Origin of the sequence: Microbispora sp. H10949 (assembly GCF_014161435.1) — a bacterium.
GTDB classification, from domain to species: Bacteria; Actinomycetota; Actinomycetes; order Streptosporangiales; family Streptosporangiaceae; genus Microbispora; species Microbispora triticiradicis.
This window is the reverse complement of the sequence record NZ_JABBWZ010000008.1, coordinates 117,671-487,214: the sequence shown is the minus strand read 5'-3', so window position 1 is coordinate 487,214 and position 369,544 is coordinate 117,671. Positions and strand designations below refer to the sequence as shown.

The 369,544-nt window shown below is 72.3% G+C and carries 211 protein-coding genes and 4 pseudogenes; 97 read left to right on the top strand and 118 right to left on the bottom strand.

Features of this window, described 5'->3' with window-relative positions:
* From HHX40_RS23055 to HHX40_RS23025, 7 genes are all read left to right on the top strand, one after another.
* Nucleotides 1–347, top strand: a 347-nt coding sequence (locus HHX40_RS23055) for a substrate-binding domain-containing protein (RefSeq protein WP_182882261.1), incomplete at its 5' end; no start/stop codon positions are given.
* A gap of 101 nt (nt 348–448) precedes the next feature.
* Nucleotides 449–1,540, top strand: coding sequence for a multiple monosaccharide ABC transporter substrate-binding protein (gene chvE / locus HHX40_RS23050; RefSeq protein WP_182878208.1), 1,092 nt, complete (start codon nt 449–451; stop codon nt 1,538–1,540).
* A gap of 34 nt (nt 1,541–1,574) precedes the next feature.
* Nucleotides 1,575–3,110 (top strand): multiple monosaccharide ABC transporter ATP-binding protein, encoded by a 1,536-nt coding sequence (gene mmsA / locus HHX40_RS23045; RefSeq protein WP_182882260.1) that lies wholly within the window; start codon nt 1,575–1,577, stop codon nt 3,108–3,110.
* Between the two features lie 2 nt (nt 3,111–3,112).
* Nucleotides 3,113–4,309, top strand: coding sequence for a multiple monosaccharide ABC transporter permease (mmsB, locus tag HHX40_RS23040; protein WP_396788204.1), 1,197 nt, complete (start codon nt 3,113–3,115; stop codon nt 4,307–4,309).
* A 216-nt stretch (nt 4,310–4,525) separates the two neighbouring features.
* A complete protein-coding gene (locus HHX40_RS23035) occupies nt 4,526–5,089 on the top strand; it encodes a TetR/AcrR family transcriptional regulator (RefSeq protein ID WP_182882258.1) in 564 nt (187 codons plus the stop codon).
* A gap of 462 nt (nt 5,090–5,551) precedes the next feature.
* Nucleotides 5,552–5,923 carry a hypothetical protein gene (locus HHX40_RS23030; RefSeq protein WP_182882257.1) on the top strand — a complete coding sequence of 124 codons (372 nt, stop codon included), beginning with the start codon at nt 5,552–5,554 and terminating at the stop codon, nt 5,921–5,923.
* Between the two features lie 183 nt (nt 5,924–6,106).
* On the top strand, nt 6,107–6,424 hold the full coding sequence (locus HHX40_RS23025; RefSeq protein WP_182882256.1) for a hypothetical protein: 318 nt from the start codon (nt 6,107–6,109) through the stop codon (nt 6,422–6,424).
* Nucleotides 6,425–6,709: 285 nt separating this feature from the next.
* Here HHX40_RS23025 and HHX40_RS23020 read toward each other — a convergent pair whose 3' ends face one another.
* Nucleotides 6,710–7,291 carry a hypothetical protein gene (locus tag HHX40_RS23020; protein ID WP_182882255.1) on the bottom strand — a complete coding sequence of 194 codons (582 nt, stop codon included), beginning with the start codon at nt 7,289–7,291 and terminating at the stop codon, nt 6,710–6,712.
* A 32-nt stretch (nt 7,292–7,323) separates the two neighbouring features.
* Nucleotides 7,324–9,825: an ATP-dependent Clp protease ATP-binding subunit gene (locus HHX40_RS23015; protein WP_182882254.1), complete on the bottom strand. Its 2,502-nt coding sequence runs from the start codon at nt 9,823–9,825 to the stop codon at nt 7,324–7,326.
* Between the two features lie 668 nt (nt 9,826–10,493).
* Between HHX40_RS23015 and HHX40_RS23010 the strand changes: the two genes are divergently transcribed.
* Nucleotides 10,494–12,293: an RICIN domain-containing protein gene (locus HHX40_RS23010; protein WP_167521644.1), complete on the top strand. Its 1,800-nt coding sequence runs from the start codon at nt 10,494–10,496 to the stop codon at nt 12,291–12,293.
* 107 nt (nt 12,294–12,400) lie between these two features.
* On the opposite strand, the gene HHX40_RS23000 is transcribed toward HHX40_RS23010, so the two are convergent.
* Nucleotides 12,401–14,083 (bottom strand): ThuA domain-containing protein, encoded by a 1,683-nt coding sequence (locus tag HHX40_RS23000; protein ID WP_220499468.1) that lies wholly within the window; start codon nt 14,081–14,083, stop codon nt 12,401–12,403.
* Between the two features lie 472 nt (nt 14,084–14,555).
* Complete coding sequence (locus HHX40_RS22995; protein WP_182878102.1) at nt 14,556–15,323, bottom strand: FadR/GntR family transcriptional regulator; 768 nt, start codon at nt 15,321–15,323, stop codon at nt 14,556–14,558.
* Between the two features lie 138 nt (nt 15,324–15,461).
* Between HHX40_RS22995 and HHX40_RS22990 the strand changes: the two genes are divergently transcribed.
* The 6 genes from HHX40_RS22990 (at nt 15,462) to HHX40_RS22965 (ending at nt 24,473) form a co-directional block, all read left to right on the top strand.
* Complete coding sequence (locus HHX40_RS22990; protein ID WP_182882253.1) at nt 15,462–16,739, top strand: ABC transporter substrate-binding protein; 1,278 nt, start codon at nt 15,462–15,464, stop codon at nt 16,737–16,739.
* A gap of 2 nt (nt 16,740–16,741) precedes the next feature.
* Nucleotides 16,742–17,719: a carbohydrate ABC transporter permease gene (locus tag HHX40_RS22985; protein ID WP_182878104.1), complete on the top strand. Its 978-nt coding sequence runs from the start codon at nt 16,742–16,744 to the stop codon at nt 17,717–17,719.
* Nucleotides 17,719–18,546 (top strand): carbohydrate ABC transporter permease, encoded by an 828-nt coding sequence (locus tag HHX40_RS22980; RefSeq protein ID WP_182878105.1) that lies wholly within the window; start codon nt 17,719–17,721, stop codon nt 18,544–18,546. Before HHX40_RS22985 ends, HHX40_RS22980 begins: the two co-directional genes overlap by 1 nt.
* Nucleotide 18,547: 1 nt before the next feature.
* The gene (locus HHX40_RS22975) at nt 18,548–19,747 is read left to right on the top strand and encodes a mandelate racemase/muconate lactonizing enzyme family protein (protein ID WP_182882252.1); all 1,200 of its coding nucleotides are present in this window, start codon (nt 18,548–18,550) and stop codon (nt 19,745–19,747) included.
* A gap of 162 nt (nt 19,748–19,909) precedes the next feature.
* Nucleotides 19,910–22,804: an NEW3 domain-containing protein gene (locus HHX40_RS37850; protein WP_182882251.1), complete on the top strand. Its 2,895-nt coding sequence runs from the start codon at nt 19,910–19,912 to the stop codon at nt 22,802–22,804.
* 172 nt (nt 22,805–22,976) lie between these two features.
* Nucleotides 22,977–24,473 carry an alpha-N-arabinofuranosidase gene (locus HHX40_RS22965; protein ID WP_182882250.1) on the top strand — a complete coding sequence of 499 codons (1,497 nt, stop codon included), beginning with the start codon at nt 22,977–22,979 and terminating at the stop codon, nt 24,471–24,473.
* Here HHX40_RS22965 and HHX40_RS22960 read toward each other — a convergent pair.
* The gene (locus tag HHX40_RS22960) at nt 24,454–25,494 is read right to left on the bottom strand and encodes a LacI family DNA-binding transcriptional regulator (RefSeq protein WP_111702024.1); all 1,041 of its coding nucleotides are present in this window, start codon (nt 25,492–25,494) and stop codon (nt 24,454–24,456) included. The genes HHX40_RS22965 and HHX40_RS22960 overlap by 20 nt on opposite strands.
* Before the next feature lie 290 nt (nt 25,495–25,784).
* Between HHX40_RS22960 and HHX40_RS22955 the strand changes: the two genes are divergently transcribed.
* The 6 genes from HHX40_RS22955 to HHX40_RS22930 all read left to right on the top strand — a co-directional run bounded on the left by HHX40_RS22955 (nt 25,785) and on the right by HHX40_RS22930 (nt 36,144).
* Nucleotides 25,785–26,777: an ABC transporter permease gene (locus HHX40_RS22955; RefSeq protein ID WP_111702022.1), complete on the top strand. Its 993-nt coding sequence runs from the start codon at nt 25,785–25,787 to the stop codon at nt 26,775–26,777.
* Nucleotides 26,774–27,646, top strand: a complete 873-nt coding sequence (locus tag HHX40_RS22950; RefSeq protein ID WP_310738233.1) for a carbohydrate ABC transporter permease — start codon at nt 26,774–26,776, stop codon at nt 27,644–27,646. The genes HHX40_RS22955 and HHX40_RS22950 overlap by 4 nt, the downstream gene beginning before the upstream one ends.
* A gap of 58 nt (nt 27,647–27,704) precedes the next feature.
* The gene (locus HHX40_RS22945; RefSeq protein ID WP_182878112.1) at nt 27,705–29,360 is read left to right on the top strand and encodes an extracellular solute-binding protein; all 1,656 of its coding nucleotides are present in this window, start codon (nt 27,705–27,707) and stop codon (nt 29,358–29,360) included.
* 60 nt (nt 29,361–29,420) lie between these two features.
* Nucleotides 29,421–30,155, top strand: a complete 735-nt coding sequence (locus tag HHX40_RS22940; RefSeq protein WP_182882248.1) for a hypothetical protein — start codon at nt 29,421–29,423, stop codon at nt 30,153–30,155.
* 42 nt (nt 30,156–30,197) lie between these two features.
* Nucleotides 30,198–32,420: an alpha-glucuronidase gene (locus tag HHX40_RS22935; protein WP_182882247.1), complete on the top strand. Its 2,223-nt coding sequence runs from the start codon at nt 30,198–30,200 to the stop codon at nt 32,418–32,420.
* A gap of 466 nt (nt 32,421–32,886) precedes the next feature.
* Nucleotides 32,887–36,144 (top strand): glycosyl hydrolase family 95 catalytic domain-containing protein, encoded by a 3,258-nt coding sequence (locus tag HHX40_RS22930; RefSeq protein WP_259403834.1) that lies wholly within the window; start codon nt 32,887–32,889, stop codon nt 36,142–36,144.
* Between the two features lie 88 nt (nt 36,145–36,232).
* On the opposite strand, the gene HHX40_RS22925 is transcribed toward HHX40_RS22930, so the two are convergent.
* Nucleotides 36,233–37,447 carry a cysteine desulfurase-like protein gene (locus tag HHX40_RS22925; RefSeq protein ID WP_182882246.1) on the bottom strand — a complete coding sequence of 405 codons (1,215 nt, stop codon included), beginning with the start codon at nt 37,445–37,447 and terminating at the stop codon, nt 36,233–36,235.
* Nucleotides 37,448–37,616: 169 nt separating this feature from the next.
* On the opposite strand from HHX40_RS22925, the gene HHX40_RS22920 reads away from it, so the two are divergent.
* From HHX40_RS22920 to HHX40_RS22910, 3 genes are all read left to right on the top strand, one after another.
* On the top strand, nt 37,617–38,720 hold the full coding sequence (locus HHX40_RS22920; RefSeq protein ID WP_310738232.1) for an ADP-ribosylglycohydrolase family protein: 1,104 nt from the start codon (nt 37,617–37,619) through the stop codon (nt 38,718–38,720).
* A gap of 450 nt (nt 38,721–39,170) precedes the next feature.
* Complete coding sequence (locus tag HHX40_RS22915; RefSeq protein ID WP_182882245.1) at nt 39,171–39,311, top strand: hypothetical protein; 141 nt, start codon at nt 39,171–39,173, stop codon at nt 39,309–39,311.
* Nucleotides 39,312–39,342: 31 nt separating this feature from the next.
* Entirely contained in the window at nt 39,343–41,301 is a 1,959-nt protein-coding gene (locus tag HHX40_RS22910; protein WP_182882244.1) for a hypothetical protein, read from the top strand.
* Between the two features lie 5 nt (nt 41,302–41,306).
* Here the strand turns inward: HHX40_RS22910 and HHX40_RS22905 are convergent, their stop codons facing one another.
* Nucleotides 41,307–41,786: a hypothetical protein gene (locus HHX40_RS22905; protein WP_182882243.1), complete on the bottom strand. Its 480-nt coding sequence runs from the start codon at nt 41,784–41,786 to the stop codon at nt 41,307–41,309.
* A 280-nt stretch (nt 41,787–42,066) separates the two neighbouring features.
* On the opposite strand from HHX40_RS22905, the gene HHX40_RS22900 reads away from it, so the two are divergent.
* On the top strand, nt 42,067–42,540 hold the full coding sequence (locus HHX40_RS22900) for a TIGR00725 family protein (RefSeq protein ID WP_182882242.1): 474 nt from the start codon (nt 42,067–42,069) through the stop codon (nt 42,538–42,540).
* A 231-nt stretch (nt 42,541–42,771) separates the two neighbouring features.
* Here the strand turns inward: HHX40_RS22900 and HHX40_RS22895 are convergent, their stop codons facing one another.
* The gene (locus tag HHX40_RS22895) at nt 42,772–43,632 is read right to left on the bottom strand and encodes a helix-turn-helix transcriptional regulator (protein ID WP_138462984.1); all 861 of its coding nucleotides are present in this window, start codon (nt 43,630–43,632) and stop codon (nt 42,772–42,774) included.
* A 111-nt stretch (nt 43,633–43,743) separates the two neighbouring features.
* Here HHX40_RS22895 and HHX40_RS22890 point away from each other — a divergent pair, with 111 nt between their 5' ends.
* From HHX40_RS22890 to HHX40_RS22880, 3 genes are all read left to right on the top strand, one after another.
* Nucleotides 43,744–44,508, top strand: a complete 765-nt coding sequence (locus HHX40_RS22890; RefSeq protein WP_182882241.1) for an SDR family oxidoreductase — start codon at nt 43,744–43,746, stop codon at nt 44,506–44,508.
* A gap of 61 nt (nt 44,509–44,569) precedes the next feature.
* Nucleotides 44,570–44,740 carry a hypothetical protein gene (locus HHX40_RS22885; protein WP_182882240.1) on the top strand — a complete coding sequence of 57 codons (171 nt, stop codon included), beginning with the start codon at nt 44,570–44,572 and terminating at the stop codon, nt 44,738–44,740.
* Nucleotides 44,741–45,306: 566 nt separating this feature from the next.
* Entirely contained in the window at nt 45,307–46,722 is a 1,416-nt protein-coding gene (locus tag HHX40_RS22880) for a DUF2075 domain-containing protein (RefSeq protein ID WP_310738231.1), read from the top strand.
* A 111-nt stretch (nt 46,723–46,833) separates the two neighbouring features.
* Here the strand turns inward: HHX40_RS22880 and HHX40_RS22875 are convergent, their stop codons facing one another.
* The gene (locus HHX40_RS22875) at nt 46,834–47,397 is read right to left on the bottom strand and encodes a hemerythrin domain-containing protein (RefSeq protein ID WP_182882239.1); all 564 of its coding nucleotides are present in this window, start codon (nt 47,395–47,397) and stop codon (nt 46,834–46,836) included.
* Between the two features lie 317 nt (nt 47,398–47,714).
* On the opposite strand from HHX40_RS22875, the gene HHX40_RS22870 reads away from it, so the two are divergent.
* Together HHX40_RS22870 and HHX40_RS22865 are read left to right on the top strand one after the other, a co-directional pair.
* The gene (locus HHX40_RS22870) at nt 47,715–48,167 is read left to right on the top strand and encodes a cysteine dioxygenase (protein ID WP_182877547.1); all 453 of its coding nucleotides are present in this window, start codon (nt 47,715–47,717) and stop codon (nt 48,165–48,167) included.
* Nucleotides 48,161–48,595: a rhodanese-like domain-containing protein gene (locus tag HHX40_RS22865; RefSeq protein ID WP_396788194.1), complete on the top strand. Its 435-nt coding sequence runs from the start codon at nt 48,161–48,163 to the stop codon at nt 48,593–48,595. Before HHX40_RS22870 ends, HHX40_RS22865 begins: the two co-directional genes overlap by 7 nt.
* Before the next feature lie 111 nt (nt 48,596–48,706).
* Here the strand turns inward: HHX40_RS22865 and HHX40_RS22860 are convergent, their stop codons facing one another.
* The 9 genes from HHX40_RS22860 to HHX40_RS22820 all read right to left on the bottom strand — a co-directional run bounded on the left by HHX40_RS22860 (nt 48,707) and on the right by HHX40_RS22820 (nt 59,176).
* The gene (locus tag HHX40_RS22860) at nt 48,707–51,550 is read right to left on the bottom strand and encodes a fumarate reductase/succinate dehydrogenase flavoprotein subunit (protein ID WP_182882238.1); all 2,844 of its coding nucleotides are present in this window, start codon (nt 51,548–51,550) and stop codon (nt 48,707–48,709) included.
* Nucleotides 51,550–52,293, bottom strand: a complete 744-nt coding sequence (locus HHX40_RS22855) for an ABC transporter ATP-binding protein (protein ID WP_182882237.1) — start codon at nt 52,291–52,293, stop codon at nt 51,550–51,552. The genes HHX40_RS22860 and HHX40_RS22855 overlap by 1 nt, the downstream gene beginning before the upstream one ends.
* Nucleotides 52,290–53,375 (bottom strand): ABC transporter permease, encoded by a 1,086-nt coding sequence (locus tag HHX40_RS22850; RefSeq protein WP_310738230.1) that lies wholly within the window; start codon nt 53,373–53,375, stop codon nt 52,290–52,292. The genes HHX40_RS22855 and HHX40_RS22850 overlap by 4 nt, the downstream gene beginning before the upstream one ends.
* Nucleotides 53,372–54,799, bottom strand: a complete 1,428-nt coding sequence (locus HHX40_RS22845; RefSeq protein ID WP_182882236.1) for an ABC transporter substrate-binding protein — start codon at nt 54,797–54,799, stop codon at nt 53,372–53,374. The genes HHX40_RS22850 and HHX40_RS22845 overlap by 4 nt, the downstream gene beginning before the upstream one ends.
* A gap of 14 nt (nt 54,800–54,813) precedes the next feature.
* Nucleotides 54,814–55,041 (bottom strand): indolepyruvate ferredoxin oxidoreductase subunit alpha, encoded by a 228-nt coding sequence (locus HHX40_RS22840; protein WP_079312946.1) that lies wholly within the window; start codon nt 55,039–55,041, stop codon nt 54,814–54,816.
* The gene (locus tag HHX40_RS22835) at nt 55,025–55,774 is read right to left on the bottom strand and encodes a GntR family transcriptional regulator (RefSeq protein WP_117409944.1); all 750 of its coding nucleotides are present in this window, start codon (nt 55,772–55,774) and stop codon (nt 55,025–55,027) included. Before HHX40_RS22835 ends, HHX40_RS22840 begins: the two co-directional genes overlap by 17 nt.
* Before the next feature lie 223 nt (nt 55,775–55,997).
* Nucleotides 55,998–56,321, bottom strand: a complete 324-nt coding sequence (locus tag HHX40_RS22830; RefSeq protein WP_182882235.1) for a hypothetical protein — start codon at nt 56,319–56,321, stop codon at nt 55,998–56,000.
* A 129-nt stretch (nt 56,322–56,450) separates the two neighbouring features.
* On the bottom strand, nt 56,451–57,476 hold the full coding sequence (locus HHX40_RS22825; protein ID WP_182882234.1) for a pentapeptide repeat-containing protein: 1,026 nt from the start codon (nt 57,474–57,476) through the stop codon (nt 56,451–56,453).
* Between the two features lie 476 nt (nt 57,477–57,952).
* Nucleotides 57,953–59,176 (bottom strand): saccharopine dehydrogenase family protein, encoded by a 1,224-nt coding sequence (locus HHX40_RS22820; protein WP_182877556.1) that lies wholly within the window; start codon nt 59,174–59,176, stop codon nt 57,953–57,955.
* Nucleotides 59,177–59,271: 95 nt separating this feature from the next.
* Between HHX40_RS22820 and HHX40_RS22815 the strand changes: the two genes are divergently transcribed.
* The 7 genes from HHX40_RS22815 to mftF all read left to right on the top strand — a co-directional run bounded on the left by HHX40_RS22815 (nt 59,272) and on the right by mftF (nt 66,309).
* Nucleotides 59,272–60,051, top strand: coding sequence for a TetR/AcrR family transcriptional regulator (locus HHX40_RS22815; RefSeq protein WP_310738229.1), 780 nt, complete (start codon nt 59,272–59,274; stop codon nt 60,049–60,051).
* A 282-nt stretch (nt 60,052–60,333) separates the two neighbouring features.
* On the top strand, nt 60,334–60,432 hold the full coding sequence (gene mftA, locus HHX40_RS22810) for a mycofactocin precursor MftA (RefSeq protein WP_117409937.1): 99 nt from the start codon (nt 60,334–60,336) through the stop codon (nt 60,430–60,432).
* Entirely contained in the window at nt 60,432–62,027 is a 1,596-nt protein-coding gene (gene mftC / locus HHX40_RS22805) for a mycofactocin radical SAM maturase (RefSeq protein ID WP_182882233.1), read from the top strand. The genes mftA and mftC overlap by 1 nt, the downstream gene beginning before the upstream one ends.
* A gap of 17 nt (nt 62,028–62,044) precedes the next feature.
* Nucleotides 62,045–63,250, top strand: coding sequence for a pre-mycofactocin synthase MftD (gene mftD, locus HHX40_RS22800; protein ID WP_182882232.1), 1,206 nt, complete (start codon nt 62,045–62,047; stop codon nt 63,248–63,250).
* Nucleotides 63,243–64,031, top strand: a complete 789-nt coding sequence (gene mftE, locus HHX40_RS22795) for a mycofactocin biosynthesis peptidyl-dipeptidase MftE (protein ID WP_182882231.1) — start codon at nt 63,243–63,245, stop codon at nt 64,029–64,031. The genes mftD and mftE overlap by 8 nt, the downstream gene beginning before the upstream one ends.
* On the top strand, nt 64,028–64,852 hold the full coding sequence (locus HHX40_RS22790; protein ID WP_182882230.1) for a mycofactocin-coupled SDR family oxidoreductase: 825 nt from the start codon (nt 64,028–64,030) through the stop codon (nt 64,850–64,852). The genes mftE and HHX40_RS22790 overlap by 4 nt, the downstream gene beginning before the upstream one ends.
* Entirely contained in the window at nt 64,849–66,309 is a 1,461-nt protein-coding gene (gene mftF / locus HHX40_RS22785) for a mycofactocin biosynthesis glycosyltransferase MftF (protein ID WP_182882229.1), read from the top strand. The genes HHX40_RS22790 and mftF overlap by 4 nt, the downstream gene beginning before the upstream one ends.
* A gap of 81 nt (nt 66,310–66,390) precedes the next feature.
* On the opposite strand, the gene HHX40_RS22780 is transcribed toward mftF, so the two are convergent.
* The 17 genes from HHX40_RS22780 to HHX40_RS22700 form a co-directional block, all read right to left on the bottom strand.
* On the bottom strand, nt 66,391–66,615 hold the full coding sequence (locus tag HHX40_RS22780) for an acyl-CoA carboxylase subunit epsilon (protein WP_182882228.1): 225 nt from the start codon (nt 66,613–66,615) through the stop codon (nt 66,391–66,393).
* Nucleotides 66,615–68,204 carry an acyl-CoA carboxylase subunit beta gene (locus HHX40_RS22775; RefSeq protein ID WP_220499464.1) on the bottom strand — a complete coding sequence of 530 codons (1,590 nt, stop codon included), beginning with the start codon at nt 68,202–68,204 and terminating at the stop codon, nt 66,615–66,617. Before HHX40_RS22775 ends, HHX40_RS22780 begins: the two co-directional genes overlap by 1 nt.
* Before the next feature lie 197 nt (nt 68,205–68,401).
* The gene (locus HHX40_RS22770) at nt 68,402–71,179 is read right to left on the bottom strand and encodes an ATP-binding protein (RefSeq protein WP_182882227.1); all 2,778 of its coding nucleotides are present in this window, start codon (nt 71,177–71,179) and stop codon (nt 68,402–68,404) included.
* A gap of 403 nt (nt 71,180–71,582) precedes the next feature.
* Nucleotides 71,583–73,322 carry a 2-isopropylmalate synthase gene (gene leuA, locus HHX40_RS22765; RefSeq protein ID WP_182882282.1) on the bottom strand — a complete coding sequence of 580 codons (1,740 nt, stop codon included), beginning with the start codon at nt 73,320–73,322 and terminating at the stop codon, nt 71,583–71,585.
* 37 nt (nt 73,323–73,359) lie between these two features.
* Complete coding sequence (locus HHX40_RS22760; protein WP_182877561.1) at nt 73,360–73,698, bottom strand: hydroxyisourate hydrolase; 339 nt, start codon at nt 73,696–73,698, stop codon at nt 73,360–73,362.
* Nucleotides 73,699–74,092: 394 nt separating this feature from the next.
* Nucleotides 74,093–76,600 (bottom strand): AfsR/SARP family transcriptional regulator, encoded by a 2,508-nt coding sequence (locus HHX40_RS22755; RefSeq protein WP_182882226.1) that lies wholly within the window; start codon nt 76,598–76,600, stop codon nt 74,093–74,095.
* A 160-nt stretch (nt 76,601–76,760) separates the two neighbouring features.
* Nucleotides 76,761–79,826 (bottom strand): AfsR/SARP family transcriptional regulator, encoded by a 3,066-nt coding sequence (locus tag HHX40_RS22750; protein ID WP_182882225.1) that lies wholly within the window; start codon nt 79,824–79,826, stop codon nt 76,761–76,763.
* Between the two features lie 548 nt (nt 79,827–80,374).
* Nucleotides 80,375–80,542: a hypothetical protein gene (locus HHX40_RS22745; RefSeq protein WP_165900889.1), complete on the bottom strand. Its 168-nt coding sequence runs from the start codon at nt 80,540–80,542 to the stop codon at nt 80,375–80,377.
* 93 nt (nt 80,543–80,635) lie between these two features.
* Entirely contained in the window at nt 80,636–81,409 is a 774-nt protein-coding gene (locus HHX40_RS22740; protein ID WP_182882224.1) for an ABC transporter ATP-binding protein, read from the bottom strand.
* Nucleotides 81,406–82,203: an ABC transporter ATP-binding protein gene (locus HHX40_RS22735; RefSeq protein WP_182882223.1), complete on the bottom strand. Its 798-nt coding sequence runs from the start codon at nt 82,201–82,203 to the stop codon at nt 81,406–81,408. The genes HHX40_RS22740 and HHX40_RS22735 overlap by 4 nt, the downstream gene beginning before the upstream one ends.
* The gene (locus HHX40_RS22730; protein WP_182882222.1) at nt 82,200–83,009 is read right to left on the bottom strand and encodes an ABC transporter permease; all 810 of its coding nucleotides are present in this window, start codon (nt 83,007–83,009) and stop codon (nt 82,200–82,202) included. Before HHX40_RS22730 ends, HHX40_RS22735 begins: the two co-directional genes overlap by 4 nt.
* Nucleotides 83,006–83,971, bottom strand: coding sequence for an ABC transporter permease (locus HHX40_RS22725; RefSeq protein ID WP_117409925.1), 966 nt, complete (start codon nt 83,969–83,971; stop codon nt 83,006–83,008). Before HHX40_RS22725 ends, HHX40_RS22730 begins: the two co-directional genes overlap by 4 nt.
* A 3-nt stretch (nt 83,972–83,974) precedes the next feature.
* Nucleotides 83,975–85,435, bottom strand: a complete 1,461-nt coding sequence (locus HHX40_RS22720; protein ID WP_220499461.1) for an ABC transporter substrate-binding protein — start codon at nt 85,433–85,435, stop codon at nt 83,975–83,977.
* Nucleotides 85,436–85,753: 318 nt separating this feature from the next.
* A complete protein-coding gene (locus tag HHX40_RS22715; RefSeq protein WP_117409923.1) occupies nt 85,754–86,545 on the bottom strand; it encodes a thioesterase II family protein in 792 nt (263 codons plus the stop codon).
* A gap of 262 nt (nt 86,546–86,807) precedes the next feature.
* On the bottom strand, nt 86,808–89,279 hold the full coding sequence (locus HHX40_RS22710) for an FtsX-like permease family protein (RefSeq protein WP_182882220.1): 2,472 nt from the start codon (nt 89,277–89,279) through the stop codon (nt 86,808–86,810).
* A 65-nt stretch (nt 89,280–89,344) separates the two neighbouring features.
* Entirely contained in the window at nt 89,345–90,133 is a 789-nt protein-coding gene (locus tag HHX40_RS22705) for an ABC transporter ATP-binding protein (protein ID WP_117409921.1), read from the bottom strand.
* Between the two features lie 203 nt (nt 90,134–90,336).
* Nucleotides 90,337–91,908, bottom strand: coding sequence for an MFS transporter (locus HHX40_RS22700; RefSeq protein WP_117409920.1), 1,572 nt, complete (start codon nt 91,906–91,908; stop codon nt 90,337–90,339).
* Nucleotides 91,909–92,404: 496 nt separating this feature from the next.
* On the opposite strand from HHX40_RS22700, the gene HHX40_RS22695 reads away from it, so the two are divergent.
* The gene (locus HHX40_RS22695) at nt 92,405–93,256 is read left to right on the top strand and encodes a mycofactocin-coupled SDR family oxidoreductase (protein ID WP_117409919.1); all 852 of its coding nucleotides are present in this window, start codon (nt 92,405–92,407) and stop codon (nt 93,254–93,256) included.
* A gap of 3 nt (nt 93,257–93,259) precedes the next feature.
* On the top strand, nt 93,260–94,537 hold the full coding sequence (locus tag HHX40_RS22690) for an LLM class flavin-dependent oxidoreductase (protein WP_117409918.1): 1,278 nt from the start codon (nt 93,260–93,262) through the stop codon (nt 94,535–94,537).
* A gap of 93 nt (nt 94,538–94,630) precedes the next feature.
* On the opposite strand, the gene HHX40_RS22685 is transcribed toward HHX40_RS22690, so the two are convergent.
* The 3 genes from HHX40_RS22685 to HHX40_RS22675 all read right to left on the bottom strand — a co-directional run bounded on the left by HHX40_RS22685 (nt 94,631) and on the right by HHX40_RS22675 (nt 116,770).
* Entirely contained in the window at nt 94,631–95,245 is a 615-nt protein-coding gene (locus HHX40_RS22685; RefSeq protein WP_117409917.1) for a TetR/AcrR family transcriptional regulator, read from the bottom strand.
* A 113-nt stretch (nt 95,246–95,358) separates the two neighbouring features.
* Nucleotides 95,359–100,632 (bottom strand): type I polyketide synthase, encoded by a 5,274-nt coding sequence (locus HHX40_RS22680; protein WP_182882219.1) that lies wholly within the window; start codon nt 100,630–100,632, stop codon nt 95,359–95,361.
* Between the two features lie 13 nt (nt 100,633–100,645).
* Nucleotides 100,646–116,770, bottom strand: a complete 16,125-nt coding sequence (locus tag HHX40_RS22675) for a type I polyketide synthase (protein ID WP_182882218.1) — start codon at nt 116,768–116,770, stop codon at nt 100,646–100,648.
* Nucleotides 116,771–117,012: 242 nt separating this feature from the next.
* Between HHX40_RS22675 and HHX40_RS22670 the strand changes: the two genes are divergently transcribed.
* On the top strand, nt 117,013–118,533 hold the full coding sequence (locus HHX40_RS22670) for an AMP-binding protein (RefSeq protein ID WP_208759279.1): 1,521 nt from the start codon (nt 117,013–117,015) through the stop codon (nt 118,531–118,533).
* A 245-nt stretch (nt 118,534–118,778) separates the two neighbouring features.
* Here the strand turns inward: HHX40_RS22670 and HHX40_RS22665 are convergent, their stop codons facing one another.
* From HHX40_RS22665 to HHX40_RS22595, 15 genes are all read right to left on the bottom strand, one after another.
* Nucleotides 118,779–120,293 carry an amino acid adenylation domain-containing protein gene (locus HHX40_RS22665; RefSeq protein WP_182882217.1) on the bottom strand — a complete coding sequence of 505 codons (1,515 nt, stop codon included), beginning with the start codon at nt 120,291–120,293 and terminating at the stop codon, nt 118,779–118,781.
* A complete protein-coding gene (locus HHX40_RS22660; protein WP_220499459.1) occupies nt 120,290–120,541 on the bottom strand; it encodes a phosphopantetheine-binding protein in 252 nt (83 codons plus the stop codon). The genes HHX40_RS22665 and HHX40_RS22660 overlap by 4 nt, the downstream gene beginning before the upstream one ends.
* 11 nt (nt 120,542–120,552) lie before the next feature.
* Complete coding sequence (locus tag HHX40_RS22655; protein ID WP_220499458.1) at nt 120,553–121,572, bottom strand: ACP S-malonyltransferase; 1,020 nt, start codon at nt 121,570–121,572, stop codon at nt 120,553–120,555.
* A gap of 2 nt (nt 121,573–121,574) precedes the next feature.
* On the bottom strand, nt 121,575–121,874 hold the full coding sequence (locus HHX40_RS22650) for a hypothetical protein (RefSeq protein ID WP_111699609.1): 300 nt from the start codon (nt 121,872–121,874) through the stop codon (nt 121,575–121,577).
* Between the two features lie 37 nt (nt 121,875–121,911).
* The gene (locus tag HHX40_RS22645) at nt 121,912–123,213 is read right to left on the bottom strand and encodes a pyridoxal phosphate-dependent aminotransferase (RefSeq protein ID WP_182882216.1); all 1,302 of its coding nucleotides are present in this window, start codon (nt 123,211–123,213) and stop codon (nt 121,912–121,914) included.
* Entirely contained in the window at nt 123,200–124,564 is a 1,365-nt protein-coding gene (locus tag HHX40_RS22640) for a KamA family radical SAM protein (RefSeq protein ID WP_182882215.1), read from the bottom strand. Before HHX40_RS22640 ends, HHX40_RS22645 begins: the two co-directional genes overlap by 14 nt.
* A 99-nt stretch (nt 124,565–124,663) precedes the next feature.
* Nucleotides 124,664–125,599 carry a proline iminopeptidase-family hydrolase gene (locus tag HHX40_RS22635; RefSeq protein WP_182882214.1) on the bottom strand — a complete coding sequence of 312 codons (936 nt, stop codon included), beginning with the start codon at nt 125,597–125,599 and terminating at the stop codon, nt 124,664–124,666.
* A gap of 88 nt (nt 125,600–125,687) precedes the next feature.
* Nucleotides 125,688–137,225, bottom strand: a complete 11,538-nt coding sequence (locus tag HHX40_RS37845; RefSeq protein ID WP_182882213.1) for a type I polyketide synthase — start codon at nt 137,223–137,225, stop codon at nt 125,688–125,690.
* An 8-nt stretch (nt 137,226–137,233) separates the two neighbouring features.
* Nucleotides 137,234–158,476: a type I polyketide synthase gene (locus tag HHX40_RS37025; protein ID WP_182882212.1), complete on the bottom strand. Its 21,243-nt coding sequence runs from the start codon at nt 158,474–158,476 to the stop codon at nt 137,234–137,236.
* Nucleotides 158,477–158,543: 67 nt separating this feature from the next.
* Nucleotides 158,544–163,262 carry a type I polyketide synthase gene (locus HHX40_RS22620; protein WP_182882211.1) on the bottom strand — a complete coding sequence of 1,573 codons (4,719 nt, stop codon included), beginning with the start codon at nt 163,260–163,262 and terminating at the stop codon, nt 158,544–158,546.
* A 1-nt stretch (nt 163,263) separates the two neighbouring features.
* Entirely contained in the window at nt 163,264–171,870 is an 8,607-nt protein-coding gene (locus HHX40_RS22615) for a type I polyketide synthase (RefSeq protein ID WP_182882210.1), read from the bottom strand.
* 18 nt (nt 171,871–171,888) lie between these two features.
* Nucleotides 171,889–173,301, bottom strand: coding sequence for an NAD(P)/FAD-dependent oxidoreductase (locus HHX40_RS22610; protein ID WP_182882209.1), 1,413 nt, complete (start codon nt 173,299–173,301; stop codon nt 171,889–171,891).
* Between the two features lie 17 nt (nt 173,302–173,318).
* Nucleotides 173,319–173,750 (bottom strand): SRPBCC family protein, encoded by a 432-nt coding sequence (locus HHX40_RS22605; RefSeq protein ID WP_182882208.1) that lies wholly within the window; start codon nt 173,748–173,750, stop codon nt 173,319–173,321.
* A gap of 728 nt (nt 173,751–174,478) precedes the next feature.
* Nucleotides 174,479–174,634, bottom strand: coding sequence for a hypothetical protein (locus HHX40_RS22600; RefSeq protein ID WP_182882207.1), 156 nt, complete (start codon nt 174,632–174,634; stop codon nt 174,479–174,481).
* The gene (locus tag HHX40_RS22595) at nt 174,631–175,107 is read right to left on the bottom strand and encodes a flavin reductase family protein (protein WP_244302290.1); all 477 of its coding nucleotides are present in this window, start codon (nt 175,105–175,107) and stop codon (nt 174,631–174,633) included. Before HHX40_RS22595 ends, HHX40_RS22600 begins: the two co-directional genes overlap by 4 nt.
* Nucleotides 175,108–175,395: 288 nt before the next feature.
* Here HHX40_RS22595 and HHX40_RS22590 point away from each other — a divergent pair, with 288 nt between their 5' ends.
* Together HHX40_RS22590 and HHX40_RS22585 are read left to right on the top strand one after the other, a co-directional pair.
* On the top strand, nt 175,396–176,076 hold the full coding sequence (locus tag HHX40_RS22590) for a 4'-phosphopantetheinyl transferase family protein (protein ID WP_182877365.1): 681 nt from the start codon (nt 175,396–175,398) through the stop codon (nt 176,074–176,076).
* A 611-nt stretch (nt 176,077–176,687) separates the two neighbouring features.
* Entirely contained in the window at nt 176,688–177,464 is a 777-nt protein-coding gene (locus tag HHX40_RS22585; RefSeq protein ID WP_220499457.1) for a FadR/GntR family transcriptional regulator, read from the top strand.
* A 221-nt stretch (nt 177,465–177,685) separates the two neighbouring features.
* On the opposite strand, the gene HHX40_RS22580 is transcribed toward HHX40_RS22585, so the two are convergent.
* Nucleotides 177,686–178,027, bottom strand: a complete 342-nt coding sequence (locus HHX40_RS22580) for a hypothetical protein (RefSeq protein WP_182882205.1) — start codon at nt 178,025–178,027, stop codon at nt 177,686–177,688.
* Between the two features lie 444 nt (nt 178,028–178,471).
* Here HHX40_RS22580 and HHX40_RS22575 point away from each other — a divergent pair, with 444 nt between their 5' ends.
* A complete protein-coding gene (locus HHX40_RS22575; protein WP_182882204.1) occupies nt 178,472–180,856 on the top strand; it encodes a ricin-type beta-trefoil lectin domain protein in 2,385 nt (794 codons plus the stop codon).
* A 144-nt stretch (nt 180,857–181,000) separates the two neighbouring features.
* Here the strand turns inward: HHX40_RS22575 and HHX40_RS22570 are convergent, their stop codons facing one another.
* The 4 genes from HHX40_RS22570 to HHX40_RS22555 all read right to left on the bottom strand — a co-directional run bounded on the left by HHX40_RS22570 (nt 181,001) and on the right by HHX40_RS22555 (nt 185,940).
* Nucleotides 181,001–182,716, bottom strand: coding sequence for an amylo-alpha-1,6-glucosidase (locus HHX40_RS22570; RefSeq protein ID WP_182882203.1), 1,716 nt, complete (start codon nt 182,714–182,716; stop codon nt 181,001–181,003).
* Nucleotides 182,717–182,772: 56 nt separating this feature from the next.
* Nucleotides 182,773–183,591, bottom strand: coding sequence for a carbohydrate ABC transporter permease (locus tag HHX40_RS22565; protein ID WP_182882202.1), 819 nt, complete (start codon nt 183,589–183,591; stop codon nt 182,773–182,775).
* The gene (locus tag HHX40_RS22560) at nt 183,591–184,553 is read right to left on the bottom strand and encodes a carbohydrate ABC transporter permease (protein WP_138462426.1); all 963 of its coding nucleotides are present in this window, start codon (nt 184,551–184,553) and stop codon (nt 183,591–183,593) included. The genes HHX40_RS22565 and HHX40_RS22560 overlap by 1 nt, the downstream gene beginning before the upstream one ends.
* 97 nt (nt 184,554–184,650) lie before the next feature.
* The gene (locus tag HHX40_RS22555) at nt 184,651–185,940 is read right to left on the bottom strand and encodes a sugar ABC transporter substrate-binding protein (protein WP_182882201.1); all 1,290 of its coding nucleotides are present in this window, start codon (nt 185,938–185,940) and stop codon (nt 184,651–184,653) included.
* A 196-nt stretch (nt 185,941–186,136) separates the two neighbouring features.
* Here HHX40_RS22555 and HHX40_RS22550 point away from each other — a divergent pair, with 196 nt between their 5' ends.
* The 4 genes from HHX40_RS22550 to HHX40_RS22540 all read left to right on the top strand — a co-directional run bounded on the left by HHX40_RS22550 (nt 186,137) and on the right by HHX40_RS22540 (nt 189,590).
* The gene (locus HHX40_RS22550; protein WP_182882200.1) at nt 186,137–187,168 is read left to right on the top strand and encodes a LacI family DNA-binding transcriptional regulator; all 1,032 of its coding nucleotides are present in this window, start codon (nt 186,137–186,139) and stop codon (nt 187,166–187,168) included.
* Nucleotides 187,169–187,269: 101 nt separating this feature from the next.
* The gene (locus HHX40_RS35875) at nt 187,270–187,596 is read left to right on the top strand and encodes a transposase (protein ID WP_220499456.1); all 327 of its coding nucleotides are present in this window, start codon (nt 187,270–187,272) and stop codon (nt 187,594–187,596) included.
* The gene (locus tag HHX40_RS35870; RefSeq protein ID WP_310738237.1) at nt 187,572–188,045 is read left to right on the top strand and encodes an IS5 family transposase; all 474 of its coding nucleotides are present in this window, start codon (nt 187,572–187,574) and stop codon (nt 188,043–188,045) included. Before HHX40_RS35875 ends, HHX40_RS35870 begins: the two co-directional genes overlap by 25 nt.
* A gap of 54 nt (nt 188,046–188,099) precedes the next feature.
* On the top strand, nt 188,100–189,590 hold the full coding sequence (locus HHX40_RS22540) for an ArnT family glycosyltransferase (RefSeq protein ID WP_182882199.1): 1,491 nt from the start codon (nt 188,100–188,102) through the stop codon (nt 189,588–189,590).
* A 75-nt stretch (nt 189,591–189,665) separates the two neighbouring features.
* Here the strand turns inward: HHX40_RS22540 and HHX40_RS22535 are convergent, their stop codons facing one another.
* Together HHX40_RS22535 and HHX40_RS37840 are read right to left on the bottom strand one after the other, a co-directional pair.
* On the bottom strand, nt 189,666–190,061 hold the full coding sequence (locus HHX40_RS22535; RefSeq protein ID WP_182882198.1) for a peptidase inhibitor family I36 protein: 396 nt from the start codon (nt 190,059–190,061) through the stop codon (nt 189,666–189,668).
* A 112-nt stretch (nt 190,062–190,173) separates the two neighbouring features.
* A complete protein-coding gene (locus tag HHX40_RS37840) occupies nt 190,174–191,250 on the bottom strand; it encodes a Gfo/Idh/MocA family protein (protein WP_182882197.1) in 1,077 nt (358 codons plus the stop codon).
* Nucleotides 191,251–191,450: 200 nt separating this feature from the next.
* Here HHX40_RS37840 and HHX40_RS22525 point away from each other — a divergent pair, with 200 nt between their 5' ends.
* Nucleotides 191,451–192,473, top strand: coding sequence for a LacI family DNA-binding transcriptional regulator (locus HHX40_RS22525; protein ID WP_182877356.1), 1,023 nt, complete (start codon nt 191,451–191,453; stop codon nt 192,471–192,473).
* 67 nt (nt 192,474–192,540) lie between these two features.
* On the opposite strand, the gene HHX40_RS22520 is transcribed toward HHX40_RS22525, so the two are convergent.
* The 3 genes from HHX40_RS22520 to HHX40_RS22510 all read right to left on the bottom strand — a co-directional run bounded on the left by HHX40_RS22520 (nt 192,541) and on the right by HHX40_RS22510 (nt 194,924).
* A complete protein-coding gene (locus HHX40_RS22520; protein ID WP_182882196.1) occupies nt 192,541–193,761 on the bottom strand; it encodes an RNA polymerase sigma factor in 1,221 nt (406 codons plus the stop codon).
* Nucleotides 193,758–194,087, bottom strand: coding sequence for a YciI family protein (locus HHX40_RS22515; RefSeq protein WP_182882195.1), 330 nt, complete (start codon nt 194,085–194,087; stop codon nt 193,758–193,760). Before HHX40_RS22515 ends, HHX40_RS22520 begins: the two co-directional genes overlap by 4 nt.
* Before the next feature lie 219 nt (nt 194,088–194,306).
* Nucleotides 194,307–194,924: a TetR/AcrR family transcriptional regulator gene (locus tag HHX40_RS22510; protein ID WP_182882194.1), complete on the bottom strand. Its 618-nt coding sequence runs from the start codon at nt 194,922–194,924 to the stop codon at nt 194,307–194,309.
* 134 nt (nt 194,925–195,058) lie between these two features.
* On the opposite strand from HHX40_RS22510, the gene HHX40_RS22505 reads away from it, so the two are divergent.
* The 3 genes from HHX40_RS22505 (at nt 195,059) to HHX40_RS22495 (ending at nt 198,697) form a co-directional block, all read left to right on the top strand.
* Nucleotides 195,059–195,280 carry a hypothetical protein gene (locus HHX40_RS22505; RefSeq protein WP_182882193.1) on the top strand — a complete coding sequence of 74 codons (222 nt, stop codon included), beginning with the start codon at nt 195,059–195,061 and terminating at the stop codon, nt 195,278–195,280.
* A 148-nt stretch (nt 195,281–195,428) separates the two neighbouring features.
* Complete coding sequence (locus HHX40_RS22500) at nt 195,429–195,932, top strand: hypothetical protein (RefSeq protein ID WP_182882192.1); 504 nt, start codon at nt 195,429–195,431, stop codon at nt 195,930–195,932.
* A gap of 602 nt (nt 195,933–196,534) precedes the next feature.
* Nucleotides 196,535–198,697 (top strand): vWA domain-containing protein, encoded by a 2,163-nt coding sequence (locus HHX40_RS22495; RefSeq protein WP_259403866.1) that lies wholly within the window; start codon nt 196,535–196,537, stop codon nt 198,695–198,697.
* A gap of 175 nt (nt 198,698–198,872) precedes the next feature.
* On the opposite strand, the gene HHX40_RS22490 is transcribed toward HHX40_RS22495, so the two are convergent.
* Entirely contained in the window at nt 198,873–200,486 is a 1,614-nt protein-coding gene (locus HHX40_RS22490) for an MFS transporter (RefSeq protein ID WP_182882190.1), read from the bottom strand.
* Between the two features lie 101 nt (nt 200,487–200,587).
* Between HHX40_RS22490 and HHX40_RS22485 the strand changes: the two genes are divergently transcribed.
* A complete protein-coding gene (locus HHX40_RS22485; RefSeq protein ID WP_182882189.1) occupies nt 200,588–201,184 on the top strand; it encodes an XRE family transcriptional regulator in 597 nt (198 codons plus the stop codon).
* A gap of 47 nt (nt 201,185–201,231) precedes the next feature.
* Here HHX40_RS22485 and HHX40_RS22480 read toward each other — a convergent pair whose 3' ends face one another.
* Nucleotides 201,232–202,857 carry an ABC-F family ATP-binding cassette domain-containing protein gene (locus HHX40_RS22480; protein WP_182882188.1) on the bottom strand — a complete coding sequence of 542 codons (1,626 nt, stop codon included), beginning with the start codon at nt 202,855–202,857 and terminating at the stop codon, nt 201,232–201,234.
* Nucleotides 202,858–203,035: 178 nt separating this feature from the next.
* On the bottom strand, nt 203,036–203,659 hold the full coding sequence (locus tag HHX40_RS22475) for a TetR/AcrR family transcriptional regulator (protein ID WP_165900780.1): 624 nt from the start codon (nt 203,657–203,659) through the stop codon (nt 203,036–203,038).
* Nucleotides 203,660–203,764: 105 nt separating this feature from the next.
* Here HHX40_RS22475 and HHX40_RS22470 point away from each other — a divergent pair, with 105 nt between their 5' ends.
* Nucleotides 203,765–204,874: an aldo/keto reductase gene (locus HHX40_RS22470; RefSeq protein WP_182882187.1), complete on the top strand. Its 1,110-nt coding sequence runs from the start codon at nt 203,765–203,767 to the stop codon at nt 204,872–204,874.
* Nucleotides 204,875–204,913: 39 nt separating this feature from the next.
* Here the strand turns inward: HHX40_RS22470 and HHX40_RS22465 are convergent, their stop codons facing one another.
* The 8 genes from HHX40_RS22465 to HHX40_RS22355 form a co-directional block, all read right to left on the bottom strand.
* The gene (locus HHX40_RS22465) at nt 204,914–205,774 is read right to left on the bottom strand and encodes a helix-turn-helix domain-containing protein (RefSeq protein ID WP_182882186.1); all 861 of its coding nucleotides are present in this window, start codon (nt 205,772–205,774) and stop codon (nt 204,914–204,916) included.
* A 288-nt stretch (nt 205,775–206,062) separates the two neighbouring features.
* Nucleotides 206,063–206,506, bottom strand: coding sequence for an SRPBCC family protein (locus HHX40_RS22460; protein ID WP_182882185.1), 444 nt, complete (start codon nt 206,504–206,506; stop codon nt 206,063–206,065).
* 69 nt (nt 206,507–206,575) lie between these two features.
* Nucleotides 206,576–215,512, bottom strand: coding sequence for a non-ribosomal peptide synthetase/type I polyketide synthase (locus HHX40_RS22455; protein WP_182882184.1), 8,937 nt, complete (start codon nt 215,510–215,512; stop codon nt 206,576–206,578).
* A gap of 42 nt (nt 215,513–215,554) precedes the next feature.
* On the bottom strand, nt 215,555–221,638 hold the full coding sequence (locus HHX40_RS22450; protein ID WP_182882183.1) for a type I polyketide synthase: 6,084 nt from the start codon (nt 221,636–221,638) through the stop codon (nt 215,555–215,557).
* Between the two features lie 29 nt (nt 221,639–221,667).
* Complete coding sequence (locus HHX40_RS35865) at nt 221,668–234,999, bottom strand: type I polyketide synthase (protein ID WP_220499453.1); 13,332 nt, start codon at nt 234,997–234,999, stop codon at nt 221,668–221,670.
* A complete protein-coding gene (locus HHX40_RS35860) occupies nt 234,992–241,528 on the bottom strand; it encodes a type I polyketide synthase (RefSeq protein ID WP_220499452.1) in 6,537 nt (2,178 codons plus the stop codon). Before HHX40_RS35860 ends, HHX40_RS35865 begins: the two co-directional genes overlap by 8 nt.
* A 25-nt stretch (nt 241,529–241,553) precedes the next feature.
* The gene (locus HHX40_RS22360; protein WP_182882182.1) at nt 241,554–249,752 is read right to left on the bottom strand and encodes a type I polyketide synthase; all 8,199 of its coding nucleotides are present in this window, start codon (nt 249,750–249,752) and stop codon (nt 241,554–241,556) included.
* A 107-nt stretch (nt 249,753–249,859) separates the two neighbouring features.
* Nucleotides 249,860–255,472 (bottom strand): type I polyketide synthase, encoded by a 5,613-nt coding sequence (locus HHX40_RS22355; RefSeq protein WP_182882181.1) that lies wholly within the window; start codon nt 255,470–255,472, stop codon nt 249,860–249,862.
* Nucleotides 255,473–256,079: 607 nt separating this feature from the next.
* Here HHX40_RS22355 and HHX40_RS22350 point away from each other — a divergent pair.
* The 12 genes from HHX40_RS22350 to HHX40_RS22295 all read left to right on the top strand — a co-directional run bounded on the left by HHX40_RS22350 (nt 256,080) and on the right by HHX40_RS22295 (nt 267,946).
* Complete coding sequence (locus tag HHX40_RS22350) at nt 256,080–257,147, top strand: beta-ketoacyl-ACP synthase 3 (RefSeq protein ID WP_310738228.1); 1,068 nt, start codon at nt 256,080–256,082, stop codon at nt 257,145–257,147.
* A 4-nt stretch (nt 257,148–257,151) separates the two neighbouring features.
* Nucleotides 257,152–257,928, top strand: a complete 777-nt coding sequence (locus tag HHX40_RS22345) for an enoyl-CoA hydratase/isomerase family protein (RefSeq protein ID WP_182882179.1) — start codon at nt 257,152–257,154, stop codon at nt 257,926–257,928.
* Nucleotides 257,925–258,989, top strand: coding sequence for a glucose-1-phosphate thymidylyltransferase (locus HHX40_RS22340; RefSeq protein WP_182882178.1), 1,065 nt, complete (start codon nt 257,925–257,927; stop codon nt 258,987–258,989). The genes HHX40_RS22345 and HHX40_RS22340 overlap by 4 nt, the downstream gene beginning before the upstream one ends.
* A gap of 80 nt (nt 258,990–259,069) precedes the next feature.
* The gene (locus HHX40_RS22335; protein WP_182882177.1) at nt 259,070–260,494 is read left to right on the top strand and encodes an aminobutyraldehyde dehydrogenase; all 1,425 of its coding nucleotides are present in this window, start codon (nt 259,070–259,072) and stop codon (nt 260,492–260,494) included.
* 54 nt (nt 260,495–260,548) lie between these two features.
* Nucleotides 260,549–261,391, top strand: a complete 843-nt coding sequence (locus HHX40_RS22330; RefSeq protein WP_182882176.1) for a metalloregulator ArsR/SmtB family transcription factor — start codon at nt 260,549–260,551, stop codon at nt 261,389–261,391.
* 20 nt (nt 261,392–261,411) lie between these two features.
* On the top strand, nt 261,412–262,017 hold the full coding sequence (locus HHX40_RS22325) for a dihydrofolate reductase family protein (protein WP_182882175.1): 606 nt from the start codon (nt 261,412–261,414) through the stop codon (nt 262,015–262,017).
* Nucleotides 262,018–262,099: 82 nt separating this feature from the next.
* Nucleotides 262,100–262,504, top strand: a complete 405-nt coding sequence (locus HHX40_RS22320) for a hypothetical protein (RefSeq protein ID WP_220499451.1) — start codon at nt 262,100–262,102, stop codon at nt 262,502–262,504.
* Nucleotides 262,505–262,666: 162 nt separating this feature from the next.
* Nucleotides 262,667–263,902, top strand: a complete 1,236-nt coding sequence (locus HHX40_RS22315; protein WP_220499450.1) for a low temperature requirement protein A — start codon at nt 262,667–262,669, stop codon at nt 263,900–263,902.
* A gap of 114 nt (nt 263,903–264,016) precedes the next feature.
* Entirely contained in the window at nt 264,017–264,766 is a 750-nt protein-coding gene (locus HHX40_RS22310) for an SDR family oxidoreductase (protein ID WP_182882174.1), read from the top strand.
* A gap of 197 nt (nt 264,767–264,963) precedes the next feature.
* Entirely contained in the window at nt 264,964–265,224 is a 261-nt protein-coding gene (locus HHX40_RS22305) for a hypothetical protein (protein WP_182882173.1), read from the top strand.
* Nucleotides 265,225–265,862: 638 nt separating this feature from the next.
* A complete protein-coding gene (locus tag HHX40_RS22300) occupies nt 265,863–266,582 on the top strand; it encodes an alpha/beta fold hydrolase (protein ID WP_182882172.1) in 720 nt (239 codons plus the stop codon).
* A gap of 299 nt (nt 266,583–266,881) precedes the next feature.
* Entirely contained in the window at nt 266,882–267,946 is a 1,065-nt protein-coding gene (locus tag HHX40_RS22295) for a ferritin-like domain-containing protein (RefSeq protein ID WP_182882171.1), read from the top strand.
* A gap of 158 nt (nt 267,947–268,104) precedes the next feature.
* Here the strand turns inward: HHX40_RS22295 and HHX40_RS22290 are convergent, their stop codons facing one another.
* Entirely contained in the window at nt 268,105–268,815 is a 711-nt protein-coding gene (locus HHX40_RS22290) for an alpha/beta fold hydrolase (RefSeq protein ID WP_182882170.1), read from the bottom strand.
* A 485-nt stretch (nt 268,816–269,300) separates the two neighbouring features.
* Here HHX40_RS22290 and HHX40_RS22285 point away from each other — a divergent pair, with 485 nt between their 5' ends.
* The 5 genes from HHX40_RS22285 (at nt 269,301) to HHX40_RS22265 (ending at nt 275,524) form a co-directional block, all read left to right on the top strand.
* Nucleotides 269,301–269,933 (top strand): HNH endonuclease family protein, encoded by a 633-nt coding sequence (locus HHX40_RS22285; RefSeq protein ID WP_111701588.1) that lies wholly within the window; start codon nt 269,301–269,303, stop codon nt 269,931–269,933.
* 89 nt (nt 269,934–270,022) lie between these two features.
* The gene (locus tag HHX40_RS22280; protein WP_182882169.1) at nt 270,023–270,601 is read left to right on the top strand and encodes an NADAR family protein; all 579 of its coding nucleotides are present in this window, start codon (nt 270,023–270,025) and stop codon (nt 270,599–270,601) included.
* An 84-nt stretch (nt 270,602–270,685) separates the two neighbouring features.
* Nucleotides 270,686–271,630 carry an RNA polymerase sigma factor SigJ gene (sigJ, locus tag HHX40_RS22275; RefSeq protein ID WP_182882168.1) on the top strand — a complete coding sequence of 315 codons (945 nt, stop codon included), beginning with the start codon at nt 270,686–270,688 and terminating at the stop codon, nt 271,628–271,630.
* 93 nt (nt 271,631–271,723) lie between these two features.
* On the top strand, nt 271,724–272,920 hold the full coding sequence (locus HHX40_RS22270) for an NAD(P)/FAD-dependent oxidoreductase (RefSeq protein WP_182882167.1): 1,197 nt from the start codon (nt 271,724–271,726) through the stop codon (nt 272,918–272,920).
* 369 nt (nt 272,921–273,289) lie between these two features.
* Entirely contained in the window at nt 273,290–275,524 is a 2,235-nt protein-coding gene (locus tag HHX40_RS22265) for an ATP-binding protein (RefSeq protein ID WP_182882166.1), read from the top strand.
* A gap of 27 nt (nt 275,525–275,551) precedes the next feature.
* On the opposite strand, the gene HHX40_RS22260 is transcribed toward HHX40_RS22265, so the two are convergent.
* From HHX40_RS22260 to HHX40_RS22215, 10 genes are read right to left on the bottom strand one after another with little or no spacing between them, the layout of a single operon-like run.
* Nucleotides 275,552–276,319 carry an ABC transporter permease gene (locus HHX40_RS22260; RefSeq protein WP_111701593.1) on the bottom strand — a complete coding sequence of 256 codons (768 nt, stop codon included), beginning with the start codon at nt 276,317–276,319 and terminating at the stop codon, nt 275,552–275,554.
* A 39-nt stretch (nt 276,320–276,358) separates the two neighbouring features.
* Nucleotides 276,359–277,309: an ABC transporter ATP-binding protein gene (locus tag HHX40_RS22255; RefSeq protein WP_182876468.1), complete on the bottom strand. Its 951-nt coding sequence runs from the start codon at nt 277,307–277,309 to the stop codon at nt 276,359–276,361.
* A 23-nt stretch (nt 277,310–277,332) separates the two neighbouring features.
* On the bottom strand, nt 277,333–277,704 hold the full coding sequence (locus tag HHX40_RS22250; protein WP_111701594.1) for a holo-ACP synthase: 372 nt from the start codon (nt 277,702–277,704) through the stop codon (nt 277,333–277,335).
* Complete coding sequence (locus tag HHX40_RS22245; RefSeq protein ID WP_220499449.1) at nt 277,704–278,933, bottom strand: acyl-CoA dehydrogenase family protein; 1,230 nt, start codon at nt 278,931–278,933, stop codon at nt 277,704–277,706. Before HHX40_RS22245 ends, HHX40_RS22250 begins: the two co-directional genes overlap by 1 nt.
* Nucleotides 278,926–279,522 carry a hypothetical protein gene (locus HHX40_RS22240; protein WP_182882165.1) on the bottom strand — a complete coding sequence of 199 codons (597 nt, stop codon included), beginning with the start codon at nt 279,520–279,522 and terminating at the stop codon, nt 278,926–278,928. The genes HHX40_RS22245 and HHX40_RS22240 overlap by 8 nt, the downstream gene beginning before the upstream one ends.
* A complete protein-coding gene (locus HHX40_RS22235; protein ID WP_182882164.1) occupies nt 279,519–280,370 on the bottom strand; it encodes a hypothetical protein in 852 nt (283 codons plus the stop codon). Before HHX40_RS22235 ends, HHX40_RS22240 begins: the two co-directional genes overlap by 4 nt.
* A gap of 9 nt (nt 280,371–280,379) precedes the next feature.
* A complete protein-coding gene (locus tag HHX40_RS22230; RefSeq protein WP_111701597.1) occupies nt 280,380–280,652 on the bottom strand; it encodes an acyl carrier protein in 273 nt (90 codons plus the stop codon).
* Nucleotides 280,653–280,683: 31 nt separating this feature from the next.
* The gene (locus tag HHX40_RS22225; RefSeq protein ID WP_182882163.1) at nt 280,684–282,009 is read right to left on the bottom strand and encodes a type III PLP-dependent enzyme; all 1,326 of its coding nucleotides are present in this window, start codon (nt 282,007–282,009) and stop codon (nt 280,684–280,686) included.
* The gene (locus HHX40_RS22220; protein WP_182882162.1) at nt 282,006–283,391 is read right to left on the bottom strand and encodes an ATP-grasp domain-containing protein; all 1,386 of its coding nucleotides are present in this window, start codon (nt 283,389–283,391) and stop codon (nt 282,006–282,008) included. Before HHX40_RS22220 ends, HHX40_RS22225 begins: the two co-directional genes overlap by 4 nt.
* A 10-nt stretch (nt 283,392–283,401) precedes the next feature.
* A complete protein-coding gene (locus HHX40_RS22215; RefSeq protein WP_182882161.1) occupies nt 283,402–284,349 on the bottom strand; it encodes a ketoacyl-ACP synthase III family protein in 948 nt (315 codons plus the stop codon).
* 212 nt (nt 284,350–284,561) lie between these two features.
* Between HHX40_RS22215 and HHX40_RS22210 the strand changes: the two genes are divergently transcribed.
* Both HHX40_RS22210 and HHX40_RS22205 read left to right on the top strand, forming a co-directional pair.
* Nucleotides 284,562–286,349 (top strand): condensation domain-containing protein, encoded by a 1,788-nt coding sequence (locus tag HHX40_RS22210; RefSeq protein ID WP_182882160.1) that lies wholly within the window; start codon nt 284,562–284,564, stop codon nt 286,347–286,349.
* A complete protein-coding gene (locus tag HHX40_RS22205) occupies nt 286,346–299,203 on the top strand; it encodes a type I polyketide synthase (RefSeq protein WP_182882159.1) in 12,858 nt (4,285 codons plus the stop codon). Before HHX40_RS22210 ends, HHX40_RS22205 begins: the two co-directional genes overlap by 4 nt.
* Before the next feature lie 110 nt (nt 299,204–299,313).
* Here HHX40_RS22205 and HHX40_RS22200 read toward each other — a convergent pair whose 3' ends face one another.
* Nucleotides 299,314–300,309 (bottom strand): helix-turn-helix domain-containing protein, encoded by a 996-nt coding sequence (locus HHX40_RS22200; protein WP_220499448.1) that lies wholly within the window; start codon nt 300,307–300,309, stop codon nt 299,314–299,316.
* A gap of 645 nt (nt 300,310–300,954) precedes the next feature.
* Here HHX40_RS22200 and HHX40_RS22195 point away from each other — a divergent pair.
* Entirely contained in the window at nt 300,955–303,663 is a 2,709-nt protein-coding gene (locus HHX40_RS22195; protein ID WP_182882158.1) for an ATP-binding protein, read from the top strand.
* Between the two features lie 24 nt (nt 303,664–303,687).
* Here HHX40_RS22195 and HHX40_RS22190 read toward each other — a convergent pair whose 3' ends face one another.
* The gene (locus HHX40_RS22190) at nt 303,688–304,704 is read right to left on the bottom strand and encodes a LacI family DNA-binding transcriptional regulator (RefSeq protein ID WP_310738227.1); all 1,017 of its coding nucleotides are present in this window, start codon (nt 304,702–304,704) and stop codon (nt 303,688–303,690) included.
* A gap of 250 nt (nt 304,705–304,954) precedes the next feature.
* A complete protein-coding gene (locus tag HHX40_RS22185; protein ID WP_259403832.1) occupies nt 304,955–307,156 on the bottom strand; it encodes a cellulose binding domain-containing protein in 2,202 nt (733 codons plus the stop codon).
* Nucleotides 307,157–307,648: 492 nt separating this feature from the next.
* On the opposite strand from HHX40_RS22185, the gene pflB reads away from it, so the two are divergent.
* The 6 genes and pseudogenes from pflB to HHX40_RS38290 form a co-directional block, all read left to right on the top strand.
* Complete coding sequence (gene pflB / locus HHX40_RS22175; RefSeq protein WP_182882157.1) at nt 307,649–309,955, top strand: formate C-acetyltransferase; 2,307 nt, start codon at nt 307,649–307,651, stop codon at nt 309,953–309,955.
* Nucleotides 309,955–310,812 (top strand): pyruvate formate-lyase-activating protein, encoded by an 858-nt coding sequence (gene pflA / locus HHX40_RS22170; RefSeq protein ID WP_182882156.1) that lies wholly within the window; start codon nt 309,955–309,957, stop codon nt 310,810–310,812. Before pflB ends, pflA begins: the two co-directional genes overlap by 1 nt.
* Before the next feature lie 533 nt (nt 310,813–311,345).
* Nucleotides 311,346–311,939 carry a hypothetical protein gene (locus HHX40_RS22165; RefSeq protein ID WP_182882155.1) on the top strand — a complete coding sequence of 198 codons (594 nt, stop codon included), beginning with the start codon at nt 311,346–311,348 and terminating at the stop codon, nt 311,937–311,939.
* Nucleotides 311,940–312,064: 125 nt separating this feature from the next.
* Nucleotides 312,065–312,286 (top strand): hypothetical protein, encoded by a 222-nt coding sequence (locus HHX40_RS37835; protein ID WP_310738226.1) that lies wholly within the window; start codon nt 312,065–312,067, stop codon nt 312,284–312,286.
* Nucleotides 312,287–312,306: 20 nt separating this feature from the next.
* The gene (locus tag HHX40_RS37830) at nt 312,307–313,032 is read left to right on the top strand and encodes a histidine kinase (RefSeq protein ID WP_310738225.1); all 726 of its coding nucleotides are present in this window, start codon (nt 312,307–312,309) and stop codon (nt 313,030–313,032) included.
* Nucleotides 313,020–313,247 (top strand): annotated as a pseudogene (locus HHX40_RS38290) (ATP-binding protein); the annotation flags it as partial. The gene HHX40_RS37830 and the pseudogene HHX40_RS38290, both read left to right, overlap by 13 nt.
* Before the next feature lie 96 nt (nt 313,248–313,343).
* On the opposite strand, the gene adhE reads toward HHX40_RS38290, so the two are convergent.
* Complete coding sequence (gene adhE, locus HHX40_RS22155) at nt 313,344–315,980, bottom strand: bifunctional acetaldehyde-CoA/alcohol dehydrogenase (protein WP_182882154.1); 2,637 nt, start codon at nt 315,978–315,980, stop codon at nt 313,344–313,346.
* Between the two features lie 301 nt (nt 315,981–316,281).
* Between adhE and HHX40_RS22150 the strand changes: the two genes are divergently transcribed.
* On the top strand, nt 316,282–316,875 hold the full coding sequence (locus HHX40_RS22150) for a nitroreductase family protein (RefSeq protein WP_182882153.1): 594 nt from the start codon (nt 316,282–316,284) through the stop codon (nt 316,873–316,875).
* 67 nt (nt 316,876–316,942) lie between these two features.
* On the opposite strand, the gene HHX40_RS22145 is transcribed toward HHX40_RS22150, so the two are convergent.
* The gene (locus HHX40_RS22145; protein ID WP_138462478.1) at nt 316,943–317,728 is read right to left on the bottom strand and encodes an HAD family hydrolase; all 786 of its coding nucleotides are present in this window, start codon (nt 317,726–317,728) and stop codon (nt 316,943–316,945) included.
* Nucleotides 317,729–318,023: 295 nt separating this feature from the next.
* Between HHX40_RS22145 and priA the strand changes: the two genes are divergently transcribed.
* The 3 genes from priA to HHX40_RS22130 all read left to right on the top strand — a co-directional run bounded on the left by priA (nt 318,024) and on the right by HHX40_RS22130 (nt 320,884).
* Nucleotides 318,024–318,809, top strand: a complete 786-nt coding sequence (gene priA / locus HHX40_RS22140) for a bifunctional 1-(5-phosphoribosyl)-5-((5-phosphoribosylamino)methylideneamino)imidazole-4-carboxamide isomerase/phosphoribosylanthranilate isomerase PriA (protein ID WP_182882152.1) — start codon at nt 318,024–318,026, stop codon at nt 318,807–318,809.
* 203 nt (nt 318,810–319,012) lie between these two features.
* Complete coding sequence (locus HHX40_RS22135; RefSeq protein ID WP_182882151.1) at nt 319,013–319,765, top strand: response regulator transcription factor; 753 nt, start codon at nt 319,013–319,015, stop codon at nt 319,763–319,765.
* A 174-nt stretch (nt 319,766–319,939) separates the two neighbouring features.
* Nucleotides 319,940–320,884 (top strand): isopenicillin N synthase family oxygenase, encoded by a 945-nt coding sequence (locus HHX40_RS22130; protein WP_133306139.1) that lies wholly within the window; start codon nt 319,940–319,942, stop codon nt 320,882–320,884.
* A gap of 69 nt (nt 320,885–320,953) precedes the next feature.
* Here the strand turns inward: HHX40_RS22130 and HHX40_RS22125 are convergent, their stop codons facing one another.
* From HHX40_RS22125 to HHX40_RS22105, 5 genes are all read right to left on the bottom strand, one after another.
* Nucleotides 320,954–322,171: a CynX/NimT family MFS transporter gene (locus HHX40_RS22125; protein WP_182882150.1), complete on the bottom strand. Its 1,218-nt coding sequence runs from the start codon at nt 322,169–322,171 to the stop codon at nt 320,954–320,956.
* A 75-nt stretch (nt 322,172–322,246) separates the two neighbouring features.
* Complete coding sequence (locus HHX40_RS22120) at nt 322,247–322,663, bottom strand: hypothetical protein (RefSeq protein WP_182882149.1); 417 nt, start codon at nt 322,661–322,663, stop codon at nt 322,247–322,249.
* Nucleotides 322,660–323,550, bottom strand: a complete 891-nt coding sequence (gene hisG, locus HHX40_RS22115) for an ATP phosphoribosyltransferase (protein ID WP_182882148.1) — start codon at nt 323,548–323,550, stop codon at nt 322,660–322,662. The genes HHX40_RS22120 and hisG overlap by 4 nt, the downstream gene beginning before the upstream one ends.
* A gap of 129 nt (nt 323,551–323,679) precedes the next feature.
* On the bottom strand, nt 323,680–324,384 hold the full coding sequence (locus HHX40_RS22110; RefSeq protein ID WP_182882147.1) for an SDR family oxidoreductase: 705 nt from the start codon (nt 324,382–324,384) through the stop codon (nt 323,680–323,682).
* Nucleotides 324,371–325,102 (bottom strand): phosphoribosylaminoimidazolesuccinocarboxamide synthase, encoded by a 732-nt coding sequence (locus HHX40_RS22105; RefSeq protein ID WP_368856955.1) that lies wholly within the window; start codon nt 325,100–325,102, stop codon nt 324,371–324,373. The genes HHX40_RS22110 and HHX40_RS22105 overlap by 14 nt, the downstream gene beginning before the upstream one ends.
* Nucleotides 325,103–325,199: 97 nt before the next feature.
* Here HHX40_RS22105 and HHX40_RS22100 point away from each other — a divergent pair, with 97 nt between their 5' ends.
* Genes HHX40_RS22100 through HHX40_RS22080 form a run of 5 tightly spaced genes read left to right on the top strand, consistent with a single transcriptional unit; the run spans nt 325,200 to nt 331,742 of the window.
* A complete protein-coding gene (locus tag HHX40_RS22100; protein WP_220499447.1) occupies nt 325,200–326,558 on the top strand; it encodes an aminotransferase class III-fold pyridoxal phosphate-dependent enzyme in 1,359 nt (452 codons plus the stop codon).
* Nucleotides 326,551–327,627 (top strand): Gfo/Idh/MocA family protein, encoded by a 1,077-nt coding sequence (locus tag HHX40_RS22095; protein ID WP_220499446.1) that lies wholly within the window; start codon nt 326,551–326,553, stop codon nt 327,625–327,627. The genes HHX40_RS22100 and HHX40_RS22095 overlap by 8 nt, the downstream gene beginning before the upstream one ends.
* Complete coding sequence (locus tag HHX40_RS22090) at nt 327,628–329,421, top strand: ABC transporter ATP-binding protein (protein ID WP_182882144.1); 1,794 nt, start codon at nt 327,628–327,630, stop codon at nt 329,419–329,421.
* A 33-nt stretch (nt 329,422–329,454) separates the two neighbouring features.
* Entirely contained in the window at nt 329,455–331,233 is a 1,779-nt protein-coding gene (locus HHX40_RS22085) for an ABC transporter ATP-binding protein (protein WP_220499445.1), read from the top strand.
* Nucleotides 331,230–331,742: an NUDIX hydrolase gene (locus HHX40_RS22080; protein WP_182882143.1), complete on the top strand. Its 513-nt coding sequence runs from the start codon at nt 331,230–331,232 to the stop codon at nt 331,740–331,742. Before HHX40_RS22085 ends, HHX40_RS22080 begins: the two co-directional genes overlap by 4 nt.
* Nucleotides 331,743–331,795: 53 nt before the next feature.
* On the opposite strand, the gene HHX40_RS22075 is transcribed toward HHX40_RS22080, so the two are convergent.
* From HHX40_RS22075 to HHX40_RS37005, 11 genes are all read right to left on the bottom strand, one after another.
* Nucleotides 331,796–332,764 carry a nucleoside hydrolase gene (locus HHX40_RS22075; protein WP_182882142.1) on the bottom strand — a complete coding sequence of 323 codons (969 nt, stop codon included), beginning with the start codon at nt 332,762–332,764 and terminating at the stop codon, nt 331,796–331,798.
* Nucleotides 332,757–333,476, bottom strand: coding sequence for a GntR family transcriptional regulator (locus HHX40_RS22070; protein ID WP_182882141.1), 720 nt, complete (start codon nt 333,474–333,476; stop codon nt 332,757–332,759). The genes HHX40_RS22075 and HHX40_RS22070 overlap by 8 nt, the downstream gene beginning before the upstream one ends.
* Entirely contained in the window at nt 333,439–334,440 is a 1,002-nt protein-coding gene (locus HHX40_RS22065; RefSeq protein WP_182882140.1) for a PfkB family carbohydrate kinase, read from the bottom strand. The genes HHX40_RS22070 and HHX40_RS22065 overlap by 38 nt, the downstream gene beginning before the upstream one ends.
* On the bottom strand, nt 334,437–335,345 hold the full coding sequence (locus HHX40_RS22060) for a 6-phosphogluconolactonase (protein WP_182882139.1): 909 nt from the start codon (nt 335,343–335,345) through the stop codon (nt 334,437–334,439). The genes HHX40_RS22065 and HHX40_RS22060 overlap by 4 nt, the downstream gene beginning before the upstream one ends.
* Before the next feature lie 11 nt (nt 335,346–335,356).
* On the bottom strand, nt 335,357–337,483 hold the full coding sequence (locus HHX40_RS22055) for a N,N-dimethylformamidase beta subunit family domain-containing protein (RefSeq protein WP_182882138.1): 2,127 nt from the start codon (nt 337,481–337,483) through the stop codon (nt 335,357–335,359).
* Nucleotides 337,484–337,486: 3 nt separating this feature from the next.
* Nucleotides 337,487–338,737, bottom strand: a complete 1,251-nt coding sequence (locus HHX40_RS22050; RefSeq protein WP_182882137.1) for an ABC transporter permease — start codon at nt 338,735–338,737, stop codon at nt 337,487–337,489.
* Complete coding sequence (locus HHX40_RS22045) at nt 338,734–339,876, bottom strand: ABC transporter permease (protein WP_182882136.1); 1,143 nt, start codon at nt 339,874–339,876, stop codon at nt 338,734–338,736. Before HHX40_RS22045 ends, HHX40_RS22050 begins: the two co-directional genes overlap by 4 nt.
* Nucleotides 339,873–341,414, bottom strand: coding sequence for an ABC transporter ATP-binding protein (locus tag HHX40_RS22040; RefSeq protein WP_182882135.1), 1,542 nt, complete (start codon nt 341,412–341,414; stop codon nt 339,873–339,875). The genes HHX40_RS22045 and HHX40_RS22040 overlap by 4 nt, the downstream gene beginning before the upstream one ends.
* Before the next feature lie 44 nt (nt 341,415–341,458).
* The gene (locus HHX40_RS22035) at nt 341,459–342,511 is read right to left on the bottom strand and encodes a BMP family lipoprotein (RefSeq protein ID WP_182882134.1); all 1,053 of its coding nucleotides are present in this window, start codon (nt 342,509–342,511) and stop codon (nt 341,459–341,461) included.
* A gap of 116 nt (nt 342,512–342,627) precedes the next feature.
* Nucleotides 342,628–343,914, bottom strand: a complete 1,287-nt coding sequence (locus HHX40_RS22030; protein ID WP_182882133.1) for a cation:proton antiporter — start codon at nt 343,912–343,914, stop codon at nt 342,628–342,630.
* Nucleotides 343,915–344,251: 337 nt separating this feature from the next.
* Complete coding sequence (locus tag HHX40_RS37005) at nt 344,252–344,377, bottom strand: hypothetical protein (RefSeq protein ID WP_259403831.1); 126 nt, start codon at nt 344,375–344,377, stop codon at nt 344,252–344,254.
* A gap of 450 nt (nt 344,378–344,827) precedes the next feature.
* Here HHX40_RS37005 and HHX40_RS22025 point away from each other — a divergent pair, with 450 nt between their 5' ends.
* Together HHX40_RS22025 and HHX40_RS35855 are read left to right on the top strand one after the other, a co-directional pair.
* Entirely contained in the window at nt 344,828–346,294 is a 1,467-nt protein-coding gene (locus HHX40_RS22025; protein WP_220499444.1) for a cellulose binding domain-containing protein, read from the top strand.
* Between the two features lie 120 nt (nt 346,295–346,414).
* Nucleotides 346,415–347,689 carry a cellulose binding domain-containing protein gene (locus tag HHX40_RS35855; RefSeq protein WP_220499443.1) on the top strand — a complete coding sequence of 425 codons (1,275 nt, stop codon included), beginning with the start codon at nt 346,415–346,417 and terminating at the stop codon, nt 347,687–347,689.
* 246 nt (nt 347,690–347,935) lie between these two features.
* Here the strand turns inward: HHX40_RS35855 and HHX40_RS22010 are convergent, their stop codons facing one another.
* The gene (locus HHX40_RS22010) at nt 347,936–348,175 is read right to left on the bottom strand and encodes a DUF397 domain-containing protein (protein ID WP_182882131.1); all 240 of its coding nucleotides are present in this window, start codon (nt 348,173–348,175) and stop codon (nt 347,936–347,938) included.
* Between the two features lie 36 nt (nt 348,176–348,211).
* On the bottom strand, nt 348,212–349,072 hold the full coding sequence (locus HHX40_RS22005) for a helix-turn-helix domain-containing protein (protein WP_182882130.1): 861 nt from the start codon (nt 349,070–349,072) through the stop codon (nt 348,212–348,214).
* 280 nt (nt 349,073–349,352) lie between these two features.
* Between HHX40_RS22005 and HHX40_RS22000 the strand changes: the two genes are divergently transcribed.
* On the top strand, nt 349,353–349,811 hold the full coding sequence (locus HHX40_RS22000) for an ATP-binding protein (RefSeq protein WP_182882129.1): 459 nt from the start codon (nt 349,353–349,355) through the stop codon (nt 349,809–349,811).
* A gap of 37 nt (nt 349,812–349,848) precedes the next feature.
* Here the strand turns inward: HHX40_RS22000 and HHX40_RS21995 are convergent, their stop codons facing one another.
* Nucleotides 349,849–350,556: a restriction endonuclease gene (locus tag HHX40_RS21995; protein ID WP_182882128.1), complete on the bottom strand. Its 708-nt coding sequence runs from the start codon at nt 350,554–350,556 to the stop codon at nt 349,849–349,851.
* Nucleotides 350,557–350,694: 138 nt separating this feature from the next.
* On the opposite strand from HHX40_RS21995, the gene HHX40_RS21990 reads away from it, so the two are divergent.
* The gene (locus HHX40_RS21990) at nt 350,695–351,219 is read left to right on the top strand and encodes a GNAT family N-acetyltransferase (protein WP_220499441.1); all 525 of its coding nucleotides are present in this window, start codon (nt 350,695–350,697) and stop codon (nt 351,217–351,219) included.
* A gap of 76 nt (nt 351,220–351,295) precedes the next feature.
* On the opposite strand, the gene HHX40_RS21985 is transcribed toward HHX40_RS21990, so the two are convergent.
* From HHX40_RS21985 to HHX40_RS21965, 5 genes are all read right to left on the bottom strand, one after another.
* A complete protein-coding gene (locus HHX40_RS21985; protein WP_182882127.1) occupies nt 351,296–353,530 on the bottom strand; it encodes a heavy metal translocating P-type ATPase in 2,235 nt (744 codons plus the stop codon).
* A gap of 29 nt (nt 353,531–353,559) precedes the next feature.
* Nucleotides 353,560–354,504, bottom strand: a complete 945-nt coding sequence (locus tag HHX40_RS21980) for a hypothetical protein (RefSeq protein ID WP_182882126.1) — start codon at nt 354,502–354,504, stop codon at nt 353,560–353,562.
* A complete protein-coding gene (locus HHX40_RS21975; RefSeq protein WP_182882125.1) occupies nt 354,501–354,713 on the bottom strand; it encodes a heavy-metal-associated domain-containing protein in 213 nt (70 codons plus the stop codon). The genes HHX40_RS21980 and HHX40_RS21975 overlap by 4 nt, the downstream gene beginning before the upstream one ends.
* Before the next feature lie 246 nt (nt 354,714–354,959).
* Nucleotides 354,960–355,679 carry a ferritin family protein gene (locus tag HHX40_RS21970; protein WP_220499440.1) on the bottom strand — a complete coding sequence of 240 codons (720 nt, stop codon included), beginning with the start codon at nt 355,677–355,679 and terminating at the stop codon, nt 354,960–354,962.
* 147 nt (nt 355,680–355,826) lie between these two features.
* Nucleotides 355,827–357,314 carry a hypothetical protein gene (locus HHX40_RS21965; protein ID WP_182882124.1) on the bottom strand — a complete coding sequence of 496 codons (1,488 nt, stop codon included), beginning with the start codon at nt 357,312–357,314 and terminating at the stop codon, nt 355,827–355,829.
* Between the two features lie 222 nt (nt 357,315–357,536).
* Here HHX40_RS21965 and HHX40_RS21960 point away from each other — a divergent pair, with 222 nt between their 5' ends.
* From HHX40_RS21960 to HHX40_RS21940, 5 genes are all read left to right on the top strand, one after another.
* A complete protein-coding gene (locus HHX40_RS21960; protein WP_220499439.1) occupies nt 357,537–357,791 on the top strand; it encodes a hypothetical protein in 255 nt (84 codons plus the stop codon).
* A gap of 156 nt (nt 357,792–357,947) precedes the next feature.
* Complete coding sequence (locus HHX40_RS21955) at nt 357,948–359,609, top strand: ABC transporter substrate-binding protein (protein ID WP_182882123.1); 1,662 nt, start codon at nt 357,948–357,950, stop codon at nt 359,607–359,609.
* Nucleotides 359,606–360,541 (top strand): ABC transporter permease, encoded by a 936-nt coding sequence (locus HHX40_RS21950; RefSeq protein ID WP_310738224.1) that lies wholly within the window; start codon nt 359,606–359,608, stop codon nt 360,539–360,541. Before HHX40_RS21955 ends, HHX40_RS21950 begins: the two co-directional genes overlap by 4 nt.
* Nucleotides 360,542–360,561: 20 nt before the next feature.
* Nucleotides 360,562–361,488 carry a carbohydrate ABC transporter permease gene (locus tag HHX40_RS21945; RefSeq protein ID WP_220499438.1) on the top strand — a complete coding sequence of 309 codons (927 nt, stop codon included), beginning with the start codon at nt 360,562–360,564 and terminating at the stop codon, nt 361,486–361,488.
* Nucleotides 361,489–361,592: 104 nt separating this feature from the next.
* Nucleotides 361,593–362,639, top strand: a complete 1,047-nt coding sequence (locus tag HHX40_RS21940) for a LacI family DNA-binding transcriptional regulator (RefSeq protein ID WP_182882121.1) — start codon at nt 361,593–361,595, stop codon at nt 362,637–362,639.
* A gap of 74 nt (nt 362,640–362,713) precedes the next feature.
* Here the strand turns inward: HHX40_RS21940 and HHX40_RS21935 are convergent, their stop codons facing one another.
* From HHX40_RS21935 to HHX40_RS21925, 3 genes and pseudogenes are all read right to left on the bottom strand, one after another.
* On the bottom strand, nt 362,714–364,657 hold the full coding sequence (locus HHX40_RS21935) for an alpha-L-fucosidase (RefSeq protein WP_182882120.1): 1,944 nt from the start codon (nt 364,655–364,657) through the stop codon (nt 362,714–362,716).
* A 123-nt stretch (nt 364,658–364,780) separates the two neighbouring features.
* The gene (locus HHX40_RS21930) at nt 364,781–366,883 is read right to left on the bottom strand and encodes a cellulose binding domain-containing protein (RefSeq protein WP_220499437.1); all 2,103 of its coding nucleotides are present in this window, start codon (nt 366,881–366,883) and stop codon (nt 364,781–364,783) included.
* 82 nt (nt 366,884–366,965) lie between these two features.
* Nucleotides 366,966–368,468: pseudogene (locus tag HHX40_RS21925) on the bottom strand (cellulase family glycosylhydrolase); the annotation flags it as partial.
* On the opposite strand from HHX40_RS21925, the pseudogene HHX40_RS38285 reads away from it, so the two are divergent.
* Nucleotides 368,443–368,649 (top strand): annotated as a pseudogene (locus tag HHX40_RS38285) (hypothetical protein); the annotation flags it as partial. The pseudogenes HHX40_RS21925 and HHX40_RS38285 sit on opposite strands and share 26 nt — an antisense overlap.
* Nucleotides 368,650–368,732: 83 nt before the next feature.
* Here the strand turns inward: HHX40_RS38285 and HHX40_RS38280 are convergent.
* Nucleotides 368,733–369,053, bottom strand: a pseudogene (locus HHX40_RS38280) (cellulose binding domain-containing protein); the annotation flags it as partial.
* Nucleotides 369,054–369,544: the final 491 nt, after the last annotated feature.

Genomic DNA, 369,544 nt, shown 5'->3' with positions numbered 1-369,544 from the left:
GGGATTGGACGGCGTCGTCGGGTTATGAGCTGGGGCGGCGGTTGGCGGCCGATGAGGCGGTGACGGCGGTGTTCGTGGCCAATGATCATATGGCGATGGGGGTGTTGCGGGCGTTGCGGGAGGCGGGCCGGCGGGTGCCCGAGGACGTGAGTGTCGTGGGGTTCGACGACGTGCCGGAGGCGGCGTACTTCTGGCCGCCGCTGACCACGGTGCGGCAGGACTTCGGCGAGCTCGGCCGGCAGGCGTTCCGGCTCCTGCTGCACCGCATCGCGAGCCGCGACGGCGAGCCGGCGCGTCTGGTCGAGCCCGAACTCGTGGTCAGGGAGAGCACCGGCATGAGCCCCTGAGAGCTTCCGCCCGGCTCCATGGCCGGGCGGGAAAACCGCGCCCCGCCGGTCTAGGCCCCCGGCGGGACGCGAGGAACAACCATTCCGAAGGAGATTGTCTCATGCGCAAATTCACAGGCGCGCTGGTGGCAGGGCTGTTACTGCTGCTGGCGGCCGCGTGCGGCAACAGCAGCGGGGACGGCGGGAACACGACCGCCGGCGGTAAGGGGACCGTGGGCATCGCGATGCCCACCAAGTCGTCCGAGCGCTGGGTCAAGGACGGCGACAACATGGTCCAGCAGTTCAAGTCGCTGGGCTACGACACCGACCTGCAGTACGCCGAGGACGTGGTGGAGACCCAGGTCTCCCAGGTCGAGAACATGATCACCAAGGGCGTGAAGGTGCTCGTCGTCGCGGCCGTCGACGGCGCCGCCCTCACCGACGTGCTGCAGCAGGCGGCCGACCAGAAGATCCCGGTCATCGCCTACGACCGGCTGCTGATGAAGACCCCCAACGTGGACTACTACGCCACGTTCGACAACTTCCAGGTCGGCGTGCAGCAGGCGGGCTACATCGAGGACAAGCTGGGGCTGAAGGACGGCAAGGGCCCGTTCAACATCGAGCTGTTCGCCGGCTCCCCCGACGACAACAACACGGTGTTCTTCTTCAACGGCGCCATGTCGGTGCTCAAGCCGTACATCGACTCGGGCAAGCTCGTGGTGCGCAGCAAGCAGACGAAGCTGGAGCAGGCCGCGACGCTGCGCTGGGACGGCGCCACCGCCCAGGCCCGCATGGACAACCTGCTGAGCGCGAACTACACGTCCGAGAAGATCGACGCGGTGCTCTCGCCGTACGACGGGATCAGCATCGGCATCATCTCCGCGCTGAAGAGCGTCGGGTACGGCTCCTCCGGCAAGCCGCTGCCGATCATCACCGGCCAGGACGCCGAGCTGGCCTCGGTGAAGTCGATCATCGCGGGCGAGCAGACGCAGACCGTCTACAAGGACACCCGCGAGCTGGCCAAGGTGGCGGCCTCGATGGCCGACGCCGTCGTCCAGGGCAAGAAGCCCGAGGTCAACAACACCGACAGCTACAACAACGGCGTCAAGACGGTGCCGTCGTACCTGCTGAAGCCCGTGTCGGTCGACAAGGACAACTACAAGCAGATCCTGGTCGACGGCGGCTACTACACCGAGGCCCAGCTCACCGGCTGAGCCTCGCGGGTTCACGGCACGAAAGGGGCCTCCGATGCCCGACCATATCCTCCGGATGCGGGGGATAACCAAGGAGTTCCCCGGTGTCCGCGCGCTCGACGACGTGAACTTCGACGTCGAGCGCGGGACCGTCCACGCCCTCGTGGGCGAGAACGGCGCCGGGAAGTCCACCCTGATGAAGGTGCTCAGCGGGGTCTACCCCCACGGGAGTTACGAGGGGGAGATTCTCCTCGACTCCCGCCCCTGCGCCTTCCGCGGCCTGCGGCAGAGCGAGGCGGCGGGCATCGTCATCATCCACCAGGAGCTCGCGCTCATCCCGGGCATGTCCATCGCGGAGAACGTCTTCCTCGGCAACGAGCGGGCGCGGCGCGGGGTCATCGACTGGCACGCCACGTCGGACGAGACCGTGCGCCTGCTGGAGAAGGTGGGCCTGCGCGAGGACCCGGACACCCCGGTGAACGCGCTCGGAGTGGGCAGGCAGCAGCTCGTCGAGATCGCCAAGGCCCTGGCGAAGGACGTAAAGCTGCTCATCCTCGACGAGCCGACCGCCGCGCTCAACGAGACCGACAGCGAGAACCTGCTGCGGCTCCTGCGTGACCTGCGCGACCACGGCATCACCTCGATCCTCATCTCGCACAAGCTGAACGAGGTGATGGCCGTGGCCGACGCGATCACGATCCTGCGGGACGGCCGGACGATCGAGACGCTCGAGGTCGCCGCCGGGGTGGACGAGGACCGCGTCATCAGGGGCATGGTGGGGCGCGACCTCGACCACCGCTACCCGCCGCGCACCCCGGAGATCGGCGACGTGCTGTTCGAGATCGAGGGGTGGAACGTCTTCCACCCCACGGTCCCCGACCGGCAGGTCGTCCGCGACGCGAGTCTCACCGTGCGGCGCGGCGAGATCGTGGGCATCGCCGGGCTCATGGGCGCCGGCCGCACCGAGCTCGCGATGAGCGTCTTCGGCCGGTCCTACGGCGCGCGGATCAGCGGCACGCTCCGGAAGGACGGCCGCGAGCTGCACCTGGCCACGGTGGGCGACGCCATCGCGGCCGGTCTGGCGTACGTCACCGAGGACCGCAAGGAGCTCGGCCTGCTGCTGGAGGAGGACATCCGGCGCAACGTCACGCTGGCGAACCTGCACCGCGTCTCGCGGCGCTCGGTCATCGACCTGCACCGGGAGGTGGCCGACGCCGAGGGGTTCCTCCACCGGCTGCGGATCAAGGCGCCCGGTGTCTTCACCAAGACCGGCAACCTCAGCGGCGGCAACCAGCAGAAGGTCGTGCTGAGCAAGTGGATGTACACCAACCCCGACGTGCTCATGCTCGACGAACCCACCCGGGGAATCGACGTGGGCGCGAAGTACGAGATCTACACGATCGTCCAGCGGCTCGCCGCCGAGGGCAAGGGCGTACTGCTCATCTCCTCGGAGCTGCCCGAGCTCCTCGGCATGTGCGACCGGATCTACGTGATGAGCCAGGGGCGGATCACCGGTGAGCTCGGACGGCGGGAAGCGACACAGGAGGCTGTCATGAGGCTGATGACGAACACACCGGCGGTGGCCCGATGACCGTGGTGGACCGCCCGGCGACCACCCCCGCGTCCTCGGGCGGGTCGTCCGGTCCCCGCCTGCGGGGGAACCTCCGGCAGTACGGGATGATCGCCGCGTTGGTCGTCATCGTCGTGCTGTTCGAGATCCTGACCGACGGCATCCTGCTCAAGCCGCTGAACGTCACCAACCTGATCATGCAGAACGGCTACGTGCTGGTCCTGGCGATCGGCATGATGCTGGTGATCATCAACCGGGAGATCGATCTGTCGGTCGGCTCGGTGGCGGCGTTCGTCGGGGCGGTCACCGGGGTGGCGATCGTGAACTGGGGCCTGCCCTGGCCGCTGGTCGTGGTCGGCGCGCTCGTCACGGGCGGGCTGATCGGGGCGTTCCAGGGCTTCTGGATCGCCTACGCCCGCATCCCGGCGTTCATCGTCACGCTCGGCGGCATGCTGCTGTTCCGCGGCCTCAGCATGGTCGTGCTGCAGGGGCAGTCGATCGCGCCGTTCCCCTCCGGGTTCCGGCAGCTCGGGTCGGGCTTCGTGCCGGAGATCGGCGCCGGCGACCTGCACCTGGTGACCATGCTGCTCGGGCTCGCCGGGGCCGCGGTGATCGTGTGGAACGACTGGCGCTCGCGCGCCCGGCGCCGTGAGTACGGCCTCGGTGTGCCCGCCCTGCAGTGGTTCGTGCTCAAGGCCGTCGCGATCGTCGCCGCGATCGGGGCGTTCGCCTGGGTCCTCGCGGTCTACCAGGGCCTGCCGATCGTCGGCCTGGTGGTGATCGTGCTGACCGCGGCGTACTCGTTCGTCACGACGAGCACGGTGGTCGGCCGGCACATCTACGCCGTCGGCGGGAACGAGCGTGCGGCCGCGCTGTCGGGCATCGCGACCAAGAAGACGAAGTTCTGGGTGTTCGTCAACATGGGCGTGCTGGCCGCCCTCGCCGGGCTGATGTTCGCCGCCCGGCTCAACGCGGCCACTCCCAAGGCGGGCACGAACTTCGAGCTCGACGCCATCGCCGCGGCCTTCATCGGCGGCGCCTCGGCGTCGGGCGGCGTCGGCAGCGTCGTCGGCGCCATCGTCGGCGGCCTGGTCATGGGCGTGATGAACAACGGCATGTCGCTGCTCGGCCTCGGCGTCGACTGGCAGCAGGCGATCAAGGGCGGCGTGCTGATGCTCGCCGTGGCCTTCGACGTCTACAACAAGAACAAGTCGAAGTAGACGCGACCGGGTGACGGGGAGGCACGGACCGCCCCGATGCGCCGGCCGGACATGTCGTGCATGTCCGGCCGGCGTTGTCGTCTCGTCACACCCCGACGAGGCGGCGGGTGAGCGGCTCTCCGCGTCGCCGCGCCCTGTCCCCTAGAATCGGAGTCACAGCTCCTGTTGAGCGGCGCGGAGCACCTGCTCGGAGAGCGGCCAGGCGCGGGGGGTTCGATGACCAGATCGCTGCGCTCGGACGCCCAGCGCAACAGGCAGCGCATCCTGGAGGCCGCCGAGGTCGTGTTCGCGCTCAAGGGGCCGTCCGCCTCCACCGAGGAGATCGCGCAGAAGGCCGGCGTCGGCATCGGGACCGTGTTCCGCCACTTCCCGACGAAGGAGGCGCTCCTCCAGGCGATCATCAAGGGTCTCGCCGTACGCGTCGCCGCCGAGACCGGGAACCTCGCGCGCACCGGCGAACCGGCCACCGCGTTCTTCCAGTTCTTCACCTGGGTGATCGGTCAGGCCGCGGAGCAGCGGACGGTCGTCGACCTGCTGGCCGAGGCGGGTGTCGAGGTCATTGTGGCCAAGCCCGTCAACGCGCTGCGCGACGCCGTGGCCGCGCTGCTCACCGGGGCCCAGCGCGCGGGGGCCGTACGGCGGGACGTCGGGGTCCCCGAGGTGCTGGCGCTGCTGATCGGCCTGTGCCAGGCGTCGCTGCACGCCGGCTGGTCACCCGAGGTCCGCGACCGCACCCTGGCCGTCGTGTTCGACGGGCTGCGCCCCTCCCCCGCCGCCTAGTACTGCATAGCTAGATCTGTAGGACCTGTCGGCGCAGGTGCCGATGAACCACACCAAATCCATCCCCCACCAACTTCACGGCGCCTGTGCTCTTGTTCCGCTGGTCAGACGCTCCGGTCTCCAGGGCGACGAGGAACTCGGCGACCCGTTCGGCGAAGTACCAGGACGGCTCCTCGTCCCACGCCGTGATGTCGGTGAAGAGGTTGCCCACTGGCAGGGCCCCGGCGTTCCCGCGTTTTGTCTGGTGGGACTACCTGATGCTCTCCGGCTGCGGGCTGATGCCGAGCGGGGTGGCAACGGCGGGGGCGTCCTTCACGATGCCCCACGTCCAGCCGCACTCGAACTTGTTGTGTTCGTCGGCGTCCTCGGGGGTGGCGCAGCAGCTGACAGTCGTGCTTGTGGCGGGCGAGGGTGCACTGGTGCCGTTCGAGTACGTACAGGGAGGCGTCGAGAAAAAAGCTGGTGCTCCTCGTGGTAGCCGTGGCGGGCGGCGAGCCCGTCGAACAGGGCGTTGACCTGCGGCAGCATGCGCGGAGGGCCGATGGAGGAGAGCCGACGACCGCCGAGAGGGGCCCAGGCACACACGAGTCGAGCCGCTACATCGGCACCGAGCACATTCTTCTTAACCTGATGCACCTTGGAACACTTCCGCCGCCAGAGATGCTCTACCTGCGGATATATGAATCGCTTCCCCGCGAGGCTGATCTTCAAGTTAACCTGATGCACCTTGGAACACTTCCGCCGTCAGAGATGCTCTACCTGCGGATATATGAATCACTTCCCCGCGAGGCTGATCTTCAAGATGCAGAGACATCTGAGAATCCGCACTCTTGAATTGTCGCCATCCCCAGCCCCATATATCCTGAGCTACGAAGTCGAGAGCCCCCGGCCTTGGGAGGCCGGGGGCTCTGGCGAACCTCCTGGCAGAGGTCCGCGCGACTTGCCAAGTACCAACTGCCGGACCGGTAGTCAGGCCGCTAGTACGCTCGCTAGGCGTGTCTAGTGTATCTGCTGTGCGTGTTTCTCGTCATCCTCGGTGAGTCACATGCCCTTGAAATCGCCCGATCCGGCGGTTGGTTCCATCATTCAAATTGCTGGAGGAATCAATTGCCAGAACCGTTGGATCCCAATCATCGAGGTTTCCTTCCCTCATCCGTATCGGAAATCGTCTCGAAGTTGGCAACGCTCAGTGAGGCGGTTCCGTACTACGTTCCACGGGAGACCTGCCGCAAGCGCTACCACGAGAACATCCGCATTCTGGTCATCTGGCTTATCGTTGTCGTCATCGTCGTGAAGGTTGGCGGCGTTCCTGTCACCATCACGATCGGCGGCTGACCAGCGGAAACAAGTTAGGGGCGGCGTCGGGCATGTGGCCGGCGCCGCCCTGTGGCCTCTCAGCCTTGAAGTGTCCTCCCGCCAAACTTTGCCCCGTCGCGTCGCCCAGATCGGCACCTCTCCGCGTTATCGCCCCACCCACGAAAACTCCTCGCAAGCTCGGACATTCCGCAGAGCCGGAGAACGTCGCTCACAGGCTCCGCCACGACCCCCCCTCCGCCTTGCGATCCACCGCTCTCGACACCGCTCCACCCAGGCAGGCCCTGGCGGTCACGGCACCGGCCTTTATCCGCCCTGGCCGTCGATCTGCGAGAGCATCGGGCCTATCAGCCGGTTCAGCTCCCGGACCAGCACCACCAAGGCCCGGTGGGCCAGCTCCGGCAGGTCCTCGGCGGGGCCGTCCGGCGCCGGAGGAAGGTCGTCGAGCGGCAGCGGCGCGTCCACGAGCAGGACGGGCCGGACGAACGGGATCTTGGTGAGATCCCGCTCGGCGGGCTCGACGTACTGGCCGAAGATCTCCGGCCAGCCCTCCCAGCCCCGGTCGCGCCACCAGGCCCGCGACGCCGTGAGCGCCGCGGGCGGGGGCGAGACCAGGCTGATGCGGGCGATCATCGACCCGTCCCAGCCGTTGCGCACGCACGAGGCCGACAGGATCCGGCGGTGCCACCGCACAAACCCCGGCGAGGCGACGGGAGGCGTCGCGACCCGCCAGGCCGCGCAGGCGAAGGCGACCGGGGCGATGTCGCCCCAGACGCCGTCGAACTCGCCGATGTTGTCGCGCAGCAGCTCGGTGTAGCGACTGTCACCGCCGTGTGCGCGCTCCCGGTCGGAGCGGGTGTCGATCCAGAACGCCTGGTCTTCGCGCATGTGTCCCGTCTTCCGGCCTGAGGGGCGCGCGGTCAGCGAGCGGGCAGCGCGGCGGGAGCCGCTCCGCCGGCCACATGCGAGGGCCCGGCTTCGCCGGTGAAGACGAACTTGGCGTTGTCACCCTCGCCCTCGATGTCGATCCTGACGACCTGGCCCGGCCGCAGCTCGCCATAGAGGATCTTCTCCGACAGGGTGTCCTCCAGCTCGCGCTGGATCGTCCGGCGCAGCGGACGGGCGCCCATCACCGGGTCGTACCCCCGGTCGGCCAGCACCTGCTTGGCCGCCGCGGAGACCTCCAGGCCCATGTCGCGGTCCTTGAGACGCTCGGCCACCTGGGCGAGCATCAGGTCCACGATCTGGATGATCTCCTTGGGCGTCAGCTGGTGGAAGACCACAATGTCGTCGACACGGTTGAGGAACTCCGGCCGGAAGTGCTGCTTGAGCTCCTCCTGCACCTTCGCCTTCATCCGGTCGTACGTCGACTCGCTGTCGTCGGCCTTCGAGAAGCCCATCCCCACGCCCTTGGAGATGTCCCGGGTGCCGAGGTTGGTCGTCATGATGATGACGGTGTTCTTGAAGTCCACCACCCGGCCCTGGGCGTCGGTCAGGCGACCGTCCTCCAGGATCTGCAGCAGCGAGTTGAAGATGTCCCCGTGGGCCTTCTCGACCTCGTCGAACAACACCACCGAGAACGGCTTGCGCCGCACCTTCTCGGTCAGCTGGCCGCCCTCCTCGTACCCGACGTAGCCGGGCGGGGAGCCGAACAGCCGCGAGACGGTGTGCTTCTCCATGAACTCCGACATGTCCAGCATGATCAGCGCGTCTTCGTCCCCGAACAGGAACTCCGCCAGCGCCTTGGACAGCTCGGTCTTACCGACTCCGGAGGGGCCGGCGAAGATGAAGGAACCACCGGGACGGCGCGGGTCCTTCAGACCGGCGCGGGTGCGACGAATCGCCCGGGACAGGCCCTTGATGGCGTCGTCCTGACCGATGATCCGCCTGTGCAGCTCGTCCTCCATGCGGAGCAGCCGCTGCGACTCCTCCTCGGTGAGCTTGAAGACCGGGATGCCGGTGGCCGCGGCGAGGACCTCGGCGATGAGCTCCTCGGTGACCTCGGCCACGACGTCCATGTCGCCGGCCTTCCACTCCTTCTCCCGGCGCTCCCGCCGCACCTGCAGCTGCTTCTCCTGGTCGCGCAGCGCGGCGGCCTTCTCGAAGTCCTGCGCGTCGATCGCGGACTCCTTCTCACGCCGGACGTTCGCGATCTTCTCGTCGTACTCGCGCAGGTCCGGCGGCGCGGTCATCCGGCGGATCCGCATCCGCGAGCCCGCCTCGTCGATCAGGTCGATCGCCTTGTCCGGCAGGAACCGGTCGCTGATGTAGCGGTCGGCCAGCGTCGCCGCGGCCACCAGCGCGCTGTCGGTGATCGACACACGGTGGTGCGCCTCGTAACGGTCCCGCAGGCCCTTGAGGATCTCGATCGTGTGCGACAGGCTCGGCTCGGCCACCTGGATCGGCTGGAACCGCCGCTCCAGCGCGGCGTCCTTCTCCACATGCTTGCGGTACTCGTCCAGCGTCGTGGCGCCGATGGTCTGCAGCTCGCCCCGCGCGAGCGGGGGCTTCAGAATGCTCGCCGCGTCGATGGCGCCCTCCGCGGCGCCCGCGCCGACCAGCGTGTGCAGCTCGTCGATGAACAGGATGATGTCGCCGCGGGTGCGGATCTCCTTGACGACCTTCTTCAGGCGTTCCTCGAAGTCGCCGCGGTAGCGCGACCCGGCCACCAGCGCGCCCAGATCGAGGGTGTAGAGCTGCTTGTCCTTCAGCGTCTCGGGCACCTCACCCTTGACGATCTTCTGGGACAGGCCCTCCACCACCGCGGTCTTGCCCACACCGGGCTCGCCGACCAGCACCGGATTGTTCTTGGTCCTCCTGGAGAGGACCTGCATGACGCGCTCGATCTCCTTGTCCCGGCCGATCACCGGGTCGAGCTTGCCCTCCCGCGCGGCCTGGGTCAGGTTCCGCCCGAACTGGTCCAGCACCAGCGACGTCGACGGCGCCGACTCCTGCGGCCCGCCCGCCGCCGCCGGCTCCTTGCCCTGGTAACCGTGCAGCAACTGGATGACCTGCTGCCGCACCCGGTTCAAGTCAGCGCCCAGCTTCACCAGCACCTGCGCCGCGACGCCCTCACCCTCCCGGATCAAGCCCAGCAGGATGTGCTCGGTGCCGATGTAGTTGTGCCCAAGCTGCAACGCCTCACGAAGCGACAGCTCGAGCACCTTCTTGGCACGCGGAGTGAAGGGAATGTGCCCCGACGGCGCCGACTGCCCCTGGCCGATCGTCTCCTCGACCTGCCGGCGTACGGCCTCGAGGCTGATCCCCAGGCTCTCCAGAGCCTTGGCCGCCACACCTTCGCCCTCATGGATCAGCCCAAGAAGAATGTGCTCGGTACCAATGTAATTATGGTTGAGCATCCGGGCCTCTTCCTGGGCCAGGACCACAACCCGCCGCGCACGGTCGGTGAACCTCTCGAACATGTCGGCTCCCCTCCGAAGCTGAGCCTGAATCGGAGTCTTCACTCTAGTTGCCGGGCCCCGGGTAAGGCCCCTCCGTAATCCCGGCACGGAGCTGGTGGACCGGCCCGGCCGGCGAGCGGGCGTGACCCAACGCGCCGGGGGCCACCCGCCGTGGGCTGCGCGTCTTCGCCGTGAACGGCCCGGAAACGCACCGGGGACGCCCGGGGAGGGTGCCCCCGCCCTGCGGTTCTTTCGCGCGAAGCGTAACCACCGAACCGGGCGCCGGCCCGGACGTCACCCGAGCGGCACGGCGTCCCCCTCCCTTGCTCACCGCATCCCATCTCTAACCGGTTCGATGGAAGTTTCATGCGATGAGACCGGTCCAGGTCCGCGGGATCGCACGCCGCGGCGCTGGCCGGGAAACAGTCCGTACACATACAGGACACCCACCATTGACATCAACTCAGGGGCAAGCCTAGGCTTCGCGACGAATCGATTCGACTGATCCGGCGGGAGCCTCCGCCGCGCCTGCGGCGCGGCCACCGGTGAGGCCCGCCGGGAACCGCTCCGCGACGGCGTCCGGGAAGCCCCGGGAGAGGTTCGGCATTTCGCTCGGCCCCCCGTACAGCCCCCCAAAGAACAACTCCCAGCACAACTCCCAGAACACCCCTCTGTCCAAGGAGTCGCCAGTGGACACCACTCCCCGTACGCGACGCCGGCGTCGCCAGGGCCTCGCCGCACTGCTGTCGGCCACGGCCATGGTCGCCGCGTCCGTCCTCGCGACCGCCGGGCCGGCCCAGGCCGCCGACGAGTCCATCACCGTGAACTTCTCCGTCACGAACGGTTCCCCGACCTATCGGGCGTCGGGGTGGATCTACGGCATGACCGAGAACGGCGCCAATCCGCCGGACCATTTCTTCACCGACGTGAAGTACCGGTACATGCGGGCCGGTGGCGCGCAGCTCGACAGCCCGGGCGGATGGGTGTCGGGCAAGTACGACCGGCGGTGGAACGCCACCCGCGCCCAGCTGCTGCGCACCCGCTCGCTGGGCGGGGAGTTCGTCCTGCTGGTGCACGACCTGTGGGGCGCCGACGGTTACGCGATCTCGCGCTTCCCGGGCGACAACGGCAACTGGACCGACTACGACAACTTCCTCACCCGCGTGATCAACGACGTGCGGGCGACGGGTGCCCCGGTGCAGTGGGACATCTGGAACGAGCCCAACATCACGATTTTCTGGAACCGTCCCCAGTCGCAGTACTTCGAGATGTGGAAGCGGGCCTACCAGCGCATCCGGGCCGCGTTCCCGTCCCAGCTGATCGTGGGCCCGAGCCTGGCGGGCGTGCCGTCCACGAGCGGCTGGTGGACGCAGTACCTGGACTACGTCAAGGCCAACAACGCCGTGCCCGACATCGTCAGCTGGCACTCGCTGCCCGGCGACCCGGTGTCCAACGTGGCCACCGCGAACACCAGCCTCGACTCGCGGGGCATCGCCCACCCCCGCCCGTACCAGATCAACGAGTACGGCGCGTCCAACGAGCAGAACCCGGCCGACGGCGCCTGGTACATCGCCCGGCTTGAACGGGCCGGTGCCGACGGCCTGCGCGCGAACTGGGCCAGTGGCGGCAACCTGCACAACGACCTGGGCAACCTCCTGACCCACAACTCCGCCGGCCAGTACTCGCCCAAGGGCGAGTGGTGGGTCTACCGCTTCTACGGCTCCCAGACCGGGCAGATCGCTTCGGTCACCCCCAGCTCGAACTACGACGCCTTCGCCACCAAGGACACCGCGAACGCCAAGATCCTCCTCGGCGGCGGCCGCACCACCGGCAACGTCGCGGTCAACCTGCAACGCCTCGACACCACCAGCGGCATCGTGCAGAACAACCAGGTACGCGTCGTCGTCGAGCGCATCCCCTACAGCGGCGGCGGCGCCGTCACCGGCCCGGTCACCGTCCAGAACACCGTGGTGAACGTGTCGAACAACGGCGCCACCGTCAACGTCCCGCACACGAGCATCGACGACACCTACACCGTCACCCTCCTGCCCCCCGACACCTCGGGTCCGTCGCCGTCGGCTTCTCCGAGTTCTCCGAGCGGCGGCGCGACGGCGGTGCGCAACGTCAACGCGAGTCGCTGCCTGGACGTGCCGGGCGCGAGCACGGCCAACGGCTCCCAGCTCCAGCTCTGGGACTGCAACGGCCAGGCCAACCAGCAGTGGACGTACACCTCGTCGAAGCAGCTGCAGGTGTACGGCAACAAGTGCCTGGACGCCGAGGCCGCCGGCACCGCGAACGGCACCCGGGCGATCATCTGGGACTGCAACGGCCAGGCCAACCAGCAGTGGAACGTCAACTCCGACGGCACCATCACCGGCGTGCAGTCGGGCAAGTGCCTGGAGGCGAGCAACTTCGGCACCGCGAACGGCACGAAGGTGCAGCTGTGGTCCTGCACCGGCACGACCAGCCAGAAGTGGACCCGGAGCTGACCCCTCCCCCCTGCCCCGTCTCCGTTCCGGTGGCCGGAGGGCCGCCGGAACGGAGAAGGCCGTGAGACGGCCCGGCGGCGAGGACGCCTCGCCGCCGGGCTGCCGCGTCACCGGGTGACGGTGACGGTGTCGAGGTCGTACAGGTAGCCGGTGCCGCTACCGGTGAAGACGAGGTACAGCGGACCGGACGCCGAGCCGGTCAGAGTGGTCGAGACCGTCGTGAAGGTGTCCCAGCTTCCGGTGGACGAGACCGCGACCTGGCCGAGCACCGTCCCGTTCTGCGACCCGGACCGGATCTGGATCGTCCCGCCCGAGCCGCCGGAGGACACCCGCGCCGAGAACGTCTTCGCGCCCTGCGTGTTCACCTGCGAGTACGCCGCCCAGTCGCCGTTGTTGATGTAGCCGGCGGTCCGGCCGCCGCTGGCGGTGGAGTGGTTCGCCTGCTGCAGGCCCGACTGCGCGGTGTACGCCTCACCCTCGACCGTCTGGCTGCTGGGGGTGGGGCTGGCGCTGGGGCTCGGACTGGGACTCGGGCTCGGACTGGGACTCGGGCTCGGGCTCGGACTCGGGCTGGGACTCGGACTCGGGCTCGGGCTCGGGCTCGGGCTCGGGCTCGGGCTGGAGCCGGACTTGGTGAGGGAGAACGAGTCCACGTTGAACAGGTAGCCGGATCCTCCCGTGAAGACCAGGAAGAGCGGGCCGGACGCCGATCCGTTCAGGGTCGCGGACACGGTCGTGAAGGTGTCCCAGCTTCCGGTGGACGAGACCGCGACCTGGCCGAGCAGGGTGCCGGTCTGCGAGCCGGAGCGGATCTGGATGGTGCCGCCCGAGCCGGCCGAGGAGACGCGCGCGGTGAACCGGGTCGCACCCGCCGTGCTCACCGAGGAGTAACCTGTCCAGTCGCCGTTCTCGATGAAGCCGACCGCCTTGCCGCCGCCGGCCGTGCTCTGGGTGGTCTGCTGGACTCCCGACTGCGAGGTGTAGGACTCGGCCTCGATCGTCGTTCCGTTGTTGTTGCCGGGCGGGGCGCAGTCGGCCTGCACCATGCCGGCGGCGTACCTGATGCCGCCGAGCAGCAGGTTGCGGAGGCCCTGCTCGGAGTAGGACTGGATCGAGTGACCCATGCCTGTGTAGAACGACCGGCCGGACGCCTGCGGGTGGCACCAGGTGATCGGGTGGTCGCCCATGTTCCCGCCGCTGTAGCTGCTCTCGTCGAGGGTCTGCAGCACGTGGGTCGTGGACCGCGGGTTGGTGCGGTAGTTGTACCACTCGTCGGTCCGCGACCACGCCGCCGCGAGGCCCGCGGTCGCCGGATGCGTGCTGTCCTCGGTCCTGACGGTCGCCTGCTGGATCGCCGGGTGGTTGTTGAACCAGGCGCCCACCAGCTGCCCGTAGTAGGGCCAGTCGTACTCGGTGTCGGCCGCGGAGTGGACGCCGACGTATCCGCCGCCGCCGTCGACGTACGACTGGAAGGCGGTCTGCTGGGTGGCGTTGAGGACGTCCCCGGTGGTGCTGAGGAAGACCACGGCCTTGTACTGCGCGAGGTTGCTCGAGGTGAACGCGTTCGCGTCCTCCGTGGCGTCGACGGTGAAGTTGTTCGCGGCGCCCAGGTCGCGGATGGCCTGGATGCCCGTCGGGATGGAGTCGTGCCGGAACGCGGCCGTCTTGGAGAACACGAGCACCTTGTAAGCCGGGTCGGCGGCGTGGACGGCGGTCGGGAGCGACACGCTCGCGACCAGCGCGGCGGCCGCCGCCGACGCGCTCAGTAAGACCTTTGCGGCTTTCGGCATGGGTGTCCTTTCGTCGCGGCGCCCGGCACGGCCCCCTTCTCCTGGTGTCGTGGGGGCCTTGCCCGGGCGCCGCATCAGGTGTGGTCAGGTCACGCCCTGTGAGGGGGATCCCGCCGTCGAGACGAGCGGCGTACGACGGCGCACGGCTTGTGCGGATCTTCGGAGTGAGCCGGCCCGGGAAGGAGAGCCCGGAGGGTCAGCTACTAGTTAGTTTGCGCGTGACGAGACCGTCAAGACCGTAAGCCCGCTTATACCGGTCTCCGCACAACCGCACCCGGTCACCGTCGGCACCCGCTCTGGTCAGCGCGGCGACGCGCCGGCCGAGGGCCGTCAGCCCCTATGAAGCGTTCATATGTGTCGCACTCTTCGCCCGGGCACGAGTCCCCCGCCGCTCCGCGGTTCGTGGACCGCGTGATCGGGCCGGGCGCCCGCGATCCCGGCGTCCGGCCCGCGGGCCGTGTCTCTGACGTCTCTAACGTTCCAGGCGTACGGGATTGGCGGGACCGCTGCGGCGGACGAGCCAGGCGTCGGTGATGTGGTTGAACATCGCCTCGGCCGCGCCGTCGGGGTCGTGGGCGGCGATGCGCTCGTAGATACGGCGATGACCGAGGTTGGACGCCACGCACAGGGCCCGCTCGGACCGGCCCATGTAGCGCGCGGTGTTGACGACCTGGCTCTCCAGCGAGCGGACCACCCCCCGGGCGATACGGTTCCCGGACGCCCGCATGACCGTGTCGTGGAAGGCTCGGTCGTGCTCCTCGTACGTCAGGTGGTCGTCCACGAGCTCGTCCATCCGGTCGACCAGCGCGCGCAGCCGGTCGACGGTGTCGGAGTCCGCCACGCGGGCGGCGACGTTGGCCATGTCGGCCTCCAGCACGCGCCGCGTGACGACGACGTCGTCGAGGATCGCCAGGCTCTCGTCCTCGGCGATGGTCGCCGAGAGGACGAGCTCGTCGAGCATGTCCCACGACGTCGGCGGGGTGACCATGGTGCCGGCGCCCTGGCGCACCTGCACCAGGCCCTTCTCCTGAAGGATCTTCACCGCTTCGCGGACCACGGTCCGGCTCACCGAGAAGGCCTCGCACAGCGCGGGCTCGGGCGGCAGAGGCGTCCCCGACGGGTGCACGCCGCGCACGATGCGCACCACCAGCTCCGCCGTCACCGCCTTGGCGAGGCTCGCCGGTCGGCGCACCCAGGCAGGCGACGGAACGTCGCGGGCCGATTCCTGCGATGCCGTCATCTCATCCTCCGATGGCCTGCCGGGACGGCACGCCCACCGGCGAGTATATGTCAGCAGTATTGACGTCAGACGTCATACGAGTTACGTTTTCGCCGCAGACGGCCGGGTCAACCGGCCACGCTCTGGAGAGTGACAGCCATGAAGCAGCGAACACTGTGGTCGGCCGTCCTGGTCGCGGGGCTGACCGTGGCGGGATGTGGAAGCGCCACCCGAACGGCCCCCTCACCTGCCGCTTCCGGAACCTCCGGCACCGGCAAGCTGGTGGTCTGGGACTGGAAGTCGGGCGACGCGACCGCGGCCTCCTATATCGAGAAGGCGAAGGCGGACTTCGCCAAGAAGCACCCGGGCGTCACGGTCGAGTTCGTGGCCCAGCCCTTCGACAACTACTACACCCTGCTCGGCACGGCCATCCAGTCCAGCACGGGACCGGACGTCATGCTCTTCAACGGAGGCGGGCAGCTGCGTGACCGCGTGGACGCGCTCCTCCCGCTGGACGAGTACGTGGCCGAGGACCGCCAGCGGCTCGCGGGCTGGGACGCGTTCAGCAAGGACGGCAAGGTCTACGCCGCGCCGGTGACCCTGCAGGGACACCCGATCTACTACAACAAGGACATCTACCAGAAGGCGGGGCTCGACCCGGCCAAGCCGCCCGCGACGTGGGACGAGCTCATGACCGCCTGCGCGGCCGTCAAGAAGGCGGGGAAGAGCTGCTTCGCGCTGGGCAACAAGGAGGGCTTCGGCATCCAGTTCTTCCTCTCGGGCCTGGGCTCGGGCGTGCTCACTCCCCAGGAGTACGACGACTGGATCGCCGGCAAGCGCGACTGGACCTCCCCGCACGTGAAGCAGATATTCACGCTGTGGAAGGACGTCAACGACAAGGGCTTCAACAACGCCGGGGCCAACTCGACCGCGATGTTCAACGACTCGTGGGCGATCTTCCAGTCCGGCAAGGCCGCCAACGTCATCGGGCTGATGTCGGACATCGGGCACTGGAAGGACTTCGGCGAGTTCCTGCCGCCCGACCAGATCGGCGTGATGCCGGCCCCGGTCGTGACCGACGGAGCCACTCCGAGCCTCGCCTACGACGGCGGCATCGGCTACGGGGTCGCGAAGTGGACCAAGGACCCGAAGCTGGCGGCCGACCTGGTGCGGTCCCTGACGTCGACCGACGCCCTGACCGCGTTCTACGCCAAGGCCGGCGCGATCGCCTCCGACACCACGATCGACGCGTCGCAGTCCGGCCCGGCCGCCGGCGCCATCGTGTCGGCGATCAAGAGCGGTAAGCCCGCCCTGCACGTCGCGTTGTCCTCGAAGACGCTGGACCTGATGGGACGGCTGTCGCAGAAGCTGCTGAGCGGGTCGGTGACCGTCGACAAGGCGATGGACCAGATGGCCGCGGCCGACAAGGCGAGCTGACAATGCCGATCGGAGGCTCCTCCCCACTGGTCCGCCCGGGCGCGCCCGGGCGGACCAGTGGGGAGGACACCACACGACAGGCGAGCCACCGTGCCACCGGAGCGGGTTCCCGGCGGGCGGCGCGCTCGGAGCGTCTCGCACCGTACGTCCTGGTGGCTCCGGCCGTACTGATCATCCTGGTGTTGCGGCTGTACCCGCTGATCCTCGGTGTCAACTTCTCCTTCACCGGCGACGGCGACCGGAACGGGTCGGCGGTTGGGCTCGACAACTACCTGGACCTGTTCGACGACCCGCTGTTCCGCACCGCGCTGGGCAACGTGGGGCTGCTCGTGCTGCTGCTGCCCGTGGCGGTGGCGATCCCGGGCCTGCTCGCGACGTTCATCTACCTGCGGGTCCCCGGGCACCGGGTGTTCCGCAGCGTCTACTTCTTCCCCGCCGTGCTCTCACCGGTGATCGTCGGTTCGATCTTCAACCTGATGCTCGCCTTCGACGGCCCGCTGAACACCCTGCTCGGCACGATCGGCATCGGCCCGGTCGACTGGCTCGGCGACCCGGACGTCGCCATGTTCACCGTGGTCGGGGTACAGGTGTGGGCGACGTTCGGGATGGCGCTGGTGGTCTTCCTCGCCGGGTTCTCGACCCTCGACTCCTCGCTGCTGGACGCCGCGCAGATGGACGGCGCGTCACTGGCCCGGACCATCTGGCACGTGGTCATCCCAAGCCTGTCCCGCACCATCGCGTTCGTGCTCGTGACGACCATGATCGGCATGCTGACGTCCATGTTCGGCCTGCTGTACGTCATGACCAGCGGCGGCCCGGAGGGGTCGACGTACCTGCCGGAGTACTACATCTGGATCCAGCAGGGACAGATGAACCGCCCGGCGCTGGCCTCCGCCGCGTCGACGGTTCTCTTCCTCATCATGCTCGTGGTGGGGCTGGCGCAGGTCGGCCTGCTCCGCCGCGCGGGAAGGCAGGACTGATGCGCGGCAGGCGCCTGAGCGGATGGGTGGCCGCCGTGCCGATGGCGGCCCTCGCGCTGGCCACGGTCTACCCCCTGGTGTTCACCGCCAACGTCGCCATGAAGACCCGGCGTGAGTACATCCTCGACCGGTTCGCCCCCTTGAACTCGCCGCACTGGGAGAACATCGGCACGGCCTGGTCCGACGCCGGCATGGCGCGGTACTTCGCCAACTCGCTCCTCGTGGTGACGGTCTCGGTGGCCCTGCTGCTGCTGCTCGGGTCGATGGCGGGCTTCGCGCTGAGCCGGCTGCGGTTCCGCGGCTCCAGGATGATCTTCCTGGGCTGTCTCGCGGCGCTGTTCGTGCCGTTCCAGGTGATCATGGTGCCGCTCGCCCGGGTCATGGCGGACACCGGTCTCATCGACACCTATCCGGGACTGATCCTCGCCTACGTGGCGCAGTGGCTCCCGTTCACCGTCTTCCTGATGACCAGCCACTACACGACGATCCCGATGGAGATCGTCGACGCGGCGCGGATCGACGGCAACACCGTCTACGGCGTCTACCGGCGGATCATGATCCCGCTCGGCAGGCCGGCGCTGTTGTCGGTCGGCATCCTCGACACCCTGTTCTGCTGGAACGACGTGCTGATCGCCCTGCTGACGATGAACTCGGCCGACCACCGCACCCTCATGGTCGGGGTCACCTCGCTGCGCGGACAGTACTCCGACGACATCCCCACCTTCGCCTCCGGAGTCCTGATCGCCGCCGTCCCGGTCCTGATGATCTATCTGTTCCTCCAGCGCCAGATCGCCGACGGCGTGACCGCTGGTTCCACGAAGGGCTGACATGCGGATTTCGGGGTATCGCACGCTCAAGACGGTCCAGGACTGGGGACGCCCGGTCGGCGACGCCAACGGCGTCTACGCCGACGGGGTCGTACCGGTCCAGATCGTCATGGTGGACACCGACGAGGGGATCACCGGGGTCGGCATCGGGCCGCACGTGGAGATCGACACGGTGTTCGCCGCCGTCGAGGGCGAGGATCCGCGCGCCGTCACGGCGCTCTACGACCGCATGCTGCGGCACACCTTCAAGGCGGGGCACGCGGGCGTCGTGTTCGGGACCATCGGCGCGATCGACACCGCGTTGTGGGACATCAAGGCGCAGGCGGCCGGCGAACCGCTCTGGCGCCTGCTGGGGGGACGCGACCGGCGGGTCCCCGCGTACGCCTCGGGCCTGGACATCGGCCTGACCGACGACGAGCTCGTCGCGGCCTACAAGGAGTACGCCGGGTACGGCCTGCGCGCCGCCAAGATCAAGGGCGGCCTCGACGTCGAACGGGACCTGCGCCGGCTGAGGCTGGTGGGCGACGTCCTGACCGAGGCCGGGCAGGGAGCGCGGCCGGGCCTGATGCTCGACGTGAACGAGGCCTGGACGCGCAAGCAGGCCGTCCGGCACGTCGGCGAGATCGAAGACGTCCTGGACCTCACCTGGATCGAGGAGCCCGTACGGCGCTGGGACGCCGAGGGCATGGCCGCCGTCGGCCGCGGGATCCGGGCCTCGGTCGCCGCCGGGGAGAACCTCAGCGGGCTCGAACAGTTCCGTCCGCTGCTCGCGGCGGGGGCCGTCGACATCGTCCAGACGGCCGCCGTGTGGGGCGTCACCCACTTCCTCCGGGTGTCGGCCCTCGCGCACGCCCACGACCTGCCGGTCAGCCCGATCGGCAACACGCCGGTCGGGCTGCTGCACGCCGCCACGTCGGTGCCGAACCACCTGGTCAGCGAGCTGCAGGACCTGCGGCCGCCGCTCGGCGTGTCCGCCGACATGCACATCGAGGACGGCGCGTTCGTCCTCGGAGACGCGCCGGGCCACGGCCTCACGGTCGACGAGAGCGCGATCGGCGCGTTCACCCGGCGGGCGAGCGCGGCCACGGCCGACAGCCCCAACGTCCGGCCGGAGCACGCCGGGCGGCGTCTGCTCCCCGTGCCCGACCACGGCCACCGGCCGCACCAGCTCACCTCTTCAAGCGACCGGGCGGCGAGGTAACCCGTCCCCGAGGTAATCCGCCCCAAGGTAACCCGTATCGCTCGGCGCTCGCCGTCCCTGCGCACTCCGTGCCGGAAGAAAGGAAGAACCATGCGTCCGTCACCCGAGCCGCAAAGACGACCACAGGGAAGAACATCGGCCGCGGCATCCGCCGCCTTACTCGTGACCGCCGGACTGCTCGCCGCGCCCGGCCCCGCCCAGGCGGAGGCCCAGGCCACCGAGACGATCGTGGTGGCGCCCACCGGAGCCACGAACGCCGACGACAACAACAAGGGCAGCAAGGTGCGGCCGCTGGCCACCCTGGGAGAGGCACAACGGCGGGCCCGGGCCGCCGCGGCCGAGGGAACGCGCGACGTCACGGTCGAACTCCTCGACGGGACCTACCGGCTGACCTCGCCGCTGCGTTTCGACGCCGCCGACTCCGGCCGGAACGGGCACACCGTCACCTGGAAGGCCGCGCGCGGGGCCACGCCCGTGCTGAGCGGCGCCACGCCCGTCACCGGCTGGGAGGTCGACGACGAGGCCACCGGCGTCTACCGGGCCCAGGTCGGCACCGGGTTCGACACCAGGCAGCTCTACGTGGACGGGAAGCCCGCGCAGCGCGCACGGATCAGCGTGGCACGGTCCGACATCACCCTGACCCCCACCGGCTTCACCATCAAGAACCCCGATCTCGCCTACCTCGCCACGCTTCCCGACCAGAAGCGCATCGACTTCCAGGCGATGCTGTCGTTCACCAACCGGTTCGCGCCGGTGGAGAGCATCTCCGGCTCCACGGTCGTGATGCAGCAGCCGGCCTGGGACAACAACACGTACGGGTACGACGCCATCCAGGCCCCGTTCCGGACACCGAAGTTCTTCCTGCTCAATTCGCGGAAGTTCCTGGACGAGCCCGGCGAGTGGTATCTGGACTCGACGGCTGGAACGCTCTACTACAAACCCCTCCCCGGCCAGGACATCTCCAGCGCGCGGGTCGAGCTTCCCCGCCTGGAGTCGCTGGTCCAGGTCGGCGGCACCTACGACGCGCCGGCCCACGACCTCCGGTTCGAGGGCCTGACCTTCACCGGCACCACGTGGCTGCACCCCAGCACCTCCGACGGCTACGCGAACCAGCAGACCGGCGCCTTCATCAGCGGCGTCCAGCCCCATCGGCCGCCGGACGCGTTCACCTCGTGCGCCTCGGGCTGCAAGGGCTTCGAGGGCTCCCGCAACGGCTGGGCGCAGGCGGCCGCGGCGGTGCAGGTGTCGGCCGCGGAGGACGTCGCCTTCGTGGACAGCTCCTTCGTGAACCTCGGTTCCGTCGGGCTCGGCATCGGCAACGACGCCGACGCCCACGCCACCGGCGTGGGGCTCGGCGCGCACCGGGTGTCGGTCGTGGGGAGCACGTTCACCGCGAGCGCCGGCGGCGGCATCGTGGTCGGCGGCATCCGGCCGGACGCGCACCACCCGTCCGATCCCCGCATGGTCAACAGCGACATCCTGCTGCGTGACAACCGCGTCTACGCGACCGCGCTCGAATACCTGGACCAGGACGCGATCTTCGCCAGCTACGTCACGCGGCTGGCGATCGAGCACAACTACGTCTCCGACATGCCGTACACCGGCATCGGCGTCGGCTACGGCTGGGGCGCCAACGACCCGGGAGGCAGCCCCGAGTACATCAACCGCGGGCTGTACGACTTCCAGCCGCTCTACGACACGCCGACGACCCTGAGCGACGTCCGCGTGGTGGGCAACCACGTCCGCAAGGTCGTGCAGACCATGTTCGACGCCGGCTGCATCTACACGCTCTCGGCGATGCCGCGCAGCGTCATCGACGAGAACTACTGCGAGAGCAGCGGGCAGCTCGGCCTGTACTTCGACGAGGGCTCCCGCTACGTGAGCGCGAACCGCAACGTCTTCGTCGGCACCGCCGCGCAGTGGGCGCACGCCAACAACCAGAACGGCAACCACACCGGCGATCTCACCCTCACCGGCAACTACTCCACCAACCCCGCGATCACCGGCATCGTCAACGGCCAGCGCGGCAACGTCACCAGGGACAACGTGACCATCACCGCCGGCGGCATCCCCGTCGAGGCCGCCCGGATCATCTACCAGGCGGGTCCCACCGGGGACTACCGCGGCGCGCCCGACCCGCAGCGGCCTCCGGTCGGCGTCTCCCTCACGGCGGACCCCGCCAGCGTGAGCGCCGGGGGGTCCTCGACCGTCACCGTCACGGCCGGGAACGTGAGCGACATCCGGGTCACCGACCTGACCGTCTCGATCACCGTGCCCGAGGGCTGGCGGGCCGAACGCATCGGCAGGCCGGTGAAGCGCGCGTTCCCCGCCGACGCCTCGGCCACCGAGACATGGAAGATCACCGCGCCCGAGTCGTTCACGACACCGGTCAGCCGCGCGGCCGTCAAGGCGGCGGTGAGCTTCACCGCCGCCAAGACCGGGATCGGCTACACGCTGGACAGGTCGCTGACCCTGACCGCGCTCAACCCGCTCACCTCCCTGAAGTCGCACGGCTCGGTGCCGAGCCGGTTCGCGGAGGCCGGGTCGGAGTACGCCATTCTCACCACCGGGACCGACATCTGGCAGGACGCCGCCGGGTCGTTCGACGAGTACGGCGCGCTCTACCAGGACGACGCGGCCGGGAGCGCGTCCACCGTGACCGCGCGGGTCACCCAGATGGACAACACCAACGCCTGGGCCAAGGCGGGGGTCGTCCTCCGCAACGACGTCACCGGCACGGGCTCGTCTCCCGGATACGCCGTCATGGTGGTCACCCCCGGGAACGGGGTCGCCTTCCAGTGGGACTCCAACGGCAACGGCTACCTCGACTCGTTCAGCGGGGCCTCGGGGATCAAGGCGCCCGCGTGGGTCCGCCTCGTCCGCTCCGGCGACCAGGTCAGCGGTTACTACTCCACGAACGGCACCACCTGGACCAAGGTCGGCCCGACCGTGACCCTGCCCGGCATCGCCGACCGGCAGGACGCGGGACTGATCGCCACGTCCCACGCGGCGGGCGTGACGGGGCAGTTCGGCTTCGCCGACTTCGGCGTGAGCTGATCCGGGCGCCGTACGGGCCCGCCTGAGCCCGGACGGCGACGGAACACGGAACGGAACACGACACCGAACACGGCGTCGGGGGCCGGCCGCGATGGCGGCCGGCCCTTGACCGTTCGCCATGCGAGCGCTAACAATCGCCGGGCGACACACTCCTGCGATCAAGGAGAAGCCCGTGCTCAAGGCACAGCTGACCATCGATCCCGCCCAGCGGGTGGCTCCGGTGCGGCGCCGTACGTTCGGCACGTTCGTCGAGCACCTCGGCCGCTGCGTCTACACCGGGATCTACGAGCCCGGCCACCCCACCGCCGACGCGGACGGATTCCGCGGCGACGTGCTCGCGCTCACCCGTGAGCTGGGCGTGACCACCGTCCGCTATCCCGGCGGCAACTTCGTCTCCGGCTACCGCTGGGAGGACGGCGTGGGCCCGCGCGAGCGGCGCCCCCGGCGGCTCGACCTGGCCTGGCACAGCACGGAGACCAACGAGATCGGGGTCGACGAGTTCGTCCGGTGGTCCCGCCTGGCCGGCCTGGAGCCGATGATGGCGGTGAACCTCGGCACGCGCGGCGTCCTGGAAGCCGTCGACCTGCTCGAATACTGCAACATCCCGTCCGGGACCACGCTCTCGGACCTGCGGGTGGCGGGCGGCGCCAAGGAACCGCACGACATCCGCATCTGGTGCCTGGGCAACGAGATGGACGGCCCCTGGCAGATCGGGCACAAGACCGCCCGCGAGTACGGCAGGCTCGCCGCGGAGACGGCCCGGGCCATGCGCATGGTCGACCCCGGACTCGAACTGGTGGCGTGCGGCAGTTCCGGCTCCTCGATGCCGACGTTCGGGTCCTGGGAGACGACCGTCCTCGAGGAGACCTACGACCTGGTCGACCACATCTCCTGCCACGCCTACTACGAGGAGAAGGACGGCGACCTCGGCGGCTTCCTGGCCTGCGCGACCGACATGGAGCACTTCATCTCCACGGTCGTCTCGATCGCCGACCAGGTGGGGGCGCGGCTCGGCTCCGGCAAGAAGATCTCCGTGTCGTTCGACGAGTGGAACATCTGGTACCTCAGCAGGCACCAGTCGGCCCCTCCCCCGCCGGACTGGCCGGTCGCGCCGCCGCTGCTGGAGGACCACTACCACCTCGCCGACGCCGTGGCGTTCGGCGGCCTGCTCGTCACGCTGCTGCGGCACAGCGACCGGGTCGCGGCGGCCTGCCTGGCCCAGCTCGTCAACGTGATCGCGCCGATCATGACCGAGCCGGGCGGCCGGGCCTGGCGGCAGACGACCTTCCACCCGTTCGCCCAGGCCGCGCGGTACGCCTCGGGCGACGTCCTGCTCACCGAGCCGGTCGGGCCGTCGTACGAGACCGGCGAGTTCGGGCAGGTCCCGGTGCTCCACGCGGTGGCCACCCACGACGACCTGTTCACCACGGTGTTCGCGGTGAACCGGTCGGTGACCGAGCCCCTGGAACTGGAGCTCGACACGCGGGCGCTCGGCGCCGTGCGGATCGCCGAGGCCACGACGCTCGCCCACGAGGACGTGTACGCCCGCAACACGGCCGACGACCCCGAGCGGGTGGCGCCCCGCCCCAACACCTCCCACCGGAGCGATCCCCCGCGGATCGTGCTGCCGCCGGTCTCCTGGAACGTGATCAGGCTGACGAGGGCCTGACCGGCGGGGCGGTGCTGTCGCGGACCACCAGTTCGTTCGCGAGGTCGATGCGGCTCGTGGCCACCTCCCCGCCACGGGCCAGGTCGAGCAGCATCTGGGTCGCGACCACCGCCATGTCGGACAGCGGCTGGTTCACCGTGGTCAGGGCGGGCTCGACCCAGGCGGCGGCCGGCACGTCGTCGTACCCGACCACGGACAGCTCGCCGGGGACGTCGAGGCCGAGCCGCCGCGCGGCCCGCAGCACGCCGAGCGCCTGGAGGTCCGACCCGGCGAAGATCGCGGTCGGGCGGGCGGCGCCCGACAGGAGGTCCATGCCGTGCTCGAAACCGGCGTCGACGTAGAAGTTCCCGTACCGCACCAGGGCGGGGTCAACGGCCAGCCCGGCCTCGTCGTGGGCGACCCGGAAGCCGGCGACCCGCGCCCTGCTGCACAGCACGTCCTTCGGCCCCGAGACGACCGCGATCCGGCGGTGGCCGAGCTCCAGGAGATGGCGGGTGGCGAGCAGGCCGCCGTTCCAGTTGTTGGAGCCCACCGTAGGCACGGACGCGGGCGTCACGCTGTCGGTGTCGACGACGACGAACGGGATCCGCTGCCGCCGCAGCCTCCGCTGCTGCGACTGCGACGGGCCGCACAGGACGAACAGCACCCCGAGCGGACGGCGGTCGAGCAGGCCGTCGAGCCACTCCTCCGGCAGCCGGTGCGCTCCCCCCAGCTGCGAGAGGGCGACCTCGATCCTCGCGGGGGCGGCGACGGAGTCCACGCCCCGGATGATCTCCATCGACCAGACGGAGTTCAGCTGGTGGAAGACGAGGTCGATCTGGCCCTTGAGCGGCCGCCGTCTGACGCGGGGGCGGTACTCGTGCCGCGCCAGGCATGCCTCGACGCGTTCCCGGGTGGCCGGCGCGACGTCGGGGCGGCCGTTGAGGACCTTGGACACCGTGGTCACCGAGACACCGGTCTCCTCGGCGATGGACGCGATCGTCGCGCGGCGGGGGCCCTGGGCGGAGGTAGGGCTGGTCATCGGTCCACTCGTCGTTTCCGTGGGCTGGTAGTTTCCGAAAATTTCGTGAAACTCTACCAGCGCGAGGGCCTTCGATAAGCCGAGACCAGCGTGATCGCGGAGCGAGCGGACGGCCCTTGACTTCCCTCTTGACGCCCCTTGTCCAGGGGTTTATATTTCCGCAATATTAATCCACATTATCGAAACTTTCGGTCATATCGCCCGGCGTCTTCCGTTCGCGGCGTGCTGACGCGGCGGCGTGGTGGCGACGCGGCGGCGCCGCCACCGGAGATGGCACCGGAGGCACGAGGATGAGCACCACCAAGGCGATCGACGGGTCACCGGACACCGGTGACCCCCGGCGGGCGGGCCCCGGCCCGGCCCGTACGGAACGCCCTCCGGGCCGCACCTGGCGTCAGGCGCTGCGCCGGGACTGGCAGCTGTACTCGCTGGCGATCCTCCCGCTGCTGTTCTTCCTGGTGTTCCGGTACCTGCCGATGATCGGCAACGTGATCGCCTTCCGGAAGTTCCGGCCCGGCGGCGGGATACTGGGTGAGGAGTGGGTGGGCCTGCGCTACGTGCGCATGTTCCTGGACGACCCCTCGTTCTGGCACGTGTTCACCAACACGGTGATCCTCGGCGCGCTGACCCTGCTGTTCTGCTTCCCGATGCCGATCGTGCTGGCCCTGCTGCTCAACGAGCTGCGCGGCCGGCGGATCAAGCGGTTCGTCCAGTCGGTGTCCTACCTGCCGCACTTCGTGTCGATGGTGGTAGTGGCCGGTCTCGTCATGGAACTGCTGTCGGTGGACGGGCCGGTGAACCAGGTGCTGCGGGCACTGGGCGACGACCCGATCGCGTTCATGCAGGAGGCGGGCTGGTTCCGGACGATCTACGTCTCCTCGGAGATGTGGCAGACCGTCGGCTGGGGGACGATCATCTATCTCGCCGCGCTCACGACGATCGACGACCAGCTGTACGAGGCGGCCCGGATCGACGGCGCGAGCCGGTGGCGGCAGATCTGGCACGTGGCCCTTCCCGGCATCCGGCCGACCGCGGTCACCCTGCTGATCCTCAACATCGGCACGTTCATGGCGGTCGGCTTCGAGAAGGTCCTGCTGCTCTACAACCCGTTGACGTATCCGACCGCCGACGTGATCTCGACATACCTGTACCGCATGGGCATCATCTCCAACAGCTTCAGCTACGCCGCGGCGATCGGCCTGTTCGAGGCCCTCATCGGGCTCGCCCTGGTGCTGTCGGCCAACCTGATCTCGCGCCGGACCGTGGGGACGAGCCTGTGGTGACCGTGGACCGGACCCCGGGCCGTCAGGTGTTCCGGGTGGTCAACGCCGTCGTCCTCGCCGGCGTCGTGCTGGTGACCCTGTATCCCTTCGTCAACATCGTCGCGCGGTCGCTGAGCAACGAGTTCGCGATCCGGGCCGGCAAGGTGAACCTCCTCCCCGTCGGGTTCACCTTCCATACGTACGGGTTCGTGGCGTCCGACCCGACGTTCTGGACGAACTACCGCAACACGGTGGTCTACACGGTCGTCGCCACGGCCATCGCGATGATCATGACGACCTGCTACGCGTACGTGCTGTCGAAGAGGCACCTGAAGGGCCGCACGTTCCTGATCGGGGTCGCGGTCTTCACCATGTTCTTCTCCGGCGGGCTCATCCCTAACTACGTGCTGATCTCCGGCCTCGGGATGAAGGACACCATCTGGGCCATCGTGCTGCCGAACGCGATCAGCGTCTTCAACCTCCTGGTGATGAAGACGTTCTTCGAGGGCATCCCGGCGGAGCTGGAGGAGGCCGCCGCGATCGACGGCATGAGCACGTACGGCATCCTGCTGCGGATCGTGCTGCCGCTGTCGAAGGCGGTCATCGCCACGATGGTGCTGTTCTACGCCGTCTCGTTCTGGAACTCGTGGTTTCCCGCCTTCCTCTACATGACGCAGAGCGACCTGTTCCCGGTGACCGTCTACCTGCGCAACCTCACCGCGGGGGCCACCACGGGGACGTCCGTCGGCGCCGACGCCACCGACATGACCGTCGCCACCAACATCAAGGCGGTGACGATGGTCCTCACCGTCCTCCCGATCCTGACGATCTACCCCTTCGTCCAGCGGTACTTCGTCAAGGGAGTCATGCTCGGCGCGGTGAAGGGATAGCCGCGCCGATCCTCGCACTCAGGCAGCCCCGCTCCCCCAGGGAAAGGACCCCCCTCTCATGCACAAGATCAACCGGCGTCAGGCGATGGTCGCCATGGGTGCGTTCGCCGCGCTCGCCGGCTGCGGCAGCGGTGACGAGACCGGCGGCAAGAAGAGCGGTGAGGCCCTCTCGGCGAACCGGGACGGCGCGATGGCCGACTACGCCGCCGGCAAGCAGTTCAAGGCCGCCGCGCCGCTGACGTTCACCATCCTCTACAACAACCACCCGTTCTATCCGCTGCAGAAGGACTGGTTGTTCTGGTCCGAGCTCACCAAGCGGACGAACGTGACGCTCCAGCCGAACGTGGTGCCGCTCAGCGACTACGAGAACAAGCGCAGTCTGATCATCGGCGCGGGCGACGCACCCATGATCATTCCCAAGACCTACCCGGGCCAGGAGGTTCCCTTCGTCGCCTCCGGCGCGGTCCTGCCGGTCAGCGACTACATCGACTTGATGCCGAACTTCAAGGACAAGGTCGCCAAGTGGAACCTGCAGCCCGACCTGGACACCCTCCGGCAGTCGGACGGCCGCTTCTACCTGCTTCCCGGCCTCCACGAGGACTACTGGGTGGAGTACACGCTGGAGGTCCGCGCCGACGTCCTCGAGAAGCTCGGGATTGAGACCCCGCAGACTTGGGACGACGTGCACGCCATGCTGAAGGCGATGAAGGAGGAGCACCCCGACTCCTATCCCTACTCCGACCGGTGGTCCGTGCCCACCCCGGGCGGCGCCATGCTGAACCAGGTCTTCGGCCTGGGCTGCGGGGCCCGCGGCGGCTGGGGCTTCAACACCGGCCTGACCTGGGATCCGGCCGCCGGGAAGTGGGCCTACACGGGCGCGATGCCGCAGTACAGGCAGATGCTGGAGTTCATCCACACCCTGGTGCAGGAGAAGCTGCTCGACCCGGAGAGCTTCACGCAGACCGACGACCAGGCGATCCAGAAGCTGGCGTCCGGCAAGTCCTTCGTGATCAGCGGCAACGCCCAGACCCTCGTCAACGAGTATCGCCCGCCGCTGAAGAAGGCGAATCCGAAGGCCCGGCTGGTCAAGATCCCGGTGCCCGTCGGGCCGCTCGGGCCCATCAAGGCCGACTCCAACGACACCCGGCTGGAGAACGGCATCATGATCTCCGCGAAGGCCAAGGACAGCAAGAACTTCGTGGCGATGATGCAGTTCATCGACTGGCTCTGGTACTCCGACGAGGGCCAGGTGTTCGCCAAGTGGGGCGTCGAGGGGGTCACCCACACCAGGGACGCCTCCGGCTTCCACCTCGCGAAGGACGTCGACTTCGTCGGGCTCAACCCCGGGGCGCCCAAGCACCTGCAGAAGGACTTCGGCTTCTCCAACGGCGTGTTCGCGTACGGCGGGAGCACCGAACTGCTCCAGTCGGTCTTCTCGGAGGAGGAGATCGAGTGGCAGAAGGCCATGAACGCCCGGAAGGCGCTGCCGCCGAAGCCTCCGGCCCCTCTCAACGACGAGGAGCGTGAGCAGGCCGCGCTGTGGCAGACCCCGCTGAAGGACCACGCCACGCAGAACTCGCTCGAGTTCATCCTCGGCAAGCGCGACTTCTCCGAGTGGGACGCGTACGTGCAGGAGCTGGAGGCCAAGAACATGTCCGCCTACGTGAACCTGGCGAACAGCGCCTACGAGCGGTACAAGAAGGAGCACGGCTGACCGTCGCGCCGGTAGGCGCGCTCGACCCCGCGGCGGCCCGATCGACCAGGAGACTCCCCCATGACCGACACGACGACGACGTCAGGGGCGGCGACGTCCGCGGCGACGACGGAGGCGGCACGGCGGTTCGGCACCGGCCCGCTCTCGCGGGCCGCCGCGCTGGTCTACACCCTGCTCGTGGTCGAACTGCTGCTGCTGACCGCCTGCCTGCCCGGCCTGGCGGGGCTCGTCCTGCTCGGCCTGTTCGGGCGTGACGCGGCCAACCTGCCGCTGGCCGCGGCCTGCCTGCTCCCGGCCGGCCCGGCGCTGTCGGCCGCGCTGTACGCGCTGCACCGCCGCCGCCCGGATCTGGCGGACCTGCGTCCGGCGGCGGCGTTCCTGCGCGGCTACGCGATGAACGTCCGCGGCGCGCTCAAGGTGTGGGTCCCGGCGCTGGCGTTGCTGACCGTCGTCGCGGTCGTCCTCGCGAACTTCCCCGCCGCCGGGGTGCCGGACTGGTGGACGGTGCCACTCGTCGTCATCGGGGTGGTGACGGTGGTGTGGACCGCGAACGCGCTGGTGATCACCTCTCTCTTCGCGTTCCGGGGGCGGGACGTCGCCCGCCTGGCCGTCTACTTCCTGTTCCGGACGCCCCGGGTGGCGCTGGGCGACGCGGGACTCCTCGTCGCGGCGGCCGGCCTCACGCTGGTCGCCACCGAGGCGGCGACGGCGGCGCTGGCCTCGGTGTTCGCGGCGCTGCTGCTGCTGAACAGCCGGCCGATGATCGCCGAGGTGCGCGACAGGTTCACCGCGTGACCCTCCCGCGACGACCGGCACGCCTGTCCGAAGGGAAGTCCCGTGACCTTTTCCGGCCCGCCCGGCACCCCCGGTTCGCGCGGCGTCCACCCGGCGTGGCTGCCGGACGAGGCGTTCCGGCCGATCGGCTCGCGCCGCACGCTCCTGTGCGGCGGCGGACCGCTCGCCGGGACCGTGCACGAGGAGGTGGCGTCGGCCTGCGCCCGGTACGGCGGCAGCGTCCGGCGGCGGGCGGAGGGCCCGGACGAGGCCCCGGAGGCCGTTCCGGACGACGGCCCGGAGGCCGGCCCGGACGACGGCGCGGACGACGGCGGGCCGTACGACCTCGTGCTCGCGCTCACCACGGCCGGGCCCCTGCCCGCCGTCGCCGAGACGGCCCTGGCCGGGTTCCGGCGAGGGCCCGCGCCGGGTGACGGCCCGGCGGTCGGCTCGGACATCGGCCCGGTGATCGGCACGACCGGCGGGGACGAGGGCATCGGGGACGAGGGCTACGTCGTCGCCCGGCACGACGGTGTCACGGTGGTGTTCGCCGATTCGGCGGCCGGCCTGCTCTACGGCCTGTTCCATCTGGTGCGGCTCGGCGAGGAGGCGTTCGGCGCCGCGCGGCCGGCCGAGCACCACCGGCCCGCGGCCCGGCTGCGCATGCTCGACCACTGGGACAACGTGGACGTGCACCCGGTGATGGGCCAGGTCGAGCGCGGCTACGCGGGCGGGTCGATCTTCTGGCGCGACGGCGCGTTGCGCGACGACCTGACGCGGGTCCGCGCCTACGGGCGGCTGCTGGCCGCCTGCGGGGTGAACGCGGTCACGGTGAACAACGTGAACGTGCACGCCACGGAGACCCGCCTGCTCACCGATCGTCTCCGCGACGTCGCCGCGATCGCGGACCGGCTGCGCCCCTACGGCGTACGGGTACACCTGTCGGTGAACTTCGCCGCGCCGGTCGCCCTCGGCGGGACGGCGACCGCCGACCCGCTCGACGAGGACGTGCGGACGTGGTGGGCCGCCGTCACCGCGCGGGTGTACGAGACGATCCCCGACTTCGGCGGCTACGTGGTCAAGGCCGACTCCGAGGGGCAGCCGGGGCCCCACGCGTACGGACGTGACCACGCCGACGGCGCGAACCTGCTCGCCGAGGCGCTGGCGCCGTTCGGCGGGGTCGTCCACTGGCGCGCCTTCGTCTACAACCACCGGCAGGACTGGCGCGACAGGTCGACCGACCGGGCCCGCGCGGCGTACGACCACTTCACCCCGCTCGACGGGCGCTTCCGCGACAACGTGATCCTCCAGGTGAAGCACGGCCCGATCGACTTCCAGGTGCGCGAGCCGGTCTCGCCGGTGATCGCGGCGATGCCCCGCACCCGGGTCGCGGTGGAGCTTCAGGTGACGCAGGAGTACACCGGCCAGCAGCGGCACGTCTGCTACCTCGCGCCGATGTGGAGCGAGGTGCTCGGCTTCCGCCCGTGGGGCCACGCCGGGCCCGGCGTGGCCCACGTGGTGGCCGGCGGAGGGCTGGTGGGGGTCTCCAACGTCGGCGACGATCCCTACTGGACCGGCCACCCGCTCGCCCAGGCCAACCTGTACGCCTTCGGCCGGCTCGCCTGGGCGCCGTCCTCCGACCCGGCCGCGATCCTCGACGAGTGGATCGGCCTCACGTTCCCGGCGGCGGCGGGCGGGAACGACGCGACCGGCGGGGACGACGTGCGGCTGCGGGAGGCGCTGCACGAGATCATGGACGACTCGTGCGGCACGTACGAGCGGTACACCGTGCCGCTCGGCGTGGGGTTCATGGTCCGCCCCGGCCACCACTACGGCCCGGACGTGGACGGGTACGAGTACACGCCGTGGGGCACCTACCACTTCGCCGACCGCGACGGCGTGGGCGTCGACCGCACCCGCGCCACCGGCACGGGGTTCACGGGCCAGTATCCGCCGCCGTGGTCGGAGGTCTACGAGTCGCTCGCGCGGTGCCCCGACGAACTGCTGTTGTTCTTCCACCACGTCCCGTACGGGCACGTGCTGCACGACGGGACCACCGTCATCCAGCACATCTACGACACGCATTTCGCCGGGGTCGAGGAGGTGGACCGGGCGCGGCTGCGCTGGGCGGAGCTCGCCGGGCTGGTGCCCGACGCCCCGCACGCCCGCGTACGCGAGTTGTTCGCGGAGCAGCTCCGCTGCGCCGAGGAGTGGCGCGACCAGGTCAACGCGTACTTCCTCCGCAAGTCGGGCGTACCCGACGCCCGAGGCCGCCGCATCCCCTGAGCATCCCTGAGCCCCTCCCCGAACGCCGGACCTTCCGGACGCCGGGGCTCGTGATCGCGACAGGCGCCGCAATCACCCTTCGTGACGCCACCGTGACGGCGGCGCCGACGCCGGGGCGTCCGTCCAGTCCACCCGCAAGATCGGCCCAAGTCAACGCGTTCCGGACAGGATTAAGGCCAAAGGTCAGATGTTCTCGAGGGTCAAGGGGGCAAGATGGCGGGTTTTCGGGCGTTTTGATAACAACCATTGACCCATACATCAAATCTTTGTAGCTTTGCGCTCACCCCCTACACCGCCTCGTCACAGTGCCGGTCCCGCCGAGCCCGTCTGCCCCCGCCACCGCCGGGATCAGGCGTATCGGCGTGCGCCGGGCCGTCGGCAAGGCCGGAGCGCGTTTGGAGAACCGATGCCAGACCTGACGCGAAGGCAATTGATGAAGATCGGCACGGTCGGAGCAGGAGCTCTGATGCTGCCGATGCAGTGGACAGCGGTCGCCCGCGCCGGATCGTTGGCACCCCCGGAGGTACGCGCCGCCAACGACATGGCCCTGTGGTACGACCGGGGCGCCGGCACGGACTGGCTCCGCGCCCTTCCGATCGGCAACGGGCGCCTCGGCGCCATGGTGTTCGGCAACGTCGACGTCGAGCGGCTCCAGCTCAACGAGGACACCGTCTGGGGCGGCGGACCGTACGACCAGAGCAACCCCAAGGGCGCGGCGGCGCTGCCGGAGATCCAGCGCCTGGTCTTCGCGGACCAGTGGAGCCAGGCCCAGACCCTGATCGACCAGAACATGCTGGGCAAGCCCGCGGGCCAGCTCGCCTACCAGACGGTCGGCAACATCAGGCTGACCTTCCCCAGCACCAGCGGGTTCACGGAGTACAACCGCCAGCTCGACCTCACCACCGCCGTCACCTCCGTCAACTACCTGCTGAACGGCGTGCGGTACAAGCGCGAGGTCTTCGCCAGCGCGCCCGACCAGGTCATCGTCATCCGCCTGACCGCCGACAAGCCGGGCTCGATCACGTTCAGCGCGACCTTCGACACCCCCCAGCGCACGACCACCCGCACCAGCCCGGACAGCACCACGGTGGCGCTCGACGGCGTCTCGGGCACCTTCGAGGGCATCCCCGGCCAGGTCAAGTTCCTGGCCCTGGCCAAGGTCGTCGCCGAGGGCGGCGCCGTCACCAGCACCGGCGGAACGCTCCAAGTCGCCGCCGCGGACAGCGTGACGCTGCTGATCTCCATCGGCACCAGCTACGTGAGCTACAAGGACGTCAGCGGCGACTACCAGGGCATCGCCCGGCAGCACCTCGAGGCCGCCCAGCAGACGCCGTACGACCAGCTGCGCAGCCGGCACGTCGCCGACTACCAGGGCCTGTTCAAGCGGACGACGCTCGAACTGGACCGCACCGACGCGGCCGACCAGCCGACCGATGTCCGGATCGCCCAGCACGGAGCCGTCGACGACCCGCAGTTCTCCGCGCTGCTGTTCCAGTTCGGCCGCTACCTGCTGATCAGCTGCTCGCGTCCCGGGACGCAACCGGCCAACCTGCAGGGCATCTGGAACGACTCGCTGAGCCCGCAGTGGGACTCGAAGTACACCATCAACGCCAACCTGCCGATGAACTACTGGCCCGCCGACACGACGAACCTGTCGGAGTGCTATGAGCCGGTGTTCTCCATGATCAAGGACCTCACCGAGACCGGCGCCCGCACCGCCGAGGTGCAGTACGGAGCCGGCGGCTGGGTCACCCACCACAACACCGACGCGTGGCGGGCGACCTCGGTCGTCGACGGCGCGCTCTGGGGCATGTGGCAGACCGGCGGCGCGTGGCTGTCCACCATGATCTGGGAGCACTACCTCTTCACCGGCGACGTCGAGTTCCTGCGGAAGAACTACCCGGCGATGAAGGGCTCGGCGCAGTTCTTCCTCGACACCCTCGTCGAGGAGCCGAAGCTCGGGTATCTGGTCACGAACCCGTCGAACTCGCCCGAGCTGCCGCACCACCCGAACGTCAGCGTCGCCGCCGGCCCGACCATGGACAACCAGATCCTGCGTGACCTGTTCACCGGCTGCGCCGAGGCCAGCGAGGTGCTCGGCGTGGACGCGAGCTTCCGGGACCAGGTCCTGGCCGCCCGGGACCGGCTCCCTCCGATGAAGATCGGTTCGCGCGGCAACATCCAGGAGTGGCTGTACGACTGGATCGAGACCGAGCGGAACCACCGGCACGTCTCGCACCTGTACGGCCTGCACCCCAGCCACCAGATCACCAAGCGCGGCACTCCGGAGCTCTACACCGCGGCGCGGCGGACGCTCGAACTGCGCGGCGACGACGGCACCGGCTGGTCCCTGGCCTGGAAGATCAACTACTGGGCCCGGCTGGAGGAGGGCAAGCGGGCGCACGACCTGGTCCGCCTCCTCGTGACGCCGGCCCGGCTCGCGCCGAACATGTTCGACCTGCACCCACCGTTCCAGATCGACGGCAACTTCGGCGCCACGTCCGGCATCGCCGAGATGCTGCTGCAGAGCCACGCCGGCGAGCTGCACCTGCTGCCCGCGCTGCCGCCCGCCTGGGCGAACGGGCGGGTCAAGGGTCTGCGGGGCCGCGGCGGCCACACCGTCAGCGTGGAGTGGAGCGAGGGCCAGGCCGACGACTACCGCGTCAGGCCGGACCGCGAGGGCGTGGTCAAGCTTCGCGGCGACATCTTCGCGGGCCGCTTCAAGCTCCTCGACACCACCGGCGGCGGCACGGCCCAGTACAAGAGGGTCGAGCCCGACGCCATCGAGATCAACGCGCAGGCCCGCCACACGTACCAGGCGGTCGCCCTGCAGAAGATCACGATGACCGCGCCCGTCGAGGTGAGCCCGGGACAGGGAGGAAAGGTCAAGGTCACCGTCAAGGCGGTCGACATGCCGATCGCGCCCAATGCGACCGTGACGCTCCAGGCGCCGGAGGGGTGGACCGTCACCCCCGCGCAGGCCGAGGTGGGGCCCCTGGCGCCGTACGCGAAGGCCACCGTGCAGTTCACCGTCACGCCCGCCGCCGGCGCGGCGAGCGGCACCGCGGTCCTCACCGCGGTGGTGAGCGGCACCCAGGCGGGCGAGGACTGGACCGCGTCCACGCAGGCCACGGTGCGGGTGTGGAGCGGCGGCGAGAAGCCGCTGGAGGAGCTGTTCAGCAACGTCGGCATCACCGACGACAACAACACCGCTCCCGGAGGCTTCGACGGCACCGGAGGAGCCAGCATCTCCGCGCAGGCGCTGGCGTCGGTCGGGGTCACCCCCGGGGCCACCGTCGCCAAGAACGGGGTGAACTTCAAGTGGCCCAACGTCCCGGTGGGCACCCCTGACAACGCCATCGCCTCGGGACAGTCCCTAAAGATCACCGGCACCGGCAAGACGCTCGGCTTCCTGCTGACCGGGACCTACGGCGCGGTGTCCGGACCGGCCACCATCGTCTACAAGGACGGCACGAGGCAGACCTTCACCCTCAGCTCGCCCGACTGGTACGGCGCGCCGAGGCCCGAGGGCGACGCGGCCGTCGTGGCCCCCTACCAGAACCGGCCGAACAACCAGCGGCAGAACACCGCCGCGACCATCTACTACGTCGGCGTGCCGCTGCAGAACAAGGAGATCTCCCGCGTCGACCTGCCCAACATCAGCGCACGGGCGGCGACCAACGTCGCGACCATGCACATCTTCGCCGTGGCCATCGGCGGCTGATCCCGCCCCGGTCACCGGTCACCGTCACCACCCGGAGGCCGCGGCACGGCTCACCAGCCGTGCCGCGGCCTCCGGCCGTTTTCCCGTCCTACTTCCGCCCGCCCGGCAGGCTTGTCAGCGCCTCCAGCAGCCGGTCCACGTCCGAGCGGTCGTTGTAGTGGACGAGACCGGCGCGTACGGCGGAGCCCCGGTCGCGGATGCCGAGGGCCAGGGCGGGCTCCCAGGCGTAGCAGTGCCCGTCCCACACGTTGACGCGGCAGGCGGCCAGATGCTCGGCGACCTCACGGGGAGTGTGTCCGTCCACCGTGAAGTAGACCGTGGCGGTGCGGCGCCGGGGTGACCCGATCAGCGTCACCCCGGGCAGGGCCGACAACCCCTCCAGCAGATGGGCCAGCCCGGCCTGCTCATGGGCCTCGACCGCCGCCATGGAGACGCGCAGCCGCTGCCGCCGGGTGCCGGTGGCCTCCGGGTCCAGGCCGGCGAGGTGGTCGACCGCGGCGGCGACCCCCGCGAGGTCGGCGAAGGGCGCCGTCCCCGTCTCGAACCGGTCGGGCACGTCGTCCGGAGCGGAGGCGAGCTTGTCGGGCCGCAGGCGCTCCAGCAGGTCCGGACGCGCCACGACGGCCCCGACGTGCGGGCCCGACCACTTGTACGCGCTGGTCGCGTAGAAGTCGGCGCCCAGCGCGACCATGTCGACCGGCGTGTGCGGGGTGGCGTGCACGCCGTCCACGTACGTCAGGGCCCCGGCGGCGTGCACCAGGTCGGCGATCCTCCGCACTTCGGGGATGGTCCCCAGGATGTTGCTCGCCGCGGTCACCGCCACCAGCCTCGTCCGTTCGCCGACGAGCTCGCCGTACTGGTCCGCGGGCAGTTCACCGCTCGGCACCTCGATCGACGCCCAGCGGACCCGGGCGCCGGCGCGCTCGGCCGCCTGCGCCCAGGGCCGGACGTTCGCGTCGTGGTCCAGCCGGGACAGCACGATCTCGTCCCCCGGGCCCCACTCCTTGGACAGGGCGTACGCGAACCGGTAGGTGAGGGTGGTCATGTTCGGGCCGAGGACGACGCCGCCGGGATCGCCGCCGACGAGGTCGGCGACGGCCCGCCGGGCCTCGGCGACGATGGCGTCGGATCGCGCGCTGGCCGCGAACGCCCCGTGCGTGTTGCCGATGCCGGCCGAGTAGGCCGCCACGATGGCGTCGATCACGGGCTGGGGCACCTGGGTGCCCGCCGCCGCGTCGAGCCAGGCGGAGCCGTCGGACAGGGCGGGATAGAGGGCACGGACGCGTCCGATGTCGAAGCTCATGACTCCTCAGTCTCGCGGCACCGTCAGCCGGAGAAAAGAGCTGATTTCGGTCATACAACCTGAAATCGCCTTCGACGCTGCACCCTCAAGATGAGTGCGCGGGACCGCTGTGGTGGAATGCCCGGCAAGACCCAATAGAAGCCCAGGCGGGCGAAAGGGGATTGTCGTTGTGAGTGATGCCGAGACAGGTGGAATGTCGTTCCGGGCGAGGGTTCGCGGCTGCCTGCTCGGCGGGGCGATCGGCGACGCCCTCGGCGCGCCCGTCGAGTTCGACCCTCTGGCGGTCATCCAGCGCGACCACGGCAGCGCGGGCCTGGTCGACTTCACCCCCGACTGGCGGGGCAAGGTCGGGCTGATCACCGACGACACCCAGATGACGTTGTTCACCGCCGAAGGGCTGATCCGCGCCGACGTCCGCGTACGCGAGAGAGGCATCGGCAGCGAGACCGACGTCGTCCGCAACGCCTACCTGCGCTGGCTCGACACTCAGGAGCACCGCTCCCCGCCGCCGGCGGACGGTCTCGTCCGCACCGGCCGGCTTCGCGAGCAGGCCTGGCTGTACTCCCGTCGCGCGCCCGGAAACGCCTGTCTGTCCGGACTGCGCGTCGCGCCCGGTCCGGCCGCCGCTCCCGGCGAACCCGGGCCGGTCAACCCCCGGTCGAAGGGCTGCGGCACGGTGATGCGCTCGGCGCCGTTCGGGCTGGCCGCCCGCGACCCGTACGCGGCCTTCGATCTCGCGGCCAGATGCGCCCAGATCACGCACGGACACCCGACCGGCTACCTGGCGGCGGGGGCCTTCGCGGCGATCGTCTTCTTCCTGGTCGAGGGCAGGCCGCCGATGGAGGCCGTACACCACACCCTCGATATCCTGCGGGACAAGCCCGCGCACGAGGAGACCACCACCGCCCTCCAGGCCGCGGTCGCCCTGGCGGACGCGGCGAAGCCGTCACCCGAGACGGTGGAGTCGCTCGGCGGCGCCTGGGTGGCCGAGGAGGCGCTCGCCATCGCCGTCTACTGCGCCCTGGTGAGCGACGACGACGTGGAGCGAGGGCTGCTGCTCGCGGTCAACCACTCCGGCGACAGCGACTCCACCGGCTCCGTCTGCGGCAACCTGCTCGGCGCCCGGCACGGCGAGGCGGCCCTTCCCGAGCGGTGGCTGTCCCGGCTCGAAGGCCGGGAGGTCATCACCGAGCTCGCCGACGACTTCGCGGACCAGTTCGGCGGCCAGTCCGGTGGAGGCCGCGCGGCGTCCGGCAAGTACCCCGGCTGCTGACCGGCTTTCGGCCGGTGGCCGCTGAGGTGATCGTCGCCGACGCACGTGTGCTCGCGGCTGTCACCCCAATTCAATGCTTGTTTCCCTGGCGACGTTGCCGAGACGGAGATAAGTTCGTGAGGGATGAACTTATCTTCTCCACTCCGGCGAACATATCGGGCAACCCGAAATGAATCGCCGGTTGGATGTCCGGAGAGTGCGGTTGCCGAGGCTATAGGACGATGTCTACCTTTGACATCGAATGCGAAGCGGGGGCGAGGGGCAGGCGGAACGGGGGACGGCGTGGCGGAAGAGATGGTGCCCAACCCTCGCCACGCGCAATTGGTGGAGCTCCTCAGGGAAGTGCAGAGCCGCGCCCACGAGGTCGGGCAAGCATATCACGGCATTTATGCCGCGATGCAGTCAGCCAAAGTCTGGACAGGACCGACCGCCGCGAAATGGACAGGCGAGGTGGCGGATCGGCATCACCGCCTGGCCCAGCTCGTACGGCAGATGACCCACGCGATCGAGGACGAACTGCACCGGCATCCGGCGATGGTGACCCGCTCCCAGGCCGAGCTCATCCGGCACCGGCTGACCGGGCGCCCCTGAACGCTGTGACCGCCCCGCCAGGAAGGACGCGATGACATCTCCCAGCGGCGACTTCTGCGGCATCGATCCGGCGGCGATGAACGCGATGGCGGCCGACCTCCGCCGGGCCGCCGACCGGCTCACCGCCTTCTCCGCCGACTTCGAGGGGCTGTTCCGGGCGAACGGGGTGAGCACCGCTCCCCTCACGCAGGTCACCGCCATCGCCGACTGGGGCAGAGGCCAGGTGCCCAAGCTCTCGGAGCGGGCCGAACTGATCAAGGCGCTGAACGGAACGGGCGACCACACCTTCGCCCGCCTGCCGGACGCACTGGACAGCTTCGCGACCGGCCACGGCCTGGGCCTCATGTACGGCACCGGCCTCCTTGCGAACCCCGACTTCACCGTCGAGACGAAGGGTGACCTCGTCCATCAGCACATCAAGGAGATCGCCGCACTGGCCAAGGACCCCGCCGCGGCGGCGGCGTTCTTCGCCACGTTGCCCGCCGAAGTGCGCGACGCGCTGCCCGACCTCCTGATGAACACCGGCAGCCCGACCGCCAAGGCCGACCTGGCCGCGTTCAGCGCCGCCCTGGGCGCCGCCCTGCACGCCCCCGGCCGCATCCCGGCGTTCGAAAAGGTGAAGGCAGAACTGCTGAGCACGCCCGCGAACCGGGTGGTCGCCTGGAACCGGCTCGCGCTGCTCGCCGGGGCTGAAGCGCCGACGGACGTGCGGGTCTCCGCGGCCCGCACCCTGGCGCTCGACGACTTCACGAAAAACCCCCGCCAGGACTGGCGCGGCGCCGGCGTGAACGAGACCGACACCTACGGCTACTCCCCCGACACTGTCGCCCTCGCCCTGGGGCTTCTCGCCGGTGACGGCAAGGCCGCACGGGCCGCCTTCGCCCAGATGGGTGGCGATGGAGTCAAGCTCACCCAAGTCGAGAAGATGAAGCAGTTCCTTGCCTACGCCAAGTCGACCGGCGCTGGGGACGACGTCGCGGACGCCTTCGGCCGGGCCATGGAGGCGGGCAGCGAGGCCGCAACAGAGAAGCTGGGCAAGCACTCGGCGGAGGCCGCCGCCTTCACCCTGGACGCGATGCTCGCAGCAGGTTCCTTCGGCAAGGACCTCCCAAACGCCGCACGGGACTCTATGACCTCTATCGCCAAGTCATACATCCACGAACTCGCCTCCGGCGCCCGCTTCGACAAGGCCATCTATAGGAAATCGGGGATGGCCGTACCCGATGAGTGGCTGCCGATCCCCGGCGTCACCCCCGCCTTCTATCTCAGCCCTGGGGACACCTACCGCTTCCTGCAGACGTTCACCGGCGAGGAGTCACTGACCGAAGACTTCGACAAGACAGCAGCGCAATTCCGCTACGACATTCTCATGGCCACTGCTCGCCTGGATGCCAAGAGAGACAAAGATTGGTTCCGACGTGGAGCGCAGATGTTCGGCGATCTCGGCGGCCTCGAGTTCAAGGCGGCGCTTGAGGTTAGGGGCGAAAAGGACACTACAGACAATCTGATCCGGGATCTCAGCAAAAACACCATAGGCCTGGGCATCGACCAGATCCCCGTAGTGAGCGGTCTCATCGAGACAGGCTGGACGCTGACGAAAACATACGCCGCAAGCAGCTTGCTGGACGACTGGGCCGCCAGCTTCGAAACCCGCGTTCAAGCACTGACCGAGGCTCGCGCCAACTTCACCCTACGCCAGAAATACGACATGGCATACCTGCTACACGATGCCGGCTATCCAGCGGAAAAAGCGCCAAGCGAAATAACCAGTGCGAGAACTGGTGATCTCAAGACATTCGATGAGCTTATGGCGGAGGCAAAAAGGGAAGCGACCCGTACCGGGAGCAACTGGGAGAGCATCCTCCAAACGAAGCTGACTCCATACGAACGATGGATGGACTCCAACAAGAAATTCGACGACAAGTTGGAGAACTCCTCACGCATCATCGTTAACGATCACGCAAAGGAACTCATCAGGGTTTGGGGATGACGCCCTTATGAACGCGAAAGACAATCAGTCTCCGCGACCAAGCGCCACGTGGGCGATTCCGGAACCACGATCACCCTGACCGTAATGCCGGGGACGTCCTTCCTACCCTCGATCACCCGCGCATCCTTCCAGTCCGTCTGGGTGAGGTCATATGTCATCTTGTAGTGAAGTACACGGGACAATGTGTTCTCCATCAACCTTTGAGCAAGGTCTAGGTGGCCATCTACGTCTGGGGTTTTACGTTCCTCGTCAGCCGTCGCCCGTAGCACCCGCTGAAACTTACCCTTGTCACAGGGCAAGTCCTTGTCCGGGCGATCCACAATACGTAGCTTCTTGAGAGGGTTTTTGAAGACGTCGTCAGCCTCCAGGCGTTGCATGTCTTTCTGGAGCTCCGCACTCGCCGCCTGCAGGGTCGGACCGGTGCCGCAGCTCGAAACCACTCCGCCGACCAGGAAAGCCGCCACCGCTATCCGTGCAACGCGCACGCCCCTACCTCCACTGGCCGACATACGGACAAAGCAATCTTGACCTAAAACCTCGCCTCTCGTCATCCCATCGATTAAGTCGGTCGCTTATCCGGATTGCGTGGTGGCTTCGGCGACCCCTGGGTGTGCGCCCGGACCTCAGGGCCGACCCGCGTGGCCCTCCTGTCGTGATAAGGGCTTCCGGCAGGCGCGCGGCTCAGGTGACCGGATAACGGTGGTCCACGTCCCGCCGGGCGGTAGTCCCTGGCCGCTGGCTCGGATCGAATGACATGCTCGCGGAGTGGCGATTCAAGTAGCGGTGTGCGGGCCCCGCGACTGCACGGCCGAGGACGAGCGCAACGCACAGGAGATCGGCAGGCTTCTGGCCGAGCGCGGCGCGGTGGTGATCTGCGGCGGCTACACCGGAGTGATGGCCGCGGTAGCGGCGGGAGCGCGCTCCGCCGGCGGGACCGTCGTCGGCATCCTGTCCCGTCCTGACCGCGAGCACGCCAACCCCGACCTGAGCATCGTGATCCCCACCGGGGCCGGCGAGGCACGCAACAACATCATCGTCAACTCGGGGGATGCCGTGATCGTGATCGGCGGTTCCTGGGGGACTCTCTCGGAGCTCGCCCTCGCCATGCGGCACGGCCGAGCCCCCGTTGTCCAGCTAGGAGGGTGGCGACTCCTGGACCAGCACGGCGATCCCGTCCCAGGCGTACGGCATGCCACCTCGCCCGAGCATGCGCTCGAACTGACGGGCCTCTGGCCATGACGGTCATGCCGAGCCGGACGCAGCCGTCTCCGCACTGCGGCTGCTCGAAGCGGCCGAGGGACCGATCCCGGCAGCGACCGCATGTCACGAAAACGAGCCGGCCCCGATGACTCGCCCGCTCGATGTGGCAGGGTAAAGCTGGAACCGCACCCAGCGAAGGCCGCCAACTACCCGGCCTTCTGCAGGATGCGCAGGACAAGATCAGGCGCCCCAGCCGATGGAGCGGGCGACCTAAGGCAGTTCGTACGGCGACGGCTCGGTGAAGCGCTCCTGCCCCAGCACGGCGAGCAGCCGCAGCTTCTCGTAGCCCTCGGTGCGCGGAGGGGCGGTGAGCACGAGCAGCGCCTGGGACTGGTCCTCGGTGAACAGCACCTGGCAGTCCAGTTCGATCGGGCCGAGCTCGGGATGGATGAGCGTCTTGTGGTCCTCGAAGCGCTTGGCGACCTCGTGCCGGTCCCACAGCTCGGCGAACTCGGCGCTCGCCTTGCGCAGGGCCCGTACCAGCTCACCCGCCCGGGACTGCTCCCCCATCGTCCCGTACGCGACACGCAGGTTCGCCACCTGGGCCCGGCTGTGCCGGTCACGGTCGTCCTCGGGATAGCGCAGCCGCTCCGAGGGATCGGTGAACCACCGGTAGACCTCGCTGCGGGCGAGGCCCGTGTAGCCGGACCTGTCGCCGAACAGCGCGTCGGCCATCCGGTTCTGCACCAGCGTCTCGCCCAGGTTGGACAGGATGAGCGCAGGGGTGTCGCTGAGGCGGTCGAGCACCCGCAGCAGCGCGGGGACGACGTGCGTCGCGGCGGAGGCCCTCGCGGGAGCGTTGTGCCCCGCGATCCGGAAGAGGTAGTCGCGCTCGTCGCCCGTCAGCCGCAGCGCCCGGGCGAGCGAGGCGAGCATCTGCTCGCTGGGCTGCGGTCCGCGCTGCTGCTCAAGCCGCGTGTAGTAGTCGTTGGACATCGCGGCGAGCGCCGCGACCTCCTCACGCCGCAGTCCGGGCGTACGGCGGCGGGCGCCGGCGGCGAGCCCCACGTCCTCCGGACGCAGGGCCTCACGGCGTCGGCGGAGGAAGTCGGCGAGTCCGGCGCGGTCCATGCGCTCAGTATCCGCCCGGCGTCCGCGAGCCGGTGACCGGCTGCCAGGGATCGCCGATCCCCCGATAAGCGCTCTCTGCACCCGTGACGGCCCGGCGCCGAGAATGTGAGCATGAACATCTCGGGAAACACCATATTCATCCCCGGCTCCACCAGCGGGATCGGACTCGCGCTCGCCGTCGCGCTGCACGACAGGGGGAACACGGTCATCGTCGGCGGACGGCGGGCCGACCTGCTGGAGCGCATCGCCGCCGAGCATCCCGGCATCGGCACCGTACAGATCGACGCCGCCGACGCCGGGAGCATCGAGGCCGCCGCGAAGGACGTGCTGGCGAGGTATCCGGATCTCAACGTGCTCGTCACGATGGCCGGGATCATGCGCGTCGAGGACTGGCACCGGCCCGAGTCGTTCCTCGCCTCCGCCGAGTCGGTCATCACGACCAACCTGCTCGGCACGATCCGCCTGATCGCCGCGTTCGTCGAGCATCTGCGGGCGCAGCCGGACGCCACCATCGTGACCGTCTCCTCGGGCCTGGCGTTCGCGCCGCTCAAGGTCACCCCGAGTTACAACGCGTCGAAGGCCGCCGTCCACATGCTCAGCGAGTCGATCCGGCTGCAGCTCGCCGACACGAGCGTGAAGGTCGTCGAACTCGAACCGCCGTCCGTCCGCACCTCGCTGCTGCCGGGCCAGGAGGACAGCGAGGCGGCGATGCCGCTCGACGAGTTCGTGGCGGAGGTCGTCGAGCTGTTCGAGACGCAGCCCGACGCGAAGGAGATCCAGGTCGAGCGGGTGAAGTTCCTGCGGTACGGCGAGGCGCGCGGCGACTACGACCAGGTCGTGACGAGGCTCAACGCGTCCGACCCGCACGGCAAGTAGCGGCCGGGTCCGCCGCCGGCGCGGATGTAGCGGAATCCGAAAGAGCGGCGGGCCGGATGCCTTGAACGCCGCACCGGCCGCGGTGGGCCCGCGCACCCTCGTCGGGACCTTCACGAAGCGACCGGACCGCGTCCAGGCGGCGGCCTTCCTCGACGACCACGACACGTACCCGGTGCCGGACCTCGCGTTCGCGTCCGTCCTCGCCGGGTTGCGTGCCGGTGGATCGTTGTAATCTTCTGGACGTCCTGGTGATGCGGCCCGACGGGCTTCCGTTGCTCACGTGAGAGCGGACACGCCCCCATACCGCACGAATTCTTCGTGCTGCCTGGGGGTACGTCCGTGGCGGTTGTCCGGCATTCCGCGGAAGGCCTGCTCCAACTCGCGTCGGTACCGGAAAGGGTGCTCAGCGAGGTGATCGCCGAACAGCTTCACCACACCCAAGGCATCAGCCCCGGCAGGAGCGAGCGGAGGTCCTGGGATCGAAGCCTGCCCGTCCTCGCCCGCGATCTGGTCGAGGCCGGGCTCGGCGGCGTCGAGATGCTCCTGGAGTACCGATTACCGCTGACCAGCAAGCGGGCCGACGTATCCTGGCCGGCGTGGACCGGCACAGCGGCGACGACGCGTACGTCATCGTGGAGCTCAAGCAGTGGAGCCAGGCCGAACTGTACGAGGACGACGCCGACCTCGTCATCGTCCCCGGAATGGGCGACCAGCTCAAGCTTCATCCGGTCCTGCAGGTGCGCGGCTACTGCGACTACCTGGCCGACTTCGTCGGCGCCCTGGAACACCGCCCACGCGGTGCGCGGTGTCGCCTACCTGCACAACGCAAACGACCTGGACATCCACGACCTCTACGATCGAGTGGAGGACGAGTGGACCCGGTTGTTCAGTCAGAGCCGCCGAGGCCGGTTCATCGACTACCTCCGCGCCCAGTTCGCACCCGAGCCGGGCGCCGCCGCCGCGGACAGGCTGCTGTCGTCCGCGGTCCGGCCGTCCAAGCAGTTGCTGAAGGTGGCCGCGGCCGAGATCAAGGATCGCGACCAGTTCGTCCTGCTGGACCGGCAGCGCCTGGCGTACGGGCTCGTGCTGCACGCGGTGGAGAAGGCGAGGGCGGCCGACTCCAAGCAGGTCGTGATCGTCACCGGCGGCCCCGGCTCCGGCTCCGGCAAGAGCGTCATCGCCCTGTCACTGCTCGGCGAGCTGGCCGAGCGCGGCTACCCGGCACAGCACGCCACCGGGTCGCGGTCCTTCACGGAGACCATGCGCCGCCACGTGGCCAGGGGCTCCACACGGACGAAGGCGATGTTCAAATACTTCAACAACTTCACGGCCGCCAGGCCGAACGACCTCGACGTGCTGATCTGCGACGAAGCCCACCGGGTCCGCGAGACCTCCGCCAGCCGCTTCACCAGGGCCACCGAGCGGACGGGGCGGCCCCAGCTCGACGAACTCATGGCCGCGGCCCGCGTTCCCGTCTTCCTCCTGGACGAACATCAGGTGGTACGGCCGGGCGAGACCGGCACCGTCGCCGACATCAGGGCGCACGCGCGGTCCCTCGGCCTGGCCGTCCACCAGGTGGATCTGGACGCCCAGTTCCGCTGCGGCGGCAGTCGCGCGTACGAGGAGTGGGTGCTGCGGCTGCTCGGCCTCAACGGCGAGGATCCCGGCGCGTGGACCGATGACGCCGACTTCGAGGTCACCCTCGCCGACTCGCCGTACGAGCTGGAGGGACTGCTGCGCGGCAGGCTGAACGCCGGCTACTCCGCGCGGATCACGGCCGGTTACTGCTGGCGGTGGAGTGATCCGGACGGCGACCGCCTGGTATCCGACGTGCAGGTCGACGACTGGGCCAAACCCTGGAACGTCAAGGGCGACCGCGCCGTCGGGGACGCTCCTCCCAGCGCGCTGTGGGCCACCCTGCCCGGCGGTTTCGAGCAGGTCGGCTGCGTGTACACCGCCCAGGGCTTCGAGTACGACTGGAACGGGGTCGTCTTCGGGCCCGACCTCGTCTACCGTGACGGGCGCCTGGTCACCGTACGCGCGGCCAGCAAGGACCCGGCGTTGCTGAAGAAGACCGTCACCGACGAACAGGCCGACCGGCTGATCCGCAACACCTACAAGGTGCTGCTCACCCGCGGCATGGTCGGCACCGCTGTCTACTCGGTGGACTCCAAGACGCAGGACTTCCTCGCCTCGCTGCTGCCGGACGGATGACGCGCCGTCGCGTGAACCGGTGCCCGCCCGGCCCCGCCGGGCGGGTGGCGCCGGGCGGGACCCACCCCGGCGCAGACCCGCGCCGGGAGGTGCTCGCCTACGTCGTCTCCGTCAGTCCTTGTTCGACTGCCGCCAGTCGCGCACCGCGTCGCGGATCTTGTCGAACACCGCCACCGGCGGGCCGGCCAGCATGTTCACGGTCGCGGACTCCCCGGCGCCCGGGTGCGGCCGGGTCGGTGAGATCGCCTCGGCCGCCCGTACGGCGCCGGCCATCCGGCGCAGCCGCTCCGCGGACAGCTCCTGGCGCAGGCGGGGGAACTCCTCCTGCTCCTCGTGGGTGGCGTGCTCGACGACCGCCTTCTCCAGCATGGCGAGCCTGGCGTCGAACTCGGGATGCTCCACGCCGAGGTCGTACAGGTCGGAGAGGGCGTGCTTGGCCTCGCTCTCCTCGTGCAGACGGGCCTCGACGACCTCGTCGCCCGCCGACGAGCGCGCGGCGGGGTGCACGACCTGCTCCTCCGCGCTCTCGTGTACGGCCAGCAGCCGCACGAGGTCGTTGAACAGGTCGCCCTTGCGATCGCCGTCCGCCACGACGATCCCGGCGAACAGGCCCTTGATCTGCTCGTGCTGCGCCAGCAGCAGGTCGATGACATCGCGGTCTTCGGTAGTGGTCAACGCCGTCACCTTTCGCTTCGGGAAGCTGTGACTCGCTTCGGGGGTTCGTTCCGGGGCCTCACTTCGGCAACCTGGGCCCACCTGCCCCTTTCCCGCTCCCCTATGCCTGCCCGCCCGCCGGGAGCCGCCGCACCCCCTATACCCCGCTTTCCAGGTTGACTTAGTGGGTATTTCTACCGCATCCTTGGCCCATGCACCTGGAGCCTCTCCACTGGTCGAACCTGCCCGTAGATCTCCGCAGGCAGGCGAGTGCTCTCTGTACGGCGTCCGCACCCGCGTGAGCAGAGGTATCGGAACCGCACGACCAGGAGCATGGAATGACCGCGAACGCACCCACCCTCACCCGCACCCGGCTGGCCGGCATCGCCCACGCGCTGGCCACCTCCCCCGACGAATGGATCCAGCGCGTACGGCTCAGCACCGACGGCCGCTGGTACGAGCGGCTGCACGGCGACGACGACCACGAGATCTGGCTGATCAGCTGGCTGCCCGGTCAGTCGACCGGGTTCCACGACCACGGCGGCTCGCGGGGGGCCTTCGCCGTCGCCCTCGGCAGCCTGCGCGAACACGACGTGACCGTCGAACGGGATCTCCACGCCGGTGACGCGCGTGAGTTCGGGCCCGACTACGTGCACGAGGTGCGCAACGTCTCGACCGCTCCCGCGGTCAGCGTGCACGTCTACTCGCCCCCGCTGTCCACCATGAGCCGCTACGACCTCACCGACGGCCGGCTGACCAAGGTCGCCGAGGAAGGTGCGGAGCAGTGGTGACGGGCGCGGCGGCGCCGGTCCGCCCTCCGGGCGCCCGGAGCATCGACGAGATCCTCGCCGACAGCCGGCGCCGCCTGCGGAGGCTCACCCCCCAGGAGGCGTACGGCAGGGTCCGCGAGGGCGCCCTGCTCGTCGACATCCGGCCCGCGGCCCAGCGGGCGGCGGAGGGCGAGGTGCCCGGCGCGCTGATCGTCGAACGCAACGTCCTGGAGTGGCGCTTCGACCCCGCCCAGGACGCCCGGCTGCCGGAGGCGACCGGATACGACGTGGAGGTCATCGTGATCTGTTCCGAGGGCTACACGTCGAGCCTGGCCGCCGCGTCGCTCCACGACCTCGGGCTGACCCGCTCCACCGACGTCGTCGGCGGATTCGTGGCCTGGCGGGCGGCGGGACTGCCCGCCACCGGCGGGGGGCACGCGCCCTCCTGACAGCGAGCCGCCGCGCTCCCGGACCGCCCTCCCGGAACCGCCAGGCTCCTGAACCGCCGCCGGGGAGCCGACGCCTCCGGGCGGGCCGGCCTCGCCCCCGGCGGCGGCGGATCAGACTCCCGCCGGGACCCCGGCCGCTCCGGCCGGGGCGGCGGTCTCCAGCGCTCTGCGGGCGTACGCGCGGACGTCGGCGTCGGAGTCGCCGAGCGCGCCACGCAGGGCGGCGGCCACGTCCCGCCGCGCCGCCCAGGGCGACAGCGAGAGGACCGCGGCCTTACGCACGTCGAGGTGCGGGTCGGCGAGCGCCGCCACCAACGGTCCCGCGGCCATGCCGGGATCGGCGGCCGCCAGCCCGCGGGCCGCGCCCACTCTCACCTCCCAGGCCGGATCCGCCAGAGCCCGTACGGCCGTCTCACCGAAGCCGGAGACGGTATCGAAGCCGGTGTCGGAGCGGGCTCCGGGCTCGCGGTAGAGAGCCGGGCCGAGCCCGGCGGACGCCTCAAGCGCGGCCGCCCGCACGAGCGGATCGGGGTCGGCGGCGAGCCGTACGACGGCCGGGGCGCCGCCGGGCAGGCCGATGCTCCCGAGCCCCCTGGCCGCCCAGACGCGCACCTCGCGGTCCTCGTCCCCGGCGGCGAGCGCCACCCGCCCTGCGTCGTCGAGCGAGACCAGGCCCCTGACCGCCTCGATCCGCACCCGGGAGTCGGGGTCGGTGAGCGCCGCCCCGAACACGCCGGCGTCGCCGAGGCGCAACGCCCGCAGGACGTCCAGGACGGCCGCGCGGACGATCGGGTCCCCAGCCGCCGCGCCGGCCCCGCCCGCCGTCTCCCCCGCCCCGCTGTGACTCACTCCCGCCTGGCCCGCGTCACCGGGACTCGCCCCGTAACCGGCCACCGCGCGGAGGGAGGCGCCGAAGGCGGGGGTCGCGGGCAGCACCTCGACGAGTTCCCGCAGGCCGGTGGCGGCGGCCCGCCGTACGGTGCCGTGCTGGTCGGCGAGGGCCTGGGCCAGCGCGGTCTCCACGCCCGGGGGCGTGGTCTCGGTCAGCGTGGCGACGGCCGCCCTGCGGACCTTCGGGTCGGCCTCCGCCAGGTAGGGGGTGATCTGGTCGAGCGTGGGCTCGCCGTCGGCGAGCCGCAGCAGTTCGAGGATGCGGGGCGAGCGCCCGATCGCCTCCACCGCGAGCCGGCCGCCCCCGCCGCGCCGCACCGAACGGGGCGCGCCGTACGCGCCGACGACGACCGGCTCGGCCGGGCGGGGCGTGAAGCCCTCGACCGGCACGAGGTACGGCTCGACCGGGCGCTTGACGAACTCCATCGCCCCGGCGGCGTTCCTGCGCAGGTTGAGGTGGTAGAGCCACTCGTCGTCGTTCCGCTCGGGCAGGTCGGCGCGGTCGTGGTAGAGACCCCACCTGCTCTCGGTGCGGACCAGCGAGGACCGCGCGGCCATCTCGGCGCAGTCCCTGATGAACGACACCTCCGCGCACCGCATCAGCTCGTGCGGGGTCCGCGCGCCCATCGCCGCGATCTCGTCGCGCATCCGCTCGAACGTCTCCAGCGCGAGGCCGAGCTTCCTGCCGGTCTTCGGCGGGGCGACGTAGTCGTTGACGAACCTCCGCAGTTTGTACTCGACCTGCGGCTGCGGCGGGCCGTCGGGGTTGCGCAGCGGGCGGTAGATCAGTTCGTGCGCGGCGGTGATCTGGTCCTCCGGCAGGCCGCCGGCCGTACGGTGGTGCTCGGCGGCGTGCGCCCCGGCGAGGTCCCCGAAGACGAACGCGCCGATCATGTAGTTGTGCGGCACGCAGGCCAGGTCGCCCGCGGCGTACAGGCCGGGGACGGTGGTCGCGCCGTTCTCGTCCACCCACACGCCCGAGGCCGAGTGCCCGCCGCACAGGCCGATCTCGGAGATGTGCATCTCCACGTCGTGGGTGCGGTAGTCGTGCCCGCGCCCGGCGTGGAAGGTGCCCCTGGTGGGCCGCTCGGTGGTGTGCAGGATGTTCTCCAGCGCGGTGAGCGTCTCGTCCGGCAGGTGGGTGGTCTTGAGGTAGATCGGGCCGCGCGCCGAGGCGATCTCCCCGGCCACCTCGGCCATCATCTGGCCCGACCAGTAGTCGCAGTCGACGAACCGCTCCCCCTCGGCGTTGACCTGGTAGCCCCCGAACGGGTTGGCCACGTAGGCGCAGGCCGGGCCGTTGTAGTCCTTGATCAGCGGGTTGATCTGGAAGCACTCGATGCCGCTGAGCTCGGCGCCCGCGTGGTAGGCCATCGCGTACCCGTCCCCGGCGTTGGTCGGGTTCTCGTACGTGCCGTACAGGTAGCCGCTGGCGGGCAGGCCGAGCCGACCACACGCGCCGGTCGCGAGGATCACGGCTCCGGCGGAGACCGTAACGAACCGGCCGGAGCGGGTGTCGAACCCGGCCACGCCGACGGCCCGGCCCTCGCTCGTGAGCACGCGGACCGGCATCACCCGGTTCTCGATGCGCACCTTCTCGCGGATGTCGCGACGGCGCAGCACCCGGTAGAGGACCTTCTTGACGTCCTTGCCCTCCGGCATGGGCAGGACGTAGCTGCCCGACCGGTGGACCCGGCGCACCGCGTAGTCGCCGTGCTCGTTCTTCTCGAACTTCACGCCGTAGCGCTCCAGCCGCCGCACCATGTCGTAGCCGCGCGTCGCCGTCTGGTGGACGGTGCGCTGGTTGACCACCCCATCGTTGGCCCTGGTGATCTCTGCGACGTAGTCCTCGGGGGTGGCCTTGCCGGGGATGACCGCGTTGTTCACGCCGTCCATGCCCATCGCGAGCGCGCCGCTGTGCCGTACGTGCGCCTTTTCCAGCAGGATCACGTCGGCGCCGCGCTCGGCGGCGGTGATCGCGGCCATGGTCCCCGCGGTGCCGCCGCCCACCACCAGAACCTGGCATTCCAGATGCAGGCGGTCTGCCGGGGAAGGGATGTCCATCACAGCTCCTCGATGATCCGGGCGCGCAGCCCGGCACGGTCGGTCTCAGGGGTGCGCGGGCCGGGCACGGGCAGGACGCGTCCGATGCCGCCACGCCCGAGCACGACGACCCGGTCGGCGAGCAGCAGGGCCTCGTCCACGTCGTGGGTGACGAAGACGACCGTGGCGGCCGTGTCGCGGAGCACGTCCAGCAGCAGGCGCTGCATCTCACCCCGGGTCTGCGCGTCCAGCGCGCCGAAGGGCTCGTCCATGAGCACGGCGCGCGGCGCGGCGGCCAGGGACCTGGCGAGCTGCACGCGCTGCCGCATGCCGCCGGACAGCTCCCGGGGCAGCCGGTCCTCCCAGCCGGCGAGGCCGACCCGGGCGATCCAGCTCTCGGCGGCCGGTCCGCGCTCCCGCCTCGGCACGCCACGGATGCGCAGCGGCAGTTCCACGTTGCGCCGGACCGTGCGCCAGGGCAGCAGCGCGTCGTCCTGGAAGACCATCGCGCGGTCGGGCGACGGCCCGGTGACCGGGAGGCCCTGGGCCAGGACCCGGCCGGCCCGCGGGGTCAGCAGCCCGGCGACGGCCCGCAGGATCGTGGACTTGCCCGAACCGGACGGCCCCACGATCACCAGGACCTCGCCGGGGGCCACGTCGAGGTGAAGATCCTCCAGTACGGCGTGCCGCCCGTAGCCGAGGGACACGCCCTCCAGCCGGATGGCGAGCCCCGTCTCCAGGGCGGGCGCGACCGTGGCACTCATCGGGCGGCCTCCTCGACGCCCTGGCCGGCTTCCTGCTCGAAGGCCGCCTGCTCGAAGGTCGCCTGCTCGTGGGTTTCCCGGTCTCCGGCCCGCACGTCGGTCCTCTCCTCCGCCTTCTCTCCGGTCCTCTCTTCGGCCCTCTGTTCGGTCCTCTCTTCGGCCCTCTGTTCGGCACGGGGCAGCCATCGGGTGAGGCGCCGGCCGAGCAGTTCGATCGAGGCGGAGGTCAGCCACCCGAGCACCCCGATCGACGCCATGCCGACGAGCACCGCCGGGTAGTCGACCACCGTGTACGCGTGCCACGTCCGGTAGCCGACGCCGAACTCGCCGGAGATCATCTCGGCGGAGATCACGCAGATCCAGGCGACGCCCATGCCGACCGACAGCCCGCCGAAGACGCCCGGCAGCGTGCCGGGGAGCACGACGTGCCACAGCACGTGCGCGCGCCCGCCGCCCATGGTGCGGACCGCGTCCTCCCACAGCGTGGGCAGCGCCCGTACGGCGTGCCGGGTGCTCACCATGATCGGGAAGAACGCCGCGGCGAACGTGATGAACACGATGCCCTGCTCGTCGGTGGGGAACACCAGGATCGCGATCGGGACGAGGGCGATCGCCGGGATCGGCCGGACGACCTCGACGGGCGGCAGCAGCACGTCGGCCGCCCACCGGGACCGCGCGACCAGCACTCCCAGGGCGATGCCGGCCACCGACGCCAGCGCGAACCCGGTGAGGATGCGGATCATGCTCTGGGCCAGGTCGAGGTAGTAGAGCCCTCCGGAGAGTTGCCGGCTGAACTCCGTCGCGACCTCGACGGGCGAGGGCAGCCGGTCGAACCGCAGCCCGGCGCGGACGTCGGCGGTCGTCAGCCACTGCCACAGCGCGACGACGACCACCAGGGATCCCAGCCGCACCGCCCATCTGCGCAGCCCGGCCGCCGTCGCCCGGCCGCGTACGCGCCGTCCCGGCCGCGCCGCCGGGACGGCACCGGAAGCCGGGGGCTCCGACGCCGGGGAGCCCGATGCCGAGGGCTCCGATGCCGGGGACTGCGGAGCGAGAGACGCGGCCGGCGCCGGGGTGCTCACCGCGACGCACCTCCCGCCGCGGCCTTCAGCGCCTCGTCGTAGCCGACGACCGCCGCCCGGGGGTGCTCCTTCACGAACGCCTCCGCGCCGTCGCGGGTGGTGAAGGGCTTGAACCTCTCGTTCTCGTCCGCGGCGGGATCGCGCACCCAGACGGACCGGTCCGCGAACCAGTGCGTGCCCGTGGCCGCGTCCGGCACGTACGCCGCCCGTACGGACCCGCCGCCCGAGGTGGCGGCGGCGATCTGCCGCAGCAGGCAGGTCGGCGTGGCCGCGGGACGGAGCGTGTCCTCCCCCGTCAGCCACAGCTCGCCCGCCTTCGCGGGGTCGCCGGCCGTGGTGCCGCAGGCGGCGTCGGTCCCGGTGATGCGCGCCGCGTTGACGGTGCCCGCGGCGTCGGCGTCGTAGGAGGCGCCGTACGCCTTCCGGACATAGGAGTCGTCGGCGAACTTCGCCACGTCGACGCCCTTGAAGTCGGTGCCGATGGACTTCAGGTACTTCTGGTCGTGGTCCAGCGCGGCGAGGAGCCGGGACTTCAGCGTGACGTCGAAGGTGGCGATGCCGTCGCGCCCGTTGTAGAGGTAGACCACCTCGGCCGGGAGCCCGGTCGCCTTCGCGACCGCCTCGGCGGCCTCGACGGGGTGCTCGTGGAGGTACTTCGTGGCGTCGATCTGCGCCTGCAGGAACGCCTGGAGCACGTCGGGCCGCTCCTTCGCGTACGCCTCCCGCACCACGACGCCGTGGAACGTCGGCACGTCGAGCGCCGACCCGTCGTACACGAGCCGGGCCTGGTTCTTGAAGACGAGCAGTCCCGGCCACGCCACGAACTGGGCGTATCCCTGCACGTTGCCCGACTGCAGCGCGGAGGCGCCCACCGGCGGCTGCTGGTTCACGACCTCCACGTCGGTGGCGGGGTCGAGCCCGGCCCGCTCCAGCGCCTGGACGAGCGTGCCGTGGCCCGCCGACCCGGAGCTGGCCGACACCTTCCCGCCCTTCAGGTCGGCCAGCGTGCGCGCCTTCGACGACGGGGCGACCACCACCGAGTTGAGCCCGCCGCGCAGGTTGTAGCCGGTCGCCGACACGAGCCGGGTCCGGGCGGCGGACACGCCCTGGGTGCGGGAGGCGTTGATGAGGAGCGGGTAGTCGCCCATCGACCCGATGTCGATCTTCCCGGCCACCATCTTGGCGGTGATCGGGGCGCCGGTGTCGTAGTCCTGCCACTCGACCCGGTACCTGCCGCCGAGGCGCTTCTCGAAGTAGCCGAGGCCGCGCAGCAGCGTCCCGGCCGTCACCGTGTTGATGGTCTTCGACTGATATCCGACGACCACGGTCTCCTTGCCGTCGTCGGCGCCCGCGGAGACGGAGCATCCGGAGAGGGCGCCGGCGGCCGCGGCCAGCAGCGCCACGGTGGCGAAGATTGTGCGCATGGGGGGATGTCCTTCTATCGCAGCAGGTAGGGGATGTTCACCGTGACGGCGTCGGCGGGGCACCGGTCGGCGCAGGGGCCGCAGTACCAGCACTCGTCCACGTGCATGTACGCCTTACCGCTGACCTCGTGGATGGCCAGTGAGTCGAGCGGGCAGACGTCCACGCACAGCGTGCAGCCCTCGATGCACAGCGACTCGTCGATCGTCACGGGCACGTCGACGCGGCTATTGACCAGGGTCATCGGTGTTCCTCCAGAGATGGCCACGCATGGTGAGACGGTCGCCGCGGAACCGGACGAACTCCAGGTCCACGGGGCGGCCGTCGGAGAGGTGGGTGAGGCGCTCGACCATCAGCAGCGCCGCTCCGCGCGGCGCGTCGAGGACGGCGGCGGTGTGGGCGTCGGCGTTGACGGCCTCGATCGTGAGCTCCGCCGCGCCGAGCGGCCGCCCGGCGATCCGCTCCAGGAGCACGAACACGTCGTTGTGCACGAGGTCGGCGTCGAAGAGCGGCTCGCCGAGCTCTCGTACGAGATAGGTCAGGTCGAGCGAGAGCGGCAGCCCGTCGAGTCTGCGCAGCCGCTCGATGTAGACGACGGGCTCGCCCTCGGGCAGGTCGAGCCGTTGCCGGACCGCGGCGGGAGGCGGGATGAGGCCCATGGCGCGGACCTCGTTCGTCACCTCGCCGTGCTCCCGGAGCGTCTCGGCCAGGCCGAGCAGCCGGTACAGGCCGTGCGGGTACTTCTCCGCCGCGACCGTGGTGCCCACTCCCGGGCACCGCGCGATGAGGCCCTCGTCCCTGAGCAGGTCAAGGGCGTCCCTGACGGTGTTGCGCGAGGCCCCGAACTCCCGGGCGAGAGCGGCCTCCAGGGGCAGGTGACCGCCGTCGAAACCACCGCGCACGATCTCGCACCGCAGCAGGTCGGCCACCTGGCGGGCCCGGTCCGCCCGCCGCCGTCTCGCATCCGCCAGCTCCATGGGAAAGAAGCCTAGCTTCCCGGTAGGGATATATGGATAACAGCCGGATTACGCCACCCCGGGCGGCCTCCATGCACCGCTGACCTGGCGGTACGCCCGAAGACAGCCGAGAACCGCCACCCCTCCGCCACCTCGGCAGGCGTCGGCAGCATCCGGCATGACCCGGAGACCGAGCCGGGGAAGGAGCGGGAAGGCAGGCTTCCTACTCTCCTCCCGTCGCCGGTCACCGGTAGACGCCGCCGTAACCGTGAGCGCAGACCCGCGCACCGCGCAACGGCGTCGACACCCCCACGCTCTTCGCGGCCCTGAACGCCGTGAAGGGCGATCCGGAACTGGCGAAGTTCCGGTTCCGGGCCTTCAGCGCACGGTCTCGGAGCAGGCGCGCGGCCTCGTGACGGCAGGCGAGACGGATCGGCAGGTCCTCGGCCTGGTCACACTGCGGGGGCTGGTCGCGCACAACCGGGGCGAGTGGTATCCGCAGCTCCGCTTGGAGCTGCGCCGGACCCGCGACGAGCCGCCCCTGGCCACCGCGATCCTCGACTCCCACCTCCTGCGCGGTGGAGTAACTGCTCTACGGCCGACGCCGTACGGCGAGGTGATCGAACTGGCGGCGGCGCTGCGGGAGACCGGGACGCGGGCGGGCGCGATGCGGGCCGTGGCGTTCGCGCGGAACTTGCTACTCGCCGGGCCACGTCTCCTCCGGGCTCGGCGAAGCTTCCTGCGCATCGGTAGAAGGTGCGTCGAGGAGGTTCGCGCCGCGGACGTCCTCCTCGGTGACCTTCGCACCATGGAGGTCACCAACGTAGATCTGCGCGCCGCGAAGTTGCGCGCCGCGAAGGTCTGCGGCGAACAGATGCGCGTCGCGTAGGTCCGCGCCGATGAGAAACGCGCCGCGTAGGTCCGCACCGGAAAGTTTCGCGCCGCGTAGGTCCGCGCCGACGAGAAGCGCATCGCGAAGGTCCGCACCTGGACCGAGATTATGTCCTTGGAGGTTAGCGTGGCGGAGGTCCGCGTGGACAAGGACCGCGTCGCGAAGGTCCGCCTTGGAGAGGTTCGCGTCGGATAGGTTCGTGCCGGAGAGGTTCGCCCGGCGAAGGTCGGCACCGGTGAGGAACGCGCGGCGGAGGTCCGCGTCAAAGAGATCGATACGGTCCCGATCCTGACGGTGATCACGGCGACCTATCACAGTCAGGGCAGCCTGGACATCGGTTCCAGGAACACGAGGCGAACTATGCACACCAAGCGGTGGACCGGCCTGTCCATCACAGGCTGTCCGCTCCTCGCCGTCCTGCTGGTCGGGACTATCGCAATCCCGGCAGTGCTCGCGGATGAAGGCCGCCAGCACCTCCATGACGGTGGGGTGGTCGCGGGCCGAGTCTCGGGCGATCCGCTCCAGCGCGTATATGCCGCCCAGGCGGATGTCGAGCTTGTCCGAGCCGAGCTGCTCGATCGCCTTCGTGTATCGGTCGGTGATGTGCCCCTGCCGGGCGGTGTCGGCGTTGCGCGCCGTGTAGAACACGGCCGCCAGCGCAATCACTCCAGTGGCGACCGCTAATGCGCGCCCGCGTACCGCATCGAGCGCTGCGGCCAGGTCCTTGCCGACAATGCCGTTCACGCCGTCGAAGTGGGCCAGCACCCAGGCGGCACCCGGACCGAGTACCCAGCCCAGCGCGACGGCGAGGACCAGCCCGAGCGCGATCATTATGAGTCGGGGAAATCTCACACCTTGCACAACGGCCGACTGATGGGTCTGGTGCCAGACCCTGCTGCCGAAACCTCTTACCGCGTCCCGCTCGGACGGCGCCTCGCGCGGTCATCTCCCAGTGCCTCACGGCTTCGCCCAGCGCTGGGAGTTGGCCAGGGCCTCGCGCACCAGGGCGAGGCCGCAGCGGCAGGTCGGCGCGTGCCGCCTGCGCGGCCGCGCGCCGGGCGTACGCCTTGATCCCAGCCCGCGGCTCGCCCCAGCGCTGCCCATCCGGAGCCTGGTCGAGCGCGATCTGACACAGTGGCAGGAGGAGCCCGGGAGCTGGCTGAACGAGGATGACGGCCTTCTCAACGACGTCACCGAAGAAGCCTACGTACGAGCCAGGTTCGTCGACGGCGACGGCGTCACCATCCAGGCGGTCGAACGTCGTCACGGGCATCTTCTGACGGAGGCGGGCACGGCCCGCGCCGGGGTCACTGCTCGCGCATGCCCCAGGGGGTGCCGTACTCGGTGAGCAGGTCGAGGAAGGGCCGCGGCGGGAAGGCCTCGGGGCCCAGGACTCCGGCGCCGGACCAGGCGCCGGAGGCCATCAGTTCGAGGGCCACGACCGGGTTGACGGCGGTCTGCCACACCACCGCCTGGGAGCCGTACTCACGCATCGACCACTGGTTGTCGACCACGTGGTAGAGGTAGACCTCACGCGGGCCGCCGTTCCTGGTGCCCCTGACCCAGGTGCCCGCGCACGTCCTGCCGTGCATGCGCTCCCCGAGCGTCGCCGGGTCGGGCAGGCACGCCGCGACCACGTCCCGCGGGGAGACCTCGACGGGAACGCCGTCCGCGCCGGCGACCCGGACCGGCTCGGTGCGGTCCAGCCCGAGCAGGTGCAGGGTCCGCAGCGTCCCGATGAACTCCTCGCCCAGCCCGTACTTGAAGGTCACCCGCCCGGCGTCGACCCAGCGGGGCATGAGCAGGACCTCCTCGTGCTCGACGTTGACGCACTCGACCGGGCCGATGCCCTCGGGAAAGTCGAACACCTCGGGCTCGCTGAAGGGCGGGGTGGTGAACCATCCCCGCCCGGACTCGTAGACGACCGGGGGGTTCAGGCACTCCTCGATCGTGGTCCAGATGCTGAACGAGGGCGCGAAGTCGTGTCCGTCGACCGTGAGGTCGGCGCCGTCCCGCACGCCGATCTCCTCGATGTGGTCGAAGAGTTCGTCGGCGGCGTACCGGGCGAACACGTCCGACAGCCCCGGCTCCACGCCCATGCCTACCAGCGCGAGCCGGCCCGCCCGCTCCCACTCCGCGGCCGTCTCGAACTGGGCGTCGCCCAGCTTGACCCCGCACTCCTCGTGCGGGCGGTCCGGATGGGGCCGCGACAGCGACATCGCCATGTCCAGGTAGTGCGCGCCGGCCGCCAGCGCCGCCCGGAACAACGGCATGACGAACCGCGGGTCCGTGGCGTTGAGGAGGACGTCGCAGCGGTGCTCGGCCAGCAGCGCCGCGACCGCGGCCTCGTCACCCGCGTCGGCCCGGCAGGCGCTGAAGCGATCCCCCGTCTCCCCGAGCGCGGCGACGGCCGCCTTGGCACGGGACAGGTCGTAGTCGGCGACGACCATGTGTTCGAGGAAGGATCTGCGGGCCGCGATCCGGGTGATCGCCGTACCCACTCCACCGGCTCCGACAAGCAGCACGCGCATGGTACAAACATCCCTTTCTTGGACAAACGCCCCTGATGTGCCGATCCAACGCCACCCCCACCCCGAACGTCAATGGCGTTGGCATAAGGTGGGCGGTGAGGAGAGAGGGGGACGCCGTGCCCAAGCCGGTGGTGGGCGAGTCGGCGCGCCGGCGGCGCCGCCCGACGAAGAACGGGGTGGTCCTCTCGGAGGGCCTGATCGTGCGGACCGCGCTGCGCATGCTGCGCGAGCACGGCCCGGCCGGCCTCACCGTACGGCGGCTCGGCATCGCCCTGGGAGCCGATCCCAGCACGCTCTACCGCTACTTCAGAGGCGTGGACGACCTGACCCTCGCCATCGGCGACATGCTCATCGGGCAGGCGATGGCCGGCTGGAGCGGCGGCGGCGACTGGCGCGCCGGCCTTCGCGACCTGGGCCTGCGCATCCACGCCGCCTACCTCGAACACCCGCAGGCCGCGGTGCTGACCGCCAGCCGCATCAGCGGCAAGTCGCACGAGATCGCGGCCGACGAGGCGATCCTCGGGCTGCTGCGTGGCGCGGGGTTCCCCGACCGTGAGGCGGTCGGCGTCTACCACACCTTCATCGACATGACGCTGGCCTTCGCGGCGCTGGACGCGGCCACCCTGGCGCTGCCCGCCGAGGCGCGCGAAGCCGACGAGGAGATCTGGCGGGCGACCTACGCCCGGCTGCCCCGGGCCACCCACCCCAACATCGCGGCGGTCGCCCCTCTACTGGTCGCCCGCATGAACGACAGCGCCTACCCCGCCGCCCTGGAGATGCTCCTCGACAGCGCCGCGTCGCGGCTCACGCGCCCCCGCCCCGCACCCCGGACGGCACGGGGCGGGGGCCGGGACCGCCCGGACAAGGGTGTCTAGGGGTTTTCCACGCCTATCACTCCTTTTAGTGTGATTGGTGTTTCAGCAGAAAGGCGAGTCGCCTCATTCGAGTTCGCTCAGGTCGAGCAGGCTCGAATCGTGGCCGCTCGAATCGAGACCGTCGCGGCGGTAGTCCCTTCCCTCACATCTCGAGAGCGCCGGCGATTCCGCGAGGACGCCCCGGTCCGGCTCTCGCCGCACGAATATCCCGAAGACCCGGCTTATCCCCAAAAATCCGCTTATTGCGGAAACCAGGTTCCGCGCCCCGAGGAAGGAGCAGCCATGGAGGAGACGACCGTTCCGGCCGAGGCGACGGAGGAGCTCACGGCGGAGACGCTGATCGAAGAGGTGTCGATCGACGGCATGTGCGGCGTCTACTGATGAACGATCCCCTGGACGAGGCCTGGGAGCTGTCTCCCCGGGTGGCCCTGCGGCCGGAGCCGTTCGGGGCCCTGGCCTACCACTTCGGCAACCGGCGGCTGACCTTCCTCAAGCGCCCCGAGCTCGTCTCGGTGCTCCGCGACCTCTCCGGTGAGCCCGACGCCCGTGCCGCGCTGACCCGTGCCGGCGTTCCCGCCGGCCGGTGGCCCGCGTACGCGGAGGCCCTGCGGGGCCTCGCCGGCGCGGACATGATCAGGCCGCGCGGGCGGGTGGAGAGCCGGAGCACGGTAGCGCGGAATTCGACGGCCCAGAACTCGGTGGCACAGAACTCGGCAGCGCAGGACGGGCCGGCCCGGTCCGGGACGGCGAGCGGGTCGCTGGCCAAGCGGTTCGAGTACGGCCTGGCCGCCCCCATCTGTCTGACCTGGGAGCTCACCTACGCCTGCAACCTGTCGTGCGTGCACTGCCTGTCGTCGTCGGGGCGGCGTGACCCGCGTGAGCTCGCCACCGCCCAGTGCGAGGCGGTGATCGACGAGCTGCAGGCCATGCAGGTCTTCTACGTCAACATCGGCGGCGGGGAGCCGACCGTGCGGCCCGACTTCTGGCATCTGGTGCAGTACGCCGTGAACCACCAGGTCGGGGTGAAGTTCTCCACGAACGGGACGCGACTCACCCCCGAGCGGGCGCGGTTCCTGGCCGCCACGGACTACGTGGACGTGCAGGTGTCGCTCGACGGCGCCACCCCCGAGGTCAACGACCGGGTCCGCGGCCCGGGGTCGTACGAGACGGCGCTGCGGGCGCTCGACAACCTCGCCGCGGCCGGGTTCGCCGACGCGAAGCTGTCGGTGGTCGTGACCCGGGAGAACGCGGGCCAGCTCGACGAGTTCAAGGCCATCGCCGACGAGCGCGGGGCGACGCTCCGGCTCACCCGCCTGCGCCCGTCCGGACGGGGCGCCGACGTGTGGGACGAACTGCACCCGACGGCGGCCCAGCAGCGTGAGCTGTACGAGTGGCTGCTGCGCGCGGGCGAGAACGTCCTCACCGGCGACTCGTTCTTCCACCTCGCGGGGTACGGCGAGTCGCTGCCGGGCCTGAACCTGTGCGGCGCGGGCCGGGTGGTCTGCCTGATCGACCCCCTGGGCGACGTGTACGCCTGCCCGTTCGCGATCCACGACCGCTTCCGCGCCGGCAACGTGCTCTCCGACGGCGGGTTCGCCGCCGTGTGGCGGGAGTCGGAGCTCTTCGGGGACCTGCGGTCGCCGCAGACCTCGGGCGCGTGCACCGGATGCGGGTTCTTCGACTCCTGCCGGGGCGGGTGCATGGCCGCCAAGTTCTTCACCGGCCTGCCGCTCGACGGGCCCGACCCCGAATGCGTGCAGGGGCACGCCGCCGACGCGCTCGCCGCTGCGGGCCGTACGGTGCCCCGGCCCAGCCAGGACCACTCCCGCCGCTCCGGCGCCCGCCGGGCCGGAGCCGGGCCGGTTCCGGTGCGCATCGGACGCCGTCCCTCCCCCGCCGCCCCACCCGTACACCCACCCGTGCACGCGTGCGCGGAGAGCCCGCTCGCCGGGTTCAGCCCCTCATCCGACGTGTAGCAGAAGGACGATAGCTCGTGGCCGCGAACGCCTGGTTCGAGACGGTTGCGGAGGCGCAGCGCAGAGCGCGGCGCCACCTGCCGAAGTCGGTGTACTCCGCGCTGCTCGCCGGTTCGGAGAGAGGCCGGACGTACCGCGACAACACGGCGGCGTTCGCCGAACTCGGCTTCGCGCCGCACGTGGCGGACCTGCCGGCCAAGCGCGACCTGTCCACCACCGTGATGGGGCAGCAGATCTCCCTGCCGGTGCTCATCTCCCCCACCGGGGTGCAGGCCGTGCATCCCGACGGGGAGGTGGCGGTGGCACGCGCCGCCGCGGCGCGCGGCACGATCATGGGGCTGAGCAACTTCGCGAGCAAGCCCGTCGAGGAGGTCGTGGCCGCCAACCCGCAGACCTTCTTCCAGATGTACTGGATGGGCACCCGCGAGTCCATGGCCGCGCACATGGAGCGGGCCCGCGCCGCCGGGGTCAAGGGGCTGATCGTGACCCTGGACTGGACGTTCTCCCACGGCAGGGACTGGGGCAGCCCGTGGATCCCCGAACGCCTGGACCTGAAGGCGCTCGCCCGCTTCGCGCCGCAGGGCCTGACCCGGCCGCGGTGGCTGCTCGGCTTCGCCAGGACCGGCCGGCTGCCCGACCTCACCGTCCCCAACGTGGCGGAGCCCGGCCGTCCGGCTCCGACGTTCTTCGGCGCGTACGGCGAGTGGATGCGGACCCCGCCACCCGGCTGGGATGACGTCCGGTGGATGCGCGAGCAGTGGGACGGCCCGTTCATGCTCAAGGGCATCTCCCGGCTCGACGACGCCCGCCGCGCGGTGGACGCCGGGGTCACCGCGATCTCGGTGTCGAACCACGGCGGCAACAACCTGGACGGCACGCCCGCGACCATCCGGCTGCTCCCGGGCATCGCGCGGGTGGTCGACGGCCAGGCCGAGGTGCTGCTCGACGGCGGCGTACGGCGCGGGGGCGACGTGGTCAAGGCGCTCGCGCTCGGCGCACGGGCCGTGATGATCGGACGCGCCTCGCTGTGGGGCCTGGCGGCGAACGGCCAGGCGGGCGTGGAGAACGTGCTCGACATCCTGCGCGGCGGCATCGACTCGGCGCTGCTCGGCCTGGGCCGCGCGTCGATCCACGATCTGGAGCCCGGCGACGTGCTGGTCCCGCCCGGCTTCACCAGGGAGATCGGGTTCACCAGGGAGATCGGGTCTCCGGGCGATGCGTGAGAGGGGCGAAGGCGAAGGCGGCCTGGCGGAGCTGTCGTGGCCCGCGCTGCCGTCCTCGCCGACCGTGCTGGTGCCGCTCGGCTCCACCGAGCAGCACGGCCCGCACCTGCCCCTGCACACGGACACGGCGGTCGCGGCGGCGGTGGCGAGGGCCGCCGCCGCCCGCCTTCTCGCGGTGGCTCCGGACGACCCCGTCCTCGTGGCGCCGCCCGTCGCGTACGGCGCGAGCGGCGAGCACCAGGACTTCCCCGGCACCATGTCCATCGGGACCGCCGCCCTCCGGTTCCTGCTCGTCGAACTCGTCCGCTCCCTGTCCCGCTGGGCCGGGCGCGTCGTGATCGTGAACGGTCACGGCGGGAACCTGGACGCCCTCGCCGCCGCGACGCCACTGCTGCGCGAGGAAGGGCACGACGTGTGCTGGGCGCCCTGCGCGGCCGGGCCGGCCGACGCCCACGCCGGCCACGCCGAGACGTCGCTCATGCTGCACCTGGCCCCGCGTCTGGTGGACATGGCCCAGGCGGAGCCGGGCAACCTCGCCCCGCTCGCGGAGATCATGCCCGAGCTCGCGGCCAGGGGCGTCGCCGCCGTGTCACCCTCCGGCGTGCTCGGCGATCCGACCACGGCCACCGCCGGGGAGGGACGCCGCCTGCTCGACCGGATGGCCGACGACGTGGCCGCCCGCGTGCGGCACGGACGGGCCGACCACACCGGCCGCCTCCTGCCCGCCCCCGCCCCCGCGCCCACACCCGGGCCCGCGGCCGCGACGGCCTCTCCGGCATGAGCCAGGTGAGCGGCGAGGACGGCGGCTTCCGGGTCGCCCTGGTGACCGGGGCGGCCCGCGGGATAGGCGCCGCCGTCGTGCGGGCGCTGTGCGCCAGGGGCTACCGGGTGGTCGCGGTCGACTCGTGCGCGTCGGACGGCCCGGCGCGGCCCGCCGGGGTGACCTATCCGCTCGCGGCCGACGCCGACCTGAAGTCGCTGGCCGACGACCACCCCGGCGTGGTGGTGCCGTACATCGCGGACGTGCGCGACCGCGACGCGCTCGCCCGCGCCGCCGCCGTGGCGGCGGACCGCTTCGGCCGGCTGGACGCGGCCGTGGCCGCCGCGGCGGTCATGGCCGGCGGCCTGCCGCTGTGGGAGACCCCGGACACGCACGTCCGCGCCCTGTGGGAGACCGACGTGCTCGGGGTGTGGAACACCGCCGCGGCGTGCGTCCCGCACATGCTGGCGGGGCCCGAGCCGGGGGCGTGCCGGTTCGTCGCGGTGGCCTCGGCGGCCGGTTCGCACGGGCTGTTCCGCCTGTCGGCGTACACGATGGCCAAGCACGCGGTGGTCGGGCTGGTGCGCGGCCTCGCCGCCGACCTGGTGGGCACGGGGGTGACCGCGGCGGCCGTCTCCCCCGGTTCGACCCGCACGCCGATGCTCGCCGCCACCGCCGAGGTGTACGGCCTGGACGGCGTCGAGGACTTCGCCTCGTCCCAGTTGCTGCGCCGCCTGATCGAGCCCGCCGAGATCGCCGAGACCATCGCGTTCTGCTGCTCTCGCGAGGGAGGCGTCGTCAACGGATCGGTGATATCGGCGGACGGAGGCTTCACGCCATGACCCACGATCAGATCACCCGCGACTCGGACCCACGGGTGCCCGGCCGGCTTCCGGACGGTTTCACCGTCCGGCTGAACCGGCGTGTCCGGGTCCGCGACGGCGGGCGCACCCTGGTGGGTGGCGCGCCGACGCGGGTCATGTACCTCACCCCGGCCGCCGCGGACCTGTTCGACGGCCGCAGGCTGCGGGTCCGCGACCGCGTCTCCGCCCTGCTCGCCGACCGGCTGCTGGAGGCGGGCCTGGCCGACCCTGTCGTCGGGGACCTGCCCGGTCTCGACCCCTCGCAGGTGACGGTGGTCGTGCCGGTGCGCGACCGGCCCGCCGCGCTCGACCGGCTGCTGTCGGGCATCGGCGACCGGCACCGCGTGATCGTGGTGGACGACGCGTCGGCCGCCCCGGAGGCCGTCGCCGAGGTCGCGGCGGCGCACGGCGCGGTGCTCGTCGCGCTGGCGGAGAACGTCGGCCCCGCCGCCGCCCGCAACGCGGGCCTGCGCCGGGTCACCACGCCCTACGTCGCCTTCGCGGACTCCGACGTGGTCCTCGAACCCGGCACGCTGCCGACCCTGCTCCGGCACTTCGCCGACCCCCGGGTGGCCGTGGTGGCGCCGCGCGTGCTGGGGCTCCGCCTGCCCGGCCGGGCCCGCTGGATCCTCCGCTACGAGGACGCGCGGTCCTCCCTCGACCTGGGCCTCGATCCGGGCATCGTACGCCCGAGGGCGCCGGTCTCCTGGGTCCCGAGCGCGTTCCTGCTGGCGCGGGCCGACGCCCTCGGCCACGGCTTTAGCGCCGAGATGCGCGTCGGCGAGGACGTCGACCTGGTGTGGCGGCTGGCGCGGGCGGGCTGGCGGGTGCGCTACGAGCCGGCCGCGACGGTGCGGCACGAGCACCGCACGGTGGTCCACGACTGGCTGCGGCGCAAGGCCTTCTACGGCACCGGCGCCGACCTGCTCGCCCGGCGGCACGGCCGCGACGTGGCCCCGGCGGTGCTGGCGCCCTGGAGCGCGGCCTTCGTGCTGGCGCTGCTGGCGCAGCGGCGGTGGTCGCTGCCGGCCGCGGCGCTGATCTTCGCGGGCACTGCCGCGACGATGTCGGCCAAGGTCAGGCGGAGCGAGCACCCGGTGCGCCTCGCCCTGACGCTGACGTCCGACGGTGCCGTCGCGGCCGTCTGGCAGGCGGCGGCGCTGCTGCTCCGCCACTGGTGGCCGCTCGCCGCCGTCGGCTGCCTGCTGTCCAGGAGGCTCCGCCGGGCCGTGGCCGCCGTGGCCGTGATGGACGCGCTCACCGATCTGCGGCGCACCGGCGCGCACCTCGACCCGGTCCGCTACGCCGTGGCCCGGCGCCTGGACGACGCGGCGTACGGGTCCGGCCTGTGGCTCGGCGCGATCCGCGGGCGCTCGGTGCGCGCCCTGCTGCCCGACATCCGGTGGAAGACTCGCTCGTCGAGGCCGTCCGCCTAGAAGCCGGCCGCCGGGAGACCGGCCGCCTGAAGAACGTGGTGAGCCGCCGCCCCGGGAGCACCCGGGGCGGCGACTGCGGCGTCACCGGACACCGGTGAGCGCGTCGGTTCGGTGGCACGCCACCCAGGACCGGGGCGACCCGTAGTCCGGCAGGCGCAGCCGGGGCCGGTGCCTCTTCGGCCCGGCGACCGGCCCGAGTTCTGCGCCGTCCGCACGGTCCGCCGCGACCGCGTACAGGGCGCACACCAGCGCGCAGATCTCCTCCTCGGTGGGATTTCCCGCGACCACCCGCAGTTCGGCGCCCATCACATCGGGGGGTTTCCGTGCTTACGCCGCGGCCCCGACGCCTGCTTGGCCCGCAGCAGGCCGAGCGCCCTGGTCAGGGTGGCCCTGGTCTCGCTCGGGTCGATGACGTCGTCGACCAGCCCGCGCTCGGCGGCGTAGTAGGGGTGCATGAGCTGCCTGCGGTATTCCTCCACCCGCTGGGCGTGCGCCTCGACCGGGTCCGGCGCGGCGGCGATCTCCCGGCGGAAGATGACGTTGGCCGCGCCCTCCGCGCCCATGACCGCGATCTCGTTGGTCGGCCAGGCGAAGGACAGGTCCGCGCCGATCGACCTGGAGTCCATCACGATGTACGCGCCGCCGTACGCCTTGCGCAGCACCATCGAGATGCGCGGCACGGTCGCGGCGCAGTACGCGTAGAGGAGCTTGGCGCCGTGCCTGATGATGCCGCCGTGCTCCTGGTCGGTCCCGGGCAGGAAGCCCGGCACGTCGACCAGGCTGACCAGCGGGATGTTGAAGGCGTCGCACATCTGGATGAAGCGCGCGCCCTTCTCCGAGGCCTTGATGTCCAGCACCCCGGCCAGGTGGGCGGGTTGGTTGGCGATGATGCCGGTGACGTGGCCGTCGAACCTGGCCAGCCCGCAGATGAGGTTCTGCGCCCAGCCCGCGTGGAACTCGAAGAACTCCCCGTCGTCGACGATCTCCTCGATCACCGCCGACATGTCGTAGGAGATCGCCGGATCAGCCGGCACCAGGTCGAGCAGGGCGTCGTTGCGCCGGTTCGCCGGGTCGGTGCAGGTGATGGACGGCGGCAGTTCCTGGTTGTTGGCGGGCAGCAGGGACAGCAGGTAGCGGACTTCCTCAAGACAGGACACCTCGTCCGGGCAGACGAACCCCGCCACGCCGGAGAGTGTGCCGTGCACCCGCGCACCACCGAGGTCGTCGGCGCTGATCTCCTCACCGGTCACCGCCTTCACGACGTCCGGGCCCGTGATGAACATCTGGGCCGTGTTCTGCACCATGAACACGAAATCGGAGAGAGCCGGCGAGTACGCCGCTCCCCCCGCGCACGGGCCGAGCATGACGTTGATCTGCGGAATCACCCCCGACATCCGCACATTGCGCCGGAAAATACCGCCATAACCGGCAAGCGCGGTCACACCTTCCTGGATCCGGGCCCCGGCGCCGTCGTTCAAACCGATCAGCGGCACCCCGGCGGCCTCGGCCAGATCCATCACCTTGTGGATCTTCTCGGCGTGCGCCTCACCGAGCGCGCCGCCGAACATCCGGAAATCGTGGGCGAAGACCATGACCTCGCGGCCGTAGACCTTGCCCCACCCCGCCACCACGCCGTCGGTGTACGGCCTGCGGTGCTCCAGCCCGAAACCGGTGGCCCGGTGCTGCCGGAACGCCTCCACCTCCACGAAGGACCCGCTGTCGAGGAGCACGTCCAGGCGCTCCCGCACGGTGAGCTTGCCCTTGGCGTGCTGACGCGCGGTCGCCTCCTCACTCGGGCCTGAATGGATGCTCTCCTTGAGCACCTGCAAATCCGCCAGCCGTTCCCGCATCGATTCCTTCGGCAGGTCGCTGACCCGCGTCACCACGGTCCCCATATGTATTCCTCCTGACGGCACAACCGGGTGCCCTCAGGGTAAGGGGGCCGATCAACGCCACGACACCCCTAAAAAGGACGGCGACCACGCCGATAAAACGCGTCCCGAATAGAACCGGAAAACGGTCCGGATATCAGTGTTCCGGTCCGGCGGTGGCCGGCCCCCTACGGGCCGGCCACCGGGGGACCACGATCGACTCAGCCGACGGCGGCCCCGCCAAACTCGAGGACCGCGGGCAGGTCGGCCCGGCTGCTGATGTCGAGCTTGCGGTAGATCCGGGTGAGGTGCTGCTCCACCGTGCTCACCGTGAGGTAGAGCTCACCGGCGATCTCCCGGTTGGTGTGCCCGGCGGCGGCCAGCACCGCGACCCGGCGCTCGGCCTCGCTCAGCAGCGCCGCGCTGCCCCCGCTCAGAGCCGGGGAGGCCTGCTTGCCGGTCTCGGCCGCCGCCTGCGCGCCGCCGATCTCGGCGCCGCACTCCTTCATCAGGGCCCGCGCTCGAATCATGATCATGCCGACTCTCCGGTGCTCGCCCAGACCGCGGTAGGCCTCCGCCAGGTCGAAGAGCGAGCGGGCCTGCTCGTAGCGGTCGCCGCCGTTCTGCAGCATGTCGGCGGACTTGCGCAGGAGCATCGGCCGGTGCCGCAGCTCGCTGGTGGCCGCCAGCAGGCGGATCGTCATGCCGAGCTCCCGCGGCGTGCGGGAGTTGCAGCGGGACAACTGGTCCTCGATCAGGCGGGAGGCCTGCTCGGAACGGCCCATCTGCAGGCAGGCCTCGGCGGCGCCGGCCCGCCACGGCAGCAGGCCCGGCACGTCCAGGCCCCACCTGCCGGTCAGCTCGCCGCAGAGCTGGAAGTCCCGCAGGGCCAGTGCCGCCTGCCCGACCGCCAGGCTGTAGCGGCCCCTGGCGTACAGGTAGTGCAGGCCGTACCGGCTCTCGAACATGGCGTCCAGCACGGGCCGGTCGAGGATGTCGTGCACGTCGTCGAACCGGCCCATCGCGGTCAGCGCGATCACCAGGCTGCCGAGCGGGCTGCCCACCGTGACACCCCAGCTCGTGATGGGCATGATCTCCAATGCCGCCCGCGCGTACTGCTCGGCGCTGACCATGTCGCCCTGCCGTACGGCCATCTCGGCGCGGATGGCCGAGAGCCTGGCCTGGCGGCTCGGGGCGCGCCGAGAGGACGCCTCGACGCTGAACAGGTCGCACAGCGGCGCGGCCTTCTCCGCCTGCCCGCCGTAGGTGAGCGCGAGCAGCGCGCACTCCACGGTGTCCATCGACATCTCGTCCAGGCGCGCGAGCCGCAGGATGCGCTCGACGGCGATCAGGGCGCCCTCGTGCGGGCCGTTGACGAGCACCTGCGCGAGCGCGGTCGCCGTCTCCAGACGGCGCCCCGCGGCCACCGACACCAGGGCGGTTCCGGTGTCCGCGCGCGGCTCGCCGAGCTTGGACGCGAAGGCGGGATGGGTGGCGCGCAGCCACGGGCGCGCGATGTTGAGCTCCATCACCGTCTCGGGGTCGCTCTCGTAGCCGGCCGTCAGATGCTCGATCACGTCCTGCGCGTCGTCGTACCGGCCGTGCCAGAGCAGCGCGCGGGCCAGGACCACGCCGTCGCTGCCGCGCAGGTGACCGCGCTGCATCGCCTCGGTGAGATCGGCCAGGTGCCGGTCGGGCGCCTCAGGGTTGATGCGCCACTCGGCACGCACCAGCATCGTGGCGATCTTGAGGCGGCGCCGCTCGTCGGTGCACGCCTGCCACGCGAGGCGCAGGTAGTCCACGCCACGCTCGGTGCGGCCCTCGCGCAGCGCGTCCCTGGCCGCGTCCTCCAGCACCGGCACCACCCAGGGCGCGTCGATCGGGCCGGCCTGGACGAGGTGATCGGCGATCACCGACGTGGCCGCGCCGTCCGCGTGCGCCAGTTCGGCCGCGCGGCGGTGCAGGTCCCGGCGCTCGTCGAGGCCCACCTCGGCCAGCACGGCCGTACGGGCCGACTCGTGCCGGAACCGGCCCACGCTGAGCACGCCGCCGGCCGTCAGGGCGTTCATGGCCCTGCTGATCTGGGTGTGCCCCAGGCCGAGCAGCCGGTCGAGCGAGTCGGTGTCGCCGAGCACCGCCAGGCACCGGGCGATCCGGAGCAGTTCGGGCTCTCCTCGGTGCAGGCAGGTCAGCACGGCCTGGCCGTACCGCTCGCCGACCACCGGCTCGTCCGTCACCGGCTCGCCGTCCCTCTCCCGCGGCCCGCCGAGGTAGTCCTCGATGAGGGCGGCGGCCAGCAGCGGGTTGCCGGCGCTGAACGCGTACCAGTCCTCCGCGAAGCGGACCGCGACCTCCTCGCCCGCCCGCTCGCGCACGAGCGTGTGCACGCCCTGCCGGGACAGCGGGTTGAGCTGCACGACACCGCAGTACGGCTGGCGCAGCAGGTCGGTCCAGAAGAAGGTGTCGGTGCTGCGCACGTAGTCGGAGTAACTGAAGATCACCATGATCCGGGCGAAGCGTACGCGCCGGGCGAGGTACGCCAGGCACAGCAACGACGGACGGTCGGCGTAGTGCACGTCGTCGACCACGATCACCAGGGGATAGCGCTCCGACAGCTCCAGCAGCACGGTGCACAGAGCGTGCGCGATCTGGGCGTCCACCTGGTCCAGGGTCTCGGAGGCGAGCCCGGAGCTCATCGCGGTCTGCTTGCCCTCCTCAAGCAGCGCGAGCGCGCGCACGCGCTCCTCCTCCACCAGCGGCGCCTCTTCGATGAGCTGGCCGAGCACGCCGAGCGGCAGGTCCTGCTCCATGCGGGACGCGGTCGCGGCGACGGGCAGGGCGCCCAGCTCCACGGCCTGCTCGGCGAACGCGTCGAGCAGTGCGCTCTTGCCGGTGGCGACGGTGCCGCTGAGCATCGCGACCTTGCCCTTGCCCGTCAGCGCGGCCGCCAGCATCTCCTGTAACGAGGTCAGTGCCTCGTCTCTCTCAATCAAGTTCATCAAGCGGGCCCCCTCCAGCTGAGCTTCCGTCCTTACGAATGGACGCTTGCCTGCTTGTTGGAGACGATGGTCTCGCCGGCCGCTTTTGGATCGCTATCGCGCGCTTATCCCCACTCCTGCGTCCCCGCCATAAGCTCGTGAGCTGGGAATTCACCGCGATTTCGCGACCAGGGACGGGCCGCACCGGGACGCGCGACACCCGCCGCCCCGCCCGTGACAGGGCGGAGGCGGCGGGCGCGTCAGAACTTCAGCGGGCGGCCGGAGGGAGTACGCAGGTCGGGCGCTTCGTCCCTGGCCGTGGGGCGCCCCGAGGGCCGGCTCTTCTTCAGCTGCTTTCGCGTCATCGCGTCGTGCCCTTCCGTACGGGGCCCGTGGACGAGGGCCGGAGGTCGGTCGTGCGCGGTCACGCGGTGGTGGCCAGCCGCCGCCTGCGCGGGCGCCCGTGGGCCTCGCCCAGTTCGCGGTGGTTCCTGCCGGAGGGCTCGACGAGCCGGGCGGCCCGGTGGACGACGGCCTGCACCGCGCGGAGCGCGGCGGTCTCGGCGTCCCGCTCGATCCCCACGCCCCAGTGCGTGCGGTTCCCCAGGCGGCACTCGGCGTAGACCGCGACCCCCGCCGCGACGTCCTGTTCCCCCTGGCCGACGCCGGTCCGGTGGACGGCGCGGACCTCGATCCCCCACTCGGCGAGGCTCACCCGGAGCGCCTGCAGCGCGTCGGCGCGCTCCGCGCCGACCTCGAACCCGCCGCCGTCCACGTGCAGTTCGACGGCGAGCGGCTCCGGCCCGAAGACGGGCGGCCCGGGCGGGCACGTGTACTCGCTCTCGAACAGCTCCCGCACCCCACTGGGGGTGATCTCCATGCCTTCGCTGTCGGCCCGCCGCTGCACCACCCGGGCGAAGTCGATCTGCAGGTCGCGCGGCAGGTGCCTGCCGTACCAGGTGCTCATGATGTAGGCGACGCCGCCCTTGCCGGACTGGCTGTTGATCCGCACCACGGCCTCGTAGGTCCGGCCCACGTCCGCGGGATCGACGGGCAGGTACGGCATGTCCCAGGGCATCTCGTCCATGGGGGCGCCGAGCGCGGCGGCCTCCCGCTCCAGCGCGTCGAAGCCCTTCTTGATGGCGTCCTGGTGGGAGCCGGAGAAGGAGGTGTAGACGAGGTCGCCCCCGTAGGGGTGGCGCGGGTGGACCGGAATGCCGTTGCACTCCTCCACGACACGGCGGATCGCGTTGAGGTCGGAGAAGTCGATGCCCGGGTCGACGCCGTGGCTGAACAGGTTCATGCCGAGCGTGACCAGGTCCACGTTGCCCGCGCGCTCGCCGTTGCCGAACAGGCAGCCCTCGATGCGCTGCGCGCCGGCCATCATGGCCAGCTCCGCCGAGGCGACGCCGGTCCCCCGGTCGTTGTGCGGGTGGATGGACAGGCAGACGTGCTCCCGCCGGGACAGGTTGCGGTCGAGCCACTCGATCTGGTCGGCGAAGACGTTGGGCGTGCTCCGCTCGACGGTCGACGGGAAGTTCAGGATGATGTCCCGCCCGGGGCCGGGCTGCCAGACGTCCATGACCGCCTCGCAGACCTCGAGGGCGAAGTCCAGCTCGGTGTCGCTGAACAGCTCGGGAGAGTACTGGAAGCCCAGGTCGCAGTCGCTCAGCGTCTTGTCCGCGTACTTCATCATCAGGCGCGTGCCCTGGACGGCCAGGTCCTTGCACTCGTCCCTGGTCATCCCGAACACCAGCCGCCGGAACAACGGCGACGTCGCGTTGTACAGGTGGATGGTGGCGCGGGGAGCGCCTTCGAGGCTCTCCACGGTCCGCCGGATCAACTCGTCACGTGCCTGCACCAGGACGGAGACGCGGACGTCGTCGGGGATCAGGTCGCGCTCGATGAGCTCGCGCAGGAAGGCGTGGTCGTCCTCGCTCGCCACGGGGAAGCCGACCTCGATCTCCTTGTAGCCCATCCGGACCAGCAGATCGAACATGGCCATCTTGCGCGCCGGGCTCATCGGACTGGCCAGCGACTGGTTGCCGTCGCGGAGGTCGGTGGAAAGCCAGCGAGGCGCCCGCGTGATGACGTTGTCGGGCCAGCGGCGGCCGGGCAGCCGGACGGGTTCGGGTGCGCGGTAGCGCCGCAGCGCCTTGGTCATCCTCGTCAACGGAAGATCCCTTCTCTCTGGCTCAGGGTTAACCGTTCGAACCGAAATACGTCGAATAAGAATAAGGCGACAGCGTCACCTGGATCTGGAAAGAGGAAACGTCACCGACGATGCGGAACATCACGGCGATCTCCGGATAGGCGGCGGTCATTCCGAGATTGACGAAGTAGTGGTCGCTGTCGAATATCATGCGGTAGAGCCCGCGCTCCAACTGGGCGGTGTCCCATCCCTTCACGACGCCCGCCCCGTCGGTCTCGGCGGTGGTCACATGCCACCAGATGCCGTCGACCTCGCGCTCCAGGCGCAAACGAACGCCGGCCGCGCCGCGGCCGAAAACGCTGTCCAACGCCTGCGCCGTAATGTTCATCTCTCCGCACACCTGTCTATCGGACCCGCGGGGACCGATCTCGAAGTCTCCAGTGACGTGTTCCGGGTCGCTTCCGCACAGCCTCGCAGCGCCGGCTATCGGTTCACCTTCGCCGCTCTATCGGGGGTGCGTGGCCGCGAACGGGTGCCGGACAACCGGGGCGAGGCCACCCGGACAAGGGTGCCTAGGGGTGTGAACGCGCCTGCCGATCCTCTTATAGTGATATCAGCGAAAGCGCAATTTTGAACGATTTGTGAGCCTCATGCGAGGTGACGCCACTGAGTGCGCGGTAACCGGCAGAAGCCGTGATTCCAGCGATGAGAGACGAACGAGTCGCACGTACGAAAATGGAGCCGTCGGGAATCGACCCGACGGCTCCATTCGTTTGCCCGGATCACTTGCGGGCGGGGGTTTCCACGTTCCGCGGAGAGGGCCCGGAGGCCGGACGGCCACGGGCCGGCCGGGCGGAACGCCGGCCGGGTGCCTGCGTCTTCTCCTCGTCGAGACGGCTCGCCACCACGCGGCGGGCGCCGGCCTCGTCGAAGCGGCCCGACTCGCGTTCCAGCAGACCGATACGGCGGATGGTGAGGGCCACGCCGTGGTCGTCACCGGTCTGCCGGAACAGCTCCAGCGCCGTGTCGAGGCTGCCGCGAGCGTCGGCGAAACGCTGCTCCGCGGCCGACAGCAGGCCCGTGGAGTAGTGCATCGCCGCCTGTCCCCTGCGGTCTCCGGCCTGGCGGGCGGCCGCCATCGCCACGTTGTTCGTGTTGCGCCAGTCGTCCAAGTAGACCCTGGACTCGAAAAAGGGCGCGGCGCAGATGGCCAGGTCCCAGGACAGCTCGGCGAGACCGGCCTGGGCCGCCTGGCGGATCCCGGACACCAGGGTCAGCCGTTCGCGCTCGTACCACGGGAGCGGCTGCTGGACGAGCCGGCGGACCAGCGTGTCGGGCAGCGGCCAGCGGGCGGCGCCGCTGTGGAGGCCCGCGTAGTCGTCGCCGTACTGCTCGCGGCGCGCGTCCCGGGCGAGGTGGAGCAGGCAGCTCAGCACCCTGGCCAGCGCGGCGCCGCGCTCGGCGGCCGGTTCCTCCGCGGCCAGGCGCTCCCTGGCGAAGACCCGGATGAGGTCGTGGAAACGGTACCGGCTGTGGGCGCCCCGCCCGGTCCCGGTGATCTCGACGAGCTGGGCGTCGGCCAGGTCGTCCATCAGGTCCTGAGTTTCGTGCAGCGGCCGGTCCAGCAACGCGGCGCTGACCCACGAGGGGAACGGCTGGAAGTCGAGGATGGCGAGCCGGCGGAACAGCCTGCGGGCCACCTCGCCGGTGCTCTCGTAGGCGACGGCGATGCTGGCCCTCATGCCCATCCCGCCGTGCCTGAGCTCGTCCAGCCGACGGGTCTCGTCCTGCAGCCGCCCCGCCAGCTGCTCGATGCTCCAGTGCGGATGGGCGGAAAGACGTGATCCGGCGATGCGCAGCGCGAGCGGCAACTGACCGCAGAGCTCGGCGAGGGCCTGTGCCGACGCCGGCTCCGACCGCACCCGGTCCTCTCCCGCGATGTGGGCCAGCAGCCGCATCGACTGGTCCGGGTCGAAGGTCTCCACCTCGACGTTACGCGCGCCGGGCAGGCCGGTCAGCCTGCTGCGGCTGGTGACGATGACCGAGCAGTCGGAGCTGCCCGGCAGCAACGGCACCACCTGGCTCTCGCCCGCCGCGTCGTCGAGCACCACGAGCGTCGTGCGGCCGGCCAGGAGGCCGCGGTACATCTCGGCCCGCTCGTCCAGCGTCTCCGGTACCGCGCCGCCCGGGACGCCGAGCGCCCGCAGGAACCGGCCCAGCACGTCGAACGGATGCACGGGGCGCGCCGTCCCGCCATGAAGGGCGGCGAACAGCTGCCCGTCGGGGAACCGCTCCGCCACGGTGTGGGCGGTGTGGACGGCGAGGGTGCTCTTGCCGACGCCCGGCTTGCCGGTGATGACCGCGATCGGCACGGCGAACGGCGCCCGTTCTCCCGGGGACGGCGTGATGAGGCGGCGTACGGCGTCGACCTCCGGGGCCCGGCCGGTGAAGTCGGCGATGCCGGCCGGCAGCATCCGCGGGGCGCCGGTACGAGGAGCCGTCACGGCGACGCCCGCCGCGGCCGCCGGCGCGGGCGCCGGCCGCCCCGTCTCGACGGAGACCCGGATCGCCTGTTCGAGCCGGCGCAGCCGCTCGTTCGGCTCGATCCCCAGCTCCTCGACGAGGATCCGCCTGCCCTCGCGGTAGACGTGCAGGGCCTCGGCCTCCCGTCCCGACTGGTAGAGAGCGGTCATCAGCTGGCCGCGCAGTTGCTCGCGCAGCGGATACCGCTCCACCAGTTCCGTCAGCTCGGCTATCACCTCCCGATGCCGCCCCAGGGAGAGCTCCAGCTCGATGCACTTCTCGTGGGCGGTGATCCGGTCCTCGGTGAGGCGGCGGGCGGCCGCCCGGATCAGCCTGCTGTCCATCCCCTCCAGCGCGTGGCCGCGCCACAGGGCGAGCGCCTCGCGGTAGTGCCCGACGGCGGCCTCGGCCGCGCCGGCCGCGCCGGACCGCCGGGCCAGCAGGATCAGGTTCTGGAAGCGGTCGCAGTCGAGTTCGTCGTCGTCCCCGACCTCGATCGCGTACCCCTGGGAATGAGTGGAGATCAGGTTGGGCCGGCCGTACTGGGCGAAGACCCGGCGCAGGGCCGAGATGCAGATCTGCACCTGTGAGCGGCAGGTCGTGGGCGGGTTGTCGTCGTAGACCGCCTCGATGAGCCTGCCGATGGACGTGCCCCGGCTGTGGTCCAGCAGGAGCACGGCGAGAGCCGTCTGCTGTCTCGTGCTGCCCAGGTCCACGCGATGCGCGCCGTCCACGACTTCCAGAGGCCCGAGAATGCGAAACTTCACCGCGTGACTCCTTGCACTTATCGGACCCGTCCCCCGGGCCCACAAGGATGATCGGTTTCACACGTTGATGGGGATGGACGAAAAGATTACCGTTGCGGACCGATCCTATGACCCAACCGATGGGGATTCCAACAGGTTGGCAGTCCCGGCAGCGGCCGGGTTAGGACATGCCGGCCCGATGCGTGGGCGTCGCCAGCACGACCCGCAGCCGCTCGGCCACCTCCGGACCCAGCTTCGCCGCGATGGTCAGGATGCGCGCGACGGCCTCCACGGCCGACGCGTCCTCGCCCCGCACCCGGTGCGCGTCCCGGAGCAGCTTGAGGACGTTGACCTCGTCCAGCGGCACACCCAGCGTGGCGAACAGGTCGAGCGCCTGCTCGGCGGCGGTCACCGCGCCGGCGGAGTCGCCCTCTGCCAGGGCGAGTTCGGCCAGCGCCGCCAGCACCCGGCCCCTGCTGAGCCGGTCGTCGGTGGTGGTGGCCAGCATCAGGGCGTGCCGCAGCGTGCCGCTCGCCTCGGCCCTGGCGCCGAGCCGCAGCTTCGCCAGGCCCGTGCAGATCAGGGCGTACGACTCGCCCATGGGGTCACCGATCTTCTGGTAGACGGCGAGCGCCGCCTCCACGATCCTGAGCGCCTCCGCCGACCGGCCCAGCTCCAGGTAGGTGTAGCCCAGCCTGACCTGGATGTAGGCCTTCTGACGCCCGCTGACGCCGCCGGCCAGTTCCATCGCGTCCGACAGCAGGGCCTCGGCGCCCTCGGGGTCGGAGAACAACAGCCGGATCTGTGCGAGGTGGCAGAGCACGTTGCTCGTGTTGCTCGGCGTGCCGTGGCGCCGCGAGAGGTCGAGCGCCTGCCGGCACCGCTCGGCCGCGGCGTCCAGCTGTCCGGTGACCAGGTGGAGATAGCCGAGGTTGGCCAGCGCGGTGGCGAGGGAGCGCTGGTCGTCGAGCTCGGTGAACAGCTGGATCGCCGCCAGGTAGTCGCGGCGCGCGTCGTCGAACCTGCGCTCGTTGGAGGCCAGCGCGCCGTTGACGTACAGCATGGCGGCCTGCCCGGCCGTGTCCCCCGCCTGCTGCACGGCGGCCATCGCGATCTGCTGCGCCTCGCGCCAGTCGTCGAGGTAGAACCGCGAGAGGAAGAAGGTGGCGGCGCCGAGCGCCAGCCCCCAGCAGACCTCCGTCAGACCGGCCTGCGCCGACTGCCTGATGCCCGAGACCAGGATGGACCGTTCTCGTTCGAACCAGGCCAGCGGGTGCTCCACCAGCCGGTCGACCAGGACCTCGGGCAGCGACCACGCCGGGGGCGGGATCAGGAGGCGGTCCTCCAGCTCCTTCCGCCTGGCCGCGTCGACCAGGGTCAGCAGGCCGCCGAGCATCCGGCCCAGGGCCGCGCTGCGCTCGGCGATGGGTTCCTCGGCCGCCAGGCGCTCGCGGGCGAAGACCCTTATGAGGTCGTGGAAGCGGTAGTGGGCGTTGATGCCACGGCCGGTGCCGGTCGTCTCCAGCAACTGGGCGTCGGCGAGGTCGTCCAGCAGGTCCTGCGCCTCGGCGACGGGCCGGTCGAGCAGGGCCGCGCCGAGCCAGGCGGTGATGATGTCGCAGTCCAGGATGGCCAGGCGCCGGAACAGCCGCCTCGCGTCGCCGCTCACGCTCTCGTACGTCAGGGAGATGCTCGCCCTGATCCCCATCTCGCCGTGCTTGAGCTCGTCCAGCCGCCGGGTCTCGTCCCCCAGCCGCTCCACGAGCTGCTCGATGCTCCAGTGGGGACGGGCGGCCAGCCGGGCGCCCGCGATGCGCAGGGCCAGCGGAAGGTGGCCGCAGAGCTCGGCCAGGGCCACCGCGAAGTCGGGCTCGGACTGCACTCGCTCGGCCCCCGCGATGCGGGAGAGCAGGTCCAGCGACTGCGCCGAGTCGAAGACGTCCACCTCGACGTGCACGGCGCCCGACAGCCCGGCCAGGCGGCTCCTGCTGCTGAGGACGACCGCCGCGTTGGGGCTGCCGGGGAGCAGGGGCAGCACCTGGCCTTCGGTGCCGACGTCGTCCAGGACGATCAGGACCTTCTTGTCGGCGAGCAGCATGCGGTAGAGCTCGGCCCGCTCCTCCAGCCCCTCCGGGACGGCGGAGCCCGTCACGCCGAGCGCCCGCAGGAATCGTTCCAGCACCCTGATGGCGGCGACCGACCGGGAGGAGCCGCCGTGGAGCTTGGCGTAGAGCTGGCCGTCCGGATAGTGCTCGACGATCCGGTGTGCCACGTGCACCGCCATCGTGCTCTTGCCGATGCCGGGCTTGCCGGCCAGCGCGACGATGGGCACGGCGTATCTGCCGGGACCGCCGCCGGAGCCCACCAGCCGCTCCAGGATCTCGTCCACGAGCTTGGACCGGCCGCTGAAGTCGGCGATGTCGGTCGGCAGCAGCCGGGGCACGGCGACCGGCGGAGAGGGCGGCGCAGGCGTGCTCACCCGCACGGCGGTCGCCGGCAGGTTCAGCCCGGGGTCCGAGGTGAGGATCGCGTGCTGGAGCCTCTGGAGCCGCTCGTGCGGCTCGATCCCCAACTCGTCGATCATGACGCGTCGCGCCTGGTTGTAGGCCTGCAGGGCCTCGGCCTGACGGCCGGAACGGTAGAGGGCCAGCATGAGCTGCCCCCGCAGCCGTTCGCGGAGCGGATACTGTGCCACCAGCGCGGTCAGCTCGCCCACCAGCTCGTGGTGGCGGCCGAGGTCGAACTCCAGGTCGACGCAGTCCTCGTTGGCCGCGATCCGGTCCTCGTCCAGGCGCATCGCGGCCGCCTGGACCACCCGGCTCTCGATGCCCTCCAGGGCCGGGCCCCGCCACAGGGCGAGTGCGTCGCGGTACCGGGCCACCGCCTCCTCGGCGCGGTTCGCCGTCCGGGCCTGCTTGGCCTGGCGCAGGAGGTGTTCGAATCGGCCCAGGTCGAACCCCTCGTCGGTGATGCGCACCGAATAGCCGTTCGACTGCGTCACGATGATGTCGGGCCTGCCGCAGTTGCCGAACAGGCGCCGCAGGGCCGAGACGCAGATCTGGATCTGGGCTTTGGCGGTCGGCGGAGGGGCGTCGTCGTAGATGGTCTCCGTGAGGCGGGAGACGGTGACAGTCCGGCCCGCCTCCAGGAGCAGCGCGGCGAGGACGGTCTGTTGTCTGGCTCCCCCGAGCTCCAGCCTTCGGTCGGTGAGAACGACCTCAAGTGGGCCCAGGATCCGGAAGTCCACCCACATCTCCTGTTGGGCTGGCGTAGCTCCCCCAAGCCGAAGGACCTGACGGAGAGATTAATCCATCCCAATCGTGTGTGCTACGTCCGAACCTCGACAGCTGAGCCGTTCTCGATGACTTTCAGTCACTGTGATGCCAGGTGTCCCGCAAAGTCTCTTTCCGAATGAAAGCGGTAATACAAACGTATAAGACAAATGACAGACCGACGGCCCCCGCACCCTCGGCGTGCGGCACGAGACCATGCTGTTCGTGTCCCCCCTGCCACACGCCGAGCGCCGTCGTCGTGGCACCCGGCGAGCCCGCCCCCCTCGGCTGCTTCGACCGGGCACCACCCGTCATGGGCTGATTTCTCAGAGTGCGCGTACGTTTCGCCGACGATCCGTCCAGAGCGGCACACCGCGTCGGCTTCGACTTCCCCCAGATCGGGAAAGCCCCCCTACCCCCACCGATCCCGCTCCATAGGGAGCGGACCGGGCACAGTCAGAATCACAGGATTCGATTTCCAGCCGGCAACAAGAATTCACTCATTCTTAACGGGGAGCCCCGATCACGGAAAACCGCAGCAGAGCTTGGTGGCGGGCACCTCGTAGACCGGCTTGACGTCAACGACGGCACCGGCGGCGGCGCCTCCGCTGAGCGGGAAGGCGACGAACGCGAACGTGACGACCATGGCACCGACGATCCGGCCGAGACGCGACAGCAGGTGGTTCTTCATCTCTTACCTCACATTGTGGCTGGGAACTCTGTCCGACGCCTTAAAGGTAGGAAAGGCCGCCATCCTTCCGTTATTGAATCGGCTTTTTACAGGTCAGGGCGGGTTTAGAGCTCGCGGAAGCCGCGGCGCCGCGGCCACGAGGCGCCGTGTGCAGGGATGACGCGGCGATCCGAGCACCTCGGCGGTGGCCCCGCGCTCGACCACCCGGCCCCGGTCGAGGACCACGGTCTCCTCGCACAACGCGGCGACGACGGCCAGGTCGTGGGAGACGAGCACCACGGTCAGCCGCCTGCTTTCCCGCAGGTCGGCGAGCAGATCGAGGAGCCGCACCCGGGTGGCGGTGTCCAGGGCGCTGACCGGCTCGTCGGCCAGCAGCACCCGGGGGGAGGCCGCTATCGCCCGCGCTATCGCTATCCGCTGCCGCTGCCCGCCGGAGAACTCGTGGGGATAGCGACGGGCGGCGTCCGCGGGCAGTCCCACCGAGCGCAGCGCCTCCTCGACCATGGCCGTCGCCGCCGCGCCGCGGGCGACGCCGAGCGAGCGCAGAGGCTCTCCGACGATCCGGTCCACCCGCAGCCGCGGGTCCAGCGAGGAGTACGGGTCCTGGAAGACGGGCTGCACCGCGTGCCGGAGCGCCCGCATCCGTCCGCGCAACGGCAGGCCGTCGAGGAGCACCTGCCCGGTGCGGGGCCGCAGCAGCCCCAGCATGAGGCGGACCAGCGTGGTCTTGCCCGCTCCCGACTCCCCCACCAGGGCCAGCCCGCGGCCCGCGGTGACCTCGAAGGAGACGTCGCTGAGCACGGCGGGACCACGCCGGTAGGCGAAGCCCAGGTCGCGTACGCCGAGAACAGGAGGAGGCGACGTCACGGCAGCATCCGCTCCAGCGCTCCGTGCAGCCGCCGGGCGGCCGACACGAGGTCCTGGGTGTGCGGGTGCGACGGCGCCCGCAGCACGTCCCCGACCTCGCCCTCCTCCACCGCCCTGCCCCGCTCCAGCACCAGGATCCGGCGGCTGACCCGGGCCACCACGGCCAGGTCGTGGCCGACGAACAGCAGCCCCATGCCGCGAGCCGCCACCAGCCGCTCCAGCAGCGCGAGCATCTCCGCCTGGACCGTGCCGTCCAGCGCGGCCGTGGGCTCGTCGGCGATCAGGAACGACGGTTCGCAGGCCAGCGCCATGGCCATCGCCACCCGCTGGCGCTGGCCGCCGGAGATCTCGTGGGGATAGGACCGGGCGATGCGGTCCGGGTCGCTCAGCCGCACCTCCGTCAGCGCCTCCAGGGCCGCGCGCCGCGCGGCGGCCCCGCGCAGGCCCCGGTGGCGTCGCAGCGGCTCGGCGACCTGCGCGCCGACGCGCATCAGGGGGTCCAGGGCGGCGAGCGGGTCCTGGAAGACGACGGCGACGCGGCGGCCCCTGACCGTGTTCAGCACCCGCTCGGGCGCGCCGAGGATGGGCTCGCCGTCCAGGAGGACCCGGCCCGAGGCGGTCATGCCGGCCGGCAACAGGCCGACGATCGCGAGCACGGTCAGGGACTTGCCGGCGCCGGACTCCCCGATCAGCCCGAGCCGGTCCCCCCTGGCCAGGCGGAAGGACAGGTCGCGCAGCAGTTCGCGGCCGTCCGCCGTGCGCACCGTCAGGTTCCCGGCTTCGAGCAGGCTCACCAGCGCCCCCGCAGCAGCGGGTCGGCGACCTCGCGGACGCCGTCGGCCAGCAGGTTGACGCCGATCACCAGGAGGACGAGCAGCAGCCCCGGGGCGACGATGTCACCGGGCGCGACCAGGACCGTGGCCTGGGCCTCTCGCAGCATGTGCCCCCAGGAGGCGTTCGGCGGCGGCGGGCCGAGGCCCAGATAGGACAGGCCGGCCTCGGCCAGGACGGCCCGGCCCAGCTGGAGGGCGAGGTTCACGGCGAGCGCGGGCCAGATGTTGGGCAGCACGTGCCCGGCGACGATCCCCGGCCAGGACGTGCCGGAGGTGCGGGCCGCCGTCACGTAGTCCTGCGCCAGCACCCGCTTCACCTGCTGCCTGGCCGGCCTGGCCACCACGGCGGTCATCGCCAGCCCGATGGCGGTCACGGCGGACAACAGCGATCCCCGCCTGGCCGCGATCACCAGCATGGCCAGCAGCAGAGTCGGGAAGGCGATCAGGAGGTCCAGCACCACCGCCATCATGTCGTCCAGCCACCGCACGGCGAAGCCGGCCGCGATCCCGGCCAGCAGGCCGAGCGCCCCGCCGAGGGCCACCGCCCCGGCCCCGATCGACAGCGCCACCCGGGCGCCGATCATGACCTGGGTGAGCAGGTCCCGCCCCAGCCGGTCGGTGCCCAGCCAGTGCTCCGGGCCCGGCGGCTCCAGCCTGCCGCCCGACGTGTCGGCCGGGTCGTACGGCGTCCACAGCGCCGAGACCAGCGCGATCGCGACCACCCCGCCCAGCAGGACGCAGCCCGCGACCAGCGCCCGCGACCTCACGCGGACGTTCCCGTCGCGGTACGGCGCAGCCGCGGGTCGATGAGGCGCTGGGCCGTGTCGGCCACGAAGCCGATCGTGAGCACGGCGGCCGTGCTCAGCGTCAGGACGCCCTGGATGACGGGATAGTCGTGCTGGGCGAACGCCCGCACCAGCATGCTGCCGAGTCCCGGCAGCGCGAAGACGTTCTCCACGACGACCGCCCCCAGGAACGTGCTGGCCAGTTCGATGGCGAGGATCGGCACCACGGGCGCGGCGGCGTTGCGCAGCCCGTGCCGCAGGAGCGCGGCACGGAGCGGGGCGCCGAGCGCCCTGGCGGTCCGCAGGTAGTCGCTGTCGAGCACGTCCAGCGCGGCGGAGTGGACGTAGCGGGTCAGCGAGGCCGACATGACCAGCGCGATGGTGACCACGGGCAGCAGGAGCGAGGTGAGCGCGGCGGCCGGGGCCGCCCAGTCCTCGGCTGGGAAGCCGCCGGCCGGCAGCCACCGCAGCCGCAGCGCGAACACGGTGACGAGCAGCATGCCCACCCAGAAGACCGGCACGGCGAGACCCAGCTGACTCACCCCCGCCAGCAGTGTGCCGTACCAGGTGCCCCTGCGCAGCGCGACGAGAAATCCCGTGGGCACCGCGATCAGCACGGCCAGCAGGAAGGCCAGCACTGTGAGAGGCACGGTGACGTGCAGCCGCCCGGCGATCTCGGACGCCACGGGCAGGGAGCTGACCAGCGACCGGCCGAGGTCCAGCCGCGCCAGGTCCCGGAGCCACCCCCCGAACTGCTGGGCCGGCGGCAGGTCGGTGCCGAGCTCGTGCCGGGCGGCGGCGGCCTGTGCCGGGGTGGCGCCCATGTCGAGCAGCGCGTTGGCCGGGTCGCCGGGAAGCACCCGGAGCAGCACGAACAGCGCCACGCTGGAGACGGCCAGGGACAGTGCCAGCAGGATCGCCCTGCGGACAAGATAGGCGGCCATCGGTCAGCGCTTGTCGATCCCGTAGACGGGGAACTGCGCCTGGACCGCGTTGGCGGCGTATCCGGTCACGCGGGCGGACGCGACGACGATCTGCGGATTGAGGTAGAGCCAGTCGCTGGCGGCGTCCTCGACGATCTCGTGGTTGGCCCGCCGGAGCAGTTCGGTCTGCTCCCGCGTGGTCTTCGCGGTCTCCGACCTCCTGATCAGGTCGGAGACCTCGGGGTTGTCGTAACCCCAGTAGAAGCCGGGGTCGCCGTAGTAGCGGATGTCGCGGTCGTTGACGTGTTCCTGGAGGGTCGCGGCGAAGTCGTGGTGCTGGAAGACGCGGGAGTACCACTCGTCCGCGCTGATGACGTTGATCGTCACCGTGATGCCGACCTTGGCCAGTTCCGACTTCACGAACTCGGCGATGGTCGGGTGCGGGTCGTACTGCGGGGTGTCGAGCGTCATCGGGAAGCCGCCGGGATAGCCCGCCTCGGCGAGCATCCGCTTCGCCGCCTCCACGTCGTAGGCGTTCTTCCCGCTCAGGTCCTCGTACCAGGGATCGGCGGGCGGCACCATCGAGCCGATCACCATGCCGCGGTCGCCCCAGATCGACCGCAGCAGTTTCGCGTCGTCGATCGCGGCGCTGACGGCCCTGCGGACCAGCGGCTTGTCGAAGGGCGCGCGCCGGCAGTTGAAGGCGAGCAGGAGCTTGGTGGTGGACGTGCCCTCCGTGATCCGGAACGCCGAGGTGTCGGAGAACGGCGCCAGCGCGTCCGGGCTCTGCACGCTGGTGACGACGTCGACCGCGCCGGACAGCAGCGCGTTGTTGAGCGCCGCCGCCTCGGTGTAGTAGCGGAACGTGACCTGCCCGCATTTGGGCGACGCCCCCCAGTAGCCGCCGAATCGTTCCATGGTCAGCGTCGCGCCGCGCTTCCAGGACGCGAGGCGGTAGGGACCGGTGCCGTCCTCCGCGGTCTTCGGATCGGCCAGCGTGTGGTTGACGATCCACACCTGGCTGAGGTTGTAGATGAGCGAGATCGACCTGCTGGAGAGCCGGACCACGACGGTGTGGTCGTCCGGCGCGTCGACGCTCTTGATCATGTCGAGGGAGTTCTTGCGCGAGGACGTGGACGTCCCGGCGAGGATGCGCCGCAGGCTGTGCCGGACGTCGGCGGAGGTCATCGGGGTTCCGGAGTGGAAGCGGACGCCCTGACGCAGCGCGAAGGTGTAGGTGAGGCCGTCCGGGCTGACGGTGTATTCGGAGGCCAGCCCCTTCTCGACGGCGCCCGCCTCGGTGAGGCGGAAAAGCGCCTCGTAGACGTTGCCGGCCAGCGCCTCCGCCGCGCCCTGTCCCCCGCCGCCGGCGTTGTCCAGGTTCTGCGGTTCGTAGAGGGACCCGACGGACAGGGCGCAGGAAGCGGACGCGCTGCCGCCGGGAGATGAAACGCAGGCCGCGACCGAGAGCATGACGACGGACATGGCGACGGTAAGGCGCCTTATCTGAAATTTCAACTTTCCCCCCATTGCATACCCCGGGTCATTCTTGCGCCTTGTCGCCCCGTCTGACCATAGGACAGCCTGCGAAAATCCCCGTGGAGTCAAGAGGCGCGCGTGGAGGAAAGTGTCAAGTGGTACAAGCCGCCGAACCACCCGGCGGGCCCTCGGTTAGCGTTTTCCGCAATTCGGCAGGTAAAGGTGGGCATTCACCTGGCCCGCCCGGCCCCGTCCGGGCGGCACAGTGTGGTACGGCGCGGCACGGTGCGGCACGGTGCGGTGGGCGCGGTGAACGGCGCCCGGTCACCCCCGCAGCGCGATGGCCTGGCCGGGCAGCGCCGGCGTGCGACCGGCGGCGACCTCACGGATCACTCGCATGACGTCGGCGGCGTGGTCGTTGATGAAGAAGTGCCCGCCCCGGTAGACGCCGAGGTCGAACCGGCCGGTGGTGTGCTCGCTCCAGACACGCGCCTCCTCGACCGTGACCTGGGCGTCCTCGTCCCCGATCAGCGCCACCACCGGGCAGTCGAGCCGCGGCCCCGGCCGGTAGCGATAGGTCTCCGCCGCCCGGTAGTCGTTGCGCAGCGCCGGGAGGATCATCTCCACCACCTGCGGGTCCTCGAATAGCCGCGGGTCGGTGCCCGAAAGCCGGTCGAGGTCGCGGATGAAGTCGTCGTCGCTCAGCAGGTGCACCCGCTCGTCGCGGAAGGTCGAAGGCGCCCGGCGCCCCGACACCACCAGTGCGCGGGGGGCCGCTCCCTCCTGCGTCAGCCGCACGCCGACCTCGAAGGCCAGCGTCGCGCCCATGCTGTGGCCGTACAGGTAGACGGGCGGGCCGTCGCACCAGGGCTTCACTACAGGAGCCAGCACGTCGGCCAGCACGTGCAGGTCGTCGATCAGCGGCTCGGTTCGCCGGTCCTGCCGGCCGGGATACTGGATGGCCAGCACCTCGATGCCCGGCGAGAGCGTCCTGGACACCGGGAAGAAGTACGTCGAGGCCCCGCCCGCGTGCGGGAAGCAGATCAGGCGGGCGGCGGCGCGCGGCGCCGGGTGGAACCTCCGGACCCAGCCGTCGCTTCCGTTCAGTTCTGACATCTCACTCAGCTCCCCTTCGTCGTCGCACGCCGGGCGGCGTCTCCCCCGCCGCCAGGAGGACGGGCCGAGGGTATGCCGCGTCATTCATTGAAACCGTGCGGGAGCGGCGGCGCCACCGGAGATTCGCCCCTAAACACCGGCGCGCGTCCCCTTATCCGGAAAACAGCATGGGTACGGCGTCGCGGGGCACCCGCGATGCCGTACCCATTGAATTAGGTCTGGCTGAATTCAGGATTATGCGCGAATGACTTTCGTCCGGCGGTCAGGTGGGCAGGGCTGCCTCCAGCGGCCGGTTCCGCAGCGTCCGCAGCACCGCGACCAGGGTGCCTCCCAGGGTCAGGACCGCCGCCGCCCCTGCGATCAGCAGGAATATCAGCGGCGACCCCGCCGGCACTAACTTGCCCGTACGCCCGAGGGCGAACGTCACGAACGCGAGCGGCGCGATGACGGCGCCGAGGCCGATGCCGATCAGCGCCGTCAGGGCGCCCTCCACCGCCGTCATCCGCAGCACCTGCCTCCGGGTGGCGCCGATGAGCCGCTGCAGGCCGAACTCGCGCCTGCGGTGGCCGGTCGCCAGGAACAGCGTGTTGATCACGGAGATCGCGATGAAGCCCATCAGCAGCGCGAGGAAGAGGTAGTTGACCAGCTCCTCCGCGCCGAGGTGGTGCTCGAACGACCCGCGCAGGGTGTACCTGTCGACGATCTGCGCCCCGGGGAAGGCGGCGACGACGCCGCTCAGCGCGGCCGACAGCTGCGCGACCGACGTCCCGGGCTGGGGCGCGGCGAGGATGTACAGCGGCAGGCCGGTGGTGGTGTGCTTGGACAGCAGGTCGATCGGCAGAATGATCGACTCGAAGCTCACCTTCTCCGACATCAGCCCCACGATCTTGACGTTCACCCTGGAGTTGTCGCCGAGGCGCAGCGTGATCGTGTCGCCGACGCCCCTCTTCAGCTCCTTCGAGTAGACGTCGTTGATGACGACGGTGTCGCCCTTCAGCTCGGTGAGCGAGCCCGCGGTCATCGTGGCCGCGCCCACCTTCTCGGCGGCGTCGGCGGTGAAGCCCTTGAACTGCCAGCCGCCGAGGTCCGCGCCGGCCCGCGGGTCCGGCGGGTCGTCGACGAACCCGGCGCTCGCGGTGAACTCCGACGCCGCCGCGACCCCGGCCACCTCGCGGATCTTGGGCAGGGCCTCCGGGCCGAACCCGCCCGGCGGCGCCTTGATGATGACGTTGCCGGCCAGGCTCTCGGTGTAGATGTTGATCGACGCCGCCTCCGTCGTGATGACATAGGTGGTGGCGGTGGCGACCGAGGTCATGAGCATGATCGGGGTGATGACCGCGGCCAGTTGCGGCACCCGCGCCTTGGCGTTCAGCGCGGCGAGGTAGCCCGACACCGAAGACATCCGCCGCAGCGGCGGGGTGAGCACCGCGACCAGGACCCGGGTGATGTCCCGGCCGAGGAGCATCACGCCGAGCGCGAACAGGATGGCCGCCCAGTTGGCCGGGCCCGCGATGAAGGGTCCGGTGACCAGGTTCAGCGCGACGAAGACCAGCCCGCCGCTGTAGGCGAAGAGCACCAGGCCGATGATCCGCCGGACCCAGCCGGTCCGCTTGACCGCCGTGTCGGTGCCGGCCATCGCGGCGGTGGGCCGGGCGCGCAGGGCCCGCTTCCCGGCGATCAGGCCGGCGCCGAGCGAGGTCGCCACGGCCAGCACGTACGCGATGACCGGGAGCACCCATCCGCGCTCGTAGGACAGTTCTTCGGGGGCCACGCCGATCCTGACCACCATCCGGTACAGGAACTCGCCGACGAACCATCCCGGCAGGACGGAGAGCGTGGTCGCCAGCAGCGACACCACCAGCGCCTCCGCGAGGATCATCCTGCGGGTCTGCCAGGGCGTGGCGCCGATCGCGCGCAGCACCGCGATCTCCCGCTCCCGGTTGCTGGCGACCAGCGAGAGCGTGGAGGCGACCGCGAGCAGCCCGGCGACCAGCGACAGCGCGACGAAGATGCCGGCGATCAGAATCAGGTCGTGGACTTCGAGGGAGGCGGGGAACTCGGCGTTGCCGCGGTCGTTCCCGGTGAGGACCGCGATGCCGGGGCCGCCCACGGCCGCCGTGGCCTTCGCGCTGAGCGCGGCGGCGTCGGTGCCGGGCTGGGCGACGAGGGAGATCGTGTCGACCCGGGCGGGGTCCCGCGCGAGCCGCTGGACGTCCGGGCCGGTGAAGAAGATGGAGCGCTCGGTCGTCGGCTGCGCCGGGGCGACGATGCCCGTGACGGTGAACTCGCCGACGGCGCCGTGCGCGCCGATCTTGATCTTGTCTCCGGCGGACACCCCGATCCGGCGCGCGGTGTCGGTGTCGAGCGCGACCTCCCCCGCACGCTGCGGAGCGGCGCCCGCGCCGATGGAGTAGGGGCTGAGCACCGCGGATCCCCAGTCACGCCCGTGGGCCTCCGTGTCGACGGGGCTGCCGTCGCGGAGCACGAAGGTGTCGAAGGCGACGTCGGGGATGGCCGCTTTCACGCCGGGGAGTGCGGCGAGCTTGGTCACCAGGTCGCGGTCGACCTGCACGCGTTCGTTGAGCGCGCCGACCGGGTTGTCGGCCAGGATGTAGCGCGGGTCGCCCGCGACCACCACGTCCGCCCCCGCGAGGCGCTGGGGCAGGACGGTCTGCCGCAGGCCGGTCTCCATCATCCCGCCCGCGGCGACCAGCATCATGCTGCAGAAGAACATCCCGATGAAGGTCGCGACATATCCCCCCCACCGATAGCGGAGGGTTCTCCGGGCAAGCTGGAACATCAGCGACCGCCCTCCGCGCGCGCGACCGACCGCTGCTTCGCCCACTCGCCCAGCCGGGTGAGCTGCTCGGCGACCGACTCGGCCGTGGGGTTGGCCATCTCGGTGACCACCGTCCCGTCGACGAGGAACACCACGCGGTCGGCGTAGGACGCGGCGACGGGGTCGTGGGTGACCATCACCACGGTCTGGTCGTAGAGGCGCACCGACTCACGCAGCAGTTCGAGGATCTCGCGGGCGGTCTTGGAATCCAGCGAGCCCGTGGGCTCGTCGGCGAAGATCACGGCCGGGCTGGCCACGAGCGCCCTGGCGATCGCCACCCGCTGCTGCTGCCCGCCGGACAGCTCGCTCGGCCGGTGGCCGGCCCGGTCGCCCAGGCCCACCTGGGTCAGGACGTCCCTCGCCTTGGCCTTGTCGATCTTGCGTCCGGCCAGCCGCAGCGGCAGGACCACGTTCTGCTCGGCGGTCAGCGCGGGCATCAGGTTGAACGCCTGGAAGATGAATCCGACCTTGTCCCGCCGCAGCAGGGTCAGCGCGGTCTCGCTGAGACCGGTGATCTCCTGGCCGTCGAGCTTCACCGATCCCTCGGTGGGCTCGTCGAGCCCCGCCGCGCAGTGCAGCAGGGTCGTCTTGCCGGAACCCGACGGGCCCATCACCGCGGTGAGCGTGCGCCGTTCGAAGTTCACCGTAACGGATTCGAGCGCGACCACGCTGTTGTCGCCCGTGCCGTAGACCTTGCGAATTCCGGACAGCGACACCGCATGCGGCGTCGGGGATTGCCGACTGCTCATGTGAACTCCTCACATGCTCGTGTGTCGTGTGGGGATGCACTGGACGTCGCCGCGGGCAGAGATTGAACGCCGGGATCGAAGACGCCGAGAGGGAAGAGGGGTCCGGCTTTCCGGCGGTGCCGGTGAAAGCCGGACCCCTGTGCGCGGGCCGAACGGCGAGGGTGGGGTTCGGGTGGGGCTCGCCGGCCGCCGCGTCGTGCCGGTCAAATCGTGGTGGGGACCTCGGGAGTGACCGGCCCGGGGAGCACCTCCTCTCCTTCCTTTGTGTACGTGACGTGGCTCAGCCGGGTGACCAGCAGCACGGCCGACACGAGCGCGATCACGATGCCGAGGATCGCGGTGAGGCTGGTCGCCTTGGCGAACGCCTCACGGGCGACCGCGAGCAGCGCTCGCGCGGCGTCGGGCGCCAGCGACTGGGTCACGGCGACCGCGCCACCCATGGTCTGCCGGGCGGCGCGCACGGCCTCGGCCGGCACGCCGTCGATCCGGGTGCCCAGGTAGTTCCGGTAGATCGCGGCGCCGATGGTGCCGAAGATCGCCAGGCCGAGTGCGCCGCCGAACTCCTGCAGCGTCTTGGTGAGCGCGGAGACCGCGCCGACCTGCCGCGGCGGGGAGATCGCGACCGCCATGTCGGTCAGCAGGGCGAACAGCAGCGCGGTGCCGACGCCGATGCCCACGATGCCGCTCACGACCAGGAAGATGCCGCTGTCGGCGGTCACCTGGGTCATGATCCCGAAGCCGATCGCGGCGAGCAGGAACCCGGACGCCATCAGGTAGGCGGGCTTGACCTTGTCGACCATGCCCATGGCGACCGGCACGAGGCTGCCCGAGATCACCGGGGACGCCATCGACCACAGCGCGGCCGGCAGCGGCCGCAGGCCGATGACCTCCATCAGGAACTGCGTGGTGAACACCGAGAACCCGATGACCAGGAAGAACCCGGTGGCGCTGACCGTCAGCACCGGCAGGAAGCCGCGGGTCCTGAACAGCTTCGGGTCGATCATGGGGTGGGTCAGGTGACGCTGCCGCACCACGAAGATCACCGCGAGCACGAGGCCGCCGACGACCGCGCCGAGCGGGACCGCCTCCACGCCGTTGATCGCGAGCTCCTTGACACCCCAGATCACGCTGAGCACCGCCACCAGCGACAGCAGCGCGCTGAGCCAGTCGAACTGGCCGACCTGGTCGCGCGGCAGCCGGAAGGCGGGGACGAGGAACGGCATCGCGATCAGCAGGATCGCGATGATCGGAGCGTTGATCAGGAAGATCGAGCCCCACCAGAAGTTGTTCAGCAGCACGCCGCTCAGCACCGGGCCGAAGCCCGCGCCGGCCGAGATGGCCAGCGAGAACACCGTGATGGCGGTGCGGCGCTGCTTGTCGTCGGTGAAGATGACCGGCAGCAACGCGAGCGAGGACGGCATCAGCGCCGCTCCGCCCAGGCCCTGCACCGCGCGGCACACGATCAGCATCTCGGGGCTCGTGGCGAACGCCGAGCCGAGGGACGCGAGCCCGAAGATGGTGCAACCGATCATCAGGGTGCGCCGGCGGCCGAACAGGTCGCCGAGGTTACCCATGGTCAAGAGCATGCCGGCCAGCACGAACCCGTAGATGTCGATGATCCACAGCTGCTGCGTGCTGGTGGGCTTGAGGTCTGCCGCGATGGACGGGACGGCGAAGTAGAGCACCGTGATGTCGATGGCGACCAGCAGGGGCGGCACCGCGAGTGCGACGAGCGCCAGCCATTCCTTGCGTCCGGCGAGTTGTTTAGTAGTCATGATTTAATCATACGTCCGTATTAGACCCTTGTATAGACCGAGTTGCCGAGGCGCCCGAGCGCCTGTGATGCCGAGGAGCGAGCAGGCAGGACCGGCGGCACGACCGCGAGCCGCGTGAGGCGCACCGCCGGCGGGCGGCGACCTCGACGCCGAGCGCACCGGGTCCGGCGCCGCGATCGGCCGGTGGACCGGACACCCAGGGCTCTCGGACAGGGCGGCGGGAATCACGATCATGTCGTCGCTCCGTCTCGTCACCCGGGGGGGGTGACAGGGAGGTGAACACGGGTTCCGCACCGCAAGACAACCACGCCGTCACGACGATCTGAAGGCAAAAGGCACAGGTCAGGGGTGTAGTAGGGGTCCGGCGCCCGGCACACCCCTACCGCGCGGCGAGGCCTGGCGACGATGACAGGGGTGCTTGCGGGACGCGACGGACATGCCCGGCACGACATCCTGTTCGGGAGATTCCTTGACGCACATACCACAGGAGGGCCGTATGGGCCGCGTGGAAGGCAAGGTCGTTGCGATCACCGGTGCGGCGCGTGGGCAGGGACGCAGCCACGCCGTCCGGCTGGCGGAGGAAGGCGCCGACATCATCGCGCTGGACGCCTGCACGGACATTGAGGTCGCCCAGTATCCGATGGCCACTGTCGAAGACCTGAAGGAGACCGTCCGCCTGGTCGAGCAGACCGGCCGCCGGATCTTCAGCCGGCAGGTGGACGTCCGCGACCGCGCCGAACTGCAGAACGCGATCGACGACGGTGTGGCGGAGCTGGGCAGGCTGGACGTCGTGATCCCCAACGCCGGGATCAGCGTCCTCGGGCCGGACCGGCCGCTGACCGCGTTCACCGACACCGTCGACATCAACCTGGTCGGCGTGATCAACACGATTCACGCCACGTTGCCGCACCTGAGCGAGACCGCGTCGGTCATCGTGGTCGGCTCCATGGTGGGCCTGATCCCCGACCGCGGGGACCCGGGCCCGATGGGCCCCGGCGGCCTCGGATACAGCCTGGCCAAGTCCACGCTGATCCAGTACGTGAACACGCTGGCGCTCCAGCTCGCGCCCTCGGGCCGGCGGGTCAACGCCATCCACCCGACCAACGTCGACACCGACATGATCCAGAACGAGTCCGTGTGGCGGCTGTTCCGGCCGGACCTGGAGCACCCGACCCGGGAGGAGGGCAACGCCTCCTTCGCCATGATCCACGGCATGCCCATCCCGTGCCTGGACCCGTCCGACGTCTCGCACGCGGTCGTCTACCTCGCGTCGGACGAGTCCCGCTACGTCACCGGCAACCAGTTCAAGATCGACGCCGGTGCCCTGCTCAAGAGGGGCGTGTGGTAAGTCATGCGCTTTGGGTTGTTCTACCACCACCAGGTGCCGAAGCCGTGGACCGAGGACAGCGAGGAGCGGGTGCTCAAGGAGTCCCTTGAGCAGATCGAGCTCGCGGACCGCCTCGGCTACGACTACGTGTGGGAGACCGAGCACCACTTCATGGAGGAGTACTCCCACTCGGCCGCCCCCGAGGTCTTCCTGGCCGCCGCCGCGGCCAGGACGAAGAACATCCGGCTCGCGCACGGGATCGTCTCGATTCCCCCGAACGTGAACCACCCCGTACGCGTGGCCGAGCGCCTGGCGACCCTCGACCTCATCTCCGGCGGCCGGGTCGACTTCGGCAGCGGCCAGGGCAGCACCCAGCTCGAGGTGGGCGCCTTCGACGTCGAGCGGGACAAGAAGCGCGAGCAGTGGCGGGAGGCGATCGACGTGATCACCCGCATGCTCACCGAGGTGCCGTTCACCGGCCACCAGGGCCAGTGGATCAACGTCCCGCCGCGCAACGTGGTGCCCAAGCCCAAGCAGAAGCCCCACCCCCCGCTGTGGGTCGCGTGCAGCTCGCCCGAGACGGTGGAGTACGCGGCGCGCAACGGCATGGGCGCGCTGTCGTTCGCGTTCGTCTCCCCCGAGGAGGCGAAGGAGCGCGTCGAGACCTACTACGACCTGATCGCCTCCGAGGAGTGCGTGCCGGCCGGCTACGCCGTCAACCCCAACTTCGCGCTGGTCATGCCGTTCATGTGCCACGAGGACGAGGAGACGGCGCTGGACCGCGGCGTGCACGGCGCCCACTTCTTCGCGTACTCGTTCCTGCACTACTGGATGCACGGCGCGCACCGGCCGGGCGCCACCGACATCGCCAAGGACTTCGCGGAGAACCGGGACGCCTTCGGCTTCAGCCGGCACCTGCCGCCGGAGACCCGGGCCGAGATGGACCCCGACCTGCTCGCCCGCATCGACAACCTCCGCAAGGCCATCGGCACGCCCGACCAGCTGCGCGAGCTGGTCCGGTCGTACGAGGCGGTCGGCGTCGACCAGATCATCTTCCAGGTGCAGATCGGCGCCAACAAGCACGAGCACATCTGCGAGTCGCTGGAGCTGTTCGCCCGGGAGGTCATGCCCGAGTTCGCCGAGCGCCGCGAGGAGCTCGACGCGGCCAAGGCCGCGCGTCTCGAGGTGCCGATCAAGGACGCGCTCTCGCGTCACCAGCCGGCCACCGTCGACGTCTCCCACGTGGTGATCAGCGCGGAGCAGGCGGAGATGCTGGAGAACACCGACGACGAGGACGACTGACCACGTCACACGGCAAAGGCCCGGAAGGTGATACCTTCCGGGCCTTTGTCGTTGCCGGCGGTCGAATGCGCTCGGGAGAACGTACCCGGGCGCTCAGACGTGCTCGGGTTCGGGCTCCCGGGTGCCGCCGTTCCACATCAGGCCGGCGGCGATCTGACGCAGCGCCGCGGTGAGGTCGTGCCCGGACGGCGCCCGGCCGGGGTCGATCAGCCACTGGACCATGACCCCGGTGACCAGGGCCTGGTAGAACGACCCGACGGCGCGGGCGGTCTCCTGGTCGGTGTCCTCGCTCACCGTGCCGAACAGCCGGCCGAGGCCCTCCCTGCCCTGCTCCAGCCCGTCGGCGAGCACCTGGCGCACGGTCGGAACATGCTCGATCTGCGCGAACACCTCGATGTTCGCCGCGCACAGGGCCCGGTCGTTGGCGAACAACTCGACGAGGCGGCTCCAGATCGACTCGAACCGCTCCAGCGCGCCGCCGGCCTGGCTCATGGCCGCGGCGAGCGCGCCCTCCAGCTCCTTGCCCCACTCCCCCAGGGCATCGATCAGCGCCTCGTTGAGCAGGTTCTCCTTCGACCCGAAGTGGTACCCGATCGAGGCGAGGTTCGTATTGGAGACCGCCACGATGTCACGGGTCGTGGTACGGGCGTACCCCTTCTCGCGCAGGCAGCGCTTGGCGCCCTCCAGCAGGTCCTCGCGGTGTCCCATAATCGAAATCCTTACGCCGTCTAATACAGTTGTCTTAATCATACGTAAAAATCCGCGGCCGCCAAAGGGCGCCCGCTCGGTGAGCGGGCGCCCGGCAGGGCCATGACCATGGGTTACAGCGTCTCAAGCTCGTTGTCGAGGATCGCGAACAGTTCGTCGGCGGTGGCCGAGCCGAGATCGACCTCCGGCGCCGGGAGCTTGGCGGCGAAGAGGTCCACCAGGTGGCGGGCGACCGCCGCGGCCGTCGGGTAGTCGAAGATGAGCGTGGGGGGCAGCCGGTGCCCGGTCGCCGTGTTGAGCCGGTTCCGCAGCTCCAGCGCGCTCAGCGAGTCGAAGCCGAGGTCGAGGAAGCCGCGGTCCGGGCCGATCGCCGTGTTCCTGTCGTGGCCGAGCACGGCCGCGGCGTGGGTGCGCACCAGGTCGAGCACCACCCGCTCGCGGTCGGCCGGGGCCAGCTCGGCCAGGCTCGCGGCGAGGTCCGAGGCGGCCGGTCGGCCGTCCGCCTCGGCGGCCACCCGCCGGATCCTCCGGCTGCGCAGGCCGCGCAGCAGCGCGGGCACCTCGTCGGTGCGGGCGTCAAGCGCGGTCTGGTCCACCCGCAACGGCACCAGCGCCGGGGTTCCGGCGCCCAGAGCGGCGTCGAACAGCGCCAGCCCGTCGGAGGGTGACAGCGGCGGCAGTCCCTGCCGCCGCATCCGCTGCCGGTCGGCCTCGCCGAGCCCCGTGCTCAGGCCGGTGTCGACGTCCCACAGCCCGAACGCCATGGACGTCGCGGGCAGGCCCGCCGCCGTACGGTGGACGGCCAGCGCGTCGAGGAAGACGTTCGCGGCGGCGTAGCCGGCCTGTCCGGCGGCGAGCACCTGGCCGCCGGCCGAGGAGACGAGGACGAACGCCGACAGGTCCAGCCCGGCGGTCAGCTCGTGCAGGTGCCACGCCCCGTCGGCCTTGGCCCGCAGCGACAGGTCGACGTCGGCCGGGGTGATCGTGTTGATCAGGGCGTTCTCCGCGACGCCCGCCGCGTGCACGACGCCGGTCAGCGGGCGCTCGTGCGGGACCTCGGCGAGCAGCGCCGCGACGGCGTCCCGGTCCGACACGTCGCAGGCGGCCACGGACACCTCCGCGCCGAGCCCGCGCAGCTCCTCGGCCAGTTCCGCCGCGCCGGGCGCGGCGGGGCCGCGCCTGCCGGCGAGCAGCAGGCTCCGCACGCCGTGCTCGGCGACCAGGTGCCGGGCGATCACGGCGCCGAGCCCGCCCGTGCCGCCGGTGATCAGCACCGTCCCCGTGGCCGGCCACGGGGTCCTGTCCTCGGCCGCGAGAGCGTCGCCGGTCACGAGGGCGGTCACGCGGGCGAGCCTGGGCACCAGGATCTCCCCGCCCCGCACCGCGACCTCCGGCTCGCCGGACGCCGCGGCGGCGGCGATCACCCGCTCGCCGGCCTCCGCGTCGACGTCGACCACGGCGAACCGGCCGTGGTTCTCCGCCGCCGCGGCCCGCGCCAGGCCCCACACGGGCGCCTGGCCGACGTCGATCGCCTCGTCGTGGACGCGGACGCCGTTCCGGGTCAGCAGGACCAGCCGGGAGTCGGCGTACCGCCGGTCGGCCAGCCACGCCTGGACCGCGCCGAGCGCCCGCCCGCAGGCGGCCCTTACGGCGGCGGGCACGTCCGCGGCGTCGCCGCCGTCGCCGAAGCACCGGAAGGCCACCACCTCGGGCACGCTCGCGCCCAGCTCGGACAGGTCGTCCACGACGGGGACCGCGTCCGCGCCCGGCGGCGGGACGTCCGGCCTCGTCCACTCCACCCGCAGCAGCTCCGCGCCGGTCGGCGTGCGCAGCGCGCCGGCGTCCACGGCGCGGGAGACCAGCGCGTCCACCGACAGCACCGGCCGCCCGGACCAGTCGGCCACCAGGACCCCGGTGACCTCCTCGCGGCCCTGGCGGCGGATCCGCACCCGCAGCGCGGAGGCTCCCGTCGCGTGCAGCGACACCCCCGTCCATGCGTACGGCAGGAGGGTCTGCCCCGCGCTGTCCTCGTCCAGCAGGTCGGCGTGCATCGCGGCGTCGAGCAGCGCCGGGTGGATGCCGAACCGGCCCGGTTCCACGTGCTCGGGCAGCACCACCTCGGCGAACCAGTCGTCGCCGTCCCGCCAGGCGGCCCGCAGGCCCTGGAACGCCGGGCCGTAGTCGTACCCGCGGTCGGCGAGGCGCTCGTACGCGCGGTCCAGGTCCACCGGAGTCGCGCCGGGCGGCGGCCACTCGGCGAGCTCCGGCTCGGGCGCCGGCGCGACCGCCGCCGAGAGCACGCCCTGCGCGTGCCGGGTCCAGGGGGCGTCGAGCGGCCCGCCCGCGGTCCTGGAGTAGACGGTCACCGCCCGGCGGCCGGTGTCGTCCGCCACGCCGAGACTGACCTGCACCTCGACCGGCGCGTCGCCGAGCACCAGCGGCGCGTGCAGGGTGAACTCGTCCAGGGTGGGGCAGCCGACGTGGTCGCCCGCGGCGATCGCGAGCTCGACCAGGCCGGTCCCGGGGAACAGCACGGTGCCGGAGATGGCGTGGTCGGGCACCCACGGCTGGGCCTGCGCGGACAGCCGCCCGGTCAGCAGCAGCCCGCCGGTGTCCGGCACGGCGACCACCGCGGTGAGCAGCGGATGGTCGACGGCCCGCTGCCCGAGGCCCGTCGCGTTCGCGGTCGTGCCGCACTCCTCCTCGGACCAGTAGCGGCGGCGGGCGAAGGCGGTGGTCGGCAGGTCCGCCACGCGCGCGCCGCGGCCCTCGAACAACGCGGGCCAGGAGACGGGCACACCGCCGGTGTGCAGGCGGCCGAGGGCGGTGAGCAGTGCCCGCGTCTCTGGCACGGTGCGGGCGAGCAGGGCGACGGTCTCGGCCCGGCCGGGTTCGAGCATCTCCCCCGCCAGGCCGGCGAGCGCGCCGTCCGGGCCGATCTCGACGAACCGGTCGGCTCCGGCGCCGGCCAGGAAGCGGACGGCGTCGGCGAAGCGGACCGCGTCCCGCGCGTGCCGCACCCAGTAGTCCGCCGACCAGGTGCCGGCGGGCGCCGGTTCGCCGGTCACCGTGGACACGACGGGGACGCGCGGCTCGCCGTACGCGATCTCGGCCGCGACCGCCGCGTACTCGGCGAGCATCGGCTCCATCAGCGGCGAGTGGAACGCGTGCGACACGCGGAGCCTGCTGGTCTTGCGGCCGAGGGCGGCGAAGTGGGCGGCGATCGCCTCCGCCTCTTCCGCGTCGCCGGAGACGACGACGGAGCCCGGGCCGTTGACGGCGGCGACCCCGACCCGGCCGGTGAGCAGGGGCAGCACCTCCTCCTCGGCCGCCGCGACGGCGATCATCGCGCCGCCCGGGGGCAGCGCCTGCATGAGCGTCCCGCGCGCCGCGACGAGCCGCGCCGCGTCGGACAGGGACAGCACACCGGCGACGTGGGCCGCGGCCAGTTCGCCGATCGAGTGGCCGGCGAGGTAGTCGGGCGTCACGCCGAACGACTCCAGCAGCCGGTAGAGCGCGACCTCCAGCGCGAACAGCGCCGGCTGGGCGGACCCGGTCCGGGCCAGCGCCTCCGCGTCGCCGCCCCAGACAACCTCCCGCAGCGGGCGGGCCAGCCAGCCCTCCAGCGCGGCGACCGCCTCGTCGAACGCCGACGCGAAGACCCCGAACGTGCCGTGCAGCTCCCGGCCCATGCCGAGCCGCTGCGTCCCCTGCCCGGCGAACAGGAAGGCGGTGCGGTGCGCGGCGGCCTCGCCGCGCCACAGGTTCGGCCGGGCGCCGCCGTCGGCGAGCGCGGACAGCCCGGCCACCGCCTCGTCCCGGTCCGCGGCGATCACGACGGCGCGGTGTTCGTGGACGGCCCGGCCGGTGGCCAGGGTGGCGGCGATGTCGAGCAGGTCCGGGGCCGACACGGCGGCCGGCCCGGCGACCAGGCGGGTCCGCAGCGAACCGGCCTGCGCGCGCAGGCTCTCCTCCGTACGGGCGGACACGAGCAGGGGGACGACCGGCAGGGGCAGGCGGGCGGGCGCGGGCGGCTCCTCCGGGGCCTCGCCGATGATGACGTGCGCGTTGGTCCCGCTCATCCCGAACGACGACACCCCCGCGTAGCGCGGCCGCTCGCCGGCCGGCCACTGCCGCACCTCCCGCAGCGGCTCCGCCCGGCCGGCCGACCAGTCCACGTGCGGGGTCGGCTCGTCGAGGTGGAGGATCTTCGGGAGCACCCCGTTGCGCAGCGCCTGCACCATCTTGATGACCCCGGCGACGCCCGCCGCGGCCTGGGTGTGACCGAGGTTCGACTTGATCGAGCCGATCAGCAGGGGTGAGCCGTCCTCGGGCCGCTGCCTGCCGTAGGTGGCGAGCAGGGCCTGCGCCTCGATCGGGTCGCCGAGGGTGGTGCCCGTGCCATGGGCCTCGACCACGTCCACGTCGGCCGGGGAGAGCCCGGCGTTGCGCAGCGCCTGGCGGATCACCCGCTGCTGGGACGGCCCGTTCGGGGTGGTCATCCCGCTGGACGCGCCGTCGGAGTTGATCGCCGACCCGCGCAGCACGGCGAGCACCGGATGCCCGTTGCGGCGCGCGTTCGAGAGGGTCTCCAGCAGCACGACGCCGGCGCCCTCGGAGCAGCCCGTGCCGTCCGCGTCGGCGGAGAACGACTTGCACCGGCCGTCCCTGGCCAGGCCGCGCTGGGTGTTGAAGAAGACGAACATGTCCGGGTTGGCCATCACGGTCACGCCGCCGGCCAGCGCGAGCGAGCACTCCCCCGTACGCAGCGCCTGGGCGGCCAGGTGGACGGCGACCAGCGACGACGAGCAGGCGGTGTCGATCGTGACCGCCGGGCCCTGCAGGCCGAGGGTGAACGCCACCCGGCCGGTGACGTCGCTGCCGCCGCTGGTGCCGAACCCGTAGTCGTGGTACATCACGCCGCCGAACACGCCGGTGGTGCTGCCGTTCAGCGAGGCCGGGTCGATGCCGGCCCGTTCGAAGGCCTCCCAGCTCACCTCCAGCAGGAGCCGTTGCTGCGGGTCCAGCGTCAGCGCCTCGCGCGGCGAGATGCCGAAGAAGTCGGCGTCGAAGTCCGCCGCGTCGTAGAGGAACCCGCCCTCGCGGGCGATGCTGTGGCCGGGTTTGCCGGGCTCCGGGTCGTACAGGCCCTCCAGGTCCCAGCCCCGGTCGGCCGGGAAGGCGGACACCCCGTCCCTGCCGTCCACGGCGAGCTGGAACAGCTCCTCGGGCGTGGTGACCCCGCCCGGATACCGGCACGCCATACCGATGATCGCGATCGGCTCGGTCGCCGCCGCCGCGAGTTCCGCGTTGCGCTGCCGCAACGCCTCGTTGTCCAGCAGAGATTTCCGCAGCGCCGCGACAATCTCCTCAACCGGGACGTCCATGTACCCCTCCTGCTCAGTTCGACCCGGACAACGCCGCGCGCACAAGGTCGCTGACCGTCATGTCGTTGATTTCCTGCATCGTCGGCAGGCTCGGCTCCGCCTGCCCCTCCTCCGGAGACGCCTCGTCGGGCAGGCCGGGCAGCAGCTCCTCCCGCAGGTAGCCGGACAGCTCCCGCGGGTTCGGATAGTCGAACATCAGCGTCGCCGGCAGCCGCAGCCCGGTGGCCGCCGACAGCCGGTTGCGCAGTTCGATCGCGGCCAGCGAGTCCAGGCCCAGCTCGGTGAAGCCCCTGGCGACGTCGATCGCGTCCGGGTCGGCGTGCCGCACGGCCGCCACCTCCGCCCGCACCAGGTCGAGCAGGATCCGGTCCCGGTCGGCCGGTCCGGCGTCCGCCAGCCGCTCGGCGAGGGTCCGCTCCGCCGGCCGCGCCGCCTCGGACCGCGCCTTCGCGGGGACGAAACCGGCCAGCATGGGCGGGACGGACTCCGCGGCGGCGAGCGCGGCCCGGTCGAGCCGGAGCGGCACCAGCACCGCGTCCGGCCGGGTCAGTGCGGCGTCGATCAGCGCCAGCCCGTCCTCGGTGGACAGGGCGGGCATGCCGAGCGCGGCCATCCGGCGCTCCTCCGACTCCCCGTCGACGGCCTCGCCGCCGAGCCCGGTCCGCGTCGCCCAGAGCGGGAAGGCCAGCGACGTCGCCGGCCGCCCGGAGGCCGCCCGATGGGCGGCGAGGGCGTCGAGGAAGCGGTTGGCCGCGGCGTAGTTGCCCTGCCCGGCGCCGATCAGCAGTCCGGCGAACGAGGAGAACAGCACGAAGGCGGTCAGATCGGCGTCGGCGGTGAGCTCGTGCAGGTGCCAGGCGCCGTCGACCTTGGGCCGCAGCACCGCCTCGACCTGCGCCGGCGTCAGCGACCCGATCAGCGCGTTGTCCATCACGCCGGCCGCGTGGACCACCGCGCGGAGCGGCCGGTCCGGCGGGATCGCGGCGAGCACGCCGGCCAGCGCGGCCCGGTCGGCCACGTCGCACGCCGCGATCGTCACCTCCGCGCCGAGGCCGGTCAGCTCGCGCTCCAGGCGCCGCGCCTCCTCGGTGTCCCGGCCGCGGCGGCTGGTCAGCAGCAGGTGCCGCACGCCGTGGGCGGTGACGAGGTGCCGGGCGAGGTGCGCGCCGAGCCCGCCGGCGCCGCCGGTGACGAGCACGGTGCCGTCCGGGTCCCACGGCGGCGTCTCACGGTCCGCGGTCGCCGGGGCAAGCCGGGGAACGCGGGCGACGCCCTGCCGCAGCATGATCTCCGCCTCCCCGGACCGGATCGCGGGCAGCAGCACGGCCGTCGACGCCGGGGTGCCGTCGGTGTCGACGAGCACGAACCGGCCGGGGTTCTCCTGCTGGGCCGCCCGGACCAGGCCCCAGACCGGCGCGTGGGCCAGCCCGTCGGTCCCGTCCGCGTCGCCGACGGCGTGCCTGGTGAGGATCACCAGCCGGGAGGCGGCGAGGCGCTCGTCGGCCAGCCAGGAGCGCAGCACGTCCAGCACCTCGTGGACGGCCGCCCGCGTCCGTACGGGGACCTCGGCGGGCTCGGCGAGGCACTGGTGGATCACCAGGTCGGGCACGGGGGCTCCGGCGTCGATCGCCGACACCAGGGCGGCGAGGCCGTCGTGCGCGCCACCGGCGCGCCGCGCGAGACCGAAGTGGTCGGCCCCGGCCAGCACCGGTGCGGTCCCGGCCGTCGCCCCCTCCAGCGGCAGGTCGCGCCATTCGAGCCGCAGGACAGACCCACCCCGGGGGTCGCCGCCGGCCGTCCCAGTCACCTCCCGCGCGGCGAGCCGCCGCACCGTGGCGACCGTACGGCCCCTGTCGTCGGCCAGCGTCATGGTGGACAGTTCGTCGCCGCGCAGCCTGCGGATGTGCACCCGCAGCGCGGCGGCGCCACCCGTGCGCAGGGTCGTGCCGGTCCAGGCGAACGGGATGACCGTGCGGCCTTCCCGCAGGCCCTGCTCGTCCAGCAGGTCGGCGTGGAAGGTCGCGTCGAGCAGCGCCGGGTGCAGGCCGAACCTCCGCGCGTCGGCCGCGGCCCGCTCGGGCAGGGCGACCTCGGCGTAGACGTCGTCGCCGTCGCGCCAGGCCGCGCGCAGCCCCTGGAACGCCGGGCCGTACTCGTATCCGCGGGCGGCCAGCAGGTCGTAGCCGCCGGTGATCGCCGTCTCGGCGGCTCCTGGCGGCGGCCACTGGGTGAGATCGGCGGCGGCCTCGCCGAGGGCGGGATCGTCCTCGGCGGTGAGCGTGCCGGTCGCGTGCCGCGTCCACCCGCCGCCGTCCTCGGGCCGGGTGTGGATGTGGATCGCCCGCGCCCCGGCGGAGTCCGGCGGTTCCACGGTGACCTGCAGCGCCAGTGCGCCGCGGCCGGGCACGACGAGCGGCGCCTCCATGATCAGCTCGGCGACCGTGCCGCAGCCCACCTCCTGACCGGCGCGCAGGGCGAGCTCGACCAGGCCGCTGCCGGGCAGCAGGATCCGGCCCCGCACCCGGTGGTCGGCCAGCCAGGGCTGGGTGGCCGTGCACAGCCGCCCGGTCAGCACCACCCGGTCGTCGGGCATGGCCACGACGGCCGACAGCAGCGGATGCGTGGACGCCTGCTGGCCGAGCCCGGTCGCGTCGGCGGCGACCTGCGGCGCGTCGAGCCAGAACCGGCTGTTCTCGAAGGGATAGGTCGGCAGGTCCACCGGCCGTGCGCCGGTTCCGGCGAAGAACGCCCGCCAGTCGACGGCGACGCCGCCGGAGTGCAGGCGGGCGAGCGCGGTCAGGACGGCGGCCGGCTCGGGCCGGTCGCGCCGGGCGGTGGCCGTGAACAGCGCGGTGTCCGGCGCGCTCCGCTGGGCCAGGGCGGTGAGCACGCCGTCCGGGCCGAGTTCGGTGAAGCGGGTGACGCCCGCCGCCGCCAGGACCGAGACGGCCGCGGCGAAGCGGACCGGGCGCCGGACCTGGTCGACCCAGTAGTCCGCGGTGCACAGCTCCGCGCCGACGACCTCGCCGGTGACCGTCGAGACGACCGGAATCGCCGGGGCCGTGTACGTGAGCGACGCGGCGACCGCGCGCAGGCCGTCCAGCATCGGCTCCATGAGCGGCGAGTGGAAGGCGTGCGAGACCCGCAGCCGGGTGGTCTTGCGTCCCGCCGCCGCCAGCTCGGCCGCGATGGCGAGCACCTCGGCCTCGTCGCCGGACAGCACGACCGAGTCGGGCGCGTTGACCGCCGCGATGCCGGCCCGGCCGGTCAGCAGTGGTGTCACCTCGTCCTCGGTGGCCGCGACCGCGACCATCGCGCCGCCGGGCGGCAGCGCCTGCATCAGCGCGCCGCGGGCCGCCACCAGCGCGGCGGCGTCGGGAAGGGAGAGCACCCCGGCGACGTGGGCCGCGGCGAGCTCGCCGATCGAGTGCCCGGCGAGGTAGTCGGGCCGCACCCCCCAGGATTCGAGCAGCCGGTAGAGCGCCACCTCCAGCGCGAACAGGCCGCTCTGGGCGTACACCGTCTGGTTGACCAGATCGCCGTCCTCGCCCCACAGCACCTCGCGCAGCGGCCGGTCACCGTGGTGGTCGGGCCGCCGGTCCAGGTGCCGGTCCAGCTCGGCGAGCACGGCGTCGAACGCCTCCGCGAAGACCGGGAACGCCTCGTACAGCTCGCGGCCCATGCCGGGACGCTGGCTGCCCTGCCCGGTGAACAGGAACGCGGTCTGCCCGCCGGTGCCGGTCACTCCGGTGACGAGATCGGCCACGCCGGGGTCGACGGTGTCCGCGGCCAGCGCGGCCAGGCCGCGCTCCGCCGCGGCGCGCCCGTCGGCGAGCACCACCGCGCGGTGGGCGTGCGCGGCCCGGCCGGTGGCCAGTGAGTAGCCGACGTCGCGAAGGTCCAGCTCTGGCTGGAGCTCCAGATGATTCAGGAGCCGGCCCGCCTGGGCGCGCAGCGCCCGCGGGGTCCGGCCGGAGACCACCAGAGGCACGATCGGCAGGCCGGCGGGACCGGACGACGGCGTCTCCTCGGCCGAGGACTCCTCGGCCGGCGCCTGCTCCAGGATCAGGTGCGCGTTGGTGCCGCTGAGCCCGAACGACGACACCGCCGCCCGGCGCGGCCTGCCCTCCTCGGGCCAGGCCACCGGCTCGGTCAGCAGCCGCACCTGGCCGGAGTCCCAGTCCACCTGCGGCGACGGCTGGTCCACGTGCAGGGTGCGCGGCGCCGTCCCCGCCCGCATGGCCATCACCATCTTGATCACACCGGCCACGCCGGCCGCCGCCTGGGTGTGGCCGATGTTCGACTTCACCGACCCCAGCCACAACGGCCGCTCCCGGCCCTGCCCGTACGTCGCGATGATCGCCTGCGCCTCGATCGGGTCACCCAGCGTCGTCCCCGTACCGTGACCCTCCACCACATCCACGTCAGCCGGGGAAAGCCCAGCAGCCGCCAGCGCCTGCCCGATCACCCGCTGCTGCGACGGACCGTTCGGCGCCGTCAACCCATTCGACGCGCCGTCCTGGTTCACCGCAGAACCACGGATCACCCCCAGCACCCGATGCCCACGCCGCCGCGCATCCGACAACCGCTCCAGCACCAGCAGACCGGCGCCCTCGCCCCACGCGGTGCCGTCGGCCCCTCCGGCGTACGACTTGCACCGGCCGTCGGCGGCCAGCCCCCGCTGGCGGCTGAAGTCGACGAACACCTCCGGCGTCGGCATGACCGTGACACCTCCGGCCAGCGCCAGGTCGATCTCGCCGCGTTGCAGCGCCTGGTGGGCCATGTGCACCGCCACCAGCGACGACGAGCACGCCGTGTCCACGGTGATGGCCGGGCCCTCCAGGCCGAAGGCGTACGCGACCCGCCCGGAGGCGACGCTGGCGGCACTGCCGTTGCCGAGGTAGCCGGCCAGCTCCTCGGGGACCTCGCGCAGCCTGCTGGCGTACTCGTGGTACATCACCCCGGCGTAGACGCCGGTGCGGCTGCCGCGCGCGGCCCTCGGGTCGATGCCGGCCCGCTCGAACGCCTCCCAGGCGGTCTGCAGCAGCAGCCGCTGCTGCGGGTCCATGGCCAGCGCCTCGCGCGGCATGATGCCGAAGAACTCGGGGTCGAACTCGGCGGCGTCGTACAGGAACCCGCCCCGGCGGGTGTAGGTCTTGCCGGGCACACCCGGTTCCGGGTCGTAGACGCCGTCGTCCCAGCCGCGGTCGGCGGGGAACTCGCCGATCGCGTCGACGCCGTCGGCGACCAGCCGCCACAGGTCCTCGGGCGACCGTACGCCGCCGGGGTAGCGGCAGGCCATGCCGACGATCGCGATCGGCTCGTCCGCGACCGGCTCCGCGGCGCGGGTGGCCGGGACGTCCGCGGTGGCTCCACCGGCCCGGTCCGCCACGCGGTCGCCCATCAGGCCGGCCAGGCGGTCGGCGAGGTGCGCGGCGACCGCGCGCGCGGTCGGGTGGTCGAAGACCAGCGTCGCGGGCAGCGTGAGCCCGCTCGACGCGCCCAGCCGGTTGCGGAACTCCATCGCGGCCAGCGAGTCGAAGCCGAGGTCGGTGAACGGGCGGTCCGGGTCGATCTCGCCGGACCCGGCGTGACCGAGCACCGCCGCCACGTCCACGCGTACGAGATCGAGCAGGATCCGGTCGCGGTCGGCGGCGGGACGGCCGGCCAGGCGGTCGGCGAGGGCGTTGCCGGCCGCCGGCTTCGTGACCGCCTGCGCCTTGGCGCGGGCGGCGAAGGCGCGCAGCGGCGCGGGCAGTTCGTCGGTACGGGCGCGCAGGGCGGCCCGGTCCAGCTTGATCGGCAGTTGCACCGGATCCGTGCCGCGCAGCGCGACGTCCAGCAGCGCGAGGCTCTCGTCGGCCGACAGCGGCATGATGCCCTGCCGTTCGATGCGGGCGACGTCGCTCTCGCTGAGCCCTTCCGCCATTCCGGCGCCGGTCCACAGGTGCCACGGCAACGAGAGGGCGGGCAGGCCGTGGGCGTGCCGGTGGGCGGCCAGGCCGTCGAGGAAGGCGTTGGCCGCGGCGTAGTTGCCCTGGCCCGCCCCAGCCAGCGTGCTCGCGGTGCTGGAGAACAGGACGAAGGCGCTGAGGTCCCGGTCGCGGGTCAGCTCGTGCAGGTGCCAGGCCGCGTCGGCCTTGGGCGCGAAGACGGTGTCCAGCCGGTCCGGGGTCAGCGACTCGATCAGCCCGTCGTCCAGCACCCCGGCCGCGTGGACCACCGCCGTAAGATCCGGCACCTCCTCCAGCAGCCGCGCCACCGCCTCCCGATCCGCCACGTCACAGGCCACCACCCGCACCTGAGCACCCAGACCGGTCAGCTCCGCCGCCAGCAGATCGGCCCCGGGCGTGTCCAGGCCGCGACGCCCGGCCAGCACCAGCGACCGCACCCCGTGCGCCGTCACCAGATGCCGCGCCACCCGCGCACCGACCCCACCGACACCCCCGGTCACCACCACCGCCCCAGCACCGAAACCCACCGGCCCGGAGCCAGAAGCCGCCTGCTCGGAACCGGGGATCGCCGGCTGGTTGTCGGGGGTCACCACGGCCAGGCGCGGGACCCGCACCTGGCCCGCCCGGATCAGCAGTTCGGGCTCACCGGCGGCCACCGCCGCGGCCAGCACCGCCTCCGACTCCGTGGTGCCGTCGATGTCGGCCAGCACGAACCGGCCCGGGTTCTCCTGCTGGGCCGCGCGGACCAGGCCCCACACCGGCGCCGCCGACACGTCCACGTCCTCACCCGGCAGCCCCACCGCACCCCGCGTGACGACCACCAACGGCCCGCCAGGCTCCGGAACGGCCACCCACTCCTGCACCCGCTCCAACACCCCGGCCACCACCGACCGCATCCCCGGAAGCGTCTGCGGGGCACCCGAGACGTCCAGGCGGGTGAACTCCTGCTTCCCCGCGGCCGGCTGGGCCGGGGCGGGGACCGGGGCGGGGACCCAGTCGACCCGGTAGACCCGCTCCCCCACCGCCTGCGCCGACATCGCCCGGCACACATACGACTCCACCGACGCCACCGGCGCACCAGAGGCGTCGGCGATCTCCAACGCCACCGCGTCCCCCGCCACATCCGCCACCGGAGTGATCCGCACCCGCACCAGCGACGCCCCCGCCGCGAACACACTCACCCCACCGAACGCGAACGGCAACCGCACCGCCCCCGCATCCACCCCCTCAGGACCACTCACCGGATCGGTGGCCACATCGGTCGCCTGCAACACCGCGTCCAGCAACGCCGGATGCACCGCGAACCCACCCGCCTGCACCCCCTCAGGCAACGCGACCTCCGCGAACACCTCCCCCGAACCCCGCCACACCCTCCGCAACCCCCGGAACGCCGGCCCGTACCCATACCCCCGACCGGCCAACTCCGGATACCACGACGACACATCCACCACCCCGGCACCCCGAGGCGGCCACTCCGCCAGATCGAACCCCGCCACCCCCACGACCGGACCCACCACACCCGACGCGTGCCGCACCCACACCCCGTCCCCATCACCATCCGGACGGGAGAAGATCTGCACCGAGCGCGTCAGGCCGTCACCGGCGGGGCCGAGGACCACCCGCAGGGCGACCCCGCCCTCGGCGGGCAGCACGAGCGGCGCTTCGAGGACGAGCTCGTCGAGGCTGGGGCAGCCCGCCCAGTCGCCCGCCTGCGTCGCCAGCTCGATGAACCCGGTGCCGGGGAACAGGACCCGGCCCGAGATCACGTGGTCGGCCAGCCACGGATGCGTCCGCGGCGAGACACGGCCGGTCAGCACCGCCTCGCCGGACTCCGGCGACTCCACGGCGGCCGACAGGATCGGGTGCGTGATGTGGTCCAGCCCGGCGGCGCCGACGTCGCCCGCGCCGTACGTGTACCCGTCGAGCCAGAACCGCCTGCGCTGGAAGGCGTACGTGGGCAGGTCCAGCCCGGCCGGGGCGTCGCCGCCGAAGTACGCGGCCCAGTCGACCGCCAGGCCGTGCGCGTACGCCCGGCCGAGGCCGGCGACGAGTTCGCGCACCTCGTCGCGGCCCTTGCGGGCGACGGCGACGAACGCGGCCGCGTCCTCCGCGACGCAGGCCTGCCCCATCGCGGCGAGCACCGCGTCCGGCCCGAGCTCGACGAAGGTGGTGACGTTCCGGGCGGCGAGGTCGCCCACGGCGGCGGCGAACCGGACCGGCTCCCGCACGTGCCGCACCCAGTGCTCCGGCGAGCCCAGCTCCTCGGCCGTGGCCAGTGTGCCCGTGAGGGTGGACACCAGGGGGATGGCCGGAGACGCGAACGACAGCTCCTCCGCGACCCCGCGGAAGCCGGCGAGCATCGGCTCCATCAGCGCCGAGTGGAAGGCGTGGCTCACCCGCAGGGGGGTCGTCCGGTGGCCGTCGGCCGCGAGAGCCGCGGCGGCCCGCGACACGGCCGCCTCGTCACCGGAGATGACGACCGACTCCGGCCCGTTGACCGCCGCGATGTCCACGCCGTCGCCGAGCAGCGGGCGCACCCGCTCCTCGGCCGCGCGTACGGCGACCATCGCCCCTCCGGCCGGCAGGGCCTGCATCAGGCTGCCCCGCGCGGCGACCAGGCGGGCCGCGTCCGCCAGGGACAGCACCCCGGCCACGTGCGCGGCGGCCAGCTCGCCGATCGAGTGCCCGGCGACGTAGTCGGGCCGCGTCCCCCACGACTCCAGCAGCCGGTAGAGGGAGACCTCCAGCGCGAACAGCGCGGCCTGGGCGTAGCCGGTCTGGTTGACCAGATCGGCGTCCTCGCCCCACAGCACCTCGCGCAGCGGCCGGTCCAGATGGCGGTCCAGCTCGGCGAGCACGGCGTCGAACGCCTCGGCGAAGACCGGGAATGCGCCGTACAGCTCGCGGCCCATGCCGAGGCGCTGGCTGCCCTGCCCGGTGAACAGGAACGCCACCCTGCCCTCGCGGGCAGCCCCGGCGGGCGTGGAGCCGTCCGCCAGCGCGGCGAGGCCGGCCGCGAACTCGGCCCGGTCCGCGCCGGTCACGACGGCCCGGCACTCGAGCGCGGCGCGTGTGGTGGCGAGGGCGCGGCCGAGCTCGCCGATCTCCGCGTCCGGCAGTGTCTCCAGGTACGGCAGCAGCCGTCCGGCCTGGGCGCGCAGCGCCTGCGGGGTGCGGCCCGACACGACCAGCGGCACGGTCGCGGGAGCGGGCCGCGGTTCCCGTACGGGTTCGCCCGGCGCCGACTCGACGATCACGTGGGCGTTGGTGCCGCTGATACCGAACGACGACACCGCCGCCCGGCGCGGCCTGCCCTCCTCGGGCCAGGCCACCGGCTCGGTCAGCAGCCGCACCTGACCGGCGTCCCAGTCCACCTGGGGTGAGGGCTCCGCGGCGTGCAGCGACCTGGGCAGCTCGCCATGGCGCATGGCCATCACCATCTTGATCACACCGGCCACGCCGGCCGCCGCCTGGGTGTGCCCGATGTTCGACTTCACCGACCCCAGCCACAACGGCCGCTCCCGGCCCTGCCCGTACGTCGCGATGATCGCCTGCGCCTCGATCGGGTCACCCAGCGTCGTCCCCGTACCGTGACCCTCCACCACATCCACGTCAGCCGGGGAAAGCCCAGCAGCCGCCAGCGCCTGCCCGATCACCCGCTGCTGCGACGGACCGTTCGGCGCCGTCAACCCATTCGACGCACCATCCTGGTTCACCGCAGAACCACGAATCACCCCCAGCACCCGATGCCCACGCCGCCGCGCATCCGACAACCGCTCCAGCACCAGCAGACCGATGCCCTCGCTCCAGCCGACGCCGTCCGCGCCCGCGCCGAACGACTTGCACCGGCCGTCGGCGGCCAATCCGCGCTGGCGGCTCATGTCCACGAAGGTGTCGGGGGTGGACATGACGGTGACGCCGCCCGCCAGGGCCAGGTCGCACTCTCCCCCGCGCAGCCCGGCGGCGGCCAGGTGGATGGTGACCAGCGACGACGAGCACGCGGTGTCCACGGTCATCGCCGGGCCCTCAAGCCCGAAGACGTACGCGACCCGCCCGGACGCGACACCGGCCAGGCTGCCGTTGCCGTGGTAGGCGGCGATCTCCTCGGGCAGCGGGCCGAGCCGCAGGCCCCAGTCGTGGTACATGACCCCCGCGTAGACGCCGGTGCGGCTGCCGCGCACGGACCTCGGGTCGATGCCCGCCCGCTCGAACGCCTCCCAGGAGACCTCCAGCAGCAGCCGCTGCTGCGGGTCCATGGCCTGTGCCTCGCGCGGGCTGATGCCGAAGAAGTCGGCGTCGAAGTCCGCCGCGTCGTACAGGAAACCGCCTTCGCGGGTGTAGCTGGTGGCGGGGCGGCTCAGCTCGGGGTCGTACACGTCGTGCGGCCAGCCCCGGTCGGTGGGGAACTCGCCGATCGCGTCGACGCCGTCGGCGACCAGCCGCCACAGGTCCTCGGGCGACCGTACGCCTCCGGGGTAGCGGCAGGCCATGCCGACGATCGCGATGTCCTCGGTGGGGGCGATGGCGACGGTGGTCTCCTGACGGGTCCGCACCGGCTTCGCGTCGATCGTCTCGGCCAGGTGGGTGGCGAGCGCGAGGGGCGTGGGGTAGTCGAAGACCAGGGTCGCGCTCAGCTTGAGGCCGCTGATCGCGTTGAGCCGGTTGCGCAGTTCCACGGCCGCGAGCGAGTCGAAGCCGAGTTCGTTGAACGCGCGCGCGGGCGCGACGGCGGCGCCGCTCTCGTGCCCGAGTACGGCGGCTGCCTCGGCGCGGACCACCTCGACCAGGGCGTCGACACGCGCGGCGCCGGACAGGCCAGCCACCCGCTCGGCGAGGCCGCCGGCACCGCCGGTGGAGGCGTTGCGGGCGCCGGCGCGCTTCGTCGCCGGGCGCACCAGGCCGCGCAGCAGCGTCGGGATCCCGTCGGCGCGTTCGCGGACCACCCGGTGGTCCACCCGGACCGGGACCACAGCGGGCAGTCCGCTGCGTATTCCGGCGTCCAGCAGCGCGAGGTTCTCCTCGGACGACAGCGGCACCAGCCCCGAGCGCGCGATGCGCGCCAGTGCGGCCTCGTCCAGTCCTGCGCCCATTCCCGCGCCGGCCCACAGGCCCCAGGCCAGCGAGGTGGCGGGCAGGCCGTGGGCGTGCCGGTGGGCGGCCAGGGCGTCGAGGAAGGCGTTGGCCGCGGCGTAGTTGCCCTGGCCGGGCGCGTCGAACAGGGTCGCCGTGGAGGAGAACAGGACGAAGGCGCTGAGGTCCCGGTCGCGGGTCAGCTCGTGCAGGTGCCAGGCCGCGTCGGCCTTGGGCGCGAAGACGGTGTCCAGCCGGTCCGGGGTCAGCGACTCGATCAGCCCGTCGTCCAGCACCCCGGCCGCGTGGACCACCGCCGTCAGGTCCGGCACCTCCTCCAGCAGCCGCGCCACCGCCTCCCGGTCGGCCACGTCACAGGCCACCACCCGCACCTGAGCGCCCAACTCGGTCAGCTCCGCCACCAGCAGATCGGCCCCGGGCGTGTCCGGGCCACGACGCCCGGCCAGCACCAGCGACCGCACTCCATGCGCCGTCACCAGATGCCGCGCCACCCGCGCACCGACCCCACCGACACCCCCGGTCACCACCACCGCCCCAGCACCGAAACCCACCGGTTCGGTCTCGGGGGTCATGGTGGTCAGGCGCGGGACCCGCACCTGGCCCGCGCGGATCAGCAGTTCGGGCTCACCGGTGGCCACCGCCGCGGCCAGCACCGCCTCCGACTCCGTGGTGCCATCGATGTCGGCCAGCACGAACCGGCCCGGCCACTCGGCCATCGCCGACCGCACCAGCCCCCACACCGGCGCCACCGACACGTCCACGTCCTCACCCGGCAGCCCCACCGCACCCCGCGTGACCACCACCAACGGCCCACCAGGCTCCGGAACCGTCACCCACTCCTGCACCCGCTCCAACACCCCGGCCGCCACCGACCGCATCCCTGACAGGACCCCAGAGGGTGCTTCCGCCTGCGTGTCCGGCAGCGCACTTGACGAGGCTTCGCGGGTGACGGGGACGTCAAAGCGGGTGAACTCCTGCTTCGCGGAGGCCGGCTGGACCGGGGCAGTAACCGGAGCGGGGACCCAGTCGACCCGGTAGACCCGCTCCCCCACCGACTGCGCCGACATCGCCCGGCACACATACGACTCCACCGACGCCACCGGCGCACCAGAGGCGTCGGCGATCTCCAACGCCACCGCATCCCCCGCCACATCCGCCACCGGAGCGATCCGCACCCGCACCAGCGACGCCCCCGCCGCGAACACACTCACCCCACCGAATGCGAACGGCAACCGCACCGCCCCCGCATCCACCCCCTCAGAACCACTCACCGGATCGGTGGCCACATCGGTCGCCTGCAACACCGCGTCCAGCAACGCCGGATGCACCGCGAACCCACCCGCCTGCACCCCCTCAGGCAACGCGACCTCCGCGAACACCTCCCCCGAACCCCGCCACACCCTCCGCAACCCCCGGAACGCCGGCCCGTACCCATACCCCCGACCGGCCAACTCCGGATACCACGACGACACATCCACCACCTCGGCACCCCGAGGCGGCCACTCCGCCAGATCGAACCCCGCCACCCCCACGACCGGACCCACCACACCCGACGCGTGCCGCACCCACACCCCGTCCCCATCACCATCCGGACGGGAGAAGACGTCGACCACCCGCCGGCCGGCGTCGTCGGGTTCGGCCACGACGACCTGGACCGACACTCCGCCGCGGTCGGGCACGACCAGCGGGGCGTGCAGGGTCAGGTCCTCGACCTGCGGGCAGCCGGCCTGGTCACCGGCGTACACGGCCAGTTCGAGCAGGGCGGTGCCCGGGAGCAGGACCCGGCCCGAGATCACGTGGTCGGCCAGCCAGGGGTGGGTCCGCAGGGAGAGGCGGCCGGTCAGCACGACGCGGTCCTCTCCGGCGGCGCGCAGCACGGCGCCGAGGAGCGGGTGGTCCGCGGGCGCCTGGCCGAGGCCCAGCGCGTCGTTCGGCTCCTGCGGAGACATCCAGAAACGCCTGCCCTGGAAGGCGTACGTGGGCAGGTCGACGCGGCGGGCCCCCGGGCCGTACGCCGATCCCTCCAGGGCGGCGCCGCGCGTGTGGGCGACGGCGACCGCGGTCAGCAGCTGACGCACCTCGCCGCGGTCCCGCCGCAGCACGGGCACGAAGGCGAGGTCGCCGGAAGCGTCGGCGAGGCAGTCCTGGGCCATCGCGCTGAGCACGCCGTCCGGCCCGATCTCCACGAACGTGTCCACGCCTCTGGCGTGCAGCGCGGCGACGCCGTCGCGGAACCGCACGGCGTCGCGGACGTGCCGCACCCAGTAGTCCGGCGAGCACAGCTCCTCGGCGGTGGCGAGTTCGCCGGTCACCGTGGAGACGACCGGCACGCTCGGCGGCGAGTACGTCAGGATCCCGGCCACCCGCCCGAACTCGGCGAGCATCGGCTCCATCAGCGGCGAGTGGAAGGCGTGGCTCACGCGCAGCCGCCTGGTCTTGCGGCCGTCGGCCTCGAAGCGGGCCGCGACGGCCAGCACCTCCGCCTCGTCGCCCGACACGACGACCGACCGGGGGCCGTTGACCGCCGCGATTCCGGCGCGGCCGGTGAGCAGCGGCGTCACCTCGTCCTCGGCGGCCTGGATGGCGACCATCGCGCCGTCGGCCGGGAGGGCCTGCATCAGGCGGCCGCGCGCGGCGACCAGCGTGGCCGCGTCCTCGAGCGACAGCACCCCGGCCACGTGCGCGGCGGCCAGCTCCCCGATCGAGTGCCCGGCGACGTAGTCCGGCCGCACCCCCCACGACTCCAGCAGCCGGTAGGCGGCGACCTGCAGAGCGAACAAGGCCGGCTGCGCGTACGCCGTCTGGTGGAGGAGATCGGCCTCGGGGGTGCCGGGCTCGGCGAACAGCACGTCCAGGAGCGGGCGGTCGAGCTGGAGGTCCAGATATCCGGCGGCGTCGTCGAGGGCGGCGGCGAAGACGGGATACGTCCCGCACAGCTCGCGGCCCATGTCCAGGCGCTGGCTGCCCTGGCCGGTGAACAGGTACGCCAGCGCACCGCCGGTGACGCTCCCCCTGACCACGTCCGGGCCGCTCTCGCCCTGGGACAGGGCGCGCAGCCCGCGCAGGCACTCGTCCCGGCCGGTGGCCAGGACGACCGCCCGGTCCGGGAACGCCGTACGGGTGGTCACCAGGGAGTATCCGGCGTCGGCGGGCGTCACGGTGTCGTCGGCCGCAAGCAGGTCGTGCAGCCGGGCCGCCTGGGCCCGCAGCGCGTCGTCTCCCCGGGCCGACACCGGAACCAGGCACGGCGCCGTCGCCAGGTCCGGCACCGTCTCTTCGGGCACCGTCTCTTCGGGCGCCGTCGCCGTGTCCGCGGACGGTGCCGAGGGCGCCGCGGCGCCGTCCACCGGCCGCGTCCCGGCGTCGGAAGCGTCGCCCGCCGGCGGCGTGGCAGCGGCGGCGTCCGACGGCGGCTCCTCGATGATCACGTGAGCGTTGGTGCCGCTGACGCCGAACGCCGATATGCCCGCCCGTCGCGGCCGTCCGTTCTCCTGCCAGGGCACGGGCTCGGTCAGCAGCGACACCCGGCCCGCCGACCAGTTCACGGCCGACGACGGCTGGTCGACGTGCAGGGTCTTCGGCAGCACCCCGTGCCGCATGGCCAGCACCATCTTGATCAGGCCGACGACGCCGGCCGCCGCCTGGGTGTGGCCGATGTTCGACTTCACCGATCCCAGCCACAGCGGGTCGTCCTGCTCGCGACCCTGGCCGTACGTGTCGATGATCGCCTGCGCCTCGATGGGGTCGCCGAGCGTGGTGCCGGTGCCGTGCGCCTCGACCACGTCCACGTCGGACGCCGCGAGCCCCGCGTCGGCGAGCGCCTGCCGGATCACCAGGCGCTGGGCGCGGCCGCTCGGCGCGGTCAGGCCGTTGGACGCGCCGTCCTGGTTGATCGCCGACCCGCGCAGGATCGCGTGCACGGTGTGGCCGTTGCGGCGCGCGTCCGACAGCCGCTCCAGGACCAGCACCGCCGCGCCCTCGGAGAAGCCGGTGCCGTCGGCGGCCTCGGCGAACGGCTTGCAGATCCCGTCCGGCGCGAGACCGCGCAGCCTGCTGAACGCGGTGAACACCCCGGGGCTGCTCAGCACGGCCACGCCGCCCACCAGCGCGAGGCCGCACTCGCCGTTGCGCAGGGCCTGCGCCGCGACGTGCACCGCGACGAGCGAGCCCGAGCAGGCGGTGTCGATCGCGAGCGCCGGTCCGAGCAGCCCGAGCGTGTACGCCACCCGGCCGGCCACCACGCTGGTCGCGTTGCCGGTGATCAGGTAGCCGTCGAGCCCGTCGGGCGCGTCGGCGATGCGGGGGCCGTACTCCTGGGGCTCGACCCCGATGTAGACGCCGGACCGGCTGCCCGCGAGCGAGGCCGGGTCGATGCCGGCGCGCTCGATCGCCTCCCAGGCGGTCTCCAGCACGAGCCGCTGCTGCGGGTCCATGGTCTGCGCCTCGCGCGGGCTGATGCCGAAGAAGTCCGCGTCGAAGAGCGTCGCCTCCGGCAGGAAGCCGCCGCGCCGCAGGTAGGTGGTGCCGGGCTGGTCCGGGTCGGGGTCGAACAATCGCTCCAGGTCCCAGCCGCGGTCGTCGGGGAAGTCGGTGAGAACGTGCCGGCCGTCGTCGACCAGGCGCCACAGCCCCTCGGGCGAGTCGACCCCGCCGGGCAGGCGGCAGCCGATGCCGACGATGGCGATCGGCTCGTCGACGGCCTGCCTCTCGCCGGCGACCGGCTCCGGGCCGGTCTCAGGGCCGGTGTCCCCGAGCAGTTCCGTACGGAGGAAGGCGGCGAGGGACGCCGGTGTCGGATGGTCGAAGGCGGCGCTCACCCCCAGCGCGAGCCCGGTCACGGCGTTGAGCAGGCTCTGCAGTTCGACCAGGGCGATCGAGTCGAGACCGAGATCCCGGAACGCCCGGCGGGGCGAGACCTCGGCCGGGTCGTCCGGCCGGAACTTCCGCAGCACGGCCGCCGTCTGCGTACACACCAGATCGAGCAGCACGCGGTTTTGCTCGGCGAGCGGCAGACCGGTCAGGCGGGCGGCCAGCGCCGCTCCTCCGTCCGGTATGCGCGCTGCCCACGACCCGTCGAACCCAGACTCAGACATGGCGTACCTCTGCCGAAATATAGGTGCCTGAAAAGGCAGACACATCTCACCCACGATCTACGCAAACCCTAAGACAGGGAATCACCCGCCCAATAACCCCTATCGCCCCCTGACTTCGCCCGCGGCGGCGCCGTCGGCCGTTGCCGGAAGTCGCGGTGGAGTGTTATCAAAAAATGGTGATCCATGGCCATATGTCTCTGCACCGGATCCGTCTGGGTAACGATCTGCTGCACGAATTCTTATTGCAATGGGCGGAATGGACGCCGGACAGTCCAGCCGTCATACAGTCGCGCGGCGACGGCGAATTCGACGTCATCACGTACGAGGGCCTGCTGCGCCGGGTGGAGGAGTACGCCGCCGGACTCGACGCGGCCGGCCTCGACGTCGGCGACCGGGTCGTGCTGGAGTCGGACACCACCGCGGCCGGAATCGCGATGTTCCTGGCCTGTTCGGCGCGGGGCGTCACCTACATCCCGGTGAGCAGCGAGACCCCGCAGGCCCGGCGGCTGTCCATCGTCCAGTCGGCCGAGCCCGCGCTCTACCTGCGCGCCGCCGGCCGGCCGGAGGTCGAGGTGCCGCCGGAGGTCGGGACCGGGGTGTTCGGCCCCGACGGGGTGTGGATCGACACCGCCCCCAGGGGCCGCCGGGCCGAGTGGCGCACGCCGATCCCGTCGGACCCGGCGTACATGATCTTCACGTCGGGCAGCACCGGCCGGCCGAAGGGGGTGGTGATGAGCCACCGTGCGGCGCTCGCCTTCTTCCGCGGCATGCTGGCCCACGAGATCGTCGGCCCCGGCGGGCGGGTGGCGTCCACGTCGCCGTTCCAGTTCGACTTCTCGCTGCTCGACATCGCGCTCGCCCTCGGCAGCGGCGCCGCCGTCGTGCCGGTGCCGCGCGACCTGCTCCGCTGGCCCAGGCGGTTCGTCGGGTTCCTGCGCGACGCGCAGGTCACCCAGGTCAACGGGGTGCCGTCGATCTGGCGGCCGGTGCTGCGGCACGAGGCCGGCGCCCTGGCGGAGCTCAACCGGATCACCGGCATCCTCTACTCCGGGGAGAACTTCCCGCTTCCCGAGCTACGGCGGATCCAGGAGCTGCTGCCCGGCGTACGGATCGTGAACTGCTTCGGCAGCACGGAGTCGATCGCCGCCTCCCTGACCGACGTGCCCAACCCCCTCCCGCCCGACCAGAAGCGCCTCTCCATCGGCCGCGCGCACCAGGGCGCCGACCTGATGCTGATCGGCGAGTCGGGCAACCCGATCAACACGCCCGGCGTCGTCGGCGAGCTCTACCTGCGCAGCGCCGCCCTGTTCAGCGGCTACTGGGACGACCCCGAGGCGACCGCGAGGGCGCTCGTGCCCGACCCCCTCAACCCGCGCTCCGGCCAGCCGGTGTTCCGTACGGGCGACCTCGCCTATCTCGGCGAGTCCGGCGAGCTGTACTTCTGCGGCCGGGCCGACTCGCAGGTGAAGATCCGGGGCAACCGGGTCGAGCTCGGCGAGGTGGAGCGGCGGATCCTCGAGTTCCCCGGGATCGCCGGGGCCGCGGCGACGATGCTGCCGCGGCCGGAGGGCGACCCGGTGCTCGCCGCCTTCGTCGTGCTGGAGCCCGGCGCGCCCGCGCTGGAACATCGCGACCTGGAGGCGTTCTGCCTGGCCACGCTGCCCGACTACATGGCTCCGCAGCGCATCGTGCAGCTGCGCGAGCTGCCCCTCACGCCCAACGGGAAGGTGGACCGCCTGGCGCTGGCCGCCCAGCACGGGTGAGCCGCCCGGGCCACGAGCCGCGACCGGTCCTCGCGTCAGGCGCCTGACGCGAGGGCCGGTCGCCTTTTTCGTCGGTACGGGTTCGCCCTACGGAACCTTCACGGCCGGCCCGGTGGCGCGGAGGTACGAGCACGGGTGCGGGCATGCCACGGCCCTCCCCGGTGGCTGGGGGTGGGGTGGGACCACCGGGGAGGGCCGTGCCCTCGGGAGGGTGCTTCGGACGAATCGGTGCTTCAGTCGGTGCTTCAGTCGATCGCGGCGGCCTCCCGGGCGAGCCGGGCCCGGTCGACCTTCCGGTTGGAGTTCAGCGGGAAGTCCTCGACGTGCCGGTACTCCCGCGGCAGCAGGCCGGACGGCAGCACCCGGCGCAGCCGGCCGGCCAGTTCGGCCTGCTGGGTGGGCACGCCGGTGTAGAAGGTCACCAGCTCGGTGGTGCCCTCGACCGTACGGGTCACCGCGACGGCGTCCTGGACGCCGGGGCAGGAGCGCAGGGCGTGCTCGATCTCGGCGAGCTCCACCCGCCAGCCCTGGACCTGCACCTGCGAGTCCAGCCGTCCCAGATAGACCAGTTCGCCGTTCGGCAGGACCCGCACGCGGTCTCCGGTGCGGTACCAGCCGCGGCCGTCGTGGTGCAGGAACCGGCCCTCGTTGTCGTCCGGGTCGAGATATCCGGAGGTCAGCTGCGGGCCGGTGATGCACAGCTCGCCCTCGGTGTCGCTGTGCTCGCCGTCCGCGGTGCGCAGCAGCCAGTCGTGGCCCTCGTGCACCGTGCCGATCGGCGCCAGGCCGTTGACGCACAGCCCCGGCGAGGTCTCCGGCGACCAGCGGTGCCCGGTGACGGTGATGGTCAGCTCGGTGGGACCGTAGATGTTCTCCAGGGTCGACCCGGGGGCGGCGGCCTGCCAGTCCGCGGCGTCGTCCCCGCGCAGCGCCTCGCCCGCGAACAGGCTCCAGCGGAGCGTCGGCATCGAGCCGGGCGTGAGGCCGCCTCGCTTGCGGACCAGGACGATGCCGCTCGGCGTGGAGAACCAGACGGTCATCCGCCGTTCCGCCAGGAAGGCCGGCAGGTCGAGGTAGGCGGTGGCCGGCACCGGGTGCACGCTCGCGCCCGCGCCCCACGCGCAGAACATGTCGAACATCGCGCAGTCGAAGTTCAGGTCGAACGTCTGCGAGAACACGTCGTCCGGGCCGAAGTCGTAGCGCTCGTCCATCAGCCGGAAGTAGTGGGCGGTGCTGGCGTGCGTGATCGGCACACCCTTCGGCCGGCCCGTCGATCCGGAGGTGAACAGCAGGTACGCGATGTCGGTCGGCGCCACCGGAAGGGGGGCGTCGAGCGCCGTCCCGGCGGCCGGCCGGTCGAGGGCGATCACCGGGATGTCCGTGCCCGACGCGGCGATCTCGTCGAGCATCCGCCGCCCGTGGGCGTCGCCGAGCACCACGGAGACGTCCGCGGCGGTCAGCATGCGCCGGGTCCGCTCGACCGGGAAGTCCGGGTGCAGCGGCGCGACCGCGGCACCGGAGTAGAGACCGGCGAGGATGCCGGCGTAGCTCTCCACGGACTTGCCGGCCAGCACGCCGACCGCCTTCGGCCGCGCGCCCACGACGTCGAGCAGCGCGCCCGCCAGGCGGAGCGCGTGCTCGTGGAGCTCCGCGTAGGTGAGCACCCGATCGCCGTCCCTGACTGCCGGACGATCGGGTGCCAGCGCGAGCCCGCGCAGGAACCGGGCGTACAGCGCGTGGTCGTCGGTCACGCCGGTCATGTCACGCTGCTGAGCGTCGCCCAGAGCGCGCCCGGAGTGGCGAAGTTGCCGAGGCTGAGCATGTCGTCGCGGAAGCGGACCTGGTAGGTGCTCTCCAGCGACGCGAGCAGGTCGACCATGCTCAGCGAGTCGAGGCCGAGGTCACGCAGGTCGCTGCCCTCCGTGAGCTGGGCCCCGTCCGGCAGGAACGGCAGGTGTTTGCGGAGTATGGTCTCGAATCGCTCGTCCCACATGATGACTCTCTCCACGGGGTGGTCTTCTAGGAAAGGCTCGCCCCGGCTCGGGCGAGGTTCTCTTGCGCGGCGCCGCGCTCCTGGGCGGCGCGGTGCAGCTGGGCCGTGCGGTGCTCCTGGGCGGCGCGGTCCCGCCGGCGCGGGCGCGTGGCCCAGCGCGGGTCGAGCGCGACGACCTCGAAGTTGCGGGTGGTGACGCCCACCCGGCCCCAGAGCTGGTCGGGCCCGGAGACGTACAGCTTCCCGACGCCCCGCTCCCGCAGTGTCCCGACGACGGCAGGCCAGCGAACCGGGCGGACGATCCCGTCCAGCAGGATGTCCCGGACGCCGGCCGCGGTGTCCCGCAGCGAGCCGTCCTGGTCCGCGACGACCGGGATCGCCGGGTCCGTGAACGTGAGCGTGGGGAACAGTTCGGCCTCCACCCTGTCCCGCAGGCCGCCGAAGGCGCGGCAGTGCAGGGGCGGGTCCATGACGTACAGCGGAAGCCCGCCATGCGCCCGCAGCCGGCTCCGCAGGCCGTCGAGCACGTCACGGTGCACGGACAGCATGTGGAAGTCGTCGTCGACCTGGCAGGAGATCTCGTACCACTCGCCGCGTTCGTCCATCTCGGCGAGCAGTTCGGCCAGCCGCTCCCCGGGCACCCGGACGAACGACTGCGTCACCACGTCGGGGTGCTCGGCCGCGAAGTACTCGGTCTCGTACCGCACCAGTTCGGCGGTGAGCCGCACTCCGTCGGCGAAGCCGAGCGCGCCGGAGTGGACGGCGGCGGCCTTGCCGCCGAAACTCGCTCCGGCGCACAGGCCCGGCTCGACGCCGAACTCCTCCCGCGCCCACGTCGCGAGCGCCACGCAGTTGACGAAGAAGGCGACCTGCGCGTATTCGGAGTAGTCGCCGCTCGTCTCGCGGTAGCGCTCGAAGAGGTCATATCCCAGCACGTCGCCGGCGACCGCCACCAGCCGCCTCGCGACCGGGTTGACCAGCATGAACCTGGCCACGGTCGCGAAGTCGCACGGCCCCATGCCGGGAAAAACGATGGCGCTGTCCATGCTCAGAGGCGGCGGCCCGTGATCGGGAAACCGGGGAACATGCCCGGCTTGACCTGACCGTGCAGGACGCTGTCGTTGATCGTGGCGGTGAACTTCAGCTTGATCGGCATGGGCTTGGTCACCTTGAGCTTCCAGGTGACGGCGTTGCCGGTGACCTTGCCCTCCAGCAGCTCGGGGTTGGGCTCGTCGGTTCCGGTAAGCGCGCCGACCAGTTCCTCCCCGTTCGACTTCAGGTCGAAGAAAAGGGTCTGCTTGCCCATGGGGCTCTGCATTTCGACCGCCCACTTGCCGTCGACAGGCATGGCATTCCTCACAATCGATTAGCGGCTGATTCGAATTTCAACGTACACCGGCGGGGAACACGGCGGCACCCTTAGTAACCCCAGACGAGACGAACACCGACAATTTCTCCTCGAGCAGGTCGAGTTCGTCGCGGATATGCGGCAGGGAAAGGGGCCGTTCGGAGTAGAGCGCGGCCTCGCGCTGTTCGGCGGTCTGGCCGTAGAGCATGCTGGTCGCCGCGCGGAAGCGCAGCGCGCCGGGGTCGTCGCCGAGGTGGTGGCCGCCGAGCACCGCCACCCCGAAGTCGTCGAGCAGCACCCGCTGCAGGGACGCCGAGTCGGTGACGCCGTGCCAGTCGAGCCTCTCGCGCAGCGGTTCGAAGTCGGGGTAGACGTAGAAACCGCCGGTCGGCGGGCGGCACAGCGCGCCCGCGCCGACCATGATCTCGTGGACGGCGTTCGCCACGATGCCGTGCAGGCGGGTGTCCGCGGCGATGCGGCGCACCACCTCGGGCGGTTCCGCGAACACGTACTCCGCCACGGCCTGCATCGGGCCGGCCAGGGTCGACCAGATCTCACTGGCGACCGCGAGCACCTCGTCGCGGATCCGCTCGCCCCACGGGCCGGACGGGAACCGGGCGGCGCCGATCCGCCAGCCGCCGAGCGCGATGCTCTTGCTCAGGCCGGTCAGCACGATCGTCCGGTCCGGCACGACCTCCGCCGGGCTCAGCACCGGGCGCCAGGGGTCGTGCACGATGTCGCGGTAGATCTCGTCGGAGAGGATCAGCAGGTCCTCGCTCTCCGCGATCTCGCACAACTCCCGGACGAGGGCCGGCGAGGCGACCGTGCCGGTCGGGTTGTCCGGCGTGGTGAGGATCAGGATGCGGGGGTTGTGCCCCGACGCGCGCGCGGACCGGATGGTCTCGCGCAGCGCCTCCGGCTCCGGCACACCGCCGCACTCGTCCGGGATCGGCACCCCGAACACCTGCTTGCCGGCCAGCCGCGCCTGCGGCGCGTAGGTGACCCAGGACGGCCTGGCCAGCAGGACGTCCCCGGGGAGCACCAGTTGCAGCGCCATCAGCAGTGGTTTGCTGCCCGGCGCGAGCACCGTCTGGTCGGCGTCGGTCGGCATGCGGCGGCGGGTGAAGTAGCCGGCCACCGCCGCGCGGGCGTCGGCGGAGCCGGCCACCGGTCCGTACGCGTTGCGCGACGCGCCCTCCAGCAGGCGGGAGACCAGCGGCCGGAAGACCGGCAGCCGGGACTCGCCGAAGCCCAGGTGCACGATGGCGGCGCCCTCGGCTCTGCGCCGGGCGACGAGCTGGTCGAGCGCGAGGTTCGGGGAGACGTTACGACTGGACATGGGCCGCCTCCCTCGTCCACCGCCCGATCCGGGCCGCCCCGCCGTCGATGGCGGTCATGATGTCGTCGGGGGTGTCCGGGTCGAGTTCGAGCTCGGTGAGCCAGGCGGCCGTCGGCGAGTAGTGCGCCCGGAACGGCCGGCCGACCAGCGACGGCTGGCGGGCCTGCATGAACCGCAGCCGGAAGTAACGGCCCTGCGGGGTCTCCTCGACCCCGTCCACGATCACCTTGCCGGGGGTCGCGGACATGACCGGTCCGCGCACCGTCCGCGCGAGGCCGGGCAGGGTGCGGAACGCCCCGTGGAAGATCTCCACCGAGCGGGCGAGCGGCACCCGGAAGTAGGCGTGCGGCCCGGTGTCCCGCTCGACGAACTGGTAGTACGGCACCGCCCCGGCGGCGAACTGCAGCCGCCACAGCCGGGCCCAGGTGTCCACGTCGTCGTTGACGTACTTGATGAGCGGGGCCTGGCAGTACACCACGGCGCCGGTGCCGCGGACCCTGGCCAGCGCGGCGCGCGCCTCGTCGGTCTCCAGCTCGCGGGGGTGGCTGTAGTGCGCCATCAGCGCGAGCGTCCGGCCGGAGGCCACCACCCGCTCGAACAGCCGCAGCAGGTCGTCGGCGTCGGGATCGGTGGTGTACCGGTACGGCCAGTAGGCGGGCGACTTGCTGCCGATCCGGATCGTCCGCACGGTGTCCACGGCCAGCAGCGGTTCGATGTGGCCGCGCAGCCGCTCCGTCGTCATGATCATCGGGTCGCCGCCGGTGATCAGCACGTCCGAGACGTCGGGGTGCCGGCCGAGGTAGGCGATCAGCTGGTCGGGGTTCGGCGCGGCGAAGCGGAGATCGGCGTCGCCGACGAACTGCGCCCAGCGGAAGCAGTAGGTGCAGTACGCGTGACAGGTCTGGCCCTGGCTCGGGAAGTACAGGACCGTCTCGCGGTACTTGTGCTGAAGGCCGGGGATCGGCTCGTCGCCCAGGGTGGGCACGTTCAGCTCTTTCTGCCCGGACGGATGCGGGTTGAGGTCCGCGCGGATGGTCCGGACGGCCTCCTGGAGGCGGCTCCGGTCGCCGGTGGCGCTCAGCACGGACAGCATCCGCTCCTGCTCGTCCGACAGCATCCCGTGCTGCGGGAACACCAGCCGGTAGATCGGGTCGTCGGGGACGCGGGACCAGTCGATCAACTGGGACAGGACGTAGTCGTTGACCCGGAACGGCAGCACGAGCGAGATCAGCCGGATCGCCTCGCGGGCGTCCTCGGACAGCCCGTACCGGTCACCGATCTCATCAATATGACGAGGGCCGTAGGCGCGGAATCGCCCGACCTCCAAGGAACTGCCAGCAAGCAGCGTCATGCCGAAGTTCCTCCGATCTTCTGAGTCTGCTTGTTGCGAGCAATTGACGATAAATTGAATTCGGTCACCCGGTATACCCCTAAATACTCGTGCAGGCCCTTAGAATTCGCCCACCCGCACGGGCGTCGCACCGCGGTCCGGGATGTTCTCCAGGAACTCCCGGACGACCCGCAGGAAACGCTCCGGCTCCTCCAGATGCGGCAGGTGGCTGGAATCCTCGAAAATCTGCCAGCGGACGTCGGGAATGAGATCGGCGAACGGCTGGACGGCGGCCGGAGTCACCTCGTCGTGCCTGCCGGAGATGAGCAGCGTGGGCACGGCGATGTCGGGGCAGCAGTCGACCACGGAGTAGTCGCGCAGCGTGCCGTTGACGTGGAACTCACTCGGCCCGTTCATCGTGTAGTAGACGGCGGGGTCGTTGTGGATCTCCATCAGGGAGGCGATGAAGTCCCTGGGCAGCGGGTCGAGACGGCAGACGTGCCGGTCGTTGAAGACCTTGACGGCCCGCACGTACTCCGCGCTGTCGGTGGTGCCGGCCTCCTCGTGCCGGGTGAGCGTCTCCGCGACCTCCAGGGGGAGCGCGCGGCGCAGCACGGCCAGTTCGCCCAGCCACAGGGGGTACGACGCCGGGGAGTTCGCGATGATCAGGCCGCGCAAACCGGCGGGCCGCGTCGCCGCGTGCCGCGCGGCCAGCACGCCGCCCCAGGAATGGCCGAGCAGCGTGTAGTCGCCGGCGATGCCGAGCGCGCCCAGCAGATTCTCCAGTTCGTCCAGGAACAACTGGGGGGTCCAGAAATCGGCGCCCCGGCCGGGCAGGCGGGTCGAGCCGCCGTTTCCCAGCTGGTCGTAGTGGACGACCGGCCGGCCGTGCCCGGCGAGTTCCGCGATGTTGCGCAGGTAGTCGTGGGTGCTGCCGGGGCCGCCGTGCGCGACCACCAGCGGCGGCACGCCCGCCCGCAGATCGCCGGTCACCCGGTACCACGTCCGGTATTCACCGAAGGGCACGGTGCCCTTCGCGTTCGGCGCGAGAGCCATGGTTATTCCTCGAATCAGCCAGAGCTTGGATCAGCCGGAACCCGAAATCCGGAAATCGGCTGGAACGCGAAATCGATCAGGACTCGGATCAGCTGGAAATGGACTGCAGCCATTCGTCGACGACCCGCGCCGTGACGTGCGCGCGCTCGTCGATCATGGTGAAGTGGTTCGCCCGCACCTGCCGCACGGTGTGCGCCGCGTCCCACGACGTGGCCTGCCACCCGTCCGCGGGCTCGGTGCCGAGGAACGACTCGGTGCACTGCGCGAACAGCACCGGCGCGGACACCGTGCCGATGTCGAGGTCGGGCAGCATGTCGAACCAGCAGCCCATGCCGGAGAGCCGGGCGCTGTCGAAGCCGCCGAACATCTCCTCGACGTCGAACAGGCCGGCCGCGAGCTGCTGCATCGGGATCGCCTGCCCGGCGCCCTCGTGCAGCTTGAAGGTGTCGAGAAGGACCAGGCCGCTGGGCGAGATCCCGTACCGCTGCTCCAGGCACGCGGCGGCCGCGTGGGCGAGGGTGCCGCCGGAGGAGTAGCCGAGCAGCACGAACGGCTCGCCCTCCGCCGCCGCGATGACCGCCTCGGCCAGCGCGAGCACGCCCGCCTCCGGCGTCGCGGGCAGGCTGTCGCCGGCCGCGAATCCCGGCGTCGGGATGGCCGAGACGTGCCGCGGGGTGAGGTGCCGTACGAGCCGGGCGTGCTGGTGCACGCCGCCGGTGACCATCGGCGTCGACAGGCAGATCAGCCGCGGCCGCGCCGGGCCGTCGGCGAGTTGCACCGCCGGGATCGGCCCGCCGAGGTCCGCCGGGGTGGTGAACTTCGGCCGCAGGTTGGACACCGCGCGCAGCAGGTCGAACGCCCCCGCCACCTGGTTGTCGGTGATCGCCGCGCGGAACAGGGCGCTCAGCGTGTCGGGCGCCCGCTCCCCCGCCGTCGGCGTGGCGGCCGCCCCCGCCGCGTGGGCGCCGGCCGGCGTGACCGCCATCTCGTCGTGCAGGTACGCCGCCAGCTCCCGCGGCGTCTTGCTGTCGAACACCACCATCGGCGGCAGCCGCAGGCCGGTGGCCGCGTTGAGGCCGTTGCGCAGTTCCATGGCCGACAGCGAGTCGAACCCGGACTCCAGGAAGTCCTTGTCGAGGTCGACGTCGGCCGCCCCGGCGTGGCCGAGCAGCACGGCGGCGACGCCCCGCACCAGTTCCTCCAGCGCGGCCTTCCGCTCCGGCTCGCCGAGACCGGCCAGCCGGTCGCGGAACGCGCCCGGGTCGGCCTGGCCGACGCTCGCCCGGCGCCGCCCCGTACCGGCGAGGCCGCGCAGCAGCGCCGGCGGCTCGCCGGGACGGGAGCGGAGCGCGGCGCGGTCGAGGCTCAGCGGCGTGAGCGCCGGGTACGGCGACGCCAGCGCCGCGTCGAACAGCGCCAGGCCCTCCTCGGCGGTCAGCGGCGGCAGGCCCTGGCGGCGCAGCCGGTGCAGGTCGGTGTCGCTGAGCCACTGGCTCAGCCCGGTGTCCACGTCCCAGAGGCCGAACGCCATCGCGGTGGCCGGCAGGCCGCTCGCGTGCCGGTGGACCGCAAGGGCGTCCAGGAACACGTTGGCCGCCGCGTAGCTGGCCTGACCGGCGGCGAGCACCTGGCCACCGGCCGAGGAGAACAGCGCGAACGCCGTCAGGTCGAGATCGCGGGTCAGCTCGTGCAGGTGCCAGGCGGCGTCGGCCTTGGGCCGCAGCACGCCGTCCAGCCGCTCCGGCGTCATCGTGGCGACCAGGCCGTTGTCGCCGATCCCGGCCACGTGCACCACGCCGCCGAGCGGGTGCTCGGCGGGCACGGCCGCGAGCAGCCCGGCCAGCTGCTCGCGGTCGGAGACGTCGCAGGCCGCGACGGTGACCGTCGCGCCGTGCCCGGACAGCTCGGCCACCAGCTCGGGGGCGCCCGCGGCGGCCAGGCCGCTGCGGCTGGTCAGCAGCAGGTGCCGTACGCCGTGCCGCACCACGAGATGCCGCGCGACGAGGCTGCCGAGCCCGCCCGTGCCTCCCGTGACGAGCACGGTGCGGTCCGGACGCCACGGCGACTCCGGCGCTTCGGCCGGCGGCGGGACGGGCACCAGCCGGGGCACGCCGGCCACGCCGTTCCGCACGATCACCTCGGGCTCCCGCGACGCGACCGCCTGTGCCACGACGGCGGGAGTCTCACTGCCGTCCAGGTCGAGGATGGTGAACCGGCCCGGGTTCTCCGCCTGCGCGGCCCGCAGCACGCCCCAGACCGGTGCCGGTCGCGGGTCGACGGTCAGCGCGGCAGGTGAGGCGGGGGCGGCGTCGGAGGTCACCACGACCAGCCGGGAGTCGACGAGCCGCTCGTCGGCGAGCCAGTCCCGCACCACGGCCAGCACGGCGTTCGCCGCGCCGCGGACGTCGGCCAGGACGTCGCCGGTGTCCTGGGCGGGGCAGCGGAAGATCGCCACCTCCGGCGCCTCCGGCAGGCCGGCCAGCGCGGCGACGTCGTCCACGACAGGGATGCCCAGGCCGAGACCGTCGCCACCGAGCGCCACCCAGGCGTGGGTGGCCGGTTCGGCCTGCGTGCCGGGCAGCTCGCTCCATTCCGGGCGCAGCAGCGTCTCCAGTCCGCCCGGGCGGCTCGCGGCCAGCTGCTCGGGCGAGATCGCCCGCAGCGCCAGGCGCTCGACCGAGGCGACCGGCGTACCGGCCGGATCGGCGATGTCCAGCGCCAGCGTGTTCTCGCTGAGCCAGGTCAGCCGCACCCGCAGGGCCCGCGCGCCCACCGCGTGCAGGGCGACCCCGTGCCAGGCGAACGGCAGCAGCGTGCGTTCCGCGTCGTCCGCCTCGTCGGGGACGGCGAAGCTCAGCCCGTGCATGGCGGCGTCGAGCAGTGCGGGGTGGAGTCCGAAGAGTGCGGCGTCCTGATGTTCCTGGTCGGGGAGGGCGACTTCGGCGAACAGTTCCTCGCCGCGTCGCCAGGCCGCGCGTAGTCCCTGGAAGGCCGGGCCGTAGCCGTAGCCGCGTTCGTGCAGGATCTGGTAGGCGTCGGTGAGGTCCACCATGCTGGCCTCCGCCGGAGGCCACTGGCTCAGGTCCGCACCGGCCGGGTTCGCATCTGCCGGGTTGGTGGACAGGGTGCCTTCGGCGTGCAGTGTCCAGGGCAGGTCGGCCGGGGCCTGCGCGCCTCGCGAGTAGATCGCCACCGTACGGCGGCCGTCCTCGTCGGCGGCGCCGACCACGACCTGCACCTGCACCGCGCCCTCACCGGACCCGGCGGCCCCGCCAGGCAGCACCAGCGGCGCGGCCAGCGTCAGCTCCTCCACCTGCGTGCACCCGGTGTGCTCGGCCGCGTGCAGCGCCAGCTCCACCAGACCGGTCCCCGGCAACAGCACACTGCCGAACACCTGGTGATCGGCCAGCCAGGGGTGCGTGCGAACCGACAGCCGGCCGGTGAAGACCACCGCGTCCGAGTCGGGGGCGGGGATCGCAGCGCCGAGCAGCGGGTGCTCGACCGTCGCGAGCCCCGCCGACTCCGCGTTCACGCCGTCGCGGTTCGGCGGCACCCAGTAGTGCTGACGCTGGAAGGCGTAGGTGGGCAGGTCGACCCGGTTGGCGCCGGTCTCGGCGTAGAAGGCCTGCCAGTCGACCGGGACGCCGGCGGTGTGCAGCTGACCGAGCGCGGCGACGACCGTGCCCGGTTCGGGTCGCTCGTTCCGCATGGTGGCGGTGAAGACGGTGGTGTCGGCCTCGTCGAGGGTCTGCTGGGCCATCGCGGTCAGCACCGCGTCCGGGCCCAGCTCCACGAACCGGGTCACCCCCTGGCCGGCCAGGGTGGTCACGGCGTCGGCGAACCGCACCGCGCCGCGCACCTGGTCCACCCAGTACCGCGCGGTGCCGAACCCGTCGTCGGCGAGGTCGCCGGTGACGGTGGACACGATCGGGATCGACGCCGGGGCGTAGGTCAGGGACTCCGCCACGGTGTGGAAGTCGGCGAGCATCGGCTCCATCAGGTGGGAGTGGAAGGCGTGGGAGACCCGCAACCGGCGCGTCTTGCGCCCCTGCTCCGCCAACCGAGCCGCCAGGGCCAGAACGGGTGCTTCCTGCCCGGAGACCACCACGGCGCGGGGGCCGTTGACCGCGGCGATGTCCACCCCGTCGGTGAGCAGGGGGGTCACCTCGTCCTCGGTGGCCTGGATGGCGACCATCGCCCCGCCGGCCGGGAGGGCCTGCATCAGCCGGCCCCGCGCCGCGACCAGGCGGGACGCGTCGGCGAGTGACAGCATCCCGGCGACGTGCGCGGCGGCCAGCTCACCGACCGAGTGCCCGGCCAGGTAGTCCGGCCGCACCCCCCACGAGGAGACCAGGCGGAACAGCGCCACCTCGATCGCGAACAACCCCGCCTGCGCATACGCCGTCTGGTCGGCGAGACCGGGGTCCTCGCCCCAGATCACCTCACGCAACGGCCGGTCCAGGTGCGCGTCCAGCTCGTCCGCGACAGCGTCGAAGGCTTGGGCGAAGGCGGGGAAGGCCGCGTGGAGTTCGCGGCCCATGCCGAGCCGCTGGGCGCCCTGACCGGTGAACAGCACACCGACCTTCCCGGTGGAGCGGGCGACGCCCTGCACCACCCCGGGTGCGGTGCGGCCCTCCGCCAGTGCGGCCAGCCCCGCCAGCAGCCCGGCCCGATCCCCGCCAGTGATGACCGCCCGCCGCTCGAACGACGCCCGCGTCGTCGCCAGCGACAACCCGACATCCGCGACACCGAGGGAGGGACGGTCCTGCACGAAGGACAGCACCCGCGCCGCCTGACCGGCCAGCGCGTCCGCCGACTTGCCCGACACCACCCACGCCACCGGAGCCACCAGGGCACCGGCCTGGACCTCGCCCTCGCCCGGCTGCGCGTCGGCGGCAGCGCCAGTGGGCTGCCCGATCTCGGCAGAGACGCCCGAGGCCGGCGCACCGGCCTCCTCGGCGATCGCCGGGGAGGCGCTGCCGGCCTCGGCCGGCAGCAGGGCGGCGCCGGCGGACGGGACGAGGGAGAACTCTTCCGCTCCTGCCAGGTCGGCGGGGGCCTGCTCGATGATGACGTGGGCGTTGGTGCCACTGATCCCGAACGAGGACACCGCCGCCCGGCGGGGACGGTCCACCTCCGGCCACGGCATCGCCTCGGTCAGCAGCCGCACCTGGCCCGCCGACCACTCCACGTGCGGGGACGGCTCGTCCACGTGCAGCGTCTTGGGCAACTCCGCGTGCCGGATCGCCTCCACCATCTTGATGACCCCGCCGACACCGGCCGCCGCCTGGGCATGACCGATGTTCGACTTCAGCGACCCCAGCCACAGCGGCCGCTCCTCAGGCCGATCCTGACCATAGGTCGCCAAAACCGCCTGCGCCTCGATCGGGTCACCGAGCGTCGTGCCGGTGCCGTGCCCTTCGACCACGTCCACGTCCCGCACCGACAGACGTGCGTTGGCCAGGGCCTGGCGGATCACCCGCTGCTGGGAGGGGCCGTTCGGCGCCGTGAACCCATTGGACGCGCCGTCCTGGTTCACCGCCGAGCCCCGGATCACGGCGAGGACCCGGTGGCCGAGCCGCCGCGCGTCCGACAGCCGCTCCATGAGCAGCAGGCCGGCGCCTTCCGCCCAGGCGGCGCCGTTGGCGCCCGCCGCGAACGACCGGCACCGTCCGTCCGGCGACAGCCCCCGCTGGCGGGAGAACTCGATGAACATGGCCGGTTCGGACATCACGGTGACCCCGCCGGCCAGCGCCAGGGAGCACTCGCCCGACTTGAGCGCCTGCCCGGCCAGGTGCAGCGCCACCAGCGACGACGAGCAGGCGGTGTCGACGGTGAGGGCCGGTCCCTCCAGCCCGAGGGTGTAGGCTACCCGGCCGGAGACGAGGCTGCCGCCGCTGCTGCTGGCGACGCCGACGCCCTGCCCGTAGTCGTGGTACATCACACCGGCGAAGACCCCGGTCTTGCTGCCCCGCAGCGCTCCCGGGTCGATACCGGCCCGCTCGAACGCCTCCCAGGAGGTCTCCAGCAGCAGCCGCTGCTGCGGATCCATCATCACCGCTTCGTTCGGGCTGATGCCGAAGAAGCCCGGGTCGAACTCCGCCGCGTCGTACAGGAACCCGCCGTTGCGGGCATACGTCTTGCCGGGGACGCCCGGCTCCGGGTCGTAGATGCCCTCGACGTCCCAGCCGCGGTCGGCGGGGAACTCGCCCACCGCGTCCACGCCGTCGGTGACCAGCCGCCACAGGTCCTCGGGCGAGGTCACCCCGCCCGGGTACCGGCAGGCCATGCCGATGATCGCGATCGGCTCGTCGTCGAGCGGCGCCTGAACGGCGACGCCGGTCTCGTCCCGCGTGCCGCTGAGCGTCTCGCCGATGTGCTCGGCCACCGCGAGCGCGCTGGGGTAGTCGAAGACGAGGGTCGCGGGCAGTCGCAGCCCGGTGGCCTCGCCCAGCACGTTGCGCAGTTCGACCGCGGACAGCGAGTCGAAGCCGAGCTCCTGGAACGCGCGGTCCGGCTCGATCGCGTCGGCCGACGCGTGGCCGAGCACCGCCGCGACGGTGGACCTCACCAGGTCGAGCAGCGCGGCCGAACGCTCGGCCTCGCCCAGCCCGGCCAGCCGCTGCCGCAGCGCCTCGCCGCCGCCCGAACGGGCCGCCTGCCGGATCGGCACCCGTACGAGACCGCGCAGCAGGTGCGGAAGCTGCTCCGGCTTGGCGCGCAGGGCCACCGGGTCGATGCGCAGCGGCACGCGTACGGCGCCGGGCGCGGCGAGGGCCGCGTCGAAGAGGGCCAGACCGTCCTCCGCGGTGAGCGCGGGATAACCCATGCGCCGCATGCGGGTGAGGTCGGCGTCGCTCAGCAGCGCGCCGAGACCCGCGTCCACGCCCCACAGGCCGTACGCCATGGACGTCGCAGGCAGGCCGTTGGCGTGCCGGTGGGTGGCCAGCGCGTCGAGGAAGACGTTCGCGGCGGCGTAGTTGCCCTGACCGGCGGCCAGGACCATGCCGCCCGCGGAGGAGAGCAGCACGAACGCGGCCAGGTCCAGGTCCTTGGTCAGCTCGTGCAGGTGCCACGCGGCGTCGGCCTTCGGTGCGAGCACGGCGGCCAGCCGCTCCGGGGTGAGCGCGCCGACGAGGCCGTTGTCGGCGACGCCGGCGGCGTGCACGACGGCGGTCAGCGGCCGTTCCGCCGGGATGGCCGCCAACACCCCGGCCAGCGCGTCGCGGTCGGCGGCGTCGCACGCGGCGATGGTCACTTCGGCGCCGAGCGCGACGAGCTCGTCACGCAGTTCCGCCGCGCCCGGCGCGTCCGGGCCTCGCCGGCTGGTGAGCACCAGCGAGCGGACGCCGTACGCGGTGACCAGGTGGCGGGCGAGCAGGCCGCCGAGCCCGCCGGTGCCGCCGGTGATGAGCGCGGTCCCGTCGGGGTCCAGCGCCGGCGCGGCCGCCTCGGCCGGCGGCGTGGGCCGCACGAACCTGGGGACGAGGACCTCACCGGCCCGGATCGCGGCCTCCGGCTCGGCCGACGCCACCACCGCGGCGACCGCGTCAGGCGAGCCGGGGTGGTCGTCGACGTCCAGCAGGGCGAAGCGGCCGGGGTTCTCCGCGATCGCGGCCCGCACCAGGCCCCACACGGGCGCCTGGGTCAGCGCCACGTCGTCGGCCTCTCCGGTCGCGACCGCGCCCCGGGTGACCACGACCAGCCTCGAATCGGCGAACCGGTCCTCGGCCAGCCACTCCTGCACGATCTCCAGCACGGCGGCGGTCACGGACCGGACGCCGGACGGGACGTCCGCGGCGGGCGCGTCCGGCGCCTGCCAGACGACGGTGCCGGGCACGACGGCCGCGTCCGCCAGCGCCCGGAGGCTCTCGACGACCGGTACGCCTTCGGGGAACGGGCCGGAGCCCAGAACCACCCAGTTCGTGTCGTCCGACGCCGCCGCCAGAGGGCTCCACTCGATGCCGAACAACGCCTCGTCGGCGACGTCCCGCGTCGCGCTGAGCTGGTCGACCGACACCGGCCGGGACACCAGCGACGCGACCGTGAGCACTGGCCTGCCGGTCGCGTCGGCGACGTTCAGCGCCAGGCCCCGGGTGGCGGACGGCGCCAGGCGTACCCGCGCCGCGGGCGCGCCGGTGGCGTGCAGCGACACACCGCCCCAGACGAACGGGAGGACCGTCTCACCCTCGCCCCGCCCGTCGCCGTCCACCAGGATCGCGTGCATCGACGCGTCGAGCAGCGCGGGGTGGAGCCCGAAGAGGGCGGCGTCCTGATGCGCCTGGTCGGGCAGGGCGACTTCGGCGAACAGGTCCTCGCCGCGCCGCCAGGCCGCCCGCAGGCCCTGGAAGGTCGGACCGTAGCCGTAGCCCGCGGCGAGAAGCTCCTCGTACGCGCCCTGCACGTCGATCGGCGTCGCGCCCGGCGGCGGCCACTGTTCGAGCGACTCCCCGCGGACGTCCGGTCCCTCGGCCAGCACGCCCTGGGCGTGTACGGTCCAGTTCTCCGCGTCGTGGTCGGGGCGGGACCGCACCAGCAGCGGCCGGCGACCGGCGTCGTCCGCGGCCCCGACGACGACCTGCACCGCCAGGCCGTCACGGTACGCGCCCTCCGGCAGCACCAGCGGCGCCTGGAGAGTGAGCTCCTCCAGGATCGGGCACCCGGCCTTGTCTCCGGCGTGGACGGCCATCTCCACGAAGCCGGTGCCCGGCAGCAGGACGTTCCCGTACACCTGGTGGTCGGCCAGCCAGGGGTGGGTGTGGACCGACAGCCTGCCGGTGAGGACCAGGCCCCCGGAGTCGGGCAGGGGGATGACGGCGCCCAGCAGAGGGTGCTCGACGGCCTCCAGCCCGGCGGAGGACAGGTTGCCGACGTAGTCGGCCGCCCAGGACTCCGACAGGTAGTCGTAGGTGTCGAGCCAGTAGCGCTCGCGCTGGAAGGCGTAGGTGGGCAGGTCGACGCGGTTGGCGCCGGTCTCGGCGTAGAAGGCCTGCCAGTCGACCGGGACGCCGGCGGTGTGCAGCTGTCCGAGCGCGGCGACGACCGTGCCGGGCTCGGGTCGCTCGTTCCGCATGGTGGCGGTGAAGACGGTGGTGTCGGCCTCGTCGAGGGTCTGCTGGGCCATCGCGGTGAGCACCGCGTCCGGGCCCAGCTCCACGAACCGGGTCACCCCCTGGCCGGCCAGAGTGGTCACCGCGTCGGCGAACCGCACCGCACCCCGCACCTGGTCCACCCAGTACCGCGCGGTGCCCAGCTCCTCGGCGGCGAGGGCGCCCGTGACGGTGGACACGATCGGGATCCGCGGCGCGTCGAACGACACCGTGCCGGCCACCTCGGCGAAGTCGGCCAGCATCGGGTCCATCATGTGGGAGTGGAAGGCGTGGGAGACCCGCAGCTGGCGGGTCTTGCGTCCCCGGCCGGCGAACTGGGCGGCCAGGGCCAGCACAGGGCCTTCCTGCCCGGAGATGACCAGCGCGCTCGGGCCGTTGACGGCGGCGATGTCCACCCCGTCTCCCAGGAGCGGGGTCACCTCGTCCTCGGTGGCCTGGATGGCGACCATCGCCCCGCCGGCCGGAAGGGCCTGCATCAGCCGGCCCCGCGCCGCGACCAGGCGGGACGCGTCGGCGAGCGACAGCATCCCGGCGACGTGCGCGGCGGCCAGCTCCCCGATGGAGTGACCGGCCAGGTAGTCCGGCCGCACCCCCCACGACTCCAGGAGGCGGAACAGCGCCACCTCGACAGCGAAGAGCCCGGCCTGCGCGTACGCCGTCTGGTCGGCGAGACCGGGGTCCTCGCCCCAGATCACCTCACGCAGCGGCCGGTCCAGATGCGCGTCCAGCTCGTCCACCACGGCGTCGAAGGCCTGCGCGAACACCGGGAACGTCGCGTGCAGTTCGCGGCCCATGCCGAGCCGCTGGGCGCCCTGACCGGTGAACAGCATGCCGACCTTGCCACCGGAGCGGGCGATGCCCTGCACCACCCCGGGCGAGGTGCGGGTCTCGGCCACCGCGGCGAGCCTCGCCAGCAGGGTGGCGCGGTCGCCACCGGTCACCACCGCCCGCCGCTCGAAGGAGGTCCGCGTCGTCGCCAGCGAGTAGCCGATGTCGGCCACGCTCAGGCCGGGGTGCTCCTGCACGAAGGACAGCACCCGGGCCGCCTGACCGGCCAGCGCGTCCGGCGTCTTGCCCGACAGCACCCACGCCACCGGGGTTCCGGTCTGGTCCTCCCCCTCACCCGGGACCACGCCGGCGGGAGCGGGGGCCTCGGTGGGGGTGAGGTCGGCGGGGGCCTGCTCGATGATGACGTGGGCGTTGGTGCCGCTGATGCCGAACGAGGACACACCCGCGCGGCGGGGGCGGTCCACCTCCGGCCACGGCATCGCCTCGGTCAGCAGCTGGACCTGACCGGCCGACCACTCGATGTGCGGGGAGGGCTCGTCGACGTGCAGGGTCTTGGGCAGCACCCCGTGCCGGATCGCCTGCACCATCTTGATGATGCCGCCGACACCGGCGGCCGCCTGCGCGTGGCCGATGTTCGACTTGAAGGATCCGAGCCACAGGGGCCGGTTCTCCGGGCGGTCCTGACCATAGGTCGCCAGCACCGCCTGCGCCTCGATCGGGTCACCGAGAGTGGTGCCGGTGCCGTGGCCCTCCACCGCATCGACGTCCTGCACCGACAACCTGGCGTTCGCCAGGGCCTGGCGGATCACCCGCTCCTGCGACGGACCGTTCGGCGCCGTCAGACCGTTCGACGCGCCGTCCTGGTTCACCGCCGTACCCCGCACCACGGCCAGCACCCGGTGCCCGAGCCGCCGCGCGTCCGACAGCCGCTCCACCAGCAGCACACCGCAGCCCTCGGCCCACGCCGTGCCGTTCGCGCCGGCCGCGAACGACCGGCACCGGCCGTCCGGCGACAGCCCCCGCTGGCGGGAGAACTCGATGATCGCCTCCGGCGTGGCCATCACCGCCACACCACCCACCAGCGCCAGCGAGCACTCGCCCGACCGCAGCGCCTGCCCGGCCAGATGCAACGCCACCAGCGAGGAGGAGCACGCGGTGTCAACAGTGACCGACGGGCCCTCGAACCCGAACACGTACGACACCCGGCCCGAAGCGATCGACCCGGTGTTCGCGTTGGCGGCGTAGTCGTGGTACATCATCCCGGCGAACACGCCCGTGGACGAGCCCCGCAGCGAGCCCGGGTCGATCCCCGCCCGCTCCATCGCCTCCCAGGACGTCTCCAGCAGCAACCGCTGCTGCGGATCCATCACCAGAGCCTCGTTCGGGGAGATCCCGAAGAACCCGGCGTCGAACTCCGCCGCCTCGTGCAGGAACCCACCCGACTTCACATAACTCGTGTTCGGCCGCTCCCCACTCGGATCGAACAACCCCTCAACATCCCAGCCACGATCAGCCGGCCAATCCGAAATCGCGTCCACACCATCGGACACCAGCCGCCACAAATCCTCCGGCGAGGACACCCCACCCGGATACCGGCACGCCATTCCGATGATTGCGATCGGCTCATGCTGGGCGGCGATGATTTTGCGGTGCTCGCCGCGGAGCCGTTCCGTCTCCTTCAGCGAGGCCCGTAGCGCCTCGACCAGCTTGACGTCGGAGTCACTCATCGCCAACCTCACAATTCCTGCGTCATATCGTCGAATTCCAGGCCCTGGAACGCCATGTTGATCAGACTCTCGGCGTCCATTTCGTCAATGGACGCCGCGGGTGCCGAATCGGCGGCCGATTCGGCGGACTCGGCGCGGGCTCCGCCGAGTTCCAGCAGGGTGTCCAGCAGGCCCGCGTCGCGCAGCCTGCTCAGGGGAATCGCATTCAAGATCCGGCGGACCCGTTCCTCGGTGTCCGCCGAGCCGTTCTGTCCGTCCGCGTCGGTCGCCAGCTCTCGGTCGAGGTGGGCGGCGAGCACGAGCGCGTTCGGGTAGTCGAAGACCAGCGTCGCCGGCAGGCGCAGCCCGGTGACCGTGTTCAGTCCGTTGCGAAACTCGACGGCCGACAGCGAGTCGAAGCCCAGCTCGCCGAACGCGCGGTCCGGCTCGATGGCCTGCGAGCCGCTGTGCCCCAGCACCAGAGCGGCCTGGGTGCGCACGATGTCCAGCAGCGCCGCCTGGCGTTCGGTCTCGGACAGACCGGCCAGGCTGCTCCGCAGGGCGGCGGCGGCCGACGCGTTCCCGGTGCCGCGCCGGGCCGGCCGGCGTACGAGGCCACGCAGCAGGGCCGGCGGCTCGTTGCCGGCCGCGACCGCGGCCAGGTCGAGCCGGATCGGCACCACCGTGGCCGCGTCCCCGGCGCAGGCCAGGTCGAACAGCGCGAGGCCCTGCTCCTCCGTCAGCGGTTCCACACCGGTACGGCTGAGCCGCTGCCGGTCGGCGTCGGTCAGTCCCCCGCCGATGCCGCCTTCGTCGTCCCACAGGCCCCAGGCCTGTGACTGCGCGGTCAGACCGGCGGCCCGGCGGTGGAGCGCCAGCGCGTCCAGGAAGGCGTTCGCGGCGGCGTAGCTGCCCTGACCGGGGTTGCCGAACACGCCGGCGGCCGAGGAGAACAGCACGAACGCCGAGAGGTTCCGGCCCGTGGTGAGTTCGTGCAGGTTCAGCGCCGCGTCGACCTTGGCGCGCAGCACGTGGTCCACGCGCTCGGGGGTGAGCGAGGAGATCACGCCGTCGTCGAGCACGCCGGCGATGTGCACGACGCCGGTGACGTCCACCGCCGACAGGAGCTCGGCGAGCGCGGCGCGGTCGGCGGTGTCGCAGGCGGCGACCGTCACGTCGGCGCCCAGCGCGGCCAGTTCGTCGCGTAGCTCGGCTGCCCCCGGGGCGGCGAGCCCTCGGCGGCTGGTCAGCAGCAGCCGCGGCACGCCGTACCGGGTGACCAGGTGCCGGGAGACGAGCCGGCCCAGTGTGCCGGTCGCGCCGGTGACCAGGACGGTGTCGTCCGGCCCGAAGGACCCGGCGGGCGTGTCGTCCTCGGCGGCGGCCGGCAGCCGGGCGAGCCTCGCCGCGTGCATCGCGCCGTCGCGCACGACGACCTGCGGCTCGTCCGTCGCCAGAACCGTCGCGAGGTCCACCGAGTCGTCGGTGTCCAGCAGCAGGATCCGGCCCAGGTTCTCCGACTGCGCGGACCGCACCAGTCCCCAGACCGCGGCGCCCGCGAGATCGACGGAGTCCTCTCCCGGCAGCGGTACGGCGCCCCGCGTGGTCACGGCCAGCGTGGAACCGGCGAACCGGGAATCGGCCGCCCAGGCCTGCAGTACGGCGAGCGCCCGGTGCGTCGCGGCCCGCACCGCCGCCGCGTCGCGGCCGTGGCCGGCGTCCAGCACGACCACCTCCGGAGGCACGGCGTCGTCGGCCAGATCGGCCCAGGCCGCCCACGACACGGGAAGCGCCGCCGGGGCGCCGGCGATCGGCGTCCAGGACAGCTGGAAGAGCGAGTCGCCCGCGCCCGGTTCCGCCGCCCGAAGCTGCTCGGTCGAGGTCGCGCGCAGGGTCAGGGACTCGACCGACGCCACGGGTACGCCGTACCGGTCGGTGATCTCCATGGACAGCGACGTGTCGCTCAGCCAGGTCAGCCGCACGCGCAGCGCGTCGGCTCCGGCCGCGTGCAGCACGACCCCGCGCCAGGCGAAGGGCAGCAGCGCCTGCTCCCGGTCGGCCGCGCCGTCCGGAGGCACGAGACCCAGCCCGTGCAGCGCGGCGTCCAGCAGCGCCGGGTGCACGCCGAACGTGGCGGCGTCCTCCCGCGCCTGTGCCGGAAGCTCCACCTCTGTGAAGATCTCCGCGCCGCGCCGCCACGCCGTCTTCAGGCCCTGGAACGTCGGGCCGTAGCCGTAACCGCGTTCGTGCAGGATGTCGTACGCGTCGCTCACGTCCACCGGGGTGGCGTCGGCCGGGGGCCACTGCAGGTGGCCCGTGGACGCGGTGGGCGCGGAAGCGGTGAGGGTGCCTTCGGCGTGCAGCGTCCAGGGCTCGTCCGCCGGGGCGTTCTCCCTGCGGGAGTAGACCGCGACCGTACGGCGGTCGGTGTCGTCGGCGGCGCCGACCACGACCTGCACCTGCATCCCGCGATCACGTGAGCCGGGATCACCCTCGGGCAGCAGCAGTGGCGCCGCGAGGGTGAGCTCCTCCAGGACGGCGCAGCCGACCTGGCCTCCCGCCGCGACCGCCAGCTCCACGAAGCCCGTGCCGGGGAAGAGCACGTTGTCCAGCACCTGGTGGTCGGCCAGCCAGGGATGCGTACGGACCGACAGCCGGCCGGTGAACGACATCCCGTCCGAGTCGGGGGCCGGGATCGCGGCGCCGAGCAGCGGGTGCTCGACGCGCTCCAGGCCCATGGCCGCCGCGTCCACACCCTCCTGCTCGTGTTCGAGCCAGTAGAACTCGCGCTGGAAGGCGTAGGTGGGCAGGTCGACCCGGCGGGCGCCGGTCCCGGCGTAGAAGGCCCGCCAGTCGACCGGGACGCCGGCGGTGTGCAGCTGGCCGAGCGCGGCGACGACCGTGCCGGGCTCGGGCCGTCCGGCCCGCATGGTGGCGGTGAAGACGGTGGTGTCGGCCTCGTCGAGGGTCTGCTGGGCCATCGCGGTCAGCACCGCGTCCGGGCCCAGCTCCACGAACCGGGTCACCCCCTGGCCGGCCAGTGCGCTGACGGCGTCGGCGAACCGCACCGCGCCCCGCACCTGGTCCACCCAGTACCGCGCGGTGCCGAACCCGTCGTCGGCGAGGCCGCCGGTGACGGTGGACACGATCGGGATCGACGCCGGAGCATAGGTCAGGGACTCCGCCACCGTCTGGAAGTCGGCGAGCATCGGCTCCATCAGGTGGGAGTGGAAGGCGTGGGAGACCCGCAACCGGCGCGTCTTCCGCCCCTGCTCCGCCAACCGAGCCGCCAGGGCCAGAACGGGTGCTTCCTGCCCGGAGACCACCACCGCACGGGGGCCGTTGACCGCCGCGATGTCCACCCCGTCAGTGAGCAGGGGGGTCACCTCGTCCTCGGTGGCCTGGATGGCGACCATCGCCCCACCCGACGGGAGGGCCTGCATCAACCGGCCCCGCGCCGCCACCAACCGGCACGCGTCGCTGAGTGACAGCATCCCGGCGACGTGCGCGGCGGCCAGCTCACCCACCGAATGCCCGGCCAGGTAGTCCGGCCGCACCCCCCACGAGGAGACCAGGCGGAACAGCGCCACCTCGACGGCGAACAACCCCGCCTGCGCATACGCCGTCTGGTCCACCAGATCGGCGTCGGCGCCCCAGATCACCTCACGCAGAGGCCGATCCACATGCGCATCCAGCTCGTCCGCGACCGCGTCGAAGGCCTGCGCGAACACCGGGAACGCCGCGTGGAGTTCACGGCCCATGCCCAGGCGCTGGGCACCCTGACCGGTGAACAGCACACCCACCTTCCCGGTGGAGCGGGCGACACCCTGCACCACCCCAGGTGCGGTGCGGCCCTCAGCCAGCGCGGCGAGCCCCGCCAGCAGGGTGTCCCGGTCCCCACCCGTGATGACCGCCCGCCGCTCGAACGACGCCCGCGTCGTCGCCAGCGACAACCCGACATCCGCCACGCCGAGGGAGGGACGGTCCTGCACGAAGGACAGCACCCGCGCCGCCTGACCGGCCAGCGCATCCGCCGTCTTGCCCGACACCACCCACGCCACCGGAGCCGCGCTCTCGCTCTCGACCGGGACCTGCGTGGTGCCGTCGGCCACCTCAGGCGAGGCGGGGAGGACGCTGCCGGCGAGCAGGGCCGGGGAGGGAGCCCCGGCAAGGAGGACATCCGCAGGGGCGAGGTCGGCGGGGGCCTGCTCGATGATGACGTGGGCGTTGGTGCCGCTGATGCCGAACGACGACACACCCGCACGGCGGGGACGGTCCACCTCCGGCCACGGCATCGCCTCGGTCAGCAGCCGCACGTGTCCGGCCGACCACTCGATGTGCGGGGAGGGCTCGTCCGCGTGCAGCGTCTTGGGCAGGACGCCGTTGTGCATGGCCATGACCATCTTGATGATCCCGCCGACGCCGGCGGCGGCCTGCGTGTGGCCGATGTTGGACTTGAGCGACCCCAGCCACAGCGGCCGCTCCTCCGGGCGGTCCTGGCCGTAGGTGGCCAGCACCGCCTGCGCCTCGATCGGGTCGCCGAGAGTGGTGCCGGTGCCGTGGCCCTCGACCACGTCCACGTCCCGCACCGACAGCCTGGCGTTGGCCAGGGCCTGGCGGATCACCCGCTCCTGCGAGGGGCCGTTCGGCGCGGTCAGACCGTTCGACGCGCCGTCCTGGTTCACCGCCGTACCGCGCACCACCGCGAGCACCCGGTGCCCGAGCCGCCGCGCGTCCGACAACCGCTCCACCAGCAGCACACCGCAGCCCTCGGCCCACGCCGTGCCGTTCGCTCCTGCGCCGTACGCGCGGCAGCGGCCGTCGGGCGACAGCCCCCGCTGGCGGGAGAACTCGATGAAGGTGTCGGGGGTGGCCATCACCGCGACTCCGCCGACCAGCGCCAGCGAGCACTCACCGGATCGGAGTGCCTGCCCGGCCAGGTGCAGGGCTACCAGGGAGGAGGAGCAGGCGGTGTCGATTGTCACCGACGGGCCTTCGAACCCGAAGACGTACGACACCCGGCCCGAGGCGATCGATCCGGTGTTCGCGTTGGCGGCGTAGTCGTGGTACATCATCCCGGCGAACACGCCCGTGGACGAGCCCCGCAGCGAGCCCGGGTCGATCCCGGCCCGCTCCATCGCCTCCCAGGAGGTCTCCAGCAGCAACCGCTGCTGCGGATCCATCACCAGCGCCTCGTTCGGCGAGATCCCGAAGAAGGCCGCGTCGAACTCCGCCGCCTCGTGCAGAAACCCGCCCGACTTCACATAGCTGGTGTTCGGACGCTTGCCGTCGGGGTCGAAGATCTCTTCGATGTTCCAGCCGCGGTTCACCGGCAGGTCGGAGATCGCGTCCACCCCGCCCGCGACCAGGCGCCACAGGTCCTCCGGCGAGGACACCCCACCGGGGTAGCGGCACGCCATGCCCACGATCGCGAGCGGCTCGTCGACCGAACCGGCCGTGGCCGCCACCGCCGTACGCCTGGTGTCGGCACCGACCACCTCGGCCGCGATGTGCTCGGCGACGGCGAGCGCGTTGGGGTAGTCGAAGACCAGCGACGCCGGCAGCCGCAGCCCGGTGACCGCGTTCAGTCCGTTGCGGAGTTCCACGGCGGAGAGCGAGTCGAAGCCCAGCTCGCCGAACGCCCGGTCGGGCTCGATCGCCTCCACCCCGGCGTGCCCGAGGACGGCGGCCGCCTGCGTACGCACGATGTCGAGCGCGGCGGCGACCCGCTCGGCCGCGGTCAGTCCGGCGAACCTCTCCCGTACGGCGGAGGCCGCGCCGCCGGCCGCGGCGGCCACCCGGCGAGTGGGGACGCGGACGAGGGTGCGGAAGAGGGACGGGAGCTCCGCTCCCGCTTCTGCGAGGGCGGCGAAGTCCAGCCGGATCGGCACCAGCGTGCCGGAGTCCACGGTGCAGGCGACGTCGAACAGCTCCAGCCCCTGCCGGGCCGACAGCGGCTCCACACCGTTGCGGCTCAGCCGCTGCCGGTCGGCGTCGCCCAGCTCGCCGGCCATCCCGGCGTCGTCGGCCCACAGTCCCCAGGCCAGGGACTGGGCGGTGAGGCCGTTCGCCCGGCGGTGCGCGGCGAGGGCGTCCAGGAAGGCGTTGGCCGCGGCGTAGCTGCCCTGACCCGGCGTCCCGAACACTCCCGACGCCGAGGAGAACAGCACGAACGCCGCCAGCTCACGATCACGCGTCAGCTCGTGCAGGTTCAGCGCCGCGTCCACCTTCGGACGCAGCACCCGATCCACCCGCTCCGGCGTCAGCGACCCGATCACACCGTCGTCCAGCACACCCGCCAGATGCACGACTCCCACCAGCGGGTGCTCCGCCGGGATCCCCGCCAGCACCCCTGCGAGCGAGGCGCGATCAGCGGCATCCGCTGCCGCCATCGACACTCGCGCGCCGAGGTCCGCAAGCTCGCCGATCAGGTCGGCCGCGCTCTCGGCCGAGGCGCTCCTGCTGGTGAGCAGCAGGTGACGCACTCCATGCGCCACGACCAGGTGCCGCGCCACCAACCGGCCCAGCATCCCGGTGCCACCCGTAACCAGCACCGTCCCCTCCGCCGGGAACGACGTCAGCGGTGTCGTCTCCGGCGCCGAGACCGGGACCCGGACCAGCCGGGGCGCGTACGCGGCGCCGTCGCGGATCGCCACCTGCGGCTCGCCGATGCCCATGACGGCACCGAGGTCCACGCCGGCGTCCACTCCGCTGTCCGCGCTGTCGTCCAGGTCGGCCAGGACGATCCGGTCGGGATGCTCCCGCTGCGCGGTCCGCACCAGCCCCCAGACGGCCGCGCCGGCGAGGTCGGTCACGTCGTCCGCGCCGGGCAGCGGGGCGACCGCCCCCCGGGTGACGACCAGCAGCCTGCTGTCGGCGAAGCGCTCGTCGGCCGTCCACTCCTGCAGTACGGCCAGCACCTGGTGGGTCGCGGCCCTGACCGCCCCGGCCTCGTCCGCGGAAGCCCCGTCCGGGTCGCCGAAGGGCTCCCGGAGCACGATGACGTCCGGCACCGTCGCCGCGGCCGGGTCCAGGGCCGCCCAGTCGGCGTACGTCAGGGAGACGGCCGGGGGCACCGGCACCTTCGTCCAGTCGACCCGGTACAGCGAGTCGTGCAGTTGCGCGGGCTGCAGCTGTTCCGGCGCGACCGGCCGCGACGTGAGCGACCGCACGGCGGCGACCGGTGCTCCCTCGGCGTCCGCGATCTCCAGGGAGAAGGCGTTCTGCCCCGCGGGCGTCAGCCGGACGCGCAGCGCCGTCGCGCCGACGGCGCTCAGCGACACGCCCGCCCAGGAGAACGGCAGCATCGTGGGGCCGTCGTCGGTGTCGTCCCCGCCGAAGTGCAGCGAGTGCAGTGCCGCGTCGAACAGTGCGGGGTGGAGTCCGAAGAGTGCGGCATCCTGGTGTTCGTGGTCGGGGAGGGCGACTTCGGCGAACAGTTCCTCGCCGCGTCGCCAGGCCGCGCGTAGTCCCTGGAAGGCCGGGCCGTAGCCGTAGCCGCGTTCGTGCAGGATCTGGTAGGCGTCGGTGAGGTCCACCGTGCCGGCCTCAGCCGGAGGCCACTGGCTCAGGTCCGCACCGGCCGGGTTCGCATCTGCCGGGTTGGTGGCCGGGTTGGTGGACAGGGTGCCTTCGGCGTGCAGCGTCCAGGGCAGGTCGGCCGGGGCCTGCGCGCCTCGTGAGTAGATCGCCACCGTACGGCGGCCGTCCTCGTCGGCGGCGCCGACCACGACCTGCACCTGCACCGCGCCCTCACCGGACCCGGCGGCCCCGCCCGGGAGCACCAGCGGCGCGGCCAGCGTCAGCTCCTCCACCTGCGTGCACCCGGTGTGCTCGGCCGCGTGCAGCGCCAGCTCCACCAGACCGGTCCCCGGCAACAGCACACTGCCGAACACCTGGTGATCGGCCAGCCACGGATGACTCCGTACGGAGAGCTGACCGGTGAAGACCACGCCCCCGGACTCGGGCAGCGGGAGCACGGCGCCCAGCAGAGGGTGCTCGACGGCCTCCAGCCCGGCGGAGGACAGGTTGCCGATGTGATCGGCCACCCAGGACTCGGACAGGTAGTCGATCGGGTTGAGCCAGTAGCGCTGGCGCTGGAAGGCGTAGGTGGGCAGGTCCACGCGGCGGGCGCCGGTCTCGGCGTAGAAGGCCTGCCAGTCGACCGGGACGCCGGCGGTGTGCAACTGGCCGAGCGCGGCGACGACCGTGCCCGGTTCGGGCCGCTCGGCCCGCATGGTGGCGGTGAAGACGGTGGTGTCGGCCTCGTCGAGGGTCTGCTGGGCCATCGCGGTCAGCACCGCGTCCGGGCCCAGCTCCACGAACCGGGTCACCCCCTGGCCGGCCAGAGTGGTCACCGCGTCGGCGAACCGCACCGCGCCGCGCACCTGGTCCACCCAGTACCGCGCGGTGCCGAACCCGTCGTCGGCGAGGCCGCCGGTGACGGTGGACACGATCGGGATCGACGCCGGGGCGTAGGTCAGCGACTCCGCCACGGTGTGGAAGTCGGCGAGCATCGGCTCCATCAGGTGGGAATGGAAAGCGTGGGAGACCCGCAACCGGCGCGTCTTGCGCCCCTGCTCCGCCAACCGAGCCGCCAGGGCCAGAACGGGTGCTTCCTGCCCGGAGACCACCACGGCGCGGGGGCCGTTGACCGCGGCGATGTCCACCCCCTCGGTCAGCAGGGGGGTCACCTCGTCCTCGGTGGCCTGGATGGCGACCATCGCCCCGCCCGACGGGAGGGCCTGCATCAACCGGCCCCGCGCCGCCACCAACCGGCACGCGTCGGCGAGCGACAGCATCCCGGCGACGTGCGCGGCGGCCAGCTCACCGACCGAGTGCCCGGCCAGGTAGTCCGGCCGCACCCCCCACGAGGAGACCAGGCGGAACAGCGCCACCTCCACCGCGAACAACCCCGCCTGCGCATACGCCGTCTGGTCCACCAGATCGGCGTCGGAGCCCCAGATCACCTCACGCAACGGCCGGTCCAGATGCCCATCCAGCTCAGCGACGACCGCGTCGAAGGCCTGCGCGAACACCGGGAACGCCGCGTGGAGTTCACGGCCCATGCCCAGGCGCTGGGCGCCCTGACCGGTGAACAGCACACCGACCTTCCCGGTGGAGCGGGCGACGCCCTGCACCACCCCAGGTGCGGTGCGGCCCTCAGCCAGCGCGGCGAGCCCCGCCAGCAGCCCGGCCCGATCCCCACCCGTGATGACCGCCCGACGCTCGAACGACGCCCGCGTCGTCGCCAGCGACAACCCGACATCCGCCACGCCGAGGGAGGGACGGTCCTGCACGAAGGACAGCACCCGCGCCGCCTGACCGGCCAGCGCATCCGCCGTCTTGCCTGAGACCACCCACGCGACCGGAGCCGCGCTCCCGGCCGGGACCAGGGCAGCATCCTGCCCCGCGACGGAGACCGCGTCCTGCCCGGACACCGGCTCAGCGGCGCCGTCGGCGAGCACCACACCCTCGCCGGCCACAGCGGCGGCGCCGGCAGGCTGACCGCTCTCGGCCAGGACCGACGCGGCACCGTCGGCGGCAGCCGCAATCTCGGCCGTGGCCGTGGAGACGGCTCCGATGAGCAGAGCCGGGGAGGGAGCCTCGGCGAGAAGGACGTCGGCGGCGAGGTCGGCGGGGGCCTGCTCGATGATGACGTGGGCGTTGGTGCCGCTGATCCCGAACGACGACACACCCGCACGACGGAGGCGGTCCACCTCCGGCCACGGCATCGCCTCGGTCAGCAGCTGGACCTGACCGGCGGACCACTCGATGTGCGGGGAGGGCTCGTCCACGTGCAGGGTCTTGGGCAGCACCCCGTGCCGGATCGCCTGCACCATCTTGATGACCCCGCCGACACCGGCCGCCGCCTGCGCGTGACCGATGTTCGACTTCAGCGACCCCAGCCACAGCGGCCGCTCCTCCGGACGGTCCTGACCATAGGTCGCCAGCACCGCCTGCGCCTCGATCGGGTCACCGAGAGTGGTGCCGGTGCCGTGCCCTTCGACCACGTCGACGTCCTGCACCGACAACCTGGCGTTGGCCAGGGCCTGGCGGATCACCCGCTCCTGCGACGGACCGTTCGGCGCGGTCAGACCGTTCGACGCGCCGTCCTGGTTCACCGCCGTACCCCGTACAACGGCCAGCACCCGGTGCCCGAGCCGACGGGCGTCCGAGAGCCGCTCCACCAGCAGCACACCGCAGCCCTCGGCCCACGCCGTGCCGTTCGCGCCGGCCGCGAACGACCGGCACCGGCCGTCCGGCGACAGCCCCCGCTGGCGGGAGAACTCGATGATCGCCTCCGGTGTGGCCATCACCGCCACACCACCCACCAGCGCCAGCGAGCACTCACCCGACCGCAGCGCCTGCCCGGCCAGATGCAACGCCACCAGCGAGGAGGAGCACGCGGTGTCAACAGTGACCGACGGGCCCTCGAACCCGAACACGTACGACACCCGGCCCGAAGCGATCGATCCGGTGTTCGCGTTGGCGGCGTAGTCGTGGTACATCATCCCGGCGAACACGCCTGTGGACGAGCCCCGCAGCGAGCCCGGATCGATCCCCGCCCGCTCCATCGCCTCCCACGAGGTCTCCAGCAGCAACCGCTGCTGCGGATCCATCACCAGCGCCTCGTTCGGCGAGATCCCGAAGAACCCGGCGTCGAACTCCGCCGCCTCGTGCAGGAACCCACCCGACTTCACATAACTGGTGTTCGGCCGCTCCCCACTCGGATCGAACAACCCCTCAACATCCCAGCCACGATCAGCCGGCCAATCCGAAATCGCGTCCACACCATCGGACACCAGCCGCCACAAATCCTCCGGCGAGGACACCCCACCGGGGTAGCGGCACGCCATGCCCACGATCGCGAGCGGCTCGTCGACCGAACCGGCCGTGGCCGCCACCGCCGTACGCCTGGTGTCCGCACCGGCGACCTCGGCCGCGATGTACTCGGCTACGGCGAGCGCGTTGGGGTAGTCGAAGACCAGCGACGCCGGCAGGCGCAGCCCGACCTGGGCGTTCAGCGCGTTGCGGAACTCCACCGCGGACAGCGAGTCGAAGCCCAGCTCACCGAACGCCCGATCGGGCTCGATCGCCTCCGCCCCGGCGTGCCCCAGCACGGCGGCCGCCTGCGTACGCACGATCTCCAGCAGCGCAGCCACGCGGTCCGCTTCGGACAGCGGCGCCAGTCGCTCGGCCAGTTGCGCCGCCGCCGCGGGAACTCCGGCCGCACTTCTGCGGGCCGGTCGCCGGACCAGGCCGCCCAGCAGGGCCGGCGCCTCCGGGCCGGCCGCGGCGAGCGCGGTGAGGTTCAGCCGGATCGGCACCACCACGGAGGCGTCCGAGGCGCAGGCCGCGTCGAACAGTTCCAGCCCCTGCTCGGCCGACAGCGGTTCCACACCGGTACGGCTCAGCCGCTGCCGCTCGACTGCGGTCAGTTCACCACCCATGCCGCCCTGGGCGTCCCAGAGGCCCCAGGCCAGGGACTGGGCGGTGAGGCCGTTCGCCCGGCGGTGTGCGGCGAGGGCGTCCAGGAAGGCGTTGGCCGCGGCGTAGCTGCCCTGACCCGGCGTCCCGAAGACCCCCGACGCCGAGGAGAACAGCACGAACGCCGCCAGCTCACGATCACGCGTCAGCTCGTGCAGGTTCAGCGCCGCGTCCACCTTCGGACGCAGCACCCGATCCACCCGCTCCGGCGTCAGCGACCCGATCACACCGTCGTCCAGCACACCCGCCATGTGCACCACGGCCGAAACGTCCACCCCGGCCAGCAGAGCCGCCAACGCGTCCCGATCGGCCACGTCACACGCGACCACCGACACCTCGGCGCCGAGGTCCGCAAGCTCTTCGATCAGGTCGGCGGCGCTCTCGGCCGAGGCGCTCCTGCTGGTGAGCAGCAGGTGACGCACTCCATGCGCCACGACCAGGTGCCGCGCCACCAACCGGCCCAGCATCCCGGTGCCACCCGTGACCAGCACCGTCCCCTCCGCCGGGAACGACGTCACCGGCTCGACCTCGGCGGTTGCGGCGGGCACGCGGACGAGCCGGGCCGCGTACATCACCCCGTCGCGCACCACGACCTGCGGCTCGCCCGACGCCACCACGACCGGCACGTCCACCGAGCCGTCGGTGTCCAGCAGCAGGATCCGGCCCAGGTTCTCCGACTGCGCGGACCGCACCAGGCCCCAGACAGCCGCACCGGCCAGGTCGGTCACGTCCTCACCGGGCAGCCCCACGGCACCCGACGTGACCACCGCCAGCACCGCATCCGCCGGCCGCTCCTCCCCCGGCCACGACTGCAACGCCGACAGCACCGCATGCGTCGCCCCACGCACCGCATCCGCCGACACACCCGGCTCACCGCGGACCACGACCACCTCGGCCGGGTCGGTGGTGGCCGGTGACGCGCCGCCGATCGGCGCCCACGAGAGCCGGAACAGCGGGGCGGCCTGCCGCGAAGTGGCCGCGTCGAGCCCGCCGGCCGGGATCGTCCGTACGGTCAGCGACTCGACCGACGCGACCGGGGCACCGGTGTGGTCGGCGACGGCGATGCTCACCGCGTCCGAGCCGACCGTGGTGACCCGGACGCGCACCGCCTGCGCGCCGGTCGCGTGCAGGGCGACCCCCGCCCACGAGAAGGGCAGCGCCGCCTCCTCGCCGATCACGCTGGTCAGCCCGATGGCGTGCAGGCACGCGTCGAGCAGGGCCGGGTGGATCCCGAACCGATCGGCCTCCTCCTGCACGGACTCGGGCAGCGCCACCTCGGCGAAGACGTCGTCGCCGCGGCGCCAGGCGGTCTTCAGGCCCTGGAAGGCAGGGCCGTACGTGATTCCGGCCTCGGCCAGGTCGGCGTACAGGCTGCTGAGATCGACCGGGACGGCACCGGCGGGAGGCCATTCGTGAGCCGCCGCCACCGGCTCGGTCACGCCGGGGGCCAGCAGGCCGGTGGCGTGGCAGACCCACGGCGCGTCGACGTCCTCGCTCCGCGAATGGACGCTGACCGACCGGCGGCCCGTTTCGTCGGCGGCGCCGACGGAGACGCGCACCGCGACGCCGCTTTCTGGCAGCACCAGCGGAGCCTGCAGGGTCAGTTCCTCAAGCACCTCGCAGCCGACCTGGTCACCGGCGCGGATCGCCATCTCGACGAAGCCGGTGCCGGGGAACACCACGTTGCCGAGAACCCGGTGGTCGGCCAGCCAGTCCTGCGTACGTGAGGACAGCCGCCCGGTCAGCACCACGCCGTCCGACTCCGGCGACGTCACGACAGCGCCCAGCAGCGGGTGATCCGCCGAGTCCAGGCCCGCCGACGCGATGTCGGCCGCCCCCGCGAAGGCCCCGGCCCAGGCCTGCCTCCAGTAGTCGAGGGTGTCGAGCCAGTAGGACTCGCGCTGGAAGGCGTAGGTGGGCAGGTCGACGCGGTTGGCGCCGGTCTCGGCGTAGAAGGCCTGCCAGTCGACCGGGACGCCGGCGGTGTGCAGCTGTCCGAGCGCGGCGACAACGGTGCCCGGTTCGGGTCGCTCGTTCCGCATGGTGGCGGTGAAGACGGTGGTGTCGGCCTCGTCGAGGGTCTGCTGGGCCATCGCGGTGAGCACCGCGTCCGGGCCCAGCTCCACGAACCGGGTCACCCCCTGGCCGGCCAGGGTGGTCACCGCGTCGGCGAACCGCACCGCCCCGCGCACCTGGTCCACCCAGTACTCGGCGGTGCCGAACCCGTCGTCGGCGAGACCGCCGGTGACGGTGGACACGATCGGGATGGACGGCCGCTCGTAGGTCAGGGACTCCGCCACGGTGTGGAAGTCGGCGAGCATCGGCTCCATCAGGTGGGAGTGGAAGGCGTGGGAGACCCGCAACCGGCGCGTCTTCCGCCCCTGCTCCGCCAGCTTCGCCGCCAGGGCCAGGACCGGACCCTCCTGCCCGGAGATCACCACCGCGCGGGGGCCGTTGACCGCCGCGATGTCCACCCCATCGGTCAGCAGCGGCAGCACCTCGTCCTCGGTGGCCTGGATGGCGACCATCGCCCCACCCGACGGCAGGGCCTGCATCAACCGGCCCCGCGCCGCCACCAACCGGCACGCGTCGGCGAGCGACAGCATCCCCGCGACGTGCGCGGCGGCCAGCTCACCGACCGAGTGACCGGCCAGGTAGTCCGGCCGCACCCCCCACGAGGAGACCAGGCGGAACAGCGCCACCTCCACCGCGAACAACCCCGCCTGCGCATACGCCGTCTGGTCCACCAGATCGGCGTCGGCGCCCCAGATCACCTCACGCAACGGCCGATCCAGATGCCCATCCAGCTCAGCGACGACCGCGTCGAAGGCCTGGGCGAACACCGGGAACGCCGCGTGCAGTTCGCGGCCCATGCCGAGCCGCTGGGCACCCTGACCGGTGAACAGCACACCCACCTTCCCACCGGAACGGGCGACACCCTGCACCACCCCAGGTGCGGTGCCGCCCTCCGCCAGCGCGGCCAGCCCCGCCAGCAGCCCGGCCCGATCCCCGCCAGTGACCACTGCCCGCCGCTCGAACGACGCCCGCGTCGTCGCCAGCGACAACCCGACATCCGCAACGCTCAGGGAGGGACGGTCCTGCACGAAGGACAGCACCCGCGCCGCCTGACCGGCCAGCGCATCCGGCGTCTTGCCCGACACCACCCACGCCACCGGAGCCCCGGTCTGGACCTCACCCTCAGCGACGACGGAGGCCACGCCCTCACCGGACACCGACTCACCGGCAGCACCGGCAGCACCGGCGAGCGCCAGGCCTTCACCCGCCGCTGCGGCGGCCTCGGGCTGCCCGCTCTCGGCCAGGACCTGGGCGCTGCCCGCGAGCAGGGCCGGGGAGGGAGCCTCAGCAAGGAGGACGTCGGCGGCGAGGTCGGCGGGGGCCTGCTCGATGATCACGTGAGCGTTGGTGCCGCTGATCCCGAACGACGACACACCCGCACGACGCGGACGGTCCACCTCCGGCCACGGCATCGCCTCGGTCAGCAACTGGACCTGCCCGGCCGACCACTCGATGTGCGGGGACGGCTCGTCCACGTGCAGCGTCTTGGGCAGCACCCCGTGCCGGATCGCCTGCACCATCTTGATGACCCCGCCGACACCGGCCGCGGCCTGCGCGTGACCGATGTTCGACTTCAGCGACCCCAGCCACAGCGGCCGCTCCTCAGGCCGATCCTGACCATAGGTCGCCAAAACCGCCTGCGCCTCGATCGGGTCACCCAGCGTCGTACCGGTGCCGTGACCCTCCACCGCATCGACGTCCTGCACCGACAACCGCGCGTTGGCCAGCGCCTGGCGGATCACCCGCTCCTGCGACGGACCGTTCGGCGCCGTCAGACCATTCGACGCACCGTCCTGGTTCACCGCCGTACCCCGCACCACCGCGAGCACCCGGTGCCCGAGCCGCCGCGCGTCCGACAACCGCTCCACCAGCAGCACACCGCAGCCCTCGGCCCACGCCGTACCGTTGGCGCCCGCGCCGTACGCGCGGCAGCGGCCATCGGGGGACAGTCCGCGCTGGCGGGAGAACTCGATGAAGGCCTCCGGCGTGGCCATCACCGCCACACCACCCACCAGCGCCAGCGAGCACTCCCCCGACCGCAGCGCCTGCCCGGCCAGATGCAACGCCACCAGCGAGGAGGAGCACGCGGTGTCAACAGTGACCGACGGGCCCTCGAACCCGAACACGTACGACACCCGGCCCGAGGCGATCGATCCGGTGCTGCTGTTCGCGGCGTAGTCGTGGTACATCATCCCGGCGAACACCCCGGTCGCCGAGCCCCGCAGCGAGCCCGGGTCGATCCCCGCCCGCTCGATCGCCTCCCAGGAGGTCTCCAGCAGCAACCGCTGCTGCGGGTCCATCACCAGAGCCTCGTTCGGGGAGATCCCGAAGAAGGCCGCGTCGAACTCCGCCGCCTCGTGCAGGAACCCACCCCGCTTCACATAACTGGTGCCGGGCCGGGCGCCGTCGGGGTCGAAGAACTCCTCGACGTCCCAGCCACGGTTCACCGGGAACTCGGAGATCGCGTCCACCCCGCCCGCGACCAGCCGCCACAGGTCCTCGGGCGAGGACACCCCGCCCGGATAGCGGCACGCCATGCCCACGATCGCCAGCGGCTCGTCCGTCGCGTCCGTGGCGGACCGTACGGCGGTGATCTTCCGGCCCGTTCCGGTGAGTTCGGCGGCGAGGTGACGGGCGAGCGCGGTCGGGGACGGATAGTCGAAGACCAGCGAGGCGGGCAGCCGCAGGCCGGTCTCGGCGTTCAGCGCGTTGCGGAACTCCACGGCGGAGAGCGAGTCGAAGCCGAACTCGCCGAACGCCCGGTCCGGCTCGATCGCGTCGGTCGAGGCGAAGCCCAGCACCTGCGCCACGTGTCCGAGCACGAGCCGCAGCAGCATGGGCTGCCGCTCTTCCTCGGGCAGTTCGGCCAGCCGCCGCGCGAGCGCGCCGTCGGCGGATCCGGCCCCGGCGCTGCGCCGGCGGACCGCGGGGACGACGCCGCGCAGCAGCTGGGGCAGGTTCTCGGCCTGGGCGCGCAGGCCGGGGAGGTTCAGGGTCAGCGGCGCCAGCACCGGCTCGGCCGTCGTGAGGGCGGCGTCGAAGGCGGCCAGCCCGGTGTCGGCGTTCAGCGGGACGAAGCCGCCCTGGGAGAAGCGCGACTGCTCCAGGGTGCCGGCCATGCCGGCCGCCCACGGGCCCCAGGCCAGCGACTGGGCGGTGAGGCCGCCCGCCCGGCGGTGTGCGGCGAGGGCGTCCAGGAAGGCGTTGGCCGCGGCGTAGCTGCCCTGACCCGGCGTCCCGAAGAGCCCCGACGCCGAGGAGAACAGCACGAACGCCGCCAGCTCACGATCACGCGTCAGCTCGTGCAGGTTCAGCGCCGCGTCCACCTTCGGACGCAGCACCCGATCCACCCGCTCCGGCGTCAGCGACCCGATCACACCGTCGTCCAGCACACCCGCCATGTGCACCACGGCCGAGACGTCCACCCCGCCCAGCAGAGCCGCCAACGCGTCCCGATCGGCCACGTCACACGCGACCACCGACACCTCGGCGCCGAGCCCGGCGATCTCGTCGCGCAGCTCCGCGGCGCCGGGCGCCTCCGGGCCGCGGCGGCTGACCAGCACCAGGCGGCGCACGCCGTGCCGGGCGACCAGGTGCCGGACCACGAGTTCGCCCAGCGCGCCGGTGCCGCCGGTGACCAGGACGGCTCCGTCACCGAACCCGGCGGGCCCGGCCTCCGGAGCGCCGGTCGGCACCCGGACCAGGCGGGCCGCGTACATCACCCCGTCACGCACCACGACCTGCGGCTCGCCCGACGCCACCACGACCGGCACGTCCACCGAGCCGTCGGTGTCCACCAGAACCACCCGGCCGGACAACTCCGACTGCGCCGAACGCACCAGCCCCCACACCGCGGCACCGGCCAGGTCGGTCACGTCCTCACCGGGCAGCCCCACGGCACCCGACGTGACCACCGCCAGCACCGCATCGGCCGGCCGCTCCTCCTCCGGCCACGACTGCAACGCCGACAGCACCGCATGCGTCGCCCCACGCACCGCATCCGCCGACACACCCGGCTCACCGCGGACCACGACCACCTCGGCCGGGGACGGCTGGGCCGTGCTCACCGGGAGGGGCGACCACTCCACCCGGTACAGGTTCTCCGGCAGGGCCGGCGACGACGCCTGCTCGGCGGAGATCGGGCGCAGCGTCAGCGAGTCGGCGGACAGCACCGGCCGTCCGCTCGTGTCGGCGATGTCCAGCGTCACCGTCCCGGCGCCGGCCGGGGTCAGCCGTACGCGGACGGCGGGAGCGCCGGCGGCGTGCAGGGTGACCCGTGACCACGCGAACGGCACCACGGCCTGCTGCTCGAACAGCCCGGCGAAGGCCGCGGTGTGCAGGCAGGCGTCCAGCAGGGCCGGGTGGATGCCGAAGTCGGCGGCGGCGGAGGTCGCCTGCTCGGGCAGCGCGACCTCGGCGAACACCTCGTCGCCCGAGCGCCAGACGGCTCGCAGGCCCTGGAAGACCGGGCCGTAGCCGAGGCCGGCTTCGGCGAGGTCGCCGTACAGGTCGCCGAGTTCGACCGGGACGGCCCCGGGCGGCGGCCACTCGGCCGTCGCGTCCTCGGCGGGGGCGGCCCCGGCGGTCAGCACGCCTTCGGCGTGCAGGGTCCACGGCAGGTCCGTGCCCGGTTCGTCGAGACGGGAGTAGATCGCCACTGTACGCGCGGGGGACGCGGCGTCCTGTGGGCCGAGCACCACCTGGATCCGGACGCCGCGATGGACGGAGTCCGCCTCCGGCAGCGCCAGCGGCGCGTGCAGGGTCAGCTCGTCGAGCACGGCGCAGCCGACCTGGTCACCGGCGCGGATCGCCAGTTCGACGAACGCCGTCCCGGGCACCAGGACCCGGCCCATGACGCGGTGGTCGGCGAGCCACGGCTGCGCGCGGGTGGACAGGCGGCCGGTGAGGACGACCTCCCCGGAGTCGGGCATCTGGACGACCGCGCCCAGCAGCGGATGCCCCGGGGCGTCCAGGCCGGCGGCGGCCACGTCGGCGGTGGGAGCGGCCTCCACCCAGTATCTGCGCCGCTGGAACGCGTACGTCGGGAGGTCCGCCCGCACGGCGCCGCTTCCGGCGAAGACGGCCTGCCAGTCCACGGGAAGCCCGCTCGTGTGCAGCCCGGCGAGGGCGGCGATCATGGCGGCGGGCTCCTGCCGGTCCTTGCGGAGGGTCGGGAGGAGCGCGCCGGTTCCGACGGTCTGCCGGGCCATCGCGGTGAGCACCGCGTCCGGGCCCAGCTCGACGAACCGGGTCACCCCCTGAGCGGCCAGGGTGGTCACGGCGTCGGCGAACCGCACCGCGCCCCGCACCTGGTCCACCCAGTACCGCGCGGTGCCGAAGCCGGAGTCGGCGAAGGCGCCGGTGACGGTGGACACGATCGGGATGGACGGCCGCTCGTACGTCAGCGACTCCGCCATTTCGGCGAAGTCGGCGAGCATCGGCTCCATCAGGTGGGAGTGGAAGGCGTGGGAGACCCGCAACCGGCGCGTCTTCCGCCCCTGCTCCGCCAGCTTCGCCGCCAGGGCCAGGACCGGGGCCTCCTGCCCGGAGACGACCACCGCGCGCGGCCCGTTGACCGCCGCGATGTCCACCCCATCGGTCAGCAGCGGCAGCACCTCGTCCTCGGTCGCCTCGACCGCGACCATCGCCCCACCCGACGGCAGCGCCTGCATCAACCGGCCCCGCGCCGCGACCAGCCGGCACGCGTCGGCGAGCGACAGCATCCCCGCCACGTGCGCGGCGGCCAGCTCACCCACCGAGTGACCGGCCAGGTAGTCCGGCCGCACCCCCCACGAGGAGACCAGGCGGAACAGCGCCACCTCCACCGCGAACAACCCCGCCTGCGCGTAGGCGGTCTGGTCGACCAGGTCGGCGTCCTCGCCCCAGATCACCTCACGCAACGGCCGATCCAGATGCCCGTCCAGCTCGTCCGCGACCGCGTCGAAGGCCTGGGCGAACACCGGGAACGCCGCGTGCAGTTCGCGGCCCATGCCCAGGCGCTGGGCGCCCTGACCGGTGAACAGGAAGGCGGTGTCGCTCTCGGCCGCCGTGCCCCGCACGATGGCAGCCGACGGCTCGCCCGCGCCGAGCTCGGCCAGGCCACGCAGGACGGACTCCCGGTCGGTCGCGAGCAGCACCGCCCGGTGCGCGAGCGCGGCCCGGCTCGTCGCCAGGGAGTAGCCGAGGTCGACGACGGACGTGTCCGGCGACCCGTCGAGGTGCTCCAGCAGCCGGGCCGCCTGGGCGCGCAGCGAGTCGGCGTCGCGTGCCGAGACCGGCAGCGGCACGGGCGTCGCGGCCGGCCACACCGGCGCGCTCGCGGGAGTGCTCTGCGTCACCGGCTCGGCGGGGGGCGCCTCCTCCAGCACGACGTGGGCGTTGGTGCCGCTCACGCCGAACGACGAGACGCCCGCCCGGCGAGGCCGATCACCCGACGGCCACGGCCGCCGCTCGGTCAGCAGCCGGACGTTCCCCGCCGTCCAGTCCACGTGCGAGGACGGCTCGGTGACGTGCAGGGTGCGCGGCAGCACCCCGTGCCGCATGGCCATGACCATCTTGATCACGCCGCTGACCCCGGCGGCGGCCTGCGCGTGGCCGATGTTGGACTTGACGGAGCCCAGCCACAGCGGCTGGTCGGCCGGCCGGTTCTTGCCGTAGGTGGCGAGCAGGGCCTGCGCCTCGATCGGGTCGCCGAGGGTGGTGCCGGTGCCGTGTCCCTCCACCGCGTCGATGTCCGCCGTGGTCAGTTCGGCGCCGGCGAGCGCGTCGCGGATCACCCGCTGCTGCGCCGGGCCGTTCGGCGCGGTGAGGCCGTTGCTGGCGCCGTCGGAGCCGACCGCGGAGCCGCGGATCACGGCCAGCACGTGGTGCCCGTTGCGCCGCGCGTCCGACAGGCGCTCCAGCAGCAGCAGACCGGCGCCCTCGGCCCAGCCGGTGCCGTCGGCGCTGTCGGAGAACGCCTTGCACCGGCCGTCCCGGGCGAGGCCGCTCTGCTTGCTCATCCCGATGAACGGGCCCGGCGTGGACATGACCATCACGCCACCGGCCAGCGCGAGCGCGCACTCCCGGTTGCGCAGCGCCTGCGCCGCCAGGTGCAGCGCCACCAGGGACGACGAGCACGCGGTGTCGACCGTGAGGGTCGGCCCCTCCAGACCAAGGGTGTAGGCCACCCGCCCGGAGATCACCGCGGACGCGGTGGCCGTGCCCAGGTAGGCCTCGGCCACCTCGGGGGCCGCGTCCAGCAGGCCCGCGTAGTCCTGCATGCCGGAGCCGACGAACACGCCGACCCGCTCACCGCGTACGGAGTGGGGGTCGAGGCCGGCGCGTTCGAGCGTCTCCCAGGCGACCTCCAGCACCAGGCGCTGCTGCGGGTCCATGGCCAGCGCCTCGCGGGGCGCGATGCCGAAGAAACCGGCGTCGAATCCCGCCACGTCGGCGACGAAGCCGCCCTCCCGTACGTAGCTGCGCTCGGTGTCGAGGTCCCAGCCGCGGTCGACCGGGAACGGGCCGATGGCGTCGACCTCGTCGGCGACGAGCCGCCACAGCTCCTCGGGTGAGGTGACGCCGCCCGGGTAACGGCAGCCCATGGCGACGATCGCGATGGGTTCGGTGGCATCGGCCTCCACCTGGCGCAGCCGCGAGCGGGTCTGGTGCAGGTCCGCCGTGACCTTGCGCAAATATTCAAGGAGCTTCTCGTCGTTGCCCATCAGCGAGTCCCCAGTTAGTCCTCAGTCGGTGCCACGTTGGTGCTGGTCGGTGCCGGTCGGTGCTCGGTCAGTGCTCGGTCATCAGTTCGGAGTCGATGAAGGCGAACAGGTCGTCCGCGGACGCCGTGGCCAGCCGCTCGGCCGTGGTCGCCCCCTCCGGCGCGGACGTCAGGCCGTCGAGCAGGGCCTGTAGCTGCGAGGCCACCCGTGCGCGTTCCTCGGGCGGCAGTGCGCCCGCCTGCGCGCCGATCCGGTTGAGGTCGGCGAGCACGACGTCCGCGGACGGCTCCTCCGGCGCGCACAGCGTGGCGCGGAGGTGCTCCGCGAGTGCCTTCGGCGAGGGGTGGTCGAACACCAGGGTGCTCGGCAGGTTCTCCCCCGTCGCGGTGTTCAGCCTGGTGCGCAGCTCGACCGCCGCGACCGAGTCGAAGCCCATGTCCTCGAACGACCGGCCGGGCTCGACCTCGGTCGCGTCGCCGTAGCCCAGCACCGCCGCCACCTGCGTACGCACCAGGTCGAGCAGCGTGCGCTGCTGTTCGGCCGGGCCCATCTCGCGGAGGCCGGACAGCGCCGGAGACGGCCCGGCCGGCTGGGAGGCGAGGCCGGAGCCGGCCCCGGAACCGGCGCCTGCGTCCGCGCCGGCCGGCGGCAACGCGTTCAGCAGGGGCCGCGGCCGGGCCAGGGTGTAGGCGGGGATGAAGCGCGGCCAGTCGAAGTCGGCGATCACGACCTCGGTGTCGTCGTGGTCGAGCGCCTGGCCGAGGGCCTTGACGGCCCGCTCGGGCCGCATCGCCGGGGTGCCGATCCGGCGCAGCACCGCGCCGAGCTCGGCGTCGACCATGCCGCTCTCCCAGGGGCCCCAGGCGATGGAGGTGGCCGTCAGGCCGCGGGCCCGCCGGTCGCGCGCGAGCGCGTCCAGGTAGGCGTTGGCGCTGGCGTAGGCCGTCTGCCCGCCGCTGCCCCAGATCGCCGCGCCCGACGAGAACAGCACGAACGCGTCCAGCGGCCGGTCGGCGAGCAGCTCGTCGAGGTGCCGCGCGCCCGCCACCTTGGCCTCGCCGACCTCGGCGAACTCGTCGACGTCGAGGTCGGCCGGCGACGCGATCCGCTGCAGGACCCCGGCGGCGTGCACGACCGCGGTGAGCGGCGGCTCGGCGGGCAGGTTCTCCAGCAGGTCGCGTACGGCGTCCCGCTGGGCGACGTCACAGGCGACGACGCTCACCCGGGTTCCCCGGGCGGTCAGCTCCTCGGCGAGCTCCGCCGCTCCGGGGGTGGCCGCGCCCCTGCGGCCGGCCAGCACGATGTGCTCGGCGCCGCGGCCCGCGAGCCAGCGCGCCACGTGCGCGCCCAGCCCGCCGGTGCCGCCGGTGATGAGGATGGTGCCGCGCGGCCGCCACGACCGCGCGGGGGCGGTCCCGCCGAGGCCGGCCGGCACCATGCGCCGGCCGAGAATCCGTCCGGACCTGACCGCGACCTGGTCCTCCCCGGTGGTCCCGGACAGGACGGCGGCGAGCCCGTCGAGGGCCGCCTCGTCGATCGTCTCGGGCAGGTCGACCAGGCCGCCCCAGCGCTCGGGGTGGTCGAGGGCGACGCCGACGCCGAGGCCCCAGATCGTCGCCTGGTCGGGGCTCGGCGGCGCGTCCGAGGGGCCCGTGCCGACTCCCCGCCGGGTGACGCACCACAGCGGCGCGGTCACTCCGGCGTCGCCGAGCGCCTGCACGAGGGTGAGGGTCGCGGCGGTGCCGGCGGGCAGCGCGTCGTGCCGGGGATGCGGGCGTTCGTCGAAGGCCAGCAGGGACAGCACCCCCGCGAGGGGCGTCCCGCCCGCGAGGGCCCGGCGCACGGCGTCGGCCGTCGCGGCGCGATCGGCGCCGGTCTCCAGCACCTCGACGGTCGCGCCCCGGCCGGCGATTCCGGCCGTCAGCGCCGCGACCGCCTCGCGAGCACCGTCCCCGATCTCTCCGCCGGGCACGGCGACCAGCCACGCGCCGGTCAGCGCGGGAGCGCCTGCCGGCGCCTCGTGCCAGTCGATCTTGTAGCGCCACGCGTCCAGGTCGGCGTCCGGCAGGGCCGGGGTCTCCCGCCAGTACTGCTTTCGCTGGAAGGCGTACGTGGGGAGCTCGGTCCGGGTGCCGCCGGTGCCCTCGTAGAACGCCCGCCAGTCGATCGCACGGCCGCGCACGTGCAGGGTGCCCAGCGCCGAGACGACGTCGTGCGCCTCGCCGGCGCTGCGGGAGGACCCGCGCAGCAGCGGCACGTACGCGCGGTCCTCGCCGGGCGCGCCGTCGGCGGCCAGCGCGGTGAGCACGGCGGCGGGACCGAGTTCGAGGAAGGTGGTGACGCCGCCGTCCGCCAGCCACCGCACGGCCTCGTGGAAGCGCACGGTCTGCCGCGCGTTGCGGAGCCAGTAGTCGGCGTTGGCCAGCTCCGCGGCGCCGACCGGCCCGCCGGTGACCGTCGAGACGAGCGGGACCCGCGGCGGGTGGTAGGTCAGTCCCTGCGCCACGGTGCGCAGTTCGGCGAGCATCGGCTCCATCAGCGGCGAGTGGAAGGCGTGGGACACCCGCAGCCGCCGGATCTTGCGGCCCTTGGCCTCGAACCGCGCGGCGAGCTCGCTCACCGCGGCGTCGACGCCGGAGATCACCACGGCGGACGGCCCGTTGATCGCGGCCAGGCCGACCCGGTCGTCGAGCAGCGGCGCGATCTCCTCCTCGCTCGCCTGCACGCTGATCATCGCCCCGCCGTCGGGCAGCGCCTGCATCAACCGCCCGCGCGCCGCCACGAGCTCGGCCGCGTCCGCGACCGACAGCACGCCCGCCGCGTGCGCGGCGGCCAGCTCGCCGACGGAGTGACCGGCCAGGTAGTCGGGCCGCAGTCCCCACGCCTCCAGCAGCCGGAACAGCGCCACCTCGATCGCGAACAGCCCGGCCTGGGTGTAGAGGGTCTGGTCGATCGCCCCGGTGTCGTCGCCCCAGAGCACCTCCCGCAACGGCCGCGCCAGGTGGACGTCCAGCTCGGCGGCGACCTCGTCGAACGCCTCGGCGAACGCGGGGAACGCGGCATGCAGCTCCTGGCCCATCCCCGGCCGCTGCGCCCCCTGGCCGGTGAACAGGAACGCCGTCCCGCCGCGGGGCTGCGCCACGCCGCGCAGCACGTCGGGGCCGTCGGTGCCGTACACCAGGGCGGTCAGGCCGCGCCGCAGGTCCTCGCGGTCGGCCGCGACCAGCACGGCACGGTGCGGCAGCGCCGCCCGCGCGGTCGCCGAGGTGAACCCGATGTCGGGCAGTGACAGCTCCGGCCTGGAGTCCAGGTGGGTCAGCAGCCGCACGGCCTGCGCGGGCAGCGCCGCGCCGGTGTGCGCGGAGAGCAGCACCGGCAGGACCGGCACCGTCGAGGCCGGCGGGCGCGAGAAGACCTGCGGGTCCTCCTCGGCCGTCGGCGGCTCCTCGATGATCACGTGCGCGTTGGTGCCGCTGAGCCCGAAGGAGGAGATCCCCGCGCGGCGCGGGCGTCCGGAGGCGGACCAGGGAACCGGCTCGGTGAGCAGCCGGACGGCGCCGGCCGACCAGTCCACGTTGGGCGAGGGCTCGTCGACGTGCAGCGTCTTGGGCAGGACGCCGTGACGCAGCGCCATGACCATCTTGATGATCCCGGCCACCCCAGCCGCCGCCTGGGTGTGGGCGATGTTCGACTTCAGCGACCCCAGCCACAGCGGCCGGCCCGCCGGGCGGTTCCGGCCGTACGTCGCGATGATCGCCTGCGCCTCGATCGGGTCGCCGAGCGTCGTCCCGGTGCCGTGTCCCTCGACCACGTCCACGTCCTGGGCGGACAGCTGGGCGCTGGCCAGCGCCTGCTGGATGAGCCGTTGCTGGGACGGCCCGTTCGGGGCGGTCAGGCCGTTGCTCGCGCCGTCGGAGTTGACCGCGCTGCCGCGTACGACCGCGAGGATCGGGTGGCCGTTGCGCTCCGCGTCCACGAGCCGCTCGACCAGCAGCAGGCCGACGCCCTCGCCCCAGGCCGTGCCGTCCGCCGCCGCCGCGAAGGACTTGCACCGGCCGTCGGCCGCGAGCCCCCGCTCCTGGCTGAACCCGACGAACGAGTCCGGCCCGGCCATGACCGTCGCGCCGCCGACGACGGCCAGCGTGCACTCACCGGCCCGCAGCGCCTGGATCGCCCAGTGCAGCGCGACGAGGGAGGACGAGCAGGCCGTGTCGACGGTGACCGCCGGGCCCTCCAGGCCGAAGCTGTAGGCGATCCGGCCGGACGCCACGCTGGCCAGCCCGCCGGCGCCGCCGCCCGGCGCGTAGTCGTGGTAGACGATGCCGGTGAAGACACCGGTACGGCTGCCGCGCAGTGACGCGGCGTCGATCCCGGCGCGTTCGAACAGCTCCCAGGTGGTCTCCAGGAGCAGCCGCTGCTGCGGGTCGGTCTCCCGCGCCTCCCTCGGGCTGATCTTGAAGAAGTCGGCGTCGAACTGGCCCGCGTCGTGCAGGAAGCCGCCCATGGTGGTGTAGGTCTTGCCGGGCGCGCCGGGTTCCGGGTCGTAGAGCCCGGATACGTCCCAGCCGCGGTTGACGGGGAACGACGAGACCGCGTCGCCCCCGCTGGCGACCAGCTCCCACAGGTCCTCCGGGGAGGAGACGCCGCCCGGGTAGCGGCAGCTCATCGCGACGATCGCGATCGGCTCCCCCTGCCGCGCCTCCATGTCGCGCAGCAGCCGCTTGGTCCGGCTCAGATCGGCGGTCGCCCGCTTCAGGTAGTCCCTGAGTTTGTCGACGTCAATCATGTCAATCTCCACTGGAAGGGACTGTCGGCGAATCGACGCCGAGTTCGCTGTCGATGGCCGCGAACAGTTCCTCGTCGCTGGCGTAGCTGAAGTCGTTGTCCGCGGCGATGCCGCCCATCACCCGGGAGTCCTGCCAGCGGCGCAGCAGCGCCTCCAGGCGGGCGGTGATCCTCCCGGACTCGTCGCCCATCACATCGCAGTTCTCCAGGGCCGTCTCCAGCGCGTCCAGCTCCGCGAACACCGGCGAGGCCGAGCCTCCCGCGCCGATCTCGCCGTCCAGGTAGGCGGCGATCGCCTGACACGTCGGATAGTCGAAGACCAGGGTGGACGGCAGCGAGAGCCCGGTCATCGCGCTGAGCCGCTTGCGCAGCTCGATCGCGGCCAGCGAGTCGAAGCCGAGCTCCGACAGGGCGCGGTCGGCGTCGACCGGCTCCTGCGAGGAGTGGCCGAGCACCACGGCGACCTGTTCCTGAACCAGGTCGAGCGCCGCCTGCGCCCGCGCGACCCCCGACAGGCCGCCGAGCCGCTGCCGCAGCGCCGCGGCGGCGTCCTCGTCGATCGGGGGCAGGTCGACCGCCATCCTCCCGACGTTCGGCCGGTCCGCGTCGATCCAGTAGCGCTGGCGCTGGAAGGCGTAGGTGGGCAGGTCGACCCGGTTGGCGCCGGTCTCGGCGTAGAAGGCCTGCCAGTCGACCGGGACACCGGCGGTGTGCAACTGGCCGAGCGCGGCGACGACCGTGCCCGGTTCGGGTCGCTCGTTCCGCATGGTGGCGGTGAAGACGGTGGTGTCGGCCTCGTCGAGGGTCTGCTGGGCCATCGCGGTCAGCACCGCGTCCGGGCCCAGCTCCACGAACCGGGTCACCCCCTGCCCGGCCAGGGCGCTGACGGCGTCGGCGAACCGCACCGCGCCGCGCACCTGGTCCACCCAGTACCGCGCGGTGCCGAACCCGTCGTCGGCGAGACCGCCGGTGACGGTGGACACGATCGGGATCGACGCCGGAGCGTAGGTCAGGGACTCCGCCACGGTGTGGAAGTCGGCGAGCATCGGCTCCATCAGGTGGGAGTGGAAGGCGTGGGAGACCCGCAACCGGCGCGTCTTGCGCCCCTGCTCCGCCAGCTTCGCCGCCAGGGCCAGAACGGGTGCTTCCTGCCCGGAGACCACCACCGCACGGGGGCCGTTGACCGCCGCGATGTCCACCCCATCGGTGAGCAGGGGGGTCACCTCGTCCTCGGTGGCCTGGATGGCGACCATCGCCCCACCCGACGGCAGGGCCTGCATCAACCGGCCCCGCGCCGCGACCAGCCGGCACGCGTCGGCGAGCGACAGCATCCCGGCGACGTGCGCGGCGGCCAGCTCACCGACCGAGTGACCGGCCAGGTAGTCCGGCCGCACCCCCCACGAGGAGACCAGGCGGAACAGCGCCACCTCGATCGCGAACAACCCCGCCTGCGCATAAGCGGTCTGGTCCACCAGATCGGCGTCGGTACCCCAGATCACCTCACGCAACGGCCGATCCAGATGCCCATCCAGCTCAGCGACGACCGCGTCGAAGGCCTGGGCGAACACCGGGAACGCCGCGTGCAGTTCGCGGCCCATGCCGAGCCGCTGGGCACCCTGACCGGTGAACAGCACACCCACCTTCCCAGTGGAGCGGGCGACGCCCTGCACCACCCCAGGTGCGGTGCGGCCCTCCGCCAGCGCGGCCAGCCCCGCCAGCAGCCCGGCCCGATCCCCGCCAGTGATGACCGCCCGCCGCTCGAACGACGCCCGCGTCGTCGCCAGCGACAACCCGACATCCGCAACGCCGAGGGAGGGACGGTCCTGCACGAAGGACAGCACCCGCGCCGCCTGACCGGCCAGCGCATCCGCCGTCTTGCCTGAGACCACCCACGCGACCGGAGCCGCGCTCTCGCTCTCGACCGGGACCTGCGTGGTGCCGTCGGCCACCTCAGGCGAGGCGGGGAGGACGGTGCCGGCGAGCAGGGCCGGGGAGGGAGCCTCGGCAAGGAGGACATCCGCAGGGGCGAGGTCGGCGGGGGCCTGCTCGATGATCACGTGGGCGTTGGTGCCGCTGATCCCGAACGATGACACACCCGCACGACGCGGACGGTCCACCTCCGGCCACGGCATCGCCTCGGTCAGCAACTGAACCTGACCCGCCGACCACTCGATGTGCGGGGACGGCTCGTCCACGTGCAGCGTCTTGGGCAGCACCCCGTGCCGGATCGCCTCCACCATCTTGATGACCCCGCCGACACCGGCCGCCGCCTGGGCATGACCGATGTTCGACTTCAGCGACCCCAGCCACAGCGGCCGCTCCTCCGGACGGTCCTGACCGTAGGTCGCCAGCACCGCCTGCGCCTCGATCGGGTCACCCAGCGTCGTCCCGGTGCCGTGACCCTCCACCGCATCGACGTCCTGCACCGACAACCGCGCGTTGGCCAGGGCCTGACGGATCACCCGCTCCTGCGACGGACCGTTCGGCGCCGTCAGACCATTCGACGCACCGTCCTGGTTCACCGCCGTACCCCGCACCACCGCGAGCACCCGGTGCCCGAGCCGCCGCGCGTCCGACAACCGCTCCACCAGCAGCACGCCGACGCCTTCACCGAGTGAGGTGCCGTCCGCGCCCGCGCCGTACGCGCGGCAGCGGCCGTCCGGCGACAGGCCCTGCTGCTCGCTGAAGTCGACCAGCATCTCCGGCGTGGCCATCAGCGTCACCCCGCCGGCCAGGGCGAGGGAGCACTCCCCCGACCGCACCGACTGGACCGCCAGATGCAGCGCCACCAGCGAGGACGAGCACGCGGTGTCGATCGTGACCGACGGGCCCTCGAACCCGAACACGTACGACACCCGGCCCGAGGCGATCGACCCGGTGCTGCTGTTCGCGGCGTAGTCGTGATACATCATCCCGGCGAACACCCCGGTCGCCGAGCCCCGCAGCGTATCCGGGTCGATGCCGGCCCGCTCGATCGCCTCCCACGAGGTCTCCAACAGCAACCGCTGCTGCGGGTCCATCGTCAGCGCCTCGTTCGGCGAGATCCCGAAGAACCCGGCGTCGAACTCGGCTCCCTCGTACAGGAAGCCGCCGCCCCGCGCGTACACCTTGCCCGGCGCGCCGCGCTCGGGGTCGTACAGCGCGTCGACGTCCCAGCCGCGGTCGGCGGGGAACTCGGAGATCGCGTCCACGCCGTCGGCGACCAGCCGCCACAGGTCCTCGGGCGAGGCCACCCCGCCCGGGTACCGGCAGGCCATGCCGATGATCGCGATCGGCTCGTCCGCACTCGGCGTGACCGCCGACGCGGGCACCGGGACGGGGGCGGACGTTGCCGCCGGGGCGAGCAGCTCGGCCAGGCGGTTCGCCGCGGCGCGGCTCGTCGGATAGTCGAAGATCATCGTGGCGGGGAGCCGGAGGCCGGTGGCCGCGTTGAGCCGGTTGCGCATCTCCAGCGCCGTCAGCGAGTCGAAGCCCAGCTCCTTGAAGGCCCGGTCCGGCTCGATCGCGTCGGCCGACGAGTGCCGGAGCACGTCCGCGACGCAGGTCCGCACCAGGTCGAGCAGCGTACGAGTGACCTCCTCGGGCCCGAGACCGGCCAGCCGGTCGGCGAGCGAGCTGTCGACCGTTCCCGAGTCGCGCGCGGCCCGGCGCGGCGGCCGCCGTACCAGGTCGCCGAGCACGGTGGGGAGCGCGTCGGCGGACGCCTGGGCGCGGAGCCCGGCCGGATCCAGGCGGACCAGGGCGAGGTGGGCGTCCCCGGCGGCGAGCGCGGCGTCGAAAAGGATCAGGCCCTGCTCGGGAGTGAGCGGCGGAAGCCCGTCGCGGCGCAGTCTCCGCGCGTGCTGGTCGTCGAGCGCGTCGGCCATGCCGACGCCGGTCCACGGGCCCCAGGCCATCGAGGTCGCGGGCAGGCCCGAGGCCCGCCGGTGGGCGGCGAGCGCGTCGAGGAACGCGTTCGCCGTGGCGTAGTTGGCCTGTCCGGCGGCGCCGATGGTGCCGGCGACCGAGGAGAACAGGGCGAAGACGGCCAGGTCGAGGTGCTCGGTCAGCTCGTGCAGGTGCCAGGCGGCGTCCGCCTTGGGCCGCAGCACGGCTTCGAAGTCGTCCGGCGTGAGGGTGGCGAGCACCCCGTCGGCGAGCACGCCCGCGGTGTGCACGACGCCGGTGAGCGGGTGCCCGGCCGGGATCGCGTCGATGACGGCGGCGAGCGCGGCCTTATCGGCGACGTCGCAGGCCGCGATGGTGACGTCCGCTCCCAGGCCGGTCAGCTCCTCGAGAAGCTCCGCGGCACCGGGCGCGGCGACGCCCCGGCGGCTGGTCAGCACCAGGCGGCGCACGCCGTACGCGGTGACCAGGTGCCGCGCGACGCGCCCGCCCAGGCCACCGGTGCCACCCGTGATCAGCACCGTGCCGTCCGGGTCGAGCACCCGACCGCCGGACGCGGCACCGCCAGGCACCGCAGCGTCGAGCGCCGCGCCGTCCTGCACAGCGCCGTTCTGCACAGCGCCGGCCGGGGCGAGCGAGGAACCGGGGACGCCGTCCGTCTCGGGGACGACCGCCAGGCGTGGCACGAGGAGTTCGCCGCCGCGCAGCGCGAGCTCGGGCTCGCCGGTGGCGGCGGCGCGGGCCAGCGTCTCCGGGGTGACATCGGACTCGTCGGCGTCGACCAGCACGAACGCGCCGGGGTTCTCCGCCTGGGCCGCCCGGACCAGGCCCCACACGGGCGCCTGGGTCAGCTCGACCGGGCCGCCGTCCACGGCGACGGCCCCCCGGGTGACCAGCACCAGCGGGCCGGTCGCGGCCCGCTCGTCGGCGAGCCGGTCGCGCAGCGCGCCGAGCACCTGCCGGACGATCTCCCGCACCTCGCCCGGCACGGCATCGCCGGCCGGGACGGGGCAGTGATAGACGGCGACCTCAGTGCTTTCCGTCGGACCCTCCGCGGGCGCGGAGACCGGCCGCCAGACGATCCGGTACGGCGAGAGCGCCTTCGTCTCCGCCGCCGGGGCCAGTTGCTCGGCGGAGACCGGCCGGCTGACCAGCCCCGCCACGGTCAGCACCGGACGGCCCGCGGCGTCTGCCGCCTCCAGCCGCACCGCGTCCGGCCCCTCCGGAGTGAGCCGCACCCGCAGTTCGGTGGCGCCGACCGCGTGCAGCGTGACGTCGGTCCAGGCGAACGGCAGGACGGTGTCGCCCGACCCGGTCACCAGGGCCGTGTGGAGAGCGGCGTCCAGGGCGGCCGGGTGCACCGCGAACCGCTCGGCGTCGCCGTGGGCCTCCTCGGGGAGCCTCACCTCGGCGAACAGCTCGTCGCCCCGCCGCCAGGCCGCCCGCAGGCCCTGGAACACCGGGCCGTAGGCGTAACCGCGCTCAAGGAGCCGGTCGTACGCGCCGTCGAGCGCGATCGCGGTCGCGTCGCGCGGCGGCCAGGTCGCCAGACCGGCGTCGGACGGTGTCGCGGCGCGGTCCCGCAGCGCGCCGGACGCGTGACACGTCCACGGCCCGTCGGGGTCGTCGTCCCGGCGCGAGTGCACGGCGACCGGGCGGGCGCCGGACTCGTCGGCGGGCCCGACGACGACCTGCACCAGCACGTTCTCGTCGTCCGCCAGGATCAGCGGCGCCTGGATGGTCAGCTCTTCGAGCACCGGGCAGCCGGCCTGCTGACCCGCGATCAGTGCCAGGTCGACGAAGCCGGTGCCGGGCATGAGCACCGTGCCGAGCGCGTCGTGGTCGGCCAGCCAGGGGTGGGTCCGCAGCGAGACGCGGCCGGTGAACAGGTGCCCGTCGCCGTCGGCGAGGGTGACGGCGGCGCGCAGCAGCGGGTGCTCGATCGGCTCCTGGCCCAGCGCGGTCACCTCGACGGCCGACTCGGGGTTCTGCCAGTAGCGCTCGCGCTGGAAGGCGTACGTCGGCAGGTCGACCACGCGCGCGGCGGGCCGTCCGGCGGTCCAGTCGACCTTCGCCCCGCAGACGTGCGCGTTCGCGAGGGAGGTCAGGAACCGGGTGAGGTCGCCCTGGTCGCGGAGCAGCGACCCGACCACCGCGGCGTCGGCCTCCTCGGCCTCGAAGGTCGCCTCCACGCCGTGCCGCAGCACGGGGTGCGGGCTGCACTCGACCCAGAGGTCGAATCCGTCCCGCAGCAGCGCCCGGGTGGCCTCGTCGAACCGTACGGTCTCGCGGAGGTTGGTGTACCAGTACTCCGCGCCGAAGGCGGTGGTGTCGGCGAGGTCGCCGGTCACCGTGGAGTAGAACGCGACGGACGCGGGCCGGGGGGTCACCGGGGCGAGGATCTCGATGAGGCTCTCGCGGATGGCCTCGACGTACTGGGAGTGGGACGCGTAGTCGACCGGGATGTTCTTGGCCCGCAGGCCCTCGCCGGTCAGTTCGGCGAACAGTTCGGCCAGCGCCTCGGGGTCTCCGCAGACCACCACGGAGCCGGGGCCGTTGACCGCGGCCAGGCACAGCCGGCCGCCCCAGCGCTCGATGCGGGCGGTGGCGGCCTCCGCGCCGAGCGGGACGGACATCATGCCGCCCTGTCCGGCGAGTTGCTCGCCGATCAGCCGGCTGCGCAGGGCGACCACCCGCGCGCCGTCCTCCAGGGACAGCGCGCCCGCCACGACGGCCGCGGCGATCTCGCCCTGCGAGTGGCCGACGACGGCCTCCGGGACCACCCCGTTGGCCCGCCACAGCTCGGCGAGCGACACCATCACGGCCCACAGCACGGGCTGCACGACGTCCACCCGGTCGAAGCCAGGCGCCCCGGGCTCGCGCCGCAGCACGGCGAACAGGTCCCAGTCGACGAACGGCTCCAGCGCCCGCGCGCAGGCCGCCATCCGGTCGGCGAACGCGGGCGCCTGGTCGATCAGGTCCGCCGCCATCCCCGCCCACTGCGACCCCTGACCGGGGAAGACGAAGACGGGACGACGCGTCACCGGCGCGAAACCGGTGACGACCTTGGCGTCGTTCTGGCCGGCGGCGAGCGCCGCCAGCCCCGCGACCAGTTCGTCCCGGTCGCCGCCGAGGACGACGGCCCGGTGCTCGAAGCGGGCGCGGGCCGTCGCGAGCGAGTACGCGACGTCCGCCGCCTCCAGCTCCGGGCGGACGTCCAGGTGGGACCGGAGCTGCCCGGCCTGGGCGCGCAGCGCCTCCGGGCTCTTGGCCGACAGGATCCACGACGTCACCGGGGACGCGCCGGCCTCCACCGGGGAGTCCGACGGGGTCTCGCCCGTGGCCTCACCCGGGGTCTCGCTATGGGAAGCGGCCGGGGAGTCGGCCGCCTGTTCGATGATCACATGGGCGTTGGTGCCGCTGACGCCGAACGACGACACCGCGGCACGCCGCGGCCGGTCGACCTCGGGCCAGGGCGTCGCCTCGGTCAGCAGCCGGACGTTGCCCGCCGACCAGTCCACGTTGGGCGTCGGCGCGTCCACGTGCAGGGTCCTGGGCAGCAGCCCGTGCCGGATCGCCTGCACCATCTTGATGACCCCGCCCACGCCGGCCGCCGACTGGGTGTGCCCCAGGTTCGACTTGAGGGAGCCCAGCCACAGCGGCCGGTCGTCCGGGCGGTTCTGGCCGTACGTCGCGATGATCGCCTGGGCCTCGATGGGGTCGCCGAGCTTGGTGCCGGTGCCGTGGCCCTCGACCACGTCCACGTCCGCCGGCGACAGCCCGGCGTGCTCCAGCGCGCGGCGGATGAGCCGCTGCTGCGACGGCCCGTTGGGCGCGGTCAGCCCGCTGCTCGCGCCGTCCTGGTTCGTCGCCGTCGCGCGCAGCACGGCCAGCACGGGGTGGCCGTTCGCACGCGCGTCCGACAGCCGCTCCAGCAGCAGCACGCCGCAGCCCTCGCCCCAGCCGGTCCCGTCCGCGGCCGCCGCGTACGACCGGCACCGGCCGTCCGGGGAGAGCGCCCGCTGCTTGCTGAACTCGACGAAGGCGTCCGGGCTCGCCATCAGGCACACGCCGGAGGCGAGAGCCAGCGTGCTCTCCCCCGCGCGCAGGGACTGCGCGGCGAGGTGCACCGCGACGAGGGACGAGGAGCAGGCCGTGTCCACCGTCACGCAGGGGCCCTCGAAGCCGAAGATGTAGGACACCCGGCCCGAGGCGACGGAACCGGTGCCCTGCGCGTCGGCGTAGTCGTGGTACATCATCCCGGTGAACACGCCCGTGGCGCTGCCCTTCAGCGTGCCCGGGTCGATGCCGGCGCGTTCGAACGCCTCCCAGGTGGTCTCCAGCAGCAGTCGCTGCTGGGGGTCCATCGCCAGGGCCTCACGGGGCGAGATGCCGAAGAAGGCCGCGTCGAAGTCCCCCGCGTCGTACAGGAACGCACCCTCACGGGTGTACGCCTTGCCGGGTTTGCCGGGTTCCGGGTCGTACAGGTCCTCCGGCCAGCCGCGGTCGGCGGGGAACGCCGACGTCGCGTCGACCTCGTCGACGACCAGGTTCCACAGGTCCTCCGGCGAGGACACCCCGTGCGGGTAGCGGCACGCCATCCCGACGATCGCGATGGGTTCGCCGGAGGACCGGTGTTCCAGCTCGGCGAGCCGTCTCTTGGCCTCCCGCAGGTCGGCGGTGGTCCGCCTGAGGTATTCGAGCAGCCTCTCCTCGTTGCCCATTTCTTCTCCGCGAGGTCCCTATGCCGTGGTCTGGGAGACGGCCGAATCAGCGGGCGCGGCGTCGAGGACGCCGGAGAAGCCGGGATACTGCGCGATCGCCTCGTCGGCGGTCAGCGGCGGCAGCTTCGGTCCACGCATCATCGCCACCAGCAGCGGCAACGTCATCATCTTCTTGGGGGTGATCACCAAGGACGCCGCGCTGTAGGTCGCACGGGCCATGGCGGGGTGCTCGGTGACCACGCGGCCCCAGCGGGCGGCCATCTTGAGCTGCGATGGGCCGCCGCGGAGGGTCAGGTTGGTGCGCACGTTGGGGAACCACCGGTCCTGGCCGATCGCGACCTCCCACCAGGGCTCGCCGGCCTTCGCGATACGCTGCTGCGCCCGCCGGGCCAGGCCGTCGGTGAACCCCGTACGCTCCACTTCCTCCCGCAGCGCGAGCGCGCCGAAGGCCGAGATCGACATCCCGGTGGCGTAGTTGGGGTTGAGCGTCATCGCCGCGTCGCCGAGCACGACGAAGCCCTCCGGGACGATCCGCTCGAAGTGCCTGCGCCGGTTGGCCAGGCCGCGGTAGGCCCGGATCTCGCCGAGCGGCGTCGCGCCCGCGAGCAGGTCCGCGATGATCGGGCTCCGCATGCTGCGGGCGAACTCGAGCCAGCCCTCCTCGTCGGTGGGCGGGTGCGCGCCCCTGGTGCCGATCAGCGCGACGATCCAGCGGCCGTCCTCGTTGGGGAGCAGCGCGGCGCCGCGGCCCGGCTCTCCGGTGCTGTTGTCGGCCTGGATCAGGATGCCCGGGAAGTCGTCACCGGCGGACGGCGGTGCCAGGAACGACCGTCCCGCGTACGCGAAGCCGGCGTCCAGCGTGTCCTCGGCGACCTCGGGCAGGCCCAGGTCGGTGAGCCAGCGGGGCGAGTCGGAACGGCGGCCGGCCGCGTCGACGACGAGGTCCGCCTCGATCGTCTCCGCCGGCCCGCCGTCACGCTCGACGCGTACGCCGGTGACCCGGGAGGCGTCACCGGTCAGCCCGACGACCTTGGCCGACTGGATGAGGGTGATCCGGTGATAGCTGAGCGCCTGGCGGCGTACGACGTGGTCGAGCAGCGGGCGGCTGCAGGTGACGACGAAGGGGTCGCCGTCGAAGCGCCGGCTCCAGCCCTGCGGGGACAGCATCGCCATCCGCTCGCCGATCCGCAGGTGATGCGCCCCGTGCGCGTAGAGCATGTCGGTCGTCTTGGGCAGCAGCGTGTCCAGCGCCATCGCCCCGCCGCCGAACAGCATGTGGTTGTGGTGGCCCTGGGGAAGCCCGCGCCGCTGGGCGGGCGAGGTGGGAAACGTGTCGCTCTCGATGATGGTGACCCGGTCGACGTGGCGGGCGATCGCAGTCGCCGCCAGCATCCCGGCCATCCCACCGCCGATGATCGCCGCGTGGGTCATCGTCGCACTCCCCGGTTTCAGACGCTCGCCGCTCGGCGCTGGGCCTCCTGCTCCAGCGCCGCGAAGGTGTGGTGCATGTCGCGTGCCATGCCCTTGGCCCAGAACAGCTTGAAGACCGGCGTGAACCAGCCGGTCAGCTGGACCCGGCGGGTCACCTTGACCTGACCGGCGCCGATCTGCTCATAGGTGTTGGTGATCGCCATGGCCCCGCCGGGCATCGGCGACTCGGTCGAGTACTCCTTACCGGGGATCACCGCGACGACCTTGAACGGGCCTCCGGGGGCGCCGCGCGGCTTGGTCCAGCCCTCCGCGCCCGGCACGAAGTCGCCCTCGAAGCGCGACACGTCGACGTGCGGGTCCCAGCTCGCCCACGAGGCCGGGTCCGACACGGTCTCCCAGACTGAGGCGATGTCGCCGGTGATGGTGGCTGACTCCGTAAGGCTCAGCATGAGGTACCTCTTCACTCATCAGGGTTCTTCGGGTGAGCTGGCCGTCGACCACGGCGGCGAACGCTCATTTGCTGATTCATTGAATCGGGATGCAACCCCGAACCGCCAGAGGATTCGCCCCCTATCATTGGCTTAGCAGGGATAGGGGTCTATTGCCCTTTTCAAGGGGAAACGCCCTGAGTGACAACAGGGTGAAATCGCCCGCAAATGGGGCTAATAGTGGGCGCGTACGCGATATTCATCGCCGGCCGCTCGTCGCCTCGCGCCTGACGCCGGGCGAAGGCGGCCGGGCAGCGCCGTGAGCCGCCGGCTCACACGCGGGGCGACCGGCCGGAGCGCCACCCCCGGGACGCCGCACCTGGGGCACCCCAACCGGGGCGCTCTTCTCAGCGGGGCCGTCGCGCCGCGGTCCGTACGCCGCAGTCTGTACGCCGCGGTCCGTGCGCCGCGGTCCGTGCGCCGCGGTGCTCACGCGCGGCGCATGCGCGATTCGCGCGGGGTCCCGTCGCGGGCGTGATCCTCATCCGCGCGGCTCTCGTCCGCATGCCGCTCCACGCGGCCCTCGCACGCGGGACCGTCGTGTGTGCGGCCGGTTCTCGCGTACGGCCGGCGCGAGCATGGTGGCGGTGCGCGCGGCCGTCGTTCAGGACGCCGGGATGCCGGCCGCCCTGGCGGCCGTGGCCGGGCGGGTCACGGCGCGGGTCATGGTACGGGTCACGGCGCGCGGGTCACGCCACGGTGGCGCCGAGCCCGGTGACGTACCTGATGCCGAGCCGCATCACGTGCCTGGCGGCACCCCTGGTGACGTGCCTGGCGACGTCCCGGTCGAGGTGCCTGGCGGTGGCTGCGGCGCCGGGTGTGGGGACGGAAGGCCGGTGACTCACACCGGCTCGCGAACCACGCCTGCCTCCCTGGCCGGCAGGGCGAAGTCACGCTGGTACCACAGCAGCGGCGTGCCGCCGACGTTCAGTCGCGTCGCGACCATCGACCCTACCAGCAGGTCATGGTCCCCCACCGCGAGGGTGCCGCTCGACACGCAGCGGAAGGCCGCCTTCGCGTCCAGCAGGCAGGGCAGGTCGGAGTCGGGCCAGAAGCCCAGCTCGCCGCCCGCGAAGCGGTCGACGCCGTGGGTGGCGAAGGTCCTCGCGAGGTCGCGGTGCTGCTCGCCGAGGACGTTCACCACGAACTCCCGGCAGGAGGTGATGGCCTCGTGGCAACTCGATCGGCGGTCCACACCGACCAGCAGCAGCGGCGGCTCAAGGGACCCGGAAGTGACGGAACTGGCAGTGAAACCCCAGCGACGCCCATTCTCGTCCACTGTCGTGACGATTGTGAGCGGTGCCACGAGTTCCGCCATCGCCTGGCGAAAGGCGCCTGCGTCTATAAGTGATTCCACTTGCATTGTCACGATTTGAGTTTCACATCATGCCATCGCTGCGCACATCCCCTGCCGACCCCTAACACCGACCGTTATTCGGTCGCCGACGGCCCGCGGGGAGCCCACGGCGGCAACGATGGCGACGATCAGGCGGACGGACAACCCCTACCGGGATCACCCCTGCCGGACCCTGCAGATGCGCCCGCTCTGCCCCGAGATCGGCCTCCGACGCTTTCTCCCACGGCGCCGGCCCGCTTAACTGGCACCATGAACGAACCTGCGGCGATCAGGAGCATCCTGCCGCCCGGAGTGGTGGCGGTCGACACCTTTCACGACGCCCACGACGGGATGCTCTTCGCGGCGGAGGAGAAGGCCGTGAGCCGATCCGTGGACAAGCGCCGCAACGAATTCACCACCGCGCGCATCTGCGCGCGCCGGGCGATGAAACTGCTCGGCGTCCCCGAGCAGCCCATCCTGCGGGGTGATCAGGGCGAGCCCAAGTGGCCGGCGGGCCTGGTCGGCAGCATCACGCACTGCGCCGGCTACCGGGGGGCCGTCCTCGCCCCTCGCGGCGAGGTGGTCACCCTCGGCATCGACGCCGAACCCGACGACGCCCTGACGAACGGCGTGCTTGAGGCGATCTCCCTGCCCGAGGAACGCCTGGCCCTGCAGAAGCTGGCCCGCAAGCATCCCGGAGTCGCGTGGGACAGGCTGCTGTTCTCGGCCAAGGAAGCGGTCTACAAGGCGTGGTTCCCGCTGACGAAGCGCTGGCTCGACTTCGAGGACGCGATGGTGACCATCGACCCCGACAACGGCCGCTTCACCGCCGCGCTGAAGGTGAAGGGACCGTACGTCTCGGGGGCGCAGCTCACCGGCTTCTCCGGGCGCTGGGTCGCCACCAACGGCCTGCTGCTGGCCGCCATCGTCGTGCCCGCCCAGTCCCGCTGAGCCGGGCACACTGAGCCAGGCCCGTTGAGCCGCGGTCTGCTCCGGTTTCCGGCCGCCCATGCGGCCTCGGCACGCGCGGCGGGGTGACCTCGCGCCGGTCCCCCGCCGGTCAGCGGGCCTGTCGCGACACACGGGAAGCCTGTCGCGACACGCGGGAAGCCTGTCGCGACACGCGGGAAGACGGCGTGCGGACAGCACGGTCATGTGCGCCCGGTCATGTGCGCCCGGTCGGGGCGGCCCCCTTCGGCCCGCCGCCATCACGGCGAACAGCACGGCGAACAGCACGGCGACCACCGCGGCAGACATCACGGTAGGTATGGCGGGGCGGGCCTGTCCGCCGGCGGAGTTGACCGGGCGCGCGCCCGCGCGCCCGGTCGTGTGATCGGCCGCCGACGCGGTGCGGGCCGTCCGGTTCCGGGAGGAGAACCGGCCCACCCCGCCGTACCGCAGTGCTCGGATGAATGTCTCACTACTGCGGCGTCGCCGGCACCACTTCTGTGCTCGCCGATTCCCGCTTCGCCGCACTCAACGCGCGCGCCCGCCAACCCTCCGCGTGTCCCGCCCGAGGAAATGAGTCATGCTTCTACCAGCCATCACAAGGAGGGAGCGCCGTGACCGACACCCCGCGCGAGGGCGGATACCGGCCGGGCTACGAGGTGGCCGCGGAGCAGGTGCTGGAGTTGATCGCCCGGCTTGGCCTGCGTCCGGGTGACCGCATGCCGACGGAGAACGACCTGGCCGGACAGCTGGGCACCAGCCGCACCGTCGTGCGCGAGGCGGTGAAGATCCTGTCGGCGCTCGGCCGGGTGCGCGCCCAGAAGGGCCGGGGCCTGTACGTCGCCGACGACGAGGGCATGCTCGGGGCCGGGCGGCTGGCGTCGTTCTTCCTCCCCACCGACCTCGACCACGTCTACATGCTGTTCGAGTTCCGGCGCGCCCAGGAGATGGAAACGAGCCGGCTCGCCGCCCGCCGCGCCACCCCCGCCGAGCTCAGAGCCGTCGAGGAGGCCGCCGCCGTGTGCCGCCACGGCTTCGAGACCGGACGCGAGGACCTGTTCAACGAGGGCGACGACGCCTTCCACACCGCCATCGCCACGGCCTCGCACAACATGTTCCTCCAGATCGCCGTACGCGAGGCGCGGCGGCTGCAGGTCCAGTCCAACATGATCGGGCTACGCGGCTCGGTCGGCGGGCACACCGCCAAGGCCGTCGAGGAGCACGACGCCATCTACCAGGCCATCTGCGCCGGAGATCCGGCGGCCGCGGCCCACGCCGCCGCCACGCACATCGACAACACCCTGGACGACTACCGCAGAGAGATCCAGCAGCGCCTCTTCTCCCCGGCCGACCGGCCCGGCCCGGCGGTCAGCACGGGCAGGTCTGGGTGAGCGGGGCGGATACGGGCGACGCGGTTCAGGGCAGACCGGTCGGCACGGGGTTGCTCCATAGGCGCTCCGGTGCGTCGCACGACTGAGTCGCGGAGTCCGACTCTTCGTCCTGGCAACTCGTCGTGACGGTGGTGGTGTGAGGCAGAGCAAATACCACGTGTCCGGAGCCCGTCAAGTAGACGGCACGGGCGGTCCCGCCGCCCGCGCGACACCACCTGCCCTTATGGAGCGAAGATCGCCTCGCCCGGAGAGCGCCGCGTGAAAGTTTCACCGGCGAGGGGTTCACGGTCGGCCCGCCGCGACGATCTTTCACTGCCGGCCAGCGCTGCCGGCGTACAGGCCGGTGCTCGCGTTGCGGATCCACACATCGGCGCCGCCCCGTCGCCCACACCCCAGGCGTACCGCAGCAGGGTCACCCGTTTCAGCACCGCCCGCGCCGCCTGGGCTGGGCAGTCGCCCCATCCGTCGATCCCGCCGAACCGGCTGGTGGAGACCTCGGCCGCGGTCCCGACGGCGGTCACCACGCCCCCGGCCAGTACCAGCGCAGCCAGAAGTTTGAACATCCGACCACTGCTTTCGTGCGATCGTAGTGGCCGAATGATTTCGGCGACGGGAAGGCCGTCAAGAGCCCGCACTCGGGCCTTTCCGGTGCTTCTCCCGGCCTCCGGACACCGCCCATGCGCTCCCCCTGGGGCTGGTCAGGCCTCCGCCGGAGCCGATCAGTATGAAACATTCATCCGCGACGAACCGGGACGCGGCCGGGCGAGCAGCGGGTCAAGGGTCCGATGACGAGTGTGAAACTTGGGGCTTGACGGACCGTTATGTTCCGCTGATAACTGGTACCCAGACCTCCGAGGCCGGCCCTCTCCGGGCCCCGCCTCGCGGTCCGACCATCACGCCGGGCCCGGGAGCCTCCCGGACCTCCCCGCGGTGGCCGCAAGCGTCGACTGCCCCATGGCAGTCATTGTTAACGCTAACATTGCGAGCCAATGAGGAAGGACCACCTAATGAGCCGGCGAAAAGAGAAGGTGCGCGGCGTCATGAGCGTCGTCGTCGCGCTCCTGGCGGTCGCGATGTCCCTGGTGGCCGTCGCCCCGGCACACGCGGCCGTCGGGATCACGATCAACGGCGGTTCCGGCGGCCGCACGTTCGACGGCGTCGGCGCGATCAGCGGTGGCGGGGGCAACAGCCGCCTGCTCGTCGACTACCCCGAGCCGCAGCGCAGCCAGATCCTCGACTACCTGTTCAAGCCCGGGTACGGCGCCTCGATGCAGATCCTCAAGGTCGAGATCGGCGGTGACACCAACTCCACCGACGGCGCCGAGCCGAGCCACCGGCACACCTCCGGCGACATCGACTGCAACCGCGGCTACGAGTGGTGGCTGATGGAGCAGGCCAAGGCCCGCAACCCCAACATCAAGCTGGTGGGCCTCGCCTGGGGCGCCCCCGGCTGGCTCGGCAACGGCAACTTCTGGTCGCAGGACACGATCAACTACCTGGTCGACTGGCTGGGCTGCGCGAAGAACAGTCACGGGCTGACCATCGACTACCTGGGCGGCTGGAACGAGAAGGGCCGCGACACGAACTGGTACATCAACCTCAACTCGGCCCTGGACTCCCGCGGCTACAGCAACGTGAAGATCATCGCCGATGACAACTTCGGCTGGGGCATGGCCGACGACGCGGTGAACAACAGCGCCTTCCGCAATGCGGTCGACGTGTACGGATCGCACTACGTCTGCGGCTACCGCGGCGCCCAGCAGAACTGTCCCAGTTCCACCAACGCGATCAACTCCGGCAAGGCGCTGTGGGCCAGCGAGAACGGCTCCGACGACTACAACGACGGGGCCAAGGCGCTGGCCCGCGGCATCAACCGCGACTACATCGACGGCAAGATGACCGCGTACATCAACTGGCCGGTGATCGCCGCGATCACCCCGAACCTGCCCTTCGCCACGATGGGCGTGGCGGTGGCGCCGCAGCCCTGGTCCGGTTACTACGCCGTCGGCAAGAACGCCTGGGCGATGGCGCAGACCACCCAGTTCACCGCCCCCGGCTGGAAGTACCTCGACTCCTCCAGCGGCTACATCGGCGGCAATCGCAACAACGGCAGCTACGTGTCGCTGAAGTCGACGAACAACACCGACTACAGCACGATCATCGAGACGATGGACGCCACCTCCGCCCAGACGCTGAACTTCAGCGTCACCGGCGGCCTGTCCACCGGCCAGGTGCACGTGTGGGCGACCAACCTCAACTCCGGCAACTCCGCCGACTACTTCGTCCACACCGGCGACCTCACCCCGTCCGGCGGCAACTACTCCCTGACCGTCCAGCCGGGGTACGTGTACTCGATCACCACCACGACCGGACAGGGCAAGGGCACCGCGACCAGCCCGGCCCGGGGGTCGATGGCCCTGCCGTACTCCGACACCTTCGACTCCTACGCCGTGGGCCGGGAGGCGAAGTACCTCATGGACATGCAGGGCTCGTTCGAGGTCGTGGGCTGCGGCGGCGGACGGTCCGGCCGGTGCGTGCGCCAGATGGCCCCGCGCCAGCCGATCCTGTGGACCGGCGGCTCCCACCCGTACGCCCTGCTCGGTGACCTGGGCTGGAGCAACTACACCGTCTCCACCGACGTGATGCTGGAGCAGAGCGGCTACGTCGAGGTCATCGGCCGGGCCGGCGCCCAGCACTCCTTCGGTCCCGAAGGGCTCAACGCCTACTACCTGCGGGTGACCGACGGCGGCGCCTGGCAGATCATCCGCAACAACGTCGACAACGCGATGACGACGGTCCGCAGCGGGAACGTCGCCGGGCTCGGCACCGGCCGCTGGCACACCCTGGCCCTGACCTTCTCCGGCAGCACGATCACCGCGAGCATCGACGGGACGCAGGTGGGCTCGGTCACCGACGGCACCTGGGGCGCGGGCCAGATCGGCGTGGGCACCAGCACGACCGAGACCGCGCAGTTCGACAACCTCACGATCACGCCGGGCCAGGGCGGCACCGGCAACGGCAACCTGCTGCGCGGCCTGGCGAGCGGCCGGTGCGTGGACGTGCCGAACCAGTCGCAGACCAACGGCACCCAGGTGGCGCTGTGGGACTGCAACGGCGGCACGAACCAGCAGTGGACCTACACCTCCGGCAAGCAGCTCCAGGTGTACGGCAGCAAGTGCCTCGAAGCCGGCACCGCCAACGGCGCCGCGGTCGTCATCAACGGCTGCTCCGGCGGAGCCTCCCAGCAGTGGAACCTCAACGCCGACGGCACCGTCACCGGCGTCCAGTCCGGGCTGTGTCTGGACGCCAACGGCGCCGGGACCGCCAACGGCACGAAGGTCATCGTGTGGTCCTGCAACGGCGGAAGCAACCAGCAGTGGAGTCGTAACTGACCCTGCCCGGTCCCTCGCCCCGGCGGTCCGCCGCCGGGGCCCGGCCGGTCCCCGCTCCCCCGCCCGGCCGTGCTCCGGGCGGGGGCCCGGCGTCTCCTGGACCGCGCCTCCGCAGGTCGAAGCGTTTCGACGAGAGACGTGCCGTCAGAGCGTGTCCGGCGTCGCCCTCTCCCGGCGCTCGCAGGCGGCGGCGAGGATGAGATAGGCGCTGGCCGTCCAGGTGTAGGCGCGGTCGCGGAGACCGGCGCCGCTGCGGGCGTCGAAGTTCTCCGCGAACCCCGACTTCTCGCACAGCATCCGGAAACGCGCGCTGATCTCGTCGGCCTGCTCCGCGTACCCGGCGCGGCGCAGACCGTCCTCGATCAGCACGGTCGAGGGCGCCCAGATCGGGCCGCGCCAGTAGCCGTCGTCCTGGTAGTGCGGGGAGGCGGGCGGCTCGGTGGCGAGCCCGAACTCGGTCAGGTGGGTCTCGATACCGGCGGCGAGCGCCGCGCGGACGGGTTCCGGCAGCTCGTCGCCGAGCACGATCGGCATCAGGTCGAGCAGGCTGGAGCTGGACCAGGTGCGTCCCGACAGGGCGCCCCTGGCGACGAACCGCTCGCCGTCCCACAGCTCCGCGAGCAGCGCCTCGCGCATCCGGTCGGCCTCCCGGCTCCAGGCCGCCGCCTCGTCCGTACGGCCGAGCCGGTCCGCGAGCCGGGCCAGTTCACGCATCTGCAGGACCAGGAAGGCGGCCAGGTCGGCGGTCTCGACGACGCGCTCGGGGTCGAAGGTGGTGGCGTTGTCCCAGCCGCTGTCGTTGCCGTGCTGGTAGTGCGCGAGCGGGCGGCCCGGCGCGCGCCGCTTCGTCAGCCAGAAGCCGGTCCACCGCTCCAGCAGCCGGTACGTCTCCAGCGGCTCCGCCCGCTCCGGCAGCCGGCGCAGCGCCCAGCCGTGGATGGGAGGCTTGACGAAGTTGTAGAGGATTTCGGAGTGGGTGACGGAGTCGGGCAGCGCGCCCGTGGCGTCCTGGTGGTCGAAGGGCACCCGGAACTGGTCCCACGCCAGCTCCGGCAGGCCGTCGGCGAGGGCGATGGCGTTGAAGCAGTGGTCCCAGCTCCACACCTTGTCCATCCAGTGCTTGGACATCAGCACGGCGGAGCGCGTGACGAACCCGGCCGGGCGCACCGTCGCCGACCACAGGACGTACGCCGCGAGTTCGGCGGCGGGCGTGCGGTCGCTCCGCCAGGGCGCCACCGCCTCGGCGAACGCGTCGAATTCGGCCCGGGCCGCCGCGACCACCTCGTCGAAGTCGCTCACGGCGGCGTAGGGGGCGCGGGCGGTCTCGTACTCCTCGACGGCGATCTCCCACGGCTCATCGTCGCCGGGCAGCACGACGCCGCGCTCGGCCGTGCCGAGCGCCTGCGCGCCCGCCGGCTCGGCCCGCCCGGCCAGCAGGGTGATCCGGTAGCGGCGCCCGGTCTGGTAGACGGTGAAGACCCACGAGCCGTCGCAGGGATCCTGGTAGAAGTACGGACCGCTGAACGGGGTCAGGACCGGGTCGGCCGCCTGCAGGTGCAGCCCGAGACCGTGCCCGCGCAGCCGTACGGTGTCGGGGTTCTCGTACGCGAGGTCGATCCGGCCGGTGTCGCAGGCCCAGGTGAGCAGGTGCGGCGCGGCGGTGACCACGGTCTCGGCGCGGTCGCCCGCCACGGCCGGCACCAGCCGCAGGATCGGGTGCATGCCGGTCTGGTGCGACACGAGATGGACGTCCCGCGCGTAGTTCTTCTCCCCGATCACCGGTGAGAAGCCGAACCAGGATCCGCGGAAGCTGAACGGGATCTCCTGCGGGGAGAACACCGGGCCTGCGGCGACGGTCATGAAGACGATGTCCCTTCTGTCCTGAGGAGAGCCGGCTGCCGGCGAAGAGGGCCGGTTCAGTGCTTCACCGCGCCGGCGGTGACTCCGGCGGCGACGTAGCGCTGGGCGACGACGAGGAGCACGGTGGCGGGGATCGAGGCGATCACGGCGGTGGCCATGATGGCGTTCCACTGCTGGTTGTTGTTGCCGATGTAGTGGTAGATGCCGAGCGTGATGGGCTGGTGGTCGCCGCCCTGGTCAAGGGTGCTGGCGAAGACGAAGTCCGACCAGGCCCACAGGAACGCGAACAGCGACACCGTGATGACGGCGTTGCGGCTTACCGGCAGCACGACCGACCAGAACGTGCGGGTCGCTCCCGCGCCGTCCACCCGGGCGGCCTGCAACAGCTCCTCCGGGATCCCGGACATGAACGTCGTCAGCACCAGCACCGCGAACGGCACCGCCAGCGTGGAGTCGGCCACGATCAGCCCGGGGAGCGTGTTGAGCAGGCCGGTGCTGAGGAAGATGGCGTAGAAGCCCATCGCCATGATGATCCCGGGGATCATCTGCGCGATCAGCAGCGCGAACGTCAGCGCCCCGCTGCCACGCGGGCGGAGCTTGGCCAGCGAGTACGCCGCGGGCGCCGCGACCAGCAGGGTCAGCGCCACCGTGCCGAGCCCCACGACCAGGCTGGTCGCGAGGTACGGCAGCTGCCGGTCGAGCACCTCGCGGTAGCCCTCCAGGGTGCCGTCGACGGGGAACCAGTTCGGCGGCGACTTGCGCATGTCCTGGTCGCGGGTGAAGGAGACGTTGATCATCCAGTAGACCGGGAACAGCATCAGGCCGGTGAGCGCCAGCCCGAGCGCGGTCTTCGCCGGGCCGCGGGAGCCCCTCATCAGAAGGCCTGCCTTCGCTGGAGACGGATGTAGACCAGCCCGAACACCAGGGCCATGACGATCAGCAGGTTGCCGACCGCGGCACCGGGCCCGAACGCCGGGAGCAGGTTGCCGAACCCCAGCCGGTACGACCAGGTCGCGAACGTGGTGGACGACCCGCTCGGCCCGCCCCTGGTCATGATCCAGATGATGTCGAACACCTTGAGCGTGTAGACCAGCCCGAGCAGCAGCGTGATCGCCGAGACCGGCCGCAGCAGCGGGAACGTCACCCGCCAGAACCGCTGCGCGCCCGTCGCGCCGTCCAGTTCGGCCGCCTCGTAGATCACCGGGTCGATGGCCTGCAGACCGGAGTACAGCACGACCAGGTTGAACGGGATGCCGATCCAGATGTTGGCGATGACGACCGACCACAGCGACCAGTCCGGCGAGGTCAGCCAGTGGACCGGAGCCGCGCCGAACGCGCCGAGGACGGCGTTGACGACGCCGGAGTCGCTGTTGAGCATCCACGACCAGGTGGAGGACGACACGATCAGCGGCAGCAGCCACGGCACCAGGAACAGCGCCCGCAGCGTCGCGGACAACCGGAAGTTCCGGTGGAAGAACATCGCGAGGGCGAGCCCGATGGTGAACTGGAAGGCCAGCGACACCACGGTGAACACCACCGTGTGCCAGAGCGCCGGCCCGAACGTCGGGTCCGCCACGACCTTCGCGTAGTTGGCCGTCCCGGTGAAGGGCGCGTCGCCCCGTACGAACGACCGCACGGTGTAGTCGCGCAGGCTCAGGTCGAGGTTGCGGTAGAGCGGGTAGGCGTAGAAGACCGCCAGGTAGACGACGACCGGAGCGAGGAAGGCCCACGCCGCCCACTGCCGGGACGGGGGCCGCGCCATCGCCCGGCGGCCGCGCCCCGCGGCCGGTGCGCGCGCGGCGGCGGGCGGCGCGGGCGCCTGTGTCACGTGATTCATGCTGTCCTTCGTCCGACGGGAGGCCGCGAGAGGATCTCGGAAAGGGGCCCCGGGGCGCCGATCCCCGGGGCCTGTCCATCACCCCCGCGGCCCGCGGCTACTGCGTGGCGCTCGCCGCGGCGGTCTGGGCGTCGGCCATCGCCTGCTGCGGGCTCTTCGAGCCGCTCAGCGCGGCCTGCACCGCGTTCCACATCGGCTCGGAGATCTTCGGATACTTGGTGCCGAGGTCGTCGCTGGTGCGGCCCTTGGCCGCCTTGACCGCGTCCACCCACACCTTCAGGCCCGCGTTCTGCTCCACCTGCTTGGCCTGCACCTCCTCGGTGGGCGCGATGTACGACAGGGTCGTCGTCGTGCTCAGGGAGTTGTCCGTGCTGGTCAGGCAGGCCACCAGCTTCTGGGAGACGGCGTAGCGGGCGGTGTCCTGCTGCACGGGGATGCTCACGAACTCACCGCCGGTCGGGGCGGGCGCGGTGCCGCCGTCCTTCGAGGGAACGGGGATGATGCCGTACTCGAACCCGGCCTTCTCGGCGTTGGCGAGTTGCCAGGTGCCGTTCTCGGCGAAGGCGAAGTCGCCGCCGGCGAACTCCTGCCAGCTCGTGGTCTGGGTGTTGTTGATCACCGAGTTGGGGGCGTACCCCTTCTTCAGCCAGTCGGTCCACAGCGCGACCGCCGAGACGCCCTCGGGTGAGTCGAGCTTGGTGAGCTGCGCGCCTGAGCCCCAGAACCAGGGCAGGAACTGGAAGCTGCCCTCCTCGGTGCCGATCGCGGAGAACGTGATCCCCTTCTTGCCCGCGGCCTTGACCTTCTCCAGGGCGGCGGTCAGCGACGCCCAGTCCTTGACCGACCCGATGTCCACGCCGGCCTTCTTCAGCACTCCCTTGTTGTAGTAGAGCGCGAGGGTGTTGGCCCCGATGGGGACGCCGTAGGTCTTGCCCCCGCTCTGCCCGGCCGCCAGCAGGTTCGGCGCGATCGTGGAGGTGTCGAGCTTGTTCTCCTCGGTGCTGGTGAGGACCCCGGCCTCGGCCAGCGTGGAGACCACCGGGTTGTCGACGATGAGCACGTCCGGCGCGTTGCCCTGCTGCGCGGCGAGCAGCGTCTTGTTCGTCAGGTCGGTGGTGTCGTACGCGGTGCGCTCGACCGTGACGCCCGCCTGGGTGCCGCATGTCTCCAGCAGCTTGACCCAGTCGGAGCTCTTGTCGTGCTGCGGGTAGGGGTCCCAGATCGTGTACGTCCCGCCGCCGGCGGCCTGGCTGCCGGACGCCTGGGCGCCCGCACCGGTCGAGTCGCCGGGCTCGTCGGACGAGGAGCATCCGGCGAGCCCGGAGGCGACCGCAAGGGCCGCAATAGCCAGACCGGCCACGTGCCGGCCCGGTGCCGCTGATCTCATGATCGTAACCTCCGCTGACGCGCGTTACGCGGCTGTTTCGTTGGATATCGAATCGGTTCGCATGAACATAGGCCTACATATCGCCGACGTCAATGGATACCGCCGAATCCACCCGCCGAGTGGCAGGCTCATCGGTTCGACCTAGGATGGACGCGGTCGGTCGGATCAGCGGTTGGTGGGATCAAAGGGGGCGCCGGTGAACATCGGGGAGATCGCCAGAAGGTCGGGCGTGGCGCGCAGCACCGTCTCCTACGCCCTGAGCGGCAAACGCCCGGTGGCCGAGGAGACCCGCCGCCGCATCCAGGCGGTCATCGACGAGCTGGGCTACCAGCCCAACGCCACCGCCAAGGCGCTCAAGGAGGGCAGGACCCGGACCATCGGCCTGGTCGTCCCCCCGGCCAGCCGGCGTCTGACAGACCTGCAGCTCGGGTTCGTCGCCAGCGTCGTCGACGCCGCCGCCCGCGCCGACCTCGACGTCCTGCTGTCGCCGTCCGGCGGGGAGCACGACCGTTCGTTCGAACGGGTGGTCAGCGGCAGGCGGGTGGACGGCGTCATCCTGATGGAGATACGGCTGGAGGACGACCGGGTCGCCCGCCTGCGGCGGAGCAGGCTGCCGTTCGTCGGCATCGGCCACACGAGCCGCCCCGACGAGATGTCCTGGGTGGACGTCGACTACGAGACCCTGATCTCCGGATGCGTGCACCACCTGGCCGACCTCGGCCACCGCCGGATCGCCCTGGTGAACCGGTCCGCCGAGCTGGTGGCCGCCGGATACGGCCCCGCCCATCGGGCCCAGGCCGGTTTCACCCGCGCCGCGGCCGAACGCGGGGTGGAAGGCGTGGAGGTGTGCTGCGCCGACGACGCCCGATCCGGGCAGTCCTGCGTCGAGCGGCTACTCGCCGGGGACCCCGGTCTCACCGCCATCGCGACCATCAACGAGGCCGCCATGCCCGGGATGTACCGCGCGATCGAGCGGGCGGGCCTGGCGGTGCCCGGCGACTTCTCCGTCACCGGCGTCTCGGCGCGCCTGTGGGCCGAGAGCCTGCACCCGCCGCTCACCGCCGCCGACATGCCCGCCGACGAGCTCGGCGCGCACGCCGTCGAGATGCTCATCCAGCGCATCGCCGAGCCCGCCACCCCCCACCGTCATCTCCTCGTCGCCCCGCCCATCTCCCTGCGCGGCACGACCGGCCCCGTACGTCTCCGGGAGCCGCGCGACCAGGTCTAGCGCCTGTATCGAAGTCCGCGGTGGGGTGTGGGCCGGTTTGAGGTGTGTCGTCGGGGAGTCGGAGAGGTCGTAGATCGACAACGTAATTCAGTAAGCGGCAGTTGATCGACGGGATCCGCTGGCGGGTACGGACCGGCGCGCCCTGGCGGGATGTGCCCGCCTGCTACGGATCCTGGTCAACGGTGTATGCGCTGTTTCGGCGCTATCAGCGAGACGGCATCTGGCAGCAGATCCTGACCACGTTGCAGGCGCTGGCGGACGCGGCCGGGCGCATCACCTGGGACGTCAGCGTCGATTCCACGATCGCCCGGGCGCATCAGCACGCCGCCGGGGCGCGGAAAAGGGGGATCTTCAAGCTGAGCCGCCCGGCGGCAGGGGCGGCACCGAGCCGGCCGATCACGGGCTGGGGCGTTCTCGTGGCGGGCTGACCACCAAGCTGCATCTGGCCTGCGAGCAGGGGCAGAAGCTGCTGTCGATCGTGCTGACCGCAGGGCAGCGCGGTGACAGTCCGCAGTTCACCGCGGTTCTCGGCGGTATCCGGGTGCCGCGCCTGGGCGTGGGGCGGCCCCGCACCCGCCCCGACCGTGTCCTGGCCGACAAGGCCTACACCTCCGCGGCCAACCGCGTCTACCTGCGACAGCGCGGGATCAAGGCCACCATCCCCAGCAAGGCCGACCAGGACGCCAACCGCCGTGCCAAAGGCTCCAAGGGCGGGCGGCCTCCCGCCTTCGACCCCGAGATGTACAAGCGGCGCCACGCGGTGGAGTGCGGCATCAACCGCCTCAAACGCCACCGCGCTGTCGCCACCAGGTACGACAAACTCGCCGTCCGCTACGAAGCCACGATCATCATCGCCGCGATCAACGAATGGCTCTGACCGACTTCGATACAGGCTCTAGCGCCGTGGCGGTAGCGCGATCACACTGTGACGATGCCGGACATCACCCAGCGCACCCGGTCCTTCGTCGTCCCCTGGCCGGTGGTCCTGATGACTGGTCTGGTAGTCGCTCTACTGCTGGCGTTCTCGGGCGCCTACGGCTTCCTGGGCGACGAGATGTACTTCGTCGTGGCGGGCCGGCATCCCGCCTTCGGCTACGTCGACCAGCCGCCGCTGACCCCGTTGCTATCCGCCGCCTCGGTGGGCCTGCTGGGCGTCTCGCCGACCGCGGTCCGGGTGCTGCCGGCCGTGGAGGCGGCGCTCGTCGTCGTCCTCGTGGCGCTCATCTCACGCGACCTCGGCGGGTCTCGGCGGGCGCAGTTCCTGGCGGCCGTCACGGCCGCCGTTTCCGGCTATCTCGCCGCTGGCCACATGGACACCACGACAAGTCTCGACCTGCTTGCCTGGGCGCTCATCCTGTGGCTGGCGGTCCGGCTTCTCGCCGGTGCCGACCGGCGCCTGTGGCTGGCGGTGGGCCTGACCGCCGGGATAGGGCTGCAGAACAAGGACACCCTGCTGTTCCTGGCCGCGGGGCTGGCGCTGGGCCTTCTCGCCGCCCGGCGCTGGGACGTCGTCCGTTCACCGTGGCCGTGGGCGGCCATCGGGATCGCTCTTCTGTTCTGGGCGCCGAACCTCGTCTGGCAGGCGATGAACGGCTGGCCCCAGCTCACCATGGCCTCGCGCATCGCCGGGTACGCGGCGGACAACCGCGCCCAGATCGTGCCGCTGCTCTGGCTCTTCACCGGTCCGATCCTGTTCACCGTGAGCCTCGCCGGAGCGGTCTGGCTCCTGCGTTCGAGGAACGCGGTCCCGTGGCGGGCGATCGGCATCGCGGGCCCCATCGCGCTCGTCCTCGTCGTCGCGACCGGAGGCAAGCCCTACTACGCGATCGGCACCGCGGCCGCGTACATGGCCGCGGGCTCGATCGTCGTCGACCGCTGGCTCGTACGCGGCCACGCCAGCATCAAGGGGACAATCTTCACCGCCGCCGCCTTGGTCTCGGGTCTGCTCCTCGCGTACCTGACCCTGCCGGTCCTGCCCCTTGCCACCTATGCCGCTAGCACCCTTCCGGCCACGGTGCATGACACCGCGAACCAGATCGGCTGGCCGGCGTTCGTCTCCACGGTTAAGGGCGCGGTGGCAGCCCTGCCCGCCGACGAGCGCGCCCGTGCGGTGATCCTGACCAACGACTACAGCGAGGCGAGCGCACTCGACCTGCTCGGATCGGAACTGCCCCCCATCTACTCCGGTCACAACTCGTACTGGTCATGGGGTCCGCCACCGGCTCAACGCACCGTCGTCGTCCACGTCGGCGACTGGCGGCCCGCCGACTGGAGCAGGTTCTTCGTCGGCTGCCGGGACGTGGCCCGGATCGACAACGGACTGGGCGTTCCGAACGGGGAGCAGGGCAAGGCCGTCTCAGTCTGCACCGGCCTGAAGTCGTCGTGGACCGCGATGTGGCCCGGACTCCGAACCATCAGCTGACGAATCGCCCGGCCTTTCGTCCGAGAACAATCCTGCCCCGGCATCTCCCGGTCGCGAGAGGATTTGATACAGGCTCTAGGAGAAGGTCGGGTACCCGTTGCAGTTGTAGCTGTTCAGCAGCTGGACCGACGAGATCTTGTCGTTGAACTTCCACTGCGGCGCGCCGAGGACGTCCACCTTCTCCCACGGGCGGATGCAGTAGCGGCGGTCCCTGAAGTCCCTGTCGTCGTAGACGACCCAGGCGAGCCAGGTGTTGTTCACGATCGAGCTCGCGCGGTCGGAGAACCCGATACTGCCGTTCGAGTACGTGAAGACGCGGTGCTCTCCCTCGTACCACGAGTCGTCGTAGAGGTAGAGCCCCGCGATCTCGCCCGGCTTGAGTTCGGCGTGTGCGGCGGGGGCGGCGGTGATCGTGCCGGCGACGGCGGCGGCCGCCGCCAGGCAGGTGATCGTCCTGGTCAGTCTCGACATGGTCTTCTCCCAGACAGTCGTCGTTTCCGTGTCTGGGAAGAGCCTGCCGGTCGCCGATTGGCCGCTACTTGGACAGCGCTTGGCGCCCGCTGGGCGGGCGCTCGTCACGTGGTCACAGGGCCCACTCCATCGGCGCGGGCGGGGTGAAGTCCGAGGTCAGCTCGACCGGCTTGCCCGTCTCGTACGACTCCCTGGCGGCGCAGAGGATCTCCACCACGTGGGCGGCCTGGCGGCCGGTGGCCCGGTGGGGGCGGTCCTCCCGGATCGCCGCGGCGAGGTCGCGCACCGCCCTCCCCCACTCCACCCCCTTCCACGGCTCCCTCAGCGGGGGCACCGGCTCGGGGTCGCGGCCCGGCGCACGGACCTCCACGGACGGGTCGAAGTCGTGCCAGCTCTCCAGCAGCAGCGAGCCGTCGTCCCCGTGGAACTCCACCCCCTGCTGCCGGGTGGAGCCGTTGGGCACGTAGAAGGAGCAGGTCAGGCGGAGCAGGACGCCGCCGTCGAACTCCACGTTGGCCACCACGTAGTCGGGCGTGGTGATCGTGAACTCGCTGCCGTCCAGGCGCGTGCGGCGGGGCCAGACGACGGAGGAGAACGCGGTGACCCGCCGGGCCGGTCCGAGTGCCGTCGTCACGATCGTGAGCGGGTAGACCCCGACGTCGAACAGCGGCCCCACGGCGTAGAAGCCGTCGGGCTCGGGGTGCCACGCCTCGATCCTGCCCCAGTTGACCTCGGCGAAGACGAGCCGCACCGGTCCGACGCGGCCCTCCCTGAGCAGCTTGAGCGTGGTCTGCTGGGCCTCGCCGAGGAAGGTCGCCGGGGCGCAGCCCAGCCGCAGGCCGCGGCTCTCCGCGATCTCCACGAGCCCGGCCGCCTCCTCATGGGTCAGCGCCAGCGGCTTCTCGCTGTGCACGTGCTTGCCGGCCTCCAGGCTGCGGCGGATCACCTCGTAGTGCGCCCGGTGGACGGTCAGGTTCACGACGATGTCCACGTCGTCGTCGGTGAGCACCTCGTCGAGCGTGCCGTACACCCGGCCGCCGTGCGGGGCCGCCAGCGCCTCGGCCCGCTCCGGCAGCACGTCCTGGGCGCCGACCAGGCGCATCTCCGGATAACGGGCCAGGTCGGCGGCGTACCGGGCCGCGATGTTGCCGCAGCCGACGATCGCCACGCCGGTGCTGTCGGAAGCCACGATCGCTCTCCTCTGATTTCAGTGAAACCACGACATCCCGCATGAAGCTACGCCGCCCTCACACGGGGGTCAATGAGCGATTAAGACCGATATATGACCCCTTGACGGGTGATGCGACCACGGCCTAACGTCGCGAGAAGGACGAAATTTCACTGAAATTTCAGGACATACACTGAGATCGGCCCCCTCGTGGAGGGCGTATGCGGCGGACGACGCGACGGTCCACCCTCAAGGAGGTGGCCGAGCGAGCCGGCGTCTCGATCGGCACGGCCTCCGCGGTCTTCGCCGGCAAGACGTGGGTCTCGCCCTCCACCGGTTCCGTGGTCCGCCAGGCCGCCGAGGAACTCGGCTACCGCCCGCGGGCCCGCCGACCGGCCGAGACCGGCATGATCGGGTTCGTGTCGTGGGTGAGCGAGCTGTTCTCCCCCGGCAACCTCTACTACGCCCCCGTCGTGTACGGCGCGCAGCAGGCGTGCGCGGAGCTCGACCTCTCGATGACGTACGAGGTGATCCAGCCGCAGGGGGACCGGCTGCCGCTGTGCGTCGAGCGTGGCCAGGTCGCCGGGCTGCTCGTGCTGAACGTCGGCGCGAGCCGCGACCACCTGGCGAGGATCCTCGACGCGGGCGTGAGCTGCGTCCTGCTGGAGCACGCCGTCATCGACCTGCCGGTGGACTACGTGCGCCACGACGACGAGACCGGCGGATACCTCGCCACCCGCCACCTCATCGGGCTCGGTCACACCAGCCCGCCACCGGCGATCATCACGGCGGGAGCGCACATCGTGCCCGCCGCCCGGCGGCTGGCGGGCTATCGCCGGGCCTGCGCCGAGCACGGCCTGGCCCCCGACCCGGCGTACGTGCGGCCCGGAGACTTCACCGCGCGGACCGGGTACGAGCAGATGACGGCACTGCTCGACCTGCCCACGCCGCCCACCGCCGTGTTCTGCGCCAACGACCTGTCGGCGTTCGGTGCGCTCGACGCGCTGCGGGAGCGGGGCCTGCGGGTGCCCGCCGACGTCAGCGTGATCGGATACGACGACGTGGCGATGGCCGCGCACGCCTCCCCGCCCCTCACCACGATCGCCTCCGACAAGGAACTGCTCGGCGCCCAGGCCGTCTGGCACCTCGTCCAGCGCATCCGCCGCCCCGAGACGACGAGCCGCGACACGATGCTCGGCGTCCGCCTCGTCGAACGCCGATCCACCGCTCCCCCGCACAGATGACCCGCCGCCGTCTTCGGGTCGAGTTCCCGGGCCGATGCGGCTGAGGCGGTGGCCGGGGTGACGCGGTTCACGGGCCGGCCAGCTGGTCGCGGCGGCGGACGAGGTACGCCGCCTCGGCCGTGTTGGCCGCGAGCGCGATGGCCCGGTCGTACGCCGCCCGGGACTCGGCGCTGCGGCCCAGCCGGCGCAGCAGATCGGCGCGGGTGGCGTGGAAGGCGTGGTAACCCTCCAGCGGCGATGCGTCCACCTGTGCCAGCGCCACCTGCGGGCCGTCGATCTCGGCGACCGCGATCGCCCGGTTGAGCCGCACGATCGGCGAGGGATCGAGGCGGACCAGGTGGTCGTAGAGCGCGACGACCTGAGACCAGTCGGTGTCGCGGACGTCGCGGGCGTCGGTGTGGACGGCGTTGATCGCGGCGAGGATCTGGTAGCGCCCAGGCGCCTCCCCCGAGGCGAGGCGCGCGCGGACCAGGGCATGGCCCTCGGCGATCAGCTCACGGTCCCAGGCGCCGCGGTCCTGCTCGCCGAGGGCGACCAGCTCGCCGCTCGCCGACACCCGCGCGGCCCGGCGCGCCTCCGTCAGCAGCATCAGCGCCAGCAGCCCGGCGGCCTCGCCGTCCGCCGGCAGCAACGCGCGCACCAGCCGGGTCAGCCGGATCGCCTCGGCGGTCAGATCGCCGCGGACCGGCTCCCTCCGGGGGTCCGAGGCCAGGTAGCCCTCGTTGAAGATCAGGTAGAGGACGGTGAGGACCCCGGTGACCCGGGCCGGGAGGTCCTCCCGGAACGGCACGCCGTACGGGATCCTCGCCGCCTTGATCTTCGCCTTCGCGCGCGTGATCCGCTGTCCCATGGCGGTCTCCTCGACCAGGAACGCGCGGGCGATCTCGGGCACGGTGAGCCCGCCGACCATCCGCAGGGTCAGCGCGATCCGCGCCTCCATGGCGAGAGCGGGATGGCAGCAGGTGAACACCAGGCGGAGCCGGTCGTCGTCGACGACGCCGAGCGGCTCGGGGGTGCCGGACAACATCAGCGCCTCCCTGTGCTTCTCCTCGCGTCTGACCTCACGCCGGAGCCGGTCGACGGCCTTGCGGTGGGCGGTGGTGGTCAGCCACGCGCCGGGATTCGGCGGGACACCCTCCGCGGGCCAGCGCTCGACGGCGGTCGCGAACGCCTCGGCGGCCATCTCCTCGGCGACGTCGAGGTCGCCGAGACGCCTGGCCAGGGTCGCGACCACCCGGGCCCACTCCTCGCGGTGGACCTGGGCGATCACCTCGTCGACGCCGGTCATTCGCCCAGGATCGGCCGCAGCTCGACCCTCCGGTTGCAGCTCTTCGACCCCGCGGCGGCGAGCCGCAGCGCCACGTCGAGGTGCGGCGCGTCGATGATCCAGAAGCCGATGATGTGCTCCTTCGACTCCAGGTAGGGCCCGTCGGTGAACACCGGCTCAGCGTCCCGGCCGTCGACGACGGTGGCCGCGCCGGGCGACGCGAGTCCCGCGGCGAACACCCAGTGGCCGTCGGCCTGGAGCCGCTCGTTGAAGACGTCGATCGCGGCCTGCTCCTCCTCGGTGGCGACGGCCGACTCGTTGAGCACGGACATCAGGTACTGCGCCATCGGGATCATCTCCTGTCGTCGTGTGGCGGCCCCCTCGGGCCGCCTGTCACCCCTGCTACGAACGCGGCCGTCCGGATCCGACACCCTCCGCTGAATTTCCTCGAAGAATTCTCGTACGGACCCGTCCCTGTGGGGGTGCGCCGGCCCGGGGCCTGTCCGCGGCACGGAGGTCAGCGCGCGCCGGCGAGGCCGTCGAGCAAAGCCGGACCTTGTTCCGAGTCACGCCGGATTCCGAGTCTCCGCCGCGAAGACGCGTGCGAGCTGATGGTCGATCAGGGCCACGGCTTCTTCGGGACTGCGCTGTCCGAGCAGGACGGTCGTCTGGATTCCGTCGGCGCCCGCCACCAGAAACGCGGCCTCGGCCGCGGCGTCGATGTCACGAGGCACCTGGCCCAGCTCCTGCCCCTGTGCGATCAGGCCGGCGAGAAGGTCCTCCAGCGCGCGCGGCGCGTCCCGGGCGACCTCGGCCAGCGCGGGGTCGGTCAGGAAGCGGACGAAGTAGGCGGCGTACACCACATGCCGGTTGCGCCGTTCCCTGTCGAGCGGGAGCAGTTCGAGCAGCACTCCTCGCACGATCGCCTGCGTCCCGGGCGCTTCGCCGAGCTTCGCGAGGCGTTCCCTGGCTCGTTGCTCGGCGTCCTCGTTGAGGATCTCCAATGTGCCGAGCAGCAACTGCTCGCGGGTGCCGAAGTAGTACTGCAGCAGCCGGGCGGAGACCTCGGCCTCGGCCGCGACCTGCCTCAAGGTGACGTCTTCCAAGCCACCGCGGGCGGCCAGGCGCCACACGGCCTCGGCGATCTGGCGGCGGCGCTGGTCATGGTCCACCTGTCGTGGCATGCCGTCCGTCCTTCGAACCTGTTTTTGTGGTGCGATCGTACCAACATGGGTTATGGTTCGATCGCACCACAAACCGTTGGGGTGCGCCGGGGCCTTCGCCAGGACCCCTATGAACCGAGAGGAGACAAGCGCGCATGAAACACGTCACCGTGCTGGTCATCGGCATGTTGCTGCTGGTCCTGGGAGCACAAGGCGCCATCCGGCTGCTGGCGGACCATGGAGACGCCGGACTGCTCACATGGCTGCCCGGTGGATTCGCCGTACGTCTCGCTTGCTACGCGGTGGCCGTCGTCGCCGGAGCGGCGCTGGCCGGCTGGGGCAGCAGGAAGGCCAGGCAGGGCGGACACGGGCAGTGACCCGCGCCACCCAAGCCGGGCGACCGGCCTGCGATCGGGACCTTGAGGCCGCTCGGTTGTAAAGGCTTCTACCAGGGAGAAGGAAACCATCCCACCGTTGTCAACCACACTTGGCGATCATATAGTCACTCATTGTAATGTCCGGTCCATGGCAACACTTGATCACGAGACCCTCTTGGGGATCGTCCGCAACCGCCCCTTGCTCGCGGTCGAGCTTCTCCGGGCCGCCGCGTTCGTGGGTGAGGACGAGCCGGCCGACGGGGAGGCGATCGTCCTTCGCTTCCCATGGACACGCCTCGCCGGCACCGAGGAGCCCGCTCTCGCCGCCCGCTATCGCGAGATCATCGCCGCGGCCCGCCGAACCCGCGCGAACCTCGGAGAATCCATGTTCGGGGAGCTGATCGCGTTCGTGAACGCCCGCATCGAGGAAGGCATGCATCAGACGGACCTGGCCGCGGAGACGGGCGTGCGTGACTGGAGGGCCGAGCAGGACCTGCAAGCGAAGCGGGAGCGCGTGGCGTTCCTGGAGTCCGTCCTCCTCGACGATCTCTACCTGGCGGTCGAGGAGCACACCCAGGCGGAGCACCTGCTGAAGCTGGAGGCCTCCGCGTACAGCTGGCACGACGACTACCAGGACGACTGGCGCGCCTGAGCTACGCGGGGTTCCGGCGCTTCTGATCGCAGGACCGGCGCGGAGGCGAAGAGATGCCCCGATCCCGCCGACCACGCGATGATCGGGAATCGCGGCCGCTGCCGCCGCATGCTCGTCCGCGAAGTGCGATTCCCCTTCGCCGATTTTCGGTCTACCCTGCGAGCCGCGATCCAGAAGACCGCCGCCAACGATAACGACAGGCCGAATACCACATGCGACGCCCGAACAAAGGGACGTATGGCCGTTGGCGGCCGCCTGCCGGCTCTTCGGCGATGCCCGTAACCACGATTCAGGCGCTCCAGAGAGCCGGAAGCATGGACCCTCCCATCGGCGCGGAGTGGCCTACTGTGGCCAGCCGGGAACTTTCCGTAAGTGGCCTATTTACAACTATTAACCTACCGGTCACCATATGACCGTGGCCGCACTCCCTCGCTGATCAGCGACTGGCACCCGAAAAGTTCAATCAATGCGGATTGGTATCCGCGCGCGCCGACATATGAGGAGAGGACGTTCCGGGCGGCGCAATCACAGAGATTTGCACGGCCAGTGATCCCGAATTCGTTGCGGCATAACGCCGCACCAGAAGGAATGACACCGTGAGAATGACGCGAGGAGTCCGGGCCGCCGTGTGCGCGGTGGTAGCCGGTGCGATGCTGGTGGCCGGGACAGGGACGGCGTCCGCCGCGCCCGGGGTCACCCCGGCGAACGTGACGCTGAGTTTGAGTCCGGGCGAATCAACAACGATCGCCAAGACTGTGTCCACTCCGGCGATCCCGCCCAAGCCGGATATCACGTTCCTGATCGACACGACAGGGAGCATGGGCGGGGTCATCTCGAACGTGCGGACCAATGCGAACACCATCTTGTCCAACGTCGCTTCGGCGCAGCCGGACGCACAGTTCGCGGTTGTCGAGTACAGGGACGTGGTGGCGGACGCGACGTCGTTCCGGGTGGCGCAGAATCTCACCGCGGACCAGGCCGACGTCACCAGCGGTATCAACTCGCTGGTCGCGTCGGGCGGCGGCGACCTCCCCGAGGACGGCATCAACGGGCTGTTCCAGGTCGCGTCCGGGGCGGTCGGCTTCCGGCCCAACAGCACCCGGATCGTGTTGCTGATCGGGGACGCCCCCAGCCATGACCCCAGCAACGGCCATACGCTGGCCAACGCGATCAGCGCCCTGCAGGCAGCCGACATCACCGTGCTCGCGTTCGACCTGGCCGGGCTGAACTCGACCGGGCAGGCGACCGCGATCACCGATGCCACGGGTGGACAGCTGTTCTCCGGTCTGAACGCCTCGCAGGTCAGCGACACCATCCTGGCGGCCCTGCACAACCTTCCTGTCACGGTCACCCACCAGTTGCGCGACTGCGACCCGAACCTGTCGGTCACCCTGACTCCGGCCAGCCGGACGGTGACCAGCGGCGACGACGCGACCTTCACCGAGGTCGTCACCGTCGGCGCCGGAGCCGTGCCGGGAAGCACCATCAGCTGCAAGGTGGACTTCCTGCTCAACGGCGTCCTGTCACCGGGCTTCACCGAAACGATCAGCGAACACGTCCCGAAGGCGACTCCGTCGATCGCCACGACGCCATCGGGCGAGGCGCCCGCGGGCGGGAACGTCTCCGACACCGCGACGCTGACCGGCGGGTACCACCCGACGGGCACCGTCACGTTCCAGTTGTTCGGGCCCGGCGACACCACCTGCGCGACGCCCATCGCGACGCGTACCGGGACGGTGTCGGGCAGCGGTACGGCCGCGTCCGGGAACGTCGCCGCGGGCGGGGTGGGCACCTACCGCTGGGTGGCCTCCTACAGCGGCGACGACGCCAACAACCCGGCCACCTCACCGTGCGGCGACGAACAGGTCGTGGTCGTCAAGGCCACCCCGGGCATCGCCACCACCCCGTCGGGGTCCGTGCCGGCCGGCGGCGTCGTGTCCGACACCGCCACCGTCTCCGGCGGGTTCCACCCCACCGGCACCGTCACATTCAAGCTGTACGGCCCCGGCGACACCGCCTGCGCGACGCCCATCGCCACCCGCACCGGCACGCTGTCCGGCAGCGGCACCGCCGCATCCGGCAGCGTGACCATCGGCGCGGCCGGCACCTATCGGTGGACCGCCACCTACAGCGGCGACGCCGACAACAACTCCGTCACCTCACCGTGCAGCGACGAACAGGTCACCGTCACGCCGCAGCGGCTGACCGGACGGGCCTACGGCCTGACCGCCTCCGCCTCCCTGGCCGGCATCCAACTGGTCAACATCGCCCCCGTTCCCGACACCGGCCACATCTCCACCACCTCGACCAGCACCACCTCGGTGCCCTGCACGGCCACCCTCAGCGGACTGATCAGTGCGCACGCCCTGTGCGCCAAGGTCGCGACCACCGAGTTCCCCGGCAGATCCGTGGCGACCGCCTCCATCGACGACACCACCATCGGGATCACCGGCATCCCGGTGATCACCGTCAAGGCCGTCAACTCCAGCTCCACCACCACCTGCGCCGGATCCGCCGGGACCACCACGATCGCCTTCCTCAAGGTCGGCAGCACGGTGGTCATCGCAGAACCCACCACTATCCAGCCCAACACCGCGGTGGACGTCGGCGTCGTCAAGCTCGTCCTCAACGAGCAGACCCCGTTCTCCACCCCCGACAAGGGCCTGACCGTCAACGCGGTCCACGTCACCGTCGACGCCCTCGGCCTGGCCAGGACCAACGTCGTCCTCGCCTCCTCCGAGAGCGACATCGGCAACTGCCCATGACCCGGCCCACCTGAACCGATCGATCCCGAGGCCGGGCGAACACCGCGGATCCGCCCGGCCTCGGCCGCGCTTCAGGCGAACCTGACCCTCAAATCGGTCGAACCGGACGACTCGGTCTTCTCTGACGGCGCGACCGTTGCCCTGGCCGGGTGCGGGGTGCTACTCGCGATGCCGATCACCGGGCGGCCGACTGCGGTTCGGTGACGGGCCCGGTGGTCCCGGTGTTTCCGGCCGTCGTGGAGGCGGGGTTCTTCGGGCCGCGCAGGGTGACGTAGACGAACAGAGCACCCATGACGGCGACGCCTGCCCACATGGCCTGCTGCCAGCCGTCGACGAAGGACTGCTGGGCGGCGTGGAGCAGGTCCCGCGCGTACGAGCCGGCGCCGCCGGCCACCTCGACGGCGTTGGCGATGCCTTCCCGGGCCGTCCTCGCGGCCTCCGGCGGGATCCCGTCCAGCCTGTCGTCGATGGCGCCGCGGTAGCCGGCGGACAGCAGCGCGCCGAGCAGGGCGACGCCGAGGGCGGTCCCGAATTCGCGGGTGACGTCGTTGAGTGCGGAGGCGACGCCCTGCTTCTCGCGCGGCAGGGAGCCGGTGATGGCCTCGGTGGAGGGCGTCATCGACAAGCCCATCCCGATGCCCATGGCGAGCATGCCGGGCAGGATGGTCAGGTATCCCCCGTCGGCGGAGACGAAGACGGCCATGAGAGCGAGTCCGGCGCCGCCCAGCGCGACGCCCGCGGCCATGGTCGGACGGGAGCCGATGCGTACGGCCAGCTTGGGGGCGAGACCGGAGCTCGCCATCATCGTCACGGCCATGGGCATCAGAGCCAGCGTGGACAGCAGCCCCGACCAGCCGAGGACGGCCTGGAGGAACGGGAAGAGGACCACGGCTATGCCCGCCTGGACGCCGAAGACCACCAGCAGTGTGATCGAGCCACCGGCCAGACCACGCTCACGGAACAGGCGCACGTCCAGCAGCGAGGCGTCCCGGCGGCGTAGTTCCCAGGCCACGAAGCCGACGGCGGCGACGAGACCGGCGGCGAGGCCGACCAGAGTCGCGGGCGCGGTCCAACCACGCTCGGGACCCTCCTGCAGGGCGAAGATGAGCCCGGCGACCGCGACCATGGACACCAGTGCGCCGACGGAGTCGAAGCTGTGGGCGGACCTCTCACGGGAGTTGGGGACCGACTTCAGCGTCATGGCCAGGGCCACGACGACCAGGACCACGGGCAGGGCGAACAGCCAGCGCCAGTCGGCGACGTCGACCAGGAGCGCGGAGAGGAACATGCCCAGGACGCCGCCACCTCCGGCGACGCCGGTCCACACACCGATCGCCGTGCCGCGTTCCTCCTCGGGGAAGGTGGAGGTGATGACGGCGAGAGTGATGGGCATGACCATCGCGGCGCCGATTCCGCTCGCCGCGCGCGCGGCGAGCATCACCTCGGCCGTCGGAGCCAGGCCCGCCGCGACGCCCGCGATGCCGAAGACACTCAGACCGGCGACCAGCATGGGCTTGCGGCCCAGCCGGTCACCGATCGCGCCGAGCGGCAGCAGCAGCGCGGCCAGGGCCAGAGTGTAGATGTTGATGATCCACAAGATGGTGTTCTGCGAGGCGCCGAACTCGACGGCCAGGTGCGTCTGGGCGACGTTGAGTCCGGATACCGACGCGATGACGGCCATCAGCGCGATGGAGACGGCGATCAGAACGGCGCGCAGCCGACGCGCATCCAGTGCGGCTCCGCCGTCTCCGTCAGCGGCCGCCACCTGTGCGGGCTGGTTCGTGCTCATGTGGTCCTCTCTCACTTCCTGATGCGTGGCCCCGGGTAGCTTGGGAGCCCGCTGCGCAGGACCCTAGGCCGCCATTGCTGAGTAGGCATAGGATGTTGCGCATGGAGCAAGAAAGTGGGGACCTGGACAGCCTCGTACGCAAACGCCTCCGCGCCCTGCGGGTGGCGCAGGGCTGGTCCCTGGAAGAACTGGCCACCCGGGCCCATCTCAGCCAGTCCTCACTGAGCCGCATCGAGAACGGTCAGCGTCGCCTCGCCCTGGACCAGCTCGTCACCCTCGCCCGCGCCCTGGACACCACCCTCGACCAGCTCGTCGAGACCGCCGCCGACGACGTCGTCATCAGCCCGATGATCGACGGCGCCCACGGCCTGATGCGCTGGCCGGTGAAGGGCGACCCCGGCATCAGCGTCGTGCGCCAGCGCATGACCGAGCCACCGCCCGACAACCCCTCCCGCATGCGCGCCCACCCCGGCCGGGAATGGCTGGTCGTACTCTCCGGCACCGCGGTCCTCATGCTGGGCCACCGGCGCCTGCGTGTGGAGACCAACCAGGCCGCCGAGTTCCCCACGATGATTCCGCACGCCATCGGCGCCGAAGGCGGCCCATGTGAGATCATCGGGATCTTCGACCGCGACGCGCGCCGCGGCCACCAGCGCGACGACGGCGGTGATCGCGACACCCCCGGCAGCTGCGACTGAACTCGCCGCAGCCACCTCGGCTGTGCCAGAACCGCGCCCCCGGAGGGTCAGGCGGGGGCGGGGCCGCGGGTTTCGCGGAGGTGGCCGCCGGAGAGCTCCAGCCACCGCTCGATCCCGATCTCGGCGAGGAACCGCTCGTCGTGGCTGACCACCACGAACGCCCCCTCGTAGGCGGTGAGCGCGCTCTCCAGCTGTGCCACGCTCACCAGGTCGAGGTTGTTGGTCGGCTCGTCGAGCAGCAGAAGCTGAGGGGCCGGCTCGGCGCGCAGCACGCAGGCCAGCGTGGCGCGCAGCCGTTCGCCGCCCGACAGCACGCCCACCGGCAGGTGGGCCCGCGCCCCCCGGAACAGGAAGCGGGCCAGCAGGTTCATCCGCTCCGCCGGAGGCATGCCGGGGGCGTAGGCCGCCAGGTTCTCCGCGACCGTGCGGTCGAGGTCGAGCAGGTCGAGCCGCTGCGACAGGTAGGCGACCCGGCCGTCGGCCCGCCGCAGCGTGCCGCCGTCAGGTGCCAGGTCGCCGCCGACGATACGCAGCAGGGTGGACTTGCCCGCGCCGTTGGGACCGGTCAGCGCGATGCGCTCGGGACCGCGGATGGTCAGGTCGAGACCCGGTCCGGCGAACAGGTCGCGGGCCCGCAGTCCTTCGCCGTGGAAGACCGTGCGCCCGGCGGGCACGTTCGTGCCCGGCAACTCCAGTGTGATCCGCTGGTCGTCGCGCAGCGCCCGCTCGGCCTCGTCGAGCCTGGCCCTGGCGTCGCCGACGCGGGCGGCGTGCATCTGGCCCGCCCGCCCGGCCGCCTCCTGCGCGCCGCGCTTCATGTTGCCGGCGACGATGCGCGGCAGGCCGGCGCTCTTGAGGTTGCGGGCGGCGTTGCCCGCCCGTCGCTCGGCGCGCTCGCGGGCCTGCTGCATCTCCCGCTTCTCCCGTTTGAGCTCCTGCTCGGCGCTGCGCACGGTCCGCTCGGCGGCCTCCTGTTCCGCCCGTACGGCCGCCTCGTACGCGGTGAAGTTGCCGCCGAAGAAGCGGATCTCGCCCTGCTCCAGTTCGGCGATGCGGTCCATGCGGTCGAGCAGGGCCCGGTCATGGCTGACCACGAGCAGGCAGCCGGTCCAGTCGCCGAGCACGTCGTAGAGCCTGCGCCGCGCCGCGAGGTCGAGGTTGTTGGTCGGCTCGTCGAGCAGCAGCACGTCGGGCCGCCGGAGAAGCTGGGCCGCCAGGCCGAGCGAGACGACCTGGCCGCCGCTCAGCGTGCCCAGCGTGCGGTCGAAGGCGAGGTCGCCGAGGCCGAGCCGGTCGAGCTGGGCGCGGGTGCGCTCCTCGATGTCCCAGTCGTTGCCGATCGCGGTGAAGTGCTCCTCGCTCGCGTCGCCCGACTCGATGGCGTCCAGGGCGGCGATCACCGGGGCGATGCCGAGCACTTCGGCCACGGTCAGGCCGGCGGTGAACGGCAGGTTCTGCGGCAGGTAGCCGACCTCGCCCTCGACGGCGACGCCCCCGGCGGTCGGCCGGTGCTCGCCGGCGATCAGCTTGAGCAGCGTGCTCTTGCCGGCGCCGTTGGGGGCGACGAGCCCGGTACGGCCGCCGCCGACGGTGCAGGACAGGCCGGTGAAGACGGGCGTGCCGTCGGGCCAGGAGAAGGACAGGCCGGAGCAGACGATGAACGCGTCAGACATTGGAGAGACCTCGGTGTGTGACCCGGGCGTGCGGAGAAGCCCGGTGAGACGGGAATTGGAGAAACGACGACATGAGGCCACGCCGACAGCGGTCAGTCACACGCCTGCCGGGGCCGTCACCCTCCGGTATCACCCGGAGATGTCGTCGTCACCTGCCACGTCTGGTCTCCTCTTCCGATCACAAACCGTCTGCCACCCTACCAGGCCGAGCCCGGCCTGCGCGGAGGTGGGCGAGGCCCATGTCCAGGGCGGCCTCCAGATGGGTGGTCTCGCCGGTGGACATCTGGATCAGCACGCCGCCCTGGATGCCCGCCAGCAGCGCGGCCGCCGCGCGGTCCGGGTCCACGTCCGGCCCGATCTCCCCGGCGTCCCGCATGTGCCGTACGCCCGCCGCGATCTCGGCCTGCCAGCTCCGCATCAGCTCGGTGACGACCGCCTGGGCGCCGGGCGTACGGCTGCCGAGGTGGGAGGTGACGGAGTTGAGCGGGCACAGGCGGCCCTGCCGCCGATAACGGTCGACGACCTTGTCCCGCCACGCCTGCCAGGCGGGCCAGGAGGTGAGGTCGCCGAGCTGGGGCCGCTGGTCCTCCAGCACCCGGTCGGCCTCCAGCCGGGCCACCGCCAGCAGCAGCTCCTCCCGGCCGCCCGGGAAGTAGTGGAAGAGCTGGCTCTTGCTCGTCGCCGTGCCGGCCAGCACGTCGTCCAGGGTGGTGTCGGCCACGCCGTGCTCACGGATGAGCGCCGCCGCGCCCTCCAGGATGCGCTGCCGGGTCGCGGCCCCCTTGCGGGTCAGCGTGCGCATGATGCCTCCCTGGAATTTTGGACTTGCTGGTCCATTTTATCTCGCGCAAGCTGACGGAACCGCGCGGTCCGACACTCGCCGTCCTTCCGAACGAAGGGGTTCCCCATGTCTCTCGACCACTACTACCTGCTCGGCCGTTCCGGGCTGCGGGTCAGCCGGCTCGCCCTGGGCACGATGAACTTCGGCACCGGCGGCTTCCACGCCGCGTACGGCAGGACCGAGGACGAGGCCCGCCCGATCTTCCGCAGCTATCTCGAAGCGGGCGGGAACTTCGTCGACACCGCCGACTTCTACACGGCCGGGGAGAGCGAGACCATCCTCGGCGCCCTCATCGCCGAGGCCGGGGCGCGCGACCGGGTGGTGCTCACCACCAAGTTCACCAACAGCGTCGACCCCGGAGACCCGAACGCGGGCGGCAACGGCCGCAAGCACATGATCAGAGCGGTCGAGGCGTCGCTGCGCCGCCTGCGCACCGACTACATCGACCTGTTCCTGCTACACACCTGGGACCGCGTCACGCCCGTCGAGGAGGTCCTGCGGACCTTCGACGACCTCACCAGGGCCGGGAAGATCCGGTACGCGGGCCTGTCCGACGTGCCCGGCTGGTACGCGGCGCGAGCGCAGACCCTGGCCGAGGCGCACGCCCTGGCGCCGATGGTCGGCCTGCAGCTCCCCTACTCGCTCGTCGACCGGACGATCGAGTTGGAGCACGTCGCCATGGGCCAGAGCCTCGGTCTCGGCATCACCGCGTGGAGCCCGCTCGGCGGCGGCTTCCTGACCGGGAAGTACCGGCCCGCGGACCGCGGCCTGGCCGGGGAGGGCAGGCTCGGCGGCAACGGCACACCCGGGCGCTCCTGGACCGACCGGGAGTGGCGGATTCTCGCGACACTCGAAGAGGTCGCCGGGAAACTCGGCGTGACGATGGCCCAGGTGGCGCTCAACTGGGTCGCCACCCAGCCCGGGATCGCGGCGGCCATCGTCGGCGCGAGCAGTGCCGCGCAGCTTGACGCCAACGTGGCCGCCCTCGGCTTCGAACTGCCGGCCGAGCTGCGCGCGAGCCTCGACGAGGCGAGTTCCGTGCCGCCCCCGTCGGTCTACCAGATGTTTACGCCGGGCTACCAGGGCTGGCTGGTCAGCCCCGGCGTCAAGGTCGGGGACAAGCCGGCCGGGTACGCCCCGGCCGTACGGAACTGGACGCCCGGCGGCGACGCCTGACACACGCCGCCCGCCGGACCCCGGATGACGCCGGCCGGATCAGCCCGTCCTGAGCAGGACGGGCTGCGTGTCGCCCGAACGGTCGCGCGGGCAGAAGCCGACCGTCCAGACGCCCTCGAAGAGATCGAGCCTGTTCTGCGCGATCACGATCACCGCGCAGTTGCCGTCGGTCGCGAGCAGGGGGCGCACCTCCGCCGCGTCCGCCACGTTGTCCAGGACCACCAGGGCCCGGCGCGAGCGGAACATGGCCTGGAGCGTCATGGTCTGATCCACCAGGGTGCCGGGATGCCGGCTGCCGACGCCGAACACCCGGGAGAGGGAGCTGACCAGCCCGGCCGGCCCGCGCGCGCCCCCCTCGGCGTTGACGTAGAACTGGCCGTCCGGGAAGTACTTCCGGAAACGGGCCGACGCCTGCACGATGACCGCGGCCTTGTCGACGCCCGAGCCGCCGACGAGCTGCACCACCCTCGGCCCGGACGACCCCACTTCGTCCCGGCCGCGCTGGCGGGTCGGCTGCTCGACCAGGACCTGGTACATCCACTCGATCAGCTCTGCCGTGGCGGGCTGTGACACACCCTTCGGCGGGCACTCCCCGACGGGAGGGGTCCCGACGGCGATGTGCGGGCGCGCAGGCGTGGCCGGAGCGCCGGCGGCCTGCCGCCGGGCCACCTGCCGGAACCTCTCCGACGCGTCGGCCTCTAGCATCAGGGCCTCCGCCAGGAGGCTCACCGACTTGCGGTGAGGTCTCTTCGTCCGCCCCCGTTCCAGGTCGGAGATCGCGCGGACACTGACCCCCGACCGCTCCGCCAGCTCCTCCTGAGTCAGGCAGGCTTCCTCTCGCAGTGCTCGCAGCAGCGCCGCGAGCTCGTTATGGCTCTCCAAGTCGTCAAGTAACCCCATTCCACAGCCACCTTTCCCCCGGTGCTGATCCACAGCCAGAAACTCCCCGCGCAGAGTTTTAGTTGAGATTTCACACATCAACTGGAAAACTCGCGTTTCCCCAACAGTACACAGCCGATCTTGTAGGAGTCAATTGCGACTGTCGGGAATTGGAGCGGCGCGGCCCGGGCGCGGCCGTCCCGCATTGGACCGTTTTAAATACCGGCCATTGCGGCGGGGGAACTCGCGAGGCCCGACCGCCGGCAGGGCGGGAACGCCGTACCGGCGGGGGGACTCGGAGCCGTCAAATCACCGGGGGTGGTCCTGCTCCGCCTTCCGCTTGAGCGCGTCCAGCATTTTGCCGATCCCCTTCCGCGCATTCTTGTTCAGAATGGCCTCCGGCATCGCCCATTTGATGCCCAATTCCTGCGAGACGCTCACCTCGCTCTTTCCCCCGCCGTCCCCCGTGACGGTGCAACTGAAATCGAACCGGGTCATCACCTCGCTGCCGACGAGGTGGTATTCGAAAGAGCCGTCCGCCGGATACTCATAACGAAGGGAATGCGTCGCCCGCAGCCCCATGGCCTTGGCGTGCCAGGTGGCCTGCCGGGGACGTCCCCGCTCGTCGGTGTCCTCGATGTCGACCCGCTCGACGCCGGGCTGCCAGGAGGGGTAGTCGGCGAGGTCCAGCAGTATGGCGAGGACCGCCTCCGGGTCGGCGTCGATGATGATTGATCCGGTCACCACGCTCATGGGTGAAGCCTCCGTTTCGTCCTGCGCGCCCGGCGGGCGACCCCGCGGATCGCCCGCCGATTTCTGAGATCAATTGCCGCCGGTCCGGACCGCGGACGGGCCGGGGAGGTAATCCCCGATGCGGCCCCCCGGGTCCGCGGCGACGGCCGCCAGAATCCGTACGTACGCCGCGAGCCAGCGGGCGGGGGCGCCCTCGGGGAAGTAGCCGGACAGGTGGTTGAGGGAGATCTGCATGAAGTCCCCCGAGATCGCGCTCTCGACCCGGAGCGGGTGGTCCGTCTGGGCCAGGACCTGGGCCGGCATCGCCCCGAGGACCGACATGAACCGCAGCAGGTTCTCGGTCAGCTTCGGCAGGTTCTCGCTGACGAGGTAGCTCTCGAAGAGCGGTTCCCCGGTGGGCGCGCCGGTGATCCCGTACAGGGCCGCGGGCGGCACGTACTCGTGGTCGGTGATCGCGGAGATCTTCTCCTGCATCTCCGCCAGCCACGGCAACATCGGCGCGTCGGGGTCCACCCTGGCCACCAGGGGGAGGATGTTGAACACCAGCCCGGTCGCCCGGTCCACCTCGACCGACGTGCTGCCCCGCCCGGAGAAGACCGCGCCGCACACCACGTCCCGCGAGCCGGTGATGGCGCTGAGCATGACGGCCCACGCGCCGTGCAGCACGCTGTTGATGCTGAAGCCGTGTGCCCTGGACAGTTCCAGGAGCCCGTTCGCCACCTCCGGCGGGACCGTCACGCTCTCCTGCAGCAGCGGCGTCACGTGGTCGGCCGGCCGTTCCGCGGCCGGCAGGGTGATGGAAGGCACCCCGGACGGCCCCGCGGACGGCAGGGCCCCGAGCTCACGCCGCCAGAACGCCTCCGCCTCCGTCATGTCCCGACGGCTCTGCTCGACGCAGAAGTCGCCGTACGTCGAGGTGAAGGGCTCGTCCACCGGCTCGCCGCCCGCCCGGTACGCCTCGTAGGCGGCGAGGAGGACCGGCATCATGATCTGGTAGCTCCAGCCGTCCTGGGCGGCCATGCAGAAGAAGTGGTCGTAGTCGTAGACGTCGTCCTCGATCCGGAACAGGAGCAGCCGCACCTGCGGCGGCGGGCCGGTGAACCCGCGGCGCCGCGCCGCCTCGAGGTGGGCGTGCCGCCGCCGCTCCTGCTCGACGGGCCGCAGGCCCCGGAGGTCGTGCGTCTCGATCCGCAGCCGCACGTCCCGCTGAACGACCTGGACCCACTCGCCGGCCTCGTCCTGCACGTAGGCCGAGCGCAGGTTGGGGAACCGGTCGACGGTGTGCTGCCAGGCCCGCTCCAGCGCGACCGGGTCGAAGTCCTGGCCGGAGAGGCGGAAGGACTGCTGGGTGACGTAGACGCCGGATCCCGGACGCTGCCGGATCCGGTCGAGCATGTACCGCTGCATGCCGGTCACCGGGTAGGCGTCCTCGGCGCCGGGGTGGCGCGACCGCGCCCGCTCCAGCACCCGCTGGTCCCGCTGGCCGGCGCTCGCGACGTCCACCCGGCCGCGTGACTCGGCCAGGGCCGCCAGGTCGGCGATGGTGTGGCTCTGGAAGACGTCCTGCGGGCTGAGCGCCAGGCCGATGGCCTTGGCCCGGCTGACCATCTGGATGCCGAGCAGCGAGTCGCCGCCCATCGCGAAGAAGCCCCGGTCGACGCTCACCTCGTGAACCCCGAGCACCTCCTTCCAGATGTCCGCGATCCGCCGCTCCGTCTCGGTGCGGGGGGCGACGACGCCCTGCTCCGGCTCGACGCCCAGCTCCGGCGGCGGCAGCGCGTCACGATCGAGCTTTCCGTTGGCGCTGACCGGGAACTCGGAGATGGCGACGACTGCCGAGGGCACCATGAAGTCCGGCACCTTCTCCCGCAGGAAGCTCCCGGCCTCGCCGCTCAGCCAGCGGCTGAGCGCGGCGAGCCGCGGGTTGTTCACGTACTGCCCGGCCGGACGCCCCGGTTCGCCCGGGTCCGTCCAGTCGACGAGATGACCGGCCTCCGGGCGGTGCAGCGTCACCCGGTAGGAGCCGTCGGCCGCTCCGCCCATCCACGCGACGTTCACCTCGTAGCCGAGCTCCTCGCCCAGCCGCCACCAGACCTCGGGCTCGACCCCGGAGGGGTCCTCCGTACGGGGCAGCCGGTCGACGGGGGTGTCCGCCGGCGCGCCGTCCATCGCGGCGAGGAGGGCGTTGACCGAGGCGACCCGGGCGTTGGGCACGCCGTCGACCCGCAGCACGTCCGGCCGGCGGCCGGTGAGCAGCCCGCGGACCTCGTCCACCGACGTCCAGGGGACGGTCTCCGGAGGCGGCTGGGCGCCGGCCGGCTCTCCGACGTGGACGGCGACGTCGTAGCGGTACCGGGTCAGCTCGTTGTGGTGGTCGCCGCGCTTGAGCATCATCTCCACGCGGCTGATGGCCGGGACCTCCTCGCGGAGCGCGCTGAAGTACTCCGGCGCGAGCAGCAGCTCACGCTCGTACGCCCCCCGCCGGCGGATGCGCTCGCGCAGGCGTCCGGCCGTGAGCCCCGGCTCGGTCCGCGCCAGCTCCATCTCCGCGTGGAGGGCCGGGAGCATCGGCAGGCTGCGCAGGTCGCCGAGGAAGAGCGCGCCGCCGGGCCGCAGGCACGCCAGCGCCCTGTCGACCACCTCCCGGAGGTGTCCCGGGCTGTCGAAGTACTGGACGACCGAGTTGATCACCACGGCGTCGAAGCGCTCGCCGTCCAGGCCGGTGAAGTCCTGGGCCTCCCGTTCGAACAGCCGGACGTCCACCGTGTCCGGCAGATCGGGCACCAGGCGCTCCCGCACGTAGTCGAGGGCCTTGCCGGACAGGTCCGTCGCCCAGTACGCAGTCGTGTGCGGGGCGATCCGGGCGAGCAGCATGCCGGTGCCGCAGCCGATCTCCAGCACGCGCCGGGGCCGCAGGGCCAGGATGCGCTCCACCGTTGAGTCGCGCCAGACGCGCATCTCGTCGTCCGGCAGCCGCTCGCTGGTGTAGCTGCTGTCCCAGCCGATGGTGTTGAAGTCGGCCGCGCCGGCGGCCTCCCGCTGGTAGCTCTGGTCGAACAGGTCCCGCCAGGCCGCCACGGCCGACGGCGCGGCGGAGTCGACCGTGCCGTCTTCGAAGCCGTCCTCGGGGACCACGTACGCGACGAGCTGCTTGCTCTCGGCGTCGTGCGGGAGGTCGCGGGCCACGACCAGGACGTCGCGCACGGCGGGATGCTCGGCCAGGGCCGCCTCGATCTCCCCCGGCTCGATGCGCATCCCCCGCACCTTCACCTGGAAGTCGGTGCGGCCGAGGAACTCCATCGTCCCGTCGGGCCGGAACCTCGCGAGGTCGCCGGTGCGGTAGAGCCGGGCGCCGGGCTCGGAGCCGAAGGGGTCCGGCAGGAAACGCTGCTCGGTCAGCTCGGGCCTGCGGTAGTAGCCGCGCCCCACCCCGACGCCGCCGATGTACGCCTCGCCGGGCGTGCCGAACGGCACCGGCCGCATGTTCCGGTCGAGGACGTACACCTGGGTGTTGGCGATCGGCGTGCCGATCGACACCACGGACGTCTCAGGGTCGCGCGGGCACTCCCAGCAGGTGCTGTCCACCGAGCACTCGGTGGCCCCCCACAGGTTGTACAGGGTCGCGGCGGGCAGGCGTTCGTACAGGGAGCGGATCGAGGCGAGGGGCAGCGCCTCGCCGCTGGCGATGACCCGGGTGACGGACCGGCAGTCCTCGATGCCGGGGTGCTGGAGGAAGATCCGCAGCATCGAGGGCACGAAGTGCAGCGTGGTGATCCCGTGCTCCCGGATCGTGTCGGCGAGGTATTCGGGGTCCTTGTGTCCCTCGGGGCGGGCGATCACCATCCGCGCGCCGATCATGAGAGGCCAGAAGAACTCCCATACCGACACGTCGAAGCTGAACGGGGTCTTCTGCAGGACCAGGTCGTCGGGGGTGAGCCGGAAGTAGTCCTGCTGCCAGTGCAGCCGGTTGACCACCCCGCGATGTGTGATCATGGCGGCCTTGGGCCGCCCGGTGGAGCCCGACGTGTAGATCATGTACGCCAGGTCGTCCAGCCCCGCGATGTTCTCCGGACGGGAGCCGGGCTCGGCGTCGAACTCCCCGGCCCGATCGAGTGGGACCACCACCGCGCCGTGCTCCGGCAGGCCGTCCACCAGCCGCTGCTGCGTGAGCAGGATCGCCGGTTCCGCGTCGGCGAGCATGAAGGCCACGCGCTCGCGCGGGTACGTCGGGTCGATCGGCACGTACGCGCCGCCCGCCTTGAGGATCGCCAGCAGGCCGACCACCATCTCCAGGGAGCGCTCGGCGCAGATGCCGACCGGCTGGTCGGGGCGCACTCCCATGCTCCGCAGCCGGTGCGCCACCCGGTTCGCGCGGCGGTCGAGTTCGGCGTAGGTGAGGTGCTCGCCCTCGAAGGTCAGCGCGATCGCGTCCGGCCGCTCGTCGGCGGTCTCCTCGATCAGCGTGTGCAGGCACCGGACGCGCTCGCCGGGGTAGACGCGCTCGGTGTCGTTCCAGTCGAGGAGGATCTCCCGCTCGGCCGAGGCCGGCAGCACGGGCAGTTCGGACACCCGCCGGTCGAGCCGGTCGGCGAACTCGTCCAGGAGCACCTGGTAGCCCGCGAGGAACCGCTCGATCGTGTCGTGGTCGAAGATCTCGCTGTTGTACTCGGCGTCGACCAGCAGCGTGTCGGACATCTCGGTCACCGACACCTCCAGGTCGAACTTGCTGGTGTCGTTGTGCACCTCGACGATGTCCGCCAGGTCGTCCCGCCCCGCGCCGGCCCGGTGCCGCTTCATGTCGAAGACGACCTGGAACAGCGCGTTCGCGGTGAGTCCCCGGTTCGGGGCGAGCTCGGCGACCACCGCGTCGTACGGGACGTCCTGGTGGTCGTAGCCGTGCCTGACCGTCTCGCCGACCCGGTCGACCAGCTCCGCGACGGTGGGGTCGTCGCCGACGTGGGTCTTGAGCACGACCATGTTGACGAAGAACCCGATGAGCTCCTGCACCGCGTCGTCGTTCCGGTTGGCCATCGCGGTCCCGATCACCACGTCGCCCGTGTTCCCGGTGTCGCCGGCGTACCGGTAGAGCGTGGCCTTGAGCGCGGCCAGCATGGTCGTGAAGAGGGTGACGCCGCGCTCGCCGCTGAGCGACCGCAGTCTGCCGGTCAGCTCCGCGCCGAGCTCGAAGCTCATGCTGCCGCCGCGGAAGCGCTGGGCGGCCGGCCGGGGCCGGTCGGGCAGCAGCTCGACTCCGGTGGGATCACCGCCGAGCGCCCGCCGCCAGCTCTCCAGCCGGGCGGCCAGCCCCTCGCCCGCGAAGCGCTCGCGCTCCCAGAGGGCGTAGTCGGCGTACTGCACCGCGAGCTCCGGCAGCTCCGGGTCGCGGCCGCTCACGTAGGCCTCGTAGGCGGCGGTCAGCTCCGTCCCGAACACCCCGCCCGACCACACGTCGGCCACGATGTGGTGCATGCCGAGCAGCATCCGGTGGTCGAGCGGCCCGAACCGGAACAGCGTCACCCGCAGCAGCGGCGCCTCGGCGAGGTCGTAGGGCCGCCGCGCCACCTCGCCGGCGATCCGCGCGTACTCCGCCTCCGGATCCGCGGACGCCGTCAGGTCGACGAGCGGCACGCTGATCGTCAGCTCCGGCAGGATCTCCTGCCGGGCCTTCCCGCCGGGGCTGGGGAACCGGGTGCGCAGGATCTCGTGCCGCCTGACGACCTCGTTGACGGCCTTCTCCATCGCCTCCGGCAGCAGCTCCCCGCTCACCCCGACCGACAGCGTCAGGTTGTACGCCGCGCTGTCCGGCACGAGCTGCTCCAGCGACCACAGGCGCTGCTGCGCGTACGACAGCGGGATCGGTTTGTCCGCCACTGCTCCCCGGCGGCGGTCGGCCGCGATCCGCAGCAGGCCGGGGCCGTCCTCCGCCCCGGCGGCTCCCGTGGTGGCGGCGAGCTCGGCGAGGACGAACCGGGCGAGGGCGACCGGGGTGGGGTGGTCGAACGCCATGCTCACCGGCAGGACCAGCCCGGTCGCCCGGTTCAGCCGGTTGCGCAGCTCCAGGGCGGTCAGCGAGTCGAAGCCCAGGCGCAGGAGGTCGGCGTCGGCAGGGATCTCCTCGGTCGAGTGGTGCCCGAGCACGCCGGCGATCGCGCCGACGACCAGTTCGAGCGCGACCCGCTCCCGCTTGTCGCCCGTCGTGGACAGCAGCCGTTCGCGGACGTCGTCGTGGTCGTCCTCGTCGTACGGCAGCGCCGCGAGCAGCTCGCTCTCCCCCGACGGGCCGCCCGGCGTGCCGGTGTTCAGCCAGAACCGCCGGCGCTGGAAGGCGTACGTCGGCAGGTCGGCGGCTCCCCCTGCTCCCCCGGGTTCCTGGGGGAAGGCCACCCGCCAGTCGACCGCGACTCCGCCGCAGTACGCCGCGCCCAGAGACGCGAGCAGCTGGCTCCGGTCGCCGTGGCCGCGGCGCAGCGTCCCGGCCACGCAGAACGGCCGGCCGCCGGTTTCCAGCGCCTGCTGCAGGTCGGGCACCAGGACCGAGTGCGCGCTGATCTCAAGGAAGCAGTCGAAGCCCTGCGCCGCGAGCGTCTCGACGGCGGGGGCGAACAGGACCTGCTCCCGCAGGGCGCGGAACCAGTAGCCGGCGTCCATCCGCGCGGTGTCGGCCCAGTCTCCGGTCAGGGTCGAGAACAGCGGGACGGCGGACCGCCTCGGTCGTACGGGGGCGAGGTCCGCGAGCAGCTCGTCCCTGAGCGCGTCCATCTGCGGCGAGTGGGAGGCGTAGGTGACCGACGTCCGGCGGGCGCGCAGCCCGTCGGCCTCGCAGCGGGCGAGCAGTTCGCCGACGGCGTCGCCGTCCCCGGACACGACGGTGGACGCCGGGCCGTTGACGGCGGCGACGACCAGCCGGCCCTCCCAGGGCCCGAGGAGGTCGCGGACCACGTCGCCGGCGGCCGACACCACCGCCATCGCGCCGCGCCCGGTCATACTCCGGGCGATCGCGCGGCTGCGCAGCACCACGACGCGCACCGCGTCCTCCAGACTGAGGGCGCCCGCGACGTACGCGGCGGCGATCTCGCCCTGGCTGTGCCCGAGCACCGCGGCCGGTTCGACGCCGTAGGAGCGCCACACCGCGGCGAGCGACACCATGACGGCGAAGACCACGGGCTGGACGACGTCCTCTCCCTCCAGCGCCGGCGCCCCCGGAGCGCCGCGCAGCAGGTCGAGCAGCGACCATTCGACGTGTTCGCGCAGCGCCGCGTCGCAGGCGGTCATCTCCGCCGTGAAGGCGGGCTCGGTGTCCAGCAGGCCGGCGCCCATCCCCGCCCAGTGGGAGCCGTGTCCCGGGAACACGAATACGGTGCGGCCGGTAGCACGTGCCGCACCCCGCACCACTCCGGCGGCGTCGGCGCCGGCGGCCACCGCCGCCAGGCCGTCGAGGAACTCCTCACGGCCGCGTCCGACCACGACGGCCCGGTGCTCGAAGGCCGACCGCGTGGTCAGGGCCCGGCCCACGTCGTACGGCCGGACGTCCGGGCGGGACTCCGCGAACGCCGCAAGCGTGGCCGCCTGCGCCCGCAGCGCGGCGGCGGACCGGCCCGACACCACCCAGGGCAGCGGCCCGTCCGGCACGGGGACGGGCTCGTCCGCGGCGGCCGGCTCGGGCGGCTCCTCCACGATGATGTGCGCGTTGGTCCCGCTCAGGCCGAACGACGACACCGCGGCCCGGCGCGGGCGGCCGGTGCGCGGCCACGGCCGGGTCTCGGTCACGAGCTCCACGGCCCCGGTCGTCCAGTCGACCTGCGGGGTGGGCGCGTCCACGTGCAGGGTGCCCGGCACCAGGCCGTGCCGCAGCGCCAGCACCACCTTGATCAGGCCGGCCACGCCGGCCGCGGCCTGGGTGTGGCCGATGTTGGACTTCAGCGCGCCGAGCAGCAGGGGCCGGTCCGCCGGCCGTTCCTGGCCGTACGTCGCGAGCAGCGCCTGCGCCTCGATCGGGTCGCCCAGCCTGGTGCCGGTGCCGTGCGCCTCCACGACGTCGATCTCGGCGGCGGACAGCCCCGCGTTCTCCAGCGCCTGGTGGATCAGCCGCTGCTGCGACGGGCCGTTGGGGGCGGTGAGGCGGCTGCTCGCGCCGTCCTGGTTGACCGCCGAGCCGCGCAGCACCGCGAGGACCTGGTGCCCCAGCCGCTGGGCGTCGGCGAGCCGCTCCACCGCGACCACGACGGCACCCTCGGACCAGCCGGAGCCGTCCGCCGCCGCCGAGAAGGGCTTGCACCGGCCGTCGGGGGCGGCCACCCGCTGCTGCGAGAACTGGACGAAGGAGAAGGAGCCGGCCATCACCGTGGCGCCGCCGACCAGGGCCAGCGAGCACTCCCCCTGGCGCAGCGCCGTCATGGCCGAGTGCAGGGCCACCAGCGACGACGAGCACGCGGTGTCCACGGTCATCGCCGGGCCCTCAAGCCCGAAGGTGTAGGAGATCCGGCCCGAGACCATACTGCCGGAGCTCGTGTTGCCCACGTAGTCGTGGTACATCAGCCCCATGAAAACGCCGGAGCGGCTGCCCGCGAGCGACTTCGGGTCGATTCCGGCGTTCTCCAGCGCCTCCCAGGAACACTCCAGCAGCAACCGCTGCTGGGGGTCGGTCGCCAGGGCCTCACGGGGCGAGATGCCGAAGAAGGCCGCGTCGAAGTCCGCCGCGTCGTAGAGGAACCCGCCCTCCCGGACGTACGAGCTGCCCGGGTGGTCCGGATCGGGATGATAGAGCGTCTCCATGTCCCAGCCGCGGTCCTCGGGGAACCGCCCGATGGCGTCCTCGCCGTCGGTGACCAGGCGCCACAGGTCCGCCGGGGTGCGGACGCCGCCGGGCAGCCTGCACGCCATCCCGACCACCGCCAGCGGCTCCCGGGACGCCGCGGCGAGCTGCCGGTTGCGCATCCGAAGCCGTTCGTTCTCCAGCAGAGAGGTCCTCAGCGCCTCGACGACCGAGGCGGAAGATGTGTCCACCACTGCGTGTACCCTCCGTGAGTTCGTGTGGGCGGGCGCCGTACGTCAGCGGCCGTTGAACTGCTGGTCGAGCAGGGCGAAGAGCTCGTCCGGGCTCGCGGACTCCAGCCGGGCGGCCGGTTCCGCGGGCGGGGCGGCCCATTCGCGCAGCAGACCGCCCAGCCGGGTCGCCAGGTGTCCGCGTGCGGTGTCGTCCAGCGGGTGCGCGGCCACCACCTGGCGCAGGTGTTCGACGGCGGCGTTCACCGCGTCCTCGCCGCTGCCGTCCGGCGTCGTGCCGGCGGCGGTGCCCGTGCCCGTGTCCGAAGTCGCGTCCAGCGCCAGTTCGGACAGCAGGTGCGCCGCGAGCGCGGCGGGGGTCGGGTAGTCGAAGACCAGGGTCGCCGGCAGGCGCAGGCCGGTCACCTCGGCCAGCCGGTTGCGCAGCTCGACGACCGTGAGCGAGTCGAAGCCGAGCTCCTTGAACGCGCCGTCGGCGTCGATCGCCCCGGCGGCGGACTCGGGGTGGCCCAGCACCAGGGCCGCCTTGACGCGGATCAGGTCGACGAGCCTGCCCGGCCGGTCCGCCTCGGGCAGAGCGGCCAGCTCGCGGCGCCAGGACGCGGAGTCGGGCGCGCCCTGTTCCCGGGTGCCCTGTCCCCGGGTGCCCTGTGCCTGCCTCGGCTCCCGGACAGGCGTACGCACGAGCGAACGCAGGACGGGCGGCAGCTGACCCGCCCGCGCGATGGAGCGCAGCGCCGGGAAGTCGACGCGGGCCGGCACCAGGCAGGCGCTTCCGGCTGTGCCCGCGGCTGTGCTCGCGGTGTCGAACAGCGCCAGGGCCTCCTCCGACGACATCGCCACGACTCCCGCGGCGGCGAGCCGCCTGAGCTCGGTCTCGTCCAGCGCGCCGGTCATGCCGCTGGGCTGCGCCCACTGGCCCCAGGCGAGGGACAGCCCCGGCAGGCCGAGGCCCCGGCGATATTCGGCGAAGGCGTCGAGGAAGGCGTTGGCGGCGGCGTAGTTCGCCTGCCCGGCCCCGCCGAGAACGCCGGACACCGACGAGAACGAGACGAATTCGTGCAGCTCGTGGCCGAGGGTCAGCTCGTGCAGGTTGACCACCGCGTCGACCTTGGGCCGCAGCACCCGGTTCAGGCGCTCCGGCGTCAGCGCCGAGACGACGCAGTCGTCGGTGCGGCCCGCCGCGTGGATCACCGTCGTGAGCGGGTGCTCGGCGGGGATGCCGGCCAGCACGTCGGCGAGCGCCGCGCGGTCGGCCGCGTCGCACCGGGCCACGGTCACGCTCGCCCCGAGCTCGGTCAGCTCCTCGACGAGCCGATCCGCGCCCGGCGTGTCGCCACCCCTGCGGCCCAGCAGCAGGAGCCGCCTCGCTCCCCGCGCGGTGACCAGGTGCCGGGCCAGCAGGCCGCCCAGCGTGCCGAGACCTCCGGTGATCAGTACGGTTCCCTCGGCGGGCCCGGCCGGCCGCCCCGCCGCCGCGTCCGACCGGACGCCGGCTTGAACATCGGCCCGGACGCCGGCCTGGGCATCTGACCGTCCGCCCGGCCGGATGTCGGCCCGGACGAGCCGGCCCACCCGGATCACGCCCTCCCGGATCACAACCTGTGGCTCGCCGGACGCCAGCGCGGTGGGCAGCGCGTCGGCGGACCGGGCCGTCCCGTCCGTGTCCACCAGCGTCAGCCTGCCGGGGTGCTCGGACTGGGCCGACCGGATCAGGCCCCAGACCGACGCGGCGGCCAGGTCCGGGAGGCCGCCGCCCTCCGGCGCCACCGCGTTACGGGTCAGGATGACCAGCCGGGAGGCGGCGAACCGCTCGTCGGCCAGCCAGCGCCGGACCAGGGCGAGCACCTCGCCGACGGACGACCGGACCGCTCCGGCGACGCCCCCGGGAGCACCCGGAGCGGGCTCGGGAAGCCGCACCACGACGTACTCCGGCACGGAAGCACCGGACTCCGGCAATCCATCGAGTGCGCCCGCCAGCCCACCGGCCGCTGAGCCGGTCCGAGCATCCGCCAGAGCGTCGGCCGACTTGGCGACCGGCGCGGTGCCCAGCGCGTCACCCGGTATGCCGGCAGACGGTTCAGCCGATGCGTCCGTCACCGATTCGGCCGGCGAATCTCCCGGTGTGTCTGCCGCACTGCTTGCTCCGTCGGCTGCCACCCGGGCCGAGGCGGCGGCCGGTGGGCCGGACGGCGTCGCCGGGTGCGGGTAGTGGTGCGCCGCCCAGGGGGCGGGTTCGCCGCCGAGCACCGCGCACCGCTCCGCCCGTACGCGCTGGGCGGGCAGCGGCTGGAGGGCCGGCCAGTCGAGGCGGAAGAGCGAGTCGCGGTGAGGGGCCCGCGCCGCCTGCAGCTGTTCGGCCGTGATCGGGCGGGTCACCAGGGACTCGACGGTCAGGACGGGCGCGCCGGTCTCGTCGGCGGCGAGGATCGCCACGCTCTGGTCACCCGTACGGGAGAAACGGACCCGCAGGGTGCCGGACCCGGCGGCGTGCACCGCGACGCCGTGCCAGGCGAACGGCACCCGCAGTTCCCCGGCCTGTTCCCCAGTCGCCGCCTGGCCGGCCGCCATCGCGTGCAGCGCGGCGTCGAACAGCGCGGGGTGGACGCCGTACCCCTGCGGGGCGGCCTGGGCGGCCTCGGGCAGCGCCACCTCGGCGAACAGCACCTCGCCGCGCCGCCACACGCCGCGCAGCCCCTGGAAGGCCGGGCCGTAGTGGAACCCGCCTTCGTCCAGACGGTCGTACACCCTGGTGACGTCGACCGCCGAGGAGCCCGGCGGAGGCCAGGAGCCCCGCAGGTCGTCCCACTCCGGCGCGTCCGGGTCGCCGGGCGCGCCGGCCAGCAGGGCGCCTTCAGCGTGCCGGGTCCACGGCCCGTCGGCGGCGGCGTCACCGGTCTCGTCGCCGGCGGGCCGCGAGTGCAGGGTCAGGGACCGCCGGCCCGTGCCGTCGTCGGGTCCCACGATCATCTGCACGGTCAGGTCGCCTTCGGCGGGGACGACGACGGGCGCGTGCAGGGTCAGTTCCTCGACGCCGCCGAGCCCGGCGCGGGCCGCCGCGTGCGCGGCCAGTTCGACCAGCGCCGTGCCCGGCAACAGGACCGTGCCGGCCACCGCGTGGTCGGGGATCCAGTCGTGAAGGGCGGGTGAGACACGCCCGACGAACACCTCGCCCCCGTCACCCGCGTCGCCCCCGTCGCCCGCGAGGTCGACGGCGGCGTCGAGCAGCGGGTGGCCGGGCTCGGACAGGCCGAGCCCCGCGGCGTCCCCTTCCCGCCGGGCGGGAGCGTCGACCCAGTACCTGCCGTGCTGGAAGGGATAGGTGGGCAGGGAGACGCGTCTGGCCGTGGTCCCGGCGTAGAGGGCGGGCCAGTCGACGGTGGCGCCGTGGGTGTAGGCCTCCGCCGCCGAGGTCAGGAACCGGGCGAAGCCGCCGTCGCCCCGCCGGATCGAGCCGACCACCCCCGCCTCGACACCCGCCTCCTCGACAACCCCCCGCAACCCCAACCCCAGCACCGGATGCGCCCCACACTCCACGAACAACCGGTAACCATCACCCAGCAACGACCCCACCGCACCCGCGAAATCCACCGGCCGCCGCAAATTCTCAAACCAATACCCCCCACCCAACTCCTCCCCCCCGACCAGCCCCCCGGTCACCGTCGAATACACCCCCACCCCGCACGCACGCGGCTCCACAAAGGCCAAAGCGTCGGCCAAGTCCTCCCGCACCGCCTCCACCTGCGGCGAATGCGACGCATACTCGATCGCCACCCGCGACACCCGCACCCCCGACCCCTCACACCACGCCGCAAGCTCCCCCAGCGCCGCCAACTCCCCCGACACCGCACACGACCGCGGCCCGTTCACCGCAGCCACCACCAACCGACCACCCCACCGCCCCACCAACGCCTCGGCCTCCCCCGCCGAGCACCCCACCGACACCATCCCCCCACGACCCGCCAGCACCCGACGGATCGGACCACCCCGCGCCACCACCAACCGCGCCGCATCCTCCAAACTCAACGCCCCCGCCACACACGCCGCCGCGATCTCCCCCTGCGAATGGCCCACCACCGCCGACGGCACCACCCCCACCGACCGCCACACCTCCGCCAGCGACACCATCACCGAGAACAACGCCGCCTGCACCACCTCGTCCCGCTCCAACAGCACCCCCGCACCCCCACCGGGACCACTACCGGGACCGCTACGCAGCACCTCCCCCAACGGGAAATCCACCAACGGCTCGAACGCCGCCACACACTCCTCCACCCGCGCCGAAAACACCGGCGACTCCGCCAGCAGACCCGCCGCCATCCCCGCCCACTGCTGCCCCTGACCCGGGAACACGAAGACCACGCCGCCCTCGGCCACCCGGCCGCGTACGACGCCGGGGGCCTGCCTGCCCTCCGCCAGTGCCGCGAGGCCGTCGGCCATTCCGGCGCGATCCGGCCCGAGCACCACCGCGCGGTGCTCCAGCGCCGACCGGGTGGTCGCCAGGGACCACCCGACGTCGGCGGCGGACGCGTCCGACGCCGCCAGGAAGGCGCGCAGCCGGTCGGCCTGCCCGCGCAGGGCGCGCTCGTCGTGCGCGGTGACGGGCCAGGCGAACATCTCCGGCGTCTCCGGCCCGGTCACGGTGAGCGCCTCCCGGAAGGTCTCCCCGAGTGCCTCCCCGGACGACTCGCCGATCTGCTCGCCACGCCTCCTGTCCGGCCGCTCACCGCGCTGCCCGACCGGGTGCTCGGCCGGCTGCTCGTCGGCCTGCTCCAGGATGACGTGGGCGTTGGTGCCGCTGATGCCGAACGACGACACCGCCCCGCGCCTCGGCCGGTCGGTCCCCGGCCACTCGACCGGCTCGGTCAGCAGCGACACCGCACCCGCCGACCAGTCCACCCGCGAGCTGGGCGTACGGACGTGGAGGGTCCTGGGCAGCACGCCGTGCCGGATCGCCTCCACCGTCTTGATCACACCGGCGACGCCCGCGGCGGCCTGGGTGTGGCCGATGTTCGACTTCACCGAGCCGAGGAACAGCGGGCGCTCGCGGTCCTGCCCGTACGTCGCCATCAGGGCCTGGGCCTCGATGGGGTCGCCGAGACGGGTGCCCGTCCCGTGCGCCTCCACCATGTCCACGTCCGACGGCGCCAGCCCGGCGTCCGCCAGCGCCGCGCGGATCAACCGCTGCTGCGCCAGGCCGTTCGGCGCGGTGAGGCCGTTGGACGCGCCGTCCTGGTTCAGGGCGGTGCCCCTGATCACCGCGAGCACCCGGTGGCCGTTGCGCCGGGCGTCCGACAGCCGTTCCAGCAGCACCAGCCCCACGCCCTCGGCCCCCGAGGTGCCGTCGGCGTCGTCGCTGAAGGGCTTGCTGCGCCCGTCCGGCGCGAGCGCGCGCTGCCTGCTGTACTCCACGAAGAGGACGGGGGTCGACATCACCGTCACGCCGCCCGCGAGCGCCATCGCGCACTCTCCCCGGCGCAGCGCCTGGACCGCGAGGTGGATCGCCACGAGCGAGGAGGAGCAGGCGGTGTCCAGGGTGATGGCGGGCCCCTCCAGACCGAAGGTGTAGGCCACCCTGCCGGACGCGAGGCTGCCGGCGCTGCCGTTGCCCAGGTGCCCCTCCACCTCCTTGGGCACGGGCCGCACCCGGACGGCGTAGTCGTTGTACATGACGCCGGTGAAGACGCCGGTCTGGCTGCCCCGGACCGACGCCGGGTCGATCCCGGCCCGCTCGAACAGCTCCCAGGAGGTCTCCAGCAGCAGCCGCTGCTGGGTGTCCAGTGTGAGCGCCTCCCGGGGCGAGATGCCGAAGAACTCGGGGTCGAACCCGGCGACGCCGTCCAGGAACCCGCCCTCACGGGCGTAGCTGTGCCCGTGACTGTCCGGGTCGTCGTCGAACAGGTTCGCCAGGTCCCAGCCGCGGTCGTCCGGGAACCCGCCGATCGCGTCCTCGCCGGCGGACACCATCCGCCAGAGGTCCTCGGGGCTGGTGACGCCGCCCGGGTAGCGGCAGCTCATCGCGACGACGGCGACCGGCTCCCGGGACGCGGCCACCTGACGCCGCAGCCGTTCGGTCTCCTTCAGCGAGGTCCTCAGGGCGTCGAGAACGCGGTTGTCCTGGTTGGTCATGGATGGCGCCTTCCGAACGGCTGTTGTCATCAGTCAGTGACGCTGTTGGCCATGGCGATCAGGGCCTCGGCGTCCATCGAGTCGATCTGCTCGTCGTCGTGCCGGCCCTCGGCCCCCTGCTGCCCCGCGAGATGGAGCAGCCGGTCGAGCAGGCCGCTGTCGCGGAGGGTGTCCAGGGGAATCGCCGCGAGGGCGGCGCGGATCCCCGCGTCCCGGGTGGCGGCCTCGTCCGGCGCCGGGGCCAGTTCGGCCAGCAGGAACTCGGCGATCGCGCGGGGGGTCGGGTAGTCGAAGACCAGGCTGGCCGGCAGCTTCAGCCCGGTCGCCGTCCGCAACCGGTTGCGCAGCTCGACCGCCGTGAGGGAGTCGAACCCGAGGTCCCTGAAGCGCCGGTCCGCCTGCGTGAGATCTCCCGGGCGGTGGCCGAGCACCACCGCCGTCTCGGCGAGGACGGCCCTGACGACCGCCTGCTCGCGCTGCGCCTCGGGAAGGCTCCCGATCCGGCGCAGCAGGCCGTGGCCCCCCGCGCCGTTTCCGTTCCCGCCGCCCGTGCCGCCTGCGTTCGCCGGGCGGGACGCGGCGGGCACGAGGGCCCGGAGCCGCGCGTTCAGCACGCCGTCCCGGGCCCGCCCGCGCAGCACCGCGAGGTCGAGCCGCACCGCCACCGGTGCCGGTTCGCCCAGCGCGACCGCGGCGTCGAGCAGCGCGAGGCCCTGCGCCGAGGTCAGCGGGACGACCCCGGACGCGGCCATCCGCCTGCGGTCCTGCTCACCGAGACCGCCGGTCAGCCCGCTGGTCGCCTCCCACATTCCCCAGGCGACCGACGTGGCCGTCAGCCCGAGGGCCCGGCGGTGCGCGGCCAGCGCGTCCAGGAACGCGTTGGCCGCCGCGTAGTTGCCCTGGCCCGCCGCGCCGAGGACCCCGGCGGCCGAGGAGAACAGCACGAACGCGGTGAGATCGAGGTCGCGGGTGAGCTCGTGCAGGTGCGACGCCGCGTCCACCTTGGCCCGGAACACGGCGTCCAGGCGCTCGGGTGTCAGCGACGCGACCACCCCGTCGTCGAGCGCACCGGCGGCGTGGACGACCGCGGTGACCGGATGCGCCGCCAGCAGGCCGGCCACGGCGTCCCGGTCGCCCAGGTCGGCCGCGACGATCACCGTCTCCGCGCCGAGCTCCGCCAGCTCGGCTGCCAGTTTCTCCGCGCCGTCGGCCGCCGGACCGCTCCGGCCGGCCAGCACGAGCCGCCGGACCCCGTGCTCGGCCGCCAGGTGCCGGGCGACCAGCCCGCCCAGCGTGCCGGTGCCACCCGTGATCAGCACGGTTCCGTCCGGGTCCCAGCCGCGGCCACCCGTCGCGGCGTCCGGTGCGGGGACGAGGCGCGGCGCGTACACGACCCCGTCGCGTACGGCGACCTGTGGCTCGTCGTGGGCGGCGGCGGCCTTCAGTGGTTCGGGGCCGGGCTCGTCCACGTCGACGGTCACGAGCTGGAACCGGCCGGGGTGTTCCGCCTGGGCGGACCGTACGAGCCCCCAGGCGGCGGCGCGGGCGAGAGCGGCGGGCTCCGCCTCGGCCGCCTCCCGGCCGACCAGCACCAGCCGCGACTCGTCGAACACGTCGTCCGCGATCCACGTCTGCACGAGCCGCAGCACGTGGCCGGTCACGGACCGTACGGCGAGGGGGAGACCGGGTTCGGCAGGGGGTTCGGCAGCGTGCTCGATCGGCGCGAACACGACCGCCGGGACCGGCAGCCCGGCCTCGATCGCCGCCCGCAGTTCCTCGATGCCGTCGAAGGCCTCCATCCCGGGGAGGGGTGTGCCGCCGACGACCGCCCAGGGTCCGGCGGCGGGGGTCCCGGGCACCGGCAGCTCCGCCCATTCCGTGCGGTAGAGGTGGTCACCTCTGGGCGGGTCCATCGCGCGGAGGAGCAGCGACGACACCGTGGCCACCGGTTCGCCGAACGCGTCCGTGGCGAGCAGCGCGAACCCGTCCGCGCCGGTGGGGGTGATCCGCACCCGCAGGGCGGTCGCGCCGGTGGCGTGCAGCGCCACGCCGGACCACGAGAACGGCAGCATCGGCGCGTCCGCCTCGGTCACGAGGGCGAGGGGATGCATCGCGGCGTCGAGCAACGCCGGATGCAGGACGTACCCGGCCGTGTCGAGTTCTCCGAGGGGCTCGATCTCGGCGAAGATCTCCTCGCCGCGCCGCCAGGCGGCCCGTACGCCCTGGAACGCCGGGCCGTACCCCAGCCCGGTGGCGGCGAGACGGTCGTAGAGATCGGCGGGGTCGAGCGGCTCGCCGCCGGGCGGCGGCCACTCGGTGAGGTCGCCGGGCCGCTCCGGGGAGCCGGGCGCGAGGGTCCCGGTGGCGTGCGACGTCCAGTCGCCGCCGTCGGCGCGCGCGTGCACGGTGACGGACCTGCGGCCGTCCTCGTCGCCCGCGCCCACGGTGACCTGGACCTGCGTCGCGCCGTCTCCTTCCAGCACCAGAGGGGCCAGGATGGTGAGCTCCTCGACGAAGGGGCAGCCGGTCTCGCTCCCCGCGCGGCCGGCCCATTCGACGAAGGTCGTGCCGGGTACCACGACCGAGCCCCGGACGGTGTGGCCGGTCAGCCACGGATGCGCGCCGGTGGACACCTTCGCGGTGAAGACGTGCCCGTCGGAGGCCGCGAGCGACACCGCCGCGGACAGCATGGCGTGGTCGACGGAGTCGAGGCCCGCCGACGAGACGTCCGCGGCGCCCCCGGCGTCGAGCCAGTAACGCCGGTGCTGGAAGGCGTACGTCGGCAGGTCCACCCGCCGGCCCGCACCCTCCAGCGCGGCCCGCCACGCCACACCCGCTCCCGCCGTGTACGCCTCGGCCAGCGAGGTGTGGAGCCGCCGGAGGCCGCCGTCGCCGCGCCGCAGCGTCCCGACGGCCGTGACGCCGTCGGCGACGCCCGTCAGCACGGGATGGGCGCTGCACTCGACGAAGACGTGGTCCTCGAACGCGCGCAGCGCCAGGTCGAAGCGCACCGGGCTGCGCAGGTTGCGGTACCAGTACTCCGCGTCCAGCGTCGTGCCCTCGGCGAAACCGCCGGTGACGGTGGAGAAGAACGGCACCTCCGTGTCGCGGGCCGCCACCGGCCCCAGCGCCTCCAGCAGTTCGTCCTCGATGCTCTCGACGTGAACCGAATGCGAGGCGTAGTCGACGGGGATGCGCCGGGCGCGGTCCCATCGGGCCAGGACCTCCTCCAGTGCCTCCGGGTCGCCGCCGACGACGGTGGCGTGCGGGCCGTTGACGGCCGCGACCGACAACCGGCCGTCCCGCCCGGCCAGCCACTCCTCCACCTCGGCGAGCGGCGCGGGCACCGACGCCATGCCGCCGTGCCCGGCCAGGGACCGCGCGATCACCTGGCTGCGCACCGCCACGATACGGGCGGCGTCCTCCAGGCCGAGCGCGCCTGCCACGCACGCCGCGGCGATCTCCCCCTGCGAGTGGCCCACCACCGCCGAGGGCGTCACCCCGAACGACCGCCACACCTCGGCCAGCGACACCATCACCGCCCACAGCACGGGCTGGACCACGTCGACCCGTTCCAGGGCCGCCGCGTCGCCGAGCGCCTCCCGCAACGACCAGTCCACGTAGGGTTCCAGCGCCCGCGCGCACTCCTCCAGCCGCGCGGCGAACACCGGCGAGGACTCGGCGAGCTCTACCGCCATCCCCGCCCACTGCGACCCCTGGCCGGGGAAGACGAACACCACGTTCCGATCGCCGTCCGCGGGCACCACCCCGCTCAGCACGTTCGCGGCCGTGTCCTGGCCGACGATCGCGGTCAGGCCGGCCAGCGCCTCCTCCCGGTCGCCGCCGAGCACGACCGCCCGGTCCTCCAGCGCGGCGCGACCGGCCAGCGAGACCGCCACATCGGTCAGGGCCACCTCCGGCCGTGCTTCCAGGAACGACTTCAGCCGCTCCGCCTGCCCACGCAAACCCTCCGCGCCACGCCCCGACACCAGCAGCGGGACCGGACCCCGCCACTCCCGCTCCGGCTCCCGCTCAGGCTCGGCTTCCGGGGCCTGCTCCAGCACCACATGGGCGTTGGTCCCGCTCACCCCGAACGCCGACACGCCCACCCGCCGGGGCCCGCCCGTGACCGGCCACTCCACCGGCTCGGTCAGCAGCGACACCGCCCCGGCCGGCCAGTCCACGTACGAGCTCGGCGCGCTCACGTTCAACGTCCGGGGCAGCACCCCGTGCCGCATGGCCTGGATCATCTTGATGACCCCGCCGACGCCCGCCGCGGCCCCCGTGTGGCCGATGTTGGACTTCAGCGCCCCCAGCCACAGCGGCCGGTCGCGGTCCTCCCCGAACGTCTCGACCAGCGCCTGCGCCTCGATTGGGTCGCCGAGCCGGGTGCCGGTGCCGTGCGCCTCCACCGCGTCCAGATCGGACGGCTCCAGGCCCGCGTCGGCCAGCGCGGCCCGGATCACCCGCTGCTGCGAGGGACCGTTCGGCGCGGTCAGCCCGTTGGACGCGCCGTCCTGGTTCACCGCCGACCCGCGCAGCACGGCCAGCACCTCGTGCCCGTTGCGCCGGGCGTCCGACAGCCGCTCCAGCAGCACGATCCCGATGCCCTCGGCCCAGGCGGTCCCGTCGGCGTCGTCGCTGAAGGGCTTGCACCGCCCGTCGGGCGCCAGCCCGCGCTGCCTGCTGTACTCGACGAAGAACGCCGGGCTCGACATCACCGTCACGCCGCCCGCCAGCGCGAGCGTGCACTCGCCCCGGCGTAGCGACTGCGCGGCCAGGTGCATCGCCACCAGCGACGAGGAGCACGCCGTGTCCACCGTCATCGCCGGGCCCTCCAGGCCCAGCGAGTACGCCACCCGCCCGGACGCGATGCTGCCCGTGTTGCCGTTCCCGAGGTAGCCCTCGACGTCCTTGGGCACCCGCCGCATCCGCATGGCGTAGTCGCCGGTCATGATCCCGGCGAACACGCCCGTACGGCTGCCGCGCAGCGACCTGGGGTCGATCCCCGCCCGTTCGACGGCCTCCCACGAGGCCTCCAGCAGCAACCGCTGCTGCGGGTCCATCGCGAGCGCCTCACGCGGGGAGATGTCGAAGAAGGCGGCGTCGAAGTCTCCGGCCTCGTGCAGGAACCCGCCCGCGCGCACGTAACTGTGGCCGTGGCTGTCGGGGTCGTCGTCGAACAGGTTCGCCAGGTCCCAGCCGCGGTCGGCCGGGAACGCGGAGATGCCCTCGCGGCCGTCGAGCAGCAACCGCCACAGGTCGTCCGGGGTGCGCACGCCGCCGGGATAGCGGCAGCTCATCCCGACGACGGCGATCGGGTCGTCGGCGGAGTCACCGGCCGGGGCGGCGGCCTTGCCGGCGGCCGGCTCCCGGACGGCGGCCCGCGCCGCCCGCCCCGGCCGCCCCGTGCCGGCGCCGGTCAGCTCCGTCATGAGCCGCTCCGCGAGCGCGGCGGGGCTCGGATGGTCGAAGACGACCGTCGCGGGCAGCTTCAGGCCCAGCTCGGCGTTGAGCGAGTTACGCAGCTCCACCGAGGTGAGCGAGTCGAAGCCCAGCTCGTCGAACGACCTGCCCGCCTCCACCGACTGCGGGCTGTGGTGCCGCAGGACGTCGGCGACGCGCTCACGCACCAGGCGCAGCACCGCGCCCGCCCGCTCGCCCTCGGGCAGGGCCGCCAGCTGACGGCCGTACTCTCCTCCCGCTCCGCCGGAGGCCGCGCGGCGAAGCGGTCCGCGTACGACGCCCCGCAGGAGCGGATGCGCCTCCGACGCCCGCACCCGGGCGGTGTCGAGCCGCGCGGCCACGTAGGCCGCCTGCCCGCCCGTCACCCCGGCGTCGAACATCGCCAGCGCCTCGTCCGTGGCCAGCGGGGACAGACCCGACCTCGCCAGCCTGGCGCGGTCGGCGCCGGCCAGCCCCTCGGTCATGGCGCTGGTCTCGGCCCACTGTCCCCAGGCCAGGGAGGTCGCGGGCAGCCCGTCCGCGCGCCGCGCGCGGGCGATCGCGTCGAGGGCCGCGTTGGCGGCGGCGTAGTTGCCCTGCCCGGCCGCGCCGAACACCCCGGCCGCCGAGGAGAACAGGACGAATGCGGTCAGGTCGCGGCCTCGGGTCAGCTCGTCGAGGTGACGTGCGGCGAGCACCTTCGGGTTGTGGACCCGCGCCATCCGTTCGGGCGTCAGCGACTGGATCACGCCGTCGTCGAGCACGGCGGCGGCGTGCACGACGGCGGTGATCGGGTGGTCGGCCAGCACCCGCGCCAGCGCCTCCCGGTCGGTCACGTCGCACGCGACGACCGTCACCTCGGCCGGCACCTCCTTGACCAGTTCGCGTACGCCCGGTGTCTCCGGCCCTCGGCGGCCGGCCAGGACGAGGCGGCGGACCCCGTGCGCGGTGGCCAGGTGCCGGGCGATCAGGCCGCCGAGCGTCCCGGTGCCGCCCGTGATCAGCACGCAGTCGTCCGCCGACCAGACGGAGCCCTCCGCGGTGACCCGCTTCAGGCGGCGGACGAAGACCTCTCCTTCGCGTACGGTCACCTCGGGCTCGTCCATCGCGAGGATTCCGGCGACCAGCCCGTCGACGGCGGTGTCCGCGTCGACCAGGACGATCCGGCCCGGGTGTTCCGCCTGGGCCGACCGGACGAGCCCGGCGACGGCCGCGGCGGCCGGATCGTGATCGGCGTTCGTGGTCACCACCACGAGCCGGGAGCCGGCGAACCGCTCGTCCGCCAGCCACGCCTGCAGCGAGCCCAGCACGTCGCCGGCACCGGTGAGGAGCACCACGTCCGCCGCCTCGGTGCGCTCGTCGACCCGGTCCACCGACGTGATCGTCAGCGGCTCGGCGGCATGCGGTTCGGCGGCGGGGAGTTCCGCGGGCACCCGGTCCACGACGAGCAGGGGGGTGGCGGCGCCGATCCTCTCGGGAACCGGCCGCATGACGACCGACTCCGCCGTCAGCACCGGCCGGCCCTCGTCGTCGGCGAGGTGCAGGGAGAAGACGCCGTCGGCGGACGGGGTCAGCCGTGCCCTGACCGTGGTGGCTCCCGCCGCGTGCACCGACACCCGCTGCCAGGCGAAGGGCAGCCGCGGGGTGCCGGTCAGCTCCAGGACGGCGGGCTGCAGGGCCGTGTCCAGCAGCGCCGGGTGCAGCACGAACCCCTCGGACGCGAGACCGGCGGGCGACGCCGCCTCGGCGAACCACTCGCCGTCCCGCCGCCACGCCCGGCGCAGCCCGCCGAAGGCGGAGCCGTAGTCGTACCCGTGGGCGGCGAGCGCGGCGCGCACCTCGGCGAGGTCGACGGGTGTGGCGTCCGGCGGCGGCCACGGCATCGGCTCGGCGGCGGCGGTGTCGCGGCTCACCGTCCCGGTGGCGTGCCGGGTCCACTCCGTCTCGCCGCTCGCGCGGGAGTGCACGGCGAGCGAGCGGCGCCCGGAGTCGTCGGGGGCGCCGACGCCGACCTGGATGTCGACCAGGCCGCCGCCCCGGAACACCAGGGGGTTTTCGAGCGTGAGCTCGTCGACCATCGTGCAGCCGGCCTCGTCGGCGGCCCGGACGGCCAGCTCGACGAACGCCGTGCCGGGCAGCAGCACCGTGCCCAGCACCCGGTGGTCGGCGATCCACTGCCGCGTGCCGGTGGACAGCCGGCCGGTGAGCAGCACGCCGCCGGAGCCGGCCAGCCGGGTCGTCGCGTCCACCATCGTCTGCGAGGCGGACGCGCCGTCGAGCCAGAAGCGCCGGTGCCGGAAGGCGTACGTCGGCAGGTCCACCCGCCGGCCCGCGCCCTCCAGGGCGCTCCGCCAGTCGACCGGGACGCCCCGCACGTGCGCCTCGGCCAGCGATGTCAGGAGTCTGCCGACGCCGCCGTCGCCGCGTCGCAGCGACCCCACCGACACGACGTCCGTGCCCGCCGTGACCACCGGGTGGGCGCTGCACTCGACGAAGACGTGGTCGGCCAGCGCGCGCAGCGCCAGGTCGAAGCGGACCGGGCTGCGCAGGTTCCCGTACCAGTACTCCGCGTCCAGCGCCGCGCCCTCGACGAAGCCGCCGGTGACCGTGGAGAAGAACGGCACCTCGCCGTCACGGGCCGCCACCGGCCCGAGCACCTCCAGCAGTTCGTCCCGCACCGCCTCGGTCTGCGGGGTGTGCGACGCGTAGTCGATCAGCACCCGCCGGGCGCGGTCCCATCGGGCCAGGACCTCCTCCAGGGCCTCCGGGTCGCCGCCGACGACGGTGGCGTGCGGGCCGTTGACGGCCGCGACCGACAAGCGGCCGTCCCGACCGGCCAGCCACTCCTCCACCTCGGCGAGCGGCGCGGGCACGGACACCAGGCCGCCCCGGCCGGACAGCGACCGGCCGATCACCTGGCTGCGCAGGACGGTGACGCGCACGGCCTCCTCCAGGCTGAGCGCGCCCGCCACGCACGCCGCGGCGATCTCTCCCTGCGAGTGGCCGACCACCGCCGAGGGCGTCACCCCGAAGGACCGCCACACCTCGGCCAGCGACACCATCACCGCGAACAGCGCCGGCTGCACGACGTCGACCCGCCGCAGGGCTTCGGCGTCGCCCAGCACGTCCCGCAACGACCAGTCCACGTAGGGTTCCAGCGCCCGCGCGCACTCCTCCAGCCGCGCGGCGAACACCGGCGAGGACTCGGCGAGCTCCACCGCCATCCCCGCCCACTGCGACCCCTGGCCGGGGAAGACGAACACCACGCCCCGGTCGCCGTCCGGACCGTCCAGGCCGGCCGGGCCCCGCACCACACCGGCCGCCGACGCGCCGCGCGCCACCGCCGCCAGACCCGCCAGCGTCTCGTCCCGGTCGCCGCCGAGGACGACGGCCCGGTCCTCCAGCGCGGCGCGACCGGCCAGCGAGACCGCGACGTCCGTCAGGGCCACCTCCGGCCGTGCTTCCAGGAACGACCGCAGCCGCTCCGCCTGCCCGCGCAAACCCTCCGCGCCGCGCCCCGACACCAGCAGCGGGACCGGACCCCGCCACTCCCGCTCCGGCGCCTGCTCAGGCCCGGCATCCGGGGCCTGCTCCAGCACCACATGAGCGTTGGTCCCGCTCACCCCGAACGCCGACACACCGACCCGCCGGGGCCCGCCGGTGACCGGCCACTCCACCGGCTCGGTCAGCAGGGACACCGCCCCGGCCGGCCAGTCCACGTGCGGCGAGGGCTCGTCGGCGTGCAGCGTCCTGGGCAGCACCCCGTGACGCAGGGCCTCGACCATCTTGATCACACTGGCGACACCCGCGGCCGCCTGCGTGTGGCCGATGTTGGACTTCAGCGCCCCCAGCCACAGCGGCCGGTCGCGGTCCCGCCCGAACGTCTCGACCAGTGCCTGCGCCTCGATCGGATCGCCGAGCGTGGTGCCGCTTCCGTGCGCCTCCACCGCGTCCAGATCGGACGGCTCCAGGCCCGCGTCGGCCAGCGCGGCCCGGATCACCCGCTGCTGCGAGGGACCGTTCGGCGCGGTCAGCCCGTTGGACGCGCCGTCCTGGTTCACCGCAGATCCACGCATCACGGCCAGCACCTCGTGCCCGTTCCGCCGGGCGTCCGACAGCCGCTCCAGCAGGAGCATGCCGACTCCTTCGGCCCAGCCCGTGCCGTCGGCGGACGCCCCGAAGGACCGGCACCGGCCGTCCGGGGAGAGCCCGCGCATGCGGCTGAACTCGAAGAACACGCCGGGGTTCGCCATCACCGCCGCGCCCCCGGCCAATGCCAGCGTGCACTCGCCCCGGCGCAGCGACTGCGCGGCCAGGTGCATCGCCACCAGCGACGAGGAGCACGCCGTGTCCACCGTCAGCGCCGGGCCCTCCAGGCCCAGCGAGTAGGCCACCCGCCCGGACAGGACGGCGTCCAGATTGCCGGTGACGACGTGGCCCTCCAGTTCCGCGGGCACCTCCTCCAGCCTCGGCCCGTACTCCTGGCTGCTCGATCCGACGAACACGCCGGTGCTCGTGCCGTTCAGCGCCGTCGGGTCGATCCCGGCCCGCTCGAAGGCCTCCCAGGAGGTCTCCAGCACCAGGCGCTGCTTGGGGTCCATCACCAGGGCCTCACGCGGCGCGATCCGGAAGAACGCGGCGTCGAAGCCGGCGACGTCCGCCACGAAGCCGCCGTGCCGCACATAGGTCGTGCCGGGGTGGTCGGGGTCGGGGTGGTAGATCGCTTCGAGGTCCCAGCCGCGGTCGCGCGGGAACTCCGTGATCGCGTCCACCCCCTGGTCCACCAGCCGCCAGAGGTCCTCCGGCGACCGGACCCCACCGGGAAAACGGCAGCTCATCCCGACGATGGCGATCGGCTCGTCGGCGACGGCCCCGATCGTGGCGGTGGGACGCGACTCGGCCGCGTCGCCGTACATGCGCGTCAGCAGGTGGGTGGTGAGCGCCTCCGGCGTCGGGTAGTCGAAGACGAGGCTGCTCGGCAGGGTGAGCCCCGTCGCCGCCGCCAGCCTGGTCCGCATGTCCACGGCGGTCAGGGAGTCGAAGCCCATCTCCCGGAACGTCCGTCCCGTCACCTTCGCCGCGTCGGTGTGCCCGAGCACCGCGGCGACCGTGCCCGACACCAGTTCGCGTACGGCCCTGCGGCGGTCGGCCGCCGCGACCACGCCGAGCCCGGCGGACGGCACGGGCGCCGCGGGTGCCGGGGACAGCGCCCGGCGGACCTCGGGCAGTTCGGAGATCAGCGGGCTCGGCCTGCCGACCGTGAATGCCGGAGCGAACCCGGCCCAGTCCACGTCGGCGACCGAGAGGAAGGTCTCGTCGTCCGACAGCGCCTCGTAGAACGCCGTGAGCGCGTCGCCGGAGCGCATCGGCCGCAGGCCGAGCCGCTCCAGCCGCTCCCCCATGCCGTCGGCGCCGCTCTCGCTGCCGGCCCACACGCCCCAGGCCAGGGACACCGCGCGCAGCCCGCGCGACCTGCGCCGCACGGCCAGCGCGTCGAGCACGGCGTTCGCGGCCGCGTAGGCGCCCTGGCCACCGCCGCCCCACACGCCCGCTCCCGAGGAGATCAGCACGAAGCCGTCGAGATCCCGGTCGAACAGCTCGTCCAGGTTCTCCGCCCCCACCGCCTTGCCGCGCATCACCTCGGCGGCCTCGGCCGGGGTCAGGTCCTCCAGGTCCCGCCAGTGCGGGATCCCGGCCGCGTGCACCACCGTACGGATCGGGCCGTCCGTCTCCACCGAGGCGACGAGCTCCGCGAGGGCGGCGCGGTCGGCGGCGTCGCACGCGGCGATCGTGACCCGCGCGCCGAGCGCGGTCAGCTCGGCCGCGAGGTCGGCGGCGCCCGGCGCGTCCGGGCCGCGCCGCCCGGTCAGCACCAGGTGCTCGGCGCCGTCGGCGGCGAAGCGGCGGGCGATCCGCGCGCCGACGTTCCCGGTGCCACCGGTGATCAGCACGGTTCCCCGGGGCCGCCAGGTGGCCTGCGTCCGGTCCGCGCGGGGAGCCCGGGTCAGCCGCCTGCCGAGGACCCCCTCGCGCCGGATCGCGACCTGGTCCTCGCCGCCGGCGGCCAGCACGGCCGCCAGCCGCCGGTAGACCGCCGCGTCGGCGTCGGCGTCGGCGTCGGCGTCGGCGTCGGCGTCGATGCCGGTGTCGTCTGGCAGGTCGACCAGGCCGCCCCAGCGGCCGGGGTGCTCCAGCGCGGCGACCAGGCCGAGGCCCCAGACGGCCGCCTGACGCGGGGACGGGGAGTCCACGGCCACCGCGCCGCGGGTGGCGACCCACAGCGGCGCCTCCAGACCGGCCTGGATCAGGGAGAGCGTGACGCCGAAGGGGTCGGGGTCGGTGAGCGCGGCGAGTGAGAGCACGCCGGCCAGGCCGGGGGTGCCGGCCGCGACCTCCGGCAGCGACTCCACGGGGACGGCGACCGCGGTCGCGCCGGCGGCGGCCAGTGATGCGGTGACCAGCGCGGCCGTGACCGGGCCGGCCGGCTCGTCCCCCGTGGCCACGAGCCAGGTCCCGCGCAGCCGGGGTGCCTCGTCCTCCGCGACGGCCCGCCATTCGATTCGGTAACGCCAGTCGTCCACGGGAGAGGCGGCCGGTGGGACGGGGGTGTCGAGCCAGTAGTGCTCCCGCTGGAAGGCGTAGGTCGGCAGGCCCACCACGCGGGGCTCCGGGCCGAAGGCCGGCGTCCAGTCGACCGGCGCGCCACGCGTCCACGCCTCCGCCGCCGAGGTGAGAAAGCGCCGGGGCCCGCCGTCGTCGCGGCGGAGCGATCCCACGGCGACGACGTCCCGCCCGGCCCGTTCCGCGAGGTCCGAGAGGCCCGCCGTCAGCACGGGGTGCGGGCTCGCCTCGACGAACGCGTTGACGCCGTCGTCGAGCAGGGCACCCACGGCGGCGTCGAGGCGGACCGGTTCGCGCAGGTTGCGGAACCAGTAGCCCGCGTCGAGCCCGGCCGTGTCCAGGCGCTGCCCGGTCACGGTGGAGTAGAACGGCACGTCGGTGGTGTGGGGGGTGACGGGGGCGAGGACCTCGGTGAGTTCGTCGCGGATCGTCTCCACGTGTGCCGAGTGGGAGGCGTAGTCCACCGGGAGCACCTTGACGTCGGCCGGGATCGCCTTCACCTCGGCCGCCAGCTTCCGTATCGCCTCGGCGTCACCCGACACCACCGTCGCCGACGGGCCGTTGACCGCCGCGACCTCGACCCTGCCCTCCCACCCCGCAAGCAGTCGCCGCACCCGCTCCACCGGCAACGCCACCGACGCCATCCCACCGCGCCCGGCCAGCGACCGCGCGATCACCTGACTGCGCACCGCCACCACCCGCGCCGCGTCCTCCAGACTCAGCGCACCCGCCACACACGCCGCCGCGATCTCCCCCTGCGAATGGCCGACCACCGCCGACGGCGTCACCCCGAACGAGCGCCACAGCTCCGCCAGCGACACCATCACCGCCCACAACGCGGGCTGCACCACATCCACCCGCTCCAACGCCGCCGCATCCCCCAAAACCCGCGGCAACGACCAGTCCACGAACCGATCCAGCGCCCGCCCGCACTCCGCCAGCCGCCCGGCGAACACCGGCGACCACTCCGCCAGCTCCACCGCCATCCCCGCCCACTGCGACCCCTGACCGGGGAACACCAGCGCGACGCGCCGCGGCTCGCTCCCGCCGCCCCGCACGACGTCCGCGCCGGAGAGCAGTTCCGCCCGCCCGGCGCCGAGCAGCACCGCGCGGTACGGCAGCGTGGCCCGGGTCGTGGCCAGCGAGTATCCGACGTCGGCCGGCGCGAGGTCCGGGCCGGCCTCGACGAACTCCTTCAGCCGTTCCGTCTGGGCGTCCAGCGCGGCGGCGCTCCGTGCGGAGACCACCCACGGCACGATCGCCGGCGCCGTGCGGTCACCGTCGGTCTCAGACATTCGTCTCCCCCTGTTCCAGCACGACATGTGCGTTCGTCCCGCTCACCCCGAACGCCGACACGCCCGCGCGGCGTGGCCGGCCGGCCTCCGGCCAGGCCGTGTGCCCCGTGAGCAGCTCGACCGCGCCGAGAGACCAGTCCACGTTCGGGGTGGGCTCGTCGACGTGCAGCGTCTTGGGCAGCACCCCGTGGCGCATGGCCTCGACCATCTTGATGACGCCGCCGATCCCGCTGGCGGCCTGCGTGTGACCGATGTTCGACTTCAGCGAGCCCAGCAGCAGCGGCCGCTCGCGGCCCTGCCCGTACGTCGCCAGCAACGCCTGGGCCTCGATCGGGTCGCCCAGGGTCGTCCCGGTGCCGTGCGCCTCGACCGCGTCGACGTCGGCGGCGGACAGGCCGGCGTCCGCAAGCGCGGTATTGATCACCCGCTGCTGCGACGGCCCGTTCGGCGACGACAGGCCGTTGGACGCGCCGTCCTGGTTCACCGCGCTTCCCCTCAGCAGCGCCAGCACGGGATGCCCGTTCCGGCGCGCGTCCGACAGGCGTTCCAGCACGAGGACGCCGGCCCCCTCGCCCCAGGAGGTGCCGTCGGCGGCGGCGGCGAACGGCTTGCACCGGCCGTCCCGGGCGAGACCACGCTGGCGGCTGAACTCCACGAAGAGCAACGGGCTGGACATGACGGTCACGCCGCCGGCCAGCGCGAGCGTGCACTCGCCCCGGCGCAGCGACTGCGCCGCGAGGTGCAGCGCCACCAGCGACGACGAACACGCGGTGTCCACGGTCAGGGCCGGGCCCTCCAGGCCCAGGGTGTAGGCGACCCGCCCGGACGCGACGCTGACCGCGAATCCGCTGGCCAGGTAGCCCTCGTACTCGCCCGACCCCTCCGGGGCGTTGAGCTGCCGCGCGCCGTAGGTGCTGTTCATCACACCGGCGAACACACCGGTCCGGCTGCCGCGGACGCTGTCCGGGTTGATCCCGGCCCGCTCCAGGGCCTCCCACGCGGCCTCCAGCAGCAGCCGCTGCTGCGGGTCCATCGCGGTGGCCTCGCGCGGGGAGATCCCGAAGAACCCGGCGTCGAACCGGGTCGCGTCGGTCAGGAATCCGCCCTCGCGCACGTAGCTGCGGCCGGGCCGGTCCGGATCGTCGTCGAACAGGTTCGCCAGATCCCATCCCCTGTCGGTGGGGAAGCCGGTGATCGCGTCGCCGCCGGACGCGACCAGCCGCCACAGATCCTCGGGTGACCGGACCCCGCCGGGAAAGCGGCAGCTCATGCCGACGACCGCGATGGGCTCGTCGGACCGGGCGGCGACGGTGACCGGACCGACCGGCTCCGCGCGCCCGCCCGGCGACCCGGCCGCGAGCGCCCCCGCGATGGCGTCCGCGACCGCCCGGGGCGTCGGCCGGTCGAAGACGAGCGTCGCCGGCAGCCGCAGCGCGAACTGCCTGTTCAGCCTGTTGCGCAGCTCCACGGCGGTGAGTGAGTCGAAGCCCATCTCCTTGAAGGCCCGGTCGCCGTCGACCTCGGCGGCCGAGTCGTGCCCGAGGATGCCGGCGACGTGGTCGCGGACCAGGCGCAGCACGGCGTCGAGGCGTTCGGCCGCGGGCAGGGCGGCGACGCGGCTCGCCGTGTCACTCCCCATGTCGTTCCCCGTGGCCCCCGCGACGTCTCCGCCGGACGCGCCGGCCTCCCGCCGCACCGGTGTCCGTACGAGGGCGCGCAGCATCGCGGGCACCTCGGCCGACGCCGCCCGCGCACGCAGCGCGGCGGGGTCCAGCCGGGCGACGACGGGAGTGCCCACGCCCGTGGCGAGGCCGGCGTCGAAGAGGGCGAGCGCGTCCTCCGTGGACATCGGGGCGATGCCGAGCCGGACCTGCCTGGCCCGGTCGGTGCCGGTCCGGTGGCCGGTCATGCCGCTCTCCTCCGACCACAGGCCCCAGGCGAGCGACGTCGCGGGCAGGCCCTCGGCGCGGCGGGCGGCGGCGAGCGCGTCCAGGGCGCAGTTGGCCGCCGCGTAGTTGCCCTGGCCCGGCGCGCCGAACACCCCGGCGACCGACGAGCACAGGACGAACGCGGTCAGGTCCCGGTCGCGGGTGAGCTCGTGCAGGTGGACCGCGGCGGTCACCTTGGCCGCGCGCACGGTCTCCAGCCGCTCGGCCGTCAGCGCCTGGACCACCCCGTCGTCGAGCACGGCCGCGGCATGCACGACCGCCGTGACCGGGTGGTCCTCCAAAACCGCGGCCAGGGCGTCGCGTTCGGTGACGTCGCAGGCCACGACCGCGACCTCGGCGCCCAGCTCGTCCGTGAGCTCGTCGCGGAGCCCGGCGGCGCCCGGCGCGTCCGGGCCGCCGCGGCTGACCAGCACCAGACGGCGTACGCCGTGGGCGCGCACCAGGTGGCGGGCCAGGGCCGCGCCGACCGTTCCGGTGCCCCCGGTGATCAGTACGCGGTCCCGGTCGCTCCACGGGGGATCGCCCTGCGCGGGCCCGGGGGCGGGCTCAGGCTCGGGTTCGGTGAGGCGCAGGCGCGGCGCCTCGAACACCCCGTCGCGCACCCAGACCTCGGGTTCGCCGGTGGCGAGGATCTCGGCGGCCCGGCCGGCGATCGCGTCCGGGTCGTCGGTGTCCACCAGGACGAAGCGGTCCGGATGCTCGGTGATGGCCGACCGCATCAGTCCCCGCACCTCGGCCTGGCCGAGGTCCGTCCCGGCGTTCCGTGTGACGACCATCAGGCGTGACGACGGAGGTCGCTCGCCGGCCAGCCAGGCCTGCGCCACCTCCAGGACCCGTTCGGCCGGGGCCGCGAGCAGAAGCACGACGTCGACGGCCGGCTCCGGCTCGCCGAGCTCGGTCGCACTGCGGACGACGGCCGTCGTCACGGCCGGGTGATCCTCGGGAGGCGTGACGGTCGCGGGCCGGATCGCGTACGGCCGGGCGGCCGGACGGCCGAAGAGCCCCGCGGTCGCGGGCCGGGAGACGAGCGAGCCGGCGGTCAGCACCGGCCTGCCCTCGCCGTCGGAGAGCTCGACCGACAGCCCGGTGTCCGCGGGCGCAAGGCGGGCTCGGAGCGTCGTGACCCCGGTGCGGTGGAGGGCGATGTTCCGCCACGAGAACGGCAGCTCCAGGGTGTCGACGACGATGCCGTGCAGCGCGGCGTCGAGCAGGGCGGGATGCACGCCGAACCCGTCGCTCGGCACGCCCTCCGGCAGGGCGGCCTCCGCGAAGATCTCCTCGCCTCGCCGCCAGGTCCGGCGCAGGCCCCGCAGGGCCGGGCCGTAGTCGTACCCCTGCGCGGCCAGCCGCGCGTAGACGTCGGCGGCGCCGGTCCCGCCGGAGGCCGGCGGCCAGTCCGTGAGCCCCGTACCGGACTGTGTGCCGGGCGGGGCGCCGGTGGCGAGGACCCCGGTGACGTGCGCCGTCCATCCGGCCTCGTCGAGTGCCCGCTCGTCCCTGGAGTAGACCGTGATCGTGTGCCGTCCCGCGTCGTCGGGAGGGGTGACCGCCACCCGCAGCCGTACGTCCCCGCCGTCGGCCGGCAGCGTGAGCGGGGTCTGCACGACCAGCTCCTCGACCAGGTCACGGCCGAGGCGGCCGCCCAGATGGAGCGCCAGCTCCAGGAACGCCGTCGCCGGCACCGTGACGATCCCCTGCACGGCGTGGTCGGCCAGCCAGGGCTGTGTGGCGAGGGAGAGTCTTGAGGTGTAGAGGAACCCGCCCGGCTCGGGCAGCTCGACCTCGGCGCCCAGCAGCGGGTGCCCGGCCGCCGACAGGCCCAGATCGGCCGCGTCGGCGGCTCCGGCCCGGCCGCCGCCGACCCAGTAGCGCCGGCGCTGGAAGGCGTAGGCCGGCAGGTCCACCCGAGGGCCCGCGCCGGCCAGGTGACCCCGCCAGTCGACGGGCACGCCGTTCGCGTGCGCCTCCGCCACGGACAGGAGGAACCTGCCGCCGCCTCCGCTGCCGCGCGACAGCGAGCCGACCGAGGTGACGTCGACCGCCGGGGTCAGCACCGGGTGGGGACTGCACTCGATCATCACGTGGTCGTCGAACATCCGGGCGGCCTCGTCGAACCGGACCGTCCGGCGCAGGTTCTGGTACCAGTACTCCGCGTCCAGCGAGGCGCCGTCGGCGAAGTCACCGGTCACCGTCGAGAAGATCGGCACGTCGGTGGTGTGGGGGGTGACGGGGGCGAGGACCTCGGTGAGTTCGTCGCGGATGGCCTCCACGTGTGCCGAGTGGGAGGCGTAGTCCACCGGGAGCACCTTGACGTCGGCCGGGATCGCCTTCACCTCGGCCGCCAGCTTCCGTATCGCCTCGGCGTCACCCGACACCACCGTCGCCGACGGGCCGTTGACCGCCGCGACCTCGACCCTGCCCTCCCACCCCGCAAGCAGCCGCCGCACCCGCTCCACCGGCAACGCCACCGACGCCATCCCACCGCGCCCGGCCAGCGACCGCGCGATCACCTGACTGCGCACCGCCACCACCCGCGCCGCGTCCTCCAGACTCAGCGCACCCGCCACACACGCCGCCGCGATCTCCCCCTGCGAATGGCCCACAACCGCCGACGGCGTCACCCCCAACGAGCGCCACACCTCCGCCAGCGACACCATCACCGCCCACAACGCGGGCTGCACCACATCCACCCGCTCCAACGCCGCCGCATCCCCCAAAACCCGCGGCAACGACCAGTCCACGAACCGATCCAGCGCCCGCCCGCACTCCGCCAACCGCCCGGCGAACACCGGCGACCACTCCGCCAGCTCCACCGCCATCCCCGCCCACTGCGACCCCTGACCGGGGAAGACGAACACCACACCCGGACGGCCGCTCGCGGCCCGCACCACCCCGCTCACCACGTCGGCGGCCGCGCCGCCGTCGCCGATCGCGGCCAGGCCCGCGAGCAGACCGGCCCGCTCGCTCGCGACCACCGCCGCGCGGTGCGACAGCGCGGACCGGGAGGCCAGCGCCGCGGCGACACCGGACACGGGCAGCCCCTCGTGCTCGTCCAGGAACGACCTGAGGCGCCGCGCCTGGGCGCGCAGGCCCTCCTCGCCCGCGCCCGACAGGACGAAGGGGAACGGCCCCCCGGAGTGCGCGGCAGGGTGAGCGGGAGGCTGGCCGGCGGGAGCGGGGCCGGCCGGTTCGTCCGGCGCCTCCTCGATGACCACGTGGGCGTTCGTGCCGCTGAGCCCGAAGGAGGACACGCCCGCGCGCCGCACCCGCTCTCCGGCGGGCCACCCGCGCTCCTCGGACAGCAGCCGCACCGCGCCGGCGTCCCAGTCGATGTGCGGGGAGGGCTCGTCCGCCCACAGCGTCCGGGGCAGCGTCTCGTGCCGCATCGCCAGCACCATCTTGATCACGCCGGCCACGCCGGCCGCCGCCTGCGTGTGGCCGATGTTCGACTTCACCGACCCCAGCCACACCGGCCGGTCGTCGGGGCGGCCGGCGCCGTACGTCGCCAGCAGGGCCTGGGCCTCGATCGGGTCGCCCAGCCGGGTGCCGGTGCCGTGCGCCTCCACCGCGTCGACGTCGGCGGGCGACAGGCCCGCGTTGTCGAGGGCGTCCCGGATCACCCGCTGCTGCGAGGGGCCGTTCGGCGCGGTCAGCCCGCTGCTCGCACCGTCCTGGTTCACCGCCGAGCCGCGCACGACCGCGAGCACCCGGTGCCCGTTGCGCCGGGCGTCGGACAACCGCTCCAGCACCAGCACGCCCGCTCCCTCCGCGGGCCCGAAACCGTCCGCCGCCGCGCCGAAGGCCTTGCACCGCCCGTCGGCGGAGAACGCCCGCTGGCGCGAGAAGGTGACGATGGTCGCCGGGCTGGACATGACCGTGCACCCGCCCGCCAGCGCGAGGGCGCAGTCTCCCTGCCGCAGTCCCTGTACGGCGAGGTGCAGCGCCACCAGCGACGACGAGCACGCCGTGTCCACCGTGACGGCGGGCCCCTCCAGCCCGAGCACGTAGGCGAGGCGGCCCGAGGCGATGCTCGTCGAGTTGCCGGTGGCCGCGAAGTCCTGCACGTCCTGGGGCGCCCGCAGGGGGTCGGTGAGGTACTCCGAGGGCAGCACCCCGAAGTACACGCCGGTCCGGCTGCCCCGGAGGGAGGCCACGTCCAGGCCCGCCCACTCCAGCGCCTCCCACGACGACTCCAGCAGCAGCCGCTGCTGCGGGTCCATGGCGAGGGCCTCACGCGGGGAGATCCCGAAGAACCCGGCGTCGAAGTGCGCGGCCTGCGGGAGGAACCCGCCCGCCCGTACGTAGGTCTTCCCTGGCGCGTCCGGGTCGGGGTCGTAGAGCCGCTCGACGTCCCAGCCTCGGTCGCCGGGGAATCCGCGGACGGCGTCGCGGCCCTCCGACAGGATCGTCCACAGCGCCTCCGGGGAGTCCGCCCCGCCAGGGAGGCGGCAGGCCATCCCGACGATCGCGATGGGCTCCCGGCTCCGCGCGGCGAGCTGCCGGTTCTCCTCCCGAAGCCGTTCGGCCTCCTTCAGCGAGGAGCGCAGGGCCCGCACTACCTCTTCGAGGGATGCGTTCATCGTCCGTCCCACCCTTCCGACCTGTTCACGCGCTCATCCCGGGGGCCAGCTTGAGCAGTTCGTCCACACTCATCTCGTCGATCGCGCTCTCGTCCGCCCGCGGCACCGTCTCCGGCGCCTCCTCCGTACGGCCGGCCAGCTCGCGCAGGACGTCCACCAGCCGGGCCTGCCGGAGCCGCTCCAGCGGGATGGACGCCAGCAGGCGGCGCAGCTCGGCCTCCTCGCCGTCGCCGCCGGGCGCCGCCGGCCGGTCCCCCGGCTGATCCGCCGGCGCCAGCTCGGTGACGAGGTATCCGGCCAGGACCTCCGGGTTCGGGTGATCGAAGATGAGGGTGGACGGCAGCCGCAGGCCGGTGGCCGCGCTGAGCCGGTTGCGGAACTCCACCGCGCTGAGCGAGTCGAAGCCGAGGTCGAGGAACCCGCGGCCGGGGTCGATCGTCGCGCCGGACGCACGTCCCAGCACGGTGGCGGCGTGGGCGCGCACGAGGGTGAGGAGCGTCCGGCGGCGCTCGCCGTCCGGGAGCCCGGCCAGCCGGTGGGTGAGCGAGGCGCCGCCCAGACCGTCTCCCGGTCCGCCTGCCGTGCCCGCCTCCGGCCGGGCGGCCGTACGTACCAGGCCCCGCCAGAGCGGTGAGAGCGTGCCGCTCGCCGCCTGCCCGCGCAGGCCGGCCGTCGACACCCTCGCGGCGAGTGCCAGCGCGTGGTCCAGGCCGGTGGCGACGTCGAACAGCCCCGCCGCCTGCTCTCCGGTCATGGGCAGCAGGCCGAGGCGGGCGAGCCGGCCGTGGTCGGCCCGGGCCGTCATCTCACTCTGCTCGGCCCACAGGCCCCACGCGATCGAGGTGGCCGGCAGTCCCCGGGAGCGCCGGTGCTGCGCCAGCGCGTCCAGGAAGGTGTTCGCCGCGGCGTAGTGGGCCTGCCCGGCGCTTCCGGTCAGCCCGGCGGCCGAGGAGAACAGCACGAACTCCGCCAGGTCCAGGCCCGCGGTGAGCTCGTGCAGGACCAGCGCGCCGTCCGCCTTCGGCCGCAGGACCGCGTCGATCTGCGCGGGGGTCAGCGTGTCCAGCACCGCGTCGTCGAGCACACCGGCCGCGTGCACCACGGCGGTGAGGGGGTGCTCCGCCGGGATCCTTGCCAGCACCGCCGCGATGGCCTCCCTGTCGGCGGCGTCGCACGCCTCGACGGCGACCACCGCGCCGAGCCCGGCGAGTTCGGCGGCCAGCTCCGCCGCGCCCGGGGCCGATGTCCCGCGCCTGCTCACCAGCACGAGGCGGCGGACGCCGCCGGCGGTCACGAGGTGCCGGGCGATCACCCGGCCGGCCATCCCGGTGGCGCCGGTCATCAGCACGGTGCCGCGCGGGTCCCGGCGGCGCGGCATGCGCAGCACGATCTTCCCGACGTGCCGTGCCTGGCTCATGAACCGGAACGCCTCGGGCGCGCGCCGCACGTCCAGCGTCCGGACGGGCGGCGGCGTCAGTGTCCCCTTCTCGAACAGGTCCACCAGCTCGGTCAGCAGGCGCCGGACCAGGCCGGGATCGGCCCGGCTCAGGTCGATCGCCTGGTACCGCACGCCCGGGTGGGCGGCTTCGACCTCGGCGGCATCCCGGATGTCGGTCTTGCCCAGTTCGACGAACCGGCCGCCGGAGCCCAGCAGCCGGAGCGAGGCGTCCACGAGCTCACCGGTCAGGGAGTTCAGCACAACGTCCACCCCGGCGCCGCCGGTGGCGGCCAGGAACCGCTCCTCGAACTCCGGCGAGCGGGACGAGGCGAGCCGTTCGTCCGCGATACCCGCGGCGTTCAGGGCGGGCCACTTGCCCGGATGAGCCGTGGCGAGGACGCGCGCGCCGAGCGCGGCGGCCACCTGCACCGCCGCCGTCCCCACGCCGCCCGCGGCGGCGTGCACCAACACCGTCTCCCCCGCCGACAGTCCCGCTACGTCGCGCAGGCCGTGCAGGGCGGTCAGGAAGGCCGCCGGCACCGAGGCTCCGCGCTCGAACGTCCAGCCGTCCGGCATCCGTACGACGTGACGGTGGTCGACGACGACGGAGGAGCCGAAGGCGTCTGGGAGGATCCCCATCACCCGGTCTCCCGGCGCCAGCCCGGTCACCGCCGGGCCGGTCTCGACGACGACGCCGGCGCCTTCGGTGCCGATGCCCTCCTGGCCCGGCACCATCCGCAGGGAGACGACCACGTCGCGGAAGTTGAGCCCGGCCGCGCGCACCTCGATCCGCACCTCGCCGGGTGCCAGGTCCCGCGCCGCCTCCGGGGACGGCACGAGCGCCAGGTCGTCGAACGTGCCGCGCTCCCCCGCCACTGACAGGCGCCACGGCGCGCCGTCGCCGGGAGGCGTCAGCGTCTCGTCCGCGGCCACGCGGGCCAGCCTGGGGACCAGGACCGTGTCCCCGCGTACGGCGAACTCCGGCTCGCCGGACGCCACCGCGGCGCGCAGCGCCCGGCCGGTCGCGCCGGCGACGTCGCCGAGCAGGAAGCGCCCGGGGTGCTCCTCCCGCGCGCCGCGGACGAACCCCCAGACGGCGGCCGCCGCGGGCGTGGGACCGGCGTCGCCGATCTCCACCGCGTTCTCGGTGCGCACCGCGTTCTCGGTAAGCACGAGGAGCGCGCACCCGCGGAGGCGCGGCTCGCCGAGCCACGACCGCAGGGTGGAGAGCAGGTCCCGGAGCGATTCCCCGACGCCGGAGGCGTCGCCCGGGACCGCCGGCGTGACGGGCAGCAGCACGACGTCCGGGACCGGCGCGCCGGAGCCGAGCGTGTCGATGAGCTCCCGGAGACCGGCGTGGCGGGCGACGCCGAGATCCTCGGCCAGTCCGGGCCCGCCCGGACCGAGAACGGCCCAGCCGGACGTGCCGGGCCGATCCTGAGCATGGTCCGGAGCAGGGCCGGCGGCGGAGTCGAGGGGCGTCCAGCCCAGGGTGTAGAGCGAGTCGGCCAGGCCGGAGGCGAGCAGCCGCGACTTCGGCACCGGCCGCAGGACCATGGACTCCGCCGACAGGACCGGGCTCCCCGCGCCGTCGGCGACCACGACCCGGACGGCGTCGCGCCCCGCGGGCGACAGCCGGGCCCGCACGTCGGTCGCGCCGGACGCCGCGAGCGAGACTCCCCGCCACGAGAACGGCAACCAGGTGTCGTCCCCGGGAAGGAATTCGCCGAGGAACAGCCCGTGCATCGCCGTGTCGAGCAGTGCGGGGTGCAGCCCGAAGCCGTCCGCGCCACGGGCGGCGTCCTCCGGCAGGGCCGCCTCGACGAAGACCTCGTCCCCCCGCCGCCACGCCGCGCGCAGCCCGCGGAACGCCGGGCCGTACCCGTAGCCCCGCTCGGCCAGCAGGTCGTACAACCCGTCGACGGCCACCGGCGCCGCGTCGCGCGGCGGCCAGGTCCGCAGTTCCTCGTACGCCGCCGCCACCGGGCCGAGCACCCCGGTGGCGTGCCGGGTCCACCCGCCGTCCCCGCCCGCGGAGTGCACCGACACGCCGCGGCGTCCCGAGTCGGCCGGGCCGACGCGGACCTGCAGGCGCACGTCTCCGTCGGCCGGCAGGACCAGCGGGGCCTCCAGCGTCAGCTCCTCCACCTGCCCGCAGCCGACCTCGTCGCCCGCGCGCACCGCGAGCTCCACGAATCCGGTGCCCGGGAACAGCACCGAACCGGACACCACGTGGTCGGCCAGCCACGGCTGCGACCGGGCCGACAGACGGCCCGACAACAGCACCCCGCCGTCGTCGGCGATCTCGGTGGCCGCGCCGATCAGCGGGTGTTCCGTGGGGGTCAGGCCGAGGGCGCCGGCTCCGGCGGACCGCGCCCCGCCCGTCTCGGCCCAGTAGCGCTCCCGCTGGAACGCGTACGTGGGGAGCCCGAGCCGCCGCACCGGGCGCGGCAGGCGATCCTCGTCCCAGGTGACGGGCGCGCCGTTCACCCAGGCCCGCGCCAGCGCGGTCCGCAGGGCGGCGGGCCCGTCCTCGTCGCGGCGCAGCGTCGGAATCGCGACGGGCCGCGCCCCCGCGCCCTCCACCGCCTCCGCGCACTCCTCGATCGCCATGGTCAACACGGGATGCGGGCCGCACTCGACGAAGAAGTCCCGGCCCCCGCTCATCAGCCGCGCGCAGACGTCGGCGAACCGCACCCGCCCGCGCAGGTTCTCGTACCAGTAGGCGGCGTCGAGCCCGGAGGTGTCGTGCAGGTCTCCGGTCACCGTCGAGTAGAAGCTCACGGCGGACGCGCGGGGCTCGACGTCGGCGAGCTCGGCCAGCAGCGTCTCCCGCACCTGTTCCATCTGCGGGGAGTGGGAGGCGTAGTCCACCTGGATCCGGCGGACGCGGACCCCGTCGGCCGCGCACCGGTCCACGAACTCCCCCAGCGCCCCGGCCTCACCGGCCACCACGGTCGACAGCGGGCTGTTCACCGCGGCCACCGACAGGGCCTCACCCCAGGGGGACAGCAGCCGCTCCACCACGTCCACGGGCGCCGCGACCGAGGCCATCGCCCCCGATCCGGACAGGTCCCGCAGCGCGCGGCTGCGCAGCGCGACCACCTTCGCCGCGTCCCGGAGCGACAGCGCCCCGGCCACGCACGCCGCGGCGATCTCGCCCTGCGAGTGGCCCACCACCGCGGCGGGCACCACGCCGTGGGCGCGCCACACCTCGGCCAGCGACACCATCACCGCCCACAGGACGGGCTGGACGACGTCGACCCGGTCCAGGCCCGGCGCGTCCGGCGAGCCCGACAGGACGTCCAGGACCGAGTAACCGGTCCACGGGGCCAGCGCCTCGTCGCACGCCCGTACGGCGGCGGCGAACTCCGGGGACGAGCGCAGCAGGCCGGCCCCCATCCCCGGCCACTGGCCGCCCTGGCCGGGGAACACGAACACCGCACCGGACCGCCGTGCGACGCCGGACACGAGGCCGAAGTCGGGGGCGTCTTCGGCGAGCGCGGACAGTGCGCGCGTCAGTTCGCCGTGGTCGGCGGCCACCACGGCGGCCCGGTGGTCCATAGGGGAGCGCGCCGCCCTCAGCTCCAGGGCGACGTCCGCGAGCGGCACGTCCGGCCGGGACTCCAGCCACGACCGCAGCCGCGCGGCCTGCCCGCGCAGGGCGGCCGGGCCGCGGGCCGACAGGGTCACCGTGACCGGCCCGGGCGGCGGGCCGGGCGGGTCCGCGACGGCGGCGGTCCCCGGCTCTGAGTCGGGATCGAGGTTGGAGTCGAGGTCTGGCGCCTGCTCCAGCACCACGTGCGCGTTGGTCCCGCTGACGCCGAAGGACGACACACCGGCCCGGCGCGGCCGTCCGGTCTCCGGCCAGGGGACCCGCTCGGTCAGCAGCGAAACTCCGCCTTCCGACCAGTCCACGTGCGAGTTGGGCGCGGACACGTGCAGGGTCCGGGGAGCCACCCCGTGCCGCATGGCCTCGACCATCTTGATGACCGCGCCGACGCCGGCGGCGGCCTGGGTGTGGCCGAGGTTCGACTTCAGCGAGCCCAGCAGCAGCGGCCGGTCGCGGTCCCGCCCGTACGTCGCCATCAGCGCCTGGGCCTCGATCGGGTCGCCCAGCCGGGTGCCGGTGCCGTGCGCGTCGACCACGTCGACCTCGGACGGGTGGAGCCCGGCGTCGGCGAGCGCGCCGCGGATCACCCGCTGCTGGGAGGGGCCGTTCGGCGCCGCGAGCCCGTTGGACGCGCCGTCCTGGTTGACCGCCGACCCCCTGATCACGGCCAGCACCTCGTGGCCGTTCCGCCGGGCGTCCGAGAGCCGCTCCAGCAGGAGCACTCCGACGCCCTCGGAGATGCCGAACCCGTCGGCGTCGTCGGAGAACGGCTTGCACCGGCCGTCCGGAGCGAGCGTGTTCAGCCGCGCGAACTCCTTGAAGATGTTGAGGCTCGCGTTGACGGCCACCCCGGCGGCCAGCGCCAGGCCGCACTCGCCGCGCCGCACCGCCTGTACGGCGAGGTGCAGCGCGACCAACGACGACGAGCACGCCGTGTCCACGGTGACCGACGGCCCCTCGAAACCGTAGAGATAGGAGACCCGGCCGGACAGGACGCTGGCGGTGTTCCCGGTGAGGACGTATCCCTCCAGGTCGGGGTGCCGCTCCAGGCGCGCGCTGTAGTCGACGGTCATCGCGCCGACGAACACGCCGGTCGCGCTGCCGCGCAGGGAGGCCGGCACGATGCCGGCCCGCTCGAACGCCTCCCAGGAGGTCTCCAGCAGCAGCCGCTGCTGCGGGTCCATCGCGAGGGCCTCACGCGGGCTGATCCCGAAGAAGTCGGCGTCGAACAGGTCGGCGTCGTGCAGGAAGCCGGCCTCGCGCTGGTAGTGCGTCCCGGCCCGGCGCGTCTGGTCGTCGTAGGAGCCGTCGAGGTCCCATCCCCGGTTGTCCGGGAACCGCCCCATGGCGTCGGCTCCGTCACTGACGAGGGTCCAGAGGTCCTCGGGCCCGCGGATCCCGCCGGGGTAACGGCACCCGGCTCCGACGATCACGACGGGGTCGTCGTCCGCGGCGGCCACGGGCGCCACGGCGCCGGAGGGCTCCGCGCCCGCCAGCGTGACGCGCAGGAACTCGGCGAGCTCGCCGGGCGTCGGGTAGTCGAACACCATGGTCGCGGGCAGCCGCGTGCCCGTCGCCTCCATGAGCCGGCCGCGGATCTCCAGGGCGGTCACCGAGTCGAATCCGAGGTCCCGGAACTGGCGGTCGGGCGGGATCGGGCCGGGCGTGCCGAGCAGCGCCGCGAGCTCCCGGCCCACCAGGTCGAGCAGCAGCGCACGCTGTCCGGTCTCGGTCAGCTCCGCCAGGCGCGCGCCCAGGGACGGCCGGTCGTCCTCCTCCTCCACGGCGGCCGCGGTCTCCGGCAGGGCGACCTCGCGGGGCTCGTGCCCGGCGTACACGGCGTCCCACTCCAGCGGCACGCCGTCGACGTGCAGCTCGCCCAGCGCGCGCATGACCCTGCCGAGGTCGGCCTGGTCGCGGCGGAGCGACGCGCGGACCGGCACGGCGGCGCCGGTGGCCTCGACGGTCTGGCGCACCGCCCCGGTCAGCACCGGGTGCACGCTGACCTCCAGCAGCACGCCGTACCCGTCGTCCAGCGCCGCCCGCGTGGCCTCCTCGAACCGGACGGGCTCGCGGATGTTCCGGCACCAGTAGCCCGCGTCCAGTGGCACGTCGTCGGGCAGCACGCCGCCCAGCAGCGACGAGTAGAAGCGGATGCGGGCGCGCCGCGGCCGGATCGGGAGCAGCCTGCCGTGGAGGTCCGGGGTGATCGCGTCGATGTGCGGCGAGTGCACCGCGAGGTTCGTGCCGGTGGCCCTGACGCGGAAGCCGTCCGCGGTGAGCTCCTCGACCAACTGCCGCGCCGCGTCCAGGTCACCGGAGACCAGCACCGACTGCGGGCCGTTCAGAACACCGATCTCCAGCCGACCGCCGTACGCGCCGACGCGGGCGGAGATGTCGTCCGCCGACGCCAGCACCGAGACCATCTCCCCGTGGCCGGTCATGGGGAGCATCGCCTGGCTCCAGAGGGCGACCACCCGCGCCCCGTCCTCCAGGGTCAGCGCCCCGGCGACCACCGCGGCGGCGATCTCCCCCAGGCTGTGGCCGAGCACGGCCGACGGCTCGACGCCGTACGACCGCCACAGGTCGGCGAGCGAGACCATCGTCGCGAACAACGCGGGCTGGATCACGTCCGTGCGGTCCAGCCGGGGCGCGCCGGGCGCGCCGCGCAGCACGTCGAGAAGCGCCCAGTCGACGTACGGCTCCAGCGCGCGGGCGCACTCCTCCATGCGGGCCAGGAAGACCGGCGAGGACGCGAGCAGGTCGACCGCCATGCCCTGCCACTGCGAGCCGTTGCCGGGGAACACGAACACGACCCCGCCGGGGTGGGCGCGCCCTTCGGCCAGCCCCGGGGCGCCGCCTCCCTCGGCGAGCGCCCGCAGCGCCTCCAGGAAGGCCGCGGGGTCGTCGCCGGCGATGGCCGCCCGGTGGGCGCCCCCGGCGCCGGCGCGGGCCAGCGACCACCCGACGTCGGCCGGGCGCCATTCCTGGTCACCGGGTCGGTCACCGGGTTGGTGGCCGCCGCCGCCGAGGTGTCCGAGGAGGAGCCGGGCCTGGGCGCGCAGAGCGCCCGCGTAGGGGGCGGACAGCCCCCACAGCGTCGGCTGCCCGTTCGTCGGGTGTCCGCTCGGGGTCGGGTGCCCGTTCGGGGACGGGTGAGAGTCGGACGGCATGGTGTCTCATCGCTCCTTCGGGCACTGCTGGGGTACGGCAAGGGGCACCGCTTGGGGCACGGCGTGGGCACGGCGGCGGGACGTCAACGGCCGGGAGGAGTGCGGGTCTACGAGCCGGCTCGTTCGTAGGCGCGGGCCACCAGGTCGGCCACGGCCATCTCCTTGATGGCGAGTTCGCCGTCGTCCTGCGGCGGGTCCTGCCCGAGCGGGTCGTCGGCCAGCCCCATCAGCGCGTCCAGCAGGCCGGACGCCCGCAGCCGGGCCACCGGAAGCGTCGCGAGGACCTTCCTGATCGCGTCGTCCTCGGCGGTCCGCCCGGTGTCCGGCGCGGCCTCGGGCAGCAGCGCCGCCACCAGGTAACCCGCCACCGCCTGGACGCTCGGGTAGTCGAAGACCAGCGTGGAGGGCAGTCGCAGGCCCGTCACCGCGCCCAGGCGGTTGCGGAGCTCCACCGCCATCAGCGAGTCCATGCCCATGTCGAGGAACCCCCGGTCGGTCTCGACGGAGGCCGCCGCGGCGTGTCCGAGCACGGCGGCGACGTGCTCGCGCACGAGACCGAGCACCTCGCGCAGCCGGTCCTGTTCCGGCAGTTCCGCCAGCCGGGCGCGCAGCGCCTCGGCCTGGGCGCCCGGCGTCCCCGCCCGCGTCTTCGGCCGCCGGATCAGGCCGCGCAGCAGTGGCGGCACCTGGTCGAAGCGGACCGCCTCCTTCCGCAGCCTCCCGAGGTCGAGCCGGGCCGCGACGACCGCGGCGGCACCGGCCGCGTTCGCGCGGTCGAACAGCGCGAGCCCGTCGTCCGCCGACAGGGGTTCGACCCCGGCACGGGCCATCCGGGTGCGGTCGGCCTCGGCGATCCGGCCGGCCATGCCGCCGTTCTCCCAGGCGCCCCAGACGATCGAGAGTCCCGCGAGGCCGTCCGCCCGCCGGCGTTCCGCGAGTGCGTCCAGGAACCCGTTGGCCGCCGCGTAGTTGGCCTGCCCGGGCGTGCCGAACGTCCCGGCCAGCGAGGAGAACAGCACGAACGATCGCAGGTCCGCGTCCCGGGTCAGCTCGTGCAGGTGCCACGCCGCGTCGGCCTTGGCCCGCAGCACGCCCTCCAGCCGCGCGCGGGTCAGCGTCTCGACGGTCCCGTCGTCGAGGACGCCGGCGGCGTGGACGACGGCCGTCAGCGGGCGCTCCCGGGGGATCTCCCGGAGCAGCCGGGCCACGCTGTCGCGGTCGGCGACGTCGCAGGCGACGACGTCCACGTCCGCGCCGAGTTCCGTGAGCTCCGCCTCGACGGCCGGCTCCAGCCGGCCGCGGCGCCCGGCCAGCAGCAGGTGCCGGACGCCGTGCGCGGTCACCAGGTGCCGGGCCACGGCCGTGCCCAGCGCGCCGGTGCCGCCGGTGATCAGGACGGTCCCGTCCGGGTCGGCGAGGGCGGGCGGCGGCTCCGGCGTCCCGGCGCGGGTCAGCCGCGGCACCAGCGGCTCGCCGTCGCGGATCGCGACCTGCGGCTCGTCCAGGACGGCGACGGCGGGCAGCGACCGGACCGACGCCTCCTCGTCGTCGAGGTCCACGAGCAGGAACCGGTTCGGATGCTCGGTCTGCGCCGACCTCAGCATGCTCCAGACCGCAGCGCCGGCCAGGTCCGGGACCCGTCCCCCGGCCGCCGTCGCGCCCCGGGTGACGATCACCAGCCGCGACGACGCGAGCCGATCGTCGGCCAGCCACGACTGCACGAGCGCCAGCGTTCCGGTGGCGGTGCCGAGCACGCCGGCCGGGACGTCCCCGGCGGCCCGTGCTTCCTCGGTGACCCGTGCTTCCTCAGTGACCCGTGCCTCCCCGGTGGCCCGTGCTTCGTCGATGACCTGTGCTTCCCCGGTGGGCGGTTCGCACAGGACGACGGCCAGCGCGGGAGCCGGTTCCCCGGCGGCGACGGCCTCCCGCAGGGCGGCGATGTCGGGGTGCCAGCGGCTGTCGCCCCACGACGACCGCAGGGCGTCCGTCACGCGTACGTCGTCGGCTCCGACGGACGCCCAGCCGCCGTGCGGCACGCCGGACGGATCCTGCGGCGCGGGTCCGGCCGGCGCCCAGTCCACGGTGAACAGCGAGTCGTCACGGGGCAGGCCCGCGCTCACCTGCTCGGCCGACGCCGGCCGCAGCACCAGCGTGCCGACCGTGACCACGGGACGGCCCGAGGGGTCGTACGCCGCGAGCGTCAGCGCGTCCGGGCCGGCCGGGGTGAGCCGGACCCGCAGCGCCACCGCCCCGGCGGCGTGCAGGGTCACGTCGTGCCAGGAGAACGGCAGCCGGGCCGGCGACTCCTCATCGGCGGCGCCCAGGCCGTCCACGACCGCCGCCTGCAGGGCGGCGTCCAGCAGCGCCGGATGCACGGCGAACCTCCCGGCCCGCGCCTGCTGGTCCTCGGGGAGCGCGACCTCGGCGAAAATCTCCTCGCCACGCCGCCACACCGCCCGGAGCCCGCGGAAGGCGGGCCCGTAGGTGTATCCGCTCGACGCCAGGCGGTGGTAGGCGTCGTCCAGCTCCACCGCGACCGCGCCGGCCGGAGGCCATTCGCGCTCCGTCGCGGCCTCCGAAGGTTCGGGTGCCTCAGCGATCTCGGGGGCGAGGACACCGGAGGCGTGGCAGACCCAGGTCGCGTCCGCGTCGTCCTCCGGCCGGGAGTACATGCCGATCGCGCGCTCCCCCTGGTCGTCCGGCGGCCCCACGACCAGCCGCAACAGCACCGCCGTACGCTCCGGCAGCGCCAGCGGCGCCCGCAGGACCAGTTCCCGGACCCGCCCGCAGCCCGCCGGCTCACCTGCTTGGGCGGCCAGTTCGACGAGGGCCGCGCCGGGCACCAGCGCGACGTCCCATATCGCGTGGTCGCCGATCCACGGGTGGGTGTCCAGGGAGATCCGCCCGGTGAGGACCAGGTCGCCGGTGCCGGGGACGTCCGCCGCCGCGCTCAGCAGCGGGTGGTCGACGGCACCGAGCCCGAACCCGCTCGGGTCCCTCGGCGCCGCCGTGTCGTCCTGCCAGTAGCGCCGCCGCTGGAAGGCGTACGTCGGCAGGTCGAGCCGGCGCGTCTCCCCGGGGACCACCGGCGACCAGTCCACGGCGACGCCGTGGGTGTGCGCCACGGCCAGGGCGTTCAGGAACGACTCGGTCTCCGGCCGCCCCCGCCGCAGCGCCGCCTGGAACATCGGCGTCACGTCCGAGCCGGAGTCCGGGCCGGGGTGGGCGTCGGCCACGTCCCGCGCGGCGGTCGTCAGCCCGCCGTCCGGCCCGACCTCCAGGAAGCGGGTCACGCCCTGGGCGCGCAGCCACCGGACGCCGTCGCCGAACCTGACCGTACGCCGCACCTGCGACAGCCAGTAGCCGGCCGAGGTCGCCTCGTCGTCGCCGAGCGGCGTCCCGGTCACGGTCGACACCACCGGCAGCTTGGGCGGAGCTAACGCGACCGACGCCAGCACGTCGGCGAACCCGGCGAGCATCGGCTCCATCAGCGCCGAGTGGAAGGCGTGGGACACGCGGAGCGGCCGGGCGCGGACGCCCTGGGCGCGGCAGTCGGCGGCGACCTTCGCGACCGCCGCCTCCTCGCCGGAGACCACGACCGCGGCGGGGCCGTTCACCGCCGCCAGGCTCACGTCGGCGCCGAGGAACGCGAGCCGCTCCAGGACCCACGCCTCGGGGGCCGCGACGGCGAGCATCGCCCCGCCGCCGGGCAGTTCCCGCATCAGCCTGCCGCGGTACGCGACGACGCGGGCGGCGTCGGCCGCCGAGAGCACGCCCGCGACATGGGCGGCGGCCAGTTCGCCGACCGAGTGCCCGATCAGGAAGCCGGGCCGGACGCCGAAGCTCTCCAGCAGCCGGTACAGCGCGATCTCCAGGGCGAACGTCGCGGCCTGGGTGTAGTCGGTCCGGTCGAGCAGCCGCGCCTCCGCGGTGTCCGGGCGGGCGAAGACCACGGACCTCACCGGGCGGTCGAGGTGCTCGTCCAGCTCGGCGCAGACCGCGTCGAAGGCGTCGGCGAAGACGGGGAAGGCGGCGTGCAGCTCGCGGCCCATGCGCGCCCGCTGGAAGCCCTGCCCGGAGAACATCACGGCGAGCCGGCCCGGCGACGCCTGGGCGTGGACCACGCCGGCCGCCTGCTCGCCCCTGGCCAGCGCCGTCAGTCCGCCTACGAGACTCTCGCGGTCCGCGGCCAGGACGGCGGCTCTGTGCGCCATCAGGGGACGCCGCGTCAGGGCGGCGGCGATGTCGGCCGGCTCCACCTCGGGATGGGCGACCGCGTACGCGCGCAACTTGTCGGCGTAGCCCCGCAGCGCCTCCTCGGTCCGCGCGGACAGCATCCACGGCAACGCCGGCGTGCCCGTGACGGGCGGCGCGTCGTCACCGGCCGGCGGCTGTTCGAGGATGACGTGCCCGTTGGTGCCGCTGAGCCCGAACGACGACACGGCGGCCCGGCGCGGCCTGCCCGTCTCCGGCCACGGGGTCGGCTCCAGCACCAGCGTCGCCGCTCCTCCGGACCAGTCCACCTGCCGGGACGGCTCGTCCACGTGCAGCGTGGGCGGCACCACGCCGGCGCGCATCGCCAGCACCATCTTGATCACTCCCGCCACGCCGGCGGCGGCCTGGGTGTGGCCGATGTTGGACTTGATCGAACCCAGCAGCAGCGGCCGGTCCGCGGGCCGGTTCCGGCCGTAGGTCGCCAGGATCGCCTGCACCTCGATCGGGTCGCCCAGCCGCGTGCCCGTCCCGTGCCCCTCGACGACGTCCACGTCCGCCGCCGACAGCCCGGCGGCGTTCATCGCCTGGCGGATGACCCTCTGCTGGGCGGGCCCGTTGGGCGCCGTGAGGCCGTTCGACCGGCCGTCCTGGTTGACTGCGGACCCGCGGACGAGGGCCAGCACCGGGTGGCCGTGCTTCCTGGCGTCCGACAGCCGCTCCAGCAGCAGGACACCGGCGCCCTCGGCCAGCCCGGTGCCGTCCGCCGAGTCGGCGAACGACTTGCACCGCCCGTCCGGGGAGAGGCCCCGCTGCCTGCTGAACTCCAGGAACGTGTCCGGCGCCACGATCACCGTCGCGCCGCCCGCCAGGGCGAGCGAGCACTCGCCGTTCCGCAGCGCCTGGCAGGCGAGGTGCAGCGCCACCAGTGACGACGAGCACGCGGTGTCCACGGTGACCGCCGGTCCTTCGAGACCGAAGGCGTACGCGACGCGTCCGGAGGCGAGACTGCCCATCTGACCGGACCACTCGTTCGGCATGACCCCGTTGAAGACGCCGGTCCTGCTGCCGCGGAGCGAGCCGGGGTCCAGGCCGGCCCGTTCGAAGGCCTCGGCGGAGCATTCGAGGAGCAGCCGATGCTGCGGATCGATCGAGGGCGCCTCGCGCGGGCTGATGCCGAAGTGACCGGCGTCGAACATCGCGGCGTCGTGCAGGAAACCGCCGTGGCGCGAGTAGGTCCTGCCCGGGCTGCCGGGCTCCGGGTCGTACAGTCCCGCGACGTCCCAGCCGCGGTCGCGCGGGAACTCCGACACCACGTCGCGTCCGCCGGACACCACGTCCCACAGGTCCTGCGGCGAGCCCACCCCGCCCGGGTAGCGGCAGCCCATGCCCACGATGGCGATCGGCTCGTGCTCGCGTTCCTCCGCCGCGCGCAGCCGCTCCCGCAGATCCTGCATCTCGGCCGTGGCGCGCCGGAGATAGTCCAGGTATTTCTGTTCGTCGGTCATCGCGTCGCCCCCACACCCTCGTGCTCCACGGCCGGCCGCCCGACAACCGCCCCGTTTCGAAACCGAATGATTCGCAGTCCGGCCCCGCCCTAACAATGCGGTTCAGGCGGCAGAATCGCGAAACCTGGACGACACACTTTTTCCGGCGGCCCCGGACCTTCGGGCGCACGCCTGGGAAAGGCGAGGCCCGCCAAGCGTCTGACCAGTAAGTTCAGCGGAACCGCCGCCGATCCGGCCCCCCGTTCTGCCGGTCGGCACCACGCTTGGAAAAGCGGCCGCCGACCATGCTCATCGGCCGGGCCGGGGCGGACCACGCGGTTTCGACGGCAGAAAAAAACTGCCGGTCATGCCGGAAAAACGCGGCACAAAAGTGCGTGGTTCACCCGACAATTCGGTGCTAGCTTTCCCAGCAGCACGCGAACCATGGGCGCGGGGAAACAGGCGTCGAGTCCGAACCGACGCCCGCCCACGCGGGCGGAGACGGCCGGACGCCCACTCCCGCCTCAGGGCCGGAACCGGGGCGACGGGGGCTCGTCATGCCGAGCGCGATACGGGGCTGACGGTGTCGCCCCCTCGGTGCGCCGGGATGACAGATCGGAGACAACACGTGCAGAGAACGTTCCGTCTGGATGAGGCGCCGGCGATCGCCGGCGCCGCGACACCGCTCACCCGCCCTGTCGGCATCGGCGCGACCGGGCTCTACGTGCCCGAGCAGGTCGTGACCAACGACGACCTGGCCGAGACACTGGACACCTCCGACGAGTGGATCACCTCCCGGATCGGGATCAGGCAGCGGCGCTTCCTCACCGAGGGCATGGCCACGTCCGACATGGGCATCGCCGCGGCACGGCAGGCGCTCGACCGGTCCGGGGTGGACGCCGGCGACCTCGACGTCGTCATCATCGCCACGTTCACCCCCGACCAGCCGCTCCCCTCCACCGCGCTGATCGTCGCCGAGGCGCTCGGCGCGCGGCGCGCGCTTCCGCTCGACCTCTCGCAGTCGGCCTGCGCGGGCGGCATCCACGCGATCCTCCTGGCCGCGCACCTGCTGCAGAACGACGCCTTCCGCAACATCCTGGTAATCGGAGCCGACGCCGGGTCCCGGCTGACCGACCCGCTGGACCGCGGGACCCGGGTCTTCTTCGGCGACGCCGCCGGAGCCGCGCTGCTGCGGCCGACGGCGAGCGGCTTCGGGCTGCTGTCCTGGCACACCGGCTCCGCACTCTCCTACGAGGTGCAGATCCCCGCGGGCGGTTCCCGCCGTCCGACCAGCCCCGAGACGGTGGACGAACGCGGCCAGTTCCTGAAGATGAACGGCAGGGCCGTCTGGGACATGGCCACCGGTCAACTGCCGGGCAGCATCAGGCAGGCCGCCCTGCGCGCCGGAGTCGGCCTGGAGGACGTACGGCACTTCCTCCTGCACCAGGCCAACCAGAACATCATCAACGAGACGGTGTCGAGCCTCGGCATATCCGCGGACCGCGTGCCCACGACGGTGGGGCGGCTCGGCAACACCGGAGCGGCCAGCATGTTCACGGTGCTGCACGAGGCGATGGAGACCACCGTCCGCCACGGAGACCTCATGATCATGGCCGGGATCGGGGCCGGCTTCCTCTGGGGATCGGTCTGTCTCCGCCACTTCGGGCCGGACCCGTCCGGCGACGCCTGGGGCTGAGACCATGCTGCGTACCGAGATCGCCGGCCGCGTCGCCGTCGTGACCCTGGACCGCCCCGAGCGGCTCAACGCCCTGAGCTGGGAGCTGATGAACCGGCTCAGGAAGGAGTTCGAGTCGCTCGGCGCCCGCGCCGACGTGGGCGCGATCGTCCTCACCGGCGCGGGCCGCGCGTTCTCCGCCGGGGCGGACCTGCGTGACTTCGCGGCGAGCGAGGACCTGCCCACCGAGGTCGCGCACCACCTGGCCGCGACGATGGCGCCGCTGGCCGAGGTGGTGCAGGCCCTGCCGCTGCCGTTGGTCGCCGCGGTCAACGGTCCGTGCGCCGGTGGCGCCGTGGGCCTGGCGCTGCTCGCCGACGTGGTCATCGCCGCCAGGTCCGCGTACTTCCTCCTGCCCCAGGTGGTGCCTCTCGGCGGCGTGCCCGACCTCGGCGCGACCTGGGTCCTCGGCCGGGTCGTGGGACGGGCCCGGGCCATGGGCATGTCCCTGACGGGCGAACGCGTCCCGGCCGAGCGGGCCGAGCGGTGGGGCATGATCTGGCGCTGCGTCGACGACGCCGAGTTGCTGGACCAGGCGCTCGCGACGGCCCGGGGGCTGGCCGCCGCGCCCGCCGCCGTCGTCGCGACCCGCGCGCTCCTCGACGCGGGTTTCGCGGCGACGCTGCGCGACCAACTCGACTTCGAGGCCCGGCACCAGTCGGCGCGGTTCGCCGACCCCGCCGTGGCGGCGGTGGTCGAGCGCTTCGCCACCGCGGGAGACAGGCCGGGGACGCGCCGATGAAGGCGATCGTGCTGGCCGGCGGCTCCGGGACGCGGCTGCGTCCCATCACGCACACCCACGCCAAGCAACTGGTGCCCGTGGCCAACCGGCCGGTGCTCTTCTACGGCCTGGAGGCGATCGCGGAGGCGGGCATCCGCGACGTCGGCGTCGTGGTGGGCGACACCCACGCGGAGATCGAGGCGGCCGTCGGGGACGGCTCCGCGTTCGGGATCGAGGTGACCTACCTGCGGCAGGAGGCGCCGCTCGGGCTCGCGCACGCGGTGCTGATCGCCCGGGACTTCCTCGGGGACGACCCGTTCGTCATGTACCTGGGCGACAACTTCGTGCTCGGCGGCATCACCGGCATCGTGCGGGGCTTCGCCGAGCGGCGGCCGGACGCGCAGATCATGCTCACCCGGGTGCCCGATCCCCGGCAGTTCGGCGTGGCCGAACTGGACGCCGGAGGCCGGGTCGTCGGCCTGGAGGAGAAACCGGCCCGCCCCAAGAGCGACCTGGCGCTCGTCGGGGTCTATCTGTTCACTCCGGTGGTGCACGAGGTGATCGCGGAGCTGAAGCCCTCCGCGCGCGGCGAGCTGGAGATCACCGAGACCCTCCAGCTGCTGCTGGACTCCGGCCGGCGCGTGGACTCCACGGTGATCTCCGGCTACTGGAAGGACACCGGCAACGTCGCCGACATGCTGGAGGTCAACCGGCTGGTGCTGGAGTCCCTGGAGCCGCGGCAGGACGGCGTCGTCACGGACAGCGAGATCATCGGGCGTGTGGTGATCGAGGCGGGCGCCGACGTCAGCAGCTCGCGGATCGTCGGCCCGGCCGTCATCGGCGCCGGTTCGGTGATCCGGGACTCCTACGTGGGGCCCTTCACGTCGATCGGCGACCGGTGCCGGATCGACGCCAGCGAGATCGAGTACTCGATCGTGCTGCGGGACGCCGCCATCTCGGGGGTCGGGCGGATCGAGGCCTCGCTCATCGGCCGGGACGTGGAGGTCACCCCGGCCGCGCAGACGCCCCGGGCCCACCGCCTGGTCCTGGGAGACCACAGCCGGGTGCAGATCAGTTCGTGAGGGCCGCCGGCCCGAGAGGAAGCCGTCTTCGGAGACGCCGGCCGTGGGTAGGGACTCCTGGACATCGAGGGAGACCGGCTATGGACACGGTACGGAACGTCATCGCCGGGGAGAGCCGCGAGCCGGCGTCCGGCGACTGGATGGACCTGGTCGACCCGTCCACCGAGAAGGTGTACGCCCGGGCGGCCCGCTCGGGCGGCGAGGACGTGGACCAGGCGGTCGCGGCCGCCACCGAGGCCGCCCGAGCCTGGCGGCGCACCACCCCGGCCGAGCGGCAGCGGCTGCTCCTGGAGCTGGCCGATCTGATGGCGGAGGACAGGGAGGCGCTGGCCGAGGCCGAGGTGCGGGCGACCGGCAAGCCGCGCGGCACCGCGCTGAGCGTCGACGTGGACGGGGCCGTCGACGCCGTCCGCTACTTCGCCGGAGCGGCACGGCTGCTGGAGGGCCTCGGCGCCGCAGAGTACGCCGAGGGGCACACCTCGTTCGTGCGCCGCGAGCCGATCGGCGTGGTCGCGCAGGTGACGCCGTGGAACTACCCGCTGATGATGGCCGCCTGGAAGATCGGCCCGGCGCTGGCGGCGGGCGACACGGTGGTGCTCAAGCCGTCGGACACGACACCCGGCTCGACCGTGCTGCTGGGTGAGATGTGCGCGCGGGTGTTCCCGCCCGGCGTGGTCAACGTCCTGTGCGGCGACCGGGACACCGGCCGCGCGCTGGTCGCCCATCCCGGGGTGGAGATGGTGGCGATCACCGGGTCCACGCGGGCCGGAGCCGAGGTGATGGCGGCCGCGGCGGGCGACCTCAAGGACGTCCACCTGGAGCTGGGCGGCAAGGCCCCCGCGCTGGTCTTCGCCGACGCCGACCCGGCCGCGACGGCGGCAGGCATCGCCTCGGCGGCGTTCTTCAACACCGGGCAGGACTGCACCGCCGTCACCCGCGTGCTCGTGGAGCGGCGCGCGTACGACGGGTTCGTCGAGGCGCTCGCCGAGGCCGCGCGGGCGCTCCTCGTCGGGCATCCCGACGAGGAGGACGTGTTCCTCGGCCCGGCCAACAACGCGAACCAGGCCGAGCGGGTCGCGGGCTTCCTCGACCGGCTGCCCGCGCACGCCCGAGTGGTCGCCGGCGGCGGCAGGCTCGGCCGTCCCGGTTTCTTCTTCCCGCCGACCGTCGTCGCCGGGGTGCGCCAGGACGACGAGATCGTGCAGCAGGAGGTCTTCGGCCCGGTGGTGACCGTGCAGCCGTTCGCGGGCGAGGACGAGGCGGTCGCCCTGGCCAACGGCGTCGACTACGGGCTCGCCTCCAGCGTGTGGACCAGGGACACCGGGCGCGCCATGCGGCTGTCCGCCGCGCTGGACTTCGGCGCGGTCTGGGTCAACTGCCACCAGGTGTTCGTCCCGGAGATGCCGCACGGCGGCTTCAAGCACTCGGGCACCGGCAAGGACCTGTCCCGGTACGGCCTCGACGCCTACACCCGCGTCAAGCACGTGATGATCAGCCACACCTGAGCCGCCCAAGTTATTCCTTGACACGAATATTCGCGATGAGGAATAGTTCTCGTCGTGGACGAACTCCTCACCGCACTGGCCGACCCGGCCCGGTGGCGGCTCGTGAGCCTGCTGGCCGAGCGGCCCCGGCCGGTCGGCGTCCTGGCCGAGCTGGCCGGGGCACGTCAGCCGCAGACCACCAAGCACCTGCAGGCCCTGGAGCGCGCCGGGCTCGTCGTGTCCCAGCGCAGCGGCCAGCGCCGGATCTACGCGCTCCGGTCTGAGCCCCTGCGGGAACTGGCGGCCGCGCTCGGCCGCCTGGCCGACACCGCGGACCGGGCCGGCGGCCCGCGCGAGACCTACGACCGGTACGGGCTCAGCCTCCGCACGGAGCGGCTCGCCGCCGACGAGCCGGGGTGGGCCGACGGCCGCTCGTTCGGGTTCCACCGGTCGCTGGCCGGCAGCCCCGAACGGGTCTGGCGCCACCTGACCGAGGCCGCCCTCCTCGCTCACTGGTGGACCCCCGACGACCTGCGCGTCTCCGAACTCGTCTTCGAGGCGCGGCCGGGCGGGCGGATCGTCCAGGAGTACCGCGACGCCGAGGACGCCGACGGGTCTGACGTGGTCGCCGGGCGTGCCGAGGGGGTCGTGGACGAGGTGCGGCCCGGCGAGCGCCTCGCCTACCGGCTCCGCCCGCTGCTTCCCGGCGGCGGCACCGCCTTCACCGCGCACCTCGATCTCGACCTGAGGCCCACCCCGGCCGGCACCGACCTCGACGTCCGGTTCCGGATCGCCGACAGCACCGTCGACTCCGCGGACTTCGTCGCCGGCGTCGAGATCGGCTTCGGCCAGAGCCTCGACCGGCTCGCGGCGATCCTCGCCGCCGATCCGCACGACACCGACACACCCATTCACTAAGCAGAATCAAGGAGCACGACATGACCATCACGACCCCGACCGGCCGCAAGGTGACCGCGAACCTGAGCATCACCCTCGACGGGCGCTACCACGGCCCCGGAGGGCCCGGCGACTTCGCCGCGTTCGCCCCGTACGTGGTCACCGAGGTCGCGCGGGACCACATGAACCGCATGTGGCAGGGCGCGACGACGGCGCTGCTCGGCCGGGTCAACGCCGAGGGATTCATGGGCTACTGGCCGTCGGTCGCCGAGAACGACGACGCCGATCCACGTGACCGCGGATACGCCAAGTGGCTGGTCGGCGCCGAGAAGGTGGTTCTGTCGACCACCCTGACCGAGGTGCCGTGGGAGCGTACCCGCGTGGTGAACGCCCCCGCGGCCGAGGTCGTCGCCGATCTCAAGGCCACCGGCGAGGGCGACATCCTCGTCAACAGCAGCGCGAGCGTCATCAAGGCGCTCCTGGCCGCGGACCTCGTCGACCGGCTCCACCTCCTGATCCTCCCCGAGATCGCCGGAGGCGGGCAGCGGCTGTTCGACGACGGCCTGCCGGCCACGAAGTGGACGCTCACCCACCAGGAGACCGGCGAACTCGGCGAGATGGCCATGGTCTACGACCGGCTCCGCTGAGCCGGAACGATCAGGACCACGTCCACGGCCTCGCCCGCGTCGGCGGCCCCGTGACGGTCACCAGGAAGGCCGGGAGGCGAAGGTGCTGCAGGAGGACCTCCTCAAGGCCGGGCCCGTGCCGTACTCGATCGTGCGTGCCACGCAGTTCTTCGAGTTCATCGAGACGGTGATGTCCTGGACCTCCGACGAGCACGCCGTCCGCCTGCCCGCCGTCCTCATGCAGCCCATCGCCGCGGACGACGTCGCGCGGGCCGTGGCCGACGTCAGCGTGGGCGCCCCGCTGCGCGGCACCCTGGACATCGCCGGGCCCGAGGTCTTCGCGCTCGACGAACTGGGCAGGATCACCCTCGTCGCCCGCGGCGACCACCGCGCCGTCGTCACCGACGACGACGCGGGCCTGTACGCCGCCGCCTCGGGCGACGCCCTCGTCGCCGGGGAGGGCGCCGTCATCGCCGGGACCACCTATCGGGAGTGGCTCGCGCGCTGACCGGGCCGTGCCCCGGCCGCAGGCGCATCACCGCCCGTGCCGGCTCCGCGGGGGTCCGTGCCTCCGGCGGCGGGCAGGCGGCCCGCACCACGTCGTCACAGATCCGAGCGCCGCCCTGTCTTCGAGACGGTCCGTACGTCGCGAAGTGACAGGAGAACGACCTTGCCGTCAGCAGGCACCACGATCCGGATCCGGGTCCGGATGAGCGCTCGCGCCGTCGACGAGCCGCACCGCGCCGCGAGCCAGCTCGAGCTGCTGTTCGACCTCACCTTCGTGGTCGCGGTGGCGGCCGTCACCGCCCAGTTCGCGCACGAGATCGCCGCCGGGCACGGCGTGGCCGGTGTGGTGCCGTTCCTTCAGGTGTTCTTCGCGATCTGGTGGGCGTGGATGAACTTCACGTGGTTCGCCTCGTCCTACGACACCGACGACGTCGCCTACCGGCTGCTGACCATGGTGCAGATGGCCGGTGTGCTGATCCTCGCCGCCGGCGTGCCCGCCGCGGGGAGCCGCTCCGACTACGGGGTCATCACGCTCGGCTACCTCGTCATGAGGATCGGGCTCGTCGCCCAGTGGCTGCGGGCCGGTCTGGAAGACCCGGAGAGGCGCCGCACCGCGCTCCGCTACGCCGGCGGCATCACCGCCCTGCAGGCGGGCTGGCTGGCGCGGCTCGTCCTCGTGGAGACGGGAGTCCTGCCCTCGTGGTCCGGCCTGCCGTTCTTCGTCTGCCTGGCCGCCCTGGAACTCGCGGTGCCGTGGTGGGCCGAGCGGGTCAGGGCCACCAACTGGCACCCCCACCACATCGCCGAGCGCTACGGCCTGTTCACGATCATCCTGCTCGGTGAGAGCGTGCTGGCCGCGAGCAGAGGGGTCGGAGGAGCGCTCGAGGCGGGCGAGGTCGGCGGTCCCTTCCTCGTGATCGCCGGCGCCGGTCTCGTCCTGCTGTTCGCCCTGTGGTGGCTGTACTTCCTCGGCCCGGCGGGGGACGGTCTCACCGACCGCCGTCACCGGTCCTACCTGTGGGGGTACGGCCACTACGGCATATTCGCCGCCCTGGCCGCCCTCGGCGCCGGGCTCGAGGTGGCGGTGGAGCGGAGCGGCCACGACGGCGCGGCGTCGCCGACGGCGCTCGGCTACGCGGTCGCCGTCCCGGTGGGTCTGTATCTCGCCCTGCTGCTGGCGGTACATGTGCTCGTCGTCGCGGAGCCCGTCATCCTGCCCGCCGCGGTGCTGGGGTGCGCCGCCGTCGTCCTGTCGCTGCCGCTCGCGGCGCCCTGGATCGGCGTGGCCGCCGTGGTCGCCGCGATCGCGGCCGTCTGCGTGCTGCTGGTCGCCGTCACGATCTGGACGGCCGCCGGGGCGCGTCGTGGGAACCGCGGCGAGCCGGTCCGTCTTCTGTGACGTACGCCACGCCCAGGAGAATTCCGCGGCGGCCGTCACAAGCCGGGAGGCTGTCCGGTCCTAGCTGGCGACCGGGTCGCGACGAGGTGGCCCGGCGTACGGAAAGGGAACGGCATGAAGATCGTGGTGATCGGCGGGACCGGCCTGATCGGCTCGAAGCTGGTGACGAAGCTGACCGAGCACGGTCACGAGGCGGTGGCCGCGTCGCCGAACACCGGCGTCAACACGCTGACCGGCGAGGGACTCGCCGAGGTGCTGACGGGCGCGCAGGTGGTGGTCGACGTCTCGAACTCCCCGTCGTTCGAGCGGGCCGCCGTGCTGAAGTTCTTCGAGACCTCCACGGGCAACCTGCTCGCGGCGGAGGCGGAGGCAGGCGTGGGTCACCACGTCGCGGTGTCGATCGTGGGAACGGAACGGATGCCGGACAACGGCTACTTCGCCGCGAAGATCGCCCAGGAGCAGCTGATCGAGAAGTCGGGAATCCCGTTCTCGCTCGTGCACTCGACCCAGTTCTTCGAGTTCGCCCGGGGCATCGCCGACGAGGGCACGGTGGACGGCAAGGTGCACATGGCGCCCGTGCTCTTCCAGCCCATCGCGGGCGACGACGTCGCCAAGGCGGTCGGCCGGACCGCGGTGGGGTCGCCGCTGAACGGCAGGGTGGAGATCGCCGGGCCCGAGCGGTTCCGGATGGACGAGTTCTTCCGCCAGGCGCTCGCCGCCTGGGGCGACCCGCGCGAGGTGGTCACCGACCCGCACGCGCGTTACTTCGGCAGTGAGCTGAGCGAGCAATCGCTGGTGCCGATCGACGACGCCACCCTCGGCACGATCCGTTACCTGGACTGGCTCGGCGGCACCGGAAAGTAGACCGCGGCGGACGGCGCCGCCCCCACTGCGGAAGGCCGGCATGGAAGGCCGGCATGGAAGGCCGGTGCGGGAGGCCGGGCCCGCCTGGGTGCCGGCCGCCCGCCGGGGGCCGCTTCGCGCCCGGCCGGATCACACGGCCGGACGACACGGGGATGACACGGCCGGATCACGCGCCAGGACATGCGTACGGAGGAATGATGAGTGCCCCGAGCGGCGAGAACGATTTCCTGCACGAGCTCCAGATCGAGGTCGAGGCGGAGGTCGTCGAGGTCGGGTGGAGCCGTCCCGAGGAGGCCGCCGGCCTGCCGGTCGCCGACTGGCTGTTCGACCCCGCGGACGCCGAACGTGAGGAGATCGCCCTGCGAGGTCTCCTCGACGCGGTCGAGGTGCTGGAGGACGGCGCCTGCCCGGACGCTCCCGCCGACGACGGCCAGGCCGGTCTTCATTGGCAGGGTTGATTGTTGGGGTTCGCGCCGGAAAGGTAGGCTGCGCGCCGATTCGAGGTGCGGCGCCGGTAGCCTCCGACATCCCGCGCGGATTCTCGCGTTCGTCGCGCGACGCCTGCTCGCGGAGCCGATCGGGCTGGTGCTCGTGCTCGAACCGCCCCGGGGTCTGACACCGGCGGAGCCGGCAGGTGGATTCCGGCGGACCGACGCGCGGCCGCCGGCGAGCCGGATCGAGCAGAGCTTCCTGCGGCGGGTCCAGCCGTTGCCGGCGAGTTCGCCTTGGCCGACGCGCTGGTCGCCGAGGCGGTGACGATCGGGTAGGTGACGGGCAGCCGCTTCCTGGCCCAGTACGCGGCCCTGATACTCGAGCCGTGGAGCGGCCGGGAAGCCGCGACGCGTCAGGTGAGCGAAGCGATCGCGCGGGACCCGGCCATCCGGGGGGAAGGCAAGGTGCTGACCGCGACCGGAGCACCGACTGGGTCCTCGGCACCTCGGCGTGCGTCCGTGCCCAGGTGAGCCTGGGACGCCTACACCACCGACCCCGCCCAGCGGGCCGAGAGCACCGCCTCCCACTGCGCGCCTGCGCGCGCCGCGACAGTGCAGGCCGTCGCCGTCCTCAGGACCGCCCTGAACACCGGAAAGGCACCCGCATGAGCGAGCAGCCCGTCATCGTCCTGGTCCACGGCGCCTTCGCCGAGTCTGCCTCCTGGAACCGCGTCATCCGGCGCCTGCACGGTCACGGCCTGTCCGCCGTCGCCGCGGCCAACCCGCTGCGCAGTGTCGAGGGCGACGCCGCGTACGTGCGCGACGTGATCGCCGGCCTCGGCCGCCCGGTCGTCCTGGTCGGCCACTCGTACGGCGGCATGGTCGTCACCCAGGCCGCGGCCGGTCACCCGGCCGTACGCGCCCTGGTCTACGTCGCGGCCTTCGCCCCCGAGCCCGGCGAGAGCGCGTTCCTGCTGACCGGCAGGTTCGAGGGCAGCACCCTGGCAACGGCGCTGGAGGCCTACCCGGTCGTCTCCGGCGGCAACGAGTTCCGCATCGCGGCGGACAGGTTCCACCACCAGTTCTGCGCCGACCTCGACGCCGGCGAGGCCGCCCTGATGGCGGCGACCCAGCGGCCGGTGACCGAGCGGGCGCTGACCGGCGCGCTGACGGCGGACGAGCCCGCCTGGCGCACCATTCCGTCCTGGTTCGTCCACGGCGAGCGCGATCTCAGCATCCCGGCCGCGGCGCTGCGCTTCATGGCCGAGCGCGCCGGCGCCCGCAGGACCAGGGAGATCGCGGGCGCGTCACACGCGGTCGCCGCGTCGCAGCCCGACGCCGTGACCGCCGTCATCCGCGACGCCGCCGGTCACGCGCGGCGGTGAGATCGACTTTTCCGGCACCGACCGGCCGGCCGCTACGGCGACCGTGTCCGCCGACCGGGCGACACCGTGGTCTTCGACCCGACCGAGCCGTCCTTCGTGGACTGCCCGGGTCCGCGGGTCCTGATCTCGACCGCGCGGCGGGCCGTCGCCGGCGACAAGGAGGCGGGGGCCGCGGAGGCGGAGACCGTGGAGGTGGGGACCGCGGAGAGACCTACGGGGCTGTCACGAACGCGGCGGCTGTCCGGTCCTATCGGACGACCGGTCGCACACCTGAGATCGACAACGGAGGTAGAGCTCTTATGACACATCCGGAACCACGCGGGACCATCGCCGTTCCCGGTCCGGCGGGGATCGACACGCTCGACGGTCTGCGTGAGCACCTGCAGTGGGCGGTCGAGCTGGAACACGCGACGCTGCCGTCGTACCTGTGCGCGCTGTACTCCCTGCGGCCGGAGGACAATCCGGAGGCCGTGGAGGTGGTGGGCAGCGTCTTCGCCGAGGAGATGCTGCACCTGGCGCTGGCGGCGAACCTGCTCAACGCCGTCGGAGGCCGGCCGCGTCTCGACATGCCCGGGATGCTGCCGCCGTACCCCCGGCGGCTGCCCCACAGCGACCTGGAACTGTCGCTGCTCCCGTTCGGCCCGGAGGCCCTGGAGATGTTCCTGCGCCTGGAACGGCCGGCGCCGCCCGGCGCCCCGGCGCAGGGCGACGGCTACGAGACCATCGGGCAGTTCTACGAGGCGATCGAACAGGGACTGCGCCGGCTGTGCGAGCGGCTCGGCGAACGGGAGGTCTTCTGCGGCGACCCCGCCCGCCAGGTGAACAGCGGGCATTTCCGGCACACCACGGGCCGGCTGTTCGCGGTGGAGGATCTGGAGTCGGCGCTGGGTGCGCTGAAGGAGATCGTCGAAGAGGGCGAGGGCTCGGCCCGGGGCGAGGTCTGGGACGGGGACCAGGACGTCTTCCACCCCGACCGCGACGAGGTCGCGCACTACTACCGCTTCCAGGAACTCAAACTCGGCCGGCGCTACCGGCGGGGCGACACCCCGCAGTCCGGGCCGACCGGCGAGCCGATCTCCGTGGACCCGGCCGCCGTACGCCCGATGCGGCCCAACCCGCGGCTGTCCGACCACGCCCCGGGCAGCGTCGTCCGGACCGCGCAGGAGGAGTTCAACCGCACCTACTGCACCCTGCTGAACCAGCTGGAGCAGGCCTTCGACGGCCTGCCGAAGCTGCTCGGGGCCGCCGTCGGCACCATGTACACGCTCAGGGCCCAGGCCGACGCCCTGTTGCTGCTGCCGGACGCGGACGGCGCCACCGCGGGCCCCACCTTCGAGTACGTGCCACCGGAGGCACGCTGGTGAGCGTCCCGCTCCCGGTCATGCGTACGCGAGCGTCGGCGTGACCACGGCGGGGGCGGTGCCTGTCCCGAAGGAGCGGCAGTCCCGGCCGCGCGCCTCCCGGCCAGCGTCCTGCCGCCACACATGTCCGCGCCGTCGCCCGGGTGGGGCTTGCGCGGCCCTCAACGGCAGGCCTGCCGCCTCTGCGCCGATGCGTGCGCGACACCTTCGCCGAGCAGTAGCGCGGCGACCGCCTCCGGGGCCTCGTGCATCGCGTCGTGGCCGGTCGGGAGGTCGTGGACCTGCCATGCGGGATCGGCTTGGAGCCGGGTGCGGAGCGCGGCGAACGGCGTCCGGTCCTCCCACCGCGAGCAGTAGACGAACTCCCGGCGAGGGACCCGGGCGAGCGCGCCCGTGAGCCGGATCGTCTGCAGGAACGAGGCGAGGGGATGGGGACGGCAGCGGGGATCGACGCCGTCCGGCGGCCGGACGGCGTAGCCGGTGGCCGCGGCGCCGGCCGCGAACGCCTCCCGGTAGCGCTCGGTCGTCGACGACCAGCACGACTCGCCGTCGCGCGGTACGTAGGCGTCGAGATGCACCAGTCGTGAGACCCGGCCGCCGGCGCGGTCGGCGGCGGCGGCGATCACCATCCCGCCGTAGCTGTGGCCGACCAGCGTCGCGCCGGTGATGCGGGCGCGATCGAGGAGGCGCAACACGTCGTCGGCGTGCGTGTCGAGGTTGGCGGCCGCGACCGTCGCGTCGTCGTCGTCCGGCCGCAGACCGGTCAGGGTCAGGGCGTGAACGGCATGACCGGCACCCTCCAGCAGCGGAACCACCTCCTCGAACGACCAGGAGCCGTGCCAACCGCCGGGCACGAGGACGAACGTCGCCATGCGTGTCTCCTCCTCTCTCAAGCCGCGGCATCGAGCCACGCCGCCTCGACGACGTGTGGTCCGGCCGGGCGCTCCGCGCGGCCGGGGACCACTCCGCATGAACACGGTGCCACCGGATCACGATGTGGCCGGCCACCGGCAGGACGCCGGCCGATGCCTCGTTCGCCGGCAACCCTGCCTGATCGCCGGTGCGATGTCACATACGCGGCCGCACCGGAAGGGCGGATCCGCCGCCGTTTACACAATCTTCATTTGCCCGATGGCGGGGCGTACCCCGCCTCCCGCGGCCCCGAGAGACCTTTTGAGCAGGTACGACCGCACCTCGCGGAAGTCGTCGGCGAAGCCCGACAAAAAAGGTCAATTTGCATAACTACGACCTGCTATTTCCGGATTTATCGCTATTAGCGAATGTCCGAGCTGTCTGACTGCTCCGTTCGTGTCCAGCCCCCTCTCCTGGCCGGAGCAGCAGGCAGAAGGGGACGCTCGTGAGACGAGCCTTCGCCGCCCTCGCCACCGCCCTCGGCGCCCTGTCCCTCCTCCTCACCCTGACCACCGGCCCCTCCCTCGCCACCCCGCCGAACATCCCGTCCGCGAGCACCGCCGCCTCCCGGCTGGCCTCACTCACCGTGGCCGCCGAGTCGCACCAGTCGACCTACAACCGCGACCTCTTCCCGCACTGGATCACCGTCTCGGGCGCCTGCAACACCCGCGAGCAGGTGCTCAAGCGGGACGGCAGCGGCGTGGTGACCGACTCGAGCTGCGCCTCCGTCTCCGGAAGCTGGTACAGCCCGTACGACGGAGCGACCTGGCACGCGGCCTCCGACGTCGACATCGACCACATGGTCCCCCTCGCCGAGGCGTGGCGGTCCGGTGCGTGGGCCTGGACCACCGCCCAGCGCCAGGCGTACGCCAACGACCTCGGCGGTCCCGAACTGTGGGCCGTCACCGACAACGTCAACCAGGCCAAGGGCGACCAGGACCCCACCACCTGGAAGCCGTCCCTGACCTCCTTCTGGTGCACCTACGCCCGCGCGTGGATCCAGGTGAAGTGGTACTACGGCCTCACCCTGCAGAGCGGCGAGAAGTCCGCCCTGACCACCATGCTCGGCTACTGCTGACCCGCTCCCCCGCTGCGGCGGCGCGCCGCCGCCGCAGCGCCGGGCGGCGCGTAAGTCGATGGCGGGGACAGGACCGGGTGTGGCACGGTGTGGACGTGTCTGAGCAGATCGCGCTGCCGCGCAGTGTGGACGAGGCGGTCGCCGCGGAGCAGGCGGGTCACGCCCTTCGTTACCTGTACTTCTGGGGTCACCGGCCCCCGCGCGACGGCGGCGTCGGCCCCGGCTGCCTGTCGCAGTGGTGGCCGGTCGCCTTCACCGAGGACGGCCACGTCTTCGCCTCCGCCGAGCACTACATGATGGCGCACAAGGCCTGGCTGTTCGGCGACGACCAGACCGCCGGGAAGATCCTCGCCGCCGGTCACCCGAACGAGGCCAAGACCCTCGGCCGCGCCGTACGCGACTTCGACGAGCAGGTCTGGAACGCCCACCGGTTCGAGATCGTGGTCCGCGGCAGCGTCGCGAAGTTCGGCCAGCACGCCGACCTGCGCCGCTTCCTCCTCGCGACCGCCGGCCGGGTGTTGGTGGAGGCCAGCCCGAACGACCGGATCTGGGGCATCGGCCTGACCGCCGGCGACGAACGCGCCGCCTCCCCCGCCACCTGGCAGGGCCTCAACCTGCTCGGCTTCGCCCTGATGACCGCCCGCGACATCCTCGCGACCGAGCCCTGAACACCGGGGCCCCTGAACACCGAGCCCTGACGCCGGCCACGGCCCCGGCGCAGGGGCGGCGGATCGGCGACCTAGGATCGGGGCATGCCCTTGACCGCGAGCGACGTCGACCGGTTCGAAGCGGCCAGGCCGCGCCTGGAGGCCATCGCCTACCGGCTACTCGGCTCCGCCGGGGAGGCAGAGGACGCCGTACAGGAGACGTTCCTGCGCTGGCAGGCCGCCGACGTCGACCGCGTCGAGGTTCCCGAGGCCTGGCTGACGAAGGTGCTCACCAACCTGTGCCTCAACCTGCTCACCTCCGCGCGGGCGCGCCGCGAGACCTATGTGGGCCAGTGGCTGCCGGAGCCGCTGCTCGCCGGAGACCCGATGCTCGGCCCGGCCGACACCGCCGAGCAGCGCGAGTCGGTCTCGTACGCGGTCCTCACCCTCATGGAGCGCCTCTCCCCCAGTGAGCGGGCCGTGTACGTGCTGCGGGAGGCCTTCGGCTACCCGCACCGGGACATCGCCGAGATCCTCGACATCACCGAGGCCGCCAGCCAGCAGATCTTCCACCGCGCCAGGAAGCACGTCGCGGACGGCAGGGCCCGGGCCGAGATCGACCAGGCCGCCGCCCGGCGGATCGTCGAGGAGTTCCTCGCGGCCGCCGCCAGCGGCCGGATCGAGCCGCTCGTACGCATGCTCACCGAGGACGCCGTCTCGATCGGCGACGGCGGCGGGAAGGTCCCCGCCCGGGCCAAGGCTTTCGAGGGCGCCATCGCGGTCGCGAAGTTCCTCCGGGGCCTGTTCAAACCCGGCGAGGCCAAGCGCGCCCTCGCCGGCGGCGCGCCCGGACTCTACGCGTCGACCGCCAACGGCGACCCCGCCGTCGTGGCCGTCGTGAACGGCCGGGTCGTCGGCGTCATGTGCCTGGAGGTCACCGCCGAGGGCATCGCCGCGTGCCGCAACCAGGTCAATCCCGACAAGCTCGAACGCGCCACGGCGCTCTGGGCGCTCGCCGACCACGGGGAGCCGCTGGCCACCGCCTTCTGAACCCGGTGTGAGGTGCTTCACATCGCGATCCTGTCAGCAAACGGCGCGCTGCCCGGTTCAAGGGGCAGATCACCACACGACAGGAGCAGGGACATGCAGCACCGCATCGTCGTCCTCGGCGCCGGATACGCCGGAGCCATCGCCGCCGGACGCCTCGCCAAGCGGCTCCGCCGCGAGGACGTCGCCATCACCCTCGTCAACGCCGAGCCCGACTTCGTCGAACGCGTCCGGATGCACCAGCTGGCGACCGGCCAGCGCCTCAAGCCCCGGCCGTTCGCCGAGATGTTCGCGGGCACCGGCGTCGAGGTGAGGATCGCGAAGGTCACCGGCGTCGACGTCGACCGCAGGACCGTCGCCGTCACCGGCGCGGACGGCGACGGAGAACTCGCCTACGACACGCTCGTCTACGCCCTCGGCAGCGGCTGGAATCCCCAGGGCGTCCCGGGAACCGCCGAGCACGCGTACGAGATCGCCGGCCGTCCCGGCGCGCTGCGGCTGCGCGAGCGCCTGGCCCGCCTCGGCGCCGGGCAGACCGTGGTCGTGGTCGGCGGGGGTCTCACCGGTGTGGAGGCCGCGACCGAGATCGCCGAGGCGCGACCGGACCTCCGCGTCGCCCTCGCCGCCCGAGACGGCCTCGGCGACTGGCTCTCGCCCAAGGGCCGCGAGCATCTGCGGAAGGTCTTCGGCAGGCTCGGGATCACCGTCCACGAGCACTTCACCGTCGGCTCCGTCGAGGCCGACCGCGTCGTCGCCGCCGACGGCACGGCCGTCCCGGCCGCGGTCACCGTGTGGGCCACCGGGTTCGCGGTCCACCCGATCGCGCAGGCGACCACCCTGGAAGTCAGCGAAACCGGACAGATCGTGGTCGACGGGACGCTGCGCTCGGTCTCGCACCCGGACGTGTACGCCGTCGGCGACGCGGCCATGGCGATGGGCCCCGGGAACAAGCCGCTGCGGATGTCGTGCGCCTCGGGCACCCCGAGCGCCTGGCAGGCGGCCGACGCGATCGCGGCTCGCCTGACCGGCGGCAAGCTTCCCCACGTGTCGATCCGCTACTTCAACCAGTGCGTCTCGCTGGGCCGCAAGGACGGTCTGATCCAGTTCGTCACCGCCGACGACCGAGCCGTGCCGGCGGCCCTGACCGGGCGGCTCGCCGCCCTCTACAAGGAACTGGTCTGCAAGGGCGCCGCCTGGGGCGTCGCCAACCCGACGCTCGGCATGCCGGCCCGGCGCCGCCCCGTCACCCACAAGCGGGCTGCGGCGGGCTCTGCCCTCAGGGAACCGGCGTAGCGCGCCCTGGGGCGGCCGTCGCGTCCTCCGCGACCGAAACTCCGGAACATGACCGCTTCGAAGCTCACTCCCGTGGATGACACAGGGCGATTCGGCAGCACTACAAGTAAGCAAGCGAATCTGCGGCGGAGCCGTAAATCAGAAACATTCAGTCCGAAACTGGCACAAACGATGCCTATATGGCAATTGAGGCAATTAGTGCTTGAATAGTCGATAGATCGCGAGATGGCCTTCTCGTACACCGGCTGGACGCGGCACGGGGCCACATGATCGCGCGGGACGAGGTGTGCCGAGAGGAGGTCCGGAGGGGGCGACGTCCCGGAGGCACCGCGTCACGGCGGTCCGACGTTCGCCGCATCTGGGGTTTCGATGGAGAACGCGTCGTTCGGAGTCGCACTCCGGGATCTACGCAGGGAACGCGGCCTGTCGCTGGCGTCGCTCTCGGCGCTGACCCACTACAGCAAGGGCTACCTGAGCAGGATCGAGACGGGCGAACGCCCGCCGACGCCGCTGGTGGCCAGACGCTGTGACGAGGTGCTCCGGGCCGAGGGAGCCCTCGCCGGGCTGGTGCCGGCGCGCCGCCGGCACCAGGACGGGTTCCGGCGTCCGGCGCAGCTTCCGGCCGCCCCCCGCGCCTTCGCCGGCCGCGCGGCCGCGCTGGCCGAACTCGACGACGCCCGGCGGAGCCATCAGATGGTGGTCGTCTCCGGCCCGGCCGGTGTCGGCAAGACGGCGACGGCGCTGTACTGGTCCCACCGCGCCGCCCCCCGGTTTCCCGACGGGTGCCTGTTCGCGGATCTGCGCGGCTTCGATCCGACCGGCGCTCCCGCCGAGCCCGCCGAGGTGCTCGCCCGCTTCCTCCGCGACCTCGGCTGCTCCCCCGCGTCCATACCCGCCGGTCTGGAGCCGCGCGCGGCCCGGCTGCGCACCCTGCTGGACGGCAGGCGCGTCCTGATCGTCGTCGACAACGCGGCGACGGCCGACCAGGTGCGCCCGCTGATCCCGGGCTCGGCCGGATGCCGGCTGGTGGTGACCAGCCGCAGCCGGTTGTCCGGCCTGGTCGCCAGGGACGGCGCCGCACGCCTCGTGCTCGCGCCGCTGCCGGAGTACGAGGCGCTGACCCAGCTCGGGGAGGCCATCGGCGACCGTCGTGTCGCGGAGGAGCCCGAGGCCGCGGCGGAGATCGCCAGGAGGTGCGGCTATCTTCCGCTGGCGCTTCGCATCGCGGCCGAACGGGCGCAGGCACGGCCGTCGGTGCGGCTGGCGGCCCTCGCCACCGAGCTCGCGGTCACCCGCGAGCGGTTGAACCTGCTGGCCACGACCGAGGACGAGGCGACCACGGTCCGCTCGGTGTTCTCCTGGTCCTACCGGGCGCTGCCGCCGGACGCCGCCCGCATGTTCCGGCTGCTCGGCCTGCACCGCGGCGCCGACCTCGGCGTTCCGGCGGCCGCCGCGCTGGCCGGGACCGGCCGCTCCCAGGCGCAGCGCCTGCTGGAGGCGCTGGCCGCCGTCCACCTGCTGGAGGAGGCCGACTCCGGGCGGTACCGCTTCCACGACCTGGTCCGGTTGTACGCCGCCGAGTGCGCCGAGGCCGACGAGTCCGCGGAGGAGCGGTCCGCGGCCGTACGCCGGCTGCTCGGGTGGTATCTGCACACCGCGGACGCCGCCGGCCGCCGGATCGATCCCCTGCGCCGCCGTGCGGAGTCCGGCCCTCCCGGCGAGCGGCCGAGCACGTTCGCCGGCTATGCCGAGGCGCTCGACTGGTTCGACGCCGAGCGCGCCAACCTGGCCGCCGTCGTACGGCACGCCGCCGGCACGGGCCACACCGTCCTCGCCTGGCGGCTGGCCGACGCCGGAGGGAGCTACTTCGTCCTGCGCAAGCCGTGGGCCGAATGGGTCTCGGCGTACCAGGCCGGTCTGACCGCCGCGCGGGACGGCAAGGACGAGGTGGGCGAGGCCTGGATGCTGGACGGTCTCGCCGCGGTCCACCGTGACCTGGGCAGTCTCGACGAGGCGCTGGAGTGCTGCGAGCAGGCTCTCGTGATCTGGCGGCGCGTGGGCGACCGCGCGGCCGAGTGCGCCTCCCTGAACGATCTCGGCGACATCTGCCGCACGTTCGGCCGTACGGCGACCGCGCTCGTCCGGTTGCGCGAGGCCCTCGCCCTGAGCCGTGAGATCGGCGGCGCGCGCGAGACGGCCACCGCGCTCGGCCGGATCGGCGAGACCTATCTGCGGATCGGTCAGATCGACCAGGCCCTCCGGTTCCTCTCCGACGCGCTCGCCGTGTTCACCAAGCTCGGTGACCGGAACGGCGAGGCGCGCGTGCTCGACACCATGGGCGTGGCCTACCAGACCCTCCGATGCGGCGACCGGGCCGTCGATCTCCTGCGCGCCGCGCTCCAGGTACGCCGTGAGCTGGGCGACCGGCACGGCGCGGCGACCACGCTGCTCCACCTCGGCGAGGTCTACCGCGACGTCCGCGAGGAGGCCCCCGCCCGGGTGGCGCTCCGTGAGGCGCTCACGATCTGCGAGGAGTCGGACGACCCGCGCGTCGGCCGGTTGCGGGAACTGCTCGGCGACCGTCGCGGGGACGCGCTGCCGTGACGCCCGCCCCCGCATGAGGAGCCGTCCTCACGCGTGCCTTCTGGAGAAGAGGCGGGCGCCGAGCACCAGGCAGACCACGGCGGTGACGACGGCGACCGCGGCGCCCGTCACGACGACCGAACCGGTGTAGTCGCCGTAGAGGGCGGTGCGCATGCCGTCCACGATGTAACGGAACGGCGTGAGCCGGGAGATGACGTCGAGCCACGCGGGCGCGAGGGTCATCGGAAGCAGGATCCCGGAGAGGAGCAGCAGCGGGATGGCCGCCACGTTCAGCAGGGGCGTGAACGACTCCTCGTTGCGCACGAGCAGGCCGAGCCCGTGTGACAGGGCGGACAGCCCGACCGCGATGGCCGCGACGAAGAGGAACATCAGGAGGAGGCCGACCAACGGCGCGCGCAGGCCGAACACGTACGCCACGGCGAGCAGGACCACCGTCTGGACGAGCAGGACCACGGTGTCCCGCATGACCCGGCCGGCGAGCAGGGCGAAACGGCTCACCGGAGTGACCCGCATCCGCTCGAACACGCCCGAGCGCAGGTCGGCGATGATGGACAGGCCGGCGAACAGAGGGCCGAACAGGCCGAGCTGGATCAGCAGGCCGGGCACGAAGAAACGCCACGCCGCCCCGGCCGGCAGCCCGTCGACCCCGGCCCCGGCCACGCTGACCAGCAGCGGGCCGAGGAAGGCCAGGTAGAGCGCCGGCTGGAACAGGCCGATGATCGGCCACGCCGGGGAGCGCAGCGACAGCCGCATCTGCCTGACGAAGATCAGCGAACTCTCGGATATGAGGGACATGCACGCTCCTCTAAGGTCGGGGCCGCCGCCGCGCCGGGATCACGAGTGGTTCTCGTTCAGCGAGGATCCGGTCAGGGCGAGGAAGACGTCGTCCAGCGTCGGCCGGGCGATGTTGACGGATCGCAGGTCGAGGCCGGCCTGGTCCGCCGTGCGCATCAGCCAGACGAGCGCCTGCTCGCCGCCGCGCGCGGTCAGCCGTACGGTCTGCCCGGAGACGGCGATCTCGTCCAGGCCGGGGCACTCGGCGAGCACCGCCTTCGCGTGGTCGGCGTCGCCGCCGAGGGTCAGGCTGACCACGTCGCCGGAGATCCGGCGCTTGAGGGCGTCGGGGGTGCCCTCCGCGATGACCCGCCCGTGGTTCATCACCAGGATCCGGTCGCAGAGGGAGTCGGCCTCGTCGAGGTAGTGCGTGGTGAGGAAGACCGTGGTGCCGTGTTCGTCGCGCAGGCGGCGGATGTGCGTCCACAGGTCGCTGCGGCTCTGCGGGTCCAGGCCCACGGACGGCTCGTCCAGGAAGACCAGCGGCGGCTCGTGGACGAGCCCGAGGGCGATGTCGGTGCGCCGCCGCTGGCCGCCCGACAGCGTACGGATCGGCCGGTCCGCGAGGCCGGTGAGGTCGAGACGCTCGCACAGGTCGGCGGCCCGGCGCTCCGCGTCCTGTTTGCCGATCCCGTACAGCCGCGCCTGGAGGATCAGTTCCTCGGCCACCCGGCAGTTGCCGTCGGTGCCACCGGCCTGCGCCACGTAGCCGATGCGGCGGCGGACGCCGGCCGGGTCGGCGTCCACGTCGACGCCTACGACGGTCGCCCGGCCCGAGGTGGGCTTGAGCATCGTGGTCAGGATGCGCAGGGTGGTGGTCTTCCCGGCGCCGTTCGGCCCCAGGAATCCGATGATCTCGCCGGGACGGACCTCGAAGTCGACGCCCCGGACGGCCTCGACCGTTCTGCCGCCGACGGTGAACGTGCGGGTAAGTCCGGTGGCCTGGATGATGGGCACGGCCGCTCCTGATGTGCTCACGACCAGGCCGCCGCGACGGCGACGACCAGGTCACCCTTGTGTGTGATGGAGACGTCGACGCCGCGGACGCCGGCGGCGTCGGCGGCCGTGCGGGCGGCGCCCTCCAGCGTGACCTCGGGGGCGCCGGAGAAGGCGCGGGCGACCACGATCTCGCGGGGCGCGACGCCCTGGAAGAGCCCCATCCGGAACACCTTGAGCACGGCCTCCTTGGCGGCGAACCGGCCGGCCAGGAACTCCCTGCCGCGCTCCTCCGACAGGCCCTTGGCCGCCGCGAGTTCCGCCGGGGCGAACGCGTAGTCGTCGAACCAGCGGCGGGCGCGCAGCCGGTCCAGTTCGCCGATGGACATCAGGTCGACACCGACACGCATCAGACCACCCCTTCGACCACACGTCCCGGGCGGACGTCCCGGTCTCGCGATGTGAAATAGTCGTCCCGCAACAGCCCCTGGAAGACGCCGCGGCGGTGGATGTTGCCGGTGCCCTCCATGAACTCGAAGGCCCGCACGTCCCGGTACAGCTTGTCCAGCCGGGGATGCTCGACCAGCGACGCCGGGCCGAGCAGCCGGGCCGCCAGCAGGGTGGCGTCCTCGGCGAGGCGCGCGGCGCGCATCTTGACGCCGCTGACCCGGAACGTGTTGGGCGACCCGGCGTCGATCTCCGCCGCGACGTCGCGGAGGAGGCGGCGCAGCCGGTTCAGCCGGTCGATCGTGCCGTCGACCTCGGCGCGGTCCGCGCCGGCGAGCGCGGGCCGCTGTTCCAGCACGTAGTCGCAGGCCGCCCGGCCCACGCCCAGGGCGAACGCGGCGACGCTGGGCCGGAACCACAGCATGGCCTGCAGCGCCCCCTGCAGCCCGCGCCGGCTGCGCGGCCGGTGGCGGCCGAGCACCCGCTCGGGCGGGATGCGCATCCCGTCGAAGCGCAGCCGGCTGATCCGCGCGCCGCGCAACCCGATGATCGGGAGCGTCTCGGCGTGGAATCCGGGGTCGCCGGTGTCCACCATGACGGCCTCGATGCCCCACGGTCCCGAGGCCCGGCGGCAGAACACCACACCGACCCGCGCGTGCGCGCCGTTGCCGATGTACATCTTCTCGCCGCTCAGCACCCAGCCGTCGCCGGAGGGATCGGGGTCCAGGCGGGCCGTGAGCTCGGTCGCCGCCGAGCCCTTCTCCGGTTCGGTCAGCGCGAAGAAGGCCCACGTGGGCCAGTCGGAGGTCCGGCCGAAGAACCAGTCCTGCTGCGCCTCGTCGGCCAGGGCCCGCAGGACCACCGTCGACAGGGCGGGCCCCGGGCTGGCCAGCGTCATGCCCGGATCGCCGTACGCGAGCCACTCCGCCGCGAGGATCCACTCGGCGCACGAGGCCTCCGCGGGCACGAAGGACGGCAGGAGGTCGTCGTGGCGGGCGAACCGCGCCGGGGTGAGCATGTGCTGCTGGAGCCGTACGGCGGGCAGGTGGAGGAACCGGTGGATGGCGTCCGGATCGGCGTCGAGCTCCGCGCCCGGTTCGCGCAGCTCCCGCGCGGCCTCCCGGAAGTACTGTTCGAGCGCGTCCATCCGCTCGCCGCGCGTGTCCAGGGCGTACGGCGCGGTCTCAGGCATGGTGGTCCTCCGTCTCCGGCCGTACGCGGTGGTCCGGGCCGGGCTGGAGGTAGACGTTCCCCGCCACCTCGGCCAGGTAGAGGTCGGCGCCGGGTCCCTCGGCGAGCATGCCGTATCCGCCCAGGAGGCGGAGCAGGACCCGGCCGGTGCTGGTCAGGCGCTGGTGGCGGGCCCAGCGGACGTCTCGGCCGGTCTCCTCCTCCGGTTCCGCCGCCTCCTCCTGCAACTCCATCGCGACGTCGGCCAGGTCGGCCTGGAGCTGCGGCCGTGCCAGCAGGCTGGTGCCCTCGCTGACCCGTTCGCCCAGGCGGGTGATCGTGTGCGCCAGCGTCCGGCGGAGCACGGTGTGCTGCAGCGCGAGCAGGCCCTCGGCGAACCGGGCGGCCGTCGCGTCGTCGCGGGCGCTGCCGGCGGACGCGGGCACGCACGCGAGCCCGAAGCGGCTGAACCCGCCCGGCCCGGCCACGCCGAGCGCCTCCGCCGAGGCGAGGACGCATCCGGACGGCGAGGCGACGAACCCGCCGGACGTCACGTCGGCGTGCAGGGCGTCGAGCAGGGGCGGGTAGCTCCCGAGAACGGCTGTGGTCATCGGCGCTCTCCCCCGGTGGCGGCCTCGCGGCGGGTGAACGTGGCGACGTGGCTGATCCCGGTGCGCGGATCGGTGTCGCCGAGCACGATCGTCCGGTAGGCGGCGCCCCATTCGGCGTGGTGCCTGGCGAACTCCAGCCAGACCCCGGTGCAGTAGGAGCCGGGCGGCGCCTGGTGGGCCTTCGGCCCGGCCGGGCCCGTCTCGGCGGCGGCGGCCCACGAACCGGTCACCACCAGCCGTTCCCCGGGGTCGGAGCCCTCCGGCAGCCCGGGCGGCTCGTCGAGCAGGGCGGCGAGATCCCGGTTCGGCCCCGCCGAGGCGAGCCCGGCCAGTTCCCAGCCGCCCGCGCCGCCGAGCACCAGCAGCACCGCCGAGTCCACCAGGTCGCCGTCCTGGACGAACGGCTCCGGGTAGGGATACGTCGTCTGCTCGACGACCAGCACGGCGGCGCTGTGGCAGCGGCCGGACCGCAGATAGGCGCCGGCGATCCGCAGTGCCGTGAACGGTGCGCCGAGCCCCTGCTCGGAGACCGCGAAACTCATGGACCGGCCACCGAGCACGTGACCGAGGTGCGCCGCCAGGGTCTTCTCCGGCGCGTGCGGGTCGGGCAGCGCGTACGCGACGATCAGCAGGTCCGGGCCGGGCAGCGGGCCGGGGGCCGCCCGCAGCACCCCCTCGGCGAGCTCCAGGAAGGTCGCGTTGCTCCCGCCCGCCGCGAACGACGTGTCGAAACGCATCCCGTACGGGGCGAGCACACCCTCGTTGAACTCGGCGATGTCGGGTTCGAAGTGGCACGGACGGGTGGTACGCGGCACGTAGGCGACCGCGGTCTCCAGTGACAGGGCCATGACGGTGCGTCAGCCGGCGTTGCCGGTGGAGACGAGGTCCACGAGCCCCTGGAGGTAGTCGACCAGGGTGCCGATGGTGCGGAAGCTGTCCATGTCGAGACCCTCGGGGTCGATCTCGACGACCATCGTGTCCTCCACGGCCATGAGCAGTTCGAGGATCGACGTGGAGTCGAGCTGAAGGTCGTCGAACAGCCGGGTGTCCTCCGTCACGTCGGGCACGTCACGCTGGAGCACCTCGCCGACGGCCCGGACGACCGCTGCCACTATCTCGGATCGGTTCATTGCCGGTCTTCCCTTCTCACTGTGGGACTGTTCACTGCGCGACAGGCTGTGCGACTCGCTGTACGGCGGTCGGCTCCGCCGCGGGCCCGGCGGCCGGGCCCGGCCGGTCGACGAGGACCTGCCTGCCCAGCAGGTCCTCGACGGTGTCGCGGTGCCGGACGAGATGCGCGGTGCCGCCGGAGACGAGGACCTCGGCCGGGTATCCGTGGCTGAGGAACAGCACCGGGGACGACGTGGGCCCGTAGGCGCCCGAGCGCTCGACCCCGATCAGGTCGCCGGGCCGCACCTCGGGCAGGGCCACCTTGCGGCCGAGCACGTCGTCGGGGGTGCACAGCGGGCCGGTGATGGTGTAGCGGCGGTCGGCGAGCTCCCCGGGGTGGTCGATCGACCGGATGGGGAAGTTGCGCTTGACGAAGCTGCCCACCCCGACGGCGGCCATGTGGTGGTTCATCCCGCCGTCGGTGACGACGAACCACTCCCCCTTCGACTGCTTCACGTACCTGGCCCGGACGACGTACGTGCCGGAGCGGCCCGCGAGGTAGCGGCCGAGTTCCATGATCACCCGGCAGTCCGGGTGTTCCGCGGCGAACTCCCCGACGACCGCGTTGACCCCGTCGGTCAGCCGGTCGAGGTCGAGGTCCTTCTCGTTCTCGAAGTACGCGATGCCGAGACCTCCGCCGATGTCGACGGTCTCGAGCGGGAAGCCGAGCGTGGCGCTCAGCTCGCGCGCGGCGGCGAGGATGCCGGCGGTGTTCTGGACGACGCCGTCCTCGTCGAGGATGCGGGTGCCCATGTACGCGTGGATCCCGGTGACGCGCACGTTGCGCAGCGCGCGCAGCGCCGGCGCGCTCTCCAGCAGCAGTTCGTGGTCGATGCCGAACTGCCGGGGCTTGCCGCCCATCGACAGGCGGGCCCCCTTGGTGGTGAACGCCGGGTTGACCCGCAGCAGGACGCGGGTCCCGGGCCGGCTGAGCCGGTCGAGCGCGGCCAGCTCTTCGAGCGACTCGCAGACGACGGCCGCGATGCCGTCCTCCAGGCAGGCCCGGAGTTCGCCCTCGGACTTGCCCGGCCCGAGGAAGATGACGTCCTCCGGCGCCGCGCCGGCCCACCGCGCCGTCGCGAGCTCCGCCATCGAGGAGACCTCGAGGCCGGCGCCGAGCGACCGCATGACGGAGCAGACGCTGACGTTCGGGTTGGCCTTGGCCGAGTAGAAGATGTCGACGGCGGGATGCAGGCGCCGCCGGAGCTCCGTGTAGGCGTCGGTCAGCACATCGGCGTCGTAGATGTACAGAGGGGTGCCGAACCGGTCGGCGAGATCGGCGACCGGAATGCCCTGCACGGCGTACGCGTCGGTCATGAGTCCTCCCTGGGCTGGATCACGCCGGCGAGAGCGGCCTGTACGGCCCTGTCGAGCGCGGTCAGCCGGTCGTGGTCAGGAGCGGTGAGCAGGGTGTAGAGCCGGCCCTGGTGCGGCGTGCCGTCACCTGTGCCGGCGTTGCCGGTGCCGATGTTCACCGTGCCGAAGCAGGTGACGATCAACCGGCCGCCGGACGCCGGGAACAGCAGCGGGCCGAGGACCCGGCGCAGGTCGTCGAAGACGAGCGGCGCCGCGGACCGCACCGGGTAGTGCCGGGCGAGGGCGACGTGACCGGGGGCGTGGAAGCGCTCGGTCATCCCACCCTGGTAGGTCGACATGTTGAACCTGGCGTTGATCTCCAGGACGGGGTGGACCCGTTCGTCGTCCGCGACGATGGCGTCGATGCCCGCCACCCCGAAGAACCCGTCGGCGGCCAGCCGGCCGCCCACCTCCTCGGCGGCGCGGCGCAGCAGCGCGTGCTGGTCGTCGTTCAGGTCCGCGGGCATGAGGTGCCCCTGGTGGACGCCGCGCTCGGTCAGCGCCTGCTTGACGAAGTCGAGCCGCACGCCGCCACGGCGGTCGACGGTGATCTGGTAGTTGAGGTCGGCGCGCTTGGGGATCCAGTGCTCGACCACCAGCGCGACGCGGTCGTCGCCGGTGCGGGCCGCGCGCCGTTCCAGGATGCGCACCAGCCGGTCGGCCTTCGCCGCGGTGTCGAGCACGACCAGCCCCTTGCCGGAGACGCCGTACGCGTCCTTGACCACCACCGGTCCCGGGAGGCCGGCGGCCTGGGCGAGCGCGTGCCGCAGCTCGCCGAGCGTCTCGCAGCACCATCCGGGCACGGGGGGCAGCCCAAGCTCCTCGGTGATGCGGCGGCTGTAGATCTTGCTGTTCACCCGCTCGAACGTCGCGGCGTCCGGCACGGCCAGCGGCACCTGGGCGGAGACCGCCAGCTTCTCCTCGAACTCCGAGGTCCCCATGGGGATGAGCCGGGCGCCCCGCCGGCCGAGGGCGCTCAGCCGGTCGAGCGCCTGCGGCGAGTTCAGCAGGTCCTCAGCGGTCGACCTGTCCCCGGTCGTCGTCTCCGGCACGAGCACCGCCGGAAGGCCGATCCCGAGATCCTCGCCGAGGTAGCGGAGGTAACCCTGGTCGGGCGCGTTCTTGACGAGGATGACGTCGCCGGGCCCGGCGAGCAGGAGGCCGAGCTCCTCCATCCGCTGGACCACTTCCGTCGGCGCCGCCGCCGGCGCCGGTAGGCCGATGTGGTGGCGCGCCCACTGGGTCTCCACCTCGAAGTTGCACAGGAAGGCCAGTGGCGTGGCCGGATCCCCGGTCAGCGCGGTCTTGAGCCGCCGGAGGTAGTCGGTGCTCTCACGTGTCACAGCGTTGCCCCTATCCGCCGATCACCATCGCGGCGTACGTCGCGCCCAGGCCGACGGCGGCGAGCAGATACACACCGTCGTCGCGCAGCCGGCCCTCGTCACGCATGCTGGCGAGATTGATGAATGGGTCCGATCCGAAACAGTGGCCGAGCCGGGGAACGTTGTCGAGATAAATTCGCTCGACCCCGAAACCCAGTTCGCGGATTACGCTCCGCCACGACGAGTTGTTCACGTTGTGCGGCACGATCATCGTTATCTCCTCCGGCCTCAGGCCCGCCTCGTGAACGGCCTGGCGGAGGATCTCCACAACGGTCGGCGTGTAGGAGGTGAAGAAATCCGCGAGCACGTCGGGCTGCGGCCGGTACAGCTGCGCGTATTCGCCGCGCGTCCGCACCGCGTACGACCTGATGCGCCGGCCGGCGCCGCCCACACCGACCAGGCAGGCGGCCGACCCCTCCCCCATCAGCGTCGTGTTGGGGATCACGGAGAAGATCCGCGAGGTCGGCTTCTCACCGGTCACGACGAGCGCGCGCGCTCCCGCGTCACCGTCCGCCAGCAGCAGCTGCACGGCGACGTCGACGGCGGCGAGCCCGCTCGCGCAGTTCTGCTGCGTGACCGCGAACGCCTCGGCTTTCGGCAGGTCCAGCCTGCGGCAGAGCTCCTGAGCCGTGCTGACGTGCGCGGGCGCGACGTCCGGCGCGGTGTGCGCGTAGATCAGGTAGCGGATCCGGTCCCGGTCGGCCGCGGTGGGGACGAGCGCCCGGGCCGGGGTGCTCAGCAGGTCGATCAGGTCGAGGTCGGGGTCCATGGGCAGCCGTGCCAGGCCGTGGACGCGCTGGAACAGCCGGAGCTGGTGCCGGTTGATCCCCATCCGGTCGGCCACCTCCTCGATGGCGACCGACCGGCGCGGTACGAAACCCTGCACCGCCTCAATGGCCGGGACGGGGGCGGTGGGCATGACACGTGCCTCCACATGCGTCTTCGGATTCAAACGAAGCACACGCTAGGCCGAGCCACCCGGGATGGATATTGGGGTTTTCCCTACCATCACCCGCCGGCCCCGCCGGGCGAGAGATGTGGAGATTTCCCCAATAGGCCGCCGGCCGCCCGGTTAATACCCTCCGTGTGAAATTCTTCGATCCCCCGAGCGCTGAGTGTTCAGGAGGCGGCATGGGTGGCCTGGTATTCACCGAACGCATTCACGTGAAATTCGCCGGGGGACGCGCGGTGGAGGCGCCGCTGACGCTCGGGCAGATCAACACCCTCGAATGGCTCGGTGACGACACCCGGGCGGGGCTCTACCGGATGATGGAGTGGGCCGTCACGGTGCCGGACGGCACCACCCTGCGCGACGTGACCGACACCCTCGCGGTCCTGGTGGAGCGGCACGAGTCGCTGCGTACCTCCTTCGTCACCGGCGACGGGCGGCGCCAGGTGGTGTCGGGCTCCGGCCAGGTGGCCGTCGACGTGTACGAGACCGACGCCGCCGCCGGCTCGCCCGTCGGCCCCGAGGAGGTCACCGACCTCATCTCGGCGTTGCAGGCCGCGCCCGTGGACGACGTGGCGGACTCGCTCTTCCGCGCCGCCGTCGCCATGCGCGACGGCGCCATCAGGGTGGTGCTCATCGCGTGCAGCCACCTCGCGGTCGACTGCGAGAGCCTGGCCGTGGTCGTACGGCAGTTCAACCATCTGATCCGGCACCCGGACGAGCGCCACGCGGGGCCCCTCACGCACCAGCCCGCCGACCAGGCGCTCGTCGAGAACTCCACCCGCGGCCGGCGCCGCGCCGAGGCGTCGCTCCGGTACTGGCGGCAGCTCACGTCACGGATGCCGCAGAGCCTCTGCGCGATGCCGCGGCCGGCCGGCGGTGACGAACGCGAGGTGCACCACGACTACGCGGTGCCGGCCTCCGGCGGCGAGGGACAGCCGCTCGGCTGCTGGCTCGACTCGCCCGCGCTGCGGCTCGCGCTGCCGCACATCGCGGCGCGTACGCAGACCACGCTGCCCATGGTCCTGTCGGCCGCGTTCTGCGCGGTGGTCTCCTGGCGCACCGGCGTCACCGACCTGGTGTTCGCCTCGCTGGCGAACAACCGGATCGGCAGGGAGATGCACGACTACGTCGGCACCCTGGCGCAGGACAGCCTGCTCGCCGTCGACGCCGGCACCACCAGCTTCGACGAGCTGGTCCGGCGGACCGGCGGCGCGACGTTGCGGGCCGCCATGCACGGGCTGTACGAGGTCAGGCTGCTCCAGGACCTCCAGGAGGAGATCGGCGACCGCCGGGGCACGCTGTTCCAGCGGGACTGCGCCTCCAACATCAACATCTTCTTCGACGGCGAGACGCGGCCGTCCGGGCCGCCGGAGGCGGCACAGGAGGCGCTCCCGCGGACCGCCCTCCGCTGGCACATCCCGCCGTACTTCCGGGTGCTGCTCCTGATGCGGGTCATCGACTCCGACGGCGAGCCGCTGCTCGGCCTGACCACCGGTCACGCCGACCTGATCCCCGCGGCCGAGATCGAGGCGCTGCTGCTCGGGATCGACCGGCTGCTCGCCGCGGCCGCCGCCGGTGACGTCGATCTCCGCCGGATGACCGAGATCACCGGGCTGACGCCGGTCGTCCGCGGCCCGGAGTGGCTGCGGGTGGACAACTGCTGGATCGAGCTGCCGGAGGTGCAGGCGGTGGTCGACGAGGCCGTCCAGGCGCCGGCCCGGGTGTTCGCCGTGCCGGACGACGACGGCCGTCCCGTGCTGACCGCCTACGTCGCCGCGGGCGGCGCGGTCAGTACGCCGCGGGAGGCCCACCGCGCCTGCCTGGGCCTGCTGAACGGGCGGTACTCCGCGATGGCGCCCGGCCGGTACGTGATCTGCGCCCGAGCTCCCGAAGACACCGGCGACCCGGGCGCCTGGCGCCGCCAGCCCGTGCTCGCCGAGGGCGACGGCCGGGAGGCGCAGCGATGAGCCACGCCGAGCCGATCGCCGTACTCGGCCTGGCCTGCCGGCTTCCGCAGGCGCCCGGCCCGGACGGCTTCTGGCGGCTGCTGCGGGCGGGGAAGGACGCCATCACCGATCCGCCGCCCGGCCGGCCGGAGGTCGCGCAGGGACACCGGCCCGGCGGGTTCCTCGACCGGATCGACGAGTTCGACGCGGAGTTCTTCGGGATCTCACCGAACGAGGCCGCCGTCATGGACCCCCAGCAGCGGCTCATGCTGGAGCTCGCCTGGGAGGCGCTGGAGAACGCCCGGATCGCGCCGACCTCCATAAGAGACCGCCACGTCGGCGTGTTCGTCGGCACGATGTCCGGCGACTACGGCACGGTGCTCCACCGCAACGGGCTCCAGGGGATCACCCGGCACACCCTGACCGGCTCCAACCGCGGCGTCATCGCCAACCGGATCTCCTACCACCTCGGCCTGCGCGGCCCGAGCTTCGCCGTGGACAGCGGCCAGTCGTCGTCGCTGCTGGCCGTGCACCTCGCCTGCGAGAGCCTCCAGAGCGGGGAGGCGGACCTGGCCGTGGTGGGCGGGGTCAACCTGAACATCGTGCCCGAGAGCACCGTCGGCGCGGAGCGGTTCGGCGGGCTGTCGCCCGACGATCGCTGCTTCACCTTCGACGCCCGCGCCAACGGTTACGTCCGGGGCGAGGGCGCCGCGGCCGTCGTGCTCAAGCCGCTGCGCCGCGCCCAGGCTGACGGGGACCGGATCCACTGCGTGATCCTGGGCAGCGCCGTCAACAACGACGGGAACACCGGCACGCTCACCGTCCCGAACCGTGAGGCGCAGGAGCGGGTGATCGAGCTGGCGACGCGCCGCGCGGGCGTCGGCCGGGACGAGGTCCAGTACGTCGAGCTGCACGGCACCGGCACGCGGGTCGGCGACCCGATCGAGGCGGCCTCGCTCGGCGCGGCCCTCGGAACGGGACGACCGGACGCCGACCGGCTCGCCGTCGGCTCGGTCAAGACCAACGTCGGGCACCTGGAGGGCGCGGCGGGAATCGTGGGCCTGCTCAAGGTGGCCCTCAGCCTCGCCCATCGGGAGCTCCCGCCGAGCCTGAACCACGTCACGCCGAACCCGGAGATTCCGCTGGACCGGCTGGGCCTCCGGGTCCAGACCGAGCTGTCCCCGTGGCCGAGGCCCGACCGGCCGCTGGTGGCGGGCGTGTCCTCGTTCGGCGTGGGCGGCACCAACTGTCACGTCGTGCTGGGCGAGCCCCCGGCGGAGCGTCCAGTGACGCGCCCGGCGGCATGCCCGGGAGAGTCCTCGGTGACGCACCCCGCGGAACCCCCGGCCGAGCGCCCGGTGGCGCGGGCCGCTGCCACCGGTGACCTGCTGCTGCCGTGGGTGCTGTCCGCGAAGACCGGGCAGGCCCTTCGGGCCCAGGCCGGACGCCTCCGGGAGTTCGCCGGGGCCGAGCCGCGGCCCGGGGCGGCGGACGTGGCGCGCTCGCTCGCCGTGACGCGGGCCTCCCTGCGGGAGCGCGCCGTCGTCCTGGCCGCCGACCACGCGGGGTTCCTGACGGGTCTCGCCGCGGCCGAACAGGGCAGCCCGGCCGGCCACCTCCTGCGCGGCGGCGCCGACGACGAGGGCACGACGGTCCTCGTGTTCCCCGGGACGCCCGAGGACGTCCCCGGCCATCTCGCCACGGCGGCCGGGCTGCTGGACCTGCCCGCGCCTCCCGGACGGACGTTCCGCCGTCACCTGGAGACGTGCGCGGCGGAGATCGAGCGGTGCACCGGCTGGTCACCGCTCGACGTCCTGCGCGGCACGCCCGGAGCGCCCGGCGCCGACGCGCCGGAGGTCGCCCGGCCCATGTCGTTCGCCGTCGCGGTGGCGTTCGCCGCGACCCTGCGGTCCTTCGGCGTACGGCCCGGCGCGGTCGTCGGCCATCTCGACGGCGAGATCGCGGCCGCCTGCGCGGCCGGTCTCCTGACCCTCGCCGAGGCCGCCCGCCTGATCGTCCACGGCCGCGCGGGTTCCCCCCCGGCCGGCCCGCCCGATATGCCCGAACTACCGTCGCCCGCCGCGACAACCCCTGACGCGAGCGCGCCGGAGGCCCCGGTCACGGCCGCGCCGGACGCAGGCGTACCGGACGCGGACAGGCTCGACGCGACGGCGCCGGATGACGGCGAGATCCCCTGCTACTCGACGCGTACGGGCGGCAGGCTCGACCGGGCCGCCGTCGACACCACCGCCGGACCCGCACCCGCCGACGTCCCCGACCGGCTCGGCCCTCTCGTCGGCACTCTGACCCGCGAGGGCCACCGGGTCTTCGTCGAACTCGCGACGCATCCCGTGCTGACCGGCGCGACAGGCACCGCCTTCGCCGCGGGGCCCGACCACGACGGCGTGCTGCGGTCGATGGCGCTGGCCTACGTCCACGGGGCCGACGTCGACTGGCCGGCCGTGCTCGGAGACGAGGCGGCCCTGGTCGACCTGCCGACGTACGCCTTCCAGCGCACGTCGCACTGGGTCACTCCGACCGCCCCTCAGGCGATCGAGCCGGCTCCCTCCCCCGTCGTGGTCACGACGTCAGCGCGGGACGACTCCGCCTGGCGGCGCGTGACGTCCGGACTGCCGGAGGCGGAACGGCAAGCGGCGGCGGTCGCCCTGGTGCGCGAGCAGGTCGCCGACCTCCTCGGCCACGCGACCCCGGAGGCCGTCGGCGTGCGGCAGGCCTTCGGCGATCTCGGCTTCGACTCCCTCACCGGCGTCGAACTGAGCCACCGGCTGAGCGCCGCGACCGGGCTGCGCCTGCCGGAGACGCTGGTCTACGACCATCCCACGCCGGTCGCGGTCGCCGAGCACCTGGTCGGCGAGGCAGGCGGCCCGGCGGCCACCGTGACGACCGGTACGACGGCCAGCACGCAGAACGCTGCGACCGCCGCCGTCGCGGAGGCGGCCGACGATCCGATCGCCGTGGTGGCGATGGCCTGCCGGTATCCCGGTGGCGTACGGTCGCCCGAGGACCTGTGGCGGCTGGTGGAGTCCGACATTTGCGCGGTGTCCGACGTGCCCGCCGACCGCGGCTGGCAGGTTCCGGCCGTCGGCGGGTTCCTGGCCGACGCGGCGGGCTTCGACGCCGACTTCTTCGGCATCTCGCCGCGCGAGGCGCTGGCCATGGACCCGCAGCAACGGCTGATGCTCGAAGTCACCTGGGAGGCCCTGGAACGGGCCGGAATCCCCGCCGCGACGCTCGCGGGTGGCGACACGGGCGTCTACGTGGGCGCGATCCCGCAGGAGTACGGCCCGCGCGGGCACGAGGGACCCGACGAGCTCAAGGGCTACCTCCTGACGGGCGGCACGGGCAGCGTCATCTCCGGCCGGATCGCCTACACCCTCGGCCTCGGCGGCCCCGCCGTGACCGTCGACACCGCCTGCTCGTCGTCGCTGGTCGCCGTGCACATGGCCTGCCAGGCGCTGCGGCTCCGCGAGTGCGGCCTGGCCCTGGCCGGCGGCGTGACCGTGATGGCCTCCCCCACGATGTACACCGAGTTCGGACGGCAGCGCGGACTCGCCGCCGACGGCCTGTGCAAGCCGTTCGCCGCCGCGGCGGACGGCACCAGCTGGGGTGAGGGCGCTGCGCTGCTGGTGCTCGAACGGCTGTCCGACGCGCGGCGGAACGGCCACCCCGTCCTGGCGCTGATCCGCGGCAGCGCGGTCAACCAGGACGGCGCCAGCAACGGGCTGACCGCCCCCAGCGGCTCCGCGCAACGGCGGGTGATCCGGGCGGCCATGGCCGCCGCCGGGCTCGGGCCCGCGGACGTGGACGCCGTGGAGGCGCACGGCACCGGCACCTCGCTCGGCGACCCGATCGAGGCCGAGGCCCTGCTGGCCACCTACGGCCGGGAGCGGCCCGCCGACCGGCCGCTGCTGCTCGGCTCGGTGAAGTCGAACATCGGTCACTCCCAGGCCGCCGCCGGGGCCGCCGGGGTCATCAAGATGGTGCTGGCCATGGACGCGGGCGTCCTGCCGAGGACGCTGCACGTCGACCGGCCGACCCCCCGGGTGGACTGGTCCTCCGGCGGCGTCCGCCTGCTGACCGAGGCGACCGGCTGGCCGGACGCCGGCCGTCCCCGCCGTGCGGCGGTGTCGTCCTTCGGCATCAGCGGCACCAACGCGCACCTCATCCTGGAGCAGGCCCCGGCCGCCACGTCCCCGGAGACCGCGCCGCCGACCACCCATGCGGACGGCGGGACGCCCACGACCTGGCTGATCTCGGCCAAGACCGAGCCGGCCCTGCGGGCGCAGGCGCAGCGGCTCAGGGACCACGTCGCCGCCCGCCCCGGTCTCGACGCGAACGCCGTCGCGGCGGCCCTCGCGACGGGCCGTACCCTGTTCGAGCACCGCGCCGTGATCACGGCGGCGAGCCGGGCGGCGCTGCTGTCCGGCCTCGGCGCGGTCGCCGCGGGCGAGCCCGCTCCCGGCGTGCTGCGCGCCTCCGGAGGGGCAGGCAAGACCGCCTTCCTGTTCGCCGGGCAGGGCAGCCAGCGGCCCGGCATGGGCCGTGAGCTGTACGAGGCGTCCGAGGTCTTCGCGGCCGCGCTCGACGAGGTCTGGGCGCACCTCGACACGCATCTGTCCGCACACGGGGACCGGCCGCTGCGCGACGTCATGTGGGCGCCCGCCGGGTCGGCCGAGGCGGAACTGCTCGGCCAGACCCGCTACACCCAGCCGGCGTTGTTCGCCCTGGAGACCGCGTTGTACGCGCTGGCCCGGGAGCACGGCATCACGCCGGACTACCTCATCGGCCACTCGATCGGCGAGCTCACCGCCGCGCACGTCGCGGGCGTGCTGTCGGCGGCCGACGCCGCGGCGCTCGTCACCGCCCGCGGACGGCTGATGCAGGAGTTGCCGCAGGGCGGCGCGATGGTGTCGATCCGCGCCGCCGAGGACGCCGTGCGCCCGCTGCTCGCCGGGCACGAGGAGGTCGTCGGCGTGGCGGCCGTCAACGGCCCGGCCGCCGTCGTCGTCTCCGGCGACACCGACGCCGTGCTCGACGTCGCGCGGCGCTGCGAGGAGCTGGGCTGGGCGACCCGGCGGCTGAACGTCAGCCACGCCTTCCACTCGCCGCACATGGACGGCATGCTCGGCGACCTCCTCGACGTCGCCGCCGCCCTGACCTTCCGGCCGCCCGCCGTCCCCGTCGTGTCCAACCTCACCGGCCGGATCGCCACCCCGGAGGAGCTGTGCTCGCCCGCGTACTGGGTGCGGCACGCGCGCGAGGGGGTGCGTTTCCTCGACGGCGTCCACCGGCTGGCCGAACAGGGCGTCACCTCCTACCTGGAGCTGAGCCCCGACGCCGTGCTCGCGCCGCTCGCGCGGACCACCCTCGCGGCCCTGTCGCCCAAGTCCGGCCCGGCGCCGGAGTTCATGCCGGTCCTGCAGCGCGGACGCCCGGAGGCCGAGACCGCCGACCGGGCCGTCGCCTGGGCCCGGGCCCGCGGCGCGGGCGTGCCCCCGTACCCGGGTCGCGCCGGGTGGCCGGCCGCCTGCGCCGAGTTGCCCACGTACCCCTTCCAGCATCGGCGCTACTGGCTGACCGCCACCCCCGGTCCGGACGCGTCCGAATCGCGGCCGTCCACGGCCGTCCCCGCCGAGACGCGCTTCTGGGCCGCCGTACGCACCGGGGACACCGGCGCGGTCGCCGACGCGCTCGGAGTCACCGGCACGGACGAGCGGTCGTCGCTGGGCGCCGTCGTCCCGATCCTGTCGGACTGGCACCAGCGGCACAGCGAACGGGCGGCCGCCGACGGACGGCGGTACCGCGTCGCCTGGCGGCCGATCCCCGTGACGGCGGCTCCCGCCCCGCGCGGCGTCTGGCTCCTGGTGGTCCCGGCAGGGTACGCGGACCACGAATGGGTGACCGCGTGCGCGGACGCCCTCGCCGACGGCGGCGCCGACGTCCGGACGATCACCGAGGTGGGCGGCGACACCGGCCGGGACGTGCTCGCGTCGCGGCTGCGCGCCGCACTGGGTCATGAAAGCACGGGTCACGGCAGCACGGGTCACGGCAGCACGGGTCACGGGACGGCGGGTGACGGGGCCGCGGGTGCGGGCGGCGTGCTGTCGCTGCTGGCGCTCGACGAACACCCGGACCCGCGTCATGCCGAGATCTCGCGTGGCCTGTCGGCGACGCTGACGCTCGTGCAGGCCCTCGGCGACGCCGCGCTCGACGCGCCGCTGTGGTTGCTGACCCGCGGGGCGGTCGGCACCGGCTCCACGGACCCGGTCGAAAGCCCCGCACAGGAGCAGATCTGGGCGATCGGCCGTTCCGTCGCCCTGGAGCGCCCGCGCTCATGGGGAGGCCTGGTCGACCTCCCGGCCGACACCCGCTCCGCGCCTCTCCTTCGTACGGCCCTGAACGGGCCCGGGCACGAGGAGGAGATCGCGATCCGCGCCGCCGGGCTGTTCGGACGCCGGCTGGTGAGCGCGTCGCGGCCGCCGTCCGCCGGCGAACCCTGGCGCCCGCGCGGAACCGTCCTGGTCACCGGTGGCACCGGCGGTCTGGGCGCCCACGTCGCCCGATGGCTGGCCGCGGGCGGAGCCGAGCACCTGGTGCTCGCCAGCCGCCGGGGCATGGCCGCGCCGGGCGCCGAGGCCCTCGAAGCGGAGCTCACCTCGCTCGGCGCCGCCGTCACCGTCGCCTCCTGCGACGTGGCCGACCGCGCGGCGCTGGCGGAGCTGGTCGGCACCGTGACCGCGGAGCACGGCCCCATCCGGTCGGTGTTCCACACGGCGGGGGTCGGGCGGCGCGTGCCCATCGAGGACCTCACCGCGAGCGATCTCGCGGAGGCGTGCTCGAAGGCGGCCGGTGCCGCCAACCTGGACGAGCTGTTCGGCGAGACCGCGCTGGACGCGTTCGTGCTGTTCTCCTCGATCGCGGGCGTCGGCCTGTGGGCCACCACCGGCCAGGCCGCGTACGCGGCGGCCAACGCCTTCCTCGACGCTCTGGCCGAGCGGCGCCGCGCCCGTGGCCGCACCGCGACCTCGCTCGCCTGGGGTCTGTGGGCCGGGCCGGGGATGGGCGCGGACGCCGTGTTCGCCCGCCACCTGCAGCGGCACGGCGTCGAGGCGCTGCCGCCCGAGCAGGCGATGGCCGCGCTGCAGTACGCGCTGGACGACGACGAGACCTGCGTGACCATCGCCGACATCGCGTGGGAGCGGTTCGTGCCCCCGTTCACCGCGACGCGTCCCCGTCCGCTGCTCGACGACCTGCCGGCGGCGCGGGAGGTGCTCCGCGCGCCTGAGGACGCCCCCGCGTCCGGACTGTCCGGCCAGGGGCTGCGGCGGGAACTCGCCGCCCTGCCCGCCGCCAGGCGGCGCCCGCGGGTCCTGGACGTGGTGCTGAGCCACACGGCGGCGATCGTCGGCGAGTCGGCCGAGGCGGTCGACGCGCGCAGGCCCTTCCGCGACCTCGGGTTCGACTCCCTGATGACCGTCGAACTGCCGGAACGGCTCACCGCCGCCACGGGCCTGACGCTTCCCGCCACCCTGGCGTACGACCACCCGACGCCGGACGCGGTCACCGACCACCTGTACGCGGAGCTCACCGGCACGTCCGATCGCGTCGCGGCCCCGGCCGCCGCCGCGCCCGCGCCGGTGGACCCGGACGCGGATCCCATCGCCATCGTCGCGATGGCCTGCCGCTACCCGGGCGGCGTGCGCTCCCCCGAGGACCTGTGGGACCTGCTGATGTCCGGCGCCGGCGCGGTGTCGGAGTTCCCCACCGACCGGGGCTGGGACCTGGACCGGCTGTACGACCCCGACGGCGAACGACCCGGCACGTCGTACACGAACCTCGGCGGCTTCCTCGACGACGCCGGGGAGTTCGACCCCGCCTTCTTCGACATCAGCCCCCGCGAGGCCGTCGCGATGGACCCGCAGCAGCGGCTGTTGCTCACGCTCGCGTGGGAGGTCATGGAACGCGCCGGGATCGACCCCGCCACCCTGCGGGAGAGCGACACCGGTGTCTTCGTCGGCGCGTCGTCGCACCAGTACGGCGGCGACGGCACGCACGTCCCCGAGGACGTCGCCGGGCACCTGCTGACCGGCACCGCGCCGAGCGTGAACTCCGGCCGCATCGCGTACGGCCTCGGCCTGCGGGGACCCGCCCTGACAGTGGACACCGCCTGCTCGTCGTCGCTGGTCGCCGTCCACCTCGCCGGGCAGGCGCTCCGCTCCGGGGAGTGCGGCATGGCGCTGGTCGGCGCCGCCACGGTGATGGCCACCCCGACCGTGTTCACCGAGTTCAGCAGGCAGCGCGGGCTGGCTCCCGACGGCCGGTGCAAGCCGTTCGCCGCCGCCGCCGACGGCACGGCGTGGAGCGAGGGCGCCGCGATGCTCCTGCTCGAACGGCTCTCCGACGCGACCCGCAACGGCCACCGGGTCCTCGGCCTCCTCCGGGGCAGCGCCGTCAACCAGGACGGCGCGAGCAACGGGCTGACCGCGCCCAACGGCCCGGCGCAGGAACAGGTCATCGCACAGGCGCTCGCCGCCGCGGGGCTCGGCCCGGCCGAGGTGGACGTCGTGGAGGCGCACGGCACCGGCACCGCGCTCGGCGACCCCATCGAGGCCAGGGCGCTGCTCGCCGCGTACGGCCGGGACCGGGAGGCGCGGCCGCCGCTGCTGCTCGGTTCGGTCAAGGCCAACATCGGGCACACCCAGGCGGCGGCCGGAATGGCCGGGATCATCAAACTGGTGATGGCGATGCGGCACGGCGTGCTGCCGAGGACGCCGCACGTCGACCGGCCCACCCCGCACGTCGACTGGTCCTCGGGCGCGGTGCGCCTGGTGACCGAACCGACCGCCTGGCCCGGCACGGGCCGGCCGCGCCGCGGAGGCGTCTCGTCGTTCGGCATCAGCGGCACCAACGCCCACGTCGTCATCGAGCAGCCCGCACCACAGGAGAAGCCGGAACCCGTGCAGGGAGAGCCCCCGGCCCAGGTGCCCGGAACGCGGGCCGAGACGGCGTCGCCGGCGCCCTGGCTGGTCTCCGCGCGCACGGAGACGGCGCTGAGGGCGCAGGCGGCCCGGCTCCGCGACTTCGCCACGCGTCACCCGGAGCTCCCCCTCGACGACGTCGCTCACGCGCTCGTCACGGCCCGGCACCCGTTCGAGCACCGGGCCGCCGTCACCGGCCGGACCCACGCCGAGCTGGCCGAGGCGCTGGACCGGCTCGCCCGTGGCGAAGGTCCTCTCGGCACCGTGACCGGTGTGGTCCAGGGCGTCGCGAAGGCGGCACGGACGGCGTTCCTCTACCCCGAGGGCACCGGGCTCGTCAGCACCGGGCTCGTCGACACCGGGCTTGTCGACACCGGGCAGACAGCCAACGGGCAAACCGGTGACGGGCGGATCGGTTCCGTACCCGGGCTGTACGAGGCGTTCCCGGTGTTCGCCGCGGAGTTCGACGCCGTCCGCGGCGCACTGGACGCCCATCTGGACACTCCCCTGCGCGACGTGCTCCGCACCGCCCCCGGCACCCTCGGGGACGACTCCTCCGCCCATGCGTACGCGGCCCGGTTCGCGGCCGACGTGGCGCTCACCCGGCTGCTCGAATACTTCGGGGTCACGCCCGAGTACGTTCTCGGCGCCGGGAGCGGCGAGCCGGCCGCCGCCTACGTCGCCGGCGCTCTCTCCCTCACCGACGCCGCGGCCCTGGCCGTCGCCCTGGGCCGGTTCGCGGGCCAGTCGGCGGGCCGGGGCGACGAGGACGCGGCGCTGCGCGAGGTCCGCACGGTCGTCGGGCGCACCCGGTTCGTCGAGCCCGCCATCCCGATCGTCCACGGCTCGACCGGACGGTTCCTGACAGCCCATGATCTGGCCGACCCCGGGCACTGGACCCGCCGGGACACCACCGGGACGTGGGACGGCGCCCGGCTGCTCACCGCCGGCGGGGCGGGCCGTGTCCTGGTGCTCGGTCCCGCCATGCCCGCCCCGACCACGATGCCCACCCCGATCACCATGCCCACGCCCGCCGAGGACGACCCGGCCGCGACACACCAGCCGGCCTCGCCGCATCACGGGACCGGCACACCGCAGCACCCAGACGCACCGCATCAAGCAGGCACAACGCTCCGCCCGGGCGCGCCGATCGCGGTCGTGCGGCCGGGGCAGGGCGCGGCGCAGGGCCTCGTCGCCGCGCTGTCCGAGGCGTACTGCCAGGGCCAGGCCGTCGTGTGGCGGAACGTCCTCCCCGCCGGGCGGGGCACTCCCGTCGATCTTCCGACGTACGCCTTCGACCAACGGCGGTTCTGGCTTCCGGCGTCCGGCCGGAGCCACGCCTCCGCCGTCTCGCGGGCGGCGGAGCGCCATCCGCTGGTCGACCAGGGGATCGAACTCGACGACGGCGGCATGCTGTTCACCGGGGGCCTCTCGGCGCGTACGCAACCCTGGCTCGCGGACCACGAGGTGCACGGGCGCGTCGTCGTGCCGGGCGTGACGTTCCTGGAACTCGCCGCGTGGGCCGCCCGGCAGACCGGGTGCGCCGAGGTCGTCGAGCTGACGCACAAGGCCCCCCTGATCGTCCCGCCCGAGGGCAGGGTCGAACTGCAGCTCCGGGCCGGACCCGCCGGCCCGGCCGGGCGACGGGAGTTCTCGCTGCGGTGCAGGGGCGAAGGCGAGGCTCGCGGGCGTCCCTGGTCGCAGCTGGCCACCGGTGTGCTCGGCCCGGCCCGGCCCGGCGGTGTCGCCTCTGCGCAGAATGGGGCCGCGAAGACGGACCGGCCCGCGAGCGGCGTCCCCGGCGGCGCGGTCCCGATCGAGGTCGGCGACTTCTACCGGCGGTTCAACGCCCGTGGCCACTACGGCTGGGGTCCGGTGTTCCAGAGCGTCCGCGCCGCCCACCGGCACGGCGACGATCTCTACGTCGAGCTTCGGCTGCCCGAGGACCGGCGCCTGCATCCCGCCCTGTTCGGCCCGCATCCGGCTCTGCTCGACGCGACGATGCACGGGCTCGGCCTGGACGGCGCGCCGGAGCGGCTCGTCGACCTGGTCGCCGACGCCGGAGACGGCACCGCGCGGCCGCGCATCCCGTTCATCTGGAACGGGGTCGCCCTCTCCGCACACGACGCGCGTGAGCTCCTGGTGCGGATCTCACCGGCCGGTCCGGGGGCGGTGTCGATCACCGGGTGGGACGAGACCGGCCGCCCGGCGGTCGTCGTCGAGTCGCTGCACCTGCTGCCCGTCGCACCGGAGCAGCTCGGACGTTCGGCCGGCCGCCGCGGAGCGCTGTACCGCGTCGCCTGGCCCGTCGTCGAGCCGCCCCACGAGACGCCGTACGAGAGACCGCGGCCCATCGTCACGGCGCACCCCGGTGATCTCTCCGCCGCATGGGCGGCCGTCGCGGCGGACGGGGAGCCGCCCGCCGCGGTGGTCGTGCCGCTGCCGCCGGACGACCCCACGCCCGCCGCGGCCCGCCGCGCGACCCGCCGCACGCTGGAACTCGCGCAGCGGTGGCTCTCCGACGACGCCCCCGCCGGCGTACGGCTGGTCTTCCTCACGCGGCACGCGGTGGCCGCCCTCCCCACCGACCCGGTCGAGGACCTCGCCAACGCGGCGTCCTGGGGCCTGATCCGGTCGGCTCAGGCGGAGAACCCGGGCCGCTTCACGCTCGTCGACGTCGACGGGACGCCCGCTTCCCGCGACGCGATCGCGGCGGCGGTGGCCACCGGCGCGCCGCAGATCGTCATTCGAGACGGCGTACTCCATCGGCCGGAGCCGGTGCAGGTCCCCCTGATCACGGGCCGGAACGGCCGGCGCATCGACCCCCAGGGCACGGTGCTCGTCACCGGCGGAACCGGCGGCCTCGGGGCACTGCTCGCCCGGCACCTCGTCACCGAGCACGGCGTACGCCATCTGATCCTGGCGAGCCGCCGGGGCGACGCGGCGGCCGGCGCCCACCGGCTCGTCGCCGACCTGGCCGGCCTCGGGGCCGAGGTCAGGGCCGTCGCCTGCGACGTCGCCGACCGCGGCGCCGTGGAGGCGCTGCTCGCCGCGGTCCCGGCGGACCATCCGCTCACCGCGGTCGTCCACGCGGCGGGCGTGCTCGACGACGCGGTGCTCACCGCCATGTCCGCGCGGCAGGTCGAGGACGTCATGCGGCCGAAGGCCGACGGCGCCTGGCACCTCCACGAACTCACCCGCGGGCTCGACCTGGACGCCTTCGTGTTGTTCTCCTCCGTGGCGGGCGTGCTCGGCACCGCGGGCCAGGCGAACTACGCGGCGGCCAACGCGTTCCTCGACGCCCTCGCCCGCCACCGCCACTCGCTCGGGCTCCCCGCGATGTCGCTGGCCTGGGGGCTGTGGGAGTCCGACGGCATGGGCGGCCGCCTCGGTCCCGCCGACCTCGAACGGATGCGCCGCGCCGGAATCACGCCGCTGCCCGTCCAGGACGGACTGGGACTGTTCGACGACGCACTCGCCGTGGCGGAGCCACTGATCGTGCCGGCCGACCTGGACCTCGCGGCGACGCGTACCGGAACCGTGGCAGCGCCGGAGCCCGAGGCCGGGCCGGACGTCATGGGCGCGCTGCCGCCGTCGGGCCTCTCACCGGACGAACGGGACGCGCTGCTGCTCGACCTGGTCGTCGGGCAGGTCGCCGAGGTCAGCGGTCACGCCGCGGACTGGATCGAGCCGAACGCCACCTTGTTCGAGCTCGGCCTGGACTCGCTCATGATCGTGGAGCTGCGCAACCGCCTCGCGGCCACCAGCGGGCTGGCCCTGCCCGCCAGCATCGCGTTCGACCATCCGACACCCGCGGCACTCGTCGACCACCTGCGGGACCGGCTGGCCGGAGACCGCGAACCGGCGGACGCCTGATGCCGCGAGCACGCCCGATGTCACAAGGCCGTCCGACGCCACGAGGTCGTCCGACGCCACGAGGTCGTACGGCGTCACGAGGTCGTACGGCGTCACGAGGTCGTACGGCGTCACAGGGTCGGCGCGTCCGCCCACATGCCGGGTCCGGGCGCGGGCGCGGGCTCGGGATAGCGGAACCAGCCGCGTTCCGCCGCCCGTGCCCCGGCCTGGAACCGGCTGCGGGCGCCCAGCCGGTTCATCAGGTCCGCGGTGATCCGGCGGCAGGTCCTGGTGGAGATCCCGAGCTTGCGGGCCACCGCCTCGTCGGTGTGCCCCTCGCACAGGAACCTCAGCAGCTCACGCTCCTGGTCGGTGAGACCGTCGCCGTCGCGGGTGCGGGACTCGCCGAAGTCCCGGCCGCGTTCCCACATCAGGTCGAACAGCGTGCGCATCGCCATGACCATGCCCTCGCCGCGGACCAGCACCGCGCCCAGCGCGACGTGCTCGGGGTCGACCGGGACCATCGCCACCTCGCGGTCCACGACGATCATCCGGATCGGCAGCACCGGAAGGGTGCGCACCCGGCCGCCCAGCCACGTGAGCCGGCGGGCATGGCCCGCCGTGACCGGGTCGCGGTCGATGGTGTCGAGGAAGAGGGCGCGTACGGCCACCCCGCGCTCCAGCATCTGCTCGTCCAGCGCCCGGCTCGCCGCCGTGCTCTCGGCGGACCGCGTGCCCACCGGCATCAGGGACAGGAACTCGTAGCGGGCGTCGCGGGCCAGTTGCACCAGCCGCTCCCGGATCGCGTCGATGTCCGCGAGGCGTTCCAGGACGTCGCCGGAGGCGTGACGCGTGATCGCGTACTCGGCCTCCAGCACGGCGATCGCCGCCCGGCTCTCCGCGATCTGGTTCTGCCGGCGGACCAGCTCGGCCTCCTGGTGCTTGACGAGAGCTTCCAGGGCGATTCCCGGGCTCACCGGGCACAACACGCCCGGGTCCTCCCGGGACGGCCGGAGCAGCGAGAGCCGGCGCAGACGGTCCAGCGCGACCCGGACCTCGTCCTCCGCCAAACCCAGCCGAAGCATCAGATCGGCGACCGTGCTGTCGGGATCCGCCAGAATCGTCAAATAAACCGACTCGCTGGCCATATCCAAACCGAAACCCTGCAGCACACTGTTGCGGCAAGTCTGCGAATTCACATGCCACCTACCTCGTACACCGCATATCGCCGAACCGCGTCACTTGGCAGATATGCGGCCCGGCGCTCCCCGGCGGCCTGCCAGGCATCGTCATATTAAAGCCGGTCCGCCAACCCGTCCCGGCGACCGGTCTCCGACAGGAAGTCGTCGCACGCTCACACAGCGTGCGCAAACGTGTGAAGCGGCGCCATTTTCGGAAAGTGGTGACGGCGGGCCGGCCCGCATTTCTTCCGCCCGTAATTCGGCATCACATGGATTCCCGCCGGGTCCGCCCGGCCAGGCGTGCCATGGGCCGCCTCGATCGACACCCTGGTCCGTGGCTCCCGACGCAGAAAGCACGGATGGTTTCGGCGCTCTGTCCGGGATGGACGGAACCTGACAACATCCTGCCAGGACACGTGCTGCCAGCCGGGAGACGCTGACAGAGAGCGACGAGCTTGCGAAAATCATGGGAGCGCTCCCACGATTTTCATTCACATTACCGCCGGTTGTTCCGCAGCTATGCCCGAATATCGATCCACGCGCATTCCGATCAGGGTCCGACGAAAAGTGCGAGGCCATGGGGTGAAGGATATGAGTGTGCCGCCGCGGCGGTATCCGGCCTTTGACGGCGCACCGGTCGCCGCGGCCACGGATCCGCACCGGCCGGTCAGCCCGCTTATCGGACGGGAGTCGCAACGCCGCGAGATCGAGGCCGCGGTCCAGGGCTTGTCGCAGGGCCGCCCGGCTTTCCTCGAAATCAGCGGAGACCCCGGAACGGGCAAGACCGCGTTACTCGCCGAGGTGACGCGCGTCGCCCGAGTCGCGGGCATCGACGCGTTCAACGGCCGGCCGCAGCCGGTGGACGGCGACCTGCCGTTCGGGGCGATCGTCGACGCGCTGGACGGCCGGCTCCCCGTCACCGGCGGCGAACGGCTCGACCGGCTGCCGGCGGCGCAGCGGGACGTGCTGGCGGCCGTCTTCCCCTCGCTGGCGGCGGACGCCTCCGCGCCGTCGCCGCCGGACATCGCGGCGCCCTACCGCGCGGCGCACGCCGTCCGCGTGCTGCTGGAGGACCTCGCCTCGTCCCTGCCGGTCGTCCTCGTCCTCGACGATCTGCAGCACGCCGACGCGGGCACCGTCGACGTGGTGTGCCGGCTGATGTGCACGCCGCCCCGCGCCCCCGTCCTCCTCGCCTTCGCGCATCGGCACCGGCAGGTGTCCCCGCGGCTGCGCGCCACCGTCGACACGGCACGCGAGGTCACCCGGCTCCACCTGGAGACTCTGGCCGAAAGCCATGCCGGGGCCCTGATGGGTGAGGACACACCCGCGCACGCGCGCGGGGAACTGTACCGCGCGAGCGAGGGCAACCCCGGCTACCTCCGGGCTCTGGCCGACGTGCTGGAGCAGGGCCCGCCCGGAATCGACGAGGCCGACATCGCGCCCGTTCCGCCGTGGTTCGCCTCGGCGATGGCCGCCGAGGTCGCCCGCCTCTCTGCCGTGGGGAGGCTGGTCGTCGCCGCGTGCGCGGTGCTCGGCGACCCGCTCACCGTGCCGTCGGTGGCGGCGGTCGCCGAGGTCGGCGAGCAGGACGCCTATTCGGCGATCGACGAGATCGCCTCCCACGACCTCATCCGCCTCGTGGCGGGGACCGGGCGGTTCGGGTTCCGGCACCCCCTGGTCCGCCGTGCGGTCTACCACAACGTGAGCCCCGGCTGGCGGCTCGGCGCCCACGCGCGGGCCGCACAGTCTCCGTCCGGCGGCCGGGCGTCCGCCGTCGGGACGGCGCCGCATCTCACGCGGGTCGCCGCGCCGGGCGACCGCGCCGCGGTCGCGCTGCTCGCCGCGGCCGCCGACGAGGTCGAGACCGCGCGTCCGCGACAGGCGGCTCAGTGGCGGCGGGCGGCGCTCGAACTGCTGCCGTACGACGGGACCGGACCGGACGGCGATGACGAGCACACCGACGTCCGCACCGGCCTGCTGCTGGCACTCGGCAGAGCCTGTGAGGCGGCCGGCCAGTTGCGGCAGGGCTGCGACGCCCTGGCCGAGGCCCTGCGGCTGATTCCGCCGGGCACGGGCGGCCGGCGCGCCGCGGTGGCCGCCGGCCAGGCCCGCCTGCTGCACGACCTGGGCCGGTCCGGCGAGGCACGCGCCTTGCTGCGTGCCGAACTGGCGCACGCCCCGGCCGAGGCCGATCGCGCGGTGCTGTCGTTCGAACGGGCCCGGCTCGAAGTGTCGAGCGGGTCCCCCGGCGCGGCGTGCGCCGACGCCGCGCAGGCCGTCCACATCGCCGATCGGCTCGGCCTGCGCCTGCTCGGCTGCGCGGCACGCGGGATGCTCGCCGTTTCGGCGGTCCTCTCCGGCTCACCGACCGCGGATGGATCCGGCGATTTCTCCCGGGCCGCCGCGGACCTCGACGTCCTCACCGACGAGCAGCTCGTGACCCTCCCGGACGCGCCGCTCTGGATCGGCTGGGCCGCGCTCGTCCTCGAACGCCCGCACGAGGCGGTGCGGCATCTCGATCGTGCCGTGGCCGCCGGCAGGTCGGCCGGCAGGCACGCGGTCGTATGCCACGCGCTGGTGGCACGCGTCGCGGCGCTGTGCGCCGCCGACCGGCTCACGACGGCGGAGGAGAGCGCCGACGAGGCCGGGCGGGCGGCCTGGCTGTCCGGCAGCGCCGCGCTTCACTCCTCCGTGCTGGCGGCGCGCTGTCTCGTCGCGGCCCGCACGGGCGACCTCGACGCCCTGCGAGGCCACCTGGCCGCGTACGGCACGCCGGTGGACCAGGGCTGGCCCGGGGCACTCGCCGCCGAGATGGTCGCGGAGGCCAGGCAGGCCGCGGGCGACCCCGAGGTCGCGGCACCCGCGAAGGCGTCCCCCGGAGGCCCGGAGCAGGCCGTCTCCTCCGGCGCGGCCACGCGGCGGCCGCTCTCCGCCGACCTGACCGCCGGCATCACCACCGGAATCACGACCGGCATCACCGTCGGCGTCACGACCGGCGTCACCGCCGGCACGACTGCGGACCCGACCATGCCGGTGATCGAATCAGCCGCCGCCGACCCGCCGGGCGCTTCCGGCCCGCCCGTCGCCGACCGGCCGAGCGCCGCCTCCCTCACCGCACGCGAACGGCAGATCGCCCGGCTGGTCAGCGAGGGGCTGAAGAACCGGGAGATCGCCGACCGGCTCTACGTGACCCAGAAGACCGTGGAGATGCACCTGTCGCGGATCTTCGCCAAACTCGGCGTCTCCAACCGCGTCGGCGTCGCCCGCACCCTCTACGCGGCGCCCACGACATCGCACTGACCGCGCCGCCGGGGCCTGTCCCGGTCACGCGGGCGGAACGATGGTCGACCCGCGCACCACGAGCCGGCAGGGGTGCGGGTGCCGGCCGGGAGAGGCGGTGCCGTTGATGGCGGCCAGCAGCCTCTCGGCCGCCGACCGGCCGAGCCCTTCGAGGTCCATGTCGACGCTGGTCAGCGGTGGCTGAGCGCCCTCGGTCATCACGTCCCAGTTGTCGAAGCCGACGAGGGCGACGTCCTGCGGGACCCGCCGCCCGGCGGCCCGCAGCGCGTCGCCCACGCCGCGGGCGATCTGGTCGCTGCCGCAGAAGACCGCGTCGAACTCCGTCCGGCCCGCCAGCAGGATGCCGACGGCCTGCCGGCCCCACGCCTCGCTCCAGCCGCCGAACAGCGGCGGCGCGACCAGGTCGAGCCCTTCGCCCGCCAGCCGGTCGAGCGCGGCCGCCGCGCGCACCCGCGCGGAGTTGTGGTGCTCCGGCCCGGTGACGTGGGCGATCCGGGTGCGCCCGACCGCCAGCAGGTGCTCGACCGCCTTGCGCGCTCCGCTCTCCTCGTCGGGGACCACCGAGCAGTCCTGGGGGTCGGAGGAGCTGATGAAGGCGTACACCACGGGGACGGGCAGGTCCCGGCCGATGGACATGCGCGCCTCGGTGCGGCGGCCGGTCACGATGATCCCGTCGACCCGGCGGCTGAGAAGGGTCTTGACGTAGTACTGCTCACGGATGGGGTCGTCCCGGCCGTCGCAGAGGAAGATCGACATTTCGCCGGCGCCGAGCGCGTCCTCGGCTCCCATCAGGACCGGGATGCTGAACCGGCCGATGGTGTCCGTGGTGATCATGCCGACGGTGTAGGTGCGGCCCGAGTGCAGGCTCCGCGCGCCGGCGTTGGCCTGGAAGCTGAGCTGCCGGGCGGCCTCGCGCACCCGCGTCCGGGTCTCCTCGCGCAGCGATCCGCGCCCGTTGAGCGCTTTGGAGGCCGTGCCCACCGACACCCCGGCCAGTGCCGCGACGTCGGCGATGGTGGCGTGACGCTCCGGTCTCCCCACGTTTCCTCCAGTTTCCGCTGGACGTTGCCGCGATTCACTGTATAGCGCGATGGAGTGCGGATAACGCGCCGGAAACATGGTGTCGATGACCACCAGAAGGACATCGGCAGCGTGCCGGAAATTGTTTTCCCTGCTTTCCGCTTCTCTGGCTTTCCCCTCCCTCGTTTCCGTGGCCCGCCGGTTCCCTGACGGCGGCGACCGCCCGCGCCGGCGTGCTGCCGGCGCGGGCGGTCAGGTGTGCCGGTGTGGCTCAGGCGAGCTGGATGTAGTCCAGTTCGGCGTTGCCGGTGCCACCGGAGAACCCGGGAGAGCCCTTGGCCAGGCGGATCACGTTGTATCCGGCCTTGAGGGCGACCGTGGTGCCGGTGGTCGCGCCGAACTGGCCCCAGCCGGAGGTGGCCGGGTAGCTGACGGCGCCCCACGATCCGCCGTTCACGGCCAGGCCCTGGGTGGCGGTGGCGCCGCCGCCGTTGGCGTAGCCGATGGTCATCGTGTAGGTGCGGGCGGCCGGCACGTTCACCACGAAGTCGACGTAGCTGTCGGTGGTGTGCGCGCTCGTGGCATTGTCGATGCGGCCCACGTAGCCGCCCTCGGACGCGCTGGAGGCGGTCAGCCGCTGCGCGCGGAAGACCGAGGCGTCCTCCGCCTCGTACCGCTGCTGGTACGACGGCACCCCGCTGGCCGGCTGGACGACCACGTGGTACCCGTCGGAGGCGGCCATGTTCGGCACGATCACCAGCAGCTGGTCGCCGGTCACCCGATAGACGGCGCTGGAGACGGAGGTGGCCGCCGGGGCCGCGGTGAAGCGGCTCTGCGTGTGCGTGGACTCCACCGTCACCTGGACGGAGGGGCCGAGCGCGCCGATGCCGGTCAGCCGGACCGTGTTGGTGCCGGCCTCGTTGCCCAGGACCACGTTCACGATCTTACGGGTGCCGTCGTAGGAGGCGAAGCCGTCCAGCCCGGTCTGGTTCGGCGGGGTGGTGGTGACCATCCGGCCGGCCATGTCGCCGTACCATTTGTAGAGCCACCAGGTCCCGGTGGGCTGGGTGTTGTTGGTCACCAGCCCGTTCATGGTGCCGTACTCGTACCAGAACGCCCGGTGCGCCGACTCGACCCCGGTCCGCTCGAACTTGGCCACGTAGCTGGCGATCCGGCCGGGGACGTCCACCTCGCTCGTCGCGGCGTACTCGTTGATCGAGATCCGCCGGGGACTGATGCCCAGCGACGACTCCAGCGCGCGGTAGTCGGCGATGTTGGCGGCGATGTTGTTGGGACTGCCCAGCTCATGCCAGCAGATGATGTCCGGCAGCGTGCCGGCCGCCTTGGCGCTGCTGAGGAACGACGACAACCACGAGCGGTTGTAGTAGGAGATGCTCGGCCCCACGATCGGCGTCGCGGTGTCCAGCGCCCGAACCGCCCGGTAGGTGCGGGACCAGCCGTCGTTGAACGCCCCGGCGGCGGAGGTGTTCCACGTCCAGTCCGGCTCGTTCCACAGCTCCCAGCCGAGAATGTTGGTCACCGAGGTCGCGTTCAGCCGCGCGCGGACCATCGTGTCCACCTTGGCCAGCCAGTCGTTCCAGCTCACCCACTTGTACGGGAAGTTGGGGTAGATGTCCGGCATCCGGATGTACTCCCCCGCGCCGACCCGGGTGGCCTGCGGCGCCACCAGCAGCGAGTCTCCGCCGGGCGGCTGACCGTTGGGCCGCTGGCCCACACCCGGGGCCGGCTGCGTCAGCGAGTTGACCTTCAGCGGCAACAGGGTCGAGTCCGCGGGCTTGCCGTTCTCCGCCAGTCCGTACAGACCGCCGGTCGCGACATGGGTCACCGGCCTGAACGGGGAGCCGACGGCCACGGTGAGCACCTTCCCCACGGGGTTCGACGGGGGCGTGCTACCGGAGGGGCTCGGCGACGGACTGGGTGACGGGCTCGGTGACGGGCTCGGTGAAGGGCTTGATGAGGGGCTCTGCGACGGGCTCTGTGACGGGGACGCGCTCGGACTCGTGTCGGGCGACTGGGTGGGGCTCGCCGACGGGCTGCTGACGGCGCCGGTGCAGGGGGTGCCGTTGAGGGCGAAGTTCGCGGGAACGGGGTTGGAGCCGTTCCAGGACGCGTTGAAGCCGAAGCCGGCCGAGCCGCCGGTGGGGATGGAGGCGTTGTAACCGGCGTCGGTGACGGTCACCTGCGCGCCCGACTGGGTGTAGCTGCCGTTCCACAGCTGGGAGATGGTCTGCCCGGCGCCGAACGACCAGGTCAGCTTCCAGCCGCTGATCGGGTCACCGATGTTGTCGACGCTGACGCTCGCGCCGAAACCACCCGGCCACTCGCTGCTGATCGTGTAGGTGACCTGGCAGCCGGCCGCCGCCTGGGCGGCCGGCGCGAGGGTGAGGGCGGTGGCCCCGGCACAGACGACGGCGGCCAGCGCCGTCCCCGATCGAAGGGAGAAGAGTCGCATGTGTGTCCTCTGAAGCGGTGGTGGGTTGGAGAGGAGAGCCTGGGCGGGAGCCGCTGGGGCGGGGCGCGAAGTTGCCGAGATACCGGTTTCCGACTGGTTGCCGATGGCGGGGCGACTGACCGGGGAACGAGAACCTTCACGCATTCCACGTGCCACATTCGCCGCATCGCCGCTCGTGGTGAGCCCGACAAACGGTTTCCTTCATAGTGACTTCGGGTTCGCAGCCGGACCGTACGCACGTCGTGGTTCGGGCGTCAACGGACGGGCCGGCGGCACACGGCGGGTCGCCCGGCACGGCACCGTCCCGATGCCGCCCACGGGGTGTGCGGCGTCCCCGCGCGATCACCGGTTCGGCTGAAAGTTACACGGGACCGCCGATGGCCGACCTGTCGCGCGGATGACTTTGGTCCTCGTGATCGGTGACCTCCGCTCGGCGAGGAGGACGGCCCCAGGGACGACAGTGAGAGCGGACACCGACGAGAGGGGCCGGCGATGACGGTCACACAGCCCAGGGAGCATGGGACCAGCGAGCGTGGGGCCAGGCGGCATGGAGCCGGGCAGGAGGCGGCCGCGCACGGCGCGTGGCGCGGTTTCCGCGGCACGGCCTGGCGTGAGCGGGTCGACGTGCGCGACTTCATCCAGGCCAACTACACGCCGTACGAAGGCGACGAGTCGTTCCTGGCAGGCCCCACCGAGCGGACCCGCGCGGTGTGGGCGGAGGTGTCGGGCCTGTTCCCCGAGGAGCGGCGGCGCGGAGTGTACGACGTGGACACCGCCACGCCTTCCTCCATCACCTCGCATCGGCCCGGCTACATCGACTGCGGCCGTGAGCTGATCGTCGGCCTGCAGACCGACGCCCCGCTGAAGCGGGCCATCATGCCGGCGGGCGGGCTGCGGATGGTGGAGAACGGCCTCGCCGCGTACGGGTACACGCTCGCCCCCCAGGTGAAGGAGATCTTCACCAGGTATCGCAAGACGCACAACGACGGCGTCTTCGACGCCTACACCCCCGAGATCCGGGCGGCCCGCCGCGCCGGGGTCATCACCGGCCTGCCCGACGCGTACGGCCGCGGGCGCATCATCGGCGACTACCGGCGCGTCGCCCTCTACGGCGTGGACCGGCTGGTCGAGGCCAAACGGGCCGAGCTGCACTCGCTCGACGGAGAGTTCTCCACCGACGCGGTCGTCCGCGACCGGGAGGAACTGGCCGAGCAGATCCGCGCGCTGGGCGAGCTGAAGACCATGGCCGCCTCCTACGGCCACGACATCTCCCACCCCGCCGCGACGGCCCACGAGGCGATCCAGTGGCTGTACTTCGCCTACCTCGCCGCCGTCAAGGAGCAGAACGGCGCGGCGATGTCCCTCGGCCGCACCTCCACCTTCGTGGACGTCTACCTGGAGCGGGACCTCGCCGAGGGATGGCTCACCGAGCAGGAGGCCCAGGAGCTCGTCGACGACTTCGTGATCAAGCTGCGCATCGTCCGCTTCCTGCGCACCCCGGAGTACGACCAGCTCTTCTCCGGCGACCCGACCTGGGTCACCGAGTCGATCGGCGGCATCGGCGCCGACGGCAGGCCTCTGGTCACCCGCACCAGCTACCGCTACCTGCAGACGCTGCGCAACCTCGGCCCGGCGCCGGAGCCGAACCTGACCGTCTTCTGGTCGCCACGCCTGCCGGAGCCGTTCAAGCGCTTCTGCGCCCGCCTGTCCATCGAGACGAGCTCGATCCAGTACGAGAGCGACGAGCTGATGCGGCCCAGGTACGGCGACGACACCGCCATCGCCTGCTGCGTCTCGGCCGCACCCGTGGGCAGGCAGATGCAGTTCTTCGGCGCCCGCGTCAACCTCGCCAAGACCCTGCTGTACGCGATCAACGGCGGCCGGGACGAGATCAGCGGCGAGCAGGTCGGCCCCGCCTACCCCGCGCTGACCGGCGACGTGCTCGACTACGAGGAGGTCGCGGCGGCGTTCGACCGGATGATGGACTGGCTGGCGAAGACGTACGTGAACGCCCTGAACGTCATCCACTACATGCACGACAAGTACGCCTACGAGCGCATCGAGATGGCGCTGCACGACTATCCCGTCAGGCGCACGCTCGCCTGCGGCATCGCGGGCCTGTCGGTGGCCGCCGACAGCCTGTCGGCCATCAGGCACGCGAAGGTCCGCGTGCTCCGCGACGTGACCGGGCTGGCCGTGGACTACGTGGTGGAGGGCGACTACCCGGCGTACGGCAACAACGACGACCGCGCCGACGCCATCGCGGCGGACCTGGTGCGGGCGTTCATGGAGAAGATCCGCCGCCACCCGGCCTACCGGGACGCCGAGCACACCCAGTCGGTGCTCACCATCACCTCCAACGTGGTCTACGGCAAGCACACCGGCAACACCCCCGACGGGCGCAGGGCCGGCACGCCGTTCGCCCCCGGCGCCAACCCGATGAACGGCCGCGACCGGCACGGCCTGGTCGCCTCGGCGCTGTCGGTGGCCAAGCTCCCCTACGACCAGGCGCAGGACGGCATCTCGCTGACCAGCACCGTCACCCCCGAAGGGCTGGGCCGCACGGTGGAGGACCGGGTCGCCGACCTGGTGGGCGTGCTCGACGGCTACTTCGACGCGGGCGGCTTCCATATGAACGTCAACGTGCTCGACCGGGCCACGCTGGTCGACGCGATGGACCACCCCGAGAAGTACCCCCAGCTCACGATCCGGGTCTCCGGCTACGCCGTGAACTTCGTCCGGCTCACCCGCGAGCAGCAGCAGGACGTGATCGACCGCACCTTCCACGGACGGCTGTGATGCCGGAGAAGCCGCTGGACGACTCCGCCGCCCGGCTCCGCCACGAGCCCATTGCCTGGCTCCGCCACGAGTCCATTGCCTGGCTCCGCCAGGACGCAGCCGCCGAGCTGTGCCAGGCGGAGCCGGCGGCGGGCTCCGGCGTCATCGAGTCGTGGGATCTGTCCGTCGGGGTGGACGGTCCCGGCACCCGCTTCGTGGTGTTCACCTGCGGGTGCCCGCTGCGCTGCCTGTATTGCCACAACCCCGAGACCTGGCGCATGCGCGACGGCCGCCGGGTCACGGTGGACGAGGTCATGACCGAGGTGGACCGCTACCGCCGGTTCATCTCCGTCGCCGGCGGCGGGGTGACGCTCAGCGGCGGCGAACCGCTGCTGCAGCCTCGCTTCACCGGAGAACTGCTGCGCCGCTGCCACGAGAGCGGCCTGCACACCGCGCTGGACACCTCGGGCTTCCTCGGCGACCGCGCGAGCGACGCGCTGCTCGCCGACACCGACCTCGTGCTGCTCGACATCAAGTCGTACGACCCGCGGGGCTACCGGCGGCTGACCGGGGCGAGCCTGGAGCCGACCCTGCGCTTCGCCCGCCGGCTGGCCGACCTGGGCCGCCCGGTCTGGGTGCGGTTCGTCCTGGTTCCCGGCCTCACCGACGGAGAGGACAACGTGGACGGCCTCGCCCGGTTCGTCGCGATGCTCGGCAACGTCGAACGGGTCGACGTGCTGCCCTTCCACCGCATGGCCGCCGGCAAGTACACCCGGCTCGGGCTCACGTTCCCCCTGGCCGACGTCGAACCCCCGGACCACGCCCTGCTCGATCGCGTACACGCCCAGTTCGCCGCCCACGGCGTCACCAGCGTCTGACCGGCGGGGTGCCGCCCGGCGCGCTTCCGGCCACCCGCTCACGCACTGCTCCTCAGGCCGCAGCCGATCGCGTCCTGCCGCCGTCGATCTCGTGATGCGAGGAGTCTGTCAGACCCCCGTTCCCCGCGGGGCCGCCACATGCTCGGCGACTTGTCGGGCCCAGGCGCGCCGAGAGCGGCCGACGCCCGGGCCGCCTGGGGAACCGGCGGGATCTCCGCCTCGTCCGCGGACCGGTCGAGCGGCCCGCTGCTGAACAGCCACACCGGCCGTCCGGACAGCGCCGTGGCGTGCCGCCGCAGGCTTCCTCCGGGACGACCCGGGCGGGTAGGGGCCCAGGACCCGCCCCCGCCAGTCATAGGGCCCGGCGATCGCGACGACACGTCGTCCGCACCGCTTGGGCCGAAAGTCCCATGAGCGCGGGACTTCAAGACCACCGAAGCGTGCCGTACGGCTCCTGCGGCACGGGCCGTGATCGCGGTTTCCTTGAGGTGTTGAGAAGAGAGAAGACGCGAACACGTTGAAAGGGGCCGGTCATGGCCATCACCGAAGGGCGCAACCGGAGAAACCACAACCTCCACCCCGCCGCTCCCCCCGCCACGGTCCCCGCTCCCCGCGCGCACGGCGAGACGATCCCCGCCGGCGCCGGCCCGGTGCGGTACGTGTGGGCCGCCGCCCGCGTCGCCGTCGGCTGGGTGTTCCTGTGGGCCTTCCTCGACAAGCTGTTCGGCTGGGGCTTCGCCACCCCCGCCGCCAAGGCGTGGATCAACGGCGGCAGCCCGACCACCGGCTTCCTGAAGGGCACCGCCGACAGGACCTTCGGCGGCCTGTTCGGGACCCTCGCCGGCCAGGCCTGGGTCGACTGGCTGTTCATGACCGGCCTCGCCGGCATCGGCGCCGCCCTCGTCCTCGGCGTGGGCATGCGCATCGCCGCCACCACCGGCGGGCTCCTCCTGCTGATGATGTGGGCCGCCGAACTCCCGCTGACCACCAACCCCTTCATGGACGAGCACATCGTCTACGCCATCGTCCTCGCGGGCCTCGCCCTGGGCGGAGCCGGCACCACCTTCGGGCTCGGCAGGATCTGGGCCGCCACCCCCCTGGTCCGCCGCTTCCCGATCCTCAAGTAGACGAGGCCCGATCTCACGACCGGCTCCGGTGCCCACCCCCGCTCGCGGGGGTGGGCACCGGCATGTCCGCGATGCGAAACTTCGCACCATGACGGAGAAGGGAGCCCACTTCGCTGATCCCCAACATGCGTCTGGACGATCTTCTGGCCGAACTGCAGAGCCGTCTGGAGGCGGTGCCGGCCACCCGGGATCGGGTGCACGCGCTGCTGGAGGCGGTCGTGTCGATCGGCAGCGACCTGGACCTGGAGACGGTGCTGCGTCGCATCGTGGCACCTGGCTGCAGGCGTCCTCGGACATCACCACCCGGCTGCTGTCGGGCGGCGAGCCGCAGGAGGTCCTCACCCTGATCGCCCGGCGGGCCCGCGAGATGGCCGACGCCGACGCCGTGGCGATCCTGCTTCCCGAGAGGGCCCGCGACGTGCTGCGCGTCGCGCTGCGCGATGTCGGGCCGATCGAGGACGGGCCGATCGAGGACGGGCCGGGTGCCCGGCTCGCCGACGACGAGGTCGCGGTCCAGGGCTCGCTCGTCGGCCGGGCGTTCCTGAGCGGGGAACCTCTGGCGTTGGACGATCTCGACCACGACCAGGTGCGTCTCGTCTGGGCCGACAACCCGTCGGTGGGACCCACGGCGGCCGTGCCGCTGGGCGCGGCCGGGACCGCACGCGGAGCGCTCGCTCTGGTCAAACGCGCGGGACGGATGCCGTTCAGCCGGTCGGAGCTGCGCACGCTGCACGCCTTCGCCGGACAGGCGGCCGTCGCGCTGGAGCTCGCCGACACCCGCAGGGACGCCGAGCGGCTCGGCCTGCTCGAAGACCGCGACCGCATCGCCAAGGACCTGCACGACGTGGTCATCCAGCGGCTGTTCGCCGTCGCGATGACCCTGATGAGCACGGTGCGGCTGGTCGAACGCCCCGAGGCCTCCTCCCGCCTCCAGACCGCGATCGACGAACTGGACACCACCATCCGGCAGATCCGCTCGACCATCTTCGCCCTGCAGACGCCGCGCGAGGACAGCTCTCCCCCAGCCTGCGGGCCCAGGTCGTCGACCTGGTCGAGAGCGCCCGCGGGCACCTGGGTTTCATGCCCGGCCTGAGTCTGGAGGGTCGGCTCGACAACGACGTGCCCGCCGAGATCACCGAACACCTGCTCGCCGTCCTGCGCGAAGCCGTGTCGAACCTCGTCCGTCACGCCAGGGCCACCCGGGCCGACGTCGTCGTCCACGCCGGGGACGGCCGGCTGATCCTCGTGGTGGAGGACAACGGCGTCGGCATCCCGGCCGAGGGCCGCCGCAGCGGCCTGCGCAACCTCGCCGACCGCGCCGAACGACTCGGCGGCGCCCTCACCCTCACCTCGCCCGAGGGCGGCGGGCGCGGGGACCGGGGTGCGGCACCGCATCACGGGTGCCTACTCCGGGGAGGGCCCGTAGTAGGCGGCGCGCATCAGCGCCTGCATGTCCTCCAGCATCGGCATCCGGGGGTTGGCCGGCGCGCACTGGTCCTCGTACGCGTTGAGCGCCTGCTGCGGGAGCGCGTCGAGGAACGCCTTCTCATCGACGCCGATGTCCCGGAACGACCGCTCGATCCCGACCGCGTCGCGCAGGCGCTCGACCGCCGCGGCGAGCGACTCGACCCCCTCGGCCGGGGTGGCCGCGGGCAGGCCCAGCGTCTGGGCGATCTCCTGGAACCGTTCGGGGGCGCGGTAGTCCTCGTACTTGGGCCAGCCCGACAGCTTCGACGGAACGGTGCCGTTGTAGCGGATGACGTGCGGCAGCAGGACGGCGTTCGTGCGCCCGTGGGCCACGTGGAACGTGGCGCCGAGCGTGTGGGACATGGCGTGCACGATCCCGAGGAAGGCGTTGCCGAAGGCCATTCCGGCGATCGTGCCGGCGTTGTGCATCTTCTCCCTGGCCTCCGGGTCGGCCGCGCCGCGGGTCACCGCGCGCTCCAGGTAACGGAAGATGAGCCTGATGGCGTGCAGGGCGGGGCCGTCGGTGAAGTCGCTGGCGTACACCGACACGTACGCCTCGACGGCGTGGGTGAGGGCGTCGAAGCCGCTGTCGGCGGTTACCACCCGGGGCAGGTCGGCGGCGAGGACCGGGTCCACGATCGCGACGCTCGGGGTGAGCGCGTAGTCGGCCAGCGGATACTTCTTGCCGGTCGCGGTGTCGGTGATCACGGCGAACGGTGTGACCTCCGCGCCCGTGCCCGAGGTGGTCGGCACGCACACGAGGCGGGCGAGCTCGCCCAGGGCCGGGAATCGGAACGCACGCTTGCGGACGTCGAAGAACTTCTCCTTCATGTCCGCGAAGACGACCTCGGGGTGCTCGTACCGCAGCCACATGACCTTGGCCGCGTCCATCACCGAGCCGCCGCCGAGAGCGACGATGGTGTCCGGCCGGAACGCGCGCATGACGTCGGCGCCCTTGTCGACGGTCGCCACGCTCGGCTCGGGCTCGACGTCGTCGATGATCTGCAGGGCCACCCGCTCGCCGCGCCGCCGCAGCACGTCGACGACCCGGTCGACGTACCCCAGGCGGGTCATCACGGCGTCGGTCACGATCGTGACGCGGTGCACGTCCGGCATGTCCGCCAGGTAGCGGATCGCGTTCGGCTCGAAGTAGATCTTCGCCGGGACCTTGAACCACTGCATGTTGTTGTTGCGCCGCCCGATCCGCTTGATGTTGACCAGGTTGACCGCGGAGACGTTGTTCGACACCGAGTTGTGCCCGTAGCTGCCGCAGCCCAGGGTCAGCGACGGCAGGAACGCGTTGTACATGTCGCCGATGCCGCCCTGGGAGGCGGGGGCGTTCCAGATGACCCGCACCGCCTTGACCCTGGTGCCGTACCTCTCGGCGAGCGCGGCGTCCTCGGTGTGGATGACGGCGCTGTGCCCGAGGCCGTCGAACTCGACCATGCGCTCGGCGAGGACCAGGCCCTCCTCCCGGGTGCGGGCCCGCAACAGGGCGAGCACCGGGCACAGCTTCTCCCTGGTCAGCGGCTCGCTCGGGCCGACTTCCCGCACCGGGACGAGGATCAGGGAGGTGTCCGGCGGCACGGCGAAACCGGCCCGCTCGGCGATCCAGTGCGGAGACCGCCCCACCACGTCGGGGTTGAGCCGCACCTCGGAGCAGGAGGCGCCGTGTGCCGTGACCCCGAACACGAACTCCTCCAGCTTCGCCTTCTCCTCCGGCGTCGCGACGTACGCGTGGAGCCGGGCGAACTCCGCCAGCGCGGCGTCGTGGATCTCGTCGTCGAGGATGACGGCCTGCTCGGAGGCGCAGATCATGCCGTTGTCGAACGTCTTGGACAGCACGACGTCGTGGACGGCCCGGCGCAGCTTGGCCGTCCGCTCGATGTAGGCGGGGACGTTGCCCGCCCCGACGCCCAGGGCCGGCTTGCCCGCCGAGTACGCGGCCCTGACCATGGCGTTCCCGCCGGTGGCGAGGATGACGGACACGCCCTCGTGCCGCATCAGCGCGCCGGTCGCCTCCAGCGAGGGCTCCTCGATCCACTGGACGCAGTGCTCGGGCGCGCCGGCCGCGACGGCGGCGTCGCGGACGATCCTCGCCGCCTCGGCGCTGCAGCGCTGGGCCGCCGGGTGGAACGCGAACACGATGGGGTTGCGGGTCTTCAGCGCCAGCAGCGCATTGAAGATCGTGGTCGAGGTCGGGTTGGTGACCGGCGTGACGCCGCAGACCACCCCGACCGGATCGGCGATCTCGACGATGCCGTCGATCTCGTCGCGGGAGACGACGCCGACCGTCTTGAGGCCGGCCATGCTGTGGGTCACGTGCTCGCAGGCGAAGATGTTCTTGACCGCCTTGTCCTCGAACAGGCCGCGGCCGGTCTCCTCGACCGCCAGGCGGGCGAGCGCCGCGTGCCGGTCCAGCGCGGCGACGGACGCCTTCTTGACGATGTGGTCGACCTGCTCCTGGGTGAAGGACTCGTACTCCGTCAGTGCCTTCAGCGCACCGGTCACGAGCGTGTCGATCGCGGCGTGCACCTCGGCGGGCAGCGCGTCTCCGGTCGGGGAGTCGGTCATCTCGATCACCTCATGGGGCTTGGGCGGACGGCTTGTCACCCTCATCCTTCTGCGGGAACCGCTTCCGCGCCGCCGCACAAGGACCCCGTCCCCCAGGACCAAGGTCATCGTTTTTCGGCGTCGCCGGGCGGTCTTCCGGGCGCCGCCCCTGCCTGGCAAGAGTGATCAGTCCCTCCATCCGGCGACGGAAGTCCCCGTCTGCCGGAACACCGCGGCGGAACCCCGGCTCCTGGCCGCCGTCCGGGTGTCGCCGGGCGGCCCCGCCTCCTCGCGGACTCGGGAACTGTACGACTCCATCGGCGTGCGCCGGACCAACCGGGAGCCGTTCGGCGAGCGCCCGCTCTCCCGGTACGTGCTCGCCGACCTGTGCCGCGCGGCCGCCGCCGAGGGGGCCGGCCTGGTCCTGCCAGATCCGCGTGCCTCGGCGGACCTCCTGGAGTGCGTCGCCGTCGCCGACGACGAGCTGTCCAAGGACAGCGACTACCGGGCCGAGCTGCGAGCGTGGACGACGGGCGGAAACCGCCACGACGGCCTGCCGTCCTACGCACAGGGGCCTCGCTGCGCCGACGACCCGGCGCCGGTCCGCGACTTCGGACAGCACGGGGAGCGCGGGCCGGTCCACTTCGAGGCCAGTCCGCGGCTGGCGGTGCTCACCACCGCGGGCGACCGCCCCGTCGACTGGCTGCGCGCCGGCCAGGCGTTGCAACGCCTGCTGCTGACCGCGACCCTCCACGGGGTCTCGGCCTCGTTCCTCAACCAGCCGCTCGACCTGCGCGACATGCGTCATCGCAGCGATCCCCGCCACCGGCGCGGGCACATCCAGATGATCATGCGACTCGGGTACGGCCCCACGGTCCCCCGCGCCCCCCGCCGTTCCATCGCGGAACCGGTGTGACCTCGCACCAGCCGGTGGTGCGGTGCCAACCCGCGACTGCGAAAAGCAGCGCCCGGACGCGCGCCGGTTATCCGGTCAGGCGTTCCAGCCACTTGGCGACGCCGTCGTCGTCGTTGGACGCGGTCACCTCGTCGGCCGAGGCGAGCACCGCCGGATGCGCGTTCGCGACGGCTACCGCCGTGCCCGCCCAGGTCAGCATGGGAAGGTCGTTCGGCATGTCACCGAAGGCGATCACGTCGCCGAAGGCGAAACCGAGGCTCCCCGCCATCAGTTCCAGGGCGGCCGCCTTGGTGACACCGGCGCGCATCACCTCGCAGAACACGTCCGCCGAGATCGTGACCTCGCAACCGCCGAGCAGTCCGCGCACGCTTTCGTAGTAGTGGCGGGCGGTCCCGTCCAGCTGCACCATGAGTTTGCCGACGGCGCGCCGGTCGAGTGCCTCCTCCAGGCGCGGCACCCGCCGCGCGGTCCACGACAGGGCCGGAGGCACGTAGAACGACTCCTCCAGGACCAGCTCCAGCCGGCACTCCGCCCCCAGGCGGACTCCGGGGAACCGATCGCGCAGAACCGCCAGCGCCTCCACGACATGCGCCTCGGTCAGAGGGCGGAAGGCGACCACCTCGTCCCGGACGAAGTCGAAGGTGATGGAGCCGTTCCCGCAGATCGCGATCGGCGTGCCGCCGAGGGCCATGGCCACGTGCCGGGTGTCCCGCACCGGCCGCGCCGTCGCGATGACGAACACGTGCCCCGCGCCGTGCAGGCGGCGCACCGCCAGGCGGGTGCGTTCCGAGACCAGGCCGTGGGAGTCCAGCAGCGTCCCGTCGAGGTCGCACACGATCATCCGGCGCTCCACGCCCTGAATCCTCCTTCACGGTCCGCATGACGCGCACGGGACGCCTCGGCTTTCGTAAGCGTCCCCGCGCCCGGGGACGGCGGCAAGTGAACCATGGAGGTGGCCGAAGGTGTACTTCGCAGAATCGACCGGGCTCGCATAATGAAAGGGTTCGTCCGGCGCACGACGTCGCCCTCGGATCCGGCGCGGACGTGCGCCGTCCTTCCCGTCGGTTCACGACGCGCCGTGGCGGACAGCCGCTTCCCTCCCCCCGGCGGTCGCGGCCGGCCCTGCCGAGACTCCCCGAGGTGCCCGAATGCCTGCGCAGTGCCTGGAACTGCTTCCCGCCGTCGACATCCGAGACGGACAGGCCGTACGCCTGGTACGCGGCGTCTCCGGGTCGGAGACGTGGTACGGCGATCCGCTGGACGCGGCGCTCGCCTGGCAGGAGGCGGGCGCCGAGTGGGTGCACATCGTCGACCTCGACGCGGCGTTCGGCACCGGGACCAACAGGGAGCGGATCGCGGAGGTGATCGCGGCTCTCGACGTCAAGGTCGAACTGTGCGGCGGCATCCGCGGCGACGAGGCTCTGGCCGCGGCGCTCGCCACCGGCTGCGCCCGTGTGGTCCTGGGTACGGGCGCTCTGGAGAGTCCCGAGTGGGTGGCCGACGTCGTCGCCCGGCACGGCGATCGCGTCGCCGTCGAGCTGGACGTCCACGGCACCACCCTGCGGAGCCACGGCTGGACCCGCGACGCCGGCGAGCTCTACGAGACCCTGGCCCGGCTGGACTCGGCGGGATGCGCGCGGTACATCGTCACCGACATCGCCAGGGACGGCACGCTGCGGGGCCCCAATCTGGACCTGCTGAAGAACGTCTGCGCCGCCACCGGCAGACCCGTCGTGGCCTCCGGTGGGGTGTCCAGCCTCGACGACCTCCGTGCCATCGCCTCGCTGGTGCCGCTGGGCGTCGAGGGGGCCGTCGTGGGGAAGGCGCTGTACGCGGGGCGGTTCACCCTGCGGGAAGCACTCGGCTCGGTACGCGGCCGGGATCCGTGGCCCGCCGTATCCCCGATGCCGTCTCCGCGCCGGCCGACCGATTGACGAGACCCTGTTCATTGACTAGCGTCAGCTAGCAGTAAAAAACTATGTAAATCAGGCTAATCCGTATTGTTACGGTTGAACTCTAATCAGAGTTATATATCATCCACGGACGGGCACGGATTCTCGTCCCAACGGCGCCGCACCACTTCTCCCGGTACGCCCGCGACAACGTCGACCGACGATGTGACAGAGAGGATGAGGCGATGAGTACCGGCGTCGCGAAGGCCGGAAAGCGGATTCCCGACTTCCGGTCCGGCCGGCCGGCCGGGGACCGCGGCGCGCGACGCCCCGCCGTCTCCGTCCTGTGGATCGCCGAGGACGACGTTTCCTATCACGGGATCCCGGTGCTGCTCATGAAGGTGCCGAACGTGTCCGGGATCGCCGTCGGGCGGGACGTCGCCGAGGCCGGGTCGCTGTACGACGCCGAGCGCTTCGACCTGGTGGTGACGCCGCTCGCCGTACTGCCCGAGTTCCTGGAGCGCGTCGCGCTCAGGATTCGCCAGAAGATACTGGTCACGGTGCGGAAGGAGGAGGTGAGGACCGCCTCGTCGGCCATCCAGACGTGGGGCGTGGACGGCTGTCTCCTGTGGGATGAGATCAACGTCGCACGGTTGACCGGAACCTTCGAGCAGGTGATCAGCGGCGATGTGCCCGTACCGTCCTCCGTGCCGCGCGGACCGCTGGCCGCGGGCGAACGCCGCGGGCCGGACCGGAGCGCGCACCCGGCGAGGGTGACGGAACGCGAGCACGCCGTGCTGGCCCTTCTGCTGCAGGGCATGAGCAACAACCAGATCGCCCGGGCCATGGGGATATCCATTCACGGCGTCAAACGCCATGTCTCCAACCTGCTCGTGAAGTTCGGCTGCGCCAACCGCACAGAGGTCGCCCTGGCCGCGCAACGGCTGGGCATGGACGCTCCTTCCCGCGTCCGCCGAACCCGGCGCCGGGCCACCTGAGAACGGTCCTCCGCGTCGGCGGCGCCGTACGGACGGCGATCGCCGCGTCAGGCGCGGCCGTCCGCACATATTCATTTGAAGCCCTCGGATAAGCACCATGACCGCGACTCCTTGACCACATCAGTCAAGCCGACAGGACGCCGGAATTCCGGCCGACGAGGAATCGGAGCGACAATGGACGTCACCCCCATGGAACTCAGTGGTCGTGTCCCCAGCATCAGGCTGCACGAACTGGACGCGGATATGCAGTCCGCCGCCGAAGACATCGGGCTCCAATTGACCAAATGGGGCTTCATGGCCGCGGAGGTCCCGGGCATCGGGGAACGCGTCGAGACGATGATGAACCAGTTCGCGTCGGCCTGCGCGTCCACCGAGCCGAGCCTGGCCGATTACGCGTTCGAGGCCGTGCCGCAGTTGTCCGTCGGCGGCACACACGGATTCTTCCCGTACAACTCGGAGATCCCCCGCCTGGCGAACGGCGTGCCCGACCCCAAGGAGTTCATCCACGTCAGCGGAGCGATGATCTCCGATCAGCCGCCCGGGGCAGGAGACGTCCTGCGCGCCTTCCCGGAGTTCGGGGCCTCCGCCACCGAGGTCTTCGGCATCGCCTTCCGGCTGATCTCTCTCTTCGGCGAGGTCGTCCGCGGGATGATGCCTCCCGGGACGCCCGAGCTCGACCTCTCGCGCGACGCGACGAACCTGCGTGTGATCCACTACAGGGACATCGGGGACCGCGAGGTGCTGGCGCACGAGCACTCGGGGATCCAGATGCTCGGTCTCCAGCTTCCCCCCTCCGACCAGGGCCTGCAGTACGTCCTGCACGACGGCACCTGGGTCGAGCCGGTGATCGCCAAGAGCGACGTGGTCCTGTGCAACATCGGCCGCATGCTGACGAGCGCCTCCGACGGACGCTTCCGGCCGTCCACGCACCGCGTGCACACCAAGCCCATGCCCCCCGGCTACAAGCGACTGTCGTCGGTGCTCTTCGCCTACCCGCCGCACAAGGCCCGGCAGTGGAAGATGGTGGACGGCGAGCTGACGACGTTGAACGCGACGTGGGGCGACTTCATCAACAACAGGTTCCAGGGCCTGGGTAAGCAGGAGCCACAGGAGGCCTGAGCACCCGAATCCGCTTCGGACGACCGCCCGGGGCGAAGACGGCAGGGAGCAGGACGGCGGCGGCGCCGATCAGCCAGAGGCCGGGCGCCGCGCCGCTCTGCTCACCAGCAGCAGCGCGCCGACGGCCGCGAGCGCCCCGACGGCGATGACCAGCACGAGGGCCTGGAAACCGAACCCGCCGGCCACCAGGCCGAACAGCGGAGGGCCGAGCAGCGACCCGAGGCTGCCCGCCTGGGCGACCACGCCGTTGCCGACGTCGGCGTGGTCGAGTCGCTCCAGGACAAGCGGAAGGGCGGCGAAGACGAGCGCCCCCAGAAAACCGTTCTCCAGCGCGATGACCCCCGCGCCCGCCACGGTGGCGGCCAGAGAGGCGCCCGCGGAGTAGGTGAGCCAGGCGGCCGGCACGACCAGCAGCCCGGAGGCCGCCATCAGCGCGAGAGGCGCGCCTCGCCGGAACAGGACGCCGACGGCCAGCCCCCCGAGCACGCCGAGCAGAGAGATCACCGAGGTTATGGCGCCCGCGCCGGCGACCGAGCGCCCGTGCTGCTCGATGAGGAGCGTGGGCAGGAGTACGACGACCGGGATCGTCACCAGTGCGGTGAGACAGAAGGCCGCGGCGAGCACTGTCGGCCAGGTCAGCGCCCGCGCCCTGGGGACGGGCCCGGCCGCCGTCTGCCGGGCGGACCCGCGCGGCAGACGCATCCAGACGGCCGGGACCATCACGAACGTCAGTGCCGCGATCAGCCCGATCCAGCCGCGCCAGCCCAGAGCGGAGCCGAGGGCGCCGCCGGCCAGTGTGCTCGCCCCGAGGCCCACCGGCACGAACGTGGCCCAGAGCGACAGGGCCGCGCCCCGGTCCCGCTCCTGCGCGAGACGGAGGATCAGCGCCGGACAGGAGATCGTGACCAGGAGGTATCCGACGCCTTCCGCTATCCGGGCGGCCAGCAGCCAGCCGAAGTCACCCGCCGTCACACTCGCCGCGCTCGCCGCCGCGATGAGGCCGAGGCCGACGACCAGCGATCTCTCCGTGCCGTAACGGCGGATCAGGTACCCGGCGGGCAGCCCGGCGACCGCTCCGACGCCGACGACCGCCGAGATCACCCAGCCCAGTTGCGCCAGCGAAAGGCCGAGCCGCGCCGCCACCTCCGGCCCGACCGAGGAGAACTTGCCGAGGCTCATCGCCGCGACGACCCCGCTGAGGTAGACGACGACGATCGTCCCCCACTGCGAGCGTGGCCGGAGCTGCTCGCCCGGCTCGGAGATGCCTGACAGCGGTCGGGGGTTCAAGAGAACCTTCCTTTCGTACGACGCCGGCGGTCCACCGGATCGATCATGAACGCGGTGATGGCCTGGCGCAAACGATCAGCTCTCCGACTCGGGCAGGTGGGCCCGGATGGCCGCGAGCCGCTCACCCGCGAAGGAGAAGCGCACGATCGCGGGTTGCCGGTGCCGGTGGGCGCGCCGGCCGTCCTGGACGTGGATCCACAGCCACGCCGCGTCCAGGTCGAGTGCGACGGGGTCGCGGCCGCACGACGGGTGCGGGGAGACGGCGTAGCGGCTGAGCGGGGTCAGCAGTTCGGCGGGCAGCCCGATGACGTCGATGTCGAGCACGCGGGAGTGGTCGTCCAGGTCGACGGCGAGCAGGGCGCGGGCCACCGCCTGGACGGGGTCGCCGGGGACCTGCCCGGCGAGACGCAGTTCGAGCGCCCCGGAGGACGCGCGCCACCCCGCCTCTCGCGCCGGGACGAGCCGGTCGTCCACGGAACGGATCAGCATCATGCCCGCGCCGTGTCCGAGGCGAGCATGCCGACGCCCGACTCGGTCACGTCGAGCGCTCCCGCCGACAGCAGCGCGCCGATCGTCGCCGGCACGTCCTTCTTCTGCAGCACCCCCTGCAGGACGACGGTGTTCTCGTCGGCCAGGCTCGACCCGGCTCGCCACGAGTCCGCCGGCATGGCGAGGGCCGCCTCGGGCAGGCGTTCCGCCGGGACGCGGACCGTGAGCAGGACGTGGGCGGGCCCGACCCAGGCGGCCCGGAGCAGCCGGGCGACATTCCGGATCACATCGCGTTTGCCCTTGTCCTCGTAGGCGACCGGGTTGGCGATCAGCTGGGCACCGCAGGTCTTGATCGTCTCGATGACCCGCAGGTTGTTCTGCCGGAGCGAATGGCCCGTCTCCACGACGTCCACCATCACGTCCGCCAGCTCCGGGATCTTGGCCTCGGTCACGCCGTAGGACACCACCACCTCGGCCCGCCGCCCCGCGGCCTCCAGGAACCGGCGGCTGGTGTTCGGATACTCGGTGGCCACGCGGACACCGTCGACGAGGTCCGTCACGCAGGTGGCGGCGTGGTCGGTGGGCACCGCCAGCACCAGACGCCACGGCTTCTCACTGTGCCTGGAGTAGTCGAAGGCCTCCACCACCTCGACCTTGGCGCCGCTCTCCTCCACCCAGTCGGCACCGGTCAGCCCCAGGTCGAACGACCCGCTCTCGATCAGCGACGGGATCTCGCGCGGCTTGTAGAACGCCACCCGCGTCATGTTCCCGTAGTCGATGGTGCCGCGGTAGGAACTCTCCGACGATCGTCGTACGCGGAGCCCCGCGGCCTCGAAGAGCTGCAGGGCCCGCCGCTCCAGCGACCCCTTCGGCAGTGCGAGAGAGATCATTACTCCTCCTTGCAGGCGTGATGAGCCGGCACTCGGTACGCATCCGTGCAGGTGATGGTCTCGATCCGCATCGGGTGGCCGGACTCCGCCGGCGGGAGCATCGTCACGGTACGGTTCCTCCGTGGCGCGCTATACGTGCAGCAGCCGGTCGATGCCGGTGATGGGCGGTTCGGCCAGGTGGGCCGGGCGCACCTCGATCTCTCCCACGACGAGGTCCCTCGGCCAGGAGTCGATGATGGTGCAGACGCAGCGGGCGACCGACCGGGTGCTCATCTTGTACCGCGACTCGTCGCCGTCCAGGTTCGCTATCGCGCCGGGCGAGACGAGGCAGGCCCGGACGCCGTTGCGCCGCTCTTCCAGCAGCAGCGTTTCGACCAGCGCCTTCAGCCCGGCCTTGGTGGCGCTGTAGGCGGCGCCGCCTTCGAAGTACCGGGAGCCCGCGTGGCTGCCCATGGCGACGAAGATGCCGCGGGCGGCTCTCAGCGCCGGCAGGACGGCCTTTATGAGGTGGAAGGCGGCACTGAGGTTGATCGAGACCAACCGGTCCCAGTCCGCCTCGTCCAGTTCGGCGATCGGGTCGAGGACCCGGTCGACCGCGTTGGAGACGCACACGTCGAGACGGCCGGCCTCCTCCAGCACCTCGCCGACCGCGTTCCTGATCTGGCGGGGGTCGGCCAGGTCGCAGCGGCGCTCCCCGAGCCGGTCCTCCCCTGCCAGGGAGCGGTTCAACGAGAAGACGCGGTAGCCGCGGCAGCGCAGATCCTCCGCGATCGCCTTGCCGCTGCCGCGATTGGTGCCCGTGATCAGGGCGACCGGGGACTCAGTCGATGACATCGAGGATGCGGCTCCACTGGTTCACGATCTCGTCTCCCTCGACACCGCCACGGAACAGGTCCTTGTCCAGAGGAGAGCCGTCCTGGTGCCGCAACCGCATGCAGTCCTGGGAGATCTCGGAGATGACGCTCAGCTCGCCGTCCTCCGTCTGCCCGAAGATGAGGCAGAAGTCCCAGAGGTCCACCGGGTGCAGCCAGGATCGCAGCACGTCGTTGACCACGAGGGCGCGCTCGCGCATCTCGTCGACCGGCAGCCCGAGGACCCTGAGGTAGTCCTCGCCGATCGGCTGGTCCTCGGGATCGCACCGGTAGTCGAACTTCACCACAGGACGGGGCAGGGGCGTGCCGTCCTCGAACAGGCCCGGGTACTTCCGCGTGGTCGATCCGGTGGCCCTGTTCTTCACGATGACCTCGAAGGGCGGCGCCGGGACGTAGTCGGCGAGGTACAGGTCGTCGGAGACCCGCTCCCTGAACGCGCACGGAACGCCGGCGGCCGCGACCCGGGCCGCGGCCTTTTCGTAGAATTCGAGACGCAGCGGGCCCGTGCGTTCGACGATTTCGTCACGCTGGTAGGTGAAGCTGCGCAGGCTGGGGATTATCTGCACGAGGCACAGCCCGTCGGGCAGTAGCCACAGACGCTTACTACGCCCGACGATATCGGGTTCTATCCTCGCGGTTAGCTCAAGGACCGGGATTCCTCGCCTGGACTCGTAATCCACATCGCCCCCATATTGGCGCTAGCAGTCCGCCTGGGGCAGACCCGTGACCAATGGCCTCACACACCTTTCTATGCGGATGCAAGGTTGTCAAGACGCCGTGAACGGGCCGAAAATCCGCTTGACTGCCTCAAAACCCACGAGTACGGTCTGTGAAATTAAGCGCAAGATCCGTTATTCCGGACAGGGAGGATCTTTGTCGAAACAAGAGCGGATAGCACACTCTAAGATCACTCGCAAGTTCAAGTCCGCAGGGCAGCAGCTCCTGTTCTCGCAGGGCAAGGGGGGTGAGGTCTCCGACGCGAACGGCGTGACGTACACCGACTTCGTCATGGGTTACGGACCGGTGATTCTCGGTCACGCGGATGACCAATTCAGTGAGATCCTGAGCCGTTATCTGGTCAACGGCGTCATGATGCCGGGCTACACGACCTTTCACCAGGAGTACCTGGAGCGGCTGCTCGGCGACCGTCCGAAAGATCGCGGCGCGTACTTCAAGACCGCTTCCGAGGCCGTAACCGCGGCTTTCCGGCTGGCCGCAATGCGGACCGGACGGCTCGGCGTCGTCCGCAGCGGGTATATCGGCTGGCACGACGCGCAGATCGCCAATTCCCTGAAATGGCATGAGCCGCTGCATTCCCCACTGCGGGAAAAGCTCCGGTACACCGACGCGATGCGCGGGATCGGCGAGACCGAGCCCGCGGCCAACTGGGTCGACCTGCGTCTGGAGTCTCTCGCCGAACTGCTGGACCGGCACAAGGGCCTGCTGGGGTGTTTCGTCTTCGACGCCTATCTGGCGTCGTTCACCACCCCCGAGGTGCTGCGCCAGGCCGTCGCGATGTGCCGCGAGGCCGGCCTGCTCACGGTCTTCGACGAGACCAAGACCGGGGGCCGGATCTCACCGCTCGGCTACGACCACGACAACCGCCTCGGCTCCGATCTGATCGTGATCGGCAAGGCGCTGGCCAACGGGGCTCCGCTGAGCCTTCTGGTGGGCGACGCGGAACTGCTCGCGCAGGCGGAGCGGGCGCGGCTCAGCGGCACCTTCTCCAAGGAGATGATCGCCGTCTACGCCGCGCTGGCGACCAGGGACATCCTGGAGAAGCCGGTCGGGGACTCGCCGGACGGCTGGGCCGAGATCGGCAGGATCGGCACGCAGGTGGCGTCCGTGTTCACCGCGGCCGCGCAGGACGCCGGGGTGGGCTCGCTGGTCGGCGCCCGTCCGGTGCTCGGCGGCGGGATGTTCGAGCTGGTGTACCACGACGACGCGCTCCTGGGCGACAAGGAGCGGCGTGAGGCGCTGCTCGCCGCCCTCACCGGGGCCGGCATCCTCCTGCTCGAAGGCCATCCCTCCTTCGTGAGCCTCGCGCACCGCGACATCGACTGGGCCGACCTGCACGACCGTGCTCGCCAGGCGTTCGAGGAGTGGAACGCCTCGGCCGGAGCCGGCCGTGGCTGAGGCCCTCCGCCTCGCTCTGGTGGGGTGCGGCCGCCAGATGCGACAGAACCTCCTTCCCTTCCTGCAGCGCATCCCCGGCCACCGGGTGGTCGCCTGCGTGGACCCCGACCGGTCCCTCGCCGCGGAGCTCGCGTCCCTGGCCGGCGGTGTGGTCCACGCCGAGTCGGTCGAGGCTCTCGATCTCGAGAACGTGGACGCGGCGGTGCTCGCCGTGCCGCCCGAGCCGTCCTACGTGCTCACCCGCTACCTGGTGGAGCACGGAGTCGACTGCTTCGTGGAGAAGCCGGCCGGGCCGTCCACCGCCGCCCTGCAGGACCTGGACAAGGTGGTGCACAACACCGGCCGGTACGTCCAGGTGGGGTTCAACTTCCGCTACGCCGAAACCCTTCAGCGGCTGCACGAGCTGAGCCGGGACGTCCGGGCCACTCCGTGCTCGGTCACGATCGACTTCTACAGCCGCCACCCGTCGGCTCCCCAGTGGGGTGTCGACACGACGCTGGAGGCGTGGATCCGGCACAACGGGGTGCACGCGCTCGACCTGGCGCGCTGGTTCGTGCCCTCCCCCGTCGTCCAGGTGGACGCGCACGCCATCACCGGCGACGCCGACCGCTTCCAGGGGACCGTCTTCCTGCGTCATGACGACGGATCGCTCTCGACCCTCCGGATGGGCAACCACGTCAGGCGCTTCCTGGTGGGCGTCACCGTGCAGGGCATGGACGGCAGCCGCTACAGCGCCCCGTCCCTCGAACGGGTGACCCTCGACCTGTCCGAGGGCCTGCCGTTCGGCCAGGAACTGCACAGCACGCGCAACCTCGACCACGGCTGGACGCGCAGCGGGTTCGGGCCGGAGCTGGAGGCCTTCCTGGACGCCTGCCGCCGGAAGCCGGCCGGGCACCCCGTGAATGGGAACGGGAACGGCCACTCCCCCACGTGGGAGGCGCCGACGGTCGCCGACGCGCTCGCGGCGTCGAAGCTGTGCGACCAGACGATGGACGAGTTGCACGCCACCGGCGGGAGCGGCTTCGGCTCCCTGACGGATCCGGTTCCGGCGTCGGCAGAGGTCGGCTAGTTGACCACGGGAACCAGTCAGGCACCCGAAGACCCCGCGGCCGAGGGGACGCGCCCAGCAGGAGAGCCCGGCGACGGGCCGGGCGCGTCCCCGCGGGTGGGCGGGTGGATCTCCGTCCACCTGCGACGGCACCGGCGCCTGCTGCTGTCGTTCACCGTCGCGGCGGTGGCGGCGAACCTCTGCTCCACCCTGGTTCCCGTCCAGATCGGCTCGGCGTTCGCCGAGGCCGGCGGCGCCCACCCGGACCTCGGCGTGGTCGCGGCCGCGGCGCTCGCCGCCGGTCTGCTGGCGGTCGGCAGGTTCGCCGCCGACCTGCTGTCCAACGGCTCGATGGAGATCATCGCCCAGCGGGTCAAACGGGACCTGCGCGACGATCTGTACCGCAGCCTGCTGAGCAAGCGCATGTCCTTCCACGATCAGCAGCGCATCGGCGACATCCTGGCCCGCGCCATCAACGACGCGAGACTCGTCGACTACATGCTCAGCCCCGGGGTCTCCACCGCGTTCAACGGGATCCTGGCCCTGCTGGTCCCGACCCTGTTCATCGCCTCGCTGCACGGCCGGCTGCTGCTGGCCCCCGGCGTGATGATCCTGGTGTTCGCCTGCGCGCTGAGCTACCACCTGCGGCGGCTGCATCCGCTGACCATGCGGGCCCGGGAGTCCTTCGCGGACCTCAACGAGCGTTTCTCCACCACGCTGTCCGGCATCGCCACGGTCAAGGCGTGCACCCAGGAGGAGCACGAGCGGCTCGCGTTCAGGAGCGCCGCGGCCGCGTACCGGGACGCCTTCGTCAGGCGGGGCCGGGCGCAGGCCGTCTACCTGCCCGCGCTGAGTTTCGCGCTCGGCATGGCGATCGGCTCCATCCACTCCCTCTACCTGTACGCGCAGGGCGAGCTGACCCTCGCCCAGGTCGTCACCTATCTCGGCTGGCTGGTGTTGTTCGCCCAGCCGGTCAGCATGTCCGAGCAGGCCGTACCGGTCATCCAGGAGGGCGTCGTCGCCGCCACCCGGATGAGGCAGATCATCGAGGGCGACCCGGGCGAGCGGGAGGACGTCGAGGGCAGCACGGCGGCCATCACCGGCTCGATCACCTTCGACCACGTGACCTTCCGCGCCAACGGCAGGGACGTCCTGCACGACGTCTCCTTCCATGTTCCCGCCGGCCGCACCCTCGCCGTGGTCGGCCCCACCGGCAGCGGCAAGAGCATGCTCGTCAAGCTGGTCAACCGGATGTACGACGCCGCCGAGGGACGGGTGCTGATCGACGGACGGGACGTACGCGACTGGGAGCCGGGCGCGCTTCGCCGCCAGATCGGCCACGTGGACCAGGAGACCTTCCTGTTCTCCAAGAGCGTGCTGGACAACATCGCCTTCGGCTCGCCGGACGGCGCCGGGTACGAGGACGTCCTGCGCGTGTCCAAGCAGGCGTGCGCGGACGAGTTCGTGCAGACGATGGAGAACGGCTACGCCACGGTCCTCAACGAGGGCGGGACGACGCTGTCCGGCGGGCAACGGCAGCGGCTGGCCATCGCGAGGGCGCTGCTCACCGACCCCCGCATCCTCACCCTCGACGACGCGACCAGCGCGGTCGACGCCCGGACCGAGACGACCATCACCGAGGCGATCGAGCGCGCGGCCACCGGCCGTACCACGGTGCTGATCTCGCACCGCCCCGGCCAGATCCGGCGCGCCGACCTGATCCTGCTGCTGGACGCGGGGCGGGTCGTCGACCAGGGAACGCACGAGGAGCTGATGGCGCGCTGCGCGCTCTACCGGGAGATCTACAGTGGCTGACACCCGTACCGCCGAGACGGACCGGCGGCCGTCGTGAGCGACCTGTTCGCGGGCCTGAGCGGCGACACCTACGACCGCGTCTACGGCAACCGCCGCCTCCTCGGCCGCATTCTCCGCTACCTGCGGGCACAGCGCGGCGCGATGCTCGGCTCCGCCGCCCTCGTCGTGGGATCCGCCCTGCTGACCGCCGCGGTGCCGGTGGTCATCTCCCGCATGATCGACCAGGTCGGGGACGGGACCGGGCTGGGCGTGCGGCTGAGCCTGTTCGTCGTCGCGGCCGCGGTGCTGGCCTGGGGCATGAACTGGGCGCGCCAGGCCCTGGCGGCGTGGCTGGTGGGTGGGGTCGTGTACCGGCTGCAGTGCGAGGCCGCCGACGCCGCGCTCGCCAAGGACGTCGCCTTCTACGACGACAACTCGGTCGGGAAGGTGCTCAGCCGGGTCACCGGCGACACCGAGGGCTTCAGCTCGGTCATGACCCTCACCCTGAACCTGATCAGCCAGATGTTCCTGGTGCTGCTGCTCGGCGGCGTGGTGTTCTGGATCGACGTGGACCTCGGTCTGATCATCCTGGCCACGCTTCCGCTCCTGCTCGCCGCGGCGCTGGCCTTCCGCAGGCTCGCCAGGATGGCGGCGTCCGCCACGCGGCGGGTGATGGCCAAGGTCAACGCGACCGTGCACGAGTCGATGCTGGGCATCTCGGTCGCCAAGAGCTTCGGCCGGGAGAGGGCCGTCTACCGCGACTTCGACGAGGTGAACCGCCTGTCCTACGCGGTCTACGTGCGGCAGGGCCTCATCTACGCGGTCATCCTCCCGGTCCTGACGCTGCTGGCCGGTCTGGCGACGGCGGTCGTCGTCTACCAGGGCGGACGCTTCGCGGTGCTCGGCAGGCTCTCCCCCGGCGAGTGGTACTTCGCCCTTCAGGCGCTCGGCATGCTGTGGCAGCCGGTCACCCAGGCGGCGTCCTTCTGGAGCCTGTTCCAGCAGGGTCTCGCCGCCGCCGAGCGGGTCTTCGCGCTTATCGACAGCGACCACGCCGTCGTCCAGCACGGAAACGAGCCGGTGACGCGGCTGGACGGCGAGATCGAGGCGCGCGGACTGCGCTTCGGCTACGCGGCCGGGGCCGCCGTGTTCCACGATTTCGACCTGCGGATCGCCGCCCGGGAGACCGTGGCCGTCGTCGGGCACACGGGCGGCGGGAAGTCCACCCTAGCCAAGCTGATCGCCCGCGCCTACGACTTCCAGGAAGGCGAGCTGCTGGTCGACGGCCGCGACGTGCGCTCACTCGACCTCGGGGCGTACCGGGGGCGCGTCGGCGTCGTCCCGCAGCACCCGTTCGTCTTCGCGGGCACGCTCGCGGACAACATCGCCTACGGCAGGCCGGGAGCCGGCCACGCGGACGTCGAACGCGCCATCGAGAGGATCGGTCCCCAGGTGTGGTCCCGCAGTATGCCGATGTCCCTGCACGACACGCTGAGCGCCGGCGGCCAGGGGGTGTCGGTGGGGCAGCGGCAGCTCATCGCCCTCGCCCGGATGTTCCTCAGGGAGCCGGACATCGTGATCCTGGACGAGCCGACGGCCAGCGTCGACCCGCTGACCGAGCGGGACATCCAGAACGCGCTGTCCCGGCTGTTCACCGGGCGGACCGTGCTGGTGATCGCGCACCGGCTCTCGACGATCCGGCGGGCCGACCGCATCCTGGTCATGCACGAGGGCCGGGTCGCCGAGGACGGCGGATTCGACGAGCTGCTGCGCCGCGGCGGCCGCTTCGCCGGCCTGTACGCGACGTACTACGCCCATCAGGAGCCGGCGTGACCGGGCGGGCGGCCGGCGGCTGCGCTCCGCACCCTCCGGACTTCGAGCGGATCCAGCGGGAGGCGTCGGCCGCGGGCGCGCGGTGCGTCGTCGGCGCCGTCCTCGTCAACCCGCTCGGCGAGGTGTTCCTGCAACGGCGGGCTCCCCACGTACGGCTCTACCCCGACTGCTGGGACATCGTCGGAGGGCACGTCGAAGAGGGCGAGACGCTGTGCACGGCGCTCGCCCGCGAGGTCGAGGAGGAGACGGGCTGGCACCTGCTCCGGGCGGACCGGGTGGTGGACGTCTTCGACTGGAGCGGCGGCGACGGCGAGCGCAGACGCGAGATCGACGTGCTCGCCACGGTCGCGGGTGACCTGGCCCGCCCCCGTATGGAGCGGGACAAGTTCGTCGAGGCACGCTGGCTGGACAAAGCGGCGCTGCGTCAGCTGGCGTCGTCCTCCCGGGAGACCGGCATGATCGACCTCGCGCTGCGGGCCCTCGCCATGTGCGAGCCGCCCCCTTCGTAGAACCCCGCGGCGCAGAACCCCGCCGTAGGACTGCGCCGCAGGGCACCGCGCGTTCAGGCGGGTGGCAACCCGGGCCCGCCCGGGGCGAGCGTACCGAGGAAGTGCCGGTAGAACCGGTCGGCGTCGACCGTACGGGCGCACCTGACGGCGCGGCCGCGGCTGTCCCTGACGGTGCGCCCCTGGCTCTCGCCCTGCGCGACCACGTCGCAGCGCACCGTCTCGAAGGCGCAGATGCCGGGCTCGGCGAGGTAGGAGGCGGTGAGACTGTCCCAGAGGCAGTAGGCCAGCCCGGTGGTCTCCAGCGTTCCGAACGTCAGGGCGAGCAACGATCCGGCCAGATCGCTGAGGTGGTCGCCGTAACTGCGGCCGAAGGTCCGGGCGAGCTCCGCGGTGACCGGCACGCGGTTGGTCACGTCCAGGGGGAACATCGTGATGGGGACGGCGGAGTCGAAGACGCGTTTGGCGGCGCCGGGGTCCCAGAAGAGGTTCCACTCGGCGGTGCCGTCGTGACCCGGTTGCCTGACGTTGCCGTCGACGTCGAGGGCTCCGCCCATGAACACCACCTCCTCGATGCGGGACTCGACCTCCGGGTGGTTCTCAAGGCACCAGGCGAGGTTGGTCAGCGGGCCGGTGGCGAGCACGGTGACCGGGTCCGGAGCCCGCGTCAGCCAGGCGGCGAGCTGCTCGTGCGCCGGAGGACCCTCCGCTCCGGCGGTCGTGTGGTCCTTCTGGTTGAGCACGGGTAAGGCGTCCGCCCGCAGGGCGTCGATGCGCCAGGCGAGCGGGAACGGGTTGCGCCCCGGCAGCACTCCCACGGCCGTCGGCACGTCCTCGCCCGTCAGGTCGAGGATCTTGCGGGTGGCCGACAGGGCCGGTGCGGGGAGGCAGTCGGCCGGGGTCACGGCGATTCCCCGCAGGTCGACGTTGTCGTACTGGGTCAGCAGGAGAAGGGCGAGCAGGTCGTCCGGAGCGCCGTCGTGGTCGAACAGGACCCGGCGGGCGCGGGGGGTGGTGTCAGTCACGGCGCCTCACGAGATGGAAGGAGAAGTCGGTGCCCCTGTGGTAGTCCTCCGAATACAGCAGCGGCCGCCCGGCGCTGTCGTGGTGGGTCTGGACCAGCAGCAGCCAGGCGCCGTCGCGGGGGCTCGCGACGCGTTCCGCCTGCGTCTCGTCGAGCGTGACGGCGCGGACCTGGGCGACCGCGTAGGCGACGTTGTGCCCGTGCTCGGCGAGCAGCCGGAACAGCGACCCGGTCCAGTCCACCTCGTCGAGCGGACGGGCGATGAGGGACCGGGGGAACAGGTCGACCGAGTAGAGCAGCGCGTCGTCCTCGTGGCGGCGCAACCGCTCCAGCCGTACGACGGCCTCGCCGGGCGGGAGCTGGAGCAGCTCGCGCTGGTGCCGGTCCGGCTCCGCCGCCGCGATGTCGAGGACCGTGTTGTCGGCCGTGTGCCCCCGGCTGGCCAGCATCTCCGTCACTCCCTCCAGGCGGGTCAGCGGACGGTCGAGGCTGGGCTGGGACGTGAGGTAGCGGCCGTCGCCGTGGCGGGCCTGGATGAGGCCCTCCTGCTCCAGCAGTTTGAGCGCCTCCCTGATGCTGGTGCGGCCGACCTCGAACAGGACGATGAGCTCGTTCTCCGACGGCAGCCGGTCCCCGGGACGCAGTCCCCGTTCGGCGATCAGGGCACGCAGCCGGTCACGTACCTGGACTGCCAGGGTGGGGTGTCGTCTCACCGGGGTTCTCCTGCCCGGACGAGCCTTGGAGCGGGGCGATGCCGAGCTCTGAGGCGGATGGGTAGCTGGGAGCGCAGAAGCGGCGCGTGACCGACACCGCCGCCACCCGGCAGGCGAGCCTGACTCCCTGCGCCACGCTCGCGCCGGCACGCAGCGCCGCCGCCAGGGCTCCGGTGAAGGCGTCACCCGCTCCGGTGGTGTCCACGGCGTTCACGCGCGGCACGCCGATCAGCATAGTGCCGTGGTCTCCGGCGATCTCGGCGCCCCGTTCACCAAGGGTGACGACCACGGTCCGCCCTCTGGTCCTGGGCAGCAGGGACTCGGCCGGAGAGACGCCCTCGTCACTCCCTGCAGCCGCCGGGCGCGCCTCGTCCGCAGGCCCGGTCAGCGCGGCCAGCTCGCCGTCGTTGAGCACCAGCACGTCGGCCCGGCGGAGCAGCTCCTCCCCGATCTCGCTGAGGAACGGCCCTGCCGGGCTCGGGTTGAGCAGGACGCGTACGCCGGGCGGGGCCGCGGCGGCCGCCGCGGCGGAGGTCGCCACGGGAATCTCGCCCTGGAGCACGAGCACCGAACCGGGCCGCAGTCCGGCGGCCGCGTCGGCCGCCCGGGAGGGGGGAAGCAGGTCCGCGGCCCCCGGCCACGTCATGACGATCTGCCCGCCCCGCTTGTCGACGTAGACGAAGCTGCGCCCGGTCGCGACGCCGTCGATCGCGGCGCAACCGCCGGTCTCGATCCCGTCTGCCCGCAGCGCGGCCAGCGCCGCCAGGCTGTCGGCGTCGTCTCCCAGGCCGCCGACGAACCTGGTTGGAGCTCCCAGCCGGGCCGACGCGACGGCCACGTTCGCCGCCTTGCCGCCGTGCGCGGTGGCGTAGCCGGAGGCGCCGACGCTCTCGCCCGGCCCCGGCAGGTGGTCGCCGAACATGTAGAGGTCCACGGTGTAGGCGCCGACTGCCAGCACGGTCACGAGCCGAGGCCCAGCGCACAGGGTGCGATGCTGTCGGCGTCCACGGTGACGTGCACGTCGGGATGGCGGTGCGCGAGGGTGACCGGCAGCAGCACGTCGGGCTCGGTGGTGAGCAGCAGGACCCGCACGATGTACCGCTTCCAGGCTCCGCCGTCGGTGACGAGGTGCAGCCTCCGGGCGGAGAGGATCTCCGCCATGCCGACGGTGATGGCCATACGCGGGATGGCCTGGGTGTAGCCGCCGGTCACGCGGTGGGAGTGCGCCACGATCGTGTCCTCCAGCAGCGGGACGATCCGGGTGGTGGAGGCGGCGAACTCCTCCAGGCTGTAGTGGTGCCAGCGGGTCGTGGGGGGTTCGTTGAAGGCCAGGTGCCCGCGGTATCCGAATCCGGCGAAGCAGGTGTCGGCCCCGCCCACCTGTCGCAGCCGTTCGGCGTAGGCGTCGGGGTCGAACACGTCGGGGTAGACGACGTTGCCGGGGTCCGGCCTCAGCTCGGGATCCAGCAACTGGTAGAGGTTGCGGTCGCAATAGCCGCGGAAGCTGAAGGGGTGGGACGGATCCACCGGCCGGCCCTGCCAGTCGAGGAACTCGTCCATGTGGAAGGCGAACACGTCGGCCCAGCTGATGCGTTCCTGGTTGCAGATTTCGGCGAGGATCGGGTAGTGCGCCTTCGGGCCGACGGGGAGGATCCAGCGGGTCGGCTCCCCGCGCAGGTTGTTCTCCCGCAGTTCGTCGGCCATCTGGCGGGCAAGCCGGTGGTAGAGCTCGGTGGTGTCCTTGTACACCGTCAACGGGTGACGGGCGATGGCCGTGAGATCGTCGGCAGGCATGGTCAGTTGCTCGTCGGTCAGCTCGCCGGAGGTGCGGGGGTACGGATAGTCGTCGCGGCGGGCGCTCGCGGCCATGTCGCTGCTCCTCACAAGACGTCGGAAAGCAGGAATCGGGACAGGACGTTCCGGGTGATGCGGCTGATGTCGCCCTCGCGGGCGGCGAGGCTGGCGACCCAGTTGACGGAGCCCACGGAGAAGACCGCGCCGCCGCCGCCGAGCCTGCGCAGGGTCATGTCCGCGCGTACGGTGTCCCCGTCCGGGGAGGCGTCCTCCGCGGCCGGCTGGTAGTAGTGGCCGTGCCCGCCCGCGGACGTGGCGAGCACCAGGGTGCCGGGAGGGGTCCCGAGTTCCGGCGCGGCGCGGTCGATCTCGTCTCCGGCGGCGCCGCCGAGCGCGAGCCCGTAGGCGCCCACGACCTCCGTATCGACACCGTCGAAGATCCAGGCCGCCTCGTCGCGGTAGCTGTCGGGCAGGCGGGTGTATCCGGGCGCCGGGCCCCAGCCCTGGGCGGCGAAGCCGACGCCGAGAAGTTCCTGCGGCGGGAGTCCCTGGAGGCGCCAGAGCCCGCCGGGCTCGCCATTTGAGGTCAGGACGTCCTCGCCGGGCTCGTTGTCCCACCAGTCACCCGTGCCGCGGCGGCGGACCTCGATGGCGTACGGGTAGCGGGGGTCGACGCCCGTGACCCAGTAGAACCCGTTGCCTCCGAGGTACATGAGGCGCCCGCCCCCGGACACGTACGCGCCGACTGCCGCGCGCTCCGGAGCGCTGATGTATTCGGGGTGGCTGCCGGTCATCACCACGCGATAGCCCGCGAGGAGGTCGGCTCCGCCCGCGTGCACGTCCTCGTCGGCGAGGACGTCGAAGGCGAACCCTTCGGACCGCAGCCAGCGCAGCAGCAGGATGTCGGCGGAGAAGTGGCGTGGCGCCCCCGTCATCCACCAGACGTAGTCGGCGGTGTAGTTCAGCACGGGGCGGCGCCTGGAGGAGTAGTAGACGGCCCCGCCCTCCAGCCTGCTGTCGTACAGGGACAGCCCGAGCTCCCGGTGCCGGTTGAGGTAGGCGTCCACCGGGGAGAGCGTGATCCGGCGGGTGGTCACCCGCGAGTAGTCGCCGAAGTACTCGGCCTCGCTGGACTGCCGGTGGTTGGCGTAGGCCGTGTAGGTGAAGGTGGGCAGGACCACCGCGAGCGGGCGGGACGCCGGCTCGTGCGGCGGCCCGGGAGGACGGACGATCAGCGGGGCGACGAACGACCGGCTCCCGCCCCGCAGCCGGATGCCGAGCACGGTCGAGGCGGTGTCGCCGGGGACGGTCAGCGCGCAGGTCTCCGGCCAGCGTGCGTCGTCGAGGTCTTCGGGGCTCAGCTGCACGGCGGTGTGGGCGGGTTTCCCGGCGTCGCCTTCCGGGCCGGCCAGCCCGGCGAGCGGCCGGTTGACCGCCCGGGCGTGGTGCCCGTTCCCGCTGACGTCGGGCACGAGGGGGTCGCCGGGATCCGCCGAGGGGTCCCAGAGAGCCACCACGTCGTCGCCGACATGCCCGAGCAGGCCGGCTCCCGTGGTCAGGCCGAGCAGGGGAGCGCACGCCTCCCCGGTGAGGAGGCTCCTCGTCAGCAGGGGGAGGGCGATGCGTCCGATGTAGGGCGAGTCGCGCCCGGGTCCCGCGCCGAGCCGGAGCGCCCCGGTCCCGGCGGGCGGAGGCGGTGCGTGTCCCGTCGCGCGCACACTCTCCCCTCCCCCGCCGACGGTGAGATGGACGGTCGTCGTGGCCGGCGTCGCCTCCCAGGCCGCCGCCACCAGGAACCACGAACCCTCCCGGACGCCCGAGGACGCGCGGCCGTGAAGGCGGCCGGACGGCGTGCCGACGCTCACCTCGGCCCTTCCCTCCTCGTCCAGGGCGAGGAGCAGCCGCCATTCCCCGGCGGTCAGGTCCGCCAGGACCTGCCTCGTGCCCAGCCGGTGCGGGCGGATCCACAGCGCCAGGCTTCCCCTGGCCGGCGTAGGCACGGAGGGCATCTCCAGGTGCGAACCGATCTCCAGGGGCCGCGGCTCGACGGAGACCGGCGAGGCCGGGGTGAGGACGGCGTCCGTGACGAGGTCGACGAGGTCGACGTCCACGGTTCCCCGCGGGCCGCTGCCGTACACGGACACGGTCTGCCCGGGCACGGCCGACCAGACGTCGGCGTACGCCATCAGGTGGGGTTCCGGCTCTTCCGTCATGGGTCAGGCACCTCCTCGTCGGTAGGGGACGCCGACGTAGGCCGGCATCCGGAGTCGCTGGGCGGTCGTGACCAGGACCAGGAGGGTGGCGAGGTAGGGCGTGGCGTAGACGAGCTGGGTGGGGACCGCGTCGGTCGTCTGGAAGACCGCGAAGGCGGTCATGCCGAGCAGCGCCATCACCCCCGACAGACGGGGACGGCGGCGCAGGCCGACGATCGCCGCCATCCACAGCAGCACGGCGGCGAGCAGGATCAGCACGTGCACGGCGGTCGACTGGCGCAGTTGCAGGGCGTCGGCGTACCCGAACAGCAGCGCTCCGCCGACGGTGCCCGCCGGCCGCCAGTTGCCGAAGATCATGGCGGCGAGCCCGATGAAGCCCCGGCCGCCGGTCTGACCCTCCCGGTAGACGTTGGAGGCGACGGTGACCAGGTAGGACCCGGCGAGACCGGCGAGCCCCCCGGACACCAGCACCGCCCAGTACCGCATCCGCTGGACCGGGACCCCGAGGGAGTCGGCCGCGGCGGGATGCTCCCCGGCCGCGCGCAACCGCAGCCCGAAGGCGGTGTGCCACAGCACCAGCACGCTGCACAGGACCAGCGCGACGGCGAGCACGGTGAACCAGGAGACGTCGTGGAGGAACCCCCGCAGAATGCCGCCGGCATCGGAGAGCAGGAACCAGTGCGTCTGTTCGAGCCGTCCGAGGAGGTCCGGCGTGCCCCAGCCGCCCGCCAGGACCGGCAGGCTGATCGTGCCGATCGCCCCCCGGACGGGAGGCGACTGGGTGGCGCCCGCCCCGGGCAGGCCGTTGAAGGCGACGACGCACAGGAACCGCGCGACCCCCACCGCCAGGATGTTGACGGCGACTCCGCAGACCACCTGGTCCACGCCGAAGGTCACGGTGACGACGGCGTGGAGCAGGCCGGCCAGCACGCCGCCCACCACGCCGGCCAGGACGCCGGCCCAGACGCCGTACGCGTAACCGGCCCAGGCCCCGCAGACGGTCCCGATGATCATCATGCCCTCGATGCCGAGGTTGGCCACGCCCGCGCGCTCACTCCACAGGCCGCTCAGACCGGCGAGCCCGATCGGAACCGCCAGGCGGAGTGTGGCGCCGACGACGCCGGATCCGGTGAGGGCCTCGGTTCCGGTGAGGGTCCTGACCATCGATACCGCGAGCAGGACGGCGACCACGGCGAGCACCGGGCCCACCACATGAGGGCGGCGCCACCAGGGCCGCGGCGTCGCCGCCCTCATGCGGCGGGTCCGGCCGGCGTGGCGGGGGCGGTCGGCGTGGCGGGGGCGGGGGCCCCTTCGCGGACGAGTCGCGCGGTGCGCCTGCGGTCCATGCGGCGCGCCAGTTCGTGGGCGACCACGACGCTGATCACGATGACGCCTTGCATGATCGTGACGATCTCCTTCGGGATGCCCTCGATGTCGAGGATCAGTGCCGAACGCTCCAGGAACCCGAAGAGCAGGGCGGACAGCGCGATGCCCAGAGGGCTGTTGCGGCCGAGCAGCGCCACGGCGATGCCGGTGAACCCGGCGCCGGAGGGGAAGTCCACGCCGTAGCGATAGGTGTTGCCCAGCAGGTCCGGCAGGCCGGCCAGCCCGGCGAGCCCGCCCGACACGAGCATCGTGATGATGATCATGCGGCGTGGGTCGATGCCGTGGGCGTGGGCCGCCGCCGGGTTCAGTCCGCTCATCCTCAGGTCGTAGCCGTACAGGGTGCGGGTGAGCACCAGGTGCACGCCGACGCCGAGGACGACCGCTCCCAGCACGGCCCCGCCGAGGTGCGCGCCCGCGGGAAGCGAGACCCCGAGAAGGGCGAGCAGCCCGTCGAGCTCGGGCAGGCGCGCCGAGGGCGGCAGCTCAGGGGTCGATCCGGTGGCGCTGCCCGCCGCGAACACCTCGGCCAGCAGGAAGGCGATGACGGCGGTGGCGACGTAGTTCAGCAGGAGCGTGGACAGCACCTCGGAGACGCCGCGCCACGTCTTGAGCACGGCGGCGATGCCGGCCCACAGGGCGCCGGCGAGCACGGCGACCAGGCAGACGACGGCGAGGTGCAGCGGCCCCGGCAGATCGAAGGACGTGCCGGCCGCTGCCGCGAGCAGCGCCGCGAAGCGGTACTGCCCTTCGACGCCGATGTTGAAGAGGTTCATGCGGAAGGAGACGGCGACGGCGAGACCGGCGAAGAAGTAGATGGCCGACCGGTTGACCGCGGAGACGAGCGAGTCAGGCCGTACGCCGAACTCCAGCATCGTCAGGTACGTCCGCGACGGCGAGGCGCCGACCGCGGCGAGAACGGCCGTCGAGACGGTGAGCGCGATCAGCAGTGCGAGCGCGGGGGCGGCGAGCGTGCTCGCCACTCCCCAGCCCGTCCGGGCGGGCCTCATCGGTTCTCCGCGGCCGAGTCGACGGGCTCCGGTTCGGCGCCCGTCATCATCCGGCCGAGGCGCTCCACGGTCAGCTCCCCGACGGGGACGGCGGGGCTCAGCCTGCCGCGCAGCATCACCTGCACCCGGTCGCTCAGGCCGAGCAGCTCGTCGAGATCGGCGCCGACCAGCAGCACCGCCAGACCGTCGTCCCTGGCGTCGCGCAGCCGTTCCCAGATGACGGCCTGGGCACCGACGTCCACACCGCGGGTGGGGTGGGCGGCCAGCAGCACCTTGGGCCGACCCCCGAGCTCCCTGCCGACGACCAGCTTCTGCTGGTTGCCTCCCGACAGCGCGGCGGCGGGTACGTCGACAGAGGGCGACCTGATGCCGAACCCGGCGACGAGCCGGCCGGTCGCGTCCCGGGCCGCCTTCCTGTCGACCCGCCACCGGCTGCGCCGGCGCAGCTCCTCGCTGCCGAGCATGGCGTTCTCCCAGAGCGTCGCGGGCAGCGCGAGCGCCTGGCGGTGGCGGTCCTCCGGGATGCAGGCGAGCCCCAGCCGGCGGCGGCCCCGCGTGCCGAGGTGGGTCGCCTCCCGGCCCGCGATGTGCAGCGAGCCTCCCGACACCGCGCGGATTCCCATGATCGCCTCGATCAGCTCGGTCTGCCCGTTGCCCTGGACCCCCGCGATGCCGAGGATCTCCCCCTGCGCCACCTCCAGCGTCGCGTCCGCGACGGCGTCGGCCCGCAGGCCGCGCAGCCGCAGGACGACCTCCCCGCCTCCGCCGCGCCGCCGCGCCGCCGGCGCCGGCAGCTCCCCGCCGACGATGAGCCGGGACAGACGGCGGGGATCGGCCTCCGCGGTCGCGAAGGATCCCACCGAGGCGCCCGCGCGGATGACGGTGATGTGGTCGGAGACGGCGAGCACCTCGTCGAGCTTGTGCGAGATGAACACCACGGCCAGTCCCTGCGCGCGCAGTCCGGCGAGGCTGCCGAACAGGGCCCGCACCTCGCCGGGCACGAGCACCGCGGTGGGCTCATCGAAGATCAGCACGCGGGCGCCGCGGTAGAGGACCTTGAGGATCTCGACGCGCTGCCGCTGCCCCACGCCCAGGTGCTCGACGGTGGCGTCGGGATCCACGTCGAGGCCGTAGCGCTCACTCACCTCCCGCACCGCACGCCGGCCTGAGCGGCGGTCGAGCAGGCCCCAGCGGGTGTTCTCGGCTCCGAGGATCACGTTCTCCAGCACGGTCAGGTTCTCGGCGAGCATGAAGTGCTGGTGGACCATGCCGATCCCGGCCGCGATGGCGTCGGCGGGTGACCGCAGCCGGACCGTCTCGCCGTCCAGCAGGAGCTCGCCTTCGTCGGGCTGCTCCTCTCCGTACAGGATCCTCATGAGCGTCGACTTGCCCGCGCCGTTCTCCCCCACCACCGCGTGGATCTGGCCAGGGTGGACGGCGAGGTTCACGTCACGGTTGGCGACGACGCCCGGATAGCGCTTGCCGATGCCGCGGAGCTCGACGAGCGGAGGTGGTTCGTGGATGGCGTGCGGGGACATCGGACCTCCAGACTCGCCCCGTCGCGGTGTCGCCGGCGCGGACGTCAGCTGGGCGAGACGGGCACGGTGATCTCGCCCGCGATGATCTGCTTGCGGAGCTCCTCGATTCGCGGCTCGGCGTCGCCGAGCTCGCCGCCGGTCGTGGTGTAGCCCACTCCGCCTTCCTTGAGCCCGAACTCCTGCAGCCCGTAGACCGGCTTGCCCGCCGCCGCGTCCTCGATGATGCGCAGCACTGCGACGTCGAGTTGTTTGGTGGCGCTGGTGAGGATCACGTCGGCCAGCCCCTGGCCGACCGTCTTGCGCTGGTCCACGTCGACCCCGATCGCCCACTTGCCCGCCGCCTTCGCCGCCTGGAAGACGCCGAGCCCGGACGCGCCGGCGGCGTGGTAGACGATGTCGGCGCCGTCGTCGTACATCCCGCGGGCCGCCTCCTGCGCCTTGTCCGGCGAGGAGAACCCGCTGAAGTCGGGCGGCTGGGAGAGGAACACGCTGGAGATGTGGATGCCGGGTTTGATCTTCCGGGCGCCGGCCGTGTATCCGGCGATGAACTTCTCCTGGGGAGGTGTCTGCACGCCGCCGACGAAGCCGATCCGCCCGGTGGACGACTTGAGGGCCGCCGCCGCTCCCACCAGGTAGCTCGCCTGCTCTTCCCGGAAGGTCACATTGGTGACGTTGGGCAGCTTCACCGTCGCGTCGTCGATGATGACGAACTGGGTGTGGGGGAAGGCGGGCGCGACCTTCGCCAGCGGCTGGGCGTAGAAGAAGCCGACGGCCAGGACGGGATTGTGTCCTGTTTCGGCCAGCAGGCGCAGGACCTCCTCCAGGTCCGACCCGGCCGCGTTCGGACTGAGCTCCTTGGCCGACACGCCCAGCTTCGCCTTGGCCTGGTCGACTCCGGCCCCGACCGAGTCGTTGAAGGACTTGTCTCCGCGCCCGCCCCGGCTGTAGGCGACCCCGACAGTGATCTTCGCGGCGCCGGCCCGGCTCTCACCGGAGGCCGGGCCCGCGGTGGTGCCGCCGCCCGTGGCCCCGCAGGCCGCGACCACGGACAACGTCAGACAGGTGGTGAGCAGTCGAGCGGCGAACAGTCGGGGCATGCGTCACCTCATATGTCGTTGCGCCCGCGCCGGGGCACGGGCCCCGGGCCCTGCCTCCCGGGGCGCAAAGGATCTCGACTCCGGCGACACCATGATGGGCACTCGTCAGACAAGCGTCAATACTCATCAGACAAGCCGGAACGCCCTTCGTTCACGTGCAGCTGGGTTGCGCCGGTGCGGGGCGACCTGTCCTCGACGACCCTTCGTTCGGGGTACACGATCCGCAGCAGGACACCGGTCATGGCGGTCGTGACCAGGGCCATCAGGATCATCAGGGAATACAGCCGCGGCGTCAGCACGCCGAGCTCGAGCCCGACGATCAGCACGATCAGCTCGGTCAGGCCGCGAGTGTTCATCAGGATGCCGAGGACCGCCGAGTGGCGGGGACGTACGCCGGTGATCCGCGCGCCGAGGTACGCGCCTCCGAACTTGCCGGTGACCGCCACGAGCAGGATCAGCGCCAGCTCGCCGAACGCGACCGTGTCCAGCCGGGACAGATCGACCTTGAGACCGGCGGCCATGAAGAAGACCGGCAGCAGCACGACGGCGCAGATTCGCTCGATCCACGGCAGGACCCGCTCGCGCAGCGCCGAGACGCCCTCACGCGGCATGGCGACGCCGAAGAGGAACGCGCCGAAGATGGCGTGCAGGCCCATCCAGCTGGTCGCCTGAGCCGACAGCAGCAGCCCGGCCGCCCCGGCGACCAGCACGACGCCGGTCAGCGGGCCGGACACCGGACGGCGGGCGGCCAGCCGGGCCAGCAGCGGTCGTACCACCCCCAGCAGCACGGCGGCGAAGGGCACCACGAACAGGACGCGCCACGGGTGACCACCGCCACCCGCCAGCGCCGCCACGACGGCGAGGAGCGCCCACGCGAGCACGTCGCCCACCGCGGCGCAGGCCAGTGCCAGCCCGCCGATCGGCGTGTCGATCAGGCCTTTGTCGGTGAGGATCCGGGCCAGGACGGGGAACGCGGTGACCGCCATCGCGGCACCCATGAACAGCACGAACGCGACCCGGTCGCCGGTCCCGCCACCGCCGGCGAGGTAGAGCGCCAGCAGGGCGCCGAGACCGAACGGCAGCAGCATCGCGCATACCGACACGACGGAGGCCGTACGACTCTGGCCGCGCAGCAGCGTGTGGTCCAGGTGCAGGCCGATGAGGAACATGAACAGGCAGACGCCGATGTCGGCCAGCAGGGTCAGCGACGGCCGCACCTCGGCGGGAAAGAGCGTCCTGGGTATCGCGCCACCGAACAGCGTCGGCCCGAGCAGGATGCCGCCCACGATCTCGCCGATGACCGCGGGCTGGCCGAGCCGGCGGGCGAGCATGCCGAGCAGCCACGCCGTCACGACGATCACCGCGAGGCCGAGAAGCAGCGGCGCGACGGTGTGCGGGCTCATAGGACCACTTCCTTCCGGGTGTGGGCGCCGTCGAGCACGGCCGTGCCGCCGTGACGAGTACGGCGCGAGCGTGCGGTGCGCGGTGACGCGCACCTGGTCCCCCGTCCGGTCCGGGCGAGGAGTGGAACGCGGACTGGAACGCGGAGTGGAACGCGCGCGAGACGGAACGGGCGCCCGAGGCCGCGCACACCACCGCGCGTCCGTATCAGGCGCCCCGGACGACCCGGGCGTCGGTTCGACGGGTGACGGGTCGACGGGCAGGGGTTCGACGGGCAGCGGTTCAACGGAGGGCGGTTCGACGCGTGGGAAAGGAGCCGCGAGAGCATTCCCGACCCATTCAGACGGCGGCCTGCCCCTTGGTCGGGTCAGCGGTGCCGGCGGCCGCGGAGAACGGAATGTCCTGGAACTTCCGGTGCACCGGGGTCCCGGCCGGATGGTCCCCGAACGACAGCGTCGTGGTCATGCTTCTCGCTCCTTACTGCCGGATCGATCCAGGGTGCAGTAGCGATACAGCTCGATGACGTGCGGCAGAACGGCCGGGTTCGCGCAGGTGACGGCGAGCTTGGTCATCGTGCCAAGCGAAGTACTCGCCGCCGTTTCACCCGGAAGTGCGGTTCGATGATGATGCTGAAGTCTTTTGCGGAGATTGTCCATGGCCTGGGGGCGGCGTCGTCCCGTCTCGTCCGGAAGGGCGAGTGGGCTTTTCACACGAGGCGCCGAAAGTTTCATACGGGGAGAGTTCTCCGCCGGCCGCCGTCGCACGGCTGACCTGAAACGCGACGACTTCCCCTTCAAATGGACTGCACATGCAGTCAGGGCGTGTTTGACGCCTTTACGTGCGCTTTTCTAGCGTCTCGTGACGTCCGGCCCCACCGGTCCCCACCAGATTGGACGCTGCATGAGACGGCTCGGCATGAAGCTCATTCGCCTGGCCGTCGCCGCCGGCACCGTCGTCGCCGCGGTCGCGCTCGCGACGCCACCCGGAGCGCAGGCCGCCGCCGGAGACGGGACACCGACCGACCCCAACATCCGCTTCGTCGGCCGCTGGGACACCCGCGACAGCGCCGCCTACGTCCCCGGCTGGGCCGGCGCCTACCTCACCACCGGGTTCACCGGCACCACGGTCAAGCTCAAGCAGCGCAACACCATCGACCTCTACTACAGCATCGACGGCCGCCCCGACGTCTACCTGCAGAACGTACGGGGCACGGTCAACCTCACCGCCACCCCGCTTTCAGCGGGCAACCACACCCTGCGCGTGTCCTACCGGGTGGTGGCCGGCTCCTATCACGGCGACGCGGTGTTCCAGGGGCTGGTGCTCGACTCAGGCGCACGCACCCTGCCCGCCCAACCTGCCAAGGGCATGGTCGAGTTCGTCGGCGACTCGATCACCGTCGGCACCACCACCTCGAAGAACGCCCTCACCGCGTACGGATGGCTGGTCGGCGAGCAGCTCGGACTGGACCACATGCAGGTCGCCGAGGGGGGCGCCTGCCTGGTCAGCACCGCCGACGGCTGCGTCGGCCTGGACCGCCGCTTCGTGAAGGTCAGCGCCGCGGACGGCGCCGTCGACCACGACTTCACCCGATACCAGGCGGACGTCGTCGTGATCAACCTCGGTACCAACGACGCCGGTCACGGGGTGTCCACGACGCAGTTCCAGGACTCCTACGTCGGCCTGCTGCGCACCATCCGAAGCAAATACCCGAAGGCCGCGATCCTGGCCCTGCAGACCTTCCGCGGGCGGTTCGTCCCGCAGACCCAGGCCGCGGTGCAGACCGTCAACAACACCGGCGACCGCAACGTCTTCTTCGTCGCCACCGACGGATGGGTGCCCTCCGACGGCCTGTCCGACAGCGTCCACCCCAACGACGCCGGACACCGCGCGATCGCGGCCAAACTCGCGCCGATCGTCGCCGCCCACCTCGCTCCGCCCACCTCCCCCACCCCGACGCCGAGCCCGAGCCGGTCGCCGAGCCCGACGCCCTCCGTGTCGCCCAGCCGCACGCCCACTTCCACGCCCTCGGCGACGCCCAGCGCCACCCCGAGCGGCCCGGCCGGCGCGTGCGCCGTGCACTACACCGTGACCAACCAGTGGCCCGGTGGCTTCCAGAGCGAGGTACAGGTGACCAACACCGGCGGCAGCACCCTGAACGGGTGGGCGCTCGGCTGGAGGTTCTCCGACGGCCAGCAGATCAGCCAGGGCTGGAACGGCACCTTCACCCAGACCGGCGCGGCCGTCACCGTCACGAACCCCACATGGAGCCCCGCTCTCGCGCCCGGCGCCTCCGCGACGGTCGGCTTCACCGGCACCTCGAACGGCGCCAACTCCACACCGGCCTCCTTCACCCTCAACAGCGCCGCATGCGCGCTGACCTGACGCGACCCGGCTGATCATGCGGCGGCCGTACGACCTCGTTGCAGTCGCCGGCCCGCTGAGAAGCACCCTCGCCCGCTGACCGACCGAGCGCCCGCCCGCCCGAGAAGGAGAGAACCGCAGATGACCATGTTCCGACGGCGCGCCGCCACGGCGATCGCAGCAGCGGTAGCCGCGCTGACGGGGGCGCTGACCTTCGCGGCGGCGCCGAGCGCCGGCGCCGCCACCGGCTGCGCCGTCACCTACCGGATCACCAACCAGTGGACGGGTGGTTTCGGCGCGGACGTCACCGTGACGAACCTCGGCGACACGATCAACGGGTGGACGCTGACCTGGACCTTCTCCACGGGCCAGCAGGTCACCCAGGCCTGGAACGCGACGGTCACGCAGACCGGGGCGAACGTCACCGCCAAGAACGTCGACTACAACCGCACCATCCCGGGCAACGGGTCGGCCAACTTCGGGTTCAACGGGTCGTGGAGCTCCGCCAACCCGGTGCCGACGAGCTTCGCGCTCAACGGCGTCACCTGCACCGGCGGGGTCACCAACAGCCCCAGCGCCTCCCCGACCCGCTTCCCCAGTCCGAGCCCCAGTCCGAGCCCCAGTCCGAGCCCCAGTCCGAGCCCCAGCGCGACGCCGAGCGCGAGCCCGAGCGCGACACCCAGCACCACCCCCGCCCCCAGCAAGATCACAGTCTGGCTGGCCGGCGACTCCACCGTCGCCAACAGCTCCGGCGACCCCATCGTCGGCTGGGGCCGCGAGCTCGGCCAGTACCTCACCGCCAACGCCACCGTGACGAACAACGCCGTCGGCGGCCGCAGCATCCAGACCTGGTTGTACGAGTCGGCCGTCACCAGCAACATGAACTCCTCGGGCGAATGCATCCTCAGCTCGACCGCCTACGCAGCCCGCTGGCAGTCCATGCTCGACGCCTCCACGGGGATGAAGACCGGCGACTACCTCTTCATCCAGTTCGGCATCAACGACGGCTCCCCCACCTGCCCCAGGCACGTCGGCTCCGCCCGCTATCGCGAACTCCTCACCGCCATGGTCCGCGCCGCGAAGCAGCGTGGCGCCAATCCCGTGCTGGTGACTCCCGTTGCCGCCCTGACCTGCAGCGGAAGCACCGCCACGCCCAACCGCGGCTACCTGACCGAGACCTTCGACGTCGGCTCCGCCACCGGCACCCCGGTCGTCGACCTCCACAAGCTGAGCTACACCCTCTACAACAGCCTGCGCTTCTGTCCGTACAGCGGCGACTACACCTCGGGCCCGGTGGGCGCGTTCTTCGCCAACGACCACACCCACTTCGAGGCGTACGGCGCCCGGCAGATCGCCGGTCTCGTCGCCGGAGCCGTACGCGACCAACGCCTCGGCCTCGCGGCATACCTCCGGTAACAGCCCGAGCCAGCCAGAACCAGCCCGGCGCCGCCACCAACCAGGCGGCGCCGGCTCGTACCGCCCGGACAGGGGCACGGTACAGCCGTACTTCACACCATCGAGGCCGCCGCTGACGTCATCCGCGACTGGGCGGCCAGTTTCGTGATGCCGGTCAAATGGAACACGGCGCGCTCTTCGACGCGCCCGACGAGTATGCGCCGATACTCCGATCGAGCGCCATGCGAGGTGGAGAGGATCAGGTGGTCAGCTCAGGTCGTCGAACTCGCCGTCCTTGACCCCGCCGACGAAGGCATCCCATTCGGACGGCGTAAACGCCAGAACCGGACCGTCCGGATTCTTCGAGTCGCGGACCAGAAACAACCGCCGGGCGTCCGCTTTGTGTTCCGTACCCGCCTCGGCAGCGTCGGCGACGGCGATCTCGACACAGTTCGAGCCGTTGCCGCTACGACGACTCTTTCGCCACGTGACGCGAGACAGGTACACGGACAACCCCTTGGCTTTCTCTCGGCAGGATCGCTCTTAGGACCCCTCGGCCAGCCGCGCGATGAGCCGCCTCGACTCGTCGGGGTCGAGCGCCATCGCTCGAAGATGGTCGAAGGCCAGCGAATACCGGTAGATCTCGGCATCGCTCTCGACGTACAGGTTACTTGTCGTGCCCTCGACGTACACCACATTTGGATCGTAGGTTTCACGGAATTCGAGCAGAGCGAAAGTCCCGGCTGTCGCGGGATGCGCGCCCTTGGCGAAGGGCAGCACCTGGATCGTGACGTTGTCCCGATCCGCGAACTCCAGAAGCCTCGCGTGCTGCTCGCGCATGATCGCCTCGGAACCGACCCTGCGGGTGAGCGCGGCCTCGTCGACAACCGTCCAGAACCGCAGCGGGCTCTCGTCCCGGAGCAGCAGCCGCTGCCGGGTCATGCGCACCTCCACCCGTCGCTCGACCTCGGCCGGGGAGGACAGGCCCATCAGGGCGGCGCGGATGATCTCCCGGGCATACTCGTCGGTCTGCAGCAGTCCGTGCACGATCATGCCGTCGTAGCTGCGGATGAACGCCGCGTCGGCTTCGAGCTGGATGTAGGCCGAGTAGTCGCTCGGCAGCGAGTCAGCGTAGGCGTCCCACCAGCCCCGGGTGCGGGCGGTCCTGGCCAGCGCGTGCAGGCCGGCCCGCCTGTCGTCGGCCAGTTCGTACAGGTCGAGCATGCGGGTGAGGTCCGGCGAGGTGATCCCGACGCGAGCCGTCTCGATCCTGGACACCTTCGCCGCCGACCAGCCGAGGCGCTCGGCGGCGTCCTCCAGGGTCAGCTCCTTGCGTTCGCGCAGCCTGCGCAGTTCGCCGGCCAGCCGTCTGCGCCGAACCGTGGGCCCACGCCCGTTCGTCACGGAAACCTCCCTGATCGTCACGCACAGTGTGCCGCCCTAGGAGGGACCACATCAGGGAAACCAACGAAGACGCCACATGGAGCAAATTTGCAATTTCGCTTGCCCCGTCGCTTCCGAAGGATGACCATCAAAGCGAGCCACTCACGTTGCGTTATCGATCGATGACCGAATGCGCTCAAACGGGTGCCAAGCTGGCGAGAAGGGGTCGAAGATGCGGACGGGCGACCATGGACATCAGGCTGTGAGGTCGGCCTCGTACCGGCAATCCACGGGCAGCTGGGTGGCGCCTGAGCCATACGCCGATCCCGGCTGTGCGGGTCTCCCGCAGCACTCGACGAAGGCGGTGGAACTGCTGGGACAGATCGACCTGCCCGGTGAGGCCGCGTCGGTGCGGAAGGCGCGTCACTACCTCCGGGTGCTCCTGGCCGAGACCGGCCACCCGCAGGCCGACTACGCCGTGCTGCTGGTCAGCGAACTCGTCGCCAACGCCGTACGGCACTCCGACTCGCGCCTGCCCCGCGGACAGGTGACCGTGACCGTCGCCCGACGCTCCGTAACACTCCACGTCGACGTCATCGACGCGGGCTCGGCCACCAGCTCACCCCGCGTACAGGTCGGCACCGACCCGGAGATGTGCACGGGCCGTGGGCTGTGGCTGGTCCAGGAGTTGGCGGTGGCCTGGGGCTGGCATGAGAGCAAGGCGGGGCGGGTGGTCTGGTTCCAGCTGGCGAGCGGCTGAGCGGCGACGATGGTCAGCCGGGGGCCGGTCGCGGCGCTCAGTCACCGAGGACTCCTCCGAATCCGAGTTCGCCTTCGGCGGGAGGGGGTGCGGAACGGCGCCGGAGTCGTGGCCACCCATTCGGGCCCGGGGCCGGGGCGAGCGTGAAGGACCCGGCGAGCCAGGTGGCGAGTTGGTCCCGGTCGATCAGCACCAGATCCGTGCCCGCCGCACATTTGACAGCGGGAACGGTGAAGCGAGCGGTCGTGACAAGGACGCCCCGGTGGCCTGGGTGGGCGTGCAGAGCACCCAGCAGGTCGCGTATTTCGGGAGCGCCGACGGATTTGCTCCACCGCTTGCACTGGACGACGAATGGCTGCCCGCCGGGCGAGATTCCGACGACGTCCACGCCACCGTCACCACTGCCCCCGACGCGATGCACCTTACGGAAGCCTTCGCGCAGAAGAAGAGCCTCGACCAGGGTTTCGAACTGACCGCCGGACATCCGGTCCACCTTTTCGAGGCGGGCGTTCTCCCTGATCCACTCCTGCCTCCTCGCCTCAAGCGCCCTGTAGCGAAACACGAGCGCTCCAGTCGCCCCGGCGACAAGCACGATCGTGACGCCGAGAGCCGGCAACCAGTGGGCGACGATGAGTTCGACGAGCCATTTCACGGCCAGGATGGCGGCAACCGCGGCGGCCAGCCAGAGAATCCAGCTCCCGTCGCCGCCCTTGCCCTTACCTCGTCGTCGTCTGGGCCGTCCCATAGGAAGCCTCCGGGGAAAGAGGAAGACATTCCCACTCTGCCAAATGGGGCTGACATTTCCGCGACTCAGCGGCCGGACCCACCAATAGCGCGCATAAGTCGATGGCGAGGGTGGGACCGCGTGTGACACGGTGTGGGCGTGTCTGAGCAGATCTTCCCGCCGCGAGGCGTGGACGAGGCGAAGCCGATCGCGCGCGATTCCCTGCCGCTGATTCGCCGCGCGTCGTCCGGGGACGCCGGGCACATCGCCGACGTGTTCCTCGCCGCCCGGGCCGGGATGACCTACCTGCCCCGCCTGCACTCCGACGAGGAGACCCGGGCCTGGATCGCCGGTGTCATGGTCCCGGCCTCGCAGGTGTGGGTGGCCGAGCTACACGGTGAGATCGCAGGCTTCGCCGGCCTCCGAAGCGGCTGGCTGGACCACCTGTACGTCACGCCCGCCGCCCAGGGTCGCGGGATCGGCACCGCGCTGCTCGGCCACGCCAAGAAGACAAATCCCCACGTGCTCGACCTCCATGTGTTCCAGCAGAATGACGGCGCCCGCCGCTTCTACGAACGGCACGGCTTCACCCTCGTCGAGGAACGGGACGGGAACGACAACGAGGAGAACCTCCCGGACGCCCACTACCGATGGCGGGGCACCGGCACTCCGGACGCATCCTGAACCTGCTCCGGGATGTACGCGACCGATGGGTCGCGTACATCCCAGTGGCCGCGGCGGACCGGTGGCCGCGGCGGACTCAGCGGAAGCGGCGGAGCCTGAGGCTGTTGCTGACGACGAAGACGCTGGAGAACGCCATCGCCGCACCGGCGATCATCGGGTTGAGCAGGCCCGCGGCGGCCAGCGGCAGGGCCGCCACGTTGTAGGCGAAGGCCCAGAACAGGTTGCCCTTGATCGTGCGCAGCGTACGCCGCGAGAGCCGGATCGCGTCGGCCGCCACCCGCAGATCGCCCCGCACCAACGTCAGGTCGGCGGCCTCGATGGCCACGTCGGTGCCCGTACCCATGGCGAGGCCCAGGTCGGCCTGCGCCAGCGCCGCGGCGTCGTTGACGCCGTCGCCGACCATCGCGACCGTCCGGCCCTCGGCCTGCAGCCTCTTCACCACGTCGACCTTGCCGGCGGGCAGCACCTCGGCGATCACCTCGTCGATCCCGACCTCGCCCGCGACCGTACGGGCGACGGCCTCGTTGTCGCCGGTCAGCAGCACCGGCGTCAGCCCGAGCGCGCGCAGTTCGGCGACGGCGTCGGCGCTGGTGGGCTTGACGACGTCGGCCACCACCAGCACCGCACGTGCCCGGCCGTCCCAGCCGACCGCGACCGCCGTACGGCCCGCGGCCTGTTCCTCCCCCAGTCTCTTCTCCAGCTCCGCGGGAAGGTGCTGGGACCATTCCTCCAGCAGGCGGGGCCGGCCGACGAGTACGGCGTGGCCGTCCACGATGCCCTGCACGCCGAGGCCCTCGACGTTCGCGAAGTCCTCCGGCGACGGCAGTGCGCCCACCCGCTCGGCGGCGCCGCGGGCGATCGCCTGCGCGATCGGGTGCTCGGAGGCATGCTCAAGGGCCCCGGCCAGCCGGAGCACCTCGTCGTGGTCCTCCCCTTCGGCCAGGTGGACCCCGGCCAGGGTCATCCTGCCCTCGGTGACCGTGCCGGTCTTGTCGAGCACGACCGTGTCGATCGCGCGGGTCGACTCCAGCACCTCGGGGCCCTTGATCAGGATGCCGAGCTGGGCGCCGCGGCCGGTGCCGACCAGCAACGCGGTCGGGGTGGCCAGGCCCAGCGCGCAGGGGCAGGCGATGATCAGCACCGCGACCGCGGCGGTGAAGGCCGCCCCGGCCCCCTCCCCCGTACCGAGCCAGTAGCCCAAGGTGGCGACCGACAGGGCGATGACGATCGGCACGAAGATGCCGGAGATGCGGTCGGCGAGGCGCTGCACCTGGGCCTTGCCGGTCTGCGCCTCCTCGACCAGCCGCGCCATCTGGGCGAGCTGGGTGCCGGAGCCGACCCGGGTGGCCCGGACCACCAGCCGGCCGCCCGCGTTGACCGTGGCCCCGGTGACGGCGTCGCCGGGCCGCACCTCGACGGGGACCGACTCGCCGGTGAGCATCGAGGCGTCGACCGCGGAGGCGCCCTCCTCGATCACGCCGTCGGTGGCGATCTTCTCCCCCGGCCGAACGACGAAGTGGTCGCCGGCCTTCAGCTCGCCGACGGGGACGCGCACCTCGCGGCCGTCGCGCAGCACGGCGACGTCCTTGGCGCCCAGTTCCAGCAGGGCCCGCAGCGCCGCGCCGGCGCGCCGCTTGGAACGGGCCTCGAAGTAACGCCCGGCCAGGATGAACGCGGTGACCCCGGCAGCGGCCTCCAGGTAGATGTCACCCGAGCCGTCGCTGCGGGAGATGGTCAGGTCGAAGCCGTGGGTCATGCCGGGCACCCCGGCGTCGCCGAGGAACAGCGCCCACAGCGACCAGCCCAGTGCGGCGATCGTGCCGAGCGACACGAGCGTGTCCATCGTGGCCGTGCCGTGCCGCAGGTTGGTCCAGGCGGCTTTGTGGAACGGCAGGCCGCCCCACACGACGACCGGGGCCGCGAGCGTCAGCGACAGCCACTGCCAGTAGGTGAACTGCAGCACCGGGATCATCGCCAGCGCGATCACCGGCACCGCGAGCACCACGGAGACCAGCAGCCGGGTCCGCAGGGCGGCGAGCTCGTCCGGCTCCGGGGGCGCCTGCTCCGGCTTGGGCGGCTCGGGGAGCTTGGCGGTGTATCCGGCCTTCTCCACCTCCGCCACCAGCGCCTGGGGGTCCAGGTCTTCGGGGAAGGTCACCTTCGCCTTCTCCGTGGCGTAGTTGACCGTCGCGGTCACGCCGTCCATCTTGTTGAGCTTGCGCTCGATCCGGTTGGCGCACGACGCGCAGGTCATGCCGCCGATCGAGAGTTCGACCGCGCCTGTCGGCCGGTCACCGGTGATGGAGGCCATCACCCCTCCTTTCCGCGTCATGCCCGGCGTCAGTGGCCGGAGTGGGCGTGTTCGGATCCGTGGTCCGCCGTGGCGGCGGGAGCCGTCCCCGAGGGTTGCTCCGCCCGTACGGTGAAGGCGGCGGTGTGCACGGTCCCGTCGTGCTTGAAGTCGAGGAAGAGCCGGTAGTCGCCGCGGCTGGGCACCTCGGCGTAGAAGGTGATGCCCGGCCCGGCCGTGGTGACGCCGTCGCCGGGGGCGCCGTCGGGGTGGACGTGCAGGTAGGCCAGGTCGCCCACGCGCAGCGCGACCAGGTGGCCGTAGGCCGCGAGGTACGGCTGCAGGTCGGTCACGGGCCTGCCGTCCTTGCTGATCTCGGCGACGAGCCTGCTCGCCGCGCCCGGAGTGAGGGTGCCGTCGAGCCGGACGGTGTATCCGTCCACCGTCACCGTACGGCCGGGCGCCGGCAGCAGCCGGGGCGCGTAGTCGCCGGAGGCGTACAGGTCGGCGCCGAGGGTCAGGCCTGCCCCGCCCTGGGGGACGAAGTCGGCGAAGACCCGGTAGGCGCCGGCCTCGGGCAGCGTCAGCGGCACCGACCAGGTTCCGTCACCGGCGAGCTCGGGGTGCACGTGCCGGAAGACCGTCGCGTCGCGGCTGACCACGATGAGGTGCAGCTTCTTGTCGTGCTGCGTCTCGTAGGCGGTCACCGGGCGGCCGTCCGGGCCGTCCACGGTGAACCGGAACTCGGTCCGCTCGCCGGGAGTGATCGTCGTGGTCCGCGGGGTGAGGGTGTAGCCGTTCTGGGACACCTGGAGCCCTCCCGGCACGTGGTCCGTCTTCGGCGCGGGCTGTGCCGGCGTCGCGTGGCCTCCGTGTCCATTGTTCACGGGCGCCGAGGGTGGAGTCGCGCCGACCGCACCGCCGATGCCGAACGCTCCCGCGAAGACCACGGCGAGGCCGAGGACGTAGGCGCCCATCCGGGCCGGTGTGTTCATGGGTGGTCCACCACTTCGTATCCGGCCTCCTCGACGGCGGCCCTGATCGTGGCCGTGTCGAGGGGGTTGTCGCTTTCCACGGTCAGGAGCCCGGTGGCCAGATCGACCTCGACACCGGTGACACCGGCGACCTCGCCGACCTCTTCCTTCACGGAGCTGACGCAGTGACCGCAGGTCATGCCGCTGACAGTGTAGGTGGCGGTCGTCATGACGCTTCTCCTTCTGTTGTCGATCGATCAGGAACGGACGGGACGGGCGACGGCGCCGGAGGCTTCCTTGATCTTGAGGTTGCCCTCGGCGCCGCCTTGCTCGGAGGTCCGTTGTCCTTGCTGAACACCCTACCCCCCTAGGGTATTTCCGAGACCGTAGCATACCCCCGGGTGGTACGCCTCCTCTGGTCGCCGCCCCTCAGGGTGACCGAGGAGTTCCGCGTCCGCGGTGGGGCGCTCTGAGTGTCAACTCGACGTGGGGCACTGCCTGCCGAGCTTGGCGACCTTCTTGGAGAAGGCCTTCGCGTGCCTCAGTTCGTCCTTCGCGGTGCCGTTGAGCACTTCGGCCACCTCGGAGTCACCGGCCGCCGAGGCCTGGCGGGCGTACTCGGGATAAATCCGCGTGCCCTCGTACGTCTCCCCCTTGATGGTCGCGCACAGGTTCGTCCCGGTGTCGCGGACCGCGCCGGCGAGGCTCGCGTGCTCGGCGAAATGCTCGGTGCGCTCGACGGCGGCGGTGCGGTGGAACAGCCTGGCGAGCCTGGGCTGCCCGGTCTCTCGCGCCCTGTCTCCGTAGAGGGTGTATTTGGCGTAGGCGAAGGCCTCGCCCTTCATCGCCGCCCGGAGGTTCTCCAGGGTCCTGGACGAGGAGACCTTGGACGGGCCGGCCTGGATCTCCACCGGCCTGGCCCGTACGTCGGTCGGGATCGTCGCCCCCGATGACGGGTCGGTGAGAGCCTTCTGCGCCTGGAGGAACTTCTCCCGGTGCCTGGCTTCGTCCTTGCCCACCTCGGAGAAGAGCCTGGCGGCCTCCCGGTCGCCGTCGTTGGTACGCGTGGACGGGTCGACGTCGTCCGAACGAGGAGCGGACGCCCCCATCGCGCTCCCGGCTCCCACGGACAGAAGGACGACCGTGCCCGCGATCGTGAGAGAGACCTTCCAGCAGACGAGACCTCGGGATTCCATGTGACCCCCCGATGTGCGTGCGGTCGGCACGAGCGGAGCGGTTTCCGCGCGGTCACCGAAGTCGCGACGGAACACCAGCCCATCTGACGGTGATACCCCGCCGGCCGAATCCCCGGGGCTGGTGGTGGTCAAGGAATCGGACGCCGGTCAGGACCGCCGGCCGCCGGCGGCGTGTCTCGGGAGGTAGGCGGTGTAGCCGGTGCCCCGGAGCCGGTGGGCCTTCCACGCCTGGGCGTAACCGGGAGGTGGGGAGCGTCTGTCGGCCAGCGCCGCGGTGGGTTCGGTGGCGGCGCGGCGCAGCAGCGCGGCTTCGGTGATGTTCCGGTTGTTGCCGCTGACGTCGGCGGAGGCGCAGCCGGCGTAGTAGCCGATCGGCTGCGAGTGACTGCCGGTGACCAGGCAGGGCGGGCGCAGGCCGAGACGGCGCAGGCCGTCCGCGACAGCCCGGTAGCGGTCGGCGGTGGCCCGCGCACCGGCGGCCCTCTCCTGGAGCACCTGGAACTGCACCGTCAGGTGCGCGACGAGCAGCCCGGCCAGGACCCCCGCGACGACGACACGGCCGGGGGCCGGACGGACGGCTAGCACCGTACCCGCCGCCAGCGTGGCGACGGGCAGGGCCAGCAGGGCGTAGACGGGCAGGAAGAAGCGCGGCGCGGAGTAGCCGACGAGGACGAGGTAGGGAACGCTCAGCGCGGCGGCGCAGACGACGGGCAGCACGGTCTCGGCCGACCGCCCGGTACGCAGGGCCACCGCGCACGCCGTCAGCGCGAGCACGGGAAGGGCCAGCCACCACAGTGTGAGCTCCGGGTGCGTCAGCGGGACCGTGCAGGGGCGGCACAGCAGGGGCCCGTTGAGGCTGCGCCAGGCGTCTCCGCCCGCCCAGTGCAGGCCCATGCCGCCCTCGGTCGCGCTGGACGCGTGCAGGCGGGCGCCGATGCCGCCCCATCGCCCGTACGCCTCGGCGATCCACTGGGCGCCACCGGCGGCGAGCCCGCCCGCGACGGCGAGGGCCGGGGCCGGACGCCGCCAGGCGGGCACCACGCCGCAGGCGGCCAGCAGCGGCGCCGCGAGCCAGACGCCGTCGGAGAAGCGGAAGAGCGTGGCCGCCGCGACGGAGCCGCCCAGGCCGAGGAGCACGACTCCGGAGGCGCCGGGCCGCTGGGCGCGCAGGAACCAGCCGGTCGCCGCCACCGCCGGCAGCGCCACCCACAGGTTGGGCATGGCCTGAGGTCCGTACAGCACGGTGACCCACAGGCCCGCGAACAGCAGGGCGGCGAGCGCGGTCCGGCCGGGGCCGAGCAGCGGGCGCCAGACGCGGTACGCCGCATAGAGCGCGACGGCCGACAGCAGCGCCAGAACGACCCTGATCACCGGGGTGGCGCCGGTGACGGCCATCAGGGGGGCCGCCAGGAAGCCGATCCCCCGCGATCGCGGCGCGCTGAAGTAGGCGGCCGGATTGCGTGGATCGACCTGGGACAGGTACACCGTCTCGTCCCAGCCCAGCCCGAGGAGAGGCGTGACGACAGCCAGCTGGACCGCCGCGTAGCCGGCGGCCACGAGGGCGAGCCACGGGATCCGCCCGCGCGCCGGGCCCTCCGCCCCCTCCTGCGGCCGGACCGCGGCCCGGATGGTCATGCGCCGATCACTTCGCCGTACGACCGCCGGATGGCCCCGGCCGGCCACAGGAGAAGGGAAGTGGACATCGTCCCCCCGGAACGCGGGCCCATTCGGATCACAGCAGCCTACCGACCGGCCATGCTTGCCGAGTGGTGACTGTTCGGGGGCCGTTCGGCACTGTCGGCCCGCACGTCGGGGCTGTCGTATGGAGGCGACACTTCCGTGCGTTGGAGGCTCGACATGCCGCGTCCTCTCGGTCAGGCACTGGCCGGTCCCCTCGGCGGAGGAGAGGCGACCGCGACCGTGAGCCGGGCGCACAGCGAGATCGACCGCCTGGCCCGCCGGATCGGCACACACGTGAGAGTCGCCGGCGCCGCCGGCCGGTTGCGGCCCGAGCAGCTGGAGGACCTACGCGCCTGCCTGTACGGGCTGCACTCGGTGCTGCGGCTGCATTTCGTCCAGGAGGAGGAGAAGTACTTCTCCCTCGCCCCCTGACCGTCGGGGCCGTGATTCTTTCATCGAGGGAGAGCCGTCCGACCAGGCCATAGAAAGTTTCGTTTATGCGGTGTTCTTGTTCTCCCCGAAAACGGGTCACTAGTCTCGCGGCAGCGTAGAAGCGCTTCGACGACCTCGAAGGGGACGGCCCCCACCGTGAGACCCGAGCTGAACCGCAGAAGCTTCGTCGCCCTCGCCGCGGCGACTCCCCTGCTCGCCGCCTGCGGGGGCGGGGCGCGGCAGAAGGTGGGCACGAACACCGGGGCGGGCCTGCGAGCGGCGTTGCCGTCCTACGTGCCCAGCGGCTCGGTCAGGCCGGACATCCCGTCCGTGGCGGGCGGAGCCGGAGCCGCGACCGATCCCGCCTTCCTGGCCTACCCCTCCGGCCGGGTCGCCACCGTCCACGGGACTCCGGGCAGGGGCGGGAGCTATACCGCCGTCACACCGCTGTGGGGCACGGTGCCCCCGGCGGGGAACTCCTTCTACGAGGCCGTGAACAAGGCCCTGGGCGTCACTCTCACCATGAAGCCGGCGGACGGCAACAACTACAACACCATCGTCCCGACGATGACGGCCGCCAGGCGCCTGCCCGACTGGATCCAGCTGCCGACCTGGTGGAACGCCGTCTTCGACGTCGGCGGGCTGGCGGGGACACAACTCGCCGACCTCACGCCCCACCTGGCGGGCGACAAGATCAAGAAGTATCCGAACCTCGCCGCCATCCCCACCGGCGCCTGGCAGACCGGCGCGTGGGGCGACAGGTTGTACGGCATTCCCTCCTTCTCCAGCGGCTTCGTCGTCGCCGGCGCGGTCTTCCACCGCCGGGACATCCTGGAGGCGAAGGGGATCACCGCCGGCCAGGTACGGTCGGCCGACGACCTGATGAACCTGGGCAAGGAGCTGACCGACGCCAGACGCGGCGTCTGGGCCTTCGACGACGTGTGGACCTATCTCTTCCCCGCCTGGAACGTCCCTCTCACCTGGGATGTCCAGGACGGCAGGCTGATCCACAAGTACGAGATGCCACAGTTCTTCGAGGCGCTCGACTGGCACCACCGCATGGCGCGGGCCGGCTACCTGCACCCGGACGCCGCCGCCGGTCAGAACGCGAACGCCGACGCCCGCTTCTACTCCGGAAAGGTGCTGATCAGCGGTGGTGGCACCGGCGCCTGGAGCCTCGCCGACCACCAGTCCGGCACGGCCGCCGACAGGGACTACCGCCGCGGCGCGTTCGACTTCTTCGCCGCCGACGGCACGAGCCCGCCCCGCGTCGCCATGGGGCCCTCCACGAACGTCGTCAGCTACCTCAGCAACCGGCTGAAGCCGGACCAGATCGAGGAACTGCTGGCGGTGGCCGACTATCTGGCCGCCCCCTTCGGCTCGGCCGAGTACACGATGGTGAACTTCGGGGTCGAGGGCGTCCACTTCGCGATGGAGGACGGGGTTCCGACCGCGACCGAGGACGGCAGGAAGTTCGTCCAGGCGATGACCTTCCCGTACCTGGCCTCGCCGCCCGCCGTGATCAGCAACCCCGGCGCCGAGGTCGTCACCAGGGACTACGCCGCCTGGCAGGCCGCCAACGTCAGGGCGCTCTACAAGCCGGTCTTCTGGAACATGAACATCAGCCTGCCCCGGTCGCTGTCGGCGGCCAGCGCCGCGCAGGCCGTCGAGGACGCCGTCAAGGACTGCTACCACGGGAGAACGAAGGTCCCCGAGGTCCAGGCCGCCGTCTCCACGTGGAAGACCGGCGGCGGGGGCGACCGGCTCAAGCAGTGGATGACCGACAACGTGCTGGACAGGTACGGCACGGGTCGGTGAGCACATCGCACACGCGGCAGGAGCGTCCGGGCCTGCGGATCAGGCTGCGGCGCGACCGCTCTCTGCTGGTCATGGTGGCTCCCGCGGTCGTCCTGCTGCTGGTCTTCAACTACGCCCCGCTGTTCGGACTGCTCACCGCGTTCCAGTACTACGACCCGCCGGCCGGGGTCTGGAACAGCGAATGGGCGGGCGTCGAGCAGTTCCGCCGGCTGTTCGCCGACCCGCTGTTCTGGGGCGCGCTGCGGAACACGCTCTACCTCAGCCTGGTCCAGCTCGTCCTGTTCTTCCCCATCCCGATCGCGCTGGCGCTCCTGCTCAACTCGGTGCTCGGCGTGCGGGTGCGCAACTTCGTCCAGTCCGTCGTCTACCTGCCGCACTTCTTCTCGTGGGTGCTGGTGATCACGATTTTTCAGCAGATGCTGGGCGGTGCGGGCGCGCTCAACCAGTTCCTCCGCTCCCACGACCTGCAGACATGGGACATCACCACCAATCCGGGCACCTTCGTGCTGCTGGTCACCTCTCAGGTGGTCTGGAAGGAGGCCGGCTGGGGGATCGTCGTCTTCCTGGCCGCTCTGTCCGCCATGAATCCCGGGCTCTACGAGGCGGCGGCCGTGGACGGCGCCGGGCCCTTCCGCCGGATGTGGCACATCACCCTTCCGGGCCTGCGCGGAGTGATCGTGCTGATGCTGGTGCTCCGCCTCGGCGGCGCGCTCTCGGTCGGCTTCGAGCAGTTCCTGATCCAGCGCGACGCCGTCGGCCACGAGACCGCGGAGGTGCTCGACACCTATGCCTTCTACTACGGCATCGCCACGGGCGACTACAGCCTGGGTGCGGCGGCCGGGCTCTTCAAGAGCGTGATCTCGCTCCTGCTCATCTGGGGCGCCAACAGGATCGCGCATTCCTTCGGCGAGGACGGGCTGTACCGGAGATGACCAAGGCGTTCACAACCGGCATGAGTGCGGCGACGGCACCGCGGGCGCGGACGGAACGCCCGCCCTGGCAGGAGCGGCCGACCGTCGCCGGCCGGTCCGCGAAGGGCGGCGCCATCGGCGGTGTGCTGGCCGTCATGCTGGTTCCGCTGTGGATCGTCGTGGTGACCAGCCTCTCCGCTCCCGATGTCGTCAACCGGGCCGGCGGCCTCGTCGTCTGGCCGGACGGCCTCACCTTCCAGGCCTACCGGGAGATTCTCACCGACCCGACCGTACGCACCGCGCTGTCGGTCAGCCTGGGCGTCGCCGTCATCGGCACGGCGCTGTCCATGGTCGTCTCGGTCCTGTGCGCCTACGGGCTGTCGCGGCCGGGTTCGCCCGGGCACCGCCTCATCCTGGTGCTGCTGATCGTCACGATGTTCGTCGGCGGCGGGCTCATTCCCACCTTCCTGGTGGTGACGGGCCTCGGCGGCTACGGGCAGTGGTGGGCGTTGATCCTCCCGAGCGCGGTCTCGGTCTTCAACATCCTGGTGCTCCGCTCCTTCTACGCGAAGACCTCCGGCGAGCTGATCGACGCGGCGCGGATGGACGGCGCGGGCGACTGGCGCATCCTCTGGTCCGTCGTCCTGCCCACCTCGCGCGCGGTGACCGCGGTGATCGCCCTCTTCTACGCCGTCGGCTACTGGAACTCCTTCTTCAACGTCATGCTCTACCTGCCGACCGACAGCGAGAAGTGGCCGCTGCAGTACGTGCTGCTCACCTATGTCAACCGCGGGGCCGGGATGCCGGGATCGGTCAACGCGGGCTTCGGCATGGCGCACGCGCGGACCGCTCCCCTGTCGACGCAGATGGCGGTGGTGGTGCTGACCCTGGTGCCGCTCCTGGTCGTCTACCCGTTCGTCCAGAAGCACCTGCGCACGGGAGTTCTCACGGGCGCCGTCAAGGGGTGAACCACCCGGCCACCATGGGTGCCAGAATGGCTCCAGACCGTCGAAAGGCCGGGTGATCCAGGCGGCCGCCGTGGCGGATGCGCCGTTGACGAGGAAGGGCGAACGTGACGGACAACCGATCGGACGGGCCTGCGGCCGACGAGCAGAGCTCGCAGGGCGGCGGGCCGGGATCGGTCACCATCGCCTATATCGCCGAGTCAGCCGGGGTCTCGATCCCCACCGTGTCGAAAGTGATCAATGGGCGCTCGGGCGTGTCGGCCCAGACGCGCGCCCGGATCGAGGAACTGGTCAACCAGTACGGATACCGCAAGCCGACCGGCAACCGGAGCAACATCGTGGAACTGGTGTTCCGCGAGCTGGAGAGCATGTGGGCCGTGGAGATCATCCGTGGGGTCGAGCGGGTGGCCCGCAAGAACCGCGTCGGAGTCATGGTCTCGGAGTTCGGCCTCCATGACTCGGTGGGCATGTCCATCGACGACACGGTCGGACGCCGCCCTCAGTGTGTCCTTTCGGTGGCGCAGCTCGCCCAAGCGGAGCGCGACCAGCTCACCGCGAAGGGCATCCCGTTCGTCGTCTTCGACCCGATCGACGAACTGCCGGACGACGTGCCGTTCGTGGGCGCCACCAACTGGAGGGGCGGCCAGGCGGCGACCCGGCACCTGATCGAGCTGGGACACCGCCGCATCGCCATGATCAGCGGCCCTGATCACCCGTTCTGCCGTGCCCGGCTGGCCGGCTACCTCTCCGCGATGGCCGAGGCCGAGCTGCCCGCGGACCCCGGCCTCGTGGTCCGCACCCTGCTGACGCGCGAGCACGGCTACGCCGCGGCGCGCGACCTGCTCTCCCGGCCCGACCGGCCCAGCGCCGTCTTCACCGCGAACGACCTGCAGGCGCTCGGCGTATACCAGGCCGCCCGCGAGATGGGACTGTCCATTCCCCGGGACCTGAGCGTGGTGGGTTTCGACGATCTGCCGGTCGTGGCCTGGGTCGACCCGCCTCTGACCACGGTCCACCAGCCGTTGAACGAGATGGCGGCCGCCGCGACCGAGCTGGCGCTGGCCCTCGGGCGTGGCGAGGAGATCACCCAGGTCGGACTGGAGATCGCGACCACCCTCACCGTACGGGAGAGCACGGCGCCCCCGAAGGCCTGAGCACCAGGCGCCGGCCGGACGTGTCGTGCACGTCCGGCCGGCGTGGGTGACCCGCGCGCTCGCCGGTCGAAGCGTCAGCTTCGGGTCCACTTCTGGTTGTTCGCGCCGGTGCAGGACCAGATCTGGACCTTCGTGCCGTTGGCGGTGCCGAACGCCGAGACGTCCAGGCACTTGCCGGCGCCGACGGCGGTGACGGTGCCGTCGGAGTTGAGCCGCCACTTCTGGTTGTTCTGGCCGTTGCAGTCCCAGATGATCACGCTGGTGCCGTCGGCCGTGCCGGCGCCGTTGACGTCCAAGCACTTGTTTCCGTACACCCGCAGCTCGTTCGCGCCGGTGGTCGCCCACCGCTGGTTGACGCCACCGTTGCAGTCCCAGATCTGCGTCTGGGCGCCGTTGGTCTGGGAGACGTTGGCGACGTCCAGGCACCTGCCGGAGTTGACGTCACGCAAGGCGCCGGTCGTCGTGCTGGGAGAGTTCTTCATCGGACCGTTGAAGGTCAGCTTCACCACGTACGCGAGCGCCGAGTACGGCTGGCCGGGCATGGTGATGCGCAGGCCGGAGGAGTCCTGGGTGCGGGTGGGCAGGTTGACGTAGGTGCCGGCGGTGTCGTCGATCAGCTCGGCCTTGCTGAGGTTGGACAGGTCCATCTTCCCGGTGGCCAGCGAGGCGAGGTTGAGGGTGGAGCCGGGCCAGCCGAGCACGGTCGCGTACAGGACGGTGTTGTCCTTGCTGCGGGTGTAGCGAATGTCCTGCGGCGTGCCGGCCCGCGGTTCGACGAAGCTGCCGCCGCCCATCTTGGTCGGGCCCTCGCCGTAGGTGGTCCAGGCGCGGGTGGCGTAGATCGACTCGCCGTTGCGCTTGAGGTAGGCGCCGATGGCGTTCAGCAGGTCCTTCTGGACCTGCGGGATCGAGCCGTCGGCCCTGGGCGAGATGTTGAGCAGCATGTTGCCGTTCTTGCTCACCCGGTCGATCAGCGCGTGGACCAGCGCGGCCGAGCTGTAGTACGTGAGTGTCGGGGTGTAGGACCACGAGGGGTTGCTGACGGAGTCGTCGGTCAGCCAGTAGGGGGAGCGGATGTCGGCGGGGCCGCCGCGCTCGTAGTCGTACACCTCACCGTTGGTGTTGAAGCCGTCCTTGTACGCCGCGACGACCTCTTTGCCCCATGAGTTGGCCTGGTTGTAGTAGTACGAAAGGAAGTTGAGCCGCTTGGCCTCGTCGACGAGGTAGAGGCCGCCGTCCTGCCAGATCATGTCCGGCCGGTACCTGTCGACGACCTCCTTCAGCTTGTCGTACCAGAGCTGCTGCTCCTGGGCGTTGGGGAGCTGCCCGTACAGCTTCTTCAGCGTGGTGGTCGGCTGGGTGGGCACGTGGTCGTAGTAGCCGGTGAAGTTGTACAGGTGGTGCAGCGAGACCATGAACTTCAGGTTCTTGGCGCGGATCGCGTCGGCGAACAGGCCGACCAGGTCGAGCTTGGGCCCGCGGGCGACCGAGTTCCACTCGTTCACCTGGCTGTTCCACATGGAGAAGCCGTCGTGGTGCTCGGCCACGGGACCAGCGAACTTCGCGCCGGAGTCGGAGACCAGTTGCGCGAATTCCGCGGGGTCGAAGTTGCCGCCGGCGGACTTGAGCTTGGGTGTGAACTGCACCCAGTTGCCCGCCTTGTCGCGCGCGCCGTCGATGAAGTTGTGGTACGGCCACACCGAGGGGTCGCCGTAGACGCTCTTGTGGTGGTTGTTCTCACTTGAGCCGTTGAGGTACATCGTGCGGGGGTACCACTCGGTGCCGTACTCAGGGGTGGCGAAGGCGCCCCAGTGCCAGTAGACGCCGAACTTGGCGTCCTGGAACCACTCGGGTGCCGCCGGGTGCTGGTCCACCGAGGCCCAGGTCGGCTCGTAGACCGAGGGGGCGGCCGTGGCCGTGCCGCTCAGAGACGGAGCGGTGAGCAGGGCTCCGGCGAGCAGAGCGGCACCGGCGAGAGCGGTTCGCCGGCGCAGCCCGGGCAGCTTCGAGGGGGGCATGCTGTCTCCTGTCGTGAGAGGGTCGTATCGATTCGATGACGGCGACGCGCGCCGATCGCGAGCGGACAGGTGTTCCTCGTACGGCCATGGGGTGCGGACCGGACAGCCCGCACCCCGGGTGTCTCAGTACGAGTAGGTCGTGGTGCAGACGGTCCCGTTCAGGGTGAAGGAGGCGGGCGGCGGGTTGGCGCCGGTCTGGTCGCCGACGAACCCGAGGCTGACCGTGTTGCCGCCGTTCGGGGCGAGGTAGGTGTTCGAGCCGGCCGGGGTGACGACCACGTGCCGGCCGTCCGTCGAGAAGGTGCCGTTCCAGGTGCTGCCGGAGACGGATTCGGTCGCGGCCGGGAAGGTGAACGCCAGCGTCCATCCCGTGATGGGAGTGGGACCGGTGTTGGCGACGCTGATGTTCGCCACGAAACCGCTGCCCCAGCCCGTGGCGAGGTTGTAGGTGACGGCGCAGGTGCTGTCGCGCGGCGTGCCCGTGACGAAGGTGACCGGCTCCGAGGGCATCGAGAGATGGCCCTTCTGGTCGACGGCGAGCACGTTCAGCGTGTAGGAGGTGCCGGGGACCAGGTTCCGCGCGGTGAACGAGGTCGAGGCCGACTCGCCGAGCAGCACGCTGTTGGTGCCGAACTGCTGGTAGACCGCGTAGCGGGTGACGGCGCCGCCGGTGGACGGCCGCCAGGAGACGGTCGCGGTGTCGGCGGTGACGTCGCTCGCCGCCGGGCTGCCGGGCGCGGTCAGGGTGGTGCTGACCGGGTTGGTGGCCGACGGCGTGAGCTTGAGCGTCACGATCGAGTACGGCGGGATGACCTGCGTGCTCGCGGTGCCCTGCTTCGAGGTGGCTATCGAGGTGTACCCGGAGCCGAGGGTGTGGACCGTCGGCGTGGCGCCGCTGGGAGTCCAGCCGTCGTAGCCGAGATGCACGGTGTAAGCGTTGCCGGGGTCCTGGTTGATCAGCTCGACGCTGAGCCCGCCGTCGGCGCCCCGGGCCGCGTGCACGGTGACGAGCCGGTTGTCGGAGGCGGCCCTGACCAGCGTGTCGCCGGGCAGCGCCACCCTGCTGAGCATCTGCAGCGCGTAGTAGGGCGCGAACGGCGTGTTCAGCGGGGGTTCGCAGACGTCGTCACTGTTGCAGTTGCCGCTCGACAGCAGGCCTCCGTCGCCGTACGACGTCGTCCCATCGGGCGCGGTGGTGACCTCGCCCATCCCGTTGCGGGTGTCCCAGTAGTCCACCGTGAAGACGCCGTTCTCCAGCGCGGCGAAGTAGACGTCCGCGGTGAACAGGCCGCCGACCTGGGTGTCCGACTGGTAGTTGGACGAGGTCTCGGTCAACGCGATGCCGATGTGCGGGCCGTTCCGGCCGGCGTACTGGTCGATCTGCCGCCGCACCTGCTCCAACTCGCCGGGAAGCAGCCGCACCTGCTGGAGGACGTCCGCGGCGGTGGTGTGGTTCGGGTAGTAGTGCATGATCACGAAGTCGATGTACGGTCCCGCGATCGACAGCACCGTCTGGTTCCAGGCCGCGCTGTCTCCGTCCCCGACGACGCCGTCCGGCCAGTTGCCCGGATCGGTGACCACGGCCCCGATCTTGATCGTGGGGTCGACCGCCTTCATCGCCCGGGCGTACTCCACCACGTTGTTCGCGTACGTGGCCGGCGTCTTGCTCTCGTGGTAGTCGAGTTCCCAGTCGGCGCCGTAGTGGCCGTTGCCGAAGATCTCGTTGCCGATCTCCCAGTACTTGACGCCGTAGCCCTTGGTGACGTTCGCGTACTTCACCCAGTCGGCGGCCTCCTGGGCCGTGCCGGAGCCGTAGTTCGCGATGAGGATCGCCTGCGCGTCGATGGCCTTGACCGTGCCCATGAACGAGTCGAAGTCCGTCCCCGGCGCGACGTACCCGCCGCCGGAGACGGTGCTGGTCTTCCAGTGGAAGCCGTCACCGTACGAGCCGCCGGGATAGCGCATCATCCGCACACCGGCCTTGCCGAGAAGGTCCACCGACGCCGGGGTGTTCATGTTTCCGTCCCACACCGCCTGGTTGAGGCCGTACGCGGTGTCGGGCACCGTGCCGAGTCCCTCACGGGCGTTGACGGTGACCTCGACGGCCGGGGTCGCCGCCTGGGCCCGGGTGCCCGAGGTGGTGAGGACGGCCCCGGCGAGCGCCACCGCCACGACCATGGTGAGCCGGCGCCGACGGCCCCGGCCGCGGAGAAACGACAGGTCCACTGGTTCTCGCTTTCTGGAGTTCGCCCGCGCTGGAGACGGGGGCCGCGGCCGACGTGGCCGCGGCCCCCGTTGGGTGTGTTGGTCAGGTGGTGCTGCCGGTCACGTTGGCGCCGGACTTGGTGATGTAGTAAGTGATCTTCGTCCCACTCCAGAAGTGGAAGGTGAGGGTGACGCGGCCGTCGTTGACCTCGGCGAAGAACTCGGGTTTCAAGATGATGGTGTTCGCGGTGTAGTCGGGCTGGAAGCTCGCCCAGAACTCCTTGTACGAGGTCCAGTTGGCCGGTCCGGCGGGGCTGCCGTCGGCGTACTTGGCCTCCATCGTGGCGAGCTGGTCACCGCGGAACTGGGTGGGGATGGAGAACGACGAGGTCGTGCCGGTGGCGGCGGCCTGGGTCGGCGGGTCAGAGGTGATGATGCTGATCTGCCAGGGCGCGCCCTGGGAGAAGCGGGCCTCGATGGTGGCGTTCACGCCGTACGCCCGGTTGCCGGCCAGCCGGGTGAGGGCGGCCGCGGTGAGGGTCAGCGTGGTGCCGGACACGGTGTAGTCCGTGCCGTTCGCGAGGTTGGTGCCGCCCTGCCGCAGGCCCTGGAACGAGGTGCCGTTGAGGTTGAGCGTGAGCGACCTGGCGGTGATCGTGCCGCTGCGCGGGAGATACACCTGATCGGAGGAGGCCGTGCCGGATCGCATGGTCCAGCTGGCCTTCATCATCTCGTAGACGCCCTGGTCCCGCCATCGCAGCTCGTTGCGTTCCAGGAACGAGCCCGCGTCCCAGAGCATGGTGGTGAGCTTGCGGATGCGGGCGTTGTAGCCGACGGCCTCGATGTACTTCAGGAACTCGCCGCGTTCGATGATGCCGGGCCGAGTGTAGTCGTAGGCGAGCAGCGCCCACTCTCCGATGATCACCGGGATCCCTCGGGACACGAACGTGTTGTACACCCGGTCGAAGCCGCCGACCAGGTCGCTTTCGACGTTGCTGTCGTAGCGGGTGCCGCCGGCGATGTTGGCGCTGAACGGCCACCACCCGTAGAAGTGCACCGTCGCGGCGAGGTTGGGATCGTGCAGCTGGTTGAAGGTGCCCGTCAGCGCGTCCAGCCGGGCCTGCTCGGAGCTGGTGTACAGGGTGGGCAGCACGAGCAGCCGGGTGGCGTTGCCGCCGCCGGACGCGCGCACCAGGCGGACGAACGCGGTGTTGAGCTCGTTCAGCACCTGATCGCTCTCGCCGTCTCCCGAGGTGCCGGTGAACTGCGGCTCGTTGATGCTCTCGAACACCAGCTTCTGCGAGTGGTCACGGAACGCGCCGGCGACCTGCCGCCACAGCGCGTTGTACCGGTTCATCACGGTCGTACGGTCGCCCGGGTACCCGTTGATCCACTGCCAGGAGTCGTGATGGAGGTTGATCATCACGTAGAAGCCCTCGGCGAGCGACCAGTCGACCACCTGGCGCACGCGGCTCAGCCAGGCGGCGTCGAGGGTGTAGTCCGGCGCCGGGCCGTGGTGGTTGCTCCAGGTGATCGGGATCCGGATGCTGTTGTATCCCTGGGACCGCACGTAGTGCAGCATGGCCTGGGTTGTCGGCGGGTTGCCCCATGACGTCTCGTCGGGGATCGCGTCGAAGGTGTTGCCCAGGTTCCAGCCAGGCTGCATGGCGGCCACCCTGGCCATCGCGTCGCCCGGCTGCGGAGACGCCGACGGCGAGGGGGACGGCGACGGGCTGGGCGACGCCGAAGGCGAAGGCGAGGGGGACCGCGACGGGCTCGCGGACGGCGAAGGGCTGGGAGATCGCGACGGGCTCGCCGAGGGCGACGGCGACGGCGACGGCGAGCCGACGTTCCCGGTGCACGTGACGCCGTTGAGCGTGAAGGCGCTCGGCGCGGTGTTGGCACCCGACCACGACCCGTTGAAGCCGAAGGAGACCGTCGCGTTGGTCGCGATGGCCGCGTTCCAGCTCACGTTGACGGCGGTGACCTGCGCGCCCGACGAGGTGATCGTGCTGTTCCACGGCTGGGTGACCTGCTGCCCCGAGGGGAACGTCCAGGCGAGCCTCCAGCCGTTGATCGGGTCGCCGAGGTTGGTGACGCCCACGTCGGCCGTGAAACCGCCCGGCCACTGGGAGGTGACCGTGTACGCCACGCGGCAGCCCGCGGCCGCCTGGGCGTCGAGGGCCGTCATCACCCCCGCCGGCAGCAGCACGGCCAGGGCGCCGGCGACCATGCTCACCCACAGCCGCGCTCTGCGTAAGAGCCGCAGATTCAAGAGTGGCCTCCTTTGTCTTCTTTCACAGGTCCTGTCGTGGCGGACGGAGAGGCGGAACATGGGTGCCCTACCGTCGAACCGATTCGGATACTTCGGCAACCGAAAGTAGAGCCGTCCTATCTACGCAACAACAACTAAATATGGCGCGAAACATAGCATTGCGCCCTGCGGGAGTCGCCCTCCACCGCATCGACCCCGGGTGGGCACACAGACATACGCATCAGGGTGATCCGTGCGGGAAGGGTCTTACTCCCTCCCGCTCCACGTCAGCGACATGATCGCCACTCGCCTGTCAGTTGTTCGCACGTACCGGAGATAGGGAGCCGGAAAGTTTCGAGGACGGGAAGCTGAAAGTTTCAGTCCAGGGACACCGCGCGGCGAACGACGAACCGGTCCCGCCGCAAACC

What these genes read in the sequence shown, in the direction of transcription:
- HHX40_RS22575 (WP_182882204.1), top strand. Translation starts at nt 178,472, where the DNA reads ATGAGCCGGCGAAAAGAGAAGGTGCGCGGCGTCATGAGCGTCGTCGTC.
- HHX40_RS22165 (WP_182882155.1), top strand. Translation starts at nt 311,346, where the DNA reads ATGGCCATCACCGAAGGGCGCAACCGGAGAAACCACAACCTCCACCCC.
- HHX40_RS21975 (WP_182882125.1), bottom strand. Translation starts at nt 354,713, where the DNA reads ATGACGACCGCCACCTACACTGTCAGCGGCATGACCTGCGGTCACTGC.
- HHX40_RS21960 (WP_220499439.1), top strand. Translation starts at nt 357,537, where the DNA reads ATGCCGCGTCCTCTCGGTCAGGCACTGGCCGGTCCCCTCGGCGGAGGA.
- adhE (WP_182882154.1), bottom strand. Translation starts at nt 315,980, where the DNA reads ATGACCGACTCCCCGACCGGAGACGCGCTGCCCGCCGAGGTGCACGCC.
- HHX40_RS22645 (WP_182882216.1), bottom strand. Translation starts at nt 123,213, where the DNA reads ATGTCCAGTCGTAACGTCTCCCCGAACCTCGCGCTCGACCAGCTCGTC.
- pflB (WP_182882157.1), top strand. Translation starts at nt 307,649, where the DNA reads ATGACGGTCACACAGCCCAGGGAGCATGGGACCAGCGAGCGTGGGGCC.
- HHX40_RS22635 (WP_182882214.1), bottom strand. Translation starts at nt 125,599, where the DNA reads ATGGCTCTCGCGCCGAACGCGAAGGGCACCGTGCCCTTCGGTGAATAC.
- mmsA (WP_182882260.1), top strand. Translation starts at nt 1,575, where the DNA reads ATGCCCGACCATATCCTCCGGATGCGGGGGATAACCAAGGAGTTCCCC.
- HHX40_RS22725 (WP_117409925.1), bottom strand. Translation starts at nt 83,971, where the DNA reads ATGGCCGCCTATCTTGTCCGCAGGGCGATCCTGCTGGCACTGTCCCTG.
- HHX40_RS22580 (WP_182882205.1), bottom strand. Translation starts at nt 178,027, where the DNA reads ATGTTCAAACTTCTGGCTGCGCTGGTACTGGCCGGGGGCGTGGTGACC.
- HHX40_RS37025 (WP_182882212.1), bottom strand. Translation starts at nt 158,476, where the DNA reads ATGGGCAACGACGAGAAGCTCCTTGAATATTTGCGCAAGGTCACGGCG.
- HHX40_RS22715 (WP_117409923.1), bottom strand. Translation starts at nt 86,545, where the DNA reads ATGTCAGAACTGAACGGAAGCGACGGCTGGGTCCGGAGGTTCCACCCG.
- HHX40_RS22655 (WP_220499458.1), bottom strand. Translation starts at nt 121,572, where the DNA reads ATGGACAGCGCCATCGTTTTTCCCGGCATGGGGCCGTGCGACTTCGCG.
- HHX40_RS21965 (WP_182882124.1), bottom strand. Translation starts at nt 357,314, where the DNA reads ATGACCATCCGGGCCGCGGTCCGGCCGCAGGAGGGGGCGGAGGGCCCG.
- HHX40_RS22515 (WP_182882195.1), bottom strand. Translation starts at nt 194,087, where the DNA reads ATGGCGCAGTACCTGATGTCCGTGCTCAACGAGTCGGCCGTCGCCACC.
- HHX40_RS22035 (WP_182882134.1), bottom strand. Translation starts at nt 342,511, where the DNA reads ATGCCCCGACTGTTCGCCGCTCGACTGCTCACCACCTGTCTGACGTTG.
- HHX40_RS22595 (WP_244302290.1), bottom strand. Translation starts at nt 175,107, where the DNA reads ATGGCGGAACTCGTGGCACCGCTCACAATCGTCACGACAGTGGACGAG.
- HHX40_RS21945 (WP_220499438.1), top strand. Translation starts at nt 360,562, where the DNA reads ATGAGTGCGGCGACGGCACCGCGGGCGCGGACGGAACGCCCGCCCTGG.
- HHX40_RS22450 (WP_182882183.1), bottom strand. Translation starts at nt 221,638, where the DNA reads ATGACCAACCAGGACAACCGCGTTCTCGACGCCCTGAGGACCTCGCTG.
- HHX40_RS22245 (WP_220499449.1), bottom strand. Translation starts at nt 278,933, where the DNA reads ATGCCTGAGACCGCGCCGTACGCCCTGGACACGCGCGGCGAGCGGATG.
- HHX40_RS22685 (WP_117409917.1), bottom strand. Translation starts at nt 95,245, where the DNA reads ATGGGACACCGCGAGGACCTGCTGGAGGGCGCCAAGCGCTGCCTGCGC.
- HHX40_RS22895 (WP_138462984.1), bottom strand. Translation starts at nt 43,632, where the DNA reads ATGGACCGCGCCGGACTCGCCGACTTCCTCCGCCGACGCCGTGAGGCC.
- HHX40_RS23020 (WP_182882255.1), bottom strand. Translation starts at nt 7,291, where the DNA reads ATGCGCGAAGACCAGGCGTTCTGGATCGACACCCGCTCCGACCGGGAG.
- HHX40_RS22690 (WP_117409918.1), top strand. Translation starts at nt 93,260, where the DNA reads ATGCGCTTTGGGTTGTTCTACCACCACCAGGTGCCGAAGCCGTGGACC.
- HHX40_RS22610 (WP_182882209.1), bottom strand. Translation starts at nt 173,301, where the DNA reads ATGACCCACGCGGCGATCATCGGCGGTGGGATGGCCGGGATGCTGGCG.
- sigJ (WP_182882168.1), top strand. Translation starts at nt 270,686, where the DNA reads ATGCCCTTGACCGCGAGCGACGTCGACCGGTTCGAAGCGGCCAGGCCG.
- HHX40_RS35855 (WP_220499443.1), top strand. Translation starts at nt 346,415, where the DNA reads ATGACCATGTTCCGACGGCGCGCCGCCACGGCGATCGCAGCAGCGGTA.
- HHX40_RS22535 (WP_182882198.1), bottom strand. Translation starts at nt 190,061, where the DNA reads ATGTCGAGACTGACCAGGACGATCACCTGCCTGGCGGCGGCCGCCGCC.
- HHX40_RS22295 (WP_182882171.1), top strand. Translation starts at nt 266,882, where the DNA reads ATGACACATCCGGAACCACGCGGGACCATCGCCGTTCCCGGTCCGGCG.
- HHX40_RS37005 (WP_259403831.1), bottom strand. Translation starts at nt 344,377, where the DNA reads ATGACCACGACGCTGTCGTTCGGGGACCATCCGGCCGGGACCCCGGTG.
- HHX40_RS22960 (WP_111702024.1), bottom strand. Translation starts at nt 25,494, where the DNA reads ATGACCAGCCCTACCTCCGCCCAGGGCCCCCGCCGCGCGACGATCGCG.
- HHX40_RS22710 (WP_182882220.1), bottom strand. Translation starts at nt 89,279, where the DNA reads ATGTTCTTCTGCAGCATGATGCTGGTCGCCGCGGGCGGGATGATGGAG.
- HHX40_RS22555 (WP_182882201.1), bottom strand. Translation starts at nt 185,940, where the DNA reads ATGAGATCAGCGGCACCGGGCCGGCACGTGGCCGGTCTGGCTATTGCG.
- HHX40_RS22240 (WP_182882165.1), bottom strand. Translation starts at nt 279,522, where the DNA reads ATGACCACAGCCGTTCTCGGGAGCTACCCGCCCCTGCTCGACGCCCTG.
- mftC (WP_182882233.1), top strand. Translation starts at nt 60,432, where the DNA reads ATGAACGATCCCCTGGACGAGGCCTGGGAGCTGTCTCCCCGGGTGGCC.
- HHX40_RS22470 (WP_182882187.1), top strand. Translation starts at nt 203,765, where the DNA reads ATGTCTCTCGACCACTACTACCTGCTCGGCCGTTCCGGGCTGCGGGTC.
- HHX40_RS22860 (WP_182882238.1), bottom strand. Translation starts at nt 51,550, where the DNA reads ATGGACATCCCTTCCCCGGCAGACCGCCTGCATCTGGAATGCCAGGTT.
- HHX40_RS22215 (WP_182882161.1), bottom strand. Translation starts at nt 284,349, where the DNA reads ATGCCCACCGCCCCCGTCCCGGCCATTGAGGCGGTGCAGGGTTTCGTA.
- HHX40_RS22055 (WP_182882138.1), bottom strand. Translation starts at nt 337,483, where the DNA reads ATGACGGAAGAGCCGGAACCCCACCTGATGGCGTACGCCGACGTCTGG.
- HHX40_RS22490 (WP_182882190.1), bottom strand. Translation starts at nt 200,486, where the DNA reads ATGAGCACGAACCAGCCCGCACAGGTGGCGGCCGCTGACGGAGACGGC.
- HHX40_RS22360 (WP_182882182.1), bottom strand. Translation starts at nt 249,752, where the DNA reads ATGCCGTCCGACTCTCACCCGTCCCCGAACGGGCACCCGACCCCGAGC.
- HHX40_RS22265 (WP_182882166.1), top strand. Translation starts at nt 273,290, where the DNA reads ATGGAGAACGCGTCGTTCGGAGTCGCACTCCGGGATCTACGCAGGGAA.
- HHX40_RS22340 (WP_182882178.1), top strand. Translation starts at nt 257,925, where the DNA reads ATGAAGGCGATCGTGCTGGCCGGCGGCTCCGGGACGCGGCTGCGTCCC.
- HHX40_RS22945 (WP_182878112.1), top strand. Translation starts at nt 27,705, where the DNA reads ATGCACAAGATCAACCGGCGTCAGGCGATGGTCGCCATGGGTGCGTTC.
- HHX40_RS22700 (WP_117409920.1), bottom strand. Translation starts at nt 91,908, where the DNA reads ATGACTACTAAACAACTCGCCGGACGCAAGGAATGGCTGGCGCTCGTC.
- HHX40_RS22540 (WP_182882199.1), top strand. Translation starts at nt 188,100, where the DNA reads ATGCCGGACATCACCCAGCGCACCCGGTCCTTCGTCGTCCCCTGGCCG.
- HHX40_RS22770 (WP_182882227.1), bottom strand. Translation starts at nt 71,179, where the DNA reads ATGAACTTGATTGAGAGAGACGAGGCACTGACCTCGTTACAGGAGATG.
- HHX40_RS22235 (WP_182882164.1), bottom strand. Translation starts at nt 280,370, where the DNA reads ATGGCCCTGTCACTGGAGACCGCGGTCGCCTACGTGCCGCGTACCACC.
- HHX40_RS22210 (WP_182882160.1), top strand. Translation starts at nt 284,562, where the DNA reads ATGGGTGGCCTGGTATTCACCGAACGCATTCACGTGAAATTCGCCGGG.
- HHX40_RS22485 (WP_182882189.1), top strand. Translation starts at nt 200,588, where the DNA reads ATGGAGCAAGAAAGTGGGGACCTGGACAGCCTCGTACGCAAACGCCTC.
- HHX40_RS22980 (WP_182878105.1), top strand. Translation starts at nt 17,719, where the DNA reads ATGCGCGGCAGGCGCCTGAGCGGATGGGTGGCCGCCGTGCCGATGGCG.
- leuA (WP_182882282.1), bottom strand. Translation starts at nt 73,322, where the DNA reads ATGACCAAGGCGCTGCGGCGCTACCGCGCACCCGAACCCGTCCGGCTG.
- HHX40_RS22990 (WP_182882253.1), top strand. Translation starts at nt 15,462, where the DNA reads ATGAAGCAGCGAACACTGTGGTCGGCCGTCCTGGTCGCGGGGCTGACC.
- HHX40_RS35860 (WP_220499452.1), bottom strand. Translation starts at nt 241,528, where the DNA reads ATGAACGCATCCCTCGAAGAGGTAGTGCGGGCCCTGCGCTCCTCGCTG.
- HHX40_RS22335 (WP_182882177.1), top strand. Translation starts at nt 259,070, where the DNA reads ATGGACACGGTACGGAACGTCATCGCCGGGGAGAGCCGCGAGCCGGCG.
- chvE (WP_182878208.1), top strand. Translation starts at nt 449, where the DNA reads ATGCGCAAATTCACAGGCGCGCTGGTGGCAGGGCTGTTACTGCTGCTG.
- HHX40_RS37835 (WP_310738226.1), top strand. Translation starts at nt 312,065, where the DNA reads ATGCGTCTGGACGATCTTCTGGCCGAACTGCAGAGCCGTCTGGAGGCG.
- HHX40_RS22620 (WP_182882211.1), bottom strand. Translation starts at nt 163,262, where the DNA reads ATGATTGACGTCGACAAACTCAGGGACTACCTGAAGCGGGCGACCGCC.
- HHX40_RS22845 (WP_182882236.1), bottom strand. Translation starts at nt 54,799, where the DNA reads ATGCGCACAATCTTCGCCACCGTGGCGCTGCTGGCCGCGGCCGCCGGC.
- HHX40_RS21995 (WP_182882128.1), bottom strand. Translation starts at nt 350,556, where the DNA reads ATGGGACGGCCCAGACGACGACGAGGTAAGGGCAAGGGCGGCGACGGG.
- HHX40_RS22505 (WP_182882193.1), top strand. Translation starts at nt 195,059, where the DNA reads ATGAAACACGTCACCGTGCTGGTCATCGGCATGTTGCTGCTGGTCCTG.
- HHX40_RS22870 (WP_182877547.1), top strand. Translation starts at nt 47,715, where the DNA reads ATGACCGCGAACGCACCCACCCTCACCCGCACCCGGCTGGCCGGCATC.
- HHX40_RS22855 (WP_182882237.1), bottom strand. Translation starts at nt 52,293, where the DNA reads ATGAGTGCCACGGTCGCGCCCGCCCTGGAGACGGGGCTCGCCATCCGG.
- priA (WP_182882152.1), top strand. Translation starts at nt 318,024, where the DNA reads ATGCCTGCGCAGTGCCTGGAACTGCTTCCCGCCGTCGACATCCGAGAC.
- HHX40_RS22975 (WP_182882252.1), top strand. Translation starts at nt 18,548, where the DNA reads ATGCGGATTTCGGGGTATCGCACGCTCAAGACGGTCCAGGACTGGGGA.
- HHX40_RS22110 (WP_182882147.1), bottom strand. Translation starts at nt 324,384, where the DNA reads ATGTCATCGACTGAGTCCCCGGTCGCCCTGATCACGGGCACCAATCGC.
- HHX40_RS22040 (WP_182882135.1), bottom strand. Translation starts at nt 341,414, where the DNA reads ATGTCCCCGCACGCCATCCACGAACCACCTCCGCTCGTCGAGCTCCGC.
- HHX40_RS22290 (WP_182882170.1), bottom strand. Translation starts at nt 268,815, where the DNA reads ATGGCGACGTTCGTCCTCGTGCCCGGCGGTTGGCACGGCTCCTGGTCG.
- HHX40_RS22940 (WP_182882248.1), top strand. Translation starts at nt 29,421, where the DNA reads ATGACCGACACGACGACGACGTCAGGGGCGGCGACGTCCGCGGCGACG.
- HHX40_RS22030 (WP_182882133.1), bottom strand. Translation starts at nt 343,914, where the DNA reads ATGAGCCCGCACACCGTCGCGCCGCTGCTTCTCGGCCTCGCGGTGATC.
- HHX40_RS22705 (WP_117409921.1), bottom strand. Translation starts at nt 90,133, where the DNA reads ATGAGCAGTCGGCAATCCCCGACGCCGCATGCGGTGTCGCTGTCCGGA.
- HHX40_RS22025 (WP_220499444.1), top strand. Translation starts at nt 344,828, where the DNA reads ATGAAGCTCATTCGCCTGGCCGTCGCCGCCGGCACCGTCGTCGCCGCG.
- HHX40_RS37845 (WP_182882213.1), bottom strand. Translation starts at nt 137,225, where the DNA reads ATGAGTGACTCCGACGTCAAGCTGGTCGAGGCGCTACGGGCCTCGCTG.
- hisG (WP_182882148.1), bottom strand. Translation starts at nt 323,550, where the DNA reads ATGATCTCTCTCGCACTGCCGAAGGGGTCGCTGGAGCGGCGGGCCCTG.
- HHX40_RS22930 (WP_259403834.1), top strand. Translation starts at nt 32,887, where the DNA reads ATGCTGCCGATGCAGTGGACAGCGGTCGCCCGCGCCGGATCGTTGGCA.
- HHX40_RS22825 (WP_182882234.1), bottom strand. Translation starts at nt 57,476, where the DNA reads ATGATCGCGCTCGGGCTGGTCCTCGCCGTCGCGCTGGGCTGGGTACTC.
- HHX40_RS22955 (WP_111702022.1), top strand. Translation starts at nt 25,785, where the DNA reads ATGAGCACCACCAAGGCGATCGACGGGTCACCGGACACCGGTGACCCC.
- HHX40_RS22820 (WP_182877556.1), bottom strand. Translation starts at nt 59,176, where the DNA reads ATGCGCGTGCTGCTTGTCGGAGCCGGTGGAGTGGGTACGGCGATCACC.
- HHX40_RS22475 (WP_165900780.1), bottom strand. Translation starts at nt 203,659, where the DNA reads ATGCGCACGCTGACCCGCAAGGGGGCCGCGACCCGGCAGCGCATCCTG.
- HHX40_RS22760 (WP_182877561.1), bottom strand. Translation starts at nt 73,698, where the DNA reads ATGAACATTACGGCGCAGGCGTTGGACAGCGTTTTCGGCCGCGGCGCG.
- HHX40_RS21980 (WP_182882126.1), bottom strand. Translation starts at nt 354,504, where the DNA reads ATGAACACACCGGCCCGGATGGGCGCCTACGTCCTCGGCCTCGCCGTG.
- mftF (WP_182882229.1), top strand. Translation starts at nt 64,849, where the DNA reads ATGACCCACGATCAGATCACCCGCGACTCGGACCCACGGGTGCCCGGC.
- HHX40_RS22720 (WP_220499461.1), bottom strand. Translation starts at nt 85,435, where the DNA reads ATGTCCGTCGTCATGCTCTCGGTCGCGGCCTGCGTTTCATCTCCCGGC.
- HHX40_RS22640 (WP_182882215.1), bottom strand. Translation starts at nt 124,564, where the DNA reads ATGACGCTGCTTGCTGGCAGTTCCTTGGAGGTCGGGCGATTCCGCGCC.
- HHX40_RS22135 (WP_182882151.1), top strand. Translation starts at nt 319,013, where the DNA reads ATGAGTACCGGCGTCGCGAAGGCCGGAAAGCGGATTCCCGACTTCCGG.
- HHX40_RS22310 (WP_182882174.1), top strand. Translation starts at nt 264,017, where the DNA reads ATGAAGATCGTGGTGATCGGCGGGACCGGCCTGATCGGCTCGAAGCTG.
- HHX40_RS22510 (WP_182882194.1), bottom strand. Translation starts at nt 194,924, where the DNA reads ATGCCACGACAGGTGGACCATGACCAGCGCCGCCGCCAGATCGCCGAG.
- pflA (WP_182882156.1), top strand. Translation starts at nt 309,955, where the DNA reads ATGCCGGAGAAGCCGCTGGACGACTCCGCCGCCCGGCTCCGCCACGAG.
- HHX40_RS22480 (WP_182882188.1), bottom strand. Translation starts at nt 202,857, where the DNA reads ATGTCTGACGCGTTCATCGTCTGCTCCGGCCTGTCCTTCTCCTGGCCC.
- HHX40_RS22680 (WP_182882219.1), bottom strand. Translation starts at nt 100,632, where the DNA reads ATGGACGTCCCGGTTGAGGAGATTGTCGCGGCGCTGCGGAAATCTCTG.
- HHX40_RS22985 (WP_182878104.1), top strand. Translation starts at nt 16,742, where the DNA reads ATGCCGATCGGAGGCTCCTCCCCACTGGTCCGCCCGGGCGCGCCCGGG.
- HHX40_RS37830 (WP_310738225.1), top strand. Translation starts at nt 312,307, where the DNA reads ATGGCCGACGCCGACGCCGTGGCGATCCTGCTTCCCGAGAGGGCCCGC.
- HHX40_RS22305 (WP_182882173.1), top strand. Translation starts at nt 264,964, where the DNA reads ATGAGTGCCCCGAGCGGCGAGAACGATTTCCTGCACGAGCTCCAGATC.
- HHX40_RS22345 (WP_182882179.1), top strand. Translation starts at nt 257,152, where the DNA reads ATGCTGCGTACCGAGATCGCCGGCCGCGTCGCCGTCGTGACCCTGGAC.
- HHX40_RS22650 (WP_111699609.1), bottom strand. Translation starts at nt 121,874, where the DNA reads ATGCCTGTCGACGGCAAGTGGGCGGTCGAAATGCAGAGCCCCATGGGC.
- HHX40_RS22465 (WP_182882186.1), bottom strand. Translation starts at nt 205,774, where the DNA reads ATGGGGTTACTTGACGACTTGGAGAGCCATAACGAGCTCGCGGCGCTG.
- HHX40_RS22565 (WP_182882202.1), bottom strand. Translation starts at nt 183,591, where the DNA reads ATGAGGGGCTCCCGCGGCCCGGCGAAGACCGCGCTCGGGCTGGCGCTC.
- HHX40_RS22615 (WP_182882210.1), bottom strand. Translation starts at nt 171,870, where the DNA reads ATGGGCAACGAGGAGAGGCTGCTCGAATACCTCAGGCGGACCACCGCC.
- HHX40_RS22045 (WP_182882136.1), bottom strand. Translation starts at nt 339,876, where the DNA reads ATGAGGCCCGCCCGGACGGGCTGGGGAGTGGCGAGCACGCTCGCCGCC.
- HHX40_RS22195 (WP_182882158.1), top strand. Translation starts at nt 300,955, where the DNA reads ATGAGTGTGCCGCCGCGGCGGTATCCGGCCTTTGACGGCGCACCGGTC.
- HHX40_RS22460 (WP_182882185.1), bottom strand. Translation starts at nt 206,506, where the DNA reads ATGAGCGTGGTGACCGGATCAATCATCATCGACGCCGACCCGGAGGCG.
- HHX40_RS22120 (WP_182882149.1), bottom strand. Translation starts at nt 322,663, where the DNA reads ATGATGCTGATCCGTTCCGTGGACGACCGGCTCGTCCCGGCGCGAGAG.
- HHX40_RS23035 (WP_182882258.1), top strand. Translation starts at nt 4,526, where the DNA reads ATGACCAGATCGCTGCGCTCGGACGCCCAGCGCAACAGGCAGCGCATC.
- HHX40_RS22775 (WP_220499464.1), bottom strand. Translation starts at nt 68,204, where the DNA reads ATGGGGACCGTGGTGACGCGGGTCAGCGACCTGCCGAAGGAATCGATG.
- HHX40_RS22840 (WP_079312946.1), bottom strand. Translation starts at nt 55,041, where the DNA reads ATGACCCTGGTCAATAGCCGCGTCGACGTGCCCGTGACGATCGACGAG.
- HHX40_RS22910 (WP_182882244.1), top strand. Translation starts at nt 39,343, where the DNA reads ATGACATCTCCCAGCGGCGACTTCTGCGGCATCGATCCGGCGGCGATG.
- HHX40_RS22520 (WP_182882196.1), bottom strand. Translation starts at nt 193,761, where the DNA reads ATGACCGGCGTCGACGAGGTGATCGCCCAGGTCCACCGCGAGGAGTGG.
- HHX40_RS22225 (WP_182882163.1), bottom strand. Translation starts at nt 282,009, where the DNA reads ATGACCGACGCGTACGCCGTGCAGGGCATTCCGGTCGCCGATCTCGCC.
- HHX40_RS22130 (WP_133306139.1), top strand. Translation starts at nt 319,940, where the DNA reads ATGGACGTCACCCCCATGGAACTCAGTGGTCGTGTCCCCAGCATCAGG.
- HHX40_RS22300 (WP_182882172.1), top strand. Translation starts at nt 265,863, where the DNA reads ATGAGCGAGCAGCCCGTCATCGTCCTGGTCCACGGCGCCTTCGCCGAG.
- HHX40_RS22695 (WP_117409919.1), top strand. Translation starts at nt 92,405, where the DNA reads ATGGGCCGCGTGGAAGGCAAGGTCGTTGCGATCACCGGTGCGGCGCGT.
- HHX40_RS22890 (WP_182882241.1), top strand. Translation starts at nt 43,744, where the DNA reads ATGAACATCTCGGGAAACACCATATTCATCCCCGGCTCCACCAGCGGG.
- HHX40_RS22250 (WP_111701594.1), bottom strand. Translation starts at nt 277,704, where the DNA reads ATGCGTGTCGGTGTCGACCTGATGTCCATCGGCGAACTGGACCGGCTG.
- HHX40_RS22665 (WP_182882217.1), bottom strand. Translation starts at nt 120,293, where the DNA reads ATGACCGGCGTGACCGACGACCACGCGCTGTACGCCCGGTTCCTGCGC.
- mftA (WP_117409937.1), top strand. Translation starts at nt 60,334, where the DNA reads ATGGAGGAGACGACCGTTCCGGCCGAGGCGACGGAGGAGCTCACGGCG.
- HHX40_RS21935 (WP_182882120.1), bottom strand. Translation starts at nt 364,657, where the DNA reads ATGCCCCCCTCGAAGCTGCCCGGGCTGCGCCGGCGAACCGCTCTCGCC.
- HHX40_RS22780 (WP_182882228.1), bottom strand. Translation starts at nt 66,615, where the DNA reads ATGGGCGCCGAACTGCGGGTGGTCGCGGGAAATCCCACCGAGGAGGAG.
- HHX40_RS22270 (WP_182882167.1), top strand. Translation starts at nt 271,724, where the DNA reads ATGCAGCACCGCATCGTCGTCCTCGGCGCCGGATACGCCGGAGCCATC.
- HHX40_RS22570 (WP_182882203.1), bottom strand. Translation starts at nt 182,716, where the DNA reads ATGACCGTCGCCGCAGGCCCGGTGTTCTCCCCGCAGGAGATCCCGTTC.
- HHX40_RS22525 (WP_182877356.1), top strand. Translation starts at nt 191,451, where the DNA reads ATGCGGCGGACGACGCGACGGTCCACCCTCAAGGAGGTGGCCGAGCGA.
- HHX40_RS22355 (WP_182882181.1), bottom strand. Translation starts at nt 255,472, where the DNA reads ATGACCGACGAACAGAAATACCTGGACTATCTCCGGCGCGCCACGGCC.
- HHX40_RS22605 (WP_182882208.1), bottom strand. Translation starts at nt 173,750, where the DNA reads ATGCTGAGCCTTACGGAGTCAGCCACCATCACCGGCGACATCGCCTCA.
- HHX40_RS22230 (WP_111701597.1), bottom strand. Translation starts at nt 280,652, where the DNA reads ATGAACCGATCCGAGATAGTGGCAGCGGTCGTCCGGGCCGTCGGCGAG.
- HHX40_RS22995 (WP_182878102.1), bottom strand. Translation starts at nt 15,323, where the DNA reads ATGACGGCATCGCAGGAATCGGCCCGCGACGTTCCGTCGCCTGCCTGG.
- HHX40_RS23015 (WP_182882254.1), bottom strand. Translation starts at nt 9,825, where the DNA reads ATGTTCGAGAGGTTCACCGACCGTGCGCGGCGGGTTGTGGTCCTGGCC.
- HHX40_RS22185 (WP_259403832.1), bottom strand. Translation starts at nt 307,156, where the DNA reads ATGCGACTCTTCTCCCTTCGATCGGGGACGGCGCTGGCCGCCGTCGTC.
- HHX40_RS21985 (WP_182882127.1), bottom strand. Translation starts at nt 353,530, where the DNA reads ATGGCCTCCATCACCGGTGACCGGCCGACAGGCGCGGTCGAACTCTCG.
- HHX40_RS22560 (WP_138462426.1), bottom strand. Translation starts at nt 184,553, where the DNA reads ATGAATCACGTGACACAGGCGCCCGCGCCGCCCGCCGCCGCGCGCGCA.
- HHX40_RS22205 (WP_182882159.1), top strand. Translation starts at nt 286,346, where the DNA reads ATGAGCCACGCCGAGCCGATCGCCGTACTCGGCCTGGCCTGCCGGCTT.
- HHX40_RS22925 (WP_182882246.1), bottom strand. Translation starts at nt 37,447, where the DNA reads ATGAGCTTCGACATCGGACGCGTCCGTGCCCTCTATCCCGCCCTGTCC.
- HHX40_RS21970 (WP_220499440.1), bottom strand. Translation starts at nt 355,679, where the DNA reads ATGGAATCCCGAGGTCTCGTCTGCTGGAAGGTCTCTCTCACGATCGCG.
- HHX40_RS22835 (WP_117409944.1), bottom strand. Translation starts at nt 55,774, where the DNA reads ATGGAGCTGGCGGATGCGAGACGGCGGCGGGCGGACCGGGCCCGCCAG.
- HHX40_RS22260 (WP_111701593.1), bottom strand. Translation starts at nt 276,319, where the DNA reads ATGTCCCTCATATCCGAGAGTTCGCTGATCTTCGTCAGGCAGATGCGG.
- HHX40_RS22325 (WP_182882175.1), top strand. Translation starts at nt 261,412, where the DNA reads ATGACCATCACGACCCCGACCGGCCGCAAGGTGACCGCGAACCTGAGC.
- HHX40_RS22050 (WP_182882137.1), bottom strand. Translation starts at nt 338,737, where the DNA reads ATGAGGGCGGCGACGCCGCGGCCCTGGTGGCGCCGCCCTCATGTGGTG.
- HHX40_RS22675 (WP_182882218.1), bottom strand. Translation starts at nt 116,770, where the DNA reads ATGTCTGAGTCTGGGTTCGACGGGTCGTGGGCAGCGCGCATACCGGAC.
- HHX40_RS22590 (WP_182877365.1), top strand. Translation starts at nt 175,396, where the DNA reads ATGAACGAACCTGCGGCGATCAGGAGCATCCTGCCGCCCGGAGTGGTG.
- HHX40_RS22060 (WP_182882139.1), bottom strand. Translation starts at nt 335,345, where the DNA reads ATGGCCGCGAGCGCCCGCCGCGACGACTATCCGTACCCCCGCACCTCC.
- HHX40_RS22790 (WP_182882230.1), top strand. Translation starts at nt 64,028, where the DNA reads ATGAGCCAGGTGAGCGGCGAGGACGGCGGCTTCCGGGTCGCCCTGGTG.
- HHX40_RS22495 (WP_259403866.1), top strand. Translation starts at nt 196,535, where the DNA reads ATGACGCGAGGAGTCCGGGCCGCCGTGTGCGCGGTGGTAGCCGGTGCG.
- HHX40_RS35865 (WP_220499453.1), bottom strand. Translation starts at nt 234,999, where the DNA reads ATGTCTGAGACCGACGGTGACCGCACGGCGCCGGCGATCGTGCCGTGG.
- mftE (WP_182882231.1), top strand. Translation starts at nt 63,243, where the DNA reads ATGCGTGAGAGGGGCGAAGGCGAAGGCGGCCTGGCGGAGCTGTCGTGG.
- HHX40_RS22745 (WP_165900889.1), bottom strand. Translation starts at nt 80,542, where the DNA reads ATGAAGAACCACCTGCTGTCGCGTCTCGGCCGGATCGTCGGTGCCATG.
- HHX40_RS23000 (WP_220499468.1), bottom strand. Translation starts at nt 14,083, where the DNA reads ATGCCGAAAGCCGCAAAGGTCTTACTGAGCGCGTCGGCGGCGGCCGCC.
- HHX40_RS22500 (WP_182882192.1), top strand. Translation starts at nt 195,429, where the DNA reads ATGGCAACACTTGATCACGAGACCCTCTTGGGGATCGTCCGCAACCGC.